Raw genomic sequence first — 461,373 nt, 5'->3', positions numbered from 1 at the left:
TATTACCTTGTAATAATCCTTCGTAAGTTATATTGTGATTGTGGGATTCTAATTTTGCACACATAATATTTATATTTTATGAATATCTTCAATGATTTTTTCAGTTATTTTTGGTACTATATAATGCTCTTTGATCTCAACTAAGGTAACTATAATCCCCTTTGTATAAGCATTATGTTTGAAATTGTAAATGGTTTCCAGCACATCCGGATGGATATAACGGGAATTGCTTCCATCAATAATTACATTGGTTTCCTGAGGGATTTTTGTCAAGACAACCTGTATGGCAGCTTTGTTCAGAAATGAGACTTCCTCAGACAATTTAATTCTCAGATTTTTCTTGTTTCCTTCTTCATAGATTTTGTAAAAGAAAGGGTTACGCATATTGGTCCGCAATAAATAAAATACAGACAACAGCATACCTACAGCCACACCTTTTAATAAGTCAGTTAATAAAACGGCAACTACTGTAATCACAAATGGAATGAATTGATCCCATCCTTTATGATACATATGTTTAAACAAACTGATTCTTGTGAGTTTATAACCAGTTACTAAAAGGATCGCTGCCAGACAGGCAAGCGGAATCATATTGATCAATCCTGGTATAAAAAGAAAAGACAATAACAACCAGCAGCCATGTAATATAGCAGACATTTTAGTCTTTCCGCCAGCATTTACGTTTGCAGAACTTCTTACAATTACAGAGGTCAGGGGTAAACCACCAAACAAACCGCTTGTCATATTTCCCACTCCCTGTGCAATCAATTCTTTGTTGGTTGGTGAAACTCTCTTTACAGGGTCAATTTTGTCAATGGCTTCAATACTCAGCAACGTTTCTAAACTTGCCACAACGGCTATTGTTAAGGCAACTATCCAGACTTCCTTATTTTTAATTGCAGAGAAATCCGGCATGGTAAACAGATCCGAGAATTCACCCCATCCGTTTACGACTGGAATTTTAACCATTTGTTCCGCTTTTAACGCAAATCCTGTTTGCTGAAAAAACAGGGTCATTCCTATACCTAGTATAACAACCAGTAAAGGAGCCGGTACAGCGCTCAGCTTTTTGAATTTTGGCCAGAAGATCAGAATAGCAATTGAAAGCATGGTAATAATCATTGCTGCCGGATTGAGCATTTTTAGCGCCTGTCCTACAATATTAAACATAGAACCACTGCTTAAGCTTTCATCCAGAAAATCTTTATCTACACCTAATGCATGTGGCAGTTGCTTTAAAATCAGTATCAGTCCAATTGCAGCAAGCATTCCTTCAATTACACTCGAAGGAAAATAGTTTCCGATTGTACCTGCTTTAATCAAACCGAGCACTATCTGCATCAGTCCTGCCAGCATAACTGCAAGTAAAAACACCTGATAACTGCCCAGATGAGCTATAGCGCCCAATACTATGACCGTCAAACCAGCTGCTGGACCACTCACGCTTAACTGAGATCCGCTAAAACTAGCTACAACTATTCCTCCTATAATACCAGTGATCAAACCGGCAAACAATGGTGCACCCGAAGCGAGGGCTATTCCCAGACACAAAGGCAGGGCTACTAAAAACACGACTATACTTGCCGGGAAATCGCGCTTTAAATTCTTTTTTAAGATATATTTCTTCAATCCAGCCTTTGAGGAGATTGAGTTTCCATTCTGCATAACATTAATGCTAATTATTACTTATAATTATTTAATTACGGTTAACCCCGATGGGTTCAGCCGTTTAATCAATAAAAATTAGCAAAAGTTAGGCGGTGGAGTGGGTACAGATGGATGGTAGGGATCTACATACCGTTTAAAGTGATCAATATAACAGTTCCTGATTCCAAAATCTATCAATAATGGGACGTAGGTATAAGTGTTATGGAAATCAATCGGTTTATAGTCGATAAATTTGAGTAAAGACTTTCCTGAATCACCATCAGAACTATGTTCCTGTTCTAATTGCAGAATAACACTTTTGATCGTATTCTTATCTATATGACCGACAAATACTGGCGCAGCAGAAATAACCATCTTTACTGTGAAGATGCTTATGAAGGCTATAACAATATGTAATCGATACTTATAAAAGGACATTCTGTGTGTTTTCAGCTTTTTTTACTTTCCAAATGTAATACCCAGGAGCACTTATTATCAAAAAAATATGTAAAAAAAATGTAATTAAGTTTTCAGAAATCTGTTTCCATGTCAAAATTCCCACATTACGTAATGGATTAATTTAGCATTAACTGTACTTTCGTAGTTCCTAAACCTGATCACAATACAATATTTATGAAAAGATACCTGCTAACCCTGGTTTTGTTTTATCCGCTGTTAGTCTTTAGTCAAAGTAATAATGCCCCTTCTTCTTATGATATCCATGATATTAAAATCACTGGTTATCTGCAGACGCAATTTCAAAAAGCACAATCCTCGGGGATTTCATCTTTTTCGGGCGGAGATTTTGCTGAAAACTCTGACAATCGTTTTATCATCCGCAGAGGTCGCCTTAAAATTGACCGTGTAGATAAATATTCCAGTATAGTCTTTCAGATTGACGCCACACAAAACGGCGTGCAATTAATGGATGCTTTTATTCAACTTCACCAACCTGACAATAAAAGATTTCAATTAACTGCAGGTCTTTTTAACAGACCTTTCGGCTATTCGATTGTATACTCTTCCGGTTACCGGGATTTCCCTGAGCGTTCCAGAGTTTTTCAGACTATTATGCCACGTGAACGTGATATCGGTGCGATGTTATCGTATCAGCCAATTAAAGAACTTCGTTTTCTGAATATAGATGTTGCTGTAGTCAATGGAAGCGGACTTTTTGCAAGAGATTACGACTCTAAAAAAGATGTGATTGGTAATCTTTCGTTCAAGTTTGATAGTCTGGCCAATAAAAAACTCCATATTGGTTTTGGCGGATCAATTTATAAAGGCTCAGTACGTAACGGTACCGAGAGTTATTATACAACTAATGGAAATGGATTTACTAAAAATACTGATCCATCTTACAAAGGTGCCAATTTGAAAAGGAATTATTATGGCGGAAATGTGCAGATCCAGTATGATAATACCTTTGGAACAACCAGTTTAAAAGCCGAATATGTTGCCGGCACACAACCAGGTGTAGCTGCTTCAAGTTCAGTTAGCGGTACACTAGCCAGTCAGAGCTTTTCTACTCAACCAGCCACAGACCTTTACCTGCGTAATTTTTCTGGTTATTACCTCTGGTTTACACAGCAGATTTTAAAAAGTAAGTTTAGTGCTTTGCTTGCTTATGACGTTTACGATCCTAACAGTAAGATCCATGAAGATCAGATTGGCCTGGATAACAATACGACTGCGGGTGATATTAAATTCAGTACGCTGGGTTATGGAATGACTTATTTATTCAGTTCACGCTTAAAACTTACGGTCTATAATGAAAGGGTAATCAACTCCTCTACCCAATTGACAAATTATAATAAAGATATCAGAGACGATGTCTTTACTACACGTTTACAATACCGCTGGTAATACGGCCCCGTTTAAAATCCGTCTTGTTTCAACAGAAAATAAGTGATAAACAATTTTAATTTATAAATTTAAAAACGTTCCTATACATTTATAAAAACTGAGTTTAATTCCATGGATAATAAGATAAAGTTACTACAGGATAAAATAGAACAGGCACATGCAGGCGGAGGTTCGCAAAGAATAGATAGTCAACATAAAAAAGGTAAGCTAACCGCCAGAGAACGTATCCATTTTCTAATGGATGAAGGTTCTTTTGAAGAGATCGGAATGTTTGTGACCCATAGAAGTACAGACTTTGGTATGGAAACAGAAAAATATCCTGGTGATGGTGTAGTGACTGGTTATGGAAATATCAATGGCAGACTTGTTTATATTTTTTCCCAGGACTTTACCGTATTCGGAGGCTCACTTTCTGAAACTCACGCAGAAAAAATATGTAAGATTATGGAGATGGCCCTCAAAACAGGAGCTCCCCTGATCGGATTAAATGATAGCGGTGGTGCCCGTATACAAGAAGGTGTAGTATCATTAGGTGGATACGCAGATATCTTTTACCGGAATGTGCAAGCATCCGGGGTGATCCCTCAACTTTCAGCAATTATGGGTCCCTGTGCCGGGGGTGCTGTTTACTCTCCGGCAATTACCGATTTTACCTTGATGGTAGAAAACACTTCTTATATGTTTGTTACTGGCCCTAACGTGGTTAAAACAGTTACGCACGAAGAAGTCAGCTCAGAAGAACTCGGGGGTGCAAGTACACACGCTACCAAATCTGGAGTTACTCACTTTTCTTGTATAAATGAGCTTGATGCCATCAATCATATTAAGCAATTATTGAGTTATATGCCACAAAATTGTGAGGAGACCCCTGCAATTTTAGCTTATAAATCAGACCAGGATGAAGCCAGACCATCCTTAAATAAAATTATCCCTGACAATGCAAATCAGCCTTATGACGTTAGAGGAGTAATTGATCAGCTGAGCGATTCCGGCAGTTTCCTCGAAGTACATAAAGATTATGCAGAGAACATTGTTGTTGGTTTTGCCCGCCTTGCAGGCAGAAGTATTGGAATTGTAGCTAATCAGCCAGCTTATCTTGCGGGGGTATTAGATAACAACGCCTCAGTCAAAGCAGCACGTTTTGTCAGGTTCTGTGATTGCTTTAACATTCCGTTGCTAGTACTGGAAGACGTTCCTGGATTCCTTCCAGGTACAGATCAGGAATGGAATGGTATTATCAAAAACGGCGCGAAATTACTCTATGCATTCAGCGAAGCTACGGTACCAAGAATTACTGTAATTATCAGAAAGGCATACGGTGGTGCCTATGATGTGATGAACTCCAAACACATTGGTGCAGATATGAATTATGCATGGCCAACAGCAGAGATTGCTGTGATGGGCGCTAAAGGTGCAGCAGAAATCATCTTTAAGAAGGAAATAACCAGTGCAGCTGATCCTGCTGCTAAACTGTTGGAAAAAGAAAAGCTATATGCTGAAATTTTTGCCAATCCTTACCGGGCAGCAGAACGCGGCTTTATAGATGAAGTTATTGAGCCATCACAAACACGTACCAAATTAATCAAGGCATTTAAGATGCTGGAAAATAAAGTTGTGAATAACCCACGTAAAAAACACGGAAATATTCCGTTATAAAGAGAACATTATTAAAATAAGTTAAAGTTGATCATAAATATATAAAGATGGCTAAAAAGAAAGACGAGAAACAGAAACATGTATCTGTCGTTACTAAGAAATCACTCCAGTTTTTTGAAGAATATATTAATAACCCATCCCCTACAGGATTTGAATACCCCGGCCAGAAACTTTGGTTAGATTACCTGAAACCTTATATCGATGAAAGTTTTATTGATAACTATGGAACTGCTGTAGGTGTAATCAATCCAAAAGCAGAATACAGAGTAGTGATTGAGGCACATGCCGATGAAATTTCGTGGTTTGTAAACTATATCACCAGTGACGGATTAATTTATGTAATCAGGAATGGTGGTTCTGACCATCAAATCGCGCCTTCTAAGCGTGTAAATATCCATACCGATAATGGATTAGTGAAAGCGGTATTCGGATGGCCTGCAATCCACACACGTGGTGCAGGAGAAAAAGAAGAAGCACCTGCTTTAAAGAACATTTTCCTGGATTGTGGTTGTACTACTAAAGAAGAAGTTGAAGCATTAGGGGTACACGTAGGTTGTGTAATTACTTATGAAGATGAATTCATGGTATTGAATGACCGTTACTATGTTGGCCGTGCTTTAGATAACCGTGCAGGTGGATTTATGATTGCAGAGGTAGCGCGTTTATTAAAAGAGAATAAGCAGAAATTACCTTTTGCCTTATACATTGTAAATTCTGTACAGGAAGAAATAGGATTAAGAGGTGCAGAAATGATTGCACACCGCATTAAACCTCATGTAGCTATCGTTACCGATGTTACCCATGATACTTCTACACCAATGATCAATAAAATAACTCAGGGAGATATGGCCTGCGGTAAAGGCCCGGTTGTATCTTATGCACCAGCGGTACAAACAAATCTGAATAAATTACTGATTGAAACAGCGGAGAAAAATGACATTCCTTTCCAGCGCCAGGCTTCATCACGCTCTACAGGAACTGACACTGATGCTTTTGCTTATTCAAATGGTGGTGTGCCTTCGGCACTAATTTCACTGCCATTGCGTTATATGCATACTACAGTAGAAATGATCCATAAAGAAGACGTAGACAATGTAATCAGTCTGATCTACCATTCTTTATTAAACATAAAGAAAGACCACGATTTTAAATACAATAAATAAGATTTATCTTCACCCTTTATTAAGCGTGTTTGATTTTTCAGACACGCTTTTTTATGGCATTCATTTATAAAGCAAGCCTTTTTGAACTCAAAAAATAAGAATCAATGAAACCTACGTTATTAATACTCGCAGCCGGTATGGCAAGTCGCTATGGCAGCATGAAACAAATTGATGGTTTTGGTCCGAACGGAGAGACCATAATCGACTATTCTATCTATGATGCTATCAAAGCCGGCTTTGGGAAAGTAGTGTTTATCATCAAAGAAGAATATGTAGAAAACTTCAAAGCCATCTTTGATGCTAAGCTTGAAGGTAAAATAGAAACGGATTATGTATTTCAGAATTTCGATCTTAAACAATATGGAATTGATATTGAAATAGAAAGAAGTAAACCATGGGGAACAGCTCATGCCGTTCTTGCAGCAAGACATGCGATAAAAGAGCCATTCTGTGTAATTAATGCAGATGATTTTTACGGACTGGATGCTTATGAGAAAATGGTTAAGTTTTTAACTACTGAAGTTACTGGCAGCAATTATTCTATGATCGGTTATGAAATCGGTAAAACTTTATCAGATTACGGATCAGTATCACGTGGTGTGTGTAAAGTAAGTGCAGACGGTTATCTGGAAGAAATCATAGAGCGTACCAAAGTACTTCGTGAAGGAGAAGCTATCGTTTATGAAGAAGATGAAAAACAATATCCTTTATCATTGGATACCCGTGTATCTATGAATTTCTGGGGTTTCACACCAGAAATGTTCAAAATATCTGAAGAACTTTTCAGAGACTTTGCACATGCAAACAAAGATAATCCTAAAGCAGAATTTTTCATTCCATTAGTAGCTGATAGTTTGCTGAGCTCAGAGGCTGCAGATTTTAAAGTTGTGCCTACAGACAGCAAATGGTTTGGTGTAACTTATAAAGAAGACAAACCGATTGTACAAGCTTCTATCGACCAATTGGTTAAAGACGGAGTTTACCCTGAAAACCTTTGGGCTTAAATTACTCAAATACTATAATAAAACCTATTAGGCGGCCTTAAATGTTAATTTAAGGCCGCTTTTTTCGGGAAATATAAAGCACAAAAAAAGAGGATAACCTTTCAGTTACCCTCTTTTTTATATACTTACGATTCGATTATTTCTTATCGTCTTTTACTTCTTCGAAGTCAACATCAGTAACGTTGTCAGCAGCATCAGCTGTTTGACCGTTTGACTGAGCACCACCTTCAGCAGGTGCACCACCTTCCTGACCAGCTTTGTACATCTCTTCAGATGCTTCGTTCCAAGCTGCTTGTAACTCTGCCTGAGCTGCATCAATATCAGCAAAGTTTCTTGCTGCATGTGCTGCTTGTAATTTAGCTAATCCAGCTTCAATCGGAGCTTTTTTGTCAGCTGAGATTTTATCACCAAATTCTTTCAATTGTTTCTCAGTAGAGAAAATCAATGCATCAGCACCGTTGATTTTATCAGCTTCTTCTTTAGCGATTTTATCAGCGTCAGCATTTTGCTCAGCTTCTTCTCTCATTCTTTTGATTTCTTCTTCAGTTAAACCTGATGAAGCCTCAATACGGATTTTTTGCTCTTTACCAGTAGCTTTATCTTTTGCACTTACGTGTAAGATACCATTCGCATCAATATCAAAAGCAACTTCAACCTGAGGAACACCACGTGGAGATGGAGGTATACCGTCTAAGATAAAACGACCAATTGTACGGTTCTGAGCAGCCATTGGACGCTCACCTTGTAAGATGTGGATTTCTACAGAAGGCTGGTTATCAGCAGCTGTAGAGAAAGTTTCTGCTTTTTTAGAAGGAATAGTAGTATTCGCTTCAATTAATTTAGTCATTACACCACCCATAGTCTCAATACCTAAAGAAAGAGGAGTTACGTCTAATAACAATACATCTTTAACCTCACCAGTTAAAACACCACCTTGAATTGCAGCACCGATAGCTACAACCTCATCAGGGTTTACACCTTTAGAAGGATCTTTACCGAAGAATGCTTTTACTGCTTCCTGAATAGCAGGAATACGGGTAGAACCACCAACTAAAATGATTTCATCGATATCAGAAGTTTTTAAACCAGCATTTTTCAACGCAGATTTACAAGGCTCGATAGTACGTTTGATCAGATCAGCAGCCAATTGCTCAAATTTAGCACGGCTTAAAGTTCTAACTAAGTGTTTTGGTCCGCTTGCATCAGCAGTGATATATGGTAAGTTAACTTCTGTAGAAGTAGTGCTTGAAAGCTCAATTTTAGCTTTTTCAGCAGCTTCTTTCAAACGTTGTAATGCCATTGGATCCTGATTAAGGTCCATACCATTTTCAGTTTTGAATTCAGCAGCTAACCAGTCAATGATAATGTGGTCAAAGTCATCACCACCTAAGTGAGTATCACCATCAGTAGATTTTACTTCAAATACGCCATCACCCAATTCTAATACAGAAACGTCATGAGTACCACCACCACAGTCAAACACAACAATTTTCATGTCTTTATGTGCTTTGTCCAAACCGTAAGCTAAAGCAGCAGCAGTTGGCTCGTTGATGATACGTTTAACTGTTAAACCAGCGATTTCACCAGCTTCTTTAGTTGCCTGACGCTGAGCATCGTTGAAATAAGCAGGAACAGTAATAACTGCTTCTGTTACTTCATGACCCAAAAAGTCTTCCGCAGTTTTTTTCATTTTTTGCAAGATCATTGCAGAAATTTCCTGTGGAGTGTATTTACGGTCATCAATTTCAACACGTGGAGTATTGTTGTCACCCTTAACAACTTTGTAAGGTACGCGACCAGTTTCTTTAGCAACCTCAGCAAAGCTGCTGCCCATGAAACGCTTAATTGAATAAATTGTTTTTGTTGGGTTAGTGATTGCCTGGCGTTTTGCAGAATCACCTACTTTACGTTCACCATTTTCTGCAAAAGCAACAATGGATGGCGTTGTACGTTTCCCCTCACTGTTGGCTATAACTACAGGTTCGTTACCTTCCATTACGGCTACGCAAGAGTTTGTTGTTCCTAAGTCTATACCAATAATTTTTGACATGCTATTTTATCTTTGTTTATGTTATGAATTCTTATTTCCTAATTCTATTTAACAAGCAATGTGCCAATTGGCATTTGTCAGTTAAACAGGCACTGCTTTTTAGATTTTAGTTAAAATGTAAATGAAAACCTTTTACAATTCTGACAGGTTGTCATAATTGACATTTTCTATGGCTGTAAATTCATCAAAACTTGACTAAAGTTTCAAGATGATGATACTCAATGCCAAAATATGATTTTGTCCGTTTAATTTTCTCCAGAATCTCTGCTTTATCTACTGCTTGTTCTTTGGTTTTCACCCCTACAACCAACACATTTTTCGGAGTATGTGCATCAGAAATAAATTCAAATACCTTCGTCTTGTATCCAAAATATTCCAATATCAATGCTCTGATTCCATCAGTTACCATTTCTGCCTGACGCTCCAAAAAGATGCCATACTTCGTTAAAAAATCCAGCTCATTTACGGCCTTCCCTTTTTCTATCTGCTTTCTGATCTGCTTATGGCAGCAAGGTGCAACAACAATAAGTTCTGCATTTCCTTTGATCCCCTTGTAAATTGCATCATCAGTAGCCGTATCGCAGGCATGTAAAGCAATTAATAAATTGATCTCTTCCGAAACATAATCTTCAATGGTCCCCTGAACAAAATCCAGTCCCCTGAAGTTTGACTTCGAAGCTATTTTATTACATAAATCCACCAGGTCCTGACGGTATTCCACTCCGGTAACACTCGCTTCGGTCTTTAATACATTAACCAGGTAATCATATAAAGCAAAAGTAAGATAACCTTTACCCGACCCCATATCTACTACCTTTTTAAACTTGCCAGCAGGCAAACTCCGGATTAATGGATCAAGTAAGGCCACATACTGATTAATCTGTTTATACTTATCCTGCGCATTTTTATAAACAGTCCCGGTCGCATCTGTAATATTTAACTCCTGCAGGTAATTTTTGCCGGCAGGCTGAATCAACCTTTTTTTCTCTTTATCATGAGTCAGTACAACCGGAGCCTGCGTTTTGAGGAGTCTTTCTCTAACCGTGATTGCTCCTTTTTTATCATGTTCAACAATTACTTCTTTCTCAGTGCTAAAAAAAGTACAGATTCTAAAATCATTGCTGATAAAATGACTAATTCTGGTCAGGCCATCCTCAATCGAAAAGTTCTTTACAATATCCCTTGTTTTATTACGGTAAGTAAAAGAAAGCATTTCTGCTTTTTTAATCTTTATCCGGCGAACATATACATTCTTTAATTCCTTGTCATTGCCCTGGTAATTACCAAGGGAAATCTTTACAAATACATTAGCAGGAATACTATCCGTTAACTGTTTATGGAAATCCTGAAGGATAGATTGATTGGACATAAATTATAGATTTAGAGTCTGTTTAAATTCAGATGGTAAAATTGTTTACAGCTTATTTTTAAGCGAAACGAGTCATCTTTATTTCTGGTAGCCTTCCTACCTGAAATGAAGATGACGAAGTTGCAGCTAAAAGAAGCCTAAACAAGTTATCAGATGAATTTTAAACAGACATATAGTGATCATATATATAAGAAAAGCCCTGTCCAACTAAGAACAGGGCTTTCTGTATTTTGATGAGGAAGAATATTATTCTCCTTTATCTTCTTTTGTTTCTTCAGCTGCAGGAGCCTCAACAACAGCTTCATCAGCTGCAACTTCTGCTTTAGCAGGAGCGTCAGTAGCATCAGCTTTCTTAGTAGTAGCTTTACTTCTGCCACGACGTGTTGTTTTCTTCTCTTCAGTAGCAACTTCTTTACCGTAAACTTCGTTGTAATCAACAAGTTCGATGAATGCCATCTCAGCATTATCACCTAAACGATTGTTTAATTTGATAATTCTGGTATAACCACCCGGACGGTTAGCAACTTTTGCAGCTACATCACGGAACAATTCAGTAACTGAATCTTTGTCCTGTAAATAACTAAAAACAGTACGACGAGAGTGTGTAGTATCGTTTTTAGATTTAGTGATCAAAGGCTCAACATACATACGCAAAGCTTTTGCTTTTGCTAAAGTAGTAGAGATTCTTTTGTGTTTGATCAATGATGAGGCCATGTTAGCCAACATCGCTTTACGATGGGACTTAGTTCTGCCTAAGTGATTGTGTTTTTTACCGTGTCTCATTTTTTTTTATTCAGTGTGCACCGTCTCTTCTGAATTAAAGAGGGAATTACACACTATTAACAATATTGTTATTTGTCTGTTGTTATTCTTCGTCCAGTTTGTATTTACCTAAATTCATACCGAATGATAAGCTTTTAGATTTTACTAATTCCTGGATTTCAGTTAATGATTTCTTACCGAAGTTTCTGAATTTTAACATATCAGCTACATCATAAGAAACTAAATCAGCTAATGTGCGGATGTCTGCTGCTTTTAAGCAGTTTAATGCACGAACTGATAAATCAAGATCAACTAATTCAGTTTTAAGGATTTTACGCATATGTAAAATTTCCTCGTCAACTTCTTTAGTTTCTTCTTTAGCCTGAGATTCTAATACTAAGTTCTCATCAGAGAACAACATAAAATGCTGAATTAGAATTTTAGCTGCTTCTTTTAATGCTTCTTCAGGATGAATAGATCCATCAGTAGAAATATCTAAAATTAATTTTTCATAATCTGTCTTTTGTTCAACACGATAGTTTTCAATCGTGTATTTTACATTTTTCATTGGAGTAAAGATCGAATCAATCGCGATTACACCAACTACAGCATCATTAATTTTATTTTCTTCAGCCGGAACATAACCACGTCCTTTATTGATAGTTAATTCTACCTCTAAAGTAACTGATTTCTCCATGTTACAAATTACGAATTCCGGATTAAGGACCTCGAAGTTGTTAGAGAACTTAGTTATGTCGCCTGCTAGAAATTGATCCTGGCCATTAACTACAATAAAGACTTTTTCAGATTCACCTGAATCACCAGCTTTTTTAAAACGAACTTGTTTCAAATTAAGGATAATTTCAGTTAAATCTTCTACAACACCTTTCATTGTAGAAAATTCATGTGATACGCCAGAAAAACGAATACTTGTAATGGCATACCCTTCTAAAGAAGAAAGTAAAATTCTTCTTAAGGCATTACCAATTGTTACACCGAAACCGGGTTCTAAAGGACGAAATTCAAATATACCATCGAAATCCGTTGATTTCTGCATGATGACCTTATCGGGTTTCTGAAATGCTAAAATTGCCATTTATAATGTTTTTAGATCGTTATTAAAATTATGTAACGTAAAATAGTTAAAGCCTTTTATACAGGCTTTAACTAAATTTATTACTTAGAGTACAACTCTATAATAAGGTTTTCTTTGATATTTTCTGGAATCTCGTCGCGATTTGGATAAGTTAAGAACTTACCGCTTAATTCCGATGCATTCCAATCTAACCAATTAAACTTATTGATTACTCTTCCTGCTACTGAATTAGTGATGCTTTCAAGAGTTTTAGATTTCTCACGAACTGCAACAACGTCACCAGCTTTCAATTGATAAGAAGGAATATTTACTACTTCACCGTTCACTGTTACGTGTTTATGGCTAACTAACTGACGAGCAGCAGAACGAGTAGTTGCAATACCTAATCTATAAACTGTATTATCTAAACGAGCTTCTAATAATTGTAATAAGTTATCACCTGTAATGCCCTGACGGGAAGATGCTTTAGTAAACAAGTTACGGAACTGACGTTCTAACACACCATAAGTGTATTTAACTTTTTGTTTCTCCATTAACTGTACTGAATACTCAGACTGTTTACCTCTTCTTTTAGACGCACCGTGCTGTCCAGGAGGATAGTTTTTTCTATCTAATACTTTATCAGGACCAAAAATTGGTTCTCTGAATTTACGCGCGATTTTGGATTTTGGTCCTGTATATCTTGCCATTTCTTTTTGTTTTAAAGTATCATACAGCCTTAAACTGTAGACTCTTAGCTTTAAAAATTAATAAATTAAACTCTTCTCTTCTTAGGAGGACGACATCCATTGTGTGGAAGCGGTGTAATATCTTTGATTGAGGTAACTTCGATACCAGAGATTTGCAATGTTCTAATTGCAGACTCACGACCTGAACCTGGACCTTTAACAAATACTTCTACTTTACGCAGACCTAAATCAAAAGCTACTTTACCACAATCAGATGCAGCTTGTCCGGCAGCGTATGGAGTGTTCTTTTTAGAACCCTTGAAGCCCATTTTACCAGCTGAAGACCATGAAATAGTTTGACCGTTATTATTTGTCAGGGTAACAATGATATTATTAAAAGTCGCATTGATATGTGCTTGACCAACTGGTTCAATAACAACAATACGCTTTTTGGTTACTTTTTTACTCTTAGCCATAATTATTATTCGTTACTAATTTTATTTAGTAGCTTTTTTCTTGTTAGCAACTGTTTTTCTCTTGCCTTTACGAGTACGAGAATTGTTCTTAGTACGTTGTCCACGTACCGGTAAACCTTTTCTGTGACGTAATCCGCGGTAACAACCAATATCCATTAAACGTTTAATGTTTAACTGAACTTCAGAACGTAAAGCACCTTCTACTTTAATTCCGTCATTAATGATTGTACGTATCGCTGATAACTCTTCATCAGACCAGTCCTGTACTTTTTTGCTAAAATCGATACCTGCCTCAGTTAATATACGCTGAGCAGTTGATCTGCCTACACCGAAGATGTAAGTTAGTCCAATTTCGCCTCTTTTGTTTCTTGGTAAATCTATACCTGATATCCTTGCCATATTTGTACTAAATGTTTGATTAATTGACGACAGATTGAGTAACCTGTACATTCAATCTAATCATACCTCAATAATTTTTTCTTAACCTTGACGCTGCTTGTACTTAGGATTTTTCTTGTTGATTACGTAAAGTTTACCTTTACGACGAATAATCTTGCAATCAGCGCTGCGTTTTTTAATTGATGACCTAACTTTCATTTTATTTATATCTATAAGTAATCCTGCCCTTTGATAAATCGTAAGGCGACATCTCTAATTTTACTTTGTCCCCAGGTAATATCTTAATGTAGTGCATCCTCATTTTACCTGAGATATGAGCGATAATCTCATGACCATTCTCCAGCTCAACGCGGAACATGGCATTTGATAATGCTTCTCTTATTACACCGTCTTGTTCAATCGAGGCTTGTTTAGCCATATAATATTGATTTTTACTTGATTAGCTGCTATTAAACAGGGTTGCAAAATTAAATAAAAATATTTAATTATTTACCTTTTTTCTTTTAAAACTTCTTCAATAAATGAAAAGGTCGATAAAACGTCTGCTTTGCCCTTTTTAACAGCAATTGTGTGCTCAAAATGTGCCGACGGTGAATTATCACGACTTGTAACAGTCCATCCATCAGACCAAAACTTTACATTAGCAGTACCGGCATTAATCATTGGCTCTATGGCAATTACCATTCCTTCCTCCAATTTCATCCCTGTGCCCCGTTTACCATAGTTTGGTACTTCGGGCTTCTCATGTAATTTAACGCCAACACCGTGACCAACAAGCTCTCTCACCACACCAAAACCGTTCTCCTCTGCTAAAGACTGAACTGCAAATCCTACATCACCGATACGGGATCCGACAACAGCTTTATCAATGGCACGTTTTAAACATTCCTGAGTGATATCAACCAGCTTCTGGCGTTCAGGGCTAATCTCTCCGATAGAGAAAGTATAAGCTGAGTCACCAAAGAAGTTGTTTTTAATAACACCACAATCGACAGAAATTAAATCACCTTCCTGTATCACATAATCACCTGGAAATCCATGAACAACCTGTTCATTTGGAGAAATACAAAGTGAATATGGAAATCCGTTATAGTTTAGAAATGCAGGGATTGCTCCGTTATCTTGTATATAAGTCTCCGCGAGTTTATTTAACTGCATCGTTGTAACTCCTGGTGCAATGATTTTTGCGACTTCTGCAAGCGTCTTAGACACCAATAAAGAGCTTTCCCTGATTAGCTCTACTTCTTCGGGAGACTTATAATAAACCTTAGACATTCAATATTAAATTACAGCGTTGCTGCTGCTTGTATTTGCAGCGGCTACACCTGTACGACCTGTTACTCTTCCTGTTTTCATTAATCCATCATAATGACGCATTAATAAATAACTTTCAATCTGTTGCAAAGTATCCAACACAACACCTACTAAAATCAGTAGTGATGTACCACCATAAAAATGCGCGAATTCGGATTTGATACCGAATTTTACAGCAATCGATGGAAGGATAGCGATAATAGCTAAGAATACTGAACCTGGAAAGGTGATCTTAGAAATTACATCATCAATATAAGATGATGTTGCCAGGCCTGGTTTGATACCAGGAATGAAACCGCCATTTTTCTTCATATCATCAGACATCTGTACCGGATTAACAGTAATCGCAGTATAGAAGAATGTGAAAGCAATGATTAAAAATGCAAATGTTAAGCTATAAGCCAGTGAAGTAGGATCACTAAACTGGATTAACCAGGTATTCTGCAATTTAGGAAAGAACTGAGTTACTGTGGTTGGGATAAACATCAGTGCCTGAGCAAAGATGATCGGCATTACACCAGCAGCATTCACTTTCAATGGAATATATTGTCTTACGCCACCGAATTGTCTGTTACCAACAATACGTTTTGCATATTGAACAGGAACCTTACGGACCCCCTGAACAATAAGAATAGTAAACATTACCACAGCAAACAATGCCACGATCTCCAGAACAAGCGCGATTAAGCCACCGTCTCCAACAAATCTGGAACTGATCTCCTGTTGTAAAGCTATCGGAAGACGTGCAATAATACCAACCATGATGATTAGTGAAATACCATTTCCTATACCTTTATCAGTGATTTTTTCCCCTAACCACATCACAAACAAAGTACCGGCAGATAAAACAAATGTTGCAAGCACAAAGAATAAAGTGTGGTCAATCAGAATTGCTTCTGGCGGGACCTGAGTCTTTACATAACCAACAGCCTGAACAGCTGTAATAGCTACAGTTAAGTAACGGGTAATCTGATTTAGTTTATTTCTGCCACTCTCTCCTTCTTTTTGCATTTTCTGGAAAGAAGGAACAGCGATACCTAATAACTGAACTACAATTGATGCAGAAATGTAAGGCATTACCCCAAGAGCAAGAACAGATACACGGGAGAATGAACCTCCGGCAAACATATCAAGCAGACCAAGGATACCAGATTTCTGATTATCGCCTAAAGCCGTTGCATCCACACCTGGTAAAACCACGTGAGAAACGAACCTGTAGACCAAAAGAATTACGAGCGTAAATACGATACGCTCTTTTAATTCTTGAATTTTCCAAATATTACTTAAAGTAGTAAAGAGCTTCTTCATTAATTATAATTAATTACAATTTTTCTATTGAGCCTCCAACAGCTTCAATAGCTTTCTGTGCAGTTGCAGAAAAAGCATGTGCTTTAACTTCGATTTTAGATTTTACTTCACCACGACCTAAGATCTTGATAAGATCGTTTTTGTGCGCTAAACCATGATCCTGCAAAGTAGCGAAATCAATAGTAGTTAAGCTGAATCTTTCTGCTAAACCTTGTAACACGTCTAAGTTAACGCCTACATATTCAACACGGTTAATTGGTTTGAAACCAACCTTAGGTACACGACGTTGTAATGGCATTTGACCACCTTCAAAACCGATTTTAGTTTTGTGACCAGAACGTGATCCAGCACCTTTATGACCACGAGTGGAAGTACCACCACGACCAGAACCAGTACCACGACCTATTCTTTTACTGTTTTTAGTAGAACCTGATGCAGGTTTTAAATTACTTAAGTTCATTTTGAAACTTATTGTGCTGCCCTTCGCTTTCACTAATCAGGGCAACGGTTAAACATATACAAAGGTTGCAAATTAGCAAAATTAAACTAATTTACAACCTCTGCGAATTATATACTTTCGATAGCTACTAAGTGATTCACTTTTCTTACCATCCCAATGATAGCAGCGTTAGCCTCAACTTCAACAGACTGGTTCATTTTTTTTAAACCTAATGCCTGCATAGTTCTTTTTTGACGCTCGCTTCTGTCAATGATACTTTTTACCTGGGTTATTCTGATCTTAGCCATGTTCTTATCCGTTAAAAACTTTGTTTAAATCAACACCACGTTGCTGAGCGATGGTATAAGCATCACGCATTTTTGTTAAAGCATCTACTGTTGCTTTTACCACGTTGTGAGGATTTGATGAACCTTTTGATTTTGCTAATACGTTGTGTACACCAGCACTCTCTAAAACAGCACGCATTGCACCACCCGCGATAACACCTGTACCTACTGCAGCTGGCTTGATTAATACAAAACCACCTGAGAATTTACCGATTTGTTCGTGAGGAACAGTACCGTTTAACAAAGGAACTTTTACTAAGTTCTTTTTAGCATCATCGATACCTTTAGCAATTGCTTCAGTTACCTCTTTTGCTTTACCTAAACCATAACCTACGATTCCGTTTTCATCTCCAACAACTACGATAGCTGAGAAACTGAAAGTACGTCCACCTTTGGTTACTTTGGCAACACGTTGTATACTAACTAAACGGTCTTTTAATTCGACCTCGCTAGTCTTAACTCTTTTTATATTGATAGTTGACATTCTTATCTATTTTCAGATTAAAATACTAAACCAGCTTCACGGGCACCTTCTGCCAACGATTTTACGCGACCATGGTATAAATAGCCATTTCTATCGAAAACAACTTCTTTAATGCCAGCTGCGATTGCTTTTTCAGCTACTAATTTACCTACAGCTACAGATTGCTCTGATTTGTTACCATTACTAGAAAAATCTTTAGATAATGATGATGCTGATACGATTGTGCTTCCAGTTACGTCGTTAATGATTTGAGCATAAATTCCTTTATTGCTTCTATAAACTGATAAACGTGGACGGCTTTCAGAACCGGTAAGTCTTTTTCTGATTCCTTTTTTTATACGATCTCTACGAGATAATTTTTTCCCTGCCATGATGATTATTTTTTAGAAGCTGATTTACCTGCTTTTCTTCTTAACACTTCGCCTACAAACTTGATACCTTTACCTTTATATGGCTCTGGCGCACGTAACGAGCGTATTTTCGCTGCTACCTGACCGATCAGTTGTTTGTCGATACTTTCTAAAATGATTTTAGGAGTCTGACCTTTTTCTGAAGTCGTGGTAACTTTAATCTCTTCCGGTAATTGGAATACATAATGGTGAGAGAAACCTAAAACAAGATCAAGTGTATTACCTGTGTTAGTTGCGCGGTAACCCACACCAACTAATTCCTGAGAGATTTTGTAACCTTCTGTTACACCAATAACCATATTGTTTAACAATGAACGGTATAAACCATGCAATGCTTTGTGTCTTTTTTGTTCAGTCGGGCGAGTTACAGTAACTACACCGTCTTCCTGAGAAACAGTGATGTCTGCATCAACTGCTTGTTGTAATTCACCTTTTGGGCCTTTTACAGTTACTAAATTATCTTTATCAACTGTAATTGTTACTCCAGCAGGTACATTAATTGGGGCTTTTCCTATTCTTGACATTTTGTTATCCTCCTTTAATTAATAAACGTGACACAAAACTTCGCCACCAATGTTTAGTCTGGCCGCTTCTTTATCTGTCATTACTCCTTTAGAAGTAGACAAGATAGCGATACCTAAACCGTTCAATACTCTTGGCATATTATCAACGCCTGCATACTGCCTTAAACCTGGCTTGCTGATACGCATCAATGTGCGGATAGCAGGTATTTTAGTTATTGGATTGTATTTCAAGGCGATTTTAATCGTTCCCTGAACTGTTGTTTCCTCAAACTTGTAGTTGGCAATGTAACCTTTGTCAAAAAGTACTTTAGTAATTTCCTTTTTAAGATTTGATGCAGGAATTTCTACAATTCTGTGATTTGCCTTAATGGCATTTCTTACTCTTGTAAGATAATCTGCTATTGGATCTGTATTCATCTTTGTTGATTTGTGATAGTGGTTTCCTTTCCGAACTATTCGGAGCGACCTTCCATCGGTTAATTTTTCTATTTAAACGTATAACGTTAGAAGTTAAACGCATGATGCGTAAAACTCTCTAACGTAAAACGATTTTACCAGCTTGCTTTGGTAACTCCAGGAATTTTTCCTGCTAATGCCATATCGCGGAATGTAACCCTTGATATACCGAAAGTACGCATGTAACCACGTGGACGGCCAGTTAATTTACAACGGTTGTGTAAACGTACTGGTGATGAGTTTTTTGGTAACTTATCTAATCCTTCGAAATCACCTGCAGCTTTTAATTCTGCACGTTTGTCAGCATACTTAGCTACCAATCTCTGGCGCTTAATTTCGCGAGCTTTTACACCTTCTTTTGCCATTATTGATCTGTATTAAGGGTTTGGTTTTTAAATGGTAATCCAAATTGCTTTAAAAGTTCCAATGCTTCAACATCAGTTGTTGCTGAAGTTACAAAGGTAATATCCATACCTAAAATCTTAGAGATTTTGTCGATGTTGATCTCAGGGAAGATGATTTGTTCAGTAATACCTAATGTGTAATTACCTTTTCCATCAAATCCTTTATCGTTGATACCTTTGAAATCACGGATACGTGGTAAAGCTACGGAAATTAAACGATCTAAAAACTCAAACATGTTATTGTCACGTAAAGTTACACGTACACCTACTGGCATACCCTTACGCAATTTAAAGTTTGAGATATCTTTTTTAGATTTCGCTCCAACTGCCTGCTGACCTGTGATTGTGGTCATTTCTAAAATAGAACTGTCCATAATTTTTTTGTCAGTTACAGAGAAACGACCAACACCCTGGTTGACAGCTATCTTCTCTAACTTAGGAACCTGCATTACGCTTTTGTAATTGAACTTCTCTTTCAGAGCAGAAACAATTTCCTCTTTGTATTTAGTCTTTAATCTTGGTATGTAAGTCATTATTTGATCTCCTCTCCTGATTTTTTAGATACCCTAACTAATTTCCCAGCAGCGTTAAGCTTTCTGCCAACACGCGTAGTTTTTCCAGATTTAGGATCAATTAACGCAACGTTAGAAATATGAAGAGCAGCCTCTTTTTTAATGATACCTCCGTTAGGATTAGCAGCATTTGGTTTTGTATGTTTAGACACAAGGTTAACACCTTCTATCAGTATCCTGCTTTTAGTAATTAATACTGAAAGCACTTTACCTTCCTGGCCTCTTGAATCACCAGCGATAACCTTTACTAAATCTCCTTTACGGATTTTAATTTTTGGTTGAACAGTTACTTTATTTTTCATTTTATAATACCTCCGGTGCTAATGATACAATCTTCATGAATTGTTTCTCACGCAGTTCTCTCGCTACCGGGCCAAAAATACGTGTTCCACGCGGCTCATCTTGTGCATTTAATAAGACTGCTGCATTATCGTCGAAACGGATGTAAGAACCATCTTTACGTCTGATCTCTTTCTTTGTTCTTACAACAACTGCTTTAGAAACGGTTCCTTTTTTAATGTTACCTGAAGGCAATGCACTTTTAACGGTAACAACGATTTTGTCACCAATAGAAGCGTATCTCTTTCCGGTTCCACCAAGTACACGGATAACCAATACTTGTTTTGCGCCGCTATTGTCGGCTACGTTTAATCTTGATTCCTGTTGTACCATGTTATTTAGCCCTCTCTAAAATTTCCACTAATCTCCAGTTCTTGTTTTTACTCAGCGGACGAGTCTCCATGATAAGTACTGTATCACCAATACCACAATCGTTTTTCTCGTCATGAGCCATAAATTTGGTAGTTTTCTTAACAAACTTACCATAGATCGGGTGTTTCACTTTACGTTCTACCGCTACAACAACAGATTTATCCATTTTGTTGCTTACCACCAACCCGGTTCTTGTTTTTCTTAATTGTCTTTCCATTTCGACTCTAAAGTTATTTAGTTTCACTAGCTGACTCAGCATTACGCTTAGTCATTTCAGTATTTAATCGGGCGATGTCTTTTCTTACCTTAGTGATACGGGTAGGATTCTCTATAGCCGAAATTGTATGTGCAAATTTTAACTTAACTAAGTTTTCTTTTTCTTCTGCAATCCTGACTACTAGTTCTTCTTTTGAAAGCCCTGTGATTTCTGAGTTCTTCATTTTATTAATTTTTATGTTCTGGGTCTAGCGGTTATAAAAACAAGTTACTTACAACATTGACCCCAAAACTCTTTTTATGCTTCTACGTAATCTCTACGTACTACAAACTTGGTTTGGATAGGTAATTTTTGAGCAGCTAATCTCATTGCTTCTTTAGCAACTTCTAACGATACACCTTCAGCTTCAAAAATGATGCGTCCTGGTCTAACAACAGCTACCCAGTACTCTGGAGCACCTTTACCTTTACCCATACGTACTTCAGCTGGTTTCTTAGTAACCGGTTTGTCCGGGAAAATTCTAATCCACACTTGGCCTTCACGTTTCATGAAACGAGTTACCGCAATACGGGCTGCCTCTATCTGACGACTTGTAATCCAGGTCGCCTCTAAAGATTTAATCCCGAAAGACCCGAATGATAATTCAGCTCCACGTGTAGCTAAACCCTTCATTCTGCCCTTTTGCATCTTTCTGAACTTCGTTCTTTTTGGCTGTAACATTTTATCTTAATATTATCGTAAAACGATCTGTTAACTAATTATTTACGAGGACCTCTGTTAGGAGTATTTCCGCCTCTATTATCTCTACCTGGACCGCCTTGACCTGGACCACCCTGACCCGGACCTCTTCCACGACCACCTTTGTTGTCGTTTCTTCTGTCACCACCGCCACGGTTATCTCTGTCTCTGCCACCTGCACCAAAAGCACCTTCAGGTCTGCCACCTTTACCAGGAGCGTTACTTACTGCACCAATGTTTGGAGAAAGATCACGTTTACCATAAACTTCGCCTTTACAGATCCATACTTTAACACCAATCTTACCATAGGTAGTTAATGCTTCAGCTAATGCATAGTCAATATCAGCACGGAAAGTATGCAAAGGAATTCTTCCCTCTTTATACTGCTCATTACGAGCCATCTCTGCTCCGCCCAAACGACCTGAAGTCATTATTTTGATACCTTCAGCACCCATACGCATTGTTGATGCGATAGTTGACTTCATGGCTCTACGGAAAGAGATTCTTGCCTCTAATTGTTTTGCTACACCTTCTGCTACCAGTTGTGCATCAAGCTCAGGACGTTTGATCTCAAAAATGTTAATTTGAATTTCCTTTTTAGTCAGTTTCTTTAACTCTTCTTTGATCTTATCAACCTCAGCTCCTGCTTTACCGATCACGATACCTGGACGGGCAGTGTGGATAGTTACAGTGATACGTTTTAACGTACGTTCGATAACTACTTTAGCTACTCCTCCTTTTGCGATACGCACAGAAAGATATTTTCTTATTTTTTCGTCCTCAACTAATTTGTCAGCATAGTTGTTGCCACCGAACCAGTTAGAATCCCAACCTCTGATGATTCCTAACCTGTTTCCTATTGGATGTGCTTTTTGTCCCATTTCTACTAATTAGTTTGAGTTTCAACGTTTTTACTATCTACTATCAAAGTTACATGGTTAGAACGCTTACGTATTCTGTAACCACGACCTTGAGGTGCTGGTCTCAGTCTTTTCAACTGACGGCCGCCACCAACCATTATCGTTTTCACGTATAATTGGTTTTCTTCAGGGCGAGAACCTTCATTTTTAGTTTCCCAGTTTTTGATTGCTGATAACAAAAGTTTTTCAACTCTTATTGCCGCTTCTTTATTGGTAAATTTTAAAATATGTAATGCTTTCTCAACACGCTCACCTCTGATAAGATCTACAACCAAACGCATCTTACGTGGTGAGGTTGGACAATTGTTTAATTTCGCTACTGCTTCCATCTCTTAATTATTTTTTCTTTTCAGAGTGACCCCTAAATGTTCTGGTTGGAGCAAACTCTCCCAGCTTGTGACCAACCATGTTTTCTGTTACGTATACCGGTATAAATTTATTACCGTTATGAACTGCAAATGTATGACCCACAAAATCTGGTGAGATCATTGATCTGCGTGACCAAGTTTTAATGACAGACTTTTTGCCTGAATCATTCATAGATACTACTTTCTTCTCTACGTTATGGTCAATATAAGGTCCTTTTTTAATCGAACGAGCCATTATTTCTTCCTTTTCTCTATGATGAAACGATTTGAGTATTTTTTAAGTTGACGGGTCTTGAAGCCTTTAGAATACATACCATTCCTTGATCTTGGCTGACCACCTGATGAACGACCTTCACCACCACCCATTGGGTGATCGACAGGATTCATCGCAACCGGACGTGTTCTAGGACGACGTCCTAACCAACGTTTACGACCTGCTTTACCTAATACTTCATTGGCGTGATCTGAATTTGAAACAGATCCGATAGTTGCTAAACAAGTAGTCAAGATTAATCTTGTCTCACCTGATGGCATTTTCAATGTAGCATATTTACCATCACGCGCAGCTAATTGTGCATAAGCACCGGCACTACGAGCCAATTGAGCACCACGACCCGGATGAATCTCCACATTGTGTACAATTGATCCCAGAGGGATATTTGATAATTTTAAAGCGTTTCCAACTTCTGGAGTCGCTGTATCACCTGATAATACTTTTTGCCCAACTTGTAAGCCTTCTGGTGAAATAATGTAACGCTTCTCACCATCAGCATAATGTAATAATGCGATACGTGCAGTACGGTTTGGATCGTATTCAACAGTAGCAACTGTTGCAGGAATATCAAACTTATCACGTTTAAAATCAATTAAACGGTAAGATTTTTTGTGACCACCACCCATGTAGCGCATAGTCATCTTTCCTGTATTGTTACGTCCTCCCGATTTCTTAGAAGAAACAACCAATGATTTTTCGGGCTTGGTTGCTGTAATCTCCGAAAAACTGGCCCCAACTCTAAAGCGGGTACCCGGAGTGACTGGTTTAAATTTTCTTAAGCCCATAGTTATAAAATATTCAATTCTTATTAAATGTTCGCGTAATAATCAATTGTTTCACCTGCTGCCAGAGTAACAATCGCTTTTTTGTATTTCGGGCTACGACCCGTAACTAAACCACCTTTTGTATTTCTTGATTTTAACTTTCCGTTTACAATCATAGTATTGATTGCAAGGATGTTAACACCATACATTTTTTCGATAGCTTGTTTAATTTGCAATTTGTTTGCTTTGTGTTCAACCTGGAAAGTAAAGCGGCTTGACTTTTCTGTAAGTGCAGAAGCTTTTTCGGTTAGTATTGGTTTTTTTAAAAATTCCATATTACTTGGCAAATGCCTCCTCCAATGTTTTAACAGTGTTTGCAGTTAATAAAAGTTTACCACAGTTTAATACATCATATGTATTGATCTGATCTACAGTAATTACTTTTACTTTCTGGATGTTTCTGCTTGATAAATAAATATTGTTATCCTGAACAGGTAAAACCAACAAAGTTTTCTCACCAGTTAAGCTTAACGCATTAACTAAAGCGATGTAATTTTTAGTTTTGATTGAATCAAAAGTAAAATCTTCTAAAACAAGGATGTTTGAATCCTGAGCTTTGTATGACAACGCAGATTTACGTGCCAGTGATTTTAATTTTTTGTTCAGTTTAAAACTGTAATCACGTGGTTGAGGACCGAATACACGACCACCACCATTAAACAATGGAGATTTGATACTACCCGCACGAGCACCACCAGTTCCTTTTTGTTTATACAATTTACGTGTTGAACCAGCGATTTCATTACGTTGTTTAGACTTGTGAGTACCCTGACGTTGATTAGCCAAATACTGTTTAACATCTAAATAAATTGCATGATCGCTAGGTGTTACACCAAATACCGACTCAGGAAGTTGCACCTTGGCACCTGTCTCTTTTCCTGAAATGTTTACTACATTTAATTCCATCTGCTTACTTGTCTAAGATTACGTAAGAACCTTTAGCTCCTGGAATGGAACCACTAACTACAACAAGATTTTGATCTGCATAAACTTTCAAAACCTGTAAGTTCTGAACCTTCACTCTATCTCCACCCATTCTACCTGCCATACGCATACCTTTAAATACACGTGCTGGATACGAAGCCGCACCCAATGAACCTGGCGCACGCATTCTGTTATGCTGACCGTGAGTTTGTCCACCCACACCCGCAAATCCATGGCGTTTCACAACACCTTGAAAACCTTTACCTTTTGAAGTACCAACTACATCAACAAAATCGCCTTCAGCAAAAATGTTAACCGTAACAGTATCGCCTAAATTCAACGATTCCTCAAACGGTTCAAATTCTACCAACTTACGTTTTGGAGTTGTGCTTGCTTTCGCAAAATGGCCTTTTAAAGGCTTGGTGGTGTTCTTTTCTTTAGCTTCATCGAAGCCTAACTGAACTGAAACGTAACCGTCTTTCTCTGCGGTCTTAACCTGTGTTACAACACAAGGCCCAGCTTCGATCACCGTACATGGAATGTTTTTTCCATCGGCGTCGAAAATGCTGGTCATTCCTACTTTTTTTCCAATAATACCTGACATTTTCTTTTTTAAATTTAACACCCATCGAAGCAGTAGGGCTTCGTTCAAGGTGGATACACATCCCTATTAAGGGAGGGCAAAAATAAGAAATAAATCTTAATGATCAAATAGTTAGCGAATTTATTTTGTAAATAAATGCTATTATTTCCGGAGAGATCGGATAAAACGCAGTTAAGCCATTATTTATCCTACCAGCTTGTTACTCAAACTGATCAGAATTACACACAATACAAACACGCCGATCAGCACATATAAATAATCCCGCTCAATCAGGAAGCCGAAAATCGAAAAAACTACTCGTGTAACAGGGGTAAAAATCAGGAGCAAAGTTCCGAATTGTATAATGGCTCTTCCGTCTAAAGCGCTTAAGCCCTGAAAGATAGCCAGAATTGAAGAATATTTTGTTTTAGAAGGATTAAAAACGCTGTAATCAATGATTTCACGGCTATACCCACTCAGATAAATCACTCCTCCGATAAAAACAACCAGCATCGACGCGATCACCCCTACCCGAAGCAATGTGCCCAGAATGACTTGTATATCCTTATCCGCGAAATAATGTTTACCCGTTTGCTTCATTACAGTTTTCCAGCTAATCCGTTATAAATCATTTGTAGTGCCAGGAAAGTCACTACAACGGCAAATATAACTTTAAGTTTGTCAGTATTTGTCTTGACTAATAATTTAGAGCCCACTGTAGCTCCCGTCAACACGCCTAATGTAACCGGCATCGCTATTCCCGGATCAATTTGTCCGCGATGTAAATAGACAATTGCACTCGCAGCAGCAGTTACGCCCATCATGAAATTACTGGTTGTTGTAGACACTTTAAATGGCAAACGCATAATGTTATCCATGGCCACAACTTTTAAAGCTCCTGAGCCAATCCCAAGTAACCCGGAAATAATTCCTGCTACAAACATCATAATAAAGCCGCCTACCACGTTATGTACACCGTACTTAACCGTTCCACCGGCCGTAGGATAACTTCCGTTTAACTTAAAGAAATTAGCTAATACACCTGTTGTCCGGTCATCCGAATGATCTACCTTTTTACGCACCATCATTGCCGCAGAAAAAAGCAGGATACAACCGAAGATCACTGCAATATAACCCGGGTTGATGTAAACCGTAATTATTGCCCCTATGACTGCACTGATTGTCGTTGCAATTTCCAGGAACATCCCAATCCGGATATTCGTAATCCCTTCCCTGACATAAGCAGCTGCCGAACCGGAAGAAGTAGCAATAACCGAAACGATAGAAGCTCCGATTGCATAATGAATATCAACTCCTAAAACCAGTGTTAGTAAGGGAATTATGATCACTCCACCACCTAAACCCGTTAAAGAACCAACCAGTCCTGCTAAAAAAGCACCAGCCAAAACAATAATTGTAAATAGTAATACCGACATTGAGACAAATATACTATCTACAATCAAAACACAATAAAATTAAAATCTCATTGTTAAATTATAAATAATCTATTCCAAATGAACAAATTCCTATTCCCGCTCCTTACCCTTGTGATGATTAACCTATCATTTATGCAAAGCAATGCACAGGTAAAACTACCTGTTGATAGTGCAAAAGCAGACCCAAGCCTAAGAGGTCAGTATGAATTGATGCTTGCAAAATCAAAAACGGTCAGCACTTATAAATTGATCAACCCCTACAGACTCTCTTCTTTTTATAAAAGTGTAACCGATTCTATCCGGAAAGAACGCAATACTTATAAAACCGCAAATGCAAAGGTAGCAGAACAGGCTAAAACAATCACTGAACTGAATAACCAGATTAAAGGAAATGAGAACTCTCTGGCCTCTTCAAATTCAAAAGTGAATGAGATCAACTTTTTGGGTATCTCTTTCGCTAAAGGAACTTATAATACGATCGTATGGACCCTGATTATCGCTCTTGCATTAGGCTTTGCCTTTGTAACCATCAGATCTGCTAAGAACACGCATGAAGCAAAGTATAGAACAGGTTTGTATGAAGAGATTTCACAAGAATATCAGGCTTATAAAGTGAAGGCCAATGAGAAAGAAAAGAAATTAGCCAGAGAATTACAGGATGAACGTAACAAACTGGATGAATACAGAGGCCGCGGTCTTTAATCCCTGCCCCTTTTTTAACATAAAATGCCGCTGAAAAACCAGCGGCATTTTTATTAAACTAAAATTTATAAGACTTAAAATCTTGCAATTATATCCATTGCAGCCGTATACTGATCCTTTTTAACTCCATTATCATAAGGTGTTATCCCATCTTTATAAGCATGTTCGTATCTGATTTCAGGACGGATCATAATCAAACTATTAAAGTGGTGTACAAAGCCTATGGTATGGTCTGAATATTGAGTCGCATACCCTGTTCTGTTTCCTTGTGGATCACTCAAATAACCATTACGGACAGAAAGGTAATCCTTGGCAGAAAATTTAATCTGGAAATAATTGACTGCACCAACAGCTTTTGAAGTTCCAGGTATCAGATTTCCTGCACCTACTCCTGTATAAAAATCTTGCGGAGGGCCATCTATTACAGTACCACCAACCAGCGCATCTTTCTGCCACAAATAATAAACTTCAGTCATCATGTGCACCGTTCCGCTGAAACGATGTCCCCAGGTAGCAACCAGCATTTGCAGATTATCATGGTTATTTTTATACTTCCCTGATCCCAGTGAGTTAATCCCTCCAAACAGAGAGTTATTATTATCAGCAGACACCCAGCGCGCCATCAGCAACCCGTTCAAACTCGCAGAGTTACTCCAGGGAGCCATGTCATTACCAGTATGTGCACCTGCCATTAGCTGCCAGTGCGCCCCTAATTTAAAAGTAGCTTGTACTCCTGTGAAAGTATAGGGATCGACAGTGAACATCAATGAATGTGAGTATAAATAATTATCAGGGGCCCATTGTGCTTCAATATCCGCAGGAGAAATAAAACGACCGATCTTTAAAACCAGACCATCTGCAACTTTAGGAAAGTAAAGTAATCCGTAAATCTCAGCAGGGTCATAGCCATATTTATTATTATGTTTCAGCAACTGATCACTGAAATAGCCTTTCCCCGTTGTATACCGATAATCAGTTCCGAATATATTGGTCAATAAAAATCCGTAATCAAAATGTTTTGTTTGTACCGTATTAGGTTGTCTTTCTATTTTGATAATGGCCTGATCCAACCCGACCCCATTAGGTACAATATCATAAGATTCAGGTGCATTTGAATGTTTCGATGAACTTATATTTCCGCCGAAATCAAGCCAGCCATATATTTTGAAACGTCCCTTCAGACCCAGTAACTTTTGTAAAGGATAATTTGGTGCTTCAGAGTTTACGCCAATTAAAGGAGCGCCATCCCACTCCGAAGTTGGAAAAGGAGGTGAATCAATAGGTGAAGGCAGTGAACGGGCCACTGTATCTTTGTTTACTTTTAAGGTATCTTGTTGTGCGTATCCATTGAACGCAAGAGCTGTCATTGAGATGATTGCCAATAGTAGTTTTTTCATTATAACCTGGTGTGTTTATTTTAATATTTACCACCTATTCCAAGCAAATGCCACAAATTCAAACTAACAAATAAACACTTAATTATCAACGGATTAATACATAAAATATTAGAATCTAATCTTATTAACCATAAAAAGTCTTCCAAAATGGAAAGGTTATTTTTCATAATAAAGCTATCAAAAAATATATTGGACTCCTCTTTATTTAATTTATAGCCTGACCAATCAACCCAATTACAATAAGTACCCAAAAAATACTACCAATGACAACTAGTACCATTTGTCTCGTTCTGAATCCTTCGTCTTCATAAGAAAGAATTTCAGGAGACTGTTGAATAGCATAATTCAAAGCCTTCACTGCTGGTAATAAAAAGACGCAAGTTAGTATACAGATTAAAAAAAATGGGGGAGGGAATATGGAACAAAAACTCGTACCAAGAATCAAAATAAAACTGACCAATGGGTAAGAATTCCCTTGGTATGCCTTCTGCCTTGCAAACTGCCTGATTCTGTTTAACAGTGGTAACAAAAAAAAGAAATTAAAAACTACTCTTATTGCAGGACTAGCATCTGACCGCTCACGCTGAATAAAAAATACCCAGGTCTTGTAAATCCACCAAACAGGATAAAGGCCAAAAGTTAAAATACTTAATAATAAAAATTTCGATTCTTTAATCAAATATTGAGGTTCGATAGCAGCATCATAAATAGCTGATTTATCAATATAAGCAGATTCATCCTGAGTTGTCATTTGATTGAGTGTTTAGGCTAAACTAAACATTAAACACTGATAAACAACATAAATCCTTTAAACAGTAAAAGGCCTCCGGAATTTCCGAAGGCCTTTTACTTTGTAAGCTAAAAAAGCATTAAACTTTGATTTCTACTTCAACACCGCTAGGTAATTCAAGTTTCATCAATGCATCAACAGTTTTAGAGTTAGAGCTATAAATATCTAACAAACGTTTGTATGCACATAATTGAAACTGCTCACGTGCTTTTTTGTTCACGTGTGGTGAACGTAAAACAGTGAAGATTTTCTTTTCTGTTGGTAATGGAATTGGTCCACTAACAACCGCACCCGTAGGTTTTACAGTCTTAACGATTTTCTCAGCAGATTTATCTACTAAATTGTAATCGTAAGATTTTAATTTAATTCTGATTCTTTGGCTCATCTTATTTTTATTTAAAGCCGCCTGTTAGAGCTATTAATAACAGGCAGCTGATTTATTTTTTATTAATCAGCAGATTTGATTCTGCCTTTTGATTTAGCAATTACTTCTTCCATCACGTTTCTTGGAGCTGGTTCGTAGTGATCGAACTCCATAGTAGACGTTGCACGGCCTGAAGTGATTGTACGTAACTGAGTTACATAACCAAACATTTCAGAAAGTGGTACAGTTGCTTTAATTACCTGAGAACCATTACGTGTATCCATACCTAATAACTGACCACGACGACGGTTCATGTCACCGATAACATCACCCATGTTTTCTTCAGGGGTTAAGATTTCGATTTTCATGATTGGCTCCATCAATACAGGGCTACATTTTGGTAATGCTTCACGGTATGCCATTTTAGCAGCAAGTTCGAAAGATAAAGCATCTGAATCGACTGCGTGGAATGAACCATCAATTAAACGAACTTTCATATCCGGAAGTGGGTATCCAGCTAAAACTCCGTTAGACATTGAAGCAGCAAATCCTTTCTCAACTGAAGGAATAAATTCACGAGGAATAGAACCACCAGTAATTTCGTTTACAAATTGTAAACCACCTTTTTCAAAGTCAGCATCGATTGGCGAAATAACGATTTGAATGTCCGCGAATTTACCACGGCCACCAGATTGTTTTTTATACGTTTCACGGTGTTGAACAGTACCAGTGATTGCTTCTTTGTAAGAAACCTGTGGCGCTCCCTGGTTAACCTCTACTTTAAACTCACGTTTTAAGCGGTCAATCAGGATATCTAAGTGAAGCTCACCCATACCAGAGATAATAGTCTGACCAGAATCCTCATCAGTTTGTACTCTGAATGTAGGATCTTCTTCAGCTAATTTAGAAAGTCCGATACCTAATTTATCAACATCAGCCTGAGTTTTAGGCTCAATAGCTAATCCGATAACCGGCTCAGGGAAGTTCATTGACTCCAGAATGATTGGGTTTTTCTCATCACAAAGTGTATCACCTGTTTTGATATCTTTAAAGCCTACAACCGCAGCAATATCACCAGCTCCAACATTTGGAATAGGATTTTGCTTGTTTGCATGCATCTGGAAGATACGGGAGATACGCTCTTTGTTTTCAGAACGTGCGTTATAAACGTAAGAACCAGCCTCTAAGTTACCCGAGTAAACACGGATAAAACATAAACGACCTACGAAAGGATCTGTTGCAATTTTAAATGCTAAAGCTGCAAAAGGTTCTGCCTCACTTGGTTTACGTAAAACTTCTTCACCTGTATTTGGGTTAGTTCCAATTACACCTTCCTGATCCATTGGTGAAGGCAATAATTCCATCACATAATCAAGCATGGTTTGAACACCTTTGTTTTTGAAAGATGAACCACAAACCATAGGTACAATTTTAGCATCCAATACTGCCTGGCGTAATGCATCTAAAACTTCACGTTCAGTGATAGTTTCAGGAGCTTCGAAGAATTTCTCCATCAAAGTCTCATCATACTCAGCAACAGATTCTAATAATTTTTCTCTCCATTCAGCAACTTCATCCAGCATATCTTCTGGAATTGGCACTTCAGTAAAGGTCATCCCTTTATCATGCTCATTCCAAACGATACCACGGTTGTTAATTAAATCAACAACACCTTTAAAGCCTTCTTCAGCACCGATAGGTAATTGTAAAGGAACTGCATTACTGCCTAACATGCTTTTAACCTGTCCAACAACTTTCAGGAAATCGGCACCATTACGGTCCATCTTGTTGACGAAGCCGATACGGGCAACGTTGTAGTTGTTAGCTAAACGCCAGTTAGTTTCAGATTGAGGCTCAACACCATCAACCGCAGAAAATAAGAATACCAATCCATCCAATACACGAAGTGAACGGTTTACCTCAACGGTAAAATCCACGTGACCCGGTGTATCAATGATGTTAATATGGTAATCTTGTCCTCTATATTTCCAGCCAACAGTAGTAGCAGCAGAAGTAATAGTGATACCACGTTCCTGTTCCTGTGCCATCCAGTCCATTGTTGCAGCACCTTCGTGCACTTCACCAATTTTGTGACTAACACCAGCATAATAAAGGATACGCTCTGTAGTAGTGGTTTTACCAGCATCAATGTGCGCAGCAATACCAATGTTTCTTGTGAATTTTAAATCTCTTGACATCTTATGTTTTCAGTAATTAAAAACGGAAATGTGAGAACGCTTTGTTGGCTTCAGCCATTTTGTGCGTATCTTCTTTCTTCTTTACAGCAGCACCTTCACCTTTAGCAGCTGAAACGATTTCTCCTGCTAACTTTTCTTTCATGGTTTTTTCACCACGTCTGCGTGCATAAGAAATTAACCATTTCATGCCTAAAGCAATTTTACGGTCCGGACGAACTTCAGTAGGAACCTGGAAGTTAGCACCACCAACACGGCGTGACTTAACCTCTACAGCAGGCATTACATTTGTTAAAGCACGTTTCCATATTTCTAATCCATTTTCACCAGCTTTTTTCTCAGCTAATTCTACTGCATCATAAAAAATAGAGTAAGCGATAGATTTTTTTCCATCGTACATCATATTATTTACAAATCTTGTCACCTGAACATCGTTAAATTTCGGATCAGGAAGGATAATTCTCTTTTTTGGTTTTGACTTTCTCATTTTCTGTTCCTCCTAATTATTTCTTTTTACCTTTTGTTGGTGCGGCAGCTACCTGACCTGGTTTAGGACGTTTAGTACCGTATTTTGAACGACGTTGGTTACGACCAGCAACTCCTGAAGTATCTAATGCTCCACGGATGATGTGATAACGTACACCTGGTAAATCTTTAACACGACCACCACGGATCAATACAATGGAGTGCTCCTGCAAGTTGTGACCTTCTCCAGGAATATAAGCGTTAACTTCTTTTCCATTGGTTAAACGTACACGTGCAACTTTACGCATTGCTGAGTTTGGTTTTTTAGGGGTAGTGGTATATACACGTGTACATACACCTCTTCGCTGTGGACAGCTGTCCAACGCAGGAGACTTACTCTTGAACTCCAGTGCTACTCTACCTTTTCTAACTAATTGTTGAATGGTTGGCATTGTTTTTTGTTTTTTCTATATTGTTATTAAAAACTTTACCCCTCAATAAGGGACTGCAAAGGTAAGACAATACAATTTATAAATCAAGGGGTTAACTGTAATTTAATCCATTTGAAACATAAAAAAACGAAAACACAGACTTACAGGGTATTTACGGGTTACAGAAAGTGTAATTTACCCGTAAGGGAAGGAAAATTTCCTTGCAGCTCAGGCAAAGCTTTTAATGAAAAGTATCCAGATACAATTTCTCTACTTTTTTACGTGCCCAGTCTGTCTTTCTCAAAAAAGTCAGACTGGACTTCATGCTTGGATCATTGTTAAAACAAGCAATTTTGATCATTGCCCCCATTTCCGGCCATCCATAATGCCACACCAGCTGTTTAAGAATAAACTCCAATGTTTTCCCGTGTAATGGGTTATTAACCTGTTTCTCTTCTGCCATAAAACTTCTTTCGATGGCCAAAGATAAAAAACTTGTTGCATATACTAGTCTAACCCTTGCAAAATGAAGGTAAGGTCAGGCTTACACCCGCCGTATGAACATTCCACCCCTGTTCCCTCCCATTTATTCTATATTATTCCTTAGGTTTGTATGAATAGCATAACTGCTCCATAAAAAAACAATCATATGAACTTCAACTTAGGTGATTTCGTACGTTTCGTAGACGAAAATATAGAAGGGTATATTACCCGCATCATTGACAAAGACACCATAGGTGTAACAGACTCCAATGATTTTGAAATTCCGGTACAAGCCTCTAAAGTGACTTTAGTACATGGCGAAATTCCAGATGAGAATACCGTTGTCACTAACCGTCAGTCTACAGTTGTTCCAGTTGCTGAATTTATCAAAGAAGGCGTTTATCTGGGCTTAATTACCGATCAGCACAGTACAGCAGTTGCACACTTCAACCTGGTCAATGAAACTTCCTTTCAGTTACTTGCTACTTTAACCACAGAAAAAGGCGGAAATTTCAAAAGTGAATTTGCAGCAGTCATCCCGGCGCACAGTGCTAAAAAGATCTTTTCTGCCAACCTTGGTGACATCCAGTTATGGCCAAAATTCAATATTGAAGTTTTGTTCTCCACCGGAACCAACGTAGAACCACCTGCCCCGCTGATCTATCGTGAGCACATTAAAGGAAAAGACCTTTCCGTAGCTAAAGCAGAGATCGCATTACTGAAACAAAAGGGCTGGTTAATCAGACTTGACGAACCAGAACCATTAATAGATGCACAAAAATTAAAAGAGAGCTTTTTTAAAGCCCGTTAAAAAATAAGGCTTCAGAGCCTTGCTGAGGAACATGAATGAGAGAATTTAGATTTACCCATACTTTAAATACAAGCAGCCGATGGACTTATAACCTGCTGGTCAAATGGGGAATGCCCGAAGACCTGGCAGCTTTTGTCAATCTTTTCCTGCTGATGTTTGCCCTGCTTATTATCATCTATATTTTTCACCACACGGTGAGAAGGATATTGAGGATTATTTTGATCCGGGCCAGCAAACGCTCAAAATTCATGTTCTTTCATCACCTGCTCAACAACAGGTTTCCCCATTTCTTAGCACAATGCGCACCGCTGATCCTGGTTAATGCACTCATTCCGATCCTGTTTCTGGATTTCCCGGACATGATCAAACCTATGAATACAATTACCGATGTTTATATGGTATTTATTGTGATCTGGATTGCAATGACACTGATCAAAGCCAGTGGTGATGACCTGCGGACAAAATCAACTTTCCGGGAAAAACCGATAGACAGTTATATCCAGGTACTGCGGATGATCCTTTACCTGATTGGTGCAGTCATCATTTTTTCTCATCTGACAGGCCAGTCTCCTATTGCCTTTTTCACCGCAATGGGTGCTATATCAGCTGTACTGCTGCTCATGTTTAAAGATACCATTATGGGTTTTGTAGCCAGCATTCAGGTGACTGCCAACGATACAGTCAGGATTGGTGACTGGATTACCATGACTAAATATGGAGCAGACGGAGATGTGATTGCAATTAACCTGACTACTGTAAAAGTGCAGAACTTTGATAAAACGATCACCACTATCCCCACCTATTCCCTGATCTCCGATTCCTTCCAGAACTGGCGTGGGATGAGTGAAGCAGGTGGAAGAAGGATCAAAAGAGCGATCCTGATCAAGCAAGCCACCATCAGGTTTATTACCCCTGCTGAGGTTGAAGAATTCAAGAAAATACAATCCCTCACCAGTTATATCGAACACCGTCAAAAAGACATCGATAAAAACAACGAGCGCTTAGGGATTGACAAATCTCTTTTAATTAACGGAAGAAACCTGACCAATGCCGGATTGTACCGGAAATACATTGACAACTATCTGAACAATCACTCAGGCACGCATAAAAAAATGACCATGATGGTCAGACATCTTGCCCCTACACCGAATGGATTACCTATAGAGCTTTATGCTTTCACAAGTACTACAAAATGGGCAGATTATGAATATATCATGGCCGATATTTTTGATCACCTGATTGCTGCTGCCCGTTACTTCGACCTTCAGATTTATGAAACAGAAGCCTCCGGCGACACGACCAGTATTAGTTTTAATGATCCCCTGACCGTCAGCCGTCCGCCGGCTTCCCGCCAGGGAAATCTTTAATTTATCAGCTGAATCGCTGTACTGTAATCGATCTTGCCATTTGGCGTTAAAGGAACCGATTCCACAAATTTCACTTTGACCATACTCGGGTGCACATTTAATTTTTCTTTGAGTATTTGTTTAACCTGTTCAGGAGCCAGCTCTTCATTTAAATGCAATACAAGGATTGATTTATCCTCAATGCCCATACAAACAAAAGTTTCTCCGCCCAATGCATTTTTCAAAATCAATTCTACCTCGTCCAGGTTCATCCGGGTACCAAATAATTTCACGATCCTTTTGATTCTGCCGATAATATAATAGTAGCCATCTTCATCTTTTCTGGCTACATCCCCGGTTTGAAGGCGTTCAGCTTGTTGAAACGTAGTCAGATCTTCCAGTTTCCTGGCATAACCCCCAAAAATATTAGGGCCAAGATAAATCAGTTCATTGCTATCCGGATCAATCTCAAAACTCCCGTTTTTGACCGGTATTCCGATAGAAGTGCTTTTAGTAAAGAGATCTTCCGGTGGCAGGTAGGCCATCCGTCCCGCAGCTTCAGTCTGACCGTACATCACGAAAAATTGTGTTTGTTGATTTTTACTATGTTCAGCCAGTACCTGAACTAAAGTATGGTTCAGAATACCACCTGTCTGTGTCATATATCTTAACGAAGGATATTCTTTTTTGAAAAAGCCAATCCTGTTCAGCATCTCATAAACATAAGGGACACCTCCGATAGAAGTACACTCATATTTATCGAAATCTATCCAGAATTCCTGCTGTAAAATATCCCGGTTCGTACAAATCATTTTTCCACCCGCAATACAATTACTGGTAAAAATAGATAACCCATAGACAAAAATAACCGGCACATTAAGTGGTGTCACATCTGTTGCCCGGATTGGAAGGAATTCCAAAATAGCATATGCATTCTGTACCAGGTTTTCATCTGATAGCTTCACAAATTTTGGAGAACCCGTAGTTCCTGAAGTACTCAATAGTAATTTGATTTCCTCATCGACTGGATAATCTGGCTCAGACCGGTTTTTAAATAAGTGAATCCTGTAAGATGCCTCGTAAATATCAAATCCATCAATATCTGCTCTGGAAGGATCATAAATATAATATGGCTGATAAGCCTGTTCCAGTTCCAGTTTAAACTGAATATCCAGTTGCGGACTTAATAAGGTAACCGTAAAACGGCTCTGTAAGAAATTTAAAAACACCTCCACCGAACCTATCCTATTGTCAGTATATAAGAAAACCACAGCTTTCCGGTCATCAATCGTAATCGATTGATGAAATTCATTGACCCCATACGACGTATCCGTTAAGGCATCAACATAAACCAGGTTTTTATTATTTAAAATTAAATCGTAAAGTCTCATGCTGTTTTATATTTTTAGTCAAATAGAGCGGTTTAATCAGGCTTCGACCCCGTACTTTTGCAAGCCGGAGATCACATTAGGTACGCTGTTCATTTCCAGCAGATCTTCTGTTTCAATGGTGATAGCATAACTGGATTCTAATTCTGCTATCAATATCATATGCGACATGGAATCCCATTCAGGAATACTCTGATAAGCCAAATCGGCTGTGATCTGATCTGAAGGAATTGCTAAGGCAGTAGCAAAAACCTCTTGTAATTTTGGTGACATGTTCATGTTGTTTGTTTTTTTGGTTAGGATGAAGCAAAGCTTCCCTTTTTTTTAAACTTTTGTTTTCTTCCACTCACCTCTTCTAAAGATGATAATACAAGCAATAGCCAGTACGAGTTCGGAAGTGAGAATCGCAATAAAGACGCCTTTAGTTCCCCAGTTCATGCTAATTCCAAGGAACCAGGCTAGTGGAAGCTGAGTGATATAAAACATCAGGACGTAGAGCATGGTTAACTGCCTGACATTCCCTGCAGCATTCAGTGCTCTGGAAATGACCATAGTATATCCCAGCAAGACATAAGCAACAGACAGGTACTGAATATACATAACCCCATTTTGAAGGATACCCGGCACGTTCGTAAAAATGCCAATAACATCCTTTGCAAAAAACAGCCAGAATACAGCAACCAGACTTAAAAAGCACATATTAAACCAACCTGCTCTCCATACCGTCTGTTCTGCACGTTCGGGCTGATTGGCACCCATATTTTGTCCGGTTAAAACACCCGCCGCATTTCCAATACCCCACGCTGGCATAGTAGCTACAGAAGCTACCCGCTGCGCAATAATATAACCTGCAAAAGCATCGGCTCCGAAATGCGTAATGATTTTAGTCATAATGAGCCAGCTTGAAGAAGGGATCAGATATTGAAATGTACCTGCAAAACCTAAACGTAAAATGCTTTTTACAATTTCCGGTACAAAAGCAAGCTGTGCCTTTTTGATCACAATGATAGTTTTCCCCTGAATTAAATACCAGAATTGATAAATGACACCAATCACCCTGGCAATTACGGTAGCCAGTGCAACTCCGGTTAACCCAAAAGCAGGAATAAAGCCCCAGCCAAAAATCAGTACCGGACAGAGTATAATATTAATCAGGTTCGAAACCCATAAATTCCGCATCGCCATAGCTGCATCACCCGCCCCCCGGAAAATTCCGTTTAACAACATTCTCAGGATCAGTAAAAAGACACTGCCCAGCATCAGCTGAGAGAAGATATGTCCCTGTACAATCAAATTATCTGCAGCACCTACTGCACGTAATACCTGCGTAGAAAAAACACATAATAAGAGCGCAATAGATCCTCCAATACTTACGCCTACATAAATGGCCTGCATAGCAACAGAACCGGCAATTTCGAATTTAGCTTCTCCAATGCGCCTGGCAATAATAGTGGATGCAGCAATACTCAGGCCCATCGCTACAGCGTAAGCGACCGCAGTAATAGACTGTGTAATTCCCACGATCAGAATCGCACCCGTACCCAGCTTGCTGACAAAAAAGATATTGACGAAAACAAAAAGAGATTCCATGGTCAGTTCCAGTACCATAGGTACAGATAACAGTACAATGGCCCGGTTAATACCACCGGTAGTGAATTTCTTTTCCGTGCCTTTTAACGCCTGACGAAGCAAAAGCAGTACTGACCGCGTTTGCAAAATAAGTGTCTTCATTAATTCTCTTTTAAAGCTTCGGTTTCAGCGGTTCTGAATAAAGTCAGTGGATTACTCAGCTGACCGCTTTTAAATGACCTGGCAAAGCCTGTCGTCTCTTTATAGCCATTAAATAAGCGCTGACTATTGATATTCAAACGCTTAAAATGCGGTACAAACAGATTATATCTTTCAAATTTCGCATTCAGTTCCGGATGTGTCTCCTGGTAAGTTTGAATCACCTCATAGACACATTTCCAGAATGATTTTTCCGGATAACCTACCCTGGTATGGAAAATATCTCCCAGATACCTGAAATAAGCTTCAAATACCCCGATCAAAATCACTAAGGGTACATTTTCAGGATTAGAAGAAAGAATCATATTTTCAGAGAAGTCTTTCGGCAATTTCGCCTGAGCCTCTTCATTCAGTAAGATATCACCTGCAAAATCCTTCAGCACAATACGGACAGGAACGTAGTTTTCCATCACCAGGATCACGTTTTCCCCATGCGGATTTACACAAACTGCATGTTGATAATAAATATGCAGCAATGGTTTCAGATAAGCATTCAGATAATTCATTAACCAGTCTTCAGCACTCAGACCCGACCTTTCGATCAGTTCCTGTATAAAGCTTTTTCCTGCATCATCCACATATAAAAGAGAAGCCATGGTCATTAACTTTTCTCCTGGTTTTAAGAATTTCCCAGGACTCTCTCTCCACAATACCCCCAGATATTCGTTATATTGAAATGGCGGATCTATAATCCCGGTATAATTAGGATGTAAGTAACCAATTGTGGCCACTTCACCCAAAAGCACCAAACCCAGATCCTGTAAATAAGTATCCGTCAACAAAATACTTTTAAGCCAGGCCGTTAAGCGTGGCGCAATAGCAAGTTGCTTTGGCGGCAAACCTCTTACTGTTCCGGTATTTAAAATAGAAATAGCCGTCTTTACATAATGTTTATCGGGATGGCTCAGGTTAAAAAATGTACGAATACTTTGCTGAGGAGAATAAATATCATCACCAAATGCTAAAGGAACCAATAACTGGCCAGCAATATCGGCCGCAAATAAGATGAGCAGTTTATTATTCCACTGCCACTCATGTACAGGCATCAGCAGATAATCTGAAGGCACCAAACCCTTACCTGATAAATAGTTATGGAATGTATTGATTTGCTTTTTACCTAATTCAGCTTCAAAAAACTCCTGTTCATTAATTTCCTCTACTGCTTTAAAAGCAGCACGGCTACGGTGTACTGCGATCCACATCAACCTGATAGCCTGGTTTGCTTCCGGCGCATAATTCAGGTAATCTTCCTGATTAAAATCAAGTCTTCCCTTATTGACAATAATCCAGGGATGCCCTTCCATCTGATGCTCAATGGTCTGATAATCCGCATCGGCTAAAGTACTTACCGCCATCCGTCCTTTAGCCTGAATAAAGGCATCTGCATATAGCGTATGCAGAATTTCTTCTATATAATGTGCGAGTGTAAAAGAGTTGAGGCCAAAAGTCTGCTGCACTTCGGTAAAGAAAGCCGGCACATCTGTTGCTGGTTTTGCCGCCCCATCTGAATGCTTCAGGATTGAAGGTTTTACGATATGCCAGTAATCCAGCAATCGCGGATAAGCCGAAAAGGTATAATAGATATTTTCATGATCGGTATTCAACCTGAAATGAATCAGCCCGTCCTGCTCTTCACTGCTGATTTGTGGAAGCGCAACCTGCTCATGCATCAGTTCTGCTAATGTTTTGGCAAAAAGATCCGTATTCACTTTTTCCCATAGAGTGAGATCAAGAGGCTTTACGCTCTCCAGTAAATTTGTCGTTGTCATTTCTAAGATATTTTAGGCTTAATTACTGAGACCAGTTCATTTCTAAAATCTTTGGCTGCCGGGAATTTTGCCCAGTACCATTCGCGATAACAGAAATTCAGATTGGCTTTCTTATCCGGCAATTCGATTACCTTTTCGATTTTGAAGCCCACATGTGCCTTATTCATAATCGAAGCCATAGAATCTACAGCACCCTCTCCTACCATTTTTCCAACCTTTGGCTCTGCAAAAACATAGTCCAGTATGGATTGCGTAGATGGAGAAGCAAATTTCAACTTAGGATCAACGGGTGCGATAAACTGATGAGTGCCATAATCAGTTGGTAAAGCATCATAGTATTTGCCTACTAAATCGCGGCAGGCCCAATAAACTTCAAAGTTGAAAGTAGGTACACCATTCGCTTCCCCGATATAACTGTTCACTACATTTCCAGCAAGCAAGGTGCGGTAAAATGTTTCCAGCTCACGGATTGGCCAGTTCATCTTCCAGATCTTCAATGCATGTTCACGGTGAAACCACTCATGCAGCATTTCCAGATCGCGGTCCAGGTCTAACGGACGAATCGTGATTTCCACATCCTCTTTCGGAAAGTAGCGGCTAAAGACAACCTCTTTACCTTTAGGATTGATCAGTTCTTTCGAAAAGACCTTTTTATTTAATGGATTTGGGAATTCCTTATAAACAGCAGGATGTGTTCTGGGCGCACTGGCTTCATCCATATTGTTCAGATTGGTCAGTAAATTCCCTTTAATAGTTAATATAGTACTATTCAGCAGATGTGCAACCAGACCAGTGGTATCTGCTTCTTCTTCTGCCCAATAGGCATCATATAACAAACTGATCAGCACCTGCTCGTCCGCCAGTCCGCTTCTGCCTAAAGCATTCACCATACCTAACAAATGATTCACCAGCAAGTAATAGCTATGAAAGTTGATCAATCTTGGTTCTCCGATAAAAGATCTGCTATCGATTCCAAAATCAGGAATGACGGTATAAAGCTCTTCTACTTTACCCTGGCGGAAAAAATATCCCTGGTTATCCCTGAAGTGAAGTCTGGCCGGGAAAAGATGCGCATCAAACTCAACCAGCATATTCTGCTGATGGTATTCTCCACCCAGCCCATATTTATTAAAGACACCGACTAATGGTTTAATGGTAATTTTCAGATACTGCATAAACCAGGCAATCGCAACTTCCTGAACAGGTTTCCCCTGACGGTTTGCGGCCTCTGTTATCAAATTCAGCATTCTTGGCGCTTGCCCTAATATGCCATCCTGAGTTAAAGAAGCCACCATACCTACATTATTTTTCGCAGCTGCTCCACGGAAAGGATTCTGACGGATACTTGTGCTAAAGCCATCAATCACCTGCCCCTGGTAACTTACCATGATAAAGGCAGGGTCAGTCATGAAGTTTACTTCCGGGAAATCTTTTCCGATTCCCTGACCCCAGGCCGTTTTTAATAAAACACTCGCATCATATCCACGGTGCAGTTCATGCGGATAATTGACACGGAAGGAGTTTGTGATTTTAACATGTAAAGAGAATTTATACATCCATTCGCTCTCTGCATTGTACACGGTACGAACCGATGAGGTCGCCGTAAACAAAGGTCCGAACTCACCCAGACTATGTAAAAGTCCTTTCGCTTGCATCTCCTTTACCTCGGGCAGCGCTAATAAATATTTTGCCTCCCATGGATGTACCGGAACTACTTTCCAGTCCGGATATTGCGTTACTATATTTTTTAAAGTTTCGTGCCCTCCAGCCAGCAAATCATTTCTGAGCTGTACCGTAGTCAATACTTCTTCAGCACTCTTTTCAATGACATTATCCGGATGAACCAGGAAATAATTTAATTGAAACTGTCCGCCGGTTTCCGGAGAATATTTTGCCAGCTCTGCTTCAGTAAATCCTTCTCTGCTTTTGGGCAGCGGATGTACGCTGTGCCCAAGTATCAAGGCTTGTTCTGCCTCAATAAAAGACATTTCAGGCTGATTAGCCTTACGGTTATTGGACTGGAAGTCGAAAAGATAACCGCTTAAATTATGTATACTATTTTCAAGCCGCCCCAAGGTAATCTCCGGATCGACATCCGGATAGGTATCCTTAGCAAATTCCGCAATCAATTCCACAAACCGCTTCGGGTCTATAACCCGGATCACCTCTGTTTCGCAATTACGCTCTGCAACCGGATAAAAGAAAGAGTGAACACCACTCTCAGAAAAATAAGCAAGAGGTACAAAAACCTCAATGCCTGTACGCATAAAATCAAATCTCAGAAATGAAGTGTAACCACTTGACCGCATATAATCAGCCAGTGCCACATCATATTTTGGAATACCTTCATACCGGCTCCAATTGTCAAACTCCCGGCAACAGCAATTAATCAGTGATTTAAAATTAACTTGTTCTGCCTGCTTGCGCAGTTCAGCTAAGTCAAATGTAGTACTCGTTGTTTTCATGTAATAGCAGATGTAGGGTTAATAATGCATATCAATAAATTATTCTTATTTAGAACAATTAAAATTAATAGCAGTAAACGTATTTATAATTATTATAAATAACAAATAAAACTTGAGGTAACGAAAGAATTAGTGAAATCGTATTTCCTAATAAGATTTTAGAGAAACTTCCAGGAAACAGCTTTAAACGTTGCCTGGCGACAAGTTCAAAACAAAAGCAATTTGGGAAGGGTAGGGATGATGATTTATTGAAAAACAAACGGGCAAGCTTTGAGTTAAGCTTGCCCGTTTGTTTTGTCTGTTATTGCCTGTTATTTAAACCAGGTATTGTTGGTCACATCCACATCCGGTAAAACTTTTTCCGGGTCTAATTCAGCAGACAGCAACTCCACAGTAGTTGGATAATTAATTGTCCAGCTCTTATTCCGCATCCACACATCTACAGGTACTTTAATATTTCCTACTTTTCCATTCTTATCTTTTACTTGTAAGATAACGGGCATCGGCAATTGTTCCAGATTAGTAATCACAATATTATAGCTTTCCAGCTGACCACCATTTTTAACTGGTGTTACACTGGTAATCGCCTGATCCATGATCCAGTTCTCCAGAAACCAGCCTTTCCAAAACCAGGAAAGATCTTCTCCTGCTCCATTTTCCATAGACCTGAAAAAGTCTGTCGGCGTAGGATGTTTAAAAGCCCAGGCTTTGATATAATTTCTGAACGCATAATCAAACCGGTCAGCACCTAATACTTCATTCCTTAAGATTTGAAGCCCCATTGCTGGTTTAAAATATAAATTCTGACCAATGTTCGTTTCCCCCATTGCATCCGGAGTCAATAAGATAAACTCTTTGTCTGGCTTTGCCATCGCCTTAGCTGCAGCCTGTATATTTTGCCTCGAATTTTTATATTCTCCTTTGTTAAAAGCTTCGGAAGATAATCCGTTAATGAAAGTATTAAAACCCTCATCCATCCAGCCATACTTACGCTCATTACTTCCTACAATCATCGGGAACCAGCTATGACCAAATTCATGATCTACCACACCCCAGGTTTCATCATTCTTAGCTTTCCAGCCACAGAAAACAATTCCAGGATATTCCATACCACTAATATTAGAAGCAATATTTACAGCCATTGGATAAGGATATTCAAACCACTTATCAGAATAATGTTCAATAGATGCTTTCACATACTCTACCCCTCTTCCATAACCATCTTTTCCATTACTCTCCACAGGCTGTGCAGAAACTGCCAGAGATTTTTTACCGCTTGGCAGATTGATCTTCGCTGCATCCAGTACAAAAGCTTTCGAAGAAGCAAAAGCTACATCTCTTGTATTTGACATCCTGTATTTCCAGGTTAATTGAGTTTTTGCGGGACGTGATTTAGGATCAGTCACTTCATCAGCTGTACGGATAGCTATCGTCTGGTCACTTAACTTTGCGGCATTCCATCTCTTTAATTGCACCGCTGTAAATACTTCTTCAGGATTTAACAATTCTCCTGAACCCATTAAGATATGACTGGCAGGAGCCGTAACACTATAATTGACATCTCCATATTCACAGTAAAATTCTCCCGCTCCCCAGTAAGGCAGCGTATTCCAGCCTAACACATCGTCATAAACACATAATCTTGGATACCACTGTGCGATAGAATAGATCTCTCCATTTTGCGTGGTCAGGTGTCCCATCCGGTCTGATCCATTTATTGGAATCACAAAAGAGTAATTCATTTTAATGGTAATCGTTTCGCCATTTCCCGCCAAAGGCTTATCCAGACGAATCTGCATTCTCGTATCTTCCACAATAGAAGTAAACTTTACGCCCTGCGTTTTCTGAGAAACTGCAAGGTCAGAAATGTGGTACCCGCCATTTACCTTTTCACCTCTTGCCCCATAACGGCTGCCGGCTTTAATTACACCATTACCTCTGGAATTTTCTTCAAAAAGATTCTGATCTAATTGCAGCCAGATATATGGCAGCTGATCAGGACTGTTATTCTTATAAGTAATCGTTACCGTACCCGTTACTGTATTCTTCTGATCATCCAACGTAGCAGAAATGTTATAATCTGCGCGGTTTTGCCAGTATTTAGCGCCTGGATATCCACTTGCTGAACGGAATTCGTTCCCATTCTGCGTATAAAACGAGGGGCCAAAAGCCAGATGTGGATCATAATTACTGTCGGCAGCTGTTTTTTGCGCCTGCGAATTGGTACTAAAAGCAAAAAACACTACAAAAAGGAGTGTTCTCTGGATAAATTGATAATTCATTATATCGGGTTTTATGATTGCAAAAAGGTGTTATTGTCCTGTTAACTTCTTCATATTTGGTAATTTCCGTTGTTCCGGAGGTAATTTTAACCAGGTCTGATAAGCAACAGCAATATAGTAATCATAATTGAAAGGATCATCAGCCTTAACCCTTTCCACTGTAGGTCTGTAAAGTTCAATAAACTCTTTGAGCTCCTGCCCCTCTAGTTTAATCAGGCTATTGACATGCTCTTCATTAAAGTACTTATTGATTTCGGCTTCATAGGCGCCCCGTTCTTCCAGTGCTCTTTCTTTTGCTTTTTCTCTTCTCACTTTTCCAGAACCAAAGGCCAGACCAATCCCGCCTGCACGCTGAATGTTCTGTGTTGGAGCAATTCCATGAACACGCTCAAAACCTTTTGCGTTAGGATTTTTCAGGTTCAGGTCTTTTGAAAGTTTGGCACTCTGAATATCTACCTGTTTCAGCGTAGTAGATGCAGCAGGAAGGTAAATAGTTTTGGATAACATATTGGTCAGATACAAAGTATCAGTATGAAAACCCGGCAAAGAGAATTCCAGTAAGTCACCTTTTTTTGCTTTAATCATGAACTGTCCGGCAGCACCTGTCGATGTTGTTTCATGGGTGTTCAGATTCTTTACCGTTACTTTTTGTAACGGGAAGCTCTTGTTATCATAATCAAATACACCTCCGGTAATTCCGGTTTGTGCAAAGGTATATATCGGTATTGTCAGCAACAATACAACGATCAGTTGTTTAAAAGTTTTCATGGTATTTCTTTTTCGTTTTGCCGTTGTCCCTTTTCAGGAAATCCAGAAAAAACGTGGTTTACAGGCGATAACCCCAAATATAATTCAGTTTAACGTTTCGCCTTATTTTTTAACAAAAATTAACAGGTAATGGTTTCCCTATTTCAATAATTTGCTATATAATTCATCATCAAAGCTGATCAGGATTGGTTTGCCCTGCTGCTCTACCACAGGACGTTTAATCATACTGGTATTATTCAATAAAACTGCAATGGCCGATTTTTCATCTTTAACTGCCGCCTGCTGCTCCGGGGCCAGCTTTTTCCAGGTCGTACCTTTTTTATTTAAAACTACTTCCCAGCCAAAGACTGCACACCACTGCTGAAGTTTCTCTGCAGTAATTCCCTGCTTTTTGAAATCATGAAACTCATAGTCAATACCGTTGTCTGTTAACCACGTTCTTGCTTTTTTAACTGTATTACAATTCGGAATTCCGTAAACTATCATCTGCATAAAATAAACGTAAAGATACCTATATTTCCCTATTCGTCACATTTTTTGAGGCATTCATCACATTTTGACGGCATAAAGAAAAACCCTTTGTAGTATTGCAGAGAAACAGAATCATAATCCAATGAAACCATCATGTGCAGCAGAACACCAAACTAAATGAACAGGAATGGAGTAGCACATGATAGCTTCATCACCTTTAAAAGACAATTATAAACTAATGAAAATCGATATTAAAGACCTCAGCAAAATAGAATTCTGGACCGTGAGTATTATCTATGGCTTTGCCGTCATGATGCTCATCTCAAACGGCTCAGAGAATAATCACTATACTCCTTATAATTTTGAACAGGCAAAAATCAGTTTCAGTTATCTTTCCAACTACTTTTTGCCGGGGTTGTTTAAATATTCTATTCTTTATTTTAGTTTTCTGCTGCTTAATTTCTGCTGTCTGCCTCCTTTATATCAAAGGAAAAACACAGGGATCAATCTTTCTATATTATTTGGCGTTTTCTTATTCTCCGGCCTGGTATTGAGTATTGCACAGACTTATAGCCATGCTGATATGCTTGTCCAATATGATGAACTGGATGAAGCCTACAACTACATTTTCTTCCAGGGTTTTAGCTATGCGGGCTGGATGATCGTGCTTACCGCTATTTATGTGGCTATCAAAAAACTAATCATTTATCTGATCGAGAACAAAGAAGAAGAAAGCAATAAATCAATGAAACTGGAAATTGCATTTGCTTCAGCTTTCTGGTTTTTGGGTATACTGGTCTGGCTGGCTATAGGCGTAGACTTCAGGGTAATCCTTGCCTGGACCCTGGTGATCGGCTCTTGTTCTTTCCTGACTATTTATGGTATTTATTATCTGATTCCAAATACGCTGGCTCAGGGAAAGAAATTTCGCAATTACTTAGGTAAGAACATGTTGTTAGCCCTGATCTTTTGTATTCCAATTGGCTTAATAGCTGTCGTGATTACCGGACAAGGCGAAATGTTCCCGATTGTGAATGCTTTTCATTTGATGGCTCAACTCATCATTAGTACGCCACTGGCCTGGTATATCTATAAAACGAGAAATGCAACAGAAGAACAGATCTTTGCGCTTAGAAAAGAGCTTGGAAAATCGGATGCCAATCTTGGATTCCTTAAATCCCAGATTAATCCTCACTTTCTCTTTAATGCACTGAATACCTTATATGGCACCGCTTTACAGGAGAAAGCAGAACGTACCGGAGAAGGGATACAGAAACTAGGAGATATGATGCGTTTTATGCTGCATGAAAATATGCAGGACAAAATCTCGCTGATCAGAGATATAGATTATTTGAATAACTATATAGAATTACAGAAGCTGAGAACTTCTACTACTGTAGATATTAATATCAAAACTGAAATTGAAGAACAATTAATGGATCTGAAGATTTCCCCGATGTTATTAATCCCATTTGTTGAAAATGCTTTTAAACATGGAATCAGCTTACAATCCCCTTCACATATCAAAGTAACTTTACAAACCAAAGCAAACATGCTTTATTTTGATGTCAACAACAGTATTCACCTGAAGGCTGATGGAGATCCTGAAAAAGTCAATAGCGGCATAGGTTTAGAAAATGTAAAACAGCGCTTAAGTTTATTGTATCCCAAAAAGCATGAATTGATCATCAGAGAAAGTGCAAAAGAGTTTTTCGTACATTTAACGCTGAACCTAGATTAAAAAATGATTGCCATAGCGATAGATGACGAGCCCATAGCGTTGGATATAGTAAAATCCCATGCCTCCAAAGTTTCTTTTATTACACTTCAGGCGGTATTTACCAATGCTTTTGATGCTATCGCCTATTTGCAGCAAAATGAAGTAGACCTGATTTTTCTGGATATTAAAATGCCGGATATCAATGGAATAGATTTTCTAAACAGCCTGAGTAATCCTCCGCTGGTTATTTTCACCACTGCTTATGCAGAACATGCAGTAAAAGGGTTTGAATTGAACGCCCTTGATTATTTGCTGAAGCCTTTCTCGCTGGCCCGTTTTTTAAAAGCCTGCAATAAAGCGGAAGAACTGCATAGTTTACGCAAAAAAGCTGTGGCCACCAGCCAGCCTGCTTATCTATTTATTAAAGATGGTTATGAGCAGGTTAAAGTCGCTATTGATGATATTCTGTTTATTGAAGCTGCAGGAAATTATACCCAGATCAGTCTGCTGAACAATCCTTCCCTGAGTACCAGGATGCCAATCAGTGAAATGCAGGCACTGCTTCCTGTACAGAAATTCATCCGGACACACCGCGCATTTATAGTTGCTAAAGGTGCAGTAACTAAATTTGACAGGAACCAGATCTGGATCGGCGAAAAAATCATTCCTATCGGCCCTACTTATGCCCAGTGTCTGCTGGAACTCTAAGAATTTGTGTAAATTTTTAACGCCTGCTTAAAATTAGCAGTCAATTTTCAGCCTTACTCCCTGGGATGCGTATTTATCAGTATAATTGTCTTGTATTCAATAGTGTCAGTTTATATTTATATTTTTAGATGAAGCATAAATCCTGAATACTAAAGATTTTAATTATCCGAATTTCTAACTACATATGTTCAAATTAACGTTTAAACAACAGGTATTAACAGGTTTTGTTATTTCCCTGCTATTTGTTCTGCTTTCTGCAGTTACTTCCTATTACAGCATCAAGCTGATGGACGAAGATTCAAAATGGGAAAACCATACTTATGATGTCATTGATGTTGCACAGGATATTGAATTGAAAGTGCTGAATGCTGAGACCTCTTTGAGAGGTTATATCATTACCCAGCGTAGCCAATACCTGGAATTTTACAATAAAAACATTAATCAGATCCTGCCTAAGATTAAGAAAATGCAGAAGCTGACAGTTGATAACCCAATCCAGCAGCAAAGGCTCGACTCCCTTGAATTTTACGCTGTTCAAAAGATCAGGGATATGGAAGACATCCTTCAGGCCAATAATACTTTGGGTAAAGAAGCAGCGGTTCAAATAGTTCTGACTGATAAGGGAAAACTATTTAAAACAAATATGCTCAGGCTGAATAATACAGCTATTCATGCAGAGCATGAACTTCTTGCTATAAGAAAAGAAAAAAGGGAGAAGAGTACATTACAGTCTACCTTTATTGTCGTGGTCAGTTCAGTAATTATTTTAGGATTGATTTTATACCTGTTCAGCTTCATTAAAAGAACATTCGATGAACAGACGCTAACTGAAATTAAAATCAGAGAAAACAATGCTCAGTTAAAGGCACTATCAGAAGAAAATAAACAAAAGAACTGGTTATTATCCGGCGCATCTGTGATCAATGAATCTATGCGCGGAGAACAGGAAACCGACGAATTGTCCACGCATATTATTACTGAACTGTGTACCTATTTATCTGCCTCAGTAGGTGCTTTATATCTCTTCGATCCCAAAAAACAAATTTTAAAATTAAGCGGAAGTTATGCCTGCCAGGAGAAAAAAGGAAAATTAAAGGAAATTCAGCTTGGTGAAGGTCTTGTTGGCCAGGTTGCCTTAGAAAAACGCAGCAAACAACTCGACAATGTACCACCAGATTACCTGAAAATATCTTCAGGTTTGGGCGATACAACACCAAAAACCATACTTATCTTTCCTGTTCTTTTTGAAGAAGAAACTATTGCAGTAATCGAACTGGGACTTTCTGCCAAACCGGATGAAATTATAAACCGTTTATTAAGTACCATTACCGAAAGTATAGGGGTTGGAATCAATAGTGCAGTAGCAAGGGCGCAATTACACGAACTGTTTATGCAGACCCAGCAACAGGCAGAAGAATTGGAAAGCCAGCAGGAAGAGCTGCGTACCACCAATGAAGAGCTGATTCATAAATCTGAAGAATTACAGGCTTCTGAGGAGGAGCTTAGAGTACAACAGGAAGAACTTCGTCAAACCAATGCCGAACTGGAAGAAAAAGCCAGCTTGCTCGAAGAAAGGAATATCTCTGTCAATGAAGCCAGAGAGGCCATGAGTTTAAAGGCGGAAGAACTCGAAGTATCCAGCAAATATAAATCAGAATTCCTGGCCAATATGAGCCATGAATTAAGAACTCCGCTGAATAGTATCCTGATCCTGGCAAGAATCTTAAAGGAAAACAGACCGGAAAACTTAAATGAAGAACAACTTAAATACGCCGGGGTTATCCATAATGCAGGAAGTGATCTGCTGACTTTAATTAATGATATTCTTGATCTGTCTAAAATCGAATCCGGAAAGGTAGATCTGGATATAGAACCGGTCAGACCTCAGGAGATCCAGCAAAATATGGAATCTCTCTTTACGGAGATTGCCAGAAGCAAAAAGATAGATTACCAGGTTATTCTGGGTCAGGATCTGCCAGAGCGTGTCCTCACTGATTTATCAAGAACAGAACAGATCATCAAAAATCTCTTATCAAATGCCTTTAAATTCACACCGGAAAACGGGGAGATTAAACTGGAAATTGATATGGCGGATCAGCAACTCCAATATTACTCGGAGAATCTTCAAAACAGTAAACAGCAGATTATCTCCTTCAGTGTTAAAGATTCTGGAATAGGTATTCCGCAGGACAAACAAAAACTAATATTCGAAGCCTTTAAACAGGCTGATGGCACAACCAGCAGAAAGTACGGAGGTACAGGACTTGGCCTTTCTATCAGTAAAGAGCTCGCCAATATTTTAGGCGGAGAGATTCAGGTCAGCAGCGGAACAGGTATTGGAAGTTGTTTTACACTTTATCTGCCAGTAGCACATCAGTTTCCTGAACAGGAAGCTGCCCCCCAACCTGAACCGGTTGTCATGCCATTTATTTCGGAAAAACCAATTTTAACCCCTGTAAATAAGAACAGAAAACAAACCTTATTAATCGTGGAAGACGACCTGGTTTTCGCTGATGTGCTGAAAGATTATGCAATTGAAAAAGGTTTTGAACCTTTACTGGCGCACAGTGGTGATGTGGGGCTGGAAATGGCTGTAAAAGAGCTTCCGGATGCGATAATTCTGGATGTCATGCTACCAGTAATGGATGGGTGGAGTATCCTGAAAAGATTAAAAGACAATCCGCAAACCAAACAAATCCCGATTCATATGATGTCTGCTGGCGAAGTTAAAGGAGAAAAAGCTTTAAAAGAAGGAGCGATTGGATTCCTGAAAAAACCAATTGAGCAAGATCAGCTGGACCATGCTTTCTCAGTTTTAAATTCGGGTCATATTTTATATAACTTCCAGACTGTACTGATTATTGAAGATCATGAACTGCAAAGTCTTGCTGTTAAAGAGCAGCTGGTAGAAAAAGGGATTGAAGTAGCACAGGCCTTTACTGGCCAGGAAGCATTGGACATGCTGGAGAACCGAACATTTGATTGTATCATTCTGGACTTAAATCTTCCTGACGCGTCTGGTTTTGATTTACTCGATCAGATTAAAACACAGGATAGGTTCACCCATATTCCTGTGATTATCAATACGGCAATGGAACTCGATCAGGATAAGATTGCGCATATCATGAGATACTCTGAGGCCATGGTCTTAAAGTCAAATAAATCTAATGACAGGTTGATTGACGAAGTAAGTCTGTTCATGAATAAATTAAAAAAACAGGACAACTTCCAGACTTCCGCTAAAGGATCTGCAAAAAACAAAACTGTTTCTACGATAGAGAAAGTATTGAAAGACAAAACGATCCTGATTACGGATGATGATATGCGGAATATCTTTGCTTTATCCAGTGCCTTGCAGGTTTACGATATTAATATTGTGATTGCCAACAATGGCAGGGAAGCCATCGAAAAGCTCGGAGAGACAGCAAATATTGACCTGATATTGATGGATATTATGATGCCTGAGATGGATGGTTATGAAGCAATGCGAACGATCAGGGAAAAGCGGGAATATAAAAAACTACCAATTATAGCATTAACTGCTAAAGCGATGAAAAATGACCGCGAAAAATGTATTGAAGCCGGAGCAAATGACTATATAGCCAAACCCGTGGATATTGATCAGTTATTATCTATGTTAAGAGTCTGGTTAAGTTAAGATGAGTATGCCCGCAGGAAACCCGGAAGATATAATCAGCTATGAAGAGCTGGAAAGCCTCACTAATTTCATCTACAATATTCATGGATTTGACTTTAGTGATTACTCTGCCGCCTCGCTCAAAAGAAGAGTGACAAGAATTATGCAATTACAACAACTAAGTTTGTTTGAATTACGTACATTATTAACTAATGACCATGACTACTTTGAATATTTTCTGATTGAAGTTACCGTGAACGTAACCGAAATGTTCAGGGACCCGGTTTTTTATAAATCTGTTGCTGAACATGTCATTCCTTACCTGAGATCTTATCAAAGGATTAAAGTATGGAATGCGGGTTGTTCAACAGGAGAAGAACTTTATTCATTTGCGATTCTGTTTGCTGAACAGCATCTATATGAACGGAGTTTTTTCTACGGAACTGACATTAATGCTGATGTTTTAGAGTTTGCTAAAAATGGGATATACGACTTGCAGAAGATGAAACATTATTCAGAGAACTATCAGAAAACCGGGGCATTACATACCCTTGCAGATTATTATACGGCACGGTACGGAGCAGCATCAATTAATCATTCTTTAAAAAAGAATATGTTATTTTCAGCACACAACCTGGCATCGGACGGAGTCTTTAATGAGTTTCAGTTGATATCATGCCGTAATGTGCTGATTTACTTCAATACGGCTCTTCAAAAAAAGGTGATTGACCTTTTTTACAATAGTTTAGCTAACTTTGGCTTTCTTTGTTTAGGCTCCAAAGAAACACTGAGAAGTTCAGAAATTGGCCGTTTCAGGGTCGTGGATAAAAAAAACAATATTTACCAAAAAATAGCATAAGTCTTTTCAGAAAGATACTCCCTTAAAAATTATGGAAAAGATTAATATTCTTATTGTCGATGACAGACCCGAGAACATAATAGCGTTGGAAGCCTTGCTGGAAAGACATGATGTAAATCTGGTTTCTACTACCCTGCCTAACGAAGCCTTAAGACTTGCCTGGGAGATGGATATAGCCATTGCGTTAGTGGATGTACAGATGCCTGAGATGGATGGCTTTGAACTGGTAGAAATCCTGAAAAGTAATCCCAGAACAAAAGATATCCTTGTTATTTTTGTTACCGCTATTTCAACGGATGCCAAATATGCGGTAAAAGGACTGAATGCAGGAGCAGTCGATTACCTGTATAAACCATTGAACCCTTATGTGACCTCTGCGAAAGTGGATTCCTTTTTACAATTTGTAAGAACACAAAGAGATATTATTAAAAAGAATAAAGAGCTTGAAGCTTATCAGAAAGAGCTGATTAAAGCAAAAGAACTCGCTGAACAGGGAAAAAAAATAAAAGAGAATTTCCTGGCCAATATGAGCCATGAAATCCGTACCCCTATCAATGGTATTATCGGTCTGGCCAATTTACTGGAAAAGACAACACTTACTCCTGAGCAGAACGAGATGATTTCGCTGCTGCAAATCTCTTCTAATTCGCTGTTAGGTGTTATTAATGATATTCTTGATTTATCGAAGATTGATGCGGGAATGTTCAAGATTAACCGCTCCGGGACCGACCTGGTAGAAGTTTGCCATGCGGTAATCAATCTTTTAAGTATAAGGGCGAAAGAAAAAGATCTGGAACTGATTACTTCCTTCGATCCGGATCTGCCTAAAAACGTATCTGCCGACTCTTTAAGGTTGAATCAGATCCTGATGAACCTGATTGGCAATGCGATTAAATTCACCAATAAAGGTAGCGTTACGCTGAAAGTAGAAATACTGAACCGCAAAGGAAATAACCTGCAAATCAAGTTCTCTGTAACCGATACAGGAATTGGTATCCCTACAGATAAGATCGAGAAGATTTTTGAAACCTTTGAACAGGCAGAAGAGAGTACCACCATGAACTTTGGAGGTACAGGGCTTGGGCTCTCTATTGTTAAAAATCTGGCTCGTCTGAAAGGTGGTGTATTGACTGTTGATAGTTGCGAAGGCCAGGGAAGTACTTTCTGTTTTGTCAATTGGTATGAAGTCCTGCAGGATGTTCCAGAGCCGAAAGAGAAACATCTGGACAAACTTTTACCTTTTACCAATGTAAGAATTCTGGTTGCCGAAGATAACCCGATTAACAAATTCCTGATCATTAAGATTATGAAAGACTGGGAGGTGATTGCCGATTTTGCTGAAAACGGACAGGAGGTACTGGATAAACTCAGAGACAACAATTACGATCTTATTCTGATGGATACCTTTATGCCAGTAATGAGCGGACTGGAAGCAACGAAACTGATCAGAAATGATTATATACCAGGTAAAAAAGATATTCCTATTATCACTTTTTCAGCAGCAGTTATGGAAAATGATAAAAAAGCAGCAATTGATGCCGGTGCAAACGATGTGTTGAGTAAACCTTTTGAACTTCGCTTATTACATGAAAAAATCACCCATTTTGTGGATAAGAAAGCATTAATGCTTTAAGCAATTTAATTATTTATTAAAAGCAGTCATGGTATGCGCTGGCCCTGCAGTTACAAAACTCTGGATCAGTGCTACACTTCTTTCAACCAATGCAGGCAATTCAGGTAACTCATCTTTATCAAATCCACCCAGCACATAATCAGCTTGTCTGCCCTTTGCAAAATTATCACTTACGCCAAAACGTAATCTTGGATAATCCTGGCTTCCGCAGCTGGCTTCTATACTTTTCAACCCGTTATGTCCGGCACTGCTCCCTTTTAATTTGAGTCTCAGCTTGCCTAGCGGAAGTGCAATATCATCTACAATAACCAACACATTTTCCAGTGGAATATTCAATTCCTGCATCCAGTAATTGACTGCTCTTCCACTTAAATTCATATAGGTAGTTGGTTTGATTACATGCAGTTTTTTGCCCTTCCAGGATACTTCTGAATAATAAGCTAAACGTATATTAGAAAAGGAACCTCCAAGCTGTTTAACCAGTTCATCTGCAATTTCAAATCCTATATTATGTCTGGTACCCACGTACTCTGATCCTATATTTCCCAGCCCAACTATCAAATATTTCATGTATCACTCTTTCTTTCCCGCAAAGATAACAGTTTCTATGAAATCGTACCCGCATATAGGAGCAAACCCGCCAATGATGAAAAGTTAAGGCATAAAAAAAGCAGCACTGAAATTCAGTGCTGCTTTCTGTTAAGCTATAGTTCAGCTTATTTTTTACCTGCTTGTTGTTCAGCTTGTTTAAGAGCTCTTGACATACCAACAGAAACGATTGTATCTTCTGGAGTGTTAGTAATAGTGTATGCTGCTTTTGCAAGGTCACGTACACGGAATAAATTACCTACTTCTAATTTAGCAATACTAACGTCAACAACTTGTGGCATATCTTTCGGGAAAGATTTAACACGAAGTTTACGTAATTTCTGAACTAATTTACCACCCATTTTAACACCTGGAGAAGTTCCTTCTAATCTTACCGGAATTTCCATAACGATTTCTTTGTCATCAAATAACTGAAGAAAATCTACGTGTAATAATACGTCTGTTAATGGGTGAAATTGTAACTCTTTTATGATTGCTTTGGTTTTTGTACCATTGATATCAATTTCTAAAAAGTTTGCTTCAGGAGTGTAAATAGCATCTTTTAATTCTGTAATCACTACAGCAAAATGTGCTTGTTCTTTACCACCATACAATACTGCAGGAACTTTACCTTCATAGCGAAGCTCTTTAGCATCGCGTTTCCCTACGTTCTCTCTTGGAGAACCGCTAATTGCGATTATTTTCATCTTGTTTTTAATTTGTTTTTTAATGGTGATGAAGCTTTCATGGTCTTGCGGACCATTCAGGTTTCATCTTGTTTTTAATTTGTTTTTTAATGGTGATGAAGCTTTCATGGTCTTGCGGACCATTCAGGTTTCATCTTGTTTTTAATTTGTTTTTTAATGGTGATGAAGCTTTCATGGTCTTGCGGACCATTCAGGTTTCATCTTGTTTTATATTTATTTGTTATTAATATTAAACTCTAAACAGATCACTGATTGATCCATGTTCATTTACATTGGCAATTGCCTTCGCAAATAAACTGGCCGTACTCAGTACTCTTATTTTTGGACTTTCCTGCTTTAAAGGAATAGTATCCGTTACAATCAGTTCGGTAAGCATAGAGTTCTCTACAGTCTCATAAGCTTTACCAGATAATACCGGGTGTGTACAAACTGCTCTTACACTTTTTGCACCTTTTTCCATGATTAAAGCCGCAGCTTTAGCCAATGTTCCTGCAGTATCGCAAATATCGTCAATTAAAACAATATCCATCCCTGTTACATCCCCAATGATTGACATAGACTCAATTTCATTGGCACGTTTACGTCGTTTATCACAAATAACAACCTCTGCGTTAAAGAATTTTGCAAAAGTACGCGCTCTGTATGATCCACCCATATCCGGAGAAGCAATAGTCAGATTTTCCAGGCCTAAACTTTTGATATAAGGAACAAAGATTACCGAACCATCCAGGTGATCTACAGGAATATCGAAGAAGCCTTGTATCTGTGCTGCATGCAGGTCCATCGTCATAATACGGTGTATACCAGCAGATTTCAACAAATTAGCCACTAACTTTGCGCCAATAGCAACTCTTGGCTTATCTTTTCTGTCCTGTCTGGCCAAACCATAATAAGGAACAACAGCAGTGATATAATGCGCAGAAGCTCTCTTTGCGGCATCAATCATCAACAAAAGTTCCATTAAATTATCAGAAGGCTGGTAGGTAGACTGGATCAGGAATACATCACATCCTCTTACAGTTTCATCATAAGAAGGCTGAAACTCACCATCGCTAAACCTGCTTAAGGTTACATTACCGAGTGGTTTGCCGTAACTTTCGGCAATTTTGTGTGCTAATGCTTTTGTACCGGTTCCGGCGAAAAGTTTAACGGGATTAAATTGCAAGGGCATGATTAGACGGGTATCAATGCTGGGTTACGAAAAAATCGGATTGTGATTACTCACAATCCGATATATTGTTTAGTTGCCCGACCAGGATTCGAACCTAGACAAACGGTACCAAAAACCGTTGTACTACCTTTATACTATCGGGCAATCTTCCGTAGAAATAACCATGAGTTGTTTCGTTTGGGAATGCAAATATACGCAGCTTTTTGATAAATGCAAATCTTCCGCAAAAAAAAATAAAATATTTTTAAAAACAGCCTTTAAACCCCTTTAACACATTAAAATTTGTTAATGTAGTTGTATATATGTACTATTATCAATCTATTTGATTATTTTCGGCTGCATTTTTAAAAGCCACATTTTATATTTAAGAAAGAAATGAATTATACTAAAATTAATAACCTTACAGGATGGATGTGCTTTATCCTGGCGGCCCTCACCTATATACTCACCTTAGAACCTTCCGTAAGTTTCTGGGACTGTGGGGAGTTTATAGCATCTGCACTTAAAATGCAGGTTGTTCACCAACCAGGTGCGCCCTTGTTCTTAATGATTCAGCGCTTCTTCTCAATCTTTGCATTTGGCGATATTCATAAAATAGCTTATTTCATGAATGTGGGTTCTGCTCTTGCAAGTGCGGCTACGATCCTATTTTTATTCTGGACAATTACTGCGCTGGCTAAAAAGATGGTCATTAAAACTGAGTCAGACCTGACTATCGGAAACCTGATCACTGTAATGGGTGCAGGAGTTGTCGGTGCAATGGCCTATACCTTCTCAGACAGTTTCTGGTTCTCTGCAGTAGAATCGGAAGTATACGCACTTTCCTCTCTGTTTACAGCAATTGTATTCTGGGGTATCCTGAAATGGGAAGCACATGCTGATGAGCCCCGCGCAGACAGGTGGTTATTGTTTATTGCTTATATCATGGGTTTATCCATCGGTATTCACTTATTAAACTTATTGACTATCCCTGCGATAGCCTTTGTATATTATTTCAAGAAAACACCAAAACCAACAAACTTCGGTATCATTAAAACCTTTATCGTAGGGGTCCTGATCCTTGCCTTTGTTCAATATGGTATTATCCAGTATGTGGTTTCTTTTGGTGCTTACTTCGATTTGTTCTTCGTTAACACTTTAGGAATGGGATTCGGAACTGGTGTGGTCTTTTTCGCTGCGATTTTAATCGGAGCACTGACCTGGGGAATCATGTATTCGATTAAACACCGTAACAAGTTCTTAAACCTGGCTTTACTTTCCACCGTACTGATTATTTTCGGATACTGTTCTTTTGCGATGATTATTATCAGAGCTAAAGCCAGCCCTAACCTGAACAACAGTAACCCTGACAATGCTTTCTCATTTTTAAGTTATTTAAACAGAGAGCAATATGGAGACAGACCATTATTATTCGGTCCTAATTATAACTCTGAAAAAGTCAGCTTGAAAGAAGGTAAAAACATTTACAGAAAAGGGGATACCAAATACGAAGTTGCCGGTAAAAAAACTGACTATGAGTATGACAGAACAACCCCTTTCCCAAGAATGTATAGCGATGATCCAAGACACGTACAGGAATATAAAAGCTTAATGGGTTTTGATGATACACACTTTGCTGGTATTTTCGACAATGTTTCTTACCTGTTTAAATACCAGATTGGTAATATGTACATGCGTTATTTCATGTGGAACTTTGTGGGCCGCCAGAATGATGACCAGGGTGCTGGTATTTACCAGGGACAGTTTTTAAGTGGGATTAAACCTATTGATGCAATGATGCTGGGTGACCAGAGTCACCTGCCTCCTTCTATTGTAGAAAGCAGTGCTTATACGCGTTTTTTCTTCCTTCCATTGATCTTAGGGTTATTAGGCGCAGTATGGCATTTCAAACGCAATGAAAAAGATGCTGGTATTGTGGGGTTGTTATTCTTCTTTACAGGTCTTGCCATCGTATTATATCTGAATCAGAAACCACTGGAGCCAAGAGAGCGTGATTATGCTTATGCAGGATCTTTCTATGCCTTTGCCATCTGGATCGGTTTCGGAGTACTGGCCTTAAAGGAATGGGTATTCAGTAAATTTACGCCGAAAAACGGTGCTATTGCAGCTACAACCATCTCTTTATTTGCAGGTCCGGTAATTATGGGTGCGCAAGGATGGAAAGCACATAACCGTTCAGAGAAAATGGTTGCACATGATATTGCAGTTGATTATCTGGAATCATGCGCGCCTAATGCAATTCTGTTTACTTACGGTGATAATGATACTTATCCGCTTTGGTATATCCAGGAAGTTGAAAATGTGAGACCGGATGTAAGACTGGTTAACCTGAGTTTATTTGATACAGACTGGTATATTGACGGTATGAAACGTAAGCAAAATGAATCTGCTCCGCTTCCGATCAGCATGAAACCTTCTCAGTATGTACAAGGGGTAAGAGATGTAATGTACTACCAGGATTATAAACTTGCAGGTTCAGTGGAATTGAAAAACATTCTTGATGTCTTATTATCAGATGATGACGATGATAAAATCCCATTGCAAAACGGAACTAAAGAGAATTTTATCCCGACTAAAAACTTCAAACTGACCATCAACCCTGAAGATGTAATCAAAACAGGAACAGTTAAAGCAGCTGATGCTTCAAAAATCACTCCTGTGATGGAATGGAAATTCAACAAGAGTTATGTGACTAAAGGCACACTGGCTATGCTGGACATCCTGGTACATAACAACTGGAAGAGACCTATCTATTTTGCAAGTACTGTTCCTTCAGACCAATTTAACGGTTTAGACAACTATTTATATACAGAAGGTCTTGCGATGCGCTTACTACCGCTTAAAACGGATTCAGCATCAAGCAGAGGAGATTTAGTGAATACAGATATCCTTTACCATAACATGTACACCAAATTCAAATGGGGTAATGTTAAAAACGCGAGCTACCTTGATCCGCAGTCATCGGATGATATCTCCATCTTTAACAATGTGTTCAATACTACAATCTCCGGATTGATTAAAGAAGGAAAAATTGCTGATGCGAAAAAGGTAGCTGCCCGTTATTTCGAAGTGATGCCTGATCGTTTTTACGGTATGCGTTCTATGATGGGTGTTTATTTCCTTGCAGAAAACCTGTATACTTTAGGAGATACGAACAAGGCAAATATGCTGATTGAAAAATCTGCAGACTACATTCAGAAAGAATTGACTTACCTGGCAGATATATCCAAAAGCAAAAACAGGTTCGTTGGCGGACAGAATGTTCAGTTAGGTTTGCAGTTCCTTAACCAGATGGTTAAAACTACGGCAGAGAAAAAGCAAACGAAGCTTTCTCAGAAACTTGCACAACAGTTCCAGGGTCTTGAATCAAGATTCTCGGTCTACTTTGCACAGCAAGCTCAGGAAGAACAACAAGCACCTGCCCCACAAGCTCCGGAAGAATAATAGCAATAGCTTATCAGTAAAAAAAAAGGGTTGTATCATTCATAGGGTACAACCCTTTTTTATTGGGGAAAAGAATTGCCTGAGTGACCATTATTTACAAAGTATTTCATTGACCAACACCGGTACAGGCAAAATATTCCACAATAGACTGGGATTTAAGGTTTTGGAACTACCTAAATTTGAAAAGAAAGAAGATGAACCGGAAACTAAGCTGGACGTTTACTGCACTTTCAATGGAAGAAATAGAAAGTCTTTAACCACGAAAAAGGCTCAGCTACCTGATTAAGTAACTGAGCCTTTTTCTTTAAGCATGGAATTGAATTTATTCTGCGACTACGCCCATTGCACAGAACTTATCAATTCTGTTAGCGATCATCTTTTCAGTTTTCTCTTTTCCTAATGCTTTGATGTCTTTCAGAATCTGATCCTTCAGCGTTTCGCCCATAGCTGCAGGATTCTGATGTGCACCTCCCAGCGGTTCTTTAATTACACCGTCGATCAGTTTATTCTTTAACATATCTTTTGACGTCAGTTTCAGGCATTCTGCTGCTTTCTCTTTGAAATCCCAGCTGCGCCATAAAATTGAAGAACATGATTCCGGAGAAATTACCGAATACCACGTATGCTCCAGCATGTATACTTTATCACCAATACCTATACCCAATGCACCACCAGATGCACCTTCACCAATAATCAAACAGATGATAGGCACTTTCAATACAGACATTTCCATCAGGTTTCTGGCAATAGCCTCTCCCTGTCCACGCTCTTCTGCCTCAATACCCGGGTAAGCACCCATCGTATCAATGAAAGAAATAACTGGTTTATTGAATTTCTCTGCAAGGCGCATTAACCTTAAGGCTTTGCGGTACCCCTCAGGATTTGCCATTCCGAAATTGCGGTACTGACGTTCTTTAGTATTTTTACCTTTCTGATGACCGATAACCATGACTGTTTCTCCATCAATAGTAGCGAAACCACCAATAATCGCTTTATCATCCCTTACTGTACGGTCACCGTGCAATTCGATAAAATCATCACAGATCATTTCGATGTAGTCCAGCGTCTGTGGTCTTTCCGGATGACGTGACAATTGTACTTCCTGCCAGCCTGTAAGACTTGCATAAAGTGCGTTCTGCGTTTTAGACAGCTTATCTTCAAGCTCAATCAGTGTAGCAGACATATCTACTTTTGTTTTATCAGCAACCTGTTTAACCTTTTCAATTTGCTGCATCAGTTCAGCAATAGGTTTTTCAAAATCAAATGACGTTTTTATCTGTTCCATAAGTGGGCGGTAAAAATAGGTATTTTATTTATAAAAGTCTAAAATTTTGAAGCTGCTCCGGCTTTAGGCAAAGATTTACTGATAAAATCTCTCAGATCATTATTTCCCTTCTCCAGATCAGCACTTCTTAAATACATCATATGGCCGCTTTCATAACCCTTCCAGCTCATTCTGTCTTTCAACTTACCTCCAGGATCCATTTGCCACATATTATATTTTGCATTAAAATAATCACAAGCCCCATCAAAATAACCAGACTGTACCATTAAATGCAGCGAAGGGTTTTGCGCCATCGCATCCCGCAAATTCTCAGCCGTACGGTTTCCTGTATTGTCCCACGGATAAACAGGGCCGAACATATTATACTTTAAATCAGTTTTATAATTGAGTTCGTTGCGGATATACATATTAATTGCAGGGGTAAAAGAATGTAACCAGGAGCTCAGTTCTGCATTATAATCAGGATCTTCCCCAGCATCCTGTTTATCTATACCGCGATATCTTGAATCCAGACGGCCTATAGTAAAACCCTGATCACGGAGTAATTCCTTCCAGAAGAAACCTGGTGGAACATCCAGGTTGTGCTGAAGGATCGTTTTTTCACTCAGCCCCGAAAAAGCAGCCATCTTCACAGCCATCTGTTTTTTCTGTTCCTCTCCAAGCTGGCTTCCTTTCGCGAGGGCCGGAATCAGTTCATTCATTGTAAACTGTTCCACTTCCGGTAATAAAGCACTTAAGGTCTTTGCTTGTAAATCTGTTTTTAAGGCTTTATGATACCAGGCCGTAGCAGTGAAATAAGGCAAACGTAAAGCAGCAGACAAAGCATCACCTCTTTCTATCCCTAAAGTAGTTGGCGAAACCAATACTACCCCATTCAGGTACATCCATTGTGAATTTTGAAGTTCCAGTGCCAGCCCCGAAACACGGGTGGTACCATAACTCTCCCCGATCAGGAATTTAGGAGAGCCCCAGCGGTTGTTGCGGGTCACAAAGGTATTGATCCATTCTGCGAGGTATTTAATATCTGCATTAACTCCAAAGAATTTGCTGCCTGGTATATCTTTATTAATTGCTCTGGAATATCCTGTATTTACAGGGTCGATATAAACAATATCAGCAACATCCAGAATTGAAGATTTATTTTCTTTGTAGCCATAAGGTTGAACAGGATATCCTTCCTCATCAATATTTAACAATACAGGCCCCGTGTAAGCAATGTGCATCCATACCGAAGCGGAACCCGGCCCGCCATTAAAGGAGATAACTAATGGTCTGTTAACCTTGTCTTTGACATCAGATCTTTCATAATAGGTATAAAACAGACCTGCAATAGCTTTACCTGTTTCATCCCAAACCGGCAAAGTACCAGTTACCGCTTTATAAGAAATACGCTGACCTTTAATGGTCACCTGATGTTGGGTAACTACTGTACTTTCGGTTACAATTTTTCGGGAATTGACTTCAGTGTTTATGGAAGTATCACTCTTCTTAGTCTCAGGAATTGATTTGACAGGCTGCATTTTTTGTGCATTTGCCGTCTGACAAATACACCATCCAGCAAGGAATAACGTGTAAAATAGTTTCATTTTAAAGGGATGGTTTAGGTCCCTTAAATATCAAAATAAGTTCAGAACAATTGGGAATAACTTAAAAAAGTTACTTTTCCCTGCTTCCGCGGATATATAAGACGGAAACCGCACCCAGGATCATGAATATTCCTGCGATTACAATCGCATAAATCGCCTCACCGTTGTAAAACTGCTTCACAATCAGTCCACCGAAAATACCATTGACGATCTGTGGCATAGTGATAAAGAAGTTAAATATCCCCATATAAACGCCCATTTTGCGTGGAGGTATGGCACTTGATAAAATGGCATAAGGCATTGAAAGAATACTTCCCCAGGCCAAACCAATTCCTATCATAGCATAAATCAGGTGATCCGGATTCGTAATGAAATAAATAGAAAGCAGACCTGCCCCTCCTGCCAGTAAAGAAAAAGCATGTGCCATTTTACGGCTTGTTGCCCTGGCAATTGCCGGCAGAATTAAAGCATAAATAGCAGAAACCCCGTTATAAACTCCAAAAAGGATACCAACCCAGTTTCCTGCATCCGCGAATTTCACCGAAGAAGTATCTCCGGGAAGCACCTTATAAATATGTTGCGCAATAGCAGGCGTTGTAAATACCCACATAGAGAATAAGGCAAACCACGAGAAAAACTGAACCAGTCCAAGCTGTTTCATCGTTAACGGCATGTTAGAAAAATCTGTCAGGATAGATAGTAATCCCTTTTGCTCTTCCACTTCCGGCTCCGCAGCATGGTATAAAGCCATTTCTTCTGGTGGATATTCTTTGGTAGTCAAAACTGTCCAGAGGATAGTCAGTATTAAAATCGCAGCTCCCGCATAAAAAGAGTAAATCACATTGTGAGGAACCTGTCCCGCAGCTGCAACTTTCGAAGCACCCAGATATTCAGAAAAGATATAGGGCAGCCATGAGCCAGAAATGGCCCCTGTCCCGATTAAAAAGGTCTGCATGGAAAATCCAAAACTTCTTTGACTCTCTGGTAATTTATCAGCAACCAATGCTCTGAAAGGTTCCATTGCTACATTGATAGAGGCATCCATGATCATCAGCATTCCTGCCCCGATGATAATAGGCGGAAGGAAACCAGCCATCGTTCCCGAATTAGGCATCAGGATCAATGCGATAGCGGTTAAAATGGCTCCGATCAGGAAATAAGGCCTTCTTCTGCCAAAACGATTCCAGGTTTTATCACTATAATAGCCGATGATTGGCTGCACAATCATCCCGGTTAAAGGTGCTGCCAGCCAGAAAAGCGAAAGATGCTCCACATCTGCACCAAAAGTTTGCAGAATCCTGGAAGCATTTCCATTTTGCAGGGCGAAACCAAACTGTATTCCGAAAAACCCAGCACTCATATTAAATATCTGTGCGTTAGATAATCTTGGTTTGGAGGCAACGGCTTTATTTTGTTCCATAAGGATCTGTTTGGTTTGAAGGTTCAGGAATGGTTTAGAATGCTATAATTTGCGCTTGCATTGGCAATACCCAAATTGGTATGGTGTTATCTTTAAGATCAGTTAACTTTAAGTCTGACAATTGATCTGCAGCAGTGGTCAAAGGACGGTTTTGTAAAATCTCAGCCGGAATCTGTACCTGGCTTTCCATTCTGTAATGACGGTCAAAGTTTACCAGGATCAGTAACCGCTGATTTGCCGTATAGCGGACATAACCGTACATCCTTTTATTCATATTACCACCAACCGGGATTTCCCATAACTGACCTTTCGCAACGGCCTCAGATTTACCTGCAAACTGCAGCAGTCTTTTATAATAATTACGAAGTTGCTTTTGCTGATCACCTAATCTGGCACCGTCAAAAGCACCATCGTTCATCCATTTCTGGTGTTCCGGAATTCCCCAGTAATCAAAAATAGTAGTGCGGTTATCCTCTCCACCAAAACCTTCTGCACCTCTTCCCGGCTCACCCACTTCCTGGCCAAAATAAGTCATCACTGGGCCGCCAGATAAAGTAGCTGAAACCACCATCGCAGGCAGCGCTAACTCTGCCTGCCCGGCAAAACCTGAAGAAGCAATCCGCTCCTCATCATGATTTTCCAGGAAACGCAGCATCTGATCTCCAAAGCCAGCACTTTCCTGCTGCCATACTTTTCTGATCGCATTCACATCAGCCTGGTCTTCACTTCTGATCAGTTTTTTCAACCCATCATACAAACCAACCTTATCATATAAATAATCAAATTTGCCTGTAGTTAAGAATGATTTATAAGTAGCAGGATCATAAGCCTCTCCAATAAAAATCAATTCGGGCTTTACTTTTTTCACTTCCGGAATTACCCAGTTCCAAAAAGCAAGCGGAACCATTTCTGCCATATCACAACGGAAACCATCTACACCTTTGGAAGTCCAGAAAACCAAAATATCTCTCATCTTAGTCCAGACTGCAGGCGTTGGCGTAAAATATTCCTTTGCCCCGTTCTGCTGATCCACCCCATAGTTTAACTTGATCGTTTCATACCAGTCATCTACCGAAGGGCTTGCTGAAAAAACATTGTTTCCTGTAGCTTTTGCAGGTGATTCTGCATAATGTGCCTGCTGCAAAACAGAAAGCGGCGTCTGCTGATCTGATTTAGGAGCCGGAACAACAAAATCCTGTCCGGGCACATAATAGTAATCATTAGCCGGGCTGAATGCCACATGCACATCATCACCCTCGCCAAAATCTTTAATTCCCGCAGGTTTCATTTTTGACTGATACTGACGGGCCACATGGTTAGGCACAAAGTCAATAATCACTTTAAGTCCTTTTTCATGCGTCCTTTTAATCAGCGCCTCAAACTCAGCCATCCGCTGGTTAACGTTCACTGATAAATCAGGATCTACATCATAATAATCTCTGACTGCATAAGGAGAACCAGCTCTGCCTTTGACTACCCTTGCATTATTAGCAGGTAATCCGGCCTGAGTGTAATCCGTTAATGTGGCATGGGAAATTACCCCGGTATACCAAACGTAAGTGGTCCCGAGTTCTTTAATTCCATCCAATGCCTGCGCAGTGATGTCATTAAACTTACCACTGCCATTTTGCTCAATAGTTCCATAAGGAACATTACTTTGCTGCTTATTGCCAAATAACCTTGGCAAAAGCTGATAGATCATTATTTTTTCCTGCTGTTGCGCCATACTTCTATCTATAAATCCTGAAAACAGTAAAACAAATACAGTTAAAGTCCGGTAATGGCTTTTCATACCAATAGTCCTCTGTAATTAATTACGGTTTCCCCTGCCTGTACAGGCTGTAACTTATTAAATATATTGATGTGCAGCAATTCTTTGCTGGTTGTATTGATCATAATCTCGTCCTGAGTAATTTTTATTTTGAACTGATTTCCGCGGAAACCAATTGTAAACGCGAATGATGTCCATTGTTCAGGAAGAAATGGATTGAAACAAAGCGTATCATTTTTCACGCGCATTCCGCCGAAACCTTCCACAATACTCATCCAGGTACCTGCCATAGAAGTAATGTGCAGACCATCTTCTGTATCATTGTTATAATCATCCAGATCTAAACGCGCAGTACGCAGATAAAACTCGTATGCCCGGTCGCCATCATTCAGTTTCGCCGCTAATATACTATGTACACAAGGTGACAAAGAGCTCTCATGAACTGTTCGCGATTCATAAAAATCAAAATTCCTTCTTAACGATTCCAGGTCATAATCATCTTCAAAGAAATACATTCCCTGTAAAACATCTGCCTGTTTGATATAACAAGAACGCAGAATCCTGTCCCAGCTCCATTTCTGATTTAATGGACGCTCTGATGCGGGAAGATCTTTCACCAGAATTTGCTCTTTGTCCAGATATCCATCTTGCTGAAGAAATACACCTTGCTGTTCGTCATAAGGAAGATAAATGTTTGCTGAAATTTCCTTCCAGTCCGCAAATTCTTTCTCTTCTGCCAACGATGTTTTAGCTACAATGCGCTGGTATTGCTCCGGATATTCTTCCTTCACAATTCCTGCAGCTTCCATAGCATATTTTAAACACCAGGCAGCTAATGTATTGGTATACCAGTTGTTATTGATATTGTTTTCGTACTCGTTAGGTCCGGTTACACCTAACATCACATATTGCTTTTTATCTGCACTCCAGTTCACCCTTTGTTTCCAGAAACGGGCAATACCGATGAGTACTTCCAAGCCATATTCTTTCAAATAAGAAGCATCACCTGTATACCTGATATAGTTAAAAATTGCGAAAGCAATTGCTCCGTTCCGATGGATCTCTTCGAAGGTAATTTCCCATTCATTGTGACATTCCTCTCCATTCATAGTCACCATCGGATACAAAGCGGCTCCTTTGTTAAAGCCTAACTTTTCTGCATTCTCAATCGCTTTCTCTAAATGCTTATACCGGTAAACCAGCAGATTTTTAGAAACTTCCTGTGGCGCGGTCGATAAGTAGAAAGGAATACAATAAGCTTCTGTATCCCAATAAGTCGAACCTCCGTATTTTTCACCAGTAAAGCCTTTCGGGCCAATATTTAACCTTGCATCTTTTCCTGTATAAGTTTGATTTAGCTGGAAGATATTGAAACGGATGGCTTGTTGCGCAGCCACATCTCCTTCAATAATAATATCACCTTCCTGCCATTTCGTTGCCCATGCCGCAGCTTGTTCCTTTAACAATTCATCAAAGCCTTTCACTACCCCAGCTGCAATTACTGCTTTAGCCTGTGCTAATAAATCAGCAGTTGCATAATTTTGTGACGAAAGGTTAGTTGCTATTTTATAGATATCAATTCCTTCATTTAATGTCAGCTCTGCTGATCCGCTTTCTGAAAGATATTTTTCACGCGGCTGTTCATCTATAGTCAACTGAACCGTTTTACGATTTTTTAGCACTACAGTTTTGACACCTGTAATTACATCAAAAGCTGTTTTTTTAGTACGTTGTGTCAAATAAGAACCACTTTCGTCCTGTGCCCTGCTTACCTCATCCCAAAACTTCTCTTCATAATTAGAATCCTGGTTCTTCACATCTCCATCAATGAACGAGGTCAAATCCAGTTGACCCGAAAAATTAAGTGGTGTTAATTGATAGTGTAAAGCTGCCAGCTCATCATTAGCAATACTAAAGAACCGCCTGGCTTTTACCGCTACTTGTTTCCCTGATGCCAGTCCGGCAGTGAATGTACGTTCCAGATAACCTTCTTTCATATGCAGCACTCTTTGGAATGCTGTTACTTTACATGAGCTTAAATCCAACACCTCTCCATCCAGTTTCAGCTCCAGTCCCATCCAGTCTGCTGCATTCAAGACTTTGGCAAAATATTCAGGGTATCCGTTTTTCCACCAGCCAACACGGGTTTTATCCGGATAATAAACGCCTGCAACATAATTTCCCTGTAAAGATTCACCACTGTAAGTTTCCTCAAAATTTGCGCGCTGACCCATCCGGCCATTACCAAGGCTAAATATACTTTCAGATATCTTATTCAAATGAGGATCAAAACCACTCTCTATGATATTCCACTCTTCTGCTTCTATGTAATTCTTCATATTTACCCTTTTACGCTGTGCTTTTCTTTAACCAGATTAATCAATTCTTCAACAGTAACCGTTGAAAGGTCTTTATGGAACTCATCCGCACCCGGCAAATTCTCTTCCGTTCCAATACCAATTACAGCCATTTTTGCTGCAATTGCTGCCTGTACACCTGCTGATGCATCTTCAAAAACGATACAATCGGCTGCTGCTGCATTTAATAACTCCGCCCCTTTAATGAAAACTTCAGGATCAGGTTTTGAAGTCGTTACCGCATTACCGTCTACGATGGCATCAAAAAAATGTGCCAGCTCCGTTCTTTCCAGGATTAAGCCTGAATTTTTACTTGCCGACCCCAATGCAATTTTAATCCCCTGTGCCTTTAATGCTTTTAACAAATCCAGTGATCCAGGCAAAACTTCCGAAACAGACATCTGACTAATCATTGCTACATACCAGCTATTTTTCAAAGTCGCCAGTTCTTCTTTTTCGGCAGTAGTTTTGGTTACCCCTCCCCAGTTTAAAATCATATCCAGAGAGCGCATTCTGTTCACACCTTTCAGCTGTTCATTTTGCGCTTCCGTAAAATCAAAACCCAATGAGTTAGCCAGTTTTTTCCATGCCTGATAATGATAAACGGCTGTATCTACCAATACACCATCCAAATCAAAAATGCACGCTATAGTCGTATCTTTCATATTAATTCAATTCTAGTACCAGTGTTGTTTTAGCAGGGACACTGATGTTCTTCACTGTATTTATTTGTGCTCCGCTGATCACGTTGATCGCCGAGCTTGTATTTTTCATTCTTTCTGCAAATCTTGAGGTATCCAGCGTTTTGGCTTTATCTTCGCTATTCAAGATGACCATCACGTCTTTACCTTGCTTTCCTTCAGTAATATACCTGAAATAAACATACACACCATCTTCTGGAACAAATTGCATCATTTTTCCATTTTGCAGAGCTTCACTCCTGGTCCGGTAAACAGCCAGCTTACTCACATAATTCCAGGCTTCATTTTCTTTTGGCGTACGGCCCGCAGCCGTAAATTTATCTGCGGTATCTCCTTTCCATCCACCCGGAAAATCCGAACGGACCAAACCATCAGGATCAGAAAAATTCTTCATCAGAATTTCTGTTCCATAATATAGCTGAGGAATACCGCGCATGGTCAGTAAAATCGCCATACCAGATTTATACTTGTTCATATCTTCCTGAATCATCGAATAAAAACGGCTCATATCATGGTTATCCCAATAGATAACGTTGCGCGTGGGATCCTGATACAGGAAATCTTGCGAAACCACATTATATAACCTGAAGATACCATCTGTCCAGCCATTTTTACTATTCAAAGCTTCATAAACCGCAATTTTCATCATATTATCGGTCACACCTGGTAAATGCGTATCAAAACCTCTGTTTACTGTATTTCCTTGTGTGAAATAAGCCTGTGAGGCTACTGAATTTACCAGAGTCTCTCCGAAAATAGATAAAGTAGGAAATTCAGCTTTCAATTTTAAAGCCCAGTCCGCCATATATTCCGGATCATTATAAGCATAAGTATCCAGCCTTAGTCCATCAATTCCAGCATATTCTATCCACCAGATATGGTTTTGAGTCAGGTAATTTTGCACATAAGGGTTTCTTTCATTCAAATCGGCCATACTGGGTACAAACCAGCCGTCGAGTTGTTTTTTCCTGTCCGCAGCTGAAGCATGCGGATCCATTACAGATTCATCACGGTGGCTTGTTTGTGTATAGGCCGGCCACTGATTCACCCAGTTTTTCATTGGCATATCTTTAAATATCCAGTGTCCTGTTCCGATATGATTATGCACAATATCTTTAATAACTTTCATGCCTTTAGCATGCACCTTGTCTACATAAGTTTTATATAAAGCATTAGTCCCGTAACGCGGATCAATTTTATAATGATCAGTTACGGCATAACCATGATAAGACGCTGAGGTCATATCATTTTCTATCTCTGGTGTCATCCAGATGGTTGTTACTCCTGTTGCTTTTAAATAATCCAGGTGATTGATTACGCCCTGAATATCTCCACCATGACGGTAATACATAGAATCACGGTTGAATTTAGTTTCTGCGAGCCCTTTAACTACATCATTTGATGGATCTCCATTGGAAAACCGGTCCGGCATCAGCAAATAAATAAAGTCTTTATTCGTTACGCCCTGAATTCTTGAAGCCGACTGGTCTCTGTTTTTCAGCTCATAACTATACGCCGAAACCTTCTTTCCTTTATCCATAAAAGAGATGGGGAATTTACCTGCCTTAGCTTCCGCAGTAACTTCCAGATCAATGAACAAATAATCCGGATTCTCTACTTGATGAACTGCTATTAATTTTACTCCCGGATAATTTAACTGTACTTTATAGCCAGTTATATTTTTACCATGGACCAGGAGCTGAAGTTTTGGGTTTTTCATTCCTGCCCACCAGAACATGGGTTCTACATGATCCAGTTTTACCTGTGCCCATGCATTTGCAGTAAACAGAACAAATAGTACAATTAATAGTTTCTTCATTTTTAAAAGTTTAGGATCGGATTTGAAAATCGGGATTAACGAATAAAATGCCCTGATGATGATTCAGGGCATTTCAATATTTTTATTGTTTACTAATTGTGTACGTATAACTACCCGGCACACTCAAGTTCAAAGTAATCTTGTAATTGCCTGCAGCAGCTACAGGAATGTTATCACCTCCGTATTCTAAATGACCATCAGCGGGTTTATTATCACCGAAATTAATTGTGTATCCGCCATTTGCCCTGAACTTTAACTCACCAGCTGATAAAGCTTTTGTTACTGTCCATACTTTATTTGCAGCATCATACGTCATCGGGGTTTCATTATCCCATGATCCGGTTGCATCGCCAATAACTGCCCAGACGGTTTTAGTAGCTGTCCAGGTTAATCCTTTTGTATCCGCTTTCAGCAAATAATAACCAGCACCTGTAACTTTAAGATTATCGCCAGATCCGGCGATAAATGTACCAGGGCTTAAAGTACCGTAATTGATATGGTTAAAATCAGGAGCAGAAGTAAATTTAAATTCATTGCTGGCATCTGGCAAATTGATATAGCCTTCATATTGCTGATCATCTTTAACAGAAGCGATGGTGACTGCGGTTGCGCCAGACCAGTTGGAATAGGCACCGATCACATACAATACCGGATTTAACTTAATGACCTGGTATGGCGTAACCACAACCGGAGTCACAGTAGAATAAGCAGGTGTATAAGCATCACCGATACTCGCTTTAATCCGGATTTCAAGTTTACCGGCCACATCAGGCTTAAAGCCCAGTTGAATAAGTATATCATTCAACTCTAAAACTGTAAATGTTTTGGTCAGTAATTGCGCCAAAGCCACCTCTGCTGGTTTTGCAAAATTTTTCCCCGCACTATCCAGCTGCACAGTATAAGATACACCTGCCTGGTAACCAAATGAAGCAGCAGTCCAGTTTAATACTGTCGCTGTTTGCGCAGAATTGGCCACTGCTAAGACCACGTTATTTTGTGAAGATGTTAAAACTGGTGCAGTACCAGTACTTGCAACAGTTTTAGTTTCATCCTTTTTACAGGATACAAATAATAGCAGGAACAAACTATAAGCCATGCTTTTGATAAATAATGATTTCATCTCTATACCAGATTTTAAATTAATAACCAGAATTTTGAGTTAAGTTGCTATTTGCAATTACATCTGCTGAAGGCAATGGAAAAATACTGCGGAATGCTTCTACACCACGTCCTGCTTTAACTCCTCCTTTAAACGGCCATAAATAAGAACCGTCAGTATACTTACCAAAACGTATTAAATCTGTACGTCTGTAACCCTCCCAGAAGAATTCTTTAGCTCTTTCAGCCAATACACCATCTAAATTCAACGTAGTCACATTACCCGAATCATTACCATAAGCACGGCGGCGCAATTTATTTACATATTCGATAGCCTGGCTAAGGGAACCACCGGCTCCTCCACGTAAAACACCCTCAGCATAATTTAAATAAGCTTCAGGTAAACGAAATAAAGGAAAATCAATGGAGCAGAAAGTACCATTATTAGAGGGGCCAGGATTACCATTCCGATCTGCATTTCTGAATTTGACCGCACGTAACCCATCAGTAAATACGCCTACATCATCATTCGAAGATTTATCTCCAAAAAACATTGCTCTTGAATCCGGATTGCTGGTGAAAGCACCGGATATACCGAAAATAGCTGGTAAAGTTGAACGGGTACGGATACCACCCCAACCACCACCTGGAATCCCGAAATCAGCAGGTTTCATATCTCCGTTAATGGATGCATTCGTCAAAAAAGTTGTACCTCCAAAGTTCTGAGTCAGGATACCATCATAATTAATGGATAAAATCACTTCCGGGTTATTCTTGTCATTATCCGAAAGGAATAAATTACGGTAAGCCGGCTGCAAAGCATACGTACCTCCAATTACTTTACTGGCATAAGTAACTGCTTCTGTATTTTTAGCTGTTCCTGTATAAACTGAAGCATTCAAATATAAACGGGACAGTAATAGCTGGTCTGCACCTCTGGTTACTCTGCCATATTCATTAGCTGGTGTTAATTCCGGCTCGATAGCTAACAACTCACTTTCTACATATTTGAATAAATCAGCACGTTTAATTTGCTGTGGTGCAACAACACCAATTTCATTGGCTTCAGTGATAAATGGAGGGTTACCAAACAAATCCATTAACACCCAATATTGGTAGGCACGTAAAAATCTTACTTCTGATCTGAATTTAGCAATTTCAGCTGCATCATTACCTGTAATATTACGTGAAGCTAATTTCGCCGGTGTACTTTCACGAAGAAACTCGTTGACAATGGTAATCTGGTATAAACTTCTGGTATATAATCCACGCAGCAGGACATTGTCAGCAGTATAAGTCAGATAGTTTAAATCATAAACTCCCGGGTCATTCCATACACAAATACCTTCGTCAGTAGTTAACTCCTGCGCATTCCAGTATAAACGTATAAAATCTGATGTTCCAGCATCAATACCACCCAGATCACTATCACCAGACCCTTTCGGACCCGTTGTTGCATAACTTGCATAAGCTTTGGCAAGCACTTGTTTATAACCTGCAAGATTAGCATAAACCAGATCTGAAGTCAGATCATTAGTTGGTTTTAATACCAGATCTTTTTTACAAGATGAAAATGTTGCTGCAACAAAGACAGCTGCTGTAAATATTTTGAATAGATTGTTCATCTCTCTCTTTCTTAAATTATAATTTATTAAAACCCAACATTAAGCCCTAAACTGTATGTTCTTGGTCTTGGATACAATTTGTAATCCACTCCGCTACTGATTTCAGGATCAAGACCTTTATAATCAGAAATCACAAATACATTCTGAACATTTGCAGTAATACGCAGATTTGCTTTTGAATTTGGTGAAATGCGACCGAAATTATAAGCGATGCCCGCATTATCCATTTTCAGGAAAGAAGCATTACGCACATAATAATCGCTCAGAAACTGATTGCTTGTAAAGTTGGTATCGTAAAACGAAGCAGGGGCATTATTCAATAATCCGCTTTGACTTAAAATATTTTTGCTTACTGCTAAGTTTGAAGAGATATTATCATAAACATAGTTGCCGATATTCGCACGTAACACGGTACTTAAAGTCCATTTTTTGTAGCTAAAGGCAGTAGTAAAGCCCATAATAAATTTAGGTGCAGGTGATTTGTAAAAATATCTGTCCTGCTCATTTACCTTTCCATCATTGTTCAGATCAGCATATACACCTTCGATAGGCACGCCATTTGCATTATAAACCTGCTTATAAGCTAAGAATGAGTTAGGATTATAATTTACAGAGTTCCATTGGATTGTGGTGCCTGTTGTTCCTTCTATCGCTATCGTACCCACTTTGAAATCAGGATTAGGATTTAAAGACAGATTGGTAATTTTATTTTTGTTGTACGTGAAGTTAAAGCCCATATCCCAGTTTACATCTGCACTTTTAATCAGACTGACATTGATACTGGCTTCAATACCTTTGTTTTCCATATTTCCAACATTGGTAACCAGCTGATTGCTAAAATTAGTTCCAACTGCAATCGGGATCAGGCTTAACAAATCTTTGGTTTTTTTGTAATACACATCTACACTACCGTAAACCCTTCCATTGAACAAGCCATAATCCAAACCTGCATTATAAGTTGTTGAAGTTTCCCATTTCAGGTTTTTATCATAAGCAAGAGGGGTATACAAATGATAGAATTTATCACCAATCTGATATTGAGCTTCGTTGGTACTGTTGCTATAGTTAGGTAAATAGCTATAGTTACTGATTCCGTCCTGCTGACCAGTGATACCATAACTTAAGCGAAGTTTTAAATCAGAAAGCACTTTATTGTCTTTCAGGAAATCCTCATCAATTGCTCTCCAGGTAAAACCTGCTGAAGGAAAATATCCCCAGCGGCCTTCAGGATTGAATTTAGAGGCTCCATCGGCACGCATTGTTCCTGATAGAATATATTTATCTGCCAGGGTATAAACCAGACGTCCATAATAAGACAATAATCTGTTTTGCTGTTTATCATATGGAAACACAGGTAATTTCTGTACTCCACCTATTGCATTATAATCTGTAAAGTTATAAACCGTTGTGGCATTATCATAATAACCATAACCAGCAGTTGCATTAATATTACTATTGATACCCTTCAGGTCTTTGATATAGCTTAAATAAAATTCAGCCACTTTATTATGCTGAACCTGCTCATACTGCGTAGCGGAACCGCTCTGCGAAAATTTCTGTGCAGCATACGCCGGAATAAATGTAGTTCCATATCCTTTGGAAACATCATAAGCTACATTTGCATTCGCATGTAATTCAGGCAGAAAATGGAAAGAGTAATCCAGTCTTAAATTACCGAAGCTTCTGTCTGTTTTACCAATATCATTTTTCTGTTCGATTAATCCAAGCGGGTTTCTGGGTGCATTGGGATTTAACTGTCCTGAAGAACCGATCCACTCAAAGTATCCACCAAATTTATTATTCGCATAAACAGGCTGTGTCGGATCAAATTGAACAGACTGAAATACCGCATCCTGGTTTGCAAAATGCGATTCACTCAATGTCCCTTTTAAACTCAGGTCAACTTTTAAATGTTTATCAAAGAAAGTAGGATTCAGTGTTAACCCGCCTGATGCTCTGGTCATACGGTCTGTTAATAATAATCCTCTCTGGTCTAAATAACCACCCGAAACACGGTAAGGAACATTTTTGAAAGTCCCTGAGATACTCAGGTTATTATCTGTAGAAAAAGCATTATTGAAAATCACGTCCTGCCAATCTGTATTTGCAGTACCTGATAATGCTTTTTGAGCATCAGTACCATTTGCATTTACATACGCACGAACCTGATCACCTGTCAGTACTTTTACTTTCCTTGCTACAGTGGCATAAGAGTTAACTGTACTGAAATCAATGCTTGGTGCGCCAGATTTACCTTTTTTAGTCGTAATTAAAATTACCCCGTTTGAAGCTCTTGACCCATAAATAGCAGTTGCGTTCGCATCTTTTAAAACAGTGAAAGTTTCAATATCATTTGGATTAATTAAGCTCAATGGATTGGCTACTCCTGAAATCGCATTTGCAGTAAGGGCGCCCGGCAGTAAATTATTGCTGAAAGGTACACCATCCACTACAATCAGCGGATCCTGACTTGCATTTAAAGAAGCACCACCACGTACACGGATTGTACTTCCGCCGCCCGGCTGTCCGCCATTGGAAACGATAGATACCCCGGCTACTTTACCAGCAATCAATTGCTCTGGTGTAGTAATGTTACCCGCCTGAAAATCTTTGGAACTTACTGTAGTGATTGATCCTGTCAGGTCTTTTTTCTGAGAAGTACCATAACCAATCACAACAACTTCATTTAAGTTCTGCGCATCTGGCTTCAGCGAGAAGTTTGCTACTGTATTTCCCTTTACTGTAACGTTAAGATCAAGAGAACTGTACCCGATATAGCTTGCTGTTAAAGTAACTGCACCATTAGGTATACCAACAATTTTGAAGTTACCATTTGCATCTGTACTTGCGCTTCTGCCCTGGCCTTTCACCAGTACTGAAGCTCCCGGAAGTCCTATACCGGTTTCATCAATAATTTTACCAGTTATCGCACCGGTCTGTGCTTGTACTGCCAATGCTGAGATGGTTAAAACCAATAGCAGACAATACTTCATCACGTAAAATACTTTCATATTTAATAACTTATTTAGGTTATATATTTGGATAATATAGACTGTGTATTACACACCTCGTAAATTTACATTCGAGGATCATATTTCAAAATTTAATATCAAATAATTTTTTAACACAATATTTAATATTACAAAAAGACCAAAACACCTTAATAAATTCTACATGTTTTTCCGATTCATTCCTCCAAAACACAGAATCAAAAAACTGTAAATCAATAATTTATATCCAATTTTAACCCAATAAAAGTGTTTTTTTTACACTAAGTGTTTTTTTGACTGATTTCCGGGAACGATACCGGGAACGTTCCCGAAGAAGAAGAACGTTATTAACAATGGCGACAGGAAAAAAAACTTAAATTCTGCGTATTTCCGGAGAACCCAGGAAATTTCTGTTCAAAAAGCCCCGATTTTTAATAGAAATTTAACGTTTTTTTAACGGCAGAACAGCGGTAGAATTCCGCTTCATTAACTTAGAGTCAAGTACAATTTTTTCATTGACATTCACTGATTCCGGATGTTCCAGCATCTTGAATAAAAGTGAAGCTGCCTCCATCCCAATCGCAGTAGCCGGCTGAGTTACTGTCGTTAAAGAAGGATTAAGCAAGGGTGCGATTTCCAGGCTTGAAAAACCGACAACCTTCACCTGATCAGGGATAGTAATTTCCAGATCGTAACAAGCATAATAAGTGGCAAACGCCAAACGCTCAACTGAAGTAAAGATCCCATCCGGCTTTAACCTTTTGAACATATCTTTCAGAATTACATTATTGCGTTTATAACTATTTGTGCAATCCACAATCAACCGGTCATCAAAAGGGATATTATATTTTTCCAATGCATCCAGATAACCCTGCATCCTGGTTTTACCAATTGATAAATTCTTATTGATCACCAGACACGCGATCCGTTCACAGCCTTGCTTAATCAAATGCTGTACTGCCGAAAAGCTACTGTCATAATCATTTGTGATTACCCTTGGTGTACTAATATCTTCATAAACGCGATCAAAGAAAACCAGTGGCAACCGCTGCTGATTCAGCTCATTCAGATAATTATGATCATTCGCCTCTCCGGATACCGACATGATAATCCCATCAGCGCGTCCATTGTGTAAATGCCTGATAAAAGAAACTTCTTTCTCATAATCATCATCCGTGGCATAGATCAGGATATGGTAGCCCTTAGCCCTGGCTACGCCTTCAATCCCATGAATTACCTGTGAAAAGAAATGATTGGCTAATTCGGGAACAATAACTGCAATCGTTTTACTCCGCTGTTCCCTTAAATTACTCGCATAATGATTCGGCTGATAATTCAGCTCTTTTGCTGCGGCCAGGATCTTATCCTTAGTTTCTTTGCTAATATCACTATTATCCCGAAAAGCCCTGGAAACAGTTGAAGTCGATAAATTAAGCGCTTTCGCCAGTTCTTTGATATTGATATTACGCATCTACGCTTTTGCAATTATTTTTTACAGGGTAAATATAATCGAAAATCAGTAAGCTCTCCTAATTTAAATAGCGTTCCCCTTTCTAAGTTCCTTTCTTTTTAGAGGACAGAGCCCCAGTCCATTACCTAACGATATAACTACCGGAAATCAACCGGAAATCAGCCGAAAAAAGACCCTAAATACGCCTGCCATAACTCACTGACCATCAATGCACTAGACCTACTTTGTTCAGACGTCATTCGGAGAGGTTTCACATCCCCTTCAAACTTCACTCAATCGCTATCGAATAACAACTAAACTTAAGGTGAATTATTTTTTAAATAAAAATTATTTACTACACTATTGCTCAATAATTACGTATATTGTTGAAACTAACCAGACAAGATTATGGCAATTTTACAGGAAGGCTCTTTATTAGCAGGTATCAGAGGAAGAATAGGAAATATTGTGATCTATCAGTGGAAGAATAAGGTCTGTGCCCGTACATTACCAGCAAAACCCCATAAAAAAAGGGTAAGAACGATTCCTCAGCAGGCGCAGAACGGTAAACTGAAGGTATTAACTCCTTTTTTAAAACAGGTTAAGCCTTTCCTGAGAACAGGATTCAAACACCTGGCGGAAGAACGGAACATCACTGCAAACAATGCCGCTAAATCTGTTAACCTGCTGCATGCCATCAAGGGGGAATTCCCTGACCAGGAAATGAACTGGGATGCTGTATTAGTGGCAGACGGAGCACTCCTAAAACCTGAAAACGTCAAGGTTATCGTATCAGAAAATGCCTTTAATTTCACCTGGGATGAAGATATTACAGCCACAGGCAATCCAAACGATCGTGCCATCATTTTATTATATAACAAAAACTTCGGGCGTGTACATGCCAATTACAGCGGTGCACAAAGGGATGAACTCAAACATACTTTTCCCATGAAACCCGGTTACATCAAAAATAACACTTATGAAGTATTCATCGCTTTTAAAGACATCATGAGTGATGAAGTTTCCAAAAGCGTGTATTGCGGAAGATTTACGAATTAAATTTCCAAAATATTATTACTGCCTGATCAAAATAAAATCATATCAATAAAATGGTAGTGAGCAAGCAGTTCCTATCAAATACCATATTCCGCTAATCTTTCTGGCCGGTCACGTACTCCTATTATCTATCCTGACCATCCTGCATAACTATCCCTACCTGACCATCCTACCATAACTATCCCTCCTGGCAATCCTGCCTAACAATCCCTACCTGACAATCCTAACTAACAATCCTAACTAACCCCACCCCAAATATGGAGATACCAGAAAAAAAACAATATACCAATGTGAGGACATTCGTTTCATGCCCTCTTCGGGCTAAGGAAACGTCGGCCGAACATGGTATATTGTTTTTTTTCGGAGGAACGACTTATTTATCCCACCTCCACTCCCCCGCAATCCTCAGCGGCTCTTCCAACTTATTCTGTCTCAAAAATCCTTTTAAATCCTCATCAGACTGTTTCCCAACCGGAAGAACCTTCGTATTAGCCAGCCCATAAGTCAGCATTGCACTATACCTGACCGTATTCTTCAGCCCCTGCTCATCTACCAATTTGAAACTATCCCCATCAGAATGATAAAACTGTCCAGAATGATTAGGCAGTTCCCCACCAGCACCACCACCAGTAGGAATCCCTTCCAGCATAAAAGGCTGGTGATCACTATGCAACCACGCTCCAAAAACGAATACATTCTTGAAACCCGTATCAATCTTCACAATCTCTTCCCCCCAGCTCGTAAACAATCCTTTCATCTCTGCCCTGCTCGTTGCAAAACCCTTCGGATCATTGGTCATATCATAATTCAGCATAAACTTCACTTTTCCCAACTCCCCCTTTTTTTCCGCCTGTGCGATGTAAGCCTTAGATCCTAATAACCCTTGCTCTTCCCCCATAAACAAAATAAACTCTACCGTTCTTTTGGTCTTCAACTTCAACACCTTAAAAGATCTCGCCATATCTATCACTGCGAAAGAACCAATTCCATTATCAATTGCACCAGTAGCCAGATCCCAGCTATCCAGGTGCCCGCCAACCAGAATCTTTTCATCCGGCAAAGAATCTCCTTTTAAAGTCGCAATTACATTTCTTGCTTTAATCATACCCGAGAAATTCGTCATAGTCAAACTCGCGAACTGAGGCCTGGACTTCAACTCCTCCTTTAACCGCATTCCATCCTCTAAACCAATACAAACTGCAGGAATAGAAATCAACTTACCCGTTACCGAAGCCGTTCCGGTTAACAAAACACCACCTTTAACCCCGTTAATAATAATAATTCCAACAGCACCATGACTAATCGCAAGCGCTGTTTTTTCAGAACGGTGCAAAGAAGCAGTCCCCGCAGGCGATCCAGGTAATACCCCCAGATAAACCAAAGCAATCTTACCCTTCACTAAACCTGCATCCTTTGTATAATCACCCTCTAAACCATTTCCCAGATCAACCAGCCCAGCTGAAACAGCAGACTTTACCGGAGAATGTGCCAAAGCTACAGAAGGAACAACTTTTAACGAACCAGCTTCACCTACCCTGGTCTCATTACTGATTCTGCTCCAGCTTTCTACCTCGAAAGGCTGATAACGCACATCATACCCATAAGATTTAAATAAATTAAAAGCATACGCTTCCGCTTTGGCTCCATTTACAGAACCAGTTAAACGGTGACCAATAGTTTCCGTAGCAGACTTCAAAGTGCCATAAGCCTTTGAATGTTCCTGTACATCCGTATTAATCTGACTAAAAGTTTGACCGAAATTATCCTGAGCATGTGCAGAAACTGCCAGCCCGGCGAAAAAGAGAGAGAAAAGTATCTTCATGGAAATATATTTCGATTAAAATAAGCTTTTAATTAAAATATATAAGGACAAAAAGATACTGTATGGGAATTGTTACTTTTTACGTTCTGTAGTATAACGAACTAGTTGTTCAAGCCCTGTTCTGGCTTCACTCTCTTCAAAAGTATATAAAATATCAAATGCTTCCTGCTGATACTGCGCCATTTTCTCATTGGCATAATGTACCCCCTGCTTTTCGTTCACAAAATCAATGATCTGCTGTATTTTGGCAGGTTCGTCATTGTGATTCTTAACCAGGTTGATCATTTTCTTTTTCTCCGCCTTTTCCGCACGATTTAAAGCATAAATTAATGGAAGTGTAACTTTCTTTTCCTTAATATCTATCCCTAAAGGTTTACCCACATCGTCCGTCCCAAAATCGAAAGTATCATCCTTAATCTGGAAAGCAATACCAACCTTCTCGCCAAATAAACGCATCTTTTCGATGGTTTCATCGTCCGCACCAGCGGATGCAGCACCACAAGCACAACAAGAAGCTATCAGTGACGCAGTCTTCTGACGGATCACATCAAAATAAAGTTCCTCTCCAATGTCCATCCTCCGCACCTTCTCAATTTGTAATAACTCTCCCTCACTCATTTGCTTAACTGCTTCAGAAACAATTTGCAAAAGGCGGAATTCATTGTTATTTACAGAAAGCAAAAGTCCTTTGGCCAGCAAATAATCACCAACCAGTACGGCAATCTTATTTTTCCATAAAGCATTGATAGAAAAAAAGCCCCTGCGCTCATAAGCATTATCCACTACATCATCATGAACAAGTGTCGCGGTGTGTAATAATTCAACCAGAGCAGCACCACGATGTGTCGACTCAATAATCCCTCCGCAAAGTTTAGCGGCAAAGAAAACAAACATAGGTCTGATCTGCTTACCTTTTCTCTTGACGATATAGTGTGTGATCCGGTCCAATAATGGAGCATCACTATGCATGGAGGCCTTGAACTTTTCTTCAAAGACTGCTATATCTGCGGCTATGGGTTTCTTAATCTGATTTATTCCCGGCATTCAGGTTTGAAATATTTGCAAACTTAACTAAATTCAGTTAATTCTGCTTGAATGAAATTTTAAAATTGACTTATTAAGTTTATTGCTTTAAAGCAATGTGCTGAAAGATCTGTTCTGCATGAACCCTGGAATTTTCAATAAACCATTTGTGCGTGTCCATCCCTCCGCAAACGACCCCTGCAAGGTATAAACCTGGTAAGTTTGTTTCCATAGTTTCCGGATTATAAGCAGGAGCAGTACCTGATTCACCATCCAGTTTTACACCCAGTTTTTTCAGCATCTCAAAATCAGGCTGATAACCAGTCATCGCAATCACCCAATCATTAGCTATGGTAATCGTTTCTTCCGGAGTTTTGATAGTCACGCTATCTTCAGTAATCGCAGTCACTTCTGAATTGAAATAAGCTTTGATCTCTCCTTCTTTAATCCTGTTTTCAATATCCGGGCGTACCCAGTATTTCACATAAGAGCCTATTTCAGCATTACGGATAACCAAAGTAACCTTTGCTCCCTTGCGGTAAGTTTCCAGTGCGGCATCTATACCAGAATTATTTGCACCAATCACCACGACATTCTGGAAAGCATATAAATGCGGATCTTTATAATAATGTGCAACTTTAGGCAGATCTTCTCCGGGAATATTCATTAAAAGAGGCACATCATAAAACCCTGTGGAGATAATCACATTTTTAGCTTTATAAGATCTTTTAGAAGTCTGAACCTCAAATTCACCAGTTGCTATTTTACTAACTTCCTGTACCTTTTCAAAAAGATGAATCTGTAAATCAAATTTCTCTGCCACCCGGCGATAATATTCTACTGCCTCATTCCGGTTCGGCTTAGGATTGATGCTCACAAACGGCACTTCTCCAATCTCTAACTTTTGAGAAGTAGAGAAAAAAGTCATAAAAACAGGATAGTTATACAAGCTGTTTACCAACGCACCCTTTTCTACAATAATATATTTAAGCCCCGCCTTTCTGGCCGCTATTGCACAGGCCATTCCAATCGGGCCGGCACCTATAATCAGCACATCATATTCTTCCATAAACAAATCAGGATTTAAGTTCTTTGGCTGCTGCAGAGTTATCCGTGCGTTTAAGACTTGTAGAACGAATTGCAGCATAACCGCCTTTGATATCAATTACGTTCTCTACACCTCTTGCTTTAAGGATGGAAGCAGCAATCATTGACCTGTAACCTCCTGCACAGTGGATATAATAGGTTGCTGAAGGATTGATTTCATTCGTCCAGTCATTGATATAATCCAGCGGACGGGTTAAAGTACATTCTAAATGTCCGGCCTCATATTCTCCGGGCTTACGGACATCCAGTACTTTTAAATCCGGATGGATGTGCATCATTTCTTCAAATTCAGCAACAGCTACTGAACCAATAGTTTCTACATCCTTACCTGCGGCTATCCATGCACTGATGCCGCCTTCCAGATAGCCAATAGTATGGTCATAACCGACCCTTGCCAGACGGGTAATCGCCTCTTCCGCTTTTCCTTCTTCTACAATCAGCAGTAAAGGCTGCTTCAAATCAGTAATCAAGGCACCTACCCAGGGGGCAAACTGTCCATTCAGCCCAATGTTAATTGACGATGGGATAAAAGATCCGGCAAAGTCCTGCGGATCCCGGGTATCCAGGATTAATGCACCCATATGATTTACCGTAGCTTCAAATTCTTCGGGCTCCATTGGAATTAATCCCTTTTCTTTTACCTGAGCAAAACTTTCATAGCCATTTTTATTGATGGCTGCGTTCTTCGCAAAATATTGTGGCGGAGGTAAAGTACCTTCCGTTACCTGTTGAATAAAATCTTCCCGGTTAGCTGTTTTAAGCGCGTAATTAACTTCTTTCTGATGTCCTAAAGTATCAAATGTTTCTTTACTCATATGTTTACCACAGGCAGAACCTGCGCCATGAGCCGGATAAACCAGCACATCATCCGGTAAAGAAAGAATTTTAGATTGTAAAGAATCATATAAGATTCCAGCCATCTCTTCAGCTGTTTGTGCACCTTTTTGTACCAGGTCCGGCCGGCCAACATCACCGATAAAAAGCGTATCTCCTGTGAAAATACAGTAAGGCTTGCCGTCTTTGTCACTCAGTAAATAGGTAGTAGATTCTGGGGTATGACCCGGTGTATGTAAAGTCGTGATTGTTAAATCTCCGATTTTAAATGTTTCTCCATCCTGCGCGATATAGGAATCAAAAGTCGTTTGTGCAGTAGGTCCGTAAATAATTTTAGCCCCTGAATGCTGAGCAAGATCAACGTGCCCGGAAACGAAATCGGCATGAAAATGTGTTTCAAAAATATATTTGATGGTCGCACCAGCCAGCTTAGCCTTTTTAAGATAAGGCTGAACTTCCCTTAGAGGATCAATAATTGCCGCCTCTCCATTGCTCTCAATATAGTAAGCTGCCTCGGCCAGACAGCCTGTATAAATTTGTTCTATCTTCATCTGGAATATTGTTTTTATATTACGCTGTTAACTCACCGCGCAAAGATTGCTCCATTAGCCCGGCAATTTCAGCATTGGTAAGATTTTGACCCATCAAATACATTAACTTGGTTACGGTCGCCTCAAATGTCATATCAAATCCGCTGATAATACCCATTTGCTGTAGTTTTTTACTGGTTTCATACTTACCCAGTTCAACTGAGCCTCCCTGACATTGCGAAATGTCAACAATCAGTTTACCCTGGTTTATGGCAGCTTGCAAACTGTCAATAAACCACTGTGCAGTCGTTGTATTACCCGATCCGAAGGTTTCCAGCACAATTGCATCTACGGATGAAGTGGTAATCGCCTGAACAGCCTGAGGGGTAATACCCGGATATAATTTCAGCACCCCGATATTGGCATTGAAATTTGACTGCACCACTAAGGGTTCTTGCGGAAGATCATGAATATAATTCGTATAGAAAGAAAGGCTTACTCCTGCTTCTGCCAGAATGTGATAGTTTGGAGATTGAAAAGCTTCGAATTTCTCCGAATTATATTTGATAGAGCGGTTCCCGCGGAACAGTTGATAGTCAAAATAAATACAAACTTCCGGCACCATCGCTACGCCGTTAATTTTAGTAGCTACAATTTCAAGAGCTGTGATTAAGTTTTCCTTAGCATCTGTCCGGATTTCTCCGATAGGGAGCTGTGAACCGGTCAGTACTACTGGCTTGGCCAGGTTCTTTAGCATAAAGCTCAGTGCAGAGGCAGTGTAAGCCATCGTGTCAGAACCGTGCAATACAACAAATCCATCATAATCGTTATAGGTATCTTCTATAATTCCGGCCAGCTCTGCCCAGATAATGGGATCCATGTTGGAAGAATCCAGAATGGGGTCAAAAGAGTGTACCGACAAGTGATAATTCAAACGGGCCAGTTCAGGTACATTCTGCTGGATCTGTTCAAAATCAAAAGGAATTAATGAACCCGTTAGCGGGTTGTTGACCATACCGATAGTTCCACCTGTATAGATAATGAGAATTTTTGTCATGTAAAGCTAGACGTTAAATATTTTGATAGAGTTAGCTGTAGTTACTTCTGCTACTTTTTCCACAGGGATATGATAAATGTCAGCAACTTTCTGTGCAATGTGCACCAGGTAGCTGCTTTCATTAGGTTTGCCTCTGTATGGCACTGGAGCAAGGTATGGCGAATCTGTTTCCAGCACCAGGTGTTCCAGCTCAATATGTGAAAGTACTTCGTCCAGGCCAGCCTTTTTATAGGTAACCACACCACCTATCCCTAAATAGAAACCTAATTCAATAGTTCTTTGTGCCTGCTCCAGATTACCGGTAAAGCAGTGAAGAATTCCTCTCAGATCCGCTCCTTTTTCTGCTTCCAGTACTTCAAATACTTCATCGAAAGCTTCTCTGCAATGAATCACGATCGGAAGCTTTAATTCTTTAGCCCAGCTGATTTGTTCATAAAAGGCATCCTGCTGTATTCCCAGCGTAGTTTTATCCCAGTAAAGGTCAATACCGATCTCGCCGATAGCATAAATCTTTCTGCCTTCCATGCTTTGATGAATTTCTTTCAGTACTTCCTGATAGCCTTCCCTGACCTCGCAAGGATGCAGACCTGCCATTGCAAAACAGTTATCAGGATACTTTCTGACCAGATCATCGATTTTTGCGATGGAAGAGATATCAACATTAGGAAGGAATAAACGGTCTATTTTATTTTCGAAACAGCGCTGAAAAAGCAGCGCCTGTTTTTCCTCCTCCGTTTCGTAATACAAATGCGTATGCGTATCGGTTAAAAACATAAAACAAAGTTAATAAAAAAACCCTGTCCGGATTACCGGACAGGGTCTATACGTTTGATTAAAATCAAAATTATTTTTTAGCAGCAGGAGCCATAACCGGCGCAGCAGCAGCAGGCGCACCTGTAGGTTTTTTGATGTCAGTAATTTCAACATCAAAAGCTAATGGAGAGAATGGAGTGATACCGCCTTGTGGCATTCCACCTTCACCGTAAGCTAATTTTGAAGGAATGATTAAAGTGATTTTTCCACCTTTACCAATTAACTTCAAACCTTCGTCAAATCCTGGAATTGCTCTTCCAATAGTAAATGGACGTGGGCCATATTGTGCCATTGCATTGAATTTACCTGATTCTTTAGCTACTTTTTCGATACTTGTATCAAAAATGCTTTCTTTACCATCAGATTTTTTAGTTAGTAATTTACCTGTGTAATTTACCATTAAAGTATCTGTAGGTGTAGCTCTTTGTGCATCACCAGGAGCTGTAATTACATATTGTAAACCAGAAGCAGTAGTTTGTACTTTTAGTTTATTGTCTTCGATAAAGTTTTTGATTTTACCTGCTTCAGCAGCTTTATGTTTCGCAACTGTAGCCTGGAAATCTTTCTGGAAAAACTCAGTAGCTTTTTTCTGGAAAGTTGAATCGGCTTCGCCTTTAGCTTTGTGCATTACTTTTTCGATTTTCACAGTGAAAACCATGTATTTATCTTTTTGAGTAGCTGGTTTTGGCTGGTTTGAATATTTAGCCATTGAATCCAGGTCAATTTTGAAAGTAGCACTATCACCTTCTGCTAATAACATTAAAGCGTCAGAGATATCTCCTGCCCATTGTTTTTTAGATACAGGGAATACAGCTGGTTGCTGAATATCATAAGTACTGCTGGTTACTGAATCTTTCTCAGTTTTCTGGATTGCATTGATTTTGATAATGTCACCTTCAACGATTTTATCTTTTCCTTCAGTCTTGTGGATCGTGTACATCAGGCCTCCCGGACCTTTTTTGAAGTTGTTACAAGCTGCTAAACCAAGTGTAGCGGCAAAAAGAATTACTAATGTTTTTTTCATTTTAGATTTATTGTGTTTTATTTTAATTTCATGAGGTACGTTTCAACTATCCTGCAATTTATACAATCTACGCTTTACGTTCCATTTTATTTGTTTGTTTTTTCTTCTGGAGTCTGAATTTAAACAGACGCTTACAAAAAGCAAGTTTAAGCAAACTTTAAATTAATTACTGCAATAATTGTGTTTTATACTCCGGTAAAATAGATTTAAAGTATGCAATCGTGCCTTCCAGTTTCAAATCTGAATATCCGCCGGCTGCATTTCTGTGTCCTCCACCGTTGAAAAACTTCTTACAAATCTCATTCGCAGGAAAATCACCAGTAGAACGCAAAGATAATTTAACTTTATCTGTTCTTTCAATGATGAAAGCTGCTAATTTGATCCCATTAATAGAAAGTGCATAGTTTACAATACCTTCTGTATCACCGGTAACGATGCTGAAGCGTTTAAGTTCTTCGGCGGTCACTGAAATAATAGCCGTATTAAATTCTCTGATGATTTCCAGTTTATTAGTCAGACAGTTCCCCAGAAAACGCAGGCGGTTTTCCGTAGCATTGTCATACACTAATTGGTGAATACGCCAGTGTTCTGCTCCCGCATCAATCAGATCAGCACCAATACGGTAAACTGCAGAAGTTGCAGAAGGGAAACGGAATGAGCCTGAATCAGTCATGATACCGGTATATAAACAGGTAGCAATGTCTTTGTTCATCATTGTCCCATCGTTCAGTTCATTGACAATAAAGTCGTAAACTAACTGGGCTGCTGCACAAGCATTGATACTCCAGTGCCTGTAATCATCAAAATCTTCAGGATCAAGGTGATGGTCAATCATGACTTTAAAGGCAGATGAATTCCGGATCACTTCTCCTAATTCGTTGATACGGCTCAGGGTATTGAAGTCCAGACAGAATACCAGTGCTGCATCAGCAACTAATTGCTCCGCTTCTTCTTTGGCTTCTGTATAAATCATTACATCAGAGTTATTTGGTAACCAGTGTAAGAAATACGGATAATCTGTTGGGGTAATTACTTTAACATGGTGTCCTTTCTGGATCAAATATGCATATAAGCCCAAAGAAGAGCCCATAGCATCGCCATCAGGTTTATGGTGTGTAGTAATTACAATTTTCTGCGGCGTTGCCAGCAATGTTTTGAGTTGGGAAAGGGATAGCATAGTTTTCGCTGCAAATCTAATAATTTAATAAATAGGAAGCTGCTTAATTTTAATCAGATGCATCTGAACAATTTTCTGACAGCTTCTTTTAATTAGATGTTTAATATTAACTATAGAAAATGTAATTTTGCAAAATAAATAATACAAAGATGACTACAAACAGAACATTTACAATGATTAAGCCAGATGCAGTTGCAAATGGACATATCGGAGCAATTATCAATGACATTACTGCTGCTGGTTTCAAAATCATTGCTTTAAAATACACTCAATTAACAGCTGAAACTGCTGGTAAATTCTATGAAGTACACAAAGATCGTCCATTTTATGGTGATTTAGTTAGCTTCATGTCTTCTGGACCAATCGTAGCTGCTATTCTTGAAAAAGACAATGCTATTGAAGATTTCAGAAAATTAATCGGTGCTACAAACCCTGCTGATGCAGCGGAAGGTACTATCCGTCAAAAATATGCCAAGTCTATCGATGCGAACGCTGTTCACGGATCTGATTCGGATGAGAATGCTGCAATCGAAGGAGATTTCTTTTTCACTGCTGCTGAACGTTTCTAGTTTTTGCCTGAATAAAATTATAAAATAAGCACTCTTATGGGGTGCTTATTTTCGTTACAACAACATTGAACCCATTCTAAAGATGAAGAAATTAATGATTACCCTTTTGATTCCTTTTTGCGGTTATGCGGTAACTGCACAGACTAAACGTAAACCTGCAACCAAAAAAACACCTGTAAAATCAGCTGTTGCCTCAGCAAGAATGACCAGCCTTGCAGATTCAGCAAGTTACGCTTTCGGTATTTCTATGGGTTCCGGCTTAAAAACCAATGGTTTGAAAGCACTGAACTACGATTTACTGATTAAAGGTTTGAAAGATGCTTTTCAGGGACAAAAGCCGTTATTAAACGAGCAGGCTTCACAAAAAGCAATCGGAGATCTATTTAAAACAATTACCATGGAAAAATATGCACCACAGATAGCTAAGGAAAAAAGTTTCCTGGAAGGCAATCTGAAACAGATTAATGTTAGAAATACGGCAAGTGGCTTACAGTATATAGTGATTACACCTGGCGAAGGGCCAAAACCAAAGCCTACAGACAATGTACTGGTGAATTATAAAGGCACTTTACTGGACGGAAAACAATTTGATAGTTCTTATGATAGAAAAGAGCCGCTTTCGATTGCAGTAAACAGGGTAATTCCAGGATGGACAGAAGGTTTACAACTGATGTCTCCGGGTTCAAAATATAAATTCTTTATCCCTTATCAGTTAGCTTATGGCGAACGTGCGATGGGAAAAGATATTCCTCCTTACAGTACGCTGATTTTTGAAGTTGAATTATTAAAAATAAACGGTAAGTAATATTTTTAAAAACCATTTCACAGGTGATTTGTTCTGAATGAATAAATTAACACACTATGGAAATTAAAAGATATTTACCACTCGCATTAGTAGCTTTAGTCATGACAACTTTAAGTAGCTGTCAACTTATAGAGGGGATTTTCAAGGCCGGAGTCTGGTCCGGTATAATTGTAGTTGTAGTAGTGCTTGCCCTTATTATATGGGTAGTCAGCAAAATATTTGGTGGCGGAAGTAAAGGCTAATCACTATAAAAATACAATTTCATTGATGACCTCTGAACCGGCACGTTCATTCAGTTTCTGGATGATGCCGGTTCTTACCATTAACAGCTCATTTTTAATCACTGAAGATTCAATCCGGACAAATAATTTTTTATGCGCAATATAGATTTGCGTCGTCCGGTTTCCAATTGCAGTCCCCATAATTTCCGGCCACATAGCGACCACGCCCGTTTCATCAAACTTCCCCTTTAACCTGTAAACAGACAGCATTTTCGAAATGGCGTCTTTCAGGGTCATGTCATTAGGTTTACGCATGTTGTATACCTCCGTTAATTACTTCAAATAAAGTTACGGGAACTTTGATCTTATCGAAAATATTCAACACTCTTTCTTTTCCGGTATCGGTAATAAAGATCTGCCCGAAGTCATGGTGAGAAACCATTTCCATCAGTTTATGCATCCGGCGTTCGTCGAGCTTATCAAAAATATCATCTAATAACAATAAAGGTTTGAAGCCTTTATATTTTTCCACATAAGCATATTGTGCCAGTTTTAACGCGATCAAAAAAGATTTTTGCTGTCCTTGTGAACCGAACTTCTTTAAAGGCATGTCGCGGATCGTAAAAATCAGATCATCTTTGTGAATTCCGGTAGTTGTTCTTTCGAGTACTTTATCTTTTTCTACAGATTGAAGCAATAAGGTTTCAAAAGGAGTATCATTCAGCTGAGATTGATAATTTAAGCAGACCTCTTCGGCATCTTCGGTCAGATATTGATAGTATTTATTGAACAGTTCTATATAATCCACCATAAATTGCTTGCGCTTTGCAAAAATCTTCTCTCCGCAGCCAATCAATTGTTCATTGAATATTTCGAGTAAGGCAGGATCATACCGGCGCGTGGTTGCAATCTGTTTCAATAACGCATTTCTGTTGAGCAGGTGCCTGTTGTACAACATCAGCTCATCCAGGTACTGTGAATCCGTTTGAGAAATCACATTGTCCATAAACTTACGGCGTTCTTCACTCCCGTCCATAATAATGGTGACATCATAGGGCGAAATCATCACCAATGGAAACAGCCCGATATGGCTGGCCAGCTTATCATATTCTTTTTTATTCCGCTTAAATTGCTTTTTCTGATTCTTCTTGACACCACAGGTGATCTTCTCGTTTTTTTCCTGACGGTCAAAATCGCCCTGGATCATGAAAAGTTCTTCAGCAGTTTTGATCTGCTGACTGTCAATCGGATTGAAATAGCTCTTGCAAAGGCACAGGTAGTGAATCGCATCCAGTAAATTGGTCTTCCCGGCACCATTATTCCCAATAAATGCGTTCACTGTTTTTGAAAACCGTAAATCAGCATCAGAATAATTCTTGAAGTTGAGCAGAGTAATGTTTTTTAACCACATAGTATGAGTCTGCAAAGTTACCGTTTAGCTTTGTTAAAAGAAGCTGATCTGCAGATTTGTTTCATCATTATCCTATTCACATCTAATTCAGGAGGTTCGAAAAACAGGGAGTGTGAAAATTTTTATTTAAATACTGAAAAAGAGGTTGATACTTTAACCGAAAAATGTATTTTTGCAATCCTTAATTTTTTTAAATAAAATGTCCACAACAGAAAAAGAAGTAAATCATAACGTTAGAAAAGGTTCATTCTTAGAGGAAAACTCTAAAAGCCTTTTATTCATTGCCGCAGCGGTAATCGTATTAGTGATCATATACTTTTGGTATCAGAATGTATATTTAAAGGACAGAGCTGAAGAGGCTTCTGCAAAAATGTACAAAGCAGAACAATATGTTGGGGTAGATTCTCTGGCTAACAAAGCAATCAGCGGAGATGCAGGTTATCCTGGATTTGAAAAAATCGCAGAAGAATACAACAATACTAAATCAGCGAACTTAGCAAACCTTTACCTTGGTGGAATTTATTTACGTAAAGGTGAATACAAAAAAGCGACTGAAGTTTTAGGTAAATACTCAGAAACAGGAAGCCCTGTTGCAGATCCGTTAGCATTAGGAATGTTAGGTGATGCTTACAGCGAGCTGAAAGACTATAGTCAGGCGATTACTTATTACAAGAAAGCAGCTGACAAATCAAGCAATAAATTTACTTCTCCATTGTTCCTTAAAAAACTAGGATTAGTTTACGAATCACAAAAAGACTATAAAAACGCAGAAGATGCTTATAACAAAATCAAAAATGAGTTCCCTGCAAGTCAGGAAGCTACCATGATTGATGAGTATATTGCACGTGTTACTGCTGCACAAGGAAAATAAAATTTAAAAACATTTGACAAAGGCCTGCATTTTATGCGGGCCTTTTTTTTGTTTTAATACTTATCTTTGCGCTATGGCAACACAATTAAAAAATCTATCTGACTTCTCTCATACTACTGTTCCTGATGGTGCAACTTATAAATTCGCTATTGCAGTTGCTGAATGGAATGCAGAAGTAACTGGCAGCTTGTATAAAGGTGCATTAGAAACACTTTTAAAACATGGCGTTAAAGAAGAGAATATTATTTCTTTAGCTGTTCCTGGAAGTTTTGAATTGACTGGCGCAGCAGAGATCCTGTTGAAGAAACATGCAGATCTGGATGCAGTAATCTGTCTTGGATGTGTAATACAGGGAGAAACCAGGCATTTTGATTTTATCTGTGATGCCATAGCAAATGGAATCACCCAAGTAGGAATTAAGTATAGTAAACCAGTAATTTTTGGTGTATTAACAACCAATGATTTACAGCAGGCAGTAGAAAGATCTGGTGGTAAGCATGGTAACAAAGGTGACGAGGCTGCTTTTACAGCAATAAAAATGGCTCATTTATTGCACACTGCTTAATAAGGAATTGCTTTTTTTTCCGGAATAGTGTAGATTAGCAAAAGAAAAACAAAATCTACGCTCATGAAAAAGATAGCTATAGTGTTGCTGGGAGTATTCTTTGCAATAACAATTTTAGAGTCTTGCGCTAACCGTATTTGCCCGGCATACAGTTCGTATCCGAAAGGCAACCGGAGAAAGTAAGGCCGGTATAATTTAAAATAGAAATTAGATGGAGTGGAAGAACATAACTGATCCAGATCAGATCAGTGGCATAAAAACGCAGGAAGGCTATAGTTTAATTTTTAAACACAGCACCCGTTGTTCGGTGAGTATGATGGCAAAAAAACGTTTTGAGCTGGATTGGGACATTATCCCTGAAGGAACAAATCTATATTTCCTTGACCTGATCAGCCATCGTGCAATTTCTGCACAGATAGCTGAAACATTTCAAGTTCATCATGAGTCTCCTCAGATCTTATTGATCAAGGATGGAGATTGTGTACTGGATGCCTCTCATAGTGACATTTCGGCCGATGAAGTAGCCGAACTGATTAATAATTAAAAGAAATTGTTTTCTTTAAATCAGGATGAAGGCTGTAAAATACCGGACAGGTATTTGCAGACCTTTCAATAATCTTTTTGTCTTTATCAGAATAGTTATTTGCAGGGAACTGAAGGACAGCTATGATTTCAGCTACTCTTCTTGGCCCTTCTGCCATAACTTTCGTGATTTCACAAGTGGCCCCGTCAATATTAAAGCCATGTTCTGCTGCTGCAATCCCTACAATAGTGATCATACAGTTTCCTAGTGAAGTAGCCAGTAAATCTGTCGGTGAAAATGCTTCACCTTTACCTTTATTGTCTACAGGTGCATCAGTGATGATTTCATTTCCCGAACGTAAGTGAACAGAGGTTGTTCTCAATCCTCCGTTATAAGTTATTTTTGAAGTTGCCATATCAGGTTGTTTTTTAGGCCAGCTTAAATTCTGGTTAAGCCTGCATTACAAGATTAACATAAATTATTTATGATATCAATAATCTTTGAAGGCGTATTTCCCTTAATTTGTCATAATTTAATCGTTTTTAAGCATAACATTACACCTTACATACATTTCATGTTTATAACAATTCAAACCTATTGCTTAACTTTGCTGCATGATCGAACTTCCGGTTGTTTCAGCAAACCCAGTACAACGTAAACCAGATTGGCTTAGAGTTAAGCTTCCTGTAGGTAAAGAATATGCGCAGGTGCGCAGTCTTGTAGATACCCATAAATTACATACCATTTGTGAAAGTGGCAATTGTCCGAATATGGGCGAATGCTGGGGCGCTGGTACGGCAACGTTCATGATCCTTGGTAATATCTGTACCCGCTCCTGCTCTTTTTGTGCAGTAGCCACAGGCAGACCAAAAGCTGTGGATACCGATGAGCCTAACCGGGTTGCGAATTCAGTAAAATTAATGCAGGTTAAACATTGTGTGATTACGTCGGTAGACCGTGATGATTTAAAAGATGGCGGCTCTGTTATCTGGGCAGAAACTTTACAGGCTATCCGCAGAGAGAGCCCTTCGACAACTTTAGAGACACTTATTCCTGATTTCAGAGGTATCTGGGACAACTTGTACCGTGTACTGGAAGAACGTCCTGAAGTGATGTCTCATAACATCGAAACAGTACGCCGTTTAACTAAACAAGTACGTGTTCAGGCTAAATATGACCGAAGTCTGGAGTGTCTGAAAAGAATCTCAGAATTCGGTTTAAGAACTAAAACAGGGATTATGCTTGGCCTGGGAGAAACTGAAGATGATGTACTGGAAGCTATGGATGATTTAGTAGCTAATGGGGTACACATTCTAACCTTGGGCCAGTATCTGCAACCTACACGTAACCATCACCCGGTTGTAGACTGGATCCATCCTGATCAGTTTGCTAAATATAAGGAAATTGGCATGCAAAAAGGTTTAAGGTATGTAGAAAGCGGTCCGCTGGTCCGTTCTTCTTACCATGCAGAGAAACACCTTTTTGATTTTTAATCCGTAGCAAACGAGTTCAAACAAAAAGACCCTTGAACTTGTTAAACATTCTGTATATTAGCAAATATTGGCACCGAGTAAAAAAATATCCCTTACAGAAGAAGACCTGGTGCGTGCACTGAAAGGTCAGGAGACTATCGCTATTCAGGCTTTATACGATATGTATTCAGGAGCGTTGCTGGGGGTAATTTTCAGAATTGTACAACATTCGGAAATAGCTGAAGATTTATTACAAGACACTTTCATTAAGATCTGGCATTCGGCAGCGAGTTACGACAGCAGCAAAGGCCGCTTATTTACCTGGATGATTAATATTGCCCGTAATCTGGCAATAGATAAAATAAGATCCAAGGACTTTAAAAATGCCAGTAAAAACCAAGACCTTGAAAATAACGTAGATTTCATTGACCTGCAAAGAAAGGTAACTTTCAATGCGGACACACTGGGAATCAAAGACATGGTTACTGCACTTAAACCAGAGTTTAATAGTGTATTGGACATGGTTTATTTTAAAGGTTATACCCATGTAGAGGCAGCAGAAGAACTGAATTTACCATTAGGTACGGTTAAGACCCGGATCCGGATGGCTATTATGGAATTAAGAAAGCATTTTAATTAAAGTGGAAGAGGCAAAAGCATATATCGAAACAGGCATACTTGAACTTTACGTTCTCGGGCATCTCAATGCTCAGGAACAGCGTGAAGTAGAGGGAATGGCGGCAAAGTATCCTGCGATAAAAGAGGAGATTACCGCTATTGAAATTGCGATGGAACAATATGCGATCAAACATGCTATTGAACCATCTGAAGGATTAGATAAACAGATTTTCCAAAAAATAGGCATACTTGCCAATGAAGTACCAGTTCCGGAGAAAACGACTTCAACAACAAATCACGAAGCCAAAATTGTCCAGCTATCAGCTGACCATGCGGCATCGACGATCAGAACATTAAAATATTCATTAGTGGCTTGCGTTGGGCTTTTAATAGTCAGTGTTGCTGCACTTTATGCCACACACGATAAATTAAATCTGGCCAACCAGCAGATCATTGCAATGAATGTTGATAAGGAAAAGTTTGCCAGTACAGTAAGTTTCATGAAAAATGAAAACAAAGATTTACAGGAAATTGCAGCTATTTCTGCTGATCCAACCTGGACATCTGTAAAACTTGCCGGAACAAAAATCTCTCCGCAAGCTAACATGATGGTTTACTGGCATAAAAAGGGGATGCATGTCATGGTGGACAACACTAAAATGGCGCTTCCTCAAAATGATGATGCACACCAGTACCAGTTATGGGCTATCGTAAATGGGAAACCAGTAGATTTGGGTGTATTTGATGCAAAATCGGGTCCCGGCAAACTATTGTTAACTATGAAAGAAGTTGGCAATGCACAGGCTTTTGCCGTTACACTCGAAAAACGTGGTGGCAGTCCGAGTCCGACTATGGAAAAGATGATTGCTATGGGCGGCGTGTCTATCTAGTTAATCCTTTTACCACATTGGGCAGGTGCGCAGCAATCGCTGAAGCTTTTACAGAAATTTGAGTTAAAGCAAGCTGATCTCCGGATAATCCGTGTATAAAACAAGCTGCATAAGCCGCTTCAACAGGTTTGTAACCTTGTGCAATCAGCGAGGCAATTAAGCCTGTGAGCACATCTCCCATCCCTCCTTGTGCCATTGCAGGATTACCAGTTGAATTGATCATAACTTTTCCCTGCTGATCAACGATAAAAGTATATTGATTTTTAAGGACGATCACACATTTTAATTCAACCGCTTTTTCTCTGGCGGTTTCTAAACGTGCCCACCAGGATTCATGTGCACCAAAAAGGTGATCAAATTCCTTCATATGAGGGGTTAAGACAGAGCCTTCAGTCAAATGCTTCAGTAAGTTTTCGTCATTTCCTAAAAGATGTAAGGCATCTGCGTCTATAACCAGGGGAACTTTTAGTTTTAACAGGTCTTTTAACAGTTCAATAATAGTGGCATCTGTACCCAAACCTGGCCCTATAGCGATAATTTTGAATTTCTCTAATGCTGATGCTGTACTTGTCAGTTCTTTACGGTCCAGATACATCACTTCAGGAAGCGCTGTATTTAACGCCGTCAAACCACTTTCAGGAATAGAAATTGTTGTTAAGCCCGCTCCACCATATAAACATCCTTTAGCGGCAAGAATTGCAGCACCCATAGTTTCTTTTTGACCAGCAATAAGCAGTGCATGCCCATAGGTTCCTTTATGGGTAAAAGATTTCCGGGGTTGGATCAATTCTTTGATATCATGCTGTTCTAAAAGCTGATAAGGAGAAACCTGCTTTTCAATAAACTCTTCATCCAGGCCAATAGACACGACACGAAAACGGTTTAAGGCCGCTACCGATTCCGGAAAAAAGAAATTGATTTTTGGCCGTTGAAAACAGATAACAAGATCTGCTTTGATAAAGAGATCAGTTTTGGCAAATGCTCCTTCTGCAGGAAATCCCGTAGGAATATCCACGGCAACCACCTGGTAGTTTAATCCATTAATGAAAGTTGCAAGTTCTGCATAAGCACCACTTAAAGGCTTATTCAAGCCCGATCCCAGCACAGCGTCAATAATGACCCCATCTTTTATGTTTTTTAGTTCTGCTACAGTTTTAACTGTGGTTAAAGGAAACCAGAGATCTTTTAACCGGTTCAGGTTCGTTTGGTATTCTGCGGTCTGTTTATCAGAAAAATCAATCAGGTAAACAACAACTGCGCTATACCCTTTATCCTGAAGTATTCTGGCAATAGCTAATCCATCAGCGCCATTATTGCCTTTACCGCATAAGATATTGACAGGAGTTTCTACAGCCTTAATTTCCTGTAAAAACTCAGCTACAAATGCCATAGAGGCAGTTTCCATCAATTCTATCGAAGATATATCGAGGTTCTTAATGGTGAATGCGTCTGCCGAACGCATCTGCTCCTGATTAATTAGCTTCTGCATTACTTTTATAGATTAATGTTTCATTTCTTTCTTCAGGAACTTTCCTGTCAGACTGATTGGATTTTGAATCAGGCCTTCGGGTGTACCTTCAAAAATGATTCTTCCACCACCAGCTCCGCCTTCTTCTCCCAAATCAATTACCCAGTCGGCCACTTTGACCACATCCAGGTTATGCTCAATGACTAATACCGTATTTCCTTTATCTACAAGCTCGTTTAATACGCCCAGCAGTACATTAATATCTTCAAAGTGAAGACCTGTTGTTGGCTCATCCAGAATATAGAACGTTTTTCCGGTATCTTTTTTAGATAATTCAGTAGCCAGTTTAACCCGCTGCGCTTCTCCGCCAGACAAAGTAGTGGAAGATTGCCCTAAGGTAATATAGCCTAGTCCAACATCTTTTAAAGTCTTGATTTTACGGTAAATCACCGGCATATTCTCGAAAAATGCACAAGCATCTTCAATACTCATATCCAGTACATCACTGATTGATTTACCACGGTAGCGTACTTCCAGTGTTTCTCTATTATATCTTCTTCCGCCACATTCTTCACAAGGTACATGGACATCAGGCAGGAAATTCATTTCAATAACCTTCATTCCTGCACCCTGACAGGTTTCACACCTTCCGCCTTTCACATTGAAGGAGAAACGACCAGGTTTATAACCTCTTATTTTAGCTTCCGGAAGTTGTACATACAAGTTCCTGATATCAGAGAAAACTCCCGTATAAGTAGATGGATTTGATCTTGGTGTTCTGCCAATCGGTGCCTGATCAATTTCAATAACTTTATCTATTTCCTTGATTCCATTAATCTTCTCATAAGGTAAAGGATGTTTTTTCGCCCTGAAGAAATGATGGTTTAATATCGGATATAAAGTTTCTGTGATCAGACTCGATTTACCACTTCCGGAAACTCCCGTAACTGCAATAAATTTACCTAATGGAAAGTCTACAGAAACTTCTTTCAGGTTATGCCCGCTGGCTTTAATGATAGATAGCTTATGTCCGTTTCCTTTTCTTCTTTAGCAGGAACAGTGATTTCTTTATTTCCATTCAGATAGGCCGCAGTCAGCGTTCCCGATTTCAGAATTTGTGCTGGTGTTCCTTCTGCAACAATCTGTCCTCCGCGCAAACCTGCCGCCGGACCAACATCAATCACATAATCAGCTTCCAGAATCATGTCTTTATCATGTTCTACAACAAGTACTGTGTTCCCAAGATCACGCAGGTTTTTCAGTGCGCCAATCAAACGCTCATTGTCACGCTGATGAAGACCGATACTTGGCTCATCCAGAATATACATCACATTCATCAGCTGTGAACCGATTTGTGTAGCCAGACGAATCCTTTGTGCTTCTCCTCCTGAAAGAGTTCTGGCTGTTCTGTCCAGTGAAAGATAATTCAGGCCCACATCGGTCAAAAAGCCCAGCCTGGTTCTGATTTCTTTCAGGATCTCTTTAGCAATTGTATTTTGTCTTTCATTTAAACGGCTTTCCAGCTCATTAAACCAGCCTTTAAGACTGTTAATATCCATTTCTGCCAGTTCAAAGATATTCTTGCCATCTACTTTAAAATGCAGGCTTTCTTTTTTCAGTCTTGCACCATTACAAGAAGGACAGGTTTTAAGTTTACGGAAGGTTTCCATATCATCTACGGCTCCCTCTCCTTTCTTCTCATTCTGTTCTTCAAGTAATTTGATAATCCCATCAAACGTAATCTGATAGTTTTGTACATTCCACTTGTTGTATTCAACAGCTACCGATAATAAATCAGGGCTGCCATTAAGCAGGATATTGATATTTTCTTCTCCTAATTTCTCAATTGGAGTGGAAAGAGAGAAGTTATATTTTTTCGCCAGTGCTTTAATTACCTGGAACATCCAGATATCGCGGTATTCACCAAGCGGGGCTAACCCACCGCTCATAATACTTAATTTCGGGTTAGGCATAACAGATTCTCTGTCTACCACGAAGATATACCCTAAACCATCACATCTTTCACAAGCACCATAAGGGGAGTTGAAAGAAAAACTGTTCGGCTGTGGTTCATCGTAAGAAATCCCTGTAGTAGGACACATCAAAAATTTGCTGAAATGAGAAACATTATTCTCTTTGTCGCTGATCTTAATAATTCCTTTACCTACGCGCATAGCGGTCTGAACAGAATCAATTAATCGTTTATGATCTTTTCTGTCTACCAGTAAACGGTCTACAACAATCTCTATGTCATGAATTTTGTACCTGTCAACCTGCATCTTTGGAGCCATATCCTGTATCTCCCCATCAATACGCACTTTCACATAACCTTGCTTACGGATTTGTTCGAACAGTTCACGGTAATGTCCTTTACGGCCTTTCACTACCGGAGCCAGGATATTCACTGCTACACCATCATATTTATTATAAATATTATTCAGGATCTGGTCCTCGCTCATCCTTTCCATTTTCTCTCCTGTATTGTAAGAGAAGGCATCGGCAGTACGGGCATACAGCAAACGCATAAAATCATAGATTTCTGTAATTGTACCTACAGTGGATCTTGGATTTTTGCTGGTAGTTTTCTGTTCTATGGCAATTACAGGACTCAGCCCTGATACTTTATCTACATCAGGTCTTTCCATGCCCCCCATAAACTGACGGGAATAAGCGCTGAAAGTTTCCATATAGCGACGTTGTCCTTCGGCATAAATTGTATCAAATGCCAGTGATGATTTACCACTGCCACTCAGGCCGGTGATAACAACCAGCTGATTACGCGGAAAAGAAATATCTATGTTTTTAAGGTTGTGAACCCTTGCACCGTATACTTCAACATCTTTTTGTTCACCCAGATCGATGGTATTTTTGCTCATATATATTTAAAAAATGCAATTGAAATCTTTGAAATAAAGAAAGCAAATTTGCAGCCACAAAAGTACCCATTTTTCTTTGAATAGCCTATCGTGGTTAATTTATTGTAAACCTTGAAATCCCCGTTCTTTTCAAATTAAAAGGGATTCCTGATAGCAAACAATTATTTGACGTTAATGTTACTTTAAATATGAATTACACAAGCACGATTTTTACGCAGGAAAAACAAAACTAAATTTTCACAACAGGGTTCACACCGGCCTTCTGCTGAATATGTGATAAATAAGCTGCTGACATCATTTTCACACTGTTCAAATGACTGTCAATATTTGATTTTAAATCTTTTTTCTCCAGATCACCTTGAATAAAGCTGAGAAATTCTGCTATCACCGCTGTTTTAGCTTGTTCAGTTAACAGTTTAGAGTCATCAAATTTGTGTAAAGCTGACAGGTCTTTCATCGTAATAATCTCCAAAGGATGTTTTCCTCCCAGCATACCTGTATTCCGGAAAATATAAATATCAAAATGATTATTCCCTCCTGCTTTATAATCTTTTTTGTTGTTATGGTTGTGTTTATCTTTTGACTGGTAAGAGTGGATCTGGATATTTTGAAAAGGCCCCTGCTGAATATTGTGATATTCGTGTTTTACACGTCCGTTTCCTTTATAGAGATCTGCATCAGGAATTACCCAGCTCCTTCTGCTAAAACTATTGTGCAGTAAGTTGATTGTAATATTTGCCATATTGATTCCATCTTTTAACAGCCTTACCAGTACTGTTGCGTCGATTTCTCCATAATTCTCAAATATTTTCATCAGCTGTGCATCATTATAAACTTTAGCCTGTTCATAATCAGCCTTAAAGTTAGCTTCATAATCCTGTTCATTGAGCTGTTTGATAAATCCTTCAGGCAGAATCAATGAACTGATTACCTCCAGCTCATCCGGGGTTTTATCCACTATTCCAGGAGCATCATAAAGCTGGCTGACAATATCAAATATATGATATCCGCTATGTGACATTTTTCCGTGTCCTTTATTATAAGAATGATAGTCCTGTAATACCATTTCTGAGGGTAAACGCCATTGTCCATCACTATGACTGGAATGAATTGCCGTGACCGGGCAATTGGTAGCTGCGCTTACTTCCCTGATCCTTTCCATCACATACTGGAAACCCGGATGGTATCTTCGCTGTACGTTGATAGAAAAAATAGTAGATTTTTCTTGCTGAAAGTCGTCGTAAAGCTGCAACAACTGCTGATAATCGGTCAAAATCCCATGAGCCTGTTCAAGCTCAGAAACTGCATTTTCCCTGGTACTGACAGGTTTATCCATCAGGATATGCAATTTTAAACTCAATGCCCACTCTGCATATGCGTGATGAACCGATGGTTCAGTTGCAATAATCACTGCATTTATTCCATGCACTTCAACAAAATGATTCAAATCATCTTTTAAGGCTTCTGGCAATTGTCCTGTAAATGGATCAATGAATAAGGTATTGATTTTATAGTTATGCTTTTCAAAGTAATGTGTAATCTTCTGATCTTCAGATTTAACATCAATTGCCAGTGAGATTTCAACTTCAAACTTTTGTTTTAACTGAGTGATTGCAGGAAGATATACGCGTCTGGAATGGGGACCAATACCAATTAGAATTATTCGTGTAACAAATTTCATTAGGAGAATATTATTTAAACTCACTAAATATATATGTTTTCAATTATATCAAAAGCAGAACTAAATTAAAAGAAAGTAAAATAATCGTAAACCAGCTGAATAATTTTTCAAGGCAATAAAAGTACCTTCAAAAAAACAGCACATAAAAAAAGCCGGCTATTGCCGGCTTTTAATTCATTTCAGTATCGTTTTATTCCCTGTTTGTAGTACTGCTATTGCTATGCATAGCCAATACTCCTTTGGAACTGCTGTAACCATAACGGGAAGGATCCCTGATGATTTCTTTCATTGAAATAAGTTTGTAAACATACCCACCTGTTTCACGATTCAGTTTCATTTTGAAATAATTGTCCTGATTTTGTCTGTTGATCTGCTTTCTCATGTGGTTATCGCCCACATTATAGGCTGCAGCTACTAATGTCCAGCTATCAAAAACGCCATACAATTCTTTGATGTATTTGCAGGCCGCTATAGTGGATTTACGTAAGTTCTTACGTTCATCAACTTCTGAATTTACTTTTAGTCCGTAAGTACGTGCTGTACCCGGCATAAATTGCCAGAACCCATTAGCTCCTTTTGGAGACATTCCACCCTGTAATCCTGATTCTACTAGAGGCATGTATTTAAAATCATTTGGAATCCCATAAGCTGCGAGAATCGGCTCGATAATCGGAAACCATTCAGCGGCCATTCTGTGCAGGCGATTAGTCTGTATGCTGCTGTAATTATACCCCGCGAGAGTCTTCTTCATTTTTTTCTGCACCCTGATGTCACCCAGAGGTAAAGTTTCTTCCGCGAAATTCAGCTGAGCTATTTGATTTACAGGCTCTTCTGTGATAATAGTGGTAGTGGTGGTAATGCTTTTTGTCGTGTTGTTAAGTTCCTTTTTCGAACTTTTAAATGCTTGGGGCATGTTGTAAGCAAACACTTTTGCCATAACCAATAATCCTAAAATTATTGAACATGTTATTATGTGTTTCTTTATCATTTTCCTCCTTTTTTTGGTGAACAATTATAAAACGCCTGCAAATATACCGTATATTTATCTAATAATCAACATTTTACAGAAATAAGCAATAAAATCAAGGTTTAAACACCAATAGGCCGCGATTTTATTTTTAATAGACATCCTGAAAATATAAATGACTAATTGCCCGATTTTTATTAAATTTGCACCCCGCATTAATTATGTGGTTAACAGCGTATCATGACAAATAACAACAACAGGAACAGTCGGGATGACAAGTCCAAACCGGGAAACCGAAGCACAACAGGTAAAGGCCGTAGTGGAGCAGATAGTGCTTACAAGGGTAAAAGCAAGTTTGGGGATAAAGAGGGGAACGACAAGAGTAAATTTGGTGCTGGTAAAGATAACTACAGACCAAGAGCCAGTAAAGATGGTGATGATTTTAAGGCAAGACCTCCAAGAGACGGTGAAGCAAAGAGCTTCTCTTCAAGACCTCCGAGAGATGGTGAAAGACCAAGAGCAGGCAGAGACGGCGATGCAAAAAGCTTCTCCTCAAGACCTCCAAGGGATGGCGACAGACCAAGAGCAGGCAGAGACGGTGATGCAAAAAGCTTCTCTTCAAGACCTCCAAGGGATGGCGACAGACCAAGAGCAGGCAGAGACGGCGATGCAAAAAGCTTCTCTTCAAGAGGTGGCACTGGCGGCAAAACATTCAAACCACGTGCGTTTAAAGAAGGCAGCTCTAAAGAGATGCCAAGAAATGAAGGCCGTAGTTATATAAAGAAAGACAATTTCGGTACTGATGGTGAAAGACCATTCAGAACTTTCGAAGATAAAAAAAGCACTTCCAGAAGTACAGATAGCAGACCATTCAGAAAAAGAGAAGAAGGTGCTCCGGCAAAACCATATTCTGGTGCGCCAAGACCTTTTGCTGAAAAAGCGCCTGTTATGCGTAGCAGAAAGGAAAGCAGTCACCATACTGCAGATGACGGAAAAATCCGTTTGAACCGTTACATTGCCAATTCAGGTATTTGTTCACGCCGTAAGGCAGATGAACTGATCGCTGCTGGTGTGGTTTCTGTAAACGGTGTACCAGTTTCTGAACTGGGACATAAAGTAGATCCGGGTAAAGATGAAGTACGTTACAACGGCGAATTGCTGAAACGTGAAAAGAAAGTTTATGTGATCTTAAATAAACCTAAAGATTATATTACTACTACTGATGATCCTCAGGAACGTCGTACAGTAATGTCCTTAGTAGAAAAAGCAAGCAGAGAACGTATTTATCCGGTTGGTCGTTTAGACCGCAATACAACAGGTCTTTTATTAATGACTAATGATGGCGATTTAGCTGATAAGTTATCTCATCCAAAAAATGGAATTACTAAAATCTATCATGTTGAATTAAGCAAAAGTTTAAGTCAGGGTGACCTGAACAAAATCCAATTCGGTTTAGAATTAGAAGATGGTATTATTAAACCAGATTCTGTATCTTACGTAGCAGGAGGTTCTAAACGCGAAGTAGGTATCCAGATCCACAGTGGTAAAAACAGGATTGTCCGCAGAATATTTGAACACCTGGGTTATGAGGTTGTTAAATTAGACCGTGTGGTTTATGGTAACCTGACTAAAAAAGATCTTCCACGCGGAAGATGGCGCTTTTTAGAAGAACATGAACTGATCCAGATCAAACATCTGATCCAGTAATTATAAATGATTTATGAGAAAACTATTTTGTCTGTTAACCGCTACCGTTTCTTTTTTCTCTGCTAAAGCACAACAGGCAGATTATCATCTGGTCATCGGAACTTATACAGCTCCGGGTAAAAGTGAAGGAATTTATGTTTACGATTTTAACACACCCGATGCTGCAGCTAAATTTAAGTCTGTAGAGAAGAACGTGATTAATCCAAGTTTCCTTACCGTTACACCAGATAGTAAATTTGTTTATGCAGTGAATGAGGATGGTGATAAAAGCATGGTGAGCGCGTTTAGCTTCGATGCAGTTGCAGGAAAATTAGGTTTTCTCAATAAACAACCTTCAAAAGGTGCAGATCCTTGTTATCTGATCGCAGATGACAAAAATGTATTGATTGCTAATTATAGCGGAGGCACAATCGGTGTTTTTGGCAGAGCAGCAAATGGTACACTGACCCCGGCGAAACAGGTTGTTAAACATATAGGATCAAGCATTAACAAAGACAGACAAAGCAGTGCCCATGTTCACATGGTACGTTTTACTCCTGACCACCGTTACGTGATCGCAAACGACTTAGGAAAAGACAAAGTTTATACTTATGCTTACGATAAGAATTCAGCACATCATGTTCTTGTATTGAAAGACAGTATCAGTATCAAACCTGGCAGCGGCCCAAGACATATCACCTTTAGCAGCAATGGCAGGTTTGCCTACCTGATTCAGGAAATGATAGCTCAGGTAACCGTGTTCAGTTATGCTGATGGCGTGTTCAAAAAGATTCAGGAAGTATCTATTGTAGCTAAAGACTTTAAAGGTGAAAATGGAGGTGCTGATATTCAGCTTACAGCTGATGGAAAATTCTTATACGCAAGTAACAGAGGTACTGCCAATACAATTACTACTTTCGCTGTTGAAAGTAATGGCCAGCTAACCAATAAAGGTCAGGTCAGCACTTTAGGCAATGGCCCGAGGGCTTTTGTGATTGACCCGAGTGGTAACTGGTTATTAGTAGGGCATCAGTATACCAATAACGTTGTGATTTTTAAACGTGATAAAGTTACCGGTGCATTAAAAGACAGCGGAAAAAGAATTGATATCGGTGCTCCCGTTTGTTTTGAGTTTGTAAAGAAAACAGCACCGGACAGCAGGATGTAATCAAACATTTATATAAAAAAAAAGAGGCTTCAATATTTTGAAACCTCTTTTTTTTGGAATAAGAATTAAACGTAATTATTAAGCAGGCTGTAAAGCAAGATTTTTAGCGATAATCTCATTGTAATAATCCACATATAATGGCAATATTTTTTTCAGATCAAAATCCTGTGCTCTTTTAAACGCATTTTCTTTAAATGTGTTCAGCACTTCATCATTCTCCAGGATCATAATGGCTTTTTTGGCCATATCATCCACATCACCCACATTACTCATATAGCCACAGAAGCCATCTACATTCAGTTCTGGCAAACCACCAGCATTAGAAGTAATCACAGGCACCTTACAAGCCATAGCCTCTAATGCAGCCAATCCAAAACTTTCTGTCTCAGAAGGCATCAGAAATAAGTCAGCAACAGAAAGGATTTCCTCTACAGCATCTTGTTTTCCTAAAAAGCGCACATGATCACAAATACCAAGATCGCGGCATAACTGTTCGTTATTCGCACGGTCAGGCCCATCTCCTACCATCAGTAACTTAGAAGGAATTTTATTCAGGATTAATTTGAACATCCTGATCACGTCTGCCGTTCTTTTCACTTTTCGGAAATTCGAAGTATGGATGAGGATTCTTTCATTGTTAGGTGCAATGGCCTTTTTGAAATGATCTTTTGGTTTCAGGCTGAATCTGCTGAAATCTATAAAGTTAGGAATCACTCTGATCTCATTGGTGATATCAAAATGGTTATTCGTATCTTCTTTCAGGTCATTGGAAACCGTAGTCACTCCATCAGACTTATTGATCGAGAAGGTAACTACTGGCTTATAAGTCGGATCTTTTCCAACTAAAGTAATATCAGTTCCGTGGAGCGTAGTTACAAACGGAATATAAATACCGTAGGTTTCCAGGATCTGTTTCGCCATAAAGGCAGCAGAAGCATGTGGAATTGCATAATGTACATGCAGGATATCCAGCTTCTCAAATCTCACTACATCTACCAGTTTACTGGCCAGTGCAGACTCATAAGGCGCGTAGTCAAACAATGGATAATCCCGGACTGATACTTCATGATAATAAAGGTTAGCAGAGAAAAAGTCTAACCTTGCAGGCTGGCTATAGGTGATGAAATGGACCTGATGTCCTTCATCGGCCAATGCCTTTCCCAATTCTGTAGCGACAACACCACTACCGCCAAATGTAGGGTAACAAACAATACCTATTTTCATCAATTATAGATTATCTATAACAGTTTTAACTAAACTGTTTCACCCGCAAATTACAGCACTAAAACTGAGCTTTGTGTTAAACAATTGCAATTATTTGATTTGTGACAGAATAACGTCTTCTACAGCACAGGATTATTTCTTCATTTCGGCCTGAATGACCAAAAGCATCTCATTTGGTCTTTGCGTGCCAATAAAATATTCCAAACCATCGCGGTCTGTTAGCACGACTGCATCTTTTCCGGAAGAGTAAAAGCGGATACTTCCTTTACGGTGCAGATTATATACCGGATTATTGAAAAGATAACTGCTGTAAGTATCTTTTCTGACATCAGTGATACTATTCAAATCGATCTTCACCTTTTTTGCAGTCCAAAGTCCATCAATAATCAGACTCTTATTGTGGATGATCGTTTTATATTGAATCAGAAATAATAAGGCTATAGAGATACCTATGATCCCAAAACCTACAACAAGAAATAAATCCTGCGTATTGTCGCGATCTCTTTCATATACATATGCACCAAAACAGAAAGCGGCCATTAACAAACGGATACATATCCTGATGTAATCACGACCTATATATTGTTTCTCCAGAAAAGCGTACTTATTGCCCATTTAATTTAATTTCTGTTCGAATATAGCGACTTTTTTTGTTGTAGCAGTTACTTTATATCTATTGTCCTGACGCAGACCTGCCACCCAGACCACATCGCCATTCCCATTAATGAGGATTGGAATACTATTTTTTTGGGGCAGAGGTATTTTCTGATCAATAAAGAAATTACTCAGCTTTTTATAATTTCTCATCCCGATCGGCATAAAACGATCCCCCTCCTGCCATGTTCTGATCACGATCGGAAAGATCAGCCGGTCTGCATCTATAAATGCTTTCTGCGGATTATGATCAAAGGATATCAACTCAGTATAAGAGATTTCAATAACCTGATTACCGAAAGCTATTGCCGTATCCGAAGGATGTATCATTTTGTTTGTATAAACCTCTTCTGCTGTGATGACTGTCAGCATCAGGTGTTCCCGGTTGAGGGTGAGCCGGTAACTTTCACTATAAAACGAAGTTCCGCTTTGCTTGTTTAAAGAGCCAAGCAAGTCTTCAACCACTGTTTCAGTAAAACCATAAACCTTTAACAGCTCAAACAAAAGAAGCCTTTTAGGATTCAACGCCCTGATTTTCTCCAGTGAAAGGAAAATACCATCTTTTCTTTCCTCAAAGAGCGTTGTTCTAAGCTGAGCAACTGTTTGCTGCAAAACCATCTCCGTCTCTGCGAAACGGAGAATATTATGTTCAAAGGTGTGTTCCAGATTGGGATTGATCTCCTTAAGCAGCGGGATAACCCCCAGCCTTAGTTTATTTCTGGCATAAGCAGAACTTGAATTGGAACTGTCTTCTACAAAATCATAACCTTTACGCTGAATGGCCTCATCGATAGCTACGCGGGATAAAAATAACAATGGTCTGATCAGCGCATCCCTTTTAGGTAAAATACCATGTAAACCAGCAATACCAGTCCCTCTGACTAAATTTAGCAAGACCGTTTCTATGGCATCATCCTGATGATGTGCAACAGCGATATAGCTATAATTTTCCTGTGTTCTTAATTCTTCAAACCAGCGGTACCTCAAATCTCTGGCGGCCATCTGGGTTGATATTTTATGTTCAGCAGCATACGCTTTAGTGGCGAAATGCGTCACATACAAGGGTACTTCAAGCTGGGAAGCCATTGTACTTACAAAACGCTCGTCTCTTTGTGACTCCTGTGCTCTTAGCCCAAAATTACAATGTGCAATTCCAAATTTAAATCCACCTTGCTTAAAAAGGTGAGCCATGAGCACAGAATCTTTTCCTCCGCTAACCGCTAAAAGAATTCGCTGGTCTGGGTTGAATAAAGAATTCAGGCGGATATAATCCAGGAAATTGTGCAACAGTAACATCTGTCAAAAATAACGATTTGCTGTCAAAAGAAGCAGGAAGAGGTTTTTAAATTCAGCAGACAAACTAAATATCAGATAAATTTCAAACAGGCACCGATAATGGTCGTCAAAAAACTAACTTTGTAAGGTGCGAAAAATTCACATTTCAAGTAAAATAAATACGCTTTTTAACGTTTATGATACCATCATGAACTCCATATACAGTAATCTAACCTTCAGGATTGCAGGTATCCTGCTGTTTTTCTTTTTCCCTTTGTCACTTTCGGCACAGCAGAATGCGATGCAGACGGCACAGCAGAAAACGAAAATCATCCTTCAAAGTTCAGAAAGAAGTAAGATTATTACCAAAACAGATATTACCTATTTAAGAAAACCAGTATTTAAACAGGACAACGCAATTCTTACCTGCGACAGTGCAGTTTTTTATACGTCCAAGAATTACTTCGAAGCATTCAACAACGTACACATCAATCAGGCAGATACGATCAACATTTATTCCGATTTCCTGACTTATGATGGGAATGCAAAACTTGCTCACTTAACGAGTAATGTCCGTTTACTGGACAGAACTTCTGTATTAACAACCAATGTGCTGGATTATGCCATGGCTCCTAAAGTGGGTACTTATGTGAGCGGCGGTAAAATTGTCAATAAGGATGCGACAATTACCAGTAAAAACGGTTACTATTTTGCCAATAGCAGGGATGCTTATTTTCGTTACAATGTGCTGGTTGTGACCGAACAAAGTACGATCAAATCAGATACACTCAGGTATAACACCCTAACCAACTGGGCTTATTTTTATGGCCCCACCAATATCAGAGAGAAAGATGGCGGCAATCTTTATACAGAAAACGGTGCATATAATACAAAAACAACTTATGCTTATTTTGGGAAAAACAACCTGTATACTTCTGGCAGTAAATCACTCAAAGGAGACAGCTTATATTACGACGGACGTGCTGGTTATGGCAAAGCAGTAAGAAATATTGTATTTAAAGATACGATTGATAAAATGCTGATGCATGGTCAGCTGGGCTATTATTATAAAAAGGATCAGCGGACAGTGGTTACTAAAAATGCCTATGCGGGTATGGGAACAAGCGATTCCATCATGGTTAAAGAAGTAAAGCGCCCGGATAGTTTGTGGCTGGGGGCTGATACATTGGAAACACAAATGGTTCTGCAGAAAACTTTAAAGCTGATCAAAGGCCCTGTGATCAAAAAAGATAATGAGTTAGGGGAAGAAAGCAGAGAAGGAAGTAAAGTAGGCAGTAAAAAAGCTAAACCCGGAGATCCCAAAAAGCCGGGTGTTCCTGTGGCTGATAATGGTAAAACCCCTAAAGCACAGCCTTTAAAACTTATTTTAACTGCAAAGGATAGTGTAAAAAGAGATAGTATGCTGAAGGCTAAAGTCCCCATTCAGAAAATTGATTCTATCTTCAGAAAAGCAGCAGAACTGAAAGCAACGGATACCCTGCAGAAAAAGGCAGCGATTGCAAAAATTGATGCAGTAATTAAAAAGGGTATTCCGGTTTTAAGTAAGGAAACGTTAAAAGCAGATAGTTTAAAAGCAGGTTTAAAAGCAGATCCGGCTGTAAAAAAGGTTTCTTCTGTGAAGTCTGCCACAGCCGTTAAAAAAACTAAAGATAGTTTGCCGTTTAACCCGGCAGATACTGTTCTTACACGAAGTATCAAAGCCTATCACCATGTGAATGTTTTCAAGTCCAATATGCAGGCTAAAGCAGACTCTCTGTTTTATACCAGTGCGGATTCAACTTTACGCTGGTACAAAAATCCGATTATCTGGTCGCAAAACTCTCAGCAGACCGGGGATACGATCTATCTGCAACTGAGAAATAAAAAGATAAACTCAGTTCAGATAATCAATAACGCATTTGCAGTGAATGTTGATCCGGTAGATTCTGCGAAATTCAACCAGATCAAAGGCAAAATGATCACTGGCTTCTTTAAAGATGGCACGCTAAACAGCATGTACGTGGATGGTAACGCAGAAAGCGTTTATTTCACAAAAACTGACGATGGCAAGAAATATGATAAAATGAACCAGACGATCAGCAGCAGGATCAAAGTTAATTTCAGGAAAAATGAAATCTCGGATGTTGTCCCGATTAAAGATGTAGAAGGCGCAACTACCCCCGTTGCTGACATTAAACAGGATGTAATTTTAACAGGATTTATCTGGAAACCCGAATTAAGGCCACGTTCAAAAAGAGATATTACCAATCCAAAAATAGTTGCCAAAGTAAAAGCAGGACCTAAACCAGCAGTCAAAGCAGGAGCTAAAGCAGGCGCGAAACCTGGGGCAAAAACACCGGAAAAACCAGCTTCAAAAAGTTTAAAGGATACAGCTATTGATGCACTTAAAGATCAGCTGCCTGGCGGGGCTGGTGATCTCATCAGAAAGGCAGTTAAAGATGTTGATCCTCAAATCCTGAAAAAGACAGCAGATTCACTAAAAAAGACGATTAATCCCTTAGAAGTTATACAGAAGGCACCATCAAAAGTTGCAGATACCGTTCAGAAAATAGTTCCTCAGTTACTGAAAAAAGCAGACTCTCTGTCTAAACAGCCTGTTCTTTTAAAAAAGCAATAAGCTTGCGCATCGCGATTGCGCGGTGACTGATTTTATTCTTCTCTGCCATATCCATTTCAGCAAAAGCCAACTGGTATCCGTCTGGCTGAAAAACAGGATCATAACCGAAGCCATTTTCACCTGTGCGGCTCTCCCGGAGTGTCCCCTGAATTGTGCCTTCAAACAGAAACTCTTTACCATTTTGAATTAAAGAGATTACCGTGATAAAACGTGCAGCACGGTTGTGTTGTCCCTCCATCTTCTGTAAAACCAAATCAAGATTTGCAGCATCACCTCTTTCACCAGCATAACGGGCAGAGTAGATCCCAGGTTCATTATTTAACGCTTCTACTTCCAGACCGCTATCGTCAGCAAAACAATCCAGCTGATAATTTTCAACGACAAACCGGCTCTTTAAACCAGCATTGCCAGCAAAGCTATCTGCTGTTTCCGGAATATCAGTTGTACAGCCAATATCCTGCAGATTCAGAATTTCATACTGGCCCGCTAATAAAGAGCGGATTTCTTTTGTTTTATTTAGATTGTTGGTGGCAAAGACTAATTGTCTGATCATATGGACAGTTTCTTAAGGCTGCCCCACAAAGTTTTCTTTCCCGTCTGATCATCAGCAAGCTGATCCAGGTTTGCGGAAAAAATAAGCTGTGCAGTACCTTGCATGATAATTTCGTTTAAAGGCTGGTCGCCCAAACCAAGATGTAAAGGGGTAACTCCAAAAGCAAAGACCAGCTTACTATTAAAGAAGCTTTTTAATTCTTCAAAACCAGTGTTCGCATAAGCCGCATAATTCAGTAAAGCAAAATCATTCGCAGTCAGTTGAAGTGCTTTCACGATATTCCGCAATAACTCTTTTCCTTTGTCCGTACTCACATCATTGCCAGGATCATTGACCAGGATTAAGATATTTTTCTGATTCTTGCCCAGATATTTGAATACAACAGCTTCAGCTGCGGGAGTTTTAACTTCAGCCACTACAGCGTTAATTACAGGAATTTGCTGTTCCACAACAGGAATTACAACTTCAATAACAGGAGCAGATTTGAGCTCAGGTTGTGCTGCAGAAAGTATTTGATCCTCACTATTGACCAGGTAAATATCTTCCGTAAAAAATAAACGGAGTGCTTCTGCGCTGGTAGTTAACTGTTCACCCATGAATTGTACCTTTTTTGGGAAATATTTTTTGTGTTAAAATTAGTTAAATATCTTATTATAGTGCCTTAATTTATTACTTTTATACCTTAAAAATACCATTTAGACCTTTTGTGAGAAAAATCTGTTTTATTCTTGTTCTCTGTTTTTTCTATTTCAGTACTGTCGCACAAAGCGTAGCTGTAATCAACGGCAGCCCTGTAAGCCAGAAAGAATTTGTATGGGTATATCAGAAACATCGTCCGGGGAATACAAAGCCCACATTAACGGATTTAATTTCGTTTTTAAACATATACATTGATTTTAAGCTGAAAGTTCAGGATGCCCTGGAAGCCGGATTAGATAAAGACAGTACTTTTATTGCTGAAACCAAAAATTATGAGAAGGCCCTGTTAGCTTCAGCACCACCAGAAGCAAAGGACGCTGATTTTTCTCTGGTTATCAATGAATTTAAAGAAGCCCTTTTACTTTTCAATATTTCCGGGAAGAAAATCTGGGATGGATTGGAGAATAATGACAAGCAGATCCATGAATATTATAATGCACATGCTGAGTCCTATCCTTCGATGTCTTATGAAGACAGTAAAAGTGAGGTAGCAGAGGATTATCAGAAGCAACTGGACTGTAAATGGATTACTGCACTGCGCAACAAATATAAAATAACCATTGATCAGCATACCTTAAGCAAACTGATCAGAGAATAGCACAGACAAATCATTGAATAATAGTAAATTTGCAAATAGAATATAATTGAAAATAGTATAATGAAGAAAATTTTATTGATAGCAAGCGGATTACTCTTCTTGTTTTTAAACGTACAATCCCAGACAAAAAGCGTAGATAAGGTGATTGCGGTATTGGGAAGCGATGTGATCCTGTTGTCGGAATTGAACCAGCAATACGTAATGTACCTGAATTCAGGTAATCCTGTGGATGAGAAAGTAAAGTGTTACATCCTTCAACAAATGCTGGTTCAACATTTATTAAAACAACAAGCCAATATTGACTCCGTGATGGTGGACGATAAGCAGGTGGATGATGAGCTGGATAAAAGAATGCGTTATCAGATTCAGCGTGCAGGCGGCCAGGATAAACTGGAAGAATTCCTGAACCGTTCTGTATTACAATATAAAGATGAGCTGAGACCTGATGTTAAAGATCAGCTTCAGGCGAATAAAATGCAGGGAACGATCACTGAGAAAGTGAGTATTACTCCTGTAGAAGTAAGAAAATACTATGATTCTTACAAAAAAGACAGCTTACCGGATATCCCTGCTGAATATGAAGTTGGAGAGATTGTGATTAACCCGGAACTGACAAAATCAGAAAAACAACGTTTCTTTGATAAACTTGATGCGATCAGACTACGTGTTAAAAGCGGAGAAGACTTCGGATTTTTAGCGAAGACTTACTCAGAAGATCCGGGTTCAGCACCAGAAGGTGGTGATTTAGGATTCTTTGACCGTACCATGATGGCTAAAGAATTTACAGCATACGCCTTTAAACTAAAACCAGGAGAAATTTCACCAGTATTTGAAACAGACTTCGGATTTCACGTTTTACAGGTTGTAGAAAGAAGAGGAGAGCAGGTTCACGCCCGTCACATCCTGATTCGTCCGCAAACTACCCCACAGAGTTTAGACCGTGCAAAACTACATGCTGACAGTGTTTACAACAATGTAATTGCTAATAAACTGAGTTTCTCAGCAGCAGCATCTCTTTACTCTTCAAACAAAGAATCTAAATATAACGGAGGTATGCTTTTATTTGCAGATAACGTTACAGCCAGAACAACGTTCATTCCTGCTGACAAATTAGATCCAAAAGTATTCCTTGTGGTGGACACGATGAAAGTTGGTGAAATCTCAAGACCAGTACCATTTACAGCAGCTGACGGAAAAGAAGGCTATAAAATTATCCTTTTAAAATCTAAGATTGCACCACACAAAGGTAACCTCGAACAAGATTACGCTAAGTTCAAAGAAAAGGCTCAGCAACAAAAAATGGATCGCGTAATGAGTGAATGGTTTGAAAAAAGAAGAAAAAGCACTTATATTAGAATCGATCCTGATTACTCTACCTGTGATGAGTTGAAAATCTGGACTAAACCATTACCAGCAGAAACAAAATAATTATGCAGTACACTAACGACAAAGCGGCAGTTGATGCCCTTCACCAATTCTACAAGGATATAAAGAATGAAATTGGTAAAGTCGTTATTGGACAGGATGAAGCTGTTAAATCGGTACTCATCTCTATCCTGAGCAATGGACATTGCTTATTGGTAGGTGTTCCGGGGCTCGCAAAGACACTACTGGTGCAAACCGTGGCAGATGTGCTTGACCTTAACTTTAACAGAATACAATTTACCCCCGATCTGATGCCAGGGGATATCATTGGCTCAGAAATCTTAGGAGAAGACAGGAACTTTAAGTTCATTAAAGGCCCTGTCTTCTCTAATATTGTTCTTGCTGACGAAATCAACAGAACCCCTCCAAAAACCCAGGCTGCCCTTTTGGAAGCCATGCAGGAGAAATCCGTTACCGCAGCAGGCCACAAGCACATTTTACCCAAACCCTTTTTCGTTCTTGCTACCCAGAACCCTATCGAACAAGAAGGTACCTATCCGCTTCCCGAAGCTCAGCTTGACCGTTTCATGTTCAATGTGCTGCTTACTTATCCAACCTTCCAGGAAGAACTTACTATCGTTAAAAACTCTACCGGCAACAACCCCGTTACCCTTAAAAAACTAATTAACGCTGAGCAGATTCAATACTTCCAGCAATTGATCCGTACCATTCCCGTAACTGACAACGTATTGGAATATGCAGTAAAACTAACCGGAAAAACCCGTCCCGGAAATCCATTGGCGACCCCTGAAATTAACCAGTACGTGAACTGGGGAGCAGGCCCGAGAGCCTCTCAATTTCTTATCCTCGGTGCCAAATGCCACGCTGCCATCTCCGGAAAATACTCACCAGACATCGAAGACGTACAAGCCGTTGCAGAAGCCATTCTTCGCCACCGTATCGTAAGAAACTACCGTGCCGAAGCAGAGGGTCTGTCCGTAGAGAAAATCATTCAGAACCTGCTATAAAAGAATTTCCATTACGTTCAAACAAAGATATTTCTCCTGATCAACAGTCAATCAAAACTTGATCAGGTATTCCATAAATAGAGGATTTCTCCAATTAACCTTTTATTCATTTTTCCAACTAATCTTCCCTCACTATTTCTTCACCTTATTTTCCTGTCTATTTCTCCAACCAGTCTTTCTTTCTTTCTTTCTTTCTTTCTTTCTTTCTTTCTTTCTTTCTTTCTCTCACCTCCATGCCCAACTGAAGAGCTGTTATCCAGATTTTTCATTGATTGCGGATTTCCGTCTAGCTAGTCTATCCCGTTTACAACAGGTTATCCCCATAGAAAACAAAAAAACAGGGTGTGTTATTTTCCTGACCTTCGGCTCCTCTTCAGGAGGCGGCCAGTCTGAAAATAGCACACCCTGTTTTTTTGATCCCTCAGGAAATCCCCCTTCCTTAACCCGAGAAACTACTTGACAGGCAATTCCAATCGCCGGAATAAATTGGGATAATCAGTGATGATACCATCAACCCCCAACCCCACCATATACTCCATATCCTTCAAACTATTCACCGTCCACGGTACAACCTTTATCCCCGCCTCATGGCACCGATCCACTAACCCTTTTCCAACCAGCACTGCATACGGACTATAAAAAGTCGGATTAAACCCCAGATCCTTGATATTATTCTCAAAATCCTCCTTCTCATCAATCATCAATGCAGTTCTCACCTTTGGATACTGCTCATGCACATACTGCAGACATCTGATATCAAAAGCCTGTATAATTGCCCTTTTAACCATTTTTTTCTTCACTACCACATCCATCACCAACTGAGAAAACTCTGCAGGTTCAGGATGGAACTCCAGATCACCCTTACGGATAGTTTTGATCTCTATCGCATAATTGGGCTTAGGCAACTTATGCAACTTTACATAAGCCTCTACAGAATCGATCACTTCACTTAACAACGGCTTATAAGCCTTATACTTCTGCTGACCAGGATAACGCTTATGAAACTTGCTCCCTACATCATACTTACGAATCTGATCATAATCCATTTCATACATATTGAACTTCTTCTCGTCCTTCAGCGGAATCTCCTTTCCATCAGGTGTAAGGCTGATCTCATTGTTAAAATAAGGCTCATGAGAAAGCACTACCTGCTTATCCTTTGAAATCACAACATTCATTCCCAGGGTTGTAACCCCTAAATCCAGCGCCCGCAGCATACCACCAATAGTATTTTCAGGCATCAGGCCCCGTGCTCCCCTTTGCCCCTGCTTATCAAAAGTCTGACTATACCCCTGTATACAACATAATATAGCAACTCCAAATAGTAAGTATTTTTTCATCATTCTTTTCTTTAATCATTTAACGGATAAATAGCTTTTATGATACAATACAAGCTGATTTAACCAATAGCCTTTAACATAAAAGGGTTTCTTCCTATCAGTCTAAGATAAGACCGGTACGAAGAAACCCTTTTTATTTGAGAATAAAAAACTTAGCGTTCCGCAGGAACGTAAATCTGCTGAATCAGATTCCAGTTAAAATCAGGCTGACGCTCATAAATGAACACATAATTAAAACTCTCTCTTAAATCTGTTCTGTAATCAATCGTTGCTACACCGTAAGTATAAGCTAAATCTCCGCCCGCTGCCTTATCAGCACCTACAGTTTTTAAGCTCATTTTATCAATCATGCTATTATAAAAAGCGATGATCTTATCTTTTCCAATTACAGGCTCATATCCCGGGAAAATAACTCTTGCATCAGGATTCAGGAAACCACCATAAGCAGCAACCCCATAAGATTTTAAAGTCATGTTCAACGTCTTTTCAGTTGTCAGAATTATATCTTTCCCGGCAGCTAATTGTTTCGGCCCGGCAAATTTTGGTTTGAAGTAATCCTTAGGCTCTACAAAATGAGTTGCAACCGGCTGTAAAGGCTTATGATGCTCCGCGCCTAAATCAAGAACCAGTTCCCATTTGCCATTGATTGCTTTCCATACCGAAAGATATTCACCATAAGCTTTAGTTTCTCCATCCAGCGTGTAACCGCCAGAAGTAAAACCCCAGTCCCCACTGCGCGAAACCTTTGCATAAGCAGGCGCCCAGCTTAGATTTTTATCATCAGGCTGGTTCGCATAGAATGTTTTTGCATCTACCGGATTAGGTCTGAATACCAAAGCACCTTTTGCACTGTAAGCATTGAACGCAGACTTAACCCCATCTTTTGCAGCAGTGGCTGCGAATTCCTCTTCCGCCTTTACTAATGATTTAGTAGTTCCATCAGTACGCTGAGCAGATGCACCTAAGGTAAAAGTTGCAGCCAATAGGGTGCAGATTATTTTATTGATCATGGTTTAGTATATAGTATTAAAAATTTAGTATATAGATTAAAATATAAGGTGTTTTTGATTATAATTTATTCCAGGTAGTGCCCTCTTTGCTATCCTTTAATTGGATACCGATATCCTGAAGACCAATACGTATCTTATCAGAAGTAGCATAGTCCTTGTTCTCTTTTGCGCTCTTTCTGATATCAATAACCATATCCAGTACATCATTTAATTCTGTATTTGAACTTTCCTCATCTTTTAAACCGAAGATATCATATACAAAATCCTGCATCAGCTGTTTCAGTTTATCCAGTTCAGCGGCAGAAATACTACCCTTACCATCATAAACCGTATTGATAATTCTTGCCGCCTCAAACAACTCTGCAATAACTACAGGACTATTAAAATCATCATTCATTGCCTTTACACAATTCAATCTGATCGGTTCGATCTCAAAATCTCCAGTTGCAGCTGGTGTCAGCTTTTCCAGTAAACTTAGAGAATTCATCAGCCTTCTGAATCCTTTTTCTGACGCATCCAATGCATCATTTGAGAAATCCAGCGTACTGCGGTAATGTGCCTGCAGCATAAAAAACTTAACCGTCATCGGGCTGTATCCTTTTGATAACAAAGGATGATCACCAGAAAACAACTGTAACGGCATAAAACCATTACCAGCAGTTTTAGACATTCTGGCGCCATTAACCGTTAACATATTCGTATGCATCCAGTACTTTGCAGGATGTTTATGATAACAAGCCTCAGACTGTGCAATTTCATTGGTATGGTGCGTAGCCGCCAGGTCCATACCACCACCATGAATATCAAATTCCTCACCCAGGTATTTCGCACTCATAGCAGAGCACTCAATATGCCAGCCTGGAAAACCAACACCCCATGGAGACTGCCAGCGCATCAATGTTTCAGGCTTAGCCTTAATCCATAAAGCAAAATCAAGTCTGCCGCGTTTCTCATCCTGCCCGCCCAATTCTCTTGTATTAGCCATCATATCATCCAGATTACGATTAGTTAATACCGTATAATTATAAGTCTGGCTATATTTTTCTACATCAAAATATACTGTTCCATTAGTTTCATAAGCATAACCATTGGCAATGATATCTTTGATCATCTCAATCTGTTCAATAATATGCCCGGTGGCAGTTGGCTCAATACTTGGCGGAAGCGTATTGAACATGCGCAATACATCATGAAAACCCAATGTATATTTCTGCACAATCTCCATCGGCTCCAGCTGCTCCAGCTTTGCTCTTTTCGCAAACTTATCATCACCCTCATCACGGTCACCTTCCAGGTGGCCGGCATCCGTTATATTACGAACATAACGAACTTTAAAACCCATATACTTCAGATATCTGAAGATTAAATCAAAAGAAATGAAAGTACGGCAGTTACCCAGATGCACATCACTGTAAACAGTAGGCCCGCAAACGTACATTCCAACATGATGGCCGTTTAAGGGTTCAAAATTCTCTTTTTTGCGCGTAAGGGTATTGTATAGCTGTAAACCGTTCTCCATTAGTATATATATTTATTTTAGTCCGGGAATATGCAGGACTGAAGATAACAAAGATAAAAATTTGTGAGTATATTAATTGATTCTTAAGTCACTTCTTACAGGGAAATGATCAGATAATCTCGCTTGTATAATCCGGTGGTTAATTACCTTGATTGTCTTTGTTGCGGAGATATAGTCTATCTGGAAATTAGGGAATTTTCCGTTATAAGTACGCCCAAGCCCTGTTCCCTGCTCCACAAAGCTATTATGAAGCGATTTTGTCAATTGTGTCACCGCATAAGAAGCAGGCGTATCATTAAAATCCCCTGCAATCAGGAAAGGTGTTGTACAGGACTTCATATGATCTTTCATTATATCGACCTGTCCGCTTCGTTTAAAAAACGCCGTTCTCAGCATACTCGCGATCCTTTTTGCCGGTAAAATCTCCGTGTCCATTTTCTTCGTTACTTTATCCAGATAATTATAATCCTGCTTATCAAAAGAGATGGACTGCAAGTGAACATTATAAACCCTTACCTTCTCTTTGTTTACCATTACATCCACATAGATACTTGCATTGCCCCCATGATTCGTACTGAAAAGAATACTGCCCTTATTGACGATCGGGTATCTGGAAAAGATAGCCAGACCGGCAGATTCATAATCATTACCAGAAGAAGGTACAAAATAATAGCTGGAAGTTTTCAGGATGTGCTTGAGGCTGTCAGTGATTGCAAATGTTCCTTTACGACGGGTATAATATTCCTGAAAACAGATAATATCAGGATTTTCCTCTTTTACGAGTGCAAGCATCTGCTGCTTGACAGATTCATTGCTCGCTTCTCCATAAGGTTTAAAACTATGCACATTGTAAGTCATCATTCTGACCAGTTCAGGAGCCGATTTCGGGCCGTCACCAGATTCCCCGACAAAACCAACCGTAGCAATCAGCGGATGCCAGCCTATGGCGATGATTGCGGCGGTACCTAAAGCAAATACTATCCTGCCTCTTAATATCCACCAGATCATAAACAACACATTTAAAAGCAGCACAAAAGGATAAGCCAGGCCAAAAAAGGCGATGCGCTGATGCTCTCGCGGATCAAGATTACCTGCTAATATCCCTAGTAAAAGAGCAAAAGCCATAACTATCCCAACCAGCAATGTGATCTTCCCAAAAAATGTAAGCTTCTTTTCTTTCTTCATTAATCCTTACTCGCCTTGAATAAAATCTCTTTTTCTTCCCTGCTTAACTTATCGTAACCTGACTTAGAAACCTTATCCAGCACCGCATCAACCTCTTTCTGGTTGACCTTATTGCCCTTATTCCTGACGCCAGCATTAGGCTTATCATTTCTCACCACCTTTAAAGTCGGTTTACGTTCAAACCAGCTGCTTAAATCATTTCCGCCCTGTAAAAGCTTAATATAAACAAAACCAAACAATGCACCACCCAAATGTGCAAAACTGCCACCCGGATTCTGAGAAGCAATGCTGATCAGGTCAATCACAATATAAGCCATCAGCAAATATTTGAGTTTCACATTTCCGATAAACATCAGGTTCATTGAATAATCCGGAACCAAAGTAGCCGTAGCCACTGCAATAGCCATCACAGAAGCTGAAGAACCGATGATCGTAGCCGCATAAACATGAGGAGCAAAAACAGGGAAAATATTATAAGCCAGTGCATAAATGACTGCACCCATTACGCCACCCGCAAGGTACACCAGGTGGAACTGACGCGGTTTCAGAAAATCTAAAAAGATCCTGCCCATCCAGAACAACCATAACATATTAAACAGGATGTGAAAAATATCATTATGAAAAAACTGATAGGTCAGTATCGTATAAAAGCGGAAAGGAAGTTTAGGCAATGCCGCAGGAAAAGCAACATATTCACTCACATAATCCAAAAACCGGACATTCGTATTACCGGCCAGAAAATACGTAACCCCAAAAAGAGCTACAGCGACGTATACAATCGTGTTGATTCCAATGTAAAAAAACACCGGGTTTCCAGATTGGAAAACTTTATATTTCAGTTCCTCAAGCAGATTCTTCTTAGTCATAATAATCGTAAAATGTATTTTTCTCTTTCCATAACTTCACGAGTATAAACCCTAACAATGCGCCACCCAGGTGTGCATAATGCGCAACAGAGTCTCCCTGAACACTGGCTACTCCCAAACTCAGTTCTATCAAAATATAAACCGGAATGATATACTTAGCTTTCACAGGCACAGGAATAAACATGATATAAAGTTCAGCATTCGGGTAAAGCATGCCAAAAGCAACCAGCAAACCAAATATAGCTCCGGAAGCTCCAACCATAGGGCCAGAATAGATGCCTAAAAAGGTTTGCCCCTGTTCAGCACTTAAACCTCTTAAATTTAAAGAAGCCATTCCCTTCACAATATCAATGGTTACAGCGCCCGGATTAACCGGAGAACCTGTCATTTGATAAACTTCAAAGGCCTGTACACCCCATTGTAAGGCAAGCGCACCCAACCCTGTGATCAGGTAAAAGTTGATAAACCGTTTAGCTCCCCACCTGGTTTCCAATACCGAACCAAAAGAGAACAACGCAAACATATTGAATAAAATATGGGTAAAGTTCCCATGCATAAACATATACGTGATTGGCTGCCAGATCTTAAACAGCGGAGAATCAAAGTAAAATGCACCCAGATAATAACCCAGGTCGATTCCTTTAGACTCAAAAACATATTTAGCTGCAAAAAACAACACATTGATGATCAACAGGTTCTTAACAACTGGAGGTATGTGAATATTATTCATCATTACTTATCAAATTTTCTATCAATTTCTGTCAGTGACATGGTCTGGATTACAGGTCTGCCACTAATACTAAAGTTTGGCGCTTTACACGCAAACAACTGTTCAATCAGCATATTCATCTCCTGCTGACCTAAAACAACGCCACTTTTAATCGCACTGTTTTTGGCCATACTTCTTGCAAGCGCGTCTCTCTTATCCAGCTTTAATTCTTGCTGAGAATTCTTAAACCCTTCTATCAGATGTTCAAAAAGCTGAGTTTCATTAATCTGGTTGCTTCCCAGATCAACAGGAATCCCTTCAATGACCAAAGTATTCTTTCCAAATTCTCTGACCTCAAAGCCCAGGCTCTTGATATCATCCAGCAAACTCTTCGCTAATTCATAATCATTCGGACTTAAGGTAACCGTCTGCGGAAATAAACTTTGCTGTGAAGCACCTTTACGATCTTCCAGATTGATGCTGAAACGTTCGTACAATATCCTTTCGTGTGCGGCCTGCTGATCAATCAGCATTAAACCCGACTTAATCTGCGAAATAATATATTTATTATGCAGCTGCATCAGCTGTTTCTGTATCGGTGCGTATTTATCGTCAGGCCCATTTCCCGGTAATTCCATTTTAACCTGCTCGGTGGGCTTATCCCTGGAAATTTCATATAATGAACCCCAATTCTTAGCTACAGGCTGATGATCTCTGCTACCCGAATTCCTGAATCCTGTCTCTGTACCTTTAAAACCAGTTTCCGTGCCCCTGAAACCAGAAGAACCAGATCCCTTATCCGTACTCTTATCATCAGCAAAAGGATTAAAATCAGGATTAAAACTAATACTTGGCGGAATAATTTCATCCAGATTCTTAGGGCTGATCATTCCGCTAAAAGCTGTTTCCTGATCAAAATCAATCGTCGGACTAATATTAAACCTTCCTAAAGAACGTTTAACCGCAGAGTGTATAATCGCATAAATAGATTTCTCATCCAGGTATTTGATCTCCGTTTTGGTAGGATGTACATTCACATCAATCTTCGCCGGGTCAATATCTATAAAAAGCACATAAAAAGGGAAGTTATCATCTGATAACAAATCTTCATAAGCTTTATTAATCGCGTGGTTCAGATAGTTATCCCTGATGAAACGGTTATTTACAAAAAAGAACTGTTCCCCCCTTGTTTTCTTTGCAAACTGAGGCTTGCCAATAAACCCTTTCAGGTTAATAATGGTTGTATCCTCCTCTACAGGAATTAACCTTTCGTTATAATTATTTCCAAATAAATGGACTATCCGTTGTTTTAAAGCAGATGAAGGCAATCTGAAAATCTCCATCCCATCATGATGCAAACTGAAAGAAATGGCTGGATTAGCCAATGAAACCCTTTGGAATTCATCGATAATATGCCTCATTTCAGCAGGATTGCTCTTTAGAAAATTGCGTCTTGCCGGAGTATTAAAGAATAAGTTCTTAATACATATACTGGTTCCCTGCGGCGTAGCTACAGGTTCCTGTTTAGTGATCGTTGCGCCCTCAATCTCGATCAGCGTACCCAGTTCATCTTCATAACGGCGGGTTCTCATTTCAACCTGCGCAATCGCTGCAATAGATGCCATTGCTTCCCCACGGAAACCCATGGTACGAATAGCAAACAAATCTTCTGCTTTGCGCACTTTTGAAGTTGCATGACGCTCAAAACACATACGTGCATCAGAAACGCTCATTCCACATCCGTTATCGATCACCTGAATAAGTACCTTTCCGGCATCTTTCAAGATCAATTGTATTTTATTCGCCCCCGCATCAATGGCATTTTCCATCAACTCTTTCACAGCCGATGCAGGTCGCTGAACTACCTCTCCGGCAGCAATTTGATTCGCAACACTCTCGGGTAAAAGTTGTATTATATCTGACATTTAGTTCCTTGGTAAAGGTCGCTAATTTAACGAAAATAAGCCTTATACATAAATCTTTTGATTATAAATACCATTTAATGACGAACCCGGTACAAGCTTTTTATATCTTTAGCGTTCTGAATGAACTATAAGCTTTTTATGTACAAAAACAATCTTGTTCAAACTATTACTGTTTGTCTTCTTGCGATATCCACCTTTAGTGCCTGTGCACAAGATCACCAAAAAAATGAGGACCTGTTAAAAGTCAACACTAACATCCTTCAGCATACCGTTTTGCTTAACAATCAGCAGAACATGATTCCGCTGACATCCTTAGAAAAGAAGAATATTGCTTCAGTAAGTCTGGGTTTCAGTTTTCAGAATATATCAGACAGCCTGCTGAATAAATATGCCAAAGTCACTTCTTTCAGCGCTGCAAAATATGGAAATGCGCCTGAGCTCTTAAAGCTGGAAGACGACCTTAAATTCTTCAATACCATTATCATTTCCATTCAGGATCTGGAAACGACCCAACCGAAATATATCAATTTCATCAACTCGCTGGCCAAAACAAAATCTGTTATTATAGCCCTGTACGGTCAGCAAACCAACCTCGTTCCCTTTGACTCCCTGAGCGCCCCGATCATCTGGACTCAGGACAAAAGCATACAATCGGCCACACTAATCCCGCAAATAATTTTCGGAGGAATAGCAGTCAGCAATAAACTAACCCGTAACATCTCAGGAAAACATCTTGCCGGATCAGGTTACACCACAGTCGTTACCCGCTTAAAATATACTGTTCCTGAAGATGCCGGTGTCAATAGTGACAACCTGCGTGAAATTGATCATATTACTGCCGAAGCCATTGCTGCAAGAGCCGCACCGGGCATGGTCGTATTAGTTGCGAAAGATGGTAAAGTCATCTTTAATAAGGCTTACGGAACCCATACTTATGGGGGGGCACCCGACAAAGTTACCGATATATTTGACCTCGCTTCCATTACTAAAATAACCGCGACCACACCTATGGTTATGCGTTTGGTAGAACAGAATAAACTTAAACTAGACACCAATATAGGCGCTTATATTGCCCTGGCAAGACCAACTGCAATGAATGAAATTCCGGTGCGTGATGTAATGCTGCACCAGGCAGGCTTCATCCCTTACATCGCCTTCCATGACGGAGTTAAAGCAACCGATCACAGTCCGGATTCTTCGGAAGCTTACCCGACCAAAGTAGCCGATGGATATTTCATCAGGAAAGACTACTTCAAAGACGTAATGTGGCCACAAATGCTGAATGCCCCGATCAGAACAAGAGGCAAATACGTATACAGCGATATTAGTATGTATGTGATGAAAGATATTGTAGAGCACATTAGCGGAGAGCCCTTAAATGTTTACACCGCAGAAAACTTTTATGCCCCCTTAGGTATGCAAACTGCCGGTTTCCTGCCAAGAAACAGGTTTAGCAGAGATCAGATTATCCCGACAGAAGACGACACTTATTTCAGGAAAACCCTGCTGGTAGGTTATGTCCATGACCAGGGAGCAGCATTGGTAGGTGGCGTTTCAGGACATGCCGGATTATTTGCCAGCACCAATGACATGGCGATCATGTACCAGATGCTGCTCAACAAAGGTACCTACGGCGGTCAGACTTACTTTAAACCCGGAACCGTAGAAAATTTCACTGCACAGCAATCAAACGTGAGCCGCAGAGGGCTGGGATTTGACCGGTGGGACCCGAATCCGGCTAAGAAATATCCTTCATCAACAGCCTCTTCACAAACCTACGGCCACACCGGTTACACTGGTACAGCGGTCTGGGTAGATCCGGCAAGAGGTTTGGTTTACATCTTCCTATCCAACCGCGTTAATCCTTCAGTCACCAATAAACTAGTCAGCATGGGCATCCGCTCCCGCATTCAGGATGTCATAAACCAGGCAATCGATAAAGGAATGGACAAATAAACCAAAAATCTGCAAAAATAAAATCCCTATAAAACAGGGAGATATAAAAATAAACCGCTTTTTTTAGCGCATAGATTTTGTATTCAGGATCAATTTTTCTATAATTGCACCCGGTTAGCGAATAACCGGTACCAGAAGCCTTCTTAGCTCAGCTGGTAGAGCAACTGACTTGTAATCAGTAGGTCATTGGTTCGATCCCGATAGAAGGCTCGGAATAACAAAAAAGGGTTCATTTTCATGAACCCTTTTTTTATGCTTAAAATTTCTTATTTCTTCAAGCCTATTTCTCTCAGACGTTCGTCCAGATACTCTCCCGCTGTCATATCAGCATATTGTTTTGGATGTTCCTCATCTACACAAGAATCAAGACTCGTTAAGTCCATATCAGAACGCGGATGTAAGAAGAAAGGTACTGAAAAACGCGAAGTCTTCATCAATTCTCTTGGTGGATTAACCACTCTGTGGGTAGTAGAACGAAGTTTATTATTCGTTAAACGCTGCAACATATCACCAACATTCACAACGATATCTGAATGGTGCGCTCTGATTGGCAACCACTCATTACTGCGTGTTAACACCTCCAGCCCATCAGCACTTGCGCCGATCAGTAAAGTAATCAGGTTAATATCCTCATGTGCGCCTGCGCGGACAGCATCATCAGGTAATGCATCAGGATTTTCGATCGGGAAGTAATGAATACCTCTCAGAATAGAATTTCCGTTATGTACATGTTTATCAAAGTAATCAATTGGTAAGCTTAAATAAGTAGCGATTGCTCTTAACAGATGTTTCCCATTACTTTCCAGCTTTTGATAAACCTCATTTGTTACTTCATTAAATCCCGGAATCTCTTCCAGATACTCATTATCAGGATACTCATATTTAATCGGGTCACCATCAACTACAGTTTGACCAATCTGCCAGAATTCTTTAAGATCTGCTGTTTTAGCACCCTTAGCCGTTTCTTTACCCGGGCTTGTATACCCACGTTGTCCAGCAAGCTCCGGCTTTTCGTATTTCGCTTTCTGATCAGCCGGCAAACGAAAAACCCCTTGAATATTCTGATATAATTTATCAATCAGTTCCTGACTTAAGCCATGGTTGGTAATCGTTACAAAGCCTGAATCGTTGAAGGCTCTGCCAAGTTCGTCAGAAAATTTTTTACGATCGTGTTCTGTTCCGTCAATATAAGAACCAAGATCTAAGGTTGGAATATAAGGTGTAGACATAATATTTCTTTAATGTTTGATTCAAAACTATAAAACAATTGTTAATAAACTCGCCTAATGCAAATTACACCAGAGCATCATACTAATTTACAACAATTTAAGTTATTAACATTCACCAATACCTTCCTTTTTTAATCAAGAATATCAGTTAGCCACATACTTATTAACATATAGTTATCAACTCATATTTTTTAACCTTAACTATCAAATCAGCATGAATATAAACCAAATTTTATCAGTAAACTGTCAATTTAGGATAGCTACAAAACCAGAACCCCTTCACTCCCGTATTTCTAATCATAAATCCATTAAATTTATATTCTAAACACACACAAAATGAAATATCTGGCAATCATAGCGCTCCTGTTTTTCTCTATAAACGGCGCAGACGCACAACAGAAAAAACTACAAAAAGCCGCTTTCGGCATGGGCTGCTTCTGGTGCTCAGAAGCCCTTTTCCAAAAACTCGATGGAGTAACCGCAGTCAGATCCGGCTTTGAAGGAGGCTCCTATCCCAACCCAACCTATGAAGAAGTTTGCTCCGGTACAACCGGACACGCAGAAGTTATTGAATTCAACTATGATCCTGCAAAAATCTCTTATGATGAATTGCTGGAAGTATTCTGGAAAAGCCATGACCCAACAACCTTAAATCGTCAGGGAGCGGATGTTGGCACACAATACCGTTCAGTAGTTTTCTATAACACGCCCGAACAAAAAACAGCAGCAGAACACTACAAAGCACAACTCAATAAAACAAATGCTTACGGAAAACCAGTAGTCACTGAAATTACAAAAGCAGAACCCTTTTACAAAGCAGAAGGATATCACCAGAATTACTTCAATAAAAATGCAGACCAGCCCTACTGCAGGCTTGTCATCCTGCCAAAACTGGAGAAATTGGAAAAAGTCTTTAAAGCGAAGCTTAAACACTAGTCCAACCAATTCTTAGGTTAACCATAACGTTGGTGGAAAAAGCTTCAGAACAAAGCTCCACCACGAGTTGAAACAGTAAAAAAACAGAGCGCCTGTTTTCAGTACATGATTCATTCTTCATGAATTCCAGTACGAAAACAGGCGCTCTGTTTTTTACTGTCCCTTGCAGTACAACTTAACTATAGCCATCTTATTTCTTAAAGAAAAACCATAAAAAAAATTATCTCATTTCGCTAACCTTGTGAGAATGGACTGTGACAAAGACGAATTCAGCTTCCATAGAGATTGGAGTACTTAGCCCCAGCCCGCTTTACAGAGACCGTAACTACTGGAACTACAATGCTCGTATTGACAAGACACCTTCGGAACAAACGGCTGTGCAGCCAGTGAAACAACAAGAAAACAGGAGATTTATAATTAACAAAAAACGGCAACCCCAATCTGGAGGTTGCCGTTTTTTTATCGATGTTCATCAAAGAATCAAGGAATTAAGGAAACTTAACCCCTCTGTATTTAGTCACATCTACAGTTGGAATACTAGAACCATACTGTGAATTGATAGATTTAATAAACTCATTCGCTATGATCGCATAACCAAACGGAGTAAGGTGAATCCCATCTAAAGAGAAAAGATTTCCAGTAATATAGGCTGCACTAACTGCTGCACCGTTCACTACCTTACCCGCTCCATAAACTTTAAGCAAAGCATTTGCATCTACTAAAGCAAGACCCTTTGAAGCCGCCACACTTTTAATCGTTGCATTATAAGAATTTGTATAATCAACAATAACAGCAGCTTCCGCTTTATCTAACACATACTTACTTTCCACCGGATTTCCAGGATGTAAACCATAAGGCAAGCCCGCTGCGTTAGGCTTTCCAATTACGTTTGCAGCCCTTAAAGGAAGCAAAAAGTAATCTTCTGCTGTAGCAGGTCTCGGAGCTCCTGTACCAGGCTGAATAAAGATAGCCTGAACAGTTGGCGCAGAAGCCTGAACCGCTGTTAACAATGCTTTTAAAGTAACTGTTGTGAAATAAGGCGTGCTTAAAACATCAGGTATAGTAGCGACTACACCTTTAGCACCAGTACCGCCAGCTCCACCCTTGATCATTGTGCTTGCAGCAAGATTATACAACTGCGTAAATAACGCTTTATCAGTAGGAAAATCTGATGCAACAGCAGCTCCGCCGGTAGCATAACCTAACACATCATTATTACCTAACCACATACTAAAGAAAGTAAAAGGCTTAGCATTCACAAAACTAAGATATGAAGTTGTATTAGCTGGTGAAGTATTTGGCAACAAACGTTCAAAATAAGGATTTAAATTCCCGTAATAAGTTAGCGTAATGTTGTTTAACCTGATACCCGGTACACCGTAATTGTTCAGATCACCCGCATATTTTGTAAAAAGAGGAACCGTTCCAAAACCCGGAACAGTTGCCGTGCCGATCGCTGCCTGCGCAGGTACATCCGTAATCACCGGATCTCCGGCAGCCGTAAAGCTTGATAATTTTTTATAACCTGATCCGTTTGCCTGGTTTGCATTGAAAAAAGGCATACTGAAAGTACCACCACCAACAGTTTGCATTTGCGTACCAATCATCAATGGAAATGCATTCTGCTGACCTTCCAGATATAATCCGCCATCTGCGAATCCTGAAGTTAAAGAGTTTCCGACTGCAATATATCTTGTAAAATCTGCACTCCCTTTACTGGGCGCTACTGTTTTTAGTTCTGGCTTGCAGGATGCAGCTGTAACAACAGCTACTGCAAGCATACTTCTGAATATAAATTTCGAGTTCATAATGTTTTGCTGAAAGGTGATTACCATTTATAAGATAAAGCAATGCCAGGGATATAAGCAACGGTTTTGAAATCCCCGCTTAAATTGGTTTCTATATTTGTTTCATTTCTTGATTTAATATTTTCATACAAGAAAGATAAATCAATACTGAAACGTTCAGATGCCTTGTAACCTAAACCTGCACTTAGCAGAATACGGTTAGCATCCGGAACCTCTGGTGTTACATACCCTTTTCCAACAGGTGTAAACGCATATGCAGCACCTAATCTTAAAGCTAAACGCTCGGTGGCCATATTTTGAATACCTACACGTAAGGCACCTCCATCATGGTAATTTCTTGGAGAACTCGTGTTTGGAATTCTTGAATTGTTATTATAGTCAAAGGCCAGTACTTTATATTTGCTCCAGTGAACCCAGTTTGCATCCACAGCAATAATTGTTTTCGAAGATGGATAAAACCCTAAACCAATAGAAGATGTTGCTGGTAAAGGCAGATTGGCATTAAATTTTGTAGGGAAACCGCTTTGTAATGCTTCTGGAACCTTGAATATAGCATCTCCGTCTTTTACTTGCGCAGTTACCTGTGAACGGTGCGTTACACCGATCGTTACGCCAGATACAGTTTCTACATAGATACCTGCATTCCAGCCAAAATCATGTGTATGACCTTTAAGCTGCGCAGTGGCTGATGTGCCATCATTTAAAGTAAGTGGTATTCCTCTTTTTAAATCAACTTTTCCATTGGAATAAACAAAACCGGCACCGATACCAATATGATCAGTAATTTTATAACTCAAAGTAGGCTGAACAAAAATAGCCTGCAGATCCAGTGAAGTCACGGTATATTTACCAGTCCAGTTTGGATCCCAGTGTACAGCACCACCAAATGGTACATAAACACCCAGTCCGAAACGAAGTCTGTTATTCGGATTACCAAATACAGCATAAGCAGCTGGTGGTACTGTTAATTTATCTTTAGTATATTCCTTAATGTTTGAACCATTTTCTCTGAAAGCTGCTTTCAAAAAAATTGCACTTCCACCTGCCTGTACCCCATTCTTTTTAAGAAAGGATACCGCGCCAGGGTTAAAAAATACAGCTGCTTCATCTAAAGCAACTCCTGTACCTGCACCGCCCATTGCGGTCTGCTTTTGCCCCTGAAGGTTAACCTGGTAAGATTGCGAGTAGCCCAGAATAGGCACCGCGAGTAAAAAACTTAGTAAAATCTTTTTCATATTTGGTTGGTATTAAATTGACGTTTTGCTTGTTGCTGTAATCATCAGAATTGCTCATTTATTTTATGCAAGCATAACAATTAACGATTTTACTAAAAAAACAAAACTTATCCAAATCTTAAGGGAGATTTCTTTTCATTCATTTAATTCAATATCATCCAAAAGTAAAATCAATCTTGATTTTCATCAAACCTAAATAACATACTTACATTTGTTAACACTGTTATTAATTAGATGTCACAACAGATATATATACTTTAAAATAAAAAATTATGAGCTTAATAGATGCGCTTAAATGGCGGTATGCAACAAAAAAAATGAATGGAGAAAAGGTCCCTCAAGCTAAGGTTGACCAGATTGTTGAAGCTGCCCGTCTTGCACCAACTTCATCTGGCCTTCAGCCATTTAAAGTAATTGTAGTAACAAACGAGGAATTAAAAGCAAAAATCCAGACTATTGCTTTTGGACAGTCTCAAATTGTTGATTCTTCACACCTGCTTATTTTTGCAGCATGGGATAACTATACGGAACAAAATATCAGAGCCGTTTTTGCCCGCACCAATGCTGAACGCGGTCTTCCTGATGAAACTCCATCAGACTATGAAATCCAGTTAAGTTCAAACTATACTACAAGACCTGAAGAAGTAAACTTTAACCACGCTGCCAGACAGGCATATATTGGTTTTGGTGTAGCGCTTACAGAAGCTGCCTTGTTAAAAGTAGATGCAACACCAATGGAAGGATTTAATCCTGCTGAACTGGACGAATTGTTAGGTTTGAGAGAAAAAGGCCTTCGTAGTGTTACCATGCTGCCATTAGGTTACAGAAACGAAAGCGAAGACTGGTTAGTGAACTTGAAAAAAGTACGTACACCAAAAAATGAATTCGTTATCGAATATAACTAAAATAATACCTGTTTAAATTCAAACAGTCAAGGAAAATGAGCCCGGGAAACCAGGCTCATTTTTTTTGCATAAAAAACCAGGGTTTCCGGTATATGGACTTCAGTAAGTACAGTAGTTAACCCCTATATGAATCCACAGTGAGTCCACGTTGAGTCCACCTTTTCCAGGAAATACATGGACTCACCATGGACTCAGCACAGAGCGGATATGGATTCATACATAACTTAACCAGAGCACTACATAGCCTTCCTGTTGACCTTCCTTAAATGTCAAAATATGTTAAAGGTTCCCGAAGGTGATGGAAGCTCCTGCATAATTCAATATATTAGCAAGATTAATCTTGTATCACCCGCAATTCATGAACTACTTTAAAATATCATTTGCATTGTTTATACTTTGCTTTGCTTTAGGATTCCAGGCATCAGCACAACAGGACACCGTTATGCTCAGCAATATTCTTAATAAATCGAAGATCATTGCAGAACAGCACCCAGTAGAAAAAGTCTATCTCCACTTTGATAAACCATATTACAGCGTTGCAGATACCATGTTCTTCAAAGCCTATCTCACTTTTGAACAGAATATTCCTTCGCCACTGAGCAAAGTGGTCTATGTAGATGTGATCAATAGTCAGGATTCACTGGTCAAATCACTCAAATTACCAGTCACCAACAGCGTAGCTTACGGAAGTCTGGAACTTGACATGGTGAATTTTAAACAAGGCAATTATTATGTGAGGGCCTATACAGTATGGATGTTCAATTCCAGCCCGGATTATTTCTTCACTAAAACTATTACGATTGGAGAAGCCATAGACAAGAAATTGATTACCCATTTGACCTATAACAACGTACAAACCGATAAAAGCCAGGTCATCAATGCTCAGATTCAGTTTAAGAATCTCGATAAAGCTATCCTGGCCAATAAACCAGTCAACTGGAGCGTCATGTCAAATTATGAGGTTGTGAGTAAAGGCAGAGGAGTCACAGATCAGAACGGTATTTTAAAAATAAGTATCACCCCTAAGAAAAATGAATTCATCACTAAAGGAGATCTGACTACTGAGCTCAACATGGGCAACCAGGAAGTACTGAACTCTTCTTTTGTACTTAAACCAAAAGCAATCAGCACAGATATCCAATTTTTTCCTGAAGGTGGGGAACTGGTTAAAGGTATCCCGACACAAGTTGCCTTCAAAGCTATTAAACAAGACGGTCTTGGGATTGAAGTCAAAGGAACTATAGCCGATAGCGATGGGAATCAGATTACCGCATTTAATTCTACCCACCTTGGAATGGGCGCTTTCTACCTGAATGCAGAAGGGGGTAAAACTTATAAAGCAACCGTTACTTTCAGCGATGGTTCTAAAAAAGTAGTTGACCTGCCAAAACCAGTTGAATCCGGAATTTCCGTACAGGCGAATACAGCGAATCCGGATATGATCAATTTCAAGATCGTAGCCAGCGATACCTATTTCCAGCAAAATCAAGGTAAAAGTGTTTATTTAATTGCACAAAATGCCGGTCAGGTTTATTATGCAGCACAAACTAAATTACAAACACAGGTAACCGCAGCAAAAATACCAACAGCTAAATTTCCTTCGGGAATTGTTCAGCTTACACTTTTTTCTGCAACAGGCGAACCGATCAGTGAACGTTTAGCCTTCGTAATGCATAAAAATGCCATGAACCTGACTTTAAAATCAGATCTTCCTGCTTATAAAGTCAGACAAAAAGTAAGAATGACGGTTTCTGCCAAAGATTCGACACAGCGCTTAGTAGGGAATTTCTCTCTTAGTGTAACCGATCAGCAGAAAGTTCCGGTAGATGAAACTACAGAAACAACCATATTAAGTTCATTATTACTGACCTCAGATTTGCAGGGTTTCGTAGAGCGTCCAAACTATTACTTCGTAAAAAGTGATGAGAAAAAACGTGCAGAACTTGATATTCTAATGCTGACTCAGGGTTACCGCCGCTTCTCTTACAAAGAAATCATGGCGAACAGGTTTCCTACAAATACTTATCTTCCTGAACAGGGAATGAGTATCACAGGTATCCTGAGAGACAGAACAGGAATGCCAGTCAGAAAAGGAGCATTGCGTTTAACCAGCCCTGGCAGAACGCTTTCTTCAGAAACACTGACTACAAACTCCGGCCTTTTCGCCTTTCCTAACCTGGTTTTCGAAGATGGTGCAGAATTACTGATCAACGCAAAATATAATGCAGCAGGAAGTAACATGATGATTGTTCTGGATAACCCTCCATTTCCGGAAGTGACGAGCAATCCTTACCCGGCTACTGAAGTGATCAATATTGACAGTACACTTTCAGCTTACCTGGATAACAGTAAAAAACAATACAGTAATCTGCGTACGCTTAAGGAAGTGAAAATTACCGGAGCAACGGTTAAAAAACCAAGTCATGCAGACCATACCGCCTTAACAGGATTAAGTATGATGCCAGACCACCTGATTGACGGAGAAAGATTGAGTGGCTGTAATGACCTCTTAACCTGCCTTAAATCTATGGCTATGGGACTTACTTTTGATACGGACAGATTTTTTGTTACCCGTGATTATATGCAGGGTAATAAAAGCACACCAGTACAAGTATTCATTAATGGAAACGCAGTAGATGCGATTAACCTGGGTAGTATTCAGCCTGCGGATGTAGAGTCTATAGAAATTTTCTTAAAGGATCAGCTGGGCCTTGTTTTCAAGAATTACAACTGTAATGGGGTATTGGTAGTGAACACGAAAAAGATTCCTAAGTCAAACATGAGCCTTGCTGACTTAAAGAAAATGATGCCACAAAGCAACATGCTTAAGTTTACCCCTAAAGGATATACGAAAGTCAGAGAGTTTTATGCCCCTAAATACGTGACGCAAACCAGCTCTTATACAGGAAACGATTTAAGGACCACAATTTACTGGAACCCGAAAATCGTAACTAATGCTACTGGTGATACCGTGCTGGAGTTTTATAACGCAGACGGCAAAGGAACCTACAGAGCAGTCATTGAGGGCGTAGATGCAAATGGTAATGTTGGCCGTTATGTATACCGGTATACGGTTAAATAGTATAAGTTAAATCAGCAGCTGGAATTTCTAGCTGTTGATATAACCTTCTAATTGAGAAATGGTCTGCTTTTGATCCTCGATGATGAATTTAACCACATCGCCAATTGAAACCATCCCAATAATCTGATGATCATCCAGGACAGGTAAATGTCTGATGTGTTTGTCCGTCATAATTTCCATACAGCTATCCAGACTGTCATTCGGAGAAACTGTAATCGGGTTGCTCGTCATGACTGCGCTTAAAGGTGTATCTGCAGAAGTTTTTCCCTGGAGAACGATTTTCCTTGCGTAGTCCCGCTCAGTAAATATTCCTGATAACTGACTGCCTTCCAGAATAAGCAGCGCACTGATGTTTTTATCCATCATTACACTTAAGGCATCCAGAACAGATGTTTCTGCCGTAACCGAAAAGATCTGTGCTGATTTAGTGCTGAGTAGTTGTTTTACGGTTTTCATAACATATTAAGAGTTAGCTAATTAAATTTACTAAAAAATATCCAGAAGCTAACTCTTTATTATTTGCCTATTTTTTCTCCGATTGACACTGCAATCCTTCTTCAGTCATTACCCCTTCATACCTATCGTCTACAAAATTTTCCTCATCACATTCCCAAAGTGAATAGCCATTCAGGTAACGATCCAGGTTTTTATTGATCCGGAGTTTAGTGCCTACCGGAAGTTTAATCAGCAGTTCAACACGCTGATCTCTCCAGTATTCATGTTTTTTGAGATGTACTTCAGGGCCAAATTTCAACAAGGAGTCCTGCTGTGCAAAGTCGTAACGGATGTTTTTAGCGTGGTTTAACGCGATCGCGAAATCCCGTCCTTGTGAACTGTAACTCTGGATCAGCACAGGCACGCTCCCTTCACTTTTCTCTATTCTGATCGATACATTTCTGGGCGAAGCAGAGGATCTTTCAGGGTCTTTCTGAATAATTTTCCCAATAAAATCAGTTGAATTTAAACGATATTGTAAACTATCTTCTTTACTGAAAAACATTGTCTTATCAACTTCCAGTGTATAAACGGGATAAGCTTTTAATGGCAAAGTCTGCGTAAAATTAGCTTGTTCTTTAAATTCTGTACCTGTTTTTGCGATAAAGAAAATCCCAACCGAAAGTGCACATAACCAGATCAAAAGCAGACCGTAAGATAACATCTGATGAACAGGACGGCTATTAAATGCAACTCTTACCGAAAGCAAAATCACCCCCAATAAAGGGATCGCTATGGTAAAGAAAGCAGCTATACTGAAAATGGTCAGGTAAGATCCGTTCACAATATTAAAAGGGAATACTTGTACGGCTCCTGAATACCACACACCAAGAATGGAAGCCAGTGCCACAAAATCACTCAATAGAAGTACTGAACCAATCAGCATTAAGATGATCGCGATGAACTTAAAAATAACCTTTCCAGAACCCTGTAAAAATGTTCCTAAAACAGTAATGAACTCTGTAATAAAGGTTCCGGAATGTTTAACGAAAGGACGCAGGTGCTCATTCGCATGCTTCAGGTTATCTTTTAAACTGGAAAGCTCTTCCTCAAAATTTCTTTTAAATCCCTGAAGGTTTGCAGCCTCCCCTTTCATGGCCATACGTTCTGCTCTGGTAGAAGCTATAGGGATTGCAATCCATAAAACCAGGTAAGCAACCAAACCTGAACCACCTAACATCACTGATAAAGCGGCTACAATACGGATAATACTAACATCCATATTCAGGTAATGACTTAATCCAGCACACACACCTGCCACCATCGCGTCTTCTGTGTCTCTGTAAATTTTCCGCTCTGCAAATGTGGAAGAATAAGCATGATTATAAGCTGCTGCTGGTTCTTCATCAGACTGCTCTTCGAAATCTTTAACAGACCCCATTAAACCAATCACAACCTGTACATCTTCCAGTTCTATAACTTGTTTCTGCTGTGTATGCAGAATTTCCGTGAACATTTCTGCAATGCGGTTCTCAATATCAGAAACGATTTCAAAATCGTCTGCACTTTTGCCGAAGTGCTGTTTAACCTCAATCAGGTAAGCAGTGAGCAGTTCATAGGCATCTTCCTCGATGTGAATGATGGAATTGCCAATATTTATGTTGAGTGTCTTCTTCATGGTTTAAGGGTTAGTTTGGTTCTTTGATTTTGCAATAGCGAATGATAACTCTTGCCAGGTTACATCCAGTTGGGACAGCATTGCAGTGCCCAAAGGAGTAAGCGTATAATATTTACGGGGAGGTCCTGAAGTCGATTCTACCCAGTTATAACTGAGTAGTCCGTTATTTTTTAAACGGGTCAATAAAGGGTAAAGCGTCCCCTCTACCACCAGTAATTTGGCTGACTTTAATTCAGCGATGATATCAGAGGCATAAATCTCTCCTCTCGATATAATCAGGAGCACACAATATTCCAGTATGCCCTTCCGCATTTGCGTTTGTGTATTTTCTGCTATCATAATTCAAAGTTATGTGTTTTATATAGTAATATGCAATACATAGTACTGTATAAAAAGCATAAAAAAATATAACAGCCTGATTTAAAGGTGAATAATTTTAATAAAATATTTTGAAAGAATCTTTTTTGAAGATTAAACGCGTCCGCCAGCCAGGTTACTGATAAAAAACCACCAGACAATAATGCAGGGAATCAGGATGATTGCTGCACCAACCAGCCAGATCCATCTTCGGGAAGCAATGGCAATCAGCACGCAAATAACAAGGTAAAGACCTATCAGGATAGTTTCTGCAACACTGCTAAACCATAGCGTAGCAGCTATGCCCACAACGATAAGAATTGCATTGAGCTTAAGCACATCCCTAGTTGACATAGCCGGCTGATCGGCTCCTTTAAACACATAGGGATAGGCAATAGCACAGCCAATCAGAAAGACAACAAAAAAAATAATAACCGGTATTGAGATCATAAAATAGCAGATTGGGTACTTCAAATATACGGCTAAATCGAAAACAAAGATTTCAAGACAAAGAATGTTTGCTAATTAGTACACACACAACTCTTTGCATGTGCTATAACACGACAAAATCATACATGATCTGCAAAATAAAAATGCCTTGTCAACAGAAAGAAATAATTATCAACATTTTAATGCAATTCAGTTTTTTGGCGCAGGGTTTGTTTTAAGCTAAACATCATTGCATCATTAAATACCTCTGCTTATGCTCATTAAATTAAATCTGATTACTCATGCCTTTGCCAGGTCAGAGCGCGAGAAACAAGAAAAAGCACTTACCCAGCAACAATGGGTTACAGTTGACAGAATAGTGATGTTAATTTTGTTCCTTGGCGTAATTGCCGGAGCAATTATATTCTCTTAAATAAGAATCTAAATAATATATTAATTTTTTAGCGTTCATTGCTATGAACGCTTTTTTTATGTTTATAACAGCAGCGTATCAATGCGGTGTGCCATTACCCTTTCCTGTATCGGTGACCAGGAATAAATCGTGAAATGTCCGTCCTGCGAGGCTACTAATGCGATTGCATCATTCTGATCCTGTATAAACTGCGCAGCAGAAAGGTGACGTGTCCCCCCTACCTTAGCCGGATGCATCACAACCGCTCCACCACCAGCAATAGGTTCTATAAATGATAATTCTTCTATCAGGTCTTTACCTTTTGCGCGGCCAATCTTAGCCCCGAATGCCAAAAGTTCATAGTCAGCACTGATCACCGTTGCCCCATCTATAGCGGTTAAACCTGCCAGATGCTCTACCTCTCTTTTCAACACGGTTTGCCAAAAAATCTGGCTCGCTTGTTTCCGGTCCTGTTTCAGTAAATTAGATAATCCGCAAAATGCAGGTTGTATCGCATATTGAATTGGTTTGATAATCGATTGCAGCCAGTTTTTGGTTCCGCTGGGCACAACCAGTAAAGTTCCGCCGCGCTGATGAGACCGCATAGACACAGCCAGCTGAATCAGCACATTCACCGTATCATTCCAATAAGAAGGCGCGGTAAGATCCAGTAGTGACAATAACATAGGCGGACAATCCGGATGCCTTGCGCTGTTCACATCAACGATCTTAATCTGATCGCCTTTAAGGACAGCTATATTGGTAAACTTTCCAAACCCATAGATTCTGCGGTGCTTAATCACCAGCAGTGCAGGTTCAGAGACATCTAATACGAAACAAAAATTAGGGATACTGGTGGTCGTCCCCCAGATATAAAGTTCTCCATCTTCCTGCCATACACCGATATGAATACCAGCGCGTTCCACACCTGGTGCAATCTTGGTTAAGATGGTCGGGTTAAGTGGCAAACGATTTTTAAACAGCAATGGGCTGCCTCCTTGTGCAGGCGGCACAAAAGCCAGTGATATTTTTGGAGAATGACCTTCTTCTTTACGGATACTGGCCCAAAAGGTAGCATCAATAATCGCCTCAACAATCTCTGCCGAAGGCAAAGGAGCAAGATCTTCCTCTCCACTTTCCCTCGCCGCAGCAAGATGCTGCGCAAAGATGGCTTCAACTTTAGGAGCGATAATTTGAGCTGCCTGATAAGTGGGTTTATAGATCATGGCTTAAAGTTAAGATATTAAATTATTTTTTCCATCGCTTTTTACTCCATTCCAGCTGCTCTTCTGCTGATAAAAAAGTCCAGGCCACAAAACGACTTTGTTTCTGCCCCTGAGCCATTTCTACAGTTCTGACACCTTTAACATCCACCTTATCCAGTGCATAATAAACAGTCGATAAATGCGCGCTTTTTGACACTAAAGTAGTAAACCAGGCGCACTGTTGAGCGATTTGTGCGCTTTCTTCAATCATCCTGCGGATAAACTCTACTTCACCGCCTTTACACCATAATTCAGAGCTTTGGCCACCAAAATTAAGGACTACTTCTTTTCCTTTTTGTTTGCCCAGGTTACGCACTTTACGCTGACTGCCCATTTGTGCTTCTTCGGCCGAAGCATGAAAAGGCGGATTGCATAAAGTCAGGTCAAAGAGTTCTCCGGGTTTGACTATGCCTTTAAAGATACTGGAACCAGAATTCTGCAATCTGAAAGTTAAATCCTTAGCCAGCGGTGGGTTAATTGCAGCAATATTCTCTGCCGAACTGATCGCGCGCTTGTCTACATCTGAGCCCACAAATGACCAGCCGTATTCCTGATGGCCGATAATCGGATAAACACAGTTTGCACCAACACCAATGTCCAATACTTTAACTGAATTTCCTTCAGGGATTTCATTTCCATTAGTCAGGGCCAGTAAATCTGCCAGGTAATGGATATAATCTGCTCTGCCGGGAATTGGCGGACATAAATAGTTTTCAGGAATATCCCAATCAGTTAATCCATAAAAATAGATTAACAAGGCCCTATTCAAAGTTTTTACCGCCTCAGGATTTGAAAAATCAACAGATTGATCACCATAAGGGTTAATAAACACAAATTGCTCCAGTTGCGGACAACTGTTAATTAATTGTGGAAAATCATACCTTGAACGGTGTAGATTTCGGGGATGCAGTACTTGTTTTTCAACGGACATAATTTAACGCTTACCTCAAAGGTAAGCGTTAATTGATATACATAGGGGATTTCCTGCCGTAAAACCTTAAATAACTGCTAAGATTTAACTACTGGCGCCAGGAATTCTGAAGAAAGCGCAGCTGCATTTAACATGAAATTATGCAGTTCATAGTTTTTAATGAATGGCTTTAACAATTCACTACCAGGGCCGAACATGGTGAGTTCTACATAGTCTGCGGTATGGTTCATTCCTGCCCATTGTACCAGCGTATATTTTGCCTGAATCTTTGCCAGTTCATTAAATGGCAGGTTGGCGGCATTGTATAATTCACCAGGAATGATATCAGAAAAGTGCGCCAGTAATTGTTTCGCTTCGGCAGAACTAATTCCAATACCTGTTCCGGCTTCAATTAATTCAGCAACATTTTTTTCACTTGATGAATTGTTCAGCTGGTTTAAAATCCATTCGTTGCTGTGTTTGAAATGTTGAATCCGGTCAAAGTCTTTGTTGCTGTCTCCATAGAATAAACCTGGATTTGCATTGCCATGATCTGTAGTAATAATCACCAGCGTTTCACCGTCTTTCTCTGCAAATTCAATAGCCTGTCCTACGGCTTCATCAAAGGCCAGCTGGTCAAAAATCAATCCTCCGGTATCATTACCGTGTGCTGCCCAGTCTACTTTTCCACCTTCTACCTGCAAGGCAAACCCTTTCGGATTATCCTTCATCATTGAAATAGCTTTATTCATCATTTCGGCCAGTGAAGGTGTGCTTTTCATCAGCTCAGGAGAGTTTTTCCGGTCCAATTCATAAGGTAAACCATCTGGTGCAAAAATACCTATTACCGGACCTGAGTTTTTAAGGCCCATCATCTCGTCTCTGTTTTGGGCAACTTTAAAGCCCTGAGACTGGAACTGAGGAATAATACTTCCACCTTTTCTTTCGCATCGAAATGTTGTGCGCCACCGCCCAGCATGACATCGAACTTTAGTTTCAGATACATTTCCGCGATTTCATCCTGTCCGTCGCGGCTGTCTATATTGACACAGAATCCTGCTGGTGTGGCATGCGTAATTGGTACTGTAGTTACACAGCCAACTTTTTTACCACTTTGTTTAAATTTCTGCAAAATTGGCTGTGGCATTTCTCCTTTCGGGCCCACATTTAATGATCCGTTTTTAACACGCATCCCCCCGCCCCACGAAGAGCTCGCAGCCGCAGAATCCGTAACCAGTGAACTTGCTGAGGCAGTATCCATCAGGGCACGGGTAACTTTTGAATCTTTATATAATTGTATCCAGTTTGTACTTTTACCAAAGGTGCGGTTTGCATAAAGATCTGCCATATTTAAAGTCCCGATACTCATTCCATCGCTGACCAGCATAATAATATTCTTTGCTTTTTTAGCAAATGGTTTGGATTGGGCCAGCAAATCTGCTGGTGATAAAAAAGGTAAGCCTATTCCGGCTAATAAACCTCCTTTTAAAAGTGATCTTCTGTTCATGTGTGTGTGCAATTAGTAGCCCCAAAAATATCTTTCGGCTGTGCGCTTAACTTGAACCTGACATTACCATATTGTTAATAAAACAAAAACCGCCTGTTTCTTTTAAAAAACAGGCGGTTTCATTTTAAAATGGGTTGATTAGTGATTTGTCCGGACAGCACCGCCTTCTGCACCATGACCACGTCTGGCACAGTACAATCCAAAAATCAGGATATATAGATAACATAATGCCGGTAGAATGAATGAAGTTTGAATGCCCATTGAATCGGCAATGCTACCTTGGACCAGTGGCAATAAAGCACCGCCTAAAATCGCCATCACCAGTAAAGAAGAACCTTGACTCACATATTTTCCCAATCCTGAAATCGACAGAGTATAGATATTGGAGAACATAATAGAGTTAAATAACCCGATTCCTAAAATAGGATATAAAGCCATGTTACCCTTGCTGAAAATAGAAACAAGCAATAAGGCGATGTTTACCGCTGCAAAAATTACCAGTGTACGTGCCGGAGCAGATTTACCGATAACAAAAGCCACGATATTCAACACAATAAAGACGATAAAGAAACTGGTTTGCGCAAAAGTCAGGTCAACAATACTGAAGACTAATAAATAAACAGCAGCAGCGGCAAGAACCATATAAATAAACTTTTTGGTTTGCGGCAATTCACTTAAAGAAATCGCTCCCAGGAATCTCCCGATCATTGCTCCTCCCCAGTACAGGGCAAGATAATTTTTGCTGACTACTTCTGTCAGGTTAGTTACATCTGGTTGCTCCATAAAAGCAATCAGTAAACTTCCGATACCTACTTCAGCACCTACGTAACAGAAAATCCCGAAAATCCCCATTTTTAGTTGTGGGAATTTCAAAGCCCCCAAGCCTCTTTCTGAAGATTCTTCACTACTGAAAGATGGAAGTTTAACGCGGCTGATGATCAGTGCAAGCACCACCAGGATTCCTGCAAAAATCAGGTAAGGGATACGGGTAGAATCTGCTGAAGCAGTACCATTTTTTTCCAGGAACAGGGTAAATATTAAATGACCACCAAGAATTGGGGCAATCGTTGTTCCGAACGAGTTAAAGGCCTGAGTGAGGTTTAAACGGCTGGAAGCACTTTCTTCCGGCCCTAATAGCGTTACATAGGCATTTGCTGTAATCTGCAGGATGGTAAACCCCAGGCCCAGTACAAATAAGGCAGCTAAAAAGACGCCATAAATAGACAGGGTTGCTGCGGGATAGAATAAGCAGCAGCCGACAGCGGAAAGCAATACACCTGCAATAATTCCTTTTTTATAACCGACTTTGTTCACCGGATCTCCGTTAAAGTAGGAGATCAGGAAGTAAATTAATGAGCCGATAAAATAAGCACCAAAAAAGGCGAACTGTACCAGCATTGACTGTTGAAAGTTTAAGTTAAACTGCACTTTTAGGTGCGGGATTAAAATATCATTCATACAGGTAATAAATCCCCACATAAAGAAAAGGAGCGTCATGGTAATAAGCGGGATAATAGAACTATTTTTTTTAACGGGGGCAGTGGTTTCCATGTTTGATTAAATCTGAATTGTTAAAGCGAAAAGGCCTTGTTTAATAGCTCCTAAATCGAATCAGCAAATAAAGGAAAATAAACTGTTTCTGGAATAAGAAATTGTGTTGATTAGGTAAAAATAACGATGCAAGCGGGTATTAAAGTCAAATATTAGTTTTTCTTTATAAGTTTGATGATAAGCTGATGCTATGCGAAGATTAATCAAGAGTTTTGGATATGCGTTATCCGGGATTGCTTATACGGTAAAAACGCAAATGAACTTTCAAATCCACCTGCTGGCTATGGTAGTGGTTGGAATTGCAGGATGGTATTTGCAATTATCTGGCAGTGAGTGGCTATGGATTGTTTTAGCGATTGGTCTTGTTTTAGTTGCCGAACTTTTAAATACAGCAATTGAGTTATTGGTTGACCTGGTTTCGCCGGATTTTAATGTTCAGGCTGGAAAAGTAAAGGACGTGGCTGCAGGAGCTGTCATGGTTGCGGCTTTGATTTCTGTAATTATTGCAGCTATTATTTTTATCCCAAAATTAATCTGATATGCTCCACAAAACCCGTGGAATAGTTTTAAAAACAACTTTATACAGCGAAAGCAGTGTAGTGGTACAAATATTTACGGCTAAATTCGGCATTCAGTCTTATATGGTCAATGGGGTCAAGAAGCCAAAGGCGAAGATCCGTATGAATATGCTGCAGGCACTTCATCTGGTCGATATGGTAGTTTACCACAAAATAAATTCCAGCATCCAGCGGATTTCTGAACTCAGACCTTCTCCTGTATTCCGGACTATTCCTTATGACATTATCAAAAGCACCATCGTTATGTTCCTGAATGAAGTGCTTTATAAAAGTATACGTCAGCAGCATGCGGATGAAAATATTTTTGATTACATTTTTAATGCAGTTTCCTGGTTTGATGAAACGGATGCGGCGAGTGCGAACTTCCATCTTGCTTTTTTGTTGAAGTTATCTCGGTTTTTAGGTTTTGCACCAAGTACAGAGACTAAAAGTGATCAGAGTTATTTCGATTTACAAGAAGGTGAATTCAAGTCTTTACCTCCTGTTCATCCCTATTTTATAGAAAAAACAGCAGCAGAATTATTTATTTCTTTGTTCACGACTCCTTTTGAAAAATTAAATGAAATAAAAATAGACAATGCGACAAGAAGACTTGTTCTTGATAAAATACTGATATACTACACCTTACATACCGCTTCTTTTGGCGAAATAAAATCTCACCAGGTATTGGAAGAGATCTTGTCTTAAAAATATTAAAAAAGTTTTGGAGTTTTAGTTTAGAGGTGTATATTTGCACTCCCAACAACGAAGAAGGTTATTCAAATAGCAGAAACGACGAGGGAAGAACCAAGGGGAGATTAGCTCAGCTGGTTCAGAGCACCTGCCTTACAAGCAGGGGGTCACTGGTTCGAACCCAGTATCTCCCACCAATAAAAAAGCCCGCCAGGCTGTTACATGGCAAGAACCAAAGGGAGATTAGCTCAGCTGGTTCAGAGCACCTGCCTTACAAGCAGGGGGTCACTGGTTCGAACCCAGTATCTCCCACTTCAAAAAGCCTTTCAGTAATACTGAGAGGCTTTTTTTTGTATAAATTGGTTTTTTATTCAACAGGATTTACTGGGCAGCAGAAGTCACCTGGTTATAATCTTTAAGTATCGTATTTAAGAAATCCAGTTCATGCATCCCCGCGGGTAAACTCACCCCCAGACGTGCCTTGATCTTATCGGCCATCGCATAAACCAGTTCATAATGTGCAGTCTGATAATAAGTTGTCAACACTTCGTGGATCAGCTCAGCTTCCTGATCATTGAGCAGGTAAACGCTGGTGAAAACAGGTATATATTCTTCTGCTTCGGGTGCAAAAGCAATTTGTTCGAGTGTGGTACGTCCAATAGTCCTGATCACTGTAGTTCCTGCAACCAGATCTCCAATTCTTTGTTTATTTTCGGATAAAGCGACACAAAGCAAGCCCCCTATTTGTCCAGTCAGCCAAAAATCAACCAATCTGAATAACCAGCGGATAAAGTACTGGCCAATACCGGCTTGTCCGCCATCAAGGCTAATCACTTTAATTTTCATTAACTTTTTTCCGGGACTCTGACCGCTGAAGAAAATTTCAAAGATCAGGTCATAGAAAACAAAGGCTATTCCATAAAGCACAAACACAACAATAGAAACAACATTAGCTCTGGGCACTGAGATTACCCCGATAAAAAATACAAGCAATAAAAATACTGCGAGCAGCACACCAAAATCTATCATTCTTGCCGCTATACGTTCGCCTAAACCAGCAACAGGATAGTCAATATCCACATGCTGAGTGGTGTTTACCTTTATTGTTTCCATAAAAAACAAATATAATATTGATATTTAATTAATTCTTGCAAAATCACTTTTTGTCAGTATTTTAACCGAAAATTAGATTCGCTATGAGGGAGGCCTTGTTCGTTAAACAGAATTCCGAAAAATGGAAGGCCTATGCGCATTCACCTGCAACTCATCCGGATGAAATTGCAGACCGCTTTATAGATATCACAAATGATCTCTCTTATGCTAAAACATTCTACCCCAAATCTAAAACAACCAGTTATCTGAATGGATTGGCTTCCACGCTGCACCAGTCTATTTATAAGAATAAAAAAGAAGATAAAAACAGGTTTATTAATTTCTGGAAGTTTGAACTGCCTGTACTGTTTTATACTTACCGGATGCAATTGTTATATGCTTTCCTGTTTTTTACAATTTCAGCTGCTATAGGTGTTCTTTCAGCAAAATATGACGATCAGTTTATCAGGCTGATCTTAGGTGACAGCTATGTAAATATGACGAATGAGAACATCGCTAAAGGCGATCCTTTTGGCGTATACAAGCAGACTTCAGAATTCCCCATGTTCTTCTCTATTGCAGCAAATAATATTTATGTATCGCTATTGATGTTTGTAAGCGGTATATTTTTATCCATTGGCCCGATTTTCTACCTGCTGCAAAACGGGATTATGCTGGGTTCTTTTGAATATTATTTTTTCAGCAGAGGCCTGGGCATAGAATCCATCTTAGTGATCTGGATTCATGGTACTTTAGAAATTTCGGCTATCATTATTGCAGGGGCTGCCGGCCTGGTCCTAGGGCATGGCCTGCTTTTCCCAAAAACATATACACGCTTTCAAGCCTTTAAGCAAAGTGCTAAGGATGGCACCAAAATCGCATTGGGCATTGTCCCGATTTTGCTGGTTGCCGCCTTTTTTGAAGGCTTTATTACCCGTCATACCGGAATGCCGTTGTGGCTGAGTACAGGTATTTTAGGCCTGTCGCTTATTTTTATCATCTGGTATGTCATTCTGTATCCATTAACTCTTTCCAAACGTAATCATCCACACCAAAATGTCTGAAAAAGTAGAATTCAAAAAGCTCCGTGAATTTGGAGATATTATTAACGATACAGTCCGGTTCTTCAAAGAGAATTTCAAACCCTTATTAAAAGTCTTCGTCTATTTCTGTGGGATATTCATTGTAACGGGAATGATTGCAGCAATTTTCCAGCAGATAGGTATGCAGCGTGACATCAGAAATATGGATGTGCTAAGTACTTATGGCAGAGTAGCAAGCCTGTTCTCTATTACTTATTTCTTTGTCGTGCTGATCGGAATACTAGGTTACACGGCTTTAAATGTTTCTATGCTCAGCTTTATCGCTTTATACATAGAGAAAGGAAATGTTGCCCCAACTGTAGAAGAAGTATGGAGTTATTTCAAGTATTACTTTCTCCGGGTATTTGGGAGTAATTTCCTGCTTGGTCTGCTCCTGGTTGTCAGTTTTGCCCTCTGTCTGATTCCTGGTATTTATATGTTTCCTGCCATTTCACTGATGACTCCAATCATGATTTTTGAAAATGCAAGCCTGGGCTATTCCTTCAGCCAGTCTTTCAAGTTATTAAAAGAACAATGGTGGGTTACAGCAGCTACAATATTTATCCTTTGGGTGATTACTTCTGCCACAACTTCTATGGCCTCTTTACCTGCTATTATTTTAACCATGGTGAGTACGCTGACTCACGGTCCTAAAGGCCTGAGCGATACTGTAATTATCATTTCTACGGTTATTCAGTATCTCTGCCAGGTTTTTATGATCATTCCCATTATAGGTATTTCTCTTTGCTATTTTAATCTTTCTGAACGCAAGAACAGTACTGGTTTGATGGATCGTATTCAAAAAATGGGACAACAGGAAAACCTCATCCCTGATCAAGAAGAATATTAACATGTTAAAATACCTGTCCGCTTTTCTTTTTGTATTCACTGCACAGTTTTTTCCTGTTCAGGCAAAGCAGTCTGTCCGGACTAAGCTGACTGTACAGGCGGAAACTACTCAAACTGTACCTTCGAAAGTAAAACTACTCAGGAGTGACAGCAGTAAAATACAACTCAGAAATTTTGATGCGCAAAAGCTGAAAACTTACAGTCAGCAAACGGATTTTAAATATGACCAGCCAGCACCAGTTGATTCGGGTTTATGGGACCGGTTCTGGGCATGGTTCTGGAGAAAGCTGTCAGGCATTGCAAGAATCAACTATTCAGTAAATTTCGTCAGGTATATTATCATCTCAGCTTTCATAGCGTTAATTGTCTTTGGAGTAATTAAATTCACAGGTGTCGATTTTAAACTCTTTATGGGCAAATCGAAAGCGATAGCTATCCCTTATGCAGAGTCTGCCGATAATATTCACGAAATAGACTTTAACACGGAAATAGATCAGGCCATTCAAAATGCCAATTACAGACTTGCAGTAAGGTTAATGTACCTGCTTTCCCTGAAAAAGCTGAACAGCAGAAATCTGATTAACTGGCAGCCCGAAAAGACCAATCAAACTTATATCAGAGAAATTACTGATCCGCAGCAAAGAGCACAATTCAGCTTACTGACCACGCAGTTTGAATATATCTGGTATGGTGATTTTTTTATTGATCAGGAAAACTTTAAGCAAGTACGAAATAGTTATGATCAGTTTAATACAGCTTTGCGATGAAAGGAATGAAATTATATCTGATTGGCAGTGCCGCGGTACTAATTTTATACCTGGTTGCACAATATTATAAGCCAAAACCAACTGACTGGAACCCCACTTATCTCAAAGAAGATAAAATTCCTTACGGACTTTATGTTTTAAACCAGGAAAAGGAAAGTATTTTTCCGGGTGTACAATTTAAAACCAGCAGACTGCCTGTATATAATACATTAAAGAATCAGCATTATCAAAAAGCCAATTATCTTTTTATAGCCGGCAGTCTTAAATTTGATAAGCTCGATTATCAGGAGCTGGTGAAATTTATGCATGCAGGAAACCAGGTATTCATTGCAGCTTTTAATCTTGGAAAGCTCCTGAATGACACCCTTAAACTAGAAACAAACATAAATTTATCTGCCAAAATAAAACCTGATTCCATCAATTTTGTAAACCCTGCGCTGAAAGCAAAAAGTGGTTATGTTTTTGACAAGGGGCTGGGAAATCAGTATTTCACAGCTGTTGACACTTCCCGCTGTACAGTTTTGGGAAGGAACAGCGGTGGAGAAGTGAATTTTGTAAAATATACTTTTGGTAAAGGCGCACTGTATGTATTGCCTGATCCACAACTATTCACTAATTATAGTTTACTCCAGCCTGGGGGTGCCGCTTATGCTGCTAAAGCACTTTCTTACCTGCAAACCGGTGAAACACTGATCTGGGATGAAAACAACACAAAGGGTAATGCAGAAAGCGGCTCTATTTTAAGGGTCTTTTTCAAACATGATCAGTTACGCTGGTCTTATTGCCTGGCGCTGGCCGGTTTACTGGTCTTTGTCTTATTTGAAATGAAACGCAGACAGCGGATTATTCCTGTTTTACTGCCTTTAAAGAATTCCTCTGCTGAATTTGTGACCGTGGTTGGAAAGGTATATTATCAGCAGCGTGACCATAGTGATATTGCACAAAAGAAAATCAATTATTTTTTAGAATATGTCCGGTTAACCTACCGCCTGAAAACTTTAAAAACAGACGAAGATTTTATTTCCTCTTTAGTGCTGATATCAGGCGCCCAGGAGGAAACAACAAGGCAGTTATTTACAGTCATTAATACGATTCATCATGGAAGTAAAGTTACCGAAACGCTCCTGATTGAACTGAACAAATTAATAGAGAAATTTTATAATCAAGCGAAATAATAATGGAAACAGCTCAAAGAACCGACCTTACACAGCTTAATTTGGCAGTAGAGCAGATCAGGGAATCAATTGGCCATATCATTGTAGGCCAGAAAGATACTATTGACTTCCTCATTGCCGGTATTCTGGCCGATGGGCACCTCTTACTCGAAGGCGTTCCGGGAATCGCTAAAACACTCAGTGCCAAGCTCATTGCAAAAAGCATCGATGCTGTCTTTTCAAGAATTCAGTTTACACCAGATCTGATGCCTTCAGATGTACTGGGTACTTCTGTATTCGACCCGAGATCAGCATCCTTTGAATATAGAAAGGGCCCGGTTTTCGGAAATATTATTCTGATTGACGAAATCAACCGTGCCCCCGCAAAAACACAGTCAGCCCTGTTTGAGGTTATGGAAGAGCGTCAGATCACTGTAGATGGTCATACCTACCCGATGGATGAACCTTTTATGGTACTGGCTACACAAAATCCAGTGGAGCATGAAGGAACTTACCGGTTGCCAGAAGCACAGTTAGACCGGTTTTTATTTAAGATAGAGATTAAATATCCTACGCTTGAAGAAGAGATCATTATTTTGTCCAGACAACATCAGCATAAGCTGGAAGATGAACTGAAAGAGATCAAAGCCGTTTTAAGTATCGACCAGATCAAAACTTGCCGCGCACTGATTAAAGCTTTACATGTAGAGCCCAAATTAATTGAATATGCAGCAAAAATTGTTCATGAAACCAGGAATAATAAATCACTGTATCTGGGTGCTTCACCACGTGCTTCTCTAGCATTAATTAATGGGGCAAAAGCCATAGCCGCAATGCAGGGGCGTGATTTTGTAACCCCTGAAGATATCATTAAGGTAGCAGCTCCTGTACTTGCACACCGGATTATGCTAAGTCCTGATAAAGAAATGGAAGGTTTAACACCCGGTGATATCGTCGCGCAGATTATTCAAAAAATAGAGATCCCAAGGTAAACCACAAAGAGATTGAAACATTTATTCATTAAATATTACAAAGACCTTTTTTTGGGTAAAAGACTGTTTGCTGGTTTAGGCTTTTGTATCAGCTTATTTCTGTTTACCTTCTTTTTGCCCTGGCTGGACGATTTGCCTTATATCTGCTTTTGGGCGCTCTTATTGCTGGTATGTATTGACCTGGTGCTGTTGTTCAGTGGTAAAGGCATGTTTTTACGCCGTGATCTTCCCGAAAGATTGAGTAATGGAGATGACAATGAGCTTCATATTTATGTAGAAAGCTTTTTTACCTTCCCTATAGCGATTGGAATTATTGATGAAATCCCTTTTCAGTTTCAAAAAAGAGATTTATGGTTTAAAAGCAGTTTAAAAGCCGGCGAACAGAAAACAATCACCTACGCATTAAGGCCGGTCAAAAGAGGTGAATATGAGTTTGGGCAGACGCGGCTGTATGTCCAATCACCACTGGGTCTGGTTTCCCGCAGATTTAATTTCGGAAAGGCACATACTGTTCCCGTTTATCCTTCTTTTCTTCAGCTGCGTAAATATGAGCTGATGGCTATCTCAAACAGACTGACTGAGATAGGAATTAAAAAAATCAGGCGTGTTGGACAAAGTATGGAGTTTGATCAGGTAAAGAATTATGTGCAGGGCGATGATTACCGTACCGTAAACTGGAAAGCAACGGCCAGAAAGGGTGAGCTGATGGTAAATTCTTTTATGGAAGAAAAAGCACAACACATCTACTGTATCATTGATAAGTCGAGAGTAATGAAAATGCCCTTTGATGGGTTAAGTTTAATGGATTACGCGATTAATGCAAGCTTGGTCCTGTCCAATGTAGCCTTATTAAAAGATGACAAAGCTGGATTGATCACGCTTTCGGAAAAGATAGGAAGTATTGTTTCCGCAGAACGCAGACCCGGCCAGCTGGGCAAAATAATGGAAGTCTTGTACAAAGAAAAAACACAGTATCTGGAAAGCAATATTGAAGCGCTGCACCTGGCTATCCGCAGTGTAATCAAACAGCGTAGTCTGATTCTCTTTTTCACAAATTTTGAAAGCATGTCTGCATTACACAGACAGCTTCCCTTTTTAAAACATATCGCTAAATTTCATTTGCTGATGATTGTCTTTTTCGAAAATACAGCCGTCAAATCAATGAGTGATCTGCCTGCCCGGGATGTGGAAGGCATTTACATTAAAACTATCGCAGAGAAGTTTGTCTACGAAAAGCGGCTTATGGTCAAAGAATTGGCAAAACATGGTATTCTCAGTATCCTGACTTCACCAGAAAATTTAACGGTCAATGTGGTTAACCGTTATCTGGCTATCAAAGCACAACAGAAAATCTAGCTTAAAACAAGTTCCATTTGAATATTACAGCGTTCATATGGAGTGATCCGGCCAGCTACTTTCACAAAACCTAACTTATGGTACAGGTTAATAGCCGGTTTCAGAATCGTATTGCTTTCCAGGTATATTTTCTGAGCGCCCAGTTCTTTTGCTTTCTGAGTGATTGCATTTCCCAGTAACCAGCCAATACTTTTTCCCTGTACAGCCGGAGATACCGCCATTTTAGCCAGCTCGTAATCATAGTCCGGATCATTCATCTTGATTAATGCGCAGACACCTGCGGGCTCACCCTGATACAGCGCAACCAGTATATAGCCTCCTTTGTCTAAAATATAACCCTGCGGATCATCAAGTGCATTATAATCTGCCTGCTCCATTTTGAACCATTTGGAGATCCATTGTTCGTTGAGTGCTCTGAAGGCCTGCTGATATTCCGGCACATAGTTCACAATAGTAACTTCTTTACTTTCCCGCTCTTTTTTAATTTCCTGCACACGGCGTAAAAGTGTTTTCTGTCCTAATAAAAACTCCCACTCTTCCATGGCTTTCCATAAATCGTTTCTGGACTGTGCTGCTATATCTGCTACCGCCTTATCCAGATCAGCATACTGATTTTGTATTTTTACAGTGATCTCTTCTCCTTTTGGGGAGAGGCTGACCATATTCCTTCTACCGTCGGTTTCATCTTTTTTCTCGTCAACCAAACCTTTTTTTGCCATCTCTCCAATAATTTTACTGACTGAAGGATGGGAATGACCAATTTCTTTAGCGATCGCAGTAATGGTCATCGCTTCTCCCTGTGAAAGCACATAGAAAACCGGAAACCACTTGGGTTGCATATCGATACCATAGCACTGATAAATCTGAGCGGCATCTTCTGTAATCTTTTCTGTCAGCATCCTCAGCCTGCTTCCTATTGCTTTTTTACCTACCTGATTAAAAAACTCCATTGTATATACTTATTTACGTAACTGATTACGTAAATGTAACAAGTATTTTTATAATTTAAAAGACAAGCAGTGAAAACTCGTAATTCTGATGATGAATGTCATCCGATAAGATGATGGAGATCACAGGTAAACAGCCTGTTTATCACCACTTTTACTTTAGTAAACTCAAATACGACTCCTATGAAAAAGATAACCGTACTAACCGATTTTTCCGCCAGTGCAGAAAATGCTGCACGTTATGCTGTACGTCTTGCACAACATCTTCAGGCAAATCTTACCCTATATAATTCCTTTTTAGTACCCATGGCCGAACCTTTAGGTGGACAGGTTTACTGGTCAATGGAAGATTACAATATTTTACAAAAAGACAGTGAAGAAAAGTTGCGTACACTGGGCGCCAGGTTAGCAGAAGAACTCTCTACGCTTCCGGTTAATGCCTTCAGACCTGTTATAGACTTCAAATGCCAGGAAGGGCCTCTATACCGGCATATTCATAGATTATCTTCAGACAGGGACCTGATGTTATTAGTGATGGGCACACACCGGAAAGGTTTGGGTTCTTTGATTATGGGTAACCATATGCGCGAAATTATAGGTGCTGTATCCCTGCCTGTACTGATCGTACCAGAAAACCAAAGCTTTAAAAAGCTGGACAAGCTTGTTTTCGCAACAGATATGGAGGATAGTGATCTGGATATTATTCAGGCACTGACAGCATTCGCAAAACCATCTCACGCAGAAATTACATTAGCCCATATACAGCATCCGGATACCTCAGAAGCCGATACTAAAAAATTAGTCACCAACTTTCTGGAAGATGTAGCCAATAAAATAAATTACCCCAAAATTTATTACCGGGCAGTGGAACATACGCCTGTTAAAACAGGTTTAAAATGGCTGGCAGAAAATGTGACCTGTAATTTGTTCGTGATGGTACATCGCCATAAAACTTTTCTGGAGCAGCTTTTCAATTTAAGCAATACACAAAAGATGGCAGCAAATACTAATTTACCACTACTTATTTTCCCTTGTGCAGAAAATGCGGAGCCTGGACTGAACTCAAGCCTGGAATCTGGTTACCAGGAAAATATAATCGCTGCTGCACTCAGTTAGCCTGACATAAAAAAAAGATATAGCATAAACAAATTTCCAATTCTAAATCAAAAGGCCATTCTTTAACCAGAGAATGGCCTTTTTCAGGTAATTTACCTTTTCAAAACAGCAACCAATTGTCTGCCAAATCTCAAAATATCCTACTAATAAAATATATACTATAGATTTAGTAGTTTATTTATATATTTGCCCGACAATTAGCTGTTCATTGATTTCTACTTATCAAGAAAGACCGAGGGAAAGGCCCTATGAAGTCTTAGCAACCTATACACCCCAGATTGTAAAAGGTGCTAACTCCTATCCACTTTAAGCGGAAAAGATAAGTGACAGATATACCTATAAAATAAATCGGTTGCTGTCATCTATTCCCTTAATTATTCCTGATAAATAGCGCTGTTCAAAGGACACCATATGTAATAAATTGAATTAAATACACCAATTATATAACTAGACCATTAATATGTATAAAACTTACAAATACTTATTCGGGATCCTGCTATCCTTTATAATCGTACAGACTGCTGCGGCACAAACCGCTAAAATTACCGGAGTGGTCACCGAGAAATCTAACGGCCAACCTGTCCCTGGCGTAAGCATCTCCGTTAAAGGCACAAATACGGGTACGCAAACTGATGGAAATGGTAAGTTCTCCATCATCGCTAAACCAAATGATATCTTAAAAATCATATCTATTGGTTATGCGACTCAGGAAATCAAAGTAACTTCAACAAATCCGGTAACTGTTCAGCTGGATGAATCTTCTAATGAATTAAGCGAAGTCGTAGTAACGGCTTTGAATATCCCTAAAGAGAAAAAATCATTAGGTTATTCGGTACAGGAGTTAAAATCAAAAGATATCTCCGAAGCAAAAGAAACCAACTTGCTGAATTCTATATCAGGTAAGGTAGCTGGTGTACAGATCACCAACAGCCAGGGAGATATGGGTTCTTCCAGGATTATTATCCGTGGAGAAACTTCTATTTCAGGAAACAATCAACCCCTGTTCGTAATCGATGGAGTACCGGTAGACAATTCACAAAATTTAGGTTCAGGTGGCTCGCGGGATTTTGCGAATACGATTTCTGATATCAATTCGGAAGATATTGAATCGATGAGTGTGCTGAAAGGCCCTAACGCCGCCGCGCTTTACGGTTCCCGTGCTGCGGCCGGTGTAGTATTGATTACCACGAAAAAAGGTAAAAACTCTCCGGGTTTAGGAATCAGTGTAAACTCCAATGCTACCTTTTCTACTTTGTTAACCATTCCATCTTATCAGAATTCATTCGGACAAGGTGCCAACGGTCAGTTCAGCTATGTAGATGGTAAAGGCGGAGGTCTGAATGATGGCGTTGATGAAAGCTGGGGCCCAAGATTGGACGGTCGTTTAATCCCACAATTTAATTCTAACGGAGTACCCGTGCCTTTTATCGCACATCCAAATAATGTGCGTGACTTCTTTAATACAGGTTACACTTTGAATAATGGAATTGCAATTTCAGGTTCAGGAGATAAATATGATTTACGTTTCTCTTATAATAACCTGGATCAGAAAGGTGTTATTCCGAACTCTTCTCAGTCAAAAAACTCATTCTTACTAAATACTACTTATAAAATAACACCAAAGCTGACTTTTAATGCCTCAGCTAATTATGTAAACACGAGTGCAAACCTGCCAGGTTCAGGTGGAAAAAGAGCAAGCAGCACCATGTTGCAGTTCACCTGGTTTGGCCGTCAGGTTGATGTAGATCAATTAAAGACCTACAAAGATGCGAATGGAAAAGATATCAACTGGAACAATAGCTATTACAGTAATCCATATTTTGTTGCCTACGAAAATACGGTAGGTCAGGTTCGTAACAGACTGATCGGAAGTGCAGAATTAAACTACAAAATAATAGATGGTTTATCTGCGAACTTCAGAACGGGTAATGATTATTATAATGACCGCAGAAAGATCAGAATCGCTTATGGAACAAATGGTACCCCATTTGGTTCGTATGAAGAAGACGCTTATACTTTCAACGAGAACAACACGGAAGCAAGACTGGATTTCACTAAAAAGTTAAATGCTGATTTCAACCTTGATCTCTTATTAGGTGGAAATATAAGAACGACTACTTTTGAGAGCAATGACCAGAAAGCTCCTAAACTGGCCGTTAATAACCTCTACACGCTTAGTAATTCACGCGATCCGCTTATCTCTTCTAACATCTATAGTAAACAAAGGGTATACAGTACATTTGGTTCTGCTCAACTGGGATTCAGAAATTATGCTTATTTGAATCTTACAGCCAGAAATGACTGGTCATCAACTTTGCCTTCTCAAAACCGCTCTTATTTCTATCCTTCGGTCAATGCGAGTTTAATCCTTACAGAAGCATTTGACATCAAAGGTGACGTACTGAACTTTGCCAAACTTCGTGGTGGATGGTCGCAGGTGGGTAAGGATGCTTCCCCTTATCAATTGATTAATAATTATTCTTTCACTGCCCCATTTGATAGTAATCCACAACAAAACCTGAGTGAGGTAGATTTGAATCCAAACCTGAAACCAGAAACAACCAAGTCTACGGAAGCAGGTTTTGAAGTTGGGTTGTTCAAAAACAGAGTTCGTGTTGATTTCAGTGTATACAATACCAACAGTATCAACCAGATCTTAAGTCTGGATGTCAGCCCGACTACGGGTTTCTTAAAAAAACTGGTAAATGGGGGTACAATTAACAATAAAGGACTTGAAGCGCAATTGGGGGTAACACCTGTCAAAACAAAAAACTTTACCTGGGATATCACTGTGAATTATTCAAAGAACCGCAGTAAAGTAAAAGATCTTTACCAGGGCGTACAAAGTTATCAGCTGGGAGTTGACGGGTCAGTGCAGATTCTGGCCGCGGTAGGACAACCTTATGGTACAATTTTCGGGACTGCTTATGACAGGAATGCTGCCGGAGATATTATTGTTGGTGCAGACGGAACACCACAGGCAAGTCCTTCTAAAAAAAGCCTTGGAAAATATACTCCAGACTGGTTAGGCGGGATCACCAATAGTTTCACTTACAAAAGAATTAATTTAAGCGTATTGGTTGATGCACATGTTGGCGGTAAAATTTACTCAGGAACCAATGCGACCGGAACTTATACAGGCGTACTGGCTTCTACCCTTCCGGGCCGTGGTACTGAAAACGGCGGGCTGAGTTATTATAAGAATGCTGCTGGTAAAGCTATACAAATTACGCCTGGTGGTGCTGCTCCGGCAGGTGCAACACTATATGATGATGGTATGATCTTCAAAGGTTCTTTAGCAGATGGTTCTCAGAACAATACCATCATTCCGGCGAGTCAGTATTATAAATCTTTGAACAACATCGATGAAGCATCTGTTTACAGTGCTACCTATATCAAACTTAGAGAAATCAAATTAGGTTATACTTTACCTGATCAATGGATAAAATCTATTGGTTTGCAAAGTGCAACGATCTCAGCAGTTGGCAGAAACTTATTCATCCTGCATAAAAATGTACCTAATATAGATCCTGAGTCTGCGTTTAACACAGGTAATGGTCAAGGTCTCGAAGATCTTGGATTGCCAACTGTCCGTACTATCGGTTTCAATCTTAATTTCAAATTCTAATTTCCATGAAAACAAAATATATACCTCTTTTACTGTCTGGCTTATTACTGATCACTGCTGCTTCCTGCAAGAAAGACCTGACAGACACAAACGTAGATCCCAATGCCTCACAGAATGCACAACCTGAATTCCTGTTAACGGCTGCAATTAAAAATACAGCCGACACTTATTGGGGCACAACCAATAATATGAATTCAAGTTTGCTGTTTGTACAGCACTGGGCAAAAATTCAATATACAGATCCGGACAGATATATTTTCAGTAATACAGCTTTCCAGGATTTATGGACAACAGGTTACCGCCAGGGAATTGTAAACCTGAACCAGTTAATTAAGCTGGCAGATGCGCAAGGAAATACCAACTACAAAGGTGTTGCATTGGTCTTAAGATCGTGGATATTCGCATTGGAAACAGATGCTTATGGTGATGTCCCTTATTCACAAGCTGGTGATATCACTCAATTCCTGACGCCAAAATATGATGCGCAAAGAGACGTATACCTGGGTATATTAAATGATTTGAAAGCTGCACAAGCGAGTTTAGATCCTGCTGGAAAAGCAATCACAGGTGACGTTATTTATGCAAATTCAATTGCTAACTGGAAAAAATTCGCCAACTCTCTGCGTTTAAGAATTGCTTTGCGTATTGCAGACCGCGAGCCGGCATTAGCTAAACAGGTAATTGCCGACATACAAACAGAAGGCGGAACTTATATCAGCTCGAATGCAGAAAATGCACAATTGAATTATAAAGCTTCTCCAAATCAAAATCCAATCAGCAATCTGTTTGATACCCGCGATGATTACCGGATCAGCAAAACAATAGTAGATCAGTTAACTGCTTTAAGCGATCCCCGTCTGCCTGTATATGCAAGCAAAGCAGTAAAGACACAACTTTATACTGGTGTACCTAATGGATTGCTTACAGGTGATGCTGCGGCGCTTGGTTTAACAAGTACTTCAAAGCCTGGTGCTTATTTTATTGCACCAACTGCTCCTGCTGTAATTATCAGTTATGCAGAAATATTATTTGATCGTGCAGAAGCTGCTGCCAGAGGTTTTACAGCAGAGAATGCAGCTGCACTTTATAGTCAGGCAGTAGAGGCTTCTTTAGTACAATATGGTATTTCGGCAACGGACATTGCCACTTATAAAGCAAGAGCAGATGTGCAGTATGATGCTTCAAATTATAAAAAGTCAATTGGAAACCAGAAATGGATTGCCTTATTCGGTCAGGGACTGGAAGCTTTCGCAGAATGGAGAAGACTGGATTATCCCATATTGACTCCTGCTGCTGCGGGTGCATTGAATGGTAAGATACCAGTCAGATTTATTTATCCGGGTAACGAGCAGTCCTTAAATCCTGATGGTTATAAAGCGGCAGTGGCACACCAGGGAACAGATGCTTTAACTACAAAACTTTGGTTTGATGTAAATTAAGTATCACATTTATAAATGTTTTATTGGGATCATCATTTTATTAATTCTTCAGAATCTTATAAATTTATCATATAAATCACTGATATTTAAGGAGACCGTTTAAATCATGAGAATTCTATTTGCCTTAATTACCTGTTGTCTCCTGCTTTTTTCCTGCAAAGGATCTCATGCGGTAACAGATCAGAACACCACCCAACAGGAGAAAACTGCTCTTGATAGTTCATCATCAACTGATACAGATTTTGAAGAGAATGTGAAGGTAGCGGGTATTCCGCAAAAGGCTTATACTGTTGCTGCTTATGTAGCTAAAAACAACAAAGCTCCACAAGGTTATGCTGGCGGAACAGTTTTTAAAAACCGGGAAGGATTATTACCTCAGGGGGGTAGCTTATAAGGAATATGATGTAAACCCCAAAGTCAAAGGGCAGAACAGAGGGGCGGAACGAATTATAATCGGAGCAGATGGCACCCGCTATTATACCGGAGATCATTATAAAACATTTACAAAATTTTAAAGACATGAACGGATATTGCCTCTTTGAAGCTGGAAAAGAAAAGGATTTGATTAAAGACAACACACGTATCGTCAATATAAATGGACGTGAAATTGTTACTGTGGATGAATTTATTCACGAATTAGCCAGACAGCTTGACTTTCCTTATTATTATAGCAGCAGCCTGGATTCACTGGAAGAATTACTGAATGATTTAAGCTGGCTGAAAGAAACTAAGTTTGCTATTGTAGTCCGCAATTATCCCTTTTTCTTATGTGAGGAAAAGAACCTGGCCAGAAAAACCAATTTACTGGGATTGCTGAATGATGTAGCCGAGCAATGGGACAATGTACCTAACTATCCGGGAGAAGAAGACTTCAGAAATAAAGCTGACTTTAATATCTATATAGAAAAAGGAACTGTTGCAGCTGCTGAACTGGAGAAACTGAACATCAGCTATAACGAGGTAAAATAATCAGTTATAAATATCATTTAATTAAAAAGGCGACCCTGAATGGACTGCCCCCAAAAAGTTAGACACTTTCTGGGGGCAGTCCATTCAGGGTCGCCTTTTTTAGGTGCATATAAAGCTTATTCACCTCCGGCAGATTCAGGCCGGTCCTCCAGCTTTACTCCCCAGGTAGCAGAAGGCTGATCGCCCATGTATAAGGTGAGCTCCCCTCCTTCAACAATAGCTGCATGCAAGAGATAATTTTTAGTATAAGGCTTGCCATTTAAAACAGCCTTCTGGATATATTTATTTTTTGGACTGTTGCCAATCACTTTAAGTTCAAATTTCTTTGCTCCCGGAAGGGTAATGACCGCATGATCTACCAGTGGAGAACCAAATACATATGCCCCGTTAGCTGGATTGACAGGATAAAACCCTAAAGCCGAGAATACATACCATGATGACATCTGTCCGAGATCTTCATTACCACAAAGACCATCAGGCTTAGCGGTATATAATGAATCTGTGATCTGGCGTACTACCTGCGCAGTTCTCCAAGGCTTACCAGCATAAGCATACATATAGGGTGTATGGTGATTAGGTTCGTTCCCTTGTGCATACTGACCGATTAAACCACTGATATCCGGAGAACCACCTGCTTCTACAACAGAACTGATACTGAACAAAGAATCAAGTTTTCTGGTAAAACCAGCTTCGCCACCAAATAAGTGAATCAAACCTTCAGGATCTTGTGGAACTAGCCAGGTATACTGCCAGGCATTTCCTTCGGTATAATCATCTTCACGATGTTTAGAAGCTACAGGATCAAAAGGTTTACGCCAGCTGCCATTTGCAAGTTTACCACGCATAAATCCGACCTGCGGATCAAAATATTCCGCATATAACTTAGCTCTTTTGCTGAAATATAAATAATCTTCTTCTTTATGCATTGCTTTTGCCATACGGGCAATACACCAGTCATCAATCGCATATTCCAGCCCTTTTGCAACAGCTTCGTTTACTTTATCAGCAGGAATATATTTCAATTTTTGTGCATATTCTATCCCGTCTTCTTTTTGCATTGCAGAATGTCTGATCGCCTGGTAAGCAAGCTCCACATCATATTTTCTGTAACCTTTCAAATAAGCGTCCACAATAATCGGCACAGCGTGGTATCCAATCATCGTATTCGTTTCATTCCCCATTAAGTGCCATACAGGCAATTTGCCCTGTTGTTTATATATAGCCAGGAATGAACTGATAATGTCAGATACTTTATCCGGATGGATAATCGTATACAAAGGATGAAAAGCACGATAGGTATCCCACAGTGAAAACGTGGTATAGTTATCAAATCCGGGCTTATGATAAACTTTCTTATCTGTGCCGCGGTAATCGCCATTTGCATCATTAAATAAGGTTGGGGCAATCATCGTATGATACAAAGCAGTATAAAAAACCTTTTTAGTTTCTTTACTTCCTTCGATCTGAATTTTTGCCAGTTCTTTATTCCATGTGGCATCGGCCGATGCCACTACTTTAGCGAAATCCCACGCTGGAATCTCGGCAGTTATATTAGCCAGTGCATTTTCATAACTAACCGGAGAAATACCTACTTTCATTTGCAGGACATTTTTCGCAATAGCTTTAAAATTCAACACGGCTTTCATCTTTCTGCCTTTTCCTTCGATACCTTTAGTTACCTGCGTGCTATCGTAAAGCGACATACTGCTTAAAGGTTGTGATAATTTAACCGCAAAATATAAACGCTGATCTTTTGCCCATCCTGCAGATAAACGATAGCCGACCAAAGTCGTACTGTTTACCTGTTTGATATACGTTTCCACAGGTTTATCCCAGCCAATTCCGTCACTCAAATCCAGCATTACGTGTGGATTATCTTGTTTTGCAGGAAATGTGTAACGGTGGAAACCAACTCTTTCTGAAGCAGTAAGTTCTGCTTTAATTTTATATTTATCCAGAACAACACTATAATATCCTGGTTTAGCGACTTCATTGGCATGAGAGAAAGTAGAAACATATCCGTTCTTCTGGTCAGTTTTAGTCCCTTTATCCAATAATACTTTGCCAGTAGCAGGCATCACTAATACATCGCCCAGATCACCAATTCCGGTACCGCTCAAATGTGTATGGGTAAAACCTACGATTGTATTACTGGAATAGTGATAACCACTGCACCAGTCCCAACCTTCAAAAATGTTTGTGGGGCCTAACTGAACTGCTCCGAAGGGAACATTCGCACCCACAAATACGTGTCCATGTGCATCCGAACCGATGATCGGATCTACGTACTGACTTAATTTATTCTGTGCACTCAGATTAAGACTAAAAATGAAACTGCAAATAAAGATCAGACCTGTTTTTTTTCTACTCATTTTACTCATATAATTTGTAAAAATAAAAACACCGGCCTTTCTATGCCTGAAACAGAGGATAAAAAGACCGGTGTTTTTATTTTTATTGTATTAGAAATTACCTTTGGCTACATCCCACCACAATCTTGTACCACCATTGTCAGGGCCACCCAATAATTGGATACCTTTATCTAATTCAGTACCATTTGTATTACGCTCATTCTGAGGGAATGGCAATCTTCTGATTTGAATTGCTGTACTGATTGTACCACCACTGTTATTTTGAACAACAGGGAAAAGTTTTGGATATCCAGTACGACGGTACTCAGACCAGGCTTCCTGCCCCTCAGGGAAAATTGCTAACCACTTTTGTGTGATGATGCGCTCCAGGTTTTGTTCGTTAGTCGCAGAACCGTCCCACTTCACAGTCACAGTAGTTGGTGATGGTGCATTATTCGCTGCATTTTTAGGATCCACATAAGCTGCAGGAACATTAGTTGCATTGTTAATATAAGCAGTCGCATCGCCCAATCCATATTGCTGAAATGAGGTATTGATACCTGATTCATATAAACTCTGAGCACTTCCACCCGCATTAGCCCAGCCTCTTAAAGCTGCTTCTGCACGTAAGAAATAAACCTCTGCAGCAGTCATTAACTGAACAGGGCTTGATTTCGAGAATGTAGGAGTTCCATTGCTCACGTTCAAACCGGAATAACCTGAATAATCATCTTTCGAAACAATATTTGTTCCAATACGGATTCCTTTATATTGTCCTGCCAGGTTTTTATCAGTAGCCGTATCAAAATACTTACCTAACCTTGGATCTGCATAACCTTTTAAATAAGATTCGATCGAAGCCCCCATTCTTGTATCTCCCCAGTCCTGAGAGATAAACACTAATGGATTACTAAATCCTACCCCCAGAACTTTAACAGCCATATTATCAGCAGGTGTTGTTAACAATCCTCCATTTGCTGGATTCATCGCTTTTTCCGCTTCTAATTGGGCTTTTGCAGCATCAACTTTTACCAGGCGCAATGCTAATCTCAAACGCAGGGAGTTTGCATATTTCAACCAGGTAGCCAGGTTTCCATTATAAACCAGGTCAAATTCACTAAAGTTGAAAGGAAGAGTTTTTCCAGCAGTTACAAAGTCATTTATTTTTTTCTGTGCATCATCCAGTTCAGTAAAGAATTGATAGTAAACATCCTTCTGGCTATCATAAGGGTTATTCACTTTCAAGCCTACGGTACTGTAAGGAATAGGTCCGTAGATATCAGTAATTCTGCTCATTGCAGTAACTTTAATTAATTGCGATACCGCCCAAACTGATGGATAAGTCTGGTCGATTCCATTGTTTTTCAGCTTTCTGACATTGGCCATGATATTTAAATAGCCTACTTTGAATGCCTCACCATTCCAACCCTGAACCATAAAATAGTTGGTATTGTTGTTACCACCATTAAATGGAGTAGGTGACATAAAATAACCAGAAAAGTTATCAGAGTTTAAATTTTGCTGAACCTGATAAGAGTTTGGATCACCACCGCCAGAAAAGTTAACAATTGATCTCTGCTCCATCTGGAAGAAGAATTTCAAATCATTATAATCTGAGATTAATTCCTTATCAGAGATACCAACAGGATCAGTATTAATATTTTCGAAGCTTTTTTTGCAGGAAGTGATGGTCAACACAGCCAGACACAATACGCCAATAACGCGTAGCCTGCTTGCCGGAGTTGATATATTGAATTTCGTTTTCATTTTCTTTGTCTTATTAATAGAACAACCGGTTACTAAAAGTTAGCATTTAAAGAGAAGCCATAGCTGCGTATTGCTGGCGGCATAAAAATGTCCACACCAGAAAGTCCGTTTGATGTTGACATACTCAACTCGGGATCAAATGGAGCTTTTTTATACAGATAGAATAAGTTTCTGCCAGTAACAGCCAATTTTAAGTTTTTAATGAAACCTGGTTTCACAGGTACATTATAACCAAAAGATAATTCTCTCATACGTACTACAGTAGCACTGTACATATGTTCGCTTGAAATACCTTCTCTACCACCAACAACACTATACCATTTCTGTGCATCCACTTTTGACACTGGGTTTCCAGCCTGGTCTACACCATTCACAGAAACACCGCCCTGATCGCGGGCATCACCCGTAACTTTAGCTACCCCATATTGTTCCAGCATAGATTCAGTAATAGACATAACCCTGCCACCAAATTTACCGTCAACCAGGAAGCTTAAAGAGAAGTTTTTGTAGTTGAAGCTATTGCTCCAGCCTAATTGCCATTTTGGATTTGCATTGCCAAGGAAAGTACTATTACCTCCATCAGCTGCTGTTGGTTTCCCATCAATGATCAACACCCGTCCCTGATCGTCACGTTTTAATGAGGTACCATAGATATCACCAAATGATCCGCCTTCTTTAAATTTAGAAACATAATTCGCACCTGATGCACCGCTTAAAGTAAACTCAGTGATTTCCGGAGAAAGGGCAAGGATTTTATTTCTGTTCATTGAATAATTTATTCCTGTTTTCCATTTCAATCCTTCACCATTGAGGATGTCATAACCTAAAACAACTTCTATACCTTTATTCTGAACATTTCCTGCATTGAAGTAATATTGGTTAAACAAAGAAGCCTGAGAAGCATCAGCTGTAAAGAACTGGTTCTTGGTATTTGTTTTATAGAAAGTAAAGTCAAAGTTTAAACGGTTACTGAAAAATCTCCATTCTGTACCAAACTCAATAGAATTTGTACGTTCAGGTTTTAAATTCTCGAAAGAAGATCTGATAGGAGTTGAGATTCCACCGCCTGCACCAAAAGAATTCAGAATGTTAGTCACATAATTAGGTACATCATTACCTACTTGCGCATAAGAACCACGAACTTTGGCAAAACTAACCCAGGAAGGTAAATTTAACTTCTCGTTGATGATAAAGTTAAGACCTACCGAAGGATAAGAAAATGGATTACCGTCAGTAAATGCTAAAGCTGAAGACCAGTCTGTACGGACCGTCGCATCTAAGTTAATCCAGTTATCAAATGCAACACTTGCACTCGCAAATACAGAGCGAATTTGTTTGTGATTATAAGTATTACCAGAATTTAATGGGTTTAATGCTTTAAAGTTCTGAAGTATAAATTTGTTAGGAATATTTAATCCGTCTTTTCCAGAGTTAAAAGTAACACCGTTATCATAAAAATCCTGAATACTTGTACCTACAGTTCCGGAAATTTTAAATCTTTCCAAAGGCACATTTATATTTGCAATCACATCCGCGTATTGTTGTCTGGATTTGTTGTTCGTATAAACATAACCACCGTTTTTGTCGGTTAATGTAACTGAAGTACCCGCGTAGTTTTTCTGATCATAGGTGTCAGTATAACTATCCATACTTCCACGTGCCTGAATATCTAACCACGGAGTAACTTTATACTTTGCACTTACGTTCAGCATTAAACGATCTCTGTCCAGCTCATTCGGGTTTCTTTGATTAACCCACCATGGATTTTGCTGGATGTCTTCAGATAAGAAAGGCCAGTTTTGTGTGTTCAGATTTCTTGCCGGATCAAACTTCTCAAATCCAGTTTTATATTGTTGTAAATCTAATCCTCTAGGGAATAAGTATAATCCTGTTAATGGATTAAAATAAAGACCAATCAACGGAGAGTTATTGATTTTTTGTCTGATATAGTTTACGTTACCTGAAATCGTCAGCTTATCATTAAAGAAACTGCCTGTTTCCTTTAAATTGACGTTATGGCGGCTCAATTCATTTCCAGGCTGAATTCCTGATGCTGTAGTATTAGCATAAGAGAAATAAGTCTGTAATTTTTCTGAACCTGCAGCCAGACTAATCGAATTCGTATAGTTCTGTCCTGTTTGGAAGTATGATTTTAAATTGTCCTGGCCATTGGTTATTGCAGGCCCCCAGCTTTGTGAAGAATTTGCCGAAGTCTGTCCATAACTGTTTTGGAATTTTGGTTTATAGGCCGCCTGATCAAGATTCAGGGAAGAAGAGAAATTTACTTTCGCTTTTCCTGCTTCACCAGACTTAGTAGTAACAATAATTACACCGTTTGCTGCCTGACTACCGTATAATGCAGCTGCAGAACCGCCTTTCAATACAGAGATACTTGCAATATCTTCTGGATTCAGGTTAGAAATCGGGTCACCACCGTCATAAGAAGTACTTCCGCCGTAAGCAGAATTCGGCTGAGTTGAAGCGCTATTGCCTGTACTGGAAACTGCCTGAGTCGAGATACTGTTATTCATGGGAACTCCATCAATTACATAAAGTGCCTGGTTACTTCCTGAAGCAGATTTACTGCCCCTTAAGATTACTTTTGCAGAGCCACCAACACCTGACGAACTGCGTGAGATAGTTAAACCAGCGACTTTACCATTTAATGAGTTCACTAAGTTGGCATCTTTATTTCTGGTCAACTCATCACCAGCAACTTGTTGAGTAGCATAAGTTGTAGAACGGCTTGTTCTTTTAATACCCAAAGCTGTTACCACTACCGTATTCAATTCTTGTGCACTAGATTTCAACACAATGTCAACTGTAGCCTGAGTGCCAACTGTGACTTCTTGTTTATCATAGCCTATATAAGAAAAAACGATGATATCGCCTGCTTTAGCAGTTATACCATATTGTCCGGACGCATTGGTTTGCGTAACCAGCTTAGTTCCTTTGACCTGCACTGATACTCCTGGTAAAGTTGTTCCGGTTGCATCACGCACTGTTCCTTTCACCTCATCGGCAACGGAGAAACCTGGAATGTTCATTAAAGGAGTTAATAGTTTAGGATGATCTGACTTTACCGTTGCAAAAGCATGCGACGAAGCGTAAAGTAGTAAACATGTCAATTGTAATGTTTTTTTCATTTTTGCTGATTACATTTAAATATTTTGGTTAGCTCTTTTCGCCTCAAAAATTTGTGACGATACCCCCTATATCTTTGTAAAAAAAATATACGTTAAGGGAGAGACCCCTTTTTAGCAATAATTGCCTACAAGAAAATCGCTTTTTATTAAATAAAATCGAATTAGCAAGCGTTTAAACAATTATTGATTTATTATTTTAATTATTTACCTTGCCATTCTTATAACTACTATTAATTCCCAAAGGCCTTGAAACCTGACTTATCTCCCTTATGGACAAAGATTTGCTTGGAAGATGACGTTAAAGCGTTTGAAGCTTTATATTATCTTTTATTCAACCGGCTTATTAAATTCTGTATTTATTACATAGGAAAAAAAGAAGTTGCTGAAGAGATTGTTTCTGATATTCTTGTCAAATGCTGGGAAAACAGAAAATCGGAAACCGTAATTCTCAATCTTGAAACTTATCTTTTTACTGCTGTCAGGAATCAGTCCCTGAAATATATTAAGAAAAATTCCCATTTTCATCTGGTAGAAATAGAACCCTCCAATGAATTTCAATTTATGCATCATGCAAATCCTGAAAAAGAATTGGAGAATAAAGAATTGCATTATAAATTAGACCAGGCGATTGCCAAGCTCCCGCAGCAAGCCAGAATAATTTTTAAGTTGATTAAAGAAAATGGAATGAAGTATAAGGAGGTTGCAGAAATTCTGGAGATCTCACCAAGAACGGTACAAACACAACTATTCAGAGCAATAGACAAATTAAGAATAAGTCTTAAAACATATCACCATATTTATACAAAAAACATAAAGAGTGACAATACACTGAAATTAATAGTTTTAATATTTTTTTACATATTTTTCAATTCTTGTAAGCAATTTTAATAAAAAAGAGTACTACACTATATAAAGTATAAATATTCTCTAATGACTGATCACAAATTCACTGAATTACTTAGCGAAAAATTATCGGGTGAAATATCCGCTGATGATGATCAGGATTTTATGGCAATGCTTGCAGAAAATGAAGATTACAAATATGAATACGAATCTTTAAACACTTATTTTCAGCAGCAAGATCTTCCGTACGAAAATATTGATATTATATTTAACCAAATAAAAGAGAGAATTAATATCGTTGGCCCCGTACATAAACCGATTTTTAATTCAAGATCAGCTATACAAAGATTTAGGCAATGGTACAGCATTGCAGCCATTTTCCTTTTTGGACTTTGTACATTCTTAGTTTATCAATTTTTCAATGCGAATACTCAAGCAGATAAGGGTACACCTATTGCCTGGAAAAAAACATATACTCCAACTAGACAAACCACAGCATTGGTGCTTGCTGACGGGAGTAAAGTCACACTAAATGCTAAAAGTGAAATCAAATATCCTATTTCATTCAAAGGCAGAACAAGGGAGGTTTATTTAAGTGGTGAAGCATTTTTTGAGGTAGAAAAAGATCACCGGCATCCTTTTATTGTACATACAAAAAATATAAGTATAAAAGTTCTGGGAACCACTTTTGATGTGAAATCATATAATGACGAACATGCAACTGAAACGACCTTACTTACAGGGAAAGTAGAGATCACGCTGAATAAGAGACCAGGAAAACATATTCTGCTCAATCCCACTGATAAATTCATATTGCTCCATGCAGTGGACAATAGTATGAAACATCTGAATGGAGATATATACAGCATCAAACCAATGACTTACTATAAGGATGATAAGAACACCATCCTTGAAACATCATGGATGAGTAATAGGCTTCTGTTCAGAAATGAAACTTTTTTCTTACTCAGCCAGCGTTTATCCCGATGGTATGATGTAACTTTTGTTTTTGAATCTGACAAACTAAAGGATGCTAAGTTTACTGGCGAATTTGAAAGAGAGACCCTGCCAGAAGCCCTTAAAGCACTACAAGTCGTTACCCCTTTCGAATATAAAATACAAGGAAAAACTATCTATCTTTACGTTGTGAAATAATATCATTAAAACGGTATAGTTTACAAAGCGTATATGTTATAGATGAAGACCGTAGTAAAACTGCTGATTTTTTTTGCATTGCAGGTTACCCTGAATGCCTATTCACAAAAAAAGGTAACACTGAAATTAAAATCTGCAGATTTTGAGAAGGTAATTGATGCCATACAAAATCAGACTTCTTATCATTTTATCTATAGCGAGGATCGGATACCTTCCAAAAAAATCAATATCAAAGTTAAGGATAAAGATGTTTTTTCTTTACTTGACCAGCTTCTGCAAGGTACATTTTTCACCTATAAAATATTAGAAAATAACCTGATTGCTATCAAACCGTTAACTCAAAACAAATCTGTCAGAATAATCAGGGGAAAAGTGATTGATGAGAATTCAGTTGCTATAGCCAGAACATCTGTTAAAGTCAAAGGTACTCACTCAAGTACAAAAACAGATAACAACGGTGAATTTTCTATTACTGCAGCACCATACTCTATCCTTATATTAAGCCAGGTTAGTTATCATTACAGGGAGTTTCCTGTAAAAGAAAATACAACTGTTGAAATCTCTATGCGCCCTTTACAAAATGACCTCGACGAGGTACTGATTACAGCCTTAAACATTCCAAAAGAGGAGCGTAAGATTGGCTATGCCATATCTGCTATTGATGGATATTCTTTGACAAAAGCCAGGGAATCAAATATCATCAATGCGCTGGAAGGCCAGGTAGCAGGTTTAAATATCAGTAGCGTAAATGGCGGGCCGGGTTCATCTGCACGAATATTACTCCGTGGAGCGGCAAGCATAACTGCCGGCTCTCCATTATTTGTAGTTAACGGAGTTCCCATTGACAATACACAGCGTGGAAGTGCAAATGAATACGGAGGCCCGGATTATGGTGATGGGATTAGTAATATAAACCCGGACGACGTAGAAACCATTACTGTATTAAAAGGTTCTGCAGCTTCAGCATTATATGGAGCCCGTGCGGCAAATGGTGTAATTCTGATTACAATAAAAAGTGCAAGAAAGAATTCTGGTACAGCCATAGAGTATAATACTAATCTATCATTTGATAAAGCGATTAACAATACAGATTTTCAATATATATACGGTCAGGGAACACAAAATAAGAGACCAGAAACCGTTGCAGCAGCTGTTGCATCTGGTCTGTATAGCTGGGGAGAAAAGCTGGACGGTCGGCCAGTAATCCAATTTGACGGCAATAAATACCCCTATTCTGCGGTAAAAGATAATATTCAGAAATTTTACAGAATGGCTCCGGTTTTTACAAATACCGTTTCAATAAGCCATGGTGGACAACATGGGAGCATTCATTTATCAGCTTCTAACCTTAATCAGCAGTCTATTATCAGGAATGGTAGTTTGGATAGAAAAACTGTCAATCTTTACACTATTCACGAGCTTAGCAAGAAACTGAGTGTCACTTTTAACGGGAATTACATCCGCGAATATAATAAGAACAGATCTTACCTGAGTGATGGTCCTTTAAATACAAATTATGGCATAGCCGCATTAGCTACAAATATTAACCAGGCTATATTAGCACCCGGATATAATTTAAGTACCGGCGCAGAAACACCGTGGAATGACGATGAGTATAAAACCAATCCATATTTCACACTGAATAAACAAGCAGATTATTCGAGTCGTAATCGATTTATATCCTCAGCAGCAGCCAAATACAAATTTAATGACTGGATTTATTTACAAGCCAGAATGGGTTATGATGTGAGCAATGATAATATATTAAGCATTGTACCAACCGGTGCTGCTTTTTCTGTAAATGGAGAAGGTGCTATTAATGCGATGAAAAAGTCCAGAATATCAGAATTAAACAGTGATTTATTATTAGCTATTAATAGAAATCTGGCCGAGGACCTTAATCTTGATATTTCTATAGGAACTAATTTCCGAAAACGGGAAGTAGAGTCCAATGGACTGATGGGATCCAGATTTATTATTCCTTATTTGTATACCTCTTCAAATCTTGTGACTACAATTAATAACAATACTTTTGCCAAAATTGTAACTGAATCAGCTTACTATACTGCTGATCTGAACTATAAAAATTATTTAAATATTTCTGCGACTGGCAGATATGATGTGTATTCTACACTACCCCGCAACAATCGCGGAATATTTGTACCTGGTGTCTCAGCGAGTTTCATATTTTCTGATCTGTTGAAATTAAAGGGACTGAATTACGGTAAATTAAGAGCAGGTTTTGCAAAAACCAGCGGAGAACCTATACAGCCTTATACTACACAAACTTATTACTATACAACGAGCGATGTAAATGGGGTTCCGTTGGGTAACTTCTCAAGAGACTTGCCCAACTATAATCTGCGGCCTTTCACACTAAACGAATTTGAAACAGGTATTAATTTAAAGATGTTTAATAACCGCCTATTCTTTGATTTCACTTATTTCCACCGTACCACTAATAATGAAATTATTAACGCGAAACAATCTGTTACTTCTGGCTTTACTTCTGCTTATGTTAATTTAGGCAAGACACGAAATTCGGGTATTGAGATACTTTTACAAGGTATAGTGATTGATCATAAAGATTTCAAATGGAGAGTGGGTTTTAACATCAGCCATATTGATAATAAGTTATTATCAATTGATGGTTCTAGCCAATATACGCTGGCAGGCACATACAGGCCATTGAATGCCTATACAGCCATGGTAGTTGGAAAGCCGGTTACGCAAATCATGGCTTATGATTACTTGAAGGATTCAAAGGGAAATATAGTTATTGGCGCTGATGGTATTCCTGTACGTGGAGCTCTGAAAGCTATGGGAAGTACGCTGCCAAATATTTATGGTGGATTCAATAACAACTTTTATTATAAGAATTTCAGCTTTTCCATGTTAATTGATTTCAAATATGGAAACAGGATTTTATCAGCAACAGAAAACTATTCTTACGTATTTGGCCTGAATAAGGCAACTCTCGAAGGCAGAGAGACAGGTATAGTGGCATCTGGGGTTCACCTCGATGGTACAGTAAATACAATCAACGTACCTGCCTATAATTATTATCCGCAGCTAGCGACAAATATTTCAGCATTATCCGTACTGAATGGTAGTTTTATCAAATTGAGACAGGTTACTTTAGGTTATACAATTCCTGCGCATCATCTAAAGAGAACGCCTTTTAGTGCCATTTCTATTGATCTGATTGCCAGAAATATATTTACACTGGTCAAGTACACGAAAAATATTGATCCGGAATCTGAGTTTGCTTCCAGCCTGAATTATGCTGGTATAGAGGGAGCATCTTTTCCCGCTATCCGAACTTTCGGTATAAATGTCAATTTCAAATTTTAACCCACAAAAAGACAATGAAGAAGGTATACTTACTCCTGCTGAGTTTTTTAATAGTTACCGAATTTGGTTGCAGCAAAGCACAACTGGATAAAATCAATACAGATCCGACAAAATTACCCGGAGAATCTTATAATCCGGACGAATTGCTTTCTACCGCACAGTTCAAATCTTCTAATAAGGGATACTATCAATTACTTTATCAGAGTACAATGATGCAGCTTCTGGCCTCTACTTATTTATATTATAATAATGGTGATAAATATGTAAATGCCGGGAGCTTCACAGATTATCAGGGCAGAATATTTGAGGAAGGTTATGCAGATGCTTCTACAATCAGGGAGATGCAGCGTCTTGCTAAAGAGAAAGATCCTGTTAAGTATTCAAATCTAATCAGCATTGGTGATATCATGTTTGTATTAATTTTACAACGAATTACAGATACTTATGGGGATGTACCCTATTCACAGGCCTCGAAAGCAAGAGAGGGAATTAAATATCCAAAGTACGATAAACAAGAAGATATCTATAATTCAATGCTGACTGATCTGGATAAAGCAATTAATAATTTAGATCCCGCAAAACTAAAACCGACGGCCGATTTATTTTATCAGGGAGATATTGCTAAATGGAAGAAATTCGGGTATTCGCTTATGTTGAGAGTAGCCATGCGTTTAACGAAGATTGCACCTGACAAAGCAAAATTATGGGCAGAAAAGGCTTCAACAGGTGCATTTTCTGACGTTAGTGACAATGCGCTTGTTATGACCGACGAATCAAATCTGGATGGTCAGAACGGCACTTCTCTGGCTTTGCGAACGGTTTCCGATTATAGGGAGGTAAGGTGGAGCAAAACCTTAATTGATGAATTGAAAAAAAACAAAGATCCCCGGCTGGGTGTGATTGCCGAGGTTCCTCAAAATGGACTCGCCAACAATATGAATGAGAATCTTGCTGGAAATATTGATCCTGCCGTTCAAATTGGGTTGCCTAATGGTTATGATTTATTGGATGGCGGATATGACATCAGCAAATACGCAGCATACCCTGGAGGGACAGGTGCAGGCTCAGATTTTGCACCGCTGGGAAAATATTCAAGACCAAGAACTTCCGTTTATCTGAAGCTTGGAGGCCCCAATTTTGTTATGACTTACGCAGAGACAGAATTTTTACTGGCCGAAGCTAAAGTAAGAGGATGGAATGTTCCTGGTACAGCGGCCGGGCATTTTGCAAATGGCTTGAGGGCCGCCCTAGAATCCTTGTCTAAACTGGATAAACTAGCTATAATACCTGAAGAGGTGATCAATCCTTATGTACTCAAACGGCCCCTGGATGAATCGAGCCAAGAAAAAGCACTTGAAATGATCAATACGGAATACTGGGTAACCACTGGTACTACGTTTAATTTTATAGAGAGTTGGTTAAATTGGAAAAGATCAGGTTATCCCCTCCTGATCCCTGTTAATTATCCAGGGAATGTGACGAATGGAACAATCCCGAGAAGGCTAATCTATTTATCTACGGAGATTTTGAATAATACTGATAATTTTAAGGAAGCTGTGAGCAGATTACCGGGAGGAGATTTACTAACTTCAAGAATTTGGTGGGATAGATAATCATATGATTTAGATTTCTATAAATCCACGATTAAATCCTTCAACCTCGTGACCACATTCTCATTGAACCATTCATTTTCTATCCATGCCGCACCAGATAAAGCCTGTGTATGAAAATAATCATAGCGATTATAGACATCCAATATTGAAGTTTTAATTTCATTAGCTTCAACCTTAGCCCAGAAGCCATGAGTAGCTCCGTTAAAATCAGCAGGTTCAATTCCGGAAGTACGGATAACTTTACAAAAACCACTATCAATAAGTTCTTTATGAACTGGAATGTCCGTAATAATTGTAGGTATTCCTAAGTACATGCTTTCTCTTGGGGTATAAGACCAGCCTTCACCACTGGATGGGAAGACATAACAAGATAACTTATAATACCAATCAGAAACCTCTTCAGCGCTAAGGTTACCTGAAGTCCAGACAATCATCTCGTCACTTTGAATACGCTTAAAAGGAGTGGTATCTAACCAATCATAGAAATAGGACACATGTACATGAAGTTTAATTTCGGGTATAGCTGATGCTTGTAATTGTTTACAGGCATCATATAACTTTAACATATTTTTCCTGTTAACAGGAATTCCCAGGAAACCAACATTAAATTCCTTCGGCTTCTTTTTCAACATCTGACCGCGTTTGTAACGGTAATATCCCTGATGTATTACAGAAATTGGAGTAATGACACCTGAGCTCTCAAATTTAACTTTGATAGCTTCGTGTGGGACAATACAATGATGGTATCTATTAATTGATTCTACCCAGTGTAAAGGAACCTCATCAGATTCAAAAGTTGTAAAGATAATATTGGTGTTTTGTACAGATAATCTATCTTCATAAAATGGAGCTATCCCACAAACTAATACTTTCGCCCCGCTAGTATGCTTAGTATCTTTAATAATGGTTCCGATATTTTTAACCACATTAAAAAATCCGGATAAACCATCATATGGCAATTCATGAGCAGGATACGTTTCCAACAACAGAATATCGCTTCCAGGGCCAGCATATTTATCAACTTTTGCTTGTTGATCGGACGGTGATTCTTTCATATCTTATCAATAATAATTTTTATAGGTTTTTATGTTATTAGCATAAATGGACACCAGCTTTAAAGACAATATTTTTTTCACTACAACCTTATAATCTTTTTTAAATAATAACTACACATAGCGGTAAACAGATAAATAGGAATTATCATTTTGATTTTTAACGAAGGCACGGCCCATGCTTTTTTATAAAGTTTACGGGTAAAATAATTAGAAAGGTTTCCATTTATATGTAATGGACTTCTGAAATTGCATGCAAGGGTAAATCCTATTTCCGCATCTTTAGGAATAACACAGTGAAACCAGCCCGGAGGAATATACAAAGCATCCCCTTCCGTAACTTCTACAATTTTTGGCTCCAAGTTTAGGTTCTGATCCATTAACTGACCTCTTAAGTACAATTCGTTTTCCAGGAAATCCGTAACATAGGACGGTCTGGAATGGTTGGGTGATATTAAAGCAACAATCTTAGTCCCGTTAACCTGGCACATGAGTGTTTCATCGCAATAGTGCACATGCCATGTAGTAGCAGCCCTACGATAAATAAACAAAGATTTTTCCCTATCCCATAGTGGCTTAGCAAGAAATGGAAGAAATGAAAAACCCTTAATATCATCTTTTAATCCAGAATATAGCGTACTTTCACCGATGTATTGACCAGGAATTGAAAACGTACGATCAACATTATTAAATAGTCTCTCAATAGCATCATGGAATGATAAGTTCACGCTGTTTTCCATCCTTTTTGTTAAATCAAAAAAATTAATGTTTGGAATAATTGTGATCTCCCTATTGTCACACGTATTAACCCAATATTTTTGCTTTTTCCATTTGTCTACAGCAGGCCAATGTCTTACTGCACTTCTTATAAGACATGGAGTATTCTTATCAAGAAATTTTGTTTTAAAGTCATGCGCATTCAAGTTCTTTACTTCCATAATATCGATTGACCCGGCATCTTTAATTCCTGGTATTGCTGAAAACAATTTACTCGCCAATTCTCTCATTTCAACAATATCTGTTATATTATCAATCATTATCTTATATTAAAAAATGTCTCTTTTATACTCATTTTATTGCTATAATTAGCGGCTTCTCTAACCAATGCGTTTGCAAGTGCCTCCGAAGAATCTATCACTCTTATATCCTTAAACACATCCGGAGTATTCATGATTGAAAAATCTGTACAACCAAGAATAATTACATCTGTACCTTTTTCGTTGAAAAAAGCCATTGCAGTTTCCATTAGTTCCCGAACTTCTTTTGTAACCACTTTAACATTCGTTTTCAATCCGTATTCTGTGTCATAAATCATCCTGTGAATCACGTCATTTTGCAAATCATCATCGGGCAGAATTACATCATATCCCATTTTCTTTAACAAGTCTGCATATAGACCAGAATAGTGTGTCCCATTAGTCGTTAGTAATCCAATTCTGCGGGCGGCCGGATGAATTTCAGCAATTGATCTGCATGCTTCTAAAGGCATATGGACCAAAGAGACCTGGCTATCTACTTTATCTAGTTCTTTTAAAATTACATCGTATATTTCAGGAGCATGTGAGGTATTACAAGCAATCCCAATCACAACTGCACCTGCCATTTCCAACTTTTTAATGACCTCAGCAATATTTAATGCTGGATTAATTAGCTCGCTCCCATTTAAAAAAGCAGTTCTGTCGACTATATGTTTTGGAAAGGACATCAGAATTGTTGATAAGTGATCCTGATCAACCTTCGCTTTGGTTTTATGAAGTATATAATTAAAAAGTGAAAGTCCGGCTTGCGGCCCCATTCCCCCAACTAATCCAATTGTTATATCATTTTCAAATGCTCCCATTTAAATAAGCTTAAATATTTATAATAAATATGTTTTAAGGTTTCAGCCAGGAAATAAATAGCTGTTCTTCCAATTTTAATTTAAATTGATTTTCTCTTCGCAAACCTTAATATCCGGATCGACAGGATCATTCGTATAATTCAGTTCTTTGGCCATAACCAGATTTTTGTGTGCAGTACGGAAATCATTTTCCATCATATCAATATGACCAAGCAAATAATAAGCAAATGCCGATTTAGGGTATAATTTTATATTTTCATTCAATAACTTTCGGGCTATAGCATTATCATGGAAGATGAATTGCCTTCCCAATTCATTTAGAATTTTATCCCCTATTTTACCATCGGATTTCTTAATCAGCGCCATAAGCCGACTAGTCATCTGATCTTCACCCTGCTGCAAATATGTGTTAAGCAGTTCAATAGCAGTACTTGGATATTGACTCTTATAATCGTTTTTAAAATAATCATCGATGTCAAATCCTACAGTCATTTCACATAATTTTTTTGTGAGAGACTTTCCACGATCACTATTCGCAAGGAATACTAATCCTCTTTTATGAGTAATAGAATAACAGACAAATCCTTTAAATCCAAAATTGTCTCCACCATGCAGCATCAGCGTATCTTTATCGGTACGCAGAATCTCAAAACCAGGTCCATAAAACAAAGACGGATTATCAGCATGCTCTTTTATAACTGGATTCTTCATCTCCTTAATTCTGTTCGCAGAAAAACGGTGTTCATCAAATAGGGAAATTATAAGTTTAGCATAATCTTTTGCAGTAAGATTTATTCCAGAAGCAGGTATTGGAGTAGTATTTTTTAATTTATTTACTTCTTTTTCAAAAATATCATGTCCAATTGCATAGTTAGAAGGGTTGGTTCCTTCCGCATTAAATGCCACATATGTCCGTTCCAGATTTAACGGTTTTATAATCATCTTTTCAGTATAATCCTCATAAGATTCTTTACGCAATGATTCAATCACCTTGGCAAGGTATTGGTATCCTTCGCCAGAATATATGTACTCAGTACCAGGATCTGCGAGAATTTCAAGACTATCAGGATTATGATCTTCTTTCCAGTTTTCAAGGCCTGATGCATGTCCTAATACCATCCTGGCAGTAATTAATTTATATCTTTTATCATGTTCCAGCAAAGGGTATTTCAAATATTCATATAATGGCTTATCCAGATCCAATTTATGTTCATCTGCCATTTGATTAGCCATATAAACCACGAAACTTTTACTCAGTGAGCAAGCTTCAAATAAAGTATTTTTGTCTACCAAATCTTGACTCTTGATTCTTTTATATCCATAAGCGTTCGAATATACAATCTGTCCTCCGTCAATAATTGCCACTGAAATACCGGGTATTCCCGCTCCTACAAGCATTTTATTTATTTGCTGGTCAAATTCCTTTTTTATTATCAGTTTGTCATTCACCTTGAAACTAGAAGTATCCTGTGCAAACAATATGCAGGAGCAGAACAAAGTTTCAAAGAAAACAGAGAGCACAATTATGTTTCTTTTCCAGTTGAGGATTCGTCGATTAGTCATATCATTTGATTGTTGTTTTGTCATATGTTTATATATAAGTTTATAATAGTAGAATTATTCTACAAGCCGGAGTTTATCATATAATTCAAGCTTACCATTATTCATTTTAAATAGCCGGTCTGCAACATCGAAATAGCGATCATCGTGAGTGATGGTAATAATAATTTTCCCAGCTTTTCTCATGTCGGGTAAAAGTGTCCGATAGAAGAAATTCCTGAATTCAGGATCCTGGTCTGCAGCCCATTCATCAAATAAATATATTGGGGAATCTTCCAGATAACATTGCAATAAGGATAGCCTCTTTCTTTGCCCACTTGATAAGCGAATTGTATTATACAATCCGTCTTGCACAGAAACGATATCCTTTAATTGAAGCAGATCAAGGTAATGCTCTATTTGAGCCGACTTATCTTCGACCTCTCTGATGTAGATTTTTTCAAATAAGAAAGAAGGATTAAAAACCGCAGAAAAATATTCACTCAACTGAGAATTTTTAACCTTGCTGCCATTAATAAGAAACTCCCCACTATCCTGGACATATAGTCCTGTTAATACCTTTGCGAAGGTTGTTTTTCCACTGCCATTTCCACCAACAATAAATAAAATCTCTCCGCTGTTCATCTGAAAACTGATTGGACCAATCGAGAAGAAACTATCAAGTTCTTTATTTTCATAGCTGAATGCAAGATCTTTAACTTCAAAAGATTCGACTTTCTCCAATAACTGCTGTTGTTTATAGCCAAGTTCAATCGTAGCTGGGATCTCAGCAAGAAAAGTCTGTATCCGTTTCCAGGAAACCCGAAGACGTAATATTGATGGAACCGAACTCAGTATATTGTTTACCGGCCCGACTAAATAGAGCAGAATAATGATAAAACTTAAGACTGCTGAATTACTGATTTGAGGAAATAGCTTAGGCACTGCAAACGCAATCAACCCCAACAATAAGATTAATGACGACTCCCCAACAAGGAATGCATTTACAAATCTCTTATCTGCAGTTGAAACTGTTGTTTTTAGCACATAAGCACTTTGACCAACATCTTTTTTGTACTCTTCTTTTTTGTATTGATGCAGACTTAGTTCCTTAAAACCATCAATCATACCATTAATTAAAGACATAAATACATTTTGTGCGTCTCTTGCCTTTTCAAAATAAAGGTTTGTACTCCTAACCACGTAATTATATAATCCACCGATAATAAGAATAACAAGCGCAGTTAAAACAGCAGGCCATAACGCTATAGATCCCAGATATAAGAAGGCAGCAATTGCAGTAAACAGACTCGTAAACAAGTTGATCAGCATATTGGATGCTTGTCCTATTGCATTGACATCATCGCTTGTTGTAGCATAGATACGCCCCCTATCCAGTTTTTCAAATCGTTGAAAAGAAGTCGAAAATATTTTTGTTATCAACTGGTTCCTTAGATCATAAATAATATCATTCGCATACTTTATAAGGTTTAGTTGTACGTATTTCCTTCCGCCAAGATATAATAGCATGGTAAGAAAGTAATAGAATAACAGGTACTTAACATCAATTGTAGAGTTTACCGAGGAAGTGATTAGGATGATAATAATGATATTAGACAAACCAGAAATAATACTCATCAGCAGTATACTTGGCACTATTCTTTTGTATTTATTATTTTCTATAAAAAACAAATTGAAAACATACAATGAAAAGCTCATTCCAATGGCAACCAGAAAACAACCAATCAGATAGGCAAAACTAACAGGGCTCCAAACATAAATAGCTTTCCAGGTGAATCCAGCCAGTGCTTCTGGTAAAAGATAAATACCAAGCAGCGCAGGAAGCAGCAGGACCAATACAATTCCTGTTCTTTTAATTATATGAAAAGAAAATCCAGAAAATTGAACTTCTTTTTTTCTAATCCCAATTATAAGATAAATAAAGTAACTCAATAGAGTCAACATATAAATTACCAGAATTAAACAGATAACAGAGTAGGCCGCATCATTCTTATCATCAGTCTGGAAGTTTTTTGAAACAGGTTCATTTCCTAAAAGATCCAATATATCATGACCAATCATTTCAGTATAGCCACTATTTGAATTTGCCAGCAGTGCTATTCCTATACGTTGATCAGGTCTGAATGCGATAAAGGAAGTATAATTTGGATTTAATCCGCCGTGATAAATTTCATTTCGACCATTTAAGGATCTTTCCCATCCCATGGCATAAAAAGAACTGTTTTGCGGAGCCACCCCTTCATCAGCTTTTTGCGTGTCCTTTGCCAGATCAGAAAGATCCGATTTGACCAATCCCATTTGAAACATTAACCACCGGGCTATGTCCTCAGCATCAGAAATTACATATCCTGCTGCATTATTACCTTTGAACACCGGCGCAAGGTATTCTCTTGGTTCAAAAAAACCAACTTTATATCCCTTAGCCAGAGCTGAGAATTGTTTAGGTTTACCTATAGTAGTATTTTTCAGATCCAAATGATCCAGAATATTCTTTTGTAAATATTCTTCAAAAGATTGTCCAGAAACTTTAGCTATGATTAAAGCCAGCACATCATAGTTTATCGTAGCATATTCAAACTTTTTCCCAGGTAAATGCTCAAGCTTTATATCTGCTATTTGCAATATATTTTTCTGTAGTGCATCTGGTTCGTCTGACTGCGGGATTTTTGAAATAGTTTTCCAGGAAATTCCACTTGTATGATGTAATAGCTGACTAATCTTTATGTTAACTGTCTTCCCCTTATAAGTTGGATGCATCCAGGATATGTAGGCAGAAATATCATCATTTAAAGACAGTTTATGCTCACGCTCCAGCTTAAGTACAGCTAAGGCAGTAAAAGCCTTACTACACGAACCCAATTGAAATAAAGTACCCAATTTCACTTTTTGATTCTGGGCAACATCTGCATAACCATAATTCATAATCCTGTATTGCCCGTCTTTTAAAATGATCAGGCTTAAACCAGGTATTCCGCCTTTCTTCATCAATTTGGGAACCTCATTGTCTATATAATTCTGTACATTCCCTGGAAGTTGTGGGTTTTTAGAGTAAACCTGACCTGAGAAGAGAAACAGTAATAAGCAGGAGACAAAAGATTTTAAATAAATCATTTTCATTTTTAAAGAATAAGTTGGCTATGAAATTATAATGAAGCTTATAAATAAACAGACGTAAACGAATTGTTGTCTTTTTCTATCTGGGCAATAAATACAGCTTGTTTTTGAATAGAATTATGACTAAAAATCTGACTTAATGACAAACGCACATTATATTGCTTATAGATTTTACTGACTAAGGCAAGGATACTCAGCGAATTTCCTCCAAGATTTTGGAACCCTTCTTCAGCGGATATCGGATGATCCCCAAAAATCTCTTTCCAAATTACTAATAGCTCGGATTCCAACTCATTTGCAGGCAGCACAATATCTTTCTTTATAACAGAATTTAACAGCTCTTTGATATTAGTTTTCCCATTACTTAGAAGGGGGAACTCATTAACTTCAATAATTGCCGAAGGCAACATATAAGCAGGAAGATGATCACTTAAATATTGTTTTATCAGATCATCAACTGGGCCCTCAGTTATAATTTCATCCTTTCTTATAATAAAGGCGGTAATAGACTGTGCTGCAGGTTCAGCATTTGCATTAAAAACAACTATAGCATTTTTGACCCATGAGGATTTTAAAAGGAGGTGTTCAATTTCATCCAGTTCTATTCTGATGCCTCTTATCTTTACCTGACGATCATCCCTTCCTAAAAGATCAATTTTTCCATCGGCCAATCTTCTGGCCTTATCACCAGTCTTAAATGCAATTGTTTCCTCTGGAGTACCTGCGTTTAATTTGATGAATTTTTCTGCCGTTAGCGCAGGATCGTTTAGATATCCCTTGGTTGTATATTTTGAAATAATGTATAAATCACCAGGAACAAGTGGTTGACATGGTTTGAAATCAGCATTACTAATTAAGAGTTCCGTATCAGCTATAGGATAGCCGATTGGTATTTTTGCACTTCTGGCATCCTCCGGCTTAATTTCGTAGTAAGCTCTTATCATTGTTGTTTCCGTAGTCCCATAAAGATTAACCAGTTGAATCCTTGAATCAAACACATTGTACCAATTGGTAAGCTCTGAAGGAACTATTTTTTCTCCTGACAGCAAAACATGGGTAAGTAACTGAAATTTCGCCGGGATCAGACTTTGATCATTGATAACACGGAACATACTTGGTACACAATGGATCACATTGATTCTATTTTGATCAATCCAGTTCGTCATTTTCTCCAGGCTAAAGAAATCTTCATCCGCAGGGTGTATACATATTGTTCCTCCAGTTAATAGGGGTACAAAAATATCTCTTAGAAAGGCATCAAAATAAGGACTGATCAACTGACTGAATCTGCCACCTGAGGTAAAATTAAATTTCTCTATCTCCCATTCTAAAAACTGGGAGAGACTAGAATTCTTTCCGATAATACCTTTTGACTTTCCAGTAGACCCAGAAGTAAAATAGATATAAAGGCTATCGTGCTCTTGATAATCAACAGGCATTAAAGGAACAGTTTGTTCTTCTTGCACCAGCATATCTTCTATGCTTATCCTATTTAACTGTGTTATTGATTCTTTGTATTGTTTCCCCCCGGCAGTAATAATGAAATTCATATTCATAGCATGAATCATTTCTTTCAACCGGTGATCGGGTAAAGAAGAATCAAGCGGTACAAAAACACAACGGGCATTCACAATACCTATGATACTACTGATCAGCTGGAATTTAGTATCAACTGAAATCCCTACAATTGTTTCCTTTTCCAGGTGCTGATCTAAAAGAAAACGGGTAATTTTATTAGCCGCTGATGATAATTCAGCATAGGAAATAAACTGATCATTTTCTTCGATGGCTACCAGATCTTTATTTAGTTTCAGGCTGTTAAGCAATTTTTCTTGAAAAATCAATGAACGCATAGACATTCTTTTTTTGAGTTTAGGATGAAAATCAAATTGCAGCAGTACACCCATTCAAAAATGAATGCTTACCAGTGCAATTGTAATTCTGTTAATAAAATTTTATGATGGATATTTTTTTCTGCGTCAAGAAGTATCTGCAGCAATAATGGTTCTAAAAATATTCTTCGAGGAACAAACCAAAAGTGATTACAGTAATCAACAGATCACTCTCAAAAGGAATATTTATTGCAAAGTCTTTTTGACCATACTTGTTTTTCAACTGTTCAATTTCAGTATGGTTAAAATAACCCTGTTTTCTTATACTATCTGAGGAAAGGGTATCGTTGATAAATTCAATATTTCTTTTGATCAGATATGGGCTTCCGGGAGCTATAAAACCAAACTTCTCTCTATCAACTACTTGTTTGGGAACAAACTTTTCTGCGATTTTTTTAAGGATGTATTTCTCATTTAAATCTTTCAATTTTAATTCAGCAGGAACCTGTGTAGAAAACTCAACCAAATTAATATCTAAAAATGGATATCTTACTTCAATAGAATTAGCCATCGCCATTCTATCTCCATGATCAGAGATCAGGTGATCGACTAACCTCAGCTTATAATCAATGTATGCCCTTTTATTCAGAACATTCCTGTTTTTCAATCTATCCAGATTAACCAATGGATGATTCAGACAATCTATTTCATCAAACGATGAATTGATATGTTTTGAATATAAACGTTTTTTCACCTCATTAAATTCTCCGTAATTACGTTCATAAAAGAACGTTTTGTCCCCCCATAATCTTTCCCTCAATTTTTCCTCCTCAGCATTTGCCGTATTTGCAACCATATTTAACGCTCTCATTTTATCAAAGCGATAGCCTACATATCCTGCAAACAATTCATCCGCTCCTTCACCAGATAATATGACCTTTATATCTTTAGCTCTCACCGATTCAGATAACGAAAGAGATGCTGTATTATAGGTTTCTTTTATTGGACATTCACTGTGATAAACAGAATGCCTCAGTCTTTCGCTGATATCTTCCGAGAAGAAAGTCTTTTTATTAAGCTTTGCATTACTCGCAGTTGCAACTATGTTCTGGTATACAGACTCAGATAAATTTGAATCTGGAAAATCTATTGAAAATACTTCTTTACATACATCCGGTTGCAATTGCTTTACTTTCATCGTAATCATTGACGAATCTAATCCACCGCTTAAATACAACCCAGAAGGTACATCTGCCCTTAAACGAAGTCCTATTGATTTATCCAATAACTCTTCTAGCTTTTCTATATAATATTTTTCTGGCTTTTCGTCTGGAACATTTTCTCCCTCTGGATAGATCAAGTCCCAATATTCCTGTTTTTTTATATTTCCATATTCATCTACGATTAAGAAATGACCATTTTCCAGACTATGGATATTTTTAAACATAGTCCTTGGACTGATTAGTCCTGAAAACGTAAGTACTTGGTCAAGACCAACCATATCTACTTCTCTGACTACCAAAGGATGTTCAAGAATTGATTTAATCTCAGATCCAAAAATGAAGGTGTTTTGGGTAAAAGTATAAAAGAAAGGAATAATCCCCATCTGATCTCTTACGCAGAATAGTCTTTTCCTTTTTTTATCATACAAAGCAAAAGCAAACTGCCCATTTAACTTATTTAAAAAATCAGGTCCATAATCTTCATACAAATGCAGAATAACTTCTACATCAGTATCTGTTTTAAATGAATGTCCCGATTTTTTTAATTCTTCTTTTAGTTCTAAGTAATTAAAGATCTCTCCATTACAAATAAGGATCAAAGAATTATCCTCATTAGACATAGGTTGCATGCCGTTTTCTAACCCGATGATACTTAACCTGCTAAATCCGAAAGCAATATTTTCATAAAGAAGTACTTCTTGGGCATCAGGACCTCTATGTCTCAGTTTATTATTCATACCATGAACAATGCTTTCGTCTTCCTGAGAAACATTCTGGTTAAATTTTACAAAGCCACAAATTCCACACATATATATTATGATTAACTTAAATTATTAAAAAGATTCATTTTCAGCCACAATCAAAGACTATTGAAATCTGTCCATGATCAGCTTTTTTCCAAAATTATTGTACAAAGGCAGGTGATTAGTTGTCAATTGGTTATGCCAATACCATTTCCTCAATCAAAATCTTCTTATTTTCAAGAACATGTTTGAGTATATTTAAATAGTATTTCATTAGCATACTGATTGTATCGTTATCATACAATTCATCACTATAAATGAAGCGAATGAGGAACTCATTATTCTGTTCTACAACTTCAATTTTCAATTCAAATTGTGTCGTTAATTGCTTACCGGACCGAATAGGAATAAAACCAATTGATCCTGGATTAGTACTAGCTTGTGTAAGATTCGGAAAGGAAAAGTGCACATTTATTAGTTTATCCGATAGCTGTTTTTGAGATCTTAACCCTTCAATAATACTTCCAAGCTGGAAATCCTGATTATCAACAGCCTCCATTACGCACTCTTTCACCTGCTCTAGAAACTCATCAAAAGAATCTTCCTCGTTTATGCTCATTCTTAGCGGTAAGAGATTAACAAAAGTTCCGACTATTTTCATTAATTCAACATCCCTTCTTCCCATCATGTCAGTACCAATAATAATATCATTATTGCCGGTAATTTTTTGCAGTAGAAGGTAATAAATAGCAAGAAAAAACATAAAAGGGGAAGCATTCGAATTAGCAATATGCTTTTTGGTAGCAGCGTATAATTCAGCATCAAGTTTTAAAACTTGTATTGCAGCTAAAGTCGCATCAATTAGCTCCCGCTCTCCACTAACAGGCAGATTTAATTGGGGCAGTTCTCCAGATAATTTCTCCAACCAGAATTTCTTTTGTCCCGATAAATTTTCCTGAAGATTACGCTGCCAATAAACATAATCAACGTATCGTAAAGTGGTGAGAGACAATTCTGCTCCATTATAGATACTTCGAAAATCATTCATCAGGATATTTAAAGAAACACCATCACATATAATATGGTGAATGTCTAATAGAAGATAATTTCCTTTATCTTTTATTGTCAAAAGCAGAAATCTTATCAAAGGAAAGGAGGAAAGAGAAAAAGGCCTTATAAATTGAGTAAGTATTTCTTCTGGGTCTTTTACCTCCTCTTCAATTTGAACTTCCAGGTTGAACTTTAATTCAGGATGAATAAGTTGAATGACACCATCTTCAACCATTTCAAAACTTGTCCTTAAACTTTCATGTCTATTAATTAATATCTCTATTGTCTTTTCAATCTTTTTGATATCCAGTTCACCTTTGATCTCAAAAAGATCGGAAATATTATATGCGACGCTAGCTGCATCTATAAATTGTTCTCCAAATAACCGCTTTTGCTCAGAAGACACTGGATAATAATTTTTTAAACCAACATTTTGTATATCAACTGATACATGAGCAGCTCTTCTGCTAACCAATTTCACAAGTTTTCTTACAGTCGGATTCTCAAATACTTCACGCATCGTAATCTTCACAGAAAAGAGTTCCTGTATCTGGTAAACTAGCAAAACAGCTGTAAAAGAATGGCCTCCTTCTTCAAAAAAATCATTATCAACTCCAATTTTATTAATGTCAATCTTCAAGATATCAGACCACAATCCGACCATTTTCCACTCGTCTTCATTTTCTGGCGGTTCGTATCCATGGTTTGTCCCAAATTCAGGTATTACTAACAAATTTCTGTTCAGCTTACCATTTCCCGTGAGCGGGAAATCAGTGACCTTTGAATAATGTTGAGGAACCATATAATAAGGAAGTCTATCAGATAAATAAGATCGAATAGCCTGAATATCCAAATCTGAATTAGAAATATAAAAAACTACAAGAACCTTTTCTTCATCCCTTTCTTTAGGAATTACAGCGACTTTATTTATTCCTGGAAATTGTTGTAAATGAAATTCTATTTCCTGCAATTCGATTCTTACTCCCCTTATTTTAACCTGATCATCAATTCTACCGAGATATTCTATATCCCCATTTGAGAGCCAGCGCACCATATCACCTGTAGAATAGATGATATCATTTTCTTTGTGAGGATTACTAATAAATTTCTCCCTGGTAAGTTTTTCATTATTTATATAACCCCTGGCCAATCCTGCACCTCCAATATACAATTCTCCTATTACTCCCTTGGGTACCAATTGCTTCGAATGGTTTAACACATACAATTGTATATTGTCAATCGGTTTACCAATCGGAATAATTTTGTTTTCTCCTTCAAAACTACATTCATAATAGCTAACATCCACCGTAGCTTCTGTTGGCCCATAAAGGTTAATCAGACGGGTCTTATTCTGTTTATTCAGGTTGTGTCCGAATTGTGTAACCTGATCAGGCTTCAATGCCTCTCCACTTGCAAACACAAGTCGTAAACTCTTTGCTTTTTCATCATCGGATTCCTTCCCAATCCCCGAAAGAAACACGGCCAGCATAGGCGGAACAAAATGTATTACTGTTACCTTATATTCTTCTATTACTTTAATTAATTCAGCAGGATCTTTCTCATCCCCCTGTTTAAGCAGACATAAAGTTGCCCCAGTCAAAGACCACCAGAACAATTCCCACACTGACACATCAAAGACAAGCGGAGTTTTTTGTATTAAAACATCCTCTTGACTAATTGGATATTTCTTCTGCATCCATAGTAACCTGTTAATTAAAGAATGATGCTCAACCATTACTCCTTTAGGATTTCCAGTCGAACCAGAAGTATATATTACATAAGCGAGATCTCTGCCATTTAAATTCAATTTTGATGAAACGAAAGATTCAACCTCAATCTCAGCTAAACATTCATCCAAGTTTATTATTGGTACAGAAATACCCTCTTTTAAATGTTTGGTGCGTGTTATGATTAATTTAAGCTGGGAATCTGAGACCATGTAAGCAACCCTGGAAATTGGATATTCAGGATCTATCGGAACATAAACTCCGCCCGATTTCAATACTCCAAAGATACCAGGAATCAGATATTCCTCCCGTTCAAGCATCACTCCAATTAAATCTCCAGTCTTTATTCCAGCAATCCGTCTTAAATAATTGCCTATACGATTTGATAATATATGAAGTTCCCGATAACTCAATTTTTTATCGTTAGTAACGACAGCAGTTTGGTTAGGTGTCTTAGCTACCTGAGTTTCAAATAAAGAGATAAGGTGGGAATTCTGAGGATAAGGAACAGTCGTATCATTGAATACAAATAATAATTCATGTTGTTCAACCTCAGACAATATTTGTATGTCAGCAATTCTTTTGGAAGGATCTGACAAAACAGCTGTTATGATATTCCTAAAATAAGCTGCGAACCTCAGTATCGTTTCTTCTTTAAATAATTCTGTTGAATAGTCCAGATGTAATTGGATTTCACCCTTCCCTTCACTTGCAATCAATGTAAGATCAAACTTAGTCGCAGTAAGTTCATTTGGATAAGATTTAATTTCAAGACCTGGAATAGAAAGTTCAGTTTCAAGAATATTATTATAAGAGAACATCACATCAAATAATGGATTATGTCCGCTCGTCCTTGATATTTTTAATTCATCTATTAAAACTTCGTAAGGATAAGACTGATTTTCAAAAGAAGATAAAGAAGTCAATTTAATCTCTGAAAGAAATTCTATGAAGCTAAGGTTACTATTTGGTTTACTACGTATAGGAAGTGTATTGACAAACATCCCCATCATTTTTTCAATGTCAGGATGCTGTCTTCCAGATACAGGAACCCCAGTCACAATGTCTTCCTGACTACTTAATTTACTCAATAGAATATGGTAAATAGCCAGTAATACCATAAACATAGTAACTTGTTCTTTATTCGCTAACTTTTTTAAGTCACCAGTTTGCTCTGTCAAAATTTTAAAACTTATTGATCTTCCACTGTAATCACGGATTGAAGGTCTTGAAAAGTCCAATGGTAAATTTAATGTCGCCGGAAGATCACTATATTCATCAGCCCAAAATCTCTTTTGCTCAACTAAGACATTTTGAAAGCCCTCATTTTGCTGCCATTCTGCAAAATCTTTATATTGAAGAGATAAAACTGGCAAATCCGTATTGTGATAAAGTTGCATAAATTCCTTTATCAATATTTGCTGAGAAGTTGCATCAGTAATAATGTGATGCATATCTATCATTAATATGGATACATTAATAGCTGTCTGCATTAATCCAAGCCTGATTAACGGAGCCGATTCTAGTTCAAAAGGTCTGAAAAATTCGCTTATACATTTGGAAACATCCTGAGCGCTAAAATATTCTATATCAAAGTCCACCTGTTTTGATATACGTTGCACAATTTCGCCTGCTGAAACCTTAAATGAGGTTCTTAAAATTTCATTTCTGATAATTAACTTATTAAAAGCATCTTTAAGGCGTATATGATCCACTTGTCCATGAAGCTCCAGTACCTGGGGCATATTATAAGCAAGAGAATCACTATTTAATTCGTGATGGTAGTATACCCTTTTCTGAGGGGAGCTTAATTTATAAAATTCCGCCTCCTCCACTCTTCTAATTGGTGAACTCAGTATTTGAGTAGACTTATTTTCCCTTAAAGAAGCAATAATCTCCGAAATTTCAATGATTAGGTTCTTATGGAAAAACTCATAAACTGCAATCCTGACTCCAAAAGACTTCTCTATACGATAAATAATTGTAATCGCATTTAAAGAATTCCCTCCCAGCTCAAAAAAACTTTTGTTTACACTCACCCTTTCTTCTTCTATTTCCAATACCTGCGACCAAATTTCAACAAGTATTGATTCAGTTTCATTTCTTGCCCCCTGATGTTCTCTTTCAATCAAGATTTCAGGTTGAGGAAGTGCTTTTTTATTTATTTTTCCATTATCGGTTAATGGTATAGCTGCTATCGGTACATAATATGCAGGCATCATATATTCAGGAAGCTTCAATAAAAGAAAATTACGGAGATCTTCTTTTTGTATTTCCTTCTTTGAAACATAATAAGCTACCAAGTAGTTATTACCTTTCTTTTCCATCACTTTTACTATAGCCTCCGATATATCATCATGCTTTAATAAACAGCTTACAATCTCTCCGGGTTCTATCCTGAACCCCCTAACCTTAACCTGGTCATCAATCCGGCCAGCAAATTCAATATCACCATTTGCTAACCATTTGGCAGAATCACCTGTCCGGTAAATTCTCTTTCTCTTATCTATCGGATCTTCAGTAAATCTTTCATTAGTTAATTTTTCGTTTCCAAAATACCCTCTGCCAACTCCATCTCCTCCTATACATAATTCGCCAGGTATATTTATAGGCAGCATCATGCCATACTTATCTAAAATTCTTATTTCAGTATTTGCTATAGGAGAACCGATAGTTATTAGATCAGCATGAGTCAGATTTTTAATTGTTGACCAAACTGTTGTTTCTGTAGGGCCATACATATTATAAATTTCACCTTTATAATAATTTTTCAAATCATTAAATAGCTCCCCAGAGAGTGCTTCACCGCCTATCATTATAATTTTTATTACTCGCAAAACTTGCTGGAACCTTACACTTGATAGAAGAAGCTTTAAATGGGACGGAGTAATTTGCATCATATTTACTTGCTGCCTCTCTATAAGTGCAGCCAGTAAATCAGGATCTTTTTGTTGAGCTGATGTTGCCATTACTATTTCCATCCCTCTTAAAAGCGGAATAAAAGTTTCCAATACAAAAATGTCAAAAGAGTAGGTAGTTAAAGAAAGGATAGTTCCATGCTCAGAGAATTTTATTTTTTGACTCACTCCAAAAATAAAATTCACAACATTTCTATGTTCAATCATTACACCTTTCGGATTTCCTGTAGAGCCGGAAGTATAAATCAAATAAGCCAGATTTGAAGATGGAAAATTCATTTCAAGATTATCCGTTCCGATATTTAATGATTCTGTCAATGAAACTTCTATACAATCAATATCAAGTGCTAACTGATGCTGAATATTTTTCAGCTTATCTTCAGTCAGCAACAATCTGAGTCCACTATCAGCAATCATATATTTAATCCGATCGATAGGATATTCAGGATCAATCGGCACATAAGCACACCCAGCCTTTAAAACAGCTATCAAACTGATAATTAAATCCTTAGACCTGGAAAGCAAGACACCTACAATACTTTCTTTTGCTACTCCTTTTTGGAGAATAAGCCGTGCCAGCTGATTACTTCTTTGATTTAGTTTATCATAAGTTATTTTTTCATCCCCAATACGGAATGCAATTGAGTCCCCTTTAAACAATACTTTTTCTTCAAATATTTTAGTAATTGTTTTTTCCTTTTCATAAGTTAATTTCGTACGATTAAAATCATTTATTAAAACTTCTGTTTCTTCACGGGAAAGCATATCTACTTGTCCAATGCCAATAGTTGTGTCTGTAAAAACTATCTTAAGGATATTTCTGAAATAAGATATAAATCTTTCTATGGTTTCTTTTGCAAACAATGAAGTAGAATACTCAAAATCCAGCTTAATTTTACCAGCACTTTCAGACGCTGACAAAGTAAGATCGAATTTTGCTACCGCACTTGTTTTTTCATAAGCTTCTAATGCCAGATCTTTGATCAGCAAGGTTGTACTCTCAATATTTATAAAAGAAAAAACACTTTCAAACAAAGGATTACGGCTTACATCACGTTGAAGTTCCAATTGATCGAGCAGTTCTTCGAAAGGATAGGACTGATGTTCAAAACACGAAAGGGTCTTTTGTTTAACCTCAGCTAAAAACTCTTTGAAAGTAAGATTACCCTGAGGATTTGTACGTATAGGCAGCGTATTGACAAACATCCCTAGGATATTTTCCAGTTCTGCATGCTCACGGCCCGCTGCAGGTACTCCAATAATGATGTCTTCCTGGTTACCCAACTTGCTCAGCAATATACTATGAACCGCAAATAATAACATAAACAAGGTCACACCTTCCTTCTCAGCCAGCTTTTTCAATCCGGATGTTTCCAATTCATTCAGCTCAAAACTTAAATGGTCACCCGCATATTGTTTGACTAGCGGACGGGGGAAATCAGCAGGAAGCTCCAATGTCAGCACCTCATTCTCATATTCTTTTAGCCAGAAATCTTTGTGTAACTGGTGTTCCTCCTGTTGTCGGTCACTTTGCTGCCATACCGCATAGTCCTTGTACTGAAGGTTCAATTCTGGCAGTACCTCTTCATTGTATAAAGCCATAAAATCCCTGATCAGGATATTCCTGGAAACTCCATCAGATATGATATGGTGCATATCCACCATTAATATATGTTCCTCTGTATCCAAAGCCATCAGCCCCAAACGAATCAAAGGTGCCCTGGAAAGTTCAAAAGGTCTGATGAAATCTGCAATAAGCTGATCTGGATCACCGCCCTGGAAATAAACAATTTCAGGATCAGCTTCTTCCGCCACCCGCTGCACTGACTGACCATCAACGATCTCAAAATAAGTCCTTAAACTCTCATGACGGAGAACCAATAGTCTAAAAGTCCTGTTAAATTTTTCATAATCAACCTTACCTTTTATCCTGACAATCTGCGACATATTATAGGCAAGTGCATCCTTGTCAAACTGATTTAAGAAATAAAGACGTCTCTGCGCATAACTTAACGGATAGTAATCCGCTTCCGCTGCCTTAGGAATGCTCACATAGCCGGTACCTGATTTTCGTAGTTCTAACTTTGTACTCAGATATTCGTCCAGCTTCTTTACTGTTGTCCAGTTGAAAAACTCTTTCACCGAAATCTCCACATTAAACTGTTTATGAATCCGGCCAACTAAAGTCAGTACTTTGAGCGAGTCTCCACCCATTTCAAAGAAATCATCATCAATATCCATCCCCGGTTTACCCAGAATATGCTGCCATAAGTCCAGCATCGACTCTTGCGACAAAATACGATCCTGCCCCACTTGTTCTTCTGCAATAACTTGTAACAAAGAATCTGGTGCAGAGGATACCCACCGCTTATAGCGCTCATCCAGTGCTTTAACTGAAACTACTAAACGTGGGTGCGTTAAAAAATGAAGACTATGTTCCAGCACACTTGTCAGTTCTTCACCACTAATATAGTCGTCTGCAATACCTGAGAAACTCAGTCCATCCAGATCAACACTCATCCATTGCCTCAAACGTCCCAATTTACGCTGCGACTTCAGGTAATAATCCATATAGATATTTGCCGGGCCATAAGCCCCAAATCCTAATCCGCCCAATACTGTTGATAACGAAGAAATCAGGATACAGAAATCCAGCTCCCGGGAACTAAACACAGCATCCAGCACTTCGACGCCTCTTACTTTTGGATTAAATTGTGCCTGGAAATCTGAAGCAGTCAGTTCATTTGCCACATTAATGCTGCTTCCTGAAACTACCCCTGCCGCATGGATCACACCATCAACTTTACCAAACCTTTCTTCAGCCATCTTTACTGCTGCCTCAACAGCAATCTCATCCGAAATATCACAACTTATATAGAATACCTGAGCACTCAAATGGCCAGGATGATCTTCTCTTAAACTTGCACTGCGTCCGAGCAAAATCACATTCGCCTGGTAATTCTTCTGCAAATAACCATTTAATACTGAGCCCAACTGTCCGGACCCTCCGGTAATCAGGTAAGTTCCTCCTGCTTTGAAAGCAGGTGAATCAAGCGCTCCATCACTGGAAAGAGAATCAAAGATCTCTCCCCATCTATGCCCCTGACGGAGTGAAACCACACTACCACGATCTCCTGACTGCAATTCTTTATACAAATTGTCCAATACCAGTCCGCCGGATATTTCAGACGAACTGATATCAATATGTCTTCCCGATAAACCGCTATATTCCTGCGCCAGCACTTTAAGTAAACCCAGTGACATTGATTGAACACCCGAAATCTCCCCCTGCTCCAAAACAGGATGCAGATCACTGGTCAAAACAACCACCTCTCTGGATACATTACCCTGATCAGCCCAGCATTTAACAGCCTCCAGTAAACTATAGAAATATCGGTCACCCGAAGCATCCGTATAAAACTTTTCCTGCTCTCCATCCAGACCCCAGCCATGAACAAGTTGCTCTGCAAACAGACCATAATCTGACAAACTTGCAAAAAGGGCCTGGTAACCACTTACCTCAACCGGAGCCACTCGATAAGACAAAGGTGATTCCTGCGCATAAGCCAACCCTGTCCGTACCCGGATAACTTTTCTTCCCGACTCAAGATAACGGGAAGAAAGTCCTTCAAAAACACCATCATCATCGATAAATAATAACACACTGCCCTTAGCCTTTACTGACAAAGCAGGCATTGAAAGCAGTTTCCAGCTGGGGTAATAAAACCATTCCCGAACTGCCTTCCGGCTTTCCTTCAGCACAGCAGGATGCAATGCCGATAACAATTCCAGGGCATTCACATTTACCGGGTACCTTACCGGCTCAAAACTATAAGTCGGCAGGGAAACTTTTTTACGAACCTGTCCGCTATAAAACCCATTCCAATCTATCTTCACTCCATGGCTCCAGAGCTTGCCAAAACCTGTTAGTAATTGTTTCAGATCATTGCCTTCTTCCTGTGCACCACGCACAAGAGAGACCACCTGATGACTACTGTTTCTTAAATGATGACTACGGATAAAAGTACTCAGTGTCTTACCCGGTCCAACCTCTATCAAAACCGCAGCACCCGTACCCGACAATAACCTGCCTGCACCTTCGCTAAAACGAACAGGCTCACGCAGGTGCGATACCCAGTAGGCCGCCTGGCCAATCTCATCAGCCTGCACAAATTCACCCGTAACATTCGAGATAAAAGGAAGTTCAGGCTTATTGATCTTTACTTTATCCAGTACCCCCTTAAATTCATCCAGTATTCCATCCATCAGATGAGAATGGAAAGCATGAGAAGTATGTAAAATCCGGCTGCTGTAACCAGCCAGTTCAATAGTCTTTTTAAACTCAGCGATCTGCTCGCTGCTACCCGAAACCACACACTGGGAACTGCTGTTGTGCGCAGCCAGGCAAACCTGGGGAGCCGAAGAAAGATAATCCTTCAGTTCTTCTTCAGCAATACCGATACTCAGCATATCACCAACAGGTGCACCCTGCATCAATTCGCCCCTTTTACTAACCAGCAATAAGCTGTCTTCCAGTGAAAAAACACCACTCAAACAGGCGGCAACATATTCTCCGATACTATGGCCGATCATTTTATCCGGACGGATACCCCAGCTCATCAGCAAACGGGCCAGTCCATATTCTACAATAAACAACAAAGGCTGTGCATAACGTGTCTGGTTGATCAGCTCAGCCGCAGAACCAAACAATACAGGCTTTAAATCCACACCGGACTGTAGCTCCACAAGGTTAAAACACTGGTCCGCGATCTCCTTGAAATAAGGCTCCTGCGTATACAAATCAGCATACATCTGCACATACTGGCTACCCTGGCCAGAGAACATAAAAATCACCTCCGGAGCGCTGGCAGCTTCAACTACCGCTGCATTAGCTGATTTGGCAGACAGCAGCGCTGCCTGGAGTTCTTCCAGGTTACTACAAACCAGGCTCTTGCGGAAACTAAAATCCGAACGTCCCCTGGCCAGTGTATAAGCCACATCTGCCAGTTCAGCAACCTTTCCGGATTCCAGATAAGTACTGAATGCCTCCAGGTTACGGTCCAGTGCAGCCGCACTTTTGGCTGAAAAAACAAGTACCTGTTCCGAACGGCTTTCACCAGAGCCTTTCACAGCAGGAGCTTCTTCCAAAATAAGGTGCGCATTAGTCCCTCCGATACCAAAAGAACTCACCCCAGCCCTTAAAGGATATTTGTCATTCCGCCAATCCTTAAGAACAGTATTTACATAAAACGGACTCTCTTTAAAATTGATCTCGGGATTCGCCTGCTCATAATGAAGACTTGCCGGAATCTGACGGTGCTTAATCGCAAGAACTGCCTTGATCAGCCCCGCTACACCAGCTGCCACATCCAAGTGGCCAATATTAGTTTTTACTGAACCCAAAGCACAGTAATGCACCTCACTTTTCCCAAAGGCAAGATTCAGCGCTTCAACCTCTATAGGGTCTCCAAGGCTCGTTCCGGTACCATGCGCTTCCAGCATACCGATGCTCTCAGCGGGCACCTTAGCTAATTTCTGCGCTGTCATAATAGCTGCCGCCTGCCCGTTAACAGAAGGTGCCGCATATCCAACTTTACCATTTCCGTCATTATTAATACCGGAACCTTTTATAATAGCATAAATATGATCACCATCTTTAATTGCATTCTTTAGTGTTTTCAGCACAACCACACCAGCACCTTCCCCATTCACAGTTCCACTTGCCGAAGCATCAAAAGCCCGGCAATGACCATCTTTGGAATGGATCATCCCTTCTTCATACAGATACCCCTTTTTGGATTTATTTGAAAGAGAAATTCCTCCGGCTAGTGCGATATTACAATCAGAGAACAAAAGACCTCTGCAAGCCTGATGAATAGCAACAAGAGAAGTAGAACAGGCTGTATCGATAAAAACAGATGCCCCCTGAAAATTTAGTGCATAAGAAATTCTGGAAGAAAGAAACCTGATATTCCCTAATTGTGACGCTGAAAAACTATCAACCATCCCATCTCTATTAGCTAGTTGCGAATAAACCTCCCAGTTTAGGTTTGCAGAAGAACCTACATACATTCCTATTCTGTTATTTGCATCATTTAAATTGCACCCAGCATCCTCTAACGCCGTCCAGACACACTCATGAAACATCCGCATTTGTGGATCCATCAATTTGGCTTCGTCTGCATTATAATTAAAAAAAGTATTATCAAAGCAGTCTTTATTTTCAACCATCCCATGTGCTTTGACATAAGATGGATTATCAATATTGCTTAGTATTTCCCCTTCTCCTTCAAGTTCCTCATCGGTAAAAAAACTTATTGATTCTACTCCTCCGTTCAAGTTTGTCCAAAATTCTCCAATGTTACTGGCACCTGGAAATTTTCCAGCCATACCAATAATTGCAACTTCAAAACCAGTGTAATTTTCCATCATTAATCAGTTGTGTTTTCCAAAAAGTTTAAAGTATTATTTGCCTCTTCTATAGCATCATCAATATTGCTGTTTATAGTCCTGAATTCAGAATCTCCATTATGGAGATAAGCTTCGATGCTTATTATAGATGGCATCCTGAATGATTTAGCCACAGAAATATGAGTATCAAATTCAGTATTAATCATTTTATTAAGCATAATCATACTTACTGAATGTCCTCCAATATCAAAGAAATTTGCATTAACGCTTATTTTAGATGGATCAGCATTTAGTACTTCAGCCCATATTCTGACTAACCGTTCCTGTGTATCATTTTCCGGCCTTAAGTAATCATTATTGAAATTGATTTCAGGAAGCGGTAATGCCTTTTTATCCACTTTACCACTTGCTGATAAAGCAATATCATCCAATTGGATAAAAAATCCGGGAATCATATAACCAGGTAATTCTGCAGATAGAAGTACTTTTAGATCTTTAGGGTCTAAAGATTGTGCCGAAGTATAATAAGCAACCAGAAATTCATCGTTATCCTTTTTCATTAACAGCACCGATGTTTTAAGGATAGATTTATGTTTGAGCAATTGACTTTCAATCTCACTCAGTTCAACTCTGTTTCCTCTGATTTTGACCTGATTATCTATCCTACCTATAAATTCCAGATTCCCATCCGGTAACCACCTTGCCAGATCTCCGGTTTTATACATAATTTCACCTGCATAAAAAGGATCCCCAACAAATTTATCTCTTGTAAGCTCTTCATTATTCAGGTATCCTTTTGCCAAACCATCTCCAGCGATGCAAAGCTGCCCATATATACCTAACGGTTGAAGCTGATCATAACGATCAACAATATAGATTCTTTTATTAGCTACAGGTTTTCCTATGTTATACCCAAAAGGCTGGATGTCATATTTTAATTCATAACATGTAGTCCAGATAGAATCCTCTGTTGGCCCGTATAAATTATAGAGTTTAAAAGGTAATTCCCAATCTGGATAATAATGAAATTTATCCCCCGCCACATTCAGAATCTTTAAGTCACAGGATCTGACATTTAAAATATGCTTTAATAAGAACTCTGCAATAACAGAAGGTTGATAGGATATTTCAATTTTATTCTTCTCCAGCCAGGAATACATTAATTCCGGATCCTGGCGAATTTCCTGTTCTGCGATATAAAGTCTGCCTCCTGACGCCAGACAAGGCCATATCTCAAAAGCAGACGCATCAAAAGATATATTTGCCACCTGACTGGATCTTGTACCCACTTCTGTGTCAAAGAAAGCTTTATGGGCCACCAACATATTGGTTATTCCACTATGTTTGACTTCTACACCTTTTGGTTTTCCGGTTGTTCCAGAAGTATAAAGTATATAGATTAATTCATCGAAACCCAACGTCCTCAAAGGATTTTCGGATGTCCCGGCCAGAACAGCTATTTTAGCTATCGGAATAATTTTAGTTTGATTAAAAATACTGCTGTCCTGTTTTTCATGTACAAGAGATTCCTGAATCAGCAAAAGATCTGCCCTACAATCGTTCAGAATAGACTGGGTTCTTGTAACAGGCGTGTTGGCTGCTAAAGGAACATATGTCCCACCCGCTTTTAGTACACCTAACATGCAAACGATCACTTCTATAGAAGGATCAAACAATAACGCTACACGCGGATAATCCTCATTTCCTAACTCTTGTTTAAGCAAAAATGCAATTGCATTCGCATTGTTATTTAGTTCTCTATAGGTTAAACTTTCGTTCGACATAGCAATAGCAACCTGGTTTGGGTTACGCGCCACCTGCTCCTCGAAAAAGTCGATAACCGTCTTTTTTCTGGAATAATCCGCTCTTGTGTTGTTAAACGTATTTAACAGTAAATTACGTTCCTCGTCAGGAATAATTTCCAGCCTACTTAAAGATATATTTACTTCTGAAAGTACCGATGTTAAGATTTTTTTGAAATAAGCAGCAAAGCGCGTTATCGTTTCCGCCTTAAATATTCCTTTGGCATACTCAAATCTCAGTCTTAAACCATGTGTATGCTCTGTTATATCCAATGTCAGATCAAATTTAGACATCACTTGACTAAACTTGACAGGACTGATATCAAGCCCCGGAACAGACAAAGCTGTTTGCTCATAATTTTGATAACTAAACATCACATCAAACAGCGGATTCCGGCTGGTATCACGTTTGATATGCAGCTTCTCAATCATTTCTTCATAAGGATAAGACTGGTGTTCAAAACACAATAATGTTTTTTGTTTTACCACGGATAAAAATTCTCTGAAGCTCAAATTACCTTCAGGACTTGTCCTTATTGGCAACGTATTCACAAACATGCCCAGTATACCTTCCAGCTCAGCATGATCCCGGCCCGCCGTCGGAACACCAACTACTATATCTTCTTGATTACCAAGTTTACTCAGTAAGACATTAAAAGCAGCAAACATCAGCATGAACATTGTTACACCTTCTTTCTCTGCAAGTTTTCCAAGTGCCGAGCTTTCCAGCAGATCCAATTCCCAAATCAATTCTGCTCCCGCATGTTGCTTATCCAGAGGACGCGAGAAGTCGCCAGGAAGCTCAAGCGCCGGTACTTCTTCCTGGTATTCCCTTAACCAAAAATCCTGATGCAAAAGAGTCTCTTCCTGTTGTGCTGCACTTTGTTGCCATACCGCATAATCCTTGTATTGAAGATTTTGTACAGGTAATACAGCTGCACTGTACAATGTCATAAAATCCTTGATCAGGATATTTCCCGAGATCCCATCTGATATAATATGATGTACATCCACAATCAAAACATGTTCCTCTAAGGCTAAAGAAATTAGTCCGACCCGGACCAATGGAGCCTTAGATAGATCAAATGGCCTGATAAAGCTATTTAATACTGCAGGTAATGATTCAAAATCACATTCCATCTCAACAATTTCCAGCTGCGTTTCATCCAGTACCTTTTGTACAGTTATCCTGTCAAATGTTTCAAAATAAGTACGAAGTACTTCATGATACTCCAGCAAACTATTAAAGACCTCAGTCAAAAGCATTTTATCTAGTGTTCCAGATAAACGTATTGCTGATGGCATGTTATAAGTCACTGAGGATTTGTCAAACTCATACAAAAAGTACATTCGCTTCTGAGCATAAGAGAGCGGATAATAATCAGCAGGCTGAGCTTTACTTATACTTTTAAAAAGGGAAGGCTGAGCCTTTTTCAGAAAATCATGCAAATGAACAATTGCTGAATTTTTAAAAATATCCCTGATTGGCATTTCTACATTAAACTCTTTAAATATTCTGTTTGCCAAGGCAGCAGCCTTTAAAGACTGCCCTCCCAACTCAAAGAAGCTGATATTTGTACCGATTACTGATTTATCTACAGCTAATATTTCTGACCATATTTCTGCAAGCTTTTCCTCAATTATACCAACAGGCATTTGAAGTTGCTCAGTTGTTTGCCTTTTGTAATCTGGTAATGATTTTCTATCTAATTTTCCATTACTGGTCAAAGGAAAGTTGTGCATATGTACATAGTAAGAAGGCACCATATAATCAGGCATTTTTTCGAGCAAAAACATCCTCAAAACAGAAGAATCTATAGCTACAGCCGAAGTATAATAAGCTACAAGGAACTTATCTTCTTTATCCTGTTTCATCAGAACAGTGACTTCATTAATACCATCATAATTCAGCAGATGACTTTCGATTTCTCCCAATTCTATCCGGAAACCTCTGATTTTTATCTGGTCATCTATCCTTCCGATGTAAACCAAATCACCGTTATCTCCCCATTTTACCAGATCGCCTGAGCGATATAATTTTGCACCTGCCTCATAAGGATCATCAATAAATTTCGCATTCGTTAAATCCTCTTTACCAAGATAACCTCTGGAAACACCTGCTCCGCCTACATATAATTCTCCAATTACTCCCTGGGGAACAAGTTTTTGATATTTATCCAAAACATAAGCAGAAAGTGTAGGGATAGGTTTTCCTATGTTACTTAAATTACTAAGGATTTCAACTATTCCAATTTCTTTATAAGTTACGTGAACCGTTGTTTCTGTAATCCCAAACATATTGATCAGACTAACCAGAGGATATTTAGTTCTCCAATCTTTAAGATTTCCCGGGCTTAAGGCTTCTCCTCCAAATATCACATAATTAAGACACAGGGCTTTATCCCCAATTTCATTTTCTTCCTTGATCAGACTGTAAAATGCACTTGGCGTTTGGTTCAATACAGTTACTTTTTCTCTACGTAACAAAGAGAGGAAAGCCTTAGTATCTCTTGCTATATTTTTGGAGATGACAACCAGTTTCCCTCCAAATAACAGAGCACCATACATTTCCCATACACTGAAATCAAAACAGTGACTATGAAACATAGTCCAGACATCTCCGGTACCAAAATTAAACTGGAATTTATCATTGAAAAACAGCCGGACTAAATTTTTATGCTCCACCATTACCCCTTTTGGATTTCCTGTCGTACCTGAGGTATAAATAATATAGCATAGGTCTCCTGGACTAACTTTCCTTGCAGGTAATGAGCGCTTTTCAACAAATTCAAGATCTTCTATATATAAGTAATCCAAGTCTTCCCGCAGCGCATACACAAATCTCCGGCTCATTAAAACCAACTCAGATCCGCTATCTTTCAGAAGATAATCGATTCGTTCTTTAGGGTAATCAATATCTATTGGCAAATAAGCCCCCCCCGCTTTGAGTACCCCAAGCATCCCTATAACAGTCTCTATTGAGCGGTCTATTAGTATGGAGACAATTGAATCAGCTTTTACTCCTTTATCATGCAATAAAGAAGCTAATTGATCCGATTTATCATTTAGTTCTTTATAGGTCAGCTGTACCTGATCCATAACTATAGCAATATGTTCCGGAGTCCTCATCACTTGTTCTTCAAACAAGTCGACAACTGTTTTTTCCCTGGGATAATCAGTTGTTAAATTGTTAAACTCATTGAGCAATTGATTTTGTTCCGCTGAAGAGATCATTTCAATCTCACTCAAGCCAATGTTTCCATCTTCCAGAACGGAACTTAAAATTTTATTAAAATAGAATGAGAAACGTTCTATTGTTTTTCTTTTGAATACCCCTGTAGCATATTCGAATGTAAAATGTAGTTTATCATCTTTTTCACTTACATCCAGCGTCAGGTCAAATTTTGACATTACCTGCCCAATCTCTTTTATTTTCAGTTCAAGACCAGAAATTGATAGTGCTGTTTGCTGATAATTCTGATAACTAAATACTACATCAAACAATGGATTGCGTGCTGTATCCCTTTGAATACTCAGCTCGTCAATCAATTCTTCAAAAGGATAGGATTGATGTTCAAAACATGAAAGGGTCTTTTGTTTAACCTCAGCTAAAAACTCTTTGAAAGTAAGATTACCCTGAGGATTTGTACGTATAGGCAACGTATTGACAAACATCCCTAGGATATTTTCCAGTTCTGCATGCTCACGGCCCGCTGCAGGTACTCCAATAATGATGTCTTCCTGGTTACCCAACTTACTCAGCAATATACTATGAACCGCAAATAATAACATAAACAAGGTCACACCTTCCTTCTCAGCCAGCTTTTTCAATCCGGATGTTTCCAATTCATTCAGCTCAAAACTTAAATGGTCACCCGCATATTGTTTGACTAGCGGACGGGGGAAATCAGCAGGAAGCTCCAATGTCAGCACCTCATTCTCATATTCTTTTAGCCAGAAATCTTTGTGTAAATGGATTTGTTGCTGTTGTAACTCACTTTGCTGCCATACTGCATAGTCCTTATACTGAAGGTTCAATTCTGGCAGTACCTCTTCATTGTATAAAGCCATAAAATCTCTGATCAGAATGTTTTTAGATTCTCCATCAGATATGATGTGGTGCATATCCACCATTAATATATGTTCCTCTGTATCCAAAGCGATTAGCCCCAAACGAATCAAAGGTGCCCTGGAAAGTTCAAAAGGAGCGATGAAATCTGCAATAAGCTGATCTGGATCACCGCCCTGGAAATAAACAATTTCAGGATCAGCTTTCTCCAACACTCTTTGTACTGGCTGATCATCAATAATCTCAAAATAAGTCCTTAAACTCTCATGACGACGGACCAATAGTTTAAAAGCCCTGTTAAAAAGTTCAACATTTATTTTTCCAGTCAGGATAAGGAATTCCGGAATATTATAGGCAAGTGCATCCTTATCAAACTGATTTAAGAAATAAAGACGTCTCTGCGCATAACTCAACGGATAGTAATCCGCTTCCGCTGCCTTAGGAATGCTCACATAGCCGGTACCCGATTTTCGGAGTTCTAACTTTGTACTCAGATATTCGTCCAGCTTCTTTACCGTTGTCCAGTTGAAAAACTCTTTCACCGAAATCTCCACATTAAACTGTTTATGAATCCGGCCAACTAAAGTCAGTACTTTGAGCGAGTCTCCACCCATTTCAAAGAAATCATCATCAATATCCATCCCCGGTTTACCCAGAATATGCTGCCATAAGTCCAGCATCGACTCTTGCGACAAAATACGATCCTGCCCCACTTGTTCTTCTGCAATAACTTGTAACAAAGAATCTGGTGCAGAGGATACCCACCGCTTATAGCGCTCATCCAGTGCTTTAACTGAAACTACTAAACGTGGGTGCGTTAAAAAATGAAGACTATGTTCCAGCACACCTGTCAGTTCTTCACCACTAATATAGTCGTCTGCAATACCTGAGAAACTCAGTCCATCCAGATCAACACTCATCCATTGCCTCAAACGTCCCAATTTACGCTGCGACTTCAGGTAATAATCCATATAGATATTTGCCGGGCCATAAGCCCCAAATCCTAATCCGCCCAATACTGTTGATAACGAAGAAATCAGGATACAGAAATCCAGCTCCCGGGAGCTAAACACAGCATCCAGCACTTCGACGCCTCTTACTTTTGGATTAAATTGTGCCTGGAAATCTAAAGCAGTCAGTTCATTTGCCATATTAATGCTGCTTCCTGAAACTACCCCTGCCGCATGGATCACACCATCAACTTTACCAAATCTTTCTTCAGCCATCTTCACCGCTGCCTCAACAGCAATCTCATCCGAAATATCACAACTTATATAGAATACCTGAGCACTCAAATGGCCAGGATGATTTTCTCTTAAACTTGCACTGCGTCCGAGCAAAATCACATTCGCCTGGTAATTCTTCTGCAAATAACCATTTAATACTGAGCCCAGCTGTCCGGACCCTCCGGTAATCAGGTAAGTTCCTCCTGCTTTGAAAGCAGGTGAATCAAGCGCTCCATCACTGGAAAGAGAATCAAAGATCTCTCCCCATCTATGCCCCTGACGAAGTGAAACCACACTACCACGATCTCCTGATTGCAATTCTTTATATAAGTTGTCCAATACCAGTCCACCAGATATTTCAGCCGAACTGATGTCAATGTGACGACCCGATAAACCAGTATACTCTTGTGCGAGTACTTTAAGTAAACCCAGCGACATCGATTGAACACCCGAAGTTTCCCCCTGCTCCAAAACAGGATGCAGATCACTGGTCAAAACAACCAGGTCTCTGGAAACATCTCCACTATCAAGCCAGTATTTAACAGCTTCCAGCAAACTATAGAAGTAACGCTCACCAGAAGCATCCGTATAAATATTTTCCTTTTCTGTGGTTAATCCCCAGCCATGAACAAGCTGTTCTGCAGATACCCCATAGCCAGAAAGACTGGCAAACAACCGCTGGTAATCACCTGCCTGACCTGGAGCTAAGCGATAAGATAGCGCTGACTCTTCTGCATAAGCCAACCCCGTTCTCACCCGGATAACTTTCCTTCCCGACTCAAGATAACGGGAAGAAAGTCCCTCAAAAACACGATCATCATCAATAAACAATAATACACTGCCTTTAGTATCCACTGACAAAACCGGCATCGGAAGTAATTTCCAGCTTGGATAATAAAACCACTCCGGAATAGTCTTTCTGCGTTCCTTTAATGCAACAGGATGTAACTCTGATAACAATTCTATTGCATCCACATTTACAGGATACCTTACCGGCTCAAAACTATAAGTCGGCAGGGAAACTTTTTTACGAACCTGTCCGCTATAAAACCCGTTCCAATCTATCTTCACTCCATGACTCCAAAGCTTGCCAAAACCTGTTAACAACTGCTTCAGGTCATCTCCTTCTTCCTGCGCCCCCCTTACAAGAGAGACCACATGGTGACCACTGTTTCTTAAATGATGACTACGGATAAAAGTACTCAGTGCCTTACCCGGACCAACCTCTATCAAAACGGCTGATACTGTATCCGATAACAATCTGCCTGCACCTTCGCTAAAACGAACAGGTTCACGCAGATGTGATACCCAGTAGGCCGCTTTGCCGATCTCTTCTGCCCGGACAAACTCACCCGTAACATTCGAAATAAAAGGAAGTTCAGGCTTATTGATCTTTACTTTATCCAGTACCGCCTTAAATTCATCCAGTATTCCATCCATCAGATGCGAATGAAATGCATGTGAAGTATGTAAAATCCGGCTGCTGTAACCAGCCAGTTCAATAATCTTTTTAAACTCAGCGATTTGCTCGCGGCTACCCGAAACCACACACTGGGAACTGCTGTTATGCGCAGCCAGGCAAACCTGGGGAGCCAAAAAAAGATAATCCTTCAGTTCTTCTTCAGCAATACCGATACTCAGCATATCACCAACAGGTGCACCCTGCATCAGCTCACCTCGTTTACTCACCAGTAACAAACTGTCTTCCAGTGAAAAAACACCACTCAGACAAGCGGCAACATATTCACCTACACTATGGCCGATCATTTTATCCGGACGGATACCCCAGCTCATCAATAGCCGCGAAAGTGCATATTCTGCAATAAACAATAAAGGCTGGGTATAACGTGTCTGGTTGATCAGCTCTTTCGATGTGCCAAATAATACAGGTTTTAAATCCAGACCCGACTGGACCAGAACAATTTTTAAACATTCATCCACTGTAGCTTTAAAAGCCAGTTCCTGTACATAGAGATCGCCATACATCTGCAGGTATTGACTTCCCTGTCCGGAGAACATAAAAATGACTTCAGGAGCAGCTGAACCTTCTACTACTGCTGCTTTGTGGGTTATTGCCTCACTTAAAGCTTTTTGAAGCTCAACTGCATTACTGCAAACCAGGCTCTTGCGGAATTCAAAAGCTGTGCGTCCCTTAGCCAGCGTATAAGCTATATCGGCCAGCTCAGCAACTTTACCTGATTGCACATAAGAACTAAATGATTCCAGGTTACGGTTTAAGGCTGCTTCACTTTTTGCTGAGAAAACCAGCACCTGGCCCAAACGACCATCACCTGACCTTTTAACAGCAGGAGCTTCTTCCAGGATAATATGTGCATTGGTTCCCCCGATACCAAATGAGCTGACACCTGCCCTTAATGGATATTTGTCATTCCGCCATTCTTTAAGCGCAGTATTCACATAAAACGGACTCTCTTTAAAATTGATCTCCGGATTCGCAGCCTCATAATGAAGACTCGCCGGGATTTGACGGTGCTGAATCGAAAGCACTGCTTTGATCAGGCCCGCTACACCTGCCGCTACATCCAGGTGGCCAATATTAGTTTTTACTGAACCCAAAGCACAATAATGCGCCTTACTTTTCCCAAAGGCAAGGTTTAACGCTTCTACCTCTATAGGATCTCCAAGACTCGTCCCTGTTCCATGCGCTTCCAGCATCCCGATGCTCTCAACAGGTACCTTTGCCATGTTTATGGCTTTTAATATGGCCTGAAATTGTCCATCAATACCAGGTGCAGTAAAAGTTATTTTATTGGCTCCGTCATTATTGATACCACTGCCCAAAATAACTGCGTGGATATGATCTCCATCAGCTATCGCATCACTTAATCTTTTAAGTACAACAACACCAGCACCTTCTCCTATTACAGTTCCACTTGCCGAAGCATCAAAAGCCCGGCAATGCCCGTCCTTAGACTGGATCATCCCATCTTCATGGAAGTACCCCCTGGTTGAATAATTTTGTATAGTTACACCACCTGCAAGTGCTACTTTACATTCTCTTAGTAGCAAACTCATTGCGGCGCGCTGAATAGCAACTAAAGAAGTAGAACAGGCAGTATTTAAATAGATAGAGGGTCCCTGCAGGTTAAGCGCATAAGAAACCCTTGAACATAAAAATGTAATATCACGCAATTGCGAAGCGCTAAACTCATTAACAAGCTGCTCCTTATTAGATAAATAGGCATAATTAAGCCAATTTAAATTGGTTGCCCCACCGGCAAACAAGCCAATTTTATCCGTATTATTTTCAACATCAATACCAGCATCTTCCAAAGCTTTCCAGCAAATTTCATGAAAGATCCTTATCTGTGGATCCATTAAAGAAGCCTCGGCTGCAGAATACCCAAAAAAACCGGCGTCAAAAAACTCCTTATCCTTTACAAATGCATTTGCTTTAACATAATTTGGATCCCTTAAAATATCACTTTGAATTCCACTTTCAGTCAGCTCCTGATCAGAAAAGGAAGTTATTGATTCTATGCTATTGCTGAGATTATCCCAAAATTCGCTGATATCTTTCGCACCCGGAAATTTCCCGGCCATTCCAATGATTGCAATTGCAACCCCATTTTGATTATTCATTATAATTAACTTAAATGAGATGAATTTCCGTGTAAAAAAATGACATATGTATACCTTACCTGGTCTGTGACCGGGCAATTTTAACTGTGAATTGCAGAGGTTTGAATTATAAAAAATCTAGTATATCCTGCATTCCCGTAACCTCTTCTTCAATATTTTTCTTGTATAATTCGGCCTTGGCATCTCCTTCGGTAATAAATTTTACGATAGAAAGGATGGAAGGATATCGAAATAGATCGGGTACAGATACTTTCCACTGAAAAGATTGGTTAATGTAAGTTGTCAACTTAATAAGCTTCAGTGAAGTTCCTCCTAATTCGAAAAAACTCTTATTAACACTGATTTTCTCCATACTGATCTCCAGAACCTGAGACCAGATTTCCACCAGTTTGGCTTCTATTTCATTTGAAGCTGCCTGATAGCTTTCTTCTATCTGGATGTCTGGTACTGGAAGTACCTTTTTATTAATTTTTCCATTATCCGTCAATGGTATTTCTTTGACCACCATGTAATACACCGGCACCATATAACCGGGTAGTTTCGCCGATAAAAACGACTTCAGCAAAGCCACTTCTAATTCTTCACCTGCTACATAATAGGCAATCAGCTGCTGGTCCTCTTTATTGTCATCGGCCAGTACAACAGCTGCTGTAATACCCGGGTATGCAGCCAAGTGACGGGACACTTCTTCCAGCTCTATCCTGTAACCACGAATCTTTACCTGATCATCCAGCCGCCCCTGAAATACCAGCTGACCTGAACTGTTCATCACCGCGCGGTCACCCGTCTGGTACAGCCTTGCACCCTCAATAAAAGGATTGGCGATGAACTTCTCCCTGCTGAGTCCTTCCTGATGAAGATAACCCAAAGCAAGCCCGTCTCCCGAGATATATAACTCTCCACAAACACCCGGAGCAACGGGATTCAAACCTTTATCCAGTACATAAACCTGGGTATTGGCTGCCGGTATGCCTATCGGTACAGCCGCACCCTCATCCTCAGGATTAAACTTATAAATCATACAGCCAACCGTCGCTTCTGTAGGCCCATATTCATTGTATAATTCGACATCACCTCCATACTCAGCGTACAGCTCACCAGCAACCTGGCTACTCAGCTCTTCTCCACCGATAATAAACTTCCGGATCCGGCAAGAAGACACAGCACCCAGCCAGTTACCACTTTTTATCGCCCGCAAATGAGAAGGGGTAAGCTTGATAACGGTAGCCCTGTTTTCAAGGAAAACTTTCTCGATCATTAATGTATTTGGCTCTTCCCGGTATAATACCATAGTACCACCACTAACCAGCGTGCAGAACATACTGGTCACTGTCAAATCAAAGGAGATCGAGCTGTAGACAGGGAAAACAGTTTCAGCTCCGCAGCCATAAACTGACACCGCCCAGCTGATATAATTAACCAGTGACTGCTGGCTGATCATGACCCCTTTTGGCGTACCAGTAGAACCAGAAGTATATAAAATATAAGCAATATCAGCACTGACAGCAACAGAAGTAAATGGTGCTGTATATCTTTTCAATAGCTGCGATTGCGATATTACATCCAGATCGACCAAACTTTCTATTATTGGCAAATTGGAATAACTGCCACGGGTAATCACCAGCTTTAAACCCGAACCCGAAATAATTCCGTTAATCCGTTCTTGAGGATAATGCGGATCTATAGGTACATAAGTACCACCAGCTTTCATCACGCCCAATAGATATGGGATAAGCTCTATTTCACGTTCCAGCAGCAAGCCTACCAGGTCTCCGCGCAATAGCCCTTTTTCCTGCTGAAGGTAATGAGCAATAATAGAAGAACGTTCATCCAGTTCCCTGTAAGTCAACTTTTCTTCTGCGCAAATTAAAGCGATCTGATCTGGAGTTTTTAAAACCTGTTCTACAAAAAGATCAGCAATTGTCTTCTCCCTGGAATATGTTGTTTTCGTATCATTAAAGCCTTTCAGTAAAAAATCGCGTTCCTGATCATAAAGAATATTCAACTGACCTAAGGTCACAAATCCCTGTTCAAGCACTCCAGCTATAATCTTCCTGAAATAAGAAGCAAAACGGGTAATTGTTTCTGCTTTAAATATACCAGTTGCATATTCAAATTCTAACCGTAATCCTGCTGCGTGGTCTGTCACATTTAATCGTAAATCAAATTTAGAAACCACCTCGCTCAATTCCGTGTATCCGATAACAACACCTGGTATTATCAATAAAGGCTGGCTATCATGTTGATAACTGAACATCACATCAAAAAGCGGATTGCGGCTGGTATCCCTTTTAAGCTGCAGTTCCTCAATCATTTCCTCATAAGGATAACTTTGGTGTTCAAAACACGAAAGCGTCTTTTGTTTGATTTCAGCCAGAAATGCTTTGAAAGTAAGTATGCGTTCAGGTGCTACTCTTATCGGCAGTGTATTCACAAACATTCCCAACATATCTTCCAGTTCAGCATGATCGCGTCCACCTGCAGGCACACCAATCACTATATCCTCCTGGTTGCCCAGCTTGCTTAGCAAAACACTAAAAGCTGCAAACATCAGCATGAACATCGTTACCCCCTCCTGCTCCGCTAGTTTTCTAAGTTCCAGGCTTTCCAAAAGCCCCAGTTCACAGACGAACTTCGCCCCCGCATATTGTTTATTCAAAGGACGAGGAAAATCAGCAGGAAGTTCTAATACAGGTACCTCATTCTCATATTCTTTTAGCCAGAAATCTTTGTGTAATACAAGCTGTTTTTGTTGTATCAAGCTTTGCTGCCATACCGCATAATCTTTGTATTGGAGAGCTAATGGCGATAGCTCTTCACCATTATATAAGGCCATGAAATCTTTAATCAGAATATTGCTCGAAATACCATCTGATATAATATGGTGCATATCCACAACCAGCAACTGTTCTTGTGGTGAGAAACTTATTAAGCCTACACGAATCAATGGAGCTTTTGACAGCTCAAAAGGCCGGATAAAGCTATTTAAAACAGTTTTCCATGTTTCATCATCAGCATCCATATGAACGATGTCCAACAACGTTTTATCCAGTAGCTTTTGAAAAGGCACCCCATCTAAGAGTTCAAAATAAGTACGCAATACTTCATGACGCTCAAGCAGGCCATTAAAAGCTTTAGCCAGGCGTTCCTTATCCAGTATTCCCGATAAGCGTAATACCGATGGCATATTATAGGCCGTTGAAGCACTATCAAATTCATACAAAAAGTACATTCGTTTCTGCGCATAAGAAAGCTCATAATAAGTTTTCTGATCCGCTTTTAAAATGACACTCTTTTTCTTTGTATAATTAATAGCCTGGAAAAAATCCAGGATTTCTGCTTTTCTCTCCTTAATATTATTCAGTATTTCATTAGTCAGACTACCTGGTGTGGCTTTTACTGCCACCTGTGAGTCTGTGACTGAAATAAAAACACCTTGCTTTCTTAATTCCGTAATTAGTTCATCAATACGCATAAGATTATAATAAAATTATTTCAGAGGTATCTTCAATACCTGAATTCATCTGTTTTACAGTAATTATATATTCCGATATAGCCGTAATCTGGTGTTTGTGAAACAGATCCTTTAATGGTAACTCCACATCAAAATATTTTCGGATCTTACTTACCAATAATGACGCATTCAGGGAATGTCCTCCCAATTCAAAAAAGCTTTTGTCCGTACTGATTTTGTCCATAGGGATATCCAGCAGACCAGACCAGATTTCGATCAGCTTCTCTTCAGTTTCATTAGCAGCAGGTATATATAGATTTCTTGTCCCTAATTCAATATCAGGTAAAGCCTTCCTGTTAATCTTTCCATTCGGTGTTAAAGGAATACTATCAATCCTTGCGTAATTGACAGGTACCATATACTCAGGCAAATATTGTAGTAAGAACCGTTTCAGATCCGAATCATTTAAAATCTGATCACCAACGTAATAAGCAATTAAAAATTTATCGCCATTTTTTTCCCTGACAGTCACTAAAGATTCTTTTACTCCAGGATAATTCAGCAGGTTACGTTCTATTTCTCCCAGTTCAATTCTAAATCCTCTTATCTTAACCTGATTGTCTATTCTTCCAAGAATTTCAAGATATCCCTGATCCGACCATCTTCCCAAATCACCTGTTTTATAGATAAGCTTATCAGGAGTAAATGGACTCACTATAAATTTCTCCCGTGTTAATTCTTCATTATTCCAGTATCCCCGCGCAAGTCCCGCCCCGCCAATACATAATTCGCCAGGTACACCAACAGGACAAAGTTTATGGTTACTATCCAGAATATAGATGCCGGTATTTAAAATCGGTTTCCCGATGTTTACTTTATTCAATATGGTCAAATCCTGGATGGCCGACCATACCGTTGTTTCTGTCGGGCCATATAGGTTATAGATTTGTCCGGCATAATTTTGCTTTAATTCCTTTAGCAATTCATCAGGAAAAGCCTCACCTCCTACCATCAGGATTTTAATACCAGAAAATACATTTAACTGATGATCAGTTCTGATCAGTGCCTTTAAATGAGAAGGAGTAATTTGTATATAATCGACCTTCCGCGTTATAATCATGTTGATTAAAGCAGTGGTATCTTTTTGTTCCGTTGTACCTGCCAGTACTATTCTTAATCCGTTTAACAAAGGAAGAATAGCCTCTAACACGAAAATATCGAAAGAAATAGTAGTTAAACACAACATACGTCCATCATCCTTGAACACAATTTCCTTATTAATTCCATAAATAAAATTAATGACATTCCTATGTGCTATCATTACACCTTTAGGATTCCCTGTAGAACCAGAAGTATAAATCATATAAGCCAGATCTGAAGAAGAAAAGCTTCTTTTCAGGTTTTCTTTCTTTTCAGATGACCAGGAATTATCGCTCAGACTAATAAAATTGGAATTGCTGTGTACATATGAACTGGTATCTATAACCGTAAAAACAGACTGGCTATCTTTAATAATATAAGCAATACGTTCCTCCGGATATTGAGGATCAATAGGTAAATAAGCGGCTCCAGCTTTCCAGACAGCAAGGATGCTCACAAACATACTGATAGACCGGTCCATGATTAAAGCAATCACATTTTCATTCCGGACTCCTTTACTAAGAAAAAATCTTGCCAGTTGGTTACTTTTTTCATTCAGTTCTTTATAAGTTAAACTTTCATCACCCATAGCAATAGCAATCCGCTCCGGATGATGTGCTACCTGCTCCTCGAATAAATCCACTAATGTTTTTTCTTCCGGATAATCACCTCCTGTATGATTAAACACATTCAGCAATAAATTACTTTCCTGATCAGAGATAATTTCTATTTCGCTTAAGGGTCTCTTAACCTCTTCAAGTACTTCTGTTAAAGTCTTGTTGAAATAAGAGGCGAAACGTGCAATTGTTGCGGCTTTAAACAAACTGGAAGCGTATTCAAATCTCAATTTTAATCCGGTTGCACCCTCCGTCACCTCCAGTGTCAGATCAAATTTAGACATGACCTCACCAAGTTCTATACGCCCTATGTCAAGACCAGGAATAGACAATACTGTTTCCTCGTAATTCTGATAACTAAACATCACATCAAACAAAGGATTACGGCTGGTATCGCGTTTAATATGTAGCTCTTCAATCATCTCTCCATAAGGATAAGATTGATGCTCAAAACAAGAAAGGGTTTTCTGTTTGACCTGATCCAAAAACCCGTGGAAGCTTAAATTACCTTCAGCACTTATTCTTACTGGTATTGTATTCACAAACATGCCGAGAATGTCTTCCAGCTCAGCATGATCCCTTCCCGAAACCGGAACACCAATCACCACATCTTGCTGATTACCCAGCTTACTCAGTAATACACTAAAAGCGGCGAACATCAGCATGAACATGGTCACACCTTCCCTATCCGCAAGTTTTCTTAGTACCAAACTCTCTGCTAATCCAAGCTCCCAGACTAATTCTGCGCCGGCATACTGTTTATCCAGTGGACGCGGAAAATCTGAGGGCAGCACTAGTGTCAGGACTTCATTCTCATATTCCTTCAACCAAAAATCCTTATGCAATTGAATTTGCTCCTGTTGCTGCTCACTCTGCTGCCATACTGCATAATCCTTATATTGCAGCGTTAATGGCGATAGCTTTTCAGCAGTATACAAAGCCATAAAATCTTTAATCAGGATATTTCTGGATATCCCGTCAGATATAATATGATGGATATCTGCAATCAGTACATGTTCTTCAGCTTCCAGCATCACTAATCCTACACGGATCAATGGAGCTTCAGACAGCTCAAAGGGACGAATAAAACTGTTCAGAGTTGACATTAATGTTTCAGCATCAGCGTCCAGATGCACAATTTCCAGCAACACACTATCCAGGATCTTTTGAACAGGTATCCCGTCTGATGTTTCAAAATAAGTCCGCAGTATCTCATGACGCTGCAATAAACCATTAAAAGCTTCCGCCAAACGTATTTTATCCAGCGATCCTGATAGTCTTAATATCAGAGGCATATTATAAGTAATTGAATACTTATCAAATTCTTGTAAAAAGTACAACCGTTTCTGAACTGAGGACAGCTCATATCCAGTTTTTGCACCCGATTCCAGGATATGTCTTAACCCTGTCAGGTCAATTTTATTTTTATGTCCTGCAACATTAAGTCCCTCAGCAATAATTTTGCTCAGCTCCTCTATTGTCGGATTTTCAAAGAAATCAGTTATTGATAATTCAAATCCCAGTTCCTTTCTGATATGATCAGTTAATTTGAGTGCTTTCAATGAATCTCCGCCTAACTCAAAGAAATCCGCATCAGGAAGAATATCTTCTTTCCCAAAAAAACTATTCCATATTTTATTCAGCGTACTTAGAATATCTCCAGGCTGAAAATCTACACCAGCTTTTTGTATAAGTTCGTTATCAGTCTGCTTCTCCACATTCTTATATACCCATTGTTCCATCCTTGCATTAAGATCACCCATTGACACTGTAACTTCAGGAAGATAACTCAAGGATACCAGATGCTCTAAAACCTGGTGCAGCTCATTGATTTGCATTCCATCACTACCGATGTCCTGAAATGCAATACCATCAAAATTCACAGCCGTCCAGTTCAGCATTTTCTTTCTGGACTGCAAATGATTAAGATAACCGTTCATAAGCATGTTAGCAGGTGCATATGCGGCAAACTTGATTCCTCCTATTAAAGTTGAAATCGAAGAAGTCAGCAATAGAAAATCCAGTTTTGCATCGCTCAGTGCTTCATATAACCTATGGAATCCAAGGACTTTCGAACTAAACTGGAGTTCATAATGCTCCTTATTTAACTTACTGATCAAATCAACAGATGCACCATCTATTATTCCCGCAGCATGTATCACTCCATTTATTGGCCCCAAATCATTTTGAATAACACTTAACGCATTTTCCAGCTGATTTTTACTGGTAATATCACAATTGAAGTAAACTATTTCTCCGCTCAGGCTACTAAGCTCCTCCAATCTTTGTTTCTTCTGAAGAATAGGATCTTCAGCAGTATAAAATTCTTTATTATCAATTACAGATGAAAGATCAGTTCTGCCAATTAAAGCTACTTTCGCTTCATATTTTGTCAGTAAATACTTTGCCAATTCAAAACCCAGTTTACCAAGCCCTCCTGTAATCAAATAAACACCTTTGTTCTTTAATTTACTACCCGTTCCAGCTATATCCCGGAGCTGTTCTACATCATGTTCCCAGCGGATATTATTTCTGAATGCTACAACCTTACCCTTATTTTTCTGCTTTATCTCAGTGCATAGCATATCAATGAAACGCGTTGTTGAAATCTGAGCCAATTCCACATCAATATAACTTGCACTAACCTGTGCAAATTCCTGAGCCGCAACTTTAAACCAGGGAATAATAGCACCTGCCCCGATATCACCATTTTCATTTCCGTATACATTCTGCATATCAGCAGTAAGAAGAGAAAAATGTAATTTCCTGCCTGAATTTTTATCCACAGCAGATTTGACCATGTTCATCAAATGGAAAAAATGAGGATTAAAAGATGGGAGATCAATTTGATTCATCACAGGCTCTTCTAAAGTCCAGCTATAGATAATAGCTTCAATAACCACCTCATGTTTTTTAAGATTCTCAAACAAAAGATCAAAATCTCCTGCTAATGTTGGATTAACCTCATAATACCGGGGACTCAGTTCCTTATAGGCTTCTGCCAGATTTACGGTAATGTAGCCTGTTGCTTGCTGATTAAACTTCTGAATTAAAGCATTCGCAAGACCATTCTTATCCGCAAAAATCAAAAATACTGAGCCTTGAGATACTGCAGGAAGATCAGGAGCAGAAATCGTATTTTTCCAGAATCCTCTGTAAAACCAGGAATTAACGTCCAGACTTCTTTCTATAGTTGTCTTTTCATAAAGCTCTTTCTGCACCCGTAAAACTGGATATTTAATTTTATCAAAAGAATAAGCAGGCATTGAAATTTTTCGGCCTGTTACCTCTTTCTGAATATCATCCCACTCCAAGGATAGCCCGTAACTCCAGGCTTTGCCTATTCCATTTAATAAAAACCAAAAATCATCTTCCTTTACATTTATATTTCTTACCAAAGAGACCACATGATGTTGTGCTGTTTTAGCTTTATTTGACTGAACAAAAGCAGTCAGTGTACTTCCTGGTCCAACTTCTATGAAGATTGCATTTCCTTTAGCTAATTCATGCTGTATCCCTTTATCAAATTTGACCTCATGACGCAGGTGTTTAACCCAGTATTCTGCCGAACCAACTGTCAGATCGGATGCTTCTTCCCCGGTTAAATTTGAGATAAATGGGATACTCAGGTTTCCAAAAGTTATAGTATCGAATATACTTCTGAATTCAGGAAGGATTTCATCCATCAGATGAGAATGAAAAGCATGAGAAGTACGTATAACCTTACTCTTATATCCTTTTAATTCTATCATTTCTTTGAATGATAGAATTGATTCTTCGTCACCAGAAACAACACAGCTTTCTGAACTGTTCACTGCCGCCAAAGACAACTTCACTTCATCATTTAAAAACAAAGACAACTCCTGTTCAGAAATCAGGATACTCAACATGAGTCCATGAGCCGTTTTTTGCATCAGTTCCCCTCTCTTCATTACCACCGTCAATGCATCATCCAGTGTAAAGATTCCGCTTAAACATGCTGCCACATATTCACCAATGCTATGTCCTATCATCATTTGAGGATTTATCCCCCAATTCATCAGCAACTTTGCCAGTGCATATTCCAAAATAAATAATGCCGGCTGAGTATACGATGTCTGATCAAGCAGGTTTGATGCTGCATCCGGACTGGAAGGAAAAATTATAGTTTTCAGATCTTTACCTGTTTTCTCATTTACTTTGATAAAACACGTATCAACAATCTCTTTAAAAAAGCTTTCTTTTAAATAGAGGTCTGCAAACATATTTACATATTGAGTTCCCTGACCAGAAAACAGATAAACGACTGCAGGTCTTCCGGATTTCAAAAGACTTTCCTCTTTCGATACAACTTTACCAAGGCTTCTGATCAGTTCCTCCCGATCACTGCAAACCATATGTTCTCTATAAGGAAAATGTGCTCTTCCATGCTGTAACGTAAAAGCAATATCCGCTAATCTCACGTCCTGGTTAAGATGGAGGAAATTAATCAGCTTATCTTTATAACGCTGAAGTGCCTTTTTACTCTTGGCAGAAAGGGGTATAATATATGTACTTTTATTGTCCGTAAAAACTGGAGATAGCGGAGCTTCCTCAATGATAATATGCGCATTTGTTCCTCCAATCCCAAACGAACTTATTCCTGCTCTTCTGGGATGATCGGAACCCTTCCAATATTGAAGTTCTTCATTCACATAAAAAGGACTGTTTTTAAAATCTATATTGACATTTGGTTCAGTAAAATTCAGACTGGGAACCAGCTGTCTGTTTTTCAAACACAATACCGTTTTGATTAAGCCTGCAACTCCAGCCGCAACATCCAGATGACCAATATTGGTTTTTACTGAACCTATTGCACAGCTATTTTTAACCCCGGTGTTAAATGCTTTAGTTAGCCCGGCAATTTCTATAGGATCCCCCAGAACAGTTCCAGTTCCATGAGCTTCAATATAAGATATCGTATCAGCGTGAATATTTGCCTTTTTAATGGCATCTCTAATTACTTTAGCCTGTCCCTCTACACTTGGAGCAGCAAACCCAACCTTCTGATTTCCATCATTATTGGTGGCGCTTCCCTTAATCACAGCATGGATATGATCACCATCTCTAAGTGCGTGTTCAAGTCTTTTCAAAACAACAAGTCCTGCTCCGTTTCCACCCACTGTTCCGGCAGCTTCTTTATCGAAAGCCCGGCAGGCACCATCGGGCGATAGTATCATCCCTTTCCGGTAAACGTACCCTTCATTATCGTGCAAAGTAACTGAGACACCACCCGCTATGGCCATATCACACTTGTTCGCTAAAAGCTCACTACAAGCAAGATCAATTGCTACCAATGAAGTAGAACATGCAGTAGAAACATTGATACTAGGACCTTTTAGATTTAAACGATAAGATACCCTCGAACACAGGAAATCTTTATCCGCATAAGTAAATTCTTCCCACTTATTAATCCAATTATGAGCATCTCTTTCAGGGACAGCTATATTATAATTTGGATTTGGTGTTGCTCCTGCGTAAAGACCAATAGCCCCTTCAAATAGATATGGATTATACCCTGCATCTTCCAATGCTTCCCAGGTACATTCATGGAAAACACGCATCTGAGGATCCATAGACAATGCCTCACTTGGTAAATAGTCAAAAAAACCAGCATCAAAAAGGTCATAATCTTCCAGCATTCCTTTCGCATAAACAACATCTGTTTGCGGGTTATCGATAGCTTTTCTTTCTATTGACTCCTTACCTATAACTAAATTGTGCCAGAATTCTTCCAGATTTGAAGCTCCGGGAAAACGTCCAGACATTCCAATAATAGCAATGTCTCCCGACACAGTGTTATTTTCTTTATTTGTGTTAACAATCACAGACTCTGGTAATTCATCCGGAGTCAGAAATTGGGCTTGCAAAGCAATTGTAGGATATCCAAAAAGATCAGTAATCTGAACTGTTTTATTAAATATTTTACTTAAGCGCCCACTGATTGTAATCAATTTCAAGGAATCACCCCCTACATCGAAGAAATTTTGATTAGTATCAGGTACTTCATGACCAAGTGTTTCAGTCCAGATTTCAGAAATCTTTTTTTCTACCTCATTAAGGCCCGCTGATACCAATATTTTTTTCTTAAAAGATGGCTCTGGCAATGCTTTGCGGTCAAGTTTTCCATTAGCATTTACTGGAATATTTTTTAGCGGGATAAAGTAGGAAGGAATCATATGCGGAGGCAATATCCCTGCAAGCTGATTTCTGATAATACCATCTTCAAAAAGCTGATCCGTAACATAATAAGCAATTAAATATTTGCCCGCTTTATTATCTTTGACTACTACTACAGCTTCTATTATCCCAGGAATTTTCTGCAAATGACTTTCAATCTCTCCTGGTTCAATTCTAAACCCACGAATCTTCACCTGGTCATCTATTCTTCCCAGGTATTCTATATTTCCATCCGGAAGCCAGCGGGCAATATCTCCCGTAGCGTATATAATATCTCCACTTTTGTATGGATTATCTACAAATTTTAACTTTGTCAGCTCTTCATTATCCAGGTAACCAACAGATAAACCTACCCCTCCTATATATAATTCCCCGCTAACACCTTTGGGTACCAGCCTACGATGTTTGTCCAATACATATAATTGTGTGTTATCTATTGGTTTGCCTATGGGTACATTTAGCTGTTCCTGTTCAAAACTACATTCATAATAACTTACATCAACTGTGGCTTCAGTCGGACCATAAAGATTAATCAACCGGCTTTCGCAATATTTATTTAATTTCTGTCCAAACTGAAATACCTGGCCGCCTTTAAGCGCCTCTCCACTAGAAAAAACAAAGCGCAGACTTTTCAGCTTTTTTAAATCAAAGTCATCCTCTAATACTGGTAAAAAAGCACTCAACATGGAAGGCACAAAATGCATAACTGTAATATGACGAGCTTCTATTGTTCTTACAATTTCCGAGGGCACTTTTTCTCCTCCTGGTTTAAGCAAACAAAGGGTTGCTCCATTAAAACTCCACCAAAACAATTCCCAAACAGAAACATCAAATACTACCGGGGTCTTCTGTAATAAAACATCTTTCCCTGAAATGGGATATTCCTTCTGCATCCATTCTAGTCTGTTAACTACTGAGTGGTGTGCAATCATTACCCCTTTTGGTTTTCCTGTTGAACCAGAAGTATAAATAATATATGCCAGATCAATCCCGGACAGTCCAGTTTTTGACAATGATTGTGAAGATGCAAGATTAATCTGAGCTTCGCAATCATCAAGATCAATCACTGTTGCCGATACTGTTCCCTGAAGATATTTTCCTCTTGTGATCAAAACCTTCAATCCTGAATCAGCTATAATTGAAGCAATTCTGGAGGCCGGATATCCCGGATCTATAGGAATGTATGCTGCCCCTGATTTTAATACCCCAAAAATTCCTGCAACAAGATATACTTCCCGTTCCAGCAAAATACCAACCAGATCACCTTTTACTATCTTTCCTATATCCCGCAGATAATTTCCTACCTGGTTAGATAACAACTCCAGATCCAGATAACTCAGATATTTTCCCTCTTCATCCGAAATTAAAGCTGTATGATCAGGAGTCTTTTGAACCTGGGCTTCAAACCTAGAAATAATGGTGGCATCCTTAGGGTAATCGACAGCAGTATCATTAAAATGATATAATAATTCTTCCTCCTCTGCAGCACCAACAATATAAAGCGACTGTGGGTCATCCATGTAATGATCCAGTATTTGGTCTATAATATACAGGAAGTGAGTTTCGAATAACTTGAAATCTATGCTATCGTATATTTCCTCTGCAATAGAAAATTCTATCTCTAAGTTTTCATTAAAAAAAACAGTAACGACCAGAGGTATACCTGTATTTTCAAAAATTGAGTTCATCTGCATATTATAGCTTGAATGACTATTCAGTACATTCGTCTCCAGCGGATAATTCTCAATAACAACAAGTACATCAAATAAATCAATAGCGGGATCATAGCCAGCCAGCTGCTTGATTTTTGTATAGGGTACTTCGGCATGTTGATTTAATTCGATCAACCCCTCATGTACATGCCTTATTATATCTAAAAAACTGCTATGTCCAGCAGATGTAAATCTGACAGGTATAGTATTAATAAAATTACCAATTATTTCTCCATGCCCCTTCACCCCACTATCGCGTCCAGAAACAGAAGTTGCAAAAACAAAATCTTCACTATTGGTATACTTTTCAAAAAGCAAACCAAAGACAGCATACATAATCGAAGCTTTAGTTATCTTATGTTTAACCGCAAAATCTTCTATCGGCTGTATAGGCAAGTGAAAACTGCGTTTAACAATTCCTTTATTAATTATTGTACCTGCATTTTCTTTCCTGAAGAAGGTCTTTACCTCATAACCATCCAGGTAATCCTTCCAATAATTAAGGTCTTCATCTCTATTACCTTTTTCTTTTAAAGCATGGGAAACTTCTTTATAACTTACCTTATTCAATTCCAACGGCTTTATTCCGTCTATAAGCTTATTATAACAAAAGAAGAGTTCTTTCAATAGAATACCTGTACTCCAGCCATCATATAAAATATGATGATGCGTAATCATCAGCATATAAGTATCCGACGAGGTCTGAATCAGATTTATGCGAAATGGAAGCTCAGTAAGATCGAAGTGCTCATGTTGATCTTTAGTTAAGAAGTCCCGAAGAAAATTTGCAATATATTGATCATTTCCCCCTGATATATCATAAAAACCAACAGCTATTGGAAACTGTTTCAGAATAATTTGTATAGGTTTACTCAGTCCTGCCCAGCTGAATACTGACCTTAGCGCCTCATTTTCTGACTGTACTATGGAAATCGCTTTTCCAAATTTCCCTATATCGAGTTGCCCATTTATTTTTAAAGATAGCTGAACGTTATAAATGTTTCCATTTTCCTCTTTAAGGTATTGAAATAGAATACTCTGTTGAATTTTATTCAATTCGAATATATCCTGGACATTGGATTTTTCTAATTTTTTTTTCACAGTTATTTTGTTTTAATCAGAGGATGGTGAGTAAAAATTATCAGATAGATAGAAGGATCTGAATTTATTCAAAAAGCGAATCCAGGTCATCCTGAACAAGTTCCACTGTTGTAAAATCGGAAGGCGTAAAATGAACGTCATCCTCATCTCTAAGATATTGCAGTATAATCAGCAGGTTTTCTTCAAAAACATTTTTAAGATTACTAATCGTATTTTCATGATAGGCTTTACTATTGTAACCAATTTCCATACGGAAGGCCCCGTTAGCAATCATAGCATTAAACTCAAGGACAGCAGTAATTTCATTGCTAGCTGAACTATCATTACCGGTCGGTATAAAACAATAAGTAAAGAACTCATTATCGAATTCAGCATCAAATTTTCCAAGATAATTAAACCTTACCTGAGACTTTTGCTGCGTATTATTCCGGCTATTTCTGTTAACAGCCATATAACCTATTCCATGCTGAGGAACATTTTTGATGTTCTCCTTCACTAATTTTATTAAATCTCCTATTGATCCATTTTCTGAAGCAAAAAGAACAGGATAAATAGCGGTAAACCAACCAACGCTTCTGGAAGTTTCAATATCTTCAAGGTGTCTGCCATGATTCTCCTGCTCTACAATAAACTGGTCTGAGCCTAACCAGGAATCCAGGGTTAGGATAAGTGCCGTATTTAACAAGACAGAAACATCAGTATTAAATACCAGGTTAGCTGCTCCAGATAAAAATCTGGTGGTTTCATCTGCTAACTTCAGGGTTACTTTCTTCAAATTGGCTGTTTGCCAGTCAGTAGTTTCTTCATCCAGGGGAAGCATAAATCTATAACTATCGACAGCATTCCAGTATTTTTCTTCTTTAGAAAAGTCTTCAGATTTTACATAACCCTGCATCTGCTCTGACCAGTCGTTTAATCCCGCCGTTTTTTGAGGCAACTTTATAACCTCATTCTTTTCAAGTCCAGTATAGATTGTTAGTAAATCTTCTAATATAATCCTCCATGAAACTCCATCTACAACCAGATGATGAGCCGTAAGGAATAAATAATCACTGCTTCCCGATATATTAATTATTGCTGCTTTTAAAAGTAAGCTACCAGCGATATCAAATCCGGACTTCAAAGAATTGAACGTCATTGCGATCTCAGAATGAGGATCAAATTGACAAATATGGTTATTCCAATCTATCAAATCGAATCTGAATCTTTCTATAATAAATGGCCTCTTCAGGTGTTCATTATTATAAAAACATTTCATCGATGCCATATCATAATTTGTTCTCAAACCATCGTGTTGTTCAATTAGTTTTTCAAATGCAGCTTGTAAAACATCACCATCAATTTCTTTTTTCAACTGTAGTATTAAGGACTGATTATAGAAACCAGGTTCTTTAAATTTCTGATTGACAAACCATAATTCAGCAGGCAGTAGTTCTCTTTTTCCAGTAAGGATGCCTTGATCATACTGCATTTTTGAGCTGGTTTTTTTTGCGTGAGAACTAATTTGCCCTATAGTATGATAGATAAATATATCCTTAGTATTTAAAGAGATACCCAACTCAAAAAGCCTGGCCGTAATCTGAACCGCTTTTATAGAATCTCCACCCAATGCAAAAAAATCATCGTTTAGAGTGATATCCTCCGTATTAAGAACAATTTTCCAGACCTTCAAAAGCATCTCCTCCATTGCATACGAAGTGGAATCACTGAAAAGAGCTGCATCTGCCAATTGAGGAACTGGTAATAATTGATAAGCTATCTTTCCATTACTAGTTAGTGGCAAATGATCTATAGCGATAAAGTAATTAGGGATCATATAATAAGGCAATCTTTCTGTACTATATTGTCTTAATACTGATTCTGTCAACAGTTCGCCTCTATTTGCTTCGGCAATATAATAAGCGTAAATACTCGCCTGATTTGAATCTCCGGATTTCAATAAGACCACTGCGTCTTTGATATACGGGTGAGTAATTAGCTGCTTTTCAATTTCTGATAATTCTACACGGTAACCATTAATTTTAACCTGTGAATCCAAACGTCCGATATATTCAATAATTCCTTTATCGGATCTTCTGGCCATATCTCCTGTTTTATAAACCTTCATTGCTGGTATAAATGGATTAGGAAGAAACAACTGTCCGGATAATTCAGGATTATATAAATAACCTTCAGCCAACCCGGTTCCCCCTATATATATTTCTCCTGGCATTCCTTGTGGAACAGGATTTAAATATTCATCCAACAAGTATATTTTTGTGTTGGCAATAGGCAAACCAATGGGTACTGATGATGCACTTTCATCAGGAGAAAATAAATGGATCATACTCCCAACAGTAGTCTCTGTTGGCCCATATTCATTATATATTTCTACTTTCCCTTGAAACTTACGATGAATTTCTGTTGCCAGTGCAGATGAAAGTTGTTCTCCTCCAACAATAAACCTTCTGATACTTCCAGCTACAGGAACAATAATTTGCTGATCACTTAATAGGCTAAGATGAGATGGAGTCAATTTAACAACCTGGACCTTATTTTCATTGATTACTTTCTCCAGTGCAAGAAAAGGTGATAACTCGTCATAGATTACAATGGTATTTCCTGTAATTAAGGGTGTAAAAATCGAGGTCACCGTGAGGTCAAATGCAGATGAAGTAAACAAAGGAAAATTCCCAGCTGTCTGATCCACATATTGATTGGCTGCCCAGCGAATATAATTGAGCAATTGCTGATGACCAATCATTACACCTTTCGGAGTACCAGTAGATCCTGAAGTGTAAATAATATAGGCTAAATCATTTAAAACAGCTGCATTACCGGAAGTTTCAATTCTGTACAATGTTACTCCTTCTTCAATTACTATCCCTTCCTTATTCCCATTTTCCAGTTTTAGGTTCTCTATTCTTTCGTCATTTGCGGTATCCGATAAGAGAAGAGCACACTCACTATCGTGAATTATAGATTTCAGACGTTCCTGTTGTATACCGGTATCTAACGGTAAATAACATCCTCCTGCTTTTAAAACAGCAAGCATACAAATTATCATTTCTGGAGACCGTTTTAAGATCAGGCCGACTACCCCATTCGTATTTTTTAATTGCTCACGAAGCAGAAGAGCCGTTTTTGCCACTTTCCTTACCAATTCATTATAAGTAAAAAAGTTGCTGTTAAAATCAATAGCAATGCGATCAGGGGCATCATGTGCTTGTTTTTCAATCAACTCATAGATGCTTGCATGATCCGGATATATTTTCTCTGTGGAGTTGAACTGACTAATATATTCTTCGTGCAATTGCGTACTTAATAAAGGTATTTTTGAAAGATTGGTTTGTGGTTTTTCAAGAACACAGTTAATCAGTTGCTCAAAGCATACAACCATTTGTTTGATAGTACTTTTCTTAAATAATGAACTGGAATATTCTATATCAATTCTTAAAGTATCTCTATTTTCAAAAACTTCCATTGAAAGATCAAACTTTGCAGTTCCATGGTCAAAGAAAAGTCTGGAAAGATTTAAGTCGGAGACTGAATCATCCGGCATGCCCATATTCTGATAAATAAACATACTATCGAATACTGGATTTCTGCTTACATCTCTTCTAGTGTTTAATAGCTGTACCAAGTCGTCAAAAGAACATTCAGCGTGTCCCAAAGCATCAGCAACAATCTTCTTTAATTCTCCTAGCAACTGCAGGAAAGACCAGTCATTATCTATTTCAGCCCTGATTGCTAAATTATTGACAAACATGCCATGTATTTGCCGAAGGTTAGGATGAGAACGTCCTGATACTGGAATTCCTATAATGAACTCCTGCTGCCTGCTATATTTGAATAGTAAGCTAAAATAGAAACTGAGCATAAGAACATGCAGTCTGCAATTATGAGCTGCAGCCAGCGCCCTAAGCCTTGCTGTTAAATACTGATCTATATCGATCCCCATTCGCTCCCCTCTTGTTTCAAATAAAGGAGGCCGCAAAAAATCAGTTGGCAATTCCAGTAAAGGTAAATCACCTTTCAACTGATTTAACCAATAATCAAGATCAAGCTGTGGTTTAACTTCCTTTGAACGGTTTTTTTTCCATACTGCGTAATCTTTATAGTCCAGCGGAGAATAAGTCAGCTGAATTCCTGCATATAGTTTAACCAATTCAGTAATAAAATTATAAATTGAAATGCCATCAGATACTATATGATGAAAATCCAGGAAAATAATATGCTCTGTCTCGCTTTTCTCCAGAAGAACCACACGTAAAAGAGGAGCAATTCTGAGATCAAATGGCTTTATCAATTTCTCCAGCTGTCCACTGATATCCGATCCGGATATCTTTGCTCTGATCATATTAAAATCTACTTCATCACTAATCATGAAACAAGGTTCATCTCTCATGACAAAAGACATACGAAGTGAAGAATGATTACTAATTAATTGCTGAATACATTGTGCTAATCTATCCGCATCTAAAACTCCGCTGATATTAAATGCTGTTGGGATATTATAAGCAGTATCAGTTTTATCCATTTCCCATGCATAATAGATTCTTTTTTGGGCAGCAGAAAGATCATAATAATCAGCCAAAGCAACTTTAGGAATACTTGTCAGCAGGTTTGTTTTCTTATTTGCAATTTCTTGTGCCTGACTACGCACAGTAAACTTTGTATGAAGTCGTTCCAATGGGAAATCGAAAGCTAATTCCTTAAATATCAGCACCTGTAATTCTGCTGTTTTCAATGAATCTCCACCCAATTGAGAAAAGGCATCTTCTACACCAATATTTTCTTTTTTTAAGATGCGCTTCCAGATATTTAATAGTTTCTTCTCTGTTTCATTTACAGGTTCTTCAACTAACAATCGCTCCAGCTCCGACTTCCTGATCATCTCTTTAATTTCAAGATCAACAACTGAAAAAACACCCTTATGATACTGCTCCAATAACTTGAATCTTTGCAATTTCCCACTAGTAGTTCTGGGAACGTCTTTTACAGGAATGACACGATCAATCTCAAAACCAAACTTCAGATTAATATGGGCACGCAAAGTGTGTATCAGCGGTATAAAGCTCTTCAAATCTGCCCTGTGAAAAACAAAAGCAATAGTTTCTTCCTGTTGTTTATCAGGATTAAAAAACCCAGATACAGAAATTTTATTAAGCTCAACACCAGCCAATTCCTCAGCAGCAGACTCAATATCATGCGGATAAAAATTTTGGCCATTTAACAGGATCACATCTTTTGAACGTCCTGTAATATATAGTGCGCCTTCCTTAATAAACCCCAGATCTCCAGTTTTGAACCATCCGTCCCCGGTTATAGCCGCTAACGTCTCTTTTTCATTATGATAATATCCAGCAGTAACATTTATCCCTTTAATCTGCACATATCCAATAATTTCTTCCTGGAGCAAGGCATCATTAAAATCTGTAACTCTGATCGTGCAATCATTGATAGCTTTTCCGACATTAAGAAAAGATACCGCAAGATTTTCCTCTTTTTCATAAATAATTTTATCTCCTGTACTCAGGTGATTCCTGTTTAGTTCTACTGAAATCAACTCCTCCTCCAATCCAGAAATAGAAACTGCAAGGGTTGCCTCCGCCAAACCATATACAGGACGCATCGCATAGCTTTTTAACCCAAACTTAGTAAGCTGTTCTACAAAATTCCGGCAGATTACCTTTGATATAGGTTCCGCTCCGTTAAATATAATCCGGACCTTTGAAAAGTCCCATTCATGCGCTAGCTGAAGATTACAATGTTTGATCACATATTTGAGACCAAAGTTAGGCGACGACAAAACTGTGGCTTTATATTGATGCACCTTATCCAACCATAAAGCAGGTCTTCTGATAAACAGACTGGTAGGGATTAAATATTGATTGATTTGTTTTAAAAGAGGATTCAGGTGGAAACCTATAAGCCCCATATCATGGGTTAATGGCATCCAGCTAATTAAAGTGTCATTTGCCGAATAATTAGCCGCTGCACTGATTGCCTCCATATTTGCAATCAAATTTCTATGACTCAGAATTACTCCTTTTGGACTCCCGGTAGAGCCAGAAGAAAACTGAATAAAAGCCGTATCTTCTTCTTTTACCTCGATTAAGCAGCCTTCTATCATAGAAGACAATAAGCCTTCGGGATGAACAATTTTATTTTTAAACAGTTTATAAGTCTTATCTAGTCCCTCTTTAGCAGCGTATTGATTTAATTTATTAAGATGGTTATCAGAAATTGCCAGATAAGGATTTTCTAATAGCTGCCATACATTAAAAAGTTTTTGACGATGGTCATCACTCTGGCCAATAGACAAAGGCACTGGTATTATTCCACCCAAAATACAAGCCCAAAAGGTGATTACAAAAGCCTTGTTGTCTTCTAGCTGAAAAACAAGTTCATGTCCGGGTTCGATTCCTTTTTCCTGTAAATGAAAAAGTGCTTTTAAGGCTATCTGGTATAATTCGCAATAAGAAATGAATTCGTCTCCATGGGTTCCCTGAATAAAAGTAACGCCCCGGTCTTTAAGATGCCTTGAATTTTCAAGGGCTTGAATAAGAGTTGAACTGGCCATGATGATTTCCATTGATTATAAACTAATACTGACCCACCAGTAAATAGGATCCAGTTTAGTTTTATCCATTAAAAATTTATTTTTTATTAGCATTAAGACTTACGCTTCCATATCTGATTACCTTTCCCCACTCATTCAGATTTCCATTGAAAAATCTAAAGAATATCATGAGATAAGAGACAAAAGTTAGCTGTCGAAGAAGGAATCTTAACAGGATACATTGAAAGAAATTCTGACTCTCTCCATTCTCAATGAGGATAATGAAGCAGGTAGCTGCATCTATTAGTACAAAAACCAGGTAGTAAATCAGAATATCATAGGATTTATTCACCAACAAAGCTACTGTAACATAATAGTCTGCAATTGGTGAAATAAAAGGCAAGAACACACCAAATATCCATGTATAAGGAATAACTAAGAATGAAATTGCCTTATTCTTGTGAAAGAATGCGTCTTTCATATATTTTACCAATACCTGCATGGTACCAACTTTCCAGCGAATACGCTGTTTTAGAAACATCCTTGAACTTGCTGGTGCTTCAGTAAAACCTACTGCATCACTGGCATTTTTAATCAGGTAGTTATTACAAATAATTTTTACAGTTATTTCGGTGTCTTCAGTTAATGTATCCGAAGTATAACCTCCAAGATTAGAAATAACAGAACGCTTAAATGCTCCGATAGCTCCAGGCACCACCATAATTCCATTGATCAGAGAGAATACCTTTCTTTCAAAATTCTGTGTTGTCATATACTCCAGACATTGCATTTTGGTAATCAGGTTCCCAGGATTACCGACTTTTATAGTTCCTGCTACAGCAACGACCAGCTGATCATCAAAATGAGGAAGAATAACATCAACAATATTAGGCAGAACCAATGTATCTGCATCTATACAAAATACTATTTCACTTGTTGATGCTGCCATGGCGACATTCAGCGCCTGGGCTTTTCCACGATTTATCGTATTTATTATATGAACAGAATCATTGCCGGCAAAATGTTCTTTTACCAATGCCAGGCTGTTATCAGTAGAACCATCATCAATAACAATAATTTTAAAATTGCTATAGGTTATATTCAACAGATTATAAACAGTTTTCAAAATGACCTTTTCTTCATTATACATAGGAACTATAATGTCAATAGGAGGATCAATCCTGTCTTTTTTAGAAACTCTGGCAATCGGTTTAACTGTTCTAATTATAAAAAATCCTAATATTTTTAATAAAAGAACAACAATTAAAAACTGCATTAACAACATAAGAATATAATAAGATATTGTTTAATTGATTCTTGCTTCGCATTAATTTAGTATGCAGAAACCAGCTCGTTTCTTACAGTTTATCTTCAACTATCAATTTATTGGAATTAGCAGACCATTCTTCTGCCATGTGATCATTTAGCCGCATTATTTCATCCATTAAAATGGAACTTTCAGTAGGTGAAGTATTCAAAATTTTTCCAGTTATACTTGAATCAGCAATAACTTCCTTACAGCGGTCAAAAATTTTATTAAAATGCTCAAAATCCCATGTATTACTACCGTGATAAACATACATATACATTCCAGTGATTTCATTTATGCTTACGAGATATTCATTCTCGCAGAAGTACTCAACAACAGCCGTATCCTCTCCCCTTGAACTTTCATCATATTTCTTTAATAAAAACAGCTCCTTGCTGCATAAAATACTTCCTTCCCAATTTCTGGCGTGAGAAATATATAATTTATTCTTTGTCGCATCGAAGATCAGCCAATGCCGTAAAATTGAACCAAGTCGTTCTGCCTTCGTCAAAGCATCGAACTGATACTGTAACCGGTTTACATGATACCAATCATCGTCATCCCATTGACAGATAAATTCACCATCAGCTTGTTCAATTGCAATATTTCTTAATTCTCCCAATGTTTTCTTTGGATCACTACTAACTTCAATTACTTTGGTATCATCAGGAAATGTCTGCTTTTTAATATATTCAATGGTGGTTTGATCATGATCTTCATATAAGATGATCAATTGTTTGTTTTGATAAGTCTGAGCTCTAAAACAAGCGATTACTAAATCAAGCATCACCGGTTTTTTGAATGTGACGCAGATACAAGAAATTAAGGGTGCTATTTTTCTCATGTTTTTAAGTTTTTACCACTGTTTACCGGCATGCCCGGAATAATTATTTTAATATGTATTATAAATAAATCCAGCTTATAGCACCGATCATCCCTGGTTGAAGAAAACAGTTTATACTAAATATGATAATCGGATGTATTCCCATTCCTTCAGGAAAACCTGCATCTGGATGGAATATTAAATGGTAACCTCTTTAGAGTTGAGTTGTATATTATCTGACTGAGTTCAGAATGATTGTGATGATTTCCTTTACAGGATTAATTATGTACATGGCCTAATTCCACCAGCTTCCCCAATAATAATGCAGAGCATATGCATTTTTCAATTGATCGTTGATTACATTATTTTTGATATTCGTTAAGAGTTCTTGATTGATCTCATCTTTAGTTAAAGGATACAAATACTCCGCTTCAATTATTTTCACATTTAAAGTGACATCATCACGATGTTTCTCATATAACCTCGTTAACATAAATGGTCCGGTCGTTTCAAGGATCATATTATTTTTATCCTCGAAAGAAGAAACAGAAGGATGAAATAGCTCATCACATAACAATCTCATAAACCCTGCTTCAGGTTTACTTGCCATAATAGCATTACTGATTATCATTTCTTTTTCATGAACTGATGAATGAGACGAATGCTCCAACCCAAATGCACAATCACCATCTTTAATTATAGGAAGGATATTTTTAAAGCAATGAAAATCCAGATCAACATAAACTCCTCCAAATTTATAGAGGATAAAATATCTGATTGCGTCTACTCTTTGAATATGACTTTCATACTTATGGTAAGTATCCAAAAAATCCGGGAAATGTGTTTCAAGGAAATTGATATTCATTTCATCAGTCCACAATAAATATTTCCAATCTTGATGAAGGTTTTTCCATGAATTAACAGAATCTACAAATTGCTCAGGAATCGTTTCATCTTTCCACGTTTGATGGATTATTTTTGGTATTTCCATTTATATATAGTTAGTATGGCCACTAGTGACATTTACTTAATTCGGGATGAATTATAATTTTAACAGCTAAATAACGAGTCAGTTATAATAATTTTCTGATTTATTAAGCTATGATTGAAGTTGTAGTTAACAAGGGGGTTAATCTATTTTTGATTTAATAAGTTACAGCTATCGCTAAGGTTAGCCACAACCAATACTATCTTTTTTTTACTAAAAATTAATAACCAAACGTACCAAATAAAGTATTATCTAGCAAATATTTTGTCTTGTTTTTTTATAAGAATCAGTGATTTTAGTTGGATATATCGTACTAGCAACAATAACACACTGCACCTTAGACTACTAAAAAAACAAACCCTTATTTTAAAAGATTCATTTCAATCCGTAGTAGCCTTCCAATTTAGAATTAGTGTCATAAAAACAGAATATTTATCTTCTGATTTATAATAACGATGAAATGAGCCACATATTCTTATGAAACATAAACATATTTTTTATCTTTACTTCATTACTTTTTAATTAAAAAGCATGGCAGGTATACCAAAGAAAATACACCTTATTTACAAAAGCCATAACATTCCTGAAGCGTATCAGGAATATTTTGAAAGCATTAAAGTGCTTCATTCTGATTGGGATATCAAGATTTATGATGATATGGAGGCCCGAGGTATTATAGCTGATTACATGCCAGAGTTGTTAGAAATTTATGACCAGTATACACTCAATGTCCAGCGGACAGATCTTTTCAGAATAGTAGTTGTTTATCTTTTCGGGGGATTTTACCTTGATCTTGATATGCTCTGTTTTAAACCGCTGGACCCCCTTTGTAACCACGACCTCGTTCTTGGTGAAGAAAAGATGCTAACAGAAGAAGAATGCACTAAATTTGGAACAGAACATGCTTTAAGAATTGCTAATTATATGTTTGGATCAATTCCAAAACATTCTTTCTGGCTTGAAGTAATTAAAGAGTTGTTTAAAAATGCCAAGCTTTTGATAAAGAATGAAGATGACGTACTCAATTCAACCGGTCCCGGACTTCTGACAAATGTTTACCATCGTAAAAAAAGTATGTACCAAACCTTAACCATAATTTATAATGACGGCTTAAGATGTATGAAATTCTGTGAAACTAACTCTTGTCATTTTGGTGGGTATGCAGCTCATTTTCATCTTGGGCAATGGAGATGGGAAACAGTAAACTAAACATTACTATTTACTGGCTAATCATTCAAATACTTTTTTTTCCACATATTGAGAAAGAAATATTGAAATAATTATAATGGACATAAACCCTGTCAATTTACTCAATACTATAAAATAATGTGAGGACAAATCAACAAAATAAAAGGTGAGTACAACAATAATTCCAACCCCAAGAAGAAGAACACCGCTTAAAATCAAATAAAATCTGAAATCATTTGAATGCTTTTCCTCTATTTTAATACGTGCCATTAAGTTTGCCTTAAAAGCATAAGAAAGACCTTCTTCGGTTTCCCGTTTTAGTTCTGAATATAACACTTTATAGGCCTGTAAATCTTCTTGCTCATCTGATGAAAGTCGTTCTTCAGAAAATTGATTACCCGAATCAAGCAATTTTTGTATTTGTTTTTCTTTATCGTCTTTCATGATCATTTACTAAATAAAGTTTAACTTTTTCTTTAAGCAGTATTCTTGCCCGGAATAAATAATTTTTTATTGTTCCTTCAGGCATTCCGGTTATACCCTGGATCTCTTGTAAGGAAAATTCCTGTAAATGAAACAAGGTTAATACTAATCCATAGTGGACTGGTAATTCTGTAATAAGCATTTGAAGATATTGTGACATATCCCTGTGATTTAGAATATCCTCTGGAGTATGATAATCTGCCAAACACTCTTCCAGGTCTTCAGGAAAATCAGATATCTCATGTTTTCTGTGCATTTTTAAATAGTTTATAGAAGTCAAGTAAGTTATCCGGGCTATCCAGGTAGATAGCTTTGATTTATAAGCGAAACTTCTAATATTTCTATAAATTTTAATAAAGACTTCCTGACAGACATCTTCTACATCTCCATTATTCTGGATCATCCTTTTTGCTACATGAAAAATTAATTTCTGGTATTCATTAACCAACAATGAGAATGCTTTCTTGTCTCCTTTAACTATGCGGGAAATTATTTCTCTTTCATTAATCATACAGCAGACATCAGTTCTTAAAAAAAGTTGCAGTGAGACAATAATAATTTTTCTCCGTTTAATCGGTAATATAATTCAGCAGGAAATCTAAATGTTTACCAGGAAAATATTATTCAATAATAATCTTTTTTTTTATTTAACTGCAACCTTAATATAACTCTTGCTGTCTACTGGAGAAAGGTCATTCAAATTATAATTTTATGATATACAAGCTAGCCCCATTTATAATGATCACTGCGATTTTCCTGATGATCACCTTAATTGTCATTAATCTGATAAGATACCGGTTAAAGAAAAAAATGATAGAGACAGGAATAATAGAAGAGCCTATTATCGGATCCGAAACGGACAAACCAAAAGCAGAGCGCAGAAGTGCTTTAAAGTGGGCACTAATAATGATGTTTGGCGGTTTAGGATTAGTCGTTCAAGAATTTTCGCCCTATAGTTCCGATAACTCCGCTTTACCATATGGTCTGGAAATCATCTTCATATCCATAGGATTATTCATTTATTACCTGATAATTAAAAAAGATATTCCCGAGAAGTAATTAATAGATCACATTCCAAATAATTTAAAAAGCACTACCTGGCTCTCTCGAAGAAATCTCAGTAATAAAATACATCAATCAAAAACCAAATATGAAAATCTTAAAAACCAGAGTAATACAATTCCTTCTTTTAGCTGTGTTTCTCCTTAAGAGCCTGACTTCCCAGGGACAAACTGACATAAATACCAAAGTAAGCGGAAAAATAATGAACAGCAGCACAGAGCCTTCTTCTTTTGCAAGTGTAGGACTGTTTAAATCAACCGACTCAGTATTATTAAAAGGCACACTTACAACAGAAGATGGTAATTTTATAATTCAAAGCATACCAGCAGGATCATACTATCTGTCAGCAAGCGTGATGGGTTATAAGAAGTACAAATCTCAAACATTCACTGTTGACATTAATGACAATAAAAAACTGGATCTCATATATTTAGTCAAAGAAAGCTATCAGCTCAACGAAGTAGTAATCAAAAGTAATAAGCCACTAATCGAAAACAAGATTGATAAAACAGTGCTGAACATCGAAAACAGTGTATTAGCTGCTGGAAATACTGCACTCGAATTATTACAAAAAGCACCCGGAGTGTCAGTTGATAATAAACAGATAAGCCTTAGAGGAAAAAGTAACGTTTTAATATTGATAGATGGAAAAGCAACCTATCTTTCTCAGGATCAAGTCTCCGACTTATTAAGTTCAACACAATCAAGTACTATTCAGTCTATAGAAATAATGACCAACCCTTCCTCCAAGTATGATGCTACAGGAAATGCGGGAATTATTAATATCAAAATGAAGAAAAATCAAGCTTATGGAACAAATGGAACGATTAACATAAGTGCTGGATCCGGGCGTTACCGTAAAACTAATGGAGGAATCGCATTAAATCAGAAAACTGCTATCTATAATTTTTTCGCATTATACAATTATAATGATAATATAGATTTTAATTCTCTCACCGTAGACAGATATACAACTGATATGGGGCAATCAACATTCTTCAACTCTTCTTCATTTGCAAAATATCAAAATAGAGCACAAAACTTTAAGGTAGGAACGGATTTTAATATTAGCAACCAAAGCACTATAGGCTTCATTGTAAGCGGAAATCTGCGCAGGAGCACAACCACTCAGTCCAGCATAAATTATATTGGCTCTCAGCCTTTAAAAATAGATTCTGCAGTTGTTGGTTTAAATAAAGGAAAAAACCCAAATAACTATCTCACCTACAATTTAAATTATAAGGCAATATTAGATACGTCCGGTACAGAACTTTCTATCAGCACGGATTATTCCTCATCCAGAGGTAAAGAAAATCACGATTTTACCAACCAGTTTTTAGACCAGGGTCTGAATGAATATAAAACCCCAGATGCATTTAGAAACTATACCCCATCAAATGCTGATATCTATGTCGCAAAAGCAGATTTTTCTCATCCCTTTAACAAAAACACCAAGCTAGAAGCAGGGCTAAAATATAGTGCAGTCAGAACAGACAATAATCTTGTATTTGATCACCTCCTGCCCAACGGAAGTTACAATAATGATGTAAAACGCAGTAACCATTTCTTATATAACGAAGATATAGCGGCGGCATATGTAAACTTCAATAAAGAGTTTGGGGACTATAGTCTTCAGGCCGGCTTACGTGCTGAAAAAACAAACTCAACAGGTAATTCTTTAACTACTGCAAATATCGTAAAGAGGAATTATATCGATTTATTTCCAACATTATTTATTCGTAAAAAATTAGATGACGATCAAACATTAGGCATTGGTTTTGGAAGAAGGGTAGACAGGCCTGACTATGCATCTTTAAATCCCTTTGTATATTATATTGATCAATACACCAATCAATATGGCAACCCTTATTTAAGTCCGCAATACACAAACTCCTATGAAATTAATTACATACTAAAAGGTAAATATACAGCCAGTCTTGGTTATAGAAAGACCTCAGACGCAATCACGTTTGTACTGTTGACCGATCCTGTAACCAAAGCAATATCGCAAACCAACATGAACCTGAAAGGATACAGTTACTATAACCTGAATCTTAACGCACCAGTAACAATTACCAATTGGTGGAACACCTACAATAATTTAACATTGTTCTATAATAAATATAATTCTGACGAGATTGAAGGAGCGCCACTTCAACGGGAAAAGCTGGCTTATCAAATAAGTACTAGTCATACTTTTACCGTTGATAAGCAAACGACTGTTGAATTGAATGCTAATTATTTCTCGCCGACCGTTTACGGAGTATTTAATTTAAAATCTTATTATGGAGTTGATCTGGGACTGAACAGAAGCTTTTTTGATAAGAAGATGGATATTAAACTAGCTGTAAACGATTTGTTTAATACCAGAGGAAAAAGAACAACATACGGTTCATTTCCGGCTAGTGCCTATGACATACACACTAATTATGATAGCAGGGTTGCAAGAATATCAGTCACTTACCGTTTTGGTAATACAAAAGTGAAATCAACAGACAAAAGTGGTACAGCAGCTGATGAAGAGAGAAGATTAAAAAAGTAATTTAAATACTGTTGTCAAGTCCTTTTCAATTCTTCAGTTACGAAATCTCAAGGATTGAAAAGGACTTGACGACAGTTAAATTTCAGCAATTCCGTTTTCGAGTTTGAGAATAGAAGCAATATCTCTCAAAGTACAATTATCATTTTTGAGCAGACAATCTATTATTCCTTCATGGCATTCAACCATGTCCTCAATTAATTCCTTCGCGAACAGTGATTTATTATATCTCCATCTGATTGTTACGCCATCTGAATATTCATTTAATAAGCAATTCATAGCATAATGAATGCCTTCATCCGGTTTATGTTCCTTACTATTTAATTGAGACTCATCAATGTTTAATGGTTCATCGCTAGAAATATAATTCACGTACATATCACAATTTACTCTTAACTCAGCTTCGTTTATTCCCAGAAAATCATGGCTGTAAACTACATTCTGAACCCCTTCTAAAAGAATAGAGAAAACTTTCTCTATTAAATCATCAATGATACTTTCTTCCTGTATATTGATCGGCAAATAAGTGCCGCCAAGCAGACAACCAATTAAATATTTATTTTCCTGTTTCCCTCTATCCGCAATAAGAGCAGCAAGCAGAATATTTTTTTTCCTGGCGTAGATAAAAATAAGAAGATAAAAACTTGTATAAAGTATAGCAGAAACAGAATAGTGTTTTTGTTCTGCCAACTCTTTTATCCCAAAAAAATTATGATCAACAATCTTTGAAAAAAACATAGCTGATTCTTCTTTATTCAACACTTCAGTTAATACCTCTGCTGTATTAAATTTACCGGCAGCTTCTGCCTGAAGCAAATCATAATGCCTTATCGCATAACTTTTATAAAGATCTTCGATTTTCAGGATGTTCTTAAATCCTTTTAATCTATTAATCCAAAAATTACCTAGCTGCATCTTATTTTCATTAAGATGCAAATTCTGATGATTACAATAATCTTTTAATTGAAATTTCAAGGGAACTAATTTAGGTTCTTCCCCTTTTAAGTACGAAGTATAAATTTCAAATAACTCTTGCTCAATAAGTCTTAATGACCAGGCATCACAAATAATATGATGGATAAGAAATGAAAAAAAGTAATCACTCTGATTTTTTTTCAAGAGAAAAAATCTCACTAATGGTCCCTGATCTAAATTCGAAAGTATACTGTCTGCTTTTTCATAAATATCTTTTAATGTATACAAAAAGTCTTTTTCATTATGAAGTTCAAAACAGTTCAGCTTAAATATATCTTTATCATAAGATTTGATTACTTGCTTTATTTCTCCATTAATAACAGAGAAGGTCGTTCTCAGGCTCTCATGCCTTTTGACCATGAATGCCAAAGATTTTTCTATAATTTCAATATTAACTTCTGAAAGATCTGCCTCAAATGACATATAACATTTGTTCTTTTCATTTGCAGATTTTGTTACATATTTTACATATTCCTTTTGCCCAATAGATGATTCTGCTATTATTTCTGATACCTGGTCCATTATTTATGATAAAGATTTTAAAGAAAAGAATTAGTTACTAATGATGTAGTGATCAGGAATGAAGGGGATGATTATATTTCTCTCTATGATACCACCCCTCACTAGTATCTTCTTCTTTCCCATTAATTGCACTATCTCACAAGACAGCCCCGTAAGTGGCCCTTGCTGAATATTTATTTTTTGTCCTGGTTTAAAGTAAATTTCTGATACTTCTATATCATCCACGGTTGTCAAAATTAATTTTAAGTCAGCAATAACATCTTCACAGACTTTGACCAACTCTTTACCCATCCGTACATAAGATAAAACACCTGTTATATTTTGTCCTCGAAATAAGTCTATCTTATCTTTTAAATAGATAAATACATAGGAAGGAAAAAGCGGCGTGTCAATATATTTTTTCCGGTCACTCCACACTTTAAGTTTTTTAATTATTGGGAGGAAGAATTGAATGTTATGGTCTTTAAGAGAGTCACAGACCTTTTTTTCATGGCGGGGTTGCGTATAAATTACATACCAGCCGTTGGCAAAATTTTTCATAAGCTTTTTCTTTTAGGAGATTGTATAAATAATAGTCGGTCTTAACTTCATAGGTACATGTGAATTCCTATTCAGGGGGGTAATCCCAGATTCATTACAATGCATAACAACTTAAAGTGCAGGTAATGTCCAGCACATTTTGGTGATATTTAATTAAAACATAGAAAGAAGATGTGATAAAGGAATTTCTAATTTATTTTGCCTGTCCATCCATTGCATTTCAATGGTTGAGGAATAAGAATTAATGAAAGCATTTTGATGCACAGTATTTGAGATTTTGCATTCATAATCAGGAAAAATATAGGTGTCATACCATTCAAATTTATTACGCTCAGTTGGGGCCATTTTTCTAGTTTAATTTTCTGATAATTGTTCATAACACAGATCAATTTTGAGCGTTCCTGATAAAAAGATAAAAAAATAACTTTTTAAACTAATTTATTACGCAAAATATAAGATGACTTACGTGAAATTGCTTTTTGTAAGGATAAATTAAGTCAGGATAGCAGTCAACCGAAAGCAAGAGTTATTAATTTTATAAATGAAAAAAAAAATAACCGGATCAATTCATTAGAGCAATTTAAAATTAACAGAAAAAATAATAATGATATTATCCGGAACAATTCAATTAAAATTATCTGATAAAAACATATATTTTACCAATACATTATCTCAAATAATACGACAATTCCATTCATAAATCCCCAAAATAAAGTCTGCAAATACCATAAGAACAACCTCAAAAATATTTAACTTTTACTTAACACCGGGAATAAAAACCTTGCTTGTTCAATATTGTTATCATGCATTTTCACGTATTTTTCCAATACTTTATCTAGGAAGAATAGGCAAAAAAAACGCCATCAATATAATTGAAGGCGTTTTTTAGAGGTATGAATAAGCGTTATATTTTAGTCTACGGAGTATAAATTGTGATTAAACCTCCATAGAGTTCTTTCGATATACTTGAAAGATAAGTATGCGCATCTGAGTCTACCAGATTATAGTACAAATAAATACCATAACCATCTTTTACAGTTTGAATCGCATGAGTGGTAGCTATAGCTATACTTGTCGTTGTGATATCAGTCGCAGCAGGTCCCAGTTGATTTTTAGTCAAACCTGGAATATCAGGTACAACATAAGTACCATAATCAGGATTCCAGCTATAATTTAATTTAGAACCAGCAGTTACGCCATTATAAGATAAATTAGCAGCAGAAGGTCCAATGTTATAAAATGATATGATTTTCGCAGGCATTAACTGGCGAAGCGCTGAGACCAGGTAAACAAAAGAGCTCGTATTTGGCTGCCCCGTTCCATTATTACCATAATCTGCATATTCGTCGTCAAGATCGATCCCATCTAACCCATAAGTAATTACCGCGTCGCTTAATTGCTGCGCAAATGTTTGTGCAGCGTCCTTATCGGGAAAATTGGCAAATCCAGCCCCCTGATGATTACCTAGTACAGATAGTAATACTTTTATTCCCATATCCTGAAGAGGTTTAATATAAATATCTTTGTTAGATAAAACATTAGCTACCTGAGGATTAAAAAACAGCTCAGCTTTTTTAGATGTTATATTATAATTAATATTTGCGGCGAAAATTATACCAATATCAAACAGTTGTTTACCATTTGACAATTTATACTTTCCAACATTTCTTATATCGCTAGTATTTACTTCTACATAACAAACACTTATCGGCCCGCTTTGACCAGCAGTATTAATTTCTGTATTATTACTTAATGAAAGCTCCTGACCAGAATTTTGATTAACAGACAGGTTCTTTTTTGTGGTTGGTATTATTGATAGAATAATGCTCATTTAAATAATAATATACTAAATTTTTTATTCAATTATCAGTATAAAAAAACTGTTTAACGAAAGGTAATTTAGGATATTGTTATGAACATACCAATACCTTGATTCTATTTTATTTTCAAACCCCGATGTTCATTTAACTTTCATAATGACAGTTAGTTCATAAAACGACAAAGAGGCTGTATCATTGATAAAAAAAATGATCAGCCTTTTTTATGTGTTTAGTATTTTATAACTACTCCATTTTGGAGTTTTGGGATTTGTACTGGTTATTTCGACTAATAACAGCAAAAAGTGCCTTTCTTAGGCTGCTTTTTTCCTTAAGTTCTGTGCGATAGCTAATAAACCCCATTCTATCTCCACTTTCTCTTTGCCCCGGAGCATGAAGCGGCGGAATCCGTGATTCTGTTTAATATTTGCAAAGACCGGTTCAACATCGAAGCATCGCTTTTTTCGATGTCTTATTCCTTCTTCAGTATTTAACAGTTCATGAGCCTTTTGTTTTAACCTTTTCAGGTTAACATTTATCTCCATGATGCGGTTGGTTTTTGATTTATGGCAAATGCCGTTTAAAGGACATTTACTGCAGTTTTTAGCCTGGTAGTTTCTGTAGATCTGCTTGAATCCGGTAGTTGTTTTTTTAGTGGTGTCACCGATGTAATGCATCTGCTGTCCCATCGGGCAGATATAAACGTCCAGCTGATTATTGTAAAACAACTTATCTGCGGCAAAAGGGTATTTTTTGTTATAGGTATCATTTTGGCCCTTGTCAAACAGATTGTATTTCACATAAGCTTCCATTTGCTTTCCTTCAAGCAGCGTATAGTTCTCTTCTGAGCCGTATCCTGCATCTGCAGTAAGGGTTTTGGGTACTTTGCCAAAGCTACTTTCATGCTGCTCCAGATGAGTTTTTAAAGTGGTGGTATCCGTTGGATTTGGGTGGATGGTGTAATTTACAATGAACTGGTTAGAAGTCGATATCTGAATATTATATGCCGGTTTGAGCTGACCATTTAACATGTGATCCTCCTTCATTCTCATAAATGTAGCATCAGTATCGGTTTTGCTATAGCTGTTTCTTTCTCCAAGAATAACCTCCTGCTGCTCATATTTATCAATATTTACAGGAAAGTTCTGGTTAATGTACCTGAGCTTTGCTTTTACCTTTTTATCAACCTGATCATTGTCTGCCAGAACTTTATTGAGCTTTTCAACAGTAGCCTTAACACTTTCCTTATTGATCGTGGTCGCAGTGGGTGGCTCAGGCATCATATCCTCATCGGCTGCAACACTTTGTGCGTAATTCCAGATCTCGTCCAATTGCTTTTTCATCTTTTCCTTGTTGGTCTGGATTGATTTCTTCCAGACAAAAGTGTACTTATTGGCATTAGCTTCAATCTTGGTCCCATCGGTATAAACCTGGTCAATACTCAGCAGCTCTTCTTTGGCCAGCAGCTTAACAACTTCTTCAAAAACACTGCGAAGTGCATGTTTAAGGCGTACCCCACGAAAACGGTTGATCGTATTGTGGTCAGGCTTATTCATCGCGCTCAGCCACATAAAAGGAACTCTTTCCCTGCAGGCTTCAGCTAACTTACGACTGGAATAAATATTGGTGAGATATCCATAAACCAATACTTTTAAAAGCATAAGCGGGTGATAATTAGAGCCACCACGTACGTGATAGGCTTTTAGAAGTGGTTCAACATTGATTGCATTGATCACATCATTGACGATTCTTACGGTATGGTCTGTAGGGATTAGATCATCAAGATTAGGCGGGAGCGCCATGAGCTGATCCTGGTGGTAGGGTCTGAAAATAGGTTTTCTTACTGACATATTCTACTAATGTTTGCAGCTTAAATATATGAAAATCAAGTTGTTAAATCAAATATCAGCAGAAATATTTTGCCCTAAATTACTTAAGATCAGGAAGAAAGAAGTCCTTTAAAACGAAGAAGAGCCTGAATCATGATTTATGATACAGGCTCTTTGTCGTTTTATGAACTAACAGCGCTTTTGCTTTAGTCACTACATTATCAATCGTAAAACCGAATACTTTGTAAAGTTCTTCTGCAGGAGCAGATTCTCCGAAAGTATGCATCGCAATGATATCTCCTTCGTCAGTTACATATTTGTGCCAGCCTAGTGGAGAACCGGTTTCTACGGCTAAACGTTTACGGATTGCTTTTGGAAAAACTTCCTCCTGATAAGCAGCATTTTGTTTTTCAAAAAGCTCCCACGATGGCATACTCACTACGCGCGCAGCAATTCCTTCTTCTTTTAATTTTGACTGTGCATCCAGAATCAAAGCAACTTCAGAACCTGTTGCAATCAGGATAAGCTCTGCAGTACCTTCAGCTTCGGAAAGAATATAAGCTCCTTTTTCCAGGTTTTCTGCTTTACCATATTTATCCTGATCTAATACTGGCAAACCTTGTCTGGTAAAGACTAACGCCACCGGCCCATCTTTATGTTCAAGAGCTACTCTCCATGCCTGAGCTGTTTCATTTGCATCTGCCGGACGAATTAAAGTTATGTTTGGTATAGAGCGCAACGAGATCAGTTGTTCCACGGGTTGATGCGTAGTTCCATCCTCTCCTAAACCTATACTATCATGCGTATAGACAAAGATAGGTCTGATTTTCATAATGGCTGCTAAACGAATCGGCGGACGCATATATTCCGAGAACATCAGGAAGGTCGCCCCGAAAGGAATCACACCTCTGGTTAAGGCCATGCCTACTAAAGCAGAACCCATTGCATGTTCGCGAATACCGAAATGGAAATTACGTCCGGTACGGTCTTCTGGTGTAAAGGAACTATATTCTTTAAGATTTGTATCCGTAGATGGGGCTAAATCTGCTGATCCTCCTATTAATCCGGGTAAACTGGCAGCAATTGCATTCAAAACTTTTCCGGAAGCCTGACGGGTTGCCATTTTATCTTTTGAAGGAGCGAATACGGGCAGGGATTTTTTCCAGTCTTTTGGTAATTCACCTTTAAACGCCTGTTCGTAAGCTTCCGCAAGCTCAGGATGCACTACTTTATACTGAGCAAATAACTCGTCCCATTTTTCATTAGCCTCTGTCCCTTTTTTACCCGCAGCCTGATAGAACTCATCAACTTCTGCCGGAACAAAGAATGATTTTTCAGGGTCAAAGCCAAAGAATTCTTTAACCAGCTTAATCTCATCAGCACCTAGCGGAGACCCGTGCGAACCCGAAGTATTTGCTTTATTTGGGCTACCATAAGCAATTTGTGTACGAACTTTGATTAATGAAGGGCGATGAACTTCTGCTTTGGCATTCCTTACCGCATTGATAATTGCGGTAATATCATTTCCGTCACTTATTTCCTGTACATGCCAGTTGTAAGCTTCAAAACGTTTAGTTACATCTTCCGTGAACGCTATATCTGTATCTCCTTCGATAGAGATATGGTTATCATCGTATAAATAGATCAGATTGCCCAGCTCCAGGTGGCCCGCTAATGAAGCAGCTTCAGAAGTTACACCTTCCATCATATCGCCATCACTACAGATCGCGTAAATTTTATAGTCAAATAAATCAAATCCCGGTTTGTTGAACCTGGCTGCAAGGTGTCTTTGTGCGATTGCGAAACCTACACCATTTGCAAACCCCTGTCCCAGTGGCCCGGTCGTTACATCGACACCGTCAATTAAACCATATTCTGGATGACCGGCAGTTTTACTGTTCAGCTGGCGGAAATTCTTAAGATCATCAATAGTTACATTAAAACCAGTGAGGTGCAATAAACTATATTGTAACATACAGCCATGTCCAGCTGACAAAATAAACCTGTCCCTGTTAGCCCAATCCGGGTTTTTAGGATTATACTTCATATAATGCGCATACAATACATGCCCCATCGGCGCAGCACCCATAGGCATCCCTGGATGTCCGGAGTTCGCTTTCTGTACAGCATCAATTGATAAAGTACGTACAGTATTAATTGCTAATTCTTCAATGTTAAGATTCGAATCCATTTTTAAGTATTTATTGTGATACTTTTACTACGATCAAATGCCCTATTTGTTTTAAACAAATACTTTTTTTACAGAATACCGATAAAAAAAAGGAGCGCTTTTTTTGCGCCCCCTTCTTCATTCCTGGTGTGTGTTAATAGAATATACTATGGAGTGTAGGTCGTAGCCTGTCCACCGTATAATGCTTTGGATATACTTGATAAGTAAGTGCTTTTATTAGTACCTGTCAGATTATAGTACAGATAAACACCATAGCCCTCGTTTACAGTTTTGGTTGCATTTGTAGTTGCAGTAGTTACGCTGGTTGCCTGAATATCAGTTGCCGCAGGGCCTAACTGGCTTTTAGTCAAACCTGGAATATTAGGTACAGAATAAGTACCGTAATATGGGTTCCATGCATAATTTACTTTAGAACCTACAGTTACGCCATTGTAAGATAAGTTTGAAGCTGAAGGGCCGATATTATAGAAGGATATAATTTTATTAGGCATTAACTGACGAAGTGCAGTAACCAGGTATACAAAAGAACTTGAATTTGGTTGTCCTGTTCCATTGTTGCCATATTCTGAGTATTCATCATCAAAATCAATTCCGTCCAAACCATACGTAGTCACAGCATTACTCAGTTGTTGTGCAAATACCTGTGCAGCTGCCTGGTTAGGGAAGTTAGCAAAACCAGCTCCCTGGTGATTACCTAAAACAGAAAGCATTACCTTGATGCCTTTATCTTGCAGCGGCTTAATTTTAGTAGCCCTGTTATTTAATACACTGGTCACTTGCGGGTTAAAAAACAACTCTGCTTTTTGTGTAGTAGTGTTATAATTAATATTGGCAGCGAAAATTATTCCGATATCAAATAACTGTTTGCCATTCGCCAATTTATACTTACCAACCTCTAATAGATCATTGCTGTTCACTTCTACATAACAAACCCCAAGAGGTCCGGCCTGACCGATGGCATTCGTTTGATTGGAAGACAGATTCTGATCTGGAGTTTGATTTACTGATTGATCCTTTTTACAAGCTGTAGCCATTAAAAGGACAAGACTTACCGAAGTAATTGCAGTCTTCTTTAAGATTGCATTGAATTTTTTGTTCATACTAATTAATTTGGTAGATGATTAATTGTTGTTTAAATATTTGGTTATTTTTTGATGAAATCTGCTTAAATGTTTTATCAGATAAAACGTTTAAGCAGATCTAAGTTAGGAGATTGCTTTGAACAAATCAATAGACTGATCTTCTTTTATTTCAGGTACAATATCAGGATCAGATAACAGCCCGGACCGGCAATCCTGGCTCCTATCGGTTAGCGTGCAACTCTTCCACAGTTTTGATCAGCGGGGGGCCTAAAAGACGGTTTCCCGTTGCTGTAATCAGGAAATCATCCTCAATCCTTATTCCGCCAAAATCCCTGAACTGCTTCACTTTTTCATAATTAATAAATTGAGCATGCTTATTTTCCGCAGCCCATGAATCTATTAATACCGGTATAAAATATAATCCTGGTTCAACGGTGACTACAAAACCCGGTTCAAGAGCCTTACCTAAACGCAATGACTTTAACCCAAACTCTTTACTCTTTTTCAATTCAGCTGTATAGCCAATATACTCTTCTCCCAGATTCTCCATATCATGCACATCAAGCCCCATCATATGGCCCAGACCACATTGAAAAAACAAAGTATGTGCCCCTTCAGCAACCGCCTGTTCAGGATCGCCCTTCATCAAACCTAAATCAGTAAGCCCGCGTACTAAATGCTCACTTGCCAATAAATGCACATCCTTATAAAGCACGCCGGGCCTAAGAGCTTCAATAGCTTTTAACTGTGCATTCAGAACAATATGATAAACATCCTGTTGTAATGGAGTGAAAGTTTTACCTACCGGAAAAGTACGTGTTAAATCTCCCGCATAAAACAGCTCATTTTCTGCCCCACAATCACATAAAACCATTTGTCCATCCTTCAAAACAGTATTACTTGCATGGTTATGCAGAATTTCACCATTTACCGTAAGGATGCTTGGGAAAGCAAGCTGGCCGCCATTCGCAATCGCTACCGCCTGCAGCTGTGCAGCAACTGCATTTTCAGTAACCCCCGGACGCGCAATTTCCTGTGCCTTCAACTGCATCAAAGTACTGATTGCAATTGCTTTTTCTATTTCCTGTATCTCTTGCGCGCTCTTAATGGAGCGTTGCGCTACAATTGCTTTAATTAAAGGTACTGAAGCTTCACCTGTTAATCCCCAATCCATCAATTTTAAAGAAGTTTCTGCTCTGTAAACCGGAAGGAAATGAACTTTCCTGTTACCCGCCAAAGCATTTATAACTTCTGTTTTCTTTCTCGTAAAAGCAATACCCGTCTTTTCCGCCTGAGCTTCTATAGTTTCCAGTGCCCCCGTCCATACAATATCATCTACCGTAAGTTCATCCCCGAATAAAATCTCCTGATCGTTATCAATATCAATGACCAGGCATAAATCCGGACGGCTGATTCCTGTAAAATAAAGGAAACAGCTATCCTGACGAAAATGATAAGTATTATCCCTGAAATTTATTCCACTTTCCCCATTTCCATGCAAAAGGATAATTCCTTCTCCTATCTCTGATTTAAGCTTATTTCTTCTTTCCTGGTAGACTTCTTTAGCGAACATATATGATTGTTTATAACATCAAATTTATCAAATAAAAGTTAATCTTTCGTTATCTGCCTGTTACATCTGGTTTTTGACAGCTTCTGAAAGCGGTCAAAGCGACTCCGAAATCCTATTCATTAACAGGCATGACGTCAGGTAATTTCAGTATAAGACATACTGTAAACTAATTCCAGTATAGACAATGTATTTCTGATCGGTGTTGAGAGGGGGTTGAAAGGGCCAATGGCCCTTTCAACCCCCTCTCAACACCGATCAATTATAAACCTTGAACAGTTGACGAAACCAAACCTCTCATCTCAAAGCAAACCAAAACTTTTCTCCTCCTAACCAACAACCCACACCCTTCACAATTAGTACACTGACTTAAATGAAACGGTGTCTTTTTAATTATGTAAAGGGTAATACTGAAAACTTAAGGAATAAAAAAAGCAACAGGCCATATTTCTGACATTGTTCCTAATTCAGGAACGTCGGCAGAAATATGGCCTGTTGCTTTTTTTATACTATATGAAAAACCTACTTACTAAAAGCCACCCTTACATTTTCACTCAGCTTATAATGTGAACCAAAGCCCCACTACTCCTGATTACCGGCAAAAATATACTATGCTTGTTTTTAACGTAACATTAAAACAACACCCCCAGAATATCTTTGCGAAAAAATCACAACCAATGGATCTGATGACTTCCTTAAAACAAGGCGATCAAACTGCAATGGAAACCATTTACAAAAAACACTGGGAACAAGTATTTGACGCTGCTTACAAACGTGTTGGTACAGAAGATATTGCCCAGGACATTACCCAGGATATTTTCATCTCCTTGTGGGAAAAGCGTGAAACCCTGGAAATCAGAGAAACCCTCTCCTGCTACCTGCTCACCTCCGTAAAATACCGTGTCATCAATTATTTCAAAGCAAACCTGACCAAAGAAAAATACACAGAAGACCTTTACTCCCTGATCGGTAACACCTCTCCCCTTCACCCCACCAATGAACTGGCAGTCAAAGAAATTCATCAAGAACTTGATCAGGCAATAGCTGAACTGCCAGAACGCATGCGTCAGATCTTTTCCATGAGCAGAAAACAGGAAAAATCTAACAATGAAATCTCAGCAGAACTTAACCTTTCCATACAGACTGTTAAAAACCAACTCACCGCAGCACTAAAAATTATCAGGAAAAGACTGGCCTATCTGACCCTGTTCTTCTTTTAACAAAAACGTAACCTAACCTTAACACCATTTTCCGGTACCAATAGCTACTTAAACTGACTGGTTGGTAGATGGAAGACAAAAATCTTGCAGAAGATCTGCTGAAAAAATATTCAGACGCTAAAGCGACCCCCAAAGAAATTGAGCAGGTTGAAAACTGGTATAATTCCTATGAAGGAAAAAGCAAAACATTAAGTCAAAACCAGAAAGCTGTTATAAAACGAAAGATGCTGATTGCCCTGCAACAACACATCCGGCAAAAACCTGAACCAAAAACAGCATTCATCCGCAACACTTCCTTTCTTCAAATTGCAGCCTCAATCCTGCTTGTTTGCAGCATAGGCTTAGCCTGGTGGAAAATTGCACCTCATCCGCAGCAAAAAGCACAAACAACCCTGCTCCTGGCCAGTACCCAGGTAAACGAGAAAAAGATAATTACCTTAACTGACGGTTCAGAAATCACGCTGAGCCCGTCCAGCAGACTATCCTACCCAGCAAAATTTGCCACTTCAATCAGAGAGATTACTTTAGAAGAAGGAGAAGCATTTTTTAAAATCGCTCATGATGAGAAACGCCCTTTTAACGTTCAGTTACCAGGAAAAATTTATACAAAAGTACTCGGTACCTCCTTTACTATCCGTGCATTTAAAGCCTCCAATGCCCTTAATATTTCAGTAAGCACTGGTAAAGTAGCCGTAGGAAATAAAAGCCAGGTATTCGGCACATTGATCAAAGGTCAGCAAATCACTTATGACAAGAACAAAGGAACAGCCGTCATCAGCCAGACACCCGTTCCAGACACCAGGATAGTGTTTGAAGGGATAAACCTGCATCAGGCATTGCAACAACTGGCATATATCTACTCCATAAAAATCGAACTGAACCCAGCTTCCTTAGGGAATCTCGGCTGTACAGCAACCTTTCACAGCAAACAAAAACCAGAAGAGATCCTGAATATCATTTGCAGCCTTTACAATCTTAAATATGACAGTAATCCAGTTCATCAATCATTTAAAATCTATAAACAATGAAACACTGATACAACCCCATTAAACGGCAATGTTCACTAATACAGCCCCCCTCAAATTAATCATTCAATTAACGCCAATCAATTAACAGTATGAAAACACCCTCCTATAAGAGGTTAACAGCCATTTATAAAGCCATGAAGTATTCTTTATTAATTTTCACGGTCATCTGTACATTTTGCGGAACACTCTTCGCTTCTGTTACAATGGCTCAGAAATTAGACCGCGCCCTGGTATCGTTAACGATCACCAAAGAAAAATCTCAACACGCCATCCTGAAAGAAATAGAAGCGAAAACAGGTCTTCATTTTGTTTACAATCAGGATCAGTTATCGATCAGCAAACAAGCCTTAAACGAAACCTTTAAGCAAGAGAAAGTAGAGATAGTTTTACATAAATTAGGCTTTGAATGCCTCGAAAAAGGAGACTATGTGATCCTCAAAAAAATACCAGCACCTTTAAAAAAAGCAGACCGTAAGGTCTCCGGAACAGTAAAAGATTCCACTGGATTAGCGATGCCAGGTGTTTCGGTAAAAGTATCAGGAACAACTTCAGGAACCACCACAAATGCTGATGGAAAATTCAGTATTTCGGCACCTGAAGAAGCTACGCTGATTTTTTCGATGATTGGTTATAAAACACAACAAGTAAAAATCGAAGGAAAAAGTACCATCAACATTATTTTAACAGAAGACAATTCTCAGTTAAACGAAGTTGTTGTAGTGGGTTACGGTACCCAGAAGAAAATTACCGTTTCCGGAGCAGTAGCAGAAGTATCACTGGATAAATTAAATTCAAGATCAGTAAACGATATCGGCAGCATTTTACAAGGAAAAGCTCCGGGTGTAGTGGTAGTCACTGAAAGTGGAGACCCTACTGCCAATGCCAAAGTAAATATCCGCGGACAAGGTGGAATTAACGGAGAGAACCCTTTATATGTAATTGACGGTTCATTATTCTATGGGACACCAGTCCTGAATCCAAACGATATCGAATCTATTTCCGTACTGAAAGACGGAGCGGCAGCTATTTATGGAGCAAGGGCTTCGGGAGGAGTTATCCTGATCACGACTAAAAAAGGAGCAAATCAGAAACTGAACATCACTTTTGATGCTAAAGCAGGTACACAAACCGCGTGGAAAAAACTGAAATCATTAAATGCAAAAGAATTTGCTGATGTTTCAAATCTGGCCGCCGATAATGCAGGCATCCCAAGAAAAGATGCTTTTAATGCGGTAAAATATCCTGACGGACAAATTACACGTGCAGACTGGGTAGATGAAATTTTCAGAACTGGATTGATCCAGGACTACAACATGGGTATCACTGGCGGAAACGACAAATCAAGCTTTTATCTGAGTTTTAATTACCGTAAAGCAGAAGGAACTTTATTGAACACTTATGGAAACCGTTATAATTTCAGAATTAACTCTGAACACCGGATCAATTCGTGGATGAAAGTAGGAGAAAACTTATTCTATGATTATACCAATGGAAACGGCTCGAACTCAAATGCACCGAACATCAATGGTGCAAATACAAAAAGTGCCTATACCGGGACAATTATATCAGCCATATTCTATCCTTCAAACGTTGCACCATACACTTCAACTGGAGCATTTTCAGGTTTACCTTTAACTTATGCAGGTGCTTACGGAGATATTATCAACCCGGTAGCCTATCTGAAAAGACTGGACGTGAGTAACCCGGTCAATACCATTGTAGCAAACCCTTATGCAGAACTTGATTTAGCAAAAGGACTTAAATTCCGTTCCAACCTGTCTTTCACTAAAAGGATTAATAACTCCAAAACCTTCCAGACTAAAGTTCCTGAAATTGGTAAGATTTTCGATTTTAATCAGCTCACACAAACTTCCAACACCAGCAATGATCTGTTAGCAGAACAGGTATTGACTTACGATAAGTATTTCGGTTCACATCACCTGAATGTGATTGGTGGTTTCTCTTACCAAAACACACATTCCGAATACCTGTCTGTTTTTGCACAAGGTTTTGATGATGAGTCTCCAAAATACCGTTACATGGTGAATGCGACTAAACCTTTTTTACCTGAAAGTAATGTATCCAGTGAAACACTAACCTCTTTCTTTGCCCGTGCAAATTATGATTACAAAAGCAAATATCTGCTTTCGCTGATCGGAAGAAGAGATGGGACTTCTTTGGTCGCACCACAAAATCGTTTTGCTAATTACTACTCTGCATCCGCAGGATGGGTAATTAACAGAGAAGACTTCCTGAATAAAGTTGACTGGATCAGTAATTTAAAAATCAGAGGTAGTTATGGCCTTTTGGGCAACCTTGCCAGTGTAACCGGCCAGGCGGTGAACCCTACGCTTTCTAAAACTACAATTTATATGGGCCAGAATCCAGCACAGCTTTTAGGTTACTATGAGAATGTGTTGTCTAACCCTGATTTAACCTGGGCAAAGTCTAAACAAACCAATATTGGTCTTGACTTTGGTATCTTTAAAAACAGGTTAAACCTGGTTGCTGATTATTTCATTAAGGATACGAAAGACATGTTGATCTACCAGCCCTTATCCGGCACTACAGGTGTGGATGGGCAATGGAAAAATGGCGGTTTGTCCAGAGATAAAGGCATTGAGGTTGGTCTGAATTACAACAATCAGCCAGAAGCAGCATTCCAGTACAGCATTAATGCAACCTTTACTAAAATGAATAATAAACTGGTTTCTTTACCAGCAGGTTTAACAAGTCAGGCGGTAGATTTTAATGTACGTGGTACTTTAACTCCTGTACTTTTACAAGTTGGAGAGCCTTTATATTCTTACTATGTAGTACAGACAGCAGGAATTTTCCAATCGGATGCTGAAGCTAAAGGCTATAAAAATGCAAGTGGAAATATGATCCAACCGAATGCAAAAGCAGGAGATTTCCGTTTCGTTGATAGCAATAATGATGGTAAAATCGATAACAATGACCGTGTATTCAGAGGCAGTGCTTATCCTGATTTCTCTTACGGATTTAGCTTTAATGCCAGTTACAAAGGATTTGATCTGAACTTATTTGCACAAGGTGTAAAAGGGAACAAGTTATTTAATGCCTTAAAATATACAGGACTGAATGCAGGAAGTGGTCAGAACTATAACTTACTGAAAGGTGTATTAGATGCATGGAGTCCAACCAATACAGGAAGCAGCCTTCCGCGTATATCAGCAAGTGATGCGAACGGAAACTTCTCTACCACATCAGATTTCTATCTGGAAAGTGGTTCTTATTTAAGATTAAAAAGTGCAACAATAGGTTATACCTTTCCAAAAACCCTTTTAAAAGCAGCTAAAATAAGTAATCTGCGTCTTTATGTGACTTCTAATAACTTATTTACAATTACTAAATATTCTGGTTTCGATCCTGAAGTAGGAATGGATCAGTTTGGTGTAGATGTAGGCCGTTACCCACAAGCCAGAACATTCCTGTTTGGTGCAAGTCTGAATTTTTAACGTGTATTAATCAACAAAAAATGAAAAAGAATTTACTCCACATATTAATAGCTGGTTTAGCCATGGTTACGATCAGCTCTTGTAAAAAACAATTAGATATCACGCCTGAAGGTGCTCCTTCAAAAGGAAACTTCTGGAAAACCAGTACTGATGCGGTGAAAGGTGCCAATGCGATGTACGACCTTTACGATGATGAAAACTTTTACGGGCGTGGTTTCTTCTGGTTCATCAATGCTAGTGATGACATGATTACCGGACGCGTAAAAGCACAGGGCGATAACGTAAGAGACTTTAACTCTGCTTATATTGGTGGAGATTACACGGAAGGGCAATGGAAAATGAGATATGCAACTATTAAAAGAGCAAATGATGTGATTCGTTATGTGCCTTCAATTGATATGGATGCCGCTTTAAAAAAGAGATTAATTGGTGAAGCCTATTTTACAAGTGGTTATATGTATTTCCAGTTAGCTTCCAATTATGGGAATGCTAAAGCTGGCGTACCTCTTGTAACCAGGGCAAATATGGATGATCCGAATCCTACGCCAAGAGCAGCCAATGTAAATTTGAACTATGATTACCTGATCAGCGAATTACAACAGGCAGCAAATTATCTTCCTTACTTTGATCAGCTGGGTGCCGCAGACTACGGTCGTCCGCATAAAGTGGCTGCCTGGGCAGTATTATCCAAAGCTTTCTTGTATAAAAAAGATTATCCCAACGCAGAAAAATATGCCGACTCTGTCATCAACTTTGGTAAACGTGACCTGATGCCAAATTTTGCAGATGTATTTAAAGCATCAAATAACTGGGGATCTGAATATATCTGGTCGGCTGTCTCTACTCCTGCTGGCGCTGGTGGTTGGGGCAGTATCCTTCCGGGCGTAATGCTTGAAAACAAAGGCTGGGGAAAATACAATGGATGGGGCTATTATGTTCCAACCAAAGAATTATATGATTCTTACCAGCCAGGTGATATCCGCCGTGAGGCAACGATCTTAAAACCAGGAGATCATTTTATGTTCTTTGGGGCAGACAACGTTTATGCTTCTGTGAATAGTTTATCCGGCTTCCAGTTCAGAAAGTATATGGATCCGTTCAGTTTTGCAGATCCGGTAGGCAAACATATCAGTCCAAACGGTGACCACCCGACAACAGATTTAAACCTCCCATTATTGCGTTTTGCAGAGGTATTATTGATCAAAGCAGAAGCGGCAATTATGCAGCGTGGTGCTGGTGCCGGTGATACAGAGTTAAATAGAATCAGGGTAAGGGCAAAACTTGCAGCTGCAAGCGGAATGACACTGGCAGATCTGAAAAGAGAACGCCGCAATGAACTTGCCGGTGAATGGGCAGACAGACACCGTGATATGGTACGCTGGGGTGATGCTGCGGCGGCTTATGCACAACCGGCACATGGATTCAGCGGAGCAACGGTATGGCCTGCCAGAAAATTTAACCCTCAGGTACATGATGTATGGGCTGTTCCACAAAAAGAAATTGACAACAGTGGTGGTGTAATCAAACAAAATGCCGGCTGGTAAATAAAATTAAACTTATGAAAAAACTATTTTGCGCTGCTGCTTTTTCCTTCTTTTCAATGGCGGTTCTTGCACAGACACCATTATCATTTAATTCAGGTCATAGCCACAATGATTACAAACAAAATATCCCATTATTGCGTGCTTATTACGCAGGGATGGGTTCTATTGAAGCCGATGTTTTCCTGAAGGATGGTCAGCTATTCGTAGCTCATGAATTAAAAGAGATCAAGCCGGAAGCGACACTTTTGAAACAATACCTGCAGCCTTTATACCGGCTGTATAAAGAAAACGGAAATCATCCTTACGCAAATCATCAGTTAAAATTACAACTGGTGATTGATATCAAAGAAGATTACCAGCATGTTTTACCGCAATTGCTGAAAGAATTAAAACCTTTTCAGGATATGGTAAACAGGCCGGTTAATCCCGATGCGGTAAGTATTGTAATCAGCGGGGATATGCCGGCTCCTGAAAACTTTAAAGACTATCCTGCTTTAATTTCTTTTGACGGCCGCCCGGCTAAAGTTTATACAAAAGAGCAATTGGTGCGCGTAGCAATGATCAGTGATGATTTAAAGAATTACACGGTTTGGAATGGTAAAGGAACACCCACGAAAATTGATCAGGATAAGCTTTTAAAAGTAATTCATGCGGCACATCAGCAAAATAAACCTTTTCGCTTCTGGGACACGCAGGATAGTCCGAATACCTGGCTGGAACTGGAAAAATTCGGAGTAGACTGGATTAACACAGATGCACCTGAAAAGCTGCGTGATTTTTATTTAAGGAAAGATAAACTGACTTATACGAATCCTGTTCCTTATCCTGTTTATCAGCCAACTTATCAAGCTGATGGCTCGGATAAAAAGGTAAAAAACGTGATTTTACTGATTGGTGATGGAATGGGTTTAGCGCAAATTCATGCGGGCTGGATTGCAAATCATGGCAACCTGAATATCACAATGATCCGCAACAGTGGTTTCTCTCAGACTGCAGCTTCTAATTCTGGAAATACAGATTCTGCGGCTGGCGGATCGGCTATTGCTATGGGTGAAAAAACAAATAACCGGTATATCGGCATGGGCCCTGATGACAAGAAACGCACAAACCTGGCAGATACTTTAGCTGGTTATGGTTTAAAAAGCGGGATTATCAGTGCAGGCGATATCACTGACGCTACTCCTGCTGTATTTTATGCGCATCAGTTAGACCGTTCGTACAATGACGCGATAGCAAAGGACTTCCTGGAAAGTCATGTAGATATTTTAGTGGGTTCTAATCAAAAGAGCTTCCTTCAAAATCCGGATGCTGATTTAATAAAGAAGCTGGAAGCTAAAGGTTATACTTTGAGTAAATCGATAGCAGATTTCAAACAGAAAAGTAATGGTAAGCAATTGGTTTTATTACCAGATTCTGCCACCCGTCCGGTAAAGGATGGCAGAGGAGATATGCTTGCGCAGTCTTTAAAACAAACTATCAAATTATTATCAGCTAATAAAAAGGGTTTCTTTATTATGACTGAGGGTGCTCAGATTGATTATGGAGGCCATGTTAATGATTTAAAATATGTAGTGACTGAACTGCACGATTTTGACAAAACAGTAGCTGAGGCGCTGCGTTTTGCCGATCAGGATGGAGAAACCCTGGTTTTAATCACCGCGGACCATGAAACGGGAGGATTAACTTTACTGGATGCTTCGGCAACGGAAGGCAGGATTCAGGGAGAGTTCAGTACGAATGACCATACGAATATTATGGTTCCTGTTTATGCTTATGGCCCTCATTCAGGAGATTTTACAGGGACATATCCAAACAATGAGATTTTTAAAAAGATCATGAAATTGTTTACAGGTAAGTAAGAGGTTCAATTGACCACTGGAAAAGGGCGGCTGTATCTTAAATGATACGGCCGCTTTTATGCTTAAGATTTTTCATATTTTAGCATCCACAAAAAGATTAATCAAAAACCTATAATTAATATGTTAAAAAGAATTCTCCTGTTTACTATTGGAATTGGCGCTGGCTTATGTGCACAAGCTCAACAAAACCCTTTAAAAACTGTTAAAGATAATGCCGCTACAGCTGTTAAAAGCCAGGGCAAAACAGGAACCTGCTGGAATTACTCTACCACCTCTTTAGTAGAATCAGAAAGTCTGCGTAAAGGACTCGGTGAATTTAATCTCTCAGAAATGTACATCGCACGCAACATTTATGTAGAAAAAGCAAAAAACTATATACTGCGCCAGGGTAAAGCACAGTTCAGTGAAGGTGGCCTGGGTCATGACCTGATCCGCGGTATTTCACTTTATGGTGCTATGCCACAAGAAGCCTTTCAAGGTGTTACCGGTGAAATCCCTAACCACACTGGTTTAATGGATACGCTCAAAACATACCTTGACGAAGTACTTAAAAAACGTCCTGTTGCAGCGGACTGGCAACAAGGTTTTGAGAAAATCCTGAATGAGAAATTAGGTAATCCACCAGCTAATTTCGATTATAAAGGAAAGAACTATACTGCAAAAGCATTTGCTAAAGACGTGTTGAAGTTTGATGCCAATGATTATGTAAGTGTGACTTCATTTACGCACCATCCTTATTATTCACAGTTTATTTTAGAAGCCCCGGATAATTTTGCAAACGGTTCTTTTTATAACCTGCCATTAGAAGAAATGGTCGGACTCACTAAAACAGCTTTAAAAGACGGTTATACAGTGATGTGGGATGCCGATGTAAGCAACAGAAACTTCCAGCAGAAAAAAGGTTATGCAATTTTATTTGCAGATACCGCCGATGCAGGTGCAGCTGTTATTAACCCTACGGTTAAAGAACAAGCTTATACGCCGGAGTTACGCCAGCAATTATATGAAAACTTAACGACAGAAGATGACCATTTGATGCACCTGATTGGTTTAGAACAAGCAGCAAACGGGAAGTCGTTCTTTAAAGTTAAAAACTCATGGGGTGAAGTAGGCCCTTTCAAAGGATATCTGGAAGTATCAGAACCTTATTTTGCAATTAATACGGTGAGTTTAGTTCTGCCAAAAGCAGCGTTGACTAAAGAATTGAAGAAAAAACTAGGTTTATAACCTGATCTTGTATAATAAAAAGCGGGTGTATCTTTAATATGATACACCCGCTTTTTATTGGGTAACGGAATTTGAATTCTTTAATCTTCCGCTTTTGCAGTTTCTACTGGTGCTTCCGGATCTAATTCTACACAGCCTTCTTTATCTTTTCTGGCAAAAAGTATGGGATAAAGAAAAAGAAGTGCGCTTAGCATCAGGAACAATCCCGAGGCTTCCAATATATATTTACTCCATTCAACTTCATTCGCACCCAGAATCAGGTAAGTGACAAGGGCAATTATAGCTAGGATCAAGGCAATTACTGCCTTCTGAAGTTTCATTATTTTAATCATGACCGCTGAGATTTGTTGCTAATTTATGCGATTTTTACGTCGAAAATCCATCTGATCTGTTTTTATCTTCCGGATTAAAATCGTTTTACAATATAAGCAACAAAAACCAAACCAATTTAAGTTTTTGAAGATCAATGTATTTCCTTAATACCTACCTTTTTTAATTCTTAATCCTTAACTTTGCATCCTCATTTTTTTAAGATACTGGATTGATGTATAGGGAATTTAAACAATTAGAACTACCTAAGATAGGCGAAGAGATATTACAGTTTTGGAAGGAAGAAAATATATTTGAAAAAAGTATTTCTACCCGTTCAAAAGCTAACCCATTTACTTTCTATGAAGGCCCGCCTTCAGCTAACGGCATGCCTGGTATTCACCATGTAATGGCTCGTGCTATTAAAGATATTTTCTGTCGTTATAAAACTCTTAAAGGTTTCCAGGTAAAACGTAAAGGTGGCTGGGATACGCATGGTTTGCCTATTGAGCTTGCTGTAGAGAAGAAACTGGGTATCACGAAAGTTGATATTGGAATTAAAATCACAGTGGAAGAATACAATGCAGCCTGCCGTGAAGAAGTCATGCGTTATACCGATATCTGGAATGACCTTACAGAGAAAATGGGCTATTGGGTAGATCTGGAGAAACCTTATATCACTTACGAAAATGAATATATTGAATCTCTTTGGTGGATCCTGAAAACCTTTTATGACAAAGGGCTTTTATACAAAGGATATACTGTACAGCCTTACTCTCCTGCTGCGGGAACAGGTTTAAGCTCTCATGAGCTGAACCAGCCGGGTACTTATAAAATGCTGAAAGATACTTCGATCACTGCACAGTTCGCCATTAAAAGAGAACAGCAGCACGCGGCAATATCTTCCATATTTGAAAATGATACAGAAGATACTTCTTTTATCGCCTGGACAACTACCCCATGGACTTTACCGTCTAACGGTGCACTGGCAGTTGGCGCAAAGATCAATTATGTAAAAGTTAAAACTTTCAATCAGTATACTTTTTTACCGGTCAGTGTAATATTAGCTAAGGATTTAGTTGGGAAACACTTCAAAGCTGAAGCAAAAGACATTTCTTTTGAAGACTATAAAGGTGGTGACAAACTGATTCCATGGACGATCACGGCTGAGTTTACAGGTAAAGACCTGGTTGGGCTGGTTTATCATCAGCTGATGCCTTATGTAACCAATGCTGAATTAGAAGCCAAAGCTTTCCGTGTGATCCCTGCCGACTATGTAACAACTGAAGATGGTACGGGTATCGTACATCTTGCAGCTGTATTTGGAGCGGACGATTTTCGTGTCGTAAAAGAGAACGACATGCCATATGTCATGGTAAAAGATGAGCAGGGCAACGAACTTCCGCTAGTCAACAAGCAGGGTAAATTCGTGGACGAGGTTACTGATTTCGCCGGTTACTATGTGAAAGAAGAATATTATAGTGATGAGGAACGTAAAGCACCCGATTTCAAGCCTACGGATGTCCTGATCGCTATTAAACTGAAAGAAGAGAATAAAGCGTTTGACGTTAAAAAATATGAACACAGTTATCCGCATTGCTGGAGAACTGATAAACCTATTTTATATTACCCTCTGGATAGCTGGTTTATCAAAACTACGGCTGTAAAAGATAAAATGGTAGCGCTGAACAAAACGATTAACTGGAAACCGGAAGCTACCGGAACAGGTCGTTTTGGGAACTGGCTGGAAAACCTGGTGGACTGGAATTTATCACGCTCCCGCTATTGGGGAACTCCTTTACCAATCTGGAGAACGCAGGATGGTACAGAAGAAAAATGTATCGGATCTATTGCTGAACTGAATGCAGAGATCAAAAAATCTGTGGAAGCTGGCTTTATGGAAGCTGCTTTTGAATTGAAAGATATGCACCGTCCTTTTGTGGATGATGTGATCCTGACTTCTTCAAAAGGAGAGAAAATGACCCGCGAACTGGACCTGATCGATGTATGGTTTGATAGTGGCGCGATGCCTTATGCACAATGGCATTATCCTTTTGAAAACCAGGAAGAGTTTGAGAATGCTTATCCTGCAGATTTTATCGCTGAAGGTGTGGATCAGACCCGTGGATGGTTCTTTACTTTACATGCAATTGCTGTGATGCTGAGCGAAACAAGTGAGGAAATCAAAGCGGTAAATGAGCGTATCGGTAATCAGGGTATTGCTTATAAAAATGTAGTTTCCAATGGATTGGTACTGGATAAAAACGGTAACAAAATGTCTAAGCGTTTAGGCAATGGCGTAGATCCTTTCCATACGATTGATACTTACAGTGCTGATGCAACCAGATGGTATATGATCAGCAATGCTTCGCCATGGGATAACCTGAAGTTCAGTACTGAAGGCCTGGATGAGGTAAGACGTAAGTTCTTTGGAACATTATATAATACTTATGCTTTCTTCGCTTTATATGCGAACATTGATAAATTTGAGATTGATGAAAATAACGAGACACCTGTAAAGGATCGTTCTGAATTAGACAGATGGATTTTATCGCTTTTACAGAACCTGATCAATGAGGTGGATGATAGTTATAATACTTATGAGCCTACTAAAGCAGCGAGAGCTATTCAGACTTTTGTTGATGAGCATTTAAGTAACTGGTATATCCGTTTATCACGCCGCCGCTTCTGGAAGGGTGAGATGACTGCGGATAAAAAGGCTGCTTATGAGACTTTGTACACTTGCTTGATGAGTGTATCTCAGTTAATGTCTCCGGTTGCGCCTTTCTTTGCGGATTGGTTATACCAGAACTTATCAGTTAATAAAAAGACTGCGGAACAGTCGGTGCATCTGAGCTTGTGGAAAGAAGGTGATACTTCACTGATCGACACAGAATTGAATGAGCGTATGGAGCTTGCACAAAATATTTCTTCAATGGCGCTTTCGCTGAGGAAGAAATCAAGCATCAATGTGCGTCAGCCGCTGGCTAAAATATTACTGCCTGTACTGGACAAAACTTTCCAGGAAAGAGTAGAACTGGTGAAGGAAATCATCTTATCTGAGACTAATATCAAGGATATTGAATATATCACTGATACTGCTGGTTTTATCAAGAAAAAGATCAAACCTAATTTCAAAGCACTCGGACCCAAAGTTGGTAAGGATATGAAATCGGTAGCGGAAACAATTAGTAACATGAGTGCTGAAGATTTAAGCAAATTTGAAGCTGAAGGTTCTTATCTTGTACCGGAGACCAGTTATGTAATTTTGCTGGAAGATGTGGAAATCATCGCTGAAGACATCCCCGGATGGCAGGTCACCAATATCGGAAACCTTACGGTTGCTTTGGATGTTACGGTAACCGATGTATTGAAAGAAGAAGGTTTATCGCGTGAGCTGATCAACAGGATCCAGAATTTAAGAAAAGAGCTCAACTTCGAAGTGACTGATCGCATTACCGTGAGTTTACAAAACGATAATTTGATTGCCGCAGCAGTAGCACAGAATAAAACATACATTTGCGCTGAAATATTAGCGGATGATATTAATTTGATAACTAATTTAGATAAAGGAAACACAATCGTAATCGATGAGGTTGAATTACTGATTTTGATTGCAAAACAATAATTAATATGGAAAAACCTACAAAAACCCGTTACTCAGATAACGAGCTACAAGAATTTAAAGAACTAATCCAGGATAAACTGCGTATGGCGAGAGAGGAATTTCTCAACTTAACAAATTCTTTGAGCAGCCCGAATTCTAATGGTACAGAAGATACTTCTGGTACTTACAAGACTTTGGAAGATGGTTCGGCCACATTGGAGAAAGAGCAATTAAATCAATTAGCTGCACGTCAGAAAAAATTCATTGAGAATTTAGAAGCTGCTTTGGTACGTATTGAAAACAAAACTTATGGTATTTGCCGCGAAACTGGTAAATTGATCCAAAAAGAACGTTTGCGCGCTGTACCTCATGCAACTTTAAGTATGGAAGCCAAATTGAAACAAGCATAATGAAAGGCTATTCTAAACCTTTGCTGGTTATCTTCCTGGTCCTTTTAGTGGATCAGGTGCTGAAGACCTGGATTAAAACTAATATGTATGTGGGTCAGGAGTTCAAAATTATTGGCAACTGGTTCATTATACATTTTACGGAGAACAATGGAATGGCCTTCGGAATGGAGTTTGGTGGTGAATTCGGAAAACTGGCTTTATCATTATTCAGAATTGCTGCGGTAGCGGCAATTGGCTATGGCCTGTATTACCTGGTGAAAAATAAATACCACAGAGGGCTCGTCCTGAATGTGGCCCTGATTTTTGCAGGTGCACTGGGTAATATTATTGACTCTGTAGCTTATGGTAAGATATATGGTTATTCTACGCTGTTTCACGGCCGCGTAGTAGATATGTTTTACTTTCCGATACTGGAAGGCATCTTTCCTAAATGGGTGCCTGTATGGGGTGGGGAAGACTACATTTTCTTCAGACCGGTGTTCAACGTTGCAGATGCTGCCATATCTGTTGGGGTGATCGCTATCCTGATCTTCCAGAAAAAATATTTTAAGGAAGAGGTGAAGGAAGAAATCGGGCCGAATAATGAGGTGGTTGAAGATTAAAGACTTTTAAACTAATGGAAAGGCTTTCTCTAAGGGGAAAGCCTTTTTTTTGGGGTTGTGGAGGGGGAAATCAAAAACAGGGAACATAGTTTTGCGGGCGCGCGTTCCCTCTGCGAGGATCCTAATGCCCGTAAAACTATGTTCCCTGTTTTTTGATTTATCACACCTTGTTGGAGATTAAAAAAAGGTATTGCCCTTGTGAAAGATGGAATCAGGTTGAAAAGGTATTTTTTTTGTTGGTTGACTGGTTGGGAGAAAGAAAGAAAGAAAGAAAGAAAGAAAGAGAAGAAAAAGCAGAAAGAAAAATTAGGTCAATGGCTGGATGCTTTAGAGCTATTAAGAGAGGCGTTTATGGATTTCTTCCAGGTGTTCGGGGTTTGAGGCGTTTGGATGTTGTTTCCAATAATTCAAACCTTGTTGTAAGGCTAAAAGTGATTTTTCGGGGTTACCAGCAAGCTGAAAGAAATCACTGGCTTTGTGGTGGTCGCTGTTTTTTGAGAGGAGGTTATTGGCCGCATTTTCCCAGTTGGAGAAATAGTTCAGGGCAGGTATTCCAATGTTAAGGATATTGTTTTTCAGGATCGTCAATACTTCTGGCCTTTGCGTTTCTTCTATGATTTGGAAATGGGATTCTTGCTTGTTGTTGATGACCGGGAACTCCCAGTTTTCGATATTCCAATCCGGTTCGGTAAATACGTGGTCATTGAGGGGCCTGGTTCCGTAGTTGGCTTTGTACCATTTTGAATATGCTTTTGAAGTTATGTTCCATATTGTCCAGAATTCTGCCGATATACCGGTTTCATTATGACGGTTAAGTTGAAAGCTAATGGTCTGGGTGAAGTCACTGGAGTTCTTTTTGAAGATTAGGGAACTTTTGGAAAATGTAAATCCTGATTGGGTTAAGGGCTCCAGCAGAGTTTCAGTTATACTTGTTGTGATTAATTCTCTGGGGGTTGGTTGTCTGGTATTTTCCAATGCTATTCTTGTATTATTGATTCAAGGTAAAGAATAATAATTAATTGTGAATCTGTTGCTGGAGTATTGAATCAGGAAAGCAGCTTTGTGATGATATAAAGTGACTGATTCACAGGTGATTTTTATGAACAAAATAAATAAAGCCCGACTGAGGGAATATTCTTAATTTGCAGGAAATTAAAATTCTTCCATTATTATTATGGAATCGGCATGGTTTTTACATCTAATCTGTAAATACACACAAATAGAAAATTATTATGAGAAAGTTATTCGTCTTTGCCTTTGCTACCTTAATGAGTGTTAGTGCTATGGCTCAGCAAGTAGATTTACGCAAAAAGATCACCGTTAGCGGAACAGCTGAAACGGAAGTTACCCCGGATATTATTTATTTGAGCATTTCGCTGAAAGAATATCTGAAAGATGGTAACAGCAAGAAAAAAGTGGATATTACGGATTTAGAGAATCAGTTATATAAAGCTATCCAGGCTGCTGGCATTCCTAAAGAGAATTTAATGATCAATAGTTTATCAAGTTTCAATACCGCACCGGAGAAAAAGAAAAATCCTGATTTCTTAGTGAGCAAACAATATCGTTTGAAGGTTACTGACCTGAACAAGTGGAATGAAATCATTGGTTCGGTAGATCCTAAAGGAGTAGCTTATACTAATATTGATAGTTATGATTATTCTAAAATTGAAGCTTTAAAGAAAGATTTGAAAATTAAAGCATTACAGGCTGCTAAAACAAAAGCGACTTACCTGGTTGAAGCTTTAGGTAATCAATTGGGTAGTGTAATTGATATCCAGGAACAGGGTAATGAGAACTTCCCGGTTTACCGTGCAAGTGGAATGTTGATGATGAAATCTGCTATGGCTGAAGATGCTGGCGGCTCTGCACCGGAAATCGATTTCAAGAAGATTAAATTAAGCTATGTAATGAATACCGTTTTCGAAATTAAATAGTGACCATTACTGTATACAGTATATTAAAATCTGACTACCTATTTATTATTTTTGATTGTTATCAATTTAGATAATACATTAATAATTGTCCATTCAGGCACGCACGGGAAACCTACCAACAATTTGGTAGGTTTTTTGTTATACCTTGAGTCTGTCAATAACCACACAATTTAAATTATAACCATGAAAAAATTAATCTACTCATTCTTGTTAATCTTCGTTGTAGGATTAAGTGTTAACACGGTCTCTGCTGCTACAACAGTTAAAGACAAAGTTGAAATGACTGCTGAGCAAAAAGTTCAGTTAGAAAGAATCACTAACCGTGTGGAAGAAATCAAAGCTATGGACAAGTCTAATTTGTCAAGAGCTGAGAAAAAAGAATTGCGCAAAGAGTTAAGAACGATGAAAAAAGAAGCCCGTGCTATGGGTGGAGGTGTTTATCTTTCTGTTGGTGCAATTATTATCATCATCTTATTATTAATCCTGATTTTATAATCAACCAGGTTAACTTCAAGAAAAGCGGGTGTTTCTTTAGGAAACATCCGCTTTTCTATTTCATGACTATTAGTCTTTATATTCAACGCCACTTTTTATAATTGTTCTTGTTGCACTGAAGTTTGCGGGGTTTTCAAACGGACTTTTATCCCAGATAATTAAATCTGCTTGTTTGCCTTTTTCAACGGTACCCACTGTGCCTGCGATTCCGATGGCTTCTGCCCCGTTGTAAGTAGCTATTTTAAAAACATCGGCTACTGAAAACCCATATCCGGTCATCATAATAAGTTCAGAGATCAGCGCCTTTCCTCCATTAATCCCATCTGTACCGATACGCAGTTTAATACCTTTGTCATTCATTAACTTTGCATATTTCATTAAAACAGCAAAATTTTCTTTGCAGCGCTTAAGCTGCACTTCGGTCAGCAACTTATCGGCAGGCTGCGTAAAGTAAGTAGGCTGAAACTGTTCGTACATTCTTTGTATCGTTGTTGAAAAAGTAGCATGCCGGATTGCAAGACTATCAATTAAGGCCTCCATTTTATGCTTTTCGTGCTGGTCTATATAGCTGAATGCCTCCATGAACATTTCCAGTACCTTGGATTCTGTATCGGCCGTGCCATAGTTCGAGGCAAATTCCGTTTCAAACTGCCTGTATTCTTTTTCCGTCAGAATACCAGTGCCCAGCGTCACCAGGTGTTCATAATTAATCAGTCCCATTTTTAAAGCTTGTCCGATGTGCAGGTGACGGGTACCAAAATCTCCTATATGACCATAAGTTATCATTCCAAGACTATCTGCAATCTTTAAAACAGCTTCGGCTTCAGGTTTTCGTATCCGGTAGTATAATTTGATATGTTTAATTCCCAGCCGGTAATATTCGAGTATTTTAGCCCTTGCTTTCTCCGGATTCTCCAGTTCCACATGTCCTATATAGGGAGTTCGTTCTTCATCGGAGATTAAAGCAGCGCCACTTGTATAAAAGTCAGTGTATTGAGGTGCAGGATGCTTTTGCCAGTCAAGAATTGGGGTGAGCCATTTTTCAGGTTGCCCTAATATTAATGCTGTTGTTGTACCATAAGGCAGATAAGCATTTGATAATTTATGACGAAGATACTCCAGGGAGTCCTGAGCCAGAAATTCAGGGGCATTTTCATAATCGCCAAAAACATCTGTTGGATGTATATGCGTATCGATGAAGCCGGGAGTAACTAACCGGCCATTAGCATCCATGTTCTTATTCCCAACGATTTTCTTCCGGGAGTTTATGATATCCACAATTTTCCCGTCTTTAATCAGCAGCGTCTGATCATTTAATATCTCTCCCGATCTGACCGCTAATACCCGGGCATGGCTGATCACCAGATCATATTTACCGGACTGGCTGCGGGCAAATAAAGCAAGCGTTAGTAAAAGCAGAGAAAACGTGAATTTCATACTCAAATATAGCGTAACAAAAGCAAAAAGCCACTTTATCTTAAATGATAAAGCGGCTTTTTGCTTTTGATTAAGGCTTTTAAAAAAGATTAATCTATACGATCGAATCCAGTATATTTTACTAAAACTTCTGGAATGATAATGCCATCTTCTGTTTGATAGTTTTCCAGGATAGCAGCGACAATACGTGGTAAAGCTAAAGCACTACCATTTAAAGTATGCGCCAATTGCGTTTTTCCGCCGTTTCCTTTGAATCTTAATTTCAAACGGTTAGTCTGGAAAGATTCGAAGTTAGAAACAGAAGAAACTTCCAGCCAGCGTTGTTGCGCCGCACTCCATACTTCCATGTCATACGTCATTGCTGAAGTAAAGCCCATATCACCACCACATAAACGCAATACGCGGAAGTGTAAGCCTAAATCTTTCAGTAAAGACTGTACATAAGCACTCATTTCCTCCAGCACTTCGTAAGATTTATCCGGGTGTACCACTTGTACCAATTCCACTTTATCAAACTGGTGCAACCTGTTTAAGCCACGTACATGCGCTCCGTATGATCCTGCCTCACGACGGAAACAAGGAGTATAGGCTGTATTTTTAACAGGTAATTCTTCTTCTTTTAAAATGACGTCACGGTAAAGGTTAGTCACAGGAACTTCGGCAGTAGGGATCAGAAAAAGGTTATCTACTGTAGAATGATACATCTGTCCTTCTTTATCAGGCAGCTGACCTGTTCCGAAACCTGAAGCTTCGTTGATCATCAAAGGCACCTGCATTTCTCTGTAACCCTGATCGGTAGCACGGTCCAGGAAGAAGTTAATCAGTGCGCGCTGTAAACGGGCTCCTTTACCTTTGTACACAGGAAAACCTGCACCGGTAATTTTAGTACCCAGTTCAAAATCTATAATATCATATTTGGTAGTCAGCTCCCAGTGTGGCAAAGCTTTTCCATGCAGTTCAGCAGGCGCACCATGCGTCAGTACCACTTCATTCTCCTCTGGTGTAGCGCCCGCAGGAACCAGTTCACCAGGTAAGTTAGGCAGTTGTACTAATGCATTGTATAAATGCTGTTCTACCACATTCAATTGATCTGAAAGGGTTTTGATATGTTCTTTATTAGAAGTAGTCTCTGCTTTAATTGCTTCGGCTTCCTCTTTTTTACCACTTCGCATCAGTTCACCAACCTGTTTAGCATTGGCATTTGCAATTGCGGATAAGTTATCCAGCGAAGTTTGAGTCTGTCTGCGTTCTTCATCTAATTTGATAATTTCATCAACCAGTTCAGGTTGTTTGAAATTACGGACGCCTAAGCGTTCTAAAACTTTCTCTCTATTTTCGCGGATATAGTTAACTTGCAGCATTATTTAATTTTTTTAACAAATATAACAAGAGTTTGGAGAATACTATGGGCGGTAAACTATTTCTGGTTCCTACACCAATCGGCAATCTGGAAGATATGACTTTCAGGGCTGTCCGCGTTTTAAAGGAAGCAGATGTTATCCTGGCTGAGGATACCCGTACAAGTGCGCCTTTACTGAAGCATTTCAGCATTGATAAAAAAGCGTATTCGCATCACCAGCACAATGAGCACAAGGCTACTTCAGAAATTATTAAGTTTCTGAAGGAAGGCAAAAATGTAGCGCTGATTTCGGATGCCGGAACACCTGCGATCTCCGATCCGGGCTTCTTTCTGGTCAGAGAAGTGTTAAAAAATGATTTACCGGTAGAATGTTTACCAGGTGCAACTGCTTTTGTACCTGCACTCGTCAACTCAGGTCTACCTACAGATTCATTTGTTTTTGAAGGATTTCTTCCTGTTAAAAAGGGCAGACAAACCCGTTTGAAGAAACTTGCTGACGAAGAGCGAACAATCGTCCTTTATGAAAGTCCGCACCGTTTATTAAAAACACTGGAAGAATTCGCCCAGTTTTTTGGAGAAGAAAGACAAGCTTCAGTAAGCAGGGAGCTGACTAAAATGTATGAAGAAACCGTTAGAGGTACACTGGTAGAAATAAAATCACACTTTGAAAACAATATTTTAAAAGGTGAGTTCGTAATTTGTGTGGCAGGTAAAGAAGAAACTAAAAAGGAAAAGCGCTCTTACGAAAAGGATTAACCCCTAAAAGAGCCCGTTTAATTATAGACTTAAAACAGGCTCCTGAAGAGCTTAAAATAAAACAATATGAATTTAATAGATAGATTTTTAAGTGATGAGCAGGATCCTAAAGCTGTTGAAAAAGTTTTAGGCAAGCTGAACGACATGTTAACGACCAATGAGGAACTGATTTACCTTGCGGTACAAAAAAGACCAGCAGTAAATCTTCTTCCTGATTGTATAGTAGTCAGCAATAAGCGTATCTTTTATTGTGAGCCGGCAAACTTCGGGATTACCATGAACTTCAAGGACATTTCCTGGAAAAGCATTAAAGAGATCTCTTTCAAGGAAGAAATCTTTGGTTCTAAATTCATCTGTGTACCGCAGCATGGAGAAAACATCATTACGGAATACATCCCTAAAGTACAGGCCAGAAAACTGTACCAGGCCGCTTATGAGCAGCTGGAAGCTTTCAAAGAACAACTAAGACAAACTGAACTGGAAGAGAAAAGAGCACAACAGCCAGCTCCGGCAGCTCCGGTTACACCGCTTGCAGACCTGCCTGTTCAGGAAAACATCCCTGCCGAAGAACCTGTGGAAGCTTATGTAGCCCCTGTGGTTGCAGAAGAACCAGAAGATGAAACGACTTTGAAATTAAGGAAGTTAAAGACGCTTTACGACAAACAACTCATTACCCAGGCTGAATACGAGGCTAAAAAAGCCGACATACTAGATACTTTTTAAGCGCATACCCAATCCATGAAAGCGATACAAACCTACCTGCTCGCCCTGTTAAGTGCATTTTTATTATGGCTGGCATGGCCACCGCATACTTTTACTGCTCCTGTTTTATTTGTGGGTCTTGTGCCTCTTTTTATCGCACTTGATCAAATAATTGCTAAAAGAGAGCCAAAAACAGGCAAAAAGGTTTTCCTTACTGCGGGTTTAACTTTCCTGGTCTGGAATACAGCTTGCATTTATTGGGTATACAACGCGATCAGTGCCTATAACAATCCGGCTGTCGCCTTGGTAATCTCGCTGATCCCTTATGGACTTGGTGCTTTATTGATGACTTTTGCCTTCTGGCTTTACTACCGTTTCAGAACTGTGGTCAGCAGCCAGCGTATTGCCTATCTGGCTTTGGTCAGCTTTTGGTTAGGTATGGAATATTTACATGCCACCTGGGATCTTGCTTTTCCCTGGATGACATTGGGTAATGGTCTTGCCGGAATGCATCAGCTTGCACAATGGTACGAGACTACCGGTGTATATGGCGGATCAATCTGGATACTGGTTAGTAATATCCTTGCTTTTGAAGCTTATAAAGCCTTTAAAGCGAATACTGGCTATCTTAAAATCAGACCTGCAATGGGCTGGCTGATCTTTCTGATTGTACCTGCCGGAATTTCCCTGATCAAATATTACGGTTACAAAGAAAAAAATCTGCCTGTTAATGTCGTTGTGGTACAGCCAAACATTGATCCTTACGAAAAGATGGGCGGCATTACCCCTGTTGAACAGCTAAAAACGCTTATTCATCTGTCAGATTCTGTAGCACAAGTCAATACCGAATATTTTATATGGCCGGAAACAGCTATTCCGAGTTATGCGAACGAAGACCGTATCCGCAGCACTACAGAATACATGGCTGCACAATCCTTCCTGAATAAATACAAAAACGGAACGTTGATCACGGGTATAGAAAGCCTTAAATTATACAATGACAAAAGCACTATTTCTGCTAAATTCGATCCGGACAACAAACAATATTACGACAACTTTAATTCTGCAATGCAGGTGGAGAACTCGGCAAACGTTCAGTTCTATCACAAATCCAAACTGATACCCGGCGTAGAAAAAATGCCTTTCCCAAAAGCATTGTCTTTCCTTGCCCCTGTATTTGCTGGCCTTGGAGGAACAGTTTCCGGCTGGGGATGGCAGGAAAAGCCTGGTGTATTTTATTCTCAGAATGGTGTAGGTGTAGCTCCGGTAATCTGTTACGAATCGCTATGGGGAAGCTGGATTGGAGAATCTGTTAAAAACGGTGCGCAAATGATTGCAATCATTACTAACGATGGCTGGTGGGGAAATACTTCGGGTAAAGACCAGCATTTCCTTTACGCTAAACTCCGTGCAATAGAAACCCGCAGATGGGTAGTACGCTCCGCTAATACCGGAATTTCAGGTTTCATCAACCAGCGCGGAGACATTGTCAAACAATCGTCCTGGTGGACACGTGACGCGCTGAAAATGGATATAAACCTAAATGATCAGCTTACCTTCTATGTAAAAAGCGGAGATATCATTCCTCAGATCCTGAGTTTAGTTGGTTTGGTACTGGCCCTGTTCATTCCGTACAAAACTTACTTCAAAAAGAAAAAAGCATAAATAATTACAAAGCCGGATCAGGTTTAATACCGATGGTGTGACTACTATAATTCAGCATAAAAGAATGCTCTAAAAAGAAGCTTATCCCTATAATTGACACCGATTTACTTTTACGTGAATCGAGTGTCGTTTTATAATCACTATTGTTAGCAGCATAATCATAAATCGCACCTTCATCGCTTACAAACCGGATGGCAACACCAGCGTTCAATCTTCCTTTTTTAGCTGTATCCGGTTCATAAATTACCCCTCCGGCAGGATTCCCCGAATCAAATAAAACGTAAGACGGCGAAATAACCAGGCCGCTATAACTAATAATCCCTTTTACGTAAGGATAAAAACGGCCATTCAGCGTCTGCTGCCGGTGGAGTACAAAACCTTCCTTTTCCTGTTCAGTGATCCCTACAGTCAGTAAAGGCACTGCCGATTTTCCTTCCATAGAAGAAACCCGCTCCCATTTCACCCGGTCAAGCGGCGCAAGGATAAACCCTGCTTCTACACGGTTCCCAAAACTCAGATAATTGAAAGGACTAACTACATTTTCCCGTTTCAGTACCAAACCAGCTTTCATTTCACCACCAGAACTTACACCAGCAATACCATCGCAATGCTGATCCACCTGAGCCGGCTTCCCAGTCAGGTCATAAATCCCATGATAAACTAAAATAAAAGGCATCCTCTTCGTCCTTACCTGCCCCATCTTATCGCCAATTACAATCGAAGCATAAGCAATATTACCAGCATAAGAACGTGTACCACCATAGCGGGATTTTGTTTTAATCCGGGTCACAGTGATTCCATTCAAAACCAAAGAATCCTTATCCCCAATCACAATTCCGGTATCCGCTACCAATGAAGCCGGGAGTAATCGCTTAGCATCCAGAATAAGCCCCTGAGAACCCGTATCAAACACAACCTTAAGCTTTACCTTAGCTGTTCCAATATATCGGATAGGAAGATATAACCTGCGTCCAAGCGTTTTCCTGTTTTGCCCCGGCATTAAATTAATCCTCACCGGACTAACAATACTTTCTATAGAATCTTTAGCTTCAGGAAATCCAAAAGCCATGGCCTCCACACTCAGAAAGCACAAAACAAGAATAACACCGAATAATCTGTTCATCACAAAACATTAATAACAATTACCACCAGGTAATCAAAAAATCAACCACAAATCAAGCCAAAAGCTTCGCCAACAAGTAACTCTGAAAGCCCAACCAATAAATGCCAAACCGGGTATACTATCAGCTTGCACCCTGCCATGGTGGAAAACCCATGAGAAATTAAAAAAACACCCTGTAGTGTATTCCTGGCATTAGGATCCTCGAAGAGGGAACGCGCGCCAGCAATACACTACAGGGTGTTTTTTTAATCCCGACGGAAGGTCCGCTAAGCCAGATACTTCCCGACAATTGGCATTCTCCTGCCACTTCCAAAAGCCTTTGGAGAAACCCTCAGAATCGGAGGTGTCTGATACCTTTTAAACTCTGCACCATTGACCATTTTAATAACCCTTCTCACTAACCCTTCTTCATACCCCATCGCAATAATATCTTTCGAACTCTTCTTCAGCTCAATAAACTGAAAAAGAATCGTATCCAGCGTATCATAATCAGGCAATGAATCAGAATCCTTCTGACCCGGTCTTAACTCCGCAGAAGGCGGCTTAACGATCGTATTTTCAGGAATTACTTCCCCATCCTTATTGATATAATGAGCCAGCTCATAAATCTGAGTCTTATAAACATCTCCAATCACCCCTATCGCACCACACATATCACCATACAAAGTACCATACCCTACCGCACACTCACTCTTATTTGAAGTATTCAGTAAAATATAGCCAAACTTATTAGACATCGCCATCACTACAATTCCCCTGCTTCTCGCCTGGATATTCTCTTCGGTTAAATTAAAAGGCAAACCCTTAAAAGCACCAGCCATCATACTATCAAAAGCATCCGCAGCCTCTGCAATAGAAATAATCTCATGCATACAACCAAAATTCTCCACTAAATCCAGCGCATCCTTAATAGAATGATCCGAAGAATACTTGCTCGGCATCAAGACTGCCATTACATTCTCCGCACCCAATGCCCGGCAGGCCAGCGCACATACAATCGCAGAATCAATCCCGCCAGACAGCCCTAATACCGCTTTAGAAAAACCGGACTTCGCAAAATAATCCTTGATCCCCAACACCAGCGCATCATGAATCTGAGCGACATCAGACATCGGCTGATGCACTAAAATATCACCCTCAATCTTTCCGTCAGCAAGTGTATATATCTTCAGCTGCTCCTTGAAATAATCCATTTCATCCAGCATATTCCCATCCTGATCAAAGGCCATAGAACCACCATCAAAAATGATCTCCGTCTGCGCCCCAACCTGGTTCACATACAATAAAGGTAAATTATACTTCTTCGCATTGTCTGCTAATACAATTCTGCGTTCATCATCGTGCTGATAAGAAAACGGAGATGCGGCAATATTAATCATCACATCAGGATGCTCTTTGATCAGTTCATCCATCGGATTAGAAACATACAACGGATTATTATTAATATTCCACAGATCCTCACAAATTGTCAATGCAATTTTAACACCCTTAAAATCAATACACTCAAAAGATGTAGCAGGCTCAAAATAACGGTATTCATCAAAAACATCGTAATTAGGCAGCAATGCCTTACGCGCAATAGACTTAATCTGTTTTTCTTCTATAAAATAAGCTGCATTGTACAGATCCTTACCTGCTACTTCTTCATTTCTAACCGGCAATCCAACAATACAAGCAATCCCGGTACAATGTTCCGCAATCTCTTTCCCGGCTTCCTCGCAAAGAGAAATAAACTCTTCAAATTCCAGGAAATCACGCGGAGGATAACCACAAACAGCGAGTTCTGCAAATACAACCAGATCAACCCCATCAGCTTTTGCCAACCGGATATGCTCAATTATCTTTTTTGTGTTCAGCTCAAAATTACCAATATGGTAATTCAGCTGTGCCAATGCTATCTTCATAATCTGCTAAAAGAATACCCCGAAATTTAAACTCATATAATGGTTACGTACACTTCTGCCTGCAGCAGAAGAAATATCCGTAAATCCATTATTTAATGTTAACCCTGTAGTTATACTTGTATTTTTTGCCACATCATATTCCAGTCCGGCACCAACAATCAGCCCAGCACGGTAAAAGTTTGTATTCTTTTTGATATGATCATCCTGCACAATGCTTTTTCCGGCAATAGAAACATCCTGCCTCGCACCGATATTAAAACCATTGGAAAGACCGAATTGTCCGTACCAGCGTATATCTCCTATCTTTTCAGTTTTCAACTTTAAAGTCAAAGGAACCTCCAGGTACTGTAACTTATACTTCAGATCGTAAGGTGTCGGATTCGGATAAGCCGCAGCATCGTAATAAGGACTTGGATTAATCTCTGTGGTTTTACCATTAATGGTTGTGATCGTCAATCCTGTGGAGAGACTATAGTTTTCTGCAAAGTTCAGATCAGCCAGTAAACCATAAGAGAAACCCATACTAAAACCATTGCCTTTACCATTTTCAGGTTTAGCCCAGCCAAAAGTAGGATGTGCTGTTAAGCCAAGTCTGAAACCATAGTAAGGATCAGCTCCTTGTTGTGCAAAAGCAGTAGTTGTTAAAAATGTCAGTAAAAGTCCGGTCAATATTTGTTTCATTTGTATCATATTTGTTTGTAATGAGTGCTGGATCAGCGTAAAGATAGTTTCAATCTTTTTTTGAAGCTGGCCTGTGCTGGTTTCCTCCCTTGATCTGTTTATATTTGTTACCAATGAACTATAACGTTAAACATCTTCAAATCTATCTAATTTTTCTGTGTGTCGCCACATTTTTTTCCTGTAAACAGACAGGGAAGCCTAACGTGGATGATATTAAGCTTGCTATTAAGATTGAAAGGTTTGATCAGGACTTGTATGCGGGGAAGCATAAAAAGCTGGCAGATGCAGATTTAATGCTGCGTAAAAAGTACAATTACTTTTATGATGACTATATCCACAGAATGGTCGGTGACAGAAGTTACAGTGATGCCGAAATCTTAACAACATTATATAATGATCAGGCTTATACAGACCTGAATCAGGAAGCAGATAGTGTGTTCCGGGATATGAAACCTATCGAAAATGATTTGACCCGGACCTTCAAATACATTAAATATTACTATCCTGAAACCAGGATCCCGAGGTTCATTTCTTTCGTTTCCGGTTTTGCTGTTCAGACTCCGGTAGGAGACGGCTATATGGGCATTGGACTGGATATGTTTTTAGGTAAAGACAGTAAATTTTACAGCGCGATTGTAAAAAGTGTTCCCTTATATTTATCACGGCGGTTTACTCCTGATTATGTGGTACCCCGGATCACGGAGACTTTTGCCAGAGAAGAACTCTTTCCTGAAAAAGATGAAGACCATTCCCTGTTAGCTAAAATGGTAGAGAACGGAAAGATTCTCTATTTCATGGATAAGGTACTGGATGATCAAACTCCGGATACGCTTAAAATAGGTTATACAACAAAACAACTGGAATGGTGTAAAACCTTTGAAGGCAATATCTGGGCATACCTGATTGAGAACAAGCTATTGTTTGAAACTGACAACCAGAAAATACAGCTATATCTGAGTGAAGCACCTTTTACTCCTGGTTTAGGGATCAAAAATGAATCTGCTCCCAAACTGGGTGTATGGATAGGCTGGCAGATGGTCAGAAAATACATGACCGAAAATCCAAAAGTTACTTTGCAGGAACTCATGAAAGAGCCGGATCCGCAAAAGATATTAAATGGGGCAAAATATAAACCCAAAATGTAAGATTATGAGGAAGAAAGTAGGGCTTGTTTTATCGGGAGGCGGAATCAGAGGCATTGCTCACCTTGGTGTTTTAAAAGCATTAAAGAATGCAGGAGTAACCTTTAGCCATATCAGCGGAACAAGTGCAGGGGCGATAGTAGGTGCGTTTTATGCCGCAGGAATAGATCCCGAACATGCATTGGATATCTTTATTAAAACCAGGCTGCTGCGTTTTGTAAGGCCTTCTTTAGGTGCATTGGGATTGGTGAGTATTGAACATACTGAGCAATTGCTGATGGAATATTTTCCGGATAATAAGATAGAGAACCTGAAGATCCCGCTAACTATTGCGGCAACGAATTTTAGTGAGGGCAAACTGGTCTATTTTACAACAGGACATTTAATCAAAGCTGTACAGGCTTCCTCTTGTATTCCAGGAATTTTCAAGCCCATTATGATTGACGGAAAGATGTATGTAGACGGTGGAATTCTGAATAACTTCCCGATTGAACCTTTGCTGAATAATTGTGATTTTATTATCGGATCTTCTTGTAATCACCTGAAGCCGGTAAATGTGATGACCAATATCACCGCTTTAATGTCCAGAGCAGGATTAATGTCTGTAAATAAAGATATGGAACAGAAATCAGCCTTTTGTAACCTCTTGATTGAACCTAAAGGAATGGGGGAAATCGGCACTTTTGACATGAAAAAAGCTGAGACCATTTACTGGCTGGCTTATGAAGAAACGCTGAAAACCATTCAGTACAATGAAGCTTTTAAAGAATTGATCAAAGAAATTAATACGCCGGACGAAGACTTATAAACCTGTTTTTAAAGCAACAAGCTGATCACCTTCCAGAACAGGGATGGTCTGACAGATATTGGTCTGTAAACAGAATTTAACATCTTCTTCAATATTCAGCGCAACCATACGGTGACTGTGAGAAGATTTGTGGATATAGGCTCTTAAATCATCCTTAGCCAGCAGATAAAGATCTTCTGCGGCTACACTTGCATCGTCATAATGCGTAAATCCACTGCGGAGCTGGTGCACTACCGCACCTGCAAAGATGGTATCTTCCAGGTTAAACTGGTCTTTCCAGCCTGCACAAAGCAGTAAAACATCTTTTTCCTGAGTTTTAAGCCATTCACATAATGCTTTTAAATTCAGGAAAGAACCGATCACTACCTGGCTGGCACGTTTTCTTGCTAAATGCAATGCTTTTGTACCATTCGTGGTTGTGAGCACAATTGTTTTTCCTGCTACCTTTCCGGCGGTATAAGAAAACGGGGAATTACCGAAGTCATAGCCTTCAACTACTTCCCCGTTTCGCTCTGCTGCCAGTAAATAACCTTTACCTGCGTAGTTCATGCATTCTTCTACCTGTGCTACCGGGATAATTGCCTGTGCACCATTGTCAATTCCATAAACTATGGAAGAGGTTGCTCTTAAAATATCAATCACTACGACAATACTATTTTCAATAGCGTATAAATCAATAAGGGCAGGTGTTAAACAGACTTCTATCTTTCTTTGCATGATCAGGGAGGGGCAGCTTATTTATAAAAAGGGAACTTTACTACTTTGGCTTTAATAGGAGTGTTACGGATGCTGATATAAATCTCGTTACCTTCTTTAGCATGTGCTTTAGTTACATAACCAATTCCGATTGCTTTTTGTAACGATGGAGATTGTGTACCTGAAGTCACTTTTCCGATCACATTTCCTTCTGCGTCAACAATTTCATAGTCATGACGTGGAATACCACGGTCAATCATTTCAAAACCAATCAGACGGCGTTTAACACCAGCTTCTTTCTCTGCCAGTAAGGCTTCAGAGTTGGTGAAGGCTTTAGTAAATTTAGTTACCCATCCTAAACCAGCTTCAATTGGAGAAGTCGTATCGTCGATGTCGTTTCCATATAAACAGAAACCCATTTCCAAACGTAAAGTATCACGGGCGCCTAAACCAATTGGTTTAATGTTAAAAGCTGCACCAGCTTCAAAAACAGCATTCCATACAGTTTCTGCATGCTCATTATCGCAATACAACTCAAAACCACCAGCACCAGTATAACCTGTTGCAGAAACGATTACGTTAGCTACACCAGCAAACATGCCTTTAGTGAAAGTATAGTATTCCATAGAAGCCAGGTCAATTTCAGTTAAGCTTTGTAAAGCTTCTGCTGCTTTAGGTCCCTGAACTGCTAATAAAGAAGTTTTACCAGAGATATTGTGCATTTCTACACCCTGTGTATTGAACTTCTGAATCCAGTTCCAGTCTTTTTCTATGTTAGAAGCGTTAACCACCAGCATATAAGTTTTTTCGTCAATTCTGTAGATCAGTAAATCATCTACAATACCACCATCTTCATTTGGAAGATAAGCATACTGAACTTTACCATCATATAATTTTGAAGCATCATTGCTGCTTACACGTTGAATCAGGTCCAATGCATTTTCACCCTTCAGGATGAATTCACCCATATGGCTTACGTCAAAAACGCCTACGGCTTTTCTAACTGTAGCATGTTCTGCATTAATGCCTTCGTATTGAACGGGCATATTGTATCCTGCAAATGGAACCATTTTGGCTCCCAATGAAATATGTTTTTCTGTTAATGCGGTATTATTCATGCGCTATTGCTCTTAAAATTGAGGGCAAAAGTACATAAAAATTATCCATTTACTAACCGCCGATAGACATTCAGCATCCTTTGTGAAATAGTGGCCAGGTTATGATCTCTTTCTGCTGTTCTGCGGGCATTTTCGCCGATTTCACGCCACCGGTTCGGGTGGGTAATACATTGCAGAATGCAGCGGTAAAACTCATCCGCAGTGTCTGCAATCAGGATATCCTTCCCGTTTTCACAGTTCAGTCCTTCTGCGGCGTAGGTGGTGGCAATAATACACTTCTTCATCGCCATTCCTTCGATAATCTTTACACGCATCCCGCTTCCTGAAAGTAAAGGTACAATCATGATGGCTTTGGAATTCATAAAATCAATCGCATCAAAGACCTCCCCTTCTACGACCAGGTTATCAGAATCATACTCATAAAAATGCTGCGGCATACTTTTACCTGCTACATAAAACCGGAGTTCAGAGCTAAGTTTTTCTATGTCCGGCCAGATCTCTTCTATGAACCATTCCAGCCCTTCTTTATTAGGACGCCAGTCCATTGCTCCCAGGTGAAATAAAGTAGGGAAACTCGTTTTGGACAGGTCAATAGTATATTTCTCAAAATCCAGGGCTACAGGGAATACCTCTATCCCTATTTCGCAGCCAAAAGAAAGAATGCTCTGTCTGTCTGGATTACTGATCGCAAAGATCTGGTGAAAGCGGTTAATTTGTTCGGTCTCATAGATTTTCAGTCTGCGCGCTAAAAACTGAAGGTATTTACGTCTTGGAGTAAACCGTTCGGAGTTTGCCAGGCGTTCCCACACATCAAAAACGATATTGTGTGCCCGGTAAATCAGTTTTGCTTTACTGTAGCTTTTAACCACCTCCAGATAAGGCACAACAAATAACCCCTCAAACTGGATAATATCAAATTCATTTTCCCGAAGGATGTTTTCCAGCAATTTTGCAGCATCATCATCATAAAATCTGGAAACGTTATAAGACTCGTTGGAGAAGATATTGAAAAACGCACCCCACAAGTTAACTTCTGTATCCAGATCAAAAGAATGAAATTTGATCTGGTCATAGACCGGATCATAAATATCATCCACATCTACCCGGTGTTTATTGGTGTTGATACTGAACAAAGTAATATCCACCCCCAGACTGAGCAATCCTTTCATCGTATTGTAGACTACAATCGGATAACCACTGTTGGCAGGAAATGGGACTCTGTTGCTAAGTATAAGTGTTTTCAATAAGGTGAAAATACGAATTATCCCGCATTATCTATAACGGGAATTCTTTCAGGATCACTTATTGCAAAAGTTTTACGGTGGTAAGGAGTTAGTCCGTGCATTAACGCAGTAGAGCGGTGAACTTTAGTCGGATAACCTTTGTTTTTCTTCCACTGGTAAACAGGAAACTGTTCCGCCAGATTATCCATATATTCATCCCGATGTGTTTTTGCCAGGATAGAGGCAGCAGCAATATTTAAATATTTACCGTCTCCTTTGATGACGCAACTGTGCGCGATACCTGGATAAATTTTAAAACGGTTCCCGTCGATACTTAAAAAGCCAGGCTGCACAGTCAGCTTTTCAATTGCTCTGTGCATTGCCAGAAACGAAGCATTCAGGATATTTATTTCGTCAATTTCATGGTTATCTACAGAACCGACAGCCCATGCAATGGCTTCTTTTTCTATAATTTCTCTTAAAGCGACGCGTTGTTTATGTGTTAGCTTTTTCGAGTCGTTCAGTTCTCCGGCAACAAAATCCAACGGTAAAATTACAGCGGCTGCATAAACAGGCCCGGCTAAACAGCCTCTGCCAGCCTCATCGCAACCCGCTTCTAAAAATTCTTGTTGAAAACAGTTTAATAACATCCCGTAAAGTTAAGGGATTTTTTAAACCAGTGTACCTGGAGATTTCACTTTAAAAGCGTCACTTAATCCGATAGCCATCAGATTAAAGGCGTATACGGTCAGCATAATTGCCATTCCAGGCAGAATTGCAAGGTAAGCAGCATCCATGACGATATAACCATAGTTTTCTTTGATCATACCTCCCCAGCTGGGCATTGGGGGTTGTGCGCCAAAACCAAGAAAACTCAAACCGGTTTCCAGTAAGATTGCTGAAGCAAAATTGGCGGAAGCAATAACCAGTACAGGGCCGGCAATATTGGGTAAAATATGACGGGTAAGGATACGGAAAGCCGGAAAACCCAATGCTCTGGCTGCTTCTACAAATTCGGCCTCCTTCAGTGCCATCACCTGTCCGCGAACCAACCTGGATACATCTACCCAGGTAGATAAGCCTACCGCTATAAATATCTGCCAGAAGCCTTTTCCTAAAGCAAAAGAAATAGCAATCACTAATAACAGTGAAGGTAAAGACCAGATGACATTCATCAGCCAGCTGACTACGGAGTCTGTCATCCCTCCAAAATAACCTGCCATTGCTCCCAAACTTAAACCGATACTCATAGAGATCAGTACAGCCAGTAAACCTACCGATAAGGAAACACGGATTCCCAGAATAAGGCGGCTCAGCAAGTCTCTTCCATAACCATCGGTACCTAACCAGAAGGTTTGCTGATAAAGATGTTGCTTTAAATAGGATTGATGATTGGCAGGAAGCGAAATACTGCTTTCAGCAGCTTCTTCATCATCACCAATATATTCTTTGATCCATAAATGGTTTCCTGCAATCCTGTAGCCTGTAATCGGGATACTTTTGAATTCAGCTTCCTGCCCATACAGCATTTTCTCCAGAAAATTGACTTTCCTGAAATCCGGGTTCTGGCTGATCACCAGAAACTGGAATGACCTTCCCGGTTTTTTATTACATAATTGCAAGTGCATGGTATTTGCCATTGGTGTCTGGTCTGGCGTAATCAGATAGCCCATTATACCCATCACCAAAAGCAGCAGTATAAACAGGAGTCCTCCAACGGCAGGTTTATTTCTTTTAAACCTGCCCCATACTCTTTGCGCGGGACTCTTATTACTATCCATTATTTAACCATTCTACCCTTCCAGTTATATTTACCTGAATTACCGGCAATACCAATATAGATGATATATAGCACATGCAGAACATTCAATACAGGTAATAAAACCATCAGGCTTCTTCTTTTAGCAAATTTAGTCACATCCATGAGGAATATAAACTCCACAATTATTTTAAGCAGTAACTGGATCAGTGCAATTTTCAGAAAGCCGGTCAAGAATAAACCAACCAGCAGATTTAACAGGATACTTACATTGAAAAACCAGATAAATACTCCCAGTACAATGATAGATTTGTTTTTATAACGGGTACTTTTTGAAGCCCAGCGTTTACGTTGCTGTAAAAACTCTCCAAGGTTAGGCTTTGCATGGGTGTAAACCATGGCATCCGGATTTCTCAGAAACCCAATATGATTGTCATAACGGTCAGCAATTTTATGTAAAAGCAACTCATCATCTCCCGAAGCCAGATCATCTATACCCTGAAAACCGCCAACTTCATAAAAAGCTGCTTTTTCATAGGCTAAATTAGCCCCATTACAAGTAGAAGGTTTTTTGTTTCCTATCGTAGAAGCACCTAAACCAATCAGGTAAAGGAATTCCAGTGATTGTGCTCTTTCGAAAAAGCTTTGCTCTTCATCATAAGCCACCGGCGATGAAATCATTTTATAGCGATTCTGCTCGTAATAGGCTATGATTGTTTTAAGCCACGCAGTTCCCATCCGGCAATCTGCATCTGTAGTGATGATTAAATCACCGGTAGCTTGCCCGATCGCTGTCTGTATTGCTTTTTTCTTATAAGAATTTAAGGCCTGATTTTCTTTCAGAGAGATCAGCTTTACACCCGATGAAGCATATGACCTGACGATTTCTGCTGTATTGTCTGTCGAATGATCATCAATGAAGATAATTTCTGTCAATGCTTTATTGTAATCCTGTGCGAGCAGGGATTCTATAGTACGATGAATATTATCAGCTTCATTACGGGCGGCAACAATGATAGAAACAGCAGTAGTGCCTGTAGTTTGCTTATACTTAAAAGGGATCAATTTATGCCAGCCACGGATAAATCCGGCAACAACAAGAAGATAAATGAGGGTTAAAAATGCGGATAGGTAACTAACGGCGATTAAGACTTCCAAAAAAATTTAATTTAAAAACAAAATATGAACCTAATATAGCAGGAATAATAATATTTATGAGCCAGATGCTTGCAGTACATGCAATCACAGCGACATCCTGTTTGGTTACAAAGCTAAAAAAATAAGACGCAGTTGCGCTTCTTATCCCAATATCAAATAAATCGAGAGAGGGCAGCGTAGATTGTACAAAAAACAAAATGCAAACCATCATCAGGATGTCCAGGTAATGAATATCAGCAATCAGCCAGTAAAACATGATAAAATATTGCGTGCTAAATACGATATAACGCGCCAGGCAGAACATCAGTATCTGAAAAAGTTCTTTCTTGTGGTAACGTCCCAGAATACTGTAGAACTTTTTATATTTCCTGGTAAAACGCATGGAAAGCAATAAGCCATTTAACCAGCGGATGTTAAAGAAAAAAGTTAAGAAAAACAGGCAGAACATACCTGCAAGTACTATAATCGCATAATTGAGCCGGTAATCAAGGTGTAGAAAACGCAGCAGAAAAATACTCAGTGCAATTGCTCCGAAAATATTGGTCAGTACCATCTGGCCTATATTTCCCACTGCCATAGCGACAACACCAATAATCCTGCGTTTGGGAGAAAGGAAAAATACCCTCCCACCATACTCGCCCAGCCTGTTCGGTGTAAAGATAGCCAGGGTTAAACCACAGAATACAGACTCAATGGATTGCCATAAACTCAGCTTTTCTATTTTTCGCAGCAGCCTTTTCCACTTCAGCGCTTCCAGCCCCCAGTTTACCAGCATCAGCACCAGCACTAAGGAAATTACGGCAATGATTTCTGTACGTGGGATGGTAGATATAATGGCCCTGAAACTTTCAAGGTTGGCATTTGAAGTGAGTTTATGATAGATGAACCAGAATGCAAAAGCAACAATAGTTACTTTTATAGCATAGGAAAATATACGTTTATAGTCAGCTCTCAAATTATCGTTTCTTTTATATTGTGCAAATATGCTTAATATTGTTCTATGTTGGCTGAAAAAAAGGAGCGGGTAATCATGGGTATCGACCCTGGAACCGCAGTGATGGGTTACGGTGTAATCCTGGAGAAAGGGAGTAAGATAGAACTGATAGCGATGGGCATCGTGAAGATGAATCATCTGGATGATCATTTTTTGAAATTACAACGTATTTTCGCCAAAACGGTAGGTTTGGTAGAGCAGTATAAACCGGATGTCATGGCACTGGAAGCTCCGTTTTATGGAAAAAATATCCAGGTGATGCTTAAACTGGGCAGAGCACAGGGAATTTGTATGGCGGCGGCATTGTCCAGAGATGTACCGATCACAGAATATGCGCCAAGAAAAATCAAACAAGCGATTACAGGGAACGGAAGCGCAGGAAAAGAGCAGGTTGCAGCTATGTTGCAGCAGTTACTGAAGTTCAGAGAGACTCCTGAATTTCTGGATGCAACTGATGGACTGGCTGTTGCAGTATGCCATTCTTTTCAGCGGGTACCCACCGGTGGCAGTGGCAAATCCTACTCCGGATGGGATGCATTTGCAAAAGACAATCAGAAAAGAGTGAAATAGTAGTACATTTGAATTTAATCAATTTCAATTTTGGATAATAACATATCAAAACTAACCTTATTTAACCCCAGCAAATTACGTACGTTATTGTCATTGGGATTTAAGGGATATTTAGCAGATCAGGGGTGGTTTAAGGCCCGTGAAACAAAATCAGCAGTAGATCAGCATGGAGAAGCAATTCCCTGGGTAACTTATGCTTTTATTGATTTTATTAAAGACAGGATCACCAGACAGCATGATATATTTGAATTCGGCTGCGGAAACTCTACCATCTTTTATGCAAAAAACGCCAATTCTGTGACTGCCGTGGAACATGATAAAGCATGGTATGAAAGAAATGCAGCGATCAAAATACCAAATGTAGAAATGATTTATTGCGAGCTGGTTCGTGGAGGCGCTTATTCTAAAAGCGCGGTAACGACTGGTAAAAAGTTCAACATCATCATCGTAGACGGCAGAGACCGCGTTAACTGCTGTAAAGAATCTGTATTATCTTTAACAGAGGATGGAGTAATTGTACTGGACAATTCAGAACGTCCGGATTATGCAGAAGCCTTTACTTTTTTCAAAGCCAAAGGATTTAAGCACCTGCCTTTTACAGGCATGAGCCCCGGAGTAACGACTTCAAACTGTACTTCAGTATTTTATAAAAGCAATAACTGTTTAGGGATTTAATCAAAACCCTCAGGCATAAAAAAGCCTTCTGTAACATCAGTTACAGAAGGCTTTTTCTTTAGAAGTGGTTTGCGCTTCTTTATATTTTCTGGAATTATGAACCTAGTATTTTGAATACTGCTTTACAGCAAATAAATGCACCAAGGAATAATATGATCCATGATACCAGAGATAAAGTAGTTGAGTCAAATGCGAAACGCAGATAAACTCCTAACATGCTCACAACGATACCCGCAACCAATAATTTATATATTGATGTTTGATTTGCATTTTGCATGCTTTTAGTATTGTGTTTTGGCGTTTGCTCCATTTTTTTATTTTTTAATTCTGCTGCAAAATTAATATTATTCCAGCAAAAAAAGCATGTTCAACTAAGAATTTATTGAATAATGTTCCTAATAGCTTTTTAAGCCCTCAATTCTTTGCTTTGACCTTTCAGTTTCGCTCAAATGGCCACTTTTATACAATAGTTTTTCCCAGTCGCCATACATTGGATTAGGCAATACAATGAAGTGATTTCCAAATTCTTGCTGCGCTTTATCCACTTCTTCCTTTGTATTCTTTCCTTCCCTGTAAAAGACATTAGAAAAGTCACTCAGATTATCTCCGCAAAGCAGCAGTATATTGTATTTCCCCAACACCATCTGTCTGCGTGCTTCCTTATCAGAAGTTCCTTGTTTAACCATCAAATGCGCCTCGTCAGCGTAAGGAAATCCTAAGCGCTGTAAGTTAGTGAGGGTCGCTTTGTAATCCACCTGATCGCGGTTAGTGATGTAAAACGTTTCTATTTTTTGAGTCTGTGCATATTTTAAAAATCCCAATGCTCCCGGTACCGTATCAGCCGCTGCTTTAGCTGTCCATTCCGACCAGTCTTTAGCTGCATAACTTAAACCCTTTTGAATTTCATGTCCCTGAAAAGGAGAATTGTCCAGAACAGTTTCATCTATATCCACTATTACGCAACTTGGTTTGGTCGTATCCGCCCCTTTTAAGCGTTCCTGTAAAGAAAGTTTAGCAAAGTTATAAGCCTGAAAAGACAGTGCCCTGTACTCTCCGGAATGTTGTTGCCAGGCTACAGCAATGGTATAATCTTTTGCCGCCTCAGCAACTGGATTGGTTTGCGCCATTAAACCTAATGGAAGCAATAAAGCCAGGGCAACCGGAAATGAGATTTTGATCATGATAAAAATGTTTCCGCAAAAATAACACTTTAAAACCCTCAAAATTTGTTTGTATGTAAAAAGGCCGTTATCTAATGACAACGGCCCTATTATTATAGTTTTTAACGTGAGTATTATCCGTTCAATGCAGCAGCACCACTTACAATCTCTGTAAGTTCTGTGGTAATTGCCGCCTGACGTGCCTGGTTGTATGAAAGCTTTAAGGCTTTTAACAGGTCACCCGCGTTTTCTGTAGCTTTATCCATTGAAGTCATCCTTGCTCCGTGTTCTGAAGCATGAGAATCCAATACCGCTTTAAATAACTGAATCTTAATCGACTTAGGAATTAATTCTTTAACGATTTCCTCTTTTGAAGGCTCAAGAATATAATCTACCTGGTGCTGATGAGTTTCTTCTGCTTTTTCGTTTTGTGGTAAAGGCAATAACTGTTCAGTAGTCAGAATCTGTACAGCAGCATTTTTGAAACGGTTATAAACCAATTCTACTTTATCATAATCACCGTTTTTAAAGCCGGCCATAATTGAATCAGTAATTTTAGTTACGTTTTCAAACGTTAATGCAGCATAAACCTCGTTGTTGTTTCCAATAATGTTGTAGTTTCTCTTTTCGTAGAAATCCTGAGACTTCTTACCAATAGCTAAAATACTTACATTACCATTTTTATACTGCTCACTGTATTTCTCAGCGATCAGGTTGTTAGTTGCCTTAATTACATTCATGTTGAATGCACCAGCTAAACCACGGTTTGAAGAAACCACTACGATTAATACTTTATTAGGCTCGCGTTCTTCAGTATATGGTGATGAAGATCCTTCCAGGTTGGCAGAAAGATTCCCTAAGATCTCTTTTAGCTTCGTAGCATACGGACGTAACTGTATAATAGCATTAGTTGCACGCTTCAGCTTAGCTGCCGAAACCATTTTCATGGCTTTGGTGATCTGCTGCGTAGACTGCACTGATGATATACGAATTCTTACTTCTTTTAAATTAGCCATTCTTTTTTAATCTTCTTTAAGCCTGTTTAAAAATTAAACAGGCTCTTTTATTTTATTTAGTATTTACCTGCTAATTCTTTAGCTACAGTTTCCAATACAGATGTAATTGCATCATCCAGTTTACCAGCTTTTAAAGCAGCCAATGTTTGTGGATGACGTAATTCCAATTGTTGTAAATATTCAGCTTCAAATGCTCTGATTTTATTTACAGGAACTGAACGCATCAGGTTTTTAGTACCAATATAAATGATCGCAACTTGTTTCTCAACAGTCATTGGAGAGAACTGACCTTGCTTTAATATCTCAACGTTTCTTGAACCTTTATCCAGTACAGATTTTGTTGCTGCATCTAAATCAGATCCGAATTTAGAGAAAGCCTCTAATTCACGGTATTGAGCCTGGTCTAATTTCAAAGTACCAGCTACCTTTTTCATTGATTTAATTTGTGCGTTACCACCAACACGTGATACCGAGATACCTACGTTAATTGCCGGACGTACTCCTGCATTAAACAAGTTAGATTCTAAGAAGATCTGTCCGTCAGTAATCGAAATTACGTTAGTTGGGATATAAGCAGAAACGTCACCAGCCTGAGTTTCGATAATAGGTAAAGCGGTTAATGAACCACCACCTTTAACGATACCTTTCAGAGATTCAGGTAAATCATTCATCGCCTGTGCGATCTCATCGTTAGAATTGATTTTAGCCGCACGTTCTAATAAACGACTGTGCAGGTAAAACACGTCTCCAGGATAAGCCTCACGTCCCGGTGGACGACGAAGTAATAAAGATACCTCACGGTAAGCTACTGCTTGTTTAGATAAATCATCATAAACGATCAGTGCCGGACGACCTGTATCACGGAAGTACTCCCCAATTGCTGCACCAGAAAACGGAGCATAAAACTGCAATGGAGCAGGATCAGCAGCTGAAGCAGAAACAACAACTGTATAAGCCATTGCACCATTCTCTTCAAGCGTACGTACAACGTTTGCTACAGTACTTGCTTTCTGACCACAAGCAACATATATACATAAAACAGGGTTACCTGCTTCATAAAATTCTTTTTGATTGATGATGGTATCAATACAAACAGCACTCTTACCTGTCTGACGGTCACCAATAACCAGCTCACGCTGACCACGGCCAATAGGAATCATGGCGTCAATAGCTTTGATACCTGTTTGAAGAGGCTCATTAACTGGCTGACGGTAGATTACTCCAGGAGCTTTACGTTCGATTGGCATCTCGTAAGTCTGACCAATGATTGGTCCCTTACCGTCGATAGGTTCACCTAATGTATTCACTACACGGCCTAACATACCTTCACCAACTTTAATAGAGGCAATTTTTTTAGTACGTTTAATTGTATCGCCTTCTTTGATCGTGCTCGATGGGCCTAATAAAACCACACCAACATTATCTTCTTCAAGGTTCAAAACAATACCCTGCAAGCCTGTTTCAAATTCAACTAGCTCACCTGATTGAACTTTAGTCAAACCATAAACACGGGCAATACCATCACCCACTTGTAATACGGTACCAACTTCTTCAAGTTCGGCTTCTGATTTAAAGCCCGACAATTGTTGCCTGATAATTGCCGATACTTCGTCTGGTCTTACCTCTACCATAATTTTATATTATTTCTTTTGTAATTCTGTATATTGTTATCGGACTAAACCACACCGTGGGCCAATTCCTTTTTTAATTTGTTTAGACTACCAGCAATACTGGCATCAAATTGTTTGTCGCCAACTTTAAGAATGAAACCACCGATTAATTTATCGCTGATCTTTTCTTTGATGATAACTTCATTTGCGCCAATCTCTCTTTTAACAACGCTGATAATCTCTGCTTTATTCGCATCAGTCAATGCTATAGCTGATAATACTTCGGCAGTTACAATACCTTTAATCGTGTTATATTGTCTGACAAATGCTTTCGTAGTATCAAATAAAATAGCAGCACGACCTTTACTGACAAGCAATTTCAGATAAGAAATCGTAATAGCGTGAACGCTCTTACTGAAGATCCCTTCCAAAATAGCATATTTTTTATCCAGAGGAATCACAGGATTCTGAAGAATAGCCTCTAGCTCACTGTTTTGATCAATAACCTGCTCAATAAGAACCATATCATTCTTCATCTCTTCCAAAGCATTTTGCTCTGTAGAAAGATCAATTAATGATTTGGCGTATCTTGATGCTGCTTTATTTTCTGACATGTTATTTTAATTTGTTGGCAAGGAATTAGTTCAATTCAATATCTTTCAATAAATCAGCAACGAAATCCTGTTGCTTAGCTTTATCAGCTAACTGATTGCGCAATACGCGTTCAGCAATATCAATTGATAATGTTGAAACCTGATCTTTCAATTCAGCTAAAGCAGCTTTCTTTTGATTTTCAATTTCAATTCTTGCTTTTTCAATTAATTTAGCGCCTTCAGCCTGTGCTGAATGTTTCGCTTCATTAACGATTGAATCTTTTAACGTTTTCGCTTCTTTCAGCATCAGGTCTCTTTCTGCACGGGCTTCTTTCATCAATTCCTCGTTCTGTGCAGCTAAGCGTACCATTTCCTGTTTCGCTAATTCAGCTTTGTTTAAAGCCTCATCAATATTATGCTCACGTTCTTTGATAGCCGCTAATACAGGTTTCCATGCAAACTTGGCCAAAACAAACATCAACAATAGAAATGCTATTGTCTGAAAAACAACTAAACCAATTTCCGGTACTAATAATTCCATCTAAGTATATATATTAAATCTTTATTTCTTAAATCATAGTATGTACTTTGCAGCAATCCTGCAAAGTACATGACCATTTTTTTTAGTTGGCAATTAATGCAACAACTACTGCGAAAAGAGCAACCGCTTCAACGAAAGCAGCAGCGATTAACATCGCAGTTTGAATTTTAGAGGCTGCTTCTGGTTGACGAGCAATACCTTCCATAGCTGAACTACCGATTTTTCCGATACCTACTCCAGCGCCAATAGCAGCTAAACCAGCACCAATTGCAGCAATACTTCCTGTAATCATGATTATATATATTAATTGTTGTTAAAAAATTCTAATTAATGGTGTTCTTCTATCGCCATTCCAATGAATAACGCAGATAACATCGTAAAAATAAACGCTTGTATAAAAGCAACAAGCAATTCAATTGCTCCGATAAACAATGCAAATGGAACCGATACCAGCGAAACATAAACAGAGTTGAATACGAAGATCAAACCAATCAGTGATAACATTAAAATGTGACCAGCGGTGATGTTTGCAAATAAACGTATGGCAAGTGCAATAGGTTTAGTGAATACACCAATAATCTCAACTGGTACCAATACGATATATAACCACCATGGTACATCAGGTGTAAAGATGTGCTTCCAGTAATATTTATTACCGTTGGTTACCACAATGATTAAAGTGATTACTGACAATACCGCAGTAACCGCAATATTTCCTGTTAAGTTGGCTCCTCCGGGAAGGAATGGAACCAGCCCCAGCATGTTGTTGATCCAGATGAAGAAAAACACAGTTAGCAGGTATGGCATAAAACGCTCATACTTATGTCCTAAGTTTGGTCTTGCGATATCGTCACGTACAAACAGGATAAGTGGCTCAACCCAGGACTGTAATCCTTTTGGAGATTTACCTGCTCTCTTTTTGTAACCGCTGGCTACATTAAGAAATACTAAAAGCATAACAACTACCGAAAGTATTAAAGTACATACGTTCTTAGTGATTGAGAAATCAAGAGGCCGTGCATTTTTTGCATGGTGATCAGCACCGAGTTCTACATATTCTCCTTCTGCGTTTGCAGTTTCAGAAGCATAGTAAATCTTTTCGTGCAATTTCACAAAACGCTGGCCGGCACGTTCGATTACTAATTTCGCTTCATCATCTCCATGAAACTCATTAGAATTAAACATCACCAATCCACCTTGTGTATACAAAATGACAGGCAGGCCAATAAAAGTATCTCCAATTACATGCCAGCTATGCGAATCCGCAATGTGGTGTAAGGCGAACTTACCTAAATTGAACTTCTTCTCAGCCTCTGGTTCGGCGTGAGCGGTTACGGTTGCTTTCGATGTGTCTTCCTGTGCATATAACAGGGGTGTTACAAAGAATAACGCTAAAAAAAGCGTAAAAACAAGGGTTAACCTATTAACTTTAAAATCAAAAACGTGGCTACAATCCATTTACTGGCAGATTTTTACTTATTATTTTGGTGGCGCAAGTTACATAACAGCGAGTATATTTCAAAGAAGCTGAACAATAAATATAAAGAAAAAAAGTTGAGGGCGAAAACCAACCCCTTTTCTTTAGTATTCAGGCTGTAAATCAGTACAAAAGCCATAGAAAATATCATTTTCAAAACAATTGAACCCATAATCGCCATAATACCTGTCTCCGGATCCATTTTTATCCCCAGATAAGCCATCACATAAGCGATATACGTGAGTCCGCCTATAAAACCAAACAGCAACCAGAACTTCTTAGCGAGTAACGTAACAGTTGGAAATAATACAGGCAAGGCAAAAGCGACCCCGACAAGCAGCAGCGAATAAATCAGATAGTACAACGTAAACTTTAAAACACTCAAAATACTTAATTTTTGACAAAAGTATGAGAATCTGTTTGAATTCAGATAATAAAATTATTTATTAGTTCATTTAAACAGTTTCTGCAATTTACAGACAATATGGATTTTAGTCCTTACGATTCAGTTGTCTGATAACCTGATATAAGGAAATGATCACCCCTAAAAGGCCGAGCAGCGCTGTATAAATCATTTGAGCATTATTTCTATACTGGTCAATTTTGTAACCTGCAAAAGCAAATACGCCGATGGTGGCCAGCATCTGGAAACCCATCCCGGTATACTTTACAAAATTTGCTGATTTTTTTTCTTTTGGCTCGTCATTCATGAGGTTAATGTATTTAGCGGCTATAAAAAGAGATAGAGGTAATAAATTTATAACAGCTTCTTAAACGGGCTGTTATAAAAAATGAATAATTTGCAAAGAAATAATTGATGAATAAAATATTTTTGCATACATTCTAGTCTATTTTAAATGTTGACTCAAACTACTTACTTGAAGAATCTCCGACGCTCCAGTTTGAAATTGTTATTATTTTACCTGGGAAGCTCTTTATTAGTGGCTTGTAGTACGCCTAAAGATACGGCAACAAGCAGGGCTATGCAAAATTTAACTGCACGTTATAACTATATTTATAACGCGAATGTTATGCTCAATAATTACGAAGAAGAATCGTATAACAACTACATAGACAACTACAGTGACGTTTTACCGGTCTATACTGACCCCGAAAAATTCAGTTCAGAAAGCGTCCTTCATGCACCAGCCAATGACAGAGCGCTGGATGCCATCATCAAAAAATCAAGAGCCATTATTGCTGATAAAGCTTTCAGTAATTATATAGACAATGCTTACCTGCTTTTGGGTAAAGCCTATTATCTTAAAACCAATTATTTCGTTGCTGAAGAATACTTCGATTATACCGCCAAAACCTATACTAAAGATATGAATGTGCTGATTACGGCACAAAACTGGAAAGCGAGAAGTTTAATGCAGCTCAATAATATGGAAGATGCCGCAATTATTCTTGACACCGTTTATGATAACCTGGAACTGGTGAAGAAGAAAAGAGCTGAGCCTTACGCAACCATTGCACAATCTTATATTCATCAGAACAGATACAATGATGCGATCCCGATTCTGGAAAAAGCAGTCAAAGAAAGTCAGCTGCACCGTAACCGCATCCGCTGGACTTATATCCTTGCGCAGTTGTATGAACGTCAAAAAAAGTACAAAGAAGCTTTAGCGCTTTACACTAAAGTACAAAAAAGTAACGCTGGATTTGAGTTATACTTCAATGCGAATCTGAACAGGATCAAAGTTACGGGTATCCTTAACGGAGAACACCTGAACCGGAAGAAAGAATTGCTGACTTTACTCAAAGATGATAAGAACCTGGACTATCATGATCAGATTTATTATCAGATTGCAGAAGACTATGCCGAAGAAAATAATATCACTGAAGCAGAAAAGTTTTATAAGTTATCTATCCGGAACAGTACCAGGAACAATTATCAGAAAGGGTTATCTTATTTGAGGATGGCTGATCTGAATTTCAATAAACACAAAGATTTTCTGAAAGCAAAAGCCTATTATGATAGTACGGTAACCGTATTGCCTAAAAACTATCCCGGATATGCACAAATCGTAAAAAAGAGCCAGAACCTGGAATATATAACCGGCAGATACGATGTTATTGCTTACCAGGACACTTTGCAAATGCTCGCCAGGCTTCCTGAGACGGAGCGTATTGCCAGGATCAAAAAACTAACGCAACTTAAAGTAGTAGCTGCGGCTACAAATAACGGAACTTTCAGAAATAATCTTTTTCCGGATGCAACACGGCGTAACAATACGGGTGCACCTGCAACAAGTTCCTTTTACTTCAGTAACCCGGCAGCTTTAAGCAGAGGTTATACAGATTTTCTGACTAAATGGGGCAACAGAAAACAAGAAGATAACTGGAGACAGAGTATTAAATCATCTTCACAAGCCACTTCCGAAAGTATTGCTAAAATAGAGAATGATGGCTATCCGGCAGACAAAATCGGGATGGAGAAAACGATTGCCGATAAAGATACGACAGGTAAAAAATACATGGCTGCCGTTCCCCTGACTACTGAAGCGGTGAAAGTCTCGAATGAAAAAATCATTGACGCGTATTATGAAATCGCGAGCTTCTATCAGCAGGAGCTGGATGATCAGCCTGAGGCTATCCGGATATATCAATTGATATTAAGCAGATTTCCTGATAACAGTCACCTGGGTTCTGTTTATTATAGTTTATACCTGTGTTATCAAAAAACGGATCCTGCGAATGCTGCCAGGTATAAAGCATTGGTACTGGACAAGTTTCCAGGAAGTGTTTATGCAAAAACTATCCTTGACCCGGATTATTCTATGAAACAGTCTGATCTGGAAGCCGCAGGAATTAAAAGATACAACCAGGTATTTGAATTGTACGAAGGAAAAGCATTTCCATCGGTGATTACTGAGATAAATACTACGATTCAGCAATATCCGGCCGGTTCAATCAATCCTCAGTTAAGTTACCTGAGAGCGATAGCCATTGGAAGAACGCAGCAGATTGATAGTTTGACAGCAGCCTTTAAAGCCATTACGAATGCTTATCCCAATGATAAATTAATCGTCCCGCTGGTTAAAGAGCACCTTACTTATATCGCTGCCCATCAGGGCGAGTTCCGTAACAGAAGAGTTGCTTTACCAGACTTTGATCCGGCTGAACCTCGTTTCTTTACTACCGTAGCCGAAAAAACAGCTCAACAGGTTACGCAGACTGATCTTCAGCCAATTGCACAACCTGTAAAAGAAAACGCTAATGCGGCTGCTAAACCACCTGTTGTTGTGCCAGCTGTGGTGAAAGAAACTTCAGCCGTTACGAAACAGATTCCGGTTGTTCCACCAGTAACCACTAAAGATGTTCCGGTTACCCAACCACAGGTTGCTGTAACAACTCCTGTTACCACTGAGACCCCTGTTGTTAAAACCGATGTTCCACCAGTTATCCAGCCTGTGCCTGTTGTAGCTGCGGTTATTAAAGACAAAACATTCAGTACAGCAATATCGAAAGTCTACTATTTTGTGGTTGATGTGGCAGATGCCAGTCTGACTTTAAGCTCTTCACGATTTGGAATCGGTCAATTTAACCGTGGCAGCTTCCCGGGAGCAGGTTTGAAACATCAATTAACAGAATTTGACAATGACCAACTGATATATGTTGGGAACTTTCTTAGTTTTGCAGAAGCAAAAAGTTACGCTGACGGAATAACTCCTCAATTAAAACAGATCATGAAAGTCCCTGCTGGCATGTACAGCAGTTTCATCATCAGTAAGGAGAACTTCGAAAAGCTCCGGAGCAAGGAGCTGGTAACTAAATATTTAGATTTCTACAAAAACAATTACTAAAAATGACCAAAAATATTTCGGCGGCAGAGATAAAAAGCTATAACATTACGCTCTGGAAGTTACTGATAGGTGCGATGATCCTGTTTGCAATCTTTATTGTTGCAATCGGTTTTGGGCTATTTGGAACGCTGCCTTCTTTCAGAGATATTGAACACCCTAAAAGTAATCAGGCTACTGAAATATTAACTGAGGACAAAAGAGTATTAGGTACCTATTTTGTACAGAACCGCTCTAATGTAACTTACCCTGAAATTTCTCAGCATGTAATCAATGCACTGATCTCTACAGAAGATACCAGGTTCAAAGAACACTCAGGCATTGACTTCAAGCGTACATTTACGATTATATTTTACAATTTAATAGGTAAAAAACAAGGCGCAAGTACAATTACACAACAATTAGCCCTTAACCTTTTCTCGGAAGAAGGCCGTCAAAAGAACTTCTTCAAACGTTTAATGCAGAAATTCCAGGAATGGATTGTTGCGGTAAAACTGGAACGTAACTTTACTAAAGAAGAGATTATTACCATGTACCTGAATACTGTAGATTTTGGTAACCAGGCTTATGGAATTAAATCTGCGGCGAGAGTTTATTTCAATACAACACCAGACAAGCTCACGGTAGCGCAAGCAGCTACATTGGTCGGACTGCAAAAAGGAATTACCCGCTATTCTCCTACCCGTAACCCGGAAAGATCATTAGCCAGACGAAATACAGTAATGTCAAATATGGTTAAAGAAGACCTGCTGACCCAACAGCAGTTTGACGAAGAAAAAACAAAACCTTTAGCCCTTAAATTCAGTGCAGCAACTGTAAATGACGGAATTGCTCCGTATTTCAGAGCAGTATTGAAAAATGATATTAAGAAAATATTTCAGGAACGCTCTATCTTAAAAGCAGATGGTACTCCGTATGATCTGGACAGGGACGGACTGAAAATTATCACGACCATCAATTACGATATGCAGGTTTATGCCGAAGAAGCGCAAAGAGATGCGATGAAAGTTTTGCAGGCACAATTTACAAAGGGCTGGAAAGGCAGAAACCCTTTCAAGGATAAAGAAATGCAGATTGAGCAGGGGATTAAAAGATCTGACCGTTACAAAGCTTTACAGCTGGAAGGAAAATCTGAGTCAGAAATTAAAGCAGACTTCAATACCCCGGCCGAAATGAGCATTTTCACCTGGAAAGGAAATCTGGATACCCTGATGAAGCCGGTGGATTCTGTAAAATATTATAAACTGCTGTTAAGAAATGCCATGATGGCTATGGATCCGAAAACAGGATATGTTAAAGCATGGGTTGGTGGTATCAATTACGAGCATTTCAAATACGATCAGGTAAAAATGGGAACCAGACAAGTAGGTTCAACAGCCAAACCTTTCACTTATTCTGTAGCTATAGAAAACGGTTATTCACCCTGTTATCAGGTCTTGAATGAGCCAGTAACGATTGAAGTTCCGGGGAGTGCGCCATGGACGCCAAAATCAGGTGGTACCTTACCAGGTTATATCACCTTGCAGAAAGCACTTGCTTTTTCTCAGAATTATATTGCCGCTTACCTGATGAAACAAGTAGGCCCTACTGCGGTCGCTACCCTGGCTAAAAGAATGGGAATCACGTCAGATGTACCTGCTTATCCATCTATTGCACTAGGTTCATTTGATGCCTCTGTATTTGATATGGTAGGTGCTTATAGTGTATTTGCGAATAAAGGTGTGTGGACGCAACCCACTTATATTTTAAGAATAGAAGATAAAAACGGAGTAGTACTGTTTTCTCAAACACCACAAAAACATCCTGCAATGAACGAAGACGTTGCTTATGTGATGACACGTATGCTGGAAGGTGTAGTGAAAAATGGTTATGGTTATGGTCTGATTGGTAAATACGGACTGAAAAATCCTATTGGTGGTAAAACCGGAACAACACAGAATAACTCTGATGGATGGTTCGTAGGGATTACTCCTGATCTGGTTGCCGGGGTTTGGACAGGTTGTGAAGACCGTGCATTTCACTTTATCAATACCAGAGAAGGTGAGGGATCGAAAACAGCCATGCCTGTTTTTGGTGGTTTCTTTAAGAAAGTATATGCCAACCCTAAATTAAAGGTGAGTAAAGCCGACTTTGAAGTACCTAAAAGCGGCGTATCCATCACTTACGATTGTAACCAATATCAACAGCAACAAACGGATACTACAGAACTGGACAAGAAGCTGGGTTTTTAAATGAGCATTTTTGATTACAAAAAGGCATTAGCCGATATTCCGCATAAACCCGGTGTTTATCAATACTGGGATCAGGAAGATACGCTCATTTATATCGGCAAAGCCAAAGATTTAAGAAACCGTGTCGGCTCTTATTTCAATCAGGACAACCAGATGAATGGTAAAACACGGGTATTGGTTTCCAAGATCCGCAAGATTACTTTTACGATTGTTGATACCGAGATCGATGCCTGGCTGCTGGAAAACAGCCTGATAAAAAAACATCAGCCAAGGTATAATATCATGCTGAAAGATGATAAGACCTATCCATGGATTATTATCAAAAAAGAACCTTTTCCGCGTCTGTACTGGACACGGAAAATGATCAAAGACGGATCCACCTATTTTGGCCCTTATGCCTCTGTAGGGATGATGCATACCATCCTCGACCTGATCAAAGAGACTTATCCTTTACGTACCTGTAACCTCCCGCTCACAGACGAAAACATCCATGCCGGGAAATTCAAAGTCTGTCTGGAATATCAGATTGGCAATTGTAAGGGGCCTTGTCAGGCTTATCAGTCGGATGAAGATTATGATCAGAGTATAACAGAGATCAAAGATATTCTGAATGGAAAAATCGGTAATGTAATCAAAGATGTTAAACAGGTAATCAAAAAAGCAGTTGATGAACTGAATTTTGAATATGCCCATCAGTATCAGAAAAAATTACTGGTCCTGGAAAAGTATCAAAGTAAATCAACTGTAGTCAACAGCTCTATTACCAATGTAGATGTGGTGAGTATTGCTTCTGATGAGCGTTATGCTTTTGTCAATTACTTAAAGATCATGAATGGAAGTATCATTCAGACGCAGACCATAGAGATCAAAAAACGTCTGGACGAATCTGATGAAGAACTGCTTACCCTGGCCATTACTGAATTCAGGACGAAGTTCAGCAGTACTTCCAGAGAGATTATCGTTCCTTTCGATATTAAACTAAAGGATGAAAATTTAAAGTTTACTGTTCCCAAGCTGGGTGAAAAGAAAAACCTGCTGGAACTTTCCCATAAAAATGTATTGTTTTTCAGACGTGAAAAGCTGAACCAGTATGAGAAACTAAATCCTGATTTACGGTCTGAACGTATTTTAACACAAATGCAGAAAGACCTGATGCTGACACAGCTGCCTGTTCATATTGAATGTTTCGATAACTCGAACTTCCAGGGAGCTTATCCTGTTTCAGCAATTGTTGTCTTTAAAGATGCCAAACCTTCTAAAAAAGATTACCGGCACTTCAATGTAAAAACAGTAGAAGGCCCGAATGATTTTGCGACCATGGAAGAAGCAGTTTACAGGCGATATAAGCGCATGTTAGAAGAAGAGGAGTCATTACCTCAGCTCATCATCATTGACGGTGGTAAAGGCCAGCTATCGTCGGCAGTAAGCAGTTTAAAAAAATTAGGGATAGAACATAAAGTCACAGTCATCGGTATTGCCAAAAGGCTGGAAGAGTTATATTATCCGGGAGATAGTTACCCGCTGCATCTGGACAAGAAATCGGAGACGTTAAAAGTTATCCAGCAGCTTCGTGATGAGGCCCACCGTTTTGGGATCACCTTTCACAGAAAGAAAAGAGATCAGGGTACTTTAAAGACCGAACTGGAAGATATTCCGGGTATTGGCAAGACAACTGCCGATAAGCTTTTACGTCATTTTAAATCGGTTAAAAAGATACGGGAGGCTACAGCGGCCGAATTGGAAACTGTACTGAACAAAGCACAGGTTAAAACTTTACTGACTCATTTTGCTCCGAAGACTACTTAAACAGGCTGATCTTTTCAGTACAAAGTGTATAAAAACATAAAAAGTGCCGCTATCTAATGATAGCGGCACTTTTTATGTTTTTATACTGTTCAGGACTTTAGTATTCCCACAAACTTTGTTCGTAGTCGGCCATTCCCTTTTTAATCCTTTCAGATTCGTATAACTTTCTTGGATCTTTAGGATCGGTCTGATTTAGCATCTCCACAATTGTTTTATTAGATGGATTTGTTTCTTTCACGATATTACTCGAGAACAGGCGTCTGACAAAAAAATCATCGAAAGTTAACACCGATGCATCATTCGATGGATCCTGTAATTTTTTCTTGCTCAATATGGTCCGGGCTTCATCGTAATAGATCCAGAATACGGGTTGCCAGTTACCTTCTACCATTTTCATGGGTGCAAGACCAACAATACGCGGTTCAAAGATTGATCTTTTAACATCCAGGATCCAGTCTTCTTTAATTCTGTATTTTAAAAATTCATCCGCTCTTAAGCGTTTCAATACCGGGTCTCCTATTTTACCTTTTTCATCAGCTTCTCCTTCAGAAGTTCCTCTTGCATTTCTCAATGCTTCGGCCGAAGTCAAAGCAATCTTGAAAGCGTCATTGTCTTCCAGGACTTTTCCAGCAGTAGTATCTTTAGGTGAATAAGCAGTTAGCTCTTCATTTCCAATGGCTTCCAGTATAATTTCGATCAGTTTAGAGTTTTCTGTATTTAATACTGAATTGATCGTATCCCGTAAATCCAGTTCTCTCCAGATACGTTTAGAATAAAATACATCTTCTTCTCTTACATCTGCATAAGGAACCATTACGCTGCTGTCTACATCTTTTCTCGCAAAGAAACCATCTTTTGGAGGAGTCTTGATCTTCGATTTTTTAAGCAAAGGTGTAGTGGCTGCCGCAGTTGATGTAGCTACTACTGGTGCATTAACCGATGGTGAATTTATAGCAGGTGTACTAACTGCAGGAGTATTGATTGGAGTTACCGTTTCAGGTACAGGTTTAACTACATCTGCAGCAGGCACTGCAACCGCATCCGTAGCAGGCATAACTTCCGCAGGAGTTGATTTTGCTGGCTTTACCTTCGGACGCTGACTAACGACTGGTTTTACAGGTTTGCTCTGAGCGAACGTCTCAGTTCCCACGAATAACAGGATAATCAGATATAGAAATTGTTTCATCTTGATTCTATTTAGCTGTAAATGTGATACCATCTAAATTCTTTTGTCTGCCGTCAGGTCCTTCAGCGATAATATCTTTAAAGATTACCGTCGCCCCTGGTTTAATCGAATTCAAAGCACCTTTGATCTGACCGCTAAATGAACCACCACTGTTAGGGATATTCACGGCATCCGATCTTGGATTAATAAAGGTAGCGTTAAACCTGATTACTTTATATTTAATGTCAAACACAAAATCATCCAGCTGGGTCTCAATTGCACCAGATCTTGCCAACCATTCCAGCTCAACATTTCCACCAGATTTACCTTTAATAAAGGCTTTTGGTGTTGGTAATGCTTTTACTCTGAACTGTTGTGAGCCTAAGTTGACAGTTTTACCAGCATTATTCGCAGTCACATTAATGTTTACTGTTTTACCGATCTGATCACCACCTACGCTCACTGAATATTTACCATTTGAACCGCTCATTGAGCCGCCTGAAATACTTGCTTTCACACTTTCCAAAGGAAAACCTGCTGCCGAAACAGAGAACGGATTCGGAATACCGGCATAAATTACATTCATCTTATCAGGTGAAACCGTAGCTGATGGCTTAGCAACCTGGTAAGTCTGTTCCGGAGTTCTGTATTCTTTAATCTGTCCGTCAGTTTGTTTTACACGGATTGTTCCAACCCATTTAAACACCCCTACAGAACCAGTTCCTCCTGTATAAGTTCCTTTACCGTCTTTAATAGCTAATTTTCCACCGCCAACACTTATTTCAGGACTTGATTTAGAATCACTTGCTGTTAAAAATACTTGTGCACTGTAAGGTTGTCCCTGAATTACGTAAGAAGTCGGCGCAACCGCTACAGCTGCAAACTGATCAAGATTAACCAGCGACTTATCCATGTTTCCGAACAATTTCTTAACAATTTCAGCCTCTGCATTTCTTGTATCCGACTGAATTTTAGTCAATACTGTATTTGCAGCAGTTAATGGCGTACCTTCTCCGAAGTTAATATCTTCCCACTTCTTTTTACCCTCTATGCTTTTTTCTGCATCCTTCGCTTCCAAAGAAAAGGAAACATGTTTACGGTCTTCAGCCTCTAAAAGTGCAATTAATTTTTCGCGTGTTTCATTAATCTTTGCTTTCAGCTTCTCGCCTTCTTTAGCATTGATCATGATACCCTGAGCGATATCCTGATTTCCTCTTTCTTTCAGGTCACCAGTTTCAGGATCGATACCGCCACCGGCAGTATTAAATTGTTGTTTCAATTGCTGAATATAACCATTCAGGTCATCCGCATATTTTTTTGCCTGATTGGCTTTATCCCAAATCGGCTGTGCCCTTCCAGGCTCCTCTTTAAGTTTAGTATTCTGAAATGCAGTGAACAACTGATCAATGCTTGTGCTTACATTCGTCCGTGACGAATCCAAACTATCATTGATATTCTTAAAGGCATTCAGTATAGTATCAGATACGTTTAGCGCAAGCATAGCTAACAATACCAAATACATGATATTGATCATCTTCTGCCTCGTTGTTTCTTTTCCTCCGGCCATTAGTTATGGTTCTCTGTGGTGATTAAAATAAATTGATTACCTGATTATGGACGTGGCTGGTTCATCGCTGTTAACATATTGCCATAAATAGCATTCAGCGAAGAAAGATTTTTAGCCAGTTTACCTACTTCTTCCTTAAATTGTTTCGAATCATCCATCGATTCATTGAAATTATTCATCGTCGCAGAAAGGTTCTGATAGAATTTATTCATTGATTTAAGGTGGGTAGTTGAATCCTGTAACTCTAATTCATAAACCGCATTTAAGGCAGATAGATTTTTAGACAGGTTATTAACCTGCTCATGGTAAGATTTTGAAGCATTACCACTTTCGCCCAGTTCTACAAGTTGAGAAGTCGCTTTACTGAATGCACCATTCAGCTGATCAAAACCAGCAGAAGCTTGTTTTACCTTTCCTGTAAAATCATTGGTTGCTACCGCTGCATCAGCCACTGTTGAGATAGTCGCTACTTTGTCCCCGAAGTTACGTAATCCGTTACCCAGGCTTTCGATTAATTCAGGACCGATTTTAGCATCGCCCATCATTTTATCTAAAGCTGCTGTAGAAGAAACTCCTGCCGCAGCAACTGGTCTTGCAGTAGCTACAGGCAATTCGCCTTTAAAATCATCTCTCAATTCAGGATATACTTTTTCCCAGGCCAATTCTGGTTCTGGCGGAAAAAATCCGGTGATAAAGAACAAAGCCGCCTCAACGCCCAGACCAATACCAATTGCATAACTTCCCCAAATACCTCCGATGTGAAGGATTTTACATAACGCTCCCAAAATTACAATACTCGCACCCCATGAGATTGCCGAGTGTAACCAATTAGAATTCTTTTTAGCTGCCATATTACTACTAGATAGGTATTATTTTTAAAAGTTATAATTGAGATTGAATCAACTTAATTTTTGAAGTGAATGTCAGTGCCCGCATAAGAAGCAACACATCTGAATCCGATGTATGATCTTGCCTGGTCCTGGTATTCGTAAGTACCAACTGCGTTTTGAAGGAAGAAACCGATGTCTTTCCACGATCCGCCTCTGACTACTTTACGTTTAAGGTATTTACTATCCGTAGTTTTAGCTACATAAGTGAAATTCGGGTTGAAATCCAGCAATTGAGGTGCTGCTGAATTGTTGTAAGCTGTTACTGTCCATTCCGCAACGTTACCAGCCATATTGTACAGGCCATAATCATTGGGGAAATAAGATTTCACATTCACGGTATATAAACCGCCGTCATCGGAGTAGTTTCCTCTGCCTACTTTGAAGTTGGCTTGCATACATCCTTTTGTATTTCTTACATAAGGCCCGCCCCATGGGTATTTTGTTTTCACATTACCACCTCTTGCTGCATATTCAAATTCAGCATCAGTAGGTAATCTGTACTCAGGGCGCGAGCTTAAAGGAATTTTTCTGGAGGCAGCAACCGGCTCATATAAGCGGGTACGCCAGAAGCAAAATGCATTCGCTTGTTCCCAGCTTACCCCTACTACAGGATAATTATCATAAGAAGGGTGATTGAAGTAAGATTTCACCATCGGGTCATTCTGAGAATAAGAATAATCTATTTTCCAAACCATCGTATCCGGGTAAACACTGATTGAAGGAAACTGGTTTGGGTTATTCGGATCCGGTGAATCCACATAACTTTCAATAAAGTCTTTACGTTTTTTTGTCGGATCTTTTCTTCCGGCTTCTGCCAGGTCAAGGTTTACGAAACTATAAGAATATCTTAATTTTCTGATGTCTAAGTCATTGCGGCCAGGCAATGCGTCATCACCTGCGTAATACATGTCTTTGAATTTATTGCTCAGGCCACCTTTTTTATCGTTCCACATGGCAGAACCGTTACCAACTTTTTTCCAGTCAATATTTTTCTGCCCTGAGGTAAGGCTAGCTCCGCCTGCAGTCTGACCTTTAGGCGTAATAAAATAACCTGGAGCTCCGCCCGGGCCAACACTGGTTAAAGCCACTGAATCTCTTACCCAATTCACAAACTGTCTGTACTTTGCGTTGGTGATCTCAGTTTCGTCCATATAGAACGCACTGAATGAGGTCATCTTACTGGGAGAAGTCTGTGAGTTATTAATATCCTCGTCAGACATACCAATAAGCGTTTTGCCCTGAGGGATGTAAACCATTCCCCTAGGCATTTTTTTGTTATTAAATTTTTTATTATATACACCAACAAGCTCTCCTTGTCCACCTTTTCCGCAGCTTGAAAGCAATGCTGTAATTAATAAAAAACCCAGTGTGTAAATTTTCCTCATAAGCCCTGGAGCAATTTTACAACAATTTTATCAAATATGATTGATATAAACAATTATTATGAGATAAATATAAGTCTTAAATACAAAAAAAGCAAGATGTTAATAATTAGATAACATCTTGCTTAATAGGTTAAAAGAATTTAGCAGGTACATTCGATTCCCCAATTTGGGAAATTTTATCAACAGTGCTATTTTACTTATTTGATTTCTTAATATAATTTTCAATAGCCATGATCATTGAAGGCGATTCCGGTGATGGTGCAGCAATGTCTACGATCAGGTTATTATCCATAATCGCTTTATGTGTGTTTACTCCAAATACAGCAATCCTTGTATTATTTTGCTGGAAAGTAGGGAAATTTGTATACAACGACTGAATACTTGACGGACTGAAAAAGGCGATCATGTCATAAGTCACTTCAGCAAGATCTGAAAGATCGCTTACTACGGTCTTAAATAATACTGCCGGAGTCAGATCGTATCCATTTTTCAACAAGAAATTCATCGTATCTTCTGTAGCTACGTCAGAACATGGGTAAAGGAATTTCTCCCCCGCATGTTTTTTCAGTACTTCTGATAAATCGGCAGCAGTCTGCTTACCGAAAAATATTTTCCGTTTCCTGTACTGGATGTATTTTTGAAGATATAGGGCGGTTGATTCTGAAATACAAAAGTACTTCAGATCTGCAGGTACTTCATACCTCATTTCCTCACTAATTCTAAAAAAATGATCTACCGCATTCCTGCTTGTAAATACTACAGCAGTAAAATCAGCTAATGTGATCTTATCTTTTCTAAAGTCCCTTGCCGGAATACCTTCCACATGAATGAAGGATCTGAAATCAATTTTTAAATTGTATTTCTTAGCCAAATCAAAGTATGGGGACTTCTCTGTTTCGGGCTTTGGCAAAGTTATCAGTATACTTTTTACTTTACGCAACCTATCTTCTGTTTTTTCTTGCATTTTACCTAATTACAGCTCCAATCCTATGGCCTTGATTAATATCAAAATAGGACATATTTCGAGGGCACAAAAGTACATAAATAAATAGAATTTAGAAAACCGATAATGAGATAAAATATTTATTCCTGCTCTTATAAATTGAAACGTGAAAATAATCCCCAACAAAATAAATGAGATAACTATGTAATATATACCATATTTCATTGGTGATAAGGCAAAAGCGACAACTAGTGGAATGAAGATTAAAGAGATGTTAAAATAACTCAAATATAATATAGAAATGTACTCATGGACAGCTTTCTGGATGTTAAACAGATGTCCGAGCACACGCAGTAAAAGAATTTTCGTTGCATATAATACCACAATCAGAATGGAAACACTGACGAAAAAACGGAAACCCTGGTGTACGTAAGCGAGCTGATAATATTGCGCAACGAGGTAGAAAAACATCCCGATTGTAAAGCCAAATTGTATAAATAAAAATAAAAATGGCCACGAACTGAACACATTATCTTCTTTATTGAGGTTATTTAGCCCACGATTACTGTAAAAGGATTGAATGATACTCTGCAATTGTTTGGCAAAAGAGATTCTGAGGATCGCAAAAACAACCAGAAGCAGCACAATAAAACCAAGTACCCAGGTCTGTCCTTTATGTAGAGGATTGCCTGTTCTGAACTTACTCACTTTCTTCAGTTTACTATACTTTTTAAACCAGGCATCAAGATCAAGTTTCTCAAAAACATTGGCTTTCATGATGCTGTCCATCAAAATATGTTTGTTGATCAGGGAGTCCGGAAGGATCCAGGTATGCGTCATGATAGAGTCGGTAACAAACTTTTGCCGCGCCAGAAATGCAGAGTCTCTGACCACACGGGGTTTATAAACCCTGTGCTTTACGGTAGAATCTCTGACAACAGCCAAATTCTGCGCATTCACCTTTCCAAAGCCCACCATGCACAGCAGGAAAAAAGTCATCAAAAAGTATTTATACATCGACCTATTAAAGTAACGGGATTATTCCTTTGTGCAAATCTAAGATATTATTATTTCACATTCATGCTTTGCTACAGAATAGCAAGTCTTGATGAGTAGTGTTATTGTTATGTATGTATCCACATCAGATCTGCTTCAACTCCATAGTGAGTCCACGTATTTTCAGGAAAAGGTGGACTCATACTTAAGTTAACCAGGCGAGTATTACTACCTGCTCTTTACAAAAGCGGGGAGTAATTCATGAATAAATTGCAGGAAAATATAGGGGATTAGAAAACCGGACAGTCAGCACCAGGCAGGATTCCTTCTTTGTCAGTTTTAAGCACTTTGTCTTTACCGCTGCCGGTAATGATCCAGATCGAATCGAAATCGTTTGAATTCCAGTTTAGTTTCTGATGTTTGATTCCGAGTGCTTTGGCCAGCGCAGGAATGTTGCCGTGGTTCCAAACCAATAGTACCGTTCCTTTTTTATGTTTGATTTCTTTGGCGATGCTGGCATAATCTGCTCCATTGAAGCTGCTGTTGATACTTAAATTATATTTAACAGCAAACGGGGTAATAGTCTGAAACATGCGGGAATGAGTGGTTTGGTTCCCATTACCTAATGATGGTACATAGATCGCCGTTGGAACTCCAATCTTTTTAGACAGTATACTCGCTAGCTTTAAAGACCTGTTAAGCCCTTTACAGTTCAGGTTTTCATTCTGCTCTTGCTTTTCTCCATGACGGATAATGACAATTTTAGCTTGCGATTTTACAATCAATGGTAAAACCAGGACAGATAATATATACAGAAAGGTTAAGGCAGTTTTCTTCATAAGGTCTGAATATTATTTCAATTTAATATTTGAGCCGGTTAAATCATTATTCGGCTCAAATATAAAGAATAAATGAGCCGGTTATTTGTTTAACCTGCTTGAGCATTTGCTTTACAGCAAGATGGTACAAGAGAGCGCGGCGTAATAAATATCTGAAGAAACACATAATTGCACTTACCTTTGCCCCTATGGCAGGAATTTATATCCATATCCCCTTTTGTAAACAAGCTTGTAATTATTGTGATTTTCATTTCAGCACCTCTCTGCAGCATGTAGATGAAATGACTGATGCGATTTGCAAAGAAATCCTTTTAAAAAAGAGCAGAATTTCTGATCAGCAGATAGGGAGTATCTATTTTGGTGGCGGCACACCTTCTCTTTTACCGGAGAAATCATTGGCCAGGATCTTTGATACTTTAACCTCCAATTTTTCTATTTCGGCCGATGCTGAAATCACTATTGAAACTAATCCAGATGATTTAGATGCAAAGAAAATTGCACAATTGCGTCAGCTTCCCGTCAACCGCTTCAGCATTGGTGTACAGTCTTTTTTTAATGAAGATCTGGTTTGGATGAACAGGGCGCATACTTCCAATGAAGCAGAAACCTGTATTAAACGCAGTCAGGATGCGGGATTCGAGAATCTGAGTATCGACCTTATTTATGGATTCCCTTTGCTAACCGATGAAAAATGGCTGAGTAACATCAACAAAGCGGTCAGTTTGCAAACTCCGCATATTTCGGCCTACTCGTTAACAGTTGAACCTAAAACAGCCTTAGCCGCAGCGATAAAAAAGGGAAAGCAAATCCCTGTGAATGATGAGCAAAGCGCGGCTCAGTTTATCACATTGACTGACAAGCTGGCTAGTGCTGGTTTTGATCATTATGAAATATCAAATTATAGCTTACCTGGCCGTCATGCGGTCCACAATACCAATTACTGGAAAGGCATTCCCTATTTAGGAATTGGCCCCTCGGCACATGGCTTTAACGGAAATGTCAGGTATCTGAATATTGCAAACAATGCTAAATATATGCAGCAGTTAGCGTTGGATAAATTGGCAGAAACGATAGAAGAACTCGATATTTACGACCGCTTTAACGAGTATATCATGACTTCGCTCCGCACTATGTGGGGTACAGATTTACAAAAAATAGGCACCGAATTTGGTAAAATATTTTTAGCAGACACATTAAAAAACATAGTTCCGTTTTTACAGCGCGACTGGCTTAAAAATGAGAATGACAGGTTAATACTGACACCTGACGGCAAGTTGTTTGCTGATTATATCGCTTCAGAATTATTCCTTTTAGACGAACATCCGGAAGATTAATCTGAATAATTAATAAAAAAACAATGAAGAATAAAGTAATCTGGATCACGGGAGCTTCTTCGGGAATCGGCGAAGCACTTGTTTATGCTTATAATAATTCAGGGGCAAATCTTATTATTTCTGCGCGCAACAGAGACGAACTTTTCAGGGTAAAAGGGAACTGTAAAAATCAGATCAATGTACATGTACTTTCTTTTGATCTGGAAGATACTGCCCTTTTAGCAGACAAGGCCAGAGATGCACAAAAAATATTTGGCCATATTGATATGCTGATCAACAGCGGAGGATTGAGTCAGCGGTCATTAGCATTGGAAACTGCTTTAAACGTAGAACAAAAGCTGATGAATGTCAACTTTTGGGGAACAGTCGCTTTGAGCAAAGCGGTATTACCTCAGATGATTACTAAAGGTGGAGGTAAAATTGTCTGTATCAGTAGTCTGACTGGCAAATTCGGAACGGCATACCGTTCTGCTTACGCAGCTTCCAAACATGCTTTACATGGATACTTCGATTCTTTACGATCAGAAGTAGCTGATCAAAACATACAGATCACCCTGGTTTGTCCGGGCTATATTCAAACAAATATTTCGCTGAATGCAATGACTGCTGATGGGCAGCTGTACAATAAAATGGACGAGAACCAGGAGCTTGGTCTTGCCCCGGCTGAGTGCGCCAGCTTAATTGTCAAAGCAATTCAACAAAACAAAGAAGAAGTCTATATGGGCGGCAAAGAAGTGAAGGGGATTTTATTCAAACGCTTCTTTCCGTTAAGATTCTCCAAATACATGAGAACAAAAAATCTGGCTATTCAAAAAACCAAGCACTAGTATTCGCCGTATCTCCTGCTATAAAACAAAATCATGAAAAGATTCATCTTACCTGTATTTGTCATAGTAGCTATGGCATTTTCAACTTCAGTTTACGCGCAAAAAAATCCAATGGTTGGTGGTGCAGCAATGTATGCCAATAAAGATATTGTTGACAATGCAGTAAACTCAAAAGACCATACTACATTGGTTGCTGCTGTTAAAGCTGCAGGTCTTGTGGAAACTTTAAAAAGTGCCGGACCTTTTACCGTATTTGCTCCAACAAACGAAGCTTTTAACAAATTGCCAGCTGGTACTGTAGAAACAGTTTTAAAACCAGAAAACAAAGACATGTTAACTAAAATCCTTACTTACCATGTTGTTGCTGGAAAAATGGATTCAAAAGCAATTGCCAAAGCAATTAAAGCAGGTAATGGCAAAGCAGAATTAACTACTGTAGCTGGTGGAAAATTATGGGCTTCTATGGACGGAGACAAATTAATTTTAACGGATGAAAAAGGGGGAACAGCTACCGTTACTATTGCTAATGTAATGCAGAAAAATGGTGTAATCCACGTTATTGATAGCGTGCTGATGCCTAACTAATTCTTTTAATTTATTTTCTATAACAGTGAAAACACAGCATAAATTGCTGTGTTTTTTTATTGTCAGAATTTTTTATTTTCCATTGACCTATTGGTAAGAAAAGTCAAATTCTATAATTTTACAAGAATTAACATTATTTTAACATGAAGTTTGATTTAACTCAGATTGATTGCGTTGATGATATTTCCAAAGAAGATTTTGAAAAAAACTATCTCAATGCGCGCAGGCCATTGGTCATTAAGAACATGGCTAAAAACTGGCCAGCATATGAGAAATGGTCTATGGATTACATGAAAACTGTAGTTGGAGATAAATTAGTACCGCTCTACGATAGCGCTAAAGCTGATCCCTCGAAACCAATTAATGCTGCAGCTACAGAAATGAAGTTCGCGGATTACATTGACCTGATCAAAACTACCCCTACTGACCTTCGGATCTTCTTGTTCGATCCGATCAAGCAAGCCCCTGACTTACTGAATGATTATATCGCTCCTAAAGATTTAATGGGTGGTTTTCTAGATAATTATCCTAATATGTTTTTCGGTGGAAAAGGTTCTGTTACTTTCCTGCATTATGATATAGACATGGCGCATATCTTCCATACGCATTTTAACGGCCGCAAACATGTGATCTTATTTGAGAATAAATGGAAGGAACGTCTTTATCAGATTCCATATGCAACTTATGCATTAGAAGATTATGATATTGAAAATCCTGATTTTGATAAGTTCCCTGCCCTGAAAGGAGTAAAAGGAACAGAAGCTTATCTGGAACATGGGGATACGCTGTTTATGCCTACTGGTTACTGGCACTGGATGAAATATCTGGACGGTTCATTTTCTATCAGCTTAAGAGCGTGGGATAAGTCATGGGCAGTAAAAGCGAAGAGTTTATATAACCTGACTATCCAACGCAAGTTCGATGACTTCATGAAAGCAAATTTCAGAGAGAAATACATGGCATGGAAAGAGCGGCTGGCCATAAAAAGGGCGAATAAAGCACTGGCAGAACATACTCCATCTTAATTAAGAATCAGTTTAATTTCAGATAGTATTTTTTTTCTGTACCATCACTTGCCTTTTTATGTAAATAAATAGATTTTAATTTACACTTTTGTTCTCAAACAAGATCTTTTTTGATTATGAGCTTTATATTAAAGCCGGTAGATACCGTTGAGAATATCAGTCCCGCAGACTTTAAAAAAAACTATTTAGACCCCAGAAAACCTCTAATCATTAAAGGTTTAACAAAGAGCTGGCCTGCAAGAGAAAAGTGGACAACTGAGTACCTGAAAGAAATTGCTGGTAACCTGGAGGTTCCTTTATATGACAATGCAAAAGTAGACCCTTCCAAACCAATCAATTCGGCGGCAGCGCATATGCGTTTTGGCGATTACCTTGATCTGATTAAGTCAGAGCCTACAGAACTCCGTATATTTTTCTTTAATTTATTTAAACATGTACCAAGTCTGATCAAGGACATCGTATTGCCTAAAGATTTAATGGGCGGCTTTATAGAGAGTATGCCTGCTATGTTTTTTGGTGGTTCAAACTCTGTGACCTTCCTGCATTATGACATCGATCTTCCGCATCTTTTTCATACACACTTTGGTGGAAGAAAACATATCATATTATTTGATAACAAGTGGAAAGATCGTCTTTATTGTATCCCAAATGCTACTTATGCACTGGAAGATTACGATGTAGCCAATCCTGATTTTGATAAATTCCCTGCACTCAAAGGTGTAGAAGGATATGAAGTTTTCCTTGAACATGGCGATACACTGTTCATGCCTACAGGAATGTGGCACTGGATGAAATATCTGGATGGTTCTTTCTCTTTGAGTTTAAGAGCATGGGATGCTTCTCCAATCAGAAAAGCACAAAGTTTATTTAACCTTGCTATTAAAGGAGGTTTAGACAGCGTTTTGAAAATGGCATTGAAAGCTCCTTATGCAGAATTCAGAGAAAAACTGGCTATTAAAAGAGCAGAAAAGGCATTAGCTAAAGGCTTACCAAAAAAATAAGGGAACACCTTTGTGTCATAATTCAGTTCAAATTACGGCTTATATCCAGTCTGTATAGCAAAAAACCAGTATTCAGTATACTGGTTTTTTGCGTTTAAGCTCCGGAGGGTATTTTTACAAGCAGCTAACATTAGTTCTCTGGCAAACTTTTACCTTCGATATTCCGTTATATACTAACATATGAGAGGTTTCCATTTTTCTAATTTTCAAGCAGATGACAAGCCTAAGGGCGGGTTTGATGAAATGCTGAAGTTATTTACCCAGCTATTGAATTATACTGCAGGTGATGCAGGTGAAACATTGGCCTGGATGAATGAACTGGACAAGCAATATAAGTTTACCACGGGCGATTACGGCATGGGTGATTTTATTGATGAGCTGAAAGATAAGGGCTATATCAAAGAAGATTCCAAAGACGGCAACATGGAGATTACCGCCAAGACTGAACAGGTAATCCGGAAGTCTGCGCTGGAAGAAATTTTCGGTAAACTGAAGAAGGCCGGAAAGGGCAATCATAACAGTAATATCTCTGGTATCGGGGAAGAAAAGAATGCAGACCGCCGTGAATACACCTTCGGTGACAGTCTGGATCAGATTGATATGACTGCATCGATACAAAATGCACAAATCAATCATGGTATCGGTAATTTTACGTTAACAGAGGGTGACCTGGAGGTAGAGGAAAAAGACTATAAAACGCTTACTTCTACAGTGCTGATGATTGACATCTCCCACTCTATGATTTTATATGGAGAAGATAGAATTACACCAGCCAAAAAGGTAGCGATGGCACTGGCCGAACTGATTAAAACGCGTTACCCGAAAGATACACTCGACATCGTCGTATTTGGAAATGATGCCTGGCCGATTACGGTGAAGGATCTTCCATACTTGCAGGTTGGGCCTTACCATACCAATACCCTTGCCGGTTTGGAACTGGCTGCAGATTTATTGCGTCGCCGGAAAACACATAACAAACAGATTTTCATGATTACTGATGGTAAACCGACCTGCCTGAAAGAGAACGGCCGTTACTATAAAAACAGTATGGGACTGGATAGAAAGGTGATTAATAAAACCTTAAATATGGCTGCACAGTGCAAGCGCCTGAATATCCCGATTACGACCTTTATGATTGCCCAGGACCCTTATTTACAACAATTTGTAAGGGAGTTTACAGAAATAAACGGAGGAAGGGCATTTTACAGCTCCTTAACTGGTTTAGGCGAGTACATTTTTGAAGATTATATTAAAAACCGAAGAAAAATAGTCCGTTAATCCGGGCAAATACACCTATGGAGCAAACCTCAATTAAAACTCTTGGCGAATTAAAAGCCTCAAATTACATCTCCCTAACAGTAAAAGACGAATTGCGCAAGAACCTGATACAGCAGCTTCAAAATAAAGATGCTGGTTTTGAGGGTATCCTTGGTTATGATGAAACTGTTATTCCTGAACTTCAGACCGCGATTTTATCCAGACACAACATTTTACTACTGGGCTTAAGGGGCCAGGCCAAAACACGTATTGCACGTTTAATGGTTAACCTGCTTGATGAATATATCCCTTATATCACCGGAAGTGAAATCTTTGATGATCCTTTGAATCCAATATCCTGGTTCGGAAAACAGGAAGTTGCTGCACATGATGATGCGACACCGATCAGCTGGCAGCACCGTTCAGACCGTTATACGGAGAAATTAGCGACCCCGGATGTAACCGTAGCCGATTTAATTGGCGATATGGACCCGATTAAAGCCGCTACACTGAAATTAACTTATAATGATGAGCGTGTGATCCACTTTGGGTTAATTCCAAGAGCACACCGCAGTATTTTCGTCATCAATGAGCTACCGGATTTACAGGCAAGGATACAGGTAGCCTTGTTTAATATGCTTCAGGAAAAAGATATTCAGATCAGGGGATTTAAATTACGTCTTCCTCTGGATGTACAGTTTGTATTTACAGCGAACCCGGAGGATTATACCAACAGGGGATCAATTGTAACTCCGTTGAAAGACAGGATAGAAAGTCAGATCCTTACTCACTACCCTAAAACCATAGCGATCTCCCGTAAAATCACTTTCCAGGAGGCAAAGATCACTGAAGCACAAAAACTAATCGAAGCTGATGGTTTAGTGAAAGATTTGATTGAGCAAGTTGCTTTTGAAGCGCGCAAAAGTGAGTTCATTGATCAAAAATCCGGTGTATCAGCACGTTTAACAATTTCTGCTTACGAAAACCTGATCAGTACTGCCGAAAGAAGGATGCTGGTCAACGGAGAAAAGAAGACCTTCGTAAGACTTGCTGATCTGACAGGAATTATACCGGCAGTAACAGGTAAAATTGAATTGGTTTATGAAGGAGAACTTGAAGGCCCCGCTAAAGTTGCGAATATCTTAATTGGTAAAGCGATCAAAAGCTTGTTCAACCGTTACTTCCCTGATCCGGAGAAAGCAAAGAAAAACAAAACTGCAAATCCTTATCAATTGATCACAGATTGGTTCACAGATGGCAACACACTGGATATTGCTGATAACCTGACAGAGTCTCAATATAAAAAAGAGCTCATGCAAGTTGCTGGCCTGAATGAGCTGGTTAAACAGTTCCATCCTAAACTAAGTGCTAATCAAACCCTTTTATTAATGGAGTTTGCCTTACATGGACTTGCAGAATACTCTCAGTTGAATAAAAAATACCTGAGTGGTGGTTTCGGTTTCTCTGATATGTTTGACAGTTTATTTAATACTGATCCTGAAGAGGACGAAGATGATGACATTGATTTCAATGCCTAGTCTGTTTTAAAAGTATCTTTTAATATTTAACATAAAAATGGGCAGATTACCCTTTCTTATTGTAGGATGCCTTTTAATCATCGCATTCGATTTCTACTTCGTCAAGGCGATTTTATCCGCGTTCAAAAACTGGAGTGAAAAAGCAAAAACCAGATTTACCCGCATCTACTGGGGTATCACCATCGTATTAATTATTGGTGTTTTTGCAGGTATCTTCTTAAATCTGTTTTTATCAATGCGTGCAGTCATCTTAGTCATTTTTTTCCTGACTACTGCCTGTAAAATCGTGATGCTGCCCTTTCTGCTGGTTGATGACCTGCGCAGGTTAGTTATCGTTCTGCTCAGACGGACCAGAAGATCAGAAAACAGCAGCGCAACAGTATCAGGAAACTTAAATGATCAGTATAATGCAACATATTCATCCCGTACAACAAGCACCCATAATAAAACCGGTTTAGCTATAGAAGAACCAATCAGCCGATCTTCGTTTATTGTTAAAGCAGGCTTGGTTGCAGCGGCAATTCCCCTCACTTCATTATCCTGGGGAATTGTATCAGGTGCTTATGATTATCAGGTCCGCAGAAAGACATTGATCCTCCCTAACCTGCCCGCTGCCTTTGATGGCATCACGATGGGACAGATCTCAGATATTCACTCAGGAAGCTTTTACAACAAAACAGCCGTAAAAGGTGGTGTAGAAATGCTCCTTGGCGAAAAGCCGGATTTCATCTTCTTCACCGGTGATATTGTCAATGACATGGCCACAGAAATGCGGGATTACCAGGACATCTTCAGTAAAATAAAGGCTCCCCTTGGTGTTTACTCCTCTCTGGGAAATCATGATTATGGTGATTATCATTTTGGGAAAGAATCATCCCCCGCAAAAGTAAAAAACCTGAAAGACGTGATCAAAACCCACGAACTTATGGGTTGGGATCTTTTAATGAATGAAAACCGCCGGTTAAAGATTGATGGTGAAGAAATCGGAATTCTGGGCATAGAGAACTGGGGCATGGGGCGTTTTCCGAAATACGGCCGTATGGATCTTGCAGTTAAGAATACTGACGACCTTCCCGTAAAGCTTTTACTTTCTCACGACCCTTCACACTGGCGTGCCGAAGTGCTGCCAAAATATCCTCAGATAGATGCGATGTTTAGTGGCCACACCCATGGTATGCAATTCGGAGTTCGTACCGAAAAGTACCAGTGGAGCCCTATAGAGTATATCTATAAAGAATGGGCCGGATTATATCAGGAACAAAAACAGCAGCTTTATGTTAACGTAGGTTATGGCTTCCTTGGTTACCCCGGAAGAGTAGGTATCTTACCGGAGATCACCATCTTCACACTCAAAAGAGCATAAAAAAATAGAAAAACAAGCATACTCATTTCAGGAAATTCGTTCAGAATCTCTTCAGGCGAAGACAATGCCGGCCGAACATAGCCGGCTTGTTTTTTTAGCAGCCGGACATCCCTCTTTTCAACACTGTTAATAACTCATTAATAACTTAACGCAAACCGTTTAAATTAATTTATTACATTATAAATAAATTAAACGCTATGAAAACTCACTTTATAACCTATGGAGACGATAAATACAGAGCGCAGAGAAAATTTCTCAAACAAACAGCCATAGACTCCAAATTTTTCGACGAAGTAAAAATCTTCAGCCCGGCAGCTATAAACCCGATCTTTGCCAAACGCTTTAAATCTATCCTTGAACAATCAAAAGGCGGTGGATACTGGATCTGGAAACCCTACGTCATAAAAAAAATACTTGATACCCTTCCCGAAAACGACATTTTGATTTATGCCGATGCAGGATGTATCATTAATAAAAGTGGTAAAAAACGTTTCCACGATTACCTGACACTTCTGGAAGCAACCGATACCGGTACAATCGCTTTTGAACTACCCCACAAAGAAAATGAATACACTAAGCAAGAAGTATTTGACTATTTTAACACCACAACAGAAATCATCAATTCTAATCAATTGATAACAACGGTCATTATGCTGAGGAAATGCCAGCACACCACACAACTCATAGACAAATGGTATGACACACTCTATGAAAACTTATCTCTTTTTACAGACCAGAAAGATGCAGCCTTACAACAAAAAACGTTTATAGAACACCGCAACGATCAAAGTATATTCAGTGTGCTTAGAAAAACCCATGGAGCACTTATTCTGCCTGACGAAACACATTTCCCAAACTTCCTGCAAGATGGTGTAAAATATCCCTTCTGGGCAGCCCACCTCAAAGATTAAAACCCATTTAAGCATAAAAACTCAACCACCCGCAAACCTGCAAAATCAGCAAAAAAAATAGCGCAGTCTTTTAAGGACTGCGCTATTACCAATAACTATTTAAAAACTATCCCGCATTAAAACGGTATCCAATACCCCTTACAGTTTGCAACAACTGTGGATTATCAGGATTCAATTCAATCTTCTTTCTTAAACGAACAATATGCATATCAAGCGTACGCGTATTCACATCAGAATTATATCCCCAAACAACCAGCATCAACTCATCCCGGTTAATCACCTTATTCGGATTTCTCAGGAAATACAATAAGATCCTGTTTTCTAATATTGTTAATTCAATCTTTCTTCCGCTCCTGTAAAGGGTATGGATATTAGGGTGATGTTCCATGTCGCCAAAACGGTGGATCTCTGACTTATCATTGTTTAACAAAAACTTCACCTTACTCTCCAGCATCGCCACCAAAACATCCATATTAAACGGCTTGGTTACATAATCAGACACTCCGAAAGTATAAGCATCAATCTTATCCACATCCTGCGCCTTCGCAGTCATCATAATAATCAGGTTCTCAAAACCCTGCTTACGCACTTCCTGACAAACATCCGACCCCTGTTTACCCGGCAACATCCAGTCCAGCAAAACAATATCAGGCTTTTCATCCATGATAGTTTTTACTGCCAGCTCACCATCGCCGGTTTCCAGTACATCATAACCCTCAGACTTTAGTCTGTGTACTACTAAAAACCTTAAATTTTCATCATCTTCAACTATCAGTATTTTAATTCCTTTAGACATATCATTAATTATTATAAGGCAGTACTATTTTAAACTCTGTTCCTTTATTTACTTTACTTTTTACCGAGATCTCACCCTTCATGAAATTCACTAACTCCTTACAAAAAGCCAACCCTAAACCAACACTACCATTCTGATTATACTGATTCTGTATCCGGTAAAACTTCTTAAAGATATTATTAATTTCTGGTGTTGGAATACCTATACCCTGATCCACAAACCTGAATACAACTTTTCCTTTTATCATTCTCGCCACAATATGCAACCGCTTATGCTCAGGACGTGAATACTTGTAAGCATTCTCCGCTAAATTGTCAAAAAGACTGCCCAGCAATACCGGATCCGTAATAAATGTCACAAAACCAGAGACTTCATAAGTCACTACAAAATCAGGATGTTTCAGCGTATGAGATTCAATTGTACTCTCAATAAAATCCACAATATTAATTTCATCACGATTTAACTGAATAGCCCTGTTTTCAATCTGCGTAAAAGCCAGTAACTTGTTCATTAATCCATTTAACTTGTCGGCCTCCTCATCCAGGATCTTACCATACAACTTGAGCTCTCTTTCAGTCAGTGCACTCGCACTTTTAATATTATTACCCGCTATCTTAATCACACTCACCGGCGTTTTAAACTCATGCGTCAGATTATTCACAAAATCATACTGCAATTTAAACATCTTATGATTAATATTAAGATTTCTGTAGATCAAAACGGTGACCAGAACCAGAATTCCATAGAATAGTAACATCACCAGCGCGATAGGCATAAAATAACTCAAAATTCCCTGAGCTACAAACGACTTTGCAGAAATAAAATAGAGTTTATAATCTGAAAACGGGCCGGGTAATGTGATCTCTGTAGCTATATAATCCGCTGACGTATTTAAAGGATCATAAGTTAGCGGTTCAATTCTTATATTCTGATACAACAGCGGCCGCGTATTGATAATCTTGATTTTATATGGATCCAGATGAAAAGATAACATATCCTGCTGATAAACCGGAGACGGACTAAGCTGCTGTCTTAGCATCTGCTTATAAACCTTTAAATCTTCAAATCCCGGAATATTCAGGTAAGTAATTTTATTCGAACGGATAATACTGAAGTTGGTAAAAAGCTCTTCCTGACTAGGTACAATAGTCGTATCCAGACTCTCAATGTAAGAAATCAGCTTGATTCCCAAAGCATTAAAATCATCACCCCTACTGAATTTTTTCGTATCATCCCTCGAAAACAATTTGACCGAATCCAAAGGGACCAAATCACCAAACTGATAAATATTCTTAGGGCCAAAAGAGAAATGCCCGGTATTTAATCCATCCCTGACCGGTGTATTCCCAATCTCCGAATCATAAAAAACCACCTTTGAAACAAAAGGATAGGCATTAATAATAGTATCCACAAACTTTGATGCCGTAGCAGAATCAAGATATCCATTGTAATAAGAAATTTCAGGAACTTTATTCTGGAAAAATTCATTGTAAGGTTTAATACTTTCCTCCAGAACCTTTACTTTTTCAGAGACAAACTCATTCTCTATAAATTTCTTGCTGAAATTATAAGCCAAAAACAAAGACAAGATGAACAATACAGAGATCAGCACAATAAAGGTCACGATCAGTGAAAAGTTCTTACGATAGCCACTAGTCTTTTCCGGAGCCATATTACCCACCTATTTCTTAGACAAATTTACAGACAAAAACTGCTCCAGTGAAGCATATAGTTGCTGGCGCACCTCTTCACCCTGTGGAGAAAACTCACTATATTCCTTTTCGAGATAAGTTACGTTCACATTTCTTTTGTTGAGTTCTTTCACAAACTGAACAGCTTCTCCTGAATTACTTCTCGGATCCTTTGGACTTTGCGCAATAAACACGGGAACCCTGAATTTATCTGCATGAAAAACCGGAGATACCTGGCGCATCCGGTCACCTTCTGTTACAGGATTACCGATTACCTCATAGTACATCTGCAAATTAGTCTTCAAAAATGGAGGAATAGATTTCAGATAACTAAATAAATTAATCACTCCTGAATTAGACCCACCACAAACATACATCCCAGGGCTCGAATATAAACTATTTAACGCGATATAACCGCCAAAGCCTGAACCATAAATGGCTATTTTCCTTGGGTTAGCAATCTTATTCTCAATGAGCCATCTTACCCCATCATTAATATCATCTTTGATTTTACCTCCCCATTGACCAGAGCCGGCAGCAGCAAAAGACTTTCCGTATCCGGATGAGCCCCTGTAGTTAACCTGGAACACTGCATATCCTCTATTCGCCAGAAATTGCACTTCTGCTTTATAACCCCAGGAATCTCTGCGTCCCGGGCCATCATGCGGCAAAACAACTACCGGAAGGTTGGAAGGCGGTTTATTAACCGGCAAAGTAAGATACCCCTGTATTTTTAATCCATCACGTGCTGTATAAGAAACAGGCCTCATCTCGCACATTTCAGCTTCCTTAACATAAGGATTGAAATCACTTAGTTTTCTGATTGTACCTTTATTGGCAATATATAAGTAATAAGATCCCGGATTTCTATCCGTGAACGTTCTTACAATAAATGTATTTTCTGCTTTATCTCTGTCAATAATCCTTGATTCAGTACCCGGCAATAATTTATCCAGCTTTTCATATAGCTTTTTAACAGAAGGATCCAGGTAATGTTTTTCCTTTTTCCAGGTTTCACAGATTACAAAAGCTATAGTCTTTTTGGATTCGGAATATTGGGCATCCACTACATTGAGTGTATCATTACTGAAAAGCACCTTACTTTCTTTACCCGTCAGACAGTTCAATTCTATCAATGCATTTTTATCCCTGTTAACATTAGAAATCGCATAAACAACGTTTGGTCTCGTATCTGAAATCGCGACAGGCGTAAAAGTAGTTTTAAAATTATTGGTCACTACAGCTCTGAAGGCTTGGTTTTCAGTCTCTCTGTATAGTAATGTCTGATTTACCCCATCACTGGTGGTGGCCAGGCGAATTTGTCCTTTTGAATCTGTTACCCAGTTGGTAATGTTTCCCGGGTTCCTGGCAGCCATGTCCATCTGGCCATCTCTTACATTTAAACGGTAAACATCGAACACCGTAGAATCTCTCTTATTAGATGAAACCAATAAAAATTTACCATCAATCAACTGATCTTTGAGTACGTGCATCCTGCTTTTCCCATTATCACTCAGCTGACGTTCATTTTCTCCGTTTTTATTGATAATAAAGATATCTGATAACCGCTCAGCCCCTGACTTCTCTTTGTAATAAACGATTTCATCATTACTTACCCAGAAGTAGTAATTGATATTTTTCTCATTCAATTGTGTGATCTGTGAGGATCTTCCAGTAGCCAGATCTTCTACAAATAAGTTTTGCTTTTTACCTTGTAATTTTAGATAAGACATGGTTTTACCATCCAGAGAAATTGCATAATAACCCTTATCCTGTGCCTTAAAGAAGTCTGCCACAGGAATAACCCTTACCTGCCTGTTTTGCCGGCAAGCACTAAAAAGGGCTAGAAGAACAATGAATAAATATCTTTTCTTTATGGTCATAGCATTACGGTAGCCTGCAAAAATACGCAACACTAGCTGTCTATATGGACAATACACTAATATTGTTACCTTAACAGCAAATGGAGAGCGTCTCAAAATAGTAATATTTTATCGCTGATAAAGAAATGTCTGGTAATATTTAAAATACCGGTAATCCGGAATGATGGACAACCACAATTTATTATCTTTATTTTTGATAACAGTTTCTTGCTGTTCACGTTGATTCAGGACATCATGATAAAAACAATATTGGCGATCGTACTCTGCTTTACAGGCTCACTATCATTATTTGCACAAAGTAATAATGATAGTGAGATGGCGATGCTATACTATCAAAATGGAGATTATCAAAAGGCATCTGTATTACTCGAAAAGATAGTCTTCAAAACAAAAAATGAGGCCTATTCAGAGCTGTACTTCAATGCACTGCTCAAATCAAAACAATACGAAGTTGCAGATAAAGCGATCAAAAAACTGATCAGGCAGAGCCCTGAATCTCCAAAGTACCTGACTATACAAGCCCGGATTTACAAAGAAAAAGGAGAACTGGAAAATGCAAAGAAGACCTTTGATCAGCTCTTGCATTCCCTTCCTGAGGATGAATCCAAAATAAGAGCATTGGCAAATGATTTATACCAGATAGCCGAATATGATCTGGCTGCAGATGTATTTCTTCAAGCCAGAAAAAACATGAAAAATAATCAGGTCTTCACTTTTGAACTCTTAAGTATCTATCGTTTCAAGAAGGACAAAAATAAATTGAGTGAAGAATATTTGAATGCCTTGTCTACCATGCCCCAAATGCTACAGCAGGCCGAAACAGTACTGCCTTCTGTTTTTGAAACTAATGCCGATTATCTGACTCTTCAGAATTCATTGTTCAAGAGAATACAAAAAGATCCTCAGAATGAATCTTATTCAAAGTTGCTGATCTGGCAATTTTTGCAGCAAAAAGAATATGACATGGCATTGCGTCAATTAATTGCGCAGGATAAAAGGATTAAAGATGATGGAACGATCTTATTTGAACATGCACAGATATTTGCCTCCAATAAAGCTTATGATACAGCGATCAAAGCTTACACTTACTTAACGCTTAAAGGCAAGGACAATCCATATTATCTGCCTTCCAAACTGGCCTTGATCGATGCCAGTTATCAGGCGCTCCTGCTGGGTAAAAATGAACAAAAAGATGTTATAGCCCTTGCGGGTCAGTATCAGGAAATCCTGGATGAGTTTGGCAGGAATGCGAACACACTTTTTGCACTCAGGAAGTTGGCAAATCTACAGGCTTATTATCTGAAAGATCTTAAAAAAGCGGAAGAAGCACTGGAAGAAGCTATAAAAATCCCGGGCATTACTAGTGCTGATCTGGGTGCAATGAAACTTGAACTTGGAGATATTTACAGACTGACACAACAACCATGGGAAGCCATTTTGATGTACGAGCAGGTGGCTAAGGAGTTCGAAAATCAAAATCCAGGAACTGAAGCCAAATACAGGTCTGCAAGGTTATCATTTGAACAGGGAAATTTTAGTTATGCCAAATCTCAGGCAGATGTGCTCAAAGCATCTACAGAACAATTAATAGCGAACGATGCATTAAATCTCAGCCTTTTAATATCCGATCATCTGGAAACCAAAACGGATACACTGGCACTTCAAATGTATGCTGCTGCTGAATCGCTGCAATTCAGGAATCTCCATAAGGAAGCAATAGCGAAAGTAGACAGCATCGTCGTGTTATACCCTAAAAACAGTCTCACTGATGATATTTTGATGTTTAAATCAAACATTTATATCAAAAACAGAGATTTTGCTCTTGCCGTGCCTTTACTTAAAGAGTTAACCGGACATCAGCAAAAAGGAAATTGGGCAGATGAAGCCTTATTTATGCTTGCCGGCATCTATGAAGATCAGCTGAATGATCCTGAACAAGCTAAAATATTATATCAAAAATTGATTGTAGACTTTCCAGGCAGCATGTTTGTAACTGAGGCACGCAAGCATTTCAGGAAACTGAGAGGTGATCCTATGGAATCCTGAATTTATTCCTGCGATTTATAAAATTACACAAGCTCTTAATTATATCTTTGTGCTATGTTATTATACAATGTAACCCTGATTATTGAAGAAGCTTCTGCTCCGGCATGGCTGCAATGGATGCAAGAAGAACATATTCCTGAAGTAATGGCTACCGGATTATTCGTTTCCAACAGATTATTAAAGGTGGTAGATTCACCAAATGAAGGTGTAACCTATTGCGCCCAATATGTTGTACAGTCAATCGAAGATTATGATGCTTATCAGTTAACGCACGCGAATGCACTGGCAGCAGAATTAAACAGTCGTTTTAAAGATAAATTTGTTTCTTTCACTACCGTAATGGAATATATAGCTTAATTATGAATATGATACAAACACCTATAGCTGATCTTTTTGTTATCGAACCTAAAGTATGGAAAGATAACCGTGGCTATTTTTACGAAAGTTTCAGTGCGCGCGCATTTGCAGAGGCCGGCATTCAGGCCGACTTTGTACAAGACAATCAATCTTTCTCACAAAAGGGTACTTTGCGTGGTTTACATGCTCAGAAAGCTCCTTTTGCACAGGGAAAACTGGTAAGGGTTATACAAGGTAAAGTTCTTGATGTTGCTGTAGATGTCAGAAAAGAATCCGCCACTTATGGCCAGCATTTCAGCATCGTCCTTAGTGGTGAAAATCACAAGCAATTATGGGTTCCACCAGGGTTCCTTCATGGTTTCCTGACGCTTGAAGACGATACTATTTTCACTTACAAAGTGACAAATTATTATGATAAAGAGTCTGAATGTGGTGTAATCTGGAATGATGCGGATCTGAACATTAACTGGAGTGAAGACTTGACAAAAGAGGAGCTTTTGCTTTCTGATAAAGATCTGGTACTTTCTTCTTTTAAAGATTTCGTGAGCCCTTTTTAACGAAGGATCTGCGTATTCTTTTCTTAAAGTTTTATAAAAAAGGTCATCCGGATATCCGGATGACCTTTTTTATAAATGATAACTTATTTTTTGATCAGGTTGTACAGCTCATCCAATTTAGGCGCCAATACAATTTCAATCCTGCGGTTTTTACTTCTTCCTTCAGGGGTAGTATTAGAATCTAATGGTTGGAATTCACCTTTTCCTGTTGCAGTCAACCTTACACCAGGAACTTTTTCAGTTTCTGTCAGGTAACGCACTACAGAAGTGGAACGCAACACACTCAAGTCCCAGTTATCTTTAATCTGACCCAGGTTAGTTATTTTCTGTGAATCTGTGTGCCCTTCTACAGCAATAATAATCTCCGGCTGCTCTTTTAATACTTTAGCCAGCTGAGCCAATGCTTGTTTCCCTTTTTCATCGATAATAATACTGCCTGAAGGAAATAAGAGTTTATCAGTCAGAGAGACATATACTTTACCGTTTTTCATTTCTACGGTTAATCCGCTCTTAGAGAATCCAAGCAATGCTTGTTCTAATTTTTCTTTTAACTGATTAGAAGCTTCATCACGTTTACGTAAAACATCTTCTACTTCTTTAAGGCGTTGTTCACGTTTTTTAAGATCCTCTGAGAGCTTATTAATGGCAGAAGAGCTGTTATCCTTTAATTTGGCGTAACTGCCGTCAATTGCTTTATATTTACCTTGAAGCTCATTAAGCTGTCCTTTCAGATCAGCGGTATCCCGCTGTAATTTAGCAATAGCGCTTTGTAAGTTATCAATAGACCCCTGTGCTCCGCTCCAGCCGGTGCTTAATGAATCCTGTTTAGCCAGTAAAGCTTTATATTTTTTTGGCGACAGGACTACACATGAACTAAATGCACTGGCCAATAAACCGATGCTTAAAAACAAAATAACTCTCTTCATAATTAGGGTGCTATAGCTCCTCTCAGGAAGCGGACAAATGGATATATTCCTGTAAAAGCTTTTTTTAATTGATTAACTAGGGTAGGTTTTAATAATTCCTGATCTGTGAGTGGTAAAACGGCAATAAAGCTTTTGAGTTTTAACAAATCAATATGAGGATGCTCCGGATCATAACCTTTGGGAGCTTTCTTCAGGGTGTCTTCTGTACTCAGCTTAAACTGGTCTGTAAAACCTTTAGCTTCTATAATTTCAAGAAATTCTGAGGTATTGTAATCTATTTCTTCTCTTATTTTTTTAAGTATCGATGCTTCTGGCATCCAGTAACCACCGGCAAAAAATGACTTCCCTGGCTGAAGATGCAGATAGAATTCCGGCCCGTTTCCGTTCGAGTTTTTCACGGAGAAAGAAATTCCAAAGTTATTTTTGTAGGGATCTTTATTTTTACTGAACCGTACATCTCTGTAAATGCGCATTACACATTTCTTAGCTTGTGTTTCAAGTGGGAACTGTGGGTCAACAGTTGCAAGAACAGGAATAAGTTCCTCAACCAGGCCAATCACATCTGCCTTTGCGGTTTCATACAATTCCTTATTCAGGGCAAACCATTCCCTGTTATTATTTGCTGCTACTGCGCTTAAAAAAGCTAGTGTTTCTGGCTTAATCATGGTCTGTCGTAATAGGCGTTATAACTAATTTTAGGAGAGAGCCAATGTAATAAAATCACGCGTGAATAACGATAGTTAAAGGGTGCAAGGACTAAGCATCCACTAAAAATCACACCGACATACATCCATAGGGAATCAAATTCCAGATTACCACCGGAAAAGATATAGGTTGCAATACCCACGGCAATCATCTCCATTACATTCATTGCATAGCTTACATACATAGCGGCATAAAAGTAGCCTGGTTCTATCTCATAGCGCTGCCCGCAATGACTGCAAATATCATTTGTACGTTGTAAATCGAAACCATATAAAGTACCTGTGAAGATTTCTCCTCTGCGGCAATGCGGACATTTACCATGTACTAATGCATATAGTTTTGTTGTTTTCTTCATCTATACTGAAGGAGATCAGGAACGCAGGGAAGCTTGTGAACGACGGTATCTTTTATACCACAAAAAGCCAATAGCAGCGATCATCAGGTAAGGAATTGCCATCAGGTACAAAACACCTGTATTCAAGCCTACAGCTTGTGTATTCCCGTTTTGAGTTCCCTGTTCTGCACTGATTGTACACATGGCACATTGTGCAGCAACTTTCTGCAGACCAGCTCCTGCTGTTACAGCAACCAAAAGAATAAAGAAGATAATAGCTCTTTTCATTGGATTCTATCATTTATGAAGCTTACAAAGTGCAAGATTCATCAGGTTAATTACTAACTATAGCAAATATAAGATTAAACGAACAATTAAGCCTGACATTACATAAGTCTAATGTAAAAATGCCTGGCATTGGTTAAAAATTATAATAAGGTGAAATCATCAGGTAGACAATCACTCCGGTCACAGCTACATACAGCCATACCGGGTAAGCCCATCTAACTATCTTACGGTGCCTCTCAATCTGCATACTGAAGCCTCTGAGGAAACTAATCAAGATCAATGGCAACACTACAATGGCCAGCATAATATGTGTAATCAGAATGAAGAAATAGATCATTCTTGTTCCACTTACGGCAGCAAGTTCAGCGACTGAAAGAATGCCATTATGATCAATGTCTCCGTATTTTGTATCCTTTTCATAAAGGTGAAACAGGATATAGAAAACCAGAAATATAGCGGACAGAATAAATGTGATCACATTCGTTACTTTATGTGCTTGTATATTTTTCTTCTTGATAAAGATTAAAGAAAGAATAAGCAGTACTGCACAAGTCGCATTAATACCTCCAATTAAATGTGGTAATAAATAGATGAACGATGGTTTTATGGTTGGTGGCGGTACAATCTTCAAAGTAATAACTACTGCAAGTACTACTGCGGTAACAATCCAGATCAGACGTAAAAAGAATTTATCGTTAATATTCATGGTGTGTATCTTTATTAAGCATCAGGCGGCTTGCAAAGCAAGCTTACCTTCCGTCTCTTACATTTCTAAGCTCTTCGGCAACGAGAACTTTTATTTCATCATTCAGCTTGGAGAGCGCTTCCTGATTAGTCGCATCATAATAACCTCTGATGCGGTGCTGGGGATCCAGCAGAACAAACAAATTGCTGTAAGTGAATTTACGTTCACCTTTTTCAAAGTGCTGCTGGGCGTCAATATAGAGCCCTTTATTGATCCAGTTGTAAACCGCGGTACTATCTCCGGTCAGTAAATCCCATTTACCTGCCTTTGCTTTTAGTTTCTCAGCATAGGGAAGCAGTTTAGCAGGAACATCTGTTACAGGATCTATACTTAAGCCTATAAAATGAATTAACGGATTCTTGATATAGGTATTCATATACACGTTCATTGCTTTGTTAGCAAATTCTACGGCGTAATTATTTCCGGAGGTATAAATCAGGTTCAGCACAATGATCTTTCCTGAGTAATTCTTCCAGCTCACCGTATCTGCCTGCTGATTAATAAACCGGAAGTCAGGTAACTGATGATAAATGGTATCGGGAATCTGTTTTCCTCTTTTGGAATGGAAAGTAGCAGCTACTTTTTTTGGGCCGAAAAAGGGCAATGGTTTATACCTGTTTTTCCCTTGTTCAACCAGTTCATAATATAAAAATCCCGGTACCGCTAAAATCGATACCAGGATTATTATTTTTTTTATTGAAGAAAACTTCATGAATTAAATAGTCATATGTATATGCAAATAACCACCTTCAATGAGCATCAAAGTTATAAAGTACGCAATAAATATAAATGCGAGCCCAAGTGACAGCTGCAACCCGGTTTTCTCAAACTTAAGGTGCATAAAGTAGGCAACAATATAATATGCTTTTAAAAGAGTTAATAAGATATAAGCAATATTACCAGCAGTGTGAGAAACCAATCCTTTTGGTAAAATCACTAATGCAATGATAAATTCAACTACAGTAATCCCTAATAAGATAAAGAATACCTGCCAGATTTTTGATTTGCTTAGGCCAGCATGCTCATCATGTGCATGCTCTTCTGTATTTTGTAGGTTATGTTCAGACATAATATATTTTTTGAGGAATTAAACTAAATAGAAGAAGGTAAATACAAATACCCAAACCAGATCAACAAAGTGCCAGTATAAACCTACTTTTTCAACCATCAGGTAATGACCACGTTTCTCGAAAGTTCCGTTGATAGTCATAATCAGAATGATGATATTTAATAAAACACCAGTGAATACGTGAAATCCGTGGAATCCTGTAATTGTAAAGAACAAGTTAGCAAACTGTTGTGCTGCAACGTTAGACACAGGCCCAACAAAGAATTCCTGTAACTTCTCTGGTTTAGGAATAGATGCCCACCAGAAACCTTCATGGTGAAGGTGAGTCCACTCTAATGCCTGACAACCCAGGAACATGAAACCACCGATAATAGTTGCCACCATCCACCAGATCACTTCTTTCTTAGCACGTCTGTGACCAGCTTCAACAGCTAATACCATAGTTACAGAACTCATGATCAGGATAAAAGTCATAATACCTACGAACACTAATGGTGCTCCGGATTCTACTAAACCCGGAATCGACTGGAATACCAAATCCGGATCAGGCCATGTAAATTTCGTGAAACGTTGCGCTCCGTAGTATACCAATAATGAAGAGAATGTAAATGCATCTGATAGCAAGAAAAACCACATCATTATTTTTCCGTATTCTACCGACCACGGTGAACGGCCGCCACTCCATGGAGTAGTTTTTACCTGATCTAATTGTGATAATGAATTCATTTTAAAAATTGTAATAGTTTGTTAAAAAGTCTAACTGTTCAAAAGTAAAAAAACATAAAGATATATCCATAATATATCTATAAAATGCCAGAATATAGAGGCTATTTCTATGCGATATACCGCATTTTCTTTAGGAATTTTGCCATATGCACCCCAAAGGCTGTTCAGGATGAAACAAAGTCCTGCAAAAATGTGCAGTAAGTGCATGCCGGAAACAATATAAATCGTAGAAATTGCTGCGTTATTGTTAACCAGTGTTGCACCACTTTGGTATAGTGCCGACCAGGCATCAACCTGAAGATAGCCAAAAGCGATCCCCAATGCTAAGGTTGACCATAGAAATATTTTTTGTGTCTGTATATTCTGCTGACGGACTGCCTTTGCTGCAAAAAATAAGCAGATACTGCTCAATACAAGCACCGCTGTGCTGTACATAAAAACATCAGGAAGAACTAATCCATGTCCTTTACCTTTAGACGCAGCAAATACGATATAATAACTTGTAAATCCTCCAAACATAATAGTCGAAGAGACCACAAATAGCCAAAGAACGAATTTTTTAGCTTTAAAAGAGGTAGCTAATCTATCCTGCGCTACGTCTTCTGGTTTTAATGTGTGTACCATATATAAAAAACTATTTACCTATAAAATCAAACAATAAAATCAATTGTACCAGTGGTATGTAAACAAATGAACAAAACATCACTTTACGTGCACTGTCTATATCCATTTTTACCAGTAGTTTAAAGGCCAGCAGTGCAAAAATCACTCCGGCTATGATCGAAACCCCTGCAATGTAATAACCGCCAAATCCAAAGAAGGTAGGCAGCAAACTCACAGGTATTAATATTAACGTGCTTAAGAAAACAAGAAATGCTGTGGTCTTATCTCTTTTCTTAGTAGGTAACAACCTGAAACCTGCTTTTTTGTAATCATCATCCAAAACCCATGCAATTGCCCAGAAATGCGGAAACTGCCATACAAACTGTATAAGGAAAAGAATTCCGGCAACTTCATAATCTACATGCGTAAAGTTGGTAGTATGCCCCAGGGCGGCCAAATAACCGATAAGCGGTGGTAAAGCACCAGGTATTGCACCTACAAAAACGGCAATTGGAGATTTACGTTTTAAAGGGGTATAAACAAATGCATAAAGTAAGATAGAAAATACTGATAAAAGACCTGTTTCCAAGTTCAGCTTACCTAATAACCAGGTACCGAGCATCCCCATGATCAAGCCCAGTACTAATCCCTGTCCCGTTGTCATTCTTCCTGCTGGCATCGGACGATCCATGGTACGGGTCATCAGTTTATCCAGATCCTTTTCTATAATCTCATTGAAGCAGTTTGCTGCTGCAGTCACTAAAAACCCTCCAGCTACCAGAATCAGCCAATTTCCCCAGTCAATAGACGGAACCTCACCCCTGGCAACCTGCATTCTTGAACCAATTAAAAAAGTAACTGACGCAGAAAACACAACCAGAAAAGTAAGTCTGAATTTGATGAGTTTAGATAAATCTGAGAAAAATAATTTCAATTCTATGTGTTTTAATATTATTGATTATAAGTACTTGTTCTGTATACCAGCAGATAAAGATAAAACTGGAGTGTAAACAGAACTGTTGAGAACACTAAATGTATAACCTGAGCTGCTGGTGGCAGTGCAAAGTTAGCTAATAATAATCCACTTGCAATTTGTACCATCAGCACCAATACAATTGAATTACCTAATTTCAATTCTGTTGCCTTACCTCCAAATTTATTCATTACGAACTGGTAAATGAATGCATTCAGTACGACTACAAAAATTGCAAGATCACGGTGATAAGAGAAGATATCTCCTATTTTCCCAATCCAGGTATGTCTTTCCTGATATAACAGGTTTTTTGAAATCTCATCAATAGCTTCCCTTACTTCTGTTCCTAAAACAATTTGCAGTACACTCAGGAACAAAGAAACCAGAATCAATACTTTTAACCAGAATACTTTAGAAATAACAACTGTCGGTTCTTTATGCAGTGATTGTGCGTAATAATAGGTATAAACCAGGATGGCGAGCATAACCAGAGCGAGCAGCATATGAACAGTCACAACCCAGGCCAGTAAATTGGTCGAAACCACAATTGATCCCAGCCAGGCCTGAAAAACTACCATAAAAAGATTCAGTATACTTAAAACTATAATCCTTTTAGCTTTACTCTTATACGTAAATGAAAGAACGGCAACTGCAATTAATAAAATTCCTGTAGCTGCTCCGGTAAGGCGGTTAATATATTCAGTCCAGGTTTTTGCTGCATTAAATGATTCCGGAACTGTTATACTTTGATCGTGACGGATACTATCTGCCACATCCTTTTTACCCATTTTATCAAGCATCAGCGCAAAACGCTCATTCTTTTTAACCCGGCCTGCTACGTATTTTTCTTTATAGTCTTTCGGAAGCTGATCTACAGATGTTGGTGGAACATATTGGTCAAAACATTTTGGCCAGTCCGGACAACCCATACCTGAACCCGTACTCCGTACTACTGCACCAGCTAAGATGAGTACTAACGTCACTATTAAAGTAATCAGGTTTAACCGGATAAATCTCTTTTCAGATTTAGGAACCATTGGTTTGATTTTAAAAAAAATGAGGTTATCGTTCTAAGTAGATACTCAAGCAGATAACCTCATCGTATAATTTTAATAAAGGAGATTAATCCAGTATTGCTTTTTCTTTTGCTTGTTTTTCTTCCCACTCTCTCTGGATGCGTTCAGATTCTGCATTTCCTTCAAAGTCATGCGGCATGTTTGAGCTCATTGTTTGAGAATAAGGAACAGTTTGAGGAATGAAATCTGCTTCAGAACCTGGCTTACTGTAATCATATGGCCAACGGTATACTGTAGGGATTTCTCCTGGCCAGTTACCATGGATATGCTCAACAGGTGTAGTCCATTCTAAAGTATTAGATTCCCAAGGATTCTGTGTTGCTTTTTTACCTTTGAAAATTGAGTAGAAGAAGTTGAACAGGAATGCAATCTGTGCTAATGCTGCAACGATAGCTGCCCAGGTAACAAAGATATTTACAGTAACCCATTTCTGCATGAATTCAAATTCAGTGAAAGCATAGTAACGACGTGGTACACCATCTAAACCTAAGAAGTGTAATGGGAAGAATACTAAATAAGCACAGATAAATGTAACCCAGAAGTGAAGGTATCCTAATTTCTCGTTTAACATTCTTCCGAACATTTTTGGATACCAGTGATAAACACCGGCAAGCATACCAAAGATCGCAGCAGACCCCATTACCAGGTGAAAGTGAGCAACTACGAAGTAAGTATCGTGAAGGTTAATATCCAGAGAAGCATTACCTAAGAAGATACCAGTTAAACCACCTGAGATAAAAAATGAAACCATACCAATAGCACATAACATTGCAGGGGTGAACCTGATATTACCGCGCCATAATGTAGCCAGGTAGTTGAAAGTTTTTACTGCTGAAGGAACAGCGATAATCAGGGTCGTGATCATAAATACACCACCCAATAATGGATTCATTCCCGTCACAAACATATGGTGACCCCATACAATGAAGGAAAGGATAGTAATACCAATTAATGAATAAACCATCGCATGGTAACCAAAGATTGGTTTTCTTGAATTTACCGAAATTACCTCCGAAGAGATACCTAAAGCCGGCATAATTACAATATATACCTCAGGGTGACCAAGGAACCAGAATAAATGCTGCCATAAGATTGGAGAACCACCTTCATTAGGTAATACCTGAGTACCCATAACGATATCAGATAAATAAAAACTTGTACCGAAACTACGGTCAAAAATCAATAATACAACACCCGCTACTAAAACAGGGAATGATAAAATACCCAGGATAGCTGTTAATAAGAAAGCCCAGATAGTTAAAGGCATTTTCCAAAGATCCATACCTTTAGTACGCATGTTTAATACAGTACTTACATAGTTGATACCACCCATTAACTGAGAAGCTACAAAAAGAACCATACTGATTAACCACAATGTCATCCCTAAACCAGAACCTGAAATAGCTTTCGGAAGAGCAGATAATGGAGGATATACTGTCCAGCCCGCACTTGCCGGTCCAGTCTCAATAAAGAATGAACTCATCATCACGATACAGGCGATAAAGAATAACCAGTATGAAAGCATGTTCATAAATGGTGATGCCATATCCCGTACCCCGAGCTGAAGCGGAATCAGTAAATTACTAAACGTACCGCTCAATCCTGCGGTCAGTACAAAGAATACCATGATGGTACCGTGTATCGTTACCAGAGCAAGATAAAAATCAGGTTTGATCCTTCCTCCTTCTGCCCATCTTCCTAAAAATGTTTCAAGGATAGGGAAACTTTTATCCGGCCATGCCAGTTGCAGACGAAATAAGATAGACAATCCCATCGCAATAACAGCCATCACAATACCAGTTATTAAAAACTGTTTTGCGATCATTTTGTGATCCTGGCTAAAAATGTATTTGCTTATGAAAGATTGTTCGTGATGCCCATGATCGTGACCGTCATGGTGATCGTTGTTATGTGTATCGTGTAATGTTATAGTTGACATAATGCGCTATTCCAGTATAATTATTTTTTTAAAGCCGGTTTATTCATTGCTACAGCAGGAGCACTGGTGGTCGCAGCTTTAGCTGTACTATCAGCTGGTGCCGCCGCCGTTGGTGCAGCTGCTGGTTCTGGTACGATTGGTAAGTTAAATTGCTTTCTCAAATCGTTATTGATAAACTTAGGTTGTTTAACTATCCAGGCATCATATTCAGCCTGAGAAACAACTCTAACAACCTTTTGCATATTATAGTGACCAGATCCACAGATTTTCGAGCAATAGAACAAGAATTTAAATGCTGGATCATTTACTTTAGTCTGCATATCAGCAGTAGTAATCGTTGGTGTGAATTCGAAATAAGAAGTCATACCCGGAACAGTGTTTAACTGAATCCTGAAATGCGGCATGTAAAAACTGTGTAATACATCTTTACTGGTCAGAATTAATCTTACTGGTTTGTTGACAGGAATAACCATTTCCTCAGCCATCTGATCATCAAGATTGTCCTTATCATTAAAGTCCATACCCAAACTGTTTGTTCCGGTAATCAGTTTATAGTTTTTCTTACCTACAATTTTATCAGCGCCCGGATAACGGATAGTCCATGCAAACTGCTGAGAAGTAATCTCAATGCTCAATGGCTTGTTATTAGGGTCTTCAATTTTATAGAAAATAGATCTCCAGGTAAGGAATCCCATTAATACCAATACAGTAAGCACTAATGCCGGAACAATTGTCCAGATACGCTCTAATGCATTATTGTGTGGATAGTAATAAGCTTTTCTTTTACCAGTATTCTTATAGAAATAAGAGAAAAGGAATAATACAAGGTGTGTTCCGATAAATACGATAGTTGTCAGGATCAGTGTGATATTAAACATCTGGTCAATCTTCTTACCGTGTTCTGAAGCAGCATCAGGAAGGATCATGTTACCATGAACTGTATATTCAAAGTAAACACCATACAATCCGACGATTAAGAAAATCACGAAAAGAACACCATTTACTGTATTCCAGTTGATGCCGGCAGGTTTATCCTGAGCTTCACGTGTCAATTCATATACCCGCATTGCTTTACCAACTATTGCTATAAATAAGCAAAGCAGTAAAAATAACAGGGTATAAAATGCTGCCGACTTATAGATCGGGAACATATCAATAGGTTTTTTCGCAGCCGTAGCGGCAGCACCGGCGGCAGCTTCTTGTGCAAATGCGCTCGTATTTGCAAACACAGTAAGAATTACTGCCAGGGCCGCTATTGTCTTATTGCTTATATATTTTCTTAAACTCATTTTCTTAAAAGTAGTACGATGTACTTCTACTATAAATTAATGTATATACTCTCTAACCAGTTACTACAAATGGTGATTCAGACTTTCTTGTAAGAAAGGGTGATTCTTTGCAATTAAAGGTTTCTTACTTAATGAAGATAATACTGTAAAGGTAAACAAGCCTACAAAACCGATTGCTGTACCTATTTCAATAATACCAAAACCATTATGTGATTCTACAGTTCCAGGCATAATCATTTGATAATAATCTACCCAGTGACCGCATAATACAATTATACAAACACCAAGCATGATATTTTCCTGTCTTTTATTGTCACGGTCCATCAATAACAGAACCGGAGCAAGGAAGTTCATCACTAAATTTAAAAAGAACCAGAACTTGTAAAACTCAAATCGTTTGTAAAAATACACAGTTTCTTCCGGCATGTTGGCATAATAGATCAACATAAATTGCGCAAACCATACATAAGTCCAGAAAATTGAGAACCCGAAGATGAATTGACCTAAGTTATGCAGGTGACTATTGTTAACCCACTGCATATAACCTGCTTTTCTCAACAGAATGATAATCACAGCTATAGTAGCTAAACTGCTCACCCACATTGCTGCGAAGTTGTACCATCCAAACATAGTTGAGAACCAGTGTGCCTCTAAAGACATCACCGTATCAAATGCAAAGATTGGCGTAGTAAAGCCGTAGATAACTAAAAATATACAAGAGTATTTAAAACTTTTCGTGTATGAATTTAATCCGCCTTCCAAATCTTCGTTAGTAGATAACTTAGAAAGTAAAAGAGCGAAAAAAGAATAGATACTTAAAAATACAACCTGACGTCCCAAAAAGAAAGGTACATTTAAAAAAGCTGATTTTCCGTCGATTAATTTATCATAGTTTTCAGAAGACGGATCAGTTAAGCCCGGTGCATTCCAGTGATGATAAAGATTATGTGTGTATAGTCCAAGACCAATAACAGCGATCAGGATTACTACTGCGATAGGCAATGTTTTTGCCATAGCCTGAGGCACACGTAAGATTGATGCAGACCATCCTGCCTGCGCTACAAACTGAACAGCTAAAAAGAATGCACCCGACATACATACACAGGCGAAGTAATAGGCCATAAGTAACAGGTTGGCAAAAGTCCGCTCATGAAGTCCATGATCAGAAAAACCATAAGCTATACTTGCGATACCAATAACGATCGCCGCTATGCTTAAAGTTTTAGCTTTTCCTGTAAACTCAAACTGCTCATTGAAATTATAATTGTGAGTTCCCATTTATATCTGCTTTTCTATTGTATTTTTTGTAATTGTTGAACATACATCACAACTTTCCATCTTTGATCTGGAGTAAGCTGAGAGGCATGTGACCCCATGTTATTTAACCCGTACATGATAGTGTGATAGATTTTACCTTCCGATAAATCTTTCATCAGGCCACCACGTGATGACGCTGCATCACCATGATAAGCTGGCACACCTGTAAATTTCTCAATTTGAACAAGGTGTCCTTTACCATCTCCTTTTTCACCGTGACAAGGTCCGCAGAATACAGTAAAGTAATGTTTACCTGACAGTAAGTTCTGTGGTGTCTTAGCTAAAGGGTTATGTAAGTTTAAACCTGCCGCTTCGTAACCTTCTTTGGTATTTGCATACTCATACTTTACAAAACCTACAGGACTTGTATTTGCAGGAGGTGTTTGTGCAGTTTGTCCGTTCGCAAAGTTTTTGTTCGGCTGGTCAGGATCATAAGCAATATGATCATACATATTCCTCGCATATTCCAGACCTGGATTATTCTTATTCCTGCAAGACGAAAGTGTTGTAACAGCCAGGGCAAGAACAACAAATGAGGCTGCAACTATTTTATTCTTATTCATAGCTAATATACTTCCTTTCATTGTGCTTAACTTCTATAGCACCAGCTTCTTTTAATAATCCGTCAATTTTACTGTGATCTCCATTTTCCTGAGCATCAACAGCTATAATAAATCTATCATCTGTGGCTCTTAAATCCATTACTCTAGGTGCTCTTCCCGGGAAAAGGTGAGTAGATGCATAATAAGATCCTACTAATCCGAATGCACAGAATAAAATAGTTACCTCAAACATAATCGGAATAAAATCCGGTAATGCGAAAGCCGGTTTACCACCAATATTATGTCTCCAGTCTACTACCGAGGTAAGATAGATCAGCGCAAATGCCGATACCGTTCCTGTTATCCCGCAGAAAAATGCAAGGATATCCAATCTTGATCTTTTAATTCCTAGTTTGGCTTCGATGCCGTGGATAGGCATAGGCGTATAAACATCATGGATCTTAATGTTGTTCTCCTGTAACTTTTCGATGCCATGCATCATTTCGTCCGGATCGCCAAAACTGCCTAAAATATATTTGATATTACTCATTGTTATATTTTTGCGTATTCTTCTTGTTTAACACTATCAAATTTCTCTAAAGACTCCACGTATTCTTTCACGTAAGTCTTGTCCAAATGACCTTCTTTAATCTGTGCAAGTTTAGCTTGCTCACTTGATGTTTTAAGTAATAGTTTTACCTCAGCAATTGCAATTGAAGGCAGAACTCTTAAGAACAACAGGAATAAAGTAAAGAATACTCCGATTGAACCTACAAAGACACTTACATCTACCCATGTAGGATAGAACATCGCCCAACTTGATGGAAGGTAATCACGGTGTAATGAAGTAACGATAATTACGAAACGCTCAAACCACATACCGATGTTTACCACGATAGATAAGATCCATGTTGCAGGGATGCTCAAACGGATTTTCTTGAACCACAGTAACTGTGGAGAAATTACGTTACAAGTCATCATCATCCAGTATGCCCACCAGTATGGACCAGTTGAACGGTTGATGAATGCATATGCTTCATATTCTGAACCTGAATACCAGGCGATAAAAAACTCAGTGATGTAAGCCACACCTACAATAGATCCTGTAAGAATGATGATTTTGTTCATCGATTCAATGTGGAACATGGTGATGTAGTTTTCAAGACCCAATACTTTACGGGCAACCAGTAATAAGGTTAACACCATGGCGAAACCAGAGAAGATCGCACCAGCCACAAAGTATGGAGGGAAAATTGTCGTGTGCCATCCCGGAATAACCGAGGTAGCAAAATCCATTGATACAATCGTGTGTACCGAAAGTACCAGTGGTGTAGAGATACCGGCAAGGATCAGAGACACAGTCTCAAAACGCTGCCATGTTTTAACGTTACCACTCCATCCGAAAGAAAAGATAGAATAAATTCTGCGGCGCATACCTGTTGCACGGTCACGGATAGTAGCGATATCTGGTAATAAACCTGTATACCAGAATAATAAGGATACAGAGAAGTAAGTGGAGATCGCAAACATATCCCAAACCAGTGGTGAGTTAAAGTTTACCCAAAGTGAACCGAACTGATTCGGTAAAGGTAATACCCAGTAAGCTAACCATGGTCTTCCCATGTGGGATACAACATACGTTGCGGCACAGATAACGGCGAAAATTGTCATCGCCTCTGCCGACCTGTTAATGGAGTTACGCCAGTTTTGACGGAAGAGTAATAATACCGCTGAAATCAGTGTTCCTGCGTGACCAATACCTACCCACCATACGAAACCGGTGATATCCCATGCCCATCCTACAGTTTTGTTCAGACCCCATGATCCGATACCGTTCCAGAAAGTATAACTTACTGCAACTAACCATAAGGTTGCTCCCATAAGGGAAACTATAAAACCTATCCACCAGGCCCTGTTGGGCTTATTCTCAACTGGCATTAAGATATCATCCGTAATTTTTGCATACGTGATATCATTGCCGGTGATTAGTGGTTCTCTTAATATTGATTCGTTATGTCCTGACATAATGTGTTTTCTTTAATATCAGCTTACGCTTGTACTGTTGGTAATGAATCTGTGTTTCTAATTTTTGTCATGTAACCTATTCCTGGCTGAGTATTTACCTCTTCCAGTACATAGTAAATACGCTCACTGCGTAATGCTTTCGATACTTCTGATTCCGGATCGTTTCCATCACCAAATATAATTGCATTTGCTGAACAAGCTTCCTGACATGCCATTTTGATATCTCCATCTTTCAACGGGCGTTTCGCAATCTTAGCTGATAACTTACCAGCCTGAATACGTTGGATACACATTGAGCATTTTTCCATAACCCCTCTTGAACGGGTAGTCACATCCGGGTTAAGAACCAGTTGAGTGAACTCATTGTTCAGGTAGTTATCAAAACGTGAATCATTCCAGTAGTTAAACCAGTTGAAACGACGTACTTTATACGGGCAGTTATTTGCACAGTAACGTGTACCTACACAACGGTTATAAGCCATGTGGTTCAGACCATCCGAAGAGTGGGTCGTTGCCAATACAGGACAAACAGTTTCACAAGGAGCGTGATCACAGTGCTGACATAGCATCGGCTGATGAACAACTGATACACGGTCAAGATTTTCCATGTGTGCAATTTCTTTTTCCTCAGAAACGCTTTTATCGCCTTCTTCAAAGCTATAGTAACGATCAATACGGATCCAGTGCATCTCTCTGCGTCTGCGAACCTCATCGCGTCCAACAACAGGGATGTTATTTTCTACATTACAAGCAACAATACAAGAACCACAACCAGTACAAGCATTCAGATCGATTGCCATTACCCAGTTATTACCTGGTTTTTCGTATTTATCCCATAAATCGTAAGTTTTATGTTCACTGTCATGCTTACCAGTACCCGCAGAAGGGTTTTTCACATATTCCTTGAAAGTAGCTTCACGGATAATGTTTCTTCCTTCAAAAGAGTGGTGAGTCTGCGTTTGCGCAAGCTCGTTGGTTGCACCTGTTTTAGTGATCGTGATCGTATTTGCATACTGTAACGTTCCATTGCTGAAAGTTACAAATGGATAAGCATTCTGACCTACGTTATCACCAGCTTTACCCACCTTAGTACGTCCATAACCCAAAGCTATAGAAGCAGTACCCTGTGCTTGTCCTGGCTGAACCAGAACTGGTAAAGTGATTGTATATCCATTGCTTCCTTTTACGTCAACAACATCAAATTCTTTGATTCCCAATGACTCAGCGAACTTAGGCGCAAGAGCAATGTAGTTATCCCAGGTTACTTTAGAAACCGGGTCAGGTAATTCCTGTAAAAATGCGTTGTTGGCATGTTTACCATCGCGCATCGCTACACTTTCATAAACCTGAAGCTCAATATCCTTAGCTAAAGCAGCACTGCTTTTCACTACCGAAGGCGCAACAGCTGCAAGAGAAAGGCTGAAACTATAAGTTCCTGCTGTTTTAGGTGCTGAAGCAAATACTCCAGTCTCTAATACATCATTCCATGATTTACCAAAAGCCGGAAGTATATTTTTCTCCCAGTTATTACGTACATACTGGTAGTATTCTTTAACAGGTGCATTAGACCAGATCAGTAAACTTTCTTCAGCCTGACGTGAATTGAATACCGGGTTGATTGTTGGCTGAACGATAGAATAATATCCTTCGTAGCTATTTGCATCACCCCATGCTTCTAAATAATTCTGATTGGTTGCAATCACATCACATAAAGTAGAAGTCTCATCCTTACGGTCTGAGAAAGAAACTTTCAATGGAACTTGCTTTAATCCATCAATGAATGATTTAGTATTCACTACATCATAAGCAGGATTGTTATCTAAGAAGAATACAGCAGCAACTTCGCCTCTGTTCATCTCATTTAAGAATTCTGCGAATTCAGCGTCATTACCAGCATAACGTTTGTTTGGATTATCCAAATCGATAGTCGTACCATAACTGCCGATAGCAGAGTTGATCGCGTTAACCAGGATTTGAGTTGAAACATCGTTAGAACCACATACCACCAATGCTTTTCCTTTTTGCTGAACTAATTCTTTAGCAATCAGTTTAATTGCTTTTTCAGCAGTACCATTTTTAGGTAAAGAGCCACCGGCTAAATTGCCACCAGTGATTGCATTATATAAGGTAATCAGTGCAGGACCCTGCTCTGATAATTTAACCGGTATACGTGTATCAGCATTGGTACCTGTCAAACTCATCCCAGCTTCGAACTGGAAGTGACGTGACATTTTACCTTTTGCCAATGATTTGTGGTTTCTGTTAGCCACATACTGAGAAGTAAATTCTTCTCCGCTGATCCATGTTCCTAAAAAGTCAGCAGCAAAACTCACGATTAAGTCAGCTTTGTCGAAGTTATATTTAGGAATTACAGCTTTACCAAAGCTATTCTCATTCGCTTTGATGATACCAGTATAAGATACGGCATCGTACTGTACATGTTTAGTTGCAGGATAAGCAGCTATAAAGTCTGCAACTACTGCTTTAGTAGAAGGACTGTTTACAGATGAAGAAACGATGCGGATTTTTTTGCCCGAAGCTTTTGCTTTTGCCAGCTCTGCAGCTACAAATGCATCAACCTTTGCCCAGGTAGTCTCATCATTCTTTAATACAGGTGCTTTAAGTTTCGAAACATCGTACAGATCTAATACAGAAGCCTGAGCCTGTGCATCAGTCCCGCAATTGAACTCACCCGCATTTGGGTTTGGCTCAATCTTGATCGGTCTGCCCTCTCTGGTTTTCACCAGGATGCTCTGACCATTATAACTTGACACATAGTAATTCGGGATACCCGGGATTACTTCTTCAGGTTTAATCAGGTAAGGTATTGATTTGTGAATCGGAGCAGGCTGACAAGCGGCAAGTGTTACCGCACCAAGACCAAAGCCTAAGGCTTTTAAAAAGTCACGGCGAGGAGTTACTGTACTTAATCCTGCTTCATTTAAAACATCTTCTATTGGAAGCGGCTCCGCAAATTCGTTTCTGTTGTTTTCAACAAAATCGGAGGTCTTGTTAAATTCCTCTAAGCCTTTCCAGTATTTTTTATTGCTTTCCATTTAAGCTATATTACTGTTTATCGAACGTTCTTTTTACTAAACTCTATTAATAGTGACATTTACCGCACTCAATTCCGCCTAATGCTGCCGGCGTAATTTTCTCACCTTTTTTGATTTTCTCATGAGCCTCAATAATTTTGGTGTAGAATGCGTTGTCTTTAACTTCTAACTTGGTGTCTTTATGACAGTTGATACACCATTTCATGGTTAGAGGAGAATACTGATAGATCTCTTCCATTGTATTCACTGGTCCGTGACAAGCAAAACAAACTGGTTCGTTTGGTTTCAAACCTTTTTCTTTGCGGATAGCTTCTTCAGCTACAACAACGTGTTGTGAGTGATTGAAGTAAGCGAAATCAGGAAGGTTGTGAACACGTACCCACTCAATTGGTTTTTCTTTAGACTTGTCATAAGTCATTTTATCTGCATCGTAACCTAATGCATTGTAAATTTTTTGAATCTCAGGAGAGATGTTTCCATCATGGCTGTCTCTGGCCTGAACCTGTTTGTGACAGTTCATACAAACGTTAAGCGAAGGTATGGTTGCATTTTTAGATTCGAATGCACCAGCGTGACAGTACTGACAATCAATCTGGTTTACACCAGCATGTAACTCGTGAGAGAATTTAATTGGTTGTGTTGGCTGGTAACCAGTAGAAACACCAGTGTTCCACATGCCCATCCATCCAAATGAACCTAAACTTATCACTAAGCACAGGATCACGAAGAAAACAAACTTTTTGTTTTTGAATAAAGAGCCAATGCCAGCTAACATCGACGTTTTTTCTTCGTCTTCTTCGATTTCTACACCTTGTTTTTTCAGGATCAGGCGTTCAAGCATTTTGATTGCTCTTGCCAGGATCACTAATACAATGATAGAAATCAGGATTACTGCAATTACCCCTACGATAGAGAAGTTTGAAACTTCATCAGAACCAGTAGCCGCACCAGCAACTTCTGCTTTCTTAGGCTCACCTGCTTTTACGTAAGCAAGGATGCTTTTAATCTGCTCAGGCGTTAAGGATGGAAACGCTGTCATGTCGGCATTCGGATTGTACTTCGAAGCCTCTACAGCCTCTTTGTCTCCCGATGCGATAAATGCCGGAGCATTGTTGATCCATTTTAACAAAAACGCCTCGCTCTTTGTAGGTACAATCGTTTGTAATGCCGGGCCGATCAAATCGCGGTCCAGTGCATGACATGAAGTACATTTTTCCTTGAAGATTTTTCTACCTTCTACTGCGTCTTGTGCTTGCGTACCAGAAACGATTAAAACAGATAGAGCCGTAAACATAAATGCCGACTTCCAAACTCTTCTAATGATCAATGAGATATTCCTCATAATGAGTATTTTATGCTTTATTTTAAAAAACTGTAATGAACGTATTGATGTTTAAACTCTTGTTCTTCACCAAAACGTCCACAAAAGTAAAATTTATTAAGTTACCAATGACAAAGAAATGACAGTAAATACAATTTATAATCATTCTAAACTTTTAGTTTTTGTGGCTTTAAACGAAGAAAATCAGCAAATTTTTCTATTTGCTGATTTTCAGTACTACACAAATCCCAAACAGGATTTGGAATTATAATTTACATTTTTAATATCCAGGCAAAAATCAATGGGGCTACAATAGTTGCATCAGACTCTACAATGAACTTAGGCGTATCGATATCCAGCTTGCCCCAGGTAATCTTTTCGTTCGGTACAGCACCAGAATACGATCCGTAAGAAGTAGTAGAATCAGAGATCTGGCAGAAGTAAGTCCAGAAAGGAATATTCTCCATTTCCATATCCTGATATAACATAGGGACTACACAGATCGGGAAGTCTCCGGCAATACCACCACCAATCTGGAAGAAGCCGATACCTTTTCCGCCGCTGTTTTTAATATACCAGTCTGCAAGGTAACCCATATACTCAATTCCACTTTTTACTGTAGAAGCTTGTAATTCATTTTTCATTACATAAGAAGCGAAGATATTTCCCATGGTTGAATCTTCCCATCCCGGAACTACAATCGGCAGATTTTTTTCTGCAGCTGCAAGCATCCATGAATTTTTAGGGTCAATTTCATAATATTGCTCAAGCACACCGCTCAATAACATTTTGTACATATACTCATGCGGGAAATAACGCTCACCTGCTTGCTCAGCATTTGTCCAGATTTCCTGAATATGCTTTTGTAAACGTCTGAAAGCTTCTTCTTCAGGAATACAAGTATCAGTTACACGGTTATAATGGTTTTCTAATAAATCCCACTCGTCCTGAGGAGTTAAATCACGGTAGTTAGGTACACGTTTATAATGTGAATGGGCAACAAGGTTCATAATATCCTCTTCCAGATTCGCACCTGTACATGAAATTATAGAAACTTTATCCTGACGGATCATCTCTGCTAATGAAATTCCCAGTTCAGCAGTACTCATTGCACCAGCCAGGGTAATCATCATTTTACCACCTTCATCTAAATGCGTTTCATAGCCTTTAGCTGCATCCATCATTGCTGCTGCATTGAAATGGAGGTAATGCCCTTCCATGAATTTTGATATTGGTCCTCTTGTTACGCTCATTTTAATTAAGATTATTCTGTTTTGTATAAACCGCCGCAAAAATAAGGAAATATTCGTTAAAAACGACTCCCGCTTTAATAGCAGATTATCAAGGAATCAACACTTTTATTTAGAATAACTATAAATAATGTATTATGTTTGAACTATTCCAATAAAGCCGCTCTCTATTATGCTTAATTGTTAAACTCAAAAATGTAATCCTATGTGCAAAACAATAGTTTTAAGTTCAGGAAAAGACACTGCAATATCTCATTGTCCATGCTGTGATGTATTTTATATCTGGCACAATAATCTCTTATTAAACTTCACCCATAATGATTTTTTAAACTTTAAAGACACCATTCAGAACTTCTCTTTCTCAGAAACCAGTCTGCCCTTTCCAGACAAAAAGGAGAGAATATTATTACGTACCCCCAACCAGGACATCAGCTTTGCATTTACAAACGATGAACTGGATGCTTTCCGGTCTATGCTGAACGAAGCCATGTTTATGAAAGAAGTTTATACCCTGATGGGGACAGAACCCGGCACAAACCAATAGCGATAAATAAAGCCAAGCCTGATTTTACTCATAAATTGCTTACTTTAGCGCCTTTATTTTATACAATATAACTACGCGCAGCCCCCTCTAATGAGAAAATTTTTGCTTTGCACCACCCTACTGCTCTCAACGCTTCATGGATCTGGACAAATGAAACTGATCAAACGTATGTTATCAGAAGATGTAGATACAACCCGCAAAGCGAGTTTTATGCCACTTCCTCTGCTAAGATATGCTCAGGAAACGGGATTAGAATTTGGCTTTGGCGGTCTTTATTCCACCTATATGGACCGGAAAGATACCTTAAACCGTAGTTCTAATTTTTCAACCGTACTCTCCTTTTCTACTGAAAAACAATATAATGTAAGTCTGAAAGGAGATGTATGGACTAAACACAACGCCTTTCACCTGATCAGTGAACTCAGGTTCAGAAGTATGCCCTTTGACTTTTACGGAATTGGTAACCAAACACTGGAAGCCAATAAAGACAGGCTTGTACAACGTCAGATAAGAGCCTTCTTTGACGTAGAAAAAAACATTCTTCCCTACTTCTATACAGGAGTATCACTGGGCTTCGAGAACTTCAGTTTTAAGGATAAAGAACCAGGAGGTATTTACGAAACAGATCCGGCAGTACTTGGCAAAAACGGAGGATCAGTAGTTTACCTGGGCGTATCTCAAACTTACGATACCAGGAATTCAAACAACTACCCTACCAAAGGATTTTTCGGAAGAGTATCCTATCAATATGCCCCGGATATTTTTGGAGGAAATGATTTTACAGGCAGCCAGATCAAAGTTGTTGTCCGTAATTTCTGGTCACTTTCCAGGAAATTTGTATTGGGCGTAAATGGAATCTATCATACCGTACAAAGCAATAATACCCCATTTTATCTTTTACCACAACTGGGTAATGACGAAATGATGCGTGGCTATTATTCAGGCCGTTACAGAGATGAAAACTTACTGGCCGCACAAACAGAATTACGCTACCGTTACAATAACCGCTTCGGCTTAGTTGCATTTGGTGGTGGCGGACGCGTTTTTGCGAACGGAGATTTCTCCCTTAAACAATTTAAGCCATCTGTCGGAGCCGGTTTAAGATACTTCTACGACCCGGCTAAAGGCCTGAGTGTAAGAGCAGACTATGCAGTTGGAGAGAAAAGACCTAATGAAGCCAGACAATCAGGATTTTACCTGAGCCTGGCAGAAGCATTTTAAAACTTAATCTTAAAATGTTCCTTTTTCTGGCCTTTTTTGAAGTAAACCAGCCCGATCCAGAACAAATCTACCGTTACCGTTACGTCCGGATGATTCTTAATTTCTTCCCAGGCTTCCTTCATTCCTTTACTCCAGTAAATATCATCGAAGATGAGCAATGAATCCTCATGCACCTTTGGCAAGCACCATTTGAAGTAATTTATCGTCGCATCTTTCCGGTGGTTACCATCTATATAAACAAAATCCAGCTTTGGAGCCTGATCAATTACAACCGGCAGTAACACATCAAAATTCCCAACCTGTAACTCTATATTATCCAGCTCAAGATCCTGAAAGTTCTCATAAGCCTTTTTGGCAGTTTCCGGACATCCCTCAATCGTGATAATATCTGAATCAGGACAAGCTTTCGATAAATAAGCTGTTGTAATCCCCAGGCAAGTACCCAGTTCAATTAAATTAGCAGGCTTACTATTTTTTGCCAGGCGATAAATCAATTGAGCTAACCTGGGAGACTTTAAAGCGTTTTTAGCGATTTCCTTTACCTTTTTTGTGCGGTTTTTGTTCAAATGAGAACCAGCACCAAGATCAGTAACCGTGATTAAAGCATCGTCATTTAAAAGTTTTTTTCTTTGTTCCTCAATACCTTTGTATTCAGTTTTGGAGTTAAAATCGTAAATTACCTCATCTACCAAATGATAGACAAAAGGTGAATGAGTGCCATGTCTGCTTTTAGAGGTTAATCGATGTTTCAGATAATCGCTGATAAATTGAAATGCCATAACTGCAAAAATAGGTAAACGATTATTCTAATTGGTATTCTTTAATGGAAAATAGTACAGAAATAAAAGCGCTGGTAAAATTACTCGATGATACTGACCAGGAAGTCTTTGAACAAGTAGCCAAACGTCTCCTTGAACATGGGACTTCAGTCATTCATTTTCTGGAAACAGAATGGGAGAAATCCCTGGATACACTCTTGCAGGAAAGAATAGAAAACATCGTCCATCAGATTCAGTTTAACACCGTCAAAGAAGATCTTAATCTTTGGTATCAGAGCGGTGCGTTCGATCTTTTACAAGGCGCCTTAGTCATCAACCGTTATCAATATCCTGACCTTGATGAACAAAAAGTAATCAACCAGATTGAAGAACTTAAAAGAGAAATCTGGACTAACCTGCAATACGAAATGAGTTCCGTAGAGAAAATAAAACTCATTAACCATATCTTTTATAACATTCACGGCTTCAAAGGGAATACTAAAAACCACCACGACCCGCAGAATTCTTACATTAACCAGGTACTCGATACAAAAAAAGGGAACCAGATTTCACTGGCTATTATTTATGCCACTATCGCACAAAAACTGGATATCCCCGTTTATGGTGTCAATCTGCCGCAGCACTTTATACTTGGTTATATTGATGAAAGCAAAAGAGAAGAAAACGAATTTGGTGTACTGTTTTATATCAATGCCTTTAACAAAGGAGCTATTTTCGGTAAGCATGATGTAGACCAGTTTTTACGTCAATTGAACCTGCAGCAGCTGCCAGGCTTTTATGCTCCATGCAGTAACGTGGAAATTATCCGCAGGATTATCCGTAACCTGATCTCAGCTTATGAAAATCTCGGTAATCCGGAAAAAGTGGAAGAATTGAAAGAATTACAGGATATTCTGCTTAAAAGCGAGCTTTAGTTTGCCGTTAAAAGCTGATTAGCCAGCAGCCATTCCTGCAAACGAAGAAACCAGTCATCAGAAGTCTTCTTATTATGCATTCCGTACCCATGCCCTCCCGCCTGGTAAAGATGCGTTTCCACAGAAACCTTATTTTTCACCATAGCCTGGTTAAACAAAATCGTATTCTCCACCGGAACAGTATCATCATCATTCGCATGAACCAGAAAAGTTATTGGCGTCTGCGAATTTACATGCAGTTCATTAGAAAAATATTCCTTTTGTGCCTGCGTTGCATTCGGGCCAATCAGGTTTTTAACAGAGCCCGTATGTGCTGAGGCTGTAAAACTGATGACCGGATAAATCAGCACGGCAAAATCAGGCCGCAAACTCAACCCTTCAGGATTCTTGATTTTAAGATCTCCATAATGAACCGCAAGCGAGGCTGCAAGATGTCCACCAGCAGAAAATCCCATAATCCCGACTTTCGAAGGATTAATATGCCATGCCGCTGCATTTTTACGAACCAGGTAAATTGCCTGCTGGGCATCCTGTAAAGGGCCGGAAGACTGATCAACCATAATCGTGTCACTCGGCAGGCGATATTTCAATACAAACGCTGTTACACCCTGTGCAGCAAAACGTCGTGCTACTTCCTCTCCTTCATGGTCAGTCGCCAGAAAAGCATACCCACCACCCGGACAAATAATTACAGCTGTTCCATTTGCTTTCTGCGGATCAGCAGCATAAAGACTGAGCGAAGGATCACTCACCTTGCTCAGTCCAAAAACTTTACCATTAATAATGGTTTCTTTTTGCTTATAAGCAGCAGGAACCGCTTTTGCCCCTGGTATTTTTCCCGGGTACAGCTTCATCACTTCCTGAGCCTGTATACCACTTCCTGCCAATATTCCCATAACTAAAAGTAACCACCATTTTTTATCCATTAGAATTCCATTAAATATGCTTTCAGAAAATCATTCAGCTCCCCGTCAAGGACAGCCTGTGCATTAGAAGTTTCATAATTTGTTCTCAGATCTTTCACCAGTTTATACGGATGTAAAACGTAGTTCCTGATTTGCGAGCCCCATTCAATCTTCATTTTCGAACCTTCAATAGCCGCAGATGCAATCATCCTTTCGCGCATAACAGCTTCATATAACTGCGACTTCAGCAGTCTTAATGCATTCTCTTTGTTCTGTAATTGAGAACGCGATTCCTGGTTTTTAATTACAATACCAGAAGGTTTATGATACAAACGTACCGCAGTTTCCACTTTATTTACATTTTGTCCACCCGCTCCACCAGAACGGAAAGTCTCAAATTCAATATCCGCATCCTTGATTTCAATCTCGATCGTATCATCCACTAATGGATAAACATATACCGAAGCAAATGAAGTATGCCGGCGTGCGTTGGAATCAAAAGGTGAAATACGTACCAGACGGTGCACACCATTTTCCCCCTTCAGATAGCCATAAGAAAAATCTCCCGCAAACTGTAAAGTAACCGTTTTTACACCAGTGACCTCTCCAGGCTGAAAATCCTGCTCAGTTACCTTGTAACCGTTTTTTTCGCCCCACATGATATACATCCGCATCAGCATTGCTGCCCAGTCGCAACTTTCAGTTCCACCAGCCCCGGCAGTAATTTGCATCACTGCATTCAGCTGATCTTCCTTGCTGCTCAGCATATTTTTTAATTCCAGGTCCTCAATCAGGTGCAGACACTTTTCGTACTGCTCCTCCATCTCCTCCTTGGTGGCATCTCCCGATTGCAGGAAATCAAATAAGACCTGCGTATCTTCAAACTCCGCGTTAACTTTCTGCCAGGCATCAGTCCACACTTTTTTGGAATTCATTTCTGCCAAATGCTTTTCAGCCTTTTTGGGATCATCCCAAAAATCTGTTTGTAAGGTAAGCTCCTGTTCTATATAAATAGCTTCGAGTCGGGTTTCGACGTCAAAGATGCCTCCTCAGCGACGCTACTCTGTCCCTTAAATCCTGTATTTGTTCTTTTGTCATAAGCACAAATATAACACAAAAGGCTACCTGAACAATGTTCGGATAGCCTTTTACAAAATAAGTATATATATCTAGCTAAAAAGCCCTTTAAGCTTATCTGCAAGACCACCGCCTTCAGCTCCCGGTTCACCCGCTTTACCGCCAGTAAATAAGCTGGTCAGATCTGACAACTCGAACTTTCCATCCGGCCCTGATATTTTGCTCAGTACATCTTTAATATCAAAAGAGTTATCATCAGGATCATTTGTTTTATTAATAAATTTACCGATGATACCCGGAATAACAGCAGCAGCAATCCCTTTAGCCGTATCCAGGTTAATTCCCATCCCTGCTAATTTATCAGTAAAGCCGGCTGAAGCATCCTGCGCAACAGCGCTGCCTTCAATGTTCCCACCCTTAAAAGCATCTACAAGACCACCGATATTACCAGAAGACAATTGTTGTTTTAAGGCATCAATGATAGATCCCGAAGCCGCAGAAATTGCAGCCTCATTCTGCTCATTAGGAATTTCACTATTGTTAACAATAGCATCCTGCGTACTATCTTTAACCAGTTGATTCAGATTTTCTAACATAACGGGTAGTTTTTATAGGTGAACTGATGTTTTTTTATTAAATATAATACAAATAAAAACCAGCGGCAACCACTCATTTGACTGTTAAAAGTAAAATATTTCATTTTAAAGCCCGTTTTACTATTAAATACAATCCAATCTGCCGACATTTAAACTATACATTTACAGAAACACCATTTATTTATGTTACCAACCATAAACTTTACAGAGACAGCGGCCTATAAATACCTGGCCGATCACTTCATTGACATCAATGAAAAGAACTTAAAACAACTGTTTGCAGAAGATGAAAAGCGTTTTGAGAAGTTTTCAGTGGTTTTCGAAGATATCCTGCTGGATTATTCAAAAAACAGGATCAATGATACTACCCTTGCCTTGCTGATGCAGCTTGCCAGAGAATGCAAACTGGATGAAGCCATTAAAGCGATGTTTAGCGGAGAAAAGATTAACCAGACAGAAGACAGGGCTGTTTTACATACTGCCCTGCGTAACCAAAGCAATAAACCAGTTTATGCAGACGGTATCAATGTCATGGATGATGTCAACGAAGTGCTGGCTAAAATGGAGAAATTCAGTGAGGCGATTATTTCCGGGTCATGGAAAGGTTATACAGGTAAAGCAATCACAGATGTTGTCAACATCGGTATTGGCGGGTCAGATTTAGGTCCGGTGATGGTTACTGAAGCCTTAAAAGCTTATAAGAATCATTTGAACATGCATTTTGTGTCTAATATAGATGGCACACATATCGTGGAAACCCTGAAAACTGTAGACCCTGAAACTACCCTTTTCCTTGTAGCTTCAAAAACATTCACTACACAAGAAACCATGACTAATGCGAATACAGCAAGAGAATGGTTCCTGAATAAAGGTGCAAAACAAGAAGATGTTGCTAAACACTTTGCCGCTCTTTCTACCAATGCTAAAGATGTAGCTGCATTTGGAATTGATACAGCAAATATGTTTGGTTTCTGGGACTGGGTAGGCGGAAGATATTCTTTATGGAGTGCTATTGGTATGCCTATCGCCCTAAGCGTAGGCTTTGCTAATTTCAAAGAATTGCTTGCTGGTGCACATGCAGCAGACGAACACTTTGAGCGCACCCCGTTTGAAAACAACGTACCCGTAATTCTTGCATTGATAGGGATCTGGTATATCAATTTCTTTGATGCAGAAACAGAAGCAATCCTTCCATACGACCAGTACCTGCACCGTTTTGCCGCTTATTTCCAACAAGGAGATATGGAAAGTAACGGTAAACATGTAGACCGTAACGGAAATGACGTTACTTACGAAACAGGCCCGATTATCTGGGGTGAGCCAGGAACAAATGGTCAGCACGCATTTTATCAGCTGATTCACCAGGGAACACGTATTATTCCTTGTGATTTCATCGCACCTGCGCAAAGCCTGAACCCAATCGGAGAACACCATCCAATTTTACTATCTAACTTTTTTGCACAAACAGAAGCCCTGATGAACGGTAAAACCGAAGAACAGGTAACTGCTGAACTGGAAAAAGAAGGTAAAACAGCAGAAGAAATCAAAAAGCTTGCCCCATTCAAAGTTTTTGAAGGCAACAGGCCAACGAATTCAATCTTACTGAAAAAAGTAACACCACGTAGCCTGGGAACGCTGATTGCCATTTATGAACACAAAATATTTGTTCAGGGAATTGTATGGAATATCTTCAGCTTTGACCAATGGGGCGTGGAATTAGGAAAACAACTGGCAAAAAGTATTCTTCCGGAATTGAAGAATGAGGATGCCGTTTCCTCACATGACGTTTCTACTAACGGATTAATTAACCAGTATAAAAGCTGGAGATAACCTTATTCCCAGCTGTAAACAGGAATATTCAGCTAAACGTTTTCATTTGTATATTTTGTAAATTAAACCTTCAGACGGAAAAACTATCCAAGGCATTAATTTGTTAATCAGGCGATATAAATTATAAAATAAATACAAATGGAAACGTTTAAAAATCTTTTGATAATTGTTCTGCTATTTTCCGGCTTACCCTCAAAAGCTCAGACTACTCAGGAAACTACCACAAAAATTGCAGAAGCAAAGAACTATGTATTTGTCGCGAGCAGTGCAAGTCCACTGAACGTTGCTGACATTAATAAAGTGATGAGCAGAATGCCAGGTTATACCGGCGGAGGCAATATCAACCTTACCGGATCAAATTATACCTTTACCGTAACACCAGACAGCCTTGTAGCTTATCTTCCTTACTACGGCAGATCTTTTACCCCTAAAATCGGAGACCCCAATGATAGTGGAATCAAATTCAAGTCTAAAGATTTTTCCTATAAAAGCACTCCAGCTAAAAAAGGCGGATGGTTAATCCTGATCCATCCAAAAGATGTGAAAGACAATTATAACCTGACGCTTTCGATTACAAAAACAGGTCGTGCTACACTTTCTGTTACGAGCAATAGCCAGCAGGCCATCAGCTATGAAGGAAATATTACAGAGCCGGAGCTAAAGAAGAAAAAATAGACACAAACCAAACTGTGCTGAAAGCAACTGGCTTATTTCGGCGTAACCGGAACAAGTTGTATCTGGAACAGCTTGCTAAACTTCTTTCCTGTTACAAAAAGACGTTTACCAGCAGGATCCCATGCAATACCATTTAATACGTCTGTATTGGGATACCTGTCTTTAGCAGCCAATATTCCGGTCAGATCAATATAACTCAATACAGAGCCGCTTTTAGGGTCTATCACAGCTATTTTATCTGTCTGATAAATGTTAGCGTAGATTTTACCATCTATATATTCCAGTTCGTTTAATTGAGCGACCTCTCCATTGTTATCATAAACATCTATATAACTTTCTTCCTTATAGTTGTCTTTGTTTAAAAACCAGATGCGGTTAGTTCCGTCAGATTTGATGATCCGCTGCCCATCAAAAGTAAGTCCCCAGCCCTCTCTGCTATTCTGATAAGGAAAAGTACCTAACTGTTTTAACGATTTGGCATCATAAATAAACCCAACATCTTCTTTCCAGGTCAGCAATATAATTTTATCACCAATCAGCGTAGAACCTTCCCCAAAGAATTTCTTTTCCAGATCAATCTTTGGAGACGCCTTACCCGTATGAAGATCTACCCATTTTAAAGTAGAAAAACCATACTCTCCGCTGCTTTCCAGCAAACGGCCGTTGTGATATTCTAAACCTTGTGTATAAGAACTTGTATCATGCGGAAATGTGTTGATTACTTTATAAGTGAATTCAGTTGGCTTCACTGCCGATTTCAAGACAATATTAATCGTCATTGTATCTTTTTTAGTGCCATTATCCACGACCGCAGTAATCAATTTATAACCCAGCGACAAACCATCAGTCTTGATCGTCAATGCTTCCGCATTATTTTTTGACCCTACCAGTTTGCCATCCAGCAGATAATTTACAGTACTCACCTTGCCTGCAGCAGGAACATCCAGTTGTACTTTCACTTCCTCTCCCAGTCCATAACTCTGACCTTGTTCAGGAAGTTTGAAGCTCAACGCATTACTGGCTTCTGCGCCGCTTTTACAAGAGATCACGAAAGTAATACCAGTAAGCGCACCAATCAGAAGTAATAATTTAGGTAATTTAACGGACGTATTAGTTTGGCCAAAATGCATCTTCAATATGATTAATTTTATAAAGTTGTTCATTTTCAAAAACAATTGCAACAATATCATACCGGATTTCCCCCTGGTGGTTCTTCCGGTCAATATAAATAGCGGACGCGAATTCCATTTGCTTCTCCTTTTTCCAGTCCACAAAATCTTCCGGTTCGCCGTGCCCCACAGAGCTACGGGTTTTTACCTCCACGAAAATAAGCTTACTGTCATAAAAAGCAATCAGGTCTATTTCGGCTCTCTTAAACACCCAGTTCTTCTCCAGAATGCGATAACCGAGCTGCTCTAAATAGGACGAGGCCAATTGCTCTCCCCTTCTTCCCAGTTCGTTATGCGCTGCCATTATTTGATCACAACAGAACCTAAAAATCTGGAAATTTCACGTTCCACATTTTTAATGTGTGCATACCGCTGCATCAGGATCTCCTGGTTTACAGCATCCGTTTCTACTTTTATGTCCTGTAATAAACCAAGCAGGATACGGTCAACCTTTCTCTTTTTTAAATGGAAAAGCCCGCCCAGAATAGTAGCTTTTAAATTAACAGTTTCATCCCGAACATAAATCTTATGCTTGTTATACCAGTTTTCACTCAGTGAGTAAGGAGAACTGGATAAAGTAATCGCTAAATCCGCAACATTACGGTCACTATTTTTAATGAACTGATTTGCCACCGGCAAATGTCCGTTCTCAATTTCTTCTTTGTAATTCTGAATAATCAGCTTACAAGTTTCATCCTCAAAAGTAACATCAGAAAGATTCTGCATGATAAATGAACCGATATACATGTTATCAATGTTATCCCAGCTTACCAGCTCATGTCCAAAAGCCAGCAAAAGCCTTACAATCTCATGTTCCTGCAATAAATCATCATCCAGCCGGGTCTCCGTTTCCTGAAGATCCATAGGTGCATTGTCATCAAACAGGTTATCAGGAGGGCCATCCGGATAAGGAGAATGCTGGTTTGTATTGGAAGATTTCTGTTGATATCCTTGTTGGTATCCCTGCTGCTGTCCCTGACCTTGTCCACCCTTTTTAAACTTCGCAGAACGGATTTTGTTCAGCTCAGTCATTAACATCCGTTCCTCTACCTGGAGCAAATGACTACATTCCCTGATAAATACAGAAGCTTTAATATCATCAGGTATCTTCGCGATACTTTCTACAATATCCCTGATAATGCCTGCACGTTTAATCGGGTCTGTCCCCGCTTCCTTTAACAGCGTATCCGCCTTGTAAAGAATAAAATCCTTACGGTTATTCTCTATATAAATTTTAAAAGCACCGGCTCCAACCTTGTGCATATAAGAATCCGGATCATGGCTATCAGGAAAGTTAACAACTTTCACATTCAGCCCTTCTTCCAGAATCATATCCAGCCCACGCAGCGAAGCTTTAATTCCCGCAGCATCCCCATCATATAAAATGGTTACATTCTGCGTAAAACGTCCGATCAGTCTGATCTGTTCAATCGTTAATGAAGTACCCGAAGAGGCTACCACATTTTCAATATTTGCCTGATGTACAGAAAGCACATCTGCATATCCCTCTACCAGGTAACAATTATCTAAATCGCGGATCGCTTTTTTGGCCTGAAACAACCCATAAAGCACATTCGACTTATGGTAAATATCACTCTCAGGAGAATTGACATATTTCGGGACATTCTTATCTGTTTTCAGTGTACGGCCGCCAAAACCGATCACCCTGCCCGTAAAATTATGAATCGGGAACATGACCCTGCCCCGGAAGCGGTCATAAACCTTTCCTTTCTCATTGCGGATCGCCAGACCAGTCTTTTCCAGATACTCCTCTTTATGTCCTGCCGAAGCCGCACTTAAGATCAATGCATCCCACTGATCAGGAGAATAGCCCAGCTCGAATTTCTTAATGATATCTTCCCGGAAACCGCGCTCTTTAAAATAGCTTAAACCAATTGCACGTCCCTGCTCCCCTGTCCACAGTTCATTGGCAAAATAATTTGCCGCATACAAAGACACTACATATAAACTTTCCCTTGCATTATTAGCCTCCTGAACTTCCGGGCTCTCTTCCTTCTCCTCAACCTCAATATTGTATTTCTGCGCCAGGTATTTTAAGGCCTCAGGATAAGAATACTTCTCGTGGTCCATAATAAAACGCACAGAATCTCCCCCCTTACCGCAACCAAAGCACTTATAAATACCTTTCGTTACCGATACGTGAAAAGATGGTGTTTTCTCATTATGAAAAGGGCAATTACCAATTAAGCTGGTCCCACGCTTCTTTAAAGACACAAAATCACCAACAACCTCCTCAATACGGGAGGTGTCCATGATTTTGTTAATAGTATCCTGATATATCATTCAAACAAATTACTTAACTAATGGTATCAACGCTGCAGCTAACGTTTGATTACCTTTTTCATTCAGGTGTACGCCATCAGTTGTTAAGATTCCTTTCGGGAGATCCTGCGGATTATGCTGCAAATCGTATTCCGTAAACAACTTTCTCAAATCACATAACACCAATTTATTAGTAATGGCCAGCTCTCTGATCGCTGCCGAATAGGTATCCAGCTCAGCATCCAGTTCATTGGTACCACTCTTTTTCTCTCCAATAACTGCTGGTGTACAAACGACAACCTTAGCACCATTAGTCTGAATTTTATGAATTAATGCCTGGTAGAATTTTACAAATTTATCCAGATCCGTTCCCGTATGAGAACTCTGTTTGTGCCAAACGTCATTTACACCAATATAAATAACAACCAGGTCTGGTTTTTTATTTAAAACGTCATCTTCTAAACGCAGGTAAAGATCATAAACCTTATTCCCGCCAATACCCGCTCCAATAACTTCATATGCCGGAGCATTCAGTTTTTTGCTGATCAGATCAACATAGCCTCCCGGTTGGGCACCTTGCTGGGTAATAGAATCCCCAAAGAAAATAATCTTTTTAGATTTGGCTTTCATAGCCATAAAAGTAAGTAACAAGCATCCTGTAGCCAGAAATGCCATAGTTTGAATCAGTCTTTTCATGAACATGCGTTTTGTGGTTAGCATAGGTTTGTTATAGCCGGAAATCTGGTTAAAATTTCCAGAGAATCAAAGGTAACCAATTCAGAACTTTTTTAGGTAAAGCTTTAATACCTATTCAATAACGCCTGATTTTTAACGCGGCTTAAACATACCCCTGATTGAATCTTGTATCCGGAATATATCACTCATTCCATATAGCCCAACCGACTCTTCCAGATGGTCATTTGAAGGTTTTTCTTCTACTCCCGCAGCAATCAGGTGAACTTGATTCGCAACGTCTGGTAAATATTTCATGAGATAAATAGCATCAAGAGAAATCCTTGCTACACCATCATTATAGACGGCTCCCCTGGCTTTTACATCCTTCAAGTCCTTTAATTCCGGAACCCGCGTAAAAACCTGATCATAAAATTCTATAATAGGATAATTATTCTGTCCAACCAGATCATGGATATAAGCCGCATAAAACTGACCATCCAATTGGAATGAAATTACATCTTTTGATCTGTAGAAAGTGATACTCTCGCGATGCCCTGGTCTTTTTTTAAGTAGTACCGGATCAGAATTTAAAACAGCCTTGATCTCTTCCGTTTTTCTGAAAAAATGATCACTCAGCACCACACCTTTATTCAATTTATCGATTGCCTTTAATGCCTGCGTAGTAATTACTTTATCCTTAAAACCATACTTATGCAATAAAACAGCTAATACAAGAACTACTTTTTCTTTATAATAAGCACCAACTTCCTCTTTTCCGGCATTCAGTACGCAATTCCAGCGGGATAATAATTTAGGAAGGAAATCTGCCTGCTGCTGTTCCGCAGTTTCAAATTCCCCATTCATTGACCAGCCTACCAGTCTGGCCAGTTCATCATCAATACAGGAGACTATGGCTCCGGCTGCTAATTTATCTAATATCTGCTGATGCGTCATTTAACTAATTTCTAGTGGTAATCCTTATGTAATATCAAAAAGCTTGCCCGCTCCTCTTTCTTGAAAGGCACATTCCAATTTCCCTGGTACGTAATCTTGGTCGGTAATTTATCCTCCCCAAAATAGCCCATTTCAATATTCATCTGCACATTAAAATCAAACAGCATATTGCTGTATTTCATATCTACATAACGCCCAAGAATTGCAAAATCACGCTTATCAAAAATCGTAACCAATTCCTTGATCATTAAGCCATCCTTAGTCCATGAACTTAAATCATTCTTCACACTCACCCTGAAACGGTATACCGGGATCGAATCCAGGTAAGTTCCGCTCTGGAAATTATAATCATAATACTGGCGCATATTCGGCGTAAAAATCTCCGTTTTGCTGCCAATAAAAGGAATCCCTTTTACCGGTTTCCCAGGATTAAAAATCAGTGTTTTCAACTTGTCTTTATAGCTTGAATTGCTATCACCCCTGCCTCCCGGAGAAGACGTAGCGGTATTGGAAACCAGATCAGACTTATAAGCATTCATAAAAATATAATCGAACATTTCTATCGTATACAACTGATACTTGCCATTCTTCTTAAACACCTTGCCTGTGTCCTGTTTAACCAGGTACTCCATTCTTACAGGCCCGGAACTGGAATGCCTGATCTTACGGTAAATCTTTCCGTTTACCTTATTTTTCTTATCGTAAGTATAAATCCTGTTTTCAGCAATGAAACTATACTTTTTCATCTTTCTGAAGGCTGCATAAAAACTCGTATCAGTTGTGATCGCCCTGATAAAAGTTTCCACACTCAATTTCTGAGCAACAATATTCACATTGGAATCCAGCTGGATCGTCTTAAGCGTATCCGGATTGAAACGAGGGATCTCCTGCGCAAAACCTCCAAACCAGCAAACCACTAAAGCAGCAAAAAGAAACCCCTTCATTTAGTTCCCCAATTGCTTTAAAGCGATATAAGCCATCAGGCCAGTAGATATTTTCAACGCATCTTCATCTACATCAAAATTTGGATGATGTACAGAATATTTAGTCCCCTTAGCTTCATTTCCCGTACCTAAACGATAGAAACAAGCATCAGTAACCTGAGAATAATAAGCGAAATCTTCCGCAGCCATCCATATATCCAGATCAACTACATTTTCTTTCCCTAAATAATCTTCCGCATAACCTCTTGCACTAGCCGTTAATTTTTCCTCATTCACTAAGAACGGATAGCCATGCATGATATTAAACTCACAACTGCCACCCATACTTTCCGCAATCCCCTCAGCCATTTTCTTCATCAAACGTTTCGCTTCCGCACGCCATTCCTCATTCAGTGTTCTGAAAGTCCCTTCAATCTTTACTTCATTCGGAATAATATTAGTCGCACCATTGGCAATCACCTTTCCAAAAGAAAGTACAGACGGTAACCTTGGATCTGCATTACGGCTTACAATCTGTTGTAAAGCCACAATAATATGAGACGTAATCAGCACAGGATCGATGTTCTGCTGAGGTTGCGCCCCATGTCCGCCTTTTCCTTTAACCGTTACATACAATTCATCCGCAGATGCCATATAAATCCCGGAACGGAAACCTACTTTTCCAGCATCTATCCATGGCATCACATGCTGTCCGATAATACTCGCCGGCCTTGGATTCTCCAGTACCCCTTCAGCGATCATCAAACTTGCCCCACCCGGAAGAATTTCCTCACCCGGCTGGAAAATCAATTTAACCGTTCCACCAAATTCTGCCTTCATCTCATTCAGAATATAAGCAGCACCTAACAAAGATGAAGTATGTACATCATGTCCGCAGGCATGCATAACCCCTGCATTTTTCGATACATAAGGCTTGTCATTCGCTTCAACAATTGGCAAAGCATCCATATCTCCACGAAGCGCGATCACCTCGTCAGACGGCAGATCCCCCTTAATCAGACCTACTACACCAGTATTGGCCATACGCGTAAAAGGGATGCCCCACGAGGTCAGCTTATCCTGAATAAATGCGGAGGTCTGGAACTCTTCAAAAGAAAGTTCCGGATTCATATGAAGATGCTGACGATAACCTACAACATCCTGAAATATAGTATTTGCTAAATTTTGAATCTGTTCTTTGTTGATCATTTGATTGGCTATAAACGGGGTGCATTGATTTTTTCTCTGAAGATGAACAAAGTCGGAAACGTTGACCTGAGTTCATTCATCAGTCTCTGAGCTTCCAGACGCGTTCTGAAATCGCCCACACGGAGATAATAATTTGGTTCTTTATAAGTAATATAGGTGTTCAGCTTTGGATAAGCCGATTTAAAACGTGCCTGTTCATTAAAGGTCTGTCTGCGGTCCGAACCATAAAATACCTGTACACGAAAACCCATCGGTGAAACAATTGCTCCACTTCTGTGCCCCGTTCCCGGAGCTGCTTTTTTGCTTAAAGCGATCCTTTTCTCGATCAGGCTGTCTACCAGCGGATCTTTCACAATGACCACTTCTCCTCTTTTCTGGGCAAAGCCAGCAAAAGAAAAGCAACAAATAATAAATGTAAAAAGTGTTTTCATAGGAAAGGTTACAAATTGTGCTAAAAAAAGAATGCCGATTTCTTTTTACAAAAATCGGCATTCTTTATGTGTATTACAAATTACAGTCCTGCACCATGGCAGTTTTTGTATTTCTTGCCGCTTCCACAAGGACAAGGATCGTTTCTTCCGATAGTAACTTCTTTACGGATTGGCTGTTGCGGAACCGGCTCACGCGTATCCTCAAACTGCACATCACCTGTACTGGTTGAAGAAGCAAATTCAGGTTTTGACAGTTGCAATTTGCTTGGCGCTGGCCTTGGTTCCCTTACCTCCTTGATGTCATCAGCTTCCTGCTGCATCGGGATACCACCTTTATATAAGAAACTTACTACTTCTTTATTGACTGCATTCAACATGTTTTTAAACAAATTGAAAGCTTCCATTTTGTAAATGATTAACGGATCTTTCTGCTCATAAACTGCATTCTGTACAGACTGTTTTAACTCGTCCATTTCACGCAGATGCTCTTTCCATGATTCATCGATTAAAGCAAGAACGATAGTTTTCTCAAACGACTTCGTCACTTCTCTACCATGATTGGCTATCGCTTTTCTCAATTCTACAGGAACCTGGATACTTCTGATTCCATCAGTAAAAGGAACAACGATTTGCTCAATATGCTCACCACGTTCTTCAAACACCTGTGTTAATACCGGCATCGCCTGAAGAATGATGTTCTCAGATTTTCTAGCGTAAAACGTAGTTGCTTCTTCAAACAACTTGTCTGTTAAAATATGAATGCTTCTTGAACTGAATTCAGCTTCAGTAATATCAGTATCCAAAGAGAAGTTTTTAATGACCTCTAATTTGAAACCTTCGTAGTTACCAGCCTCTTTGTATTCAGAAACAACATCTTCAGCCACATCAAATACCATGTTGTTCATGTCTACATCAAGACGCTCACCAAACAAAGCATTTTTACGTTTTGCATAGATTACAGAACGCTGTGAATTCATCACATCATCATATTCCAGCAAACGCTTACGGATACCAAAGTTATTTTCTTCTACTTTTTTCTGTGCACGCTCAATAGATTTGGTAATCATTGAATGCTGAATTACTTCACCATCTTCAATTCCCATTTTGACCATGATATTAGAAATACGCTCAGAACCGAATAAACGCATTAAGTTATCTTCCAGTGACACGAAGAACTGAGAAGAACCCGGATCTCCCTGACGACCTGCACGACCACGTAACTGTCTGTCTACACGACGCGACTCATGACGCTCTGTACCAACGATAGCTAAACCACCTGCTTCTTTAACACCAGCACCTAATTTAATATCCGTACCACGACCAGCCATGTTGGTTGCAATCGTAACCGTTCCGGCCTGACCAGCTTCAGCTACAATATCAGCCTCTTTCTGGTGCATTTTCGCATTCAGTACGTTGTGTTTAATACCACGTAACTTCAGCATGCGGCTTAACAGCTCAGAAATCTCTACAGAGGTAGTACCCACCAGTACTGGTCTTCCCGCCTGTGTTAATTTTACGATTTCTTCTGCAAGTGCATTATATTTTTCACGAACAGTACGGTAAACGTAATCCTGCTCATCCATTCTCTGCATCACTCTGTTTGTAGGTATCTCTACCACATCCAGTTTGTAGATAGACCAGAACTCACCAGCTTCAGTTGTTGCTGTACCAGTCATACCACATAACTTATGGTACATTCTGAAGAAGTTCTGTAAAGTAACTGTCGCATAAGTTTGTGAAGCATCTTCTACTTTCACATTTTCTTTAGCCTCAATCGCCTGGTGTAAACCATCAGAATAACGACGGCCATCCATAATACGACCAGTCTGCTCATCTACAATTTTGATTTTTCCCTCATCGATGATGTATTCTACATCCATTTCGAATAAGGTATAAGCTTTTAACAATTGATTGACAGAGTGAACACGTTCAGCTTTGATCGAGTAATCCCGCATCAAAGCATCTTTCTGAGCAATCTTATCTTCGCTTTCTAAAGTTGATTTCTCAATTTCAGCAATTTCAGTACCTACATCAGGCAACACGAAGAAATGCTCATCCTCACCAGATTTAGTGATCAGCTCAATTCCTTTTTCCGTTAATTCTACCTGGTTGTTTTTCTCATCGATATAGAAATATAAATGTGAATCTACTTTAGGCATATTTTTCGACTGATCAGCCATGTAGCTGTTTTCAGTTTTTAGCAGGATATTTTTGTTATTTCCTTCACTTAAAAACTTGATCAGTGCTTTATTTTTCGGTAAACCACGGTATGCTCTTAATAAAGCTAAACCACCTTCGCCTTCTTCAGTTCCGGTTTTACCATCTGCAATTAATTTTTTAGCTTCATTTAAAGCTTTAGTCACATATTCTCTTTGTGCATTTACCAGACGTTCGATTCTTGGTTTCAGCTCATGAAACTCATGCTGATCTCCAAAAGGAACCGGACCTGAGATAATCAATGGAGTACGTGCATCGTCAATTAATACGGAATCGACCTCATCCACCATTGCAAAGTGCAATTTGCGTTGTACTAACTGACCTGGCTCCTGCGCCATATTGTCACGCAGATAATCAAACCCAAACTCATTATTTGTACCATAAGTAATATCAGCCAGGTAAGCATTTCTGCGTTCCTGAGAGTTAGGCTCGTGTTTATCGATACAATCTACTCTGATACCATGGAATTCGAATAAAGGGCCATTCCACTCCGAGTCACGTCGTGCCAGGTAATCATTCACTGTTACAATGTGTACACCCTGACCAGCTAAAGCATTCAGGTAAGCAGGTAATGTACTTACCAGCGTTTTACCCTCACCCGTTGCCATCTCAGCAATTTTACCATTATGTAATACGATACCACCGATTAACTGAACATCATAGTGAACCATGTTCCATACTACTGTACTTCCCGCAGCATCCCATGAATTGGCCCAGTAAGCTTTATCACCTTCAATTTTTACGTTAGCTCTGCGTGCTGCATATTCTCTGTCGTAGGCAGAAGCTGTAACTTCAAGAGTTGGATTTTCAGCAAAACGTCTTGAGGTTTCTTTCACCACTGCAAAAGCAGCCGGAAGAATTTCCATCAATACAACTTCTAATTCTTTATCTCTGTCTTTTACCAATACATCGATCCGCTCATAAATGGCAGTTTTTTCAGGTAATGATAAATCCTGACTATCAGCATCAGTTTTCAGGGTACTAATTTGAGTATCAATCTCCGCTAAAGATTTGGCTATAATGTCTTTAAAATAGACAGTTTTGTTACGCAATTCATCATTGCTTAAGGCCGAAAGCTTAGCGTATTCTTCATTTATCTTAATGACAAGTGGTTGGATTGCCTTAATATCTCTTTCTGATTTGCTTCCAAAAACTTTGGTTAAAAATCCCAGCATCGTTTTATTTATGTTTTATTTGTTTTAAAATCATCATTTTACAACAACCAAGCCACACCAGTCTACAGGTCACTTTGGCAGTTATCGAGGGATAAAACTACAAAATATCTTGTAATTGTAAGGGCAATACCTGCTTTATTTAAACAGATAAGTACAATTTGTCATCTTGCGGTAATGATTGAATGAATATAATTTAGAAGAGTCTGTTTAAAATTTAGGCAAAGCGTTTATCTTTGCTGAATATGAATATCTTATTATTAGGTTCTGGTGGAAGAGAAAGCGCTTTCGCCTGGAAAATGAGCCAATCTGAGCAATGCTCCAAACTATTTATCGCACCAGGTAATGGTGGAACAGCAGCATATGGTAAAAATGTAAACCTGAATCCGAATGATTTTGCGGCAATCAGAACATTCGTGTTAACAGAAAAGATTGAACTTGTTGTGGTAGGCCCTGAAGAACCTCTGGTAAACGGTATTCATGATTTTTTCCTGGCGGATGATAAACTTGCAGGCATCCCGGTTATCGGCCCTAAAAAAGAAGGTGCTATACTGGAAGGCAGCAAGGATTTCTCTAAAGAATTTATGGCACGCCACAACATTCCTCACCCTGGTTCTAAATCGTTCACCAAAGAGACTTTGGCAGCAGGATTAGCTTACCTGGAAACCCACAGCTTACCGGTTGTTTTAAAAGCAGATGGTTTAGCAGCCGGAAAAGGTGTATTGATTTGTGAAACCGCAGCAGATGCACAAGCTGAACTAACCCTGATGTTAAGTGAAGGCAAGTTTGGAAATGCAGGTGCAATCGTGGTGATCGAAGAATTCTTAACAGGAATTGAATTGTCAGTATTTGTATTGACTGACGGTGATAATTACGTGATTTTACCAGAAGCGAAAGATTACAAACGTATTGGTCAGGGTGATACCGGATTAAACACAGGTGGTATGGGCTCCGTTTCTCCGGTTCCTTTTGCAGATGAAAAATTCTTAAAGGAAGTTGAAAACAGCATTATCATTCCTACAATTAACGGCTTAAAGAAAGATAAAATAGATTATACAGGTTTCATTTTCTTTGGACTATTCAAGGTTGGTGATCAACCAATGATTATTGAATATAACTGCAGAATGGGTGATCCTGAAACTCAAAGTGTAATCCCAAGAATCGAGAATGATCTGGTAGAACTTTTCATCGCAGCATCGAAAAAGCAGTTAAAAGATGTTCAACTGAAGATCAGTCCGAAAAGCGCAGCTACGGTTGTAATTGTAGCAGGTGGTTATCCTGGAGATTATGAAAAAGGCAAAGTAATGACCGGAATTGATAACATCCGTAAATCATTAGCTTTCCACGCAGGAACAATTGCAGAAGGTGGCGTGATTAAAAGTAACGGCGGACGCGTATTAGCGGTAACAAGCTTACAGGATAACATGTTTGAATCATTACAATCAGCAACTGCTGACGCAGCAAGGATATATTTTGACGGAAAATACTTCAGAGAAGATATAGGTTTTGATTTGATGTAAGATCAAAATAATGAATTACTAAAAGACCCGCAACAATTGTTCCGGGTCTTTTTTATATCATGTGGCCTACCCTTTTTTAGGTCTCCTGATCAAAGTTGAATCGATATTAACCTTGATGCTACCTGTTAAAAATTATAGTTTCACAAAAAAATATTATTCATTCAAATCCTTATTTTGAATATAAACAAATAATAAATCGGTTTATCAAAACTGATGTTTGTAAAAAATTTAACCTCTCTTCAGGAAAACATGAAATAATTATAATATAATTTTTAATATATTTATAATTAACAAACCAATCCTATCCTTATGAGAAAATTAATGATCAATGCAATGATTGCTGGCTGTATGCTGGGATCATTGACACTTCAGCCAGTTCTTGCAGCAGCAAGTACAATTGTAAATGCTAAAGGCGCAGCCATCGATTATGGCAAAGTAAAACAAGGCAAATATATTGTCTCTTTGTTTGGAGATAGTGCCCAGAATTTTACAAGTGCACAAGTGTATGACACAATTAGTGGCACATGGCTAAATGTAACCTCCATTACAGGAAGAATTGCTCCTGATGGCAAGGCAAATGCAGTGATCCGCTATGACAATGGTACTAAGACTTTGTATGTAGTAAATCAATCATTTATTCAGTAATACAAATAAGCCCGGTTATCTGCCGGGCTTTTTGATAGTTATGCTTTCAGCCCTTCCGGCAATGCGATCTCATCCATATTCGCAAGAATTGCATTTTCAATTAACACGATCCTTTGCTTTAACAAACCAGCCATTTCTGCTGTAGGTGCAATATTAAAAGGATAACAACCAGTAACCGGTAAACCTCCCTCCACATTTGAAATCCACTTTTTAGCCAGATCAACATAATCTGCAAGTACATGAACCGTGTTTTTAGGGCCGTAAATATCGAGGTACATCGGAGGAAGATCGCCCACAACTACCCATAAAAAGTTATCATCCTTACTCGCTGCATTATCAATTTCATATAAAAAGACACATAGCTTCTCCCCCAAATTGAAATACAGAGAAGATCCGGTAACAGCCTTACACCAGGGAAACCCTTTGAGGTATTGAGTTGCGCGTTCCTGCATAAGGATCACTTCACCATAAAAGTCAAGATTTTCTTGTAATTCAGTTGTTTTTATTGGGTAGATCATATTTAGTGTGAAGATAAGAATCGCCTGTTAAAAGTTCCAATTTCCATCCCTTGAATAAGAATAATAACAGGAAATAAACATCATAATCAATCCAGCCACCATAAAACCAAACTCTATATATTCAGAAGACTTATTGTCAAGAATGAATTTCTTACAATCTCCCTCTTTGTAAATAACTTTTACAGACTCTCCTTTTCTATAAGCTGAAGGCATTGACCCTAATGAATACTCCTCCTCTACACTAACTCCATCCAATGTTTCATAACTCACGATCGGATAATAACTCCTCCCACTCAATACAAGATCAGAAACAACACCCGAAGTTTTAACTCCAAACTTCTTAAAGCGCTTCCGGTCAATAACTTTAAAAAGACCAAAACCTGACAATAATAAACCCACAATTAATAAATATACCATCTGATTATCTTTCTTAAAAACCTCAATTTCAATTTATTACGTTAACGCTGCGATTAGACAGGTGAACGCTTCCCAATATACCATTTAAACGAGAACAAAGCCAATCATGTAGCGATTTATTTACGTTAAAATAAAAAATCATACCATAGAATTAACAACCCTATATAACGCCTTGTAAAGCGTATCAACCCCTGCTACTCGCTAGGTAGATTCCCCGATGAACAAAAGTTTGTGGACAGAACCTGTAATCAGCCTGTCAGGTCATGACCTTAAAGTCACTATTCCGGAAATGAGTGTAGCTGAGGAATTGAAATTCCCAAAAAACTGTGATAACTGTGTAATTAATATCAGTACAAAATATATTGACCTGGATAAAGGATTTTTCTATGAACTTACTGATAGCTGGAAAACAGAGGTTAACAAATATCAGGTCAAGCTTGCAGCACAAGAAAAGATTTTCAAACTGCCAGAAGGCTGTTTATGCATTACCAGTATGTCCATCCAGTATTTCCACAAGAAACACCGGCTAACCATGTTGTATAACCATAAACTATTCAATCCGGCACAAATTTGCAATGCTGTAGTCACTACCGGAACTTTTGTTTATCAAAAACAAGATAAATGGACTTCATCTAACTGGTCTAAAGCAGCTTTTGATAAGTACGCCACCATAAATCAGGCACTTCTCCATTAACAGCCATTGTATAATCTTCATATCGGCAGGGCACCAAATGGAAACGCTCATTTTTAGAAACTCCCGAAGGATAGGGAACCTGCATCCACCAGCGGTCAGATTTCTTGCTTTTCACAAAAAGCATTTCACCCGAACCATCGTTCAGGCTTGCACGATAAATTAAATATTGAGACTTAGGATTTAATGGAAAATCTTTTTTACGGTTATAAAAACCATCTACAAAATACCAAACCATCTGGCCCAGCAACATTGCTGACTGGCTGCCATGATCAAACGCGGGGTTAAATTCATAAAAGCCGACAGAGGTTAACTTATCATTTAATCCCGCATAATGGGCAATCTTACAAGCCTGCTCCCCATAAAAACCATTTGGGCCGGCATTCCCGTTTGCAGAAGAATCCGAAGAACGGATGCAAGAAAAATCAAAGCTCATCATGTTTGCATTCCTGATGACAGGTTCAGCAGAACTCACATCTGTTAAAAACTCACCCAAACGGTGAACATCGAAATACAGTTTATTCATTACCTTCAGACTATCCTGATTAACCAGGTAAGTCTGATAACCGATGTTACTGAAATTAAACAGGTAATTAGGCTGATGCATAAAGATCTTATTCAGATAAGTATCCGATCTGGTTGCCATACTTCCCTGCTCATTTTCATCTTCATCCAGATCAAACCGGCTATCCACCACTACCAGATCCACTTTTTGCTCCAGCGCTTCATAAGCCATGTATTGTGCATAAGTCAGATCCTGGCCACCACCAATAATAACCGGAACAATATCCAGTCTGATCAGCTCGGTTACTACCATCTTAAGCGCAATGTAAGTATCAGAAATTGTCGCTCCGGCAATAATATTACCCAAATCAACAATTCTGCTTTCAAATGCACCTTCATGCAGCAAATAAAACTGCTCTCTGAAGTAATCAGGCCCTAAAGAACAACCATTATTATTTACCGCAGCACGGTCATCCTTTACGCCCAGAATCGCAATATCAAAGGTTTTATCACCCAGCTCAGGAAATTTTTCCGTGTAAAAACTAGTCTTCATTCCCAGCTGACTGGTATAAAAGCCCTGTTTAGGCGTGAATTTTTCGAGAGTTAAAGGGGAGAAAAAATCGGATAAGGACATAATTAATGGTATCTATGCTGTCAAATATCTATTTTTGAGCTCATATATTAATGAACATCCTAAAAAAAATGAAATGATTTTAGTTACCGGTGCCACAGGATTTTTAGGAGCTGAACTCATTCACCAGCTTACCGGGCAGGGACACCCATTACGCGCCCTGAAAAGAGAAGACTCCGTAATCCCAGCGATACTATCCGGTAATACATTGATTGAATGGGTAGTAGCCGATATTAATGACTTGTCCACACTTGATGATGCTTTTGATAATATCACAAAAGTATACCACTGTGCAGCCAAAGTATCATTTGATCCTAAAGATAAAGCAATCCTGCTGAAAGTTAACATTGAAGGAACCAGTAATGTGGCTAATTTATGTGTGCACCATAACGCGAGGCTCCTTCATGTCAGTTCTGTTGCCGCGTTGGGCGAGGCTAAAAAAGGAATGCAGATTACCGAAAAAGACTTTTGGGAATACGATGCCAATGTCCATTCCTATGCCATCTCCAAATATGAAGGAGAAATGGAAGTGTGGCGCAGCATAGCTGAAGGCTTAGAAGCAGTTATTGTAAATCCATCGGTCATCATTGGCCGCAATGCCGGATATACGGGCAGTGGCGCAATTTTCAAACTCGTTAAAGATGGTTTAGGCTATTATACCAAAGGGGCAACAGGAATTGTAGACGTTGAAGATGTCGCAAAAAGCATGATTCTACTGATGGAAAGTGAGATCACAGGTGAAAGATTTACAATATCAGCAGAGAATTACCATTATAAGCAGTTTTTTTCAGAGATTGCCAAAGGAATGGGTGTTAAAGCCCCATCAAAAGAGGCTAAACCATGGATGCTTGGTGTTGCATGGCGGGCAGCAAAACTAGCTTCCTTATTTACGGGAAAAGCAGCCGCATTAACCAGCGATGCCGCAAAAAGCAGTTTAAATATAAGTTTATACAGTAACGATAAAATCAGGAATAGTACGGGTATCACCTTCAAGCCCCTGCATCAAAGCATTCAGGAAGTATGTGCAGGTTTAAAAAAACTTTAAAATGAAGCAAAAGAATATTTACATCATTGATTTCGACAGCACTTTCACACAGGTAGAGGCTCTGGATGAGCTTGCCCGCATTTCCCTCAAAAAGCATCCCGACAAGGAAGCCATCTTTAAGAAAATTGAAGACCTGACTAACCTGGCGATGGAAGGAAAACTATCATTTGGTGAAAGTCTGGCGCAAAGAGTAAAATTACTGGAAGCCTCAGAAGATCACCTGAAACAATTAATTACCCGCTTAAAGAAGAAAGTATCCAAATCTTTTTCCCGCAATGCGGAATTTTTTAAAAAACATGCTGACCAGGTATTGATTGTATCCGGCGGTTTTAAAGAGTTTATTACCCCGGTCGTGAGTCAGTATCACATTAAAAAAGAAAATATTTACGCCAATACGTTTGTGACTACAGGTGATGGTAAAATCATCGATTATGATCATGCAAACCCATTAAGTGAAGAAGGTGGTAAAGTAAAACTGATGCAGCACCTGAACCTTGAAGGCGATTTATACGGAATCGGCGATGGATATTCTGATTTCCAGCTTCGTGAAAGCGGAATGATCAAAAAATTCTTCGCCTTTACAGAGAATATTTCCAGAGAGAGCATTGTGAGCAGAGCTGATCATGTGACGCCTAGCTTCGACGAGTTTTTATACGTTAATAATCTGCCAAGGGCGATTTCCTATCCAAAAAACAGGATTTTATGTCTTGCAATCGGCGATATTCCAGAAGAAAGCCTTGCACTTTTAAAGAAAGACGGTCTTTCTGTCCGTCACAAAACGTCTTTTGAAGACAAATATGTGAAAGATGTCCATATGATCTTGCTGGGAAAAGGCGAGAAAATGGATCCGGAGAAATTAAAGCTTGCATTGAAGTTAAAAACGATTGGTTATCTTGGCAGCACAACCAGTAAAATGGATTTACAAGCTTGTACAGCAATGGGTATCGTGGTTTTTGAAGATCCAAAAAATAACCCGAGAAACGCCAACTTCATCCCTAAAAGGATGTTGGATTTCATGAATAAAGGGACTACTTACCTAAGTGTTAACTTCCCGAATTTACAGTTGCCGAGAATTGATGCTTCACACCGGCTCATTCACGTCCACCATAACGTTCCGGGAATTATGGCGCAGATCAATACTGTTTTTGCGAAACACAATATCAATATTGTAGGCCAGTTCCTGATGACCAATCCATTGATTGGCTATGCGATTACAGATATCAATGCAGAATATGATCAAGACCTTTTTAAGTCTTTAAAGAAAATTGAACAAACTATAAAATTCAGAGTACTTTATTAAAATGGAACTTACACCAGAAATAAAAAGCAAGCTGGACAAATTACAGGAAAAGTATGAAGCTATGGGCCAGGATATGGCCGCCTATCTGGATGGGCTGCTTTATGCCGATTTCTTAACTTACTGGGATTACATCCACCTTGACACCTTATTGAGCCTGCAAAGTCCGAAAACACCTTTTCCGGACGAAGAGATTTTCATTATGTACCATCAGATTACAGAGCTTTATTTTAAGCTTTGCCTGCATGAGTGTAAACAAATTGCGGAACATCCTGCGCTGACAATTGAGTTTTTTACGGCGCGTGTCAAACGTATCAATGCCTATTTCAATGCGCTGACCAGCTCTTTCGAGGTGATGGTAGACGGTATGGAAAAGGAACAATTCCTTAAATTCAGAATGTCTCTGTTACCAGCCAGCGGTTTCCAATCTGCACAATACAGAATGATCGAAATTTGTGCAACTGATTTTACAAGATTAGTAGATAAGAGCAAAAGAGAAGAGCTTGCCAATGCCAGTTTAGAAGAGAAATTTGAAAACATCTACTGGAAATTCGGGGCTACTGAATTGTCGAGCGGAAAACAGACCTTAACTTTAAAACAGTTTATTACTAAATATGCTGCGCAGTTTTTGCAATTGGTTAAAGACAGGGAGTTCAATAATTTCTCTGCTTTGTATACCCGTTTTGAAAAGGAAGGTCTGGATGTGACCCTGTTAGCTGAAGAATTAAGAAAGCTGGATCTGTTTGTGAATGTAGAATGGCCGTTGTCACATTACAAGTCGGCGGTCAGGTATCTGGAGCGGGATCCGGTAGACATCGCTGCTACAGGAGGAACCAACTGGCAGAAATATCTGCCTCCGCGTTTCCAGAAAAGAATCTTTTATCCGTCTTTATGGACAGAAGAACAATTGGAAGAATGGGGTAAGGCCTGGGTGCTGAATGTACTGAAAAGTATCAAAAAATAATTCATCCTTGCAAACTGCTCTTTATTGATAATGCAGCGCTCAATACCGGGCAAATGTCATAAAGAGAAATAATATATTATATAAGACGAATATTTCGTAATTTTGTACTGAAAAATAAGAGAAACCGTGATAGATACCTTAACTATAAAAACCACAAAAGCTGGTCATTCCAGACTGGCTGAAACAGATTATACTGACTTGCCTTTTGGAAAAGTTTTTACAGACCATATGTTTGTGGCTGATTACGAAGATGGCGAATGGAAAAATTTCGAAATCCTTCCTTATGGCCCTATTCCGATGAGCCCTGCTATTTCTGCTTTACATTATGGACAGGCAATTTTTGAAGGGCTGAAAGCTTATAAGCAGGCAGACGGCGGCGTAAGCGTATTCAGAGCTGATAAAAACTTTGCACGTTTCAATAAATCTGCTACCCGTATGGCGATGGCAAATATTCCTGAAGAAGTTTTCATGCAGGGTATCGCAGCGCTGATCAGCATGGATAAAGCATGGGTTCCTGCTGAAGAAAATTATTCTTTATACCTCAGACCAGTGATGTTTGCTACAGACCCTGTTTTAGGTGTAAGACCATCTTCAACTTACAAGTTTGTGATTTTGGCTAATCCAAGTGCTCCATATTACAGCAAACCTTTAAAAGTTAAAATTGAGACGCATTATACACGTTCTGCTGAGGGTGGTGTTGGTGCAGCAAAAACTGCCGGAAATTATTCAAGAGCAATGCTTCCGACTGTGGAAGCACAGGCTGAAGGTTTTGACCAGTTAATCTGGACGGATGCTAAAGAACATAAATATTTAGAAGAATCTGGTGCAGCCAACCTGATGTTTGTGATCAATGGTAAAATTGTAACGCCAGAAGTTCGTGAAACGATTCTGGATGGTGTAACCAGAGATACGATTATCCTGCTGGCAAAAAGCATGGGTACTGAAGTAGAAGAAAGAAGAGTACTGATCCAGGAAGTGCTGGAAAATATCGAAAACGGAAGCTTAACAGAAGCTTTTGCTGTAGGTACTGCTGCAACGGTTACACAAATCAGCGAGATTACTTATGAAGGTAAAACTTACCAGTTAACAGATCCTGCCACACGTACTGTTTCTACTGGAATTGCTAAAAAATTAAACGATATCCGTTATGGAATTACAGCTGATGAGTTCGGCTGGAACTGGTCGGTTTAATTCAAAATAAAATAATTTAAAAAAATGGGGATGTTCATCGTATATGAGCATCCCTTTTTTTATATTTATGGAAAGGCAGCCATTCCGGCATCCTGTTGGGGATAACATATCACACAAATGAAAACACAATTAAAAAACTTCAGCACCAGATTAATTCTGACCCTGATTTTCATAGCTGGCCTTTCCAGTTACAGCAAAGCGGAAGACATCCGGATGGTGATTAAAGAAGAGCGTGCAAACTGTACAGGTATGGGCCCCCAAACCTGTTACCTGGTCAAATATACAACCAGTAAAGACTGGGAATTTTTTTATGGTGGCATCGTAGGATTCACCTATAAGCCTGGTTACCGGTATACCCTTTTGGTTTCCCGTACCAAAAGAGCAAATGTTCCGGCAGATGCATCCAGCTACAGCTACAAAGTGAAAAGGATTTTAAAGCGTCAGAAAATATCCCGCGGTACCGAAAACACGAACACAAATACCGCTGAAGCAAACTTCATCTTTAACCATAAATGGAACTTAATCCAGCTGAACGGTATTACCCGGGAAGAATCTCCTGCTTATCTGATCTTTCACCGCGAAGACCAGCGTTTCAACGGTTCTGCCGGCTGTAACAGCATTTTTGGAAGTTATGAGTTCAGTAAAGGTGCCATTACTTTTAAACAGATCGGAAGTACCATGATGGCCTGTTCTGAAGAGAAAATGAAACTGGAAAATGATTTCGTAAACCTGCTGAACGATAAAACATTCAGGTATGACATTGCAGATCAGACCTTAAACCTTTATCTGGGCAATAAGCTGGTTGTGATGTTTGGAATGTCCGGCCTGCAAACCGATACGCCATAACCATTCAAAAAGATAGCTACAGGAAAGCATGCTGCATTAAATGCAGCATGCTTTTTTTTGATCAGGTAACATCTATTACACAATACCAATAATGCGCCGCCGCTTTCTTAGTTTTGCGCCACTAAACTTTCCACATGAAGAATCATTTACTTTTCAGTCTGGCAGCCGGGCTCTGTTTCAGTTTCAATCTACAGGCCCAGCAACACAGACTTAATTTCGCACAAACGCAGGGTCTCTCTCCTTCGTTAACCAAAAGCCTGAATAAAGTTACAGGCTGGAGCGATGAAAATCATTACATAGAAAAAGACGAAAAGACTCAGCGTTTATATGCGGTAGATATCAATTCGGGTAAAAGAACTGCCTACACGCCTCCTCCTAAAAGTGATGTGGACGTCATGGTAAAAGACAACGATGTTTATATTCAGTATGGTAAATCAGCACCTAAACGCTTAACGAATAGCCCTGAAGAAGAGCTCAATCCGACACTTTCTCCGGATGGAAAATATGTAGCTTTTACCCGTAAAAGTGACCTTTATGCCGTTGATGTGACTACAGGCAAAGAAATCAGGTATACGACTGATGCTACAGATGTAATTTATAACGGTTATTCTTCGTGGGTTTATTTTGAGGAAATACTGGGCCGTCCTACAAAATACAAATCATTCTGGTGGGCTCCGGACAGCAAGCACCTTGCTTTTATGCATTTTGACGATACCAACGTACCCATGTTCCCGATTAATGGTTCAACAGGGCAGCATGGCTATGTAGAAAAAACACATTATCCAAAAGCAGGTGATCCAAATCCTGAAGTTAAAATAGGTTTTGTTCCTTCGGCAGGCGGTACCATTGTATGGGCTGATTTTAATGAAAAGGACGATCAGTATTTCGGTACTCCGTACTGGAGCTATGATGGAAGTAATATGATGGTTCAGTGGATGAACCGCGGACAGGATAACCTGAAGTTTTACGCGGTTAAACCGGAGACCGGTGCAAAAAAAGAAATCTATGATGAAAAGCAATCATCCTGGGTAGATCTGGACTTTGATGGCCGGATTACTTATTTGGAGGATAAAAAACAGTACATCCTGAAAAGTGATAAAACAGGCTGGGCACATTACTACCTGTATACACTGGACGGTAAACTGGTGAATCCATTGACCAGTGGTAAATGGCAGGTAAAAGATATTGTTAAAGTTGATGAGAAGAACAAAGTAGTTTATTTTACAGCGAATAAAGAAGCTTCTACCACAACCGATCTGTACAGTGTCGGCTACAATGGTAAAAATTTAAAAAGACTGACTTTCGGGAACTATACCCATGAGATAGCAATGTCTCCTTCGGGCGATAAATTTATTACGACTTATTCCAACGTATCTACCCCGTTTAAACAAACCTTAGTAGACCACAGCGGAAAAATCATCAAAGAAATAGCAGACAGTAAATCTGCCGGTTTCGCTGGTTACAATATCGGTAAAACAGAAATGATCACGATTCCAACCGGTGATGGCTATAATCTGCCTGCGGTAATTACTTATCCGGTAGATTTTGATGAAACTAAACAATATCCTGTGATATTCAGTATCTATGGCGGCCCTAATGCCGGAACTGTAAAGAACACCTGGAAAAAAGCTGACTTGCAGTGGTGGGCAAATGAAGGGATTATCCAGATTGAGGTAGATCACCGCGCCTCTGGTAAATTCGGTAAAGAAGGTGTAGCCTTAATGCATAGAAACCTGAGTAAATGGGAGATGAAGGATTATATTACTGCCGCAAAATGGTTAAAAGCAAAACCGTGGGTTAATAACAAAAAGCTATTGATTACTGGCCATAGCTATGGTGGTTATATAACGACGATGGCTTTAACTTACGGTGCAGATTATTTTGATTTTGGTTACGCAGGAGCCCCGGTTACGAGCTGGGAACTTTATGACAGCGTATATGCAGAACGCTTTATGGACACGCCTAAGGAAAATCCTGAGGGATATAAAAATGCTTCTGTATTAACTTACACCAAGAAGTATAAAGGTTTAATGCGTATTATGCATGGCGACATGGATGATAACGTACATATGCAAAATACAATTCAGCTGATTAACAAGTTAGAAGATGAAAACAAACACTTCGAACTGATGATCTACCCAGGTGGCAGACATGGCTGGAAAGGTGTTAAAAGCAAGCATGATTTCTCAGAACGTGCACGCTTCTATTATACTAATCTGTTAGAAAAACCAGCCCCGGCAGAAGTCCTGCAATAAAAATAAGCGCTTTAAACCAGAAAAGGCTGAACGACTATGAAGTTGTTCAGCCTTATTTTTTTCTTCTCCGGCGAGCCTCTCTCCGCTGCTCCCTATCACTTTTCATTTTCTCAAACTTAGCAATCTGCGCATCAATCTCCGCCTGTTTCTCTGGCGTTAACCCAACCGTATATTTAATTCCCTGTAATAACGTTTTCCAGATAAAACTAAAAAAAGAAATCTTCGGATCCCGCTGAAAATAGATGGAAGCTCCAACCATCTTACCCTTGTCATCCGGATTATCAGGCCTGATCACCAATGAATTTGCCAGCATAGAAAACAACCCCAGTTTGACAAGCCTGTTTTTCCCCTCCACCTTCTTCATCAGGCCAATTGACAAATCCTTATACCGGAAACTCAGCTCACCGCTTGCCTTTGCCTCATCAGCCACCACATTAAAACTTAATTTTTTCACCAGGCCACTGTTCACCTGCAACATCCCCAGAGGCTTGGTAATCCTGTTCAAAAATCCTCCATCCATAGCTCCCAGCTCCCCCTGATAAGAAAAGGCACCATTCTTAGCATTCAGATCAAACTTAAAGTTGACCATCAGCTTTCCTTGTCCCATCATATACGTATTCAGATTAGCCAGCATAAAAGGGTGCTTAGCTTTTACCTTCTCCTGGTTGGTTACATTTAAAATTGTTCCTGAAGTCTTCTCGAAAGTAATCCTGCCCTTCTGCTTGCTATCACTATCAAACTCCGCATAGCTAATATCCACATCACTCAGATTCAACTTCTTCACCGTTAACTGCGCCTTAACCAGCTGCAAGAGCTGATGTGGAAATTTCCCGACCCGCTCTATCCCCTGCGATGGCAATGCATTGTTATTGAACACAGACACAAAACCATTGGTAATATTCATCTCCTGTGCCGCAAGCTCCTGCTTTTTGATATAAAGCGGCAAATCGATTCCACTCAAACTAATATCACTCAGCTGAATACTGAACCGCTCTTTGGAAAAACCAACCTTACGGCCAAAATCCATTTCCGAATACCGTGGTACTACCGCAAACTTCTTCACATTCAACTTCCCGGTCGAAGCGGCAAAAGAGAACTCATTCAACTGTATATGATACAAACTATCAGGCGTAGCGAATTGATAATCATTCAAACTGATTAATACATCTTTTAACAGATAAATCCGGGTAGGATCAGTAGCCGACTTTGCATCAATCAACCAATCTTTTAACGTAATATCCAGTTTATCCAGAGAATCAATTTCCGGTACAGGCAAATTTTTATTGATATACTTGAAGCTTACATCCTTTAAACTGACCGTGTTTACACGCACCAGCTTTAAAAACTTCGAGATATATTCATAAGGAGATTTATTAGGCCTTGGAGGGCGGTTCTCATTGAAGTCAAACTGCCGGTTGATCATGACTACTTTAGGATGCTCAAACAATAGCTGCCCTACACTCAGCTCTTTATTTTTGTAAATACTGAACGGATGAAAATTGCGGATGGTCAGTTTTTTCAGGCTAACCTCATAAATATTATTCGGTGCCCGTTTAAGCTTGATCAGCTTATTAAAAATAGTGGTATCGGGAATAATCTTCACATTACTGACAGAAGCATTCCCCAGCAGGAAATTGGTATTTACCGTAGAAAATTCAATACGATATAAGCTATCCGTAGAATTCAGTACCAAATCCTTCAGTTCCTTCATAATAACAGGCCTTAGCTTTACGCTAAGGTACCATGACATCGCATCTGCCGCTACAAACAACAGAAACATGACAGCGGCAACCCATTTAATTACAGTAAATGTTTTTCGGGTTTTTCTCCTCATGCCTAACCAGCGTCTAAAAATTACAATATACGTTTTTAAGAAAATAAAAACCAGTCAATTACCTGTTCCCGTTAATTCTTTCTGCCTTTTTTAGCTGACGCTCCTTCAACTTCTTCACCACTTCTTTCCTGCTTTTTTCCGGACTCTGCATCGGGATAATTCCCAATCCGATGGTTTCCCGCATGCCCACAAAGACACTTTTCCATAACAAGTTAAAAAACGAAGCACCCGGAGGCCGCTCAAAATGAATCTTAGCCGTTCTTAAATCACCATTCTTAGCTGGATTTTCATCCTTAATAATCAATGTGTTGGCTAAGAATGAAAGAAATCCCTTCTTCTGAACAGGCTTTCCATTTTCCCCCTCTTTCAGTAATTTCACTTTCAGCTGATTATAATACAACTGCATCGTCCCGTCAGACCCCTTTTCATTCGCCTGAACCTCAAAATCTATCTTTTGTATCTGCCCGGTCTCAATTTCTACCATCCCCAATGGCCGGGCAAGTGGATTTAACTTCACCATATCCAGCTTTCCAATATGTCCTTTAAAAGAAAAAGCGCCATTTTTAGCCAGCAAATTAAACTTAATTACAATATCCAGCCGTGCTGCCTTAATCACCAGGGCGTTTAAATCAGCGACAGCAAAATGATTCCTGGCCAGCGAAGAAGAGTCATTCGTTACATTCAGCACCTGCCCGCTCAACTGGTCAATATTTACCGTTCCACGCTGTTGCGACATCGGATTGTATTCTGTGTAGGCAACACTCACCTTATTTAATTTCAGCGTGTCAATCGTAATTGGTAAAGGTAACCGCTGTAAAGCCATATGCGGAAAATTATTTCCTTTGTTTGCCGAACCCGGCGGCATCTCCCGGTTCATAAAAATTCTGGCTATCGTCTGCCCGATTTTTAAACGCTCTGCATGGATTACCCGGTCGGTATTAAATTTCACAAAATCAATCCCTTTAAAATCAATTTCGCCAAAAACCAGATCATACCGGTCCTTCTGAACTTTAAGCTTCCTGCTGAAAGCCAGATCAGGATACATCGGGATCATCTTAAAACCTTTGAGCCGGATAGTCCGGCCTGTTGCAGATCCCGTTATCGTATCTATTTTCATTTTGTAAAGCTTGTCCTTCGTTAAAGAATGATAACCTGCCAGTTCAAATGACACATCTTTTGCATAATAAAACCGTGTTGTATCTTTTTCAGTAGTCTCATCCAGCTTAAAATCCCTGATCTGTATAGTCAGATGTTTCACCGAATTCAATAAACGGCCATCTGCCCCATTGATATAATCAAAGTCAGCATCTGCAATTTTTATTCCTCTGATATGAACAGCTGCCAGCGTTTTTGAGATCAGTTCATAAAGGCTGCGTTTATCTTTTTTAACAGTATCAGGTTTTTTATCAACTTTATTATAAATCATATTAATCGAAGGATTCTCCAGAATAATATCATTCATCGCTATCTTTTTATGAAGCCAGACTTTAAATATTCCAATGTTACGCAATCTTAAACGCGCCAGCCTGACCTGGAATAAGTGCGTAGGTGCATTCCCTAATTTCTTTCTTGCGTTAAAAACTGCAGTATCCGGCGATAGCAAAATACTGTCAACACTTACACTTCCGGTAAGGAGGTTCAGGTGGATATCCTTAAAATCAATATGATAAAGATCTGCAGATCCATTAGCCACTACCTCTTTTATCTTTTTAGTCAGCAATGGCTTCCATTGTATGCTGATATAAAACGAAGCACAACCCAGGATAATGATCAGGGCTAAAAGCACTCCTGCGAGCCATTTCCATATTTTCTTCTTCCCCGGTGCATGGTCTGTCATATTTCTTTATTTAACTAATATTACAGTAATCAGCTTATAATGTTTTTGATATTTGAAACGCTGAATGTCAGCATAGCGTCTAAAAGGGGTAAATATCAAATTGAACCTCACTTTTAAATGCTGCCAATTTGTCATTTACAAATTAAATTTAGTAGTTTTGTCCCTTTAAGAATGTTACTCATTTATGATCGATTTACAGCTAACAGACAAAACACATGATGAAGGGCGCCAGGGTGAAGCTCTGATTGTTGATGCCCCAAAACTGCTTAATGCGAGGAAGCTATACATTGAAAGTTATGGTTGCCAGATGAACTTCGCTGATAGTGAAATTGTTGCCTCTATCCTGTTAGATCAGGGTTTTCAGACCACAGGTAACTATCAGGAAGCCGATGCAATTTTTATCAATACCTGCTCAATCAGGGAAAATGCAGAACAGCGTGTCCGCAACCGGTTATCGCAGTTTGGTATAGAAAAACGTAAAAATCCTAAACTGATTGTCGGGGTTTTAGGCTGCATGGCAGAACGTTTGAAATCTAAATTCCTTGAAGAAGAAAAATTGGTAGATCTGGTTGTCGGACCTGATGCTTACCGTGACTTGCCACAACTGATAGAACAGGTGGGTGATGGTCAGAAAGCAATTAACGTTTTACTATCCAGAGAAGAAACTTACGCAGATATTAGTCCGGTCCGCCTGAACGGGAATGGAATTACTGCTTTCATTTCCATTATGCGTGGTTGTGATAATATGTGCTCTTTCTGCGTAGTGCCTTTTACAAGAGGACGTGAACGCAGTCGTGATCCGCATTCTATTCTTACTGAAGCGCAGGATTTACATGACCGCGGTTATAAAGAAGTTACGCTGCTTGGACAGAATGTAGATTCTTACAAGTGGAAAGGTACAGCGGAAGCAGAAGATGGCGCTGAGATCATGGTCAACTTTGCCCAGTTACTGGAAAAAGTAGCATTGATCAGCCCTGAATTACGTGTCCGTTTCTCGACTTCACATCCAAAAGATATTACAGACGAAGTACTGCATACGATTCAAAAATATGATAACATCTGCAACAATATCCACTTACCTGTACAATCAGGAAGCAGCAGGGTATTGGACCTGATGAACCGTACTTATACCCGCGAATGGTATATCAACCGGATTGATGCCATCAGAAATATCATTCCTGATTGCGCGATCTCTACAGATATTATTGCTGGTTTCTGCACTGAAACTGAAGAAGAACATCAGGAAACCTTAAGCATGATGGATTATGTGGGTTATGACTTCGCATTCTGCTTCAGTTATTCAGAAAGACCAGGAACAATGGCTGCAAGAAAACTGGATGATGATATTCCGGAAGACGTAAAAAAACGCCGTTTACAGGAAATCTTATTAAAACAGCAAACTACTTCTCATTACAGATTAGAGAAATCTGTAGGAAAAACAGTCCGTATCTTAGTAGAAGGTTTCTCTAAAAAGTCTGATAAAGACCTTTGCGGAAGAAATGACCAGAATGCGATGATCGTATTCCCGGCAGTAGAAAATGTGAAGCCAGGGCAATACGTAAATGTCATTATTGAGCGTTGTACATCAGCGACTCTGCTGGGCAGAATTACAGCTTAAAAAATATACTCCAGTGAGCATTTAAATATAATTATTTTGGACGTACAAGATATTAAAAACCGATTTGGGATTATTGGTGGTTCTCCACTTTTAAACCGTGCTATAGATATTGCCAGGCAGGTAGCGCCAACGGATATGTCAGTATTGATTACTGGGGAAAGTGGTAGTGGAAAAGAAGTATTTTCACACATTATCCACCAGATGAGTACCCGTAAACACGGTGCTTTTATTGCCGTAAACTGTGGTGCAATTCCAGAAGGCACAATAGATTCAGAATTATTCGGACATGAGAAAGGCTCTTTTACCGGTGCTCACGAAGCACGTAAAGGATATTTTGAAGTGGCAAACGGAGGAACGATCTTTTTGGATGAGGTTGCTGAATTACCTTTAGGTACACAGGCCCGTTTATTAAGAATACTGGAAAGCGGAGAATACCTGCGTGTAGGTTCTTCCAAAGTACAGAAAACTGACGTCCGCATTATTGCAGCAACAAACGTCGATGTATACAACAGGGTAAAATCCGGTAAGTTCCGTGAGGATTTATATTACCGTTTAAATACTGTACCATTGCGCATACCTGCTTTACATGAACGTAAAGAAGACATCTTTTTGCTGTTCAGAAAGTTTTCTGCCGATTTCAGTGATAAATACCGCAGCCCGGGTATCCACCTGGAACCAGATGCGATACAAATGCTGAGCAATTACAGCTGGCCGGGAAACGTCAGACAGCTTAAAAACATTGCAGAACAAATTTGTGTACTGGAAAAAGACCGGAACGTAACTGCTGGTGCTTTATTGAATTATATTCCGAATGAAGGAGGCAGCAATTTGCCAATGGCATTAAATAACGGAAGTAATAAAGAAGATTTTTCCGAAAGAGATATTCTTTACAAAGTTCTTTTCGACATGAAAAAGGACATGATGGACTTGAAGAAACTGGTTGCCGAGATTATTCAGAGTGGTGGAAATACTTCACATATCATGGAGGAAAACCCGCACTACATCAACCAGCTTTACCAGGAAGTAGATCAGACTGTGAGCAATGACTCTACTTTCATGATTAAAAAATCTCCTCAGAATACGCCTGTAGACTATAACTACACCCATGATGCAGAAGAAGTGGAAGAATCCCTTTCTTTGATTGACAAGGAATCTGATTTAATCAAAAAAGCACTGAAAAAACATAAAGGCAAGCGTAAGTTCGCAGCTCAGGAACTGGGAATTTCTGAACGTACACTATATAGAAAGATCAAAGAACTCAATTTAAATTAGGTCATGAAAAGAATCTGTTTATTGCTGCTGCTGCCGCTGGCAACATTAGTGAATTCGTGTTCAGTAAAGTTAAACGGAGCCTCTATTCCTGCGGAGATGAAAACGGTAACCGTGTCGTATTTTGAAAATAATGCGCCATTGGTGATCCCGACATTAAGTGCAGATTTTACAGAGGCTTTAAAACTGCGTATCCGGAATCAAACCCGTCTGATTGTTAGCCAGAGTAATGCAGATGCAATTTTTGAAGGCAGGATTACGGGTTATGACATCCGCCCTATCGCCCTTCAGAATAACAATGCGCCAAGTGCGGGTGGAAACAGGCTAACCATTAAAGTAAGCGTAAAATACACCAACAACCTTAATCCTAAACAAAGTTTTGAAGAATCATTTGAGCGGTTTAAAGATTTCGACATGAGAGGTCAGAGTCTGGAGTCTGTTCAGCTCCAGTTAAATAAAGATATCAACGCACAGCTTACTGAAGATATATTCAACAGGGCTTTTGCGCAATGGTAAAAGAGCTGAAAAAACCGGTATATTAAATGAATTTCAATTGTTAACTTAGCCTCGTCATGCTGGATAAAGACATACAACAACAACTTGCTGAATTAATTGCGGATCCTCAAAAGGCTTCTCCGCAGCATACGGCTATGTTGAGCGGCTTGTTACAGACTTATCCCTACTACCAGCCGCTGCATTTGTTATTGGCCAAAGCCGATCTGCAAAGGGCAAAAAGCACGAATCAGCTTGTTCAGGCTTCTCTTTATACCAACGGCTCTATTTTACACCAGTTTTTGTTTAAAAAAGAAACTACACCAGTCACCTTTTTGATTGTCAACGGATGCCCGGGGGTCAGAGAAGAGAATGAACAGGAAGGTTTCGATGAGCTGGAAGAAGTATTTGAAGAAATTGCTGAGGTTGACCATACCAATTACCGCCCATTCAGAAATTCAGGTCCGGATGCTGAAACAGCAGTCACCAATGAGGCCCCTGAACGCAGGAATTCTCTGGAAGATGATTTCGTTTTTGAAAGTATTGCTTCTTCAGATTTCTTCGCCTTTGAACAAAACTTCAGTACAACAGAGGTTGTTGAACCACAACAACAGCAGCAGCCGGTAGCAGATGCGCCCGTTATTGAAGAGCATGAAGCTCAGGCAGCGGCCGAAGTAGAAAATAGCCAGGTTAGTAATTACCATGACGAAAATCTGCCATACACCTTTTTATGGTGGCTGGCTAAAACCCGTAAAGAACATCAGAGTATATTTCAGCCATATGCTTTACCCAAAACAAATAATGCTCAGGAACTACAGCAGCAGTATGTAGAACATATTTTCCATATACAAAGCCACCTGACCGGAAGTGAAGCTTTACTCGGTACAGAAGAACAGCAAAAACCAGCGACCAAAGATGCGGAGATCATCGAAAGCTTTATTAAAAATGATCCGCAGATCCTGCCGCCTAAACCCGAGCAGATTGACAATGAAAACAAGGCAAAGAAAAGTGCAGAGGATCAGAATGACCTCGTATCTGAAACACTGGCCAATATTTATATCGAGCAAATGCTTTACGACAAGGCGATAGATACTTATGAAAAATTAAGTTTGAAGTTTCCAGAAAAAAGACGTTACTTTGCCGACCTTATCCAATCTATAGAAAAGAAAATTTAACCATTTAACATACTATGCTTTTTTTAATTATTTTATTGATCATTATTTGTGTTGCATTAGGCCTGTTTGTTTTAATACAAAATCCTAAAGGCGGTGGTCTGGCAACAGGCGGATCGGGAAGCAATATGTTCGGTGTACAACGTACAGGTGATGTACTTGAAAAAGGCACCTGGGTTCTTTTAACTTTAGTCGTTGTGATTTCACTGGCAATTACTGCTATTGGAAAAACAGGATCAACCGGAGCTACTGGCGGCGGAGATTCTAAAATTCAACAACAATTGGATAAAACACCTACGCCTTCTCCAATTGGCGGTGGTATTAAACCAGCTACAACTCCTGCTCCTGCAACTACGCCGGAAGCACCAAAAAAATAAGCTTAAATACCTTTTTTAAAGAAGCCCGTCAGAAAATAATCTGACGGGCTTCTTTCGTTTATCCCTGCCAGTCTGACACAAAAAAAATAGGCGCTTAATCTATTAGCTGACAAGCCTGTGTAAATTTGGCAACCGAAAGCTCCTTGGCATAAAAACTGATGTGCCTTTAGCGTTATTATACAATTTATACGTTAACCTTTAAATTAAAACAATAATTAAGTTATGGCTTTAAACATTAAACCCATTGCAGATAGAGTAGTTGTTGAAGCTGCTCCTGCCGAAGAAAAAACTGCTTCGGGTATTTATATCCCGGATACAGCTAAAGAAAAACCTCAGCAAGGAACAGTAGTTGCGGTTGGCCCGGGTAAATATGCCGAGTTAACAGGAAACTTAGTACCATTGAGCGTTAAAGTTGGTGATGTAGTTTTATATGGCAAATACGGAGGTACTGAAATTACTTTTGAAGGTAAAGAGTATCTTATTATGCGTGAAACTGATCTTTACGCAGTTCTTTAGTTGTTGGTTTAACCCGGCAAATCTCACCAAATATTAAAAAAAAGTTAAAAATGGCAAAGCAAGTAAAATATAACGTAGAAGCCCGTGACGCCCTGAAAAGAGGTGTTGATACTTTGGCTAATGCAGTAAAAGTAACTTTAGGTCCAAAAGGACGTAATGTAATTATTGATAAAAAATTCGGTTCACCAGCAATTACAAAAGATGGTGTTACTGTTGCGAAAGAAATTGAATTAAAAGACCCAATCGAAAACATGGGTGCTCAAATGGTTAAAGAGGTTGCTTCTAAAACTGCTGATATTGCAGGTGACGGAACAACTACTGCAACTGTACTGGCTCAGGCGATCGTTACAGCGGGTATCAAAAACGTTGCTGCTGGTGCAAATCCAATGGATTTGAAACGCGGTATCGATAAAGCGGTTACAGCTATTGTAGCAAACTTAAAAGCTCAGTCTCAAACTGTTGGTGAAGATAACAACAAAATCAAACAGGTTGCGTCTATCTCTGCAAACAATGACGAAGTTATTGGCGCGCTGATCGCTGAGGCAATGGGTAAAGTAGGTAAAGATGGTGTAATTACTGTGGAAGAAGCAAAAGGTACTGAAACTGAAGTAAAAACAGTAGAAGGTATGCAATTTGACCGTGGTTACTTATCTCCATACTTTGTAACTAATGCGGATAAAATGGAAGCGGAATTAGAAAACGCTTACATTTTGATCTATGACAAAAAAATCAGTAACATGAAAGAATTGTTACCGATTTTAGAGAAACAAGTTCAAACTGGTAAACCATTATTAATTATCGCTGAAGATTTAGATGGTGAAGCTTTGGCTACTTTAGTAGTGAATAAAATCCGTGGTTCTCTGAAAGTTGTTGCTGTTAAAGCTCCAGGTTTTGGTGACCGCAGAAAAGCAATGTTAGAAGATCTTGCTATCTTAACAGGTGGTACTGTAATTTCTGAAGAAAGAGGTTACAAATTAGAGAATGCTGACCTTACTTATTTAGGTACTGCTGAGAAAATCGTTGTTGATAAAGACAATACAACAATTATTAACGGTGCTGGTTCATCTGAGGATATCAAAGCCCGCGTTAACCAGATCAAAGCTCAGATCGAAACTACAACTTCTGATTACGATAAAGAAAAATTACAAGAGCGTTTGGCTAAATTAGCTGGCGGTGTTGCAGTTCTTTACGTAGGTGCAGCTTCTGAAGTGGAGATGAAAGAGAAAAAAGACCGTGTTGATGATGCTTTACATGCAACCCGTGCGGCTGTTGAAGAAGGTATCGTTGCTGGTGGTGGTGTTGCTTTCATCCGTGCTATCGAAGCTTTAGAAGGAATGAAAGGATCTAACGAAGACGAAACTACTGGTATCGCAATCGTTAAACGTGCTATCGAAGAGCCATTACGTCAAATCTGCCAGAATGCAGGTATTGAAGGTTCTATCGTAGTTCAAAAAGTTAAAGAAGGTAAAGGTGATTTCGGTTACAATGCCCGTACTGATGTTTATGAAAACTTAATCAGTGCAGGTGTTATCGATCCAACTAAAGTTGGTCGTGTAGCTTTAGAAAACGCAGCTTCTATTGCAGCGATGTTGTTAACAACTGAGTGTGTATTAGCTGATGATCCTGATGATAATGCAGCAGGTTCTGCTATGCCTCCTATGGGTGGCGGTGGAATGGGCGGAATGATGTAAGTCAATTCTGTTAATCGCTGATTAAAACCTCCAGTTTAAAGCTGGAGGTTTTTTTATGCTTTAGAAATTTTAACTCGTTGTAAGGTAGGTGTTTGGAAAAATAGATTCTATTTTCTAAATTGATATAACGATACAATATGAGGAAAATTTTAACTCTCTTTTTCGCTCTCTTCCTTAGTATTATATCCTTTCATTCCAATGCTCAGCTGACTCTTGGAACGGTGGATGGAGGACCTTATACGACCGGATCAAGCATAAGCGCCACTTTTAATATTGGCGAAAGCAGCTGTATCAAAATTGGTAATACGTTTAGCCTGGTTTTAGTTAATGCTGCCGGGAACGAAGTTACGCTAGGTACATATAATGGGTTCTATTCTACTTTTGTGAATGGAGTTATACCGGCAGGTACGCTGGCCGGCACGGGTTATAAATTAAGAGTTAAATCTTCAAACCCAGCGTTGAGCTCTGATTTATCAGCAGCTTTTGAAATTAAGGCCGGAACCCCGGTAACAGCCTCTCTTAATGCAGTCGCATCCGTCATCAGTCAAAATCCACGGACTTTTGGCTCTTGTAATGGTACTGACAATACAAATTATAATTTCACGAATGAATCTACAGCTGACCAGGTAACCGCAACAATTACTAATGAATTAAATCCCGGAGCGCCCACTACGCTAACTTACCCTGCTGCTAACAATGTCAATACCTTTACTGCTGGTCTGGCCCATTATACCATATTTGTAAAAGCAAAAAGTCCGGATGGGAATATCGGTACGCAAGCTTATCTGCTCATTAATAACCTGGCAGTAACTGCATTTAAAACAACAAGCAGCAATACAGTCTGTTTTCCTGTCGGATCTTTTGCTTATGGAGTGGACGTCAGTAAATCTGATGGTATTGGTGCAAATTTCCCTGGCAATACTTATAAAATCGACTGGGGAGACGGTGACTCCAATGAATATACTTTTTGTGATATCAAGTCCAATGGCAGCAGTGTACAGCATACTTTCAAGAAGTCCTCTTGTGGACTGACTTATACGAGCGGCAATCAAGTTACTTATAACGCATTCGGAGTTAATGTTGGTGTAAACAGTCCTTATTGCGGACCTATTGGAACGCCTATTTCAACAACGGCAAGAGTTGTTTCCAGGCCTGAAAATAAATTCAGCGCTCCGGCCGTTGTTTGTATTAACGATCATATAGCGGTAACTAACCAATCAACTGCCGGACAAAACCCAAATTCAAATTCTTCTGGCTGCACTGATAATCTCGTTTTTTATACCTGGTATGTTGATAACGTGGCAGTATATGTAGATAAGCCTGTATCTTTTACACCAGATTTCGTTTTTACAACGAAAGGGCCACATAAGATACGCCTTTCGGCCAGAAGTGCGGGAAGCTGTCAACCAGAAGATGTTGAGCAGATTATTTGTGTACAGGATCCACCAAAACCGAACTTCACCCTTGGGAATGCGGTAATCTGTTTAACTCCGGGAACATTAACACCAGTCAATACTACTGTTCTGGACAATACCTGTGTTAATGCAAGCCCCGTTTATACCTGGACAGTTACTCCGGCGGCAGGAGTTACCTTTGATGCGAATACCGCAACTCCACAATTTAAGTTTACGCAGACCGGAATATATGAAGTGAAATTGGCCGTTCAGTCCGGAACTTGCACAGTACTAAGTGCTCCGCAGAAAATTGTAGTGAATACACAACCGCAAGCAACTTTATCTCCGGATATTACGCTGTGTGCTACTGGAAATTATATTTTTAATCCTAACCCGGGCCCTACGCAAACTACGCTGAGTGGAACAGCAGAAGAAATCAGCGGAACCTATACATGGACAGTGGCCAGTACAGGTAATTACACCTTTGTATCGCCTGATGGCCCGAATAGTAAATACCCAACGCTGAATTTTGCAGATTATGCGACCTATACGGTAACGCTGACTCATACTAACAATTGCGGAACGGTAACAAGGACGCAGAAAATCACGCTTTCAAAATCACCTAAACCTGAAATCACTGCCGCTGCTAATCCGGTTTGTTATAATTCAGCGATTAGTTTGACCGGGACCATCATGGATCGTAATCCGAATACCACCTTTGTATGGGTAGGTAACGGAGGCGTTTTTTCCGCACCAGATAATCTGATTACCACTTATACGCCCACTGCTGCTGAACGCAATGCCGGAGTTGCAACCGTTATATTAAGAGTCCAGACTGGTCTTCCTGCACCTTGCGCAAGCGTCGAGACAAATCTTTCAGTACAGATTTACCCTAACAATACAGGAACAAATACGACCCAGAATATCTGTTCAGGTCAGGCTGCTTCTCATACACCTGTATCAAGTGTAACAGGCAGCACTTTTACCTGGACAGCTGCAAATGCCGACGGAATGGCCAGGGGATTTACACCCTCGGGATCCGGCCCAATTAATCAGGTCATCACCAACACCAATGCCACAACCAATGCTATTGTCATCTATACGATTACACCTAAAAGCAATGGGTGTGATGGCGTTCCTTATACTTTTACCGTAACAGTTACGCCTATACCAGTGGTCACAGCTACCGTAGCCCAACCTGTAATCTGCGGGAATGAAGCCGCTGGAATTACACTCAGCTCCACAATGGCGAACACTAAATATACCTGGACAAGTACTGCCACTGCTGGCATTGCCGGCAATACAAATCAAGCCGTTCCAATTGCGGTTACTGCGATCCAGGATGTTTTAGTGAACAGCGGGGCTGTGCAGGGAACAGTAACTTATATAATCACCCCTGTTTCTGCAACAGGCTGCCAGGGAACACCAATCACCATTACTGTCAAGGTTGATGCAGCAATTACGATTGCCAATGCAGGGCCTGCACAGACTTTATGCGCAAAAGCAAGTACATTGCTTGCCGGAAATACTCCTAAAGCAGGAGAAACGGGACAATGGTCTGCAGTATCCGGAACGCTGGTCATTGCTGATCCGTCAAACCCGCAAACATCAGTCACCGGGCTCATCCCGGGCCAGACTTATGTACTCAGATGGACCATCAGAGGTGCCGCAAATTGTACACCAACGATGGCAGAAGTCACAATCAATAATCTCTTGCCAATCAGCAATACCATTACCAGCACCAGTACTGAGGTTTGCTACGGACAAACGATTGACATCACAGGTGATACCCCAACCGGAGGAACCGGAACTTATACTTATCTCTGGGAAAGCAGTGCCGACAATGGAGCTACCTGGAATGTGATCAGTGGTCAGACCTCCAAAGATTTAAACTTCAAACTCTTAGCGACTTTAAGCTTCCGCAGAACGGTAACCAGCGGCCCCTGTCCTGTGCTGAGTAATGTGATCCGGGTGATTGCCCAGCCACCAATCGGCAATAATACAATTGCTGCCGATCAAACGATCTGTACCGGATTAATACCGGCTGCTTTGACTGGCAGCACACCCACCGGATCTGATGGTCGTTTTAACTATCAGTGGCAATCCAGTACCGATAATGCCATATGGACAGACATCAGCGGAGCTGTATTTTCAGGGTATATATCTCAAGCTTTAACCGCCACCACTTTTTACAGACGTATAGTAAGTACACAAGCTTGTAACGGAGCTTTACAAAGTATCAGTCCTTCGGTAAAAATTACAATCAAACCAAATGCGAAAGCTGAATATACCTTTACGGCAGATAACGGCTGTATTCCCTTTGTTTTAAATATAACGGCAGTTACTTATCCTGACCGCAACGCTACTTATACCTGGTATGCGGACGGGGTGCAAATTGGCACAGGCAGCGACTTTCCTGGGTATACAATGACAATCAGTAATGCTTCGGTTGTGATTAAACTGGTTGTAACCAGTAGCCTGGGTTGTACGCAGGATGAATTCAGCCATACTTTTAGTACGATTCAGAATGTCCTTCCTGCTTTTACCCAAAGTGCTACTGAGGGTTGCGGCCCGCTGAAAGTCAATTTCATCAATACCTCTACTTCTTTGACCAATGCGACTTTTTTCTGGGATTTTGGAAATGGGGTAACCACAACACAGGTTATGCCCGGACAGGTTACCTTCCAGCCACATCCGCTGGGCAGGGATACCACTTATAAAGTTTCGCTGACTGCAACCACTTCGTGCGGCAAGGTTACCGTGGTTTCGGGCGTATTTGTAAAGGCCAGGCCCATTGCCTTATTCTCTCCTGATAAAACGGTGGGCTGCTCTCCGATGAAGGTAACTTTCAGCAATACTTCTCCCGGAGGGACCAATACCTATTATTATGATTTCGGAGACGGGACATTGCTGACCAAAACTGACAAATCACCTGTGGAACATACTTACACTACTGGTGCTGTCAAAAATTACGTGGTAAAAATGGTTGCTCAGAATGAATGCGGAAGGGAAGAAACTTCTTATACGATCCGGGTTTCCCCCAATACCATTTTACCTGAATTGGTTGTAAATGCAGATGAAAAAGAAGGTTGTGCACCTTTAAAGGTTAACTTTTATAACAATAGTAAAGGGGCAAGCAGTTTTCAATATGATTTTGGGGACGGAAGCACTTTGATTACCCGTTCCGCACCTGAAGTTGTAACACATACTTTTACTGCACCCGGAACATTTACAGTGAAGCTGACGGCTTCAAACGGATGTTCTGACACTACAACTACTGAAACTATTAAAGTGCTTCCTCAGCCAGGTGTAGCCTTTACCGGTGATCTGCTTTCAGGTTGTCCGGGGCTTGTTGTACAATTTAAAAATACCAGCAATGGTGGGATCAGTTATTTATGGGACTTTGGGGATGGAACGACATCTGCCGAATTTGAGCCCAAACATACTTTCGATGGCAGCAAGGAATTTTATACCGTTACTTTAACAGCAACCAATACCCTGGGCTGTTCCAATACTTCGGTATTGACTGATTATATCCACATTGTCCCTCCTCCTGTTGCCCGGTTTAACGTCTCTCCTGCAACTATAATTAACATTCCGGATTACACCTTCCGGTTTGAAGATGAGAGTACCGGGGCCCCATTAGTCTGGCTTTGGGATTTTGGGGATAAACAGACTTCAACCCTGAAAAGCCCTTCTCATACCTACCTGGATACAGGAACTTATGTAGTTACTTTAAGAGTAACCAATCAACAAGGCTGCTTTTCTACCACCTTCAAAAAAGTTTCTATAGTTGGCGTACCCGGTTATTTATTTCTGCCTAACTCCTTTATACCAGGTAATGAGACACCCGAACTCCGGATTTACAAGGCTAAAGGATCGGGGATTAAAAGCTGGCGCATGCGTATTTTCAATAAATGGGGACAAGACTTATGGGAAACAACCAGTCTCGACGAAGGCCGGCCAGCTGAAGGCTGGGACGGGTTATTCAAGGGCGAGCCAGTACCGCAAGGCGTATACTTTTGGAAGATTGATGTCGAGTTCATTAACGGGATGGAATGGAAAGGGATGACTTACGATTTTTCAGCACCGAAAAGAACAGGAATTATCCACTTGATTAGATAAACCGGAATATGAAACTGAGATCAACCTCTATTTTGCTGTTATGCTTGTTTGCCAGTTCAATTGCTGCATTGGGCCAGGATCATATTTATTCTCAGTTTTTTAACGCACCATTATACCTCAACCCTTCATTGACCGGGCAGTTTGAAGGAGATTTCAGAATGAATATGATTTACCGGAATCAATGGACAGGATTGAATGGTACGCTTTCCTATATCAATGCATCAGCCGATTTGAATATCCCGCATTTTGGTGGCGGGGTTGGTTTACAATTCAACCGCAGCACTGAAGGCACTGCCTTTCTGGTGAAAAATAATATTGCGGCTACTTATTCTTATAGCGTAGGTACAGATGACTTTGTCCTTTCTTTTGGTATTCAGGCTGGGTTTACCAGCAGGCAGATTGACTGGAGCAAATTGGTATTCTCTGACCAGATTGATAACCGGCTTGGTTATATCCCAGGAAGTATCAGTGCAGCACAACCACCCAATCAGGCCAGTAAATTCTTCTTTGATCCAGCGGCAGGGGTCAACCTGGTGTATGGAAATTTTATGGCTGGTGTAGCCTCACATCACATTAACCAGCCGGATGAGTCTTTTAGCGGTGCACAGGCAAAGCTGCCGATGCGGCTTACCGGTTATGCCAGTTACAGAATCGCATTGACGCAGAATTACACTTATGGTGTGGACGATGCGTCTTATATAATTCCTTCAGTGGTCTATTATAAACAGGGAAATGTATCCTCTATGAGTGCTGGTGCGCAGTTTAAATATAAAGGGCTGAACTCTGGTCTCTGGTATCGTACGGCTGGTGAAGGCGGTCCCGACGCGATTGTAGTTTCTCTGATCTTCGATATTTTTACCGGACGTGACAACGGAGAGAAATTAAGAATAGGTGTCAGCCATGATGCGACAACTTCAAAATTAAATTATACCAATACCAATGGTACAACAGAGGCTAGTATCGGTTATCAGAAGTATTTCCCTAATAGTTCCGGTTTTAATAAATTCAATGGCTTAAGGTGTTACGACTTCTATTAAGTCTTGCTCATTATGCTTGTTCTTTCCATATCTTTATAAAAGTTTAAAACTTTAAGCGATTTTTTATCTTTTTGATACCATGGAAGAATTTATTGAAGGCAACCACTTTTTAACCCAAAGCGAGGTATATAAGTTTTTACTGACCATATTATTGTGCGGACTCATTGGTATTGAACGCGAATTAAGAGCCAAACAAGCCGGATTAAAAACCATGATCATGATTGGCCTTGGCTCTACGCTGTTTACTATTTTATCTATTAAAATTGGCGCAGGAAGCCAGGACCGTATCGCTTCTAATATTGTGACCGGAATCGGGTTTCTGGGTGCAGGTGTAATTTTCAAAGAGGAAAACCGGGTCAGAGGATTAACTACTGCCTGTGTAATCTGGATTGTAGCTGCGATAGGTATGGCTGTAGGTGCTGGTTATTCTGAGCAATCTATCGGCGTAACCATCGTTGTTTTACTGGCACTTGTTTTCTTCCCTTATGTAGAAGAATTCGTGCAAAACCGCTCCTCTTCCAGAGAATATAAGATTGTAAAGAAATACGAAAATGAAGGACTGGATAGCTATGAGGAACATTTCAAAATTGCGCGTTTAAAATTAAGCCGTGGTCAGCAGCGCATGTCCGAAGGGATTATCAGTGGAACCTGGATTGCGGTAGGTTCACCCAAAAACCACAAGCTATTTGTCGACCATATGTTACAAGATGAAAAAATTCTTGAATTTCAGTTCTAACCTCCTTGAATTCGTATTAAACTATTTAGCTTTGCATTATGCATAGAGAACAGATCTCCGTATTTGATATTTTTAAAATCGGGATAGGCCCGTCAAGTTCACATACCCTTGGCCCCTGGAGGGCTGCCCAGCAATTTACGGCTTCATTAGCAAGTAAAGACCTTTTAAGTGGTGTTGAACAAGTAAAAATATTGCTTTATGGTTCTCTTGCAAAAACAGGTCATGGCCACGGTACTGATATTGCCATTTTATTGGGAATGATTGGTGCAGATCCGGTAACTTTTGATGTAAACGCCATTGATTCTACGATAGCAGCGATTAAAGCGGACCAGCAATTGTTATTAGGTGGCAGTCAGCAAATCTCTTTTGATTATAACGATGATTTAATTTTCCTTTACAAGGAGAGTTTACCTTTTCACCCGAATGCCGTGACTTTTCAGGCATTTCTGACTAATGGCAGCGCATTTTCTGAAACGTACTACTCTATTGGTGGTGGTTTCGTAGTGAAAGAGGGTGAAACTAGTGGAGATAAAGAACAGGTGGAACTTCCATTCCCTGTTGAAATAGCCGGCGATTTATTGCACTGGTGTTTAACTACTGGCTTAAAAGTTTCGGAAGTGGTGATGGAAAATGAACTGATGTGGCGCACCGAAGCGGAAACCAGGCAAGGTATGCTTCAGCATTTCAGGGTCATGAAAGAATGTACTTTCCGTGGTTGCCATACAGGTGGATTTTTACCCGGAGGATTAAACGTGGGCCGCAGAGCAGCAGCTTTAAATAAAAGACTGATCGGCAACAAACCTTATACAGATTACGAAAGCTGGATCCAGGCCATCAGAGCTGGTGGAAATAGCTTTAATTACACCCTGGACTGGGTAAGTTGTTTTGCTTTGGCTGTGAATGAGGAAAATGCATCGTTCGGCCGCGTAGTCACAGCGCCTACCAATGGAGCTGCGGGTGTAATTCCGGCGGTATTACAATATTATATTGCTTTCTGTGATGGCTTTGAGGAAGACAAAATCATACAATTCATTGCCTGCGCTTCTGAAATCGGGAGTATTTTCAAAAAAGGAGCAACCATATCAGCAGCAATGGGTGGTTGTCAGGCAGAAATTGGTGTTTCTTCTGCCATGGCCGCAGCGGCATTAACAGAGTGTATGGGTGGTTCTCAGCGACAAGTAATGATGGCAGCAGAAATTGCCATGGAACATCATTTAGGCTTAACCTGCGACCCGATTGGCGGTTTGGTACAGATTCCCTGCATTGAGCGGAATACCATGGGCGCGATTAAGGCAATTACGGCAAGTCAGCTGGCTTTGCAGAGTAATCCGGATAAAGCAAAAGTAAGTTTAGGTGCAGTGGTCAATACCATGTGGGAAACTGCGCTGGATATGAACTCTAAATATAAAGAAACTTCGGATGGCGGTTTAGCGACCAACATTCCAATCAGCTTACCTGAATGTTAATTAAAAGCTTTGATAATGGATGGGCTGAGCTGATCTGCCCATTCTTTATACATTTTTCCCGAGGGATGCAGGCCGTCGGAAGCGACCAGCGCAGCATCAGTTGCGGCATTTCTTGAAGCCGGTGTAATATCTGTATAATTGATCCCTGCTTTCAGACTTTCTTCTTTGTTCACCGCATTAAAAGCATCTATTTCTTTCGCAACCACTTTCGCATCTCTACCGCTTTGTACCCCATAGGGAGTCACTCCCCAATCCGGTATAGAAACCACAAATACATGGGCCGCATTTCCACCGGCAAAATTCACAGCCGTTTTTAGCAGCGCAATAAACTCTTTCCGGTAGGCTGCTATAGCATATCCTCTGTACTGATTATTGACGCCAATCAACAGCGTCACAAGGTCATATTCCGGCAAAAATGTATCCGCTTTAATTCCTGCAATCAGTTCTCCGGCAGTCCACCCGGTTGTCGCAACAATTTTAGGCGCTGAAAAATGGAGTGACTGCCTGTTCAGGTTTTCCCGGAGCTGATAAGGAAAACTTTCCGCCTGTTTTACCGCTTCCCCGATGGTATAAGAATCTCCGAGCGCGAGATAAGTCAGCTGATCTGTAGGCGGATCGATTGGAGTTATATCAGTTTTATTCATGCCATTTGTTGAGCTTTTTCCACATCCTGAGAGGAGAACTATCAGGATAGCTATTGTCGTTAACTTCATTTTAAAATTTACGAAAGCTGCCTGGGATCAGATGTTGAAGGTAATAATTTATAGGTGTTATTAGTGAATATGCGGGGCAAAAATCTTAAAAAGATAACTGATCATAATCATTGATCCGGTCATCATAAACAGGATATTAATCAGGATTTTGCTCCGCTGTCCCCAAAAGTAATGGGCTGTAAGCCCGATTGCAAAGGTTAACAGCACAGGAACAGTAGCTGGGTATAGCTGAAAGCTCTGCTGGAAATCACCTTTGAGCAAGGCGAGTAAGGAGCGCTGAAATCCGCAGCCGGGACAATCATATCCGGTCAGATATTTAATAGGGCAAGGCAGCATATAATTACCCGCTTTCTCCAGTAAAGAAGAGAAAGCGGATAAAAGAAATATTTTAGGCATTGGAATTAAGCCTCTGGTGTTGATGGCGGTATTGGTGTTGATGGCGGTGTCGGTGGGTTCGGTGCCGCTGGTGGTGTAGTTGGTGCAGCCGTTGGCGTAACCGGAGGCTGGTTAAAAGGATTATTTGCACCAAAAGGGTTATTTCCATTGAATGGGTTATTTGTACCAAATTGGTTGTTAGGGCCAAATCCATTCGCTTCTTTAGCTGATGGGCCCAGATATTTTGCATCTGTAAGTCCAAGCAACGGGAAAAATACAAATGGAAGCAAGATCAAACCAATCGTAAAGCCTTCAGATTTACCAAAGCTTTTAGACAACAGGTTCAATGCCCAGATACCAAAGACAATATTAGTACATGGCAGCAGCATCCATAAAATCCAGATTGGTGGTTTTCCTATGATTTCAAGCAAAACAATAATGTTATAAATGGGAACGATTGCTGCCCATCCTGGTTTTCCTGCTTTTTCGAAAACTCTCCACATGGAGTAGACTACCAGGACAAGAATAGCGAGATAAGTAAATCCTCCAAAAAGACCTACTCCTGTAGACATTGGTGAGGTTGAAGCGTTGTAATCCATATTTTATTTGTTTTTATCCCGGTAAGATAGGAAAAAAATAAATAAATGTTTTACCTGAGCCTGACAAATAACAGAAAATTAATAGAGTTCCATGTGGAACAACCCGGCAATATGTTTTTTGAGTATAGCTTTCACCTCAGCTAAATTTAATTCGTGACCAAGCTCTCTTTGCATCGAGGTTACATCCTTATCATCTATTCCACAAGGAATTATGTTTTTAAAATATTCCAGATCTGCATTTACGTTAAAAGCAAAACCATGCATGGTCACCCAGCGGCTGCAACGTACACCCAGCGCACATATTTTCCTTGCTTTTTCATTGTCCGCATCCAGCCATACACCAGTAAATCCAGGGTACCGGCCAGCAATGATCCCGTAATCAGCCAAAGTCAGGATTACAGCTTCTTCCAGTGTTCTGAGATATAAATGAATATCGGTAAAGAAATTATCCAGATCCAGGATCGGATAACCTACAATCTGTCCCGGCCCGTGATAGGTAATGTCGCCACCACGATTCGTTTTATAATAGGTTGCATTTTTTTCCTTCAGCCCTTCTTCGTCCAGCAAAAGATATTCTGCATGTCCGCTTTTCCCTAAGGTATAAACATGAGGATGTTCACAAAAAATCAGGAAATTTGGTGTTTCTACCGTAGTCTCTTGTATACGGTTATTCGTTTTAACGGCAATAGTATCTTTAAAAATAATTTCCTGATTGTCCCAGGCTTCCTGATAATCCAAAAGCCCCCAGTCAGCAAATTTTACTTTTTTGTTCATCTCTGTTAAAATTAAGCTACCACATATCCCAGCATATAACCATCTGAGGTTTTGAAGTAATTTGCGGTCAGCGTCCTTGTACCTTCAGGCAAATCAACTATAGCGGTCAGTGTTCCCTGTTCGTGCAGTTCGAAGGGTTGTATATGAATGTGTTTTTTAAATTCCAGGCCTTTTTTACCATACCATTTATAAATGGCTTCTTTGACACACCAGCAAACATAAAGTCCGTCTGTATTATCTTTTACATGCAACAGTTCGGGTGGAGACAGAAATTTCTGCTGAATCCGGTGAATCTTAGGCTCTATCCTTTCAATATCCACGCCAACACCTTTTTCTTTTCCGATCATGACCACTGCGTAATCAAAAGAATGACTTAATGAAATAGTTGAAGCAGAATTCACCAGGTATGGTTTTCCATGTGCATCAATCCGGCAGTCAATATACTCTGCGGTATTCAGCATCGTCCGTAAAAGTAAACGTGTACTTAACCAGTGTAACAGGCGCTTGCCATTGTTTAAGGTAGCGAGAAAATCGAGTTCATGCGCCTTTAATTGCAGGCCGGAAATCAGGTCTTCTTCGCGCTCCTGGATTTTCCATACGGCTAGTATGGTATGATCGTCAATATCTTTATTATAGATTACAGGCATCGTATTTAAAAAATCAATGCAAAAGTATCTTAAATTAATCATAATTTCGCCCAAAGACTTTACAAATGATACTTTCCGATAAGCGTATTCTAGAAGAGATTGACAGAGGGACAATAATTATTGAGCCCTTCAATCCAGATTGTCTGGGCACAAATTCCTATGATGTTCATCTTGGAAAATACCTGGCTACTTATACTGACAGAGTGCTTGATGCCAAAGCACACAATAAAATTCAGCATTTTGAGATTCCAAAAGATGGGTTTGTTTTACAACCCGGAACATTATACCTGGGGGTAACCCTTGAATATACGGAGACACATGCACATGTTCCTTTTCTGGAAGGAAAATCGAGTACGGGCCGTTTAGGAATAGATATCCATGCGACTGCCGGTAAAGGCGATGTAGGTTTCTGCAATACCTGGACACTGGAAATTTCCTGTGCTCAGCCGGTAAGAATTTACGCGGGAATGCCAATTGGCCAGCTGATCTACTTTGCTGTAGAAGGTGACATTGAAACGTTATACAACGCGAAGGACGATGCGAAGTATAGTAACAAGACTACCAAGCCCGTAGAAAGTATGATGTGGAAGAATAGCTTTTAGAAAGCGTTTAAACTTTGCATTAATTTATAGTATTTGAGCCTCAATATCCTTATATTGAGGCTCTGTTTTTTTACTATATTATGAAATCCAAATATCTTTATGCCTGCCTTTTCCTGCTGGTTTGCGCCTTCTCGTTTGCATTCAGAATAGCAGATGATCCATTTGAAACACTGTTAAAGAAACTTGCTGATTATACCCGGGAAAACCCACAGGAGAAAGTCCATTTACATCTGGATAAGCCTTATTATGCGATTGGTGACAACATCTGGTTTAAAGCTTATGTGACTGATAACAGTACCGACCAGCTTTCCAGAATCAGTGAGATTCTATATGTGGAACTGATCAATGAAGGTGACTCTGTAAAACGTCAGCTTAAACTTCCGCTGGTCTCCGGCCTTACCTGGGGAGATTTTAAACTGCCAGATACTTTAGCTGAAGGAAATTACAGAATCAGAGCATATACACAATTGATGAGAAATGCGGGCCCCGATTTCTTTTTCGATAAAACGATAAAGATAGGGAATGCGTGGGCGAACAAAGTGCTGACCAATACCAAATACACTTATAGTAAAAAGAACAATGAAAATAATGTGGATGCAGTAATCAGGTTCACAGACAAAAAGAATGAGCCTTATACAGCAATTCCTGTAGCCTATACAGTAAGACTGAAAGATAAAACAGTAGAGAAGGGAAAAGCGGTAACCAATGCACAGGGAGAGATCTCTCTTTCTTTCAGCAGTAAAGAAGCTGAGCTATTGACTTCCGGAAGAATCACGGCTATGTTTACTTTGGCCAGTAAAGAGAAAATCGTTAAAACTATCCCAATCAAGGCAGTTTCGGACGCAGTTGCTGTTCAGTTGTTTCCAGAAAGCGGAAATCTTGTCGAAGACCTTCCTTCGAGAGTTGGGATTAAAGCAATTGGCTCTTCAGGCCTTGGAGTGGATGTTTCGGGTATGATCGTGGACAATGACGGGACAGAAGTTCTTCCTTTCAACACCACACACCAGGGAATGGGAAGTTTCATCTTAAATCCGCAGCCAGGAAGAACTTATACCGCAAAAATTAAATTAAAAGATGGCAGCGTTCAGTCATTACCTTTTCCTAAAGTGCTGACTTCAGGTTATGTACTCGCCATTAACAATGCAGACAGCAATAAGGTCAGTGCTAAGATATTGATTAGCAAGCCGCTGCTGAATACAGGCGAAATGAAATTGGTTATTCAGCATAACAATACTGTTGCTGCAGTATTGAAAGTGAACACACTGAAGCAAATCAGCACAATTTCGCTGAATAAGAAGGAACTTCCATCAGGCGTCCTTCATTTTACATTGTTTTCTCCCGAAAATATACCTGTTGCTGAAAGATTGATTTTCATTGATAATCCTGCCGATCATATAGCACTTAACCTGCTGAATTTAAAGAAATCATACCAGGTCAGAGAAAATGTACCGGTTGAGTTATCGGCCACAGCTGAAGGAAAACCTACTTATGGCAGTTTTTCTGTAGCCGTAACTAATGCAAGCATCGTAGAACCCGATGTTGACAATGAAAGTAATATCATGACTTCTTTGTTGTTGAGTTCAGATCTGAAGGGATATGTGGAGAAGCCTAATCAATATTTCCGTGATCATAACTTGCAAACCAGATCAAATTTAGATGAGCTGATGCTGACTCAGGGATGGAGCAGGTTTTTATGGAAAGATGTAATCGGGAATACAGTTGTTAAACCTGTTTTTGCAGCAGAAAAGTCCTTAAAGGTAAGTGGTATCGTAACTACACCAGGCGGGAAACCCATTGCTAAAGGAAAGGTTACCCTGTTTTCCAATAAGGGAGGATTCTTCATGCTGGATACTTTAACAGATGCCAGCGGACGCTTCAATTTTGAGAACCTCAGTTTTAGTGACACCACAAAATTTGTTGTTCAGGCCAGAAACGAGAAGGAAAAAAAGTTTGTTGAAATCAAAATTGACCAGGTTCCGGGACAGCTGGTTACCCCAAATAAAAACACAGGCGATATTGAAATCAACGTGAATGAAGCGATACAAAGTTATATTATCAAGAGCGAGGGTTATTTTGATGACCTGACTAAACGCGGATTACTGGAAAGAAGTTATACGCTTAACCAGATAAATATTGTACAGCAGGTGTTAAAGGCAAAGAACTCCACAAACTTAAATGGTGCCGGCCGTGCAGATGCCGTGATCAAAGGCTCAGATCTAAGTTATTGTTCCAGCCTGTCGCAATGTCTGCAAGGCAGGGTTGCAGGGTTAACGGTCCGGGGTTCAGAAGCTTTCTTAGTGCGGAATAATGGAGTACCTATGCAGATTATCCTGGATGGAACAAATGTAGGTTCAGATTTCCTGGATAATATTCAGCCAAATGATGTAGAAACTATAGAAGTATTGAAAAGTGGTGCGACTACTGCTATTTACGGCTCAAGAGGTTTCGGAGGTGTTTTAATTATCACGACTAAAAGAGGTGGCAATACAGGTTATGCTGCTTATGCACCAGGAATTATTAATATTACAGCTGCTGGCTATTATGCGGTACGCGAGTTTTATTCACCGAAATATACTCCCTCACAAAATACAAGAACACCTGATAAAAGAACTACTGTTTACTGGAATCCTAATATAGCGACCAATGAAACTGGAACAGCTAAATTTAATTTCTATAATACAGACGAATCCGGAACTTACAGAGTTGTTATAGAAGGAATGAACATGGATGGCCGCATGGCCAGAAAAGTATATACTTACGAAGTAAAATAAAAACCTATGAACACAATTAATGTGACAATAAAAGACCGTTTAGCACTGATTACGCTTAACCGCGGTAAATCTAATGCGCTAAACAGGGAAATGATCACTGAGCTGACCGATATGCTCCATAATATTGCAAATGATGACAATATAGGCGGAGTAATCATTGCAGGCCGCGAGAACTTCTTTTCTGCCGGACTTGATTTAATTGAACTGTATGGTTACAATGAAGAAGAAGCAGAATCTTTCTGGCATTTATTCCTGGCATTCATTGCTAAAATCACCGCTTTTAAGAAGCCTATGGTTGCTGCAATCAATGGTCATTCTCCTGCAGGAGGCTGTGTGATTGCTTTAGCTTGTGATGCAAGGGTAATGGCTGAAGGCAAATTTATTATTGGTTTGAATGAAGTTCCTGTCGGAATTATTGTTCCTGAAAGCATTTTCAGCCTGTATGCTTTCTGGCTGGGCAAAGGTCATGCGACCAGAAGCTTATTAGAAGGCAAGTTATTCAGCCCTGAAGAGGCGCTGAATATTGGCCTGGTGGATGAACTGGTAAATCAGGATAGCATCATGACTGCTTCGGAACGCAGAATTAGAAAATATATGGCACTGGAGCCAAATACCTGGCAGCAGAGTAAGCTGAATATCAGAAAAGAGCTGATTGCAGCAACTTCTGCGGATCAGTCTGAGGCCTTAAAAGTTATGCTTGCACAATGGTGGTCTCCGGCTACGAGAAATATTTTGAAAATGATTATTGATAACCTTCAAAAGAAATAAGTTATGTACAATCAACCGATGTTAAGAGATGATGCTTTAAAGGGCAAAACAATTGTAGTTACAGGTGGCGGTACAGGGCTTGGTAAAGCAATGGGCACCTATTTCCTGAAGCTTGGTGCCAATTTGGTCATCACCAGCCGCAAAGCTGATGTGTTACAAAAAACGGCAGATGAGCTGGAAAAAGAAACAGGTGGCAAGGTACTGGCAGTAACTTGTGATGTACGTGATTATGAACAGGTAGAAAATGTACTGGCAGAAACGCTTAAAACTTTTGGACGCGCAGATAGTCTGCTGAATAATGCGGCAGGAAATTTCATCTCTCCTACGGAGCGTTTATCGGCTAATGCCTTCTCTACGGTTATAGATATTGTTTTAAAAGGGTCGGTAAATTGTACGCTTGCTTTTGGTAAGCACTGGATTAAAGAGAAACAGGCAGCAAGCATTTTAAACATCGTAACGACTTATGCTTTTACAGGTTCCGCATTCGTTGTGCCTTCGGCTTGTGCTAAGGGTGGAGTACTGGCGATGACCCGTTCTCTTGCGGTTGAGTGGGGAAAATATGGGATCAGGACGAATGCAATTGCGCCTGGCCCTTTCCCAACCAAGGGAGCATGGGAACGTTTGCTTCCTGGAGACCTGGCAGAGAAGTTTGATTTCAAAAACCGTGTTCCGCTGAAACGTGTGGGGGAACATCAGGAACTTGCAAACCTTGCTGCTTTCCTGGTGAGTGATTTCTCAGGATACATCAATGGAGAAGTGATCAGTATAGATGGTGGAGAGTGGTTACAGGGCGCAGGTCAGTTCAATGGTCTGGAAGCTATCCCTGGCGAAATGTGGGATGCATTTGAGCAAATGACAAGATCAGCTAAAGGCAGCTAATACGGTCAGTTTGGCATAAAATCGTTTCATCTCCATAAGAGCGTGTTTAAAATTATAAATTAAACACGCTCTTATTTTAATAATAGTTTATTTTTGTATCATGTCAACAGAAACAAAGGAAGAAACATTTACACTGGAAGAGATTTTAACCTCCCTTAAAACCTCGCATAGGCTTATTTTATGGAATGATGATGTAAATACTTTTGATCATGTAATCTATTGTATGACAAAATACCTTGATTATACAGATTCGCAGGCAGAGAAAATTGCCTGGGAAGTCCATAATAAAGGTAAGTGTGCTGTACTGGAAGGTTCTTTCACTGAAATGGAAGTTTACCGTAAAATACTTCAGCAGGAAGGATTAACGGTAACTGTAGACTAGTTTTCCAGGTTGGTGATCAATGCAGTCAACTCCAGCTGAGTCGTTTGTGTTCTGTCTTTGGCATACCACAGGTGCAAGCGCTCTGCCAGTTCAAACATATCTGAGGTTTCATTTTTCCATTCTCCTAACAGGTGTTGCAGCACTTCCGGCCTTGGGCCCCATTTGGAAATCAATTCGCCGTTTGCGTCCAGTAAGAGTAAAACTGGAATAGCCCGGCCTCCGTGTGTGAGGTGTGCATCTATCAGCGGCAGATTTTGATCTCTGAGCACAAAACGCAATGCAAATTTTTCTGGTGCAAATTTTACCATCTTCTCGAATAAGGGAACGATCTGTGCGGCATCTCCACACCATCCTTCGGAAATCACCAGCAGCTGATAGTTTTTTTCCAGCTTTTCAATAGCTTGTACGAAAGCTTCATTGAGCACCCCAGTCTTATCGACTCTGCTCATTCGCTGAACATTCATCTTGCTATAGTGCAGCATGGCTTCGCTGTGATCTTCGCCTGTTGTTTTATTGCTTTTAAGAAGAGAATCTATCAAATCCCTATACTTGGAATAAGTTAATCCTTCATTCACAAAAATATTACTGTAATTACTCATAATTGCGTTGTAATAAAATAGTTACCCCCGTTTTTTACCATTCTCAGGCCGTTACTTTGCCGTTATATTAAAAATCTAAACACAGACTATTCTAAATGAAGAACTATTGCGCAAATTTTCTATTCGTAACTTTCACTATTTGTACTACAATTTTTCAACTAAATGCACAAACTCCTGCTATTGGTAAACTTACTGGAAAAGTAGTAGACATCCAAAATAATGAAACAGTTCCTTTTGCTACAGCGATATTAATTAACAGAAAAACAAAAGCTACTGTAAAGGTTGCACAAACTAATGTTGATGGCGCTTTGCTGATGAATGATATTCCTGCGGGAGTTTTCACTTTTAAGATCAGTTATGTGGGCTACCAGACAATGGTCAGGGATTCAGTCGCAATCACTAAAAATCAGCGGATAATTAACCTGGGTACGATAAAAATGAAGGCGTCCAAAGGTAATGTGCTGAGTGAGGTCACAATTTCGGGAAAGAAAAGCCCTATACAGCTGGGTATTGACAAAAAGGTTTTTTCTGTAGATCAGAGTCTGGTTAGTGAGGGCGGGTCTGCTGGTGATTTACTACAGAATGTACCTTCTGTACAAACGGATGTTGACGGGAATGTGAGTTTAAGGGGTTCAACCGGCGTGAAGGTTTTAATTGATGGTAAACCTTCTTTAATTGCGGGTGGAAATATTGCACAGGTACTGGCTTCTATTCCGGCAAGCTCCATTGAAACGGTAGAGGTGATCACAAATCCGTCTTCAAAGTATGATGCGGAGGGCCAGTCTGGTATTATTAACATTGTGCTGAAGAAAAATACGAAGTTAGGTTTCAATGGAAATGTAGCTTTAACAGCTGGAAACAGGGATAACTACAATGGAAATATAAGTTTAAGTTTCCAGAATAAGAAGATCAATATTTACGGAAATTATGGGTACCGTTATGGTAACCGCCCTGGTGGTGGCTATAATAATATTCAGTATCTGAACCGTAAGGATTCCTTGGCTTATGCGGATCAGCTGAGCAGAATGGAGTCTGAGGATAAGAGTCATAATTTAAAGACGGGGTTGGATTATTATCTGACTGACAAAGATATTTTAAGTTTTTCGGGTGGTTTCAATAGCAGGATTAATAACCGTAAGGAGTTTCTGGATATTAACAAGTATGCGACCGGAAGGGTTCCCTTGGAGTTCAGCAAAAGGGTAAACACAAATGATGGAAGTGGTCATAGTTATGATTTAAATTTAGATTACAGCCATAAGTTTAAGCCGAACCAGGAGCTGACTTTCGATTTTGGATATTCTACGGGCACGAATGATAATTTCCAGGTTTATAATACTTCGGTTAATAGTTTGAATGGGGTTCCTGCTTCTTCAGCTGCGGATATATTGAACAATACGAATGATGGAACGAACAAGAATTATAATATCCAGCTGGATTATACCATGCCTTTAGGGAAATTAGGAAAAATTGAAACTGGTTACAGAAGCCAGATCAGGTTTTCTGATGCAAATACGGTGGCCAAAAGATTTGATAATGCTACGGGTTCTTATGTGGATAATCTTCCTTTATCGAATGATTTTGATAGTAAGGACCAGGTGCATGCGCTTTATTTAAATTATCAGAACCAGATCAGGAATTTTGGTTATCAGCTTGGTTTAAGGGCTGAGGATGCATTATTGAATACAAATTCTGGTGGGTATGATCAGTCGGGTGTGTTTGCGACTGCGCCTGCAAGGATTGCTTATAAAAGATTATATCCGAGTGTTTATTTAACGCAGAAGTTTACTGGTGAGCAGCAGATCCAGCTGAGTTATACAAGAAGGGTAAACAGACCGAGACCGTGGGATACGAATCCGTTTATTGATTATTCTGATCCGCTGAACTGGCGCAAGGGTAATCCGAATTTGTTGCCGGAGGATGTACATTCTTTTGAGTTGGGGTACAGCAAGTTCTGGTCTAAGGTAACTTTGATTTCGAGCGTTTATTTGAGACAGACGAATGATTTGATTCAAAGGGTAAGGTCTGTGCCTGATGCGGATGGGGTAATTATCACAACTCCTGAGAATTTAACGAAGGATCTTTCGAGTGGTTTGGAGTTTATTGCAAAGGTGGATGCGTTAAAGGTGTGGAATTTTACGGGAAATTTAAATGTTTATCATAGTAAGATTGATGGGGTTCCGGCTTTTGGTATCCAGGGTAATTCCGGGTTCAGCTGGAATGCGAATCTGACAAATAATTTTGTGTTACCGCATAGTATCACGTTACAGGTAAGGGTGGATTATAATTCTTCGCAGGTACTGGCACAGGGGACGAGAAAGGCAATGTATGGTATTGATGGGGGTGCAAAGTATGATTTTAAAGGGAAAAAGGCTTCTCTTAGTTTGAATGTAAGAGATATTTTTAACACGAGAAAGTTTGGAATGTTAACACAGGATGCGAATTCTATTATTAATTTTCAAAGGTATCAGCAGGGACCAATGGGGAATCTGACGTTTTCTTATAGATTCGGGAAAACTAGTTTTATGAAGAAGGGTAAGAAGGTGGAGCAGCAGGAGAGTAAGCCTGATGAAGGTTCCTTTTAAGGGGGCTTCGTCTGGGGGTTTCTCCACCAGGTTTTAATAAAAAAGCAGCCCTGTATTTTGACGGATTTCTCTGAAGAGAGAAACATTGTCAAAATACAGGGCTGACTTTTTTATTAAAAATCATTGAGTTGGAGAAACTCATTAGCGCTCAGGCCCTCCTTCTGCGTCATGGGAAATAGGGCGGATAGTTTGGCAGGGATTTTAAAGGAAAAACTTTTGTTTAGATAAGCTATCAGGAAAACCTTTCAGATATAACTTACACTTATTCAGATAAGCTATCAGGAAAACCTTTCAGATATAACCTGCACTTATTCAGATAAGCTATCAGGAAAACCTTTAGATATAACCTACATTTTTAGACAGACTTTTAGAGAATCTTTCGAAGAAATAACAGTGATTATATTTACCTTGAGTTGTTATGCTTAGTAAGCCTCCTTTTCTTCGGAAAAGCGTAAATAAGTAAGTCATTTTTGTCCCCGCCGGTCGCATCCGGGGGCTTTTTTGTTTCTGGCGATTAAATAATCCAAAGTATGGTTTCAAATTTAATAAAGCTAAATTTAGGTAGTTTACTTATTTGCGTTGTTATCTCATGTTCAAACAATACGGGGAAAGAAAGTACTCAATTAGTTAAACCATTAATTGATACCTGTGGAGATTTAAGAAAGTATAATGGCAGTTTTATATTGTCTGATGCAGGCTGTTCAGGTTGTCATTTTACTGGATAAAAAAGGATATTTTCTGACATCCCAACATTTGCAGAAGTAGCTGCAACTGATAGCTTAAAATTAAGTGATTACCTATTAAAACAAAGCACGGATCAAGTTATAAACTTGTGGAGCAGGCTCTTTTTTAAGCATAAATTTTGACACGCTAAACAGAAAGTCTTTGCTTTCACGGATACTCTGATGCCTCTGGAAGTTGCGCTGAAAGCTTTCAATTTGCCTGGGAATGACTCAGGGGAAACAAGGCCGGGCTGTTCGTAAATAAATTCAAAATAGCCAAATCATAAAGCTATATCGGCCGGGTACTGCCCGGGTACTGTCCGAGTACTGCCTGAGTACTCGTTAGGGTAAGAGCAGTGCTAAAGTAACGCGAGAGCATGGCAAGTCCAAGTCAAAACAACTAGTTGAAATGACTTAGACTTGCCATAGTTCAAGCCCGTTTACAACCTGGTGTCATCCCGACCACCACTCAGGCACAACCAAACCATAACTAGTTGAAGATGAATGAAATTATAATTTTCCCTTTGACTAACCCACGGACAACTGCGGACAATTGCAGACAGCTGCGGACAATTACGGCCATTTTTTACGCATCAGGATAATCTTTAACGCGAATAGCTTACATTGGTGGAAAGGCATTTATTTATTATGAGAAGTTTAACGGGTAAATTTTCAAAGGGAATCCTGGACGATTTCATTTTTAAAGCAGCAGTTTGGAGTACAGGTTATTTCAAAAGTTCTGTACCGGGCAAAAGGAAACAAGCAATGGAAACCCAAAGGCATCAGAGAACTTTCGTCAAAGTAGCCAGCCTGGAAAAATCAGGATCTTTCCTCCCCCTGAGAATTCCGCCGAAGCGTTGACCGATCTCTTATCAAAGTAATCAGGAGCGTTTAATAAGGATAAATTGAACTATAAAATCAGGAAGTAATCAGCTGATTAAAGAATCGTAACCAGCTGCTTTGAACTCAAAAAATATCAAACCCAAAACTTGAAATTTAATCCCTGATCCAAAAGTTTATCACTTGATCCCAAAGCACGATAGTCTATATATTAAGTAACCTGTGCTTAAGGAGCATGGTAACAAAAAGCTTGATAAGCTAAGTGAATGTCAGAAAAAAGCCTGATCCACTATATCAAGGATTCCAACAGAAAGATTTCTAAGGTATAATAGCTTTCAAAATGATATACCCCCACTATTACAAATGCTTTGGGTTTCTTTTACCAGATATAAGTGTTTAATCTTTCTTCGAGTTGCGCGAGTTCTGCGCGAACATCCACAGTGATTTCCATGGAGTAACAGTACTCGTCATCTTCAAGGACTTGTTTTAGTGCAGCTATTCCAAGTTTAAGGTCGTCTTTGAGCTCCTCGGTTGGCCAGATGTAAATACGGCCGAATTGTACGAGACAGAATGCGGCAGCCCTGAGTACGTCAGCACTGTCTTTATGAAGTTCTTCTGACAGGGTTTTCCGGACGTGAGCTGCCAGCCCTGTTTTTTTCATCATCGTACCGTACCAATCCGCGGCACGGTCGTTATCCCATGGTTGATCTCCCCACATATAATTGAGTTGTTTGGTTGATTGGTAGTAAAACAGTTGAGGTTGCAAATTGTTAGGTGATTTTAGGTTTAGGTTCGCGGTTAGTTATACTTTTTAGAAATTTTGTAACTTGCGGGCATGGAAGAGCACAATCCCTGGACTATTCTGGATAGCCAGAAGATTTATGAGAATAACTGGATTGGGGTTACGGAACATCAGGTTCTTAATCCTTCTGGTGGAAAGGGTATTTACGGGGAAGTTCATTTCAGGAATTATGCAATTGGTATTTTACCGCTGGATCAGGACATGAATACATGGCTTGTGGGGCAGTACCGTTTTCCGATAAAGGCTTATAGCTGGGAGATTCCGGAAGGGGGCGGCCCGCTGGGCTTAGCACCGCTGGATAGTGCAAAGCGTGAGCTGCAGGAGGAAACTGGGTTGATGGCTACGGAATGGATGGAGGTGCAAAGAATGCATTTATCAAATTCGGTGAGCAATGAGCTGGCCATCATTTATATTGCAAGGGGCCTGACCATGGGTGAGGCTGAACCGGAAGAGACGGAGGAACTTGTTTTACGGAAGTTACCTTTTGAGGAAGCTTATCAAATGGCTATGGATGGGAGAATTACCGATAGCATGAGCGTTGCAGCATTGTTGAAAACCAAAATATTATTACTCGAAGGCAAACTATAGAATTATATGAACAAATTTCTGGGATATATCCTGACTCCCGTATTTTACTTTTTCTTTTTCCTGACCCTGATCGTTTTTCAACCTGTTCAATGGGTTTGTTTTCGCCTTTTTGGTTATAAAGCACATAAAGTGTCGGTTGATTATCTGAATTTCTTTTTGACGTATTGCCAGATATTTTTAGGCAATTCTATAACGTTTGTAAATCAACAGGAGTTGCCGGTTGACAGACCAATTATTTTTGTGGCCAATCACCAGAGCATGTATGATATTCCGGGGATTATCTGGTTTTTGAAGCGGCACCATGTGAAGTTTATCTCCAAGATTGAACTGACTAAGGGTATTCCTTCGATCTCTTTTAATCTGAAGTATGGGGGTGGGGCAAATATTAATCGCAAGGATAGTAAACAGGCCGTTTCTGAGATTATTAAGCTCGGCAGAAGGATGAAGGAGAACAATTGGTCGGCAATGATCTTTGCGGAGGGTACCAGGGCTAAGGACGGCCTGATGAAACCTTTCCATGTTGGAGGGATTGCCACTTTATTGAAAACAGCTCCTGATGCGCTTATTGTTCCGATCGCAATCGAAAATTCATGGAAGATTGTTCAGTATGGGGCTTTTCCGCTAAGTTGCGGAGAGCAGATCAGATGGACTGTTCTTCCCCCTGTTCCAACCAAAGGACTAAACCCGGAAGAATTAACACTGGCAGCCGAACGGGCGATCAGAAAGTTCCTGAATCAATAATCCGGCTTTGAGGTCAATAATCCCAGGTGTCTCCTAGATATTTTTATTCTCTATCCGTTTGAAAAACTCATCACGATAGGTGTCTCCTATGGGGATAATCTTTCCGCAGATGGTTATCCGGCTGCGTTCTATGCTTTCGATCTTATCGAGCGCAATGATATAAGATTTATGTACCCTGATAAATTGTGTGGATGGCAGTGTTTCTTCCATTTTTTTCATGTTCTGCAGGGTGATTACCCGCTCATTCTTTGTGAAAATAGAGATATAGTCTTTCAATCCTTCGATGTAAAGGATATCGCCAAGTTCAATTTTTTGAATTTTATGCTCGGTCTTCACAAAAATGAAATCCTGAACAGGCTGAATTGCAGCCGCAACGGGAGCTACCAATGGTGCTGGTGTGGCAACGACTACTGTTTCAGTATTACTTTTATGCTGGTTATGGACTTTTTCTACGGCCTTATAAAAACGGTCAAAGGCAATGGGCTTCAGCAAATAGTCAGAAACGTTTAAGTCATAACTCTCCAGCGCATATTGAGAGTAAGCGGTTGTCAGGATGTATTTAGCTTTGTTATTGGCAATTTTAAGGAATTGAATACCCGTCAGGTCAGGCATCTGAATATCCAGAAATACCAGGTCTATTCCGCCAGCCTGAACAAGCTGTAAAGCTTCAATGGCATTCTCAGTTCTTGTCACCAGCTCCAAAAAGGGCACTTTTGAGACGTAATCCTCAATGATATCAAGCGCTAATGGCTCATCATCTACAGCTATACATTTTAGTGTCATCGTAATAATTTTATCTTTTTATATGTCAAGCATCAACTCACTGGTATAGTGGGTAGCCGAATTTACAATATTTAACTTATACCTTTCGGGATAAAGTAATTGTAAGCGGCGCTCTACGTTATTCAGGCCCACTCCTCCTACTTCATCTTTATTTCCATTACTTTTCTTGTTCGTAATACTGAAGTGCAATATTTTCTGGTTTGCAATAATATTAATCCGGATTGGATCTTTCGGATCGTTCGCCACTCCGTGTTTGAAGGCATTTTCCACGAAGGAAATCAAGATTAAAGGAATGATCTGCTGATCATCGATTTCTCCGTTCAGGGTCATCTCCACGGACGCACCATTTTTAAATCTTAGTTTCTGAAGTTCAATATAGCTTTGTACATATTCAATCTCCTTACTCAAAGCTACCCAGCTATCATTACTTTCATAGATCATATAACGCATGATCTCTGCCAGCTTTAAAATAGCATCAGCCGTTTTATCAGATTTCTGATAGGCCAGTGAATAGATATTATTTAAAGAGTTGAACAGGAAATGCGGATTAAGCTGAGATTTTAGGAATTGCAATTCCATGTCTTTGCGCTCTGTTTCCAGACTGCGCTGAATGCGGATATGACTAAACCAGTCCAGCATGAACTTGATCAGACAACTGGAAATGATGAAGAATCCAGAGATAAATACCGAACTGATCATGTAAAGATTGAGGTCTGTGTGAGTGGTGACCCCGGTTTTAGGATTCGTCTGTTCCAGCATCACATCCCGGTAAAGCAAGGCAAGTCCGGTTTTTAAAAACATCATGACCACAATCAATGCCACAATGGAAAGTACATAAATCCAGTATTTTTTCAGCAACTGAGGGATAAGAAGCGTGTAGTTAATATAAAATATAGAAATATTGATAATCGAAAAATAGCAGATCCCCACCAGAATGTATTCCTTAGTCATCCGCTCTTTGCCGAAAAATATGATCAGGGCCATAATTATACCCAGAAACAGCCAGTAAACAGAATGTACAATCAATGCTCTTTTATCCTTCATTTGAATTATTGTTTTAAACTGAAGCCAGCTTTAGTGACCCCTCAAAGTAATGAAAGTAACGTTTTTAAGCCGTAGGTTTCGACGAACTGGCTTTTTTTTTCTACCAACGCCCGAAAATAAGATATTCCCCGATTATTGGCAAAATAACCCGTTGATCTATAATTATATCCAATTGGTATAATACATTTTCACAAGATTAATTTTATAAGTCTATTTGTTTCATCAAAACGAAACAAATATGAAAACAGCATCTCTTCAATACATCGGCACAACTGTAAACAATAGCTTGTCTGTTTCCTATAAATCAGAAATCAACACCTTAAATAATATAGCAAATAATATAATCTCTTATACAATGAAAAAATTAACGAATGTCTCTCCTTTTATATTATTGTTGATTCCAGTTTTTGTAATGATGATTTTTGCCCTGACAGGTTCTTCCAATATGACCAGAGGTGGTGAAATCACTGCTAAAGCTGCACCCGCAAATGAAGTTGCGAAAATTACAGCGTACCAGGGAAGATAAACTTTCCCTTTTCTCAAGAATTTAGTTTTTAGTTAATAGTTAAAAAAATGGTGATTGGATGGTCACCATTTTTTTTTGCTTTTATTCTTTGAAACTAAACAATTAGTTCATACATTTATATAACTAATGTTTTAGTTTCAATCTAACCAATAAAATATAAGCCCTATGGAAATTAAAGATCTGACAAAAGCTGAAGAACAAATCATGCAGATTATCTGGCAAATTGAGAAAGGATTTGTCAAAGATGTGATGGATTTTCTGCCAGAACCAAAACCAGCCTATAACACCGTATCGACCATTATCAGGATATTGGAAGCGAAAGGATTCATTGGACATGAAGCCTTTGGGAAATCACATCAGTATCACGCGCTGGTATCTAAAGAAGATTATAAACGACATGCTACAGAAAAACTACTCGGAGGTTATTTTGAAAATTCAGTAGAAAGCATGTTCTCCTTTTTTGTAAAGGAAGAGAAGATGGATGTAAGTGATGTGGATGAAATTCTTAAAATGATCAGCAAACTTAAAAACAAAACGAAATGACCTGGGCCCACTACCTCCTGCAAGTAAATATATACCTGGTTATATTTTACGCATTTTACAGCTTGCTACTGGCTAAAGAAACCTACTTTGTACTGAACAGGATCTACCTGATTACTGCGGGTGCACTTTCTTTGATTATTCCATTTTTAAGACCAGAATGGTTTGTCAGACAGCCTGCCGCACACCAGATTAAAATCAGCATAGATATGATGATGTCACAAGGCACCATTGCACCTGATGAAAATCAACCGTTCAGCCTGATTGAAGCACTTGCAATAATTTATCTGATTGGCATCCTATTCTTCCTTTGCCGGCTTATTTTCCAGCTGTTTACTGTTAGAAAACTACTCAGTGCGAACCCTGCGGATATGGCTTTTTCATTTTTTGGTAAAAAAGTAATTGATCCGGCAATCCCGGGATGGGATACGATCGAAAAGCATGAAGATATCCATATTCGTCAGTATCATACATTCGATGTTTTATTTTTCGAATTACTTGGAGTCCTGGCCTGGTGCAACCCTGTTATCTATTTATATAAAACTACAGTAAAACATATTCACGAATACCTGGCTGATGAAGAGGCTGCCCGTTTTCAGGGGGACAAAGAAAGTTATGCCCTGCTGATTTTAAGTCAGGCCATGGGAGTCGGCCAACACGTACTAACCAATAGTTTTTTCAATAAATCAATGCTTAAAAAACGAATTATTATGCTCAACAAACAACGTTCTACTAAAACAGCGATATTGAAATATGGCCTGTTTTTACCACTGTTCGCAATTACTTTACTGTTCTCTTCAGCGGCGATCAGTAAAAATGAAAACCTGAAAACTGTTGCAGAAAAGATTGAAGCACCAGTTTCAACTCCGGAAGCTCTTATAACAGCTTTAACACTGTCCAATACGAACAGTATCAGTATGGAGCAAACCAGTAAATGGACTCCCCTTTATACGTACTTAGCTAAAAGCATTAAATATCCCGCTGAAGCTTATCATAATCAATTACAAGGGGATGTTCACATTAAATTTACCCTGCAAAATGGCGCGCTTAAAAGCATCAGTACTGGTGCACAGCTCGGTGAAGGATGCGATACAGAAGTGATCAGAGCTATTTCAGCTTTTGATGGCTTCAAATCAACTGAGAATGGCCAATTTACGATTACAGTAGCTTTCAGACTTGCTGGTGCAAATACACCGCTAAAAAATAAAGCTGATATTACATTAAAGGGATATAAACCTTTGAAATTAATTACAATAACTGGTTACAACAGTAAAGTGCCGGAAAATGATCCTGCTAAGGTCTATGATTTCGTTTCTATAACTAAACAACCTGATTTCCCGGGCGGAATAACGATGTTTTACGCCTATCTCCGTAAAAATGTTAAATACCCGGCTGAAGCTTTAAAAAACAATATACAGGGAAAAGTATTTGTATCATTTATCGTAGAAAAAGACGGAAAACTGAATGACATCAAAGTAGAACAGGGTCTTGGAGGAGGAACTGATGAAGAGGCTGTCAGACTTTTGAAAGAATCTCCAAAATGGACGCCAGGCTATCAGGATAGGACACCAGTACGGGTTAAATATAATCTGCCTATCTCTTTTACAACTTCTTCAGCTCAAAAAGATTCACCTTCTCCTGTACAATCCGGACCACCTGAAAATGCATTATACATTATAGATGGGAAGAAGGCTGCAGGTAAATCTGCCCTGGAAACTATAGCCCCTGATGATATTGAAAGCATCAATGTTTTCAAAGGGGAAAAAGCGATAACACTTTATGGTAAAGATGGGGAGAATGGAGTGATCGTGATCACCACTAAAAAGAAGGGATAAAAAACAAGGATTTAACACAAAACCCCTGCCATTATAGCCGGGGTTCTGTGTTAAATCCTTGTCTCGTTGTCTAAATCTATTAAACTTCTTCCTCAGAAACAAATTTTGCGGAATAAAAGTCTCTGTTCATTCTTGCAATATTCTCTAAAGAAATTCCTTTAGGACATTCAGCCTCACAAGCACCGGTATTGGTACAGTTACCAAATCCTTCAGCATCCATCTGCGCAACCATACTTTGTACACGGCGGTAACGCTCTGGCTGACCCTGAGGCAATAAAGCCAATTGAGAAATCTTAGCTGAAGTAAATAACATCGCAGATGCATTTTTACAAGTAGCCACACAAGCACCGCAACCTATACAAGCCGCAGCCTCGAAAGCTAAATCTGCCTGGAACTTAGGGATTGGCAGTGCATTCGCATCTTGCGCATTACCCGTATTTACCGAAATAAACCCTCCTGCTGCAATAATTCTATCGAATGCAGTACGATCTACCGTTAAATCTTTAATGACTGGAAAAGCCTTCGCTCTCCACGGTTCTACCACAATGGTATCACCATCTTTGAAAGAACGCATGTGCAACTGACAGGTAGTAATACCTTCTTTTGGTCCATGTGGTCTTCCATTAATATACATTGAACATGCACCGCAAATACCTTCTCTGCAATCATGGTCGAAAACTACCGGCTCTTCACCTTTATTAATTAGCTGCTCATTTAAAACGTCGAACATTTCTAAGAAAGACATATCAGGAGAAATTTCTGATATTTTGTAGTCTACCAAATTACCTTTGGCTTTGTTATTCTTCTGACGCCAGATTTTCAGCGTTAAATTCATATTTCCTGTACTCATGGTATTGAGATTTTAGTACTAGATTATTTATAACTTCTTTGTGCAATTTTGATGTTCTCGAATTTCAGCTCTTCTTTATGAAGTTCAAACTTAACATCATCCTTGTATTCCCATGCAGATACGTAAGCATAGTTTTCATCATCTCTTAAGGCTTCACCTTCTTCAGTCTGATATTCTTCTCTGAAGTGACCTCCGCATGATTCATTTCTGTTCAATGCATCCATACACATCAGCTCACCTAATTCGATAAAGTCAGCCACACGGCCAGCTTTTTCCAACTCAGGATTGAATTCATCTGTTGAACCAGGGACACGTACATCAGACCAGAAATCTTTACGCAATTGCTGTATTTCCACAATCGCCTCAGAAAGTCCTTTTGCATTACGGGCCATTCCACATTTTTCCCACATGATCTTACCTAATTTCTTATGGAAGTAGTCTACAGATTTAGTCCCTTTAATGGAGATAAATTTATCAAGTATTGCTTTAACACTCGCTTCAGCCTCCACAAATGCAGGATGATCCAGAGGGATTGCTTTAGTAGCCAGCTCTTTAGAAATATAAGAACCGATAGTATAAGGGATTACAAAGTAACCATCCGCAAGTCCCTGCATCAAAGCAGAAGCACCTAAACGGTTAGCACCATGATCAGAGAAGTTAGCTTCACCTAAAGCATATAAGCCCGGCACAGTAGTCATCAGGTTATAATCTACCCAAAGTCCGCCCATTGTATAGTGAACTGCAGGATAAATACGCATTGGTAATTCATAAGGATCTTCACCGGTAATCTGTTTGTACATGTCAAACAAGTTTCCGTATTTCTCTTTGATCACCTCACGGCCTAAGCGCATGCAGGTTTCTTTATCCGGATTGTGGATATTGTGTACTGAGGCCTCAATACGTCCATAACGCTCTGTATTTGCTTTGAAATCCAGGTATACAGCCAGTTTTGATACACCAACACCATAACCAGCGTCACAACGCTCTTTGGCAGCTCTTGAAGCCACGTCACGTGGTACAAGGTTACCGAAAGCAGGATAACGACGCTCTAAATAATAATCTCTTTCCTCTTCAGGAATATCTGTTGCTATACGCTGATCATCTTTTTTCTTGGAAACCCAGATACGTCCGTCATTACGTAATGACTCAGACATCAGGGTTAATTTCGATTGGTGATCTCCCGATACCGGGATACATGTAGGGTGAATCTGGGTAAAACAAGGATTACCAAAGAAAGCTCCTTTTTTGTGTGCTTTCCAGGCAGCAGTCACATTACTTCCCATCGCATTGGTAGAAAGATAGAATACGTTTCCGTAACCACCAGTTCCTAACAATACCGCATGGCCGAAGTGACGTTCCAGTTCACCTGTAATTAAGTTACGGGCAATAATACCACGGGCTTTACCTTCAATTTTAACAATGTCAAGCATTTCATGACGGGTAAACATCTCCACTTTACCCATACCAATCTGACGCTCCAAAGCACTGTAAGCACCTAGTAATAACTGCTGGCCTGTTTGTCCGGCAGCATAAAACGTACGCTGAACCTGAGTACCACCGAATGAACGGTTATCCAGTAAACCACCATACTCTCTTGCCAGAGGAACTCCCTGAGCCACACACTGGTCAATGATATTCGCACTGACCTCAGCTAAACGGTGAACGTTAGCTTCACGGGAGCGGTAATCACCACCTTTAATGGTATCGTAAAATAAACGGTAAACACTGTCACCATCATTCTGATAATTTTTTGCTGCATTGATACCACCCTGAGCTGCAATAGAGTGTGCTCTTCTCGGTGAATCCTGGAAACAAAAACATTTAACTTTATATCCCATTTCGGCAAGGGTTGCTGCTGCCGAAGCACCTGCAAGTCCTGAACCTACTACTATAATTTCTATACTTCTTTTATTCGCCGGATTAACCAGAGGCATTGAAGACCTCAGCTTAGTCCATTTCACGGTCAGTTCCCCTTCCGGTATATTTGCATTAAAATCTGCCATTTTATTTAGCGTTTTATACGTTCGAAATTTTATTTAATAAGTCCTGTATGCACTGCAATAGGCATAGCTGCAAAAAGTAAGGCGATGATAATCGAATACCATACACCAAATCCTTTGATCAGCGGACTATACTTTTTGTGGTTCCATCCTAAGGTCTGGAATGCAGAAGCGAAACCATGTAATAAATGGTAAGCTAAAGATGCCATTGCAAGGACATATAAAACCACGATCCAAACATTTTGAAAAGTCTCTCTCATTACTGCGAACAAATCTTCATGTCCATTTGAATCTGTTGTAGGGATACCTGTAAAACGAGATACTACCCAGAAATTAGATAAATGCACAATCAGGAAGATTAACAATAATGTCCCTAATAATCCCATGGAGCGGGAGTACCACTTACTATTTGCATTTCCGTCATTCACTGCATATTTTACCGGACGGGAAGCCTGATTTTGAAAAGTCAGACGAAGGCCCTGTACAATGTGTAAAAGCAAACCAATCATCAGTATAACTTCTGACCCTCTGATTAACCAGTTTGTAGCCATAAAGTGAGCCCCAAGATTGAATGTTAATCCACCGTCATTCAGGAATATCAACGAATTGATAAAGCAATGCACAATTAGAAATAAAATAAGAAACAGGCCGGTGATACCCATTATTAGTTTTTTTCCTATAGACGAGGAAAAAGCGTTTCCGAAACTAGCCATTAGATTTATATTTTTGAGTTCTATTCCTGCAAAAGTATTTAATAAATGACTTAATTTATACAAGAATTCCAGTTAAAATCAATAAATAAACTATTTAGAAACGTTCTAAGTTTTATAGTTTCAGGGGGTTATTGTGCAAATTACACAAACTACAGGGCATAAAAAAACGGGAAGCAATTGTGGTTGCTTCCCGTCATTAAATTTAAAATCCTATGCTTTAGTTAAAACTGAAAGTGTAATTTCCATTAGGTCCGATTCCCGCTACAGTTGTCTTTCCGTTTTTAGAAGTTGGCAATGCTGCCTCCACATCTTTAGCACTGTTTACTGGTTTCCCATTGATACTGGTCACTAACAATCCTTTTGGGATATCCAGGTTATCAAATGCCTTACCAGGCTCAACACCTGTTACTACAACTCCGTTTTTAACACCAAATTTAGCTTTGATTGCTGGTGAAGCTGGTGCAAATGAAGCACCCAGTTTACTCATTGTTGTACCTGTTGTTTTTGCAGCAACCAGAGTTTTTGCTTTATTTAAGCTTTCATCACCTTTCAAAGTAACGTTTACGTTCTGCTCTTTGCCATCTCTGGAAATAGTCAGCTGCACTTTATCACCAGGACTCATGCGACCAATTTTTTCCTGAAGATCAGGGGAAGCAAAAACTTCTCTGCCTTCTACTTTTTTGATGATATCTCCTTTTTTAATTCCTGCAGCTGCGCCACCACCATTTGGCATCACATCATTTACATACAGACCTGAAACATCACTGATTTTCAGATTTTCTGCTGCATCAGCATTCAATTCCTGGAAAGTAACCCCTACATAACCGCGTTTTACACTGCCGTATTTTTTGAAATCTTCTAAGATTTTTTTAGCAAGGTTTACAGGAATAGCAAATCCATATCCTTCATTTGTACCCGTTTGAGAAGCGATTGCTGCATTGATTCCAATCAGCTCACCGTTTGCATTCACTAGTGCACCACCACTGTTTCCAGGGTTAATGGCTGCATCAGTCTGAATATAAGACTCAATTGCACTGTTTGTTCTTGCTGGTGCTTTACCTGTACGCTGATATTCTTCATATTCCTCTTCAGTAGGCTGCTGATCTCTGTTTAAAATACCGATTGCACGGGATTTAGCACTGACAATACCAGCGGTTACCGTAGTTTGTAAATCCAATGGGAAGCCTACAGCCAATACCCATTCTCCCACCTGAACATTATCAGAGTTACCCATTTTTACTACTGGTAAATCTGAAGCATCTACTTTGATTAAAGCAAGGTCTGTATTCGGATCTCTGCCAATTACCTTAGCTTCTACTTTACGGCGGTCTGAAAGCACTACCTGAATTTTATCTGCATTGTCTACCACGTGGTTATTGGTTACAATATAACCATCAGGTGTTAAGATCACACCCGAACCAGAAGCGGCCCTTGGCGCACGTGACCTTCTGCCTCCACGGCCGCCGAAGAATTCTTCCATCATATCCATCGGAGAGCCCGAGCCTCCTCCGTCTGAGCCTTCTGCCTTAAATGTTGTTCTGATATGTACTACCGCCGGGGAAACCGCCGCCGCAGCCTGAACGAAGTCAACTGCCCCCGTTGAAGAAATTTTTACCGGGTTACTTGCAAAAAGAACATTTTGCTTTTCAGTCAATGTCATTCCGCTTGTACTGCGTTCAAACATTTTATAACCGCCAATTGCTACTGCACCTCCAATGAATGCAGCTAAAACTATGAATGCTATTTTTTTCATCAGTATGTTTGTTAATTTATGTATTTAATGGTATCAAAGCTTGCACAGGCTTAACTTAATTCATTAATTTGAGCATTAAAACTCATGCAAATTTCATTGATGTGTATTTCTTTTGTTCGTATGACTCAAAGTTAATACCAATACAACGATATTTGTGTCATTGAAACATCTCTTAATTGTTAAAAAATGTTAAATACCAACCCCACTGATCCGTCAAAACTACATTTCTATAAATATCAGGGTGCAGGCAATGATTTTGTTTTAATCGATAACCGTCTCCAAACATTTCAATATAAGGATAATAATCTTGTTCACCAACTGTGTGACAGGCGTTTTGGTATTGGTGCAGACGGTTTAATGCTGCTTCAGAGTCACTCAGCATACGATTTTGAAATGCTTTATTTCAATGCAGACGGAAACCTGGGCAGCATGTGTGGAAACGGGGGAAGATGTATCGTAGCCTTCGCTAAACATTTAGGCATTATAGACACGCAAACTAACTTTCTGGCAGTTGACGGCCCTCATTATGCCAAAATTTCAGAGAAAGGGAACTGGGTTGATCTGCAAATGATCGATGTATATCAAATTGGCAGAGACGGGGAAGCTTATGTACTCAATACAGGTTCTCCGCACTATGTAACACAGGTCACTGCACTTAAAGAAATGGATGTCTTTAAACAAGGCACCATGATCCGTAACAATGCGACTTATAAAAAAGACGGAATTAATGTAAATTTCGTAGAAGACAAAGGTGACCATCTGTTTATACGCACTTTTGAACGTGGCGTAGAAGACGAAACTTTTGCGTGCGGAACCGGGGTTACTGCTGTTGCACTGGCTATGGCTAAACATCATGGAAAAACCGGCAGCCAGGTAACCGAGATAGAAGTACTGGGCGGAAACCTTCGTGTTGGCTTCCAGTATGACGGACATGAATTCACCAAAGTATTTTTATGCGGCCCGGCAGAACTGGTTTTCGAAGGAAAATATTAAACACCTTTAACTTTCAGCCAGATGGGCAGCAATGCCTATCTTAATTTCCCCAAAAGTAAAGTTCTTGCCCAGATGATCTCTGATGGGTGCCAGACTCATGGTTTTCAACTCCCTGATGGCTTCAAGTATATTGTCCAGCTTTTTACGGCCCAAAATGTCTTTAGCAGAAATCTCCTGTAAAGCCACATAATGCGCAAGGTGTCCTTCTATTGTTCCAATCACCATTTTCCGCTCCTCAGCGATCTCAACAATAGTTTTCCCTTTTAAAAACAACTCCAGAGAGACTACTTTGGTATCTTCTTTTGGCGCTTTAGGCGTTGCTGTTTTCTTTGTTCTTTCCTTTTTAGCCGTAAAGTCTAATTTATTTGGCATCGCATACACAGATTTCATCTGTGCTTCGCGCTCTTTCTGATTCAATAAAGAACCGACATCAGTTTTCGTGAAATCTGTTCCGTTGATGGTGGCCTGTAATAAACCTGTAGCCTTTCTTATCTTTTTGAATTGCTCGTAAAACAACGATTCCATCTCTAGTAATTCAGTCAGGAAAGCGGTAACCTGCTTATCTTGTTTCACCAGTTCCATCCGTTCAAAAATACGTCTGGAAAGATCCAGGATAAGCGGATTAAAATAATTCTCAGCGGCTGTAGTTCTGACCAGCAGATTAGCCAGTCCATCAGTAGACTGGTCACTGCACAAGCGCTGAAGCTGCGCAAGGAATTTATTCGCATTGGCCTTAATTTCACTCAGATCTTTTAGCAACAGCTGAGCCCATTTGACATGTTTTTGCTTGGAAGATTTATTGATATCCTTACTGTAAGAATGCACATGCTCATAAACGTAATTATCAAGCGGTGTTAAGTCGAAACAGGTGATCAGGTAACTTTTCAGAAAAATCTGACTCTCCTGTGTAATCTGTTCCTTCAACTCCTCCTCCTGCTGTTTGTTCTTAGAGAACAAAGCGACATTCTGATCCTGTCTGATTCCTGTTCTTGAAATCTGAGAGGTCAGTACTAAACCATCCAGCGACCGCAAACGTGACAAGGCTACATAAATCTGTCCCGGTGCAAAAGCATTCCCGATATCAATGATGGCTTTGTCAAATGTTAAACCCTGGCTTTTATGTACAGTAATTGCCCAGGCCAGTTTAATCGGATACTGGATAAACTTACCAATAACCTCTTCTTCGATCTCATTCGTGACCTTATGATTGCTGTATCTTATATTCTTCCAGGTAAACTTCTCCAGGATAATCTTTTCCCGCTCCCCTTCTGTTTCTACTTCTATTGCATCCTCGCCCAGACGAATAACAGTAGCTATTTTTCCATTAAAATAACGGCGGTCACCACTCTGATCATTCTTGATAAACATAATCTGGGCACCGAGTTTCAATTCCAGCAGATGTTCGGCCGGATAAGAGTTTTCAGAAAACTCATCTTCTACAGTGGCCTTGAAGAAATAAGACTTCCCGCCAAGCTCTTCCAGACTTTTCTTATTTAAAGTGTCTGCACGTTGGTTATGGGTAGTCAGTGTGATATATTTATCGTCTTTTGCCGGTTCAAAACCAGCTTTATAATACTTCTCCAGCAGCGTAATATTCTCTGCTGTGATTTCATTATTTCTGAGGTTATTTAATAAATCGATGAATACAGAATCTGCCTGTCTGTAGATCTTCTCCAGCTCAATATATACCGGAGGATTATGATACAATGCATGCGCATCAAAGAAATAGACACTCTTATAAAACTCGCCTAAAAGCTGCCACTCATTAGATTTGACAACCGGAGGTAATTGGTGAAGGTCTCCGATAAACAAGACCTGTACCCCGCCAAAGCTGGCATTGTTCCTTCTGATATAACGCAGTACCATATCAATCGCATCCAGTAAATCGGCGCGCAACATACTCACTTCATCGATGATCAGTAATTCAAGGTCCTGAAATATTCTTCTTTTGGTCGTGTTCATCTGTAAATGACGAACGATGGATCTCGGTGTATTATACTGCTGATTAACAGGCTCAACAGCAGGCTGTTTAGGCAGATATGTTCCAAAAGGAAGCTGAAACAGCGAATGGATCGTTACCCCTGCAGCATTAATCGCAGCAATCCCGGTCGGGGCTACAATAACCGCTTTTTTATGTGTCAGCTCAATTAAATTCCTCAAAAATGTAGTCTTCCCGGTTCCAGCTTTCCCTGTCAGAAAGATATGCCTTGAAGTGTAATTGATAAATTTAGCCGCTAGCTCAGCAGGGTTGTATTCACTCATATTTTGCACCGTTGTTGAAAAGCAAAGGTACTAAAGCTTTCTTTAAACTAATTAATTACACCTGGTAGTTTATTATTAATTGGACGGGTCCGGAATTTTACCAGACCCGTCCTGTTAATACGCAACATTTGCTTTGTTTAAAGCGGACAGTTCCCTCCGCAATATTTAGAAGGTGCAATGAAAGTAGCAGTTCTGGTTGTCCCATCCAGACTGGTTATTAAAACGCTCACAGGATAGGTATAAGGAGCTGTGCCAGCAATGTTTTTCAAAATAACATTCACAGTTTGCGTATTTTGACCACTGGTAATTGTGGCCCCGTTACTACTTACGGTCCATGCAAAAGTATCACCCAAAACCGATCCGTATACAGTAAATGAATATTCTTGCCCTCTGTAACCACTGCCATACCCGAAAATACGAGGTGTAGTAGTCCCATATAAATAGTTCAATGCAACAATATCATTGTTATTAAAAGTCCTGTTTCCTCCATTTAAACAGGCCAGCATAAATGATCCCGCATCAGCACCAGAGGGTGTACCTGGTATAAATACAGCACCTTCCAGAGAAGCGCCTTCATTAACAGCCTGCCCACCGCAGCTGTAAGCTCTGTTTGCCAGATCAGTATGACGCAGACCAATCGTGTGTCCAACTTCATGCTGCAATACCGAAGTCAGATTTGACAATTCCGGATTTGTACCATATGCAGCTTCGTTGGTATTCATTTTGATCTCATTATAGGGCTGCCCTGCTGCTGTTGGAAAACCAGATGACCCCAGAACAATCTGATTACCATTCGGACCCTGGTTAAATCCAACAACATTAATGTCCCCGATTGTACCGGTATTTGCACGTTGGAAAGAGATTCTAAGACCAAGCTGATTATACCTTTCAATCATTAAATTTGTCGCATCACTATAAATAGCTGGTAAATTTGATACTGATATTGTAAAAACCCGCGGCATGCTTTTCACCACATTGGTGGTCCTGTAATGTTCTGTTTTAGCAATATTCAAAAGGCTTGTTACCGGATTTTCATCCAGGATTTTTTCAGTCAAAAGGATATCACCTTCTACTAAATACCCTCCTGGTACTTTTTGAGCTCCAGCAGCGCTAAAGCCTAATTTATTGATTTTTGCCTTAGCTGAAGCTGATATTTCAGTATTCGTATCAACCGTTTTAGGATTTTCTTTTTTTTGGCAGGAAATAAAACCAATAGTCAGTAAACCAACCATTAAGAGTAGATTTCTTTTTTCCATGAGCGTTAATTTAAATAAGATTTTATAACTCTAATTTAAATAATTAATCTATAAATACAAATAAATTATTGTTAAACAACAAAAAGCCGTTTTCCTTCCGGAAAACGGCTTTTAACCAAAATATTTTTTACTAATTAATCAAAAGCTTATAGCCCTTGCCATGTACATTTAAGATCTCTACTTTCGGATCTTCTTTTAAGTACTTACGAAGTTTGCTCAGGAATACATCCATACTTCTTCCGTTAAAGTAATTGTCATCATGCCAGATACTTAGCAAAGCTTCTTCCCGGGTAAGCACCGCATTCTGCTTTAAGCAGAGCAATTGTAACAACTCGGCTTCCTTGGTCGAAAGTTTTTGCTGCTGTCCGTTATGCTGAATCAGTTGTGTCGTATAATCAAAAGTATAACTACCAATCTGAAACTGAGACTGAACAGGTGCAGCAACCTTGGTTTCTTTAGCAGATACACGCTTCAATAGCGCATTAATTCTAAGCAAGAGTTCTTCAATACGGAAAGGTTTTGTAATGTAATCATCACCCCCTAAATCATAGGCAGAGGCCTTATCTTCCATCATTGCTTTTGCCGTAGCAAAAATTATAGGGATATTTTCATTGACTTTCCTGATTTCCTTACCCAAAGCAAAACCATCCTTTTTAGGCATCATTACATCGAGAATGCATAAATCGAAAGCTTGTTTATTAAAAGCACGGAGCCCTTCCTCACCATCAACACATAACACTACATCGAATTTACCCTTTAGCTGTAAATAGTCCTGCAACAGCATTCCAAGATTAGGATCATCTTCTACCAATAGAATTTTCATAAGTAATATTGCGTTATTTTAGGGGTATGATTATTTCAAATATTGTTCCTTTATCCTTTTCACTCTTCAACTTGATTGTCCCGTTCATCTGGGTAATAATATCCTGAACGTAATTTAAACCGAGCCCAAATCCTTTTACATCATGTAAATTACCTGTGGGCACCCTGTAAAACTGATCAAAAGCACGTTTACATTGCTCTTTTGTCATTCCGATCCCTTTATCCTCGATGTTTATAAAAAGACATTTACCAGTATTTCTTGTACTTAAGGTAATCTGAGGCGCATCAATACTGTATTTGTTTGCATTGTCTATTAAGTTATAAATTACATTGGACAAATGCAGTTCATCTCCTGTTACCAATGCATTGGATGCGTTAAGATTTAAAATCAGGGTCGCTTCTTTTTTCTGCAACTGAAGGCTCATACTATCTGCCACTGCAGCAATCAGCTCATTCATTTCTACATCTTCCGTCTCTAACTTTAATTCCTTCTTATCCAGTCTTGCAATACTCAGTACCCGCTCAATATGGTTACCTAACCGTACATTTTCATCATATATAATTCCCGCAAGCCTGCTTATACGTGACTTGTCCTGCTGAATTTCAGGATCTCTGAGCGCTTCACTGGCAATCATGATCGTAGATACCGGAGTCTTGAATTCATGGGTCATATTGTTGATGAAATCCGTCTTCATCTCAGCAATTTTTTTCTGTCTTAATATGGCATAAAGCGTATAAGAGAAAATAGAAATCAGTACGATCAGTAAACCTGCAGAAGAGGCCATCGTTACACTCAGGTTATTAAAGATGGCCGCACTTTTGTTCGGAAAATTAATATACAACATACCGGGATCTCTCAATACATCATTACTGAAAAGAGCTGTTTTATAAGTATTGGCAGGCAAAATTTCTCCCCGCAGAGAAGATATTTTACGGAAGACCAACCGGTCACTGACCAGACTTTTTAACCAGAAATCATAAGCAAGATTGATATTTTTATTCGCCAGTTCTGCACGCAGTAAAGTATCCAGCGTTCCTTTCGAAACACGCTGCGCCAATGGAATGTCCAGCTGACTCATTTCTTTAGCTGCTGCTTCCAGGACATTAAAACTACCTTCATTCAGTAATCTTACGGTATCTGCCTGTAATTCTTTCAGAGCATGATTTCTTCGCCTGTTGGCAATCTCATCTTCTACCCTGAATTTTAACCGCATATCCCCGTTTAAACTAGGCAAAGAAACTCTTAAGGGCCTGCTGTCATAACGGCTATAAACCAGATAGCGAATACTGTCTGGCAATTTTTTAGGCTCTATGTCAAATGTTTTAACAGATCCAAGCCGGAAAGTTTTCTGCACATTACTCCCAATCATATTCAGATTGGCATCAAAACCTACGTTCACATCGACATTCAGCGGTGTTGTGGCCCGGTTTTCCAGTGCATAAAAATCAGCTTCAGAAATTATAGTCGGGCTCAGGTACATTTTGCGGATCATCTCATCCTGATAATTGAGTTCATCAATCATCTGCTTGCGCTGATCGTATTTTCTTTTTCTTTCTAATTCTTTATAATTCTGATCCAGGTCAATCAGCCTGCGGGTACGGTCACGACGCTGATTTTCCATTTTTATACGCCATTCCAGATCTTTTCTATTGATATGGTTTACCGCATTTAAACGTTGTACTTTGTCGGCAACAGCACTCAGCACCTGGTTAACTTCCTGCTCGAAAAGCTGGGATTTAAGTCTGTAGGCTTCCCTGATGTAATACAGCTGCATTACAAACACACCAAGCAGAGCTATGGTCATGAGGGCGGTGATTAGCCAAAGACTTCTCTTTTTCATTATCGAAACTCAAAAATAAGCATAGACTCAGGCAATAAGTTCTATTTTAACAAAATTTAACACGTAAGGTTCAAATTCCAGGCCCAAAAAAAAATGCCGGGAAATCTTTCCCGGCATTTTTATACCATTTCATTCTTCTCAAAAAGAGGTTTAGAATGGCAGATCATCTTCCTCACCCGGTGCGCTGTTTAAATCCGCAGGAGGAGCATATTGTGGAGTTGAAGCCGCTGCACCACTGTTGGTCAGTGCATTGATACGCCAAACTACTAAACTATTAAAATAAGAAACTTTTCCCATTTTATCTGTCCACGGACGACCGCGCAGATTGAATGAAACTTCAACATCATCACCGGTTTTCAAGCTATCAAATAAAGCAGTTTTATCTTGTAAAGCCTCGAACCTGATATATTCAGGATAAGTTGGGTTTTCTGCATATTCGATAATGAGATCACGCTTTTTAAAAGTCTCACTCACCTGCTGTAATGCACCGATTTCGTGCACTTTTCCTTTTAATTCCATAACAATAACTCTTTTATTCTATTGACTAGTTCAAATCTCTATATTATTATTGATAACTTAGCACAATAATTATGCAAGTTTTCCACAACAAAAGTAAGGTTATTTTAACCTGTAACAAAAGACTTTCACCTTATTTGGTAGAAGAGGTAAAAGCGCTGGGCTATGAAATCGTAAGAGATTTCCCTACGGGAGTAGAGCTTAATATCACACTGACAGAGTGTATTAAACTGAATTTAAACTTAAGATGTGCCAGCCAGATCTTATACTGTTTAAATAGCTTTAAAGTCAATAATCCAGAAGAATTATACCGTGAACTGGTAGCTATGCCATGGGAAGATCTGATTGATTTTTCAGGGTATTTTTCGGTGACTTCCAATGTAGATAACCCAACAATAACTACCCCGCTTTTCACCAATCTGAAAGTTAAAGATGCGATTGTTGACAGAATAAAAGACAAGAAAGGAATGCGTCCGAATTCAGGTTCTGATGCGAATAAAACTGTTGTCCACCTGTACTGGAAAGATGACGAAGCAGATATTTTTATCGATACTTCAGGAGAAACTTTAGCGAAACACGGTTATCGTAAAATTCCTGGAAAAGCACCTATGCTGGAAGCACTTGCCGCCGGTGTAGTGATGAGCACAAACTGGGATCAGAAATCACCATTTATCAATCCGATGTGTGGTTCAGGAACCCTGGCAATTGAAGCTGCATTAATCGCGACCAACAGAAGACCTGGTTTATTCCGGATGAACTATGGTTTTATGCACATTCTGGGTTATGATGAAGAGGTATTTTTCGCAGAACGCAGAATTCTTAAAGAACAGGTGATCAAAAATATTGACTTACAGATTGTAGCGACAGATCTATCTGAGGATGCAGTGGATATCAGCCGTAAAAATGCGCAGACTGCTGGTGTGGATACATTAATTACTTTTGAAGTTTGCGATTTCGCGGATACCCCAGTTCCTGAAGGCGGAAAAGGTGTAGTTGTATTTAATCCTGAGTACGGAGAACGTTTAGGTGTCCACTCTCAACTGGAACTTACTTACAAACGTATCGGCGATTTCCTGAAGAAAGATTGTAAAGGTTACAGTGGTTATATTTTTACGGGTAATCCTGATCTGGCTAAAAAAATCGGATTAAAAGCGTCACGTAAAGTTGAATTCTACAATGGTAAATTAGATTGCCGTATGATGGAATATGAATTGTATGATGGTACCCGCAGAGCTGAAGAAGAAAGGCCTCAGCCTAAGGAGCATAAAGCAGAAGATTAACTCTTTTTTTTAATACTATACAAAAGACTTGTCCGGTTCGGACAGGTCTTTTTTTATGGGTCTAAGAATGGCACTTGTATAGGGGTACTAACTTAACCACTACCAGGAATATTTTTTTTAAAACCTGAAATCCGTACACTTTTCAATTACGTTAGTTAATCAAGACGACTAATTTAGCTTATGAAAGACCTCCTGGATTTAAAACCCGAAATTGTAGCGACTAACATCAGAAAAGTCAGAGAGTTTAGGAATTATACGCAGGATTATCTGGCGGCCAAGCTGACAATTTCTCAAAATGCTTATAGTAAAATTGAATTGGGCTATAGCAAACTTACCGTAGAAAGATTATTCCATATTGCAGCTGTACTGGATGTTAAGGTAACAGAGTTAATTGCGATGGATCATAGCCGCGGGGTACGTTTAGAGCAATAATGAAATAATTTGAATTATAATATCTTTGTTCCATGCAAATGGACTTTGATGTTATAAAAGAAAAAACAATCAGTTTTGTAAAAGATACCCTAAAGGGAGCAGAAGCTGGTCATGACTGGTTTCATATCGAAAGGGTTTATAAAACTGCTTTAAGTATAAATAACAAAGAAGGTGGAGATTTACTTCTGGTCACCCTTGCTGCTTTATTGCATGATATCGCTGACAGCAAGTTCAATAACGGTGATGAAGAAATCGGACCGCAGCTGGCCGGGAATTTTCTCCGCACGCTTGGACTTAGCGAGGCCACGATTATTGAAGTACAGCAAATCATCAGAAACCTGAGTTACAAAGCAAGCCTGGGAAAAGTTGAATTCTCTTCTAAAGCACTTGATATTGTTCAGGATGCAGACCGTTTAGATGCACTAGGCGCAATTGGAATCGCCAGAGCCTTCACTTATGGCGGCTATAAAAACAGAGTGCTCTATGATCCGGAAATCAAGCCTGACCTGAATATGAGCAAAGAGGCTTATAAAAATTCTGAAGCCCCAACGATCAACCATTTTTATGAAAAACTACTGCGCTTAAAGGATCTGATGAAAACCAGGACCGGAAAAGAGCTTGCTGAACAAAGACATCAGTTCATGCAACTTTACCTGAATCAGTTTTATTCGGAATGGGAATGCGAAAGCTAAAATAATTAGCATTTTAAATACTATATTTGTTAGCAAATATAGCATTATGTCTGAACGTCTTAGAGAAAAGCTGAATATCCTGGCAGATGCTGCCAAATATGATGTATCCTGTTCATCCAGCGGAGGAAATAGAAAAAATGACAATAAAGGCCTGGGAAATAGTCATGCTTCAGGTATCTGTCATACCTATACGGAAGATGGGCGATGCGTTTCACTGCTGAAAATCCTGCTGACCAACCATTGTATTTTTGACTGTGCTTACTGTGTTTCCAGGAAAAGCAATGATATTACAAGAGCTGCATTTACTGTAGAAGAGGTGGTAGAATTGACCATGAACTTTTATAGAAGAAACTATATTGAAGGCTTGTTTTTGAGTTCAGGGATTTTCAAAAATGCTGATTTTACGATGGAGCGTTTGCTTAGAATCGTAAAAAAACTCAGACTGGAAGAGCGCTTCAATGGCTACATCCATTTAAAAACAATTCCCGGAGCAAGTGAAGAGTTAATCAGGGAAGCAGGCATGTATGCAGACCGGATGAGTATTAACCTGGAGATGCCTACGGAAAGTGGTCTTAAATTGCTGGCACCCGAAAAAACCCATCAGCAGGTAACCCAGCCACTTGGCTTTATCAAAAATCAGATCGTACAGTTTAAAGAAGAACGTAAGCTTATTAAAAGCACCCCAAAGTTTGTGTCCGCAGGCCAGAGTACACAAATGGTGATTGGTGCCACTCCCGAGACTGATCAGGAGATTATGCAGACCGCAGCCTTGTTTTACAAGGATTTTTCGCTGAAAAGAGTTTACTATTCAGGTTATATTCCGATTAGCTACGATAACCGGCTTCCGATGATAGGTTCTCAACCACCGCTAATCAGAGAAAACAGGTTATATCAAACAGACTGGCTGATGCGCTTCTACGGTTTTCATGTCAACGAATTGCTTAACGATGCAAATCCACATCTTGACATTGACATCGATCCGAAATTAAGCTGGGCTTTACGCAACTTACAGCATTTTCCGGTGGATATTAATGTCGCAGCCTACAAAGTGATCCTCCGGATTCCCGGAATTGGAGTTACCTCTGCAAAAAAAATTGTACAGGCGCGTAAATTCGGAAAACTGCGGATAGACCAGCTCAAAAAAATCGGAGTAGCTTATAACCGCGCTAAACATTTCATCAAATGTGCAGATAGCCCTTATCAGTTAAAAGATTACCAGGGAAGCCAGATTAAAGCATTTATACAGGCAGAAAGTCAGAGTAAATATCTGAAGTACGATACCAGCCAGCTTATTCTTTTTTAAATGCAGAACTACATATTTGATGGAAGTTTTGAAGGGCTGTTATCTGCGGTATTTAACTGGTTTGAGCGCAAACCCGGGCAGGTAAAGCTCCAAACTGAGGCCACTTTCCAGCCGGATGCTTTTATGTCTTGCCTGCATATTGTGAATGAACGGGAAAAGGCTGACCGGGTTTGGAAGGGCTTACAATCTAATTTATCCAAAGCTGCACTCCGGAAATTTTATTGCACCTATCTCTCCGAACTGGAAGAAGGTTATACCGCATTATTTGAGTTTGCCTGTTATCTATTTACAGAAGGCCCGGCTATAGAAAAAAACTATGGCAATCCTTATGTACTGGCCTTAAGCAAAATAGCTAAAAAAGTAGAACGGGAAAAACACAGAATGGAAGCTTTTATCCGCTTTCAGCAAAATGCGGACGGTATTTTTTATTGCGGAATAGATCCGGATTTTAATGTTTTACCATTAATTGCCACACATTTCAAAAACCGGTATGCGGATCAGCAGTGGATCATTTATGATTTGAAAAGAAACTACGGTTTATTTTATGATCTGAGCAAAGTGGAAGAAATCAAGATAGATTTTAACCAGCGGCAAAAAACAACGGGAATAGCAAATGCTATCGTTTCAGAAAAGGAAGGTTTGTACGCTTTGCTTTGGAAAGACTACTTTAAAAGCACAAATATTCAGGCCAGGAAAAACACGAAGTTACATGTACAGCATGTACCCAAAAGATACTGGAAATACCTGACTGAAAAACAATTTGAGCAGGATTGAGCTGAATTCTAAATTTAATATCCGGTTTGATTATTATCTCGTAAATTGCCCTTATGAAGTTAAGTGTCCTGGTTTTAATTACTGCGCTTGCAGTTGGCCTGTCTATCGGGCTGGTAAATTTCCATTTCCAGCAAAGCTGGTATTTTATGCTCGTCTCTTTTGCGGTTTCGTTTGTGACAAGTTTTATCATGTTTTATTACCTGCTGGAAAAGTATATCTATTCTAAAATCAAACTGATCTATAAACTGATCCACAACCTGAAATTAGGGAAAGATCTGAAAGATGCGCTGGGTGAATATGTGAGTACTGATCCGATCAATGATGTAGAACATGAAGTTAAAGAATGGGCTGGTGCTAAAAAGCAGGAAATAGATCTGCTTAAAAAACAGGAACAGTTCAGAAGAGAATTCCTTTCCAATGTATCTCATGAATTTAAAACCCCGCTGTTTGCGATTCAGGGTTATATAGAAACGCTACAGGACTGTTTACTGGATGACCCGGAAATGGCTGTTAAGTTTTTACAGAAGGCAGAGAAAAATGTAGAACGCCTGAGCTACCTGATCAATGATCTGGACGCAATTTCGAAACTGGAATCTGGTGAAGTACCTATTGATTACCGGAAATTTGATTTCGTACTCCTGGCCAAAGAAGTCATGGAAGCCCTGGAAGACAAAGCAGTAAGCAGAAAGATTCAGCTTTCATTTAAAGATAAGTATATGCACCCGGCTTTTGTAAATGCAGACCGGGAGAAAATAAGACAGGTGATGATTAACCTGATCTCCAATTCTATCAAGTATGGTAAAGAGAACGGATCTACAGCGATCAAAATCTTTGAACTGCACGATCAATACCTGATTGAAGTTACTGATGATGGTATCGGAATAGACGAAAAACATCTGCCGAGATTATTTGAAAGATTCTATAGAATTGATTCTCACCGTTCCAGAGAAGTTGGCGGTACTGGCCTGGGACTGGCTATTGTCAAACATATTCTGGAAGCACATCAGCAAATTATATCGGTTAGAAGTACGCTCCAAATCGGGACTACTTTTGCGTTTACACTTCAAAAAATTGGTTAAGATTTAAAGAAATATTCCTTTTATGTTAACACTTAACACTAACTTAACATTGCGATCCTACTTTTGTAACCATATCTTATAGTTAACATGAATAATATTTTTAAGTTCTTTACACCAAAAGACAAAAAATTCCAACCGCTGTTTGAACAAGCCGGAAGTAATGTATTGAAGATCTCAGAAGCACTTTTTCTTGCTTTAAGTACCAAAGATCTGGAAAAAAGAAAAGAATATATTAAGGAGATTGAACGCCTTGAGCACGTTGGTGATGATATCACGCACTCGATCTTCTTAGAATTAAGCAAAAACTTTATCACACCTTTTGACAGGGAAGATATTCATGCACTGGCAAGTGCTGTGGATGATATTGCAGATTATATTCATGCTTCAGCAAGTAATATAGAACTGTATAACATCACGAATATTGGCGATGCCATGATTAAACTGGCTGAATTACTGGTTGAAATGTGTACAGATTTAGATAAAGCCATCAAAGAATTGAGAAGCTTTAAGAACATCCGTGTCATTGCTGATGCCTGTGTACGTATCAATAGTGGTGAAAATCAAGCGGACTATGTTTGTAATATCGCAATCGCAAGGTTATTCGAATTCGAAACCAATGCAATTGAACTGATTAAGCAGAAAGAAGTTCTTCAAACACTTGAAATGGCTACAGATAAATGTGAAGATGCAGCAAATGTGTTGGAATCTATATTGGTTAAAAACGCTTAAAATTCAACGAAATGCTTACACCCTTATTGATCGTCGTAATTGTACTGGCTATCGGTTTCGATTATATCAATGGCTTTCACGATGCCGCCAATTCTATTGCAACGGTTGTATCGACAAAAGTACTTACTCCTTTTCAGGCAGTACTCTGGGCAGCACTTTTTAATTTTGCTGCTTACTTCTACTTTACAGATCACAAAGTTGCAAACACTATTGCTAAAACGGTTGTAGAAAATTTCATTACACTCGAGGTTATCCTCGCCGGACTTTTAGCAGCAATCACCTGGAATTTATTTACCTGGTGGTATGGTATCCCTTCAAGTTCATCACATACTTTAGTTGGTGGTTTCGCTGGCGCTGGTATGGCAAAAGCAGGTTCACTGGGTTTTGGAATCATGTCAGCAATTAACCTGGCTCCGATACTGAAAATCATCGCTTTTATTGTACTTGCTCCCGTAATCGGAATGTTCATTTCCGTAATTATTTCCATTATCCTGCTGCATCTTTCTAAAAATGCAAGACCTTCGGTTGCAGAAAAATGGTTTAAAAAACTACAGTTGATCTCTTCTGCCGCCCTAAGTTTCACCCACGGTGGAAATGATGCTCAAAAAGTAATGGGTATCATTTATGTAGCCATGGTTGCAGCGAAAGTGTTAAAAACAGGCGATACAATGCCAGAATGGATTCCATTTACCTGTTATGCGGCTATCTCTTTAGGTACCATGAGCGGTGGATGGAAAATTGTAAAAACAATGGGTTCAAAAATTACGAAGGTAAATGCTTTTGAGGGCGTAGCAGCAGAAACTGCAGGTGCGGTAACTCTTGGAATCACAGAACACTTCGGTATCCCGGTTTCTACGACACATACAATTACAGGTTCTATTGTTGGGGTTGGTTTATTAAAAAGAGTTTCAGCAGTAAGATGGGGAGTAACAGTAAGCTTGCTTTGGGCATGGGTTTTAACTATTCCTGTCTCAGCAGTATTAGCTGCTATTATTTTCAAGCTGGTTGACTTTTTCTTCCCTGGTATTGGAGCTGCATAATAAGAACAGGCTTACTCCAGTCATATGCATAAAAAACCCCTCTAACAAATTGTTAAAGGGGTTTTTCTTTAAAAGGCAACGGTATAAACTACCCTGCTTTCTTTATTTTTAGGCTGTTCCCATTTAGGACCTTCTTTAATCAGCCGGATGGCCTCTTCATCGAATTCTTTATTGATCCCTTTGGTTACTTTTAAATCGGCAGGATTTCCTTCACTGTTTACTAAAAAGCTTAATTCTACCAGTTTATCACCTGTACCACGCAATTTATTGTGATCATTCAGATAAGTATCCAGATTTACCCAGCCGCCAACAGGAGCAGATATTTCAGGCATAGCTGTAGCAACAGCCATTCCGGCAACTTTGCCCGTTATTGACTCTTCTGCTACTGGCGCTGATTTACTCATTTTGCGCATAGCTTGCATTGGAATACCAGCGGTATTGTTACTGTCTGCTGATTGAACTGGCGCACGCTGCATCGCATATGGCTGTACAATTCTTTCTCTTAAAACTTCATTTTGTAATCCTGCTGAAGGTGCTTCCTGCCCGACAATTACCGGTTTAGTTTTTTTAACCGGAATATTAGCAGCATAAATATCATTTTTTGCGGAATCAATCACAGCCTGAGCTGGTGAAGGCGCAATATTAACTTCTATTTTTTTAGGCTGGTTTTTAGCCATCTCTTCACGTTTCTCTCTATCCTTCATGAAAAACATGATACTTACTGAGATAAACATCACAGCCGCAGCTGCTGCAACACTTAAACGCTGCCAGGTAAATACGGTTTCCTTCCTGGTTACCTGCTGCTGCGAGATACGCTCATACAATTGTTTTTGAAGTAAGGAGACATTTTGCACTGCTTTACCACGCGATTCACTTAGTCCTGCCAGTGCCTGCGCAACAAAAGGATCTTCCAGCGCCTGCTTCTCAATTTTATGCATAGCTTTGCTGTCAAGGTTACCATCCAGGTAATCTTCCAGTAATTCTATATCTAACCAATCGTTATTCACTGCTGTTTTTCTCTATACAAATTTTTAAATTCCGCTTTCCGTTTTGAATATAGCTCTTTACTTTGACCATTTCATAACCAGTTAATTCGGCAACTTCTTTATAACATTTTTCCTGAAGATAGAATAAGTCAACGCTTTTGCGCTGTTCTTCGGTCAGGGTTTCCATGCACTTTTCCATAACGGTCAGCTGCGTTTCTTTGGTATCATCTATATCCAGATGCACAAAGTCGGTATTTTCCACAAAAGTATCATCAATAGACACGGTATTGTTTTTAGCTAACTTCCTCAGCGCCATTAAACAATGATTTCTGGTCAATACGTGCAGCCAGCTTTTGAAATTCTGCACTTCATGAATTTTTAATTTCACAACCAGCTCCTCGAAAATCTGCATGACTGCATCCTTACTGGATTCTTCTTCCTTGAAATAATTCAGACAAACCCCGTAAACCAGGTGCATATACCGGTTATAAAGCGCACCCAATGCATCCAGACTTCCTGTACTTTTGTACCGCAAAAGAAGTGCTGCATCATCGAGATCTTTAATTCCTGTTGTATTCTTTATAAATTTCAATTGTAGCTGATGGAAAATTCTCTTCAAGTATAAAAATATTTTCTGACTCTGCGCCTGTTTAAAATTGATAATCAGTATTTAATGGCCAGAAATTTGCTTACTATTGATTTTACAAGAAAAACATGAATAAATTTAAACTCGCCTCTCTGGCTTTTGCAGTTCTTGCGTTCAATAGCTATACTGCACAAAGTCAATCTCTTGGGGATCTGTTAAAAAAGGTAAAAGCTGCAACTGAGACTAAGCCTGCGCCTACGCAAACCACCACCACCACAACAGTAACGACTTCTACAACAAGTCCGTTGGCCAGGCCTTCCAATTTAGAAATAGGCAGCGGGATTAAACAAGCTTTGGAGGCAGGGATTTCAAAAGGAGCAGACCAGTTATCTTTGAAGGATGGTTTTCTGGGAAATATGGCGGTTAAAATTTTATTCCCTCCTGAAGCGCAAAAGGTAGAGAGAACGTTAAGAAGCATTGGCCTGGGTTCTCTGGCAGATAATGTGGTGATGAGCTTAAACAGAGCGGCAGAAGATGCGGCAAAGGAGGCTAAACCAATATTTGTATCCGCCATCAAAAAAATGACGATTACCGATGCCACAAATATTTTATTAGGCGGGGAAAACTCAGCAACTGAATACTTTAAAAAGTCGACTACAGCGCAGCTTTTAGAGAAGTTCAGACCTGTTGTAAATAAAAGTTTAAGTAAAGTCGGTGCAGCTAAATACTGGGGCGATGCGACCGGACAATACAATAAATTACCACTGGTTAAACCAGTCACAACTGATCTTCCGGCTTATGTAACTCAAAAAGCAGTGGAAGGAATGTTCATTCAGGTTGCACAGGAAGAACTGACCATCAGAAATAATTTAGGCGTACGTACCACCCCTTTACTTCAGAAAGTATTCGGATACGCAGATCAGAAAAAATAAAATTAATCAGCGGATTAATTTAAATTTAGTTAAATATTGATTGCAAGCTTTATAGCCCTTAAAAAAATCTACATTAAGATAAAAATAAAGGCTACTTTTATGCTGAACAATTACGAATAACATACAAGTATATTGGATTTTAAAGATTTTAATTTTAACCCTGATTTATTAGAGGGTTTATTAGCAATGGGTTTCAGAAATGCAACCCCTATACAACAGGAAGCAATTCCCCTTATCTTAGCAAAAAAAGATTTGATAGCGTGTGCCCAAACGGGTACGGGTAAAACAGGTGCTTATTTGCTGCCGGTCATGAATATGATCAGCCAGACGGAGAACCGCCATAACAATACCCTTATCCTTGCTCCTACACGTGAACTTGCACAGCAAATTGATTTGCAGGTTGAAGCACTCTCCTATTTTACAAATATCAGCTCGCTTACCGTATATGGTGGTGGAGATGGTATTGCTTATGAACAGCAGAAAAGAAGTATGCGTGAGGGTGTTGATATTATCATTGCTACACCAGGAAGACTAATTTCCCATCTTTCTTCAGGCTTACTGAAGCTGGACCAGTTACAGCATCTTGTGCTGGATGAAGCAGACAGAATGCTTGACATGGGCTTTTATGATGATATTATGCGCATTGTAAGTTTCCTTCCTGAAAAAAGACAAACTGTATTGTTCTCTGCAACGATGCCTCCTAAAATAAGAAAGCTTGCGGGCACTTTATTAAAGGATCCTGAGCAGATCAGTATTGCAATCTCTAAACCAGCAGCGGGAATTAATCAGCAAGCTTATATCGTACATGATACCCAAAAGGTAAAATTACTGACTGAGCTGATGAAAAATGTTGATTTCCCAAGTATTCTGATTTTTGCCTCTACGAAAGAAAAAGTTAAAAACCTGGGTAAAGTATTCCGTGGGCTTGGCTTTAAGGCAGAAGCTTTTCACTCCGATCTTGGACAAAAGGAAAGAGAAGCTATTTTATCAGAATTTAAGAATAAACGTGTTCCGGTATTGATTGGTACTGACGTACTTTCAAGGGGAATTGATGTAGAAGGAATTTCATTGGTTATTAACTTTGATGTACCACATGATCCTGAAGATTATATTCACAGGATTGGCCGTACAGCAAGAGCTGCTACAACTGGTACAGCCATTACTTTAGTGAATGATAAGGATAAACGTAAGTTCGCAAATATTGAGAAGCTGATTGATAAAACTATTGAAAGAATGCCTTTACCTGAACATTTAGGGGAAGCGCCAGTAGAAACAGCAGCAACTTCGTCTTCAAGACCTGAACATAACAGAGACAGAAAAGCACCTCAGCGCAAGTTCTGGAAAAAGAAACCTAAAACTGATGGTTCTTCTTCGAGAGCTGAAGGCTCAGCAACCAAAGCAGAAGGTGCAGCTCCAAAAGCTGAATAATATAAAAACTGTTTATGCTTATTTTGTAAACTTTAAGCAGTTCTAAGGCAGGAGCAATTTTTATTGCTCCTGTTTTTTTATCTTTACATTTATGCAAAACCTACCTCCATTAGCAGAACGCATGCGTCCGCAAAATCTGGACGAATATGTTGGACAACAACATTTGGTAGGACCAGATGCAGTTTTGCGCAAAGCGATACAAAGCGGACAGCTTCCGTCAATGATCTTCTGGGGCCCTCCCGGAGTCGGAAAAACCACTTTAGCTTATATCATTTCTCAAACACTGGACCGTCCGTTCTTTAACCTGAGCGCGATCAATTCAGGGGTAAAAGATATCCGCGAGGTTATTGATAAGGCAGCACTATTAAAAGACAGCTTTCTGGGTTTGCCGATCTTATTTATTGATGAGATCCACAGGTTCAGTAAATCACAACAAGATAGCTTACTGGGCGCAGTAGAACGCGGACTGGTTACTTTAATTGGTGCGACTACAGAAAACCCTTCTTTCGAAGTTATCTCCGCTTTATTATCCCGCTGCCAGGTTTATATTCTGAAATCTCTGGATGAGGATGAACTCTCTGGTTTATTGCAGACTGCAATCCGGGAGGATGTGATGCTGAAGGAAAAGAAAATTACCATTCAGGAGCATGAGGCTTTAATTCGCTTATCTGGCGGCGATGCCAGGAAGTTATTAAATGTACTTGAAATTGCGATTAACGGTATAGGTGGTAATCAAATCGTACTGACCAATGAAAATGTATTAAAACATGCACAGCAGAACCTCGCTTTATATGATAAAGCCGGGGAACAGCACTATGATATTATCTCTGCCTTCATCAAATCAATAAGGGGAAGCGATCCCAATGCCGCAGTTTACTGGCTGGCCAGAATGATTGAAGGTGGTGAAGACCCGCTGTTTATTGCCAGAAGGTTACTGATACTCGCTTCCGAAGATATTGGCAATGCCAACCCAAATGCGCTATTGTTAGCGAATAACTGTTTCCAGGCGGTCAATGTGATTGGTTATCCTGAAGCCCGGATTATTCTTTCGCAGGCGGTAACTTACCTCGCTTCTTCAGTAAAAAGTAATGCATCGTACGAAGCGATCAATAAAGCACAGCAACTGGTTAAACAGACTGGTAATTTACCTGTTCCCCTGCATATCAGAAATGCACCTACTAAACTGATGAAAAACATCGGTTATGGGAAAGATTATAAATATTCACATGGCTATGAGGGGAACTTCGCAGCGCAGGAATATCTGCCTGACCTGATCAGCGGAACTAAGCTGTATGATCCCGGACATAATCCGGCAGAAGATAAACTCCGCGAAAAGCTGAAGCAGAACTGGAAAGATAAATATGATTACTAGCATTGATGGTGATTAAACATTTGTGCTAATTATTTTATCTTCTTCAAAACAAATTGTACACAATTGTAGTCAATTTCAATATTTTCAGACAATCTCCGATTAGTTGTACCCGGAAATTTATACAAAAACTCTGTCTTATCATAAGAAATCACAAAAAACTTACAATTGGCATTACCTTTGATTAAATGCACTTATAAACAAATAAATTATTATCATGATTACTTCGAAATTTAAAATAGCTGCATTCAGCATCGCCTTATCCTTAACTGCAATGGGTTTTCAAGGATGTGACAGTTTAACAAAAACACAAAAAGGAGCTGGTATTGGTGCTGCTGCTGGTGGTGTTTTGGGTGCTATTATTGGCAAGAAAGCAGGTAACACAGCAATTGGTGCTATTTTAGGAGGTGCAATCGGTGGTACTGCTGGTGGATTCATCGGAAAACGTATGGATAAACAAGCAGCTGAAATTCAGAATGCAATTCCAAATGCAGAAGTAGTTCGTGAAGGTGAAGGTATTATCGTAAAGTTTGATAGTGGTATCTTATTTGATTTTGATAGTGCAAACTTAAAAGCACAAGCAAAAGATAACGTAAAATCATTAGCCGGATCACTGTCAAAATATCCTGATACTGAAATTAAAGTTATTGGCCATACAGACAATAAAGGTACTGAAGCTTATAATATGAGCCTTTCAGAAAGAAGAGCAGCAGCTGTTAAAGCTTATGCAGTTACACAAGGTGTACCATCATCACGTTTAACTACTGTAGGTAAAGGTTTCTCTGAGCCAATTGCAGACAATGCAACTGATGCTGGAAGAACTGCTAACCGTAGAGTTGAGATTGTTATTGTAGCGAATGATCAATTGAAAAAACAAGCGCAACAAGCTAACAACTAAAAATATTAAGATCTACCTATTTTAATAATAAAAAAAATCCGGAGTAATCATACTCCGGATTTTTTTATTACAGAATTTTAAAAATTAATATCGGTCATTCTAACAAAAGTCTTTTTAAGATTGAACGTTTTAACCATTTTTACTTTTGGGGAACCATCCTTAGGTACAATATCAAAACTAATTCTTACTGCAGTTTGCCATTGACCCGGCTCGGCCTCTTTTTTATGATTACTAAAATTACGATAAAATATTGCTTCGCGATCCCTTCCTGGCACATTATCGGGATTAACATAGACATTATCATTACCTGCCAATTCATGAGTTCCCCCATCTATATGGAAAGAAGGCGTAAAATCTGCCCCGCCTTCCACTAAGGGATTTATGATTAATAGCTCTTCATGTTTGTTTTCTATATCAGCAATCTTTAAAAGTGCGGGATTGAATACTAGTTTATCCATTGGGAGATTCTCAGGACGAAATGAAAACTTAAACCTTGCAGGATGCTCATAATGATAAGTTGAGTTTCGATGATAATATTGAGCAACAACTTCAGGAGAATCCAGTAGATTAAACACACCCATTGTTTCGTTATAATTTGGATTTGGGCCACTTGCTGTTTGTGAATTAGATTGACCAGGAAGAACCAAAAATGGATTGCTTATTCCTATGCTGTTGGTTGCTGTACCTTGCAAACTTATTTTAGTATCCATTTTTAAGTGTACCTGTTGGCTGTTTGAACTGCTGCCACCAGCCAATCCACTAAAAAAACCTACAATTTTCCCGGAAAGAAGATTACTTATTGCTGTCCCTACACCATTTAAAAAAGTTTTTCCTTCTGTACTGGCAGTACCAGCCAGTTTATTTACTGCAGAGGCACTTGCGAATGTAAGCCCGGCCTGCGTAACATTATTTAGAATTGACAAAACGTCCCCGTTAGAAGGAGTCGTAATCTGCCCCTCAATTGCGCCAGTCTGACTACCATTCAAACTCAGATTAGTAATATTTAATGTTTTTGTATTCCATTGAAGACCGAAGGCAGGATAAGTTGTTTTTTCAGTATTAGGATCATATGCTATCTCATAATCCATACCCACCCAATTTCCAAGCAAATTAATTTGTTGATTATTTGTTTTTGCAAATCCAGGTGTGTTGGTACCAGCACTAACAACAGATCCACTTTCAAAATTTAACATCTGAGAGTTACCTGATCCAAAAAGACTTAAGCCATGAACAATTTGGGAAGTTGCAGTTGCCGTCCCTGGTGGAATGTATAAATAAAAACGTAACAATCCCCTATATTTATTATATAAAGCAAAATACAACCCTCCAGGTTTATTAATTGTTGGAGAGGTTACATTATCAAACGAATTATAGACGAGTTCCCAGCCATCAGCCTTTTTATAATCCCCGACAATTCCTGCATCTATCCCCCCAACCGCACCTTGCCAGGGCATAGGAACAACATTTGCCGGAAGAGACGGCATATAAGTTGCTGACTCCCAATCAAATAAAAATGGAGGAATAGCCTCTGTTTTAGCTTTATCTTTAGAAATTCCAGGCACTACCAGATCCTGCTTTTTACAGGCGCCTAATAATGAAGTAAAAGTTAAAAAAGCAATTAATGCTTTTGACGTAAAATTTAGATTTCTTTTCATAATATAATTTTATGTCGTTAAAATTCCATATAATTGCATCATATCGCAACAATGATGCATATAGAAATAATGCCTGAAAGGAAAGTTGTTAAATCAGAGACAAATAAGACCCTTAAGCGGATAGGTTCCTACTTACAATATATTCGTCAAAAAAAAGGGATTAAACAGGAGTTCTTAGCCCAGAAACTAGCGGTGACTTCGTCTTATATCAGCAAAATTGAAAATGGTAAAACTCAAATTTATCTAACTACGTTTATAAAATATTGTATAGTTCTCGACGTAGCTACTAGTGATGTTCTGAAAGAAATTGGTCAGCTTTCAAATTTTCTATAATACTTATTCTGTTATTGGTAGATATCTTCGAAATAATGAATAGCCAGTGATTTTAAAAGTAATTCCTGCTCCATCATGGCAAAGGAAGGAACTTGTTTCACCAATTTCCAATGTGGCCATCCATCCTGATCCAGACCTTCAAGTTCATAAAATCCCATTTCACTCATTAAACGGCAGGTGGCAATATGCATCAGCTCTTCTTTTTGACGTTTGCTGTACTTACCCGGCCCTTTGCCGAGTTCCTGAACACCTATCAGGAATAACATTACCTTTAAGTCAGGTATATCTGAATCAAATTCCTCAGCAATCTTTTGCTGTAGAACTTTCCATTTTGCGTGAATTTCTGCGGGCTTCATAGCGCAAAGATAAAAAATATAAGAACCTGCCTCTTATTTATTGAATAAATACAAAGTCTGAAGCGATTTATGACAATATTATTAAAACATCGATTTCTGAATTGACTAATTTAGCTACCTAAATAGAGCAATTGATGATTAAAGTAATCCCGACCGGCCTGATAGCTTACGGCATGTCCGGCATGATGCCTTACCTGATCTTAATCGCCGCATTTATAATCGCGTTATATTTTATATTCCGCAACAAGAAACCTAAACAGACTGTTCAAAATATAATGCATGAAACTGACCGGCAGATCTTGTTAAGTCAGGTAGCCTATTATCAGCATTTAGATCAGAATGACCGGTTAAAGTTTGAGCAAATGCTCCTGGACTTTTTAAGTGATGTCCGCGTGGAAGGAATAGATCTTGTTCCTGATGCTACAGATCGTTTATTAATTGCATCAAGTGCAATAATTCCGGTTTTTGGGTTCGGACAATGGAAGTATCAGAATCTCCATGCTGTAATTTTATACCCTGATACTTTTAATAAAGACTTTCAGTTTGAAGGCGGTGACCGGAATATTCTGGGAATGGTTGGTACGGGTTATATGAATGGCCAGATGATTTTATCGCGTTCTGCATTATTGGAAGGATTTTCTATCAGTACAGACAAGGAAAACACCGCTATTCACGAGTTTGTACACTTACTGGATAAATCGGATGGGGCAACGGATGGTATTCCTGAAAACCTGATGCCACATCAGTATATTATTCCATGGGTAAAAATGATTCACCAGGAAATCAGCAGGATTGAGGCTGGAAAATCAGATATCAATCCTTATGCGGTAACGAATGAAGCCGAATTCTTTGCGGTAGTGTCAGAGTACTTCTTTGAAAAGCCAGCGCAGTTCAAGGAAAAACATCCTGAATTATATGAAATTCTCGCCACAACTTTTTCACAGGATCTGGTAAAGAAATAAATGGAGAACCTGCCCGGGCAGGTTCTTATAAACTTTATAATCCGCCTAATAGAGCAACTGTAAATTCAGCAGGCACTTCCAGGTGAGGAATATGGCCGCTGCCATCAAATTCAATCAGCTTAGCGTTCGGTATCTTCGCTGCAATCTGTTTTCCCAACACTTTGTACTGTCCGTGAAGCGCTTGCTGCTGAGGGCTTAATAAGCCTTTACCGACAATCGTTTTATCTTCTTTACCAATAAACAGAATGGTAGGCACCGTAATATTCTGGAATTCATAAACAACCGGCTGTTCGTAGATCATAGTAAAAGTCATCGCCGCAACTTTTGCCCATCGTGCGTAATCCGAACTGAAAGTTACTCCCGCAGCAATCCTGACCAATTCATCATATTCTGGTTTCCATACGGTAAAGTAAGAGCTTTGATAGTATTTTTTGATACTTTCTGCTGTAGATTTCAGTTCTGTTTTGTATTGTTCTTCTGTAGTTACATAAGGGACAAAGGCACGGTAATCTTCCAGCCCGATCGGATTTTCCAACAAGAGTTTTTCTGTAGTTTGCGGATACATCAGGGCAAACCTGGTGGCCAGCATTCCACCCATTGAATGTCCAAGGACATTTGCTTTCTGGATTCCTAAAGTATCTAACAATGCTTTATTCCAGCGTGCCAGCTGATGAAAACTGTAATGAATAAAGGGTTTAGAAGATTTACCAAACCCAATCTGATCAGGGACAACAACTCTGAACCCTCTGCTGGTTAAGGCCTTGATTACGTTTGTCCAGTAATATCCTCCAAAGTTTTTACCATGAAATAAGACAACTGTTCTGCCATTTGCATTTTGCACAGGCGCAATATCCATATAGGCCATCTTGATATCTTGCCCTTCGGTATGGATAGGAAAGTATTTTACCGGATAAGCGTATTTTACATTCTCGAGGGTAATAGACAGTGTATCTGCTTGTTGCGCAGATGCAGATAAAAACAAACAAAATAAAAGGATTGCTGGCAGCAGTATTTTCTTGAACATATAATCTCAATCGTTTAGTACCTGAAAACAAAACAGGAATTCGAAAGTTCTAAAACTAACGATTATTTTACAAGAAAACCCCGTTCCTTAACAGGAAGCGGGGTTTCATTACAAAAGTGTGTGTTATTTGTGGTGTGTTGTGTGCTATTTTTTCAAAGTAAATGGAAGAGTTACACCAAAAGTGACACTGCGGCCCATATTGTAAATACCCAGTGTCTGGTCTTCATCACTTAGTCTTCCAGGTTTAAAACGGCTCAAATGGTCATAATAAGCTTTGTTCAATAAGTTCTTACCAGCTACGTAAATTGTGATATCCTGGTTTTTGCTTAATTTCAAAGTTGTTCCGATTGATGCGTTTAATAAAGTATAACCTGAGGTTGGCTGCTCAAAACTATCAATCTTAGTTTGCTTAAAGTAGTTATCAATTCCTACAGAAACATAAGAATGAGAAGTACCTGCAACAGTTGGTTCAAAACGCAGTTCGTTATGTAATGTAGCTGCAGGAATAAATGGAAGCGATTGTTTAGTGGTACGGTTTGTTGCCCTGGTATAAGAGAATCCATTTTCAAAGTGGATAAAACTAACCGGATGTAAAGTTAACGAGGCTTCTATTCCACGTAAAAAGGCATTGTTCTGTACGAAGTTATAAACAGGGAAGTCCCTGCCGTCTACAGTTTTGGTTGTGCCGTCAGTATTATAATAAATATAGTTATTGATATAATTAGCGAAACCTCCTAAGCTTGCGCTTACGTATTGGTTCTGATAATCAAAAGAAGCATCAAACTGGTAACTCTGCTCAGGCTTAAGGTTTGGATTACCTATTTCATAGCGAAATACGCCTTCATGTACACCATTAGAAGCCAATTCTGCAATATTCGGGGCTCTGAAAGCACTTCCGGCATTCGCTTTAAAACTAAAAGCTTCATTAAACTCATGGGTATAACCTAATGCCCCTGTGATATGAGAGAATTTATTGCTGAACGCAGGATAGTCTGAATTTCCATGAAATTCTTTGCCTGTCATTTTTCTATAGTCAAAACGAATACCTGCATTGAAGGTATCATCATCCCATGTCTTTTTAACAAAAGCAAAACCACCAATCGCCTGGGTATCAAAATTTGGAATTAACTGATCACTACCCGTAGTATTCAAGCTATGGATATATTCCCCAGATACACCAGCAACTGGTGCCCAGCCATTAAACTCCTTAAATGAATATTTCAAATCATAACTATAAGTATAACTATTCAGGAACAATGCTGGTCCTTCCCCGGCCGTCTCTAATTCTCTTCTTAAATTATGCTGATAACCCAAGGTAGCTTTTAAACTTCCCTCACCTAAAAGAATATTACTATTTAAAGCAATTTTATAATGGCGAACATCCTGTTTAGGGTAAGCCAGTGTTCTGTCTTTATTTTGTGCGTCAGAAAAAGGATTATTATCTTCATCCACCAACTGACCTGCATCATTTCTTTTAGGATTATAAAAGCCAATATTGGTACGAAAAACAGAAGCGTCTAAATGGGCATATCCCCATTTCTTGTTCAGTCCAACCTGTCCTTCAAAGTTAGTTTCGTTGAAACCTGAATTAGGGACATATTCAGTAGGTGTTTTATAGGAATAAGCATTTTTATAAGATCCGCGTACTTTATAGATTAATCCATTTTCATTTCCCTGCAACATTAATGAATTGCCGGTCATTCCATTATTAGTAGAATAGTTAGTCAGAAATTCGCCTCTTAAAGTACCTTCTGGAGCTGGTAATCCATCAAGAATATTGATAACCCCACCCAGGGCATCAGAACCATACATTAAACTTGCAGGGCCTCTTAAAACTTCTACACGGTCAGCACTATACTGATCGATTTCAATTCCATGTTCATCTCCCCATTGTTGTCCTTGTTGTTTAACACCGTTACTCAAAGTAACCACACGGTTATAACTCAGTCCACGGATTACTGGTTTTGAAATTGCCGGTCCTGTGGTGATTTGAGATACACCTGGTACACGCGAAATCGCATCAATCAGGTTTGTAGATGGATGATATAATAAATCTGCTTTACTTACTGTAGTAACAGAGGTAGAGTTTTTGCGGTTATCTGAGCTGGATGCAGAACCTGTAATCACCACTTCTCTGCCTTCGATAACGCTTGGCTGTAAAGCAAACTCAAGGTTTCCGGGGTTAGAAAAATCTATTGATTGTGTGATTGTTCTATAACCTATATAACTAATCTGAACAAGGAAACGACCATGTGCAGGTACATTTTTGAAGGTAAATTCTCCATTTTGATTAGTAATTGCAGAGGTGCGTAAATCAGGAATAGTAATAGAAGCACCTGGTAATGGTGTTTTAGTCTGAGCGTCAATAATTTTACCTTTAAATTCAGCTACATCAGCCGCAAATGTGCTGGTGAAAATAAAAGCAGATAGTAGTACAACTAAAAATAGATGTATCTTTTTCATATGTCTGTATAATGTTTTTTACACGAAGCTTTCCTGAGCTGAGGCCCATTCAGGTTTCCTGATCAAATGTGTATTTGTCTTTTTTTGATAAAATTGCCCGAAGCCATCAGGGTAAAACCCATCAGTGTCCTTGCAATAAATTTAGAATTGTCTTTAAACCCGGGCTGCAGGGGGGCCGCGGAGAGCGGTACTGATTAATGCAGTATAACTGGCACTGACCAAAGCATAGTTTTTCACTATGGATTTACTTTCTAATATAACCTGATAAGTTACAACGGCTGTAAAATAGTCCTTTTCAAAATGTGCAGAACAAATCAGACAGTTGTGTCGTTCACTGCCCACATGAAATTTATGCAAACATTCTTTACCTTCTTTAACGCAATAGTCTGGCTGCTCTTCATGGTGATGAAGAGAGCTCCAGGGCGTAAGTGCAATGGCGAAAACCATAAGCAATAACGTCGCGAAAATCCGGTTGATATGTAAGCGTCTGTTGTTCAATTAGGAACAAAAGTAATCAAATCTGCACAATTCAGGTAATCTCGACGTAACATTGCTTTGATCAGGAATAAATAGCTTGTCTATTTACCAGGCCGATATGTCATCCAAATGCCTTTATTCGGTCAAAGACTGTTTGATTACCGCAATTAAAAAACTATTCTAAGCTATAAATCGTTATTTAAAGAAAAAGATATGGCAACGTCTCAACAAATCAGAACTGCTTACATAGATTATGTATTAACGCAGGACGAAAAACCCAAATCAGTTTACAGTTTCGTGAAAAAATTAAAGATTTCAGAAGCTGAGTTTTACGAATTCTACAGTTCTTTCGAAAGTATTGAAAAAATGATCTGGGCAGAGCTTACGGTCGAAGCAATCAGTGCTATTCAGCAGCAGGAAGTCTGGGCGCAGTATTCCTCAAGAGACAGAATGCTTTCGTTCTTTTATAGTTATACAGAACTGTTAAAAAAACACAGAAGTTTCATAGTATATAGTCTTAAAAGTCATCAGGACAGGTTTAGTACGCCAAAGGTTTTATCTGGTGTGAAACCCATTTTCGAAAACTTCGCAGAAGAACTGATTAATGAGGGACTGGAAACGGGAGAACTGGCAGACCGCAAATTTTTAACCAAAAGGTATAAAGATGCACTTTGGATTCAGTTTGCTTTTATCTTGAATTTTTGGGTAAATGATGACAGCACTGACTTTGAAAAAACGGATGAAGCTATTGAAAAAGGAATCAATGTGACTTTTGATTTATTTCAGCGTTCTCCGATTGATAACCTTTTAGAGTATGGTAAGTTCTTATCCAGAAATGGAAAATTTGCAGAAAGCAGGGGTAGACAATAACATGGAACAAAACAGTATTCCAACAACTAAAACAGAGCGCTCTGCTAAATTTGTTAAAACAGGTTTTCAGATTGGCGGAAATTATATCAAACATTATTCTAAGAAGCTTTTCAATCCGCAGTTAGGCAGAGATGAGCTCAATGAGGATAACGCGACTGACATTTATAAATCCCTGAGTGAGCTGAAAGGAAGTGCTTTGAAAATTGCACAAATGCTCAGTATGGATAAAAATATCCTTCCAAAATCGTATGTAGATAAATTCACGCAGTCACAATATAATGCGCCGCCACTTTCAGGGCCGCTTATTGTCCGGACCTTTACCAAGAATTTTGGTAAACCACCAGAAGCTATTTACGATAAATTTAATTTGGTTTCTACCAATGCAGCCTCTATCGGACAGGTTCACGAAGCAGAGTTGAATGGGAAAAAGCTAGCCGTTAAAATTCAGTATCCTGGTGTCGGAGATAGTATTTCTTCGGATTTGAAATTAGTAAAACCTTTTGCTTTCCGTTTATTGGGAATGAGCGAAAAAGAACTCAATATTTATATTAAAGAAGTAGAGGAACGTTTGTTGGAAGAAACGGATTATGAGCTGGAAGTTCGCCGCTCTATTGAGATTACTGAAGCTTGCAAAGGTTTGAACAATGTGGTGTTCCCTATTTATTATCCTGAACTTTCGGGTAAAAGGATCATTACAATGGACTGGATTGAGGGCTTGCATCTTAAAGAATTTCTTCAGACCAATCCTTCTCAGGAACTCAGAAATAAAATCGGGCAGGCTTTATGGGATTTTTATAATTTCCAGCAGCATGAGCTGAGGGCTGTACACGCAGACCCCCATCCCGGAAATTTCATGATTACACCACAGGAGAAATTAGGAGTCATAGATTTTGGCTGTATTAAAGAATTACCTGATGATTTTTACATTCCATTCTTTTCGTTGATTTCTTCTGATGTGATTCAGGATAAAAATAAAACTATCGAAGCTTTCAGAAAGCTCGAAATGATACATCCGGATGATGATGCTGTACAAATTGAGTTTTATTATAAAGCTTACCTCGAAATGATACAGTTATTTGCTAAACCCTATACGAGTAAAACTTTTGACTTCAGTCAGCCTGAGTTTTTTGCCCAGTTGTATGCTTTTGGCGAGAAGATCGCTAAAATGCCAGAGTTTAAACAGGCCAGAGGGGTAAAACATTTTATTTATGTGAACCGTACAAATTTTGGTTTATATACGATTTTACAGGAATTAAAAGCCTTTATCAACACAGATACTTACAATCCGCATACGGTATGAAAGTCCTGCTGACCGGAGCTAACGGTTATATTGGCACCAGATTATTACCTGTTCTGCTGGAACAGGGACATGAGGTCGTTTGTATGGTTCGTGATCAGCGCCGTTTTGCAGAAGAGTCTGATTTTGATGATCAGGTGAAGATTATTACTGCCGATTTACTACAGCCGGAATCTTTGATTCATATACCTGAAGATATTGACGCGGCCTATTACCTGGTTCATTCTATGTCTTCAGGCAATCAGAAGTTTGCTGAGCTGGAAGCTGAATCGGCTATGCATTTTGTAAATGCGATAAAAAAGACAAAATGCCGTCAGCTGATTTACCTGACCGGGATTGCCAATGATGCGCATCTTTCGGTACATTTAACTTCCCGGCTTTCTGTAGAGGATGAACTTAAAAATTCGGGCATTGCTTTTACCATTTTACGGGCAGCTATTATTATCGGATCAGGCAGTGCTTCTTTTGAGATTATCCGTGATCTTGCGGAAAAATTACCTGTTATGGTCGCACCCAAATGGGTCAATACCAGGTGCCAGCCCATTGGCATTCGTGATGTACTGGGTTATCTGACCGGAGTAATAATGAATGAAAAAGCTTTTAACCAGATTTTTGATATTGGCGGCCCTGATATCCTGACTTACAAAGAAATGATTCTTCAGTATGCAGTTTCCAGAAATCTGAAGCGCTGGATACTCACCGTTCCTGTATTAACGCCAAGATTATCTTCGTTATGGCTTTATTTAGTAACTGCTGTCCCTTATTCTTTAGCGAGAAGCCTGGTTGACAGCATGAAAAATGAGGTGATCTGTAAAGATCAACGGATCAAAGAAATTGTTCCGGGCCCCTGTTTTACTTATAGAAAAGCATTAAAACTGGCTTTTGAAAAAATTGAACAGCATTCGATTGTTTCGAGTTGGAAAGATGCTTTAAACAGAGGTTATCTGAACACTTCATTTATGGATCAGGTTAAAGTCCCTCAAAATGGCACGCTGGAATACAAGGTTAAAATGCCTTTTAAACGAGAACCAGAAGAAGTTTTCGAAAACATCTGGAACATTGGAGGAGTCAGGGGCTGGTATTATGCAGACTGGCTTTGGAATTTAAGGGGATTTATTGATAAATTATTTGGGGGTGTCGGCACACGAAGAGGGCGCACCAATAGTGTTTCTATACATGCAGGTGATGTGATTGATTTCTGGCGCGTATTGCTTGCTGATAAGAAAAATGCGAGGCTTTTGCTTTATGCAGAAATGAAGGTGCCAGGAGAAGCGTGGCTTGAATTCAAAGTGATCAATTATCGCGGGGAGTCATTTTTGTCACAAATCGCAACTTTCAGGCCTTCGGGCTTATGGGGAAGAATTTATTGGTATGCCATGTTTCCCTTTCATCTGTTCCTTTTTAAAGGTATGGCCAGGCAAATTACCACCTACATTTCAAAGACAGCAATATAATTTTAAAAGACAAAGGTATAGTCGCCACAACTATACCTCTGCTAACCTATAAACTTGTATATAAGACGTAAATGAATCGAAAAGGTTTCAAAGCATTTCTATTTATTTTTCAACCTTTTCACATGCTATCCGGAATAACCTCAGCCAATTCGTATTACCGCTTAGAATTATGCATATATTAGTGTTGTCCAAAGACAGGACATCATCTATTCTTATGAAAACGAACGAAAACCTTATTCATCATTTTTATACTTGTTTCAAGAACAAAGATTTTAAGGGCATGCAAGCTTGTTATGCAGATAATGCCACTTTTAGTGATACCCTATTCAGAAATCTCGATGCTGCACAGGTACGCAGTATGTGGGAAATGCTGATTAAAAGCGGCAAAGATATGCGTGTAGAATACAATCATGTTCAGGCAGACGAAAAAACAGGCACTGCTGAATGGGTGGCGCATTACACATTTTCAGCTACCGGCAAAAAAGTGGTCAACAGGGTTAAAGCTTCTTTCGTTTTTGAAAATGGAAAGATTGTTCAGCATGAAGATCATTTTAGCTTCTATAAATGGTCAAGTCAGGCTTTGGGTTTACCAGGCATTTTATTGGGCTGGACAGACTTTCTTAAAAACAAAGTAAGTAAACGGGCGGCCGAAAACCTTCGTTTATATATTGCGGCCAATAATTAAACATAAAAAACAGAAGTTATGAACTCAATACTTACCATCGCTATGACACTGATCGTATCCGGATCTTTCGCACAGCTCAAACCTGTTGCTTACCAGGATGGACAACAGCAATTAAAGGGACTCGTGATTTCACCAGTCAAAACCACGCAGAAAAAAGCAGGCATACTCATTCTTCCGGCATGGAAAGGAATAGATAACCATGCTAAAGAAACAGCTGTAAAACTAGCTGGTCTGGGCTATTACGCCTTTGTGGCTGATATTTACGGGGAAGGCCATTATCCGAAAGATGCAAAAGAAGCTGGTCAGCAATCGGGTTATTATAAAAAGAATGTGGCTGCTTATCAGCAAAGAATTAAGCTTGCTTTACAACAGTTAATTAAAGCTGGTGCTGATCCATCGAGAATCATTGCGATTGGTTATTGCTTTGGTGGCACAGGGGTTCTGGAAGCTGCAAGAGCTGACTTTCCTGTTAAAGGGGTGGTTTCTATTCATGGCGGCCTTGCGCAATATGCGGGTGAAAGAGCCGTAAATCCTATTCATACCAAGGTATTGGTTTTACATGGCGCGGATGATCCATCCATGACCAGCGAGCAGGTATTAGGTTTTCAGCAGGAAATGAGAACTGCCAAAGCCGACTGGCAAATGATTGAGTATGCAAATGCTGTACATGCCTTTACTGACCGTGATGCGGGCAATGACAATTCCAAAGGCGCAGCTTATAATGAGCTGGCCTCGAAAAGATCATGGAAACATATGTTGTTATTTTTCGATGAAATATTAGCCAATTAACTGGCTAATATTTCTGCTTTAAGTAGCTCTATAATGGCAGCAGCAGTGATTTTCTGCTGTTCGCCTGTATGCATATTTTTAAAAGTCAATATACCGCTTTGCAATTCATCGCTTCCGATCAGGATCACATAAGGAATTGATTTGGCATCTGCATAACTCATTTGCTTTTTAAGTTTTGCCGAAGATGGATAAAGTTCTGCAGCGATATCTGCAGCTCTTAATTGTTGTAATAAAGGTAAAGCGTAAAGTTCTGATGCTGCATCAAAATTACTGATCAGTACTTTTGTTCCGGCAGCAGCAGATTCCGGAAACAGGTTTAATTCTTGCAATACGTCATAGATACGGTCAGCTCCGAAAGAGATACCTACTCCTGTCAGTCCTTTTAATCCAAACATTCCAGTCAGGTCATCATAACGGCCACCCCCACAAATGCTGCCCATTGCTGCTTCATTGGTTTTCACCTCGAAGATACAGCCGGTATAGTAATTCAGGCCACGGGCCAGCGTAATATCCAGTTCCAAATCCGGCTGTTTCAGATCGCTGTTTTTCAACAGTCCCTGTACATAAGTAAATACGGTTTCGATTTCAGCTATTCCTTTTAATCCAACTTCTGAAGTTGCGAGCACCTCTTTTAAACGGTCTAGTTTTTCTGCATTGGTTCCTTCTAAAAGGATTACTGGTTTTAACCGGGTAATATCATCTTCGGTAAAGCCTCTTTCCAGCAGTTCTTTAGTTACCCCTTCAAAACCGATCTTATCCAGTTTATCAATGGCAACGGTCATGTCGATAATCAGTTCAGGTTTACCGATGATTTCAGCAATTCCCGAAAGGATTTTACGGTTATTCAATTTAATGGTAAAGTCAGTCATTCCCAGGTTACAAAGGGCTTCCTGGTAGATCAGCACAAATTCTGCTTCGTTCAACAGGCTTTCTGAACCAACAACATCTACATCACACTGATAAAATTCACGGTAACGCCCTTTTTGAGGTCTGTCAGCTCTCCATACAGGCTGGACCTGGAAACGTTTGAAAGGAAGAGCTATATCATTCTGGTGCATCACCACGTAGCGTGCAAAAGGTACAGTCAGGTCGTAACGTAATGCTTTCTCACTAATCGATGAAATCAGTGCATTAGAATTTAAAGTGCTTAAATGAGCTGCATTTGCTTTAGAAAGGTAATCTCCTGAGTTCAGGATCTTAAAAATTAATTTATCGCCTTCATCACCGTATTTACCAGTCAGGGTAGAAAGGTTTTCCATTGAAGGAGTCTGTATTTCAGCATAACCATATTTCCTGAATACCTTTTTGATAGTATCGAATATGTAATTACGTTTCACCATTTCCTGAGGTGAAAAATCACGGGTTCCTTTTGCTAAAGACGGCTTAATGTTTGACATGGGGGCAAAAGTACAAAAAGTAGCACGCATAAAAAAAGCTGCCGGAGCAGCTTTTTAAATATTTCAATATTATTAAACTAATAATCTTACTGGTTCTTCTAATAATGCTTTGAATGTTTGCAGGAATGCAGCACCTGTAGCGCCATCTACCGTACGGTGATCACAGCTCAAAGTAACTTTCATTACATTTCCAGGAACAACAGCACCATTTTTAACTACTGGTACTTGTGAAATTCCGCCTACTGCAAGAATACAAGAATCAGGTGTATTAATAATCGCTGTAAATTCATCAATACCGAACATACCTAAGTTAGATACGGTGAAAGTTGAACCTTCCCAGTCCGAAGGCTGAAGTTTTTTAGCTTTTGCACGTTGTGCGAAATCTTTAACTTCAGCTGAGATACGTGATAGTGATTTTCCATCAGCAAAACGTACTACAGGAACTAATAATCCGTCTTCAACAGCAATAGCTACACCTACGTTAACATGCTCATTGTAACGGATTTTATCTCCTAACCATGAAGAGTTTACGTTTGGATGTTGTTTTAAGGCAACAGCTACCGCTTTGATCACTAAATCATTGAATGAAAGTTTAACCGGAGAGAATTCATTCATCTTTACACGTGCAGCCATCGCAGCATCCATATCAATACTCATCGTAAGATAGAAGTGCGGTGCAGTGAATAAGCTTTCAGATAATCTTTTCGCGATTACTTTACGCATTTGAGAAACTGGTTTCTCTGTATATTTTTCTTCGCCGATATACTGCGCAAGAACTGGTGCCGGTTTCTCAGCAGATGCAGGAGCTGAAACAGCTTCTGTACCTTTTGCAGCCGCAGCAGCAGGCTTGAAGTTTTCAATATCTTTTTTAATGATACGGCCACCATCAGCACTACCTGCAACCTGTGCAAGATCTATACCTTTTTCTTTTGCAATTCTTTTAGCTAAAGGAGAAGCTTTCAGGCGTGAACCATCAGCTGTATGTGTTTCTTCCTGTGCTTCTGCCGGAGCATTAACAGCAGCTTCTTTAACAGGAGCATCTGCCTGATCAGCAGCTGGTTTATCTGCAGCTGGTTTTGCCGGAGCATCACCCTGGTTTAAGATACCGCTGATATCAAATCCTTCAGGACCTACGATCGCAATGATACCGTTTACTTTCGCAGCAGCACCTTTTTCTACCCCAATATGTAATAAAGTTCCATCTGCATAACCCATTACTTCCATAGTCGCCTTATCGGTTTCTACATCAGCAAGGATATCATCATTTTTAATTTTATCACCTACTTTTTTATGCCATTCAG

At 39.2% G+C, this 461,373-nt stretch carries 376 protein-coding genes, 4 tRNA genes, 2 pseudogenes and 1 riboswitch (2 of these 383 running past the window's edge); of the genes and pseudogenes, 149 read left to right on the top strand and 233 right to left on the bottom strand.

Features of this window, described 5'->3' with window-relative positions:
- The 3 genes from can to AB3G38_RS19705 all read right to left on the bottom strand — a co-directional run.
- On the bottom strand, window positions 1-64 hold the start of the coding sequence (can, locus tag AB3G38_RS19715; RefSeq protein ID WP_367865467.1) for a carbonate dehydratase. It extends 650 nt beyond the left edge of the window; 64 of the gene's 714 nt are visible here — the first part of the coding sequence; the start codon lies at window positions 62-64; its stop codon lies beyond the left edge, outside the window.
- A 5-nt stretch (window positions 65-69) separates the two neighbouring features.
- Entirely contained in the window at window positions 70-1,665 is a 1,596-nt protein-coding gene (locus AB3G38_RS19710) for a SulP family inorganic anion transporter (RefSeq protein ID WP_367865466.1), read from the bottom strand.
- A gap of 78 nt (window positions 1,666-1,743) precedes the next feature.
- Window positions 1,744-2,022 (bottom strand): hypothetical protein, encoded by a 279-nt coding sequence (locus AB3G38_RS19705; RefSeq protein WP_367865465.1) that lies wholly within the window; start codon window positions 2,020-2,022, stop codon window positions 1,744-1,746.
- A gap of 258 nt (window positions 2,023-2,280) precedes the next feature.
- Between AB3G38_RS19705 and AB3G38_RS19700 the strand changes: the two genes are divergently transcribed.
- From AB3G38_RS19700 to AB3G38_RS19685, 4 genes are all read left to right on the top strand, one after another.
- The gene (locus tag AB3G38_RS19700; RefSeq protein ID WP_367865464.1) at window positions 2,281-3,513 is read left to right on the top strand and encodes a porin; all 1,233 of its coding nucleotides are present in this window, start codon (window positions 2,281-2,283) and stop codon (window positions 3,511-3,513) included.
- 111 nt (window positions 3,514-3,624) lie between these two features.
- Window positions 3,625-5,169, top strand: coding sequence for an acyl-CoA carboxylase subunit beta (locus AB3G38_RS19695; protein ID WP_367865463.1), 1,545 nt, complete (start codon window positions 3,625-3,627; stop codon window positions 5,167-5,169).
- A gap of 47 nt (window positions 5,170-5,216) precedes the next feature.
- Window positions 5,217-6,332 carry a M42 family metallopeptidase gene (locus AB3G38_RS19690; protein ID WP_367865462.1) on the top strand — a complete coding sequence of 372 codons (1,116 nt, stop codon included), beginning with the start codon at window positions 5,217-5,219 and terminating at the stop codon, window positions 6,330-6,332.
- Between the two features lie 104 nt (window positions 6,333-6,436).
- Complete coding sequence (locus tag AB3G38_RS19685) at window positions 6,437-7,336, top strand: NDP-sugar synthase (RefSeq protein ID WP_367865461.1); 900 nt, start codon at window positions 6,437-6,439, stop codon at window positions 7,334-7,336.
- 136 nt (window positions 7,337-7,472) lie between these two features.
- Here AB3G38_RS19685 and dnaK read toward each other — a convergent pair whose 3' ends face one another.
- The 33 genes from dnaK to AB3G38_RS19520 all read right to left on the bottom strand — a co-directional run bounded on the left by dnaK (window position 7,473) and on the right by AB3G38_RS19520 (window position 27,409).
- Window positions 7,473-9,386 carry a molecular chaperone DnaK gene (dnaK, locus tag AB3G38_RS19680; protein ID WP_367865460.1) on the bottom strand — a complete coding sequence of 638 codons (1,914 nt, stop codon included), beginning with the start codon at window positions 9,384-9,386 and terminating at the stop codon, window positions 7,473-7,475.
- A gap of 184 nt (window positions 9,387-9,570) precedes the next feature.
- Complete coding sequence (locus tag AB3G38_RS19675) at window positions 9,571-10,755, bottom strand: SAM-dependent methyltransferase (RefSeq protein WP_367865459.1); 1,185 nt, start codon at window positions 10,753-10,755, stop codon at window positions 9,571-9,573.
- Between the two features lie 246 nt (window positions 10,756-11,001).
- Window positions 11,002-11,538 carry a 50S ribosomal protein L17 gene (rplQ, locus tag AB3G38_RS19670; RefSeq protein WP_367865458.1) on the bottom strand — a complete coding sequence of 179 codons (537 nt, stop codon included), beginning with the start codon at window positions 11,536-11,538 and terminating at the stop codon, window positions 11,002-11,004.
- 82 nt (window positions 11,539-11,620) lie between these two features.
- Window positions 11,621-12,613 (bottom strand): DNA-directed RNA polymerase subunit alpha, encoded by a 993-nt coding sequence (locus AB3G38_RS19665; RefSeq protein ID WP_068403471.1) that lies wholly within the window; start codon window positions 12,611-12,613, stop codon window positions 11,621-11,623.
- 80 nt (window positions 12,614-12,693) lie between these two features.
- Window positions 12,694-13,302, bottom strand: a complete 609-nt coding sequence (gene rpsD, locus AB3G38_RS19660; protein ID WP_041878578.1) for a 30S ribosomal protein S4 — start codon at window positions 13,300-13,302, stop codon at window positions 12,694-12,696.
- Window positions 13,303-13,367: 65 nt separating this feature from the next.
- On the bottom strand, window positions 13,368-13,757 hold the full coding sequence (gene rpsK / locus AB3G38_RS19655; protein ID WP_041878538.1) for a 30S ribosomal protein S11: 390 nt from the start codon (window positions 13,755-13,757) through the stop codon (window positions 13,368-13,370).
- A 21-nt stretch (window positions 13,758-13,778) separates the two neighbouring features.
- Window positions 13,779-14,156: a 30S ribosomal protein S13 gene (gene rpsM, locus AB3G38_RS19650; protein WP_068403475.1), complete on the bottom strand. Its 378-nt coding sequence runs from the start codon at window positions 14,154-14,156 to the stop codon at window positions 13,779-13,781.
- 81 nt (window positions 14,157-14,237) lie between these two features.
- Window positions 14,238-14,354, bottom strand: a complete 117-nt coding sequence (gene rpmJ, locus AB3G38_RS19645) for a 50S ribosomal protein L36 (protein WP_010599887.1) — start codon at window positions 14,352-14,354, stop codon at window positions 14,238-14,240.
- A gap of 1 nt (window position 14,355) precedes the next feature.
- A complete protein-coding gene (infA, locus tag AB3G38_RS19640; protein WP_008244555.1) occupies window positions 14,356-14,574 on the bottom strand; it encodes a translation initiation factor IF-1 in 219 nt (72 codons plus the stop codon).
- Between the two features lie 71 nt (window positions 14,575-14,645).
- Window positions 14,646-15,431, bottom strand: a complete 786-nt coding sequence (map, locus tag AB3G38_RS19635) for a type I methionyl aminopeptidase (RefSeq protein ID WP_111633994.1) — start codon at window positions 15,429-15,431, stop codon at window positions 14,646-14,648.
- Window positions 15,432-15,437: 6 nt separating this feature from the next.
- On the bottom strand, window positions 15,438-16,778 hold the full coding sequence (gene secY / locus AB3G38_RS19630) for a preprotein translocase subunit SecY (RefSeq protein ID WP_068403479.1): 1,341 nt from the start codon (window positions 16,776-16,778) through the stop codon (window positions 15,438-15,440).
- A gap of 13 nt (window positions 16,779-16,791) precedes the next feature.
- Window positions 16,792-17,238, bottom strand: coding sequence for a 50S ribosomal protein L15 (gene rplO, locus AB3G38_RS19625; RefSeq protein ID WP_068407681.1), 447 nt, complete (start codon window positions 17,236-17,238; stop codon window positions 16,792-16,794).
- 107 nt (window positions 17,239-17,345) lie between these two features.
- A complete protein-coding gene (rpmD, locus tag AB3G38_RS19620; RefSeq protein WP_090555281.1) occupies window positions 17,346-17,525 on the bottom strand; it encodes a 50S ribosomal protein L30 in 180 nt (59 codons plus the stop codon).
- Window positions 17,526-17,529: 4 nt separating this feature from the next.
- Window positions 17,530-18,048, bottom strand: coding sequence for a 30S ribosomal protein S5 (gene rpsE / locus AB3G38_RS19615; RefSeq protein WP_068403483.1), 519 nt, complete (start codon window positions 18,046-18,048; stop codon window positions 17,530-17,532).
- A 17-nt stretch (window positions 18,049-18,065) separates the two neighbouring features.
- Window positions 18,066-18,419, bottom strand: coding sequence for a 50S ribosomal protein L18 (gene rplR, locus AB3G38_RS19610; RefSeq protein ID WP_068403486.1), 354 nt, complete (start codon window positions 18,417-18,419; stop codon window positions 18,066-18,068).
- A 5-nt stretch (window positions 18,420-18,424) separates the two neighbouring features.
- The gene (gene rplF, locus AB3G38_RS19605) at window positions 18,425-18,982 is read right to left on the bottom strand and encodes a 50S ribosomal protein L6 (protein WP_183865929.1); all 558 of its coding nucleotides are present in this window, start codon (window positions 18,980-18,982) and stop codon (window positions 18,425-18,427) included.
- A gap of 18 nt (window positions 18,983-19,000) precedes the next feature.
- Complete coding sequence (gene rpsH / locus AB3G38_RS19600; protein ID WP_041878531.1) at window positions 19,001-19,399, bottom strand: 30S ribosomal protein S8; 399 nt, start codon at window positions 19,397-19,399, stop codon at window positions 19,001-19,003.
- Window positions 19,400-19,533: 134 nt separating this feature from the next.
- The gene (rpsN, locus tag AB3G38_RS19595; protein ID WP_041878530.1) at window positions 19,534-19,803 is read right to left on the bottom strand and encodes a 30S ribosomal protein S14; all 270 of its coding nucleotides are present in this window, start codon (window positions 19,801-19,803) and stop codon (window positions 19,534-19,536) included.
- Complete coding sequence (gene rplE / locus AB3G38_RS19590) at window positions 19,803-20,375, bottom strand: 50S ribosomal protein L5 (protein WP_367865457.1); 573 nt, start codon at window positions 20,373-20,375, stop codon at window positions 19,803-19,805. Before rplE ends, rpsN begins: the two co-directional genes overlap by 1 nt.
- Window positions 20,375-20,686, bottom strand: a complete 312-nt coding sequence (rplX, locus tag AB3G38_RS19585; protein ID WP_183866286.1) for a 50S ribosomal protein L24 — start codon at window positions 20,684-20,686, stop codon at window positions 20,375-20,377. The genes rplE and rplX overlap by 1 nt, the downstream gene beginning before the upstream one ends.
- 31 nt (window positions 20,687-20,717) lie before the next feature.
- Window positions 20,718-21,086 (bottom strand): 50S ribosomal protein L14, encoded by a 369-nt coding sequence (gene rplN / locus AB3G38_RS19580; RefSeq protein WP_041878524.1) that lies wholly within the window; start codon window positions 21,084-21,086, stop codon window positions 20,718-20,720.
- Window position 21,087: 1 nt separating this feature from the next.
- A complete protein-coding gene (gene rpsQ, locus AB3G38_RS19575) occupies window positions 21,088-21,342 on the bottom strand; it encodes a 30S ribosomal protein S17 (protein ID WP_037442595.1) in 255 nt (84 codons plus the stop codon).
- A gap of 13 nt (window positions 21,343-21,355) precedes the next feature.
- Window positions 21,356-21,565 (bottom strand): 50S ribosomal protein L29, encoded by a 210-nt coding sequence (gene rpmC / locus AB3G38_RS19570; RefSeq protein WP_068403496.1) that lies wholly within the window; start codon window positions 21,563-21,565, stop codon window positions 21,356-21,358.
- A gap of 74 nt (window positions 21,566-21,639) precedes the next feature.
- A complete protein-coding gene (rplP, locus tag AB3G38_RS19565; RefSeq protein ID WP_068403497.1) occupies window positions 21,640-22,062 on the bottom strand; it encodes a 50S ribosomal protein L16 in 423 nt (140 codons plus the stop codon).
- Between the two features lie 38 nt (window positions 22,063-22,100).
- A complete protein-coding gene (gene rpsC, locus AB3G38_RS19560; protein WP_041878513.1) occupies window positions 22,101-22,961 on the bottom strand; it encodes a 30S ribosomal protein S3 in 861 nt (286 codons plus the stop codon).
- A 5-nt stretch (window positions 22,962-22,966) separates the two neighbouring features.
- The gene (gene rplV, locus AB3G38_RS19555; protein ID WP_037442604.1) at window positions 22,967-23,329 is read right to left on the bottom strand and encodes a 50S ribosomal protein L22; all 363 of its coding nucleotides are present in this window, start codon (window positions 23,327-23,329) and stop codon (window positions 22,967-22,969) included.
- Between the two features lie 7 nt (window positions 23,330-23,336).
- Window positions 23,337-23,603 (bottom strand): 30S ribosomal protein S19, encoded by a 267-nt coding sequence (gene rpsS, locus AB3G38_RS19550; RefSeq protein ID WP_008244581.1) that lies wholly within the window; start codon window positions 23,601-23,603, stop codon window positions 23,337-23,339.
- Entirely contained in the window at window positions 23,603-24,427 is an 825-nt protein-coding gene (gene rplB / locus AB3G38_RS19545; RefSeq protein WP_068403499.1) for a 50S ribosomal protein L2, read from the bottom strand. The genes rpsS and rplB overlap by 1 nt, the downstream gene beginning before the upstream one ends.
- A gap of 23 nt (window positions 24,428-24,450) precedes the next feature.
- A complete protein-coding gene (gene rplW, locus AB3G38_RS19540; RefSeq protein WP_068403500.1) occupies window positions 24,451-24,741 on the bottom strand; it encodes a 50S ribosomal protein L23 in 291 nt (96 codons plus the stop codon).
- A 1-nt stretch (window position 24,742) separates the two neighbouring features.
- On the bottom strand, window positions 24,743-25,372 hold the full coding sequence (gene rplD, locus AB3G38_RS19535) for a 50S ribosomal protein L4 (protein WP_068403503.1): 630 nt from the start codon (window positions 25,370-25,372) through the stop codon (window positions 24,743-24,745).
- 4 nt (window positions 25,373-25,376) lie between these two features.
- A complete protein-coding gene (gene rplC, locus AB3G38_RS19530; protein ID WP_111633989.1) occupies window positions 25,377-25,994 on the bottom strand; it encodes a 50S ribosomal protein L3 in 618 nt (205 codons plus the stop codon).
- Between the two features lie 183 nt (window positions 25,995-26,177).
- Complete coding sequence (locus AB3G38_RS19525) at window positions 26,178-26,573, bottom strand: DUF1634 domain-containing protein (RefSeq protein WP_367865456.1); 396 nt, start codon at window positions 26,571-26,573, stop codon at window positions 26,178-26,180.
- Window positions 26,573-27,409, bottom strand: a complete 837-nt coding sequence (locus AB3G38_RS19520) for a sulfite exporter TauE/SafE family protein (protein ID WP_367865455.1) — start codon at window positions 27,407-27,409, stop codon at window positions 26,573-26,575. Before AB3G38_RS19520 ends, AB3G38_RS19525 begins: the two co-directional genes overlap by 1 nt.
- Before the next feature lie 78 nt (window positions 27,410-27,487).
- Between AB3G38_RS19520 and AB3G38_RS19515 the strand changes: the two genes are divergently transcribed.
- Window positions 27,488-28,111, top strand: a complete 624-nt coding sequence (locus tag AB3G38_RS19515; protein WP_367865454.1) for a hypothetical protein — start codon at window positions 27,488-27,490, stop codon at window positions 28,109-28,111.
- A gap of 74 nt (window positions 28,112-28,185) precedes the next feature.
- Here the strand turns inward: AB3G38_RS19515 and AB3G38_RS19510 are convergent, their stop codons facing one another.
- The 7 genes from AB3G38_RS19510 to AB3G38_RS19480 all read right to left on the bottom strand — a co-directional run bounded on the left by AB3G38_RS19510 (window position 28,186) and on the right by AB3G38_RS19480 (window position 34,216).
- Window positions 28,186-29,508, bottom strand: a complete 1,323-nt coding sequence (locus tag AB3G38_RS19510; RefSeq protein WP_367865453.1) for an outer membrane beta-barrel protein — start codon at window positions 29,506-29,508, stop codon at window positions 28,186-28,188.
- 205 nt (window positions 29,509-29,713) lie between these two features.
- Window positions 29,714-30,259, bottom strand: a complete 546-nt coding sequence (locus tag AB3G38_RS19505; RefSeq protein WP_367865452.1) for a hypothetical protein — start codon at window positions 30,257-30,259, stop codon at window positions 29,714-29,716.
- Window positions 30,260-30,377: 118 nt separating this feature from the next.
- On the bottom strand, window positions 30,378-30,683 hold the full coding sequence (gene rpsJ, locus AB3G38_RS19500) for a 30S ribosomal protein S10 (RefSeq protein WP_008244591.1): 306 nt from the start codon (window positions 30,681-30,683) through the stop codon (window positions 30,378-30,380).
- Between the two features lie 62 nt (window positions 30,684-30,745).
- Window positions 30,746-32,860: an elongation factor G gene (gene fusA / locus AB3G38_RS19495; RefSeq protein ID WP_367865451.1), complete on the bottom strand. Its 2,115-nt coding sequence runs from the start codon at window positions 32,858-32,860 to the stop codon at window positions 30,746-30,748.
- 16 nt (window positions 32,861-32,876) lie between these two features.
- Window positions 32,877-33,344: a 30S ribosomal protein S7 gene (gene rpsG / locus AB3G38_RS19490; RefSeq protein WP_367865450.1), complete on the bottom strand. Its 468-nt coding sequence runs from the start codon at window positions 33,342-33,344 to the stop codon at window positions 32,877-32,879.
- A 16-nt stretch (window positions 33,345-33,360) separates the two neighbouring features.
- Complete coding sequence (rpsL, locus tag AB3G38_RS19485; RefSeq protein ID WP_008244597.1) at window positions 33,361-33,774, bottom strand: 30S ribosomal protein S12; 414 nt, start codon at window positions 33,772-33,774, stop codon at window positions 33,361-33,363.
- A 220-nt stretch (window positions 33,775-33,994) separates the two neighbouring features.
- On the bottom strand, window positions 33,995-34,216 hold the full coding sequence (locus tag AB3G38_RS19480; protein WP_367865449.1) for a VF530 family DNA-binding protein: 222 nt from the start codon (window positions 34,214-34,216) through the stop codon (window positions 33,995-33,997).
- Window positions 34,217-34,402: 186 nt separating this feature from the next.
- On the opposite strand from AB3G38_RS19480, the gene AB3G38_RS19475 reads away from it, so the two are divergent.
- Together AB3G38_RS19475 and AB3G38_RS19470 are read left to right on the top strand one after the other, a co-directional pair.
- Window positions 34,403-35,047, top strand: a complete 645-nt coding sequence (locus AB3G38_RS19475; protein ID WP_367865448.1) for a hypothetical protein — start codon at window positions 34,403-34,405, stop codon at window positions 35,045-35,047.
- A 35-nt stretch (window positions 35,048-35,082) separates the two neighbouring features.
- Window positions 35,083-36,414: a mechanosensitive ion channel family protein gene (locus AB3G38_RS19470; RefSeq protein ID WP_367865447.1), complete on the top strand. Its 1,332-nt coding sequence runs from the start codon at window positions 35,083-35,085 to the stop codon at window positions 36,412-36,414.
- Here AB3G38_RS19470 and AB3G38_RS19465 read toward each other — a convergent pair.
- The 8 genes from AB3G38_RS19465 to AB3G38_RS19430 all read right to left on the bottom strand — a co-directional run bounded on the left by AB3G38_RS19465 (window position 36,411) and on the right by AB3G38_RS19430 (window position 47,345).
- Window positions 36,411-37,784, bottom strand: coding sequence for an AMP-binding protein (locus AB3G38_RS19465; RefSeq protein WP_367865446.1), 1,374 nt, complete (start codon window positions 37,782-37,784; stop codon window positions 36,411-36,413). The two genes, AB3G38_RS19470 and AB3G38_RS19465, sit on opposite strands and share 4 nt — an antisense overlap.
- Before the next feature lie 36 nt (window positions 37,785-37,820).
- Window positions 37,821-38,060: an acyl carrier protein gene (locus tag AB3G38_RS19460; protein ID WP_367865445.1), complete on the bottom strand. Its 240-nt coding sequence runs from the start codon at window positions 38,058-38,060 to the stop codon at window positions 37,821-37,823.
- 45 nt (window positions 38,061-38,105) lie between these two features.
- A complete protein-coding gene (locus AB3G38_RS19455; RefSeq protein WP_367865444.1) occupies window positions 38,106-39,512 on the bottom strand; it encodes an MATE family efflux transporter in 1,407 nt (468 codons plus the stop codon).
- The gene (locus tag AB3G38_RS19450) at window positions 39,512-41,338 is read right to left on the bottom strand and encodes an IucA/IucC family siderophore biosynthesis protein (RefSeq protein ID WP_367865443.1); all 1,827 of its coding nucleotides are present in this window, start codon (window positions 41,336-41,338) and stop codon (window positions 39,512-39,514) included. The genes AB3G38_RS19455 and AB3G38_RS19450 overlap by 1 nt, the downstream gene beginning before the upstream one ends.
- A 2-nt stretch (window positions 41,339-41,340) precedes the next feature.
- Window positions 41,341-43,803: a GNAT family N-acetyltransferase gene (locus tag AB3G38_RS19445; RefSeq protein WP_367865442.1), complete on the bottom strand. Its 2,463-nt coding sequence runs from the start codon at window positions 43,801-43,803 to the stop codon at window positions 41,341-41,343.
- Window positions 43,804-44,114: 311 nt separating this feature from the next.
- Window positions 44,115-46,085, bottom strand: coding sequence for a M1 family metallopeptidase (locus AB3G38_RS19440; protein WP_367865441.1), 1,971 nt, complete (start codon window positions 46,083-46,085; stop codon window positions 44,115-44,117).
- Window positions 46,086-46,115: 30 nt separating this feature from the next.
- Window positions 46,116-46,853 (bottom strand): hypothetical protein, encoded by a 738-nt coding sequence (locus AB3G38_RS19435; RefSeq protein ID WP_367865440.1) that lies wholly within the window; start codon window positions 46,851-46,853, stop codon window positions 46,116-46,118.
- A gap of 138 nt (window positions 46,854-46,991) precedes the next feature.
- Window positions 46,992-47,345, bottom strand: a complete 354-nt coding sequence (locus AB3G38_RS19430; RefSeq protein ID WP_367865439.1) for an ArsC family reductase — start codon at window positions 47,343-47,345, stop codon at window positions 46,992-46,994.
- Window positions 47,346-47,562: 217 nt separating this feature from the next.
- Between AB3G38_RS19430 and AB3G38_RS19425 the strand changes: the two genes are divergently transcribed.
- From AB3G38_RS19425 to AB3G38_RS19405, 5 genes are all read left to right on the top strand, one after another.
- Window positions 47,563-49,065, top strand: a complete 1,503-nt coding sequence (locus tag AB3G38_RS19425; protein WP_367865438.1) for a sensor histidine kinase — start codon at window positions 47,563-47,565, stop codon at window positions 49,063-49,065.
- Window positions 49,066-49,068: 3 nt separating this feature from the next.
- Window positions 49,069-49,752, top strand: a complete 684-nt coding sequence (locus AB3G38_RS19420; RefSeq protein ID WP_367865437.1) for a LytR/AlgR family response regulator transcription factor — start codon at window positions 49,069-49,071, stop codon at window positions 49,750-49,752.
- 184 nt (window positions 49,753-49,936) lie between these two features.
- Window positions 49,937-53,410 carry a response regulator gene (locus AB3G38_RS19415; RefSeq protein ID WP_367865436.1) on the top strand — a complete coding sequence of 1,158 codons (3,474 nt, stop codon included), beginning with the start codon at window positions 49,937-49,939 and terminating at the stop codon, window positions 53,408-53,410.
- 7 nt (window positions 53,411-53,417) lie between these two features.
- A complete protein-coding gene (locus tag AB3G38_RS19410) occupies window positions 53,418-54,248 on the top strand; it encodes a protein-glutamate O-methyltransferase CheR (RefSeq protein WP_367865435.1) in 831 nt (276 codons plus the stop codon).
- Window positions 54,249-54,279: 31 nt separating this feature from the next.
- Complete coding sequence (locus AB3G38_RS19405) at window positions 54,280-55,881, top strand: response regulator (protein ID WP_367865434.1); 1,602 nt, start codon at window positions 54,280-54,282, stop codon at window positions 55,879-55,881.
- Between the two features lie 9 nt (window positions 55,882-55,890).
- Here the strand turns inward: AB3G38_RS19405 and pth are convergent, their stop codons facing one another.
- The 4 genes from pth to AB3G38_RS19385 form a co-directional block, all read right to left on the bottom strand.
- Window positions 55,891-56,451, bottom strand: coding sequence for an aminoacyl-tRNA hydrolase (pth, locus tag AB3G38_RS19400; protein ID WP_367865433.1), 561 nt, complete (start codon window positions 56,449-56,451; stop codon window positions 55,891-55,893).
- 146 nt (window positions 56,452-56,597) lie between these two features.
- Window positions 56,598-57,176 (bottom strand): 50S ribosomal protein L25/general stress protein Ctc, encoded by a 579-nt coding sequence (locus tag AB3G38_RS19395; RefSeq protein ID WP_068403580.1) that lies wholly within the window; start codon window positions 57,174-57,176, stop codon window positions 56,598-56,600.
- A gap of 229 nt (window positions 57,177-57,405) precedes the next feature.
- On the bottom strand, window positions 57,406-58,347 hold the full coding sequence (locus AB3G38_RS19390) for a ribose-phosphate pyrophosphokinase (RefSeq protein WP_068403583.1): 942 nt from the start codon (window positions 58,345-58,347) through the stop codon (window positions 57,406-57,408).
- Window positions 58,348-58,420: 73 nt separating this feature from the next.
- A tRNA-Gln gene (locus AB3G38_RS19385) sits at window positions 58,421-58,491 on the bottom strand.
- A gap of 231 nt (window positions 58,492-58,722) precedes the next feature.
- Here AB3G38_RS19385 and AB3G38_RS19380 point away from each other — a divergent pair.
- Window positions 58,723-61,791 carry a DUF2723 domain-containing protein gene (locus tag AB3G38_RS19380; RefSeq protein WP_367865432.1) on the top strand — a complete coding sequence of 1,023 codons (3,069 nt, stop codon included), beginning with the start codon at window positions 58,723-58,725 and terminating at the stop codon, window positions 61,789-61,791.
- Window positions 61,688-62,077 (top strand): PD-(D/E)XK nuclease family transposase, encoded by a 390-nt coding sequence (locus AB3G38_RS19375; RefSeq protein WP_367865431.1) that lies wholly within the window; start codon window positions 61,688-61,690, stop codon window positions 62,075-62,077. Before AB3G38_RS19380 ends, AB3G38_RS19375 begins: the two co-directional genes overlap by 104 nt.
- Before the next feature lie 36 nt (window positions 62,078-62,113).
- On the opposite strand, the gene AB3G38_RS19370 is transcribed toward AB3G38_RS19375, so the two are convergent.
- From AB3G38_RS19370 to AB3G38_RS19320, 11 genes are all read right to left on the bottom strand, one after another.
- Window positions 62,114-63,076, bottom strand: a complete 963-nt coding sequence (locus AB3G38_RS19370; protein ID WP_367865430.1) for an acetyl-CoA carboxylase carboxyltransferase subunit alpha — start codon at window positions 63,074-63,076, stop codon at window positions 62,114-62,116.
- Window positions 63,077-63,114: 38 nt separating this feature from the next.
- On the bottom strand, window positions 63,115-64,662 hold the full coding sequence (locus AB3G38_RS19365; RefSeq protein ID WP_367865429.1) for a S10 family peptidase: 1,548 nt from the start codon (window positions 64,660-64,662) through the stop codon (window positions 63,115-63,117).
- A 70-nt stretch (window positions 64,663-64,732) separates the two neighbouring features.
- Window positions 64,733-66,082, bottom strand: a complete 1,350-nt coding sequence (locus AB3G38_RS19360) for an MFS transporter (RefSeq protein ID WP_367865428.1) — start codon at window positions 66,080-66,082, stop codon at window positions 64,733-64,735.
- 34 nt (window positions 66,083-66,116) lie between these two features.
- A complete protein-coding gene (locus AB3G38_RS19355) occupies window positions 66,117-67,874 on the bottom strand; it encodes an alpha-amylase family protein (RefSeq protein ID WP_367865427.1) in 1,758 nt (585 codons plus the stop codon).
- Window positions 67,871-70,192, bottom strand: a complete 2,322-nt coding sequence (locus tag AB3G38_RS19350) for a glycoside hydrolase family 65 protein (RefSeq protein ID WP_367865426.1) — start codon at window positions 70,190-70,192, stop codon at window positions 67,871-67,873. Before AB3G38_RS19350 ends, AB3G38_RS19355 begins: the two co-directional genes overlap by 4 nt.
- A 2-nt stretch (window positions 70,193-70,194) precedes the next feature.
- Window positions 70,195-70,875, bottom strand: coding sequence for a beta-phosphoglucomutase (pgmB, locus tag AB3G38_RS19345; RefSeq protein ID WP_367865425.1), 681 nt, complete (start codon window positions 70,873-70,875; stop codon window positions 70,195-70,197).
- A gap of 1 nt (window position 70,876) precedes the next feature.
- Window positions 70,877-72,730 (bottom strand): glycoside hydrolase family 13 protein, encoded by a 1,854-nt coding sequence (locus AB3G38_RS19340; RefSeq protein WP_367865424.1) that lies wholly within the window; start codon window positions 72,728-72,730, stop codon window positions 70,877-70,879.
- An 82-nt stretch (window positions 72,731-72,812) separates the two neighbouring features.
- Window positions 72,813-73,850: a SusE domain-containing protein gene (locus tag AB3G38_RS19335; protein WP_367865423.1), complete on the bottom strand. Its 1,038-nt coding sequence runs from the start codon at window positions 73,848-73,850 to the stop codon at window positions 72,813-72,815.
- A 19-nt stretch (window positions 73,851-73,869) separates the two neighbouring features.
- Window positions 73,870-75,453: a RagB/SusD family nutrient uptake outer membrane protein gene (locus AB3G38_RS19330; protein ID WP_367865422.1), complete on the bottom strand. Its 1,584-nt coding sequence runs from the start codon at window positions 75,451-75,453 to the stop codon at window positions 73,870-73,872.
- A gap of 26 nt (window positions 75,454-75,479) precedes the next feature.
- Entirely contained in the window at window positions 75,480-78,464 is a 2,985-nt protein-coding gene (locus tag AB3G38_RS19325) for a SusC/RagA family TonB-linked outer membrane protein (protein ID WP_367865421.1), read from the bottom strand.
- Window positions 78,465-78,885: 421 nt separating this feature from the next.
- Window positions 78,886-79,914, bottom strand: coding sequence for a LacI family DNA-binding transcriptional regulator (locus tag AB3G38_RS19320; protein ID WP_367865420.1), 1,029 nt, complete (start codon window positions 79,912-79,914; stop codon window positions 78,886-78,888).
- Window positions 79,915-80,301: 387 nt separating this feature from the next.
- Here AB3G38_RS19320 and AB3G38_RS19315 point away from each other — a divergent pair, with 387 nt between their 5' ends.
- Window positions 80,302-80,952, top strand: a complete 651-nt coding sequence (locus AB3G38_RS19315; RefSeq protein ID WP_367865419.1) for a DUF6266 family protein — start codon at window positions 80,302-80,304, stop codon at window positions 80,950-80,952.
- A 370-nt stretch (window positions 80,953-81,322) separates the two neighbouring features.
- Here the strand turns inward: AB3G38_RS19315 and AB3G38_RS19310 are convergent, their stop codons facing one another.
- The 8 genes from AB3G38_RS19310 to AB3G38_RS19275 all read right to left on the bottom strand — a co-directional run bounded on the left by AB3G38_RS19310 (window position 81,323) and on the right by AB3G38_RS19275 (window position 90,336).
- On the bottom strand, window positions 81,323-82,771 hold the full coding sequence (locus AB3G38_RS19310; RefSeq protein ID WP_367865418.1) for a M28 family peptidase: 1,449 nt from the start codon (window positions 82,769-82,771) through the stop codon (window positions 81,323-81,325).
- A gap of 72 nt (window positions 82,772-82,843) precedes the next feature.
- Window positions 82,844-83,815, bottom strand: a complete 972-nt coding sequence (locus tag AB3G38_RS19305; protein WP_367865417.1) for a polyprenyl synthetase family protein — start codon at window positions 83,813-83,815, stop codon at window positions 82,844-82,846.
- 79 nt (window positions 83,816-83,894) lie between these two features.
- The gene (locus AB3G38_RS19300) at window positions 83,895-84,863 is read right to left on the bottom strand and encodes a YpdA family putative bacillithiol disulfide reductase (protein ID WP_367865416.1); all 969 of its coding nucleotides are present in this window, start codon (window positions 84,861-84,863) and stop codon (window positions 83,895-83,897) included.
- 7 nt (window positions 84,864-84,870) lie between these two features.
- On the bottom strand, window positions 84,871-86,286 hold the full coding sequence (locus AB3G38_RS19295) for a rhodanese-like domain-containing protein (protein ID WP_367865415.1): 1,416 nt from the start codon (window positions 86,284-86,286) through the stop codon (window positions 84,871-84,873).
- Window positions 86,287-86,305: 19 nt separating this feature from the next.
- Complete coding sequence (locus AB3G38_RS19290; protein WP_367865414.1) at window positions 86,306-87,322, bottom strand: asparaginase; 1,017 nt, start codon at window positions 87,320-87,322, stop codon at window positions 86,306-86,308.
- 6 nt (window positions 87,323-87,328) lie between these two features.
- Complete coding sequence (locus AB3G38_RS19285; RefSeq protein ID WP_367865413.1) at window positions 87,329-88,096, bottom strand: TatD family hydrolase; 768 nt, start codon at window positions 88,094-88,096, stop codon at window positions 87,329-87,331.
- A gap of 70 nt (window positions 88,097-88,166) precedes the next feature.
- On the bottom strand, window positions 88,167-89,159 hold the full coding sequence (locus AB3G38_RS19280; protein ID WP_183865972.1) for an FKBP-type peptidyl-prolyl cis-trans isomerase: 993 nt from the start codon (window positions 89,157-89,159) through the stop codon (window positions 88,167-88,169).
- 166 nt (window positions 89,160-89,325) lie between these two features.
- Entirely contained in the window at window positions 89,326-90,336 is a 1,011-nt protein-coding gene (locus AB3G38_RS19275) for a bifunctional oligoribonuclease/PAP phosphatase NrnA (protein WP_367865412.1), read from the bottom strand.
- Between the two features lie 149 nt (window positions 90,337-90,485).
- On the opposite strand from AB3G38_RS19275, the gene AB3G38_RS19270 reads away from it, so the two are divergent.
- From AB3G38_RS19270 to AB3G38_RS19260, 3 genes are all read left to right on the top strand, one after another.
- A complete protein-coding gene (locus AB3G38_RS19270; RefSeq protein ID WP_068403641.1) occupies window positions 90,486-90,905 on the top strand; it encodes a nucleoside-diphosphate kinase in 420 nt (139 codons plus the stop codon).
- 82 nt (window positions 90,906-90,987) lie between these two features.
- Window positions 90,988-91,710 carry an FKBP-type peptidyl-prolyl cis-trans isomerase gene (locus AB3G38_RS19265; protein WP_367865411.1) on the top strand — a complete coding sequence of 241 codons (723 nt, stop codon included), beginning with the start codon at window positions 90,988-90,990 and terminating at the stop codon, window positions 91,708-91,710.
- 56 nt (window positions 91,711-91,766) lie between these two features.
- Window positions 91,767-91,952: a hypothetical protein gene (locus tag AB3G38_RS19260; RefSeq protein ID WP_068403645.1), complete on the top strand. Its 186-nt coding sequence runs from the start codon at window positions 91,767-91,769 to the stop codon at window positions 91,950-91,952.
- Window positions 91,953-91,955: 3 nt separating this feature from the next.
- On the opposite strand, the gene AB3G38_RS19255 is transcribed toward AB3G38_RS19260, so the two are convergent.
- Together AB3G38_RS19255 and AB3G38_RS19250 are read right to left on the bottom strand one after the other, a co-directional pair.
- Window positions 91,956-92,246 (bottom strand): DUF721 domain-containing protein, encoded by a 291-nt coding sequence (locus tag AB3G38_RS19255; protein WP_041880746.1) that lies wholly within the window; start codon window positions 92,244-92,246, stop codon window positions 91,956-91,958.
- Window positions 92,239-93,342 carry a DNA replication/repair protein RecF gene (locus AB3G38_RS19250; RefSeq protein ID WP_367868778.1) on the bottom strand — a complete coding sequence of 368 codons (1,104 nt, stop codon included), beginning with the start codon at window positions 93,340-93,342 and terminating at the stop codon, window positions 92,239-92,241. The genes AB3G38_RS19255 and AB3G38_RS19250 overlap by 8 nt, the downstream gene beginning before the upstream one ends.
- A 199-nt stretch (window positions 93,343-93,541) precedes the next feature.
- Here AB3G38_RS19250 and AB3G38_RS19245 point away from each other — a divergent pair, with 199 nt between their 5' ends.
- From AB3G38_RS19245 to ytxJ, 3 genes are all read left to right on the top strand, one after another.
- A complete protein-coding gene (locus AB3G38_RS19245; RefSeq protein ID WP_367865410.1) occupies window positions 93,542-94,213 on the top strand; it encodes a tetratricopeptide repeat protein in 672 nt (223 codons plus the stop codon).
- A gap of 73 nt (window positions 94,214-94,286) precedes the next feature.
- Window positions 94,287-94,778 carry a 6,7-dimethyl-8-ribityllumazine synthase gene (gene ribH / locus AB3G38_RS19240; protein WP_367865409.1) on the top strand — a complete coding sequence of 164 codons (492 nt, stop codon included), beginning with the start codon at window positions 94,287-94,289 and terminating at the stop codon, window positions 94,776-94,778.
- Between the two features lie 211 nt (window positions 94,779-94,989).
- Window positions 94,990-95,322, top strand: coding sequence for a bacillithiol system redox-active protein YtxJ (ytxJ, locus tag AB3G38_RS19235; RefSeq protein WP_367865408.1), 333 nt, complete (start codon window positions 94,990-94,992; stop codon window positions 95,320-95,322).
- Here ytxJ and AB3G38_RS19230 read toward each other — a convergent pair.
- A complete protein-coding gene (locus tag AB3G38_RS19230) occupies window positions 95,312-95,716 on the bottom strand; it encodes an OsmC family protein (RefSeq protein ID WP_367865407.1) in 405 nt (134 codons plus the stop codon). The genes ytxJ and AB3G38_RS19230 overlap by 11 nt on opposite strands.
- Before the next feature lie 199 nt (window positions 95,717-95,915).
- On the opposite strand from AB3G38_RS19230, the gene lipA reads away from it, so the two are divergent.
- The 3 genes from lipA to AB3G38_RS19215 all read left to right on the top strand — a co-directional run bounded on the left by lipA (window position 95,916) and on the right by AB3G38_RS19215 (window position 98,281).
- Window positions 95,916-96,794 carry a lipoyl synthase gene (lipA, locus tag AB3G38_RS19225; protein ID WP_367865406.1) on the top strand — a complete coding sequence of 293 codons (879 nt, stop codon included), beginning with the start codon at window positions 95,916-95,918 and terminating at the stop codon, window positions 96,792-96,794.
- A 67-nt stretch (window positions 96,795-96,861) separates the two neighbouring features.
- On the top strand, window positions 96,862-97,413 hold the full coding sequence (locus AB3G38_RS19220) for an RNA polymerase sigma factor (protein WP_367865405.1): 552 nt from the start codon (window positions 96,862-96,864) through the stop codon (window positions 97,411-97,413).
- A 1-nt stretch (window position 97,414) separates the two neighbouring features.
- On the top strand, window positions 97,415-98,281 hold the full coding sequence (locus AB3G38_RS19215; protein WP_367865404.1) for an anti-sigma factor: 867 nt from the start codon (window positions 97,415-97,417) through the stop codon (window positions 98,279-98,281).
- Here AB3G38_RS19215 and AB3G38_RS19210 read toward each other — a convergent pair.
- The 4 genes and pseudogenes from AB3G38_RS19210 to AB3G38_RS19195 all read right to left on the bottom strand — a co-directional run bounded on the left by AB3G38_RS19210 (window position 98,274) and on the right by AB3G38_RS19195 (window position 105,219).
- A complete protein-coding gene (locus AB3G38_RS19210) occupies window positions 98,274-99,770 on the bottom strand; it encodes an NAD(P)H-hydrate dehydratase (protein WP_367865403.1) in 1,497 nt (498 codons plus the stop codon). The two genes, AB3G38_RS19215 and AB3G38_RS19210, sit on opposite strands and share 8 nt — an antisense overlap.
- 12 nt (window positions 99,771-99,782) lie before the next feature.
- Window positions 99,783-102,625: pseudogene (gene uvrA / locus AB3G38_RS19205) on the bottom strand (excinuclease ABC subunit UvrA).
- A 229-nt stretch (window positions 102,626-102,854) separates the two neighbouring features.
- Window positions 102,855-104,306 carry a Gfo/Idh/MocA family oxidoreductase gene (locus tag AB3G38_RS19200; RefSeq protein WP_367865402.1) on the bottom strand — a complete coding sequence of 484 codons (1,452 nt, stop codon included), beginning with the start codon at window positions 104,304-104,306 and terminating at the stop codon, window positions 102,855-102,857.
- 190 nt (window positions 104,307-104,496) lie between these two features.
- Complete coding sequence (locus tag AB3G38_RS19195) at window positions 104,497-105,219, bottom strand: lytic transglycosylase domain-containing protein (RefSeq protein ID WP_367865401.1); 723 nt, start codon at window positions 105,217-105,219, stop codon at window positions 104,497-104,499.
- A 294-nt stretch (window positions 105,220-105,513) separates the two neighbouring features.
- On the opposite strand from AB3G38_RS19195, the gene AB3G38_RS19190 reads away from it, so the two are divergent.
- A complete protein-coding gene (locus AB3G38_RS19190; protein ID WP_367865400.1) occupies window positions 105,514-106,980 on the top strand; it encodes a pseudouridine synthase in 1,467 nt (488 codons plus the stop codon).
- Window positions 106,981-106,993: 13 nt separating this feature from the next.
- Window positions 106,994-108,127, top strand: coding sequence for a lactonase family protein (locus AB3G38_RS19185; RefSeq protein ID WP_367865399.1), 1,134 nt, complete (start codon window positions 106,994-106,996; stop codon window positions 108,125-108,127).
- Between the two features lie 78 nt (window positions 108,128-108,205).
- Here AB3G38_RS19185 and bshA read toward each other — a convergent pair whose 3' ends face one another.
- The 3 genes from bshA to tilS all read right to left on the bottom strand — a co-directional run bounded on the left by bshA (window position 108,206) and on the right by tilS (window position 111,301).
- Entirely contained in the window at window positions 108,206-109,351 is a 1,146-nt protein-coding gene (bshA, locus tag AB3G38_RS19180; RefSeq protein ID WP_367865398.1) for an N-acetyl-alpha-D-glucosaminyl L-malate synthase BshA, read from the bottom strand.
- Window positions 109,352-109,483: 132 nt separating this feature from the next.
- A complete protein-coding gene (locus AB3G38_RS19175) occupies window positions 109,484-109,966 on the bottom strand; it encodes a hypothetical protein (RefSeq protein WP_367865397.1) in 483 nt (160 codons plus the stop codon).
- Entirely contained in the window at window positions 109,967-111,301 is a 1,335-nt protein-coding gene (tilS, locus tag AB3G38_RS19170; protein WP_367865396.1) for a tRNA lysidine(34) synthetase TilS, read from the bottom strand.
- A 187-nt stretch (window positions 111,302-111,488) separates the two neighbouring features.
- Between tilS and AB3G38_RS19165 the strand changes: the two genes are divergently transcribed.
- On the top strand, window positions 111,489-113,918 hold the full coding sequence (locus AB3G38_RS19165) for an OstA-like protein (RefSeq protein WP_367865395.1): 2,430 nt from the start codon (window positions 111,489-111,491) through the stop codon (window positions 113,916-113,918).
- Here the strand turns inward: AB3G38_RS19165 and rdgB are convergent.
- Together rdgB and AB3G38_RS19155 are read right to left on the bottom strand one after the other, a co-directional pair.
- Window positions 113,887-114,468, bottom strand: a complete 582-nt coding sequence (gene rdgB, locus AB3G38_RS19160; RefSeq protein ID WP_367868777.1) for an RdgB/HAM1 family non-canonical purine NTP pyrophosphatase — start codon at window positions 114,466-114,468, stop codon at window positions 113,887-113,889. The two genes, AB3G38_RS19165 and rdgB, sit on opposite strands and share 32 nt — an antisense overlap.
- The gene (locus AB3G38_RS19155) at window positions 114,468-115,067 is read right to left on the bottom strand and encodes a hypothetical protein (protein ID WP_367865394.1); all 600 of its coding nucleotides are present in this window, start codon (window positions 115,065-115,067) and stop codon (window positions 114,468-114,470) included. Before AB3G38_RS19155 ends, rdgB begins: the two co-directional genes overlap by 1 nt.
- Before the next feature lie 110 nt (window positions 115,068-115,177).
- Between AB3G38_RS19155 and AB3G38_RS19150 the strand changes: the two genes are divergently transcribed.
- The 3 genes from AB3G38_RS19150 to AB3G38_RS19140 are packed head-to-tail and all read left to right on the top strand — an operon-like array spanning window position 115,178 to window position 118,161.
- Window positions 115,178-115,768, top strand: coding sequence for a hypothetical protein (locus AB3G38_RS19150; protein WP_367865393.1), 591 nt, complete (start codon window positions 115,178-115,180; stop codon window positions 115,766-115,768).
- 60 nt (window positions 115,769-115,828) lie between these two features.
- Window positions 115,829-117,196: a peptidylprolyl isomerase gene (locus tag AB3G38_RS19145; RefSeq protein ID WP_367865392.1), complete on the top strand. Its 1,368-nt coding sequence runs from the start codon at window positions 115,829-115,831 to the stop codon at window positions 117,194-117,196.
- Window positions 117,197-117,198: 2 nt separating this feature from the next.
- Entirely contained in the window at window positions 117,199-118,161 is a 963-nt protein-coding gene (locus AB3G38_RS19140) for an AAA family ATPase (protein ID WP_367865391.1), read from the top strand.
- Window positions 118,162-118,301: 140 nt separating this feature from the next.
- Here the strand turns inward: AB3G38_RS19140 and AB3G38_RS19135 are convergent, their stop codons facing one another.
- The 8 genes from AB3G38_RS19135 to mutL all read right to left on the bottom strand — a co-directional run bounded on the left by AB3G38_RS19135 (window position 118,302) and on the right by mutL (window position 126,715).
- Window positions 118,302-118,430, bottom strand: coding sequence for a hypothetical protein (locus AB3G38_RS19135; RefSeq protein WP_367865390.1), 129 nt, complete (start codon window positions 118,428-118,430; stop codon window positions 118,302-118,304).
- Between the two features lie 183 nt (window positions 118,431-118,613).
- On the bottom strand, window positions 118,614-119,504 hold the full coding sequence (locus tag AB3G38_RS19130) for a glycerophosphodiester phosphodiesterase family protein (protein WP_367865389.1): 891 nt from the start codon (window positions 119,502-119,504) through the stop codon (window positions 118,614-118,616).
- 149 nt (window positions 119,505-119,653) lie between these two features.
- A complete protein-coding gene (locus AB3G38_RS19125; protein ID WP_367865388.1) occupies window positions 119,654-120,511 on the bottom strand; it encodes a nuclear transport factor 2 family protein in 858 nt (285 codons plus the stop codon).
- Between the two features lie 58 nt (window positions 120,512-120,569).
- Window positions 120,570-122,030, bottom strand: a complete 1,461-nt coding sequence (gene cysS, locus AB3G38_RS19120; protein WP_183891788.1) for a cysteine--tRNA ligase — start codon at window positions 122,028-122,030, stop codon at window positions 120,570-120,572.
- A 72-nt stretch (window positions 122,031-122,102) separates the two neighbouring features.
- A complete protein-coding gene (locus tag AB3G38_RS19115; RefSeq protein WP_367865387.1) occupies window positions 122,103-123,215 on the bottom strand; it encodes an endonuclease/exonuclease/phosphatase family protein in 1,113 nt (370 codons plus the stop codon).
- A complete protein-coding gene (locus AB3G38_RS19110; protein WP_367865386.1) occupies window positions 123,215-124,081 on the bottom strand; it encodes a rhomboid family intramembrane serine protease in 867 nt (288 codons plus the stop codon). Before AB3G38_RS19110 ends, AB3G38_RS19115 begins: the two co-directional genes overlap by 1 nt.
- Window positions 124,074-124,811: a rhomboid family intramembrane serine protease gene (locus AB3G38_RS19105; RefSeq protein ID WP_367868776.1), complete on the bottom strand. Its 738-nt coding sequence runs from the start codon at window positions 124,809-124,811 to the stop codon at window positions 124,074-124,076. The genes AB3G38_RS19110 and AB3G38_RS19105 overlap by 8 nt, the downstream gene beginning before the upstream one ends.
- A 2-nt stretch (window positions 124,812-124,813) precedes the next feature.
- The gene (mutL, locus tag AB3G38_RS19100; protein WP_367865385.1) at window positions 124,814-126,715 is read right to left on the bottom strand and encodes a DNA mismatch repair endonuclease MutL; all 1,902 of its coding nucleotides are present in this window, start codon (window positions 126,713-126,715) and stop codon (window positions 124,814-124,816) included.
- A gap of 138 nt (window positions 126,716-126,853) precedes the next feature.
- Here mutL and AB3G38_RS19095 point away from each other — a divergent pair, with 138 nt between their 5' ends.
- Both AB3G38_RS19095 and AB3G38_RS19090 read left to right on the top strand, forming a co-directional pair.
- Window positions 126,854-128,671: a serine hydrolase domain-containing protein gene (locus tag AB3G38_RS19095; protein ID WP_367865384.1), complete on the top strand. Its 1,818-nt coding sequence runs from the start codon at window positions 126,854-126,856 to the stop codon at window positions 128,669-128,671.
- 137 nt (window positions 128,672-128,808) lie between these two features.
- Window positions 128,809-128,881: transfer RNA gene (locus AB3G38_RS19090), tRNA-Thr, on the top strand.
- A gap of 56 nt (window positions 128,882-128,937) precedes the next feature.
- Here AB3G38_RS19090 and AB3G38_RS19085 read toward each other — a convergent pair.
- A complete protein-coding gene (locus tag AB3G38_RS19085; protein ID WP_367865383.1) occupies window positions 128,938-129,900 on the bottom strand; it encodes an isopenicillin N synthase family dioxygenase in 963 nt (320 codons plus the stop codon).
- Between the two features lie 336 nt (window positions 129,901-130,236).
- On the opposite strand from AB3G38_RS19085, the gene msrA reads away from it, so the two are divergent.
- Entirely contained in the window at window positions 130,237-130,836 is a 600-nt protein-coding gene (gene msrA / locus AB3G38_RS19080; RefSeq protein ID WP_367865382.1) for a peptide-methionine (S)-S-oxide reductase MsrA, read from the top strand.
- Window positions 130,837-131,324: 488 nt separating this feature from the next.
- Here the strand turns inward: msrA and AB3G38_RS19075 are convergent, their stop codons facing one another.
- Window positions 131,325-132,644, bottom strand: a complete 1,320-nt coding sequence (locus AB3G38_RS19075) for an SGNH/GDSL hydrolase family protein (RefSeq protein ID WP_367865381.1) — start codon at window positions 132,642-132,644, stop codon at window positions 131,325-131,327.
- Window positions 132,645-132,664: 20 nt separating this feature from the next.
- A complete protein-coding gene (locus tag AB3G38_RS19070) occupies window positions 132,665-133,879 on the bottom strand; it encodes an OmpP1/FadL family transporter (protein WP_367865380.1) in 1,215 nt (404 codons plus the stop codon).
- A gap of 272 nt (window positions 133,880-134,151) precedes the next feature.
- Here AB3G38_RS19070 and AB3G38_RS19065 point away from each other — a divergent pair, with 272 nt between their 5' ends.
- Window positions 134,152-134,784, top strand: coding sequence for an NAD(P)H-dependent oxidoreductase (locus tag AB3G38_RS19065; protein ID WP_367865379.1), 633 nt, complete (start codon window positions 134,152-134,154; stop codon window positions 134,782-134,784).
- A 358-nt stretch (window positions 134,785-135,142) separates the two neighbouring features.
- Window positions 135,143-137,866, top strand: a complete 2,724-nt coding sequence (locus AB3G38_RS19060) for a carboxypeptidase regulatory-like domain-containing protein (protein ID WP_367865378.1) — start codon at window positions 135,143-135,145, stop codon at window positions 137,864-137,866.
- A 27-nt stretch (window positions 137,867-137,893) separates the two neighbouring features.
- On the opposite strand, the gene AB3G38_RS19055 is transcribed toward AB3G38_RS19060, so the two are convergent.
- From AB3G38_RS19055 to AB3G38_RS19040, 4 genes are all read right to left on the bottom strand, one after another.
- Complete coding sequence (locus tag AB3G38_RS19055; protein ID WP_367865377.1) at window positions 137,894-138,322, bottom strand: CBS domain-containing protein; 429 nt, start codon at window positions 138,320-138,322, stop codon at window positions 137,894-137,896.
- Window positions 138,323-138,389: 67 nt separating this feature from the next.
- Entirely contained in the window at window positions 138,390-139,979 is a 1,590-nt protein-coding gene (locus tag AB3G38_RS19050) for a PspC domain-containing protein (RefSeq protein ID WP_367865376.1), read from the bottom strand.
- A 3-nt stretch (window positions 139,980-139,982) separates the two neighbouring features.
- The gene (locus AB3G38_RS19045; protein ID WP_367865375.1) at window positions 139,983-140,318 is read right to left on the bottom strand and encodes a PadR family transcriptional regulator; all 336 of its coding nucleotides are present in this window, start codon (window positions 140,316-140,318) and stop codon (window positions 139,983-139,985) included.
- Window positions 140,319-140,450: 132 nt separating this feature from the next.
- Window positions 140,451-140,786 carry a hypothetical protein gene (locus AB3G38_RS19040; protein ID WP_367865374.1) on the bottom strand — a complete coding sequence of 112 codons (336 nt, stop codon included), beginning with the start codon at window positions 140,784-140,786 and terminating at the stop codon, window positions 140,451-140,453.
- A gap of 253 nt (window positions 140,787-141,039) precedes the next feature.
- Between AB3G38_RS19040 and AB3G38_RS19035 the strand changes: the two genes are divergently transcribed.
- Window positions 141,040-141,198, top strand: a complete 159-nt coding sequence (locus tag AB3G38_RS19035; RefSeq protein WP_198163553.1) for a hypothetical protein — start codon at window positions 141,040-141,042, stop codon at window positions 141,196-141,198.
- Window positions 141,199-141,260: 62 nt separating this feature from the next.
- On the opposite strand, the gene AB3G38_RS19030 is transcribed toward AB3G38_RS19035, so the two are convergent.
- The 4 genes and pseudogenes from AB3G38_RS19030 to AB3G38_RS19015 form a co-directional block, all read right to left on the bottom strand.
- The gene (locus tag AB3G38_RS19030; protein WP_367865373.1) at window positions 141,261-142,403 is read right to left on the bottom strand and encodes a putative sensor domain DACNV-containing protein; all 1,143 of its coding nucleotides are present in this window, start codon (window positions 142,401-142,403) and stop codon (window positions 141,261-141,263) included.
- 22 nt (window positions 142,404-142,425) lie between these two features.
- A complete protein-coding gene (rlmF, locus tag AB3G38_RS19025) occupies window positions 142,426-143,373 on the bottom strand; it encodes a 23S rRNA (adenine(1618)-N(6))-methyltransferase RlmF (protein ID WP_367865372.1) in 948 nt (315 codons plus the stop codon).
- Between the two features lie 77 nt (window positions 143,374-143,450).
- Window positions 143,451-144,700: pseudogene (locus tag AB3G38_RS19020) on the bottom strand (alkaline phosphatase).
- A gap of 297 nt (window positions 144,701-144,997) precedes the next feature.
- Window positions 144,998-146,410 (bottom strand): sugar MFS transporter, encoded by a 1,413-nt coding sequence (locus AB3G38_RS19015; RefSeq protein ID WP_367865371.1) that lies wholly within the window; start codon window positions 146,408-146,410, stop codon window positions 144,998-145,000.
- Between the two features lie 190 nt (window positions 146,411-146,600).
- Between AB3G38_RS19015 and AB3G38_RS19010 the strand changes: the two genes are divergently transcribed.
- The 4 genes from AB3G38_RS19010 to AB3G38_RS18995 all read left to right on the top strand — a co-directional run bounded on the left by AB3G38_RS19010 (window position 146,601) and on the right by AB3G38_RS18995 (window position 147,972).
- The gene (locus tag AB3G38_RS19010; RefSeq protein WP_367865370.1) at window positions 146,601-146,948 is read left to right on the top strand and encodes a diacylglycerol kinase family protein; all 348 of its coding nucleotides are present in this window, start codon (window positions 146,601-146,603) and stop codon (window positions 146,946-146,948) included.
- Window position 146,949: 1 nt separating this feature from the next.
- Complete coding sequence (gene recO / locus AB3G38_RS19005) at window positions 146,950-147,675, top strand: DNA repair protein RecO (RefSeq protein ID WP_367865369.1); 726 nt, start codon at window positions 146,950-146,952, stop codon at window positions 147,673-147,675.
- 104 nt (window positions 147,676-147,779) lie between these two features.
- Window positions 147,780-147,857, top strand: a tRNA-Val gene (locus AB3G38_RS19000).
- A gap of 40 nt (window positions 147,858-147,897) precedes the next feature.
- Window positions 147,898-147,972 (top strand) — tRNA-Val (locus AB3G38_RS18995).
- A gap of 69 nt (window positions 147,973-148,041) precedes the next feature.
- Here AB3G38_RS18995 and AB3G38_RS18990 read toward each other — a convergent pair.
- A complete protein-coding gene (locus AB3G38_RS18990; RefSeq protein ID WP_367865368.1) occupies window positions 148,042-148,773 on the bottom strand; it encodes an RDD family protein in 732 nt (243 codons plus the stop codon).
- A gap of 83 nt (window positions 148,774-148,856) precedes the next feature.
- On the opposite strand from AB3G38_RS18990, the gene AB3G38_RS18985 reads away from it, so the two are divergent.
- Genes AB3G38_RS18985 through AB3G38_RS18960 form a run of 6 tightly spaced genes read left to right on the top strand, consistent with a single transcriptional unit; the run spans window position 148,857 to window position 154,952 of the window.
- Window positions 148,857-149,816 (top strand): stage II sporulation protein M, encoded by a 960-nt coding sequence (locus AB3G38_RS18985; RefSeq protein ID WP_367865367.1) that lies wholly within the window; start codon window positions 148,857-148,859, stop codon window positions 149,814-149,816.
- On the top strand, window positions 149,809-150,684 hold the full coding sequence (locus AB3G38_RS18980) for a hypothetical protein (protein ID WP_367865366.1): 876 nt from the start codon (window positions 149,809-149,811) through the stop codon (window positions 150,682-150,684). The genes AB3G38_RS18985 and AB3G38_RS18980 overlap by 8 nt, the downstream gene beginning before the upstream one ends.
- Before the next feature lies 1 nt (window position 150,685).
- On the top strand, window positions 150,686-151,450 hold the full coding sequence (locus tag AB3G38_RS18975; RefSeq protein WP_367865365.1) for a DUF4129 domain-containing protein: 765 nt from the start codon (window positions 150,686-150,688) through the stop codon (window positions 151,448-151,450).
- The gene (locus tag AB3G38_RS18970; RefSeq protein ID WP_367865364.1) at window positions 151,447-152,625 is read left to right on the top strand and encodes a DUF4350 domain-containing protein; all 1,179 of its coding nucleotides are present in this window, start codon (window positions 151,447-151,449) and stop codon (window positions 152,623-152,625) included. Before AB3G38_RS18975 ends, AB3G38_RS18970 begins: the two co-directional genes overlap by 4 nt.
- Before the next feature lie 2 nt (window positions 152,626-152,627).
- Complete coding sequence (locus AB3G38_RS18965) at window positions 152,628-153,596, top strand: AAA family ATPase (RefSeq protein WP_367865363.1); 969 nt, start codon at window positions 152,628-152,630, stop codon at window positions 153,594-153,596.
- Between the two features lie 12 nt (window positions 153,597-153,608).
- Window positions 153,609-154,952 carry a DUF58 domain-containing protein gene (locus tag AB3G38_RS18960; RefSeq protein WP_367865362.1) on the top strand — a complete coding sequence of 448 codons (1,344 nt, stop codon included), beginning with the start codon at window positions 153,609-153,611 and terminating at the stop codon, window positions 154,950-154,952.
- Here AB3G38_RS18960 and AB3G38_RS18955 read toward each other — a convergent pair.
- Window positions 154,949-155,902 (bottom strand): GNAT family N-acetyltransferase, encoded by a 954-nt coding sequence (locus tag AB3G38_RS18955; protein WP_367865361.1) that lies wholly within the window; start codon window positions 155,900-155,902, stop codon window positions 154,949-154,951. The genes AB3G38_RS18960 and AB3G38_RS18955 overlap by 4 nt on opposite strands.
- 180 nt (window positions 155,903-156,082) lie before the next feature.
- Here AB3G38_RS18955 and AB3G38_RS18950 point away from each other — a divergent pair, with 180 nt between their 5' ends.
- The 6 genes from AB3G38_RS18950 to AB3G38_RS18925 all read left to right on the top strand — a co-directional run bounded on the left by AB3G38_RS18950 (window position 156,083) and on the right by AB3G38_RS18925 (window position 163,051).
- Complete coding sequence (locus tag AB3G38_RS18950) at window positions 156,083-157,015, top strand: universal stress protein (protein WP_367865360.1); 933 nt, start codon at window positions 156,083-156,085, stop codon at window positions 157,013-157,015.
- A gap of 216 nt (window positions 157,016-157,231) precedes the next feature.
- Window positions 157,232-157,341: riboswitch (SAM riboswitch) on the top strand.
- Between the two features lie 134 nt (window positions 157,342-157,475).
- A complete protein-coding gene (locus AB3G38_RS18945; protein ID WP_367865359.1) occupies window positions 157,476-160,643 on the top strand; it encodes a SusC/RagA family TonB-linked outer membrane protein in 3,168 nt (1,055 codons plus the stop codon).
- A gap of 5 nt (window positions 160,644-160,648) precedes the next feature.
- The gene (locus AB3G38_RS18940) at window positions 160,649-162,082 is read left to right on the top strand and encodes a SusD/RagB family nutrient-binding outer membrane lipoprotein (RefSeq protein WP_367865358.1); all 1,434 of its coding nucleotides are present in this window, start codon (window positions 160,649-160,651) and stop codon (window positions 162,080-162,082) included.
- Between the two features lie 106 nt (window positions 162,083-162,188).
- On the top strand, window positions 162,189-162,476 hold the full coding sequence (locus AB3G38_RS18935; RefSeq protein WP_367865357.1) for a hypothetical protein: 288 nt from the start codon (window positions 162,189-162,191) through the stop codon (window positions 162,474-162,476).
- Entirely contained in the window at window positions 162,415-162,597 is a 183-nt protein-coding gene (locus AB3G38_RS18930; RefSeq protein WP_367865356.1) for a ribonuclease domain-containing protein, read from the top strand. Before AB3G38_RS18935 ends, AB3G38_RS18930 begins: the two co-directional genes overlap by 62 nt.
- Window positions 162,598-162,601: 4 nt before the next feature.
- Window positions 162,602-163,051: a barstar family protein gene (locus tag AB3G38_RS18925; protein WP_367865355.1), complete on the top strand. Its 450-nt coding sequence runs from the start codon at window positions 162,602-162,604 to the stop codon at window positions 163,049-163,051.
- Between the two features lie 116 nt (window positions 163,052-163,167).
- Here AB3G38_RS18925 and AB3G38_RS18920 read toward each other — a convergent pair whose 3' ends face one another.
- The 3 genes from AB3G38_RS18920 to AB3G38_RS18910 all read right to left on the bottom strand — a co-directional run bounded on the left by AB3G38_RS18920 (window position 163,168) and on the right by AB3G38_RS18910 (window position 170,315).
- Window positions 163,168-165,423 carry a GH92 family glycosyl hydrolase gene (locus AB3G38_RS18920; RefSeq protein WP_367865354.1) on the bottom strand — a complete coding sequence of 752 codons (2,256 nt, stop codon included), beginning with the start codon at window positions 165,421-165,423 and terminating at the stop codon, window positions 163,168-163,170.
- A gap of 90 nt (window positions 165,424-165,513) precedes the next feature.
- A complete protein-coding gene (locus AB3G38_RS18915) occupies window positions 165,514-167,169 on the bottom strand; it encodes a RagB/SusD family nutrient uptake outer membrane protein (RefSeq protein WP_367865353.1) in 1,656 nt (551 codons plus the stop codon).
- 32 nt (window positions 167,170-167,201) lie between these two features.
- Window positions 167,202-170,315: a SusC/RagA family TonB-linked outer membrane protein gene (locus AB3G38_RS18910; protein ID WP_367865352.1), complete on the bottom strand. Its 3,114-nt coding sequence runs from the start codon at window positions 170,313-170,315 to the stop codon at window positions 167,202-167,204.
- Between the two features lie 246 nt (window positions 170,316-170,561).
- On the opposite strand from AB3G38_RS18910, the gene AB3G38_RS18905 reads away from it, so the two are divergent.
- From AB3G38_RS18905 to AB3G38_RS18890, 4 genes are read left to right on the top strand one after another with little or no spacing between them, the layout of a single operon-like run.
- A complete protein-coding gene (locus tag AB3G38_RS18905) occupies window positions 170,562-171,203 on the top strand; it encodes an RNA polymerase sigma-70 factor (RefSeq protein ID WP_367865351.1) in 642 nt (213 codons plus the stop codon).
- A gap of 42 nt (window positions 171,204-171,245) precedes the next feature.
- Window positions 171,246-172,313 carry a FecR family protein gene (locus tag AB3G38_RS18900; RefSeq protein WP_367865350.1) on the top strand — a complete coding sequence of 356 codons (1,068 nt, stop codon included), beginning with the start codon at window positions 171,246-171,248 and terminating at the stop codon, window positions 172,311-172,313.
- A 42-nt stretch (window positions 172,314-172,355) separates the two neighbouring features.
- Window positions 172,356-175,667: a SusC/RagA family TonB-linked outer membrane protein gene (locus AB3G38_RS18895; protein ID WP_367865349.1), complete on the top strand. Its 3,312-nt coding sequence runs from the start codon at window positions 172,356-172,358 to the stop codon at window positions 175,665-175,667.
- Between the two features lie 14 nt (window positions 175,668-175,681).
- On the top strand, window positions 175,682-177,280 hold the full coding sequence (locus tag AB3G38_RS18890) for a SusD/RagB family nutrient-binding outer membrane lipoprotein (protein ID WP_367865348.1): 1,599 nt from the start codon (window positions 175,682-175,684) through the stop codon (window positions 177,278-177,280).
- 17 nt (window positions 177,281-177,297) lie between these two features.
- Here AB3G38_RS18890 and AB3G38_RS18885 read toward each other — a convergent pair whose 3' ends face one another.
- From AB3G38_RS18885 to AB3G38_RS18815, 15 genes are all read right to left on the bottom strand, one after another.
- Window positions 177,298-178,335 (bottom strand): glycosyltransferase, encoded by a 1,038-nt coding sequence (locus AB3G38_RS18885; RefSeq protein WP_367865347.1) that lies wholly within the window; start codon window positions 178,333-178,335, stop codon window positions 177,298-177,300.
- Between the two features lie 80 nt (window positions 178,336-178,415).
- Complete coding sequence (locus AB3G38_RS18880) at window positions 178,416-179,369, bottom strand: cupin-like domain-containing protein (protein WP_367865346.1); 954 nt, start codon at window positions 179,367-179,369, stop codon at window positions 178,416-178,418.
- Window positions 179,369-180,172, bottom strand: a complete 804-nt coding sequence (locus AB3G38_RS18875) for an aspartate/glutamate racemase family protein (protein ID WP_367865345.1) — start codon at window positions 180,170-180,172, stop codon at window positions 179,369-179,371. Before AB3G38_RS18875 ends, AB3G38_RS18880 begins: the two co-directional genes overlap by 1 nt.
- A 75-nt stretch (window positions 180,173-180,247) precedes the next feature.
- Complete coding sequence (locus AB3G38_RS18870) at window positions 180,248-181,759, bottom strand: serine hydrolase (protein ID WP_367865344.1); 1,512 nt, start codon at window positions 181,757-181,759, stop codon at window positions 180,248-180,250.
- A 30-nt stretch (window positions 181,760-181,789) separates the two neighbouring features.
- Window positions 181,790-184,849, bottom strand: a complete 3,060-nt coding sequence (locus AB3G38_RS18865) for a cyclic peptide export ABC transporter (RefSeq protein ID WP_367865343.1) — start codon at window positions 184,847-184,849, stop codon at window positions 181,790-181,792.
- Window positions 184,850-184,887: 38 nt separating this feature from the next.
- Entirely contained in the window at window positions 184,888-186,753 is a 1,866-nt protein-coding gene (locus AB3G38_RS18860) for an amino acid adenylation domain-containing protein (RefSeq protein WP_367865342.1), read from the bottom strand.
- 100 nt (window positions 186,754-186,853) lie between these two features.
- Complete coding sequence (gene asnB, locus AB3G38_RS18855; protein WP_367865341.1) at window positions 186,854-188,710, bottom strand: asparagine synthase (glutamine-hydrolyzing); 1,857 nt, start codon at window positions 188,708-188,710, stop codon at window positions 186,854-186,856.
- Window positions 188,711-188,840: 130 nt separating this feature from the next.
- Window positions 188,841-200,771, bottom strand: coding sequence for an amino acid adenylation domain-containing protein (locus tag AB3G38_RS18850; protein ID WP_367865340.1), 11,931 nt, complete (start codon window positions 200,769-200,771; stop codon window positions 188,841-188,843).
- Window positions 200,771-211,450 (bottom strand): amino acid adenylation domain-containing protein, encoded by a 10,680-nt coding sequence (locus AB3G38_RS18845; protein ID WP_367865339.1) that lies wholly within the window; start codon window positions 211,448-211,450, stop codon window positions 200,771-200,773. The genes AB3G38_RS18850 and AB3G38_RS18845 overlap by 1 nt, the downstream gene beginning before the upstream one ends.
- Before the next feature lie 106 nt (window positions 211,451-211,556).
- Window positions 211,557-214,925 carry an amino acid adenylation domain-containing protein gene (locus tag AB3G38_RS18840; protein WP_367865338.1) on the bottom strand — a complete coding sequence of 1,123 codons (3,369 nt, stop codon included), beginning with the start codon at window positions 214,923-214,925 and terminating at the stop codon, window positions 211,557-211,559.
- A gap of 4 nt (window positions 214,926-214,929) precedes the next feature.
- Entirely contained in the window at window positions 214,930-225,672 is a 10,743-nt protein-coding gene (locus tag AB3G38_RS18835; protein ID WP_367865337.1) for an amino acid adenylation domain-containing protein, read from the bottom strand.
- Window positions 225,673-225,736: 64 nt separating this feature from the next.
- Window positions 225,737-232,249 (bottom strand): amino acid adenylation domain-containing protein, encoded by a 6,513-nt coding sequence (locus tag AB3G38_RS18830; RefSeq protein WP_367865336.1) that lies wholly within the window; start codon window positions 232,247-232,249, stop codon window positions 225,737-225,739.
- 64 nt (window positions 232,250-232,313) lie between these two features.
- A complete protein-coding gene (locus AB3G38_RS18825) occupies window positions 232,314-233,492 on the bottom strand; it encodes a glycosyltransferase (RefSeq protein WP_367865335.1) in 1,179 nt (392 codons plus the stop codon).
- 82 nt (window positions 233,493-233,574) lie between these two features.
- On the bottom strand, window positions 233,575-234,369 hold the full coding sequence (locus AB3G38_RS18820; protein ID WP_367865334.1) for a glycosyltransferase family A protein: 795 nt from the start codon (window positions 234,367-234,369) through the stop codon (window positions 233,575-233,577).
- A gap of 274 nt (window positions 234,370-234,643) precedes the next feature.
- Entirely contained in the window at window positions 234,644-235,339 is a 696-nt protein-coding gene (locus tag AB3G38_RS18815) for a glycosyltransferase family 32 protein (protein ID WP_367865333.1), read from the bottom strand.
- Between the two features lie 528 nt (window positions 235,340-235,867).
- Here AB3G38_RS18815 and AB3G38_RS18810 point away from each other — a divergent pair.
- On the top strand, window positions 235,868-236,545 hold the full coding sequence (locus tag AB3G38_RS18810) for a glycosyltransferase family 32 protein (protein ID WP_367865332.1): 678 nt from the start codon (window positions 235,868-235,870) through the stop codon (window positions 236,543-236,545).
- A gap of 21 nt (window positions 236,546-236,566) precedes the next feature.
- Here AB3G38_RS18810 and AB3G38_RS18805 read toward each other — a convergent pair whose 3' ends face one another.
- Window positions 236,567-236,968 (bottom strand): hypothetical protein, encoded by a 402-nt coding sequence (locus AB3G38_RS18805; RefSeq protein WP_367865331.1) that lies wholly within the window; start codon window positions 236,966-236,968, stop codon window positions 236,567-236,569.
- Window positions 236,955-237,518, bottom strand: coding sequence for an RNA polymerase sigma factor (locus AB3G38_RS18800; protein ID WP_367865330.1), 564 nt, complete (start codon window positions 237,516-237,518; stop codon window positions 236,955-236,957). The genes AB3G38_RS18805 and AB3G38_RS18800 overlap by 14 nt, the downstream gene beginning before the upstream one ends.
- A 200-nt stretch (window positions 237,519-237,718) precedes the next feature.
- On the opposite strand from AB3G38_RS18800, the gene AB3G38_RS18795 reads away from it, so the two are divergent.
- Window positions 237,719-238,066 (top strand): DUF6249 domain-containing protein, encoded by a 348-nt coding sequence (locus AB3G38_RS18795; RefSeq protein WP_367865329.1) that lies wholly within the window; start codon window positions 237,719-237,721, stop codon window positions 238,064-238,066.
- 91 nt (window positions 238,067-238,157) lie between these two features.
- Window positions 238,158-240,611, top strand: a complete 2,454-nt coding sequence (locus AB3G38_RS18790) for an outer membrane beta-barrel protein (RefSeq protein ID WP_367865328.1) — start codon at window positions 238,158-238,160, stop codon at window positions 240,609-240,611.
- Window positions 240,612-240,686: 75 nt separating this feature from the next.
- Here AB3G38_RS18790 and AB3G38_RS18785 read toward each other — a convergent pair whose 3' ends face one another.
- The 7 genes from AB3G38_RS18785 to AB3G38_RS18755 all read right to left on the bottom strand — a co-directional run bounded on the left by AB3G38_RS18785 (window position 240,687) and on the right by AB3G38_RS18755 (window position 251,137).
- On the bottom strand, window positions 240,687-242,105 hold the full coding sequence (locus tag AB3G38_RS18785) for a condensation domain-containing protein (RefSeq protein WP_367865327.1): 1,419 nt from the start codon (window positions 242,103-242,105) through the stop codon (window positions 240,687-240,689).
- A 30-nt stretch (window positions 242,106-242,135) separates the two neighbouring features.
- A complete protein-coding gene (locus AB3G38_RS18780) occupies window positions 242,136-242,645 on the bottom strand; it encodes a UpxY family transcription antiterminator (protein WP_367865326.1) in 510 nt (169 codons plus the stop codon).
- Between the two features lie 916 nt (window positions 242,646-243,561).
- Window positions 243,562-244,476 carry an endo-beta-N-acetylglucosaminidase H gene (locus AB3G38_RS18775; RefSeq protein ID WP_367865325.1) on the bottom strand — a complete coding sequence of 305 codons (915 nt, stop codon included), beginning with the start codon at window positions 244,474-244,476 and terminating at the stop codon, window positions 243,562-243,564.
- Between the two features lie 300 nt (window positions 244,477-244,776).
- A complete protein-coding gene (locus tag AB3G38_RS18770; protein WP_367864238.1) occupies window positions 244,777-246,312 on the bottom strand; it encodes an IS1182 family transposase in 1,536 nt (511 codons plus the stop codon).
- 130 nt (window positions 246,313-246,442) lie between these two features.
- Window positions 246,443-248,482, bottom strand: a complete 2,040-nt coding sequence (gene tkt / locus AB3G38_RS18765; protein ID WP_367865324.1) for a transketolase — start codon at window positions 248,480-248,482, stop codon at window positions 246,443-246,445.
- A 146-nt stretch (window positions 248,483-248,628) separates the two neighbouring features.
- Entirely contained in the window at window positions 248,629-249,582 is a 954-nt protein-coding gene (locus tag AB3G38_RS18760) for an endo-beta-N-acetylglucosaminidase H (protein ID WP_367865323.1), read from the bottom strand.
- A gap of 202 nt (window positions 249,583-249,784) precedes the next feature.
- A complete protein-coding gene (locus AB3G38_RS18755) occupies window positions 249,785-251,137 on the bottom strand; it encodes an aminopeptidase P family protein (RefSeq protein WP_367865322.1) in 1,353 nt (450 codons plus the stop codon).
- A gap of 563 nt (window positions 251,138-251,700) precedes the next feature.
- On the opposite strand from AB3G38_RS18755, the gene AB3G38_RS18750 reads away from it, so the two are divergent.
- The 6 genes from AB3G38_RS18750 (at window position 251,701) to AB3G38_RS18725 (ending at window position 261,491) form a co-directional block, all read left to right on the top strand.
- The gene (locus AB3G38_RS18750; RefSeq protein ID WP_367865321.1) at window positions 251,701-252,354 is read left to right on the top strand and encodes an RNA polymerase sigma factor; all 654 of its coding nucleotides are present in this window, start codon (window positions 251,701-251,703) and stop codon (window positions 252,352-252,354) included.
- 68 nt (window positions 252,355-252,422) lie between these two features.
- Window positions 252,423-253,382, top strand: a complete 960-nt coding sequence (locus tag AB3G38_RS18745; RefSeq protein WP_367865320.1) for a FecR family protein — start codon at window positions 252,423-252,425, stop codon at window positions 253,380-253,382.
- Window positions 253,383-253,471: 89 nt separating this feature from the next.
- Window positions 253,472-256,861, top strand: coding sequence for a SusC/RagA family TonB-linked outer membrane protein (locus AB3G38_RS18740; protein ID WP_367865319.1), 3,390 nt, complete (start codon window positions 253,472-253,474; stop codon window positions 256,859-256,861).
- Between the two features lie 20 nt (window positions 256,862-256,881).
- Entirely contained in the window at window positions 256,882-258,405 is a 1,524-nt protein-coding gene (locus tag AB3G38_RS18735; RefSeq protein ID WP_367865318.1) for a RagB/SusD family nutrient uptake outer membrane protein, read from the top strand.
- A 14-nt stretch (window positions 258,406-258,419) separates the two neighbouring features.
- Entirely contained in the window at window positions 258,420-260,264 is a 1,845-nt protein-coding gene (locus tag AB3G38_RS18730; protein WP_367865317.1) for an alkaline phosphatase, read from the top strand.
- A gap of 120 nt (window positions 260,265-260,384) precedes the next feature.
- Window positions 260,385-261,491 (top strand): C1 family peptidase, encoded by a 1,107-nt coding sequence (locus AB3G38_RS18725; RefSeq protein WP_367865316.1) that lies wholly within the window; start codon window positions 260,385-260,387, stop codon window positions 261,489-261,491.
- Between the two features lie 80 nt (window positions 261,492-261,571).
- Here AB3G38_RS18725 and AB3G38_RS18720 read toward each other — a convergent pair whose 3' ends face one another.
- Window positions 261,572-261,811, bottom strand: coding sequence for an isoleucyl-tRNA synthetase (locus AB3G38_RS18720; protein ID WP_367865315.1), 240 nt, complete (start codon window positions 261,809-261,811; stop codon window positions 261,572-261,574).
- Between the two features lie 224 nt (window positions 261,812-262,035).
- Here AB3G38_RS18720 and ileS point away from each other — a divergent pair, with 224 nt between their 5' ends.
- Genes ileS through AB3G38_RS18705 form a run of 3 tightly spaced genes read left to right on the top strand, consistent with a single transcriptional unit; the run spans window position 262,036 to window position 266,419 of the window.
- Window positions 262,036-265,428 (top strand): isoleucine--tRNA ligase, encoded by a 3,393-nt coding sequence (gene ileS, locus AB3G38_RS18715; protein ID WP_367865314.1) that lies wholly within the window; start codon window positions 262,036-262,038, stop codon window positions 265,426-265,428.
- 5 nt (window positions 265,429-265,433) lie between these two features.
- Window positions 265,434-265,817, top strand: coding sequence for a TraR/DksA C4-type zinc finger protein (locus AB3G38_RS18710; protein WP_041885291.1), 384 nt, complete (start codon window positions 265,434-265,436; stop codon window positions 265,815-265,817).
- Window positions 265,817-266,419 (top strand): lipoprotein signal peptidase, encoded by a 603-nt coding sequence (locus tag AB3G38_RS18705; RefSeq protein WP_367865313.1) that lies wholly within the window; start codon window positions 265,817-265,819, stop codon window positions 266,417-266,419. The genes AB3G38_RS18710 and AB3G38_RS18705 overlap by 1 nt, the downstream gene beginning before the upstream one ends.
- A 336-nt stretch (window positions 266,420-266,755) precedes the next feature.
- Here the strand turns inward: AB3G38_RS18705 and AB3G38_RS18700 are convergent, their stop codons facing one another.
- On the bottom strand, window positions 266,756-267,394 hold the full coding sequence (locus tag AB3G38_RS18700) for a hypothetical protein (protein WP_367865312.1): 639 nt from the start codon (window positions 267,392-267,394) through the stop codon (window positions 266,756-266,758).
- A gap of 257 nt (window positions 267,395-267,651) precedes the next feature.
- Between AB3G38_RS18700 and AB3G38_RS18695 the strand changes: the two genes are divergently transcribed.
- Complete coding sequence (locus AB3G38_RS18695; protein WP_367865311.1) at window positions 267,652-268,356, top strand: SIMPL domain-containing protein; 705 nt, start codon at window positions 267,652-267,654, stop codon at window positions 268,354-268,356.
- Between the two features lie 183 nt (window positions 268,357-268,539).
- Complete coding sequence (locus AB3G38_RS18690) at window positions 268,540-268,851, top strand: hypothetical protein (RefSeq protein ID WP_367865310.1); 312 nt, start codon at window positions 268,540-268,542, stop codon at window positions 268,849-268,851.
- A gap of 69 nt (window positions 268,852-268,920) precedes the next feature.
- Here AB3G38_RS18690 and AB3G38_RS18685 read toward each other — a convergent pair whose 3' ends face one another.
- Both AB3G38_RS18685 and serS read right to left on the bottom strand, forming a co-directional pair.
- Window positions 268,921-270,288 carry an amidohydrolase family protein gene (locus AB3G38_RS18685; protein ID WP_367865309.1) on the bottom strand — a complete coding sequence of 456 codons (1,368 nt, stop codon included), beginning with the start codon at window positions 270,286-270,288 and terminating at the stop codon, window positions 268,921-268,923.
- Between the two features lie 89 nt (window positions 270,289-270,377).
- Entirely contained in the window at window positions 270,378-271,649 is a 1,272-nt protein-coding gene (serS, locus tag AB3G38_RS18680; protein WP_367865308.1) for a serine--tRNA ligase, read from the bottom strand.
- Between the two features lie 44 nt (window positions 271,650-271,693).
- Here serS and rsmI point away from each other — a divergent pair, with 44 nt between their 5' ends.
- The 3 genes from rsmI to lnt all read left to right on the top strand — a co-directional run bounded on the left by rsmI (window position 271,694) and on the right by lnt (window position 274,771).
- Window positions 271,694-272,404 (top strand): 16S rRNA (cytidine(1402)-2'-O)-methyltransferase, encoded by a 711-nt coding sequence (gene rsmI / locus AB3G38_RS18675; RefSeq protein WP_367865307.1) that lies wholly within the window; start codon window positions 271,694-271,696, stop codon window positions 272,402-272,404.
- A 66-nt stretch (window positions 272,405-272,470) separates the two neighbouring features.
- The gene (locus AB3G38_RS18670; protein WP_367865306.1) at window positions 272,471-273,127 is read left to right on the top strand and encodes a PH domain-containing protein; all 657 of its coding nucleotides are present in this window, start codon (window positions 272,471-272,473) and stop codon (window positions 273,125-273,127) included.
- A 15-nt stretch (window positions 273,128-273,142) separates the two neighbouring features.
- On the top strand, window positions 273,143-274,771 hold the full coding sequence (gene lnt / locus AB3G38_RS18665) for an apolipoprotein N-acyltransferase (RefSeq protein ID WP_367865305.1): 1,629 nt from the start codon (window positions 273,143-273,145) through the stop codon (window positions 274,769-274,771).
- A gap of 4 nt (window positions 274,772-274,775) precedes the next feature.
- Here the strand turns inward: lnt and AB3G38_RS18660 are convergent, their stop codons facing one another.
- The 3 genes from AB3G38_RS18660 to AB3G38_RS18650 all read right to left on the bottom strand — a co-directional run bounded on the left by AB3G38_RS18660 (window position 274,776) and on the right by AB3G38_RS18650 (window position 278,479).
- Entirely contained in the window at window positions 274,776-275,894 is a 1,119-nt protein-coding gene (locus tag AB3G38_RS18660; protein WP_367865304.1) for a hypothetical protein, read from the bottom strand.
- A gap of 266 nt (window positions 275,895-276,160) precedes the next feature.
- Window positions 276,161-277,798: an NAD+ synthase gene (locus AB3G38_RS18655; protein ID WP_367865303.1), complete on the bottom strand. Its 1,638-nt coding sequence runs from the start codon at window positions 277,796-277,798 to the stop codon at window positions 276,161-276,163.
- A gap of 6 nt (window positions 277,799-277,804) precedes the next feature.
- A complete protein-coding gene (locus AB3G38_RS18650; RefSeq protein WP_367865302.1) occupies window positions 277,805-278,479 on the bottom strand; it encodes a porin family protein in 675 nt (224 codons plus the stop codon).
- Between the two features lie 113 nt (window positions 278,480-278,592).
- Here AB3G38_RS18650 and gldB point away from each other — a divergent pair, with 113 nt between their 5' ends.
- Both gldB and AB3G38_RS18640 read left to right on the top strand, forming a co-directional pair.
- Window positions 278,593-279,624 carry a gliding motility lipoprotein GldB gene (gldB, locus tag AB3G38_RS18645; RefSeq protein ID WP_367865301.1) on the top strand — a complete coding sequence of 344 codons (1,032 nt, stop codon included), beginning with the start codon at window positions 278,593-278,595 and terminating at the stop codon, window positions 279,622-279,624.
- A gap of 4 nt (window positions 279,625-279,628) precedes the next feature.
- Entirely contained in the window at window positions 279,629-280,429 is an 801-nt protein-coding gene (locus AB3G38_RS18640; RefSeq protein ID WP_367865300.1) for a patatin-like phospholipase family protein, read from the top strand.
- Here AB3G38_RS18640 and AB3G38_RS18635 read toward each other — a convergent pair.
- From AB3G38_RS18635 to AB3G38_RS18605, 7 genes are read right to left on the bottom strand one after another with little or no spacing between them, the layout of a single operon-like run.
- The gene (locus AB3G38_RS18635) at window positions 280,424-281,146 is read right to left on the bottom strand and encodes a 2-phosphosulfolactate phosphatase (protein ID WP_367865299.1); all 723 of its coding nucleotides are present in this window, start codon (window positions 281,144-281,146) and stop codon (window positions 280,424-280,426) included. The genes AB3G38_RS18640 and AB3G38_RS18635 overlap by 6 nt on opposite strands.
- Before the next feature lie 17 nt (window positions 281,147-281,163).
- The gene (gcvT, locus tag AB3G38_RS18630; protein WP_367865298.1) at window positions 281,164-282,243 is read right to left on the bottom strand and encodes a glycine cleavage system aminomethyltransferase GcvT; all 1,080 of its coding nucleotides are present in this window, start codon (window positions 282,241-282,243) and stop codon (window positions 281,164-281,166) included.
- A gap of 41 nt (window positions 282,244-282,284) precedes the next feature.
- Window positions 282,285-283,487, bottom strand: a complete 1,203-nt coding sequence (locus AB3G38_RS18625; protein WP_367865297.1) for a glycosyltransferase family 4 protein — start codon at window positions 283,485-283,487, stop codon at window positions 282,285-282,287.
- Window positions 283,488-283,504: 17 nt separating this feature from the next.
- Entirely contained in the window at window positions 283,505-284,116 is a 612-nt protein-coding gene (locus AB3G38_RS18620) for a ribonuclease HII (RefSeq protein WP_367865296.1), read from the bottom strand.
- 21 nt (window positions 284,117-284,137) lie between these two features.
- Complete coding sequence (locus AB3G38_RS18615; protein WP_367865295.1) at window positions 284,138-285,247, bottom strand: ABC transporter permease; 1,110 nt, start codon at window positions 285,245-285,247, stop codon at window positions 284,138-284,140.
- A complete protein-coding gene (locus tag AB3G38_RS18610) occupies window positions 285,247-286,383 on the bottom strand; it encodes a glycosyltransferase (RefSeq protein WP_367865294.1) in 1,137 nt (378 codons plus the stop codon). The genes AB3G38_RS18615 and AB3G38_RS18610 overlap by 1 nt, the downstream gene beginning before the upstream one ends.
- On the bottom strand, window positions 286,361-287,338 hold the full coding sequence (locus AB3G38_RS18605; protein WP_367865293.1) for a hypothetical protein: 978 nt from the start codon (window positions 287,336-287,338) through the stop codon (window positions 286,361-286,363). The genes AB3G38_RS18610 and AB3G38_RS18605 overlap by 23 nt, the downstream gene beginning before the upstream one ends.
- Window positions 287,339-287,383: 45 nt before the next feature.
- Between AB3G38_RS18605 and ruvC the strand changes: the two genes are divergently transcribed.
- Window positions 287,384-287,947, top strand: a complete 564-nt coding sequence (gene ruvC, locus AB3G38_RS18600; protein WP_183866075.1) for a crossover junction endodeoxyribonuclease RuvC — start codon at window positions 287,384-287,386, stop codon at window positions 287,945-287,947.
- 30 nt (window positions 287,948-287,977) lie between these two features.
- Window positions 287,978-288,622 carry an FkbM family methyltransferase gene (locus AB3G38_RS18595; RefSeq protein WP_367865292.1) on the top strand — a complete coding sequence of 215 codons (645 nt, stop codon included), beginning with the start codon at window positions 287,978-287,980 and terminating at the stop codon, window positions 288,620-288,622.
- Between the two features lie 94 nt (window positions 288,623-288,716).
- Here AB3G38_RS18595 and AB3G38_RS18590 read toward each other — a convergent pair whose 3' ends face one another.
- From AB3G38_RS18590 to AB3G38_RS18545, 10 genes are all read right to left on the bottom strand, one after another.
- Entirely contained in the window at window positions 288,717-288,932 is a 216-nt protein-coding gene (locus AB3G38_RS18590) for a hypothetical protein (RefSeq protein WP_367865291.1), read from the bottom strand.
- An 85-nt stretch (window positions 288,933-289,017) separates the two neighbouring features.
- Entirely contained in the window at window positions 289,018-289,803 is a 786-nt protein-coding gene (locus AB3G38_RS18585) for a 5'-nucleotidase, lipoprotein e(P4) family (RefSeq protein WP_367865290.1), read from the bottom strand.
- Window positions 289,804-289,916: 113 nt separating this feature from the next.
- Window positions 289,917-290,798 carry an ATP synthase F1 subunit gamma gene (atpG, locus tag AB3G38_RS18580; RefSeq protein ID WP_367865289.1) on the bottom strand — a complete coding sequence of 294 codons (882 nt, stop codon included), beginning with the start codon at window positions 290,796-290,798 and terminating at the stop codon, window positions 289,917-289,919.
- Between the two features lie 56 nt (window positions 290,799-290,854).
- On the bottom strand, window positions 290,855-292,429 hold the full coding sequence (gene atpA, locus AB3G38_RS18575) for a F0F1 ATP synthase subunit alpha (RefSeq protein ID WP_183866077.1): 1,575 nt from the start codon (window positions 292,427-292,429) through the stop codon (window positions 290,855-290,857).
- 44 nt (window positions 292,430-292,473) lie between these two features.
- Window positions 292,474-293,022: an ATP synthase F1 subunit delta gene (gene atpH / locus AB3G38_RS18570; protein WP_367865288.1), complete on the bottom strand. Its 549-nt coding sequence runs from the start codon at window positions 293,020-293,022 to the stop codon at window positions 292,474-292,476.
- Window positions 293,023-293,047: 25 nt separating this feature from the next.
- Window positions 293,048-293,542, bottom strand: coding sequence for a F0F1 ATP synthase subunit B (gene atpF, locus AB3G38_RS18565; RefSeq protein WP_367865287.1), 495 nt, complete (start codon window positions 293,540-293,542; stop codon window positions 293,048-293,050).
- Between the two features lie 82 nt (window positions 293,543-293,624).
- Complete coding sequence (atpE, locus tag AB3G38_RS18560) at window positions 293,625-293,831, bottom strand: ATP synthase F0 subunit C (RefSeq protein WP_041879754.1); 207 nt, start codon at window positions 293,829-293,831, stop codon at window positions 293,625-293,627.
- Between the two features lie 38 nt (window positions 293,832-293,869).
- Window positions 293,870-295,000 carry a F0F1 ATP synthase subunit A gene (gene atpB, locus AB3G38_RS18555; protein WP_367865286.1) on the bottom strand — a complete coding sequence of 377 codons (1,131 nt, stop codon included), beginning with the start codon at window positions 294,998-295,000 and terminating at the stop codon, window positions 293,870-293,872.
- A gap of 14 nt (window positions 295,001-295,014) precedes the next feature.
- Window positions 295,015-295,404 carry a hypothetical protein gene (locus AB3G38_RS18550; RefSeq protein WP_367865285.1) on the bottom strand — a complete coding sequence of 130 codons (390 nt, stop codon included), beginning with the start codon at window positions 295,402-295,404 and terminating at the stop codon, window positions 295,015-295,017.
- A gap of 106 nt (window positions 295,405-295,510) precedes the next feature.
- The gene (locus AB3G38_RS18545) at window positions 295,511-295,729 is read right to left on the bottom strand and encodes an AtpZ/AtpI family protein (protein WP_367865284.1); all 219 of its coding nucleotides are present in this window, start codon (window positions 295,727-295,729) and stop codon (window positions 295,511-295,513) included.
- A gap of 168 nt (window positions 295,730-295,897) precedes the next feature.
- Here AB3G38_RS18545 and AB3G38_RS18540 point away from each other — a divergent pair, with 168 nt between their 5' ends.
- Genes AB3G38_RS18540 through uvrC form a run of 3 tightly spaced genes read left to right on the top strand, consistent with a single transcriptional unit; the run spans window position 295,898 to window position 302,862 of the window.
- The gene (locus AB3G38_RS18540) at window positions 295,898-298,828 is read left to right on the top strand and encodes a tetratricopeptide repeat protein (RefSeq protein WP_367865283.1); all 2,931 of its coding nucleotides are present in this window, start codon (window positions 295,898-295,900) and stop codon (window positions 298,826-298,828) included.
- Between the two features lie 2 nt (window positions 298,829-298,830).
- On the top strand, window positions 298,831-301,056 hold the full coding sequence (locus AB3G38_RS18535; RefSeq protein ID WP_367865282.1) for a penicillin-binding protein 1A: 2,226 nt from the start codon (window positions 298,831-298,833) through the stop codon (window positions 301,054-301,056).
- On the top strand, window positions 301,057-302,862 hold the full coding sequence (uvrC, locus tag AB3G38_RS18530) for an excinuclease ABC subunit UvrC (protein ID WP_367865281.1): 1,806 nt from the start codon (window positions 301,057-301,059) through the stop codon (window positions 302,860-302,862).
- Window positions 302,863-302,959: 97 nt separating this feature from the next.
- Here the strand turns inward: uvrC and gldN are convergent, their stop codons facing one another.
- From gldN to AB3G38_RS18495, 7 genes are all read right to left on the bottom strand, one after another.
- Window positions 302,960-304,048 carry a gliding motility protein GldN gene (gene gldN / locus AB3G38_RS18525; protein ID WP_367865280.1) on the bottom strand — a complete coding sequence of 363 codons (1,089 nt, stop codon included), beginning with the start codon at window positions 304,046-304,048 and terminating at the stop codon, window positions 302,960-302,962.
- A gap of 7 nt (window positions 304,049-304,055) precedes the next feature.
- Entirely contained in the window at window positions 304,056-305,594 is a 1,539-nt protein-coding gene (gldM, locus tag AB3G38_RS18520; protein WP_367865279.1) for a gliding motility protein GldM, read from the bottom strand.
- A gap of 44 nt (window positions 305,595-305,638) precedes the next feature.
- Window positions 305,639-306,445: a gliding motility protein GldL gene (gene gldL / locus AB3G38_RS18515; protein WP_367865278.1), complete on the bottom strand. Its 807-nt coding sequence runs from the start codon at window positions 306,443-306,445 to the stop codon at window positions 305,639-305,641.
- 53 nt (window positions 306,446-306,498) lie between these two features.
- Window positions 306,499-307,869 carry an SUMF1/EgtB/PvdO family nonheme iron enzyme gene (locus AB3G38_RS18510; protein ID WP_367865277.1) on the bottom strand — a complete coding sequence of 457 codons (1,371 nt, stop codon included), beginning with the start codon at window positions 307,867-307,869 and terminating at the stop codon, window positions 306,499-306,501.
- Window positions 307,870-308,062: 193 nt separating this feature from the next.
- On the bottom strand, window positions 308,063-308,833 hold the full coding sequence (locus AB3G38_RS18505; RefSeq protein ID WP_367865276.1) for a uroporphyrinogen-III synthase: 771 nt from the start codon (window positions 308,831-308,833) through the stop codon (window positions 308,063-308,065).
- Window positions 308,834-308,842: 9 nt separating this feature from the next.
- Complete coding sequence (locus AB3G38_RS18500) at window positions 308,843-309,811, bottom strand: DUF4271 domain-containing protein (RefSeq protein WP_367865275.1); 969 nt, start codon at window positions 309,809-309,811, stop codon at window positions 308,843-308,845.
- A gap of 287 nt (window positions 309,812-310,098) precedes the next feature.
- Window positions 310,099-310,647: a histidine phosphatase family protein gene (locus AB3G38_RS18495; RefSeq protein WP_367865274.1), complete on the bottom strand. Its 549-nt coding sequence runs from the start codon at window positions 310,645-310,647 to the stop codon at window positions 310,099-310,101.
- A gap of 188 nt (window positions 310,648-310,835) precedes the next feature.
- Between AB3G38_RS18495 and hemW the strand changes: the two genes are divergently transcribed.
- The 9 genes from hemW to AB3G38_RS18450 all read left to right on the top strand — a co-directional run bounded on the left by hemW (window position 310,836) and on the right by AB3G38_RS18450 (window position 320,488).
- Window positions 310,836-311,981: a radical SAM family heme chaperone HemW gene (gene hemW, locus AB3G38_RS18490; RefSeq protein ID WP_367865273.1), complete on the top strand. Its 1,146-nt coding sequence runs from the start codon at window positions 310,836-310,838 to the stop codon at window positions 311,979-311,981.
- Between the two features lie 23 nt (window positions 311,982-312,004).
- Window positions 312,005-312,808 carry an SDR family oxidoreductase gene (locus AB3G38_RS18485; RefSeq protein ID WP_367865272.1) on the top strand — a complete coding sequence of 268 codons (804 nt, stop codon included), beginning with the start codon at window positions 312,005-312,007 and terminating at the stop codon, window positions 312,806-312,808.
- 33 nt (window positions 312,809-312,841) lie between these two features.
- A complete protein-coding gene (locus tag AB3G38_RS18480; RefSeq protein WP_367865271.1) occupies window positions 312,842-313,393 on the top strand; it encodes a fasciclin domain-containing protein in 552 nt (183 codons plus the stop codon).
- Window positions 313,394-313,536: 143 nt separating this feature from the next.
- Window positions 313,537-314,418: a cupin-like domain-containing protein gene (locus AB3G38_RS18475; RefSeq protein WP_367865270.1), complete on the top strand. Its 882-nt coding sequence runs from the start codon at window positions 313,537-313,539 to the stop codon at window positions 314,416-314,418.
- A gap of 116 nt (window positions 314,419-314,534) precedes the next feature.
- Complete coding sequence (locus AB3G38_RS18470) at window positions 314,535-315,419, top strand: cupin-like domain-containing protein (RefSeq protein ID WP_183866096.1); 885 nt, start codon at window positions 314,535-314,537, stop codon at window positions 315,417-315,419.
- A 180-nt stretch (window positions 315,420-315,599) separates the two neighbouring features.
- Window positions 315,600-316,697 carry a VWA domain-containing protein gene (locus AB3G38_RS18465; RefSeq protein WP_367865269.1) on the top strand — a complete coding sequence of 366 codons (1,098 nt, stop codon included), beginning with the start codon at window positions 315,600-315,602 and terminating at the stop codon, window positions 316,695-316,697.
- 17 nt (window positions 316,698-316,714) lie between these two features.
- Window positions 316,715-318,214, top strand: coding sequence for a sigma 54-interacting transcriptional regulator (locus AB3G38_RS18460; protein ID WP_367865268.1), 1,500 nt, complete (start codon window positions 316,715-316,717; stop codon window positions 318,212-318,214).
- A gap of 37 nt (window positions 318,215-318,251) precedes the next feature.
- Window positions 318,252-319,577 carry a metallophosphoesterase gene (locus tag AB3G38_RS18455; protein WP_367865267.1) on the top strand — a complete coding sequence of 442 codons (1,326 nt, stop codon included), beginning with the start codon at window positions 318,252-318,254 and terminating at the stop codon, window positions 319,575-319,577.
- A 197-nt stretch (window positions 319,578-319,774) separates the two neighbouring features.
- On the top strand, window positions 319,775-320,488 hold the full coding sequence (locus tag AB3G38_RS18450; RefSeq protein WP_367865266.1) for a hypothetical protein: 714 nt from the start codon (window positions 319,775-319,777) through the stop codon (window positions 320,486-320,488).
- A 106-nt stretch (window positions 320,489-320,594) separates the two neighbouring features.
- Here AB3G38_RS18450 and AB3G38_RS18445 read toward each other — a convergent pair whose 3' ends face one another.
- From AB3G38_RS18445 to AB3G38_RS18435, 3 genes are read right to left on the bottom strand one after another with little or no spacing between them, the layout of a single operon-like run.
- Window positions 320,595-321,284: a response regulator transcription factor gene (locus AB3G38_RS18445; protein WP_068403928.1), complete on the bottom strand. Its 690-nt coding sequence runs from the start codon at window positions 321,282-321,284 to the stop codon at window positions 320,595-320,597.
- Window positions 321,285-321,288: 4 nt separating this feature from the next.
- Window positions 321,289-322,956, bottom strand: coding sequence for a sensor histidine kinase (locus tag AB3G38_RS18440; RefSeq protein WP_367865265.1), 1,668 nt, complete (start codon window positions 322,954-322,956; stop codon window positions 321,289-321,291).
- A 9-nt stretch (window positions 322,957-322,965) separates the two neighbouring features.
- Window positions 322,966-324,858 (bottom strand): prolyl oligopeptidase family serine peptidase, encoded by a 1,893-nt coding sequence (locus AB3G38_RS18435; protein ID WP_367865264.1) that lies wholly within the window; start codon window positions 324,856-324,858, stop codon window positions 322,966-322,968.
- Between the two features lie 234 nt (window positions 324,859-325,092).
- Here AB3G38_RS18435 and AB3G38_RS18430 point away from each other — a divergent pair, with 234 nt between their 5' ends.
- The 3 genes from AB3G38_RS18430 to rfbC are packed head-to-tail and all read left to right on the top strand — an operon-like array spanning window position 325,093 to window position 327,818.
- A complete protein-coding gene (locus AB3G38_RS18430) occupies window positions 325,093-326,904 on the top strand; it encodes a tetratricopeptide repeat protein (protein WP_367865263.1) in 1,812 nt (603 codons plus the stop codon).
- A gap of 54 nt (window positions 326,905-326,958) precedes the next feature.
- On the top strand, window positions 326,959-327,261 hold the full coding sequence (locus tag AB3G38_RS18425; RefSeq protein ID WP_367865262.1) for a DUF4286 family protein: 303 nt from the start codon (window positions 326,959-326,961) through the stop codon (window positions 327,259-327,261).
- A gap of 2 nt (window positions 327,262-327,263) precedes the next feature.
- Complete coding sequence (gene rfbC, locus AB3G38_RS18420) at window positions 327,264-327,818, top strand: dTDP-4-dehydrorhamnose 3,5-epimerase (protein ID WP_367865261.1); 555 nt, start codon at window positions 327,264-327,266, stop codon at window positions 327,816-327,818.
- An 83-nt stretch (window positions 327,819-327,901) separates the two neighbouring features.
- Here the strand turns inward: rfbC and AB3G38_RS18415 are convergent, their stop codons facing one another.
- From AB3G38_RS18415 to AB3G38_RS18320, 20 genes are all read right to left on the bottom strand, one after another.
- Window positions 327,902-328,744: an OmpA family protein gene (locus AB3G38_RS18415; protein WP_367865260.1), complete on the bottom strand. Its 843-nt coding sequence runs from the start codon at window positions 328,742-328,744 to the stop codon at window positions 327,902-327,904.
- A 2-nt stretch (window positions 328,745-328,746) separates the two neighbouring features.
- Window positions 328,747-329,409, bottom strand: a complete 663-nt coding sequence (locus AB3G38_RS18410) for a DUF2461 domain-containing protein (protein WP_367865259.1) — start codon at window positions 329,407-329,409, stop codon at window positions 328,747-328,749.
- Window positions 329,406-329,804 carry a DUF983 domain-containing protein gene (locus AB3G38_RS18405; RefSeq protein ID WP_367865258.1) on the bottom strand — a complete coding sequence of 133 codons (399 nt, stop codon included), beginning with the start codon at window positions 329,802-329,804 and terminating at the stop codon, window positions 329,406-329,408. The genes AB3G38_RS18410 and AB3G38_RS18405 overlap by 4 nt, the downstream gene beginning before the upstream one ends.
- A 15-nt stretch (window positions 329,805-329,819) precedes the next feature.
- Entirely contained in the window at window positions 329,820-330,071 is a 252-nt protein-coding gene (locus AB3G38_RS18400; protein ID WP_367865257.1) for a hypothetical protein, read from the bottom strand.
- 133 nt (window positions 330,072-330,204) lie between these two features.
- On the bottom strand, window positions 330,205-330,777 hold the full coding sequence (locus tag AB3G38_RS18395; protein WP_367865256.1) for a DUF420 domain-containing protein: 573 nt from the start codon (window positions 330,775-330,777) through the stop codon (window positions 330,205-330,207).
- A gap of 43 nt (window positions 330,778-330,820) precedes the next feature.
- Window positions 330,821-331,528, bottom strand: coding sequence for an SCO family protein (locus AB3G38_RS18390; RefSeq protein WP_367865255.1), 708 nt, complete (start codon window positions 331,526-331,528; stop codon window positions 330,821-330,823).
- A gap of 3 nt (window positions 331,529-331,531) precedes the next feature.
- Window positions 331,532-331,885, bottom strand: coding sequence for a cytochrome C oxidase subunit IV family protein (locus AB3G38_RS18385; RefSeq protein ID WP_068403948.1), 354 nt, complete (start codon window positions 331,883-331,885; stop codon window positions 331,532-331,534).
- A gap of 18 nt (window positions 331,886-331,903) precedes the next feature.
- A complete protein-coding gene (locus tag AB3G38_RS18380; protein ID WP_068403950.1) occupies window positions 331,904-332,611 on the bottom strand; it encodes a cytochrome c oxidase subunit 3 in 708 nt (235 codons plus the stop codon).
- Between the two features lie 30 nt (window positions 332,612-332,641).
- Entirely contained in the window at window positions 332,642-333,235 is a 594-nt protein-coding gene (locus AB3G38_RS18375) for a cytochrome c oxidase subunit 3 (protein WP_068403952.1), read from the bottom strand.
- Between the two features lie 10 nt (window positions 333,236-333,245).
- A complete protein-coding gene (cyoE, locus tag AB3G38_RS18370) occupies window positions 333,246-334,148 on the bottom strand; it encodes a heme o synthase (protein WP_367865254.1) in 903 nt (300 codons plus the stop codon).
- Between the two features lie 17 nt (window positions 334,149-334,165).
- Window positions 334,166-335,224: a heme A synthase gene (locus tag AB3G38_RS18365; protein WP_367865253.1), complete on the bottom strand. Its 1,059-nt coding sequence runs from the start codon at window positions 335,222-335,224 to the stop codon at window positions 334,166-334,168.
- An 85-nt stretch (window positions 335,225-335,309) separates the two neighbouring features.
- Window positions 335,310-337,202: a cbb3-type cytochrome c oxidase subunit I gene (locus tag AB3G38_RS18360; RefSeq protein WP_367865252.1), complete on the bottom strand. Its 1,893-nt coding sequence runs from the start codon at window positions 337,200-337,202 to the stop codon at window positions 335,310-335,312.
- Between the two features lie 20 nt (window positions 337,203-337,222).
- Window positions 337,223-338,491, bottom strand: a complete 1,269-nt coding sequence (locus tag AB3G38_RS18355) for a cytochrome c oxidase subunit II (protein WP_367865251.1) — start codon at window positions 338,489-338,491, stop codon at window positions 337,223-337,225.
- A 63-nt stretch (window positions 338,492-338,554) separates the two neighbouring features.
- Window positions 338,555-339,769, bottom strand: coding sequence for a quinol:cytochrome C oxidoreductase (locus AB3G38_RS18350; protein WP_367865250.1), 1,215 nt, complete (start codon window positions 339,767-339,769; stop codon window positions 338,555-338,557).
- Window positions 339,770-339,783: 14 nt separating this feature from the next.
- Complete coding sequence (locus tag AB3G38_RS18345) at window positions 339,784-340,371, bottom strand: cytochrome c (protein WP_232324631.1); 588 nt, start codon at window positions 340,369-340,371, stop codon at window positions 339,784-339,786.
- Complete coding sequence (locus AB3G38_RS18340; protein WP_068403973.1) at window positions 340,364-340,900, bottom strand: DUF3341 domain-containing protein; 537 nt, start codon at window positions 340,898-340,900, stop codon at window positions 340,364-340,366. Before AB3G38_RS18340 ends, AB3G38_RS18345 begins: the two co-directional genes overlap by 8 nt.
- 2 nt (window positions 340,901-340,902) lie before the next feature.
- On the bottom strand, window positions 340,903-342,375 hold the full coding sequence (nrfD, locus tag AB3G38_RS18335; RefSeq protein ID WP_367865249.1) for an NrfD/PsrC family molybdoenzyme membrane anchor subunit: 1,473 nt from the start codon (window positions 342,373-342,375) through the stop codon (window positions 340,903-340,905).
- Window positions 342,376-342,398: 23 nt separating this feature from the next.
- Window positions 342,399-345,431, bottom strand: a complete 3,033-nt coding sequence (locus AB3G38_RS18330) for a TAT-variant-translocated molybdopterin oxidoreductase (RefSeq protein WP_367865248.1) — start codon at window positions 345,429-345,431, stop codon at window positions 342,399-342,401.
- Between the two features lie 46 nt (window positions 345,432-345,477).
- A complete protein-coding gene (locus tag AB3G38_RS18325) occupies window positions 345,478-346,773 on the bottom strand; it encodes a c-type cytochrome (protein WP_367865247.1) in 1,296 nt (431 codons plus the stop codon).
- A gap of 251 nt (window positions 346,774-347,024) precedes the next feature.
- Entirely contained in the window at window positions 347,025-348,005 is a 981-nt protein-coding gene (locus AB3G38_RS18320) for a deoxyhypusine synthase family protein (protein WP_367865246.1), read from the bottom strand.
- Between the two features lie 202 nt (window positions 348,006-348,207).
- Between AB3G38_RS18320 and AB3G38_RS18315 the strand changes: the two genes are divergently transcribed.
- A complete protein-coding gene (locus AB3G38_RS18315; protein WP_367865245.1) occupies window positions 348,208-348,546 on the top strand; it encodes a DUF6686 family protein in 339 nt (112 codons plus the stop codon).
- Between the two features lie 150 nt (window positions 348,547-348,696).
- Window positions 348,697-349,767: a BamA/TamA family outer membrane protein gene (locus AB3G38_RS18310; RefSeq protein WP_367865244.1), complete on the top strand. Its 1,071-nt coding sequence runs from the start codon at window positions 348,697-348,699 to the stop codon at window positions 349,765-349,767.
- On the opposite strand, the gene AB3G38_RS18305 is transcribed toward AB3G38_RS18310, so the two are convergent.
- Complete coding sequence (locus tag AB3G38_RS18305) at window positions 349,764-350,546, bottom strand: O-methyltransferase (protein ID WP_367865243.1); 783 nt, start codon at window positions 350,544-350,546, stop codon at window positions 349,764-349,766. The two genes, AB3G38_RS18310 and AB3G38_RS18305, sit on opposite strands and share 4 nt — an antisense overlap.
- A gap of 44 nt (window positions 350,547-350,590) precedes the next feature.
- Here AB3G38_RS18305 and AB3G38_RS18300 point away from each other — a divergent pair, with 44 nt between their 5' ends.
- Window positions 350,591-351,460 carry a transglutaminase-like domain-containing protein gene (locus AB3G38_RS18300; RefSeq protein ID WP_367865242.1) on the top strand — a complete coding sequence of 290 codons (870 nt, stop codon included), beginning with the start codon at window positions 350,591-350,593 and terminating at the stop codon, window positions 351,458-351,460.
- Here the strand turns inward: AB3G38_RS18300 and AB3G38_RS18295 are convergent.
- From AB3G38_RS18295 to AB3G38_RS18285, 3 genes are all read right to left on the bottom strand, one after another.
- A complete protein-coding gene (locus tag AB3G38_RS18295) occupies window positions 351,457-352,386 on the bottom strand; it encodes an alpha/beta hydrolase (RefSeq protein WP_367865241.1) in 930 nt (309 codons plus the stop codon). The two genes, AB3G38_RS18300 and AB3G38_RS18295, sit on opposite strands and share 4 nt — an antisense overlap.
- Window positions 352,386-353,463 (bottom strand): peptide chain release factor 2 gene (prfB, locus tag AB3G38_RS18290; protein ID WP_367865240.1). Its coding sequence is split into 2 segments (ribosomal slippage): window positions 352,386-353,402 and window positions 353,404-353,463, totalling 1,077 coding nucleotides; the frame shifts between segments, so codons are not numbered across the junction. Before prfB ends, AB3G38_RS18295 begins: the two co-directional genes overlap by 1 nt.
- A 71-nt stretch (window positions 353,464-353,534) precedes the next feature.
- Complete coding sequence (locus tag AB3G38_RS18285; RefSeq protein ID WP_367865239.1) at window positions 353,535-354,038, bottom strand: hypothetical protein; 504 nt, start codon at window positions 354,036-354,038, stop codon at window positions 353,535-353,537.
- Window positions 354,039-354,221: 183 nt separating this feature from the next.
- On the opposite strand from AB3G38_RS18285, the gene pgi reads away from it, so the two are divergent.
- Window positions 354,222-355,868, top strand: coding sequence for a glucose-6-phosphate isomerase (gene pgi, locus AB3G38_RS18280; protein WP_367865238.1), 1,647 nt, complete (start codon window positions 354,222-354,224; stop codon window positions 355,866-355,868).
- Window positions 355,869-356,006: 138 nt separating this feature from the next.
- The gene (locus AB3G38_RS18275) at window positions 356,007-356,543 is read left to right on the top strand and encodes a DUF4251 domain-containing protein (RefSeq protein ID WP_367865237.1); all 537 of its coding nucleotides are present in this window, start codon (window positions 356,007-356,009) and stop codon (window positions 356,541-356,543) included.
- A 32-nt stretch (window positions 356,544-356,575) separates the two neighbouring features.
- On the opposite strand, the gene AB3G38_RS18270 is transcribed toward AB3G38_RS18275, so the two are convergent.
- The 9 genes from AB3G38_RS18270 to secA form a co-directional block, all read right to left on the bottom strand.
- Window positions 356,576-357,673 (bottom strand): glutaminyl-peptide cyclotransferase, encoded by a 1,098-nt coding sequence (locus AB3G38_RS18270; protein WP_367865236.1) that lies wholly within the window; start codon window positions 357,671-357,673, stop codon window positions 356,576-356,578.
- The gene (locus AB3G38_RS18265; protein WP_068404004.1) at window positions 357,654-358,016 is read right to left on the bottom strand and encodes a YraN family protein; all 363 of its coding nucleotides are present in this window, start codon (window positions 358,014-358,016) and stop codon (window positions 357,654-357,656) included. Before AB3G38_RS18265 ends, AB3G38_RS18270 begins: the two co-directional genes overlap by 20 nt.
- The gene (gene dnaG, locus AB3G38_RS18260; protein ID WP_367865235.1) at window positions 358,016-360,016 is read right to left on the bottom strand and encodes a DNA primase; all 2,001 of its coding nucleotides are present in this window, start codon (window positions 360,014-360,016) and stop codon (window positions 358,016-358,018) included. Before dnaG ends, AB3G38_RS18265 begins: the two co-directional genes overlap by 1 nt.
- 9 nt (window positions 360,017-360,025) lie before the next feature.
- Window positions 360,026-360,691: an SGNH/GDSL hydrolase family protein gene (locus AB3G38_RS18255; RefSeq protein WP_367865234.1), complete on the bottom strand. Its 666-nt coding sequence runs from the start codon at window positions 360,689-360,691 to the stop codon at window positions 360,026-360,028.
- A gap of 132 nt (window positions 360,692-360,823) precedes the next feature.
- Window positions 360,824-361,624 carry a hypothetical protein gene (locus AB3G38_RS18250; protein WP_367865233.1) on the bottom strand — a complete coding sequence of 267 codons (801 nt, stop codon included), beginning with the start codon at window positions 361,622-361,624 and terminating at the stop codon, window positions 360,824-360,826.
- Window positions 361,625-361,635: 11 nt separating this feature from the next.
- On the bottom strand, window positions 361,636-362,568 hold the full coding sequence (locus AB3G38_RS18245) for a hypothetical protein (RefSeq protein WP_367865232.1): 933 nt from the start codon (window positions 362,566-362,568) through the stop codon (window positions 361,636-361,638).
- Entirely contained in the window at window positions 362,569-363,756 is a 1,188-nt protein-coding gene (locus tag AB3G38_RS18240; protein ID WP_367865231.1) for a M20 family metallopeptidase, read from the bottom strand. It lies immediately after the preceding gene.
- A gap of 8 nt (window positions 363,757-363,764) precedes the next feature.
- Window positions 363,765-364,187, bottom strand: a complete 423-nt coding sequence (locus AB3G38_RS18235; RefSeq protein ID WP_367865230.1) for an SPOR domain-containing protein — start codon at window positions 364,185-364,187, stop codon at window positions 363,765-363,767.
- Between the two features lie 80 nt (window positions 364,188-364,267).
- Window positions 364,268-367,579 carry a preprotein translocase subunit SecA gene (secA, locus tag AB3G38_RS18230; protein ID WP_367865229.1) on the bottom strand — a complete coding sequence of 1,104 codons (3,312 nt, stop codon included), beginning with the start codon at window positions 367,577-367,579 and terminating at the stop codon, window positions 364,268-364,270.
- Window positions 367,580-367,821: 242 nt separating this feature from the next.
- Here secA and purD point away from each other — a divergent pair, with 242 nt between their 5' ends.
- Together purD and AB3G38_RS18220 are read left to right on the top strand one after the other, a co-directional pair.
- Window positions 367,822-369,096 carry a phosphoribosylamine--glycine ligase gene (purD, locus tag AB3G38_RS18225; RefSeq protein WP_367865228.1) on the top strand — a complete coding sequence of 425 codons (1,275 nt, stop codon included), beginning with the start codon at window positions 367,822-367,824 and terminating at the stop codon, window positions 369,094-369,096.
- Window positions 369,097-369,405: 309 nt separating this feature from the next.
- The gene (locus AB3G38_RS18220) at window positions 369,406-369,741 is read left to right on the top strand and encodes a hypothetical protein (protein ID WP_367865227.1); all 336 of its coding nucleotides are present in this window, start codon (window positions 369,406-369,408) and stop codon (window positions 369,739-369,741) included.
- A 38-nt stretch (window positions 369,742-369,779) separates the two neighbouring features.
- Here AB3G38_RS18220 and AB3G38_RS18215 read toward each other — a convergent pair whose 3' ends face one another.
- A complete protein-coding gene (locus AB3G38_RS18215; RefSeq protein ID WP_367865226.1) occupies window positions 369,780-370,259 on the bottom strand; it encodes a hypothetical protein in 480 nt (159 codons plus the stop codon).
- Window positions 370,260-370,286: 27 nt separating this feature from the next.
- The gene (locus tag AB3G38_RS18210; RefSeq protein ID WP_367865225.1) at window positions 370,287-370,676 is read right to left on the bottom strand and encodes a DUF3592 domain-containing protein; all 390 of its coding nucleotides are present in this window, start codon (window positions 370,674-370,676) and stop codon (window positions 370,287-370,289) included.
- A gap of 217 nt (window positions 370,677-370,893) precedes the next feature.
- Here AB3G38_RS18210 and AB3G38_RS18205 point away from each other — a divergent pair, with 217 nt between their 5' ends.
- Window positions 370,894-371,370 (top strand): hypothetical protein, encoded by a 477-nt coding sequence (locus AB3G38_RS18205; protein ID WP_367865224.1) that lies wholly within the window; start codon window positions 370,894-370,896, stop codon window positions 371,368-371,370.
- On the opposite strand, the gene AB3G38_RS18200 is transcribed toward AB3G38_RS18205, so the two are convergent.
- A complete protein-coding gene (locus AB3G38_RS18200) occupies window positions 371,318-372,505 on the bottom strand; it encodes a formimidoylglutamase (protein ID WP_367865223.1) in 1,188 nt (395 codons plus the stop codon). The genes AB3G38_RS18205 and AB3G38_RS18200 overlap by 53 nt on opposite strands.
- A gap of 73 nt (window positions 372,506-372,578) precedes the next feature.
- On the opposite strand from AB3G38_RS18200, the gene AB3G38_RS18195 reads away from it, so the two are divergent.
- The 6 genes from AB3G38_RS18195 (at window position 372,579) to AB3G38_RS18170 (ending at window position 380,100) form a co-directional block, all read left to right on the top strand.
- A complete protein-coding gene (locus AB3G38_RS18195; protein ID WP_367865222.1) occupies window positions 372,579-373,547 on the top strand; it encodes an NAD-dependent epimerase/dehydratase family protein in 969 nt (322 codons plus the stop codon).
- 1 nt (window position 373,548) lies between these two features.
- Entirely contained in the window at window positions 373,549-374,847 is a 1,299-nt protein-coding gene (locus AB3G38_RS18190; RefSeq protein ID WP_367865221.1) for an HAD-IB family phosphatase, read from the top strand.
- Window position 374,848: 1 nt separating this feature from the next.
- Complete coding sequence (locus tag AB3G38_RS18185; protein WP_367865220.1) at window positions 374,849-375,808, top strand: tryptophan 2,3-dioxygenase family protein; 960 nt, start codon at window positions 374,849-374,851, stop codon at window positions 375,806-375,808.
- Between the two features lie 126 nt (window positions 375,809-375,934).
- Window positions 375,935-376,999: a branched-chain amino acid aminotransferase gene (locus tag AB3G38_RS18180; RefSeq protein WP_367865219.1), complete on the top strand. Its 1,065-nt coding sequence runs from the start codon at window positions 375,935-375,937 to the stop codon at window positions 376,997-376,999.
- A gap of 117 nt (window positions 377,000-377,116) precedes the next feature.
- The gene (locus AB3G38_RS18175; RefSeq protein WP_367865218.1) at window positions 377,117-377,845 is read left to right on the top strand and encodes a DUF4377 domain-containing protein; all 729 of its coding nucleotides are present in this window, start codon (window positions 377,117-377,119) and stop codon (window positions 377,843-377,845) included.
- A gap of 134 nt (window positions 377,846-377,979) precedes the next feature.
- Window positions 377,980-380,100 carry a DPP IV N-terminal domain-containing protein gene (locus AB3G38_RS18170; protein ID WP_367865217.1) on the top strand — a complete coding sequence of 707 codons (2,121 nt, stop codon included), beginning with the start codon at window positions 377,980-377,982 and terminating at the stop codon, window positions 380,098-380,100.
- 52 nt (window positions 380,101-380,152) lie between these two features.
- Here AB3G38_RS18170 and AB3G38_RS18165 read toward each other — a convergent pair whose 3' ends face one another.
- Together AB3G38_RS18165 and AB3G38_RS18160 are read right to left on the bottom strand one after the other, a co-directional pair.
- The gene (locus AB3G38_RS18165; protein ID WP_367865216.1) at window positions 380,153-381,934 is read right to left on the bottom strand and encodes a hypothetical protein; all 1,782 of its coding nucleotides are present in this window, start codon (window positions 381,932-381,934) and stop codon (window positions 380,153-380,155) included.
- A 58-nt stretch (window positions 381,935-381,992) separates the two neighbouring features.
- Window positions 381,993-383,771, bottom strand: coding sequence for a hypothetical protein (locus AB3G38_RS18160; RefSeq protein ID WP_367865215.1), 1,779 nt, complete (start codon window positions 383,769-383,771; stop codon window positions 381,993-381,995).
- 184 nt (window positions 383,772-383,955) lie between these two features.
- Here AB3G38_RS18160 and miaB point away from each other — a divergent pair, with 184 nt between their 5' ends.
- From miaB to AB3G38_RS18105, 11 genes are all read left to right on the top strand, one after another.
- Window positions 383,956-385,389: a tRNA (N6-isopentenyl adenosine(37)-C2)-methylthiotransferase MiaB gene (gene miaB, locus AB3G38_RS18155; RefSeq protein WP_367865214.1), complete on the top strand. Its 1,434-nt coding sequence runs from the start codon at window positions 383,956-383,958 to the stop codon at window positions 385,387-385,389.
- A 36-nt stretch (window positions 385,390-385,425) separates the two neighbouring features.
- Complete coding sequence (locus AB3G38_RS18150; protein WP_354300176.1) at window positions 385,426-386,661, top strand: sigma 54-interacting transcriptional regulator; 1,236 nt, start codon at window positions 385,426-385,428, stop codon at window positions 386,659-386,661.
- Window positions 386,662-386,664: 3 nt separating this feature from the next.
- Complete coding sequence (locus AB3G38_RS18145) at window positions 386,665-387,174, top strand: LptE family protein (protein ID WP_367865213.1); 510 nt, start codon at window positions 386,665-386,667, stop codon at window positions 387,172-387,174.
- Between the two features lie 56 nt (window positions 387,175-387,230).
- Window positions 387,231-388,325: a hypothetical protein gene (locus AB3G38_RS18140; RefSeq protein WP_367865212.1), complete on the top strand. Its 1,095-nt coding sequence runs from the start codon at window positions 387,231-387,233 to the stop codon at window positions 388,323-388,325.
- 14 nt (window positions 388,326-388,339) lie between these two features.
- Window positions 388,340-388,699, top strand: a complete 360-nt coding sequence (gene secG / locus AB3G38_RS18135; protein ID WP_183866191.1) for a preprotein translocase subunit SecG — start codon at window positions 388,340-388,342, stop codon at window positions 388,697-388,699.
- Between the two features lie 222 nt (window positions 388,700-388,921).
- On the top strand, window positions 388,922-389,215 hold the full coding sequence (gene groES / locus AB3G38_RS18130; protein WP_041878207.1) for a co-chaperone GroES: 294 nt from the start codon (window positions 388,922-388,924) through the stop codon (window positions 389,213-389,215).
- Between the two features lie 50 nt (window positions 389,216-389,265).
- The gene (gene groL, locus AB3G38_RS18125; RefSeq protein ID WP_068404075.1) at window positions 389,266-390,906 is read left to right on the top strand and encodes a chaperonin GroEL; all 1,641 of its coding nucleotides are present in this window, start codon (window positions 389,266-389,268) and stop codon (window positions 390,904-390,906) included.
- Between the two features lie 137 nt (window positions 390,907-391,043).
- Window positions 391,044-396,425, top strand: coding sequence for a PKD domain-containing protein (locus tag AB3G38_RS18120; protein WP_367865211.1), 5,382 nt, complete (start codon window positions 391,044-391,046; stop codon window positions 396,423-396,425).
- 8 nt (window positions 396,426-396,433) lie between these two features.
- Window positions 396,434-397,462, top strand: coding sequence for a PorP/SprF family type IX secretion system membrane protein (locus tag AB3G38_RS18115; RefSeq protein ID WP_367865210.1), 1,029 nt, complete (start codon window positions 396,434-396,436; stop codon window positions 397,460-397,462).
- A gap of 79 nt (window positions 397,463-397,541) precedes the next feature.
- Complete coding sequence (locus tag AB3G38_RS18110) at window positions 397,542-398,198, top strand: MgtC/SapB family protein (protein WP_367865209.1); 657 nt, start codon at window positions 397,542-397,544, stop codon at window positions 398,196-398,198.
- Between the two features lie 38 nt (window positions 398,199-398,236).
- A complete protein-coding gene (locus AB3G38_RS18105) occupies window positions 398,237-399,664 on the top strand; it encodes an L-serine ammonia-lyase (RefSeq protein ID WP_367865208.1) in 1,428 nt (475 codons plus the stop codon).
- Here AB3G38_RS18105 and AB3G38_RS18100 read toward each other — a convergent pair.
- From AB3G38_RS18100 to AB3G38_RS18080, 5 genes are all read right to left on the bottom strand, one after another.
- The gene (locus AB3G38_RS18100; RefSeq protein WP_367865207.1) at window positions 399,661-400,377 is read right to left on the bottom strand and encodes an SGNH/GDSL hydrolase family protein; all 717 of its coding nucleotides are present in this window, start codon (window positions 400,375-400,377) and stop codon (window positions 399,661-399,663) included. The genes AB3G38_RS18105 and AB3G38_RS18100 overlap by 4 nt on opposite strands.
- Window positions 400,378-400,437: 60 nt before the next feature.
- Window positions 400,438-400,773 (bottom strand): DUF2752 domain-containing protein, encoded by a 336-nt coding sequence (locus AB3G38_RS18095; protein ID WP_367865206.1) that lies wholly within the window; start codon window positions 400,771-400,773, stop codon window positions 400,438-400,440.
- 5 nt (window positions 400,774-400,778) lie between these two features.
- Entirely contained in the window at window positions 400,779-401,351 is a 573-nt protein-coding gene (locus tag AB3G38_RS18090; protein ID WP_367865205.1) for a DUF5684 domain-containing protein, read from the bottom strand.
- A 78-nt stretch (window positions 401,352-401,429) separates the two neighbouring features.
- Window positions 401,430-402,125: a lipoyl(octanoyl) transferase LipB gene (gene lipB / locus AB3G38_RS18085; protein WP_367865204.1), complete on the bottom strand. Its 696-nt coding sequence runs from the start codon at window positions 402,123-402,125 to the stop codon at window positions 401,430-401,432.
- A gap of 11 nt (window positions 402,126-402,136) precedes the next feature.
- Complete coding sequence (locus AB3G38_RS18080; protein ID WP_367865203.1) at window positions 402,137-402,814, bottom strand: 4'-phosphopantetheinyl transferase superfamily protein; 678 nt, start codon at window positions 402,812-402,814, stop codon at window positions 402,137-402,139.
- A gap of 23 nt (window positions 402,815-402,837) precedes the next feature.
- On the opposite strand from AB3G38_RS18080, the gene dcd reads away from it, so the two are divergent.
- The 5 genes from dcd to AB3G38_RS18055 all read left to right on the top strand — a co-directional run bounded on the left by dcd (window position 402,838) and on the right by AB3G38_RS18055 (window position 408,174).
- Window positions 402,838-403,374, top strand: a complete 537-nt coding sequence (gene dcd / locus AB3G38_RS18075; RefSeq protein ID WP_068404102.1) for a dCTP deaminase — start codon at window positions 402,838-402,840, stop codon at window positions 403,372-403,374.
- Between the two features lie 80 nt (window positions 403,375-403,454).
- Window positions 403,455-406,145, top strand: a complete 2,691-nt coding sequence (locus AB3G38_RS18070) for a TonB-dependent receptor plug domain-containing protein (RefSeq protein ID WP_367865202.1) — start codon at window positions 403,455-403,457, stop codon at window positions 406,143-406,145.
- A gap of 6 nt (window positions 406,146-406,151) precedes the next feature.
- Entirely contained in the window at window positions 406,152-406,913 is a 762-nt protein-coding gene (locus AB3G38_RS18065; protein ID WP_367865201.1) for an enoyl-CoA hydratase/isomerase family protein, read from the top strand.
- 3 nt (window positions 406,914-406,916) lie between these two features.
- A complete protein-coding gene (locus tag AB3G38_RS18060) occupies window positions 406,917-407,792 on the top strand; it encodes an SDR family oxidoreductase (RefSeq protein WP_367865200.1) in 876 nt (291 codons plus the stop codon).
- A 100-nt stretch (window positions 407,793-407,892) separates the two neighbouring features.
- Complete coding sequence (locus AB3G38_RS18055) at window positions 407,893-408,174, top strand: ATP-dependent Clp protease adaptor ClpS (protein WP_041878221.1); 282 nt, start codon at window positions 407,893-407,895, stop codon at window positions 408,172-408,174.
- On the opposite strand, the gene AB3G38_RS18050 is transcribed toward AB3G38_RS18055, so the two are convergent.
- Complete coding sequence (locus AB3G38_RS18050) at window positions 408,171-408,773, bottom strand: thioredoxin family protein (RefSeq protein WP_367865199.1); 603 nt, start codon at window positions 408,771-408,773, stop codon at window positions 408,171-408,173. The genes AB3G38_RS18055 and AB3G38_RS18050 overlap by 4 nt on opposite strands.
- 95 nt (window positions 408,774-408,868) lie before the next feature.
- Between AB3G38_RS18050 and AB3G38_RS18045 the strand changes: the two genes are divergently transcribed.
- Window positions 408,869-411,355 carry a TonB-dependent receptor gene (locus tag AB3G38_RS18045; RefSeq protein ID WP_367865198.1) on the top strand — a complete coding sequence of 829 codons (2,487 nt, stop codon included), beginning with the start codon at window positions 408,869-408,871 and terminating at the stop codon, window positions 411,353-411,355.
- 1,370 nt (window positions 411,356-412,725) lie between these two features.
- Window positions 412,726-412,938, top strand: coding sequence for a hypothetical protein (locus AB3G38_RS18040; protein WP_367865197.1), 213 nt, complete (start codon window positions 412,726-412,728; stop codon window positions 412,936-412,938).
- A 358-nt stretch (window positions 412,939-413,296) separates the two neighbouring features.
- Here AB3G38_RS18040 and AB3G38_RS18035 read toward each other — a convergent pair whose 3' ends face one another.
- Window positions 413,297-413,683, bottom strand: coding sequence for a hypothetical protein (locus AB3G38_RS18035; protein WP_367865196.1), 387 nt, complete (start codon window positions 413,681-413,683; stop codon window positions 413,297-413,299).
- A gap of 69 nt (window positions 413,684-413,752) precedes the next feature.
- On the opposite strand from AB3G38_RS18035, the gene AB3G38_RS18030 reads away from it, so the two are divergent.
- On the top strand, window positions 413,753-414,307 hold the full coding sequence (locus AB3G38_RS18030) for an NUDIX domain-containing protein (protein WP_367865195.1): 555 nt from the start codon (window positions 413,753-413,755) through the stop codon (window positions 414,305-414,307).
- Between the two features lie 6 nt (window positions 414,308-414,313).
- Entirely contained in the window at window positions 414,314-415,048 is a 735-nt protein-coding gene (locus AB3G38_RS18025) for a lysophospholipid acyltransferase family protein (RefSeq protein WP_367865194.1), read from the top strand.
- A 33-nt stretch (window positions 415,049-415,081) separates the two neighbouring features.
- Here AB3G38_RS18025 and AB3G38_RS18020 read toward each other — a convergent pair whose 3' ends face one another.
- Entirely contained in the window at window positions 415,082-415,831 is a 750-nt protein-coding gene (locus tag AB3G38_RS18020) for a LytR/AlgR family response regulator transcription factor (RefSeq protein ID WP_367865193.1), read from the bottom strand.
- Between the two features lie 18 nt (window positions 415,832-415,849).
- A complete protein-coding gene (locus tag AB3G38_RS18015; RefSeq protein WP_367865192.1) occupies window positions 415,850-416,875 on the bottom strand; it encodes a sensor histidine kinase in 1,026 nt (341 codons plus the stop codon).
- 238 nt (window positions 416,876-417,113) lie between these two features.
- Here AB3G38_RS18015 and AB3G38_RS18010 point away from each other — a divergent pair, with 238 nt between their 5' ends.
- From AB3G38_RS18010 to AB3G38_RS18000, 3 genes are all read left to right on the top strand, one after another.
- On the top strand, window positions 417,114-417,401 hold the full coding sequence (locus AB3G38_RS18010; RefSeq protein WP_367865191.1) for a hypothetical protein: 288 nt from the start codon (window positions 417,114-417,116) through the stop codon (window positions 417,399-417,401).
- Between the two features lie 165 nt (window positions 417,402-417,566).
- Window positions 417,567-417,944, top strand: a complete 378-nt coding sequence (locus AB3G38_RS18005) for a BlaI/MecI/CopY family transcriptional regulator (RefSeq protein WP_367865190.1) — start codon at window positions 417,567-417,569, stop codon at window positions 417,942-417,944.
- Window positions 417,941-419,776, top strand: a complete 1,836-nt coding sequence (locus tag AB3G38_RS18000) for a TonB family protein (RefSeq protein WP_367865189.1) — start codon at window positions 417,941-417,943, stop codon at window positions 419,774-419,776. The genes AB3G38_RS18005 and AB3G38_RS18000 overlap by 4 nt, the downstream gene beginning before the upstream one ends.
- Before the next feature lie 79 nt (window positions 419,777-419,855).
- Here AB3G38_RS18000 and AB3G38_RS17995 read toward each other — a convergent pair whose 3' ends face one another.
- The 4 genes from AB3G38_RS17995 to AB3G38_RS17980 all read right to left on the bottom strand — a co-directional run bounded on the left by AB3G38_RS17995 (window position 419,856) and on the right by AB3G38_RS17980 (window position 425,092).
- Complete coding sequence (locus AB3G38_RS17995; RefSeq protein ID WP_068404143.1) at window positions 419,856-420,626, bottom strand: succinate dehydrogenase/fumarate reductase iron-sulfur subunit; 771 nt, start codon at window positions 420,624-420,626, stop codon at window positions 419,856-419,858.
- Between the two features lie 23 nt (window positions 420,627-420,649).
- A complete protein-coding gene (locus AB3G38_RS17990; protein WP_367865188.1) occupies window positions 420,650-422,629 on the bottom strand; it encodes a fumarate reductase/succinate dehydrogenase flavoprotein subunit in 1,980 nt (659 codons plus the stop codon).
- A 29-nt stretch (window positions 422,630-422,658) separates the two neighbouring features.
- Window positions 422,659-423,339: a succinate dehydrogenase cytochrome b subunit gene (locus AB3G38_RS17985; protein WP_367865187.1), complete on the bottom strand. Its 681-nt coding sequence runs from the start codon at window positions 423,337-423,339 to the stop codon at window positions 422,659-422,661.
- 217 nt (window positions 423,340-423,556) lie between these two features.
- Window positions 423,557-425,092 (bottom strand): Do family serine endopeptidase, encoded by a 1,536-nt coding sequence (locus tag AB3G38_RS17980; RefSeq protein WP_367865186.1) that lies wholly within the window; start codon window positions 425,090-425,092, stop codon window positions 423,557-423,559.
- 186 nt (window positions 425,093-425,278) lie between these two features.
- Here AB3G38_RS17980 and dapF point away from each other — a divergent pair, with 186 nt between their 5' ends.
- Window positions 425,279-426,085, top strand: a complete 807-nt coding sequence (dapF, locus tag AB3G38_RS17975; protein ID WP_367865185.1) for a diaminopimelate epimerase — start codon at window positions 425,279-425,281, stop codon at window positions 426,083-426,085.
- Window positions 426,086-426,091: 6 nt separating this feature from the next.
- Here dapF and AB3G38_RS17970 read toward each other — a convergent pair whose 3' ends face one another.
- The 5 genes from AB3G38_RS17970 to AB3G38_RS17950 form a co-directional block, all read right to left on the bottom strand.
- Window positions 426,092-428,347 (bottom strand): helix-turn-helix domain-containing protein, encoded by a 2,256-nt coding sequence (locus AB3G38_RS17970; protein WP_367865184.1) that lies wholly within the window; start codon window positions 428,345-428,347, stop codon window positions 426,092-426,094.
- A gap of 137 nt (window positions 428,348-428,484) precedes the next feature.
- Entirely contained in the window at window positions 428,485-429,603 is a 1,119-nt protein-coding gene (locus AB3G38_RS17965; RefSeq protein ID WP_367865183.1) for a M57 family metalloprotease, read from the bottom strand.
- 130 nt (window positions 429,604-429,733) lie between these two features.
- A complete protein-coding gene (locus tag AB3G38_RS17960) occupies window positions 429,734-430,426 on the bottom strand; it encodes a response regulator transcription factor (protein ID WP_068404157.1) in 693 nt (230 codons plus the stop codon).
- A gap of 13 nt (window positions 430,427-430,439) precedes the next feature.
- Window positions 430,440-432,230 (bottom strand): sensor histidine kinase, encoded by a 1,791-nt coding sequence (locus AB3G38_RS17955; protein ID WP_367865182.1) that lies wholly within the window; start codon window positions 432,228-432,230, stop codon window positions 430,440-430,442.
- Window positions 432,231-432,416: 186 nt separating this feature from the next.
- Window positions 432,417-432,785, bottom strand: coding sequence for a DUF3127 domain-containing protein (locus AB3G38_RS17950; RefSeq protein WP_068404163.1), 369 nt, complete (start codon window positions 432,783-432,785; stop codon window positions 432,417-432,419).
- A gap of 71 nt (window positions 432,786-432,856) precedes the next feature.
- On the opposite strand from AB3G38_RS17950, the gene AB3G38_RS17945 reads away from it, so the two are divergent.
- The 8 genes from AB3G38_RS17945 (at window position 432,857) to AB3G38_RS17910 (ending at window position 440,111) form a co-directional block, all read left to right on the top strand.
- Complete coding sequence (locus AB3G38_RS17945) at window positions 432,857-434,062, top strand: class I SAM-dependent RNA methyltransferase (RefSeq protein WP_367865181.1); 1,206 nt, start codon at window positions 432,857-432,859, stop codon at window positions 434,060-434,062.
- Between the two features lie 180 nt (window positions 434,063-434,242).
- Window positions 434,243-434,494, top strand: a complete 252-nt coding sequence (locus tag AB3G38_RS17940) for a helix-turn-helix domain-containing protein (protein ID WP_367865180.1) — start codon at window positions 434,243-434,245, stop codon at window positions 434,492-434,494.
- Window positions 434,495-434,532: 38 nt separating this feature from the next.
- Window positions 434,533-435,186 carry an HD domain-containing protein gene (locus AB3G38_RS17935; protein ID WP_367868775.1) on the top strand — a complete coding sequence of 218 codons (654 nt, stop codon included), beginning with the start codon at window positions 434,533-434,535 and terminating at the stop codon, window positions 435,184-435,186.
- A gap of 46 nt (window positions 435,187-435,232) precedes the next feature.
- A complete protein-coding gene (locus AB3G38_RS17930; RefSeq protein ID WP_367865179.1) occupies window positions 435,233-436,489 on the top strand; it encodes a putative DNA modification/repair radical SAM protein in 1,257 nt (418 codons plus the stop codon).
- Window positions 436,490-437,263 (top strand): TIGR03915 family putative DNA repair protein, encoded by a 774-nt coding sequence (locus tag AB3G38_RS17925; protein WP_367865178.1) that lies wholly within the window; start codon window positions 436,490-436,492, stop codon window positions 437,261-437,263.
- Between the two features lie 53 nt (window positions 437,264-437,316).
- Window positions 437,317-438,342, top strand: a complete 1,026-nt coding sequence (locus AB3G38_RS17920) for a sensor histidine kinase (RefSeq protein ID WP_367865177.1) — start codon at window positions 437,317-437,319, stop codon at window positions 438,340-438,342.
- An 87-nt stretch (window positions 438,343-438,429) separates the two neighbouring features.
- Complete coding sequence (locus AB3G38_RS17915) at window positions 438,430-439,071, top strand: DUF47 domain-containing protein (protein ID WP_068404177.1); 642 nt, start codon at window positions 438,430-438,432, stop codon at window positions 439,069-439,071.
- 11 nt (window positions 439,072-439,082) lie between these two features.
- Window positions 439,083-440,111 carry an anion permease gene (locus AB3G38_RS17910; RefSeq protein WP_367865176.1) on the top strand — a complete coding sequence of 343 codons (1,029 nt, stop codon included), beginning with the start codon at window positions 439,083-439,085 and terminating at the stop codon, window positions 440,109-440,111.
- 68 nt (window positions 440,112-440,179) lie between these two features.
- Here AB3G38_RS17910 and AB3G38_RS17905 read toward each other — a convergent pair whose 3' ends face one another.
- Together AB3G38_RS17905 and AB3G38_RS17900 are read right to left on the bottom strand one after the other, a co-directional pair.
- On the bottom strand, window positions 440,180-441,118 hold the full coding sequence (locus AB3G38_RS17905) for an energy transducer TonB (protein WP_367865175.1): 939 nt from the start codon (window positions 441,116-441,118) through the stop codon (window positions 440,180-440,182).
- Window positions 441,111-441,689, bottom strand: coding sequence for an RNA polymerase sigma factor (locus tag AB3G38_RS17900; RefSeq protein ID WP_367868774.1), 579 nt, complete (start codon window positions 441,687-441,689; stop codon window positions 441,111-441,113). Before AB3G38_RS17900 ends, AB3G38_RS17905 begins: the two co-directional genes overlap by 8 nt.
- Before the next feature lie 122 nt (window positions 441,690-441,811).
- Here AB3G38_RS17900 and AB3G38_RS17895 point away from each other — a divergent pair, with 122 nt between their 5' ends.
- The 4 genes from AB3G38_RS17895 (at window position 441,812) to AB3G38_RS17880 (ending at window position 446,310) form a co-directional block, all read left to right on the top strand.
- Window positions 441,812-442,615: a DUF4197 domain-containing protein gene (locus AB3G38_RS17895; RefSeq protein ID WP_367865174.1), complete on the top strand. Its 804-nt coding sequence runs from the start codon at window positions 441,812-441,814 to the stop codon at window positions 442,613-442,615.
- Window positions 442,616-442,747: 132 nt separating this feature from the next.
- Window positions 442,748-444,043: a DEAD/DEAH box helicase gene (locus tag AB3G38_RS17890; RefSeq protein WP_367865173.1), complete on the top strand. Its 1,296-nt coding sequence runs from the start codon at window positions 442,748-442,750 to the stop codon at window positions 444,041-444,043.
- 91 nt (window positions 444,044-444,134) lie between these two features.
- A complete protein-coding gene (locus tag AB3G38_RS17885) occupies window positions 444,135-445,415 on the top strand; it encodes a replication-associated recombination protein A (protein WP_367865172.1) in 1,281 nt (426 codons plus the stop codon).
- Window positions 445,416-445,629: 214 nt separating this feature from the next.
- The gene (locus AB3G38_RS17880; RefSeq protein WP_198163558.1) at window positions 445,630-446,310 is read left to right on the top strand and encodes an OmpA family protein; all 681 of its coding nucleotides are present in this window, start codon (window positions 445,630-445,632) and stop codon (window positions 446,308-446,310) included.
- 77 nt (window positions 446,311-446,387) lie between these two features.
- On the opposite strand, the gene AB3G38_RS17875 is transcribed toward AB3G38_RS17880, so the two are convergent.
- Window positions 446,388-447,965 carry a hypothetical protein gene (locus AB3G38_RS17875; protein WP_367865171.1) on the bottom strand — a complete coding sequence of 526 codons (1,578 nt, stop codon included), beginning with the start codon at window positions 447,963-447,965 and terminating at the stop codon, window positions 446,388-446,390.
- Window positions 447,966-448,016: 51 nt separating this feature from the next.
- Between AB3G38_RS17875 and AB3G38_RS17870 the strand changes: the two genes are divergently transcribed.
- The gene (locus tag AB3G38_RS17870; RefSeq protein WP_367865170.1) at window positions 448,017-448,298 is read left to right on the top strand and encodes a helix-turn-helix domain-containing protein; all 282 of its coding nucleotides are present in this window, start codon (window positions 448,017-448,019) and stop codon (window positions 448,296-448,298) included.
- An 11-nt stretch (window positions 448,299-448,309) separates the two neighbouring features.
- Here AB3G38_RS17870 and AB3G38_RS17865 read toward each other — a convergent pair whose 3' ends face one another.
- Entirely contained in the window at window positions 448,310-448,654 is a 345-nt protein-coding gene (locus AB3G38_RS17865; protein WP_068404193.1) for a hypothetical protein, read from the bottom strand.
- A gap of 134 nt (window positions 448,655-448,788) precedes the next feature.
- On the opposite strand from AB3G38_RS17865, the gene AB3G38_RS17860 reads away from it, so the two are divergent.
- Window positions 448,789-449,616, top strand: a complete 828-nt coding sequence (locus tag AB3G38_RS17860) for a zinc-dependent peptidase (protein ID WP_367865169.1) — start codon at window positions 448,789-448,791, stop codon at window positions 449,614-449,616.
- A gap of 34 nt (window positions 449,617-449,650) precedes the next feature.
- Here AB3G38_RS17860 and AB3G38_RS17855 read toward each other — a convergent pair whose 3' ends face one another.
- From AB3G38_RS17855 to AB3G38_RS17845, 3 genes are all read right to left on the bottom strand, one after another.
- Window positions 449,651-450,640, bottom strand: coding sequence for an alpha/beta fold hydrolase (locus AB3G38_RS17855; protein WP_367865168.1), 990 nt, complete (start codon window positions 450,638-450,640; stop codon window positions 449,651-449,653).
- 144 nt (window positions 450,641-450,784) lie between these two features.
- The gene (locus AB3G38_RS17850; protein ID WP_367865167.1) at window positions 450,785-453,103 is read right to left on the bottom strand and encodes a TonB-dependent receptor; all 2,319 of its coding nucleotides are present in this window, start codon (window positions 453,101-453,103) and stop codon (window positions 450,785-450,787) included.
- Between the two features lie 153 nt (window positions 453,104-453,256).
- Window positions 453,257-453,601 (bottom strand): hypothetical protein, encoded by a 345-nt coding sequence (locus tag AB3G38_RS17845; protein WP_367865166.1) that lies wholly within the window; start codon window positions 453,599-453,601, stop codon window positions 453,257-453,259.
- Between the two features lie 192 nt (window positions 453,602-453,793).
- On the opposite strand from AB3G38_RS17845, the gene AB3G38_RS17840 reads away from it, so the two are divergent.
- The 5 genes from AB3G38_RS17840 (at window position 453,794) to AB3G38_RS17820 (ending at window position 458,675) form a co-directional block, all read left to right on the top strand.
- Window positions 453,794-454,450 carry a TetR family transcriptional regulator C-terminal domain-containing protein gene (locus tag AB3G38_RS17840; protein WP_367865165.1) on the top strand — a complete coding sequence of 219 codons (657 nt, stop codon included), beginning with the start codon at window positions 453,794-453,796 and terminating at the stop codon, window positions 454,448-454,450.
- Window positions 454,395-455,750, top strand: coding sequence for an ABC1 kinase family protein (locus tag AB3G38_RS17835; RefSeq protein WP_367865164.1), 1,356 nt, complete (start codon window positions 454,395-454,397; stop codon window positions 455,748-455,750). The genes AB3G38_RS17840 and AB3G38_RS17835 overlap by 56 nt, the downstream gene beginning before the upstream one ends.
- Window positions 455,747-457,201 carry an SDR family oxidoreductase gene (locus AB3G38_RS17830; RefSeq protein WP_367865163.1) on the top strand — a complete coding sequence of 485 codons (1,455 nt, stop codon included), beginning with the start codon at window positions 455,747-455,749 and terminating at the stop codon, window positions 457,199-457,201. The genes AB3G38_RS17835 and AB3G38_RS17830 overlap by 4 nt, the downstream gene beginning before the upstream one ends.
- Before the next feature lie 214 nt (window positions 457,202-457,415).
- On the top strand, window positions 457,416-457,886 hold the full coding sequence (locus AB3G38_RS17825) for a nuclear transport factor 2 family protein (protein WP_367865162.1): 471 nt from the start codon (window positions 457,416-457,418) through the stop codon (window positions 457,884-457,886).
- An 18-nt stretch (window positions 457,887-457,904) separates the two neighbouring features.
- Window positions 457,905-458,675, top strand: a complete 771-nt coding sequence (locus tag AB3G38_RS17820) for a dienelactone hydrolase family protein (RefSeq protein ID WP_367865161.1) — start codon at window positions 457,905-457,907, stop codon at window positions 458,673-458,675.
- On the opposite strand, the gene hisS is transcribed toward AB3G38_RS17820, so the two are convergent.
- Together hisS and AB3G38_RS17810 are read right to left on the bottom strand one after the other, a co-directional pair.
- Entirely contained in the window at window positions 458,672-460,072 is a 1,401-nt protein-coding gene (hisS, locus tag AB3G38_RS17815; protein ID WP_367865160.1) for a histidine--tRNA ligase, read from the bottom strand. The genes AB3G38_RS17820 and hisS overlap by 4 nt on opposite strands.
- A 72-nt stretch (window positions 460,073-460,144) precedes the next feature.
- A protein-coding gene (locus AB3G38_RS17810; protein WP_367865159.1) for a pyruvate dehydrogenase complex dihydrolipoamide acetyltransferase crosses the window boundary here: on the bottom strand, window positions 460,145-461,373 show its 3' portion. 442 nt of this gene lie beyond the right edge of the window; only the last 1,229 of its 1,671 coding nucleotides appear in the window; the start codon falls outside the window, past its right edge; its stop codon occupies window positions 460,145-460,147.

The organism is Pedobacter sp. WC2423 (assembly GCF_040822065.1).
Taxonomy (GTDB): Bacteria; Bacteroidota; Bacteroidia; order Sphingobacteriales; family Sphingobacteriaceae; genus Pedobacter.
The sequence above is the reverse complement of the archived record's forward strand: the minus strand, read 5'-3'. Positions and strand labels throughout refer to the sequence as shown.

Bases quoted from the DNA above. Each gene is read 5' to 3' on its own strand.
- gldL (WP_367865278.1), bottom strand. From the start codon at position 306,445: ATGGCAGCTAAAAAGAATTCTAATTGGTTACACTCGGCAATCTCATGG.
- pgi (WP_367865238.1), top strand. From the start codon at position 354,222: ATGTTACCAACCATAAACTTTACAGAGACAGCGGCCTATAAATACCTG.
- AB3G38_RS18955 (WP_367865361.1), bottom strand. From the start codon at position 155,902: ATGGAGTTTTTTAATCAGGTAGGTAAAAAAGCAATAGGAAGCAGGCTG.
- AB3G38_RS18255 (WP_367865234.1), bottom strand. From the start codon at position 360,691: ATGAAAAGACTGATTCAAACTATGGCATTTCTGGCTACAGGATGCTTG.
- dnaG (WP_367865235.1), bottom strand. From the start codon at position 360,016: ATGATATATCAGGATACTATTAACAAAATCATGGACACCTCCCGTATT.
- AB3G38_RS17855 (WP_367865168.1), bottom strand. From the start codon at position 450,640: ATGTTCAAGAAAATACTGCTGCCAGCAATCCTTTTATTTTGTTTGTTT.
- AB3G38_RS17950 (WP_068404163.1), bottom strand. From the start codon at position 432,785: ATGGAATTAAAAGGAAAAGTGCACGAAATCGGTGCATTACAGCAGGTG.
- AB3G38_RS18185 (WP_367865220.1), top strand. From the start codon at position 374,849: ATGGAACTTACACCAGAAATAAAAAGCAAGCTGGACAAATTACAGGAA.
- AB3G38_RS19340 (WP_367865424.1), bottom strand. From the start codon at position 72,730: ATGAAGAAACTATTAATTGTACTATTTGTTCTGTTTACTGCAAATGCA.
- AB3G38_RS19230 (WP_367865407.1), bottom strand. From the start codon at position 95,716: ATGGCAACTTCAAAAATAACTTATAACGGAGGATTGAGAACAACCTCT.
- AB3G38_RS18910 (WP_367865352.1), bottom strand. From the start codon at position 170,315: ATGAAAAAAACATTACAATTGACATGTTTACTACTTTACGCTTCGTCG.
- AB3G38_RS18315 (WP_367865245.1), top strand. From the start codon at position 348,208: ATGTGCAAAACAATAGTTTTAAGTTCAGGAAAAGACACTGCAATATCT.
- AB3G38_RS19060 (WP_367865378.1), top strand. From the start codon at position 135,143: ATGAACTACTTTAAAATATCATTTGCATTGTTTATACTTTGCTTTGCT.
- AB3G38_RS19210 (WP_367865403.1), bottom strand. From the start codon at position 99,770: ATGCAGAAGCTAATTAATCAGGAGCAGATGCGTTCGGCAGACGCATTC.
- AB3G38_RS18235 (WP_367865230.1), bottom strand. From the start codon at position 364,187: ATGAAAACACTTTTTACATTTATTATTTGTTGCTTTTCTTTTGCTGGC.
- AB3G38_RS18620 (WP_367865296.1), bottom strand. From the start codon at position 284,116: ATGTTATTAAACTGTTTTCAACAAGAATTTTTAGAAGCGGGTTGCGAT.
- asnB (WP_367865341.1), bottom strand. From the start codon at position 188,710: ATGTGTGGAATTTGTGGCTTTGTAAAATTTAACCAGAATGTTTCTCAG.
- AB3G38_RS18300 (WP_367865242.1), top strand. From the start codon at position 350,591: ATGGAAAATAGTACAGAAATAAAAGCGCTGGTAAAATTACTCGATGAT.
- AB3G38_RS18275 (WP_367865237.1), top strand. From the start codon at position 356,007: ATGGAAACGTTTAAAAATCTTTTGATAATTGTTCTGCTATTTTCCGGC.
- AB3G38_RS19465 (WP_367865446.1), bottom strand. From the start codon at position 37,784: ATGAGACTTTACGATTTAATTTTAAATAATAAAAACCTGGTTTATGTT.
- AB3G38_RS18030 (WP_367865195.1), top strand. From the start codon at position 413,753: ATGGAAGAGCACAATCCCTGGACTATTCTGGATAGCCAGAAGATTTAT.
- tilS (WP_367865396.1), bottom strand. From the start codon at position 111,301: ATGTTACTGTTGCACAATTTCCTGGATTATATCCGCCTGAATTCTTTA.
- rpsM (WP_068403475.1), bottom strand. From the start codon at position 14,156: ATGGCAAGGATATCAGGTATAGATTTACCAAGAAACAAAAGAGGCGAA.
- atpH (WP_367865288.1), bottom strand. From the start codon at position 293,022: ATGTCAGAAAATAAAGCAGCATCAAGATACGCCAAATCATTAATTGAT.
- gcvT (WP_367865298.1), bottom strand. From the start codon at position 282,243: ATGAATAATACCGCATTAACAGAAAAACATATTTCATTGGGAGCCAAA.
- AB3G38_RS18450 (WP_367865266.1), top strand. From the start codon at position 319,775: ATGAAAACTCACTTTATAACCTATGGAGACGATAAATACAGAGCGCAG.
- AB3G38_RS18195 (WP_367865222.1), top strand. From the start codon at position 372,579: ATGATTTTAGTTACCGGTGCCACAGGATTTTTAGGAGCTGAACTCATT.
- AB3G38_RS19250 (WP_367868778.1), bottom strand. From the start codon at position 93,342: ATGTGGTTAAAAAACATTACTCTGCTCAACTTCAAGAATTATTCTGAT.
- AB3G38_RS17895 (WP_367865174.1), top strand. From the start codon at position 441,812: ATGAATAAATTTAAACTCGCCTCTCTGGCTTTTGCAGTTCTTGCGTTC.
- AB3G38_RS19695 (WP_367865463.1), top strand. From the start codon at position 3,625: ATGGATAATAAGATAAAGTTACTACAGGATAAAATAGAACAGGCACAT.
- AB3G38_RS18590 (WP_367865291.1), bottom strand. From the start codon at position 288,932: ATGGAGCAAACGCCAAAACACAATACTAAAAGCATGCAAAATGCAAAT.
- AB3G38_RS18780 (WP_367865326.1), bottom strand. From the start codon at position 242,645: ATGAAAAATTTTGCCAACGGCTGGTATGTAATTTATACGCAACCCCGC.
- AB3G38_RS19315 (WP_367865419.1), top strand. From the start codon at position 80,302: ATGGCAATTTTACAGGAAGGCTCTTTATTAGCAGGTATCAGAGGAAGA.
- AB3G38_RS17875 (WP_367865171.1), bottom strand. From the start codon at position 447,965: ATGAAAAGAAATCTAAATTTTACGTCAAAAGCATTAATTGCTTTTTTA.
- AB3G38_RS19475 (WP_367865448.1), top strand. From the start codon at position 34,403: ATGAACTTCAACTTAGGTGATTTCGTACGTTTCGTAGACGAAAATATA.
- AB3G38_RS19420 (WP_367865437.1), top strand. From the start codon at position 49,069: ATGATTGCCATAGCGATAGATGACGAGCCCATAGCGTTGGATATAGTA.
- hemW (WP_367865273.1), top strand. From the start codon at position 310,836: ATGGCAGGAATTTATATCCATATCCCCTTTTGTAAACAAGCTTGTAAT.
- AB3G38_RS18815 (WP_367865333.1), bottom strand. From the start codon at position 235,339: ATGGAAATACCAAAAATAATCCATCAAACGTGGAAAGATGAAACGATT.
- AB3G38_RS17980 (WP_367865186.1), bottom strand. From the start codon at position 425,092: ATGAAAAAAATAGCATTCATAGTTTTAGCTGCATTCATTGGAGGTGCA.
- rplC (WP_111633989.1), bottom strand. From the start codon at position 25,994: ATGTCAGGTATTATTGGAAAAAAAGTAGGAATGACCAGCATTTTCGAC.
- infA (WP_008244555.1), bottom strand. From the start codon at position 14,574: ATGGCTAAACAAGCCTCGATTGAACAAGACGGTGTAATAAGAGAAGCA.
- AB3G38_RS18535 (WP_367865282.1), top strand. From the start codon at position 298,831: ATGACCAAAAATATTTCGGCGGCAGAGATAAAAAGCTATAACATTACG.
- AB3G38_RS19665 (WP_068403471.1), bottom strand. From the start codon at position 12,613: ATGGCAATTTTAGCATTTCAGAAACCCGATAAGGTCATCATGCAGAAA.
- AB3G38_RS19675 (WP_367865459.1), bottom strand. From the start codon at position 10,755: ATGTCCAATCAATCTATCCTTCAGGATTTCCATAAACAGTTAACGGAT.
- AB3G38_RS18935 (WP_367865357.1), top strand. From the start codon at position 162,189: ATGAGAATTCTATTTGCCTTAATTACCTGTTGTCTCCTGCTTTTTTCC.
- AB3G38_RS18305 (WP_367865243.1), bottom strand. From the start codon at position 350,546: ATGGCATTTCAATTTATCAGCGATTATCTGAAACATCGATTAACCTCT.
- AB3G38_RS19115 (WP_367865387.1), bottom strand. From the start codon at position 123,215: ATGAAGAAAGAAAAGAAGCTTACATTTTTTGGGAAGATCACATTGCTG.
- nrfD (WP_367865249.1), bottom strand. From the start codon at position 342,375: ATGTCAGGACATAACGAATCAATATTAAGAGAACCACTAATCACCGGC.
- AB3G38_RS18635 (WP_367865299.1), bottom strand. From the start codon at position 281,146: ATGCAAAGAAAGATAGAAGTCTGTTTAACACCTGCCCTTATTGATTTA.
- AB3G38_RS18925 (WP_367865355.1), top strand. From the start codon at position 162,602: ATGAACGGATATTGCCTCTTTGAAGCTGGAAAAGAAAAGGATTTGATT.
- rlmF (WP_367865372.1), bottom strand. From the start codon at position 143,373: ATGTCCGTTGAAAAACAAGTACTGCATCCCCGAAATCTACACCGTTCA.
- AB3G38_RS19130 (WP_367865389.1), bottom strand. From the start codon at position 119,504: ATGATGAAAAAATACTTACTATTTGGAGTTGCTATATTATGTTGTATA.
- AB3G38_RS18000 (WP_367865189.1), top strand. From the start codon at position 417,941: ATGACCTGGGCCCACTACCTCCTGCAAGTAAATATATACCTGGTTATA.
- AB3G38_RS18070 (WP_367865202.1), top strand. From the start codon at position 403,455: ATGAAATCCAAATATCTTTATGCCTGCCTTTTCCTGCTGGTTTGCGCC.
- AB3G38_RS19045 (WP_367865375.1), bottom strand. From the start codon at position 140,318: ATGATAGCAGAAAATACACAAACGCAAATGCGGAAGGGCATACTGGAA.
- AB3G38_RS19310 (WP_367865418.1), bottom strand. From the start codon at position 82,771: ATGAAGATACTTTTCTCTCTCTTTTTCGCCGGGCTGGCAGTTTCTGCA.
- AB3G38_RS19425 (WP_367865438.1), top strand. From the start codon at position 47,563: ATGAAAATCGATATTAAAGACCTCAGCAAAATAGAATTCTGGACCGTG.
- AB3G38_RS19305 (WP_367865417.1), bottom strand. From the start codon at position 83,815: ATGCCGGGAATAAATCAGATTAAGAAACCCATAGCCGCAGATATAGCA.
- rpsG (WP_367865450.1), bottom strand. From the start codon at position 33,344: ATGAGAAAGTCAAAACCAAAAAAGAGAATTATCCTTCCTGATCCGAAA.
- rplV (WP_037442604.1), bottom strand. From the start codon at position 23,329: ATGGAAGCAGTAGCGAAATTAAACAATTGTCCAACCTCACCACGTAAG.
- AB3G38_RS18010 (WP_367865191.1), top strand. From the start codon at position 417,114: ATGAAAACAGCATCTCTTCAATACATCGGCACAACTGTAAACAATAGC.
- AB3G38_RS18775 (WP_367865325.1), bottom strand. From the start codon at position 244,476: ATGAGCATTATTCTATCAATAATACCAACCACAAAAAAGAACCTGTCT.
- AB3G38_RS18465 (WP_367865269.1), top strand. From the start codon at position 315,600: ATGAGAGGTTTCCATTTTTCTAATTTTCAAGCAGATGACAAGCCTAAG.
- dapF (WP_367865185.1), top strand. From the start codon at position 425,279: ATGTTAAATACCAACCCCACTGATCCGTCAAAACTACATTTCTATAAA.
- AB3G38_RS18445 (WP_068403928.1), bottom strand. From the start codon at position 321,284: ATGTCTAAAGGAATTAAAATACTGATAGTTGAAGATGATGAAAATTTA.
- AB3G38_RS17915 (WP_068404177.1), top strand. From the start codon at position 438,430: ATGAATAATATTTTTAAGTTCTTTACACCAAAAGACAAAAAATTCCAA.
- AB3G38_RS18060 (WP_367865200.1), top strand. From the start codon at position 406,917: ATGTACAATCAACCGATGTTAAGAGATGATGCTTTAAAGGGCAAAACA.
- AB3G38_RS18510 (WP_367865277.1), bottom strand. From the start codon at position 307,869: ATGAGGAAAATTTACACACTGGGTTTTTTATTAATTACAGCATTGCTT.
- AB3G38_RS19265 (WP_367865411.1), top strand. From the start codon at position 90,988: ATGAAGAAATTAATGATTACCCTTTTGATTCCTTTTTGCGGTTATGCG.
- ileS (WP_367865314.1), top strand. From the start codon at position 262,036: ATGTATAGGGAATTTAAACAATTAGAACTACCTAAGATAGGCGAAGAG.
- rpsS (WP_008244581.1), bottom strand. From the start codon at position 23,603: ATGGCTCGTTCGATTAAAAAAGGACCTTATATTGACCATAACGTAGAG.
- AB3G38_RS18545 (WP_367865284.1), bottom strand. From the start codon at position 295,729: ATGAATGACGAGCCAAAAGAAAAAAAATCAGCAAATTTTGTAAAGTAT.
- AB3G38_RS18655 (WP_367865303.1), bottom strand. From the start codon at position 277,798: ATGAAGATAGCATTGGCACAGCTGAATTACCATATTGGTAATTTTGAG.
- mutL (WP_367865385.1), bottom strand. From the start codon at position 126,715: ATGTCAGATATAATACAACTTTTACCCGAGAGTGTTGCGAATCAAATT.
- rfbC (WP_367865261.1), top strand. From the start codon at position 327,264: ATGAATATGATACAAACACCTATAGCTGATCTTTTTGTTATCGAACCT.
- groL (WP_068404075.1), top strand. From the start codon at position 389,266: ATGGCAAAGCAAGTAAAATATAACGTAGAAGCCCGTGACGCCCTGAAA.
- AB3G38_RS19280 (WP_183865972.1), bottom strand. From the start codon at position 89,159: ATGAAAAAAACATTAGTAATTCTTTTTGCCGCTACACTTGGTTTAGCA.
- bshA (WP_367865398.1), bottom strand. From the start codon at position 109,351: ATGAAAATAGGTATTGTTTGTTACCCTACATTTGGCGGTAGTGGTGTT.
- AB3G38_RS18660 (WP_367865304.1), bottom strand. From the start codon at position 275,894: ATGAACAGATTATTCGGTGTTATTCTTGTTTTGTGCTTTCTGAGTGTG.
- AB3G38_RS18240 (WP_367865231.1), bottom strand. From the start codon at position 363,756: ATGATCAACAAAGAACAGATTCAAAATTTAGCAAATACTATATTTCAG.
- AB3G38_RS18500 (WP_367865275.1), bottom strand. From the start codon at position 309,811: ATGACTTTTTTCCTGCTGTGCATGGTGGGCTTTGGAAAGGTGAATGCG.
- AB3G38_RS18730 (WP_367865317.1), top strand. From the start codon at position 258,420: ATGAAAAAACTATTTTGCGCTGCTGCTTTTTCCTTCTTTTCAATGGCG.
- AB3G38_RS19335 (WP_367865423.1), bottom strand. From the start codon at position 73,850: ATGAAATCATTATTTATCAAAAGCATGGCTTATAGTTTGTTCCTGCTA.
- AB3G38_RS19330 (WP_367865422.1), bottom strand. From the start codon at position 75,453: ATGAACAATCTATTCAAAATATTTACAGCAGCTGTCTTTGTTGCAGCA.
- AB3G38_RS18160 (WP_367865215.1), bottom strand. From the start codon at position 383,771: ATGACAGACCATGCACCGGGGAAGAAGAAAATATGGAAATGGCTCGCA.
- AB3G38_RS18685 (WP_367865309.1), bottom strand. From the start codon at position 270,288: ATGAAATTCACGTTTTCTCTGCTTTTACTAACGCTTGCTTTATTTGCC.
- AB3G38_RS18350 (WP_367865250.1), bottom strand. From the start codon at position 339,769: ATGGGAACTCACAATTATAATTTCAATGAGCAGTTTGAGTTTACAGGA.
- AB3G38_RS18145 (WP_367865213.1), top strand. From the start codon at position 386,665: ATGAAAAGAATCTGTTTATTGCTGCTGCTGCCGCTGGCAACATTAGTG.
- rpsC (WP_041878513.1), bottom strand. From the start codon at position 22,961: ATGGGACAAAAAGCACATCCAATAGGAAACAGGTTAGGAATCATCAGA.
- AB3G38_RS17870 (WP_367865170.1), top strand. From the start codon at position 448,017: ATGATGCATATAGAAATAATGCCTGAAAGGAAAGTTGTTAAATCAGAG.
- AB3G38_RS18440 (WP_367865265.1), bottom strand. From the start codon at position 322,956: ATGGCTCCGGAAAAGACTAGTGGCTATCGTAAGAACTTTTCACTGATC.
- AB3G38_RS19085 (WP_367865383.1), bottom strand. From the start codon at position 129,900: ATGTCTACACCTTATATTCCAACCTTAGATCTTGGTTCTTATATTGAC.
- AB3G38_RS18785 (WP_367865327.1), bottom strand. From the start codon at position 242,105: ATGGACCAGGTATCAGAAATAATAGCAGAATCATCTATTGGGCAAAAG.
- AB3G38_RS17955 (WP_367865182.1), bottom strand. From the start codon at position 432,230: ATGACCATAGCTCTGCTTGGTGTGTTTGTAATGCAGCTGTATTACATC.
- AB3G38_RS18860 (WP_367865342.1), bottom strand. From the start codon at position 186,753: ATGGGTGTACTGCTGCAATTTGATTTTCATCCTAAACTCAAAAAAAGA.
- AB3G38_RS18220 (WP_367865227.1), top strand. From the start codon at position 369,406: ATGAGAAAATTAATGATCAATGCAATGATTGCTGGCTGTATGCTGGGA.
- AB3G38_RS18890 (WP_367865348.1), top strand. From the start codon at position 175,682: ATGAAGAAGGTATACTTACTCCTGCTGAGTTTTTTAATAGTTACCGAA.
- AB3G38_RS18090 (WP_367865205.1), bottom strand. From the start codon at position 401,351: ATGGATTACAACGCTTCAACCTCACCAATGTCTACAGGAGTAGGTCTT.
- AB3G38_RS17920 (WP_367865177.1), top strand. From the start codon at position 437,317: ATGAAGTTAAGTGTCCTGGTTTTAATTACTGCGCTTGCAGTTGGCCTG.
- AB3G38_RS18380 (WP_068403950.1), bottom strand. From the start codon at position 332,611: ATGAATTCATTATCACAATTAGATCAGGTAAAAACTACTCCATGGAGT.
- rplQ (WP_367865458.1), bottom strand. From the start codon at position 11,538: ATGAGACACGGTAAAAAACACAATCACTTAGGCAGAACTAAGTCCCAT.
- AB3G38_RS18250 (WP_367865233.1), bottom strand. From the start codon at position 361,624: ATGACGCATCAGCAGATATTAGATAAATTAGCAGCCGGAGCCATAGTC.
- lipA (WP_367865406.1), top strand. From the start codon at position 95,916: ATGATCGAACTTCCGGTTGTTTCAGCAAACCCAGTACAACGTAAACCA.
- AB3G38_RS18040 (WP_367865197.1), top strand. From the start codon at position 412,726: ATGAGAAGTTTAACGGGTAAATTTTCAAAGGGAATCCTGGACGATTTC.
- AB3G38_RS18945 (WP_367865359.1), top strand. From the start codon at position 157,476: ATGTATAAAACTTACAAATACTTATTCGGGATCCTGCTATCCTTTATA.
- AB3G38_RS17820 (WP_367865161.1), top strand. From the start codon at position 457,905: ATGAACTCAATACTTACCATCGCTATGACACTGATCGTATCCGGATCT.
- secA (WP_367865229.1), bottom strand. From the start codon at position 367,579: ATGCTGGGATTTTTAACCAAAGTTTTTGGAAGCAAATCAGAAAGAGAT.
- AB3G38_RS18325 (WP_367865247.1), bottom strand. From the start codon at position 346,773: ATGAGGAATATCTCATTGATCATTAGAAGAGTTTGGAAGTCGGCATTT.
- AB3G38_RS19395 (WP_068403580.1), bottom strand. From the start codon at position 57,176: ATGAAAATAATCGCAATTAGCGGTTCTCCAAGAGAGAACGTAGGGAAA.
- AB3G38_RS18110 (WP_367865209.1), top strand. From the start codon at position 397,542: ATGGAAGAATTTATTGAAGGCAACCACTTTTTAACCCAAAGCGAGGTA.
- secY (WP_068403479.1), bottom strand. From the start codon at position 16,778: ATGAAGAAGCTCTTTACTACTTTAAGTAATATTTGGAAAATTCAAGAA.
- secG (WP_183866191.1), top strand. From the start codon at position 388,340: ATGCTTTTTTTAATTATTTTATTGATCATTATTTGTGTTGCATTAGGC.
- AB3G38_RS17935 (WP_367868775.1), top strand. From the start codon at position 434,533: ATGGACTTTGATGTTATAAAAGAAAAAACAATCAGTTTTGTAAAAGAT.
- AB3G38_RS18270 (WP_367865236.1), bottom strand. From the start codon at position 357,673: ATGCATTTTGGCCAAACTAATACGTCCGTTAAATTACCTAAATTATTA.
- AB3G38_RS18330 (WP_367865248.1), bottom strand. From the start codon at position 345,431: ATGGAAAGCAATAAAAAATACTGGAAAGGCTTAGAGGAATTTAACAAG.
- AB3G38_RS18920 (WP_367865354.1), bottom strand. From the start codon at position 165,423: ATGAGTAGAAAAAAAACAGGTCTGATCTTTATTTGCAGTTTCATTTTT.
- AB3G38_RS19010 (WP_367865370.1), top strand. From the start codon at position 146,601: ATGCGAAGATTAATCAAGAGTTTTGGATATGCGTTATCCGGGATTGCT.
- AB3G38_RS19015 (WP_367865371.1), bottom strand. From the start codon at position 146,410: ATGGAAACCACTGCCCCCGTTAAAAAAAATAGTTCTATTATCCCGCTT.
- AB3G38_RS19515 (WP_367865454.1), top strand. From the start codon at position 27,488: ATGAACAAATTCCTATTCCCGCTCCTTACCCTTGTGATGATTAACCTA.
- AB3G38_RS18210 (WP_367865225.1), bottom strand. From the start codon at position 370,676: ATGGTATATTTATTAATTGTGGGTTTATTATTGTCAGGTTTTGGTCTT.
- AB3G38_RS18470 (WP_183866096.1), top strand. From the start codon at position 314,535: ATGAGCTTTATATTAAAGCCGGTAGATACCGTTGAGAATATCAGTCCC.
- AB3G38_RS18020 (WP_367865193.1), bottom strand. From the start codon at position 415,831: ATGACACTAAAATGTATAGCTGTAGATGATGAGCCATTAGCGCTTGAT.
- AB3G38_RS17970 (WP_367865184.1), bottom strand. From the start codon at position 428,347: ATGAGTGAATACAACCCTGCTGAGCTAGCGGCTAAATTTATCAATTAC.
- dnaK (WP_367865460.1), bottom strand. From the start codon at position 9,386: ATGTCAAAAATTATTGGTATAGACTTAGGAACAACAAACTCTTGCGTA.
- AB3G38_RS18410 (WP_367865259.1), bottom strand. From the start codon at position 329,409: ATGATTAAGCCAGAAACACTAGCTTTTTTAAGCGCAGTAGCAGCAAAT.
- AB3G38_RS17840 (WP_367865165.1), top strand. From the start codon at position 453,794: ATGGCAACGTCTCAACAAATCAGAACTGCTTACATAGATTATGTATTA.
- lnt (WP_367865305.1), top strand. From the start codon at position 273,143: ATGAAAGCGATACAAACCTACCTGCTCGCCCTGTTAAGTGCATTTTTA.
- miaB (WP_367865214.1), top strand. From the start codon at position 383,956: ATGATCGATTTACAGCTAACAGACAAAACACATGATGAAGGGCGCCAG.
- AB3G38_RS17885 (WP_367865172.1), top strand. From the start codon at position 444,135: ATGCAAAACCTACCTCCATTAGCAGAACGCATGCGTCCGCAAAATCTG.
- AB3G38_RS18475 (WP_367865270.1), top strand. From the start codon at position 313,537: ATGAAGTTTGATTTAACTCAGATTGATTGCGTTGATGATATTTCCAAA.
- AB3G38_RS19360 (WP_367865428.1), bottom strand. From the start codon at position 66,082: ATGGAACAAAATAAAGCCGTTGCCTCCAAACCAAGATTATCTAACGCA.
- AB3G38_RS19705 (WP_367865465.1), bottom strand. From the start codon at position 2,022: ATGGTTATTTCTGCTGCGCCAGTATTTGTCGGTCATATAGATAAGAAT.
- AB3G38_RS19510 (WP_367865453.1), bottom strand. From the start codon at position 29,508: ATGAAAAAACTACTATTGGCAATCATCTCAATGACAGCTCTTGCGTTC.
- AB3G38_RS19350 (WP_367865426.1), bottom strand. From the start codon at position 70,192: ATGAAGAATTACATAGAAGCAGAAGAGTGGAATATCATAGAGAGTGGT.
- AB3G38_RS19075 (WP_367865381.1), bottom strand. From the start codon at position 132,644: ATGAACTCGAAATTTATATTCAGAAGTATGCTTGCAGTAGCTGTTGTT.
- AB3G38_RS18895 (WP_367865349.1), top strand. From the start codon at position 172,356: ATGAAGACCGTAGTAAAACTGCTGATTTTTTTTGCATTGCAGGTTACC.
- AB3G38_RS19155 (WP_367865394.1), bottom strand. From the start codon at position 115,067: ATGGGTGAACAGTTAACTACCAGCGCAGAAGCACTCCGTTTATTTTTT.
- gldN (WP_367865280.1), bottom strand. From the start codon at position 304,048: ATGAAACAATTTCTATATCTGATTATCCTGTTATTCGTGGGAACTGAG.
- rplB (WP_068403499.1), bottom strand. From the start codon at position 24,427: ATGGGCTTAAGAAAATTTAAACCAGTCACTCCGGGTACCCGCTTTAGA.
- rpsD (WP_041878578.1), bottom strand. From the start codon at position 13,302: ATGGCAAGATATACAGGACCAAAATCCAAAATCGCGCGTAAATTCAGA.
- rpsE (WP_068403483.1), bottom strand. From the start codon at position 18,048: ATGTCAACTATCAATATAAAAAGAGTTAAGACTAGCGAGGTCGAATTA.
- AB3G38_RS18385 (WP_068403948.1), bottom strand. From the start codon at position 331,885: ATGTCTGAACATAACCTACAAAATACAGAAGAGCATGCACATGATGAG.
- AB3G38_RS19415 (WP_367865436.1), top strand. From the start codon at position 49,937: ATGTTCAAATTAACGTTTAAACAACAGGTATTAACAGGTTTTGTTATT.
- AB3G38_RS19105 (WP_367868776.1), bottom strand. From the start codon at position 124,811: ATGAATAATATTCACATACCTCCAGTTGTTAAGAACCTGTTGATCATC.
- ruvC (WP_183866075.1), top strand. From the start codon at position 287,384: ATGTTGGCTGAAAAAAAGGAGCGGGTAATCATGGGTATCGACCCTGGA.
- rpmD (WP_090555281.1), bottom strand. From the start codon at position 17,525: ATGGCTAAGATCAGAATAACCCAGGTAAAAAGTATCATTGACAGAAGC.
- AB3G38_RS18980 (WP_367865366.1), top strand. From the start codon at position 149,809: ATGTCTGAAAAAGTAGAATTCAAAAAGCTCCGTGAATTTGGAGATATT.
- AB3G38_RS19440 (WP_367865441.1), bottom strand. From the start codon at position 46,085: ATGAATTATCAATTTATCCAGAGAACACTCCTTTTTGTAGTGTTTTTT.
- AB3G38_RS18375 (WP_068403952.1), bottom strand. From the start codon at position 333,235: ATGGTACACACATTAAAACCAGAAGACGTAGCGCAGGATAGATTAGCT.
- groES (WP_041878207.1), top strand. From the start codon at position 388,922: ATGGCTTTAAACATTAAACCCATTGCAGATAGAGTAGTTGTTGAAGCT.
- AB3G38_RS19275 (WP_367865412.1), bottom strand. From the start codon at position 90,336: ATGCTATCCCTTTCCCAACTCAAAACATTGCTGGCAACGCCGCAGAAA.
- rpsQ (WP_037442595.1), bottom strand. From the start codon at position 21,342: ATGGAAAGACAATTAAGAAAAACAAGAACCGGGTTGGTGGTAAGCAAC.
- AB3G38_RS18425 (WP_367865262.1), top strand. From the start codon at position 326,959: ATGTTATTATACAATGTAACCCTGATTATTGAAGAAGCTTCTGCTCCG.
- AB3G38_RS18690 (WP_367865310.1), top strand. From the start codon at position 268,540: ATGAAAAAATTAATCTACTCATTCTTGTTAATCTTCGTTGTAGGATTA.
- AB3G38_RS17995 (WP_068404143.1), bottom strand. From the start codon at position 420,626: ATGAGTACAGGAAATATGAATTTAACGCTGAAAATCTGGCGTCAGAAG.
- AB3G38_RS18190 (WP_367865221.1), top strand. From the start codon at position 373,549: ATGAAGCAAAAGAATATTTACATCATTGATTTCGACAGCACTTTCACA.
- AB3G38_RS18940 (WP_367865358.1), top strand. From the start codon at position 160,649: ATGAAAACAAAATATATACCTCTTTTACTGTCTGGCTTATTACTGATC.
- AB3G38_RS18455 (WP_367865267.1), top strand. From the start codon at position 318,252: ATGGGCAGATTACCCTTTCTTATTGTAGGATGCCTTTTAATCATCGCA.
- AB3G38_RS18460 (WP_367865268.1), top strand. From the start codon at position 316,715: ATGGAGCAAACCTCAATTAAAACTCTTGGCGAATTAAAAGCCTCAAAT.
- rplO (WP_068407681.1), bottom strand. From the start codon at position 17,238: ATGAACTTAAGTAATTTAAAACCTGCATCAGGTTCTACTAAAAACAGT.
- AB3G38_RS19125 (WP_367865388.1), bottom strand. From the start codon at position 120,511: ATGATCAATAAAATAATCTGCACCCTATTGGCTGCAACTTTTACCTTA.
- AB3G38_RS19520 (WP_367865455.1), bottom strand. From the start codon at position 27,409: ATGTCGGTATTACTATTTACAATTATTGTTTTGGCTGGTGCTTTTTTA.
- AB3G38_RS18200 (WP_367865223.1), bottom strand. From the start codon at position 372,505: ATGTCCTTATCCGATTTTTTCTCCCCTTTAACTCTCGAAAAATTCACG.
- AB3G38_RS18345 (WP_232324631.1), bottom strand. From the start codon at position 340,371: ATGAATAAGAATAAAATAGTTGCAGCCTCATTTGTTGTTCTTGCCCTG.
- AB3G38_RS18795 (WP_367865329.1), top strand. From the start codon at position 237,719: ATGATATACAAGCTAGCCCCATTTATAATGATCACTGCGATTTTCCTG.
- AB3G38_RS18805 (WP_367865331.1), bottom strand. From the start codon at position 236,968: ATGAAAGACGATAAAGAAAAACAAATACAAAAATTGCTTGATTCGGGT.
- AB3G38_RS17880 (WP_198163558.1), top strand. From the start codon at position 445,630: ATGATTACTTCGAAATTTAAAATAGCTGCATTCAGCATCGCCTTATCC.
- AB3G38_RS19190 (WP_367865400.1), top strand. From the start codon at position 105,514: ATGACAAATAACAACAACAGGAACAGTCGGGATGACAAGTCCAAACCG.
- AB3G38_RS19095 (WP_367865384.1), top strand. From the start codon at position 126,854: ATGTACAAAAACAATCTTGTTCAAACTATTACTGTTTGTCTTCTTGCG.
- AB3G38_RS18320 (WP_367865246.1), bottom strand. From the start codon at position 348,005: ATGAGCGTAACAAGAGGACCAATATCAAAATTCATGGAAGGGCATTAC.
- AB3G38_RS18810 (WP_367865332.1), top strand. From the start codon at position 235,868: ATGGCAGGTATACCAAAGAAAATACACCTTATTTACAAAAGCCATAAC.
- AB3G38_RS18015 (WP_367865192.1), bottom strand. From the start codon at position 416,875: ATGAAGGATAAAAGAGCATTGATTGTACATTCTGTTTACTGGCTGTTT.
- serS (WP_367865308.1), bottom strand. From the start codon at position 271,649: ATGCTGCAAGTTAACTATATCCGCGAAAATAGAGAGAAAGTTTTAGAA.
- AB3G38_RS18080 (WP_367865203.1), bottom strand. From the start codon at position 402,814: ATGATTAATTTAAGATACTTTTGCATTGATTTTTTAAATACGATGCCT.
- rpsJ (WP_008244591.1), bottom strand. From the start codon at position 30,683: ATGAGCCAAAGAATCAGAATTAAATTAAAATCTTACGATTACAATTTA.
- AB3G38_RS19070 (WP_367865380.1), bottom strand. From the start codon at position 133,879: ATGAAAAAGATTTTACTAAGTTTTTTACTCGCGGTGCCTATTCTGGGC.
- AB3G38_RS17960 (WP_068404157.1), bottom strand. From the start codon at position 430,426: ATGAAAATTCTATTGGTAGAAGATGATCCTAATCTTGGAATGCTGTTG.
- dcd (WP_068404102.1), top strand. From the start codon at position 402,838: ATGATACTTTCCGATAAGCGTATTCTAGAAGAGATTGACAGAGGGACA.
- AB3G38_RS19145 (WP_367865392.1), top strand. From the start codon at position 115,829: ATGAAGAAAATTTTATTGATAGCAAGCGGATTACTCTTCTTGTTTTTA.
- rplE (WP_367865457.1), bottom strand. From the start codon at position 20,375: ATGACTTACATACCAAGATTAAAGACTAAATACAAAGAGGAAATTGTT.
- AB3G38_RS19165 (WP_367865395.1), top strand. From the start codon at position 111,489: ATGAACTCCATATACAGTAATCTAACCTTCAGGATTGCAGGTATCCTG.
- atpB (WP_367865286.1), bottom strand. From the start codon at position 295,000: ATGGATTGTAGCCACGTTTTTGATTTTAAAGTTAATAGGTTAACCCTT.
- AB3G38_RS18175 (WP_367865218.1), top strand. From the start codon at position 377,117: ATGAAAACACAATTAAAAAACTTCAGCACCAGATTAATTCTGACCCTG.
- AB3G38_RS18245 (WP_367865232.1), bottom strand. From the start codon at position 362,568: ATGAAGGGGTTTCTTTTTGCTGCTTTAGTGGTTTGCTGGTTTGGAGGT.
- AB3G38_RS19525 (WP_367865456.1), bottom strand. From the start codon at position 26,573: ATGAAGCAAACGGGTAAACATTATTTCGCGGATAAGGATATACAAGTC.
- AB3G38_RS18485 (WP_367865272.1), top strand. From the start codon at position 312,005: ATGAAGAATAAAGTAATCTGGATCACGGGAGCTTCTTCGGGAATCGGC.
- AB3G38_RS18405 (WP_367865258.1), bottom strand. From the start codon at position 329,804: ATGAAGAAAACAACAAAACTATATGCATTAGTACATGGTAAATGTCCG.
- AB3G38_RS19200 (WP_367865402.1), bottom strand. From the start codon at position 104,306: ATGAAATTTGTTACACGAATAATTCTAATTGGTATTGGTCCCCATTCC.
- AB3G38_RS17865 (WP_068404193.1), bottom strand. From the start codon at position 448,654: ATGAAGCCCGCAGAAATTCACGCAAAATGGAAAGTTCTACAGCAAAAG.
- rpsH (WP_041878531.1), bottom strand. From the start codon at position 19,399: ATGAATACAGATCCAATAGCAGATTATCTTACAAGAGTAAGAAATGCC.
- AB3G38_RS18870 (WP_367865344.1), bottom strand. From the start codon at position 181,759: ATGACAAAACAACAATCAAATGATATGACTAATCGACGAATCCTCAAC.
- AB3G38_RS19065 (WP_367865379.1), top strand. From the start codon at position 134,152: ATGAGCTTAATAGATGCGCTTAAATGGCGGTATGCAACAAAAAAAATG.
- AB3G38_RS19710 (WP_367865466.1), bottom strand. From the start codon at position 1,665: ATGCAGAATGGAAACTCAATCTCCTCAAAGGCTGGATTGAAGAAATAT.
- AB3G38_RS19470 (WP_367865447.1), top strand. From the start codon at position 35,083: ATGAGAGAATTTAGATTTACCCATACTTTAAATACAAGCAGCCGATGG.
- AB3G38_RS18355 (WP_367865251.1), bottom strand. From the start codon at position 338,491: ATGAGTTTAAGAAAATATATAAGCAATAAGACAATAGCGGCCCTGGCA.
- atpA (WP_183866077.1), bottom strand. From the start codon at position 292,429: ATGGTAGAGGTAAGACCAGACGAAGTATCGGCAATTATCAGGCAACAA.
- AB3G38_RS19285 (WP_367865413.1), bottom strand. From the start codon at position 88,096: ATGTTTTTAACCGATACGCATACGCATTTGTATTACGAAACGGAGGAG.
- AB3G38_RS18755 (WP_367865322.1), bottom strand. From the start codon at position 251,137: ATGTTCGCTAAAGAAGTCTACCAGGAAAGAAGAAATAAGCTTAAATCA.
- AB3G38_RS17835 (WP_367865164.1), top strand. From the start codon at position 454,395: ATGGTAAGTTCTTATCCAGAAATGGAAAATTTGCAGAAAGCAGGGGTA.
- AB3G38_RS17925 (WP_367865178.1), top strand. From the start codon at position 436,490: ATGCAGAACTACATATTTGATGGAAGTTTTGAAGGGCTGTTATCTGCG.
- AB3G38_RS19700 (WP_367865464.1), top strand. From the start codon at position 2,281: ATGAAAAGATACCTGCTAACCCTGGTTTTGTTTTATCCGCTGTTAGTC.
- AB3G38_RS18885 (WP_367865347.1), bottom strand. From the start codon at position 178,335: ATGAAAGAATCACCGTCCGATCAACAAGCAAAAGTTGATAAATATGCT.
- AB3G38_RS18215 (WP_367865226.1), bottom strand. From the start codon at position 370,259: ATGATCTACCCAATAAAAACAACTGAATTACAAGAAAATCTTGACTTT.
- AB3G38_RS18495 (WP_367865274.1), bottom strand. From the start codon at position 310,647: ATGAAGAAAACTGCCTTAACCTTTCTGTATATATTATCTGTCCTGGTT.
- AB3G38_RS19355 (WP_367865427.1), bottom strand. From the start codon at position 67,874: ATGAAAAGCCATTACCGGACTTTAACTGTATTTGTTTTACTGTTTTCA.
- AB3G38_RS18830 (WP_367865336.1), bottom strand. From the start codon at position 232,249: ATGGAAATCATCATGGCCAGTTCAACTCTTATTCAAGCCCTTGAAAAT.
- cysS (WP_183891788.1), bottom strand. From the start codon at position 122,030: ATGGAGAACGGTTTACAGCTATACAATACCCTTACGCGCAAAAAAGAG.
- rpmC (WP_068403496.1), bottom strand. From the start codon at position 21,565: ATGAAGAACTCAGAAATCACAGGGCTTTCAAAAGAAGAACTAGTAGTC.
- AB3G38_RS18100 (WP_367865207.1), bottom strand. From the start codon at position 400,377: ATGAAGTTAACGACAATAGCTATCCTGATAGTTCTCCTCTCAGGATGT.
- recO (WP_367865369.1), top strand. From the start codon at position 146,950: ATGCTCCACAAAACCCGTGGAATAGTTTTAAAAACAACTTTATACAGC.
- tkt (WP_367865324.1), bottom strand. From the start codon at position 248,482: ATGGATTCGAATCTTAACATTGAAGAATTAGCAATTAATACTGTACGT.
- AB3G38_RS19690 (WP_367865462.1), top strand. From the start codon at position 5,217: ATGGCTAAAAAGAAAGACGAGAAACAGAAACATGTATCTGTCGTTACT.
- AB3G38_RS18820 (WP_367865334.1), bottom strand. From the start codon at position 234,369: ATGAGAAAAATAGCACCCTTAATTTCTTGTATCTGCGTCACATTCAAA.
- AB3G38_RS19135 (WP_367865390.1), bottom strand. From the start codon at position 118,430: ATGAAAAATCTGGATAACAGCTCTTCAGTTGGGCATGGAGGTGAGAGA.
- AB3G38_RS18310 (WP_367865244.1), top strand. From the start codon at position 348,697: ATGAAACTGATCAAACGTATGTTATCAGAAGATGTAGATACAACCCGC.
- AB3G38_RS17930 (WP_367865179.1), top strand. From the start codon at position 435,233: ATGTCTGAACGTCTTAGAGAAAAGCTGAATATCCTGGCAGATGCTGCC.
- AB3G38_RS18840 (WP_367865338.1), bottom strand. From the start codon at position 214,925: ATGCGTATTGATGAACTAATTACGGAATTAAGAAAGCAAGGTGTTTTT.
- AB3G38_RS18265 (WP_068404004.1), bottom strand. From the start codon at position 358,016: ATGGCAGCGCATAACGAACTGGGAAGAAGGGGAGAGCAATTGGCCTCG.
- purD (WP_367865228.1), top strand. From the start codon at position 367,822: ATGAATATCTTATTATTAGGTTCTGGTGGAAGAGAAAGCGCTTTCGCC.
- AB3G38_RS18205 (WP_367865224.1), top strand. From the start codon at position 370,894: ATGAACAAAAGTTTGTGGACAGAACCTGTAATCAGCCTGTCAGGTCAT.
- AB3G38_RS19300 (WP_367865416.1), bottom strand. From the start codon at position 84,863: ATGGAAGAATATGATGTGCTGATTATAGGTGCCGGCCCGATTGGAATG.
- AB3G38_RS19140 (WP_367865391.1), top strand. From the start codon at position 117,199: ATGCAGTACACTAACGACAAAGCGGCAGTTGATGCCCTTCACCAATTC.
- AB3G38_RS18065 (WP_367865201.1), top strand. From the start codon at position 406,152: ATGAACACAATTAATGTGACAATAAAAGACCGTTTAGCACTGATTACG.
- AB3G38_RS18285 (WP_367865239.1), bottom strand. From the start codon at position 354,038: ATGTTAGAAAATCTGAATCAACTGGTTAAAGATAGTACGCAGGATGCT.
- AB3G38_RS18790 (WP_367865328.1), top strand. From the start codon at position 238,158: ATGAAAATCTTAAAAACCAGAGTAATACAATTCCTTCTTTTAGCTGTG.
- rpmJ (WP_010599887.1), bottom strand. From the start codon at position 14,354: ATGAAAGTTAGGTCATCAATTAAAAAACGCAGCGCTGATTGCAAGATT.
- msrA (WP_367865382.1), top strand. From the start codon at position 130,237: ATGAAATATCTGGCAATCATAGCGCTCCTGTTTTTCTCTATAAACGGC.
- map (WP_111633994.1), bottom strand. From the start codon at position 15,431: ATGTCTAAGGTTTATTATAAGTCTCCCGAAGAAGTAGAGCTAATCAGG.
- AB3G38_RS18965 (WP_367865363.1), top strand. From the start codon at position 152,628: ATGGAAACAGCTCAAAGAACCGACCTTACACAGCTTAATTTGGCAGTA.
- AB3G38_RS18055 (WP_041878221.1), top strand. From the start codon at position 407,893: ATGTCAACAGAAACAAAGGAAGAAACATTTACACTGGAAGAGATTTTA.
- AB3G38_RS17990 (WP_367865188.1), bottom strand. From the start codon at position 422,629: ATGGCAGATTTTAATGCAAATATACCGGAAGGGGAACTGACCGTGAAA.
- AB3G38_RS18390 (WP_367865255.1), bottom strand. From the start codon at position 331,528: ATGAAGTTTTCTTCAATAAAAAAAATAATAATCCTGGTATCGATTTTA.
- AB3G38_RS19365 (WP_367865429.1), bottom strand. From the start codon at position 64,662: ATGAAACTATTTTACACGTTATTCCTTGCTGGATGGTGTATTTGTCAG.
- hisS (WP_367865160.1), bottom strand. From the start codon at position 460,072: ATGTCAAACATTAAGCCGTCTTTAGCAAAAGGAACCCGTGATTTTTCA.
- AB3G38_RS19455 (WP_367865444.1), bottom strand. From the start codon at position 39,512: ATGAAGACACTTATTTTGCAAACGCGGTCAGTACTGCTTTTGCTTCGT.
- AB3G38_RS19050 (WP_367865376.1), bottom strand. From the start codon at position 139,979: ATGAAGAAGACACTCAACATAAATATTGGCAATTCCATCATTCACATC.
- AB3G38_RS19445 (WP_367865442.1), bottom strand. From the start codon at position 43,803: ATGAAAACAACGAGTACTACATTTGACTTAGCTGAACTGCGCAAGCAG.
- AB3G38_RS17945 (WP_367865181.1), top strand. From the start codon at position 432,857: ATGCAAGTTTTCCACAACAAAAGTAAGGTTATTTTAACCTGTAACAAA.
- AB3G38_RS19035 (WP_198163553.1), top strand. From the start codon at position 141,040: ATGCTCATTAAATTAAATCTGATTACTCATGCCTTTGCCAGGTCAGAG.
- AB3G38_RS18875 (WP_367865345.1), bottom strand. From the start codon at position 180,172: ATGGGAGCATTTGAAAATGATATAACAATTGGATTAGTTGGGGGAATG.
- AB3G38_RS18725 (WP_367865316.1), top strand. From the start codon at position 260,385: ATGTTAAAAAGAATTCTCCTGTTTACTATTGGAATTGGCGCTGGCTTA.
- AB3G38_RS19460 (WP_367865445.1), bottom strand. From the start codon at position 38,060: ATGAACATGTCACCAAAATTACAAGAGGTTTTTGCTACTGCCTTAGCA.
- AB3G38_RS18650 (WP_367865302.1), bottom strand. From the start codon at position 278,479: ATGAAACAAATATTGACCGGACTTTTACTGACATTTTTAACAACTACT.
- AB3G38_RS18615 (WP_367865295.1), bottom strand. From the start codon at position 285,247: ATGGATAGTAATAAGAGTCCCGCGCAAAGAGTATGGGGCAGGTTTAAA.
- AB3G38_RS18140 (WP_367865212.1), top strand. From the start codon at position 387,231: ATGCTGGATAAAGACATACAACAACAACTTGCTGAATTAATTGCGGAT.
- AB3G38_RS18720 (WP_367865315.1), bottom strand. From the start codon at position 261,811: ATGAAACTTCAGAAGGCAGTAATTGCCTTGATCCTAGCTATAATTGCC.
- AB3G38_RS18365 (WP_367865253.1), bottom strand. From the start codon at position 335,224: ATGGTTCCTAAATCTGAAAAGAGATTTATCCGGTTAAACCTGATTACT.
- fusA (WP_367865451.1), bottom strand. From the start codon at position 32,860: ATGTCAAGAGATTTAAAATTCACAAGAAACATTGGTATTGCTGCGCAC.
- AB3G38_RS19380 (WP_367865432.1), top strand. From the start codon at position 58,723: ATGAATTATACTAAAATTAATAACCTTACAGGATGGATGTGCTTTATC.
- AB3G38_RS18050 (WP_367865199.1), bottom strand. From the start codon at position 408,773: ATGAGTAATTACAGTAATATTTTTGTGAATGAAGGATTAACTTATTCC.
- AB3G38_RS19290 (WP_367865414.1), bottom strand. From the start codon at position 87,322: ATGACAAAAATTCTCATTATCTATACAGGTGGAACTATCGGTATGGTC.
- rplW (WP_068403500.1), bottom strand. From the start codon at position 24,741: ATGGAATTTTTAAAAAAACCAATACTAACCGAAAAAGCTTCTGCACTT.
- AB3G38_RS17830 (WP_367865163.1), top strand. From the start codon at position 455,747: ATGAAAGTCCTGCTGACCGGAGCTAACGGTTATATTGGCACCAGATTA.
- AB3G38_RS19505 (WP_367865452.1), bottom strand. From the start codon at position 30,259: ATGACAACTCAGGATGAATCTGCTTATATTGATAAATCAGCTATTTAT.
- AB3G38_RS19320 (WP_367865420.1), bottom strand. From the start codon at position 79,914: ATGCGTAATATCAATATCAAAGAACTGGCGAAAGCGCTTAATTTATCG.
- rplD (WP_068403503.1), bottom strand. From the start codon at position 25,372: ATGGAATTAAATGTAGTAAACATTTCAGGAAAAGAGACAGGTGCCAAG.
- AB3G38_RS18435 (WP_367865264.1), bottom strand. From the start codon at position 324,858: ATGACCATAAAGAAAAGATATTTATTCATTGTTCTTCTAGCCCTTTTT.
- AB3G38_RS19055 (WP_367865377.1), bottom strand. From the start codon at position 138,322: ATGAAAACCGTAAAACAACTACTCAGCACTAAATCAGCACAGATCTTT.
- AB3G38_RS18670 (WP_367865306.1), top strand. From the start codon at position 272,471: ATGAATTTAATAGATAGATTTTTAAGTGATGAGCAGGATCCTAAAGCT.
- AB3G38_RS19245 (WP_367865410.1), top strand. From the start codon at position 93,542: ATGTCCACAACAGAAAAAGAAGTAAATCATAACGTTAGAAAAGGTTCA.
- AB3G38_RS19450 (WP_367865443.1), bottom strand. From the start codon at position 41,338: ATGACAACGACAAATTTACTGGAGAGCGTAAAGCCTCTTGATCTCACT.
- AB3G38_RS18105 (WP_367865208.1), top strand. From the start codon at position 398,237: ATGCATAGAGAACAGATCTCCGTATTTGATATTTTTAAAATCGGGATA.
- AB3G38_RS19325 (WP_367865421.1), bottom strand. From the start codon at position 78,464: ATGAAAGTATTTTACGTGATGAAGTATTGTCTGCTATTGGTTTTAACC.
- AB3G38_RS18360 (WP_367865252.1), bottom strand. From the start codon at position 337,202: ATGTCAACTATAACATTACACGATACACATAACAACGATCACCATGAC.
- AB3G38_RS19030 (WP_367865373.1), bottom strand. From the start codon at position 142,403: ATGATCTATAAACCCACTTATCAGGCAGCTCAAATTATCGCTCCTAAA.
- AB3G38_RS18415 (WP_367865260.1), bottom strand. From the start codon at position 328,744: ATGAAGAGAGTTATTTTGTTTTTAAGCATCGGTTTATTGGCCAGTGCA.
- AB3G38_RS19255 (WP_041880746.1), bottom strand. From the start codon at position 92,246: ATGCGTAAACCTAATGACATGACCCTGAAAGACGCCATTTCGAAAATG.
- AB3G38_RS18505 (WP_367865276.1), bottom strand. From the start codon at position 308,833: ATGCAAGAAAAAACAGAAGATAGGTTGCGTAAAGTAAAAAGTATACTG.
- rpsN (WP_041878530.1), bottom strand. From the start codon at position 19,803: ATGGCAAAAGAAGGTGTAAAAGCTCGCGAAATTAAGCGCCAGAGATTG.
- AB3G38_RS18950 (WP_367865360.1), top strand. From the start codon at position 156,083: ATGAAAAAGATAACCGTACTAACCGATTTTTCCGCCAGTGCAGAAAAT.
- AB3G38_RS18170 (WP_367865217.1), top strand. From the start codon at position 377,980: ATGAAGAATCATTTACTTTTCAGTCTGGCAGCCGGGCTCTGTTTCAGT.
- AB3G38_RS18845 (WP_367865339.1), bottom strand. From the start codon at position 211,450: ATGAATAATCAAAATGGGGTTGCAATTGCAATCATTGGAATGGCCGGG.
- AB3G38_RS18295 (WP_367865241.1), bottom strand. From the start codon at position 352,386: ATGGATAAAAAATGGTGGTTACTTTTAGTTATGGGAATATTGGCAGGA.
- AB3G38_RS18340 (WP_068403973.1), bottom strand. From the start codon at position 340,900: ATGAGTAATATCAAATATATTTTAGGCAGTTTTGGCGATCCGGACGAA.
- AB3G38_RS18825 (WP_367865335.1), bottom strand. From the start codon at position 233,492: ATGCAGTTTTTAATTGTTGTTCTTTTATTAAAAATATTAGGATTTTTT.
- AB3G38_RS19435 (WP_367865440.1), bottom strand. From the start codon at position 46,853: ATGAAAACTTTTAAACAACTGATCGTTGTATTGTTGCTGACAATACCG.
- rplF (WP_183865929.1), bottom strand. From the start codon at position 18,982: ATGTCAAGAATAGGAAAAGCCCCAATTAATGTACCTGCTGGAGTAACA.
- AB3G38_RS18045 (WP_367865198.1), top strand. From the start codon at position 408,869: ATGAAGAACTATTGCGCAAATTTTCTATTCGTAACTTTCACTATTTGT.
- AB3G38_RS18430 (WP_367865263.1), top strand. From the start codon at position 325,093: ATGATAAAAACAATATTGGCGATCGTACTCTGCTTTACAGGCTCACTA.
- uvrC (WP_367865281.1), top strand. From the start codon at position 301,057: ATGAGCATTTTTGATTACAAAAAGGCATTAGCCGATATTCCGCATAAA.
- AB3G38_RS17940 (WP_367865180.1), top strand. From the start codon at position 434,243: ATGAAAGACCTCCTGGATTTAAAACCCGAAATTGTAGCGACTAACATC.
- AB3G38_RS18900 (WP_367865350.1), top strand. From the start codon at position 171,246: ATGACTGATCACAAATTCACTGAATTACTTAGCGAAAAATTATCGGGT.
- AB3G38_RS18095 (WP_367865206.1), bottom strand. From the start codon at position 400,773: ATGCCTAAAATATTTCTTTTATCCGCTTTCTCTTCTTTACTGGAGAAA.
- AB3G38_RS18745 (WP_367865320.1), top strand. From the start codon at position 252,423: ATGGAAGACAAAAATCTTGCAGAAGATCTGCTGAAAAAATATTCAGAC.
- AB3G38_RS18930 (WP_367865356.1), top strand. From the start codon at position 162,415: ATGCTGGCGGAACAGTTTTTAAAAACCGGGAAGGATTATTACCTCAGG.
- AB3G38_RS19040 (WP_367865374.1), bottom strand. From the start codon at position 140,786: ATGATCTCAATACCGGTTATTATTTTTTTTGTTGTCTTTCTGATTGGC.
- AB3G38_RS18975 (WP_367865365.1), top strand. From the start codon at position 150,686: ATGTTAAAATACCTGTCCGCTTTTCTTTTTGTATTCACTGCACAGTTT.
- AB3G38_RS18970 (WP_367865364.1), top strand. From the start codon at position 151,447: ATGAAAGGAATGAAATTATATCTGATTGGCAGTGCCGCGGTACTAATT.
- atpF (WP_367865287.1), bottom strand. From the start codon at position 293,542: ATGGAATTATTAGTACCGGAAATTGGTTTAGTTGTTTTTCAGACAATA.
- AB3G38_RS17825 (WP_367865162.1), top strand. From the start codon at position 457,416: ATGAAAACGAACGAAAACCTTATTCATCATTTTTATACTTGTTTCAAG.
- AB3G38_RS19370 (WP_367865430.1), bottom strand. From the start codon at position 63,076: ATGGAACAGATAAAAACGTCATTTGATTTTGAAAAACCTATTGCTGAA.
- AB3G38_RS19480 (WP_367865449.1), bottom strand. From the start codon at position 34,216: ATGGCAGAAGAGAAACAGGTTAATAACCCATTACACGGGAAAACATTG.
- AB3G38_RS19175 (WP_367865397.1), bottom strand. From the start codon at position 109,966: ATGGGCAATAAGTACGCTTTTCTGGAGAAACAATATATAGGTCGTGAT.
- rplN (WP_041878524.1), bottom strand. From the start codon at position 21,086: ATGGTACAACAGGAATCAAGATTAAACGTAGCCGACAATAGCGGCGCA.
- AB3G38_RS18850 (WP_367865340.1), bottom strand. From the start codon at position 200,771: ATGATGGAAAATTACACTGGTTTTGAAGTTGCAATTATTGGTATGGCT.
- AB3G38_RS18865 (WP_367865343.1), bottom strand. From the start codon at position 184,849: ATGAAAATGATTTATTTAAAATCTTTTGTCTCCTGCTTATTACTGTTT.
- AB3G38_RS19270 (WP_068403641.1), top strand. From the start codon at position 90,486: ATGACTACAAACAGAACATTTACAATGATTAAGCCAGATGCAGTTGCA.
- AB3G38_RS18585 (WP_367865290.1), bottom strand. From the start codon at position 289,803: ATGATCAAAATCTCATTTCCGGTTGCCCTGGCTTTATTGCTTCCATTA.
- AB3G38_RS17850 (WP_367865167.1), bottom strand. From the start codon at position 453,103: ATGAAAAAGATACATCTATTTTTAGTTGTACTACTATCTGCTTTTATT.
- pgmB (WP_367865425.1), bottom strand. From the start codon at position 70,875: ATGAAAGATACGACTATAGCGTGCATTTTTGATTTGGATGGTGTATTG.
- rsmI (WP_367865307.1), top strand. From the start codon at position 271,694: ATGGGCGGTAAACTATTTCTGGTTCCTACACCAATCGGCAATCTGGAA.
- AB3G38_RS17860 (WP_367865169.1), top strand. From the start codon at position 448,789: ATGATTAAAGTAATCCCGACCGGCCTGATAGCTTACGGCATGTCCGGC.
- AB3G38_RS19295 (WP_367865415.1), bottom strand. From the start codon at position 86,286: ATGAAGATAGAACAAATTTATACAGGCTGTCTGGCCGAGGCAGCTTAC.
- AB3G38_RS19390 (WP_068403583.1), bottom strand. From the start codon at position 58,347: ATGCCCTTGCAATTTAATCCCGTTAAACTTTTCGCCGGAACCGGTACA.
- AB3G38_RS19685 (WP_367865461.1), top strand. From the start codon at position 6,437: ATGAAACCTACGTTATTAATACTCGCAGCCGGTATGGCAAGTCGCTAT.
- AB3G38_RS19185 (WP_367865399.1), top strand. From the start codon at position 106,994: ATGAGAAAACTATTTTGTCTGTTAACCGCTACCGTTTCTTTTTTCTCT.
- AB3G38_RS18120 (WP_367865211.1), top strand. From the start codon at position 391,044: ATGAGGAAAATTTTAACTCTCTTTTTCGCTCTCTTCCTTAGTATTATA.
- AB3G38_RS18740 (WP_367865319.1), top strand. From the start codon at position 253,472: ATGAAAACACCCTCCTATAAGAGGTTAACAGCCATTTATAAAGCCATG.
- AB3G38_RS19195 (WP_367865401.1), bottom strand. From the start codon at position 105,219: ATGCCCCAAGCATTTAAAAGTTCGAAAAAGGAACTTAACAACACGACA.
- AB3G38_RS18395 (WP_367865256.1), bottom strand. From the start codon at position 330,777: ATGAATATTAACGATAAATTCTTTTTACGTCTGATCTGGATTGTTACC.
- AB3G38_RS18025 (WP_367865194.1), top strand. From the start codon at position 414,314: ATGAACAAATTTCTGGGATATATCCTGACTCCCGTATTTTACTTTTTC.
- AB3G38_RS18705 (WP_367865313.1), top strand. From the start codon at position 265,817: ATGAAAGGCTATTCTAAACCTTTGCTGGTTATCTTCCTGGTCCTTTTA.
- AB3G38_RS18480 (WP_367865271.1), top strand. From the start codon at position 312,842: ATGAAAAGATTCATCTTACCTGTATTTGTCATAGTAGCTATGGCATTT.
- gldM (WP_367865279.1), bottom strand. From the start codon at position 305,594: ATGGCCGGAGGAAAAGAAACAACGAGGCAGAAGATGATCAATATCATG.
- AB3G38_RS18710 (WP_041885291.1), top strand. From the start codon at position 265,434: ATGGAAAAACCTACAAAAACCCGTTACTCAGATAACGAGCTACAAGAA.
- AB3G38_RS18695 (WP_367865311.1), top strand. From the start codon at position 267,652: ATGAGAAAGTTATTCGTCTTTGCCTTTGCTACCTTAATGAGTGTTAGT.
- AB3G38_RS19110 (WP_367865386.1), bottom strand. From the start codon at position 124,081: ATGACTAAGAAGAATCTGCTTGAGGAACTGAAATATAAAGTTTTCCAA.
- gldB (WP_367865301.1), top strand. From the start codon at position 278,593: ATGAACTATAACGTTAAACATCTTCAAATCTATCTAATTTTTCTGTGT.
- AB3G38_RS19430 (WP_367865439.1), bottom strand. From the start codon at position 47,345: ATGCAGATGATAGTTTACGGAATTCCGAATTGTAATACAGTTAAAAAA.
- AB3G38_RS18915 (WP_367865353.1), bottom strand. From the start codon at position 167,169: ATGAAAACGAAATTCAATATATCAACTCCGGCAAGCAGGCTACGCGTT.
- AB3G38_RS18985 (WP_367865367.1), top strand. From the start codon at position 148,857: ATGAGGGAGGCCTTGTTCGTTAAACAGAATTCCGAAAAATGGAAGGCC.
- rpsL (WP_008244597.1), bottom strand. From the start codon at position 33,774: ATGCCAACCATTCAACAATTAGTTAGAAAAGGTAGAGTAGCACTGGAG.
- AB3G38_RS18165 (WP_367865216.1), bottom strand. From the start codon at position 381,934: ATGAGGAGAAAAACCCGAAAAACATTTACTGTAATTAAATGGGTTGCC.
- AB3G38_RS18770 (WP_367864238.1), bottom strand. From the start codon at position 246,312: ATGTCAGTAAGAAAACCTATTTTCAGACCCTACCACCAGGATCAGCTC.
- pth (WP_367865433.1), bottom strand. From the start codon at position 56,451: ATGAAATATTTGATAGTTGGGCTGGGAAATATAGGATCAGAGTACGTG.
- AB3G38_RS18115 (WP_367865210.1), top strand. From the start codon at position 396,434: ATGAAACTGAGATCAACCTCTATTTTGCTGTTATGCTTGTTTGCCAGT.
- rplR (WP_068403486.1), bottom strand. From the start codon at position 18,419: ATGGCAGGGAAAAAATTATCTCGTAGAGATCGTATAAAAAAAGGAATC.
- rplP (WP_068403497.1), bottom strand. From the start codon at position 22,062: ATGTTACAGCCAAAAAGAACGAAGTTCAGAAAGATGCAAAAGGGCAGA.
- AB3G38_RS18735 (WP_367865318.1), top strand. From the start codon at position 256,882: ATGAAAAAGAATTTACTCCACATATTAATAGCTGGTTTAGCCATGGTT.
- AB3G38_RS18880 (WP_367865346.1), bottom strand. From the start codon at position 179,369: ATGATTGATAATATAACAGATATTGTTGAAATGAGAGAATTGGCGAGT.
- atpG (WP_367865289.1), bottom strand. From the start codon at position 290,798: ATGGCTAATTTAAAAGAAGTAAGAATTCGTATATCATCAGTGCAGTCT.
- AB3G38_RS18990 (WP_367865368.1), bottom strand. From the start codon at position 148,773: ATGGAAACAATAAAGGTAAACACCACTCAGCATGTGGATATTGACTAT.
- AB3G38_RS19410 (WP_367865435.1), top strand. From the start codon at position 53,418: ATGCCCGCAGGAAACCCGGAAGATATAATCAGCTATGAAGAGCTGGAA.
- lipB (WP_367865204.1), bottom strand. From the start codon at position 402,125: ATGAACAAAAAAGTAAAATTTGCTGACTGGGGGCTTTTGGATTATCAG.
- AB3G38_RS17965 (WP_367865183.1), bottom strand. From the start codon at position 429,603: ATGGAAAAAAGAAATCTACTCTTAATGGTTGGTTTACTGACTATTGGT.
- AB3G38_RS18400 (WP_367865257.1), bottom strand. From the start codon at position 330,071: ATGAAAAGAGCTATTATCTTCTTTATTCTTTTGGTTGCTGTAACAGCA.
- AB3G38_RS19260 (WP_068403645.1), top strand. From the start codon at position 91,767: ATGGAAATTAAAAGATATTTACCACTCGCATTAGTAGCTTTAGTCATG.
- AB3G38_RS18800 (WP_367865330.1), bottom strand. From the start codon at position 237,518: ATGATTAATGAAAGAGAAATAATTTCCCGCATAGTTAAAGGAGACAAG.
- AB3G38_RS18760 (WP_367865323.1), bottom strand. From the start codon at position 249,582: ATGAACAAAAAATTCAATGCAATCTTAAAGAAGACTGCAATTACTTCG.
- rpsK (WP_041878538.1), bottom strand. From the start codon at position 13,757: ATGGCTAAGAGTAAAAAAGTAACCAAAAAGCGTATTGTTGTTATTGAA.
- AB3G38_RS19405 (WP_367865434.1), top strand. From the start codon at position 54,280: ATGGAAAAGATTAATATTCTTATTGTCGATGACAGACCCGAGAACATA.
- AB3G38_RS18005 (WP_367865190.1), top strand. From the start codon at position 417,567: ATGGAAATTAAAGATCTGACAAAAGCTGAAGAACAAATCATGCAGATT.
- AB3G38_RS18640 (WP_367865300.1), top strand. From the start codon at position 279,629: ATGAGGAAGAAAGTAGGGCTTGTTTTATCGGGAGGCGGAATCAGAGGC.
- AB3G38_RS17910 (WP_367865176.1), top strand. From the start codon at position 439,083: ATGCTTACACCCTTATTGATCGTCGTAATTGTACTGGCTATCGGTTTC.
- ribH (WP_367865409.1), top strand. From the start codon at position 94,287: ATGGCAACACAATTAAAAAATCTATCTGACTTCTCTCATACTACTGTT.
- ytxJ (WP_367865408.1), top strand. From the start codon at position 94,990: ATGGAGTGGAAGAACATAACTGATCCAGATCAGATCAGTGGCATAAAA.
- AB3G38_RS17985 (WP_367865187.1), bottom strand. From the start codon at position 423,339: ATGGCTAGTTTCGGAAACGCTTTTTCCTCGTCTATAGGAAAAAAACTA.